The following is a 452570-nucleotide window of genomic DNA, read 5'->3' as shown; positions in this document are numbered from 1 at the left end:
CACCTCGACGCAGACGTTCACGGATCCTCCCGAGAGGAACACCGGCACCTCGACGATCGCGTGCAGGCTCTTGTAGCCGTTCTCCTTCGGCTCGGCGATGTAGTCCTTCACCTCAAGCACGGTCACGTCGGACTGCGAGGTGAGTAGGTCGAACACGCGATAGACGTCCGAGACGAAGCTGCAGGTGATGCGCACACCAGCGATGTCGGTGATCGCCGCGGCGATCCCCTCGAAGCTCGCCTCGCAGCCCTTGCGCTCGATCTTCTCGATCAGACTGTCGGCCGACTTGAGCCGGCTCGTCACGTGCTCGATCGGGTTGTACTCGCGCAGCTCGCGGAACTCCTCCTGGAGGATCGACACCTTGGTGACGATCTCGTCCATCCCGAACTTGTACTGGAGCATGAACCGCGCGAAGTCGTCGCGGAGGGCTCGGATCTCGGCGACGGTCGTGGCGTCCAGAGCCGCGGCGACGGCGTCCGTCAGCGGAGGGACGGCGGTCGCGGGGTCGGAGGGGCGGGATTCCACAGTCGGACACCCTACTTGCGGCAGTACGGGAGGCGGGTGGGAGGCACCCGGCCTAGCCTGGGAGGGTGATCACCGAGCCCCGCCCGCTGCGTTTCTGCGCGTTCGTCATGAACACCGCCTCCCACATCCAGCACGGTCTCTGGCGCCACCCGGACGCCCGGCAACACGAGTTCGACGACGTGCAGCTGTGGATCGACCTCGCCCGCACCCTCGAGCGCGGCCGGTTCGACGCGATGTTCTTCGCCGATGTGGCCGGTCTCTACGGTCCGGCGGACGGAGACTGGGACATCAACGCGCGCGAGGGTCTCCAGGTTCCCAGCAACGACCCGTCGGTGCTGCTCTCGGCGCTCGCGGTCAGCACCGAGCACCTCGGCTTCGCGTTCACGAGCTCGGTCCTTCAGGCGCACCCGTTCGACTTCGCGCGCAAGGTCTCGACGCTCGACCATCTCTCGAAGGGGCGGATCGGCTGGAACATCGTCACCAGCGCCCTCGACGGCGCCGCCCGCAACTTCGGCTACGACCGTCTCGAGGAGCACGACGCGCGCTACGCCTGGGCGCAGGAGTACCTCGACGTGGTCTACAAGCTGTGGGAGGGCTCGTGGGACGAGGGTGCGCTGCTGCGCGACAAGAGCGGCGCGTTCGCCGATCCAGCCCGCATCCACCGCATCGATCACGTGGGCGAGCGCTACCGGGTGCAGGGCCCGCACCTCTCGGCGCCCTCGCCGCAGCGCACGCCGGTGCTGTTCCAGGCCGGCTCCTCCCCCGCGGGCCGACGCTTCGCGGCGCGCAACGCGGAGGCGCAGTTCGTCTTCTCGGGGTCGCCCGCGAAGACCCGCGAGCTGATCGAGGACACCCGGAACCTGGCCGCCGCGGCCGGCCGCGAGCCGGGTGCGCCCGCCTTTTACCTCGGCCTCTCCTTCATCACCGGCGACACCGAGGAGGAGGCGCGCCGCGCCGAGCGCGAGATCGATGAGTACCTCTCGTCCGACGCCTTCCTGGTGCACTCGAACCTCGGCTTCGATCCGGCCACCGGCGAGAAGCTCGACCCCGACCTGCCGCTCTCGGCCATCGAGACCTACGCCGGGCAGAGCCACCTCCAGTGGATCCGCGACGCGTCACCCGACCGCGAGCCGACGGTCCGCGACCTGGCCCGGCTCTCGGCGAAGCTGCGCGGCCGCGTCGTCGGCACGCCCGAGCAGATCGCCGACCGTCTCGCGGAGTGGCGGGACGCTGGGATCGACGGCATCAACGTCGTCAACTGGATTCTGCCGGGCAGCTACGAGGAGTTCGTGGACGGGGTGATGCCGGTGCTGCAGGAGCGGGGCCTCGCCCAGACGGAGTACGTCGAGGGGACGCTGCGCCGCAAGCTCTTCGGCACAGACGAGCTGCCTCCGACGCATCCCGCGCGGGCGTACCGCGGGGCGTTCGCGGGCTGATCGGCTCGAGCGTGTGGACGATGCGGGGACATCGACCGGTAGCGTCGGAGGATGATCCAGACCTGGGGATTTCTGACCGCACTGTACGGCGTCGTCGTGGCGGTGGTCGCGATCGTTGCGATCACGCTGCTGGTGCTGCTGTGCCGCCTGGTGCTGAGCGCCCGCGAGCACCTGCAGACATCGACGCGGCTGCGCGAGCTGCAGATCGAGCAGCTGCTGCTCGAGCGCGAATAGTCGACAGCGCGACGGCGGTCGAGACGACATCGGCTCCTCCGCCCGCGCGGAGGACGAGGTCTTCTCGGTGGACGGGACACGGCGTGGCCGGTCGGCGCAGCGCGAGGCGCGCCTCCTGACGCGGTGTCCGCAGGGTCTGCCGAGGATCGCGCGGGAGCCTGCGGGGCGGGCGGAGGAGCCGGGAGCGGTCAGAGCTGCGCGGCGCCGAAGGTGTCGCAGCGGGTGGCGTCGCCCTCGAAGCCGGCCTCGAACCAGCGCTGGCGCTGTTCGGCCGAGCCGTGCGTCCAGCCCTCCGGGTCGACGGTGCCGGTCGCCTGCTCCTGGATGCGGTCGTCGCCGACCGCCGCCGCCGCGCCCAGCGCGTCCTGGTACTCCTGTGCCGTGACCGGCCTGAGGTAGGGCGTTCCCGTCTCGTCCGGCACGGTGGACGCGTCGCCGACCCAGGCTCCGGCGAAGCAGTCGGCCTGGAGCTCCAGTCGCACCGAGTCCGAGTCGGGGCCGGTCCCGGAGCGGTCGGCCGACTCCATCGCGCCGGTCAGGTTCTGGACGTGGTGGCCCCACTCGTGGGCCAGGATGTACATCTGCGCGAGCGATCCGCCCGAGGTGTCGAAGCGGGTGCGCAGCTCGTCGAAGAAGTCGGTGTCGAGGTAGACCGACTCGTCCGGTGGGCAGTAGAACGGGCCGATCGCGGCGGTCGCGGCTCCGCAGCCGGTCGACGTCCGGTCCTCGAACAGTTCCACTCCCGCCGGGGAACGGTAGGCGGCCCCGATGGTCTGCGCGGCACCGCTCCAGTAGCGGTCGAGCGACTCGGCGGCTCCCTCGAGGCGGCAGTCGACCTGCGCGTTCGCGTCGGCGCCGCTATCGCAGGCGACCGCGGTGCTGGTGACCTGCTCGGGAGAGGCGGCACCGCCTCCGACCAGCCCGCCGAGCGCCGACAGGTCGACGCCGAGCAGCTGCGAGAGCAGCGCGAGCACGACCACACCCACCGCGCCTCCGCCGACCGCGATGCCGGTGGTGCGGCCACGGCGGCGGACCTTTCCGCCGCTGAGCTGCGAGTCGTCGTTGAAGGTCATCCCGTCAACCTAGTGCGAACTGGGCCGACCGAGACGGGTTGCAGGTGCTGGGTCGTCCAGTGGTCGCGAGACGGCCTCTGCCGCTTCCTGGAGACGCCACAGCGGTCGTCAGCCCCAGCGGGACTCGCTCGCCGAGTGGATGATCTCGAGCAGCGCCTCCCGCAGCGGGCCGTGCTCGAGGGAGCCCGGGAACATGTCGACCTCGAGCCGGTGCGCGCGGCGCCAGGCCGCGGCGCCCTCGGGGGTGAGCGACACGAGCTGGCGGCGTCGGTCGGCGGGGTCGATGGTGCGGGAGACGTGACCCTCGCGCTCAAGGCGCTCGATGGTGCGCGACATGGTCTGCACCTCGACATGCGCGGCGGCGGCCAGCTCCTTCTGCGCGACGGGGCCCGGCTGGAGCAGGTGCAGCACGATCAGGCCCGCGTGCGTGAGGCCGATCTCAGCGAGCGCCCCGTGCCAGGCGTGCTCGACCATGCGGGAGGCCGTGGAGAGGAGGCGACCCGTGGGCCAGTCCTCCATCCCGGAGGCGTCGTCCGCGCGCATCCGACCAGGGTATCCCCGAGCCCGGCGCCCGCGACCGGTCGGCGCCGGACGGGGAGCTCAGGACGCGAAGCGGTCCGTCGCCTCGATCAGTGCGTCGAGGATGCCCGGCTCGTCAAAGGCGTGGCCCGCGTCGGGGATCATCCGGAACTCGGCCTCCGGCCACGCGGTGTGCAGGTCCCAGGCGGTGAAGGCCGGCGTGCACATGTCGTAGCGGCCCTGCACGATGACGGCGGGGATCTGGCGCAGGACGCTCGAGTCGCGGATGAGCTGCCCCTCCTCGAACCAGCCCCTGTGCACGAAGAAGTGGTTCTCGATGCGCGCGAAGGCCAGAGCGAAGGTCGGATCGGACCAGGCGGCGATCATCTCGGGCTTCTGCACGAGCGTGATCGTCGACGACTCCCAGGTGGTCCAGGCGACGCCGGCGGGGCTGTGCACGGCCGGGTCGGGATCGTGCAGGAGGCGGTAGTAGGCCTCGATCAGGCTGCCGCGCTCGGTCGCGGGGACGACCGAGGTGTACCCCTCCCACAGATCGGGGTAGATCGCGGCGGCTCCCCCCTCGTAGAACCACTCGAGCTCGGCGCGCCGCAGGGTGAAGACGCCGCGCAGGACGATCTCGCTCACCCGCTCCGGATGCGTCTCGCTGTAGGCCAGGGCGAGGGTCGAGCCCCACGAGCCGCCGAAGACGAGCCAGCGCTCGACTCCCAGGTGCTCGCGGAGGCGCTCGATGTCGGCGACGAGGTACCAGGTGGTGTTGGTGGAGAGGTCGGCGTCCGGCTCGCTGGCGTGCGGCGTGGAGCGACCGCACATCCGCTGGTCGAAGAGGACGATGCGGTACTTCTCCGGGTCGAAGAGTCTGCGGTGGGCGGGCGAGGTGCCGGCGCCGGGGCCGCCGTGCAGGAACACGACAGGCTTGCCCTCGGGGTTGCCCGACACCTCCCAGAAGAGCTGGTGGCCGTCGCCGACGTCGAGCATGCCGGAGTCGTACGGCTCGATCTCGGGGTAGAGAGTGCGCATAGCCCGCACCCTACCGACTGTCAGGGGCCGGGCCCGCCAGGCGACCGGCCCTGACTCGGATGGGGGCCGAGGTCAGGCGCGGCGGTCCGCCGTGCTCTCCTGGGACGCGGGGGTGTCAGCGGACAGTCCCGTCGCAGCGCCGGGCTCCGCGGGGTCGGGATCCGCGGCACCGGGATCCGCAGCGCCGGACACCGCAGTATCGGACTCCGCGGGTCCACCGACGGGCAGACCCTCCCGCAGGTACTGGACCGAGATCACACGGTACGACCGTGTGAACAGGGCAGCACCGGCCGCCAGGATCATGATCACTCCGCCGACGAGGAACACGAGGGCGATCCCCCGGCCGACGCCGTCGCCGAGCAGCCCTCCGAACGCCGACCGTCCGGCGGGCGACTCCATGTAGGGGATGAGGGCGAACTCGGCGATCGGCGCGATGAGGAACGCGGTCACCGGAGCCGCAGCGGACTCGAACGCCGCAGCGAAGCCAAAGACCCGACCCTGGGTCTCGAACGGAACGACCTTCTGGATCACCGTCTGCTCGGACGCTTCGACCGCGGGGATCAGCGTCATGTAGATCCAGATGCCGCCGGCGTAGAGCCACCACCAGTCGCGGAGCGTGAAGACCGCGCCGATCAGCCCCATCGCCGCCACGAGCAGCAGCATCGTGCGGATCGGGTTCCTCCCGAGACCGAACCGGGCGACCAGCAGCCCGCCGATGACGAAGCCGGTGGCGGTCACGCCGAGCACGACCCCCCACAGCTCGACCGGGAACAGCTCGAGCCCGTACGGGTCCATCAGTGCCAGGTAGACGCCGCCGATCAGGTTGTTGAACGTCGAGAAGACGATGAGCGCGAACAGACCGGTCGCCGCCCGAACCGCGGTGACACTGCCCCGCAGATCGATGAGCGGGGCCCGGCCGCCCTCCGACGCCGGCCTGTCCTCCGGGATGCGCAGGACCAGGAGGTGCACGAGGGCGGCGGCGGACACGACGATCGCTATCGTCATCGTCCACCCCATGCCGAGCAAGCCGATGGACAGTCCGCTGAAGACGCTCGTGACGACGAACGCGAGCCCCTGCACGGTGCCGACCAGGCCGTTCGCCCGAGCGTGCCGCTCCACCGGGACCAGAAGCGTGACCGTCGTGGACAGCGCGATGTTGCGCATGTTCTCGATGACGGCGCCGAACAGGATCGTGCCCGAGAACAGCCAGAACCAGGGGCCGCCGAAGTCCAGGAGCGCCGCTTCGGGGAGGGCGAGGTAGAGGCCGCCTGCGGCGCCGAACGACACCAGCGTGACCGCGCCGGCGAACAGCATCACCCGGTACTTGCGGTGGCGGTCGACGATCGTGCCGAAGGCCATGGCGAAGATCGCGACGAGCAGCATGTAGGCGCCGCCGATGACTCCGGTCGCGAGAACCGACCGCGTCTCGAGGTACACCCAGAACGTGAGGGCGAACCAGAGGAAGCTCGTCGTGACGTTCGCGACGGCGGTGTTGAGCAGTATCTGGTGGAAGGCGCGGAGGCCGGTCGCACGCTCCGGCGCGGTCTCGGGCGCGGGGGCGGTCGGGGACATGTCTTCCCTCCGCTCGGCGACGACGCCGTCGGACGCTCCTCGAGAACCCCGCACCGTCGCAGCCACTGTAGGACCGCGTCGTCGGCGAGTCGAGAGCAGGCGGGCGACTGGCCGTGCGCGATCGGAGCCGTCGGATCGCGGAACGTCGCAGCGGTGCAGGAGCCGCACCTGCTGCTGCGCGGCCGGCTCGTGCGGCGCGGGTCGACCGGGGCGCGGGCCCGGACAGATCTCTGCCCTGGACAGATCTCTGCCCTGGATAGATCTCTGCCCCGAACAGATCTCTCCCCCGCCGTGCAGGCAGCGGGAATACGCTCGGCCGCATGAGCGAGCAGCGCACTCCGGTCACAGTCACGGTCACGGGAGCGGGAGGCGCCATCGGCTACGCGCTCCTGTTCCGCATCGCCTCGGGCCAGCTCCTCGGGCCGGACATCCCGGTCCGGTTGAACCTCCTCGAGATCCCCTCCGGCCTCCGTGCAGCGGAGGGCACCGCCCTCGAGCTGCAGGACGGCGCCTTCCGGCAGCTGCGCGGGATCGACGTCATCGACGATCCGGCGGTCGCCTTCGACGGCGCGAACGTCGCCCTGCTCGTCGGGGCCCGGCCGCGCAGCGCCGGCATGGAGCGGGCCGACCTGCTCGCGGCGAACGTCAGCATCTTCGGACCGCAGGGAGCCGCTCTGAACGCGCACGCCGCCTCCGACATCCGCGTGCTGGTGGTCGGCAACCCGGCGAACACGAACGCGTGGATCGCGAAACGCAGCGCCCCCGACATCCCCGCCGGGCGTTTCACCGCGATGACCCGGCTCGACCACAACCGCGCCGTCGCTCAGCTGGCCGCGACGCTCGACGCCCCGGTCGACGCGATCGACGGAGTCGCGATCTGGGGCAACCACTCGGCCTCGCAATACCCGGACGTGACCCACGCCACCCTCGACGGCCGCCCCGTGACGGGGTTCGTCGACGCCGCATGGCTGCACTCGGAGTTCGAGCCGCGCGTCGCCAAGCGCGGCGCTGAGATCATCGAGGTCCGCGGAGCCTCCTCGGCTGCATCGGCCGCCTCCGCCGCGATCGACCACGTGCGCGACTGGGTCGACGGCACCTCCTGGACCTCAGCCGCCGTCGAGTCGGACGGCTCCTACGGCGTGGAGGAGGGACTGATCTCGTCGTTCCCGGTGCGCTCGGTCGACGGCGAGTGGCGGATCATCGACGGCCTCGAGATCGACGCCTACTCGCGATCAAGGATCGACGAGTCCGTGCTCGAGCTGCGCGCCGAACGCGACCAGGCGCTGGCGCACCTCCGGGGCTGAACCCCGACTCCCGCAGCCACGCCGCCCCGCGAGAGGCCGCCGCATGACGCCCGAGATCGGCGGGTCGGCGTCACGGGTGGCATCCGCGGCGCGGAGGCGGATCAGCGGCGCTTCTCGGGGGCCGGGTGGGTGCCCGCGGCGCGGGCGGCCTCGTACCAGGCGTGCGCCTCCTCCTGCCGCGTCGCCTCGGCGCCGGTGGCGATGGCGGCGCGCACGTGCTCGGGGCCGTAGCCGAACGCCTCGACCAGGTCGGCCGCGTGGGGGCGGATCCGCGCGAGCAGGCGGTCGATGTAGGACGTGACCGCGAGCGCCCGCTGCGACGAGAGCCGGCCGTGGATCAGGTACCAGTCGAGGTGCTTCTCGATCAGGCCGAGACCGAACAGGTCGCGGAGCCAGGTGAGCACGGTGCGGGTGCCCGCGTCCTCGACATCGGCGAGCGCCTCGGTGAACGCCTCCCACTGCAGCAGCTCGGCGTGCGCGCGGGCCGCCTCGATCAGCTCGCTCTGATGCGCGTTGAACAGCCGAGCCGCCTCGTCGGACGGCAGCTTCGACGCGGGGCGCAGCCGCGAGGCGATCCCGGCGACCATGCTCTCGACGCGATCGGTCAGCAGCCCACGCTGCTCCTCGCGCAACTGGCCGACCGAGCGGGCCGTCGAGCCGCGGTCGGCGACCACCTGCGCGAGGCGGCGCAGGCCGGAGTGGTTGACGGTCGCCTCCGCGACCTGGGAGGCGGCGTAGCGCGCCAGATCGCTCGGCTGCGCGTTCGTGAACCGGCGGCCCACGTCGGTGAGCAGGCGCTTGGCGACGAGCTGGAGCAGCACGGTGTTGTCGCCCTCGAAGGTCGCGTAGACGTCGAGGTCGGCGCGCAGCTGGGTGAGCCGGTTCTCGGCGAGGAAGCCGGCGCCTCCGCAGGCCTCGCGCGCCTCCTGAAGCGTGTCGAGCGCGTGCCAGGTCGAGAGGGCCTTGAGCCCGGCGGCCAGCGTCTCGAGGTCCTGCCGGGACTCGTCGGTGTCGTTCGCTCCGGAGAAGACCTCGTCGAAGGCCCGCAGCAGCCTCTCGTGCGCGAAGGCGGCCGCGTAGGTCGTGGCGAGGCGAGGGAGGAGCCGGCGCTGGTGCCGCTGGTAGTCGAGCAGCACCTCCTCGCGCTCTCCGCCACCGGTGAACTGCCGGCGCTGATCGCCGTAGGTGACGGCGACGGTGAGCGCGATCTTCGCCGCGGCCACCGAGGCTCCGTCGAGTGACACACGGCCCTGCACGAGCGTGCCGAGCATGGTGAAGAAGCGGCGGCCCGGGCTCGCGATGGGCGAGGAGTAGGTACCGTCGGGCGCGACGTCTCCGTAGCGGTTGAGCAGGTTCTCGCGCGGCACCCGGACGCCGTCGAAGTGCAGCCGGCCGTTGTCGATCCCGTTCAGGCCGCCCTTGAGGCCATCGTCTTCGCCGCCGACACCGGGGAGGAACGCGCCCTCCTCATCGCGGATCGGCACGAAGAAGGCGTGCACGCCGTGGTTCACCCCCTGGGTCACGAGCTGCGCGAAGACGACCGCCGCGCGGCCGTCGATCGCCGCGTTGCCGAGGTAGTCCTTCCAAGCGGCGCGGAACGGGGTCCGCAGCACGAACTCGCCGTCCTCGTAACTCGCGGTGGTGGCGATCGAGGCGACATCGGAGCCGTGACCCGTCTCGGTCATCGCGAACGCTCCGGGGATCTCGAGGCTCATGATGCCGGGCAGCCACTTCTCGTGGTGCGCCCGGGTGCCCAGGTGCAGGACGGCGGCGCCGAAGAGCCCCCACTGCACGCCCGATTTGATCTGGAGCGACGGGTCGGCGGTGACCAGCTCCTCGAAGCCGGCGATGTTGCCGCCGTGATCGGCCCCGCCGCCGAGGTCGAGCGGGAACGCGCGGTGCACGCCTCCCTCGTCGGCGAGGACGCGCATCTGCTCGGAGACGCGGGCACGGTGCTCGGCCATGGTCAGACCGTCGACGCGGTGCAGCTCGGAGCGGGCGGTCAGAGCCCGGGTGGCGAGACGCTGCTCGCGCCAGGCGCCCAGCAGGATCTCGCCCAGGGCGGCGACGTCGACCGAGGGAGCACCATCCTCGTCGAGGCGGGCGTCGACCTCGGATCCGACGGTGTCGACCGGCGGCGTCGGGGCGATCGAGCCGGACCGGGAACGGCGGATCCGGGAGCGTCCGGTGGCTGCGCGGTCCGCGGCATCGGCGGCGGACCGGGGGTGGGGAGCGGTGCTGACCATGGTGTTCGTGTCCCTTCGACCGTCTTCGGTGCGAGCCGTTCCCGATGGATCGGGCGCTCGGGGTCGGGCGCGCGGCGGTGCAGCGGGAGGCGGTCTGAGCACGGTAGGTCGCGCGGCACCCGGCAGGAAACATTCCGTGGCCGGGCAACAAACGTCGGCGGATTCAGGTGAGACACGTTGTCGGAACCGGCCAGGCGGAAGGGGCGCGGCCGCCGCGGCGGAGCGTGCCGCGAGCGTCGTGCTCGCGTTCTCCGCGACACGGCTCGTCGTCGTGATCGCGCTGCTCGCCAGCTAGCGGGTCAGTAGCTGTCCCAGCCGGGCTCCCAGTCGGGCTCCTCCGGCGGCACCCAGTCGTCGTCCGGGGCGGAGGAGACCGGCGGGCCGGTGCGCTCGGACGAACCGCTGCCGAACGCGGGCCTGGTCGACCCGGCCGCTGCCGAGCGAGCGGTGCCGGAGCGGGCCGCGCGCCGAGGAGCGGGCTCCGCCTGCTCCGCCTCGGCGATCTCGGGAGTCTCGCCGGCGACGACGGCGAGCACCGCGGCTCCGTAGGTCACGAGCTTCTTCTGGCCGACGCCGCCGATGATGCTGAGCGCATCGATCGTGGCCGGCTCGGCGGTCGCGATCTCGCGGAGAGTGGCGTCGTTGAAGACGATGTACGCGGGCACCGACTGCGCGCGCGCCTGTGCCGCACGCCATTCGCGGAGGCGCTCGAACAGCGGCTGCGCCTCGGCGGGCAGGTCGGACACGGCGGAGCGACCGGAGCGGGACGGGCCGCTCGAGCGCGCGGGACGCTCCGGCTCCTGACGCAGCTCGACCTTCCGCTCGCCGCTCAGGACGGAGCCGGACGCGGGCGTGATGACCAGGGTGCCGAAGCCGTCGTCGTTGACGCCCAGGAGGCCCTGGGCGAGGAGCTGCCGCGCGACTCCGCGCCACTGGGTGTCGCTGAGATCGGCCCCGATGCCCCACGTGGCGAGTGCATCGTGCTTGTGCTGGGTGGTGCGCGGAGTGGTCTTGCCGCGGAGGACGTCGATGATGTGACCGGCGCCGAACTGCTGGTTGCGCTCGCGCTTGAGGCGCACGACCGTCGAGAGGAACTTCTGTGCCGCGACCGTGCCGTCCCACGAGGCCGGCGGCTCGAGGCAGGTGTCGCATTTGCCGCACGCGGTGCTCTCTTGGCCGAAGTAGGCGAGCAGGTTGACGCGGCGGCACTGCACCGTCTCGGAGAGGGCGAGCATCGCGTCGAGGTGCGCGGACATCCGCCGGCGGTGCGCGAGATCGCCCGGCGACTCGTCGATCATGCGGCGCTGCTGCACGACGTCCTGCAACCCGTAGGCGAGCCAGGCGGTGGAGGGGAGCCCGTCACGGCCGGCGCGGCCCGTCTCCTGGTAGTAGCCCTCGACCGACTTGGGGAGGTCGATGTGCGCGACGAACCGGACGTCCGGCTTGTCGATGCCCATGCCGAAGGCGATGGTCGCGCAGACGATGACGCCCTCCTCGCGGAGGAAGCGCGACTGGGCAGCGGCCCTGACCCGGGAGTCGAGGCCCGCGTGGTACGCGACCGCGTCGAAGCCGGCCGCGCGCAGGGCCTCGGCCGTCGCCTCCACGCTCTTGCGCGAGAGGGCGTAGACGATGCCCGCGTCGTGCGCATGCTCGCGGCGGAGGAAGTCGATCAGCTGCTTGCGCGGCTCCACCTTGTTGACGATGCGGTACTGGATGTTGGGGCGGTCGAAGCTCGAGACGAAGTGGCGGGCGGCACCCAGGTGCAGACGGGTGGTGATCTCGCGGTGGGTCGCCTCGGTGGCGGTGGCGGTGAGGGCGATGCGCGGGACGTCGGGCCAGCGCTCGGCGAGCTCGCCGAGGGCGAGGTAGTCGGGGCGGAAGTCGTGGCCCCACTGGCTGACGCAGTGCGCCTCGTCGATCGCGAAGAGGGCGATGCGACCCCGGGCGAGGAACTGCTTGGTGCCCTCGTTGCCGAGGCGCTCGGGGGCGACGTAGAGGAGGTCGAGTTCGCCGTCGAGGTAGGCGCGCTCGACGCGGGTGCGCTCGCCCGCATCCTGCGTGGAGTTGAGGAACTCGGCGCGCACGCCGTTCGCGCGGAGGGCGTCGACCTGGTCTTGCATGAGGGCGATGAGCGGGGAGACCACCACGCCGGTGCCGGGGCGCACGATCGCCGGGATCTGGTAGCAGAGCGACTTGCCGCCTCCGGTGGGCATCAGGACGACGGCGTCGCCGCCTCCGATGACCTGCTCGACGATGGCCTGCTGCTCGCCGCGGAACGACGCATAGCCGAAGACCTTCTCGAGGATCGCCTGCGCCTCGCTCGAGCCTGCTGCACCGGGCTCGGCCGGGGACTCGGCGAGCTGCTCGGCGGTGGGAAGGGCTGTCGCGGTGGGCTCTGTCACCCGCGGAACTCTACCCGCCGCCTCCGACCACACCCCGAGCGGGCGGCGATCTGTGGAGGGAGCCCGGAGAGGCTCGCTGGGGAGGCGCGTCGACGCTCAGAGCGCGGTGATGCTCCTGCTGTCGCCGTCCCAGAAGCGGACGCCCGCGAGACCGGCCGTGAAGGGCTCGCCGAGGAGCGGAACGGCCTGCCCCAGCTGCTCGGCGCGAAGCCGACGCGACACGCTGATATGCGGAGACCACGCCTCCGGAAGAGAGGTGTCGACGCCGCCGGGGACGAGGCGCGTCGCGCGAGTGTGCAGGGCGTCGAGCGCGGGCGAGCGGACGACGCCCCAGGCGAGCACGAAGCGTCCGGCGTGCGGGAAGAGGAGGACGGCGCCGAGGCGGAGGGTCGCGGGGAGCGGGCCGAGCGCACCGGGCGCGGGGGCGACGAGCTCGGGGCCGGCGACGAGGGTGAGGTGCGGGCGGTTGCTCGCGGACGTGTGCAGCGCGAGGCTGGGGATGCCGGCCGCGTCGAGCGCCTGCCACTGACCGCGGACGCGCGCGTCCGACTCCGGGTCGAGGAGGACTTCGACGCTGCGCACTCCCCCATCCTGCCGGTCCGCCGCGAGCGACGGCTCCGCGTCGGGCCTGCGAGTGTCCAGGAGACACTCGCGGGAGCGGGCGGGACGAGCGGGACGAGCGTCAGCCGACCGTCACGAGGGCGGCGAACAGCTCCGGCGCGCGGCGGTCGACGATGCGGCCGCCCACGCGGATCCCGATCAGCGCGAACGCCGAGCCGAGCACGAGCGCCAACGCCAACGAGACCACCCCGAGCACCGTGTCGCCGCCGATCAGCGATATCGCGCCCAGCACGATCGAGGGCAGCGAGAGCAGACCTGTCGCGGCCATGCTGCCGAACATCACCACGCTCGAGATCATCCCCGAGCCCGGCGGAGTCTTCAGCGGGCTGTCCCCCGGCGCCGGCACGGGGTACACGACCAGCGACGACGCGACACTCGAGACGCCGAAGCCGCTCAGCACCAGGGCCAGCGACATCCCGAGCACGCCGGGGATCGCCTCCGGACGCCCCGCGTACAGGCAGGTGCCGACGGCGACGACGAGCACCGCCGGGACGCCGATCAACGCTGCGGCGACGACGCGGCCGGCGCGATCGGCCGACCCCGTCACTCCTGAGCTGACATGGGCCGCCCAGGCGGTGCCGTCGTAGGAGACGTCGGCGCAGAGGGTCACCCCGAAGATCAGGCCGATGAGGAGCGCCGAGAGCACGACGAAGGAGTCGCCCCCGCTTCCGATGGCGGAGTAGAAGACGGCGAGCACCACGACGGCCGGGACCACCAGCAGTCCCCGGCTGTAGCGCGGATCGCGCCACCAGTAGCCGAGCGCCCGGGCGGCGACGGCGCCGGTGGGGGTTCCGGGGAAGCGCCCGAAGAGGCCGAGGCCGGCCGATCCGGAGGCGGCGCGCGCGGTCGACGCCGCCGGCTCCGCGAGCGAGCGGCGCAGCGCTCTCGCCCAGAGCAGGACCAGCACGGCCAGCGTCGCCAGCCCGATCAGCAGGCGCAGGACCGCGGCGAGCCAGTCTCCCGCGACGACCGAGCCGGGCACCGCCCAGATCGCACCGAGCGGCGACCAGCCGAGAGCACCCGCGATCACCGGGAGCACGTCGAGGCCGTCGCGGATCACACCCGAGAGGCCGACGACGAGCGGACCGAGCAGGATCACCACCACGAGGACGACTCCGCCGATCACCTCGCGGTAGCGGCGGCTCGAGCCCAGCCCGGTGGTCAGCGCGCCGATCAGGCGGGAGGCGACCACGCAGGTCGCGACGCCGATCACCGCCGCGACGAGGGCCGGGAGGATGCCGATCGGGGTGCTCCACCACGCGGCCGCCGAGGCGAGCGCGCCGAGCGAGGTCACGACTCCGGGGATCCCCGCGAGTCCGGCGGCGGCGAGGCCCACGAGAAGGGTCCGCAGCGGGATCGGGAACGTGGCCAGGGTCGGAAGATCGAGGCTCTGGTCGGACCCCGAGACGAAGATCGGCCCGAGCACCCAGCCCAGGAGCAGCACGGAACCGCCGAGGACCACGGCGACGTTCGCGAACGCCGGGTCGGTGCCTCCGAGCGCGACCAGCCCGCTGACCACGAGGCCCAGGACGGCGACGGCGTAGAGCCCGCCGACGATCACGCCGATCAGCTGCCAGACGTTCCGCGTCAGCGAGTTGCGCAGCAGGAGCAGGCGCAGCCTCAGGAGATGCGCAACCATGCCGGGCCCTCCTGGTGCGTGCGGCCGCCGACCAGCTCGACGAAGCGCTCCTCGAGGCTGGAGCCGGCGCGGACCTCCTCGAGGGTTCCCGAGGCGAGCACGCGGCCGTCGGCGATGACGGCGACCCGGTCGCACATCCGCTCGACCAGGTCCATCGAGTGGGAGGAGACGATGACGGTGCCGCCCGAGGCGACGAAGCCGGTGAGGATGTCGCGGATGTTCGCGGCCGACACCGGGTCGACCGATTCGAACGGCTCGTCGAGCACCAGGAGACGCGGCGCACGCACGAGGGCGCAGGCGAGCGCGATCTTCTTGGTCATGCCAGCGGAGTAGTCGACGACCAGGGTGCGGTCGGCCGGGTCGAGCCCGAGCAGCGCCAGCAGATCGTTGGTGCGCTCGACGACGACGGGCCGCTCGAGCCCGCAGAGCAGGCCGTAGTAGGTGACGAGCTGGAGGCCCGTGAGGCGGTCGAACAGCTTCACGCCGTCGGCCAGCACGCCGATCAGCCGCTTGGCCTCGAGCGTGTCCTTCCAGACGTCGACCTCGTGGATGGTCACGACGCCCTGGTCGGGCCGCAGCAGCGCGGTCGCCATCGAGAGGGTCGTCGTCTTTCCCGCGCCGTTGGGCCCGACCAGCCCGAAGAACGATCCGGCGGGGACGTCGAGGTCGATGTCCTTCACCGCCTCCTTGTCGCCGAACCGCTTGCGGAGGCCGCGGATGCGCAGGGCGACCTCGCCGTGACGTCCGGAGGCGTCCGGGGCGGCCCAGGAGGGGGCCGGGGCGGGGGAGGGGGCGGCGGGCTCCGTCGCGGAGTCGTCTGCCGGAGCGGCGGTGGCGTCGTGCGGGGTGCCGGTGGGGGTCGTCCCGTCCATGGGTGTCCCTTCGATGCGTGGCCGCGACCGCGGTGGGCGGCCGCTCACGCCACGATAGCGAGGCGGTCGCGGCCGGGGCATCCGCCTCAGGGCTGAGGCTCTGCGGCCGACTCGCTACGCTCCCTGCATGACCGGATCGGCGCCCTACCGGCTCTTCGACACCCGGGTGCTCCGTGTGGCACGGCTCTCGCCGACCTTCATCCGGGTGACTCTCGGCGGCCGGTCGCTGCGCTGGTTCGCGCCGTGGGGGCTCGATCAGCGGATCAAGCTGGTGCTCCCGCGCGCCGACGGCGGCTGGGGCGACGCTCTCGCCGGCGAGGTCGACGGGCTGGGGGTCCCGGAGTGGCGGCGCCTCGTCGCGCAGGAGCCCGCCGGAGCCCGGCATCCGCTGCGCACCTACACGCCCCGTGCGGTGCGCCCGGAGGCCCGGGAGGTCGACATCGACTTCTTCGTGCACGAGCCGGCGGGTCCGGCGAGCACCTGGGCGGCCGGAGCGGAGGCGGGCGACCGGCTGCTGCTCTCGGGTCCGGACGTGCGGGCGCAGGATCGACGCCACGGCATCCAGTGGCGACCCGCGCGGCCGCCGGCGCGGGTCCTGCTCGTCGGCGACGAGACCGCGGTGCCCGCGCTGGCCGGCATCGGGGCGGCGCTGCCCCGGACCACCACCGGGACCGTCCTCGTGGAGGCGGACGATCCGCTCGCCTGCCCGGCGCTCGGCGATCTGCCGGAGGACGTGGAGGTGCGACTCCTCGCGCGCGGCGGGCGTCGCCCGGGCACGGCGCTGGCCGAGGCGATCGCGCGGTGGGCGCGGGACGACTCCGGAGCCGCCGCCGCGACGGGCCGCGACTTCACTGCCTGGATCGCCGCCGAGAGCACGGCCGTCGCCGCGCTGCGCGATGCGGTGACGGCGCACGGAGTGGATCCCGCCCTCGTGCAGGCCCAGGGCTACTGGCGAGTGGGGCGACGGGACGCGCCGAGTGAGGGTATCCTTACTCATCGGTGATCCGACAGCGCGGTCGATCCAGCTGATCCTCGACCGAAGGCGCTCCCGTGCATCCTGCCTCCTCCTCCTCCCACCGCCGTCGCCGCTCCCTGGCGGTCATCGCCCTCGCCGCCTCCGCCGCGCTCGGCCTCTCGGCCTGCGCGGGCGGCGCAGCCGGCTCGTCGGCGAGCGACTCCCCGCCGAGCACCCGCTCGGTCGAGCACGCGCGCGGCACGACCGCCGTCCCCGACACGGCGGCCCGCGTCGTGGTCCTCGAGCCGGTGGCCCTCGACACGTCGGTCGCCCTCGGCGTCGTCCCGGTCGGAGCCGCGGTGCTCAACGAGAGCGCGGGAGTTCCGGCGTACCTCGGCGCCGAGGCCGCCGGCATCCAGAGCGTGGGAACGGTCACCGAGCCGAGCGTCGAGAGAATCGCCGCGCTGACTCCCGACCTGATCATCGGGACGGAGTCGCGGCACTCCGCCCTCTACGACCAGCTGTCGGCGATCGCGCCCACCGTGTTCCTCGCCTCGCAGGCCGACCCGTGGAAGGACAACGTCGCTCTCGTCGCCTCGGCGCTCGGCCGCTCCGACGAGGGCACCGCGCGACTCCAGGACTACCAGGACCGCTGCGACGAGATCGCGGCCGAGTTCGACGTCGCCGGGTCGACGGCCCAGCTGATCCGCCCGCGCGACGGACTCCTCACTCTCTACGGGCCCGACTCGTTCGCGGGCAGCACCCTCGAGTGCGCCGGCTTCACGACCCCGGAGCGCGACTGGGAGCAGTCGATCTCGGTCGACCTGTCGCCCGAGCGGGTCCTCGAGGCGACGGCCGACCACGTCTTCGTGACCACCACCGACGTCGACGACCCCACCACCGTGCCCGAGTCGATCACCGCCAATGCCGGCGCGTTCCCCGAGGTCCACCTGGTCGACCAGTCGTACTGGATCACCGGGGTCGGCCCCCTCGGCGGGCTCGCCGTGCTCGACGACATCGAGGACGTCCTGCGCGACGCGCAGTGACCGGTCCGGCGCCGCGAGCCTTCGGAACGCGACCGAGGAGGAGGCTCGCCCTCTGGCTCTCGGGGACGCTGCTCGCCCTCGTGGTCGCCGCGCTCCTCTCGATCGCGGTCGGCGCGAATCCGCTCGATCCACGGCTCCTGCTCGACACGCTCAGCGGAGGCGGGACCGACGAGTCGCGGTTCGTCGTCCAGGATCAGCGGCTCCCGCGCACCCTCGTCGGTCTGGCGGTGGGAGTCGGGCTGGGCGGAGCGGGGGCGCTGATCCAGGCGGTGACCCGCAATCCGCTGGCCGATCCGGGGATCCTCGGAGTGAACGCGGGCGCCTCCGCCGCTGTCGCCGCGGCCGTCGTGTTCGCCGGGGTCACGAGCATCAGCGGATACGTGTGGTTCGCCTACGGCGGGGCCCTGGTGCTGACGGTCGTGGTCTTCGCTCTCGGAGCGGGCGGGCGGGGGCGCTCGGATCCGATCACGCTCACCCTCGCCGGACTCGCGGTCGGCGCGGTGCTCTCTGGCCTGACCACCGGGCTCACGCTGACGCATCCCGACGCGTTCGAGCGCCTGCTCGGCTGGTCGGCGGGGAGCCTGCTGGGGCGGAGCACTGACGTCCTGCTGCCCGTCCTCCCCCTCCTGGCGCTCGGAGCGCTGCTCGCCCTCGTCGTGTCTCCTGCCCTCAACGCCGTGGCCCTCGGCGACGAAACCGCTCGTGCGCAGGGGGTCTCGCTCCTGCGCACGCGGCTGCTCGCGGTGCTGGCGATCACTCTGCTCGCGGGAACCGCCACCGCGCTCGCCGGACCGATCTCGTTCGTCGGCCTGATGATCCCGCACGTGGTGCGCTGGAGCACCGGCCCCGACCACCGCTGGATCGTCGCCGGCTCGATGCTCGCGGCTCCCGTGCTGGTGCTGCTCTCGGACGTGGTCGGCCGGGTGAGTGTGCTGCCGGCCGAGATGCCGGTGGGGATCGTGACGGCCTTCGTCGGCGCTCCGGTGCTGATCGTGCTGGTCCGTCGTCGGCGACGGGTGACCGGGCTGTGACGCGGCGAATGCGCACCCGGAGGAACGCGGTCGTGATCGGCGTCCTCGTCGCAGTTCTGGGCGTGCTCGGCGTCGTCGGCGCGATGAGCGGCGACTATCCCGTGCCGCTCGGCGACGTCCTCGGGGTCGTCTCCGGATCGACGGAGGGCCTCGCCCGCACAGTCGTCGTGGAGTGGCGGCTGCCCCGCATCGCCGCGGCGGTCGTCGTCGGCGCCGCACTCGGCGTCGCGGGGGCGGTGTTCCAGAGCGTGACCCGCAACCCGCTGGCCAGCCCCGACGTGCTGGGGCTCTCGAACGGCGCGTTCGTCGGGCTGCTGACCGCGCTGGTGCTGGTCGGCTCCTCCTGGGAGGCGCGGACCGCCGGCGCACTCGTCGGCGGCCTGGGAGCGGCCCTCCTGATCACCGCTCTCTCCCGCGGAACGGGGATCGGCGGCTTCCGCTTCATCATGGTCGGCATCGCGGTCTCGTCGATGGCCGCGTCGCTCGGCACCTGGCTCCTGCTCCAGGTCGAGCTCGACACCGCCCTGTTCGCGTCGGCCTGGGGCGCGGGCACCCTCGCGGGAGTCGATGCGGCCACCGTCACCGCCGCCGGCCTGCTCGCCGCGGGGTTCTTCGCGGTGGTGCCCGCCTTCGCGCCCGCGCTCCGCCAGCTCGAGCTCGGCGACGACCTCGCGGCGGCCACCGGCGTCCGGGTTCCGGCCGTGCGCTCGCTCGCACTCGGTACCGGAGTCGCCCTCGTGTGCATCGCCACGACGGTGGCCGGCCCCGTCGCGTTCGTCGCGCTGGCCGCACCGCAGATCGCGCGGCGATCGGCGAGGACACCGCACCTGCCGCTCGTCGCCTCCGCACTGACCGGGGCTGTCGTGCTCCTCGGCTCCGACCTGATCGCGCAGCACGTGCTGCCGGTCACGCTGCCCGTCGGAGTCGTGACGGTGGTGGTCGGCGGGTGCTACCTCGCGCACCTGCTCGCGCGGGAGATGCGCCGACGGGGGTGAGACGGGCGGGGCGCCGGCGGGGCGGGGCGCCGGCGGGGCGGGGCGCCGGCGGGGCGGGGCGCCGGCGGGGCGGGGCGCCGGCGGGGCGGGGCGCCGGCGGGGCGGGGCGCCGGCGGGGCGGGGCGCCGGGCGCCGCAGGACGGAGCCGCCAGCCGGGGCCGCTCCGTCACGGTCCGCGATCGGCGCGCAGGGCCGCCACCAGCGCCGACGCCGATCCGAAGCCGGCGAGCGGAGCGATCTCGCTGTAGTCGACGGCCGTCTCGGCCGTGCGCCGCGCCAGCATCCGCCGGGCCTGGGCCACCCGGATCGAGCGGATCGCCCGCGAGGGCGTCACTCCCGTCTCGGCGAACGCAGCATAGAGGCCGCTGACCGAGACGGACAGGTCGGCCGCGAGCGACCGGGCGTCGAAGGCGGGATCAGCGCAGCGCGCCTCGATCGCCGTGTACGCCCGGCGCAGGAGCCGCACGGCCGTCGCGGTCGTGCCGCGGAATGCGGGCGGCCCGAGTTCGGTGAGCACGGTCCGCAGGGCGCCCTCGATGTGCTCCCTGGTCCCGGCCCAGAGGAGCGAGCCGGGGACGACCGTCGTCGCCAGCGCGCCGATCGCGGTGTTGAGCAGCATCTTCGTCGACTCCAGCCCCGCCGGCACGGGCGTCACGCCCCGGTCCTCCCCGATGAAGAACTGCGAGAAGAACTCGCGGCCGACCGCGACCTCGACGGTGCCGCTGCGGCCCTCGCTCCGCACCGGCACCGCGCCGGAGGACCACTGCAGGAACCCGCCTCCCTGCTGCACCTCGATCTCGTCGCCCGGCGCACCGACACGGAGCCGCCCCTCGACCAGGAGGCTGAGGCTCACTCCGCGGTGCCGCCCCTCCCGCTCGACCTCGCGCGCCGTGTGCCAGATGCGCGCAAAAGTGACCTCGGACGACGCGACGTAGTCGCCGAAGACACGGAGCCGCCCGCCTGCCGCCACGACCGAGACGCCGCGGTCACGCAGCCATCCGGAGGCGTCGGATCCTTCCAGGGCGATGCCGCGCTCGGTCGGCGCGCCCTGGCCACGCGGCGGGCGGGGCAGCGTTGCCCCCCCCCTTCCGGTCGGGTGAGCGAAGCGACCGGCGTCGTCGTCCTCCCGACCCAGTGTCCGCGCCGCCACTCCAGCCCGACGACGATTCCAGAGATCGACGGTCCGGCTTCCAGAATGCTCGACCGCCGGTGTCGCCGGGCGTGCTGTCGCCAGAACGATGAGGCCGTCCGACAAACACTCATCACAGGAGAACCCGTGAACGACTCATCCCCCCGCACACCCCACCGCATCAGCATCGACACCGGCTGGTCCATCCCCGCCGAGGACGGCGTGCACCGCCGCACCCTCGTGAAGGGCGCCGCCTGGACGATCCCGGTCGTCGCCATGGCGACGGCGACACCCGCCGCCGCTGCATCCGTCACGCCGACGCTCGCCTTCGTCAACGGCCCCTACACCGTCGATTCCTGCGGGAAGCTGAACAATGTCACGCTGCGGCTGACGACCGACGGCACGACGGCTGACCCGTCGAAGCCGGTGACGGTGACCCTTCCCGCCGGATTCACCTGGGCAGACGGCTCGTCAGCGCCACGATCCTTCACCACGGATTCGAACGGCCGAGTCGTCCTCCCCACAATCACTCCCACTCAGCGCCCCGGCGATTTCCCGATCAGCGCATCGTCCGGCCAGGCGACCGGCTCGTCGTCGATCGCGGTGTCCAAGGCCGCGACGAGCTACCACTACCTCACGGGAACGTCACAAACGATCGGGAGCAACCCAGGCACGGTCACTGACGGCGTGAAGGTCTTCAAGTGGGAGGGCGGTACGGCAATTCTCGATAAGAACGGCAACCTTTACCGCGCGACAGCTACAGGGTGGGCGTTGGCCGCATCCGGCGTCCGAGCCGCTTACTCCGGTTACGAGCGCCCTGGAGTCCTCACCTGGGTCACGAACGACGGCAAGGTCGCTGGGCTGCTGGGAACAAGCACCACCCCGTACACAGTGCCCGGTTCGGTTGCGAACCCCGCTCGCATCTTCAAATGGAGGGGCGGCACCGCCGTACTCGACACCGCGGGCAATCTCTACAACTTCACCGGCTCCGGATTCGCGCTCGTCGACACGAACGTCATCGACGGCTTCAGTAACTACGAGGCCGGAAACTCGATCTTCGCCTGGCTTCGCTCTGACGGCGTCGTGCGGTCGGTCACGGGGACGTCGAGGACCCCCGTGACGCAGCCCGGTGTCGTCAATGGCGGTCAGCAGGTCTTCAAGTGGCAGGGGGGCACAGCCGTTCTCACCGCCTCTGGAGACCTCTATCGCGCGACGAACACGGGCTGGGCGAGAATCGCGACGAACGTCGCGGCGGCGACGGCGGATTACGAGAACCCTGGCGTCTTGACCTGGGTGACGAAGAACGGCTCTGTCTTCAGCCAGACGGGTACCTCGACCACGACGGTCAGTGCTCCCGGGAACGTCGCCAACCCCGCCCGGATCTTTAAGTGGCAGGGAAGCACCGCCGTACTCGACACCGCGGGCAATCTCTACAACTTCACCGGCTCCGGATTCGCGCTCGTCGACACGAACGTCATCGATGGATGGAGCACCTTCGAGAGCGGCGGATCGGGTGGCATCTTCTCCTGGATCTCGGCGAACTGCTAAGAGGCCCGCGTCCTTCCCGGAGGCAGGCGCACGGCCGGCAGCGGTCGGCGCCTCCCTCCGGGAAGGGCGGGAGGTGGCGCAGAGCCGGGGCCGCCCGGCATGCCTGAGTACGGCCCTGGCTCCCGCAGGAGGCACACACTGCACCCGCCTACGCTGGCCCCATGGCCACGCTCCTCCTCGTCCGGCACGGACGCACGACCGCGAACACCGCGGGGATCCTCGCCGGACGCACCGCCGGAGTGCGGCTCGACGATGTCGGGCGGGCGCAGGCGGCGCGCACGGGCGAGCGGCTCGCGGCGGTCGACCTCGCCTCTGTGGTGTCGAGCCCGCTGGAGCGGTGCCGGCAGACCACCCGCTTCGTGCTCGACCGGCAGACGACGCCTCCGCCCACGCTGATCGAGAAGGGCATCACCGAGTGCGACTACGGCCAGTGGCAGGGGCGCCCGCTCCGCGACCTGGCGAAGGAGCCGCTGTGGGCGACGGTGCAGAACCAGCCCTCCGCAGTGGTGTTCCCCGGCGGCGAGGGGCTGCTCGCCATGCAGGCGCGGGCCGTGTCGGCGATCCGCCGGCACGACGCGGCCGTGGCGGAGGAGCACGGGGCGGGCGCGGTGTGGGCGGCGGTCAGCCACGGCGACACGATCAAGGCGATCCTCGCGGACGCGCTCGGGATGCACCTCGACCTGTTCCAGCGGTTGAGCGTCGGACCGGCGTCGGTGTCGATCATCCGCTACGGCGCGGGGCGGCCCGAGGTCGTGGCGATGAACACGGAGGCGGGCGACCTGGGCTGGCTGCGAGCGGCGGCTCCGGCGGCGGACGCCCCGGTCGGCGGGGGCGCGGGGCACGAGTAGCGGCGCGCGGCCGCGAGCACGCAGCCCCCGAGCAGGCGGCGCTCGTAGACTGGTCGCATGCCTCCGATCGTCCACGGATTCGACTGGCCCGATCGCGTCGTCGTCGGAACCGTCGGCTCGCCCGGCTCGCGCTCCTTCTACCTCCAGGCCAAGACCGGACCTCGCGTGGTCAGCGTCGGCCTCGAGAAGCAGCAGTCGGCGCTGCTTGCCGAGAAGATCGACGAGATCCTCGACCAGCTGATGACCGCCCAGGGCAACCCGGTCAGCGTTCCCGCGGGGACGCCTCCCGAACTCGTCGACAACGACCCGCTCGACCAGCCCGTCGAACCCGAGTTCCGCGTCGGTGGGCTCAGCCTCGGCTGGGACCCGTCGACGGCGCAGATCGTGATCGAGGCGTACCCGCTGACGGAGGCCGACGACGACTCCGCCGAGGAGCCGGAGCCCACCGAGATGCTCCAGGTGAAGATCCCCGTGGGCACGGCGCGCGCCTTCGCCAAGCGGACGCTCGAGGTGGTGGGCGCCGGCCGTCCGCTCTGCCCGCGCTGCGGCGAGCCGATGGATCCCGACGGGCACGACTGCCCGCTCGCATGAGCGACACGGGCGGGCTCGACGGCGAGCTCGAACTGGCGGGACGGATCACGACCGCCTCGAACGCGACCTTCCTCGCGCAGATCGGCGAGGCTCCGGTCGTCTACAAGCCGATCTCGGGCGAGAAGCCGCTCTGGGACTTCCCCGACGGAGTGCTCGCCGGGCGCGAGACGGCCGCCTACCTCGTCTCGGAGGCGCTGGGCTGGAACGTGGTGCCGCGCACCTGGCTCCGCGACGGGCCGCTCGGGCCGGGCATGGTCCAGCTCTGGCAGGACATCGACCCCGAGCAGGACGCCGTCGACCTGGTGCCTGCGGCCGCGGTGCCCGCCGGGTGGCGGCACGTCTTCGACGGTACCGACGAGGAGGATCGCGAGATCTCGCTCGTGCACGAGGACTCGACGGCGCTGCGCCGGATGGCCGTGTTCGACGTGGTCGCGAACAACGCCGACCGCAAGGGCGGGCACGTGCTCGCGATGCCGGACGGGCACCGCTACGGGGTGGACCACGGGCTCACCTTCCACGCGGAGCACAAGCTGCGCACGGTGCTCTGGGGGTGGATCGGCGAGCCGCTGCTCGAGGAGGAGCTGGCGGCGCTGGCCTCCCTGCGCGGCCGGCTCGACGGGGCGCTCGGCGCGGCGCTGTCGGAGCTGCTGACCCCGGAGGAGGTCGCGGCGTTCGCGAAGCGCTGCGAACGCCTGGGCTCGTTCGGGCGCTTCCCGGGACCCCGCGGCACCATGCCGGCCGTGCCGTGGCCGCTGTTCTGACCGGTCGCGTCAACAACGAAGGATGAACATGTCCGGAGCAACGAGGACGCGGGGATCTCGGGGCCCAAGAAACGAATTCTTCCTTCGTTGTTGACGGCAGGTTCCCTCAGAAGCTCCAGCCGCGCCCGAACAGCTCGTCGCCGGGCGCCCGGCTGTCCGATCCTGAGCCCCGAGCGCCGAGGTAGGACGAGACGACCGCGGCGCCCAGATCGTCCGCCTCCGGATTCACCACCGAGCCTCCCACCCGCCGGGCGAGCGAGTCGATGAAGCGGGCCAGGCCCGGGTCCTCCCCCAGCCGGAAGAAGGTCGTGCGCGCGCCGAGGCGCAGGGAGGCGTCGAGCTCGCGCACCGACACCGCGATCGTCACCGGGTCGGGCGGGTAGTCGAAGAAGATCCCGCCGTCGGGTTCGAGGTGCGCCGTCGGCTCCCCGTCGGTGACGATCAGCAGAACCGGCTGCGCGTTCGGATGCTTGCGGAAGTGCCGGTTCGCCAGCAGGAGCGCGTGGTGCAGGTTGGTGCCCTTGTCCCACTCCGCGTCGAGGCCGACCAGCTGCTCGACGTCCATCACCTCGGCCTGCCGGCCGAACGCGATCAGTTGCAGCACGTCTCCGCGGAACCGGCTGCTGATCAGGGTGTGCAGGGCGAGGGCAGTGCGCTTCATCGGCACCCAGCGGCCGTCCATCGCCATCGAGAAGGAGGTGTCGACGAGCAGCGCGACGCAGGCCTGCGTGCGCGCTTCCGTCTCCTGCACCTCGACGTCGCCGATCTCGATCCGCACCCCGGAGCCGACGGGGCGGCCCTCGCCCGCGGTGCGGGTCAGGGCGTTGGTCACGGTGCGGGGGATGTCCCAGGCCTCGGTGTCGCCGAACTCCCAGGCGCGGGTCGCTCCTGAGCGCTCACCGGCGGCACCTGCGCGCCGAACGTCGCGGGCCCCCTGCCGGCCCGAGACGGTCTCGGCGATGTCGCGCAGGAGCGCCCTGCCGAGCTGGCGCATCGCCTTCGGACTGAGCGCGAGCCGACCGTCGGAGCCGCGGCGCAGCGTTCCCGAGTCGCGGAGCGCGCGCTCCAGGCGCTTCAGCGTCTGCGCGTCGACGGAGGCGTCCTCGCCCAGGCGCCGGGCGAGCAGGTCGAGGTCGAGGTCGTCGAGGGAGGAGCGGTCGGACTGCGCGAGTTGGTCGGCGAGGGCGTCGAGGTCGGCGAGCTCCTGGAACACACCGGTGCCGTCGCCGAGGCCGAGGCCCTGCTCGCCGTCCATCCGCTCGGAGCCGCCCCAGTCCTCGCCGGGTCGGAGACCCCGGAGCGTCTCGTCGAGACGACCGAGCGACTGCATCAGCTCGGGACTGCCGAAAGCCTGCTGCGCGAGGGCGTCGAGCTCCTCTCGCTGCTCGGCGGTCATCGAGTTGCGCATCCGCTGGGCCGCCGCGGCGCGGGCGGCGAGGGCGTCGATCAGCTCGTCGACCGACTCCGGCCCCTCGGGGAAGTACTCGCCGTGCTGCGCCATGAAGGCGTCGAACTGCTCGGGAGTGTCCTCGCCGCGGGCGTGCGCCTCGAGCAGGTCGTTGAGGTCGCGGAGCATCGCGTCGATCGCGGCGCGGTCCTCGTCGCTCGCGTTCGCGAGCGCCTGCTTCATCCCCTCGAACCGCTGGTCGAGCATCTCGCGGCCGAGGAGTTCGCGGATCCGCTCGAAGTCGGCGCGCGCCTCAGGGCTCTGCCAGCGGTACCCGCTGAGCTCAGAGACGGCCGCGGCGGGCGAGGGAGGGAGGCTGTCGAGCTGGATCTCGGCGAGCGCGCGGTCGCCGTCGTCCATCTGCGTGTCGCGGGCGAGCTGCTTGCGCTCGGCGAGCACGGCCCGGTCGAGCAGCTCGCGGATCTCGCGGAGTGTGCCGTCGAGGTTGTTCTTCTGCGTCAGCTCGCGACGACGCTCGGCCACCCGCGCGGCGAGGTCGTCGAGCCCGTCGCGGTCGCGGGCTCCGCGGCGGAGGAACTCGCGCAGCGCCCGCTCCGGCGAGGTGCCCGCCATGACGTCCTCGCCGATCGCGTCGAGTGCCTCCGAGAGGTCGACGGGAGGCGCGAGCGGGTCCGGTCCGCCGGCGTACTTCGCGTAGCGGGCGTCGCGCTTCAGCCGCCGGTTGCTCCGGGGAGCGTCAGCCATAGACGGCCTCGCCCCCGCCCGTCTCCTTGCTCAGCTTGCGCGAGAGGTAGAGGCCCTCGAGGGCGAGCTCGACGGCTCCGGCCCGGCGCCCGTCACCCACAGCGCCCAGCCGCTCGGCGACCTCGTCGTAGACGCGGGCCTCGCCCAGCAGGGGCAGGCCCGCGAGGAACTCGCGCGCCGTGACCTGCTCACCGGTGGTGATCATCGCTCCGTTCTCGACCGCCTCGACGAGCGGGCCGAGGTCGATGCCGCGCAGGTGGGCGCGCACCGTCTCTGCGGTGGCCTGCCGGAGGAGGTGGTCGAGGACCTCGTCCTCGCGGCCCTCCTCACCCGACTCGAACTCGATCTTGCCGCCGAGCACGTCGACAGCGGTCTCGAGGTCGATGGGACGGGCGACCGCCTCCTTCTCGCCGCGGCGCGTGGCGCGGTGCAGGGCCGCGGCGGCGATGGTCTCGGCGCCGGCGATGGCGAAGCGGGCGCTCACTCCGCTGCGCTGGTCGACGGAGCTCGACTCGCGCAGGGCCCGGGTGAAGCGGGCGAGGATCTCGATGAGCGCGTCGGGGACGGTCGCGACGAGGTCCGCCTCCTGACGGATCACGGCGATCTCGTCGACGAGCGCCGTGGGGTAGTGGGTGCGGATCTCGGCCCCGAAGCGGTCTTTGAGCGGCGTGATGATGCGGCCGCGGTTCGTGTAGTCCTCGGGGTTCGCGCTGGCGACGACGAGCACGTCGAGCGGGAGGCGGAGGACGTAGCCGCGGATCTGGATGTCGCGCTCCTCCATCACGTTGAGCATCGCGACCTGGATGCGCTCGGCGAGGTCCGGCAGCTCGTTGATCGCAACGATGCCGCGGTGGCTGCGCGGGATGAGGCCGAAGTGGATGGTCTCGGGGTCGCCGAGGCTGCGACCCTCGGCCACCTTCATCGGATCGACGTCGCCGATGAGGTCGGCCACGCTGGTGTCCGGGGTGGCCAGCTTCTCGACGTAGCGCTCCTCGCGCGGCCGCCAGGCGACCGGGAGGTCATCGCCGAGCTCCTGCGCGCGCCGCAGGCTCACGGTGCTGATCGGCTCGTACGGGTGCTCGCCCAGCTCCGAGCCCTCGATCACCGGCGTCCACTCGTCGAGCAGGCCGACGAGGGTGCGCAGGAGGCGGGTCTTGCCCTGTCCCCGCTCGCCCAGCAGGACGATGTCGTGACCGGCGATGACCGCGCGCTCGACCTGCGGGATCACGGTCTCGGCGAAGCCGTGCAGACCCGGCCAGGGGTCGCGGCCCTCCCGCAGGGCGTCGAGCAGGTTGTCGCGGATCTCGGTGCGGAGGCTCTTCTGCACGTGGCCGGAGGCACGGAGCTGGCCGAGGGTCTGGATCGTCGGGCGCATCACCTCGTCCACGCTACGCCGCAGGGGCGACCCGTGGTGGAGGTGCGGGAGGATCGTCAGGCGACGCATCCCCTCACTGGCTTGTGTAGTACGTGGTGAGCCAGTAGTCGCTGCCCTCGGGCACCGAGACATCGAGGACGGTCGGCTGCCCGGGGTTCGAGAGCGGGACGGCGGCGATGCCCGAACCGTCGTCGCCACAGGTCGCCCCCACCGTGTTCGGCCGGTCCTGCCGAACGGTGATCGAGTACTCGCCGCTCCCGGTGCAGCGCAGAGCGAGGACGACCTTCGAGGCAGCGCCCTCACCGGGTGCGGGCAGCCTCTCCGTAGCGCTCGCAGACCCGATGAAGGTCCCCGCCGGCCTGCGGTCGGAGTAGACCGCGGCGACCTGCGAGTCCATCTGCCGCAGGAGCGCGGTGTCGCCGACGGGCGTCGGCGACGGGGAGGAGGCGGCCGTCGTGTCGGGCCGTGGGGTGGCAGCGGTGGTACACCCCGCGAGGAGGGCGGAGCCCGCGACGAGGGCGGCGAGGGCGATCGAGCGCGCCGCGGCGGGCGGCGTTCGCGCGCCCGGTGGGGACGTGTCGGCGGATGCGGGCACGGTCCTCCCCTCCTTCGTGTGCAGCCCAGTGTTCCGCACTCGGTCCGCGCGGTGCGGCCCCAGGCGCACCGGGGCGCCGCCGCAGGCGAGACGGAGCCGCGTCAGCGGTCGAGCCGCGGCGCCGCCGCCAGCAGCTGCCGCGTGTACTCCTCCTGCGGCGCGGCGAGGAGCGATGCGGCCGGCCCGGCCTCGACGACCGTGCCCCCGCGCATCACGGCGATGCGGTCGCTCATGTGCGCGATCACGCCGAGGTCGTGCGAGATGAGCAGCAGCGCGAGTCCGTGGCGGCGCTGCAGATCGTCGAGCAGGTCGAGGATCTGCGCCTGCACCGAGACGTCGAGGGCCGAGACGGGCTCGTCGCAGATCAGCACGTCGGGGCGGGTCGCGAGCGCCCGGGCGATCGAGACGCGCTGACGCTGCCCGCCCGAGAGGGTCCGCGGCGAGCGCCGCTCCACCGAGGGGTCGAGCCCCACGCTCTCGAGCAGCGCGGGCACGGAGGAGGCGCCGGCGTCGCGGAGGAGCCGGCCGACGCTCCAGCGCGGGTCGAACGAGGAGAGGCTGTCCTGGTAGACGGCGCCGATCCGCGGGCGGCGGGGACGGCGGGCGCGCTCCGTCGCCGCCGACCACGGCTCGCCGAACAGCTCGACGGATCCCTCCTGCGGACGCCGCAGCGCCAGCAGCAGGCGCGCGACCGTGCTCTTGCCGGAGCCGGACTCGCCGACCAGGCCCACGGTCTCGCCCTGGCGCAGCTCCAGGTCGACGCCGTCGACCGCGATCCGCACGCCTCCGCCCGGCAGCGGGAACCGGGCGGAGAGCTCACGGGCGCGCAGCACGACCTCGCCGGGAGGGTCAGGCGGGAGGACGGGCGCCGACGGGTCGGTCAGCCGCGAGCCGCGCGGACGCCCGGACGGAACAGCGGCGACGAGCGCCCTGGCCTGCGCGCTGCGGGGCGCGCCGAGCACCGCGGACGCGGGCCCCTCCTCCACGACCCGGCCCTCGGCGAGCACGAGGATGCGGTCGGCGAGCCCCGCGACCACGGCGAGGTCGTGCGAGACCAGCACGAGCGCCCGGCCGCGGGCCTTCTGCTCGGCGAAGAGCTCGAGCACGCGGGCCTGCACGGTGACGTCGAGCGCGGTGGTCGGCTCGTCGGCGACGACCAGCGGCGGATCGAGAGCCACGGCAGCGGCGAGGAGGGCGCGCTGGCGGAGCCCGCCGGAGAGGTCGCCGGAGCGCTCGCGCCTCCGCTCGGCCGGCTCGGGCATGCCGACGCTCGCCAGGACCTCGACCGTGCGCCGCGCGCGCTCGGCCGCGGGCAGCCGTCCGTGCAGGCGGAACGCATCGCCGATCTCGCGGCCGATCGGGCGCAGCGGGTCGAGCGAGAGCAGCGCATCCTGCGGGACGAAGCCCACGGATCCACCGCGCAGCCTCCGCAGGATGCGCTCGCCGGCGCCGACCACCTCCGCACCGCCGACACGGACGCTGCCGGTCACCGCGCCTCCGCTCAACCCCAGCAGGGCCCGCGCGGTGACGCTCTTGCCCGACCCGGACTCGCCGACGATCGCGACGCACTCCCCCGGCTCGACCCGGAACGAGATCCCGTGCACGACCTCGACCCCGTCGAACGCGACCCGCAGGCCATCGACGACCAGCGCGCTCACCGCACCCCCCGGAGGCGCCCGCCGAGGACCGTCGTCGCGATCGTGGTCAGCACGATCGCGAGCCCGGGGAACACGGTCAGCCACCAGGCGCTCGCGAGGTAAGTGCGACCTGCCGAGAGCATCGCGCCCCACTCGGGCGCCGGCGGCTCGGTTCCCAGGCCCAGATAGCTGAGGGCGGACGCCCAGACGATCGCCTGACCGACACCCAGCGTCGCGAGCACGGCGAGGGGCGCGAAGGTGTTGGGCAGCACGTGCCGCAGCAGGATGCGGGCAGGCGAGTGCCCGAGCACGCGCGCCGCCTCGACGTAGCCGGAGTCGCGGATGCCGAGGAGCTGGGTGCGCAGGATGCGGGCGTACCCGGGCGCGGTCGAGAGGCCGACGGCGATCGTCGCGGGGACGACTCCGGGGCCCGTGACCACGATCACCAGCAGCGCCAGCAGCAGCGCGGGGAACGCGAAGAGGACCTCGAGGATCCGGCCGACCACTCCGTCGACGAGCCGCCCGCCGAACGCGGCGACCACTCCGAGCAGCGCGCCCAGCACCAGCCCGATGGCCGTGGCGCTCACGCCGATCAGCAGGGAGGCGCCCGCTCCGGCGAGGAGGCGGCTCAGCACGTCGCGACCCGACTCGTCGGTGCCGAGGAGGTGGGCGGCGCTCGGCGGCGAGAACGCCTCCCTCGGCGCCACGGCCAGCGGATCGGCGGGGGCGAGCAGCCCGGGCGCGACCGCCGCGACGAGCAGGAGCGCGACGAACACCAGGGCGAGCACCTCGCCCACCCGGATCCGTGCCGGCCCGGTGCGCAGCGGGCGGGCGGCGCGCAGCTCGAGCTCGCTCACGCGACCACCTCCCGGCGCGCGAGCCGCGGGTCGATCACGCGCGTGACGACGTCGGTGACCAGCGTGACGGCGATGTAGGCGAGCGCGGTGACGAGGACGACTCCGGTGACGACCGGCACGTCGCGCACGGTCACCGCGGCGAGCAGGGTGCGGCCGAGCCCCGGTCGCGCGAAGATCGTCTCGACCACGACCGCCCCGCCGATCAGGTACCCGAACGCCCAGCCCGAGAGCGAGACCCCCGGCAGCACCGCGTGACGCAGGGCGTGACGGAGACGGATGCCGGCCTCGCTCTCGCCGCGCGCCCTCGCGGCGAGCACGAACGGCGACTCCAGAGCATCGAGGAGGGAGCGCCGCATCACCTGCCCGAGGAACCCCGCCAGCGGGATCGCCAGGGTGAGTGTCGGCAGCACCAGGCCGGCCGGCGCCCCCGTGCTCACGGGCGGCAGCCAGCGCAGCGCCGTGGCGAACACGGCGATCAGCACGGTGGCGAGCCAGAAGTGCGGCAGAGCAGCGGCGGTCAGCTCGAGACCGGAGCCGATCGCCGCAGCGAGGCGGCCGCCGCGGGTCGACCACAGGGCGGTCGCGAGGGCGAGGACCCAGGCGGCGGCGAGCGCGAGGACCGCGAGGAGGAGCGTGCCGGGCAGCTGCTCGCCGAGCACCTGGGCGACGGGCGTGCGCAGCGAGTAGGAGGTGCCGAGGTCGCCGCGCGCGAGCCGGCCGAGCTGCACGAGGTACTGGGCGAGGAGCGGCTGATCGAGGCCGTACTGCTCGCGGACCGCGGCGAGCGCCTCCGGAGACGCCTGCGAGCCCGGGCCGCCGAGGATCGCCTGGGCCGGGTCGCCGGGGACGAGGCGGATGAGGAGGAAGACCGCTGTCGCCACGGCCCAGAGCACGACCAGCGCTCCGCCGAGGCGGAGGAGCACGCGACCGATCATGACGGCGGGCGGGATCGTCGGCGGCTCAGACCCAGGCGTCGGCGAACCAGGGCGTCGACACCGTGTCGAGGGCGACGAGGCCCTGGACGGCCGAGCGGTGCAGGTAGTGGTTCTGCTGGTCGTAGAGCGGCAGGATCCAGTAGCCCTCGAGCACGATCCGCTGCGCCTGCTGGTAGAGGTCGGCGCGGGCGGCCTCGTCGGTCGTGGCGCTCGCCTGCTCAAGCAGCGAGTCGAGCGCCGGGTCGGCGATCTGAGCGTGGTTGGCGAAGTAGCCGCTCGGCGCTGGCGTGATCCCGGAGGAGGAGTAGAGGATCCGCAGAACGTCGGGCCCGACCTTCGTGTAGGGAGCGCTGACCAGCTCGTACTCGTTCGATGCGAGCGCGGCGTACCAGCTCGACAGGTCGAGGAGACTGATCTGCACGTCGAAGCCCAGGGTCTTCGCGGAGGCCTGGATCTGCTCGAACAGCGACTGCTCGGCGGGGATCGACTGGTTGGTGCTGACCGGGAAGCGCAGGGTCAGGGGCTTCCCGTCCTTCTCCCGGACGCCGTCGCCGTCGGAGTCGCTCCAGCCGGCCGCGTCGAGCAGGCCCTCGGCCGCCGCGATCTCGGAGTCGGAGCCGGCGTTCTCGAAGAGCGACGGGTCGGAGTACGCGGTCGCCTCGCTGCTCGACAGCGGCGAGTAGGAGCGCTCGGCGGTGCCGAAGAACAGCGACTCGATGGCGTCGTTCACGCCGACTCCGCGGACGAACGCCTCGCGGACGGACTCGTCGTCGAACGGCGCCTGGTGCGAGTTCAGCTCGAGGCGGTTGACCGAGCCGGGGCGTGGAGCGTCGAGCTCGACCAGATCGGAGGCGCCGCTCGCGGCCCGGAGCGTATCGGGCTGCGCGTTGTCGATGACATCGACCTCGCCCGCCTGCAGTGCGGCGTAGCGCGTGGCGGAGTCGGGGACGAAGCGCCAGGTGATGCTCGCGAGGTGCGCGGGGCCCTCGTGGCCGTCTCCGGTGGGGCCGGCCGAGGAGTCGTAGGACTCGTTGCGGGTGAGGGTGACGTGGTCCTGCTTCACCCACTCCGCGACGGCGAAGGGGCCGGTGCCGACGGGGGCCTCGCAGTTCGCCTCCTCGCCGCGAGCGATGCCGGCGGGCGACTCGATGGCCGTCCACGGCTGGGCGAGCGACTCCAGCAGCGCGCTATCGGGCGCGGTGAGGGTGAAGCGGGCGACAGTCGGCGACACGGCCGTGACGGAGGCGACCTTCGCGACGGCGAGGTAGCCGGTCGACGACTTCGTCGCCGGGTCCTGGAGGTGCGCGATGTTCGCGGCGACGGCCTCCGCATCGAGCGGGGTGCCGTCGGTGAAGCTCACGCCCTCGCGGAGGGTGAAATCGTAGGTGAGCGCGTCATCCGAGACGGTCCACGACTCGGCCAGCCAGGGCGTGATGGTGCCGTCGGCGTCGCGCGAGACGAGCGACTCCAGCACCTGCGTGGCGAGCAGCGCCTGCGGATAGTTGCCGCCCACGTGCGGGTCGAGGCAGGTGGGCTCGGCGTCTCCGGACGCGTAGGTGAGGCTGCCGCCCTCGACGGGTGTGCTCGAGGCGTCGGGCGCCTCGGCGGTGCAGCCGCTGAGCAGGAGGGCGGTGGCAGCGAGCGCGGCGGGGAGGGCGAGGTGGCGGGGGCGCAGCGGCATGACGGCTTTCGTGGAGTGGTCGGGAGGGCTCGCGTTTCTTGGACGCGACCCAGGAAACGCTAGCAGGACACGAAGGCCGTGGGCGGGGGTCGCCGAGATCTGTGGACAGCGCCTCCGCTCGCTCACCTGGGGAGGAGCGTCGAGCCGGCGCTCGGGGATGCCGCGAGGTCTGGTCCGGGCCGGCGCACCTGCACAACGAAGGCTGAGAGCGCTCGGACGAGCCGGAGAGCCGTCTGCGCCCCTCTGAACCTTCGTTGTGACGCCCCGACCGACCTGCACAACCCCGGCGCCCCTCACACCGCCGCGCGCAGCCCCTCGACCAGGTCGTCCTGCGCCGCGCGCCCGGTCCGCGTCGGCACGAACGGGTACACGTGGACCTGCCCGACCGCCTCGTGCAGCTCGAACGGCACGCCCGCCACGGCCGCCCGCTCGGCCAACAGATGCGCATCCGGATTGAGGACATCGCGCGTGCCCGTGAAGACGGTGAGCGGCCCGAGCCCCGCCAGGTCGCCGAACAGCGGGCTGACCACCGGGTCGAGCAGGTCCAGCGAGCCGCGCCAGCGATCGGCGAGCACCCGGCCGCCCCGGGTCCCGAGCCACGGATCGCTCGGCTGCACCTCGGGGATCCGCGGGTTGCTCCACGACAGGTCGAGGGCCGGCGAGATCAGCGTGGTCCGAGGGAGCACGACGCCGTCGTCGCGCAGGGCGAGGGCGGTGGAGAGGGCGATCTGCCCGCCAGCGGAGTCACCGCCGAGACGGGTCGGACCGTGGCGGTCGAGGCTGCGCAGCACCAGGGCGCGCACGCCGTCGCGCGCCTCGAGCGCGGTGCCGAAGGGGATGAGCGGGTAGATGGGGAGCGTCACCGCGAGCGCGGCCTCGTCGGCGATGCGGGCAGCGAGCCACCAGTGCGGCGGCACGATCTCGTTGACCCAGCCGCCGCCGTGCACGTAGACCAGCCCGCCGCGCACCTCCCCTCGCGGGAGCAGTGTGTAGACGGGCCAGCCGTCGACCTGCTCGGCGTCGACACGGACCCCCGACCGCAGGCGCGGCGGTGGCCCGTAGGAGGCGGGCCGCAGAGCCCGCGCTCGGATGCGGCGGCGCGCGCCCTCCGCGGTCACGAAGGTGCGGTTCGCCCGGGCGAGCCGGAGCGCGAGCGGGACGAGGGCATCGGGGACGACGAGCGGCATCGCCCGAGCATCGCGGACGACGGTGCGCGGAGGCTGGATGCGGGTCATCGCGGCTCAGCCTCCGTTGGACTGCGGCACGCCCTCGGCGAGCGCCTCGAAGGTGTGGACGAAGCCGCCGTCCGGTCCGCTCACGGTCGCGAACGCCTCCGTCGTGCCCGGCCGGATCGCGACGTTGGTCGCCGAGGTCACCCCGGGCTCGGCGACGGTGACGGTCTGCACGAGGGCTCCGGAGGCGTCGTAGACGAGGATCTCGGGGCGGCCGTGCAGGCCCACGTAGAGGTTGCCGGCGGCGTCGACCGCGATCGAGTCGAGCTGGCCGATGCCGGGCGAGGCATGGATCGCGGGGAACGCGGTCGCGACCTCGGCGCCGCCCTCGGCGAGGGTGAGCCGGTCGATCCGGTTGCCCGTGTTCATGCTGACCCACAGCTCGCCGTGGTCGGGGGAGAAGGCGATGCCGTTGGGCGAGGGCAGGTCGCGGGCGAGCACGGTCGACTCCCCCGTCTCGGGATCCACACGGATCACGCGCCCCGAGGCCTCCCAGTACGGATCCTGCGCGCCGGCCGCATCGCTCACGTAGAGCGCGCCGTCGGCACCGAAGGTGAGGTCGTCCGGCTGCATCGGCACCCCGTCGACCGGGCCGCCGGCCACCTCGCGCACGTCCTCGCCGTCGGGCGTCATGCTCAGGATCGACCCGCCGAGGAAGTCGGTCACGTAGAGCCGGCCGTCCTCCGGGCCGAACTGCGCCGAGGTGAGCGCCGAGCGGTCGTCGCTCCACACCGGCTCCACGCTCCCCTCGTCGAGATCGATGCGCAGCACCTTGGCGGCGCCGGGAGGAGCCGTCACATCGACCACGGTGAGGCGGCCGTCCGCGCCGAAGGTCGGCCCCTCGAGCAGGGTCATCCCGGTCGCCTCGTGGACGTCGGTGACTCGCAGGACGCGCTCGGCGGTCACGACCGACGGCGGTGAACCATCCGGATCTCTCGCCTCCGTGCACCCCGCGAGCGCCCCGGCGAGCAGCACCGGCACGGCGACCGCACGCCACCTCATCGCGACGCCTCGACTCCGGAGCCGACGAGCACGTCGCCCATCCCCTCCTCGCGCCAGGCGCGCAACAGGCGGTGGAACGCGATCGGGCCCGGGCTGTAGGAGGCGCCGCCGATGGAGCGGGTGCCCTCGCCGTTGTAGTAGCCGGGCGTGCACTCCGCCTGGAACGCACGCGTGTCGGCGGCGGTCTCGCGCACGGTGCGCACCCACGCCTCCTCCGCCTCGGCCGACGGCTCGAGGAAGCGGGCGCCGACCTCGCGGCCCCGGGCGATGACCGCGGCGATGTGCTCGGCCTGCTCGAGCAGGATGTGCGCGAAGTTCACCGAGTTGGCGTTCTGGATGCCGCTGAGGTGGAACAGGTTCGGGAAGCCGTGCGACGAGAAGCCGTGCAGCGTCCGCGGTCCGCGCTCCCAGGCCTCCAGCAGAGTGCGCCCGCCCCGGCCGACGACGGGCAGCGTGCCCGACATCACCCCCGAGATCCCGACCTCGAAGCCGGTGGCGAAGATCACGCAGTCGACCTCGTAGGCCGTGTCGCCGACGACGATCTCCGTCTCGGTCATCCGCGTGATGCCGCCGGTATCGGCGGTGTCGACCAGGCGCACGTTCGGGCGGTTGAAGGTGGGCAGATAGGTGTCGCTGAAGCCGGGCCGCTTGCACATGTAGCGGTACCAGGGCTTGAGCGCTGCGGCGGTGGCCGGGTCCTCGACGGTCGCGTCGACGCGCGCACGGAGGCGGTCCATCGTGTCGAGGTCGGCCAGCTCGTCGCGCCGCTCGCGCTCCTCCGGCGGCAGCGATGTGTCGACCGAGCCCGACAGGATCTGGCGCTGCAGCTCGACCGTCTTCGTCCAGCCGTCCTGAACGAGGCTCTCCTCGACCGGTTCGCCGGCGAGCACCGCGAGGAAGTTCTCCATCCGCTCGCGCTGCCACCCCGGGCGCAGCGACGCGACCCACTCCGGGTCGGTCGGCCGGTTGTCGCGCACGTCGACGGTCGACGGCGTGCGCTGGAACACGATCAGCTCGCGCGCGTCCTCGCCGACGTGCGGGATCACCTGGAGGCCGGTCGCGCCGGTGCCGACGACGGCGACGCGCTTGTCGGCGAGGCCGGTGAGGCCGCCGTCGGGCGTGCCGCCGGTGTAGCCATAGTCCCAGCGGCTGGTGTGGAAGGTGTGGCCGCGGAACGTCTCGATGCCCGGGATGCCGGGCAGCTTGGGCTGGGTGAGGGTGCCGGAGGAGGTCACGAGGAAGCGGGCGCGGAACCGGTCGCCGCGATCCGTCTCGACCAGCCACTCCTCCGCGTCCTCGTCCCAGGTCAGCGCGGTCGCGCGGGTCTGGAAGAGGGTGTCGCGGTAGAGGCCGTAGTGCTCGGCGATCGCGACCGCGTGCCGACGGATCTCCTCGCCCGGCGCGTAACGCTCGGAGGGCACCGTGCCGACCTCCTCCAGCAGCGGCAGGTAGACGGACGCTTCGATATCGCAGCGCACGCCGGGGTAGCGGTTCCAGTACCAGGTACCGCCGACGTCACCGGCCTCGTCCATCAGGCGCAGCGACTCCACGCCCGCCTCGCGCAGCCGCGACGCGGTGAGCAGGCCGCCGAAGCCGGCGCCGATCACGAGCGCCTCGACGCGATCGTTCACCGGCTCGCGCTCGACGCGCTCCGTGTACGGGTCCTTCGCGTAGTAGCCGAACTCGCCCGCCGCTCGGCGGTACTGCGACGCGGCATCGGGGCGGGCCCGGCGGTCGCGCTCGGCGCGATACTTCGCGCGCGCGACCTCAAGGCGCTGCTGGTCGGAGGCGGTGGTGGTGTCGGTCATGGTCTGCTCGCTCTCGTCTCGCGGATCGGCGCGACGGCGCAGCCCGGGACCGGGACGACGGCGGGAGGGAACCCGCCTGCGCCGACACGACTCCGGATCGGTGGGGGATGTCACAAGGTTAGCTTCGATCTAAGTAATTACACGGGGCATCCGCTGAGACCTACGGTGGTCCGATGGATCCCCGCGCCCGCGCCCTCTCGGGAATCGAGGCACTGACGATCGGGATCACGGTCCGCTCGATCCCGCGCGTCCTCGCTCCGCTGCTCACCACCGACCTGACGATCCAGCAGCTGAAGGCCCTCTCGGTGATCGTGACGACCGAGCAGGGGGCCACCGGGGCCGGGCTCGCGCAGAGCTTCGCAGTCTCGATGCCGTCGATGTCGAAACTCGTCGACCGGCTCGCAGCGAGCGGCCTGGTCGTGCGCGAGACCGACCACGCCGATCAGCGCGTGCGGCGGATCCACGCCACCGACCTGGGCCGCTCCGTGGTCCGCGAGCTGATGGCCGCACGGCCTGAGCTCGGCGAGGACGTGCTCGCGCGGCTCTCGCTCGAGGAACTCAAGGCTCTCGAGACCGGCCTGCGGGCGATCAGCCGGGAGCTGCGGGCGCGCGACTGATCGCCGCTACTGCACCGACCAGCCGCCGTCGGAGGCGAGCACGACGCCGTTGATGTTGGCGGAGTCGTCGCTCAGCAGCCACGTGATGGAGGCGGCCATGCGGTCGGCCTCGACCACGGGCGGGATCAGCGCCATGAACGGCGCGAGGCGCTCGCGCGCGAAGTCGCTCGACATCGTGCCCTCGATCGCCGTGGCCGTGGGGCCAGGAGCGACCGCATTGGTGCGCACGCCCGAGGGTCCGTAGAGGAATGCCGAGCTCTTCGTGATGCCGACGACCGCGTGCTTCGACGCCGTGTAGGCAGTGCCCGCCGCGTTGCCGCGCAGCGAGGCCTCGGACGCCACGTTCACGATCGCCCCGCGACCGGCCTCGAGCATCGCCGGCAGCACGGCGCGGCTGAGTGCGAACGTGCCGTCGACATTCACCGAGAACACCCGGCGCCAGAGCGCGTCCTCCGTCTCGTGCAGCGGAGTCATGCCGTCCATGATCCCCGCGATGTTCGCGAGGCCGTCGATGCGCCCTCCCGCCGCGGCCACGATCGATGCGACTCCGTCGGGAGAGGTGATGTCGGCGGTGACGGTGACGACCGAGCCCTCGGGAGCGGCCGCGGCGAGCGCCTCGATCCCGGCGGGGACGACGTCGACCGCGACCACGCGTCCGCCCTCCCGGACGATGCGGCGGGACGTCGCCCGGCCGATGCCCGAACCGGCGCCTGTGACGATGACCGTCCTGCCGGCGAAGCGGCCTGACGCCTCCCGCGGCGCCTCCTCCGTCTCCTCCGGCGGGATCACGCCGCCGTTCGCCTGCGCCACCAGCGTGTCGACGAGCTCCTGCGGGAACGCGCCGCCGCCCAGCTCCACCATCGCGCGCAGGGTGAGCTGCCGGGCCGGGTGCAGCGCCTCCTCGGACTGGCCGGCCCGCGCGAGGACGCCGCGGAGGATCGGGCCGCCGACGGAGTCGTCCAGCCACTCCTGGAGGGTGTTCTTCGAGGTGAGGACCATGGGGTCTCCTTCGGTCGGGATGGGCGACGAGGTCGTCGTGATAGTGAATATCACACACGAGACTGAGTCTCATCCGTGAGGGACGGCCCCGGCCGATCTCTTAGGCTGACCGCATGACAGCACCACTCCGCGACCGCACCCGCGCCATCCTGCGCGCGGAGCTCGCCGACGCGGTGCTCGCCGTCTTCCTCGAGCGCGGATACTCCGAGGTCACCGTCGAGGAGGCGGCACGACAGGCCGGGGTCTCGCGCGCCACGTTCTTCCGCTATTTCCGCAGCAAAGAGGACGTCGTGGTCGCCGCGGTCGAGGGCGACCGGGTCGACTACGCCGCGCCCGTGCTCGCGCTGCCCGCCGACTCCCCGCTCACCGGCTGGGGGCTGATCCGCGCCGCCGTCGAACCCGTGATCGACGTCGCGACCCGCGCACCCGACGCCTACCGCGCCAGGCTCCGGCTGATCGGGAGCGAATTCGCCCTCAAGGCGCGGCTGCGCGAGCGCCGGGCCGAGGGCGCGGAGTCACTGGCGGCGGCCCTCGTCACCCGGGGCACGGAGCCACTGACCGCCCGAGTGCTCGCCGCGGCGGGCCTCGCCGCGGTCGACGTCGCCTGGGAGGAGTGGGCCGCCAGCGAGGACGCCGACTTCCGCGAGACGGTCGACGCCGCTTTCGCGCGGCTCGACCGGAGCGGTCGGCCCCCGCAGGCCCGAACAGGCTGACGCAGGGCAGCCGCACCGCCGACGACTCCACAACGACAGGCTCGAGGCGGGTGGGACCCGGCTGGCCTTCGACAGGGTCGGCACCTCGTGGATCGAGTCGTGACGGTAGGGCCGCCGGCCCGTGATCCGGTGGTGTCGACCGGCCGGATCACGGACGGGGATCAGCGGCGCGCGGCGGAGCGGCCTGCGAAGCGGGTGTAGACGAGCAGGACGATGATCGCTCCGATGATGGAGCCGATGATTCCGGCGGGCTGGAGGAAGCCGTCCATCGGGTCGTGCTGGAAGATCAGGAAGCCGAGGAAGCCGCCGACGAACGAGCCGACGATGCCGAGCACGATGGTCATGCCGATGCTGATGCTCTGCTTCCCGGGGACGATGAGCCGGGCCAGCGCTCCCGCGATGAGTCCGACGACGATGAGGCTGATGATGAGACCGAGCATGGCGGTCGTCCTTCCTTAGTGCGGGCGGGGGCCCGCTGGTCGGTTCCGCGGTTGCGGGACCGAGGGCTACCCAACCACCCCGGAGGAGGAGCCGGTACACCCCTGGGGGTGTGCTCGCGGCGGCCGGCGGTGCGGTAGCGTCCGACCATGACCCGCCGTTCGCCCCTCACCGTCGCGCTGGTCGACGACTACGACGTGGTGCTGACGGGTCTCGCGCACATGTTCGACCACTACCGCGACCGGGTGGTCGTCGCCGAGATCGACGCGAACGCCTCGCTCTCGGACCGGATCGACCTCGTCCTCTACGACTCCTTCGCGCAGCCGGAGGCGGACCACAACGAGATCGCGGAGCTGGTGCGGAACCCCCGCGCCGAGCACGTCGTCGTCTACACCTGGAACTTCGCGCCGGCCCTCGTCGAGGACGCCCTCGAGCAGGGCGTGCACGGGTACCTCTCCAAGACGCTGCCGGCGCGCGAGCTCGTCGCCGCGCTGGAGCGGGTCGCGGCGGGCGAGGTCGTGGTCAGTGAGCCTCCGCGCCGCGCCGGCTCTGCGCCGGGGCTGGACTGGCCGGGGCGCCACGAGGGGATCACCGACCGGGAGTCGGAGATCCTCGCGCTGATCACGCAGGGCAAGAGCAACGCCGACGTCGCGGCGCTCACCTACCTCAGCCCGAACACGGTGAAGTCCTACATCCGCAGCGTCTACGGCAAGATCGGCGCGACCAGCCGCACGCAGGCCGTCCTCTGGGGCGTCGACCACGGCTTCACCCCCGACCACCACCGCATCGACCACTGGCTCGGCGGCCCCTGACCCACCCGCCGCTCTCCTCTCCGCTCCCCTCCCCGCGACATGGGGCGGGGGCGCGCGCACCGCTACGGTGTCGCCATGCCCACCGACCGCGCGCCGACCATCCGCGACGTCGCGGAGCGGGCCGGAGTGTCGTACCAGACGGTCTCGCGGGTGCTCAACGACAGCCCGCAGCTGCGGCCTCGCACTCGGGAGCGCGTGCTCGCGGCGATCGAGGACCTCGGCTTCCGCCCCAGCGCGGCCGCCCGGGCCCTCGCGACCAGCCGCTCCGGCCTGATCGGGATCCTCGCCGCCGAGAGCCACAGCTTCTACGGAACCGCGACGGCGATGGCCGCGATCGAGCAGGCGGCGCGCGATGCCGGCTACCGCGTACCGGTGGTGAACGCGGCGCCCGATGCGGAGTCGCTGGCCGACGGCCTCGCGCACCTGCAGCGGGAGTCGGTGGAGGCGATCGTCGTCCTCGCCCCGCAGGAGCGCGCCCTCGAGGCGATCGAGACCCTCGCGATCGAGGTCCCCTCGGTGACGCTCGGCGCGACCGGCCGCGGAGCCGACTCCCTCCTCCTCGTCGACCAGGCCGCCGGCGCGCGGCTCGCCACCGAGCACCTCGTCGGCCTCGGCCACACCCGCATCGCGCACCTCGCCGGGCCGCAGCACTGGGTGGAGGCGCAGGCCCGGCTCGAGGGCTTCACCTCGGGGATGCGCGCGGCAGGACTCGCGCCGGCCGGCGTCGTGGAGGGCGACTGGAGCGCTGAGTCCGGCTACCGCGCGGGCCTGCGGATCCTCGACGAGACACCGGTGCCGACAGCGGTGTTCGCCGGCAACGACCAGATGGCGCTCGGACTCCTGCACGCCTGCGCCGAGCGGGGGCTGCGCGTACCCGAGGACCTCAGCGTCGTCGGCTTCGACGACGTGCCCGAGGCGGCGCACTACCAGCCGCCGCTGACGACCATCCGGCAGGACTTCGCCGAGGTCGGCCGCCGCACCATCGGCGTCGTGCTGGCCGAGCTGCGCGGCGAGGCGCCCGCCGTCGACCGCCCGGTGCCGCCGATGCTGCTGGAACGAGCGTCGACGGCGGCGCCGCGGAGCTGACCGCCGCAGGCGCCCGCGCTCACCCCGCGTGTACGCGCGTCGCGCCCTACGCCTCACCCCGCGTGCGGCAGCAGCACCTCCACCCGCCCCTCGCGCACCCGCGTCTCGAACCGCGGCTGCGGCGAGGTGGCCGGACCGCGCAGCACCTCGCCGGTCTCGAGCGAGAAGGCACTGCCGTGCCAGGGGCACAACACGCACGCCGCCCCCGAGGCGTCCGCCGAGACCTCTCCCTCGTCGAGCGGGCCGGAGAGGTGGCTGCAGACGTTCGAGAGCACGTCGATCCGCTCGCCCCGCCGGAAGGCCAGCAGGGGCAGGCCGGCGACCTCCTTCTTCACGGGGGTCCGCTCGGGCACGTCCGCCAGGAGGCCGAACGCCTGCCAGCCGGAGGGGAAGCGGTGCGGGACGTCCTCGGCGTGGTTCGCTCCGGCGGCCTGCCGGTAGCTGAGGTGGCCGCCCAGGTAGCCGCCGCCCGAGACGACGGCGAGGCCGAGCATCCCGAGCACCTTCCCGCTGGTCGTGCGACCGCGCCGGCGCTGCAGCCAGGACGCCGCGTAGAGGCCCGTCGCGACCACGTTCGCCGCCGAGTGCACGAGGCCGACGCGGGTCTGCTGCTCGTGCAGCTCCGACCAGTCGGTGAAGCCGGAGGCGGCGGTCGGCAGGACGCTGACCACGCCGAGGCCCACAAGGGACCGCGCCGCACGCTGGTTCCCGGGCAGCAGGTCGAGCACCGCCGCCGACACCCAGGCGCCGGTCGGCACGAGGACGAGCAACGGATGCACGGGGTGGCCGACCGGGACGCCGTGCAGCACGTCGCGCACCGGCTGCGGGCGGATCACGCCGTTCACGGCCTTCCGCACCCGGCCCACGAGCGGATCGAGGGCGGCGGCGTTCTCGAGGCGGGTCACGAGTCTCACGAGCTTCATCTCACGCATGCTTCAGAGGACCGCGGGAGCGCGCGCGGCGGAAGGGGCTTGCGGGAGCCGCGCAGCAGTCGATCCGACCTCCCGCGACGGATCGACGGCCGGGCCCGGACCCCCGCTTGCTTGCCGACCGCGAGCCGTTTCGCCTACGCTGACCCGGGGCTTTGTGAACGGTCACATCGCCCGAGCGAGGAGCATGATGGACCAGCGCAGGCCCACCCCCGCCGACGTGATCGCGAGCGGCGCCACCGCCCTCGGCATCGAACTCGGCTCCACCCGGATCAAGGCGTGCCTGGTCGATGCGGCCGACCCCTCCACGGTCCTCGCAGTCGGCAGCCACGAGTGGGAGAACCAGTTCGTCGACCGCCGCTGGACCTACTCCCTCGACGCCGTGCACGCCGGCCTCCAGGCCGCCTACGCCGACCTCGTCGCCGACGCACAGACCCGCCACGGCGTGCAGCTCACCACGGTCGGCGCGCTCGGCGTCTCGGCGATGATGCACGGCTACCTCCCGTTCGACGCGGACGGGTCACCGCTCGTCCCCTTCCGCACCTGGCGCAACACCAGCACCGGCCCCGCGTCGGCCGAGCTCACCGAGCTGTTGGGCGTCAACATTCCGCTGCGCTGGTCGCTCGCGCACCTGCACCAGGCGGTCCTCGACTCCGAGCCGCACGTCGAGCGGATCGACTTCCTCACCACCCTCGCGGGTTACGTGCACTGGCGCCTCACCGGCGAGAAGGTCCTCGGAGTCGGCGACGCCTCCGGCATGGTCCCGACCGACCCGGCCACCCGCGACTACGACCAGAGCGTCGTCGACCGCTACGACGAGCGCGCGGCAGGCGCCGTGAAGCCGCTGCGCGAGCTGCTGCCGACCGTGCTCCCCGCGGGCGCCGACGCCGGCGCGCTCACCGCCGACGGCGCGCTCCTGCTCGACCCCACCGGCTCCCTCCGGCCCGGCGCCCCCGCCTGCCCGCCCGAGGGCGACGCCGGCACCGGCATGGTGGCCACGAACTCCGTCGCCCCGCGCACCGGTAGTGTCAGCGCCGGCACCAGCATCTTCGCGATGGTCGTCCTCGAGCGGCCCCTCGAGAGCGTGCACCACGAGCTCGACCTGGTCGCGACCCCCGCGGGCGACCTCGTCGCGATGGTGCACTGCAACAACGGCGCCAGCGAGCTCGCCGGCTGGGTCGGCCTCTTCTCCCGGTTCGCTGCGGCCTCGGGCGGACCCTCTGACAGCGACGCCGTCTACGGCACCCTCTTCGCCGAGGCGCTCGAGGGCGAGGCCGACGCGGGCGGACTGCTCGCCTACAACCACCTCGCGGGCGAGCCGATCGCTGGCCTGGTCGAGGGCCGCCCGCTGGTCGTGCGCACTCCCGACTCGCGTCTCACGCTCGCCAACTTCATGCGCGCCCAGCTCTACGGGGTGTTCGGCACGCTCGCGCTGGGCATGCGGGTCCTCGCCGGCGAGGGCGTCCGGATCGACGAGATGTTCGCGCACGGCGGCATGTTCCGCACCGCCGGAGTCGCCCAGCGCTTCCTCGCGGGCGCGCTCGACGCGCCCGTGTCCGTCGCCGCGACCGCCTCCGAGGGAGGCCCGTGGGGCATGGCCGTGCTCGCCGCCTACCGCCTGCAGAGCGGAGTCGCGCTCGACGAGTACCTCACCGGCCAGGTCTTCGGCGACGCCGGCTTCGAGACCGTCGCGCCCGACGCCGGCGACGTCGCCGGCTTCTCCGCCTACCTCGAGCGCTACCGCGCCGGCCTCGCCGTCGAGCAGGCCGCCGTCGAGACCCTCACCGACCCGCAGAACCAGGGAGCGACCGCATGACCACTCACACCGCCGCCACCGAGGAGGCGATCGCCCGCGTCCGCGAGGACGTCGCCCGCCTCCACGCCGAGCTGGTCCGCTACGGCCTCGTGATCTGGACCGGCGGCAACATCTCGGGCCGCGTGCCCGGCGCCGACCTGTTCGTGATCAAGCCCAGCGGCGTCTCGTACGACGAGCTCGCCCCCGAGAACATGATCCTCTGCGACCTCGACGGCACCGTCGTCCCCGGGACGCCCGGCAGCGACCGCAGCCCCTCCAGCGACACCGCCGCACACGCCTACGTGTACCGCGAGATGCCCGAGGTCGGCGGAGTCGTGCACACGCACTCGACCTACGCCACCGCGTGGGCGGCCCGCGCCGAGCCGATCCCCTGCGTCATCACGGCGATGGCGGACGAGTTCGGCGGCGAGATCCCGATCGGCCCGTTCGCGATCATCGGCGACGACTCCATCGGCCGCGGCATCGTCGCGACACTCTCGGGGCACCGCTCGCGCGCGGTCCTGATGCAGAACCACGGAGTCTTCACCATCGGCAAGGACGCGAAGGACGCCGTGAAGGCGGCCGTCATGGCCGAGGACGTCGCCCGCACCGTGCACCTCGCGCGGCAGGGCGGCGAACTCGTCCCCCTCCCGCAGGAGTCGATCGACGCCCTGTTCGACCGCTACCAGAACGTCTACGGACAGAACCCCACCGGAGCCATCGCATGAGCACGACCAGCAGCCCTCGATCGGGCAGCATCATCCCCGACCTCGCCACCCGCACCGTCTGGTTCCTCACCGGCAGCCAGGACCTCTACGGCGAGGACACCCTCCGCCAGGTCGCCGAGCAGTCGCAGGCCGTCGTCGCGCAGCTGAACGAGGCGAGCGCGATCCCGGTGACCATCGAGTGGAAGCCGGTGCTGAAGAGCTCCGAGGCGATCCGCCGCACCATGATCGAGGCGAACTCCGACGACTCCGTGGTGGGCGTCATCACCTGGATGCACACCTTCAGCCCCTCGAAGATGTGGATCCACGGCTTCGACGCGCTCGCCAAGCCGCTGCTGCACTTCCACACCCAGGCGAACGTCGCCCTGCCGTGGCAGGACATCGACTTCGACTTCATGAACCTCAACCAGGCCGCGCACGGCGACCGGGAGCACGGCTACATCCTCAGCCGGATGAGCGTGCCCCGGAAGACCGTCGTCGGCCACGCCAGCGACGCCCGGGTCACGGAGTCGATCGGCATCTGGTCGCGCGCCGCCTCGGGCTGGGCCGCCTCGCAGAGCATGAAGGTCGCGCGCTTCGGCGACAACATGCGCAACGTCGCCGTCACCGAGGGCGACAAGACCGAGGCCGAGATCCGCCTGGGCGTCAGCGTCAACACGTGGGGCGTCAACGAGCTCGTCGAGCGCGTGGATGCTGCGACGGCCGCCGACATCGATGCGCTCGTCGCCGAGTACGTCGAGAGCTACGACGTGGCACCCGAGCTGCTCCCCGGCGGCGAGCGCCACGAGTCGCTCCGCTACGGCGCCGCGGTCGAGATCGGCCTGCGCGCGTTCCTCGAGGAGGGCGGCTTCGAGGCGTTCACCGACAACTTCGAGGACCTCGGCGGTCTGCGCCAGCTCCCCGGCCTGGCCGTGCAGCGCCTGATGGCAGACGGCTACGGCTTCGGCGGCGAGGGCGACTGGAAGACGGCCGTCCTCATCCGCATCGCCGCCGTGATGGGCGCCGGCCTGCCCGGCGGCACCAGCCTGATGGAGGACTACACCTACGACATGACGCCCGGCGAGGAGCTCATCCTCGGCGCGCACATGCTCGAGGTCTCGCCGTCCCTGTCCTCCGAGCGCGCCTCGCTCGAGATCCACCCGCTGGGCATCGGCGGCCGCGAGGACCCGGTGCGCCTGGTCTTCACCGCGGATGCGGGCCCTGCCGTCGTCGTCGCGCTGAGCGACGTGCGCGAACGCTTCCGCCTGGTGGCGAACACGGTGCAGAACGTCGAGCCCCCCGAAACGCTCCCGCACCTCCCCGTCGGCCGCGCCGTCTGGCAGCCCGCTCCGGACTTCGGCACGAGCGCTGCGGCCTGGATCACCGCCGGCGCTGCGCACCACACGGTCATGACGACCCAGATCGGCCTGGAGGCGTGGGAGGACTTCGCCCGCATCGCCGGTGTCGAGCTGCTGGTGATCGACGAGTCGACCACGCTGCGCGGCTTCGAGGCCGACATCCGCTCCAACGCGGCGTACTACCGCCTGTCGCAGGGCCTGTAGGGCCTGCGACCCGAACGGCCGGCTCCTGCGGGGCCGGCCGTTCGTCGTTCCCTGGCCCGACAGTCGGCGCCGCGGATCAGCCGGGACGCCGTGCCCCGCTGCTTCGCGGCTTACGAGGCGGCCGAGGGCAGGCCTCCCGTCGGCGTTGTCTCGTGCACCGGTCTGGGCTGGACGAGCTACGCCCTGGAGGCGCGGCGGCGCGGAGTCCTCGAGCGCCGCCCCCTGTTCACGGCGCTCGGTCGACGCCACGTGGTCGGGGCCGACGGGACGACGACCAGCAGCGACACCGTGCTCCGACCGCAGGCGCGAGCCGACGGCCGCGTGCACCTCATCGGCTACGGCGCGTCGCAGTCGACGGTCGGAGCCGACCGGGCCGGCCGGGCCACGGCGGCAGCGCTGATCCGGCGGCTCGATCGGGACTGAGCACTCAGACGAGCTCGTCGTCGAGAGCCCGCCCCGATCGGAGCGTTCGATCGAGCCGCACGGACTGCACCAGGACGCCTCATCCACTCCCACCGGGCCTTCTCGCAGACCAGCACCGAGGATCGCCCGGGAGCCGACGACGCGGCGGCTCCGCGACCCGGAGTCGCTGTCAGGGCAGCTGCGCCGCGGCCACGACCGCGGCCGCCCGGCTCCGGGAGTCGACGTCGAGCTTCTTGAAGATGCTCGCCAGGTGGAACTTCACCGTCGACTCCGAGACGGTCAGCGCCCGCGCGATGTCGCGGTTGCGGCTGCCCCGCAGGAGGTGCTGGGCGACGTCGAGCTCGCGCTGACTGAGGGCGGCGAGCGGATCGGTCCGCGGAGTCGGCTGAGCGGTGATCGGAACCGAAACGACGACCGTCGTGCCCCAGTCGGGCACAGCGTCGACGTCGAGCCGGGCGCCCACCGCGGTCAGCCGCTCCTGCACACGGGAGGAGTCGAAGGCTTCGCGCGCGAGCGCACCCGGGCCGTCGTCGCGCACCGTGGCCACGAGATCGGCGTCCGTCAGCCGCCAGCCGACGTGGATCCGGCGGAGTCCGGACTGCTCCTCGAGCATCGTCTGCACGATGGTCCTGACACTCGCCCGCGCCGTCGCGGCGACGTCCGCCGGCAGCGATCTGCCCGACGCGTCGTCGTCGCGCAGCGGGCTGACGTCGAGGCGCACGCCCCGCGGTCCGGTCATGCGCAGGAGGGAGGCGGTCAGCGACGAGGACGCCTCGGCCGCACTCTCCTCGGCGAGGATCCGGTCGAGCTCGAGCCGCGACCTCAGCTCCACGAGACCGCTGACGGCGACATCGAGCGTGCGCCTCCTCGCTTCGGCGTCGGCCAGCGTGCGATCGCGCAGGACGGCGACGAGCGCAGTCAGCAGCACCGAGTGCGCGTCTCCGAGCTCGGCCAGCGCGACGGCGCGGGCTGAGGCCGCCGCACGCGAGATGGCGAGCCACTCCGGCGCCGCCTCGTTCCGCAGGCCGTCGCGGTGCGCGGTGACCACCTCCCAGAGCCCTACGGCCGCCCGGATGTCGTCGGGGTCGATCGGCTCCTCGTCCGTCCGGATCAGGACGAGCAGGGCGCGCTGCTCGCCGGTGCCGCTGACCAGAGCCAGCACGGGCACCTCGACGTTCGCGACCACCGCCCGCCCGAGCCACGCACCCGGCGACCCGGCCCTCTCGCCGATCCCGGTCATGTCGGCGACGCTGATCGATGAGCCCGGCGCGCCGGGCGAGGCGCCGAGGCTCTTGAAGGGAGCGAACGGGCAGTTGGCCGCCAGCTGGGCGATCACGCTGTGCGGGACGGCGTCGGCGAGCAGCGCGGAGAGCCGCGCCTGCGTCTCGGTCAGGGGAGCCCGGAGAACCTCCACGGAGGACATCAGATCCATGACTCCGACGGTAGACCGCCGCCCGTCCGGGCGGCAGTGCAAGGACTGACCGTTCGGCCAGGATGCTCCGACCCTTCGGCCAGTCCGGCCGGAGTCGAGCCGCGGCAGGCTGGAGGGAGAAGAGCAACGAGGACGGGAGCCCCCATGAAAGCAGTGCTGTACACCGAGTTCGGCGACACGGACGTTCTGCAGGTGCAGGACGTCGACGCCCCGCACGCCGGCGCCGGGCAGATCCGCCTCCGGGTCGTCTCGGCGGGGATGAACCCGGTCGACGTCAAGATCCGCCACGGCTGGATGGCAGACATGGCTTCGCAGCTGCCCGCCACTCCGGGCCTGGAAGCCGCCGGGATCGTCGACGAGGTCGGCGAGGGCGTGCACGGAGTCGCGGTCGGCGACGCCGTGCTGGCGCCGACCGTCACCGGCTCGTACGCCGAGCACGCGATCGCCGACGACTGGGCGCTGAAGCCGGCCGGCCTGAGCTGGGACACGGCCGCGGCCCTCCCCGTGGGACTCGAGACGGCCGATCGGGTGCTGGAGGAGCTCGCCGTCACCGCCGGAGAGACGCTGGTCGTCCACGGCGCCTCCGGGATCGTCGGAGCCTTCACCGCGCAGCTCGCGCTCCGTCGCGGCGCGACCGTCGTGGGCACCGCCTCCGAGAAGAACCACGACTTCCTGCGGTCGCTGGGGGTCGTGCCGGTCGCCTACGGTCCCGGGCAGGCCGAGCGGATCTCGGCCGTGACCCCGAACGGCATCGACGCGATCGCCGACATCACGGGCCGTTCTGTGCTGGAGCTCTCGATCGAGCTGCTCGGCGGCACGAAGCGGTTGGTGACGGTGAGCGATCCGCGCGCGTTCGAACTGGGAGTCGTCTTCTCGGGGCAGAACCGCCGCTTCGGAACCTCGCTCGCGCGGTACGCCGCCCTGGTGGAGGCGGGCGAGCTCACCGTCCGCGTCGCCGCCGGATTCCCGCTCGCCGCGGTGCACGAGGCGAGCGCCCTCGTCGAGACCGGCCGCTCGGACGGCAAGGTCCTCCTCCACCCGTAGCCCGCAGCTCCCCCGCACCATCACCACCACCAGAAAGAAGAGAAGGACCCCATGCTCCAGATCGCCACTCTCGACAGCTCCACCCCGATCTCGCTCCAGCACGAGGTCGAGACCGGCCCCGTCACCATCATCAACACCTTCGTCGCCCCGGAGGGCGCGGAGGAGGAGGTGCTGGCCGCGTGGGCCGCCGACGCCGAGTACATGAAGCGGACCGGGAACCTCCTGGCCGTGCAGCTCTACCGCGGCATCGCCGGGAGCCGGCTCTTCACGAACGTCGCCGTATGGGCGTCGCCCGCCGCCCTCAAGGCCGCTGCCCGGACCGATGAGTTCGCAGCGCACGCCGCCGCCTACCCGGACGGCACGCTCGCCTACCCGCACCTCTACCAGAAGGTGGCGGTCGAGGGCATCTGCGCCGGCGAGTGACACGACACGAGGGGCCCGCCCGTCCTCGCCGAGATCGGCGGGCGGGCGGGCCCCTCGTGCATCGGGCCCCGCGGGAGGCTCAGGCCGTGTAGCGCTGAGCCAGGGTCGGCCGGATGTTGCCCGAGGTGATCCCCTGCTCCGACTCGGCGAGTCGCTCCAGCAGACCGACGTCCTCGAGTCCGGGCAGGCAGATGACCTCGCCCCGCTCGAAGCCGGCCAGAGCCGCCACGGCGACGTCCTCGGGAGTCATCGCCGCAGGCACGACGGAGGCCCCGCCGTTCCACTCCGACGAGACCAGGCCGGGGCAGACGACCGTCGCGCGCACCCCGGTGCCCGCGAGCTCGCCGGCGAGCACGCGGGTGAACGCCACGATGCCCGCCTTGGCCGCCACGTAAAGGGCCCGCTGCGGCAGCCCTCGGCCGCCGTCGGGGGCGGTTGCGATCCCGGCGCTGAACGCCAGAGTCGAGGCGACGGTGATGATGCCGCCGCGGGAGCGCTCGAGCATCCCCGGCAGCACCGCCCGGGTGAGGAGCGGCGTGGCGTCGGCGTTCAACGTCCACGCGCGGCGGAGCGCCTCCGGGTCGAGTTCGGCGAAGGGACCGTAGGCGCTGACGCCGGCGTTGGAGACGAGGAGATCCACGTCGCCCGCTCCTGCGCGGGCGACGACGCGCTCGAGTCCGGCGGGGTCGGAGAGGTCCTCGGCGAGGATCTCGGTCGTGGCACCGAGGGCGGCGAAGCGCTCCTGGAGCTCGAGCAGTCGCTCCTGGCGACGGGCGACGAGGACGAGGTCGTGGCCGTCGGCGGCGAGGTCGGCGGCGAGGGCGGCACCGATGCCGCTGCTGGCACCGGTCACGAGGGCGAGAGGTCTGGTCATTACGACTCCTAATGTCATTGAGTGGTATCAAGCACTTTATACCACTCAATGGATGTATCCTGGGTGGATGGTTGCAGATCAGCGTGCCGACGCACGCGCCGCGGATCGTGTGGTGTGGGCACTCCGCAGGGCGGAGCTCGCGGTGCAGGCCGAGAAGGAGCGGGGGCTGCGCCCGCTCGGTCTCGCCGCAGCGCACTACACGTTCCTGGCGACGCTCGCGGCCGACGCGGGGCTCACCGGAGCCGAACTGGCCCGGCGCATCGGCGTCACCCCGCAGGCGGTCGCCTCACTCCTCACCCGGCTGGAGGCGCGCGGCCTCGTCGAGCGCCGGTCGCACCCTCGCCACAGCCACGTCCACGAGCTGCATCTCACCGCGCCCGGGCACGCCGCTCTGGCCGAGGCGGACAGGGCGATCGACGCCGTCGAGCAGAAGGTCGTCCGCCTCCTCGGAGCCGACGGCGCGGAGCAGCTGCGCGGCGGGCTCGAGACCCTCGCCGCGGGCATCGGAGCGGACCGGCCGGAACCCGCCGCGGACTAAACGCGCGGGGACTCGGCGCGCGCCAGCAGCGCGTCACGAACGACCGGATCCGCGAGCGACGCGTCGAGCGCGTCGCGTCGGCGCAGGAGCTCGTCAGCCCGAGCCTCCATCTCGTCGCGGAGCTCGCCGACCCGGTCTCGCACCGCCTCGCAGCTCCCCGAGAGGCCCCGGTTCTCGCAGGCGATCACGTCGGCGATCACCGCGGTCGAGAAGCCCAGGCCCAGGAGGGACTTGATGGTCGCGACGACGGCGACCGTCTCTTCGCGGTAGTCGCGATAGCCGTTCGCCCGGCGCTCCGACGAGATCAGGCCCAGCCCCTCGTAGTACCGGAGCGACCGAGTGCTGGCGCCCGTGCGCTGGGCGATCTCGCCGATCTTCATGATTCCCCTTGACCTTCACTCTGATGTCAAGGTTTAGCGTACATCACGCGGCGATCGACGCCGCAAGAACGGATCCCCCATGAACCCCGACGCCCTCACCCCGACGCCCGCAGCCCCGAGCCTGCGGAGCCGCCTCCTCGCCACCGTCATCGGCCTCTCCGGGACCCGCGAGAAGCAGTTCGACCCCTCGCGCTTCACCGGCACGCCGTCGACCCCGGCGCAGTACGGACCGCCGCGCTCGGTCCGCCGCAGCACCCGCGTCACCGAGACCGAGGTCGGCGGATGGCCGGTGCTGCGGATCTCGCCGCCCGCCGAGACGGCGGGCCCGGTCCTCTACCTCCACGGAGGCGCGTGGGCGGCCGAGATCCGCGCCGGCCACTGGACGTTCCTCGCCACGCTCGCCCGGCTGACGGGGCGCGCCTTCGTCGTGCCGATCTACCCGCTCGTCCCGCGGGCGACGCACGCCGATCACCTCCCCGTCCTCACCTCGCTCTGGAGCTCGATCACGGCGACCTCGCCGGCCGCGCTCATGGGCGACTCCGCCGGTGCGACGATCGCCCTCAACCTCCTGCGCGCCCTCCCCGAGGGGGCTGCCAGGCCCGAATCGACGATCCTCCTCTCGCCGACGCTGGACCTGACCGTCTCGCATCCCGGGATCGCTGCGGTCGCCCCGCGGGACCCCCTGCTGAAGGCCGAGCACCTGCGAGCACTCGCCGCGCTCTACGCGGGCGAGGACGGCGTGAACAGCCCGGCCGTCAATCCGATGGCCTCCGACCTCGCGGGACTGGGCAGCGTGACGGTGTTCACGGGCACCCGTGACATCCTCAACCCGGACGCCCACCGGTTCGCGGAGCGGGCGGCCACCGCCCCCGGCACGAGCGTCGACGTCATCGAGAGCCCCGGGATGATGCACGACTGGATGCTGATGCCCCTCCCTGAAGCCGCCGCGACGACGACGCGCATCGCCTCCCTCCTGACCGCCTGAGCGGAGACGGGACGAGCAGTCGTTCACAGTCGCCACCCATATCGCTGAGTATCGTTCGCAGAAACAGGAGGTCATCATGAACGGTTCGTCCTCGACCGGTGCGTTCGGCACCGGCACGCCCATCGAGAGCATCTGGCGCGCGATGGAGCAGGCCCGCTCCCGCGTCGAGAAGCGCGTCGGCTCCAGAGTCGGCCGCGGCGACGTGCGCTCGGCCGTGCTCGCGCTGCTCGCCGAGCAGCCGATGCACGGCTACCAGATCATCCACGAGATCGAAGAGCGCAGCGGCGGCGGCTGGAAGCCGAGCCCCGGCTCCGTCTACCCCACCCTGCAGCTGCTCGCCGACGAGGGCCTCATCTCGGCCGACGAGTCGAACGGCCGCAAGACCTACACGCTGACCGACGCCGGTCGCGCCGCGGTCGCCGAGCACGGCGCCTCGGCACCGTGGGACGACTCCGACCACGTCGACTTCGGTGCGCTGCCCAAGGCGGGGCTCGACCTCGCCCAGGCCGCGGCGCAGGTCGGCCGCTCCGGTACCCCCGACCAGATCCGGCAGGCCGTCTCCGAACTCGAGGACGTGCGCCGCCGCCTGTACGCGATCCTCGCGCAGGACTGACCCGGGTGGCCTCGGTCAGCCCGGGTCCTGCCGCCCCGGGCCACCGAGCACGGGAGGACCGGCGGCGCTACCGCCGGATCCTCCGCTTCGCCGCGTGGCACCTCGCGGTGACCTGGTTCTTCGATCTGCTGCTCCCCCGTGTCGGTCTCTCGCGTGTCGGTCTGCGCACCCGTCCGGGCCGGATGCGGCGGTTCGCGCGCAGCTTCCACGTGCTGGCTGTCGATCTGGGCGGGCTGATGATCAAGGTCGGCCAGTTCATGTCGTCGCGCCTGGACGTGCTGCCGCCCGAGATCACCCGCGAGCTGGAGGGACTCCAGGACGAGGTGCCGCCCGTGCCGTTCCCGCGCATCCGCGCCCTGGCCGAGGCAGAGCTGGGGATGCCGCTCGAGCGGGCGTACGCGGGAGTCGAGGAGTCGCCCGTCGCCGCGGCCTCGCTCGGCCAGGCGCACCGCGCGCGCCTCTCCCCCTCCGACACCGCCGACACCGGACACACGACCGCGATCCTCAAGGTGCAGCGGCCGGGGATCGACGCGATCGTCGAGGTCGATCTCGCCGCGCTCCGCCGCGTCGGCGGCTGGCTCAGCCACGTGCGCCTGGTGTCCGACCGGGTCGACGCCCCCGCCCTGGTCGAGGAGTTCGCGGCGACCAGCCTCGAAGAGATCGACTACCTCCAGGAGGCGGCGAACTCCGTCCGCTTCGCCGGCGACTTCGCGGGCGACGCCCGGGTCGCCGTGCCCGACGTGGTGTGGGAGCGCTCGACCCGCAAGGTGCTCACACTCCAGGACGTGACGGCGATCAAGATCACCGATCACGCCGCGCTCATCGCCGCAGGCATCGACCCGCGCGAGGTCGCTCCCGTCTTCGCCGCGGTGATGTTCGACCAGCTCTTCACGAACGGGTACTTCCACGCGGATCCGCATCCCGGCAACGTCTTCGTGACTCCGACACCTGACGCCGAACTGCCCTGGCGGCTGACCTTCATCGACTTCGGGATGATGGGCGAGGTGCCGCCGACGACGCGGGCGGGCCTGCGGCGGATGCTGATCGCCGCCGCGTCCCGCGACGGCAAGGGGCTCGTCGACGCCGCCCGCGCGGTGGGCGTCCTCCTCCCCTCCGCCGACTCCCGCGAGCTCGAGCGGGCGCTGACGCAGCTGTTCGCCCGGTTCGGCGGAATGGGCTTCGCGGAGCTGCGGGAGGTGGATCCGCGCGAGTTCCGCGATTTCGCCGTGCAGTTCGGTGACGTCGTGCGCTCGCTCCCGTTCCAGCTGCCCGAGAACTTCCTGCTCGTGATCCGTGCGATGTCGCTGACCTCGGGCGTGTGCAGCGCGCTCGACCCGGCCTTCAACCTGTGGGACTCGGTCGAGCCCTACGCTCAGCAGCTGATCCGGGAGGAGCGCGGCTCGGTCGCGCAGGACATCGGCAAGCAGGCCGTCGACACCCTCGGCCTGCTCTGGCGCCTGCCGCGGAAGCTCGACGAGCTGACCACGCGGCTCGACGACGGCACGCTCGCCGTGACGGTCCCCACGGTCGAGCGCCGGCTCCTCCGCATCGAGGGCACGGTCAGGCGCATCGTCTCAGCCGTTCTGTTCGCAGGCCTGCTCGTCGCGGGAGCCGTCGTGCGCCCGGACGACGGCGTGCTCGGCGCGCTGCTGATGGGCGCCTCGGTGCTGCCGCTGCTGCACGCGCTGCTGGCGCGCGGCCCGCGCTGAGCCTCGAGGCGCAGGCCTTCGCTGCGCCGGCCCGCGCTGCGCACCCGGCTCAGGCCGTGCCCGGCACGACGACATCGGCCCGGGCGCGGGTGGCGTCGGCGGCGAAGAACGCGTCCTCCTCGCGCATCCACCGCTCCCAGAGGCTGCGGTGCTCGGCGCCGTCGCGCTCGAGTCCCCGGCGGAGGCGCTCGTCGCGCGGAGTCTCGACCCAGACCCGGCAGGCGAGCGGGCCGGCCGCGCCCCTGGTGCAGGTCACCCCCTCCAGAACGACCACCGGCGCCCAGGCCACGGTGCGCCAGCCGCCGAGGCTGTCGCCGCGCCAGTCGGACCAGTCGCGCTGCTGGTAGACGGCGTCGCGGCCGGCGAGCAGCGGGGCGAGCACCTGCTCCTCGAAACGCGGCCACCACCCCGTGACGTCGCCCCACGACACGAAGTCGTCGATCGGAACGGTCGGAGCGCCGAGCCGCGTCGCCACCCGCGCGGCCAGGGTGCTCTTGCCGGAGCCGGACGGGCCGTCGATCCCGACGAGACGCACCCCCGGGACGTCGGCGTCGAGCGCCCGGCGGGCGATCCGCTCAAGGACGTCCACGCGCTGCTCCACTCTGCCTGCTCCACTCCGCCTGCTCCACTCTGCCTGCTGCCGCCTGCCACGTGCCTTCTGCCTGCGGCCCGGCGGCCGCCGACCTCGCCCTGCTCCCTCGGGCGAGCGGCACGGTACAGCGGCTCCTCCTGCACCCGCCCCCCCCATTCGCGACCCGTCTGTGCGGGGGCCGGAGTGCAGCGCACGAGGGGCGCGGGCGACGAGATCAGCGGTCACGGCGCCCCGAGGAGGAGGGACCACAGCCAGCGGCGGCCGACGACGCGGTGCACGATCACGAAGACCGCCGCGATCGCGAGACCCGTGGGGACCAGCATCGCCGCCGCCGCGATCCGGTCGGCGGGCACCTCGATCAGGAGTCCGGCCGGCACCGCCAGGCAGATCGAGGCAGCGGCGGCCACGAGCGAGGAGCGACGGTCGCGGACCTGCGCGGCCGTCGGCGGCACGCCTCCGAGGTGCCTGCGGACGAGGCGACGCGCGACCGCCCACGAGAGGGTCGTCCCGAGCGCCGTGCCGAGCGCGATCGCCGGCACGACGAGCTCCGGGCCGAGGAGCAGCCCGCCGACCAGCGCACCGAGCGCGACGCAGAGGGCCGAAAGCACCTGCGTGATGAGGGAGTCGCGGGCGCGGCCGAGCGCGAACATCGCGCGGTTGAGCACGTACGTCTGACTGAAGCCGACGAGGCTCAGAGCGAGCACCTGCAGCACCGCGCCGATCACCGGCGTCCCGAAGACGAAGCGGGTGAGCAGCGGCGCGGCTCCGACGAACAGGACCGTCGAGAGCAGCGTGACCGCCAGGACGGAGTCCTCGGTGCGACGCAGGTTCGTCGCCGCCGCTACACGGTCGCCCCGATGCAGATCGCGGCTCAGTGGCGTGAACATCGCGGTCGCGACCGAGACGACCAGGATGCCGTGCGGCAGCAGGAGCAGCAGCTGCGCACTCGAGAACGAGTTCAGACTCGGCCCGTCCACTCCGGCCCGGTTCATCGTCTGGCCTGCCGCGGTCGCCGCATTCGAGACCACCACGTACGAGGCCTCGGCGACCAGCGCTCCGAGCAGCACCCAGACCGCGTCCCGCGACACTCCCCCGAGGCCTCCGAACCCGAACCGCGGCCGGAGGCGCACGCCGACCGCGCGGGCGAAGGCCGCGGCGATCACGCCCTGCGCCGCGATCGCCGCGGTCGCGCTCCCGCAGAGCAGTGTCACCATCGCCGGAGTCCAGCCGTCGGCGGGAGTCGTCACTGCCTCCGGGTACGCGAGCAGGAAGGCGCCGATGCCCAGCAGCGAGACCAGGTTCGCGAACGCCGGGGCCCACGCTCCGGGGCCGTACTTCTCGGCGGAGTTGAGCAGTTGCGAGAAGACGGCGAAGACGACGTAGAAGAAGATCTGCGGGAGGCACCAGTACGCCATCTGCGTGGCCAGCAGCGACCAGTCGGCCGACCAGGCGCCCGCGTACAACCCGACGATCGCCGGAGCCGCGAGCGTGCAGGCGACCGTGAGCAGGGCGGCGCCGCCGAGGCACGCGGTGAGCAGCCGCTCGAGGGTCCGCACTCCCTCCGGACCCGCCGCCCGCGCTCGGACCATCTGCGGCACCAGCACCGCGCCGAGCACTCCGCCGGCGATGAGTCCGTAGAGGTACGTCGGCGCCGAGTTCGCGACCTCGAAGACCTGGCCGCCCACCGAGGCGCTCGTGCTGCCGATCGCGACGACGAGCAGCGCGAGCCGGGCGAAGCCGAGGATCCGCGAGACGAAGGAGGCGACCACCATCCCTCCGGTCGCGCTGCGCATCCGGCAAGACTACGCAGCCCCGGTGCCGCGGGCTCGATGCGGCCTCACCGGCGCTCGCCGTGAGCTGTCTGCGACTCGCGGGGAATATACCCCCCGGGGGTATGTTGAATCCTCGTAGACCACGATGGAGGAGCAGCTAATGACCGAGCACCAGCACACCACCCGCGCGACATCATGGCGGGCGGCTGCGACCGCGACCCTGCACTGCCTCACTGGGTGCGCCATCGGCGAGGTGCTCGGCATGGTCATCGGCACCGGCCTCGGGCTGCACTCCCTGGGCACCGTCGCGCTCTCGATCGCCCTCGCCTTCGCCTTCGGCTACGCGCTGACGATGCGCGGAGTGCTGCGCGCTGGAGTCTCGTGGCGCGCCGCTCTCGGGATCGCTCTCGCCGCCGACACCGTCTCGATCGCGGTAATGGAGGTCATCGACAACACCGCGATGCTCGCCATCCCCGGCGCCATGGACGCGGGGATCACGGACGGGCTGTTCTGGGGATCGCTCGTCGCCGCACTCGCCCTGGCCTTCGTGATCACCACTCCGGTCAACCGCTGGCTGATCAGTAGCGGTCGGGGGCACGCGGTGGTGCACCAGCTCCACCACTGAGTCCGGCAGGCCGGCCGTGGTGAGGCCGACCGAGGGGTGCGCCCCTCCGCTGGGGCGGCGTCGGCTCAGGACGCCCCGGCTTGGCCTGCGACGGCTAGTCGGCCTGGTCGTCCGGGTCCTTGACGCTCGGCGAGGAGTGCGGCGTAAGCGATGACCGGCAGTCGCGGTGACAATGACCATGTCCGCAGTGCCTTCCCCGGAAAACAGGCCCTCGCGCAGGTGATGCAGCACGGCAACGCTGACCCGCCCCTCTCCATCAACGCGATCTACTGGGCGGTCTCCACCACTGCGCTCGAAGGACTCCTGGATCAGGTCCGCACCCGGCTCGTGGCCTCGCGCTAACAGGTAGAGACGAATCGGATGAACTGGAGAGCAATGCTCGATACAGTGAGGCTTATGCGAAACTCGTGTTGTTCTGAATGAAGAAAGATGAGTCGGCGGATGGCTGAGAATGCGTTCCGGAATGTGCATAGCGGACGCCTGTAGTCGGTGTGCTATCACGCGTTAGATCTGGTAGCGGATCGAGTTGACGTTTTTGTTGAATTCGTGTTCCCATTCGAGCATGTCCCGGTCGGTTCTTGTGCGGATCGGGGTGATCATGCCGAGCCCGATGTAGCCCCTTGTCACCGAACCAGTTCGCGGGGTCGAGGCCGTGCAGTGCTCCGGATGCGCGTAGCACGGCGATGTCGTGGCGGTGGCCGTCGACCGGGTCGGAGACCCAGACCAGGCGTCCGCTGAGATCGCAGGCGACCTGCACGGTGAACCCGGTCGTCGTGTGCTTCCCCGGCCAGAGCGTGGGCCGGTCTCTCCAGGACCAGCACGGGAGAAGGGTGCCGTCGAGGATGTACTGGCCGTTCGGGTCGAGGTCGTCCGCGGTCGGAAGGTCCGCCCTGAGAGTTGCTGCGATCCATGCCGTGATCGACGCGATCGCACGGGAGATCGTCGGCTGCGATACGCCGTGCTGTTCGGCGAGCACGACCTGCGCGGTGTTGCGTTTCAGATAACTCAGCGTGATGACAAGCGACGTGAACACTCCCAGAGTCGGCGGCCAGTCCGGCGCCTCCCCTGAAGCGCTGACCTCGCCAAGCATCCGCTTCGACAGAGCTTTCGCCTCGGCGTACGTCAATCCTGCTGCATGCTTCACCTGCAACGGTTCTTTCTCCTGAATGATGTGTGATAACACAATTCTCCCAAGGAAGGACCGTTGTTCAGTTGAAGCGCGCCGAAAGCATCAAACTAGACCCGTGAATAACTCTCCAGCCCAGTGCGTCCCGATCGAGTAGATGACTTGCGAGACAATGAGGCTTATGCAAAATTGGTTTCGTTCTGGGTGAAGAAGATTAGTCCACGGACGGCGTTGAAGGCGTCTGGGAAAGTGTGCAGTGGTCGTCTGTAGTCGGTGTGGAAGATTCGCCAGGTTTTAATGTTAGCGATTGTTCTCTCGATCACGTAGCGGTGAGTGTTCACGAAACGGTTGTGCTGTTTCGCGTGCTCTGGCAAATGTTCTTCGCCGGGTCTCCTTTTTATTGGTGTGATCATTCCGGCGCCTTGGTAGCCTTTGTCGGCCAAAGTATTCGAGAGGTTGATGATGTCGGCCAAGTGTGATTCTCGGAATGCGTGAGCATCATGGTGTTTGCCCGGAATCGGATCCGAAATGTGGATCAGCCGACCGGAGAGATCGGCGAGGACCTGGCAGGTGTGCCCCGTGGTCTTGTGTTTGCCGGAGTACAGCTCGGGCGCGTCTGCTCAGGACCAGCACGGGAGGAGGGTCCCGTCGATGACGGCCGTCGTCTCGCCGACCGCAGCCTCGACGTCCGGCTGCTCGTCGTCGGTCACGACAGTGAGCATCGCTTCCACTAGCGCGATTGTTCGCGACACGGTCGACTGACTGACACCGACCACATCGGCGATCAACTGTTCGGTGACGTTGTGGCGATAGTAGAGAAGAGTGACCTGTAGTGCGCCGGCGAGCGACAGTCTGCGTGGCCGTCCTCGCCGCCGCTGCCACAGGAATTCGTTTTCTATCCGTTCGGCGAGAATCGCATATTGCTCGGTCGTCATCCCTGTAGTAGTCTGCTTGTGCACCGGCTGGTTCCTTTGCGAAGAGTTTCTGTTGGAAGTTGCTCTTCAAGCAAAACGGATCAGCCGGTGTTTTTCGTGACCGACACGCACTAATTTATACTGGGTCAATCGATTTTTGCATAAGCCTCAATACCAACTCCCTCACCCCTAAATTCTTCCTCTCACAGCATTTCGTCGGAATGCCATTTTGTCAAAACTATGAACTAGTGACGATGTGGTAATCCCAGTGAGAAAATTCCAGATAAGCGTCCACGGTACAAGTCCACCAACATCATCAGCATCGTTGCTAGGTGATTTCCACCCCGAAGTACTCGCTTGAAGCCACCATATCAGTGCCAGTATTAAACACGCCACAGAGAACGCGATGCCAAAGCGGTAGACCCATCTACTGGCAGTTTGCTGGTCCCTGAACCCTATCGAAGCCGCCTTCGTCACCAGAATCAATACAGGAGCTGCACCTAGTGAGAACGTCCACGCCGCCCAAGTCACTGGGCAGCCACCCTTCCGTCTAGGTTGAGGATGAACCCGCGAGCAAGGCCTGCCTTGTCGGGATCTGAAACTCCTCCAAAAACAGTGCCTTCAGCAGCCAACACTGCAGTACGTGCGGCATTAAACGTCCCGTCGCTCGTCTGCACCAGGGGCGCTCCAGCAATCTGAATGGCCTTCTCGTAGTTCGAGCCGAATCGAAGTGCCTTGAAGGCGGAGTAACGCGTACGCCAACCCGCTGTGCTTCCAGTACCAAAGTATGCACGGAAAAGGCTCGCGAACGAGGCTGTGGGGGAAAGGCGGATCTTATTTCCTAGAAGAAGAGCGTCAATGTCCTGTAAGAGGTCTGACCAGGGGAAATGATTGTCCGGGTAACTTTCCTCGAAGGCACCGATAAACACCTTGGAGAAACCCTCAGCGTTATAGCCGGCTCCAAACTTGGTGAAATCAGCCTGCGTCTGGATGAGGTCTCCTGCCCAACCGCCGAGATCACCCAAGTTCACGATTGCACTAGTCACAGTTGGTACACCGTTGTAGACCACCGCGCTTGCAGCAGCGCCGAAGTGCTCTAGACCGTAGAGCCTCGAATTGCCTGCCGACGCCAGTGTCGAAGGCTCGATCATTGACTTAATTCGCGCAATCTTTTTCGAAGATTCTACGTAGGTTGTGAATTTGGCCGACACGGATCCCGCAATGATCGTCCAAAGGGGATTGATCACGTATTTGTCGTCACCGGCTCGAAGGTAGTTTATGACAAGCATACTGGCAGTAGTACCAGCAGGCTCGGCGGCGCCGGTAGCCAGCCAGTCCACGGCGGCCTGCTGCAGCGAATCTATGTAGGCGAACACCTCGTAGTTTACAGAGAGCGAACTAGCCGGCGGAACCTGAGCTGGGTCTATTCCACTCATGACGTCTTTATCAATGTTGATTGCACCTACGCCGGTACCGACCATGTATTCCTTGATTTGGTCAAAGGCCCAGTTCTTGGGTAGAGAAAAGCCGAGATTTCCACTGTAGCCAGTGGACATTCCGCTGACAAAACTATAATCTGCCAACTCGGCGTCACTAACTATGCGACAAGTATTGCGTGCACCATAGACCCCGACGAGGTAGTTGCTACCGATTTCCTTAAGAGCGGCCGCGATTCCCTGGAAGTGCGGAACGACATTGCTGTAGACTTCGTCTTCTAGTGCATCGAAGTCTACGGCGAAGTAAATAACGGTGTCTTCTGCAAAGCCGTAACTTTTTGCCGCTACATGTGCACGACGGGCTGCGTTGCGCCCATTGGAGGCATTGAAAAATTCGACTCCAGTTCCGCCTTCTTGGAAGATGGGGAACACCCGCATACCTGCCGATTTGATGACAGCCAGTTCGCCAGGTTTAATGTTTTTATCGGTTGCGTCGGGGATATTCGGGGTATTTGTGAGGTATCGACCGATGGTTGTGTAACCGAGGCTCTTAAGGGTAGCTGCGCGGTCGGCCGTTATGGTGGTGATGCAGTCGCAAGCTTTCGCCGACCGCTCGGGATCGCCTGTCGAAACCAGTAGCGACGCCCACGTTGGAAAGTCAGCTCGCCCGGAGAGGCTAAGTAAGGTGAAAGTTTGGAATGCCTTGACCTTCGTGGTCATTGCAGATGAGAACACACCATCATACGCCCCGGTTGAGTAGTCGTTGAAAACCAAAGCAGCCTGAAAAAGATGGACGAAGTATTTTGTCGAGTCTGTCGATCCCTGCGTGACGTTGGCCGCGGCGCTGCTTAGGCCCATTTTTGTAGCGGGCCCCAGTGATCCGTTTGCAACTCCATCTGCCATTCCGATCTCGTACTGGAGAGCGTACATCAGTCCGCGTTGTACGTCTCTTGAGTAGATCCCGTCACAAGGAACAACGTAGAAATCCGCACGTCCGATATATCGAGAGTTGAAGGACTGTTGTATGGAACGAATCAGTGATGTTCCACCAAACACTTGAACGTATGCGTCCATAGTGAGTAAGCTCTTGAAGAGCTTCGGAAAGATGATGGCTTGTGCCGACAGGCCGAGATCCACGCGAGCCGCAACCACGTTGGCCTTCGTGACTGAGTCCCAAGGGCCGAACTGCTCTTTATAATCACTTCCGAGGTACCCTTTACACCAAAGGGCACATTGAGCGATCGCCTTTATGTTGGTGTTGGTGGTTGACTCCGTAACCGAAGGAAATTTCGTGGTCAAGGTGGACAGAGTTGTCGAACCAAAACTGTCTGACAGGGTAGTAATCCCAAGCTCGTGCTGTAGTGCGCGAGTAAGGGCGAACATTGTTCCCCAGCCAGTGAGGCCGTTCGTTGGCGCCGGCACAAAGCCCGGAACGCCACTATATGTCGCGTTGACCCATTGCTGAGACTTAAGAACCCAAGGATCAGACATGTAGTTACGTAGTTCCCGTCGTAGAGGTGGTGAGGTTCGGCTGGCCTGACGGAGTCAAATCGGTGACCTCGGCTGGAAGGTTGCGGCGCCAGCCGCTTGCGCTAGGTGGAGATCCAAGGAGAATCGACGCGTTGACAATCGACCTCGCCTCCGCGGTGTTTTTGCCAACCGCTTCGAAGGTAAATTGCACTGACTCACCTTGAGGGAGGGAACGCAGAATAGTAGCGATTCGCTCCCCACTGTCCCAGCCATAGTTGCTGTCTGGCCAGACGTCGCTCGGCAATGTGCTGGTTTCGATTGGGTTTTCTTTGACGATGAACGCTAGGTCAGTGGTGGGTGTGCCAACTCTTATTAGAGGAATGTCCTCCAAGTATTGGTCGTCGATCACGATCGACAACGACGTTCCTTCGGGAACAGGTGCGGGTCCCAGGCTCACAAGAGTGACGGCGGATGGATATCTGTAAGTTCGAGATGATGCAAGATCCAATTGTGCCCATTCGACCTGGATTTCTGCCCCCCAGGCGTCAACCGGGGTCTTTTGAGGATCAAGCGGTTGTTCTTTCCTTGCGAGCTCCACGCCCGCCTGATCTGTCAGAACTACCAGGGTCGAGTAGAGATCGTCGGTTCCATCATTCGGATAGGCCGGCGGCATGAACGTGGGTGTCAGGAAGGTGAGCACCCTGGGGGAATAGTCGCTAAGTGTAACCTCATAGTATGAGGTTATGGTCGTGGCCGTCGTTTTGGTTCGACTACGGCTGAACACACTATAGATATTATCGTCTTCGACGATCAGAAGTGGTTGTGATGAGAATAACCGACTGTCATAGGTCAATTCGAGAGTAAAGGTTTGCAGGTTCGTAACTCGTATCCGCTCGTATGACGAGTCCGGATAACTGAATACACCCGACAGGTCGGAGGATAGAACTTGTCTGACAACTACGGGGACGGGTTCGAATACCGCCTCAGCCGGTCCAGTAGGGCCTTCGCTGGCGTGAGCGTTGTCAGCGCCAGTCGTGATCGGGGACGCCAGAATCACAGTTGTAGCGGAGGCGCCAGTCATAAAGAGTCTTCGGGAGATCACGGGGCCTCGGTCCACTTTTTCTTGTTGCGACGGCTGAGGTAGCCGGAGGGCAGCTCATCTAGTCATGTATAGCCGGTGTCGACGAGTTAGTCCAGGATTGGTTTTCAGGGCCCCAAACGGGGGTGTCCTCGTGTGTGCTGGCCGCGGACGGCCGCGACATCCAGTCCAGGAGGTTGTTCTGCTAGGTTCCGGATCTTGCGTCTGCGGTCAGCGCATGAGCCAGTACTTGTAGGGAGCTGCTGTCTGGCTTCGTCGCTGGTACCTGGGCCTTGCTTGCGGCGATCTTCACTTTGGAGACCCGTACGAGGCTTTCGGCCAGCCGGCTAGCCCGGCAGGCCGGGTGGTGCGGAAACGGTGTGGTGCTCAGCGGATTCGCCGTTGCCGTGATCAAGCACTTCGGCTTGCCGACCGAGACGAAGGCGGACATCATCGAGTTCGCTGGCACGACGAAAACTGACGACGACGTGTCGACGTCGAGTACCGCGGCCCTTCGATCGTCGCCCAGTCCTCAACGGCTCACTCGGTGCCGACGCAATCGGGCGGTCACCGACGAGGGGGAATCTATGTCCAGACAGCTACTCCGCTAGTGTCGGTTGCCCCTGCTGTCGCTCTCCGTGAGCTGCAGTCGAACTGCACGGCGAGCACGTCGGTGAGGTCGGTCCGGTAACCACGACGGAGCCCGGGAGCCAGGGCCTGCGCGCGTCGGGAAACCCCGGTGTCGTCTGCACGGGATTCGGCCCGAGCGCCATCAGACTCGTCGAACAGGTCGCTCCGCCGGTCGGCGACTACCGACGATCGACTCGGTGTGTTCTACTTCTGCATCACTCAGTGACGTGACTGCCAGATCGCGGGTCGGTCCCTGGCGGCTCGAGGTCATCCGAACTCGCGTGCGAGCCCGGCAAGGAGCTCCTGAGCGGCCATCATCGCGACGAGTCCTTCTTCTGGAGTCTGGGCACCCAGTGCGGCGCGAATCGGGGCCAGCCCGGCTGTCTCCTTAGCCGATTCGACCAGCGGCTGGGGGCCGGTAGCCACGGCGGCGGACGCGGCGGCGAGGAGACCAGGCTCCGCGCTGAACGGGTGGTGCCATAGCTTTAGGACTTCGTCGCGAGCCGCACCGGGCGAAGCCCCATGTCGAACTGCGAAATCGCGAACGCTGACAGGAGCTCGGCGTAAGGGGTCATGGTCCGACTGCCTCGATGATGAACGGAAGGTACTGACGCACCTGGTCCTTATCGCTCTCCTGCTCGTCGGGTGAGAGATCGGCGTACGGCGTTTTGATCTGCGTCGTCCATCGTTCCACCAGATGCGCAGGGATGACGAGCGATCCGTCCGCCCGAGGTTCGCACTGATCGTGGAGGTATTGCTGCCAGTGAGCCCACCGGCGATGCTCTGCATCGGCCAGGTGTTCCAGCAGCTCGGAACTCTCGAGGGCTTTGCGAAGAGACCTGTCGTCGCTCATCAGATCAGCCCGCTGTCGAGAAGATTCCAGTAGTGCTCACCGAGGACTGTCAACTCGCAGCCTTTGCTCTCCATCGCTGCGTTCCACATGTGTTCCGCTCCTGAGGGTCGGACGAGGTTGACCTTGACGAGCTTCTGCAGCGTTGCGAACGCTGCCATGTTTTGTGGGTCCGGAGCGACTACTGGCGGGTTTTCGACTCCGGACCGGACCGGTTCGTAGCTCGGATCGAGGGTGAGCACAGTGGTCGGCGTCGGGAACAGCTCTCGGAGCTTCTGAAGGTCGCTCAAGGCGATAGGCGGTTCGGCTTGGCGGAGGGAGATGAACGTCTTCACGTTCGTCTTGAAGACGGGGCGCTGTGCCCAGGGGCCGAGTGACTGGTCAATGTGGGCGTAGACGCTGCCGGGAGTGACGTCGCCGACGAGGTTCGCGGCGGCTCCGGAGAGTGCGTCAACCAGCAGGTTCGTGAAGACGCCTGACCCACCGCCCGGTGTTTCAGAGGCGTACTGAGTGGCCGTCGACGCGGTGAGGATGGTCACACCATCGGAGATCTCAGCGTATGCGGAGGTGGAGTGACTGCCAGCGACGCCGCTGTGGCAGCTGTCCAGGATGATGACCTTGTTCTTGGCGGGGGAAATGTTGGCTAGGGTCATCACCTCTGCGAGTGATACGCCGTCGTCGCCGGAGGAGGCGTCGCTGGCGCAGAGGTACCCGCCCGTGTCCTCGATGTAGCCGTGGCCGGCGAAGTACAGCAACGCGATCTCGGCGTCGTCGGCGAACAGTTCCCGCACAGCATCTTTGAGTTCGTGCCGGGTCACCGTGGAGCCGGGGCCGGTCCCCGCGAGAAGGTTCGGGGTGGGGAAGTTGAGAGTCCCGTCAGCATTTCGCTCGAGCGCGGCCTTGACGTTGTAGGCGTCGTTGACGGCACCGCTCAGCTGTTGGAAGCCGGGGTTGTCGTAATGATCGATCCCAACGATCAGTGCTTTGCGCATCGATTCAGAGCGAGTCGATGAAGGCATTGATGTTGGCGTCGCTCCAGATCTTCGTTGCCACACCTGCGAGGGCGGTCCGGTCGTTGGTGTAGGCCCAGATACCGAGGATCGGCTTGCCCTCTTCCTTGGCGCAGGCGATCTCCCACTGCTGTCCCACCGAGGTGAGCGAGTTCTTGCTCACGAGGACGATCACGCCGTGGGAGCGCTTGATGCGGGTGCGGACCTTGTCCTTCCACCCTGAGTCGTAGGCCTGCTTCACTGACATGTCGATGAACTCGTATGGCGCGCGAGGGCTCAGGGACTGGCCCTTGAGGAAGTCGCGGGAGCGCTCATCCTCGATCGCGAACGCAACGAAAATAACCTTCGTGTCTGCCATGACAACCTCTACCGTAGCTCAGCGGAACCGGATCGGTTCCTCAGGTAGGGGTCATCGTACTGCTGAAGATCGACATTCGGTGGTCAGTAGCTGTGAGTGAGCCGAGTACCACCATAACGCAAGATGCGCGTTGCTACTGCTTCGGAAGAGGAGGTTGGATCCTCGCGGACGCGGGCCGAACGGCGGGCTTCTGCTGGTTTCCCGCGGGCTGGATCCCGAGCTCGTTGTGAGAGTCAGATGTCTTCGCTGTCTAGCTCATCGTTTGGGCGGCGGGGGCGGCTTGATCTGAGAGGACGCCGGCCGCGGGGCAGGCTGGAACTGGATGCGGGCGGGCCGGATCCCTCGCTCTTGGGTGGGCCGCGGTTCCGTCCTGCGGCACTGGCCGGGCTGTACGTTCGTCATGCTCGAACCTCCTGATTCCAATTCTCTCCCGAGGTGGACCTGTTGCCTACGTCGATCTGGGGCGTTGCCCTGTACGTTTTCGCGCTCTTCCCAGGTATCGCGTTCATCTTCGACCATGAAGGGCACCGTCCTGTCTCCAAGCGATCTGCGCTCCGGGAGACGGCCACGGTCGTGTTCGTCAGCGCGATCTGCGCGGCGGTGCTCGGAGTCGTCGTGGCGATCGTTGCAGCCTTCTGGCCCGAGTTCAGAGGTACCGTCGGCGGTCGGACCGGCGGGAACCTGACGTGGGCGCTCGAGAACCGGCCGGTCGTGACACTCTTCGCGATCGTGACGCTCGTTCTCGCCACGCTGCTCGGCCGGCTGATGGGCTCGAAATGGGCGTTCGAAAAGGGTCTCGAGAAATCTACGACACGCACCACTAGCTCAGTCCTCGTCCTGCGGCGCCGGCGCCGACCGCACCACGGCTGGAACGACGCTCCTGGCGCAACCGCCGGTCTACCGGCCAACCGAAGTTCTGCGCGCGCAGCGCCGCGGGCGCTCGACACGCCCGGCCCGCGGCCACCTCGAACCCCTGCAGGGACGGTGGACATAACATGGCGAGACCTTAGGCGCCGGACGTGACCGTCTAACGGGGTACCGCAACGATTCGTCGAACGCGATCAATGAATCGGATCCCGCCCTGGCCCAAGTCAGCCTGGGAAAACTGGTCCGGAACAGCAAAGCGACTTAGGTTTGTTGTGGAGCGCGGGAACTCGAAACTATCTATTCCATGAAATGCAAAAACATTAGGGAAGCGCATGAAGAAACGTTCGAAAGCCGTATTCGCCACCTTCCTGGCGATCGGCCTTGTGGCCAACCTGGCGCCAGCCGCAAATGGTGCTGAAGCCCGCTATGGCGAAGCCCGGTGTTCTGGCTCAGTTGAACCGACTTCTGGTTCTGTCGGTCCCGGCACCGTGGTCCACCAAATCGGTCCCGGCGTCGGCTACTACGAGAAGACATATAACAACGGTAACGTGAGTGCCATCCGATGGTTCCAGATCGGTGAAGATCGCGCCATGTGGGCGACAATCTCTCAAACTTTCCATGTCACCTCGTGGCTCTGTCGCGATCAGGGTCTCTACGCGAACTAGAGACCCGAGGCGTAAGCTTGACCCAACGGCCCTGCAGGCAGCATTGACAGGGCCGTTGGCATTTCCAATACTTGCAGACCAGGAGACTGAATGCGTCGATTGAACGCCACCGCCACCATTTTTCTCACCGCCGTACTTGTTGCCGGATGCAGCAGTCAAGGTGACTCGACAGAATTGAACGAGGAGCAGGGTTCAGACGTTCCCGTTGCATCTTACGGAGGCACCGAGCAAGCTTGGTCGGACTTTCGAGCCAAATACCCGACGGTTGATCGCCCAGTTGTAGAAGTGGTGCGAAAGGTCTCACTCGATGAGTGGCCAGCTTCCCAAGCCGAGTGTATGACCGATGCAGGTTTTCCTAAAGAGGTAGATAACGGCGGCATTGGTGGTTTTGTGCCGGAGGGACAGGAGGAAGCTCATGATCTAGCGTCCTACATATGCTCTGCATCCTACCCTCTCGATGATGAGTTTTCGGCTCCTTTATCGCGGTCGCGTCTCACGGAGCTCTATACGTATTTCACGAACGAATTGACACACTGCCTTGAGAGCAATGACCTTCAGCTTGAAGCGGCCCCGAGTCTGAATCGGTTCCTCGATACGTACTACACGCCTGAAAGCTGGTCGCCGTTTAACGACGTCCTTGCAAATCCTGAAAGTCAAGATCGGTATGAAGAATTGGCCGAGTCCTGTCCGCCAATGCCTCTCGACTTCACTTCGGGGAAGGGCTGACCAGTGCGCTTACTCGGCTTAACCTTCGGAGCGCTCCCGGCCGCTGCATTGTCCGTGGGCTTGGTTGGCTGCTCCCCCGCGGAAGAATTTGTCGCACACAGCCCGGCAAGCTCCCCAACTGAGTCTTCAGTTCAACCCGTCAACCCGTCCGAAGATGAAGTCGAAGACGGCGGGATCGCCCCAACGGCGTCTGCGCCCGGGCCCATCCTTGATGCCGGGCCGATGGACGGCGCCACAGGCGCTACACTGCTGAACGACGATGGCTCCATAAAGGGATACGTGGTTGCAGAAGGAGACGTAGCGATCGCGATCTGCAAGCGATACAATCTTGCTCTGGCACAGATCGCTGACCCTGCCACTGGTTTATGGCTCGGTGGCTACCCTCAGCTCCAGATCGATCAGGAGATTACATTTCGCCGCGCAACATCAACGCCATCCCCGGTTCCGTGATGAGATCGTCGGCACGCAGGAGCGACGGTCCCCCGAAACGTCGACGGCGAGACGTGCTAGCTCTTGTCTTCGCGAGTGTCGCTTCTATCGCAGGAACCGCCGTAATTACTGTCTGGAGCTTCGATCAAACCATCCCAGATGCGAGCCCTAATACTCCGCCCGCGACCTTCTCGACTGTCTCGGCAATTGAGGGAAGCGTGGGGTCGACGTTGAACTTATCCGTTTCCGCAGCGTGGCCATCGGCTGCCGTTGGTTCCAACTCCGCTGCGGGAGTGGTAACGTCGGTCGACATAGAGAACGGGGAAACAGTGAATGCCGGCGCGGTTTTGTATTCGGTCAACTTGAACGACGTCACCGTGGCCCAGGGCGAAATACCGGCCTTTCGCGACCTTGCTCTCGGATCGAAGGGCGCCGATGTGGGGCAGCTCCAAGCTTTTCTCAAAGAAGTGGGTATGTATTCGGGGAAGGTTGACGGCGAGATTGGACCACTTACTGCGGACGCGGTGAAGCGCTGGCAGCTATCCCAGGGTCGTGAACCGACAGGCGTCGTTCGAGCAGCCGACGTAATATTTGTTCCAGTTTTGCCCGCCCGCATAAAGTTAGATGAGCGAGTGGTGTCGCGCGGGGCGCTGCTTACCGGCGGGGAACCTGCCATATTTGCCACCTCAGTGAGTCCACGGTTTAGCGCGTCGGTAACTCCTGAGCAGGCGACTTTGATCCCTACAGGCGCGTCGGCCGCCGTTGACGCTGGTGGAAGGGATTGGCCCGCAACCGTCGTTTCGTCCTCGTCAACCGACAGCAACACTACAACTCTCGTGCTAGAAGGTCCCGACGGCGCGTCGGTATGTGGAACGGAGTGTGATGCTGTCCCAATTGACGGCTCCACTACGTATCGGTCGAGGATCGTTCTCGTTCCTGAAGTGGACGGTATCGTAATTCCGATTGCGGCAATTCGATCGACTGTCGATCAATCAACGTATGTCTTGGTTGCAGACGGCAATCGTGTTGAAATCAGATTGATTGCTTCAGCACGAGGCCAAGCTGTAGTTGAGGGCGTCGAAGTGGGTACGATCGTCCGAGTTGGGTCTGAGGCAGAGTGAGCGGCAAAACGGCTCGACTCGAGCTGCAAGGCATCGATTTTCAGTATGGTACTTCGCGAATAGTTCATTCTCGTTGGAGCGGCAGGTTTCACGCGGGTGAAATCACAGCGCTAACGGGACCTAGCGGAAGCGGCAAATCCACTTTACTCTATATTGCTGGCCTTCTGCTCAGTCCAACTTCAGGGCATGTCCTCGTTGACGGCTTGCAATTAGATAGCCTGAGCGATCGCCGCAAGGCCTGGAGTCGTGCTCATCGCTATGGTTTTGTATTCCAGGACGCCGCGCTCGATTCTTCTCGTACGGTTCTTGATAACATCATTGAATCGGCGCTCTATCGAGGTGATAACCAACGGGATTCCATCTCCAGGGCACTTTTCCTTATAGAGTGGCTCGGGGTCGACGTTGACCCCCTTCGCCGCCCCGGCGAAATTTCTGGAGGCCAGGCTCAGAGAATCAGTCTTTGTCGCGCGTTACTCGGATCGCCCGATATAGTAGTTGCCGACGAGCCTACTGGGAATCTGGACGTTGAATCTTCGAAGAAGGTGATGGGCGCACTTCGATTCGCAGCAGACCAGGGGGCGGCCGTCGTCGTCGCGACACATGATCTTCAATTCGCGGCCGCGTCGGACAAGGTCTATCGTCTCTGATGGCCAGGGTCCTCGCATTCATTCGGGAAGCTTTCCGTTCGGCCAGTTCGAAGACTGTCTTACTGGTCCTGATGATCGTGGTGGTCGCCGCCACCACCTCCACGCTAGTACTGACAGCTGGCCGCACTCAGGCACTAGAGGCTGCAGTAATCTCCCAAGTGGACGAAGCCTCGAGCAGAGCAGTCGTGCTTTCGCTAGGGGACGACGCCGGCGTGAAACTGGACGTGTCGAATACCCTCGGAGCAGTCAGAGGAGTCAGCTGGGTCGGCGCATTCGGCGCCGCTGTCGATGCCGAGAACGGCCTAGTACCCGGCGGACGCCGGGTGACAGTGCGGACGCTGAGTAGTCACGCAGCAGGCGAGGATCTGCTACCGAGAGATCAAAATCCCTCCTCTACGGTGGCCCTGGCCAGCGAAGAGGCTTTGAAAACGCTGGGATTCGATACCGCGAGCGGCTTCATCGTGACGTCGACCGGAGAGGAAGTCAGCATCGGGGGAAAGATCACGCCGCCTTCGTATCTCGCAGATCTTGAGCCACTGATATTAGTTCGCGGTTTGCAAGCCGATACGGAATTGGCATCGATCATCATCGTCGTCGCAACCCGCGCCGCTGACGTTCCGGCCCTTGCCGCAACACTTCCGCTTCTAGTGGGTGCCAATGATGCAAGGGCGGTTACTGTTAAATCAAGCGCGGCCGTTGAACTGCTCCGTACGGGCGTCCAAAGCGAGCTGGCGACCTCGACCTCAGTCTCGGTGTCGCTTGCGCTTTTAGGGGGTGGACTCTTAGTCACGCTGCTCGTGATGTCAAACGTTGTTCTGAGGCGGCGCGATTACGGGCGACGTCGCGCACTTGGCGCGTCGCGCGGCTTTGTTGTTGGGTTAATCTGTCTCGAATGTTTATGCGCGGCCGTGCCTGGAGCCCTCATCGGCACGACCGGATCATATCTGCTCCTTAGCTGGAATGGCGTCCCAGTCCCGGACTCGAAGTTTGCATTTGCTACCATCATTCTTGGGTTGATAATTTCGGTGCTATCCACCATTCCGCCGGCTCTCGTCGCGGCGAATAGGGATCCAATCGCTGAGCTGCGAGTTCCGTGAGTGCATGCACTGCTCCACCACTCTACGGTTGAGGCTAGGGCGTCAGCTACAGTCTTGTCGAATCTGGCGGATTCGAGATACATGCAATTCAAAGCCAATCAACACGAGGTCTGCAACTTGTTCCGCACAGGCGGGACGCGTGAAAGATCCAGAACGGCCGTTCGCGGAAAGGTGCCGACGAGCCTGTCACGCTGTGTGCGTAAGTGCGTGGTCTTCGGGGGTTTCGAGGCTCATCGCAATCCAGGGTGTAGCCGGGGCCTGAAGCCGCCGGCTTCGAGCAGTGATCGGGTGATGTAGTTGGTCAGGTTGCGAAAGCCCAGGGCGGAGCCGCGGAGGTGTTCGAGGCGGCCGTTGATCGCTTCGGTCGGCCCGTTGCTGGTGCCAGGGCGGTCGAAGTAGGCGAGAACATCCGCAGTGCGGGCTTTCATCGTCCGGCCGAGGGTGACGAGCTCTTTCAGGGCCCGTGGGACGCCGCTGCTGATTGAGTCGATCAGGGTTTGCATTGCGGTTTTACCGCTGGCCCGGTCGGGGTCGCGGTAGGCCGCGATCATGCGTTGGTAGATCCCCCAGGTCGCTTCGACCTCAACGTGGTCGTCGGCGGCGAAGACTGCTTCGAGGCGGGCGCGTTTTTTGTCGGTGAGGAGGTTCGCGCCGGTGTGCAGGGTGCGCCGGGCGGAGTAAAGCGGGTCGCCGGAGCGGCCGCGGTGCCCCATCGTGGCTTGTTGGATGCGTTGCCGGCAGCGGTCCAGGGCGTCGCCGGCGAGCCGGACGACGTGGAAGGGATCCATCACGGGGACTGCGTCGGGCAGCTCTTCCGCGGCGGCGGTCTTGAAGCCGGTGAAGCCGTCCATCGCGACGACCTCCACTCCGGCGCGCCAGGTGTCCGCACGGTCAGAGAGCCACCGCTTGAACACGGCCTTCGAACGCCCCTCGACCATGTCCAACAGCCTGGCTGGGCCCGACTCGGCGCGGATCGGGGTGAGATCGATGATCACGGTGACGTACTTCTCACCGTGGCGGGTGTGACGCCAGACATGCTCGTCGACCCCGATCGTGGTGACCCCATCGAACCGGGTCGGGTCATCGATCAGGATCCGTCGCCCTTCGGTGAGGATGGCGTCGTTCGCGGTGTGCCAGGACACTCCAAGCCCGGCTGCGACGCGGGCGACGGTGAGGTGGCCAACGACGAGGCCCTCCAACGCCCACCGCAGCCCGCGGCGGGAGATCTTCGCTCGAGGTTCTGCCGCCGCGGTGGTGTCTTGCCGCCAGATCCGGTCGCAGCCGGTGCAGCGGTAGCGGCGCACGCGGATCAGCAGGATCGTGGGACGCCAACCGAGCGGCTCGTGCGCGAGACGCCGCGTGACCGTGTCACGCGCGACGCCCAGCGCGCCGCACTTCTGACACCACCGATCGGCGTCGACGACGCGGCACTCCAGCACCGCCCGGTCGGGTTCCAGGCGCTGGCCAACAGCACGCAGACCAAGCTCGTCGAGGCGGCAAAAGGTCGTGAGGTCAGGGTCAGTGAAGGTAGCGTGGGGCATGTCGAGGTCTTCCGGACGGTGAGTGTGAGAACTTCCATCTTGGGAAGACCTCGACCTCGTTTCCGACTCCGACGCGCCAACCTCACACCCGTACGGCTACACCGTCAAATGCGATGAGCCGGTTTAGAGGTAGCGGTGGATTCGTTCGGGGAATGCGATGGAGAGCTGCTCGAGGGCTTTTCGCCGGTTCGTGACGCCTTGCCCTTCGACGAGGCGTTCCTCGGCTCGACGTTCGGCGGCGGGGCGTCCTCGGTCGCGGGCTCGCTTGTCTTCGATGTCGCAGATCGCGAGCCAGAGCAGTGTGATCACGGCCGCGTCGCCCGGGAAGTGGCTGCGGTTCTTCGTGACTTTGCGGAGCTGGAAGTTCAACGACTCGATCGCGTTGGTCGTATAGATCACCCGGCGGACCTCGGGCGGGAACGCGAGGAACGGCGTGAACCGCTCCCACGCGCTCTCGAACACTGCTGCCGCGTGCGGGTTCGCGCGCCCCAGCTCCGACGCCGTGAACGCGTCCAGCGCGGTCCTGGCGGCGTCCGCGGTCGGCGCTTGATAGACCGGCTTCAGCGCGGCGGCGACGGCTTTGCGCTGCCCGTAGGTGACGAACCGCATGGCATTGCGGATCAGGTGCACGACGCAGGTCTGGACCATCGAGTCCGGCCAGGTCGCCTCGATCGCTTCGGGGAACCCGGTCAGTCCGTCGCAGCAGACGATGAGCACGTCGTGGACGCCGCGGTTCGCGAGTTCCGCGCAGACCGATGCCCAGAACTTCGCGCCCTCGCTCTGCTGGACCCAGATCCCGAGGACGTGCTTGATGCCGTCCATGTCGACGCCGACCGGGAGGTGCGCGGCCTTGTCGCGCACGTGCCCGCCGTCGCGGACCTTCACGATCAGAGCGTCGAGGTAGATCACCGGAGAGAACGCCTCCACAGGCCGGTGCTGCCAGGCGAGGACCTCATCGACGATCTTCGAGATCGTCTCGCGCGAGAACTCCGTGCCCACCGTCGCGGCGAGGTGATGCTCGATATCACGGACGGTCATCCCGCCCGCATAGAGCGACACGATCATCTCGTCCAGCTGCGACAAAAACCGGCTGCCCGTCGGAACCAGCCGGGGCGTGAACGTGCCTCTGCGGTCCCGCGGGATCCGCAACTCCACATCACCGACGTTCGTAGCCACCGTCTTCGGGAACAACCCGTTTCGGGGGTTCTCGTGGAACGCCGCCTCCGGGTCACCCTTCTCGTATCCGACGTGCTCGGTCAGCTCCCCCTGCAGCCCGCGCTCCAGCCCCGACTTGATTAGCTGCTGGATCAGCCCTCCCGCACCCTCCAACTCGATCTCGCCCACGTCGATCTTCGCGAACAGGTCATCCATCACGCCCCACTTGATCAGACGCGCAGCGCCCGCCTCCTAAGCCTTCCGCCGCGCTTCACGCGACACCCTACCGATAGCCAACAGTCTGATCCCTTCCGTCAGGACGCCCCGTCCTAACACACACCATCTGACACGCTCTCCGGAGGCGATCACGACCACACGGGAGCGCACCGTGGTGCAGACGATGGGGCATCGCGGCCGTTCCGGTGACCCGATCTACTCGGCCCGCCGCACCCTGCACACCGGCACGAATCTGCTCACCGACAAGCCGCGCGCCTGCTTGGAAGCCGTGTTCGCAGCCGACGAGCATGTCGAAGTCGAGGCGACCTTGGGGCATCTACCCACGCATGATCGCCGCCCACCGCAACCCCTGACCGCGCGAGAGGCAAGACCGCGATGCACGCCCTGATCACGCCCAACAGCAGCGGGGTCCCACGAGGCCACACGGAACTGATCACCCTCCGGCGAACGAGTAAGATCCACGCCGCCCATGTCCTGGCCTACTTCGACCGCACCGCCACGAGCAGCGGGCCGACCGAAGCGATCAACGGCCGCCTCGAACACCTCCGCGGCTCCGCCCTGCGCTTCCGCAACCTGACTAACTACCTCGCCCGCAGCCCGCCCGAAACCGGCGGATCAAGACCCCGACTACACCCCGCATCGCGATGAGCCTCGAAACCTCCGGCGACGAGGTGAAGAGCCCATGAGCGAAGTCGTTGCTTATGTTCGGCCCGACCGGAGAATAGAATAGAGCGCGTATCAGGAAGGCGAGGTCGTCTCCAAACACTCTGTCGACCTCGGACCTCGCTTCCCGCGAGGTCGGCCCACAATGATGTTCCCGCTGGTCCTGGACCTTGCCGCCGACGGTATCGCCGTCGCGGCGGCCTGCCGGGTACGGGGCTTCACGAAACAAGCGTTCTACGCCTGGAAGAAGCGACCCTTCTCCGACCGCGACTGGGACGACGCGCCCCTGACCAACGCCGCGTTCGATGCGCACCGCGATGATCCGCCGTTCGGTTATCTGTTCCTTGCCGATGAGCTCGCCGCTCAGCCTCATCGGCTCCCATTTGTAGCCTCTACCGTCAGCGGCTCGTCTATCATCAGGACTGGTATGTCCTGATCACTCAAATAAGTTCGGAGTCTTCGCCGTGCGGTGAACAAGCGCGACTTGACGGTCCCAATCGGGACATCCAGCACTTCCGCGACCGCAGACATTGAGATTTTCTCGACGAGACACAGGTCGACGACCACGCGCTCGGACTGGCTCAGACGACGGATCGCTTGAGTGAGCTGGTTGGCGCGTTCTTGCAGGTCGAGTCGTTCTTCGACATCGGGCATAGGATCGGACGGCGGAGCCTCAGGCACCTTGGCGAGCAAGCGGCGGTAGCGCCGCGCAGCACGATCGTTGTTTAGGGTCACGTTGGTCGTCACTGCAAGGAGCCATGGGAGCAGCGAACCGTCGACGATCCGCACCTTCGCTCGAAGGCGCCACGCCTCCATGAAGACCATCGCCACGACATCCTCGGCGTCATGCACGTTGCGCACCCGCGCGTAGGCCTTGCGGTAGACGCGGGCACGATGGCGACCGAAGATCACGGCAAACGCACGTTCCGTCCCGGCGAGCGCTTCGCGCCAAAGTGCTGCATCCGACTCGTCAACATCCAAGACTTCGTCCAAGGCGTCCCCTCCCAAGCGACCAAGCCTACCCGCCTCGTGGCTGGGGCTTTCGGCGGCCCCGATCACTCGAGACGCCCGCGCTAGGTGTTCTGCCCAGGGAGGTTTGTTGTGGTGCGACGACTCGCTCTAGTCGTTCAGATGGGGTGAGGACCTCCCGGTTGAGAGTGGAGCTGCTACCGCTTCGACTCACATCAGGAGGTCGTCGTGTCTCACGCTAACGCCGCTGTGACGCCCCGGCATCGCGAACGCATCGGCAGGCTCGTCGTCGAGGACGGCTGGACGATCGCCGCGGCAGCGGCGTTCTTCCACGTGTCCTGGCCGACCGCGAACCGGTGGGCGAAACGCTTCGCCGAGATGGGCCCCGCCGGCATGCAGGACCGGTCCTCGCGTCCGCACCGCTCGCCCACGAGAACGCCGCAGGCGGTGGTGAAGAAGATCGTGCATCTGCGGTGGAAGAAGCGCCTCGGACCGGTCCAGATCGCCGGGATCCTCGATCTTCCCGCGTCGACCGTTCACGCGGTCCTCGTGCACTGCCACCTGAACCGGCTGTCCCCCATCGATATCCGCACCGGGGAGCCCGTCCGACGCTACGAACACGACTCCCCGGGAGCACTGATCCACGTGGACGTGAAGAAGCTCGGCTGCATCCCCGACGGCGGAGGCTGGCGCTTCGTGGGCCGGCAGCAAGGCGAACGGCATCGCGCGGCGACCGCGAACCGGACCGGGAACCGCAACCTCCGTCACGAACCCCTGATCGGGAACGCGTTCCTGCACACCGTCATCGATGACCACTCCCGCGTCGCCTACGCCGAGATCCACGACGACGAGACAGCCCTCACCGCGATCGGCGTACTCCGCCGCGCCACCGCATGGTTCGCCGACCGCGGCATCACCGTCCACCAGGCCCTCTCCGACAACGGCTCCGCCTACACATCCCACGCCTGGCGCGACGCCTGCCAAGAGCTCCACATCACCCCGAAGAAGACCCGCCCCTACCGGCCGCAAACGAACGGGAAAATCGAACGCTTCCACCGCACCCTTCACCGAAGGCTGGGCATTCTCCCGCCACTGAGGCTTATGCGAAACTCGTGTTGTTCTGGATGAAGAAGATGAGTCGGCGGATGGCTGAGAATGCGTTCTGGAATGTGCGTAGCGGGCGCCTTTAGTCGGTGTGGAGGATGCGCCAGGTCTTGATATCTGCGATTGTTTCTTTCGGTGACGTATCGGTGAGTGTTCACGAACATGTTGTGTCGTTTGGCGTAGTCGGGTAAGTGTTCTTGTCTTGACCTTCTTGTGATCGGAGTGACGAGGCCCGTGCCTTGATATCGCCGGTCGGCGAGGGTGTTGAAGAAATCGATGATGGTGGCCAGTCCGGTTTCGCGGAGTGCGTGCGTGTCGTGGTGCTTGCCTGAGATGGGGGCTGACAGGGAGAGGAGCCGGCCTGACAGGTCGGCAAGGACTTGGCAGTTGTGTCCTGTGGTCTTGTGCTTCCCGGAGTACAGCTCGGGTGCGTCCGCCCAGGACCAGCACGGGAGGAGGGTGCCGTCGATGACGGCCGCTGTCCCGCCGAGGGCCGCCGCGACGTCGGCCTGTTCGTCATCAGTGACGACGTTGAGCATCGCTTCGACTTCCGCGATCGTGCGGGATGGTCGATTGGTGTACGCCGGCGAGCTCGGCGATCAGTTGTGCGGTAACGTTGTGGCGAAAGTAGAGAAGCGTGATCCGGATCGCCCTCGAGAGCGAGAGCTTCCGCGGGCGTCCGGTACGCCGACGCCACACGAACTCGTTCTCGATTCGTTCGACGAGGAGGGCATAGTGCTCGGACGTCATTCCCGTAGTAGTCTGTCTGCGCACCGGTCGATTCCTTTGTGAGAAGTTCCTTGAGAAGTACTCCTCTAGTAGAGCTGACCGGTAGGTGTTATTCGCGAATAACACGCCCGGATCTATCGCCTCATAGCGGGTTTTGCATAAGCCTCAAGGATCGCGGGCCTCGAACGCATCTCAGCACGCTACCACTGCAGGGGCCACACCTTCGCAGCGTCGAGTGCTGCAGCGAATCCATCGGCGGGTATTGCGTGGGCGACGCACCTGGTCGCCTTGTTGACCCCAAGAAGTAGCCACGAGCGAAGCCGGTCGGGAAAGCATCCTGAAAAACGTGCTTCACTTCATGATGATCGAGTCCGTCGGGTGTTCGCCGCGTCCGGTCCCGACCAGGTCTGGCTGAGAGACGTCATGGAGCACAGCACTGCCGAGGGGAGGATCGATTCCCGGACGAAAGCGTCCCTCACCGTAAGCGCATTGCGCAATGCCATCAGTCGACGCGAGCCCGTCGGGGCCGTGATTCACTCCGATCGCGGGCCTCAATTTCGCTCCCGGAAATTCGTTGCCGAGATCAAAGCCGCTGGCGTGAAAGGATCGAGGGGTGAAGTGGATGCGTGGGGTGACAACGCGGCCATGGAGTCATTCTTCGCGCTGCTGCTGAAGAACGTCCGCGGCCGGCAATGCTGGAAGACCCCGCAGGATCTGCGCCTCGCGATCGTCACCTGGATCGAGGGAACCTACCACCACCGCCACCGCCACCGCCACCGCCACCAACGCTCCCCCTGACACCTGACCCCGATCGAGTTCGAGATGATCGAAACCGCCGCACGCGTGGCATAAAAGACGAGTCAACGAAACCCTCAGCAGTCCCCATCGCTTGAATTTGCCGACACCGTGCCGAAATGGCACCTGCGCCCGAGCTGCGAGCGCAGGCCTGAGCGAGCGGGCGAGCACTCTATCTCCCGGGTCGCGCTCCGGCCCGCCGTGATCGGGATAGTGTGCTCTCCCGCTACCCGAACAGCGCCGACGCTGCTCGCGATCCTTGAGCGCTGACACCGCGGAGGCGAGCGCCGCTCTCTGCGCCGGGTGCGCCAGGGGCCTTCCAGGTACTTACTTGATATATTCTCTCTTTTCTTGTAGACAGAGAGCTGTGTCGAGAATTCGCAGCGAAGGCCAGGGGGGATCCGTCCTGCTGAGATCGGAACGCGCGCTGGTCGCTTCGTCGGGCCTCCTCCTCGGAGCCGGGCTCGGGAACATTGCGATTGCCCTGACGACGCCGGTGTTGCGGCAGCTGCATTCGGTCGACGGCTTCTCACGGCCCTTCCTGCCCGAACCTTTGATCACAGCTGCGCTCGCCTTTGCGGCCTACGTCGTGCTAGCGCTCGGCCTCCGAGCGAAGCGTCGCTTGTCTGCCAGCCGGTGCGTCGTGATCCTCGCCGGCGCAGCACAGTTCATCCTCGCGGCTTCGCGGCCGCAGCCCGACGCCACGCCTCTCGGGGACGTCAGGTTCCTTTTCCTCGTGATGCTCTTCGCATCGCCCGTCATCGCCTGGGGTGCGACTGTCGCGGCGATCCACGGCCTTCCCGCGGGAGCCCGCCGCGCCCTCGCTTTCCTCGCCCTGATACAGACCCTCGGCACGACCTCGCTCCTCGCTCGAGCGGGGCCGCTACTGCTCGGCCACGACTACATCACCGATCAACCCCTGTGGTCGGCCGTGATGCAGATCGGGGCCGCCCTGCTCCTGGCGCAGCCAGCGCTCACGCCCCGAAGAAATATGAGGAGAACATGAAGAGGACAGTTCTGGTCACGACGATCACCGCCCTCTTGCTCACCACGTCTTCCGTGGCATCCGCAAGTGGGGAGGAGCAGAGGACGCCGCCCGACGCCACCAAAGCGATCCCTGACAGCTGGGCATACAGCGACGTCACCCAGAGCTACATCGATGCGCGCGGTGCGGACCGCATCGAAGCGGACCGAGCGCGAGGACGCCTACTCGAACGCATTGAGAGCATCCCTGGCGTCACGGATGCTGGCTACCTGATCTCGGGGGTTGACGACACCACCGGCGGGCTGAAGATCCTGTGGCACGGGAGCGAGACCGCGCGCAAGGAAGAAGTTCGCGCTGCCGCCCGCGACGCCGATCTTCCGGTCGCTTTCGTCGACTACCCGTTCAGCTGGAAGGAGGTCGACGAGCAGGCGAGGAAGATCGCTGCGATGCGGGCGACGCTCTCGTCGATCGGCTTCGAACTTTCAGGCGTCTCGACCGTCGCGTTCGACCGCCCCTCTCTCGTCGCGGAGGGTTCTCTCAGCGCGACAAAAGGACCCACAGACGACGCGCTCGCAACGAAGGGCATTGTCGAGGCCGCGCAGGAGCTCGTGAAAGAAGCGGGGTCTCTTCCCGTCGATGTCCGCATCTCGCCGCGCTTCGCACCGATCGACGCGCGGCCTTCACGAACGACGGATGTATCTGCCTTCTCGGCTGGCGGCTTCATGCGGAGCTTCCTACTCGATCCTTCCGCATCGTCGGTGTGCTCGTCGGGGTTCACTCTGCGGATCAATGACGTCGACAGGCCGACGACCGCCCGCCATTGCAGACCGGCTGTCGCGGGCGGCTCCTGGCGGGCATACAACGCGGATTCGTCTTCGTACGGCGACAGGGACATCCGCGGCAATGTCACCGGGACGGCGACATTGGCGAGCACCGGGATCGGCTGGACTTTCGATGGCGGCCCGGGAAGCTCTGACATCGTTCCCGTCCGAGGTATGCAGAAGGTCGGAGTCGGAGATCTTGTCTGCACCGATGGAGGAAACTCGGGAGTTCATTGCGACGGAAAAATCGTCGATGTTCGTTACCTGATGACATCGGACGAAGAGGGCGACTTCTACACGATGCGCGCTGAGCAAGTGAATAAGAATGTTCTTGGAGTGAGCGGAGACAGTGGCGGGCCGGTCATAGTCCCGTGGGCCGATGGATTCGGTGCCGTGGGAATACTGCAGGCAGCAGGAGGCGTCGCCGACTGCGGGACGACGAACCATCCGGCGGTCGATTGCGGCTGGGCGGTGCTCTTCTCCGACATTTATTCCGTTTCCGCGGACCTCGGTGGCACCTTGGTGACGGGCTGACGCACCGGAGGGGCGCACCCACAGCGGATGCGCCCCTCCACCGGATCGCGTCGGCTCAGCCCTCGGCCGGGGAGGGCTTGCCCTCGGCGGGCAGGACCTCGTGCGGAGTGTCGCGCTCGTCCTCGCCCTCGGCCTGCGATGGCTTGTCGGCCTGGTCGTCCGGGTCCTCGACGGGGCTCGGGGTCTGGTCGCTCATCGGAGTCCCTCCGGCTCGTCGGATGCGGCGGACGGCTCGGGATGCGCCTCGAACTCCATCCAGGCACGATCGAGATCGGCCTGCGCCGACTCGGACTCGCTCGCGAAGTAGCCGTCGTAGATCGCCCGGCCGCCGTGCTCCGGCAGGTCGTCACGGCCGCCGAAGTCCTGCGCGAACAGGCCGACCTCGTCGTCCCTCTTCTGCTGATCCCGCAACCAGGCGGGGAAGGTCTGCGTCATGGTGACACCTCTCTCTGCTCCCTCCAGCCAAGTCCTCGCGCCGAAGGACGGCAACCCCTTCCGTTGCGGCGCCTCGCACGCGACTGGTCGCTGACCGGGCACCGCGACACGCAGCGACGCCCCTCCGATGACGAGTCGCCACTCCGCTCGGCGACCTCGTGTCAGGCCCCGGCCGCCGCGTACCGCTCGGCGAGCACAGCGAAGGCGGCGACCAGCTCGGCTGGCTCCGCCCCACCCATCGGGGCCCCGAACCGCCCGAACGACGCGGCGAGCGCCTCCCACGACCACGCGCCGAGGGTGAGGCGGCAGCCCGCGTCGCCGAGGTCCTCGACCTCGCCGTCGCCCGCGTAGGGCAGCACCCGGGCGATCGGCGTCCGCAGCAGCACGGAGCCGCGGCACGACCAGCCGTCGCCGGCCTCACCGCCCCGGAGCCGCGACTCCAGAAATCCGGCGACACCGCCTCCGGGCAGCGGACGGCGCCGGAACCGGGCTCCGAGCGGGCTGCGCGGCGTCAGCCGGTCGACGCGGAACACCCTCCAGTCGTCGCGGTCGAGATCCCAGCCGATCAGGTACCACCGGCCCTGACGCGCGACCAGGTGGTGCGGTTCGACGCGTCGCAGCACGTCCGAATGCTCGAGGCGCAGCACCTGTTGCGCGCGTACGGCTGCGGCGACCGCAACCAGGCGCTCCGGAGGCACGCCCGGGTTCGGCGCCGCGACCGCGGTGAACCGCAGAGCGTCGACGCGGGGTCACAGCCGCGCGGGGAGCACCTGCCGCACGGTCGCGAGGGCCCGGGCCGACGCCTCCTCGAGCCCCGGGACGGGAGCGCGCAGAGCGGTGGCGAGCGCCAGCACCTGCTCGTCGTCGAACAACAGCGGCGGCAGCTCGTTGCCGGCCTCGAGCCGGTAGCCGCCGCCGGGTCCCTTCGTCGTGCCGATCCGATAGCCCATCGAGCGGAGGCGGTCGACGTCGCGCCGGACGGTCCGCGGCGCGATCGCGAGCCGCTCGGCGAGCAGCGGTCCCGGCCAGTCGCGCCGGGCCTGCAGCAGCGAGAGCAGCAGGAGCAGGCGTTCGGTCGTCGTGGGCATGCCCCCGAGGCTAGGTCGAGAAGAGGACGAAACGCGTCCTTCTCTCCTGGGAGGGTCGGTGCACCCGGGCGAACGACCCGGACGACGGCGAGGAGCACACCATGAGCATCACCACCACGACCCACCTCAACTTCCGCGGCCAGGCCCGCGAGGCGCTGGAATTCTACCGATCGGTCTTCGGCGGCCGCCTCGATGCCGTGAGCTACGCCGACGCGCACGCCGTCACCGCACCCGAGGAGGCGGACCAGCTGCTCTGGGGCCAGCTCGCCTCAGAGTCCGGGTTCCGCGTGATGGCCTACGACGTGCCCCGACACACGGCACACGATCCCGGCACCATCCCGGTCTTCGTCTCGGTGCGCGGCACCGACGCCGATGAGATCCGCCACTACTGGGAGGCGCTCGTCGAGGGGTCGACGGTGGTCGTCCCGTTGGGCCCGTCGGCGTGGTCACCGTTCTACGGCATGCTGCGCGACCGGTTCGGGGTGACTTTCGTCGTCGATCTCGAGGTCGCCTGGGGCTGAGTACTGGCGAGAAGGGATGGCGCACGAGTGGGCGCGACACGCGCTCCGACGGCTGCCGGGCCCTCGGCTCACGAGCACTCGCAGGAGGCCCCGACGAGGTGTGCGAGCGCGGCCCGCGTCAGAGCGGCCGGAGCGGCAGCTCAATCGCGAACACCGTGCCTGCGCCGGCCTCGACGGCGAGAGTGCCGCCGTGGAGCGTCACGTTCTCGCGCGCGATCGACAGACCGAGGCCGCTGCCCTCGCTGCGACCGCGCGCAGGATCTCCCTTGACGAAGCGGTCGAAGACCCGGGGGCGGAGCTCGGGCGGGATCCCCGGGCCGTCGTCCGCGACCACGAGCCGCAGCCGATTCTGGTCCACGCGGGCCGTGATGCTGACAACGGCTCCCGGCGCATGACGCACCGCGTTGCCGACGAGGTTCGCGAGCACGACGTCCAGGCGGCGAGGATCGACCACGACGCGTAGCTCCTTGGGCACGTCGACCGCCACGCGATCAGTCCACTGCCGCAGGGCGAGGGTGCGGCCGACAAGTGCGGAGAGCTCGATCTCGTCGAGTCGCAGCTCGGCGGTTCCCGCATCGAAGCGGGAGATCTCGATGAGGTCCTCGACCAGCCGGGCAAGGCTGTCGGTCTCCTGGGCGACGAGCAGCGCCGCCTCCGCCGTGTCGTCGGGGAGGCCGGGGGCCTCGGATGCCAGGGCCCCGGCGACCGCTGTCATCGCGGCGAGCGGAGTGCGGAGTTCGTGCGAGACGTCGGCGGTGAAACGGCGGGCGCGCTCCTCCAGCAGGCGCAGCTGGTCGTGCTCGGCGCGGAGGTCGCGCGACATGGAGTTGAAGGCGCGGGCCAGCTCCCCCACCTCCCCGCGGTCGGCGGCGATCACCTGCGTGCCGAGCTCGCCCGTCGCCACCTGCTCGACCCCTGCGCGGAGGCGCTCGATCGGGCGGACCAGGCCGCCGGCGATGAGCAGGGCGACCGCGACGGCCGCGAGCGCGATCGGGACGGCTCCGGCGGCCGCACCCGTCACGATGCCGCCGATCACCGCCTCCTGGGGTGAGAGCGGTGTCAGCGAGTAGACGACGAGCCCCGAGGGGGCTCCGCCGGCGAGGACGGGCACGGCGACCGAGAGGGAGGGCTGCCCGTCGATGCGCACACGCTGGGCGAGTGCCGTGGCGGGCGAGCCCGCCTTCTCGACGACCGCGGCGGGTACCTCCTCGGCACCGAGCAGCCGGCCTCCGAAGGAGGCGGCCACCGGTCCGTCGACGCCGGGCGCCTGCTCCAGCCGGGCGATCAGCAGCCCGAGCGTGCGCTGATCCGGTGCGACCCGCAGGTCGGGGGCGAGCCTCTCCACGCCGGTGCGTAACGCCGAGACGGCCGAATCCTGAGCCTGCTGCAGGACGACGTCGCGCGATCCGGCGATAGTCACCCCCGCGGCAGCGGCGGCCGACGCCAGAGAGACGAGCGCGAACGCCAGCACCAGCTGTGAGCGCAGCGACGAGAGCGGACGGAGTCTCACGAAGAGAACCGATAGCCGAATCCACGGACGGTGTGCAGATGTCGCGGCGAGCGCGGATCGGCCTCGATCTTGGCGCGGAGACGGGTCACGCAGGCGTCGACGAGCCGCACCTCGCCGTAGTAGCTCTGCTCCCACACCTGCTCGAGCAGCTCCTGTCTGCTGAAGGTGCGCTCCGGGGCTGCCGAGAGGAACATCAGCAGCCGCAACTCCGACGGGGTGAGCGACACTTCTTCTCCGTCGCGGCGCACTCGAAGCGATAGACGCTCGATCTCGAGGTCGCCGTGAACCTCAATCTCGTTTAGGACGCCTGGCGCGGGAGCGGCGCGGCGCAGTACCGCGCGGATCCGGGCGTCGATCACCTCGGCCGAGGCCGGCTTGACGCAGTAGTCGTCGGCGCCCGCCTCGAAGCCGAGCACGATGTCGAGGTCGAGGTCGCGCGCCGAGAAGATCACGACCGGCAGGGTGCTCGTCGAGCGGATGCGGCGGCACACCTCGAGACCGTTCAGGCCCGGGATCATCAGATCGAGCACCACGATCTCGGGGGGTGCCTCCGCGACGGAGTCGAGGGCGTCCCAGCCGTCGCTCACCGCCTCGACCTCGTGGCCGAGGCGACCGAGGCCGATCGTGACGCCGCGGCGCACCGCGGGGTCGTCTTCGACGAGCAGCACACGGCTCATAGGGGGTCCTGTTCTCGAGAGGTCGGGAGGAGCGTCAGCGCGAGTCGGAGAGGACGATCCTCACGACGAAGGAGTCGTCGCAGACGACCCTGAGTGGCTCCGCCTCGGGCGCGGAGGGCTCCGTGAACGCGACGACCACCTCGGCCGGAGGCAGGCCACCCGGAACTCCCGGGGACGCTGCGGCTGTGCAGGCGATCTGCTGCGAGGTGTCGGCGGCGGTCTGGCGGAAGTCGAGGGGCAGGCTCACCTCCACCTGCCCCTCCGACCCGGTGAAGACGAGCGGTGAGTAGCCGGGCGGCAGCGCCGAGGTGATGCCGCGCGCCCGCTCCTCGTCCGTCGGCCCGGCGAGCAGCGCCTCCGCCGATGCCTGGAGCAGGTCGCCGCCAGGCACGTCGCGCCACACCACCCAGGGCCCGCTCGCGGACACGAGGACGACCGGAACGGTTCGCTCCGGCGACTCGGACGCGGGGAAGCCGGTGGCCGGCGCACCCGCCGGGCGAAGCTGGTCGCCCGCGCACCCGGAGACGGCGCCCGCGACGAGCGCGACGAGACCCGCGACGGCGACGAGACGGCGGAGCGGTGTCACAGCGAATCGAGATCGACGGTACCCGCACCGAGGTCGGGACGAGGCACGGCCAGCCAGATCAGCATGATCACCACTCCTGCGCCCACGAGCGCGATCGCTCCCGACCGGCCGCGAGCCCACCGGGCCCCCGACTGGATCGGACGTTCGAGGAACCGGGTCGACATCCAGCCGAGCAGGATCGACCCCGCTATCACGATGCCGGCGCGCCACCAGACGCCGCTCTCTCCCGGAATCGCGGGAAGGAGGACGACCAGGGGCCAGTGCCAGAGGTAGACACTGTAGGAGACCCCGCCCAGCCAGCGGGGAATGGCGCTCCCGATGGCGCGGGAGACGCCGATGCGGGGCTGGGCAGCGAGCACGGCGATGAAGGCGGCGGCCACGACCGAGTGCGCAAGGAATCCGCCGCGGTACAGCCAGAGGGCGTCGGTGCCGTCCGCGATCAGCCAGAGGGCGAGCAGCGCGACCGCAAGCATTCCGGCGGCGAAGGACGCCCAGCCGTGACGGAGCGACTCAGCGAGTCGGCGCACGGGCGGCGTCGCCGCGAGAGCACCGAGCAGCAGAGCGGAGGCGCGAGTGTCCGTGCCCTCGTAGGCCCGTGTCGTGTCCGAGACGGCGTACACCGCCATCAGGGCCGCCGAGACGATCGTCGCCCCGATGATCAGAGCGGTCAGAAGCCGTTCCCCGCGCGCCCGGCGCGCCAGGACTCCGATGACGACCGGCCAGACCAGATAGAACTGCCACTCGACCGCGATGCTCCACAGGTGTGCGAAGACGTGCACGTCCGTGATGTGCCCGTAGCTGATGCCCGCGCCGATGAAGTGCCAGTTCGCCAGCTGGGCCAGGGCCCACGGCAGGTCGTCGATTGCATTGTGCCGCACGGCCGGGGTGGCCAGTAGCGCTGTGGCGATCAGGACCAGCCCCAGGAGCGCGAGCAGAGCGGGCAGCAGACGCCGGGCACGTCGCCCGAGGAAGGCGAGCAGATCGATCCGCCGCGTGGCCCCGGCCTCCCGCAGCAGCCCCGCCGTGATGACGAAGCCCGAGAGGGTGAAGAAGAGGTCGACGCCGAGGAAACCGCCGGGAAAGAGGGAGGTGTGGAAGAGGAGCACGGCGAGGACCGCGATGCCGCGAAGGCCGTCAAGCTGGCCGAGGCGCGGGGCGGACGAGCGCGAAGCGGAGCGGCCGCGCCCGGTCGGCCGCGCTTCGCGCTCCGACCGGGTCGCCGAGTCGAGCGGAATCACGCGCCGGCCGCCGGGCAGTCCCACTTGGCGAACTCCGGGTCAGCGGTCCACGAACCGGTTCCCCAGGACTCGACGGGCGCCGCCGGGACACCGCTGGGGAGCGCCGCGTACTCGGTGGTCAACCACTTGGCGAACGCCGCCGCGCCCTGCTGGCAGTTGTGGGTCATGTCGCCCGAGCGCAACGCCTTGTCTCCGGCGGGGTCGGTGCCCCAGAGGGCGGAGGCGTCGAGGTAGGCGACCGTGCCGCCGCTCGCATCGGCGACCGACTGGGCGGAGGAACCGATGGTGGCGGTCGAGGCGCTGTTCTCGAGGTACATCTCGTCGCCGATCGGCGGTGCCGAGACGATCACGAGGTCGGCACCGGCCTTCTCGACCTCGTCGGCGAGCTTCTGCATGCCCTCGACCTGCTGCTCGGGCGTGCCCCAGTCGTACATCGTGACCTGCCACATGACGGTGTCGGCGCCCGACTCCGCGATGCTCTTCTGCAGCGTCGGCCACACACCCTGGACGAGCTCGCTCATCGGGGGGCCGGGGTCGACGACCGCGCCGCCACCATCGGCGGCGCCGCTCTCGAAGGAGACGCCGGCCGCATCGAAGGCGGCCTTGAGGGCGGGCGCCTCCGAGACGGCGGTCGAGTCGCCGAGCCAGAGGACGGAGTGATCGGAGGAGGAGGCGGAAGAGGAGGCGGAGCCGGGAGCGGCGGTGCCGGTGCAACCAGCGAGGACGACGAGCGAGAGGGCTGCCGCACCGAGGAGAGCCGCTCGGGTCGAGCCGCGGCGGAGGACGTTGGGGACGGTGTTGTTGGTCATGGCAGTCACTTCACCAGCCAGCCCGGGCCGAGGAGCCCGCTGTTACACGACCGTCTCAGAACGGGGACAGAGCTGTGACGCTCGCGACCGGAACCGTATCCGGTGTCAGGAGACAAGGACCACCGCCGGCGCCGCGCGGAACGGGGTCCGGGCCGCCTATCGGGCTCTCGCGAGAAGCGGCTTTTTCGTACATCGCGATACTCGTCGGCGTCGCCGCCCACGACGCAGCAAGGGCGTGGCGCCGGCCGCTCCTTCAGTTGCGAAAACCTTGTCGACCAGCCCTTCTGCGCCGTTCGTCGAGTCCTGTGGCAGACGGTCCGCCTACCGGCAGCCCCTCTGGAAGGGCGCGGCCAGCGCCATTCTTCCGCATTCACGACAGCGACTTGCAGCACCTAGACACACAGGAGGAAGAGGCCTTGTTGATCGTAGGAGAAACCGCAGCGAGAACACCCGCCACCAGGAATAGTGGGCGGGCACCGCAGTCCTTCTTCCTGTCATCCCCGACGCCTATGAGCGGGTGATCAGACATTCGCGAACGTCGGCCGAACGACGCACGCCGGAGGACGCCGCTCGAGCCCGCGTGAGAACGGTCGCGCTCTCCTCGGAGTGGTCGCGCTCTCTCGATCGGAGGCGGGCCTCAGGATGTCCTCGAGACGCCATTCGATCCTTCGTGACAGCCGGGGAAAATACCCTCGCGACCGCGGTCATCGGAGCGACGGAGGAGCGTCGACGCCCCCGCCCCGCCGCACGTTCCGAGGCAAGCGAGCCCCCCACGGAAAGGGGGCGCAGTCCCCGCAGAAAGGGGGTGTCATTCATCGGCATTTCGTGCCAAGGGCCGAAGGGTGCCATTGATACACACTGTTCGACACCCGTTGTTCACTGCAAAGACTTGCCTTCTCAGGCAGAACACAGAAGCCGGATCAAAGGCTTGTAGTTGCCTGAGTAATCAGACAGATACATTCACCCGACATCGGTTCTTCTCTACGGTTCTGCTCGTGGTCACCTCAACAGAAACCTCCACCAGCGCCCTCGACGACGGCACTCGCGCCGTGCCTGTCTTCGCGATCACCGGAGCGGCGACTCGCGACCGAGTCTGTGCCGCCATAGACGCTCATGCACGGAGTGCCGGACTGGTCCGACAGCAGGACTCCCTCGATATCCGCCATGATGCGGACGCCCTCCTCACGACATGGACGAGTTCTCACGGGCATCTCGTCGAACTGACCGTCGTGTTCGGTTCTCCAACCCCCCGCGCACTGCAGCCCGCTACCCCCACTGCACGGGTCTTCACGGCGCTGATCAGATCGAGCGACTTCGATCTCGGCGCCGGGATGGCAGCGATGCTGGAGCAGCTGGACGGATGCTTCGCGAGCGAAGAGCAGCGACAAGTGCTGAGCGCGATGCCGGTCCTCAGCTGGGCGGCAGCAGCCTTCGCGATGCCGACGGATCGACTGCGGGTGATCTTCCGCGACCATCTGGTCGAGAACTCACTGGGCTTCATCTCGGCGCTCCTGGGGGCAGGCGTCCCGGCGGCCGACATCGTCGTCCTCGACAAAGGCGACGCGACGCTGAACCGCGAGCGCGTCGCCATGACCCTCCAGTCCCTCGGCGTGGAGGTGAGGCGGCTCGACAACGCGGCGGTGAACCACACGACCAGTGCGGCAGAAGCGGCTCGAGCGGAGGAGACCGCTCGCTTCGTCGACCGCTTCACCCGCGAGGGGCACGACCGGCGGCAGAAAGTGATCATCATCGACGACGGCGGCCTGCTCGCCCTCACCGACGCCGCAGGTGATCCCGTCCTCCGGGAGCGCCCGGACGCCGCGATCGAGCTCACGGTGAGCGGGCTGAAACGCCTCGCGAGCAGCCGGCTCAGCGACGGCCTCCCGGTCGCCAACATGGCCCGCTCGGACGTCAAGCAGCGGATCGGATACAACGAGATCGCCGACTCGTGCATGCGGCGCCTCCGCGAAGCGCTCCGCGGGGAGAAGCTGATCGGGATGCGGGTCGTCAGCGTCGGGTACGGGACGCTCGGGGCCCGACTGGCGAGCTCGCTCCGGTCGCTCGGGTGCCGCGTCGTCGTCGTCGACACCGACCATCTCCAGCTCATCTCCGCCGCTGAGAACGGCTTCGAGACCACCCCGGACCTCGACGAGGCGATCCGCACGCGGCCGAAGCTGCTGGTGTCGAGCACCGGCGAACGGATCGCGGAGCGCTCCACCCTCGAGCAGCTGCCGGCGGACTGCTACCTGACCGCGTTCGCCACGGCCGACCTGTCGGCGGTCACCGGAGTCGAGGGGTTCGGGCCGGCGACCGTGCTCGGTGACGGCCGTTCGTTCAATCTCTACCAGTTCGAGGGGATCCCGAACGGCGGCTACGACCTCTATCGGGCAGCGACCTTCATCGTCCTCAGTCGCCTCGCGGCACTGGTGGACGGCGCGGAGGCGGGCGCCGCGCCCTCGCTCGCGCTGCAGACCGTGAACGACTGGATCCGGGACTCCGGCGTGTACACCCGTTACTACGACCTCTACTTCTCCTCCGCGCGATGACCCTGGCCATCGCCGTCGTCGGCGGCGGGCGGATCGGCGCTCTCCGCGTCGCGATGCTCGTCGAGGCCGGCCACCGCGTCGTCGTCGTCGACACCGCTCCGGTGCGAGCGATGCCCGTCCCCGTGCATCGGAACGTCCACGACGCCTTCCCCGACCCGGACCTCTGGATCGTGGCGACACCGACCGCCGCGCACCTCCCGGCCCTCGCGTCCATCCTCCGACGCGACCCGTGCGCTGCGGTCCTCCTGGAGAAGCCCGCCTGCACGTCGCCCCAGCTCGAGTCGTTCCGCGAGCTCCTCGACCGCCACCCCCTCGCGTGCATCGAGGTCGTGTCGCAATACCAGGACAGCGCGGCCGTGCTCGCCCTGGCGCGGGCGGCCGACCCTCGGGCGGATCTCGTCGTGAGCTTCGTGAAGGACCGGACGCTGGACGAAGCACGGGGGCGCTTCCGGGATCCGATCGCCGGCGTGCTCGGCTACGAATGGCCCCACCTGTACGCGATAGCCCGGAGTCTCGGTGTCTCCGCCGACGACCTCCAGACCTTCGACCCGGACAGATCGCGAGTGGACTTCGTCGACGACGGGGGCTACCTCCTCGAGGCGCGCTGGGAGACGACGTGTCACGACGGTCGACGCCTGATCCTGCACAGTGGGATCGCGGGCGGCTCCTCGCGCCTGTTCCAGTGCGGCGGCGGCGATCCGTCGAACTACCGCCTGGTCCGCTCCACGACCGCATCGGGCGCTGAGCACTCGCTCTGGCTGACGCCGTCCGGGGCAGCGGACGCCTCCCTCGCCGCCACCCGCAAGTGCCTTCTGGTGACTGAGCCGCGCGCGGGCGGGCGCCGTGTGACCACGATCGTCGACGACCCGTTGCGGACGTCGATGAGCCGCGCGATCACGCGGCTGACCGCGAGGCAGCCCCGCGACGTGCGGAGAGAGCTGGACGTGATCGAGCACACCGAGATGCTGCTGCGGCTGCGCACCTGGACAGCGCCCCGGGTGGTGACCCATGCCGCGTCCTAGGAACATCGGCGTCATCGGGCACGGCGCGATGGGCCGGCAGGTGGCACGGATGCTGACGACGGAACCTGAGCTCACCCGGCTGGTCGGCGCCGTCACGGTCGGGACCAGGCGACCGAGGACCGGTGAGGCACCCCGGTCGCGGACCGCGCTCCCCGAGCAAGCGCTCCCCGAGCAGATGAGCCCCGAGCAGGTGATCGCCGACCCGAGGATCGACGCCGTCGTGATCACCACTCCGACCCGGACGCACGAGTCGATCGCGCTCAGCGCGCTCGAGCACGGCAAGCACGTCCTCGTGGAGAAGCCCGTCACCCTGACCGCCTCGGGCGCCGAGCACCTCCGCGCGGTCGCGCGGCGCGCCGGGCTCGGCCTCCAGGTCGTGAGCCAGCACCGCTGGGCCCCGGCCTGGGAGGCGGTCCATCGCCTGATCGGCGAGGGCTCGCTCGGTCGGGTGTCCTCCGCCACCGTCGAGATACCCCTCTGGCGGTCGGACCGCTACTTCGCCGACGACCCGGCTCGCGTCGAGGACCAGCTCTGGAACCTGGCCCATCACGAACTCGACCTGGCGATCTGGTGCCTCGGTCCCGTCGAGCGCATCGCGTTCTGCGAGACGGTCGTGCTCGACAGGTACCGGTCGAGCACGACGGCCTGCCTCGTGCACCGGTCCGGCTGCGTCACCACCGCCTCCTTCACCTCCGGAGCCTTCCCCGGGCGGATGCCGCGCGTGTGCTTCAACGGCTCGACGGGCACCGTCGTCGTCGAGGGCGGCTCGGTGGTGGTGGATGCGCGACCGGATCCTGAGACGGTCCCCGACGCGGGGCTGTACCTGCCGTCACGACCGGAGGAGGCGGGGTCCGCGGACTGGCTCGCGCCCTATCGACGGCAGCTGGCGGCCTTCTTCTCAGCCCTCGACGACGACCCTCCCCCGGCCCTCGACGACGCCGCGATCTCCACCGTCTCAACGATCTCCTCACTCCAGAATCTCCCGAGAGAAAGGGGCTGACATGGCCTCCGTCCTGTTCGTCATCGTGGAAGACGAGTTCTCCCGCGACTTCCTGCAACATCCGCTCGACGCGCTGCTCGCCGCGTCTCTCCTCCAGAGCAACGGGCACGAGGCACGCATCTGGGACCAGCGCGTCGCCACCGAGCCGCCGAGCGGAGACGAGCCCCGCTACGTCGTCGTCATCACGGCGATCGCCGACCGGGCGCAGTGCTACCCGCTTGATCTGGGACCCATCCGCTCCGCGGTGTCCTCGCTCCGCGGGCGGTGGCCGGCCGCCACAGTGATCGCCGTCGGACCGCACGGAACGCAGCTCCCCGCTCCGACGCTCGAGGACATCGCGGTGGACTACGTCGCTCGGGGCGAGGCGGACGCCGCGGCGGTCGGGGCGGTGGCCTTCCTCGAGTCCGGGCGCGTCCCTCTGACGGGCGTCCTCCCCGCGGTCGGAGTGTTCCCGCCGATCGACTCGGAGGCCCTCCCCGTGCCCGACTACGACCTGATCGACGCGAGCCAGTACACCGCAGAGACCTTCGCGGAGGGCCGGGTCCAGCGCAACACCTGCGGGATCGTACTCGGCGTCCGCGGGTGCACCTACGGCTGCTCGTTCTGCCATCTGCCCTTCGGCACCACGATGAGGGCGGAACCCGTGTCGACCACGCTCTCGTCGATCCAACAGCAGAGGGACCGGGGCGTGTCCGAGATGTTCTTCCTCGATTACGTGTTCGGACTGCACAAGAGCTTCTACCGGGAGCTGTGCGAGGAACTCCCCGGCACAGGGATCACCTGGTCGGGGCAGACCCGCACCGAGGTCGTCCTGCGGACCGACGTGTCGACCTGGGCGGACGCCGGCTGCCGGGGGATGTGGTTGGGAGCGGAGTCCCCTGCGGTCAGTCAGACCGGAGTCGGCAAGCGGATCCCGGCCGAGAAGATCCAGGCCGCGATCGAGAAGCTCGACGGGGCGGGCATCACGCCGTTCGCGTTCGTCCTGATCGGCCTGCCCGGCGATCCCACCTGCGTCTCCGGCGAGATCGTCGACTGGGCCGCGACGATCCCCGGCTACTTCGGTCTCAACCAGCTCTTCCTCCGGCCCGGCACCCCGCTGTACGACGAGATCGCCGACCGGTACTCGCCCGAGGGCAAGCCGCGCACGTGGTTCGACGTGGACCGGATCACCCAGCGCTACCGCGAGGAGTACCCCGCGGACCTGGACGAGCTCGAGAGTCGCCTGAAGGCGCTGCCGAACTACATCGGCAACGCGATGTACTGATGGGGCGCACGCACCTGGTGACGGTGCCCTCGGCGTCGGCGCACTCGTTCGACCACGTGGGCTTCGCCGTCGACCTCGTCGTCGCGGGAGCGATCCGCGCGCTCGAAGGCGCGGAGACGGTCGTCAGCGCGACACGCGACGACACGAACATCCCGAGCGTCCGCGCCGGTGTCGAGAGCGGCCTCGAGCGCTTCGCCGCGACCACGACGGCGGTCGCCGGTGAGCCGGTCGACGTGAGCTCGACCGACTCGCCGGAGTCCCACCGCTGGATGCAGGAGCTTTGGGAGCAGCTGCGCGCCCAGGACGCCCTCGAGACGGGCACGTTCACGGGCGCGTGGTGCGAACACTGCGAGTCGTACGTCGACGCACCGGTCGAGCCGGCAGGATGCCCGGCCTGCGGCCGCTCGGACCTCCCGCAGCGCAGTGAGGACAACTGGTTCCTCCGCACGGCGCCTTTCCTCGACGCGCTCGCGCGCTGGCGGGAGTCCGTGGTCGTCGTCGGGCCGGCCGCCCCGGCGGCAGCGGGATCAGCGCCCGTCCCGGCACTGATGAGCGTCTCGCGGCCCGCCTCCCGGACCGGTGATGTCGGCGTGGCGGTCCCGGGGGACCCGAGCCAGGTGATCCACTCGGGCCTCGTCGCGGCGGGGTGCTACCTCCTTCCCCGCCCCGGAAGGAACTGGGCCGCGGCGGCGAGACGCACCCAGGTGTGCGGGAAGGGGCTGGTGAACCTGCACACGGTGGTCGTCCCCCTCCTCTGCACGGCGCTCGGAGTTCCGGCCGCAGACCGCCTGTACGTGCACCATCACGTCCGGGTCGACGGAGCCAGCCCGCAGTCGGCCGGGCGGAACGGCTCGTCGGTGTCGCAGCTGCTCCAGACGCACGGACCGGCCGCGATCCGCTGGTGGCTGGCCCGGCTCGGGCTCACCCGCCACGACGCCGACCTGGCGCTCCGGGACGCGCCCGTGCTGCACCGCCGCGAGCTCGGCAGGGATCGACGGGCCGTGCCGCATCCGGATCCGCAGGGCTTCCGTCGGCGCTGCGAGGCGGACCTCGCGTCGCTGGACATCGCGAGGATCACCCGGAGCGTCCTCGCTGCGCGGGCGGACCCCCGACTCCTCGACGCTCTGCCTGCGGACGCGGGCGAGCGGCTCGGCCGCTTCACGGCCTGGGTCTCGGGATCGGACGTGCCCGCGTGACCGCGCGCTTCGTCCGCGCACTCGCCCTGCTGGTGCTCGTGCGGGCCGGCGGCTTCAGCTCGATCGTCGCCGTCGTCTGGCTGCGGGACGCCTACTCCGCCTCGGAGACCGCGATGGTGCTGACCGCGTTCGGCGTCGGGGCGATGATCCTCCCGGGCCTCGCCGGCTTCCTCGTCACGTCGCGGACGCTCAGACCGATCCTCACGCTGGCGATGGCGGTGAACGGCGTCGTCATGCTCCTCGTCCCGCTGACCTTCGGCGGCCCTGTCGCGGTCATCGCCGGCCTGATGTTCGTCGTCGGGGCGACCTCGAGCCTCGCGCGCTCCCTCCTCGGGACGCTGATCACGTTCGCGTCGGCGGACGGCCTGCAGACGAGGACCCAGTCGATGATCGCCTGGGCCGCCAACCTCGGAGCCGCGGTGGCCACGGGCATCGCCGGGCTCGTCTCCGCCTCGAACCAGCAGTACGGCGTGCTGTTCACCGTGGAAGGCGTCGTCCTCATCGCGACGGCACCGGTCGTCCTGACGCTCGGGCGTCCCACCGTGCCGCCGCTCGCGGGCCGGCGGATACTCGGCATCGGAGGCGTGCAGGACCTCGCGTTCGCGCTCGGAATCGGCCTCGCCGCGACGGCGATCATGCAGGGCCTGGGCATGACCTTCGCGCTCGTCACGCGACACCCCGACTCGTTCGTCCTCGCCGCCCTGCTGAACGGCGTCCTCATCCTCGTCCTCCAGCCGTTCGTCGTACGGGTCGTCCGCGACGCGAGATCCACGAGCTACCTCGTCTGGGGCTTCGCCGCGGCCACCGCGACCTCGATCACCGTGGCGGCCACCGACAGCTGGGTGGTCCTCGGGCTCGGCTGGACGATCGCGGAGCTGCTGCTCACCGCCGGGATGGCTCCGACCGTCCTCGCGCGGACGCCGCCCCGACTCCACGCCGCAGCGATCGGGATCATCGGCTCGTCGTGGGGCATCACCGCCGCCGCACTCCCGGTGCTCATCGTGTCGTCGTCGACGCTGGCGGGCCCGTCGGCCGGCTGGTCGCTGCTCGCGGTGATCGGAGTCGCGTTCAGCCTCGCCCTGTCGTTCCGGCCCCGGAACACGACCGCACTCCGAGAAAGGGAACCATGACCGAGAGCACCAGCCTGCGCCTGTTCACCTCCGAATCAGTGACGGAGGGGCATCCCGACAAGATCTGCGACCAGATCTCGGACAGCATCCTCGACGCGCTGCTCGCCGTCGACCCGCACGCCAGGGTGGCGGTCGAGACGATGGTGACGACCGGCCTCGTGCACGTCGCCGGCGAGGTCACGACCTCCGGCTACGTGGAGATCCCGGCGCTCGTGCGCGACGTGATCACCGGGATCGGCTACACCTCGTCCGAGGTCTCCTTCGACGGGCGCACCTGCGGTGTCGAGGTGTCGATCGGCGCGCAGTCGCCGGACATCGCCCAGGGGGTGGACGAGTCCCTCGACGCGCGCTCCGGCGCGGGAGTCGATCCGCTCGACCGCCAGGGTGCGGGCGACCAGGGCATCATGTTCGGATTCGCGACGAACGAGACGCCCGAGTACATGCCCGTCGCGATCTGGGTGGCGCACCGCCTCGCCGAGCGCTTGGCCGCGGTCCGGAAGTCCGGCGAGCTGCCGTTCCTGCGCCCTGACGGCAAGACCCAGGTGACCATCGGCTACGACGGAGTCGTGCCGAGGACCGTCGAGACCGTCGTCCTCTCGACCCAGCACGCGCCGAGCATCACGCTCGCCGAGCTCACCGCGGCAGTCACCGAGCACGTGATCCGCCCGGTGCTCGACCTCGTCGATCTCGACTCGTCGCACGTCGACATCATCGTCAACCCGACCGGCCGCTTCGAGATCGGCGGCCCCCAGGGCGACGCCGGGCTGACCGGCCGCAAGGTCATCGTCGACACCTACGGAGGCGCCTCCCGGCACGGCGGCGGCGCGTTCAGCGGCAAGGACCCGTCGAAGGTCGACCGCTCCGCCGCCTACGCCCTGCGCTGGGTCGCGAAGAACGCGGTCGCCGCGGGTCTCGCCGACCGCCTCGAGGTCCAGGTCGCGTACGCGATCGGCCGCGCGAAGCCCGTGGGCCTGTACGTCGAGACCTTCGGCACCGGGCACGTCGACGACACCGCGATCGAAGCCGCGATCCGCCAGGTGTTCGACCTGCGTCCGGCCGCGATCATCCGCGACCTCGACCTGCTCCGACCGATCTACGCGCAGACCGCGACCTACGGCCACTTCGGCCGCGAGCTCCCCGGATTCACCTGGGAGCAGCTCGACCGCGTCGAGGAACTCCGCGCCGCCGCAGGGCTGCTCGTGCCGGACCTCGTCGACGCACGACGGTGACGCCCGCGACAGGGCACTCCCCGGGGTCTGAGCCCGGCGCCCACCCCTTCGAATGCTCGGTCGCGCCCCTTCGCCGTGGCCGGGCGGTCGCAGCGATGAGCAACGCGCGGGCGGCGCCGTCAGGGCGCCCGACGGTCGATCCGTCAGGGAGGACCCTTCGTCCCGCTCGCACGGACCGCGCGACGAATCGACGGCGCGACTGGAGACGTCGCGCGTCACCTCCGACGACGGACGGCGGTCAGCGCGAGGCCGAGCCCGCCGAGGAGCACGCACGAGACGAGGGCGTTCGCCGCGGAGTCGGGCTGGGCATAGAACGTGACGAGCCCGAGGGAGTCCGCCTCGGCGCTCGGGAAGAAGAACGGCGGGATCGCGAGCACCAGTAGCGGGAGCAGCCAACTGGAGCGCGGCCCACCGAGAGCGGAACCGATCGCCGCAAGGCCGGTGAAGCCGAGGAGGTTGCGGGCGGCAGAGACGTAGCCCTGCTCCGGACCGGTGACGAGGGCGAGCGGGAGGAGCGCGACGAGCGCGAGGGCGAGTTCGAGTGCCGTGACCGCCAGATTCAGCGCGCGCATCGGGCGGGAGGCGGTCCGCTCCCACCGCGCCAGAGCGGAGCGGGAGAGGGCGATCAGGGCGGTGCCGATCGCCGCGGGAACCGCCATCGCGAGCGGGTATTGGAACGGGACTCCACTCCGCGGCTGCACGGCGGCCGAGCCGACCAGCAGCCCACCGGCGATCGTCGCCGCCAGCACTCCGACGAACACGCGGAAGCGCCGGAGGCGCAGAGCCACAAGCAGGTCCTGCATCACAGATCAGCGAGGGTGACGGTGCAGGCAAGCAGCGCATCGGCGTGGCGGGAGAACCACGCGATCCGTTCCCCCTCGCTGAGACCGGCGAAGCGCGCCGAGCCCGCGACCAGACCAGGCGAGGCGTGCTCGTAGCGCTGCACATCGCCGCCCGCGAGCCACTGCGCGATCAGGGGCAGCACGGCCCCGGAGTCACCGCGGCACGGTAGTGCGCCCAGGCGCGTCGACACGTACATCCTCACCGCCCGCTCCGCGTATCCCGGCGCGAGGTCGTGCAGGTAGATCTCGCCGTCCGTGGATGCCCCACCTCCGTATCCCTGATGAACCGTGGCGACGTCCAGCGCGGTCCCCGCAACCCTCCCTTCGAGGGCGTCGAAGGCCTCGACGAGCGGGCCGAGGCCTGCGGCGTACGGAGCCGCGACACACACCTCGACCCGTCCGCTCGCACAGGTCAGGTCGACTCCGGACTCGCCCTCGAGGATCACACCCCGCCCCTGGGCGATTCCGCCGACACCGAGACCCGCGACCACGGCGGCGACGACCGTCAGGGCGACTGCTCTCCGTCTGCGCTGGCCGAGCACGAGGGCGGCGACGCCCAGTGCGACGACGGCCGCGCCCGAGTACCAGAGCATCTCGCCGAGGAGTGTGCTCTCCCGGTAGCCGGAGAAGACGTCGGTCTGATCGCCGGTCAGGACGTACAGGTGCGAGAGCCACCGCCATCCGCCCTGCGGCAGCTGCGTCGCCGGGATGAATCCGAAGTAGGTGCCCAGTGCGGCGAGCGGAGCGACGATCCAGCGGCCGCGCGCGAGCACGCCGACGAGATGACCCGCGCTCCACGCGAGCAGCAGCGCGGACGCCGAGGCCGCGAGCCACGACCACACCGGACTGCCCTGCCCGTCGTGCGCGACGAAGAGCGCGGCGACCACGATGCCTCCGACGGCGTACCCGAGCAGGCACCAGGCTGCTCCGGCCGCAGCGTGACTCACAACGGGGAGCATCGGATCGATCGCGGCCTGCCTCAGCCGCCGTCGCTCGTCGGCCGAGTACCACCGGGTTGCGTCGAGCACCGCGAGCCCGACCACGATCGGAGCCAGGATCGCCAGCGACGAGGTGATCCCCTGCGTCGCGCTGGACCACTCCCAGACGCCGACGGGCTTCACTCCGGTGAACGCGGCGACGACCGCGGCGGCGAGGATCGGCCAGCAGAAGCGTGCGACGGAGGAGCGCAGCAGCGCGATCACGACGCCGGCCCCAGCTCGCGCCGGAGGAGCTCCTCGTAGCCGCGCTCGGTGCGCGCGCGCCACGCGCCCTCGCCGACGCCCTCGCCGTCCCCCTCGCCCTCGCCCTCGCCCTCGCCCTCGCCCTCGCCCTCGCCGAGGCTGCTCGCGGTGCCGTCGAAGAGCGCGCGTCCCCCGCCGAGGACCGCGACACGGGTCGCCGGCTCCGGGACGTCGGCGAACAGGTGCGTGCTGAGCAGCACTGTGCTCGAGCGCGAACGCTCGGCCACTACCTCGCGGAAGAAGCTCTGCTGCTCGGGGTCGAGCCCGACGGAGGGCTCGTCGAGAATCCAGAACGCGGGCTCGTGGACGAGGGAGGCGGCGATGCCGACCCGCTGCCGCATCCCTCCCGAGAGCGACCCGAACCGGCTGCCAGCGGAGTCGGCCAGACGGACGAGTCCGAGGGCGTCTCGCGCTCGCCGCCGACGGTCCCGATGCGGCAGACCCTTGAGCCAGCCGCAGTACTCGACGCACTCCTGCGCCGTAAAGGACAGCGGGAATCCGACCGCCTGCGCCAGGAAGCCGACCTCTGCCACACCGCGCGCCGTTCCCGGGAACCCTCGTCGAGCGCCCGAGCACCGATCACGATGGAGCCGGACGACGGAGGCCGCGCCTCGGCGAGCGCCTCCAGCAGGGTGCTCTTGCCGGCGCCGTTGCGCCCGAGTACGACGGTCAGGCCGGGATCGATCGTCAGCGAAAGCCCCCGGAGCACGTCGCGCCTCCCGCGGGCGAGGCGCACGTCGTCGAGCGCGATGCTGCGCTTCGGGTCGGCCACGGTCAGCAGTGGCTGAACACGATGCGGTCGGTGTCCCCCGTTGTGACGATCGTGCCGCCGCCCCCGTTCACGTCCCCGGACGCGAAGTATGTGGTGTCGCCACCGCTGTCGCACTGCTCGTTGCTCGTGAAGACGTGCGAGCCGTCCTCGGCGTCGGTCGACGTGAAGACGAGCGCGTCCGGTAGGTAGTCGTCGTAGTGCCAGACCTGCACGCTGAGCGAGCGGTCCGCGGAGGTATCGCGATCGGCACGTCCCCATGCTCCGAGGCGGAGGTCCGTCGTCCGGTAGGGCGTCGAGGTGGTGAGGGAGCATCCTGCCGCTTCGTTGGACGAATCCGCTCGCGCGGGCGCAGCCGCGAGAGCGGTCGCCGCAGTGACGCGAGCGATGGACGTGACGAGAGTTCGAACAGACATGGCATCCTCCAGAATCGCCTCGACGAGCCCCGACCCGACCCGACTGTCGACGACAGTAGAGAGATCGTCATTCTGGACACAAGGTCCATCACGCGCCAAAAAGGGGGACGGATCACCGCGTGCACGGCGATCGTCGAGGGGATGGCACGCACTCCGAACCTCCGATCCGCCGCCCGTCAGATCGATCCATCACCGACGGCCCGCCCGGACGACTCGCACGATCCGACGTCGCAGGATGATGGCGGTGCCGGACTACCGCGACGGGCACCTCAGCATCGGAGCACGCCTGCCGCTCCGACAGTCACGGGACAGAGTCCATCCCGCACGGGCGACCGGATCGACTCGGGAGCGCAGACCGATGCGCTGGGCAACTGGCCCACGCTCGGCAGTTAGGTTAGGGTAACCTTCGCAACCTCACCCTCCTCCGAAGGATCATCGTGCCCGCCACCCGCACCCCCCTCCGCCTGACCGCCGTCGCTTCGATGGGCCTCGCCGCCCTGCTGCTCACCGCCTGCGCGGGAGGAGCCGACGCCGGCTCCGAGGGCACCTCCGAGAGCAGCGCCGCCTCGACCGGCGAGGGTCTCCCCGTCACCGTCGAGCACGCGTTCGGCAGCACCACTGTCGAGTCGGCCGACCGCGTCGTCGCCACGAGCTGGACGAACCAGGACGTCGCCCTGGCGCTCGGGGTCACCCCCGTCGGCTTCACCCGCGCCTCCTACGGCGACGAGGACGGCGACGGCCTGCTCGCGTGGACGAAGGAGGCACTCGACGCTGCCGGCGCCGAGACTCCAGCCCTCTTCGACGAGACCGACGGTGTGCCCTTCGAGGCCATCTCGGACCTCGAGCCGACCGTGATCCTCTCGGCCTACTCCGGCATCACCCAGCAGGACTACGACACGCTCAGCCAGATCGCCCCGACCGTCGCCTACCCGGGCCTGCCCTGGGGCACGACGTGGCAGGACTCGGCGAAGCTCGACGGAGCCGCACTCGGCCTGGAGGACGAGGCGGTCGCGAAGGTCGGCGAGGTCGAGAGCGAGATCAGCCAGGCCACGGCCGCGTACCCGCAGCTCGCGGGCACCACCTTCATGTACGGCTGGTACGACCCCACCGACGCGAGCTCGTTCACGTACTACACGCCGAACGACGCGCGGGTGAAGTTCGTCGAGGACCTCGGCCTCGACGTCGCCCCCAGCGTCACCGAGCTCTCGGGCGACTCCGAAGCGTTCAGCGGCACCCTCAGCTCCGAGAACGCGGACCAGCTCGACGCCGACGTGCTCGTCGTCTACGGCGACGACACCACCCTCGCGGCACTGCAGGCCGACCCGCTGCTCTCCAAGATCCCTGCCGTCGCACGCGGATCCGTCTACGTGCTCAAGGACGGCTCCTCGGCCGCCATGGCCACCTCCTCGCCGAACCTGCTCAGCATCCCCTGGGTGCTCGACGAGTACACCGCCGGCCTGGCCGCAGCCGCCGACAAGGTGTCGTGACCAGCAGACCACCTGCACCACTGCGGCGCCCCGGACGCGAGGACACTCGCGGTCGGGGCGCCGCAGGGCGTGCACGGCGGCGGATGCTCGCGCTCGTCGCGGCGCTCGTCGCCCTCGCCGTCGCCTGCATCCTCTCGCTCGTCTACGGCTCGCGCGAGATCCCGCTCACCGAGGTCTGGTCGGCGCTGACCGCCCCCGATCCCGCCTCCATCGTCGATGCGGCCGTCCAGGGACGGGTGCCGCGCACCGTTCTCGCGATCCTGGTCGGCGCAGCACTCGGACTCTCGGGAGCCGTGATGCAGGGCCTCACCCGCAACCCGCTCGCCGATCCGGGGATCCTCGGCCTCAACTCCGGCGCCTCGCTCGCGGTGGTACTCGGCATCGCCGGGGTGGGAGCGACCAGCGTGCCGCAGTTCATCGGGCTGGCGTTCCTCGGCGCGGCGGCGGCCGGCGCCTTCGTCTACGCCGTCGCGTCGATCGGCCGCGAGGGCGCGACTCCGCTCAAGCTGGCGCTCGCCGGGGCCGCCACCGCCGCCGCGCTCACCTCGCTCATCAGCGCCGTCCTGCTCACCCAGGAGACGACGCTCAACCGCTTCCGCTTCTGGCAGGTCGGCGGAGTCGGCAGCGCCGACCCGACGAGCATCGTGCAGGTGCTGCCGTTCCTCGCTATCGGCCTCGTGCTTGCGCTCGCGAGCGCGAGCGGGCTCGACGCGCTGGCGCTCGGCGACGAGCTGGCGACGGGCCTCGGCCGCCGCGTGGGGCGCATCCGCATGCTCGCGGGAGTCTCCGCGGTGCTGCTGTGCGGAGCCGCGACCGCGATCGCCGGCCCGATCGGATTCATCGGCCTGGTCGTACCGCACCTCGCGCGCCGCGTCACCGGGCCCGCGCACGCATGGCTGCTCCCCTCCTCCGCTCTGCTCGGGGCACTTCTGCTGCTGGTCGCCGACGTGGTCGGCCGGGTGGTCGCCCGGCCGAGCGACGTCGAAGTCGGGATCGTCACCGCCCTGATCGGCGCCCCTGTGCTGATCGCGATCGTGCGCCGCTCGAAGGTGCGCGCGCTGTGATCGCGAGCATCACCGCGGGGCGGAGGGTGCGTCGACGGCGGACGGTGATCGGATGCGCCGTGCTGGCCGCGCTCGCCCTCTCGCTCGTCGTCGTCTCGCTCACGGTCGGCAGCACCGTCTACTCGGTGCCGCAGGTGATCCGGGTGGTCCTCGGCGAGAGCGTGCCCGGCGCCTCCTTCACCGTTGGCACCCTGCGCCTGCCCCGCACGATCACCGCGGTACTCGTGGGCGTCGGGTTCGGGATGGGTGGGGTGATCTTCCAGACGATGCTGCGCAATGCACTCGCGAGTCCCGACATCATCGGCATCACCTCGGGCGCGAGCGCCGCGGCCGTCGTCGCCATCGCCTTCTTCGGTCTCTCGGGAGGCGCGGTCTCGGTGATCGCGGTCGCCGCGGGTCTCGCCACGGCGCTGCTCATCGCGAGCCTCGCCGAGGGCGGCGGAGTGATCGGCGCGCGCCTGATCCTGATCGGCATCGGGGTCGCGGCGATGTTCCAGAGCGTGATCGCCTACGTGCAGACGCGCGCGGACTTCGAGGACGTGCAGGAGTCGCTGCGCTGGCTGAGCGGGAGTCTCAACTCGGCCGCGTGGTCGAGCGTGCCGCCGCTGACACTGTCGATGCTCGTGCTCGTGCCGCTCGCCCTGCTGCTCGCCGGCAGGCTCTCGGTGCTCCAGCTCGGCGACGAGTCAGCAAGCGCCCTCGGCGTCGACGTGCGCCGCAGCCGGCTGGCATTGCTCGCGGTCGGAGTCGGGCTCGTCGCCGTCGCGACCGCCGCGACGGGGCCGATCGCGTTCGTCGCGTTCGTCTCCGGTCCGATCGCGCACCGCCTGCTGCCGAGCGCCCGCTCGCTCCTGATGCCCTCCGCCCTCGTCGGAGTGGTGGTCGTCCTCGCCGCCGATCTGCTCGCGCAGCACGTCGTCGGCGCCGTGTTCTCGGGCGCCCGCTTCCCGGTCGGAGTCGTCACGGGCGCTCTCGGCGCCCCGTTCCTGCTCTGGCTCCTCGCCCGCCGCAATCGCACCGGAGGTTCCCTGTGACCGCACCGCACACCCTGAGCGCCGACGCCGTGACGCTGGCGTACAACGAGCGCGTCGTCGTCGACGGGCTCTCGCTCACCGTGCCGACGGGGGCGATCAGCGTGATCGTCGGAGCGAACGCCTGCGGCAAGTCGACCCTCCTCCGGGCGATGGCCCGGCTGATCACACCGCGGAACGGAGCGGTCCTGCTCGACGGGCAGGCGATCCACCGCCTCCCGACGCGGCAGGTCGCGCAGCAGGTCGGGCTGCTGCCGCAGACGCCGATCGCCCCGGAGGGGATCGCCGTCTCGGACCTCGTCGCGCGCGGCCGCTATCCGCACCGGGGATTCCTCGGCCGAGGCTCGGGGACCGACGACGACGCGATCGTCGAGGACGCGCTGCGTGCGACCGGCACGCTCGAGCTCGCCGACCGGCCGGTGGACGAGCTCTCCGGCGGGCAGCGGCAGCGGGTGTGGATCGCGATGGCTCTGGCACAGCGGACCGACGTGCTGCTGCTCGACGAGCCGACGACCTACCTCGATGTGTCCCACCAGGTCGAGGTGCTCGATCTGCTCACCGACCTCAACCGCTCGCGCGGCACCACCATCGTGATCGTCCTGCACGACCTGAACCTCGCCGCACGCTACGCCGACCATCTGTTCGCGGTCCGCGCAGGCGCGCTCTACGCCTCCGGTGCCCCCGCCGAGGTGGTGACGCCCGAGACGGTGCGCGCCGTCTTCGGCATGGAGTCGCGTGTGATCGAGGACCCGGTGTCGCGGACCCCGCTGGTGCTGCCGATCGGCCGGCACCACTCGCGCTGACGCGGGCCTCGCCGAGGGAACCCTGGGTACGCCAGGGTGGGACGTCACCCGGAGGCTGCCGGGCGCGATCGCCGGATGCTCCGCCACATGGTGGCGACCGTGCGGAACCCCGCGCGGCGAGCGACGGCCTCAAGCTCCTCCTGCGAGGTGACCCGCGCCGCGCCGAGCAGCCGCTGAGCGGTCCGGACCCGGGCCAGCCGGATCTGCTCGGCCGCCGTCGTGCCGTGCACCGAGAACGCCCGGCCCACCCGCGTCGCCGACGAGTTCACCCGCCGGACGAGCTCGGCCACGGTCAGTCCGGTGTCCGAGGAGTCGGCGTCGATGATCGCCATCGCGCGCGAGAACAGCACCCATTCCGCCGTGGTCGCCGTCGACGCGTCGGCACGCGGCGCGTGCTCGTGGACAAGCGCGAGGACGGTCTCCTCGACGGCTGAGCTCAGGTGCCGCCAGGCCCTCGCATCAGCATCGATGGAGGTGGCGAGGAGCGAGTTGACGAGCGCGATCAGCACCTTGGTCGTCCCCAGCGCAGGCAGTGATCGCGTCGTGACAGCTGCGCTCGACACGCGCGGGTCCTCCCACAGCGACCGCCGCAGCCGCACCAGGATCCAGGCGACGGGCCGGCTCGCGGTGACGACCGCCTCCGGCTGCGGGCCCAGGGTCAGCGACCCTCCGGCCTTGACGGTGAGGACCGAGCCGTCAACCTCGACGTCGAGAGCACCCGAGACGACGGTCATCAGCAGGGCGTCCTCCTCGGTCAGGCGCGCCGAGAAGCGGAGGGGCGTCGCCCAGGTCCGAGAGAACGCGAGGTCCCGCAGTTCGATCGAGTCCGCGGCGATGCGGGCGGGTGGCGACCTCGACGCCGTGTCCAGGCCTCGCGCCGCCAACCACATCGCCGCGTCCACGCCTGCGAGGGAGACATCCCGTTCCGCGTGCACCGGTCGATCGGCCTTCGCAGCCATGGTCGCCTCCGCTCCGATCCGCGAGAAGCGGGTACCAGCATGGTCACCGCCGACGCCGGATCGGCCGAGCCACGGAGAGGCGGGGACGCCGATCCACCGAAATCCGGTGCGCGGATCACCCGTCTCTCCGCGAGAAGGCCCCTCCCGGTGACGGTAGTGGCGAGCCTCTTTCACGTCCCCACACACGCACTACCACTGACAGGAAAGGCGAGCCACCATGGCCGACAAGAACTCCTCCGCCCACGAGCACCGCATCCCCACCGGATCCGAATGGACGATCCCCGATGACTCCGTGTCCGGCGGCCGTCCCCGCCGACGCACCCTCGTCCAGGGCGCGGCCTGGACCATCCCGGTCGTCGCCGCCGCCTTCGCCACCCCGGCGCTCGCCGCGTCGAACGCCGCCGCCCTCGAGTTCGTCAACGGACCGTATGCGCTGCAGCAGTGCGGCGAGCTCACGGGCGTGCAGGTGAGGGCGACCCAGAACGGGCAGCCCGCTCCGGACGGCTCCCCCATCCGCGTGACTTTGCCGGCCGGCTTCACCTTCTCGGACGGCAGCACCTCCGGAACCTTCCCCACGTCGGGAGGCACCGCGACGCTGCCCGCGATCACCACCGACTCGTCCACCCCCGGCGCGATCACCGCGACGTGGAACGGCCTCGTCGACTCCGAGCAGATCTCGGTGACGCCGCTCCCGACCGGCGCCGAGGTCTGGCAGAACGAGGGCCTCTTCGCGAGCTACCCGTCGGTCCCCTCGACGGCGACGGCTCTGGGCGGGAATTACTTCCTCACCCCCGACGGCACCCTCTACTACGGCAACGACATCGTGCAGACGGGAGCGGCCTCCGCCGCGACCTCTCTGCGCGTGGGCTCGGACGGGCACTGGGTGAACGTCGTCCAGGCCTCGGGCGGGTCACGTACCTACCGCGACGGCGTGCTCGTCAGCTCGCTCTCCTCGACCGGAGCGTCGGTCACGCCGCTCGGGGCGAACTACTACCTGACCAACGGCAGCGTGAAGTCCCTCTACTACAACGAAACCCTCGTCGCCGAGAACGTGGCGTCCGCGGTCGCGGGCGACGGCTCCGGCGACCGCGCCACGGTCGTCTTCGCCTCAGGCGGGTCGGCCGTCTTCCTCAACGGAGTGCAGGAGAGCACGATCGCCAGCACCGGCTCGGGGTCGACCGCGCTGGGCGCGGGGTACTTCCTGTCCGGCAGCAACCTCTTCTTCGGCGAGCAGTTCGTGGCCTCCGGGGTGAGCTCGGCGCACGTGCACAAGCCGGGCGCTGCGGCAGGATCCGAGTCGACTGTCGACATCGTCCTCGACGGCGGCACGGCGCAGACCTACACCGGCAGCACCCTCAGCGGAACGTGGGGTTCGGTCCCGAGCGGCGCGACCGCGCTCGGAGACGAGTTCTTCCGATCGGGAGACGCGATCTACTACCGCGACACGGTCATCCGCCGGGGCGTGTCGTCCGCTTCGACGATGAGCAGCGACGGAGCCGGCTACGTCAACGTCGTGCTCTCGGGCACCTGCCCGGCGTAGCGCGCAGAGCGCGGCTGGAAGACCCTCGGACGAGTCCGGGGGTCTTCCGGCCGTCAGCGGCCGTGTCCGGCGGTCGGAGGAGTGCGGACGGTTCCGGAGGTGCGCCAGGATGGGCGGTGCTGATCAGGGAGCTCGACGCCGACGACCTCGCGACACCCGAGGCGGTGCGGCTGCTGTGGCGGGCGGCCGAGGCCGACGAAACGGCGCTGCGGGCGATCCGCGAGCACGAGCTGCCCGGGCTCGGCGTGATCGGAGTCGTCGACGGCGGCGTCGTTGGCGCCTCGCCGCGCACCAGGTCGGCTTCGGAGCCGTCACGATCGAGTACATCGCCTCGGCGGTCCGCGGCAGCGGACGCGCGATCGTCGCCGAGATCAGGCGCCGGCACCCCTCCGCGGCGTTCCTCGCCGAGACGGACGACGACGCGATCGGGTTCTACCGAGCGCTCGGCTTCACGGCGTCCGCCGCCCCGGAGGACCCGCGCTGGCCGGGCCGTCCTGTTACGCCTGCCGCCTCCCGCCCTCCTGACGCGTCACCCAGTGGCTCATCAGCGAGGGAACCCCGAGCGATCGAGGGTCCCTCGGCAGCGCGACGAGCCGATCAGCGGATCGACCAGCTGGGCGCGCCGCGCCCGTCGTACTGCACGAGGTTGCCGTCGTCCTGGAGAACCAGGCGGTAGGGGGCGACCGATGAGGGCGAGGCCGACGCCGACCAGGTCACCGAGCCGTCGCGGGTGACCACGGCCATGACGCCGTCGTCGTAGAGGACGAACGCGCTCCCCGCCGAGGAGGTGCCGGTCGAGTAGACCGGGCCGGAGGGTCCGTAGACCACGAAATTGCCGTCGGCCTGCATCAGAGCGCGGTAGGCGCCGTTGGGCGAGCGCAGCAGGCTGCCTGCGTCGAGTCCGTTCGTGGCGTAGAGGGTGCTCGAGGGGAGTGCGGCCTGGCTGGTCCAGATGATTGAGCCGTCCTGGTTGACGATGATCAGCGAGCCGGCGTTCGTGATGCCGAGGCGCAGGTCGGTCCCGCGGGTGTCCGACGACCACCTGACCGAACCGTCGGCGCCGTAGACGACCGCGTTGCCGTCCTCCTGCAGCACGAGACGGTTACCGGCGCCGCGGATGCCCGTGTTCCAGACGACGCCCTGCGGGCCGTATCCGACGAGGTTGCCGTCGTCCTGCATCCGTGCGGTGAACCGGCCGTTCTCGGAGGTGAGCTGGCGGTTCGCCCGCAGCGTCTGCCCCGCGAAGAGTGTGTCGATCGGAGGCTCCGCGATCCGGCCGTTGACGCTGCTGGCCCACGCGGGTGTGCCGTTCTCGCGGTAGACGACGAGGTTGCCGTCCTCCTGGATGATCACCGCGGCGTTCGGCTCGTCGGGCGTGACGGTATTCCACACCGGGCGGCCGCCGGAGGAGTAGACAACGAGGTTGCCGTCGGCCTGCATGACGAGGTGGTCGCCCCGGCCCTCGGTGCCCGTGCCGAAAGTCGCGCGACCGCTCGGGTCGTAGATGACCGCGTTGCCGTCCGTCTGCATCTCGAATCGCCAGCCGCCGTCACGCTCCGAGGTGATGCGCTCTCCGCGGGCCAGTTCCTCGCCTCCGACGAGCGCGTTGTAGTACTGGCCGGAGGCCTGCGCTGCGGCGTCGGCCGAGGGGGTGAGCTCGGGGGCGTCCTCGCGGGTGGCCGAGAGCGGCGCTCCGGGGTCCTCCCGCGTCGACGTGAGGGGCGCGTCCTCGGCCAGGGCGGGGGTGCCCCCGAGCAGCAGCGCTCCGGCGGCGAGGAGGGCGACGAGCCCGGAGGCCAGCGGACGGGTGGGGGCGGGAGGCGTCATCGCGCAGGTCCTTCTCAAGAGGTCGGCATCGCCGAGGGGTTGAGGGAATGCTCGCACGCCGGCGGCCTGCGGCGCGAGGCTTCCGTGAGCGTCGCTCCCCTCGGATCCCGCAGCGGGACGCGGCGCGCTCGCTGCAACGAGCTCGTCGCGGCTGGTCCCGGGGCCGCACAGCGGGGTCTGACGGGCCTAGCACGATCCTGCGAGCCGGACGCGCGGTGGACGCATTCCGGCTGAGCGGAACCTGCGTGAAATCTCACAGACCGCCGCGCGGAGCGCATCTCTCCGCGGGCACTGCCTACAGTCGAGTTCTCATCACAATGGCGTGTATCCCCCGCTCAGCTCGAGCTCAGTTCCGACCGGAAGGCCCGCCATGACCGCAACACTCGACCGACCCGACACCGCCCCCACCTCACACAGGTCCTCTGCGCTGGGCACCTCGCTCGGGCTGCTCCTGCTCCGACTCGCCCTGGGCGCCGTGTTCATCGCCCACGGCTGGCAGAAGATCGCCATTGACGGACTCGGCGCGACGACCGAGGGCTTCGACGCCATGGGCATCCCGTTCGCGGCCGCGCTCGCTCCGGTGGCGGCGTTCACCGAGCTGCTCGCCGGTGCCGCGATCATCGTCGGCGTCATGACCAGGATCGCCGCCGCCGGCCTCGCGATCACCGCTCTGGTCGCCCTCGTCGTCGTGCATGCTCCGAACGGGTTCTTCGCGGCCACCGGCGGAATCGAGTTCGTCCTCGTCCTCGCCGCCGGAGCAGCGGCGCTCGCGCTGACCGGCGCGGGCCGACTCTCGGGCGACGCGCTGCTGCGACGCCGGCGCTGACCCCTCCGGGACCGTCGACGGGCGCGCACGGGTGCCGCCCGCCGCGTCGGATCCGGTCCGGCTCGCGAGAACAGTGAGTTCCCGCGGGCCGGACCGGGTTGAGCGACCCGGGCCCGCTCGGCAGGTGCGCAGCCGCGGTAGCCGGCGGTCCGTTCGTTGCCGATGACAACAAAACGCAGGACGGCGCGGCAGAATGGACGCATGACGCACCGGAGCAACTGGGCAGGCACCTACGAGTACCGCGCCGCCGACATCATCGAGCCCGAGTCGATCGAGGAGGTGCAGCGCCTGGTCCGCGAGAACGACCGCGTCCGCGCGCTCGGCAGCCGCCACTCCTTCACCGCGCTGCCCGACACGCCCGGCGTCCTCCTGCACCTCGGCCGCCTGCCCTCCGACCCCGAGATCGACGCAGGGGCGAACACCGTCACCGTCGGAGGCGCCACCCGGTACGGCGTCCTCGCCGCACACCTGCACAGCGCCGGTTACGCCCTGCACAACATGGGCTCGCTCCCCCACATCTCGGTCGCCGGCGCGATCGCGACCGGCACCCACGGCTCCGGAGACGGCAACGCCAACCTCTCCTCCGCCGTCTCGGCCCTCGAGCTGGTCACCGCCGACGGCTCGCTGCGCACGATTCGCCGCGGAGAACCCGGCTTCGAGGGCGTCGTCGTCGGCCTCGGCGCCTTCGGCGTCGTCACCCGGGTGACCCTCGACGTCCAGCCGACCTTCGACGTGCGGCAGGACGCGTTCGTCGACCTGCCCTGGGAGCGCGTGCTCGACGACTTCGAGGCGATCACCTCCTCCGCCTACAGCGTCAGCCTGATGACGCACTGGTCGAGCCCCGCCGTCGAGCAGCTCTGGCTGAAGACCCGGGTCGAGAGCGGAGTCGTCGCCGACGTCGACGCGACGCACCTGGGCGCGGTCGCCGCCGCGGCCAGCCTGTTCGCCGTGTCCGAGGGTGTCGACTCCAACCTCAACCCGTTCGGCGGCTCGATCGGGCCGTGGTCCGAACGACTCCCGCACTTCCGCCTCGACCGCGAGCCGAGCGCGGGCGACGAGATCCAGAGCGAGTACATGGTGCCGCGCGAGAGGATCCGCGAGGCGATCGTCGCCCTCCGCGCGATCGGCGAGCGGATCGACGAGGTGCTGCTGATCACCGAACTGCGCACGATGGCGGCCGACGACCAGTGGCTCTCCCCGGCCCAGGGCCGCGACAGCGTCGGCGTGCACTTCACCTTCGCGAAGGACCGGGCCGGAGTCGACGCCGTGCTCCCCGCGGTCGAGGGCGCTCTGCTCCCGCTCGGCGCCCGCCCGCACTGGGGCAAGCACTTCCTGGCCCGAGCCGACGAGATCGCCCCGCTCTACCCGCACCTCGCCGAGTGGCGCGCGCTCCGGGCCGAGTGGGACCCCTCGGGCCGCTTCGCGAGCGACTACCTCCGCGACCGCCTCCTGGGCTGACCCCTCTTGAGCAGGATGCGACTGCGAGCGCTGCCGCCCCTGTGCATCGCGCGGGCCGGGTGGCGGCCGCGAAACGGGTGACGGCCCGGAGGAAGGCGGGTAGCGTCGCCGAGACGAGAGGGAGGTCGCCATGCCCCGCGAGGAACGGATGCCGTCGACCATCGAACGGTCCGACGAGCACGCGCAGGATCTCTGGTCGGCCGCGCACGACTCCGCCGTGGAGAGCTACGGCGAGGGCGAACGCGCCCACCGCACCGCGTTCGCCGCGCTGAAGCACGAGTACGAGAAGGTCGGCGACCACTGGGAGCGCAAGGCCGCCGCCGGCCCCTCCGACTCGCGCGCAGCCGGCCACGGGCCCGACGGCGGAGGCGAGACCGCCGGCGGAGTGGACGCCAACGCCTCCAAGGCCCACCTGATGGATCTCGCCAAACGCCTCGACGTCTCCGGCCGCTCCCGGATGACCAAGACCGAGCTCGTCGAGGCGCTCCGGCGCGAGAACGACCGCCGCACACGCCGCGCGCGCTGACCGGGTCGTCAGCCGGCGACCGCAGACGCCGCCGCGGGCACCTCCACCGCGCCCTCCCGCTTCCGGCGGCGCGCGACCAGCACCGTCAGCACGAGCGCCGAGACCGTCCAGATTCCGAGCTGGAGGAGCCAGCGGCCGATACCCGCCCCGTCGAAGAAGAGGATGCCCCGCATCGCCTCGAAGCCGCCGGAGCCGAGCCAGCCGTTGTGCACCACCTGCCAGAACGGCGGCAGCATCGACTCCGGCGTGCTGGCCCCCGCGCTCGGGAAGTTGAGGGCGACCAGGATCAGGATCTCGGCCAGCACCGCTCCCTGCCCCAGGAGCAGCGTGAGCAGGGTCGCGATCACCCCGACCGTGAAGCTGTAGAGCATCCCGACCCCGATCACCGCCGCGACCTGGCCGAAGTCGACACCGAAGTCGACGAAGAGGCTGATCATCGAGAAGCCGAGGACAGGCACGAGCAGCGCGGCGCCGGCCGCCGTCGCGAGCAGGGCCTTCACTCCCGCCCGCGGGATCGCCTGGCTGATCGCGGTGATGCTGAGGAACGCGCCGACCGTGCAGATGACCAGGAAGAAGAAGAGGACGGAGCCTCCGGGATCGTCGGCGGGCAGCGGAGCGACGTCCTCGATCGTCGCCGTCGTGCCGAGCTGCGCCGCGGCCTGGTCACCCACCTGCTGCACGACGGCGGCGGCGAGGCGTCCGCCTCCCGAGGCGATCACCGTGGTGACGGTCGAGCCGTCGACGATCACGGCTCCGACCGCGTCGCGATCGGCGACCGCCTGCCGCGCCTGCTCGGCGGAGTCGGCCCGGCTCGCATCGAAGGCACCCTCCGCGCGCTCCTCGAGCGCATCGGCGAGCTGGTCGGTGACCTGCGCCGGGCCCGAGAGCGTGATCGCCAGGTCGTGGGGCACCGGCGCGTGCCCGGCGCTGACGTAGGCGAGGCTGAATGCCACGAGGAAGAACAGCGGCATCGAGATCACCGCGATGAGGCGGGTGCGCAGCGACGCCGTCCGCGAGGGGTCCACGGATCCTGGCGTGGCGACGACATCGAGGTGGTTCTCGGGCATCGTCAGGTCGATGCCCGCAGTGCGGGTGGACGGTCGTGGCTCGGTCGTGCTCATCGCAGGACTCCCTCTCCGGTGGTGGTGGACTCGCTGGCGGTGATCGACCGCCGCGTGACCTCGGCGTCGTCGGGTTCGAGCAGCTCACCGTCGACGACGACGGTCTCGATGCGGGCGTGACGCGGCTGCTCCGGCGCCCTCCACGCCTCGGCGGGCGGGGCGGAGTCGGTGGCGAGATCCGCGAGCTCGGCGCGCTGCCTCCGGACGGTCTTGCCCAGGTGCACGACGAAGGTGACCAGCATCAGCCCGAGCGTCCAGGCGAGCAGCTGCAGAACCCAGCGGCCCGCGCCGTTGCCGCCGAAGTACACGATCGAGCGGAACGCCTCCATCGCCCCCGCCCCGAAGTAGACCTCGTGCACGCCCTGCCAGAAGCCGGGGAGCATCGCCGCGGGGCCGGCACCTCCTGCGCTCGGGAAGTTGATGAACACGACGAACGCCATGATCCCGAAGGTGGCCGCCTTGCCCAGGAGCTGCTCGATGAGGATCGCCGCACAGCCCACGGTGAAGACGTAGAGCGCGTTCACGCCCAGCAGGCCGGCGATCGAGCCGAAGCTCGCTCCGTAGTCGCCGAGGAAGATCGAGGAGAGCCCGAAGACGATCAGCGGAGCGACGACGGCCGCGATCGAGATCGCGGTGTAGCGCAGGCGCAGCGGCGCACCGGGCATCACCTGCATCAGCACGATGATCACCAGGTAGGCACCCAGGGAGGTGTAGGTGAGGAGGTAGAACAGGCCGGTGCCGAGGCTGTCGGCCGCGGCCAGCGGAGCCACGTCGACGACGGTCGCCGTGGTGCCGAGCTGGGCGGCGACCTGCGCGGCGGCGCCCTGCACGGCGCCGGCGACCGAGCGGCCCTCCGCCCCTGCGACGTAGGTCGTCACGGTGAAGGCCGGAGGGGCCGATGGGTCGGCGGCGGCCACGGGCGAGATCTCGATCGACCCGTCGTAGCGCCGCTCCTCGACGCCCGAGCGCGCCTCGGCGACGACGTCGGTCCGCTCGGCCGAGAACTCCGCGGTGCTGTCGAGCCCCTCCGCGATCGGCGCCACCACCTGGTCGGGGCCGACGACGAGCAGGGGGAGGTCGTTCGGCGCGGGGTGGTGCAGAGCGCTGACGAACGCGAGCGGGAAGACGATCACGAAGAAGAGCGGCAGCAGGAGCGCCAGGAGCGCCGTGCGCACGGAGCTCGCAGGTCGCGGCGGGTCGCCGACGGGCGTGGGCGGTGGGGTGGTCGGGCTCGACACGGGGGCTCCTCGAAAGGTAAACGGTGGTTACAAAGTAAACGGTGTTTGCAACGTAATCGACGTTTACGCTGGAGTCAAGATGCTCTCGCCGTCGAGGTTCCTCGGTGCCGAGCGCGAGGATTCTCAGGAGCCGAGAACCTCAGGAGGGAACCACATGGCCGGCCAGGGGTCCGCACGCCGAGACCGGTCGGCGGCGGTGAAGGACGAGATCCGCCGCTCCGCCGCCCGCCTCTTCACCGAGCGGGGCTTCGAGGCGACCGGCATCCGCGACATCGCTGCGGTGGCCGACGTGAATCCGGCCATCGTGATCCGTCACTTCGGCTCGAAAGAGGCGCTCTTCATCGAGACCGTCGATGGAACGGGTGCGCTCCAGGCGATGATCGAGGGGCCGATCGAGGAACTCGGCCGTCGCGTCGTCCGCCAAATCATGATGTCCCGCGGACGCGGCGGGCTCGTCGTCTTCGGCACGATCGTCCGGGCCTCCGGCCGACCCGACATCCGCGCCACCCTCGCCACCTCGATGATCGAGCGCTTCGTGGTCCCGATCGCCCCGCTGATCCCTCGGAGCGACGCCGAGACGAGAGCACACCTCTTCGCGGCACAGCTCGTCGGGCTGATGACGGCGCTCGTCGTCTACGACGACGTCCACCTGCGCGAGGCTCCGCTCGAGGAGGTCGTCGAGCTCTACGGAGCCGGCCTCCAGCAGCTGCTCACCGGGCCGTGAGCTCCGGGGTCAGCGCAGGGCGTCCCGGATCTCCGCGAGCCCGAGCTCGAGCTCCGCGAACGTCGTCGACAGCGGCGAGAGCCCGATCCTGATGCCGTCCGGCCGGCGGAAGTCGGGGATCACGCCCGCCTCCTGGAGCCGGGGCACCAGTGCCGAGAACGACTCGTGCGCGATGGTCACGTGCGAGCCGCGCTCGGCCGGGTCGCGCGGAGTCGCCACCCGCACCCCGAGCGGCACCAGCCACTCGTCGATCAGTTCCAGGGCATAGGCGGTCATCGCCTCCGACTTGGCGCGCACCGCGGGCATGCCCGTCTCGGCGATCAGCGCGATCATGTCCTGCATCGCGATCATCCCGGTGATCGGCGGCGTCCCACTGAGCACGCGGCGCATCCCCGCGGCAGGCCGATAGCCCGGGGCCATCTCGAACATGTCGGCGACCCCCATCCAACCCTGCACCGGCTGCGCAAGCGCCTCCTGGTGCCGGGAGGCGACGTACGCCCACGCCGGCGCCCCCGGACCTCCGTTGAGGTACTTGTAGGAGCAGCCGACGGCGAGGTCAGCGCCCCACGAGTCGAGCTCGAGCGGCACCGAGCCGACCGCGTGGGAGGCGTCCCAGAGCACCAGAGCGCCGGCCGCGTGCGCCTGCGCGGTGACGGTGGCGGCATCGGCGAGGAACCCGGAGCGGTAGGCGACGTGACTGAGCAGCACGAGCGCGGTCCGCTCGCCGAGCACGGAAGCGAGATCCTCGGTGCCGACTCCGCGCTCCGGAACCGTCGTGATCCAGCGCAGCGTGCTACCGGTCTCGGCCGCGATCCCCTCGAGCACGTAGCGGTCGGTCGGGAAGTCGTCGGCGTGCACGACGATCTCGTCGCGCGCCCCCTCCGCCTGCATCGCGATCGCGGCGCGGGCGAGCTTGTAGAGCAGCACGGTCGTCGAGTCGGCCACCGCGGCCTGCCCCGGCGCGGCCCCCAGGACCGCCGCTCCGAGCGCGTCGCCCACCTGGAGCGGCAGCTCGAGCCAGCCCTCCTCCCAGCCTCGGATCAGGCGGCCGCCCCACTCCTCCTCCGCGAACTGCGTCAGCCGCTGGACACTCGCCCGCAGGGGACGGCCGAGCGAGTTGCCGTCGAGGTACGAGCGCACCTCGGGGGTGCGGACGAAGAGCTCCGGGCAGTGCGCGAGCGGGTCCTGTGCGTCGAGCGGATGCATGTGCTCACCCTAGGTCGCCCTCCCACACTCCTCCCACCGTCCAGGAGTCGCGGTCGTCGCGCTCGCGCACCGCACCTCCCGCGCGCACGCCGACTCCCTCGGCCCGCACTCTGAAAGACCGAGAGGCGTTCTCACGGCTGATGTCCCTACTCTGATCCGCGTGGATCTCGACACCCTCCTCAACATCGGCCTCGTCGTGCTGTTCGTCCTCGTCGGAGGCGTCTTCGCGGGCACCGAGATGGCGATCGTCAGCCTTCGCGAGAGCCAGGTCCGGGCGATCGAGGCGGGGAGCGAGCGGGGCCGCCGGATCGCCGAGCTCGTCCGCAATCCCAACACCTTCCTCTCGGCGGTGCAGATCGGCGTCACCCTCGCCGGCTTCTTCTCCTCCGCGTACGGCGCCTCGACCATCGCGCCCGACCTGGTGCCTCCGCTCGAGTCGCTCGGGCTCTCGAGCGGAGCCGCCTCCACCGTCGCGCTCATCCTGATGACCCTCGTCATCGCCTACCTCTCGCTGGTGCTCGGCGAGCTCGTGCCCAAGCGCCTGGCGATGCAGAAGTCCGTCGCGTTCACGAAGGCGCTCGCGCCGCCGCTCAACGTCCTCGCCCGCCTCATGCGACCGCTGATCTGGCTCCTGTCGGTCTCCACCGACGCCGTGGTGCGCCTCCTCGGTGCCGACCCGCGCGAGAAGGGCGAGAGCGTCTCGGCCGATGAGGTGCGCGACATGATCTCGAGCAACACCGAGATCCACGAGGACCACCGACGCCTCCTGACCGATGTCTTCCGGGCCGATGACCGGCGCGTCGCCGAGGTGATGCGGCCCCGGCCCGACGTCGACTTCCTCCGCGGCGAACTGAGCGTCGCCGAAGGGTACAGCGCCGTGCTCGGCCAGCCGCACTCGCGCTACCCCGTCGTCGGCGAGAACCGCGACGATGTGCTCGGATTCGTGCACGTGCGCGACCTCATGGCGGCGCTCCCGGAGGCGGAGAAGGCCGGCACCGCGAGCCGCGTCGCCGACATCACCCGCCCGATCCTCGCTGTGCCCGGCACCACGAAGGTGCTGACGGCGCTGCGCACGATGCGCCAGGACGGCCACCAGATCGCCGTGGTGATCGACGAGTACGGCGGAACCGACGGCATCATCACCCTCGAGGACCTGCTCGAGGAGCTGGTCGGCGAGATCTACGACGAGTACGACGGTGCGCGGCAGGAGGTCGACGCGAAAGCGGCCGAGCAGCTGCACGACGTCGACGGCGGGATGATCCTCGAGGACCTCGAGGAGCAGCTCGGGATCGAGCTCCCCGAAGGCCCCTACGAGACCGTCGGCGGCTACGTCCTCGACCGGATCGGACGGGTCGCGGTCGTGGGCGACTCCGTCGTCGTCGGCGACCACGTCCTCCGGGTCGCCGAGACCGACCGCTACCGGATCTCGAGGCTCACCCTCGTGCCGCAGCCGGCATCGGAGCAGACCGAGCCGAGGGCCTGAGCCGCGGCGCGGAGAAAGCGGGTAGCGGCGCCGGCGAGCGGGTTGTTGTGCGGACCTCACCGGAAAAGATCGACGAGCCGGGACGAGCCGGACTACGGTGCTAGGTGATCGAGATTCACGAACTCGGTCACTGTCAATGGGGAGGAACGAATGAAGGCACGAAGCGCTCTTGCAGCTCTGATCACTCTGGTCGTGGGGACGACCATCGCGGTCGGAACACCCAGTCTGGCGGCTGTGACCTACAGCGACTACACGACGAAGGCCGAGATTCCGGATTACGACTGCGGCTCCGACGCATGTACGGCTTCACAGGGGTTCGCGGTGACGACCAACTACCTCTACAGCATCAAGACCGACACGAATCACACGAAGTCGGTCATCTACCGGGTCGACCGGGTATCGGGCGAGCGGGTCCTGATGCGCAATGCGACGAGCAATTCGAACGTCAACACCTGGCTCGGACACGCCAACGACATACAGATCGCCAGCGTCGGCGGTCAGACCTACATGTTCGTGGTCACGATGTTCGACAGCCGCAGCGGAGCGGACAGCACCAAGCAGCTGGTGAAATTGAAGTACAACGGCACCAGCTACGAGTGGGATCACACTTACACGATCCTCTCCGGTTCGACGCCGATCGGTGTCAGCGGACTCAGCAAGATCTCGCAGAGCGGCAACACCGTCGACTTCTTCTTCAGTTCGGGCGACCAGGTCTACCGGGGGAGCCTCGATGTGACCGCTCAGGGAGGCACCGCGAATGACATCCCACTCACGACGGCATTCACGATGAACAACAGGCCGAGCGGCTGGGACCCGCAGGGGATCCACTACGACGCCGCACATCAGCGCCTCTACCGGCCGGTCACCAGCGGCAACCGGAGCAGGGTCCTCGTGTACGACGGCATCACGTCGGCGACGTCGGGATCCAGATCGTCCAGCGCCGACGTGAAGATCGACATCACGAGCACCGACTACCCGAAGTTCGAGATCGAGGGCGTGGGGATCAACGCCGAGAGCGGGAAGCTCTACTTCAGCACGAACCGCACCGGGTCGGACGGCGTCCACTACGTGAACGGCTACTCGGCCTGAGCCGACCCGGCGCTGGGTGGAGGGGCCGCGTCCCTCAGGGCAGCGGCCCCTCCACCCAGCGCGTGGCGAGGCGTCCGCGGGCGCCGGGCCGCGCGATCCACAGTCCGCCGGCGAACGGGTGGCGGGCCCGCTCGTCCGCCGAGAGGTCGCGCGACGCAGAGGTGACGACCGCGATGTCGAGGTCCTCGCCCGCGAAGGCGACGCTGGAGGAATGCGGCGCGTCGATCCTGATGCCCTCGCCCTCGACCGGCCGGCCGTCGGCCTCGAACACCCGCACGCCGCTGCCGCCCCAGACCGCCACCCAGACGCGGCCCTCCGCGTCGACGGTGAGGCCGTCCGCGAACACGCCCTCCTCGAGAGCGACGAACGGCTGGCGGGCGCCGTGCTCGCCGCCCGCGTAGGAGCGGCGGTGGATCACGCCCGACTCGGTGTCGGCCGAGTACAGCACGGCACCGTCGGGCGAGAAGCCGAGGCCGTTCGAGAGCCGCAGGTCGTCGTCGAGCACCGTCACGGATCCGTCGAGCTCGATCCGCAGCAGCACATCGTCGCCCGCCGACTCGCCGAGAGTGAGGGAGCCGATGAGGAGCCGGCCCTGCGGGTCGATCGTGCCGTCGTTGAAGCGGTGCCCCTCGGGCAGCAGCTCGGATCCGCGGGTGAGGGAGCCGTCGACCTCGAGGATCGCGAGGCACCGCGTCAGCGCCACCAGCGTCCGCCCGTCGCCGAGCGGCAGTGCGCAGCCGACCTGCTCGCCCACGTCGGTGCGCGAGATCGCGCCGATCCCCTCGGCGGTGAGGGGCGCCGAGAGGACCGCGCCCGCCTCGATGTCGACCCAGGTGAGCCGGGCGGTGTCTGCATCCCAGACAGGACCTTCGCTGAGGACGTAGGTGGGGGTGCCCGCGGGCGTCGCATCGATCATGCCTCCCACGCTAGGCGGCGGCGGACCGCGCTGTCAGGAACCGAGGTCTGGAGCGACGGATCCGGACCTCGGGGCGGTTCCCGGCACTCTCGACCTCGGTTAAGGACGCGAGCGGCTGAATACACCCGCCCGGCCACCGGCGACAAACGCTGCTCGGCGCGACCATGATGATCACGCAGTCCTTCCTCTACAACGCGATCTTCTTCACCTACGCGCTGGTGCTCGAGAACTTCTACGGAGTCGAGCAGAGCGCCGTGTCGTACTTCTTCTTCCCGTTCGCGATCGGCAACCTTATCGGGCCGCTGGTGCTGAGGCACCTCTTCGACGTCTGGCGCCGCCGGAAGATGATCTTCCTCACCTACGGCGTCACGGCGACGACCGCGGCCCGCCGACCATCGGCTACGTCGTCGGAGCGGGCGTGATGATCCTCGGCGGCGTCATCGCCCTGATCTACGGAGTCGACGCCGAGCGCCGCAGCCTCGAGAGCATCACCGAGCCCATGTCGACAGTGAAGTCCTGACGCCGCCCGCGCCCGCCCGCCGCCCTGCCCGCCAGCGCGTGGGCGGGGCAGCAGGCGGGGCGCCTCACGACCTCCTCGTCCGACGACGTCTCGCTGCACCAAGGAGAAGGACATGGATCGCCGGCCAGACCGCGAACATCGCTCCGAAGCCCGGTACTCAGGCGAGGTCGAGCGTCCCGCTCATCTGCGCGTCGAGACCCGTGTACGCGATGACCGAGACGATCCAGCCGACGACCGGCAGCGCGTACACCGGCAGGACCTGTCGACGACCGCGGCCGACCACCGCCGCCGTGATGCAGGCGGTCACTAGGTAGATGAGGAATCCGACGGCGAAGACACCTCCAAGGAAGGGGGCGAGAGCGAAGGTCGCGGCGACGACCAGCGCACCGATCCCGGCGAGCGCCAAGGCAGTCATCATCAGTCCCCGCTCTTCACTCAGCTACTGATGCTGAGATCGCTCATCTTCTTCTGGAAGATTGCCCATATTGCAGAGGATGCTTGTGTCGATGAAAACCACCGTAGACATCAGCTGATTCCAAGTAGCTGTTGAAACTCACTGTAATCGCGGTCCTCCCGCGTCGAATCGACGAGCTTTCCGGCCGTTACAGCGACCCCCAGCGTCCCCTCGGCCAGCGCGGTCGCGTATCCTGGCAGATCGGTGAGCCGACTCAATTGACTGTATCCCGTGGTCGCATCGCGGTGGCACACGATGATGTCCTGGTTGAGGCTGCCTTCAGCGGCATCCAGCAGCGCTGGACTATGCGTCGTAAGAAGCACACTTGTTCCGGCAGCCTCGCTACTTTTTCGGACTAGTTCCAAGACCCGTCGCGCCTGGGAAGGATGTAGACCATTCTCTAGCCCTTCGAGGACAATAAGAACCCCGCCAGTCGAATTCTCGTCACCCTGATCAAGACGCGCCGCTACTTCATTGTCCACATCAAGACCATGTTGAGACGAAAGCAGAGCAGTTGCAATGCCAATGAATCGCAATAACCCATCACTCATCTGCCGTGCGGGCGTCCGCTCAGCCATTCCGCCCACAGATCCGCGGACTTCTTCCAAAGCCAACATCACGTCGCCAAGATCCGACGAGACGAAGGAAATACCTTTTACTCGATCATCGGCAATCCTGCTTACCAACTCGGTAATCTCTTCGAACGCCGCCCGATCAGTTCTGTCGAGATTCCGAAGCGCCGCCGACAGGTTCTCGCCGGTTCTCCTGAGGTCTACATCGCGCCCAGACACGAAGTCTCGCATGAGATGAGGAACTGGGTCGAAGTGGAAAACCCCTCGAAGGGCGACTAATACCGCCTCTGCACCCCTCAAGACGGAATGCTCTGCAATATCACTTCCACTCAACGCCAATGGGATTTGGCTGATAACTAGACGGCTATCGCGAAACTTGTGCGGAGGATTCTTACCCCGCTTGCCATTGTGAAGCTCCGCCTCAATGCCAGTGCCGGCACTGAGTGCGGTCTTCGTTTCAACGAGGGGACCGACCGAGGTTTTTCCGCTACTGACCGCCACGCCGGGTCCAGAGAGACGCTCCGAAACGATGCGCAAGTCGGGCCTTACCTCAATTTCCAGATCGTAATCATAGCGGTCGGAGCCTAATTCGACCGAACAACCTAACTCGAAACGGTCGGTCCCGTGAGGCGCGCAACCGGCGGACCCACCGCGGACCGCCCCGCCCTCGCGCCTGCGTCCGTCAAGGGCATCGACAAGGTCCTCGCCCTCAGCGAGACGAGCAAGTACCTCGAGCCCATCCAGGGCGTTGGATTTCCCGGAGCTGTTTCGGCCGGTTAAGAGGGTTGTACCCCCCAACGGGAGCACGCTCCCCCGGAACGACTTGAACGCGCCCAAGCGGAGTTGAACTATCCGAGAGGTCACCATGTCCTCATGGTAGGGGAGCACCCCGTGCCGAGGACGGATTCAGGGGCGGAACCTGCAGCCGGGGTTCTAGGCGACTGCTGAGCTACAAGGTAGTCGCCGCATCGACCCTGACCATCGGTCTGCACTCATGGCTCCCATTACAGCAAGTCCTGGGGCCGGCGCCCGGAGCGGTCACCCCACGTGCACGCCAGGGCGGCGCTCGCGACGGGGCTCGGCGCGGCGCAGGACCTCGCGGGTGACGGGGGCGACCTCGCCGGTGCCCGTGATGAGGAAGCGGAACATGTTCGAGATCGGGCCACCCTCCGTCCACTCGAAGTAGACGTCGGGGATGACGCCGGTGCGGTCTCGGATCTCGAGCAGCACGGCCGCGATGGTGTTCGGGATGTTCGCGCTGGTCACCGTGAGCACCCGGAAGCCGTGGTGGATACGCCCCTCCACGAGGAGGTCCTCCTCGAAGTCGGAGGTGTCGGTGGTGTGCACCTCGAGGAAGAGCACGGGGCCGCGCATCGGGAGGTTGCTGTCGCGCTGCTCCTCGGCCAGCTTGTCGCGGTACTCGGCCTCGGAGCCGTCGTCGGGCTCGTTCGCGAGGACGCGGATCACCCCGTAGTCGTCGGCGTCTGTCGTGACGAAGTCGAGGGCGGCGGCGTCGAAGGCGACCGACGTGGCCCGCAGCTGGAACGAGCGGTGCACGCGCGAGACGAGCGAGACCGCCAGGATGCCGACGATGAAGATCGCCGCGATCCGCACGCCGTCGGGCCGTTCGACCACATTGACCACCGTCGTGTAGACGAAGACGAGGGCGATCACCGCGAAGCCCACCGCACGCTTGCGCTGCCTCTTGCGCTTGGCCGAGAGGAACACGGCGACGGAGGCGGAGGTGATCAGCACCAGCACGCCGGTCGCGTACGCCCCGCCCTGCGCGTCGACGTCGGCGCGGAACAGGATCGTGATGACGAACGCCACGGCGGTGAAGACGAGCACGAGGGGACGCACTGCAGCGGCCCACTGCGGAGCCATCCCGTAGCGCGGCAGGTAGCGGGGGACGATGTTGAGCAGGCCTGCCAGCGCGGAGGCGCCCGCGAACCAGAGGATGCAGATGGTCGCGATGTCGTAGACCGTGCCGAAGCCCTCGCCCAGGTACTCGTGCGCGAGGTAGGCCAGCGCGCGGCCGTTGGCCTCGCCTCCGGGCTGGAACTGCGCCTGCGGGATGAGCAGTGTCGTGACGAAGCTCGAGGTGATGAGGAAGGCCGACATGGTGATGGCCGCGGTCAGCAGCAGTCGATTCGCGCCGCGGATCCTCCCGGCCGGCGCCTCCTCGGTGTCTCCCGCATCGCCGCGGATCTGCGGCATGACCGCGACGCCCGTCTCGAAGCCCGAGAGGCCGAGCGCGAGCTTGGGGAACACGATCAGCGCGATGCCCACCATGACCAACGGATTGCCGTGCTGCGTCGTCAGCGCCGACCACCAGTCGCCGATGACGACCGGGTTCTCGGCGACGTGCCCGATCGCCACGCTGATCACGACGGCGTTGAGGAGGAGGAATACGGCCACGAGCACGACCGCGATCGAGATCGCCTCGCGGAAGCCGCGGAGGAACACGATGCCGAGCAGGGCGATCAGGCCCAGCGTGAGCGGCACCTCCGCACCGTGGAACCAGGCCGGAGCGAACGGGTTCTCCACCGCGTGCGCCGTCGCGTCGGCCGCCGAGAGGGTGATCGTGATCATGAAGTCGGTGGCCGCGAAGCCCAGCAGCACGAGCACGAAGAGCTTGCCACCCCACCAGGGCAGCAAGCGCTCGAGCATCGCGATCGAGCCCTCGCCGCGGAAGCTCTCGCGGGCGACGCGGCGGTAGACGGGGAGCGCGCCGAACAGTGTCAGGACGACCAGCACGATCGTCGCGAGCGGAGAGACGAGGCCCGCGGCGAGCGCCGCGATCGCCGGCTGGTAGCCCAGGGTCGAGAAGTAGTCGACGCCGGTGAGGCACATGACCCGCCACCACGAGTGGGTCTTGGCGGTCTCGGCGTGCGGCCCCGGATGGGCGCCGGAATCGTCGCGGAGGCCCTCGAGCAGCCAGGCCCTCATGCCGCCCGCGCGTGCGGAGGGGGCGGGGGCGGAGTCGGGGTCGTCGCTGAGGACGGAAGAAGTCACTGGACGTTTCTACCCGTCGTCCGGGGCGCCGAGCGGCCGGATGAGCGGATCCTCACGCTTTCCTCACGGGTATTCGCCTGTGGAGGAGGATTCGCGGCCGATCGGGCGCGAAAGGGACGCCGGTGGCGCCTCCGCGTGCCTGACCGCCGCTCCCAGGGCCGCGCGGAAGGATCGGACGCGACCCCTCACCGACAGGAGCACCACCATGTCATCACCCCGCCGCGCCCTGATCCTCGTCGATGTCCAGCAGGAGTACTTCAGCGGCCCGCTCGAGATCCAGTACCCGCCGCACGTGCAGTCGCTGCCGCAGATCGCCGCCGCCCTCGACTCCGCCGCCGCCGCCGGCCTCCCGATCGCCGTGGTGCAGCACAGCGCGGGAGAGGGAGCACCGATCTTCGACCCGATCGGCCCCGCCTTCGCTCTGCACCCCGAGATCGAGCGGCGCCGCTCCGACTCGTGGAAGACCGTGACGAAGCAGTACGGGACGGTCTTCGCCGGAACCGACCTGCTCGACTGGCTGCGCCAGCACGACATCGACACGATCACCCTCGTCGGCTACATGACCAACAACTGCATCCTCGCCTCCGCCGCCGAGGCCGAGACCCACGGGCTCCGCGCCGAGGTCATCTCGGACGCGACGGGCGCTATCGCGATCTCGAACGACGCCGGCTCGGTCGACGCCCGCTCCCTGCACACCGCACTGATGGCACTGCTGAACTCGAACTTCGCCGCCGTCGCCCCCACCACGGTCTGGATCTCGGCGCTGAAGGGCGAGTACACCCTCCCGATGAGCACCCTGCCCGAGTCCGCCGCCGCCGGCGCCGCCCGCTGAGCGTTCGGTCCCGTGCAGAACGTAGCGAACGCGCTGCGACCGTCCCGCCCACCCTGCCCCTCCCGCTGGAGCTCAGTCGTTCAGGTGGGCGATGGCGAAGTCGGCCTCCTCGGCCGTGAACTGCTCGCCGTACTCGCTCGTGAGCTGGTCGCGGATGGCCTCCGGTGACATCGCCATCTGAGTCTGGTAGTCCTTCGCCTTCGCCAGAGCGTTGGCGTTCCAGTCAGCAGCGACCGTGTCGACCGCGTACTGGGCGGCCTCCGGAGAGAACTTCTCGCCGTACTCCGACGTGAGCTGGCCGTACAGACCGGCCTTGCTCATGTGCAGCATCTCGGAATAGCTGCGGGCCTTGAGCAGCGCCGAGGCGAACTCGGGCGAGACCTGCGCAGCGGCGGCAGGCTCGGGCTCAGGCGCGGCCGACTCAACGGGCGCGGGCTCGACCGTCGCGGCGGGCGCAGGTTCGGCCGTCCCAATAGGCGCCGGCTCGGCCGTCTCGACGATCTCCGCCTCCTCGGTGGCGGGAGCGACCGGCGCTGTCGTCGGCTCGGAGGACTCGACGACTGCGGACACGGGACGCTGCTCCGAAGCGGAGTTGATCGCCGCACCGAATCCGATGGTCGTCGCGAGGGAGACGAGGAGGGCGACCCCGCCGAGGGCGATGCCGGCGATCGACAGCCCCTTCGACTGGCGCCGATGGAGGGCGAGAACGCCGAGGACGATCGCCGCAATCCCCACGAGCGCTCCGAAGACCGGCACGAGACCGACCAGGAACGCGATGATGCCGACGACGAGCGCAGCGATGGCGAGGCCGGGTGTGGCGGAGGGACGGGGACCCTGGGGAAGCGTCGCGCCGCCGTAGGCGACCTGGCCGGCGGGTGGCTTGTCGGAGGAGGAAGGGGAGGAGTGCGGGGTGTTCTCCGGCGGGAGACGTGTACTCATCGCGCGAGTATCGCAGAGGGCACAGGCTCATCTCGGTGTTCGAGACATGCTGTCTCAATGAGCTCCGAGGAGTCCGGGCGGAGCCCTCCCTAGCGCCGCTGCGACCGCACCACCCCTGCAAACATCAGCGGAGTGAGGCGAGCACCGCCTCGAGCGCGTCGACGGCGACGTCGATCTCGTCCGCCGTGACGACCAGGGGCGGCGCCAGGCGGATCGTCGAGCCGTGCGTGTCCTTCGCCAGCACACCGCGCGCCATCAGCGCCTCGCAGACCGCGCGCCCCGAGGCGAGTTCGGGGTCGATGTCGATGCCCGCCCAGAGTCCGGCGCCGCGGACGGCGACGACTCCGCGGCCCACGAGCACCTGGAGGCGGGCGTGCAGCTGGGCCCCGCGCTCACGGGCGAGGGCCTGGTAGTCGCCGGTGGCGAGCATCTCGACGACCGCGAGGCCGACGGCGGCGGCCAGCGGGTTGCCTCCGAAGGTCGACCCGTGCTGGCCGGGCTGCAGCACGCCGAGCACGTCGGCGTTCGCGACGACAGCCGACACCGGGACGATGCCGCCGCCGAGTGCCTTGCCGAGCAGGTAGACGTCGGGGACGACTCCGACCAGATCGCACGCGAAGGTCGCTCCGGTGCGGCCGAGGCCGGACTGGATCTCGTCGGCGATGAAGAGGACGGTGCGGCGCGCGGTGATCTCGCGCACGGCCGGGAGGTAGTCGGCCGGCGGCACGACGATGCCCGCCTCGCCCTGGATCGGCTCGATCAGCACGGCCACCGTGTCGTCGTCGATCGCGTCCTCGAGAGCGCAGGCGTCGCCGAACGGCACCGTGCGGAAGCCGGGGGTGAACGGACCGAAGCCTTCGCGCGCCTCCGCGTCATCGCTGAACGAGATGATCGTCGTGGTGCGGCCGTGGAAATTGCCCGCCGCGACGATGATGTTCGCGCGCCCGGGCGCGACGCCCTTGACCCGGTACCCCCACGCGCGAGCGACCTTGATACCCGACTCCACCGCCTCCGCGCCGGTGTTCATCGGCAGGACCATGTCCTTGCCAGCGAGCGCGGCGAGCGCCGTGACGAACGGGCCGAGGCGGTCGTTGTGGAACGCTCGGCTGGTGAGGGTGACGCGGCCGAGCTGCGCCTGCGCCGCCTCCAGCAGCGCCGGGTGCGAGTGGCCGAAGTTCACGGCGGAGTACGCGGCGAGGCAGTCGAGGTAGCGGCGGCCCTCGACGTCGGTGATCCAGGCGCCCTCGCCGCTGGCCGCGACGACGGGCAGCGGGTGGTAGTTGTGGGCGGCGTGCTCCTCCTCGGCGGCGATGAGGGCATCGGACGCGGTGGTCTCGCGGGTGGTCTCGGTGATGCTCATGTCGTTCCTCCTGGGGTGACGGTCGACTGTCCAGGACAGTGGAGGGTGGGTCAGCCCTGCGCAGCGGCAGTGCTTCGCACGGGCAGCGCCGCGCAGTGGGTCAGCGGCGCAGCTCGAGCGTGCAGCACTTCACGCCGCCGCCGCCGAGCAGCAGCTCGGACAGATCGACGCCGATCGGGTTGTAGCCGCGCTCGCGCAGCTGCCGCTCGAAACCCGTCGCTCGGGAGGCGATGACGACGTTGCGTCCGTCCGAGAAGGAGTTGAGGCCCAGCACGGACGCGTCCTCCTCCGAGACGAGGATGGCGTCCGGGTAGAGCTCGCGGAGGATGCGGTTGCCCTCCTCGCTGAACGCGCTGGGGAGGTAGGCGATGTCGGAGTCGCCGAGCACGGCGATGGCAGTGTCGAGGTGGTAGAACGACGGGTTCACCAGCTCGAGCGTGACGACCTCGCGACCGAAGACCCGGGCGACCTCGGCGTGCGAGTCGGACGCGGAGCGGAAGCCGGTGCCGGCGAGGATCCGCTCGCCGACGAGGAGGAAGTCGCCCTCGCCCTCGTTGACCTCCTCGGGCACACGGACGTCGAATCCGGCCGACCGGAACCAGTCCATGTAGGCCGGGCCCTCGGGCCGGCGCTGCGGGTAGGTGAAGGAGGCGCCGTAGGCGATCCCGTCGATCACCGTGCCGCCGTTAGCCGCGTAGACCATGTCCGGCAGCCCCGCCTGCGGCTCGATCAGCTCGATCTCGAAGCCGAGGCCGGCGTAGGTGTCGTAGAGGTCCTGCCACTGGCGGACGGCGAGAGAGGTGTCGGTGGGGACCTGCGGGTCCATCCAGGGGTTGATGCGGTAGACGACAGTGAAGTGCTCGGGACGGCACATCAGGATCGACTTCGCGACGGGGGTGCGGATCGGTGCCTCGGCGAGCACGGCGGTATCGGTCATTCGAGTCCTCCTGCGAAAGGATGCGGATGAGCGGACCGGGTCCAGTGGCTCCGTGCCCCGCGCAGAGACGGCGGGGTGGAGCACGCTCCCGCCCAGTCTCGCACGCGGGCTTCGTGCGATTCTCGCTGCGAGGCGCAGGATCCCTGCGCGAGAGCCGCTGGTTCCGCAGAAAGCGTCGTGCGCCCCGCCGGAGCAGTCCCGCGTGCGGGGCGCGAACCGTGTGAGGATGCAGAGCCACGACGTCGACCGGGAGAACCATGAGCGCCATCACCGACCGCCCCCTGCTCATCGGGATCGAGACCGGCGGGACCAAGGTCGTCGCCGCCGTGGCGGCCCGCGACGAGCCCGAGCGGATCCTCGCGACGACGACCCTGCCGACGCGGGGACCCGCGGAGACCCTCGCCGACCTGGCCGGCTTCGTCGCCGGCCACGGCGCCGAGGGCACCGTCGCGGCCGTCGGAGTCGCCTCCTTCGGGCCGCTGGACATCGACCCCGCCTCCCCCGGCTACGGCCGTCTGACGTCGACGCCGAAGCTCGGCTGGGAGGGCACCGACGTGCTCGGACCGCTCGGAGACGCGGCTCCCGGGGCGCGGATGTCCCTGGTGACCGACGTCAACGGCGCCGCGCTCGGCGAGGCCCGCTGGGGTGCCGGCGTAGGCGAGAGTGACTTCGTCTACCTCACGGTGGGCACCGGAGTCGGCGGGGGCGTCATCGCCGGCGGACGCCTCCTCGCCGGCAGCGGCTGGCCCGAGGTCGCGCACCTGCTGCCCCGCAGGCACCCGGAGGACCGTTTCGCGGGCACCTGCCCGTTCCACGGCGACTGCCTCGAGGGCCTCGTCGCAGGCCCGGCGATCTCGGCCCGCTGGGGAGTCGACGGCTCCAGCCTCGGACCCGAGGACGCGGCCACGAACCTCCGCTTCAGCTCCTTCTACCTCGGGCAGCTGGTGACCACGCTGGCCTACGTGGCCGGCGTGCGGCTCGCGGTGCTCGGCGGTGGAGTGTCGAAGACGCCGGGCCTGCTCCCCGCGGTCGAGGCCGAGGTGGAGCGCCTGATGGGCGCTCCCGGGGCGACGGGCACGGGAGGCGGCCGGATCCGCATCGTGCGCCCGGCCCTGGGCGACGAGTCGGGCGTGCGCGGGGCGCTCTCGCTGGCGGAGTCGCTGCTCGGGTGAGCGTCCGCGCCCTGAGCGCGCACTTCGCCGGCTCGGCTCCCCCGCAGCCGGATCCGGTCCCACCCAGCCCGTCACGCGCCCGCGGCAACGGAGATCCTGGGCCCGTCACGGAGAGCCATCACTGCCGGCCCCGCTGGGCGACCTCGTCGCCGACGACGGAGACGAGTGGGGCCGCCGTGACGACGAGCAGGCAGACCGCGAGCGGGGCACCGCCTGCCGCGAGAGCCCCGGCGAGGAGGAGAACGACGGCAGTCACCGCGAAGAGCCAGCCATGGAGGACATCGAACGTCCCTCGGAGGTAGCTGTAGGTGAGCATCACCGCTGTGCAGAGCACCGCCACAGGCACCGCGGTAGCGACGACCGTGCCTAGAGTGCCGAAGGGAGCACGGCCCTCGACGGCGTAGGCGGCGACGTGCAGTCCCGCTCCGGTCGCGACGATCGCGGCGTAGAGGATCAAGTGCAGGTAGATGAGAGGCTGGGCCTTGCGTCGGTCGCTCCGGAGCGCATCGGCGGCGGGGATCAGGAAGTACATCCACCACAGGCCGAAGGTGAGGCCGATGCCCGCGACCACGATCGTGACCGCTTCCGGACTCCATCCGGCGCCCTGCACGATGGCCGAGACGGAGGCGACGGTTCCGAAGACACCCTCACCCAGCGCGACGATCGCAAGCAGGCCGAAGCGTTCTGCCACATGACCGGCGTGCCATGGGACGGGGCCGTTCTGCTTCTCCACGATGCGGGTCCCGCTGATCTCGCCGGCGAAGAGCAAGGCGGCGACGGTGAAGAACACCCCGACGGTGGGCTCGACGAGCACCAGGACGAACCACCCGGCGAGCACACCCGAGACGAGTGCGGCGTGCAGGAGCGCGGATCGCCGCGCGGCCGGGTCGTGCACGGCGAGCCGGAGCCACTGCACGACCGTCGCGAGCCGCATGACCACGTAGCCGGCGACCATGCCGCGGGCGTCGACGGCTCCGCCCTGGTCGAGGGAGGCGAACATGGCAGGGAGGCCGAGCGCGAGCACGACGACGCCGATCATCTGCACCATCGTCGCGGCACGGTAGAGCCAGTCGTCCATGCCGAAGGCCGACGTGAACCAGGTGAAGCTGACCCAGACGGAGGCGATGGCGAAGATCGCGTAGACGAAGCCGACGATCCCGGTCTCGACCCGACTGTCGATCAGGTGATGGGACAGCTGATCGGCAGCCTGGCCGAAGGCGACCACGAAGGCGAGGTCGAACAGCAGCTCCAGCGGCGTGACAGTCCGGTGCGGCGCCTCCGGGTCGCGGCGGCGCACGATCCCGGTACGACGAGCGGAGCCGGCCGGCGTCCGACGGGCGCCTGCGACGGATGAGGGTCCTCGCATCTCGGAGGCAGGGCCCTCGCGCGGCGGCGTCACGTCTCGTCGAACGAGAGGCGGGAGGAGAACCGCCGGACGCTCGGGGGGCCGGCCGCGATGTCGGGGAGTCGGGTGGCGCCCTCAGGCGTGCGCCTCCAGGCGACGTACTCGTCGTACGCAGCTCCGGACGCCCACCTCGTGAGGAGCGTGAGCGTCCCGGGTCGGCTCTCGTCGGAGAGGACCTCGGTGAGCTCATTGCCGGGGAAACCTGCGGTCGCCGGGAGGTCGTGGAGAAAGGCTGCGTCGACGTCCGCCGTGTCGGCACGCAGGGGAATGTCCATCAGGACGGTGACGGTCATGGTCGTACCTCTCAGGGTCGGAAGGGGTCAGGGAGCAGTTGGCGCAAGGTAGGCGCCGAGGTTCTCCTCGACCTCCTCGAGGCCGCGCTCGGCGATCAGCGCGCCGAAGGCGGCGATCCGAGCGTGAAAACCGGGCCAAGTCACGGTTCGGGTGAACTCCTCCCAGGACGCCACGAGATCCGCCTCAGGAGGCAGGCTCGCGCGGTCGATCTGGGCCTTCGCGCCGAGGATCGCCTCCTTGTCGAAGGACGCGATCCGCTGCGCCGTGCGCATCACGAGACCGCTCAGCTCGGCGTCGTCGACGGCCCGCGTGACCCAGCCGTAGTGCTCGGCGCGATCGGCGTCGTAGTCCTGTCCGCTCATGATCGCCTCAAGGGCACGATCACGGCCGATCAAGCGGCTGAGGCGGTCGGTGCCCCCGCCGCCGGGCACGAGCCCCGTGCCGACCTCGAGCTGGCCGAAGGCAGCGTGCTGACGGCTGGCGTAGCGGAGATCGAAGGCGAGAGCGAGCTCGTCGCCGCCGCCACGGGTCCGCCCGCGGATCTCGGCGATGGTGAGGAACGGAGCCGAGGCGATGCGCCTCGCGAGATCCACCCAGCCGGGGGTGCCGTCCTCGGCGACGAAGCCCAGGAGCGCATCCAGCTGCGTGAGGTCTGCGTGGTTATAGAAGTAGCCCGGAGTCGAACTGTCGAACACGACGACAGAAACGTCAGGATCGGCGGAGAGCCGATCGATCACGGCCGAGAGCTCGACGGCGTCATCGGCGCCCACGAGGTTGACCGGCGGGTTCGAGAACGTGACGCGTCGGATGCGGGACGAGACGGAGTGGACGGTGAAGTGGGTCAAGGGGTTCTCCAGAGGTGGGCAGCGGGTCAAGCGGGGAGGTTGTTGGCTCGTCGGAGCTGACGATCGAAGACTCCGGCCGGCGCGAGTCGTCGCATCACGGCGACTCCAGCTGTGCGTCCGACCGGGTAGCGGAGCCTGGGTCGACGATCGGTCGCCGCAGCAACCACCTGGCGCGCGACGGCGGCCGGGGCGTCGCCCTCGCTGACCGCGCCTGCCATGTACTGCGCGAATCCCGCACGCCGCGCCTCGTAAGCGGGAATCGGCCGGTCGACCGGCAGGGCGTTCGCCTCGAAGGCGGTGCTTGTCCAGGCCGGCTCGACCAGCAGAACCCGGACGCCGTACTCGCGCAGCTCGTGATCGAGCGACTCGGAGTACCCCTCGATGGCGAACTTCGTCGAGGAGTAGATCGCCATGTAGGGCTGCGGCATCAGGCCGACGATCGAGGACAGGTTGACGATCCGCCCGCTCTGCTGTGCGCGCATGACGGGAAGGACAGCGTTCGTGACCCGGATCACGCCGAACACGTTGATGTCGAACACCTGCTGGGCCTGGGCCGTTGAGCTCTCCTCGGCTGCGCCGGCTGACCCGATCCCCGCGTTGTTCACCAGCAGATCGATCCTGCCGTGCTGCCGGGTCACCGCGGCGACGGCACGACGGACAGAGTCGTCGTCCGTCACGTCCAGGTCGATGAACGACGCACCGGACAGGGTCCTGGCTCGGCTCGCATCGCGACTCGTTCCGATGACGGTGAACCCGGCGTGGACGAGAGCCTCGGCCACCGATCTCCCGATGCCCGACGACGCTCCCGTGACCAGTGCGATCCTTCGTTCCTTCGACATGACTGTCTCCTTCAGCGTCGGGCCGACTCGTCGCGAGCCAGCCAGAATTCGGTAACTGTTACATGACAGTAGCGTTTTTTCCTTTAAACGCAACTTTGAATTTTCATCGAGGTGCTCAAATCGAGCAGTGGTGGTACGTTTGTCACCGCGCATCTCGGAGGGCGGTCATGGCGAAGACACTGCGAGCGGACGCGGAACGCAGCGTCCGGGCGATCCTCGAGGCAGCCGAACGGGTGCTGGCCGAGAACGAGAGCGCCACGGTGGAGCAGATCGCCGATGCCGCCGGCGTCACCCGGACGACGGTGCATCGCCGGTTCGCCAGCCGCCAGGCGATCATCGACGCCCTCGCGATCTCGGCCAAGCAGGACCTGGCGGATGCGATCGCGGCGGCGAGACCCGACGCCGCACCCGTCTACGTCGCGCTCCACCGCGTGACGGTCGCGGTCCTCGAGGTGAAGAGCCGGTGGCGGTACACGCTGGGCAATCCCCTGGCGGACACCAGTGCGGCGAAGGAGATCTGGGCGGGGATCAACGCCGGAACCCTCGCGCTGCTCACGCGAGCCGGGCAGGCCGGTCTCCTCGCTCCCGAAGCCGATCTGGAGTGGGCACGCCGGGTCTACTACGCGCTGCTGAAAGAGGCGATCGCCACGACCGATCGCTCGAGTACCACCGACCACGTCGCCCTCGCGACTCTGGTGCTGAACACTCTCCTCGAGGGGATCGGGCAGGGAAACCGCGCCGTCGATTCCTGAGCGGGCGGGCGGGTGCTCGAAGTCTCCTCCCCAGGCCGATGATCGTCCGGCCGTCCACCGATTCGCCCGTCTCCCGCCCGCGAAGCCCGCCCGGTGACCAGGCTCGTGCCATGCAGCAGTCGAATCAGATCCCTGGAGCGTCGAGCTCCTCGAGCGCCAACAGCGCCTCCCTGGCCCGGTCGAGCCGGACCGACTCGGGCTCGTCCCACCACACGGGTCCGCGCTCGCCGAGCCCGCGCTTGGCCAGCCCCACGCGCCTGCGGGCGAGAGCTTCCGCGTCGGCGTCGGAGTGCAGCCGCGCGGCACGGACACCGGAGCGGCCTCGACCGAGCTGCGAGGTCAGCGCAGCCACCAGCTCGGGCGGCAGCGAAGGGTCGGTGCGCCGCCAGCGCCGGCCCCCGACGACGAGCCAGCGCTCGTCCTCCGTCGCATCCGCCACCGCGTCATCACCGCCGGACGTTCGCGCGGTCGCCCGCGCTCGTGAGGTCGACGTCCTCGGGGAGGCGCAGAGCCTCGATCCGCCCCGTCGTCGCGAGGCGCAGCAGGAAATCGGCGAGTGCGCGCACATCGAGCGAGAAGAGCAGGCTCTCGCTCTGCGGCAGCTCGAACAGTCCCGCGTCGGCGATCTCCTGGTGCTGCCGACCCGTGGGCCGGGCATCGCTCCAGCACGACCTGTCCATCGGCCCAGGCTAGCGGTGCACCGCGGCTCCGCTGAGGGCGGCGCGGGCCCGCTGCGGCCCGGGCTCGCGAGTCAGGCTCCCGGCGAGCGCCACCAGCCTCTCGCGCGGCTCTCCAGCGAGCGTGAGCATCCGCTGCGCCGCACCGGCGAGCTCCTCGCCGGTCATGGCGTTCGGGTCGAGCACGGCGGCGAGCCCGGCGTCCTCGAGGGCTGCGGCACCGGCGAACTGGTCGGTCGAGAACGGCAGCACGACGAGTGGCACGCCGGCGGTCATCGCCTCCGTGACGCTGTTGTTGCCGCCGTGGCTGATGGCGAGGTCGGCGCGGCGGAGCAGCGTCACCTGCGGCAGGAACCCGCGCACGAGCCAGCCCGCCGGGACGTCGCCGAGTGCCGAGTGCTCCGTCGCTCCCGAGGCGAGGGCGACCCGCACGGGCCGGCCGTCGAGCTCGACGTCCGCGAGCGCCGCGACGACCCGGGCGAGCACGTCGTCGCGCACCGAGAGGAAGCTGCCGAAGCTCACGTAGACGAGCGGTCCGTCCGAGGACGCGAGCCACTCCTCCACCTCGGCATCGAGCGGCTCCTCGCGCACCGCGGAGCCGAGGAACGCGTGCGGAGGCAGCTGCGCCGTCCGAGCGGGGTCGTGCAGCTCCCCGGGATAGTTGAGCAGCAGCACGTCGCCGCTCTCGGCGAAGGCGTCAGCGCTGTGCGCGGCGGCAGGGTCGAGCGCGGCGAGGGCGCTGTTCCACTCGGCGGTGAAGGAGTCGCGCACGTCCTCGCAGAGGGCCCGCAGCGCGTCGAGATCGTCGGGCTCGGGCGCGAAGGCGTCGGGCCAGACGGGCGGGAACCCGTAGACCTCGCCAGGGGTGGTGAGGGCGCTCGGATGGCCGAGCACGACGTCCCCGTAGGGCACACGGAGTGCCCGCAGCGCGACGCGCGCCGTGAAGGCGAGGTGGTCGACCACGATCGCGTCCGGCTGCACCTCGTCGAGGATCTCCCGCAGCCGCACCGAGACTCCGGCCGGGTCCCAGAGCAGGTCCGTCATCCGTTCGCGCGCCTGGTAGGTCAGGGTCGGCACCATGCCGCGGCGAGTGGCATCGAAAAAGCCGCGGAGCGAGGCGCCCTCGTCGGGTGCCTGCTCCTCGGCGCGGATCGTGCCGGGGTTCGAGCCGCGGCCGAGGCGGAGTGCGATGTGCTCGAAGCCGAAGCCGTCCACGATCGAGCGTGTGGCCTCCCCCGTCGCGACGACGACGCGCTCTCCTGCCTGCTGCCAAGCGGTGCCGAGTGTCGCCAGAGGGAGCAGGTGCGAGGCGTAGTCCGGACTGACGATCAACAGGGTCATGAGGCCCCCAGGACCAGGCCCGAGCGGAGGGGGCGCTCCTGGTCCGCCGTCGCATGCGCGTAGACGCCCGCGAGGGCTCGTGCCATCGCCTGCACGGTGTACCGCTCGGCCACCATCGCGCGCCCCTGCGCGGCGGCACGCTCACGGAGGGGTCCGCCCGCGAGGTCGAGCGCATCGGCAGAAGCGGCGGCGAGCGCGGTGCGATCCGCGGTGTCCACGAGGAATCCGGTTTCGCCCTGCTCGACGTAGGTCGCCGGGCCACCGGTCGCCGGAGCGACGACGACGAGTCCGGCCGAGAGCGCCTCCAGAAGCGCGATGCCGAATTCCTCCTTGACGCTCGCGCAGACGTACGCTCCGCCCGCGGCGGCGAGCCCGGGCCGGCCGTGCCGGACCGCACCGAGCCAACGAGCCACCGTTCCGTTGGGGCGGTGGCCGGCCAGGAGGAGCCCGTCGCCCGCGACGGCGGCGACCCGGTCGAGCTGCTCGCGCTCGTCGGGGCTCGGGTCCGCGAGGTCGCCACCGACGAGGAGGAGGTTCGCCCGCGCGTGCAGAGCCGGATCCGCCGCCCACGCCTCCGCGAGCGCCGCCATGCCCTTGACCCGGTGCAGCCGGCCGACGCTGAGCAGCAGCGGAAGTCCGCGCCGCTCCTCGGGGAGTTCCGCGAGCACCCGGTCGAGGGCCGCGAGATCGCCGCCCTCGTCGACCGCGACCGGCTCGCCCGCGGCCGAGGCGCGCGCAGCCTCCTCGCCCCGCTCGACCAGGCCCACGTCGATTCCCTCGGGGACGATGGTGTGCCGCTCGGGGTGCGCGGTGATGTCCACGCCGAGCAGGTGCCGCGCCGTCTCGGCGAGCTGCTCGCGGGGGAAGAGCACTGTGTGCGCCGCGTCCGCCGCCAGGCGCTGCACGAGCCGCACGCGGAACCAGAAGTGCTCGCTCGCGTCGCGATCCCCGAAGTCGGCACGGGTGAGCGCTCCGGAGGCGTCCAGCCCGGCGATCAGCGCGTGCGGGTCGGGGGCGAGGGTGAACACGACGGGGATCTCGAGCTCGCGCGCGACCGCGGCGGCCGCGAGGGAGCCGACGTCGGCCATCCGCAGATGCAGCACGTCGACGCGACCGGCCGCGCGCAGGATGCGGCGGATCCCGCGCTCGGCCGAGACCCGGCGGCTCCAGGCCTGAGGCATAGAGACTGCCGGCCCGACGAAGGGCACCGGAGCGAAGGCATGCCCCGAGGAGGCGAGCTCGCCCAGCGCCCGCTCGGCCTCAGCGGGAGTGCCGCGCGAGAGCGTGAGCACGCGCTCGATCCCGGCCTGCTCGACGAGCGAGTCGCCGAGGCGGACGAGCAGGGTGGCGATGCCGCCGTTGTCGCCAGCGCCCACCCGGGTGAGCGTGCCGTCGATGTCCGCGTGGACGAAGAGCTGCGCGATCGTCGAGCCGGCGGCCACGGCAGGAGCAGGAGCGAGGTCGGTGAGTGCGAGGCGGGCGATCGGGCCGATCGGCGCCTCCTCCTCGGCGAGGCGGCTGAGCAGCAGCTCGGCGTCGTCGGATCCCCGCTCGCCCAGAGCATCGGTCGCCGCGGCCCGCGCCGGCACACCCTCACTGCGGTCAGCGGCGATCCGGAGGAGCGTGCGCTCGGCGATCGGCCCCGGCACGAGGCCGAGGGTCTCGACGTAGCGGCCGCGCGCCTCGGGGTCGACCTCGCCGATCAACGCGCCCTCGAGCGCGACGGCGAGGAGCTCGGGCGTCGACGACGCCCAGAGCAGAAGCGTGCGCTGCGCGAGCATCGCAGAGAATCCGCCCTCGCGGACCAGGCGCAGCAGCGGCTCCAGCGCCGCAGACCGCGGAAGACGGCCGCCGAACGCCCACGCGGCATGCTCGCGCAGGTACGGCCGCTCATCCTCGAGCAGCATCAGCAGTGCGAGGTCCGCCTCCTCGTCGAACACCTGCGCGAGCGAGTGCACCGCTGCGATCGCGGTCAACTGGTCCGAGGGGTCGATCGCCGCGCGGGTCAGCAGTCGCACGGCCCGGCCGCCGCCGTCGCTGACGGCCGCTACGGTGAGCTCGTCCGCGGCCCGGATCGCCTCCAGCAGCGTGGGAGCGGCGCGCACGGCGTCGAGAACGGTCTGCGTGGCCATGGATCACCTGGTCTGTCGGAGCGGAGAGTGCGGTGGAACGCGATCCCGAGCGCAGGAAGCGCACCGCATCCGAGCATGCCGTGCAGACAGCTGGGATTTCGCCTCTTGCATCAGAAGTCCTCCCGCGGTACGGCTCGCTGTCAAGGGGTCCTGCGGATCCGATTCCTGCGCAACGCGCGTACCGGACGACACACAGGGCCTCAGAAAGACGCGCCGGCGCTCAGGCCTCCCGGCCGATCCTGGGAACCGCCCGCACCGAGCTGGCCTCCATGGAGATCGAGATATATCGTGTCTCTCATCAACTCGCGTTATATCGCGTCGCGACGGTGCGCCCCCTCCGGGTGCAGAAGGAGGAATTCATGTCACTCGAGAAATGGCTCGTGCAGGCAGGTGAGACGAAGGTCATCGACCTCGACATCGTCCGCTCGATCACGATCGCGCTGGTCGGCGGGCAGATCGACGTCATCGCCCACGACGAACCCACGGCCCGCGTCGAGGTGCACAGCGTCGGCGGGCGGCCGCTCAAGGTCTCGATGGACGGCGACCGTCTCGAGATCGACCACATCCAGCTCCGCTGGGACACCATCGTCGACGTCGTGAAGGGACTCGGCCGCCGCGGGGACCGCGCCGACATCAGCCTCCTCGTCCCCCGAGGGGTCGCGCTGAAGTTCGACACCATCTCGGCCGACGGCCTCGTCTCCGGGCTCCACAGCGACGCCCGCATCTCGACGGTCGGCGGCGACATCGTCGTCGACGGCCTGCACGGCGATATCGACGTGAACACTGTCCACGGCGAGCTCTCGGTCCGCAGCCACACCGGCCGGGTCGCGGCCCGCACCGTGTCCGGAGACGTCACCGCGGCCGGAGCGCTGACCCGCTTCTCCGTCGACGGAGTGTCGGGCAACGTCTTCGTCGACGCCGACGGCGCCCCCGACGAGGTCCGGGCCAACACGGTCGGGGGCGACCTCACGGTCCGCATCGACGAGGGCCTCGGCGCCCGCTACCGGATCAACACGGTCTCTGGCACCCTCCAGCTCGACGGCTCGATCGTGAAGGGCACCTTCGGGCGCGGCTTCACCTCGACCACCGGCTCCCTCGACTCGAAGTGGGTCGACATCACCGCGAACTCCGTCTCGGGCGACGTCACCGTCGTCCGCCGCCCGGCCGCTCCGGCGACCGCCTCCGTGAACGAGGGCTGGGGATCACCCGACTCCGCCCCCTCCGACGAGCAGCGCCCGACCGACGGAGGTGCACTGTGAGCCCCGTCTTCGCGCACGGACGCCTGCGCCTCTACCTGCTCAGCCTCCTCGCCGAATCCCCCCGCCACGGCTACGAGCTGATCCAGGCGCTGAGCGAACGCTTCGGCGGCACGTACGCGCCCAGCGCCGGCACCGTGTACCCGCGTCTCGCCAAGCTCGAGGAGGAGGGTCTCGTCACGAAGGAGGCCGACGGCCGCAAGACCGTCTACTCCATCACCGACCAGGGCCGCGCCGAACTCGAGAACCGCGCCACCGACCTGGGCGACATCGAGGAGGAGCTCACCGACTCGGTGCGCCGCCTCGCCGACGAGGTCCGCCTGGGTGTCGCGGAGGCGATGAAGAGCCTCCGCGCCGACCTCGCGAGCGCCGCCCGAGACCCCCGCGGCTCGGCCTCCACCCCCCGACCGGAGCACTCGGCCGACGAACCGCGCGCGCAGGACACCGCCGCACCCGGGCAGCGCACGCCCGACGCGGCGACCGAGAACGCCCCCGCACCGACCGACGCGCGCACCGCCTCCCGGCTCGCACTGCGGGACGCCGAGGTGCTGCTCACGGAGTTCCGTGACGAGCTGCGGGCCGAGCTGCGCACGGCGTCGACGAAGGGCTCCGTGACGTCCGCGAGCGTCGACGCACTGCGCTCCGCGCTCGAGCAGGCTCGAACAGCGGTCCGCTCGACCCTGGGCTGATCCGGCCTCCGCCGGGAGCGCACGCCATCGCTCCCGGCGGAGCACCCACAGCCCCGCCCCTACCGGCGACCGACCGCGAGCGCTTCCTCCTCGACGTCGAGGAACGCGAGAGCACTCATCACCGCGGGCTCCTGGTACCGGCCCTCGGCGCGAGCGCGCAGCACCGCCTCCCGCTCGGCCGCGATCATCACGCGCCGCAGCCGGTTGTAGGCCTGGGGAAGCGGCTCCGCGCCCTCCTCCGCCGGAGGATGGGCGAGAGCATCCGCGAGGAACGTCGCGTTCCGGCGCAGCCGCTCCAGCACCCGCTCCTCGACCCCCTGCTGCGGTTCCTGGTCGAGCCGCGCCAGCCCGGCCTCCTGGGCCTCGGCGAGCAGCATCTGCTTCTCGACGTGCTCCTGCGCCTCGTTCGGCGACGGGAGCTTCAACGCGCGGATCAGCCGGGGCAGGGCGAGACCCTCGATCAGAGTGCCCGCCACCACCACGAAGGCGAGGAACTGGAGGAACGCGCGCTGCGGCGTCTCCTCGGGCAGGAGGAAGGCCGCCGCCAGAGTGACCACCCCGCGGATGCCTGCGAAGGAGACACCGATCGCGGTCGGCCAGGTCCAGCCCCGCTGCTGCAGCCTCCGTGGGCCGTGACGGAAGAGCAGCGTGGTCAGGCACATCCAGACCACCCGGCTCCCGATCAGCGCGGCGAGCACGGCGGCACCGATCCCGACCGTCTGCCAGACCCCGATCCCCGAGTCGGCCGTCGCCTCGACCACCGACGAGAGGCTCAGCCCGATGAAGAGGAACACCGCGTTCTCGAGCAGGAACTGGATCGTGCGCCAGTTCAGCGACTCCGCGATGCGCGCCTGCGCCGACTGGATCACCGGCGCACGGAAGCCCAGGTAGAGCCCGGCGACCACCACGGCGAGCACTCCCGAGCCGTGCAGCAGCTGCGCCGGGATGAAGGCGACGTAGGGAGTCACCAGCGACAGACTCGTGTCGAGCACCGGTGAGGACACCTGCTTGCGGACGACGCCGAGGAGCACGGCCACCGCGATGCCGACTCCACCGCCCACCGCCACGGCGAGCACGAAGTCGAGCGCGATCCGACCCGGCGTCACCGTGCTCACGAGGGCCAGGAGGGCGGCGTTCAGCGCCACCAGCGCCGTCGCATCGTTGAGCAGACTCTCGCCCTCGAGCACCGTCAGCATGCGGCGCGGCAAGCGGAGGCGTCCCGCGATCGCCGTCACCGCCACGGCGTCCGTCGGCGCGACGATCGCCCCGAAGGCGAGTGCCGCGGCGATCGTGATCGCCGGAACCACCATCCAGGCGACCGCTCCGACGATGAGCACCGTGAAGACCACCAGGCCCACCGAGAGCAGCAGGATGCTGTCGCCACGGGCGCGGACATCGAGCACCGAGGTGCGGATGGCCGCCGCGTAGAGCAGCGGCGGCAGGATCCCGAACAGCACCACGTCCGGCTCGACCACCACCTCCGGGATGCCCGGCACGAAGGAGGCGAGCGCACCGACGGCCACGAGCGCCACGGGCGCCGACCAGTCGACGCGGCCCGACACTCCCGTCACCAGCACGGTGACCACGACGAACGACACGATCCACACGATCGCGACGACGGGTTCCTCCATCGCGCCCCTCCTCCCGGGCGCAGCGCACCCCGCGCACCATTCTGGCCGCGTGCGGCGTCGGCGCCACCCTGCGAGGCCCGCATCAGCCGGCGCCCGGGAGCCCGCCCTCCTCGCGGAGCACCGGATTCCGCTCCGCCTACCGTCCGGCCTCGTGGATGTCGCGGGCCTTCGTCACGCGGGCCGGGTCGACGGGGTTCATCCCGAGCACGATCTTGCCGCGGGAGTGGCGCTTCTCGAGGTCGTTGAAAGCGTCCTGCACCTGGTCGAACGGGTAGAAGCCCGAGACCAGCACCCGCAGCTTCTGCTCGCCCACGAGTCCGACCAGCTCGCCGAGGATCTCGGTGTCGCGCCGCGCGGTCTCGGCGTCGGGCCAGACGGCGCGCAGCTCGATCTCCTTGCGGTCGTCGCTGGAGTGGAATCGGCCGTCTACGATGTCGAGCTCGGCGGCCAGCTCGGGGTTCGTGCCGCCGAAGTTGTCGAGGAACACGGTTGCTCCACCGGGCGCCGCGGCGCGGATGCGCTCGGCGATCCCGTCTCCGTAGACGATCGGCTTCACGCCGATCTGGCGGAGGTAGTCGAAGTTGCGCTCGCCGCAGGTGCCGATCACGGTTGCGCCGCGCAGTGTGGCGAGCTGGATCTCGAGACTGCCCACGCCTCCGGCCGCAGCCGAGACGACGACCGTGTCGCCGGCTCCGACGTGGGTCGCCTCGAGCGCGCGCCAGGCGGTCACGCCCGCCAGGAACAGAGCACCGCCGACCTCCCAGCTCACGGAGGCGGGCTTGGCCACCAGGTTCTCGCGCGGCACCACGACGTGGCTGGCGTGCGAGCCGACCAGTGCGTGGCCGACGACGTCGGTGCGCAGGCGGAGGTCGTCGACTCCCTCGCCGAGGCCGACGACGACGCCCGAGAAGTCGGTGCCCTGGCGCATCGGGAAGGCTGCGGAGTGGTCGGAGTCGAACTGCCCCTGCCGGATGAACGCCTCCATGTGGTTCACCCCCGCGGCGAGCACCTCGACGAGGACCTCCCCTCGGCCGGGCCGGGGGCGCTCGACCTCGACGATCTCGAGGACGTCCGCCCCGCCGAAGCGGGAGTACTGGACGATGCGGCTGGAGTGGGGGTTCAGGCGGGACATGGCCTCATCATCCGCCCCCGCCTCGGAATGCCGTGGCCCCCAAACGGGGACGTGCGACTCAGGGACCCTCGCTCGGGCAGTACAGCTGGGTGCGCGGGCCGGAGCGGTCGATCACGTGCTCGGACATCGCCCGGCCGCAGAGGGGGCAGGCCTGCCCGGCCGGCGCCTCCTGCGCGGGCTGGTCGTAAGGGCCGAGTGGAGGCGGGCCGATCCAGGGGAACAGGCGCGCGTTGAAGCGCTGGTAGAGGGAACCGGGCTTCTTCCGCGTCATATCGTTAGTGTACTAAGCATCAGGGCACGATGAGAGGATGGCGCCGTGGAACCCGACCCCCTCGCCCTGCAGAACCAGGTCTGCTTCTCCCTCGCGGTCGCGGCTCGCACCGTGATCGGCCTCTACCGCCCGGTGCTCGAGCCGCTCGGCCTCACCCACCCGCAGTACCTCGTGATGCTGGCGCTCTGGGAGCGCAGCCCGCGCTCGCTCGCCGACCTCGGCTCCGCCCTGCGCCTCGAGCCCGCCACCCTCAGCCCGCTGGTGAAGCGGCTGGAGGCGAGCGGCCACGTCACCCGAGCGCGCAGCGCCGACGACGAGCGCCGCCTCGACGTCGCCCTCACCGCCTCCGGAGCCGCGCTGCGCCAGCAGGCCCTGCGTGTGCCGCCGCAGATCGTCGAGCGCCTCGACCTGCCGCTGGACGAGCTGACGGCCCTGCGCGAGAACCTCACCCGCCTGATCGGAGCCGCGACCCGGCCCGCCGGCTGACGCGACTCGAGGGCCCCTCGGCGCACGGCCCCCGGAGCAGCCGCGACGCGACCTCGCGAAACTCCCGGTCACAGCGGGAGACCAGCCGCCGCTCGGACCGCGCCCGGCCGTCTTGACCTGCCCCCCGCACGGAGTAGTGTCGTCGCTCGTGACACACGAGGGTCCCCCGTCCGATCCGGCCGAACCGCCGAGCGACGCGACCGAGCTCCGCACCGCGAAGCACTTCTTCATCGGCGAGCCGCTCCCCAGCGACAAGCTCGAGGGACAGCTGCTGAAGAAGCGCCTGGCGCTCCCCATCTTCGCGAGCGACCCGCTCTCCTCCGTCGCCTACGCGCCCCAGGAGCTGCTGATGCTGCTCCTGCTGGGCGGCCTCTCGTTCCTCACTTTCGCGCCGTGGGTCGCGGCCTGCGTCGTCGTCGTCCTGGTCGTCGTGGTGCTCAGCTACCGCCAGCTGATCCGGGCGTACCCCTCGGGAGGCGGCGACTACGAGGTCGCGCGCACCAACCTCGGCGAGACGGCCGGCCTCACGGTCGCCTCCGCGCTGCTGGTCGACTACGTACTCACGGTCGCCGTCTCGGTCGCCTCCGGAGTCGACAACATCATCTCGGCGATCCCTGCGCTGGCGCCGCTGCGGGTCGAGCTCGCGCTCCTGTTCGTCGTGCTGCTGGCCGCCGTCAACCTGCGCGGCGTGGCGGAGTCGAGCAAGGCCTTCGCCGTGCCGACCTACCTCTTCGTCGGCAGCGTCTTCGTGATGGTCGTGGTGGGGCTCGGTCGCACCCTGCTCGGCGATGCGCCGGTCGCGGAGTCGGCGGGGTACGCCGTGCAGGGCGAGCAGCTCACGCAGGCCGCGGTCGTGCTCCTGCTGCTGCGCTCCTTCGCCAGCGGCTGCGCCGCGCTGACCGGCGTCGAGGCGATCTCGAACGGGGTGCCCGCGTTCCGCGCCCCGAAGATCAGGAACGCGCAGCTCACCCTCGTCGCGATGGGCTCGATCGCGATCACCCTTTTCGTCGGCGTCACCGCGCTCGCCCTGGTCTCGAACGTGCACTACGCCGAGAACGCGTGCCATCTCATCGGGTTCGCCGACTGCGCGACGACGCCGCAGCGCTCCGTCATCGCCCAGATCGCCGCGGCCACCTTCGGCAACAACACGGTCCTCTTCTTCGTCATCCAGGCCGCGACGGCCGCCGTCCTGCTCCTTGCCGCGAACACCGCGTTCAACGGATTCCCGCTGCTCGGCTCGGTGCTGGCGCGCGACGGCTACGCGCCCAAGTCGCTGAACACCCGCGGCGACCGCCTGATCTACTCCAACGGAGTGATCGTCCTCGCGCTCGTCGCCGCGATCATCCTGCTCGTCTACCAGGCGTCGCTGACCAGCCTCGTGCAGCTGTACATCATCGGCGTCTTCGTGTCGTTCACGCTCGGACAGTCGGGCATGGTGAGGCACTGGCTCCGGATGATCCGCTCGGGCGAGGGCTCGCGCACCGTGTACACGAGCCTGGGCATCAATCTCTTCGGCGCGACGATGACCTTCGCGGTCCTGGTGGTCGTGACGATCACGAAGTTCACCCACGGCGCCTGGCTCGTCTATCTGATCATGCCGATCCTGGGCATCCTGATGGCCGGCGTGTACCGCTACTACCGCGACGTCGAGAAGGAGATCGAGGTCGATCCGACCACGACCTTCGGCGCGAACCGCGACCACGCGATCGTGCTCGTGGGCCGGATGAACAAGCCCACCCTGAAGGCTCTCGACTACGCCATCGCCGCGCGGCACGAGACCCTGGAGGCGGTGCACTCCTCCGTCGACGACGCCCAGACCGAGCAGCTCAAGGCCGACTGGGCGCAGATGGACATCCAGGTGCCGCTGCGCTGCGTGGCCTCGCCGTACCGCGACATCTCGTACCCGCTGATCAAGTACATCAAGGCGCACCGGCTCGAGCACGGCTCCGAGATCACCACGGTCTACATGCCGCAGTACATCGTGGGGCACTGGTGGGAGGCGTTCCTGCACAACCACAAGTCGCGCCGGATCCGCCAGAAGCTGCTGCTGGTGCACGGCGTGACGGTGGCCCTGGTGCCCTGGCTGCTCGACTCCTCCGAGCTCATCTACGGACGACGCTCGCGGCCGATCCCCGGGCAGACCCGGCGCGGCGAGCCGGTGCGACCGGTGACGCGCAGGCCGATCCCGCCCGCGTCCTCCCTCCCCCAGGGCGCTGCCGGCGAGGGCGCACCGCGCATCAGCCCGCAGCGGCCCTCGGCCGCGGCCCGGCCACGCTCGAAGCGGCGCTGACGCCGGACCGCGCAGCCAGGAGCCGGGCGCGCGGAGGTGTCCTACGCGCGAACGGCTCGGCATGCACGAACAGGCACCGGCACGCACGAACAGGCAGGGGGCCCGCGGCGTGTGCCGCGAGCCCCCGGTTTCCCCTGTGCCTTCCCCCGAAGGCGGCCCGCCCCAACGGGCCGTCACCGACGCTAGAGGCGGGCTCTCCATCGGCGCATCCTCCTCGCGACGGATGCCCGCCACCGTTCAGCGGGGATCCGCACGGCTCGAGAACGATTCAGCGCGCCGCGCGCCCGACCGTGAGCCACCACACTCCGGCGACCGCGACGAGCGCGGCGACGCCTCCCGAGACGAGGAGGACGGCCGCCTGGACCACCTGGGCGCGGGATGCGCTGTCGAGCGGGTCGATCCCCTGGCCGACCAGCACGATCCCCGAGGGCACGACGGCCGCCGCGAAAACGACCGCGGCTGCCGCGATGCGCACCGGCTGCCTGCCGTCCGGCTCGAGCACCCGCGGACGCCGGCCGACGTACCAGACCACGGCGCCTATCCCCAGGCCGACCATCCCGAGCACCCCGCTGGCGTACTGCACCCACGCAGAGCCGACGAAGGGGCCGAGCTGATCGCGAAGCACCGGGATCGCCGAGACGAAGAAACCGCCGCGGTGGGTGAAGCCGTCCCAGAGCACATGACTGGCGGCTCCCAGCACCACCCCCGCGGCGGCGAGGACGAGCGCCTCGACCCGGGCGCGGGCACCCCGCGGCGGCGAGCGGCGCGGGCGGAGGCGGGACCGTACGATCCCGGGCGAGAGGTCGCGCCAGGCAGGGGCGATGAGGGACACCCACAGAACGAGACCGAGCAGACCGAGCAGCAGGTCGACGGTGACGACGCCGACGAGCGAGTGCGTCGACTGCCGGCCGACCAGCCCCGGGAGGTACATCCCGATGTCGGGCACCATCGCGCCGATGGCCACGGCGGCGACGGGGATCCGCCCGTTCGAGAACGCGAGCGCGACGACGGCGTGGCTCAGCGTGAAAGGCATGTCGGCACGCTATCCCGCCGGCATCGGCGCGCGTCGGCCGGTCGCGAAACGTCGGTCAAGGGCCCGTCAGGGGGCGGAGTCGGCACGCTCCGATTCCGGCCGGGGCTTCTCCTCCCGGCGGGAGGCGGTGCCGGCCATCCCGAGGAACACGATCCCCAGTGCCAGGAACGCCGGCCAGATCGCCGTGCCTGCGCCGGCGAAGCACATCCCGGCCACGAGGAAGAGCCCGCCCGCGATCCAGTTCCCTCGGCGGGCGGCCTCCTCGACGGGGGTCCGACCCGCTGTTCCGGCGTTCTGCGCGCCGCTGTCGTCTGCCTGCACCATCCGACGACTCTAGGTGAGGCGCCCGGCCCGCCGCCTCCCCGTCGCAGCGGAGGCGGGCGCTCGGAGAGCTCTGAGCGCGGCGACCGTAGAATCGCACGGAAGTCCGGCCCTCCGGGCCCAGAAGCGACGGATCGGAGCGGATGTGCGGAAGGCGTTCGCGATCCTCCGCCTGGCCCTCGCCGGGCTCGGCGCGATCGGACTGGTGGGCGACTTCTTCTACACGCTCGGGTTCCGCGCGTTCCAGATCGACAACTTCTTCGCCTACTTCACCACCCAGTCGAACATGGCCGGAGTCGTCGTGCTCGGCCTCTCGGGGCTGGTCGCCCTGACGCGCGAGGAGGAGCCGCGCCGGCTCAGCACCGTCAGGGCGCTCGTGCTGACGTACATGGTGGTCTCGGGCATCGTGTTCGCGCTGATCGCGGTCGAGGCGAACAATCGCGGTGTCCGCGTCGACGTGCCCTGGTCGAGCGCTCTGCTGCACTTCGTGATCCCGAGTCTGGCGCTCCTCGACTGGGTCCTCGGGCCGGGCCGACGCCCGGTGGCCTGGCGCGGAACGCTGACCGTGCTGGGTTTCCCGATCGTCTGGGGCGTGCTCACCCTGGTGCGGGGCGCCCTGATCGGCTGGTACCCCTACTTCTTCCTCGATCCGGCGCAGGTCGCCGGCCCGGTGATGTTCGTGCTCTACGACGTCATCGTCCTGAGCCTGATCTCGGGGATCGCCGCCGTCGTCCTGGCGCTGAGCCGGGTGCGGCCGCTCGGCGCGGCGCCTGCGGCGGAGTGGCGCGGCCCGCTGGCCCGGCTCCGCGAGCTGGTCAGCCGGCGGCGAAGGGCTCGAGCGCCGACTGCGCCACGGTGAGCAGCTCGTCGTCGCTCAGCTCCTGCAGCGACAGGGCCTGATCGGCGCCGACGAGGCCGACAAGCACTGCCTGGCCGGTGGACGGCTCCAGGTTGAGCCACTCGGTGATGCCCGCCTCCGAGCCGACGAGCGACCAGCGCGCGGGGGCGGAGGTGTCCCAGAACGGCTCGTCGAAGCGCAGCCAGAGAGTGTCGACGACGCCGGAGCCGAGGGCCGCGATGGCGGCGCGGTGCGCGAACGGCAGCGGCGGATCGAACATGAGGGCGTCGGTCTGCAGGACGCCGATCGGCACGGTGACCAGCACGCGGTCGGCGGTGAACGACTCCCCGGTGCCCAGCCGGATGCTGGTGCCCGTCTCGGTGTAGCCGATGCCGCTGACCACGGCGCGCAGCGAGACCTCGACGTCGGCGAGCAGCGTGTCGACGAGCGGAGCGAGCCCATCGGTCAGCAGAGCGTCGTCCGCGGAGGAGCCCTCCGACTCCTCGGCGGTCGACGCGGCGGAGGCGTCGCCCAGCCCGTACCAGGACGAGAGCTCTTCGGGCGCGGCGCCTGTGCGCAGCGCCGCGCCGCCTGCGAGGTGGGCGGCGACCCGGGCGGCGTCGCCGTCTCCGGAGCCGGCCTCCGCCTCTGCCGGATCGGGGGCGCCGGAACCGGCGAACGACTCGGCGAGGGAGAGGTCCTCCGGCTGCTCGGCACCCCACTGCAGCGCGCGGGTGAGGGCGTCGGCGCCCGTGGAGCCGGTGTCGAGGATGCTGCCGTCGGTGCCGGTCGAACGGACGGCGACCAGGTCGACGACCGTCGTCTCGATGCCCGCGTCGGCGACGCTCTCGCGCAGCGCTGCTCCCGCGCCGGTCAGAGCCCAGGCGCCGGTCTCGACAGCGATCGGCCAGCCGTCCGGAGTCGAACCGGCGATCCGCCCGCCGGTGCGCTCGCGCGCGTCCACCACGGTGACGTCGTAGCCCGCGTCGACGAGGCGGCGGGCGGCGACGGCCCCCGCGAGCCCGGCCCCGACGATCGCGACGCGGTCGCCCGGGTCGGCGACGGCCGAGATCTCTGCGGCGGCGCGGACGCCGGAGTTCCACGCGCCCTGCAGCGTGCCGGGAGCCTCGGTGTCGGTGGCCTCGCCCGCGAAGAAGAGCCGGTCGAGCACGGCGGTCCCGAGGTCGCCGCGGTGCTCGGCTGTCGCGCCGACGGGGAGGTAGGACACCGAGCCGAGCGCGTACGGGTCCTGCCCCCAGTCGGAGCGGACGAAGGCGGCGGGCGAGGGCACGGAAGTGGTGCTCGGCGTGGGGACGGGGGCCTTGGTGACCGAGCGGGTCGGGGTCGGACGCGAGGGCGTGCAGCCTGCGAGGGCCAGGAGGCCGACCCCCGAGGCGGCTCCCGAGAGGAAGAGGCGGCGTCCGATCGTCATCCCGGCCATCCTACGTTCTCGCCCGTCGTGAAGGGGCGGCCTCGTCGCCGGACCGAGCCGCGCGACAGCGGGGCGAGATCGCGCCATCCCCCTCTGCGACCAGACCGGGCAGTGCGACGGCCCCGCTCCTCCCCCGGGCGGGCTCGAGCCGCCGAAGGCAAGGCCGCGCGGGCCGGGGTGACGAGTGGTAGGACTAAGGGCATGAGCAACGACATCCGCGAACTCTCCGAGGGCGAGAGCTACCTCGCCTTCTTCCAGGGCGGGCCGTTCGACGGCCAGACCGAGAACCGTGTCAGCACCGAAGGGGGCTACGAGAAGGAGGTCGACGTCTACGCGGCCGTCGACGGCCAGGAGACGCACCTCGTCTACACCGCCGTCGGCGCGAAGGAGGTCGGCGAAGCGGTCCACGTGACCTATTCGATCGACTCCCCCGACTCCGACCCGATCGACGACCCGGAGGACCGCGGCGGCGGATTCCAGTAGCCCCACGACGTCTCAGATGCCGCTCCGGCGTCGCGCTCCGCGCGGCCGGGGCGGCATCTGCGTGTGAGGACGCGCCACCTTCGATGGAGGGCACCTCCGCCTTCTAGGCTGATGCTCGCTCACGCTGCGGCGGATCCGCTTCCGCCGCCGTCCTCCGGCCTCCGCCGCCGTCCTCCGGGAGCCGCCGAGTTGTCCGATCCGCTGTTCCACCCCATGCCCCTGCGCGGTGCCCCGGCGCACGAGTGGCTGCGCGAGCGGGGCGGTCACACCGACGCGGATCCCGCCTTCGCGCTGGTCGGCCAGGAGGCTCAGGTCGAGGGAGTGCAGCTCCGACGTATCTGGCACACGGCCGGTTCGGTGCACTTCGAGTCCGACGTCTGGTCCGACCCGGATGTCGTCTCGCTCCTGCTCCCCCTCCAGGGCGCCTTCACCATCGCGCGGAGGGACGCCAGGGCGATCGTCGGACGCGGCTGCTTCGCCGCGCTGCCCGCGGGCGCCGCCGCCACCATCAGCACCAGCTCGCCGACAGCGCGCCTCACCCTGCTGACGCGGCCCAGCGGAGGCATCCCCCCGCTCGTCGGACTCGTCGTGTCCACCTCCCCCGCCGTTCCCGTCCTCATCGCCGCGGCCAACGCGGTCCTCGATGCGCGGCTCTCGGCGGGTGATCCCGCCATCGACGGTCTGCGGACCGCACTGCAAGGGCTCGCCGCCGCCGTCCTCTCCGGCTGAACGCCGAGGCTGCCACTGGACTGGCTGAACGGCCGCGCGTGCAGCGTCAGGACAGCCGAGCGACGACCGCGCGCGCGATGCGGCGGCCCGAGCGGTTGGCTCCGATCGTCGAGGCGGTCGGGCCGTAGCCGGCGAAGAAGACCCGCGGGTCGGTGAGGGAGGCGCCGTCGGCGACGGCGATCCCGCCCTCGCGCTCGCGCAGTCCGAGCGGAGCCAGGTGCCGCAGCTCGGGACGGAACCCGGTCGCCCAGATGATCGCATCGGCGCGGGTGAAGGAGCCGTCCGGCCAGCGGACCCCGTCCTCCTCGATCGACGAGAACATTCCGCGCTCACGCAGCAACCCGCGCTCGATGCCCGCGACGACGCGACGGGTGCGCTGCACGCCCGTTCCGCCGACGATGCTCGGGAGGGGCAGACCGGCTCGGGCGGCGCGGTCCTGCTCGGCCACCGCCTCCACCGCGGACTCCATCACGAGCTGCTCGCCGTCGTGGTAGACGACCGGCCGGCGAGTGGCCCAGGTGAGCGACCGGGCCACCCTCTCGAGCTCCAGCAGGAAGCCGATGGCCGAGGTACCGCCGCCGACCACGAGCACCTGCTGACCCGCGAAGTCCTCGGCGCGGACGTACTCGGACGTGCCGATCTGCACACCGCGGAACCGGTCGCGACCCGGGTAGTGCGGAACGAACGGCGATCCCCACGTGCCCGTGGCGTTGACCAGGAGTCGCGTCCGCTCGAGCGCGCGGTCGGATTCGACGAGGAGCGGAGAGCCCGTGTCGCCCGATGTCGCACTGGTGACGCGCCGCACCGCCTCGGGTCGGCGGACCTCGAGTCCGAGCTGCTCCTCGTAGCTGCCGTAGTACTCGCGGACGACGTCGCGTGCAGGCCGTCTCCGGTCGGCCGACGCGAACGACAGGCCGAGGCGCTCCATGCCCGGCAGATCGTGCACCCGGTGCGCGGAGCCGAGACGCAGCGCCTCCCAGCGGAACTGCCAGGCACCGCCGGGCTCGGGGCCCCGATCGAGGATCACCAGGTCGCGACCGGGAACCAGGCCGAGACGCTGCAGGTAGTAGGCCACGGAGAGTCCGGCCTGACCGGCTCCGACCACCACGACAGCCCGCGAGTCGAGCGCACTGTCCACGGTGCTCCTGACGCAGTCGGGGAGGGGCGGCCCTCGGGCGGTCCGCGGCCCGGGGTGGCGTGTGCCCCGTCTGCTAAACTACCGCGTAGATTTCAACTTTCCCTGTCTGCTTTTTTCCCCAGCCGGCTCACTGCCCGTCTGGCCTGTCATCGTGAGGGGGTCACCCATGGGGCGCGGCCGTCAGAAGGCGAAGAACACGAAGATCGCCCGTGAGCTGAAGTCGTTCAGCCCGGCGGTCGATTACAGCGCGCTCGAGCGCGAACTCAGCCACCCGGACGAGCCGGACTACTCCAAGTGGATCGACGCCGAGGACGAGGGCGACGACACCGACCTCGTCGAGGAGCCGCACCAGAAGCGTGCGTGACCCCTCCGTCCCGTCGGGGCCGTCCGCATCGGACGGCCCCGACGTGCGTGACGGCGCCATCCGGCAGCTGTCGACGCGTGTCGCGTACGAGACCCCGTCGATCCGGGTCCGCGAGGACGAGGTGCTGTGGCCGAACGGCGACCGCGGGGTCTACTCCGTCGTCGAGCGCGACGACTACGCCCTCGTGCTCCCCCGTGAGCGCGGCGGCTTCTGGCTCGTCGAGCAGTTCCGCTACCCCGTCGGACGCCGCGCCTGGGAGTTCCCGGCCGGAGCCTGGCCGCACGGCTCGGCCGGCGGAACCTCCGAGGCCCTGGCGCGCGCCGAGCTGCGCGAGGAGACGGGGCTGCGCGCCGGGCGGTTGACGCACCTCGGCCGACTCGCCGAGGCCTACGGCTTCGTGGCGAAGTCGGTCGACGTGTTCCTCGCCGAGGAGCTCGCGCACGGCGCGCACGAGCGCGAGGCGACCGAGCAAGACATGCGCCAGCAGTGGTTCTCGGATGACGAGGTCGCGGCGATGGTTCGCTCCGGCGCGATCGTCGAGACCGCCGCACTGGCCGCGCTCACCCTGTTCTGGGTGGAGCGGGCCGCGACCCTGTAAGCACGTCCGGAGGGATTACTCCACTGCATGCAGAATGTCCGTCGTGACTGCGACACTGTGCGGATGACCTCTCCTGCGCTCACCCGGAAGCCGGTGTGGCACTCGGAACGCCGGGGGAGCGACCTCGATGAGGCACGCGAGTTCTACGCCGGGTCCTACAACGGCTCGGGGTTCCGAGCCGAGCGCACGACGGTGCCGTTCGCCTACCGCTATGCCTCCACGGGGCCGGGTCCGGTGAGCCTGCACTCCGCTTCCTTCCTCGGAGCGGTGCGGGGCACCGTCGAACCGGGCGACGTGTACGTGGTGCTCTGGCTGACGGAGGGCCGGGCGGTGCTCGATCTCGGACGCGACGAGCAGCGCCTGATGGTCGGCCGCCCCGCGATGTTCCCCTCCGGGCGTCCGTTCGGATTCGAGACCCACGAGTACCGCGACGCACTCGTGCACTTCGAGGCTGCGCACCTCGAGCGCATCGCCGCCGAGCTGCACGGCACCGAGCCCGGCCCGCTGCACTTCGCACCCCTGGCGCACGAGACGACCTCCTGGTGGGCCGCGATCCGCCTCCTCCGCGACACCCTCGCCGCCGGCCGCGCCCCCACCGTGCTGCAGCGCGACGGAGCCGCGCGCATCGCCGCGCTCGCCGCGCTGAAGAGCTTCGCCCACCGGATCGCCCCGCTGCCGGCGGTCCCGGCCTCGGTCAGCGCTCGGCGCCTCCGCCGTGCCGTCGAGTTCGTGCAGGCCAACGCCGACCTCCCCCTCGGGGTGGCTGACATCGCGGAGTCGGCGGGCCTCACCATCCGCGGGGTCCAGCTGGCGTTCCAGCGCGCCTTCTCCGAGACTCCGCGCCACTACCTGCGCGGTGTACGTCTCGAACGCGCACGGGAGGAGCTGATCGTCGGCTCGCCCGGAGACGTGGTGATCGGCGACGTCGCAGCCCGCTGGGGGTTCGTCAGCGGCGGGCGCTTCGCCCAGCACTATGCGGCCCGGTTCGGCGAGCTTCCGAGCGAGACCCTGCGCCGCTGATCCCCGCCGCGGTTCCCCCGGGGGCCTCCGGGGGCGTACTGTCCGAGGACCGCCCGCTGCCCCGCGGGCCCGCGTCGATGGAGCCGCGATGTTCGAACCCGAAGGATCCGTGCGCCCGATCGCCCGGATCAGTTACGTCACTGCCGCCCTGCTGGTCGGCGCGATCCTGGTCGGAGGCGTGGTCGGCGCCGCCGTCGCCCTCGTGCTCTACCTGCCCGGCGTCCTCGCGACCGACGGCGCACGGGGGCTCGTGAGCTTCGGTCTGCTGATGGGTGCGGCCTCGGGAGCCGGCATCGGAGCGATCGGGGGCACAGGAGCCGTCGCCGGCATGGTCGCGGTGCGGGTCACCAGCCACCGCGACGGCGCGTTCATCCTGGGCACCAGCGCCGGCACCGGGATCGGCGTGCTGGTCGCGTCGGCGAACCTGCTGGTCAGCCGCGATGCGCCGACCTGGGCGACGGTGCTGCTGACGACCGCGGCCGCCTCCGCTCTCTGCGTCTGGGGGTCGTGGCTCCTGACGAGGCACGAGCACTCGTGGGAGCGGCTGCACGCCCGATGAAACGGATGACAGCCCACCCCGCCGCGCACCTCAGCCGGCGTAGGAGCCGATCAGGCGCACCGCGCCGCCGTCGACGCCCTTAGCGCCCTGCTCGAAGTCCCCGGGAGCCCTCGCTCCCGTCGAGACCCGCCCGGCGACCCACGACGGCACGCCCGAGCGCTCGAGGCTCGCGATCACGCCCGCCGCCGACTCGGCCGCCACGACGGCGAACATGCCGACCCCGAGGTTCCAGGTGCCCTCGGTGCTCTCGAGGGTCGCGCCGGACATCGCCGCGAGCGCACGGAACACCTCCGACGGGCTCCAGCTCGAACGCTCGACCTCGACCCAGGAGCCGCGAGGCAGGACCCTCGCGAGGTTCGCCGCGATCCCGCCTCCGGTGACGTGGCTGATGGAGTGAACCGCCGCGCCGAGCTCCGGGTCGTCGAGGAGCTCGAGGAGAGGGCGGGTGTAGAGCCGGGTCGGCTCGAGCAGGACCTCGCCGACGACGCCGCCCAGCTCCTCGGAGCGGTCGGTGAAGCCGATGCCGCGCTCGGCGAGGATGTGCCGCACCAGGGAGTAGCCGTTCGAGTGCAGCCCGGAGGAGGCCATCGCCACCACGAGATCGCCGTCGCGGACGCGGTCGGCGCCGCGCACGGCATCCGCCTCGACCGCGCCCACGGCGGCACCCGCCACGTCGTAGTCGTCGGGCCCGAGCAGGCCGGGGTGCTCGGCCGTCTCGCCGCCGACGAGCGAGGTCCCCGTCGCCGAACAGGCGCGGGCGATACCGGCGACGATGTCGGCGATCCGCGCCGGGACGACCCTGCCGCAGGCGATGTAGTCGGTCATGAAGAGGGGGCGTGCGCCGACCACGACGATGTCGTCCACCACCATCCCCACGAGGTCCTGCCCGATGGTGTCGTGCTTGTCGATCGCCTGCGCGAGAGCGACCTTGGTGCCGACGCCGTCGGTCGACGTCGCCAGGAGCGGCGCCCTGAAGTCGCGGAGGAAGGAGACGTCGTACAGGCCGGCGAACCCGCCGACACCGCCGAGGACGCGGCCGTCGTGAGTCGCCGACACCGCCGACTTCATCAGCTCGACCGCGAGATCCCCCGCGGCGGTGTCGACTCCTGCGCGGGCGTAGCTGCTCGTCTCATCACTCACGCGACGACCCTACCGACTGCCCGTGACGGGCGATCCGCCGGCGCACCGATCGCCCCGCCGTCCCGCGCCGCGCCGGGCGGCCTCGGCAGGCGCGACGGCATCATGGAGCCGTGACCATCGAGCGCGCGGACCCGGCCGACACCGACGACCTGCGCCGGTTCCTGCGTGAGGCCGATCTGACCCTCGCCGGCCTCGACTCCCCCGCGGTCCGCCTCTGGATCGAGCGCGACGGGGAGGGCCGCATCGTCGGCAGCACCGGCTGGGAGGCGAGCGACGACGGCCGCCACGCGCTGATCCGCAGCGTCGCCGTCGCCTCCGGGGGACGCGGCACGGGAGCGGGGAGTCGGTTGGCCTGCCATTCCCTCGCCGACGCGGCGTCGAGCGGAGCCGGGCGCGCCTGGCTCTTCTCACGCCGGTCCGGGCCCTTCTGGCAGTCCCTCGGATTCGCACCCGCCGACCGCGACGAGCTCGCCTCCGCACTCCCGGGCACCCACCAGGTGCGCCTCTTCCGTGAGACGGGGCAGCTGGCCCGCGAGGTCGCGTGGACGCTGCGACTCCGCCCGGCGCAGGAGGGCGGGCGCCCCGGCCGATCCCGGGAGCCGTCTCCGGCGGATCCGCCGGTCGACACCTCTCGCCGGCACTCCGTACGAGCGGATCCGCCGACGGCGAACCATTAGGGGATGCGCCACGCGCATGTCAGGATGGACCGTCATCCCCCCTGCTATCCCCTTGGGAGTCCCTCCGGCATGTGCGGAATCGTTGGAATCGTCTCCTCCGGACCGGTCAACCAGTCCATCTACGACAGCCTCTCGCTCCTGCAGCACCGCGGCCAGGACTCGACGGGCATCGCGACGGCCGACGGCAGCACACTGCACATCAAGAAGGCGTCGGGGCAGGTCCGCGAGGCGTTCCGCACCCGCGACATGCGCTCGCTGCTGGGCACGATGGGGCTCGGTCACGTCCGCTACGCGACGAAGGGCAACGCCGAGCGCGAGGAGGAGGCGCAACCGTTCTACGTGAACGCGCCGTACGGCATAATCCTCGTCCACAACGGCAATCTGACGAACACGCGCGAGCTCACCGAGGAGCTCTTCCGCGTCGACCGCCGCCACCTCAACACCACCTCCGACACGGAGCTGCTCGTCAACGTGCTCGCCAACGAGCTGCAGGCCTCGATGTCGGGGCGAGACCTCGACGCCGACGAGGTGTTCGACGCGGTTGCCCGCGTGCACGAGCGGGTCGAGGGCTCCTACGCGACGATCGCGCTGATCGCCGGAGTCGGGCTCCTCGCCTTCCGCGATCCGTTCGGCATCCGCCCCCTCATCGTCGGCCGCCGCAGCAACTCGGGCGCGCCGGACGACTGGGTGGTCGCCTCCGAGTCGCTCGTGCTCGAGGCGCAGGGCTTCGAGATCGTGCGCGACGTCGCTCCGGGCGAGGCCGTCTTCATCACGCCCGACGGGCGGATGGCCAGCCGCCAGTGCGCGAAGGACCCGCGGCTCATCCCCTGCTCGTTCGAGTACGTCTACCTCGCGCGTCCCGACTCGGTGATGTCCGGGATCTCCGTCTACGAGGCGCGGCTGCGACTGGGCGACCGACTCGCCGACACCATCGCGCAGTACACCCCGGGCGGCGCGATCGACGTGGTCATGCCGATCCCCGACTCCTCCCGCCCTGCCGCGATGCAGGTCGCGCAGAAGCTCGGCATCGAGTACCGCGAGGGCTTCTACAAGAACCGCTACGTCGGCCGGACGTTCATCATGCCGGGGCAGGCGGTCCGCAAGAAGTCGGTGCGGCAGAAGCTCAACGCGATGTCGAGCGAGTTCACGGGCAAGAACGTGCTGATCGTCGACGACTCCATCGTCCGCGGCACCACCTCGAAGGAGATCGTCGACATGGCCCGCGCGGCCGGCGCGAACACGGTGACCTTCGCCTCCGCAGCACCGCCCGTGCGCTACCCGCACGTCTACGGGATCAACATGCCCTCGCGGCAGGAGTTGGTGGCCCACGATCGCCGTATTCCCGAGATCTCGACGGTGATCGGAGCCGACCACCTGATCTACCAGGAGGTGGCCGACATGAAGGCCGCGATCCTCGAGGGCTCGGACGTCACCGATCTCGAGACCAGCTGCTTCACGGGCGAGTACATCACCGGAACCGTCACCCCCGAGTACCTCGACTGGGTGGAGCGCACGCAGCTGAGTTGATCGCTGGCACAGCGGCGGGCGACGCGCAACGGGTGCCGCGCGCCGACGGGCCGCTCCATGATCGGACGGTGCGCGATGCGCGCGCACCCAGCCGAGGAGTCCCCGTGTTCTACCGAATCCTGCCGTTCCTGCTCACGTTCATCGCCAGGCGGGTGTCGACGTCGCAGAAAGCGAAGCGCGCCGCCGGCAGGCGCCCCGCGCCGAGCAGACGGCGTCCGTCGTCGCGCCGGAGCCGCTGAGACGATCCACAGCGCTGAAACGATCCACAGCGCTGAAACGATCGGACGCGCGCGGCCGGGCCTTCAGCGATCGGAGTCGGTCGGCGCGGCGGGGTCCGCCGGCCCCTCCTCCCGGGCAGGCGCGGCCGGCGCCTCCCGCTCGACGATCCGCTCGGCGGTCGTCCGCACCACGCGGCGGCCGACGAGACGGTCGAGCAGAACCACCACGAGCCCGGCGAGCGCACCGAAAAGAGTGACGAACAGGAGCAGGCTGAAGCCGAAGACCTGAGCCCGCGAGAACCCCTGCGTCTCGGGCAGCGCGAAGGTCAGCACGAACGCGGTGATCGCGCCGAGGCCGGCGCCGAGCGCCAGGATGCGCCACACGCGCGGAGAGCGCCGGACATCGACCTCTTCGCGGGTGACCTCGGAGCTGGCGGGATCGGTCATGCCTCCATTCTCTCCCGCGTGCGAGCCCGGCACGAACCCCCTCCCGGTGGCGAACGGTCTGGTGACGGGCCTCGCCGCCCACCGGGGCCCCGTTCGCCTCGACTCGCGCGGGGAGGAGCATTCAGAGCGCGTGGACGAGTCGTCCCGCCTGGGCGCGCAGTTCGCGCACGACCGTCCGGACAGAGAGACGCTCGGCCCGGTCGGGGCGCATCAGTGCGACGATGTGCCGTACCGAGCTCACCCCCCGGAGCGGCTTGACCACGATCCCCGCGCCTCCGGCCGTGTAGCGCGGCAGCACGGCGATGCCCAGCCCGGCGGCCACGAACGCCTCCGTCACGCGAGTGGAGGCGAACCGCTGCTCCACGCGCACCGCCTCACCCGAGGCGGTCTCGATGTCCTGCATGATCCGCTCGAAGGGGAAGCCGTCCGGCACCCCGATCCAGGTCTCGCCCACGAGGTCCGCCGCCGAGACGGTCGCCCGGTCGGCGAGCCGGTGGCCGGCAGGGAGTCCGATGTCGAGCGGCTCGACCATCAGCTCGGCCATCGCGAGTCCGCGGCCCGCCCACGCGCTGCGGCCCGTGGGCGAGTGCGCGAGCACGATGTCGAAGTCGGCCGTGAGATCGGCGAACTCGTCGGTGCCGGGGTCAGCGTCCTCGCACTGCACGACGAGACCCTCGACGCTGCGCAGCGCGACCAGTGCGTCGGGGAGGAGCATCTGCCCGGCCGTCGGAAACGTCGCGATGGTCACCTCTCCGATCGGATTGTTCTTGAAGGTCTGCCACACGGCGTCGGCGCGTTCGAGCGCGATCGCGATCTCCGTCGCGCTGCGGGCGAGCTCGCGCCCCGCGGCGGTCAGCACGACTCCGCGACCGGACCGCTCGATCAGCGGCACACCCGCCTCGCGCTCGAGCACCTTGAGCTGCTGCGAGACCGCCGATGGCGTGCGGTGGGTCGCCTCCGCCACTGCGGTGATCGAGCGGCGCATCGAGAGTTCCCTGAGTAGTTCCAGCCGACGGACGTCCATGTAGCGAAACTACACGGCAGGTCAAGAACAGTTCGATTGTCCTAAGGAACAGGCTGGCCGATAGTGGACGTTGTACCCAGTATCCCGGCGGATGGATCCGACCCCGCCGCAACGAAAGGCAGAACACTCATGAGCATCGCAATCCTCGTCGTCCTCAGTGGCCTCGCCGCATGGGGCACGGTGTCGACGGTGCTCGTCGCCCGCCGCGACGGCTACCGTCAGGTCCCCGCCCAGCACTGAGCCCCGCGCTCCGCGACAGCACCTCATCGCGTTCCGACGCCGTCTCCCCCTGGGAGGCGGCGTTCTCGCGTCTCGGGGCGTCGCGCCACCGGGTGGAGCCGCACGCAGAAGGGCCCCCGACCGCGGTCGAGAGCCCTTCGGCGTGCGCGAGCGCTACTTCGAGGCGGCACCTCGACGCAGGCGCGCCACCGTCATTCCCAGACCGAGCAGGAGGGCGACGATCCCCGCGAGGAACGCGGGCGTCGCGTCGACACCCGTCTCGGCCAGGTGGTGGGAGCCGGCGCTGCTCCCCGGCGCCGTCGGCGCGGCCGGAGCCGCTGTGGGAGCCGCGGTCGGAGCCGGCGTGGGCTCGGTGGTCGGGGCCGGGGCGGCTCCGACCGCAGCGACCGCGAAACTCACGCTGACCTCGGTACCGGTGGTGTCGAGGGCGAAGGTCGCGGTGTGCGCGCCCGCGGCCAGGCTCCCGTCGATCGGCACCGAGAAGGAGGCGCGACCGGTGGAGTCGTCGGTCACGGCCCGGACCGGGTCGATCGGGCTGGTGCCCACGACGGCTCCGTCGATGCTCGCGGTCACCGAGGCGTCGGCCGGAGCGCCGGTGCTGAACAGCAGCGAGGACAGGTCGACGGTCATGGTGTCGCCGGCCGCGTACTCGCCCGACTCGGGAAGGTTCGCGGTGAGGCCGATCGTGCGCTGCACCGGGTCGGGGCTGACGGTGCCGAGCTCCTGGATGTACCCGACGAACGCGTCGAGGTCGATGCGACCGGAGTCCGCGGTCCCGGTGCCCTCGGTGAAGGTGGCGAAGCCGTCGCCTCCGCTCGCGAGGAAGCTGCTGGTGACGACCGTGAAGGTCGCTGCAGGATCGATCGGCTGGTTCTCGTAGAAGACCTGCGAGATGCGGGATCCCTCCGCGGCCGCGGGGTCGAAGACGTAGGTCAGTCCCGCCGAGGTCGAGAGGTTGAGCTGGGGGTGGCTCGAGCTGCCGACCCACTGCTCCTCGAGCAGCGCGTCGATCTGAGCGCCGGTCAGTTGAAGGGTGACCAGGGTGTTCGCGAAGGGCTGCGCGGTCGCGGCCTCGGCGTAGGTGACCACTCCCTCGCCGTCACCGGGCACGGAGGGGTTCGCGGCGAAGTCGAGGTCGTCGCGCAGTCCGCCCGCGTTCGAGAACGCGATCTGGGTGCCGAGCTCGCGGGTCGCCCAGAGCTGCGCGTCAGCGACGAGGTTGCCCAGCGTCGACTCGGAGCCGCGGTTCGTGGTCGTCCCGTCCTCGCGGTAGGCGCGGGCGATGTCCTCGGTGATCGAGCCGACCTGCACGCTGCCCTTCTCGAGGGCGACGGCCTCGGCGTTGGCCACGATCGCCGCGACCTCCGGGTCCGCCGGGTAGGCGCCGACAGTGATCGTCGTGGCCGGGTCGTCCGAGGCCGGGTCGTCGACGACCTGTGTGAGCGGCACGACCTCGCTGGTCAACGAGGTGAGCTGCTTCGTCGCCGGGTCGACGGTGAGCGCCATGTGGCCGAGGTTCTCGGCGTAGCTGCCGGTCTGCGACACGATCGTCGGGAACGCACGACCCGCGTCGATGCCCGCGTTGTACTCCTGGTGGCTGTGACCCGAGACGATCGCGTCGACGTTCGGGGCGACCGCGTTGACGATCGCGCCGAACGTGGGGTCGGCCTCGGGCGTGTTGAGCTCGGCGGCGTCGGCGTCGGCACCCTCGTGCAGGAGGAGCACGACGACATCGGCCTCGCCGTTCCCGGCGTCGCCGTCCTGCAGGTCGGTGGCGACCGCGTTGACGTTCTCGGCGATCGGCTCGACCGAGAGCGTCGAGATGCCCGACGGGCTGACCAGCGTGCCGAGGTCCTCGGTCATCGCTCCGATGAAGGCGACCGAGACGCCCTCCTTCTCGGTGACGACGTAGGGGGCGTAGGCGCGCTGGCCGGTCGCCGTGTCGTAGAGGTTCGCGTTGACGTAGGGGAAGTCCGAAGCCTCGGTGACACGGCCGTCGACATCCGCGCGGCCCTTGTCGAACTCGTGGTTGCCCAGGGTGCTGGCGTCCAGGCCCATCGCGTTCAGCGAGTCGAGCGTCGGAGTGTCCTGCTGAACAGCGGAGGTGAAGGTCGACGCGCCGATGTTGTCACCGGCCGAGACGAAGAGCGTGTTGGGGTTGGCGTCGCGGAAGGAGTCGACGGCTCCTGCGAGGACGGCTGCGCCCGCGACGGTGCCGTTGGCCGCGAGGCGCCCGTGGAAGTCGTTGATCGAGAGGATGTCGAGGGCGACGTCGCCCTCGGCGGCGGAGGCCGGAGCCGCGCCGAGCAGGGCCGCTCCGGCGAGCGCACCGGCGGCGGTCGCGGAGAGGATTCGGGAGAGGCGGCGTCGGCCGGGGGAAGTGCTGCGCATCGTGAGGAGGACTCCAAGCATCGAGCGGCGATCCGGAGAGGATTCGTGCCGCGTGAGGGGGTTATTCCCAGACAACCCGACGGCGCTGCTCAGGTCAAACGTGGATGGGCCGGATCGCCGCTGCGTTTACGAGAAGTTAATGAGCCGCAGGCCCGTTGCGCAGGATCGGGAGGAACGGCGAGAGGTCGGCGCGCACGCCCGACGCGTGGATCCGGCCGCTCGAGAGCCCCTCGCTCCAGGAGAGGGCGCCGGTGGCGAGCGGCAGCCAGGTGGCTGCGTCCATCTCGATCACGTTCGGAGGTGTGCCCCGGGTGTGCCCCGGGCCCTCCACGCACTGCGCCGCGCCGAACGGGGGCACACGCACCTCGACGCTGCGCCCGGGCACGGTCGTCTCGATGATCTGCAGGAGGAACCGCACCGCGGTCGCCGTCGTGTTCCGATCCGCCCCGCCGCCGAGCGCCGCCCGCACGGCCGCTTGCCCGCTCGCCTCGTCGATCCTGCCCTTGGCCATGTCCCCATCCTCTCCTCGCCGCTCTCGGAGCGACGCCACTGCTGCCACCACCGCGCGGAGTCCCGTGGTCGCACGTGGCATCCCGCGGGGCCGGACGCGGCGCCGAGGCAGGGCGTCCTATCCTGTCAGGGTGAAGATCCTCGTCCTCGGCTCGGGTGCCCGTGAGCACGCCATCATCACCGCTCTCCTCGCGGAGGAGGAGCGACACGAGATCATCGCCGCGCCCGGCAACGCCGGCATCGCGAGCGACGTCGAGGTCATCCACTTCGACACGAACAGCCCCCGGCTCGTCACCGATTTCGCCGTCGAGCAAGGCATAGAGCTCGTGGTGATCGGCCCCGAAGCCCCCCTCGTCGCGGGAGTCGCCGACGCGCTGCGCCAGCGCCGCATCCCCACCTTCGGCCCCGACCGGGCCGCCGCCGCCCTCGAAGGCTCCAAGACCTTCGCCAAGCGCGTCATGGACATGGCCCGCGTGCCCACCGGGCGCGCCACGCGGGTCTCGACCCTGGTCGACGCCGTCCGTGTCATCGACGAGTACGGACTCCCCTCCGTCGTGAAGGCCGACGGCCTGGCCGCCGGCAAGGGCGTCCTGGTGACGGAGTCGCGCAGCGCCGCGATCGCTCACGCCGAGTTCTGGCTGCAGTCCGGCGACGTCCTCATCGAGGAGTTCCTCTCGGGCCAGGAGGTGTCCCTCTTCTTCCTCTCCGACGGCCACGACGTCGTCCCTCTCTCACCCGCACAGGACTTCAAGCGCCTCGCCGACGGCGACCGGGGCCCGAACACCGGCGGGATGGGCGCCTACTCACCGCTGCCCTGGCTCGCCGACCGCTGGCGGAGCGAGCGCGCGTTCGTCGACGAGGTCATCGACACGGTCGCGATACCGACGATCCGCCAGCTGGAACGCGAGCGGACCCCCTTCGTCGGACTCCTCTACTGCGGCCTCATCGTCACCGACGCGGGACTGCGCGTGATCGAGTTCAACGCCCGCTTCGGCGACCCCGAGACCCAGGTCGTGCTGCCCCGCCTCGCCTCCCCGCTGTCCGCGCTGCTGCACGCCGCCGCCACCGGCTCCCTGGCCTCCGTGCCGTGGCCCGCGTTCATCGACGACGTCGCCGTCACCGTCGTGCTCGCGAGCGAGGGTTACCCCGAGAACGCCGTCACCGGCCGCACCGTCACCGGGCTGGAGGCGGCCGCCGCGGTTCCCGGCGTCACCCTCGCCCACGCCGCCACCCAGGTGGTCGACGGGCGCTTCGTCGCCACGGGCGGCCGAGTGCTCAACGTGATCGCCCGCGGAGCCGACTTCGCCGAGGCCCGCGAACGGGCCTACCGGGCGCTCGACCTGATCCACCTCGAGGGCGGCGTGTACCGGCGCGACATCGCGCTGAAGGTCGCGCAGTAGCAGGACCTGCACGGCGCAGATCGTCACACCGCTCCCTGCGCGGCACGGTCGGCAGAGCGGGCGGGGCGTCCGGGGCGTCGACACGCTCGGCGCGCGAGTCGGGCGCGGCCTCGACGGCCGCCGGGTGGTGGCGAAGCCGCCGTTCGACGGGCACCGTGCGACGGCGACCCGGAGCGGATGTGGAGGCGCGGGGGTCGTGCAGGGTTCGCCCGCGTTCGAGTGCGGCGTGGGTGGGCCAGCGTTCGGAAACGAGTGTGAGAACGAGGCTGCGGAGGCGGCGCGGCCCCGGTCCGCGGACGGGGAGTGCGCGCAACGAAGGCTGAGACGGGTCCACGGGTCGCGCAGGCGATGTCCAGGGGTGTGAGCCTTCGTTGTGAGGGTCAGACGAGGGAGCGCAGGGCCTCGGGGAGGCGGGGGTGCGCGAAGGTGAAGCCGGCGTCCTCGAGGCGGGCGGGGACGACCCAGCGGCTCTTGAGCACGAGCTCGGGCTCTGTCCGGAGGACGAGCATGGCCGGCTCGAGGACGAAGCGCGGCGCGGGCAGGCCGATCCGTCGGCCGACGGCCGCGCGGAGCAGACGGGACAGTTCGGTGTTGTCGCTCGGGTGCGGCGACGCGAGGTTGACCGGACCGTCCAGATCGGACGCCTCCAGGAACCGGATCGAGCGGTACACGTCCTCGACGTGGATCCAGCTGAAGTGCTGCCGCCCGACGGTGCGGCGGTACTCGTGATGCACCCCCGCCTCCCGCCGTGCGCGCGTCGAGGGCCAGCGGCCGTCGAACTGCGGGCCGCCGAGGCCGAGCCGCGCGAGCCGCAACAGGATCGCCGTCGCCGGCCCGTCGCCGAGCACGATCGTCATCCGCAGGGCGAGCCGCCGCACCCCCGGCGCCTCCGGCCCGAAGAACGCCTCCTCCCAGGCCCGCGCGATGCCGACCGAGAAGCCCTCGCCGAGCACCCCCTCGTCCTCGGTGTTCGCGCGGTCCTCCTCGTGCCGGTAGATCGTGGCGGTGCTCGCGTTCATCCACACGGGCGGAGGTGTCGCCGCGGCGGAGAGCGCGCGATGCAGCTCCGCAGTGGTCGCTACCCGCGAGCGGAGGATCTCGGCCCGGTTCGCGGGCGTGTAGCGGCAGTCGACGCTCTTGCCGGCCAGGTTGACGAGGAGGCGCGCGCCGTCGAGAACGCGCGCGATCCCTGCCGTGTCGCCCCAGTGGGCGTCAGGGCCGGAGCGGCCGATCCGCTTCACGGCCCAGCCGTCCGCGGAGAAGCGCCGGGCGAGGTCGGTTCCGAGGAAACCGCTCGCTCCGGCGAGGACGACGACGGGCCTGTCAGCGCTGGTCATGGGTCCATGCTGCCGTACCTGAGCGACTGTCGACGGACGGGGAGTGAGCGCGTCAGCAGAACGCGGTCGGCGCGTCCCGTCTCCCGGGTCACCGGGGGAGGTGCCCCGGCGAGGCTGCCGAGAGCTCGGGCCAGCGGCGCGGAGCCGCTGCTGTTCACGACGAGGACGCCGAACCCCGCGTAGCGAGGGCACGCGCGTTCGCGCCGCGCACCGTCCCGATCAGCTCGCACCCAGGAGCTCGGCGACCTCTGCCCGGATCTTGTCGTAGTCCGGGTCGGCCGGGTCGACCTCGGGCGGGGTCAGCTCGAGCGTCGCGAGGGGAAGCGTCTTCGTCTTCATCGCCAACTGGACGAAGCCGCCCAGCGCCGCCTGCGGCAGATCGGTCGTGACGAGCGTCGAGCCCGCCTGGGCGATGCCCTGGAACTTCGTCAGGACGTTCACCGGCTCGAACTGCTGGAGGATCGCCTCCTGGACCTGGCGTTGACGGACCATGCGGTCGTAGTCGCCGCCGCTGCTGCCGTACCGGGAGCGGGCGTAGGCGAGCGCGTTCGAGCCGTCGAAACGGTGGTCGCCGGGGACCACCCACGCGTTGACGCCGTCGAGGTCGCCGTTCTCATCGAGCACTCCGCCGAGGGGGAGGTCGTCCGGTCCGGGATACGTGACGTCGATCCCACCGAGCGCGTCGACGAGATCGGAGAAGCCCTGCATGTCGATGCTCACGAAGTACTGCACAGGGACGCCGAGGATTCCGCGGACGGCATCCCGCATCGCCTCGATCCCCGGCAGGCTGCCACGCGCCTCGGCGTCGGGATAGAGCTCAGGCGACTTCAGCTGCACCTCGGTGTAGATCGAGTTCAGCTCGCACTGCGAGACGTTGCAGTCCTCCGGCGGATATCCGTCCGGATAGAGGGTCGACATCGGAGAGTCGTCGGGGAAGGGGATGTTCTGCAGGTTCCGCGGGAGGCCGATGATCGTCGCTGCCCCGCTCGTCGCGTCGATCGAGACGAGCGAGATGCTGTCGGGCCGCGCTCCATCCCGGTCTTCTCCCGCGTCGCCTCCCAGGAGCAGGATGTTGTACCTGCCGTCGACCGGATCGGCCAGGACTCCGTCTCCGAAAACGGTCGAGAACAGGCCTCTCGAGACGCCGATCACGTACGCACCGTAGCCGGCGCTCCCGGTCGAGACCACGATCACCACGGCGGCGGCGAGCGCCAGCACACCCCTCCCGCGTCCCGTCACCCGAACCAGGCGGACCAGCCGCAGGGTGTCGAGGGTCAGCAGGAGCCAGAGCGCGCCGTAGCCGATCAGCGCCGCCTGCACGACGAGGAGCGTGGAGTCGAGCGTCGCGACAGTGGAGACGATCGAGGGAGCGACCAGCGTGAGGAGCGCGGCGAGAAGGAGCATCGCCCACAGCGCGAAGGTCGAGACCAGTCCGATCCTGCCGAGCCGTCGAGAGCCCGCGAGGACCTGGGCCGAGCCCGGGAGCAGCAGAGTGACGGCGAGGAGCCACCAGCCGCGCCGGGCCATCACCGCCGGCGAACCCCGGTCGGGGTAGCGCAGCGGCATCGCCGTCGTCGTCATCGGTCTCCTTCCGGCCGCGCCGGGAAGGCATTGGTCCGCTCATCGGTCGCGCCTGGGCCGCTCGAGGGCGAGGCCGCACACGGGCGACGCAGCCTGCGACGACGTCAGATCGTAGCGACGATGCCGACGGTGAGAGCGTCACCGCGACACGACACGCCCGCGTCGGCCCCGATACCTGCGGTGCACCGCGTCGCGATTGCCTCCGGGCCTGCGTGGTCCTGCCGCTCCGACGCAGCACGGATCGCGGGCCGGGCGCTCCGCGCGGGCCCTCGGCGGAGGGACGCGGTGACGGAGGGCGGATCCCGACGACAGCCGATTCTCGCCGCGCGATCTCGGCGACCATCCCGTCTCCACCGTCGAGCGGGATCGCGGGGAAGCCGCCGACCGTCGACAGAACCCGGCTCCCGCCGGTGATCGCCGAGACCAGGCCGACGAGGATCACGGCGCGCCCGGTGGCCGCGAACCAGCCGAAGACGGCGCAGCAGATCGTGACGCCGCCGTTCCCTCCGGCCCCGCCGCACCCTCGGGCCGCGGATCGCTGTCCGTCGCGCTCGTATCGAACCCGGTCGAGACCCGGCGGCCGGCCGGCGCCGCGGGGTCGACGGCGGCCACCGCCCGTTCGCCGTCAACCCCCTGCGGGGTCCCCCGCGTAGCGGCTTGCATGGGAGAACCGACCACACGAGAGGGAGAGTCATGACTCCGGAATCACCCGAGCAGACACCACCCGGCACCGAGGCCGAGCTGACGCCGAAGGCCGATCACGGCGAGACGAGCTACAGCGGCACCGGCCGGCTGAGCGGCAAGGTCGCCCTGATCACGGGAGCCGACAGCGGCATCGGCAAGGCCGTCGCGATCGCCTTCGCCCGCGAGGGCGCCGATGTGGCGATCTCGTACCTCGACGAGGACGAGGACGCAGAGGACACCGCCCGCTGGGTCCGCGAAGCCGGCCGCGAGGCGCTGCTGCTACCCGGCGATCTCCGCGACCCCGAGCACTGCCGCTCCGTCGTGAACGAGACCGTCGAGCGGTTCGGGCACCTCGAGGTGCTCGTCAGCAACGCCGCGTTCCAGATGAGCCGCGAGCGCGTCACCGACATCCCCGACGACGAGTGGGACCGCACCCTCGCGACCAACGTCAGCGCCTACTTCCACCTGGTGAAGGCCGCGCTCCCCCACCTCAAGGCTGGAGCGTCCATCATCGCGACCAGCTCGGTGCAGTCCGACCAGCCGTCGTACCAGCTCCTGCCGTACGCAGCGACGAAGGCGGCGATACTCAGCATGACCGCCTCCCTCGCGCAGGCCCTCGGCGAGAAGGGCATCCGTGCCAACTCGGTCGCACCCGGTCCGATCTGGACGCCGCTGATCCCCTCGACTATGCCCCCGGAGGCGGTCGCTGAGTTCGGCGAGCAGGTGCCTCTCGGACGCCCCGGCCAGCCGGCCGAGGTCGCACACGCCTACGTCCTCCTCGCCTCCGACGACGCGAGCTACATCAGCGGATCGACGATCGCCGTCACCGGCGGGAAGCCGATCCTCTGATCATGGTCGAGGCCACCGCTCACCCGCAGGAACCTGCGGTAGGTTCCCGCGAGTGAGCGTCCACATCCGCAGCATCGAGACCGCGGTGCCGGGCACAGTCCTGCACCAGTCGGAGGTGCGCGACCTCTTCGCGTCCCAGCCCGGGATCAGCCGTCTCGGCTCCCGCCTGCTCGGGGCCGCGTTCGGCGCCTCCGCCATCGACACCCGCAACACGGTCGTCGCCGAGCTCGACGGCGCCGAGCACGAGGGCCCGAGCGTCTTCTACGACGCTGCCGAGGGGCGCGTGCTCGATCCGGGGACCGCGGCCCGCAACGCCGTGTACACCGAGCGGGCTCCCGAGCTGTTCACGGAGGCGGCCCGCCGGGCCCTCGAGGCGGCCTCGTTCGACGCCGCCGACGTCACCCACGTCGTCACCGTCTCGTGCACCGGTTTCTACGCGCCCGGCCCCGACTACCAGCTCGTCCGGCGGCTCGGCCTCGCCCCGTCGACGCAGCGCTTCCACCTCGGTTTCATGGGCTGCTACGGCGCGTTCCCTGGGCTGCGCGCGGCGGTGCAGTTCTGCGAGGCCGATCCGGAGGCGGTCGTCCTCGTGGTCGCGGTCGAGCTCTGCACGATCCACCTCACCAGTTCCAACGACCCCGAGCAGATCGTCGCCACCTCCGTCTTCGCCGACGGTGGAGCCGCAGCGGTCGTCACCGCACGCGAGCCGCTCCCCGGCGCTCCGCGACTCGACCTCGACGCGCTGTCCACGACGCTGACCGACGAGGGCGAGACCGAGATGGCCTGGACCATCGGCGACCACGGCTTCACCATGCGGCTGAGCACCTACGTGCCGTCGATCATCGGCGCGAACATCGAGGGAGCCGTCGCACCGCTCCTCGAGGGCGCGGGCGTGGGCCTGGGCGATGTGGCCCGCTGGGCGATCCACCCGGGCGGGAGGAGCATCCTCGACAAGGTGCAGAGCTCGCTCGCACTCGATGACGAGCAGCTCCACCCCTCCCGCGAGGTGCTGCGGACGAACGGCAACATGTCGAGCGCGACGATGCTTTTCATCCTGCGGCGCCTCCTGCACGGCGAGGCGGCCGACGGCGAGCGCGTCGGCGCGATGGCGTTCGGACCGGGCCTGACCGTCGAGCTCGCGCTGCTGACCAAGCGGGGCGGGGAGTGACTCCACGCGCTCCCCTGGCACCGGACCTGCGCCGCCGCGAAGTCTCGGCGCAAGAGCTGATGGACGACCCCGACTGCGACCGGACGCTGCTCGACGCCACCTACGCCCGCTTCGGCACCGTCAACCGGCTCGTGTCGGGCTGGCGAGGCGTGTACCGATCGCGCCTGCGACCGCTCCTCGGCCCGGACGAGCCGTTCCGCTTGCTCGACATCGGCTCGGGAGGCGGTGACGTCGCCCGCGCGCTCGTCGGCTGGGCGCGAGCGGACGGGCTGCGGCTCAGCGTCACGGCGGCCGATCCGGACGAGCGGGCCTGGACCTTCGCCACCTCGACGCCGGCGCCGCCGGGAGTCGAGTTCCGCCGGGCGAGCAGCACCGACCTCGTCGTCGAGGGCGACCGCTTCGACCTCGTGACGTCGAACCATGTGCTGCACCACCTGGCTCCGGAGGCGCTCGCCGCGCTGCTCGCGGACAGCGAGCGTCTGGCGCCGCGCGCGCTGCACAACGACATCGAGCGCTCGCGGCTGGCCTACACCGCCTACCTCCTGGCGACGCGCCCGATCGCGGCGGGGTCGTTCCTGCACTACGACGGCTCGCTCTCGGTGCGGCGCAGCTTCACCGCCGCCGAGCTGCGCGCGGTGGCGCCGGAGGGCTGGCGGGTGCAGCGCGCGGCGCCCTACCGGCTGCTGCTCACCCGGGGCGACGTGTGAGGCGGGGCCGGGCGGGCGCGAGTCGAGCGGGCGCCGGCTGGCTGCGGGCCGCCGCCGTCAGCTACTCCGCCAACTGCGCGCTCGGCACGGCTGTCGCGGCGGGGGTCGCGCACACCGGCCGCTGGCACTGGATCCACCATGCGCTCTACATCTGCACGTCGACTCTCACGGCCCTCGCCTGGGCGATGCTGCGCCGATCGGATCCGCGGGCCGCGGCCGCGCTCGCTCCCGCGGGCGTCCCGCTGGCGGTCATCCCCTTCGCGGGGACGCACGGGAGGCGGCACCCGGCGATCGCGCTGGCTGCGGCTCCGTTCGTGCTCGCCGCGCTGCTGCGGACGCGTCGCTAGCGAGGGGGCTCGACGTCGCGGTCGGAGTCGGCACGCCAGGAGCGCAGAGCCTGCCAGCCGGCGATCGCAAGGATGAGGGCACCGCAGAGCATCGTCAGCAGGTTCGGCACCGAGAAGCCGGTGCTCGCGACCGAATTGATGCCCGCGCCGAGCACGAGCACACCGCCCACGAGGTAGAAGATGACCCTCGTCTTCATCGTTCCACCGCTTCCGTCGGCCGGCACAGGACCCTCGATGCTACCCCGCGCCTCCGGGGCGGGCACAGGCGGGGCGGCCGTCGGGAGTCGTCAGCAGCGTCGTCGGCGGGGGTCCGTCATCGAGGACGACTGTCGTCGACTGCACTGGATCGAGCGGACCGAGCGATCCGCCTGGCATTTGTGTACTCGTACAGCGCCGCCAGCACCGTGAATACGCCACTGGCGATGCCGAGCATCGCCGGCCCCGTTTCGCCCCCGCCTCGGAGGAAGGACGAGCTGGACCCCACCACGAGGAGTCCGCTGATCAGCAGCAGAAGCGCTCTACTTCCGTGAGTCACGATTCTTCTCTCTGGTCTCGTTCGCTGCGCCGACGAAGGGTCACTCTCACTATCACTCCAGCGGGCCGGCCCCGACGGTCAGATCCCTCTCTGCGAGCGGGCTGCCCTCTGGTCTACATTCGCGATCCGCGACGAGCAACCCTCGCAAAGAGGGGACGCGAGCGCGAGGGGCGACGGCGACCGCGCCGGCGCACAGCCGGGACGGGGCAGGATCGAGGCATGGAGTTCCTCGATGTCGTCCGGCGCCGGAAGACCACCAACGGCGCGTTCCTGCCCGATCCCGTCTCCGAGGAGCACCAGCGGCTCCTGATGGAGGTGGCCGGCCGGGCCCCCTCCCAGCTGAACAGTCAGCCGTGGCGGTTCGTGCTCATCGACGAGCGGGAGACCATCGAGCGGATCGCAGCGATCAGCGGCGAGAGTATGACGACGGCGATGTCGAACGGCACCTTCTTCGAGCGCTACAAGCCCTACTTCCGCTTCAGCAGCGACGAGATGGAGCAGCGGCGCGACGGGATGCTCTTCGATCGGCTGCCCGCTCCGCTCCGCCCCTTCACCAAGCAGGTCTTCACCAAGCGAGGACAGTTCCTGATGAACTCCCTGCGGGTGCCGCAGACGCTCGGCGAGGAGAACCGCCGACTCGTCGCGGGCTCGCCGCTGCTGCTCGGGGTGATGCTGGACCGCTCCGAGTACCGGCCGGGCGAGCTCTCGTCGTTCTACTCGGTGTTCAGCATGGGCGCGGCGATGGAGAACGTCTGGCTGACGACGGTGGAGGTCGGGATGGGGATCCAGTTCGTGTCGTTCCCGATGGAGGTGCCCGGCGCGTGGGCGCAGATCGAGTCGCTGCTGGCCGTGCCCGACGATCTGGAGCTGATGGCGGTGTACCGGCTCGGGTACCTGCCTCCGGAGCAGCGGCGCCCGGCTATCGACTGGTCGTCGCACCAGCGCAAGCTCCCGTCGCAGTACGTGTTCCGCGGCACATGCGCGACGCCTCAGGAGGGCTGGGACTCCCCGCCCGGGCCGTGACGCTCCTCCGGGCCGACGGAGGCGACTCCCGGAGGCACCCGCGGCACGCGGGATCCCGATCGGCCCACGGGAGCACCGCCCGCGATCCGGCGAGCCGAACGGGTCTCCGCGAGTCGGAGATCCCCGCCGGACTGTCGACTCGAACGACACTCGTCGACTATCGTGGCGCTGGACTCGCCTGCCCTCGGATACGGCCCCTCACCGGGGCTGTCAATGGGGGTCCGGCGTGTCTCCTACCCGATTCCCCGACCCGGGGGTCGAGCGGATACCGTCCCCGAGGAGCTGTCCGACCGGGACGGCCTGATGGACGAAGGGGGCCCGTGGCCACGCTCATCTACGGACCGCAGAACCTCGAGATCGAATTCGAGGAGCGAGTCCTCGCACACCTCAAGGTCGCTGTTCTCTCGAAGCTGCGGCGCAACGAAGCCTTCTCGCTGTCGTGGATGGAGGACGCCTCCACCGGTCACGGCCGGAGCTCGGTGTGGCTGCACCCGTCGGTGCCGCTGCACTTCCGCTTCAGCGAGGCTCACCAGCCCAAGCTCAACCGCGCCTGGATCGAGCAGATGCTCAGCGTCGCGAGCATGCACGGCGAGCTGTCCGTCCTGCCCGAGCCCGAGGAGCCGCACCAGGGCGCCTGACCCAGCCGGCCTCGGACTGCCGTCGGCGCGAGAACGCACGCGGCGCCCTCAGGCGCTGCACGGACGCGTCTGGCTACGCTCGGTCGGATGAGCAGTCCTCACCCCCGCACCGCGACCATCCGCTCCACGCTCCGCCCCTATCGGAGCGCCATCGTGATCCTCGTCGCGGCGGCGCTGTTCCTCGGAGTCGTGGCGCTCGGGCAAGCCGGGTCGGGAGGCGCACCGCTCGCCGCCCCCACATCGACCGCCACGGCAGAGCAGCAGCCGAGCATCGAGCGACGCGACGCCGACGATCCGGCCGCGATCGGCTCCCTCGACGCCCCGGTGGTGCTCACCGAGTGGACCGACCTCCGCTGCCCCTTCTGCGCGCAGTTCGGCCGCGAGACCCTCCCCTCGATCGTCCAGGACTACGTGGTCGCCGGGAAGGTGCGGGTCGAGTTCCACGACGTCGCCTTCTTCGGTGAGCAGTCCGCGCAGGCGTCCGTCGCCGCGCGCGCCGCGGGCCGTCAGGGGGCGTTCGCCGACTATCTCGACGCCGTGTTCCAGGCGGCGCCCGACTCCGGGCACCCCGACCTACCGCGCGAGAAGCTGATCGACTTCGCGCGCACAGCCGGAGTCGCCGACCTCGCCCGCTTCGAGGCCGACCTCGACGATCCCTCCCTGCTCCAGGCGGTTGAGCAGGACACGGTGAGCGCCCAGCGGCTCGGCGTCACCAGTGTCCCCTTCTTCGTCGCCGACGGGACCGTGCTCTCGGGCGCGCAGCCGGTCGACCGGTTCCGCGCGCTGCTCGACTCCGCGCTCGCGGGCGCCTGAGCGGTGGAGCTCGGACTCCTCGGCGCCTTCGCGGGCGGCCTGCTGACCCTCCTCAGCCCGTGCTCGGTCATGGTGCTGCCCGCCTTCTTCTCGTACGCCTTCGCGTCTCCGACTGCGGTGCTGGGCAAGACGGCGGTGTTCTACCTCGGGCTGATCACCACGCTCGTCCCGCTCGGCGTGCTCGCGGGCACCGTCGGCGCGTTCGTCGCCGAGCATCGGGAGGCGGTCGTCACCGCCGCCGCGGTGCTCGTGATCGCCCTCGGCCTGCTGATGCTCAGCGGCCTGCCGCTCCCGTTCCTCTCGCACCACGTCGCGGGCGGCACGACGACGGCGAGCGTCTACGCGCTCGGGACGGTCTACGGGCTCGCGGGGGTCTGCGCCGGTCCCGTACTCGGCACGGTACTGACCTTCGCCGCAGTGAGCGGGGACGCGCTCGCCGGAGGGGTCGCGCTGCTGGTCTTCGCCGCCGGGATGGCGTTCCCACTGCTCGTGCTGAGCCTGCTCTGGTCCCGACTGCCCGTCGTGCGCACGCTCGTGCGGCCGCGGGAGGTGCGGCTCGGCCGCTGGCGCACGACGCTCTCGGCAGTCGTCGGAGGCGGTATCACGGTGGCGCTCGGCGCGCTGCTCCTGGCCACGCACGGCACGGCGAGCCTCGGCGGCGGGCTCGGCGCCTCCGCCGCGGTGCGCATCGAGGGATGGACACTCGACACGGCGGGCGCAGTGCCGGACGCCGCGGTGCTGGCTGTGGTCGCCGTCCTCGCGGCGGTCGCGCTCGTCGTGATGCGGCGGCGCGCCCGCCGCGCCGGGCGGGTCGCGCGCTCAGGCGGGGAGTGAGGCTTCGATCAGACCGACGATCCGCGGGTCGTCCGGCTCGACCGACGGGCGGAAGCGGTGCACCGTGCCGTCGGCGGTGATCAGGAACTTCTCGAAGTTCCACTTCACCCGGCCGGCCTTGCCCTCCTCGTCCTCGGTCTTCGTCAGCTCGGCGTAGAGGGGATGGGCCGAGCGGCCGTTGACGCGCACCTTCTCGAACATCGGGAACGTGACTCCCCAGGTGGTCGAGCAGTACTCCTTGATCCGGTCCTCATCGCTCAGCTCCTGGAGGAACTGGTTGCTGGGGAAGCCCAGCACCGTGAATCCGCGCTCGCCGTAGGTCTTCTGCAACGTCTCGAGCTTCTCGTACTGCGGGGCGAGACCGCAGCGGGAGGCGACGTTGACGACCAGTCGCACAGGAGGGTAGTCGGCGAGGGTCGACGCGGCGCCGTCGATGGTGGTCAGGGGGATGTCGTCGATCGTGTCGGGCACAGGAGCTCCATTCGGACGTGATGGCCAGAGGCTACTCGCCGACACCGAGGGAACCCCGAACGCTCGAGAGAGCCCTCTGCAGCAGGCTCCCTCGACGCTCCGGGGTTCCCTCGGCAGGACGTCCGGGGTTCCCTCGGCGGGCGCGGGGTTCCACCATGGGGAGCATGGCATCGTCACAGCAGCTCGTCACCGTGGCGGGACGGCGCCTCCGACTGACCCACCTCGACAAGCTCGTGTACCCGGAGGCGGGGTACACCAAGGCCGACGTGCTCGGCTATTACGCCTCCGTCGCCTCCGCGATGCTGCCGCACGTGGCACGTCGGCCGGTCACCCGCAAACGCTGGGTCGACGGAGTCGGAACGGCCGAGCAGCCGGGCGAGGTCTTCTTCGAGAAGAACCTCCCCTCCTCCGCCCCGCACTGGCTGAGCCGCACCCGGCTCACACACGCCTCGCGCGACATCGAGTACCCGCTCGTCGACGACGTCGCCGGGCTGACCTGGCTCGCGCAGCAGGCGTCGCTCGAACTGCACGTGCCGCAGTGGCGCGTCGGATCGGCCGGCGAACGCCGCCCACCGGACCGCCTCGTGCTCGATCTCGACCCCGGCGAGGGCGCCGGTCTCGCGGAGTGCGCCGAAGTGGCGTTCCTGGCGCGCGACCTGCTCGAGGGGATGGGGCTGGCGCCGCTGCCCGTCACCAGCGGCAGCAAGGGCATCCACCTCTACTGCGCGCTCGGCGCCTCCGCCACCAGCGAGCAGATCTCGACCGTCGCCCACGAGCTGGCGCGGGCTCTCGAATCCGACCACCGCGACCTCGTCGTCTCGGACATGAAGAGAACCCTGCGCGAGGGCAAAGTCCTGGTCGACTGGAGCCAGAACGCGGCCGCGAAGACGACGATCGCGCCGTACTCGCTGCGGGGACGCCTCCTGCCCGCCGCTGCCGCACCCCGCAGCTGGGAGGAACTGGGCGCTGCGGGCCTGCGCCAGCTCGCACCGGACGAGGTGATCGAGCGGCTCAGGAGCGACGGCGACCTGCTCCAGCCGCTGCTCGCGGCTCGCGGCGCCGGGGTGGAACCGACTCCGGAGCGGATGGCGGGCTTCGCCGCGACCGAGGCCTCCGCCGACCGGCTCGCCGCCTACCGCAGCATGCGCGACGCCGCCCGAACCCCGGAGCCCGTACCCGAGCCCGGGTCCGGCACCACCGCCTCGGGCGACACCTTCGTGATCCAGGAGCACCACGCCCGACGCCTGCACTACGACTTCCGCCTCGAGCACGACGGCGTGCTCGTCAGCTGGGCCGTGCCCAAGGGCCCGCCGCTGGAGGGCGACCCGAACCGGCTCGCCGTGCAGACAGAGGACCACCCGCTCGAGTACGCGACCTTCGAGGGCACCATCCCGGCCGGCGAGTACGGCGGCGGCGAGGTCCGCATCTGGGACGAGGGCAGCTACGCGCTCGAGAAGTGGCGGGAGGGCGAGGAGGTGATCGCCGTGCTCAGCGGGCGCGCAGACGGCGGTCTCGGCGGCGAGCCCCGCCGCTACGCCCTGCTGCACACCGGGTCGAAGGCGGGAGCCGAGAAGAACTGGCTGCTGCACCTCATGGCGCCCGGGGCGGCGCACGGGGAGGGGACGAAGCGACGGGGCCGGGCGGGCGGGGCCGCCGCGTCCGCCGCCTCCCGGCCCGCACCCTCCGCCTCGACCCCGGGCGACGGCGAGACGCCGCGACGCCACCGCCCCATGCTCGCGACGGCCGGACGCCGCACCGACGTCGATCCGGACGCCGCCATCGAGATGAAGTGGGACGGCTACCGGGCCCTCGTACGCGTGCAGGGCGGCGCGGTGACCCTGACCAGCCGCAACGGCAACGACCTGACCGCGGTGTTCCCGGACGTGCTCGGGCCCCTGGCCGCGGCCTCTGCCGATGCCGTGCTCGACGGCGAGATCGTCGCCCTCGACGCACGCGGGCGCCCCGACTTCGGCGCCCTGCAGACCCGCGGCGGGCTGAGCGCGCCGCGCGAGATCGAGGCGGCGGCCCGGACGACTCCCGTGCACGTGATGCTGTTCGATCTGCTCGAGCGCGCCGGCGAGGACGTCACCGCCCGCGACTACGATTCCCGCCGTGCCGCCCTCGTCGAGCTCGTCGCCGAGAACGAGCGCGTGCACCTCCCGTCGGTGTTCGACGGCGATCTGGAGGAGGCGATGGCGACCAGCCACAGCCTGGGGTTGGAGGGCGTGGTCGCCAAGCGCCACGACTCCCCCTACCGGGAGGGCAGCCGCTCCCGCGATTGGATCAAGCTCACCCACCACCGGCTCCAGGAGGTGGTGATCGTGGGCTGGAGGGAGGGCAAGGGCGGGCTGCAGGGCTCGGTCGGCGCGCTGCTGACCGCGATCCCCTGCGATGACGGGCTGGTGTACTCCGGCCGGGTCGGCACCGGTTTCAGCGACCGCGAGCGCCGCAGCCTCGTCGACCGCCTGGCTGAGCACGCGAGCGACGAGCCGGCCGTCTCGGTGCCTCCGGCCGAGTCGCGCGGGGTGCACTGGGTGTCGCCGGTGCTGGTCGGCGAGGTCCGCTACCGCGAGCGCACCTCTGCCGGCACGCTGCGGCAGCCGGTGTGGCGCGGTTGGCGAGCGGACAAGGCTGCGAGCGAGGTGCGGGTGGAGGGGCCGGGCGCGGAGGGGAGCTGAGCGCCCGTTCTCGAGCGCCGGAGCCGACGCCACCGCCCGCAACGGCTCCGGGCTTCGCCGGATGAGCGGACGAACTGTCCGAGAGCGCCGTACGCGGCCGTCGCGGCCGGGGTTCTGTGGAACACGAGCGGAGCGATCTCGGTGGGCCGGGAGCCTCGGCAGCTCGATCGGCGCGTTCCTGCCGATGACGATGCTGTCGACGATCCGGACGCAGCTCGAGCCCTGGCAACTGCTCGAGGCCGCGCTCGGAGGCGTCGCCGTCGCTGTCCTCGCCCGGCTCGTCTCCGCATCCGCGGGGGGGGGGGGGGGGGGGGACCTCGGCGAGGCGCTCAGCGGGGCTCCGGAGCGGCTCGTCTCGGCATCCGCGGGGGGAGGGCGAGCGCGGCTGGTCCCCTCTGTTCGGTGCCGTCGTGGCGGGCGCGCCGGCAGGCTTCGCCCAGGACGCCGTCACGATCCTCACCGCTCTGCCCTGGCGCGCTTCCCTGCCCAGGAGAGAGCGGCGCCCTCAGTCCAGGCGCACGCCGCGCAGGAGGAGGAGGGTCGCGCCGACCGCCGCGCCCGTCCCGACGAGCACGCCGCCCGCTCCCGCGGCGACGGCGAGCACGCCGAGCACGCTCGGCAGCGCGATCAGCCCGAGCCGGTTGCCCGCCAGGCGCAGCGCAAGGGCGCGGCCGTGGCGGTCGGTGGGGGTCCGCTCGATCAGCCACGACATCGTGATGGGCTGGCCGATGCCGAGCCCCAGCCCCAGCGCGGCGACAGCCACGAACAGCACGGCAGTGGGGGCGGGTAGGGCGACCAGCATCAGGCAGAGCGCCGAGACGAGGATCCCGCCGACCATCACCGGGGTGCGGCCGAGCCGCGCCGTCGCGGCGCCGAGCAGCAGACGCGACGCCATCGACGCGAGCGCGCGGACGGTGAGCAGGGCACCGACGACGCCCGCGGGCAGCCCCCGCTCGGTGCCGAGGGCGGGCAGGTAGACGACGGTCAGGTCGACGGCCGCCACGACGGTCGCGCTGGTCAGTAACGCGCGGGCGAGGCCGGGGACTCGCAGCAGGCCCAGCGTCGAAAGGCCCGGTGTCGAAAGGCCCGGCGTCGATCCGGAGGAGGCCGCCTCGGCCGGTTTCTGCCCGTGCGGAGCAGAGCTCCGGATCCCCGCGGTCACGGCCAGGAGCAGCACGGCGAGCACGCCGCCGGTGACGAACAGCGGCGCCGGATCGGGGCGCACCGAGCCGCCGGCGAAGACCGGGATGAAGGCCGGGCCGATCGCCTGCCCGAGCGATGCGGCGAAGGTGTAGTAGCCGAAGCGGCTGTCGAGGCGGGTGCCTCCCGCGCCTCCGGCGACCACCGTCTGCTGCCCGACGACGCAGCCCAGGTGGCCCGCTCCGAGCAGCGCGATGCCGAGGAGCAGCCCGACGACGCTCCCTCCCGCGAGCAGCAACACGGCAGCGGCGACGACGGCGACCAGCGCGCCGAGCGCCATCACGAGTCGCGCCCCGACGCGGTCGACCAGGCCACCGACCGGCAGCGCGATCAGGAGCGGCACCAGCGCGAAGGAGGCGCCGAGCGCGCCGAGCGCCCACGCCGGCACGTCGAGCTGGAGGGCCTGGTAGACGGCGGCCGGCCGCAGGAGGAACGCGACAGCCTGGATGAGGACGGCGTGCGCCAGCAGCGCCGGGGTGGCGAGGCGGTTCCGCAACGGCGTTCCTCTCCTGCGGGCGGCACACACGACCGACGCTCCCCCATCCTCGCGCACGGCGCGGAGTCGTCGGGCGTCTCCTCCGCGCCCCTCTTTGGGGGCCTGCCCTGAGCCATACTCATATGGTTATCTGTTCTCGGCGCAGCACCGTCCCGATCGGGCTGCGCCGCCTGGGAGGCGCGTCGACGCGTGGCCGACACGAGGCGCACCCCCGCTGCCGTGGCGGTCGCTGCACACGGCGCGCCTCCCTCCGCTCGGGCTCCCGGCGCAACGGAGCGGCCGGGGAGCCCGAGCGTGACGGGCGCGGATCCGGTTCGACGTCGGGATCGGAGAACCGTGGAGGACACCACGACACCGTCGATGAAGGACGCCCTGGTCGCACTCGGGGGTGGGGGCCCGCTTCCTGCTCATCGCACCGGTCGTGGGGATGGACGGGCCGGTGCCCGTCATCCTCGTCGGCGCCGCCCACATTCTCTGGGGAGCACGGACTCGGCGACGTCACCACGCCCGCCGAAGGAGACCGAGAAGGCTCGTTCTCCCCATCGAGTACGAGCCTTCTCGCGTGCTGAGCGCCCGCCGTCAGAGCGCGTGCTCGGGCAGCGCGCCCAGGCGGCGCCGGCCGCGCAGGAGGAACCAGGTCAGGCCGATTCCGACGACCACCGCGATCACGATCACGGCGCTGTACCGTAGCGGCGCACCGTAGACCTCGACACGGGGCCAGGCCAGGTTCACCGTCATGGCGGCGCCCCAGAGCACCGCGACGAGGGTCACCGGGAGACCGGCGCGGCCGAGCGAGAATCGGCCGGGCTCGGCCGCCGGCCACCGTCCGCGCAGCCGCGCGACGAGCAGGGGCACCGTCACGAGCAGGTAGGCCAGATAGATCAGGATGACCGCCACGCTCGTCACCGCCGTGAAGATCGAGGGCGTCCCGATGCTCACCACGAGGATCAACACGGCGAGCACCCCGACGAGCAGCGCGGGCGCCGCGGACATGCCGCGTACCGGATCGACCCGCGCGAGCATCCGGCTCGCGGGGAGCGCGGTGTCGCGGGCCATCGCGAAGATCAACCGGATGCCGGCGGTGTGCACGGCGAGAGCGCACACGGTGATCGCGACGACGACGCAGAACAGGAACACCGTTCCCAGCGGCCCGCCGAGCACCTGGAGCACGACCCGCTGCAACCCGCCCCAAGCCTGCCCGAGCGCCGGGTCGCCGAGGTCGGGTGCGGCGAGGATGCCCAGCAGCAGGATCAGGCCGCCGAGGACGAAGGAGGCGGTCACCGCACGGAGGATGGCAGTCGGCGCGGTCCGGCGCGGATCGACGGTCTCCTCGCTCAGCGAGCCGGCGGTGTCGAAGCCGTACATGACGTACGCCGAGGCGATCGCGGCGATGAGGAAGGCGCCCACGTAGCCTCCGGGCGACCCGTCGCCGTAGCCGCGGGTGTCGAGGAGCACGCTCGGCGGGTGCACGACGTTCACGGCCAGAACGATCACGAGCAGCACCGCCGCGATCAGCTCGATCAGCACCCCGACGCTGGTGATCCGCGCCATCAGCCGCACACCGCGGGCGTTCACGACCGTCGTGAACGCGATCAGCGCGGCTCCCCAGAGCACGGCGTTGACCGAGAAGGAGGCGCCGGTGCCGTCGCCGATGAGCTGGAACCCGCTCCAGATCTGCGGGAGCGTCGCCTGGTAGGCGAGCACCACCGCCGCGAGCGTGACGATCGTGGCGGCCGCCATCAGCCAGCCGGCGAGCCAGCCCACCGTGGGCCCCGCCAGGCGCTTGCTCCAGTTGTAGACGGAGCCGGCGACCGGGTATCGCGCCGCGAGCTCAGCGAAGCAGAGCGCCACGGCCAGCTGCCCGACGAAGACGATCGGCCACGACCACCAGTAGGCGGGCCCACCCAGGGCGAAGCCGAACGAGAAGAGCTGGAACGTGCCGGTCAGGATCGAGATGTAGCTGACTCCCGCAGCGAAGCTGCCGAAGCGCCCCACGCCGCGGCTCAGGGAGGAGCGGTAGCCGAACTCGGCGGCGCCGTCGTCGCTCATGGATTCCCCCCTCCCGGGGCGCGGCCGGCGCGCCGGCGTCAGGATGCCACTCGGCGGCCCACGAGAACGATCGCCCGGCGCCGATCAGCCCTGGGTTGCCCTGGATGCGCGCACGCCGTGGGGGCCCAGCAGCTCGATCAGCTCTTCGACGCCGGAGACGGGCTGCGGCACCGCGCCGACACCGGGTCCGGAGGGTCGGTAGCTCGGCGGATCGGTCGGCAGCACGTGTCCGACGGGTCGCCCCTTCTCCCACACGGTCAGGAGGACGGAGCCGTCGCGCTCGTCCGGCGCACCGATCTCGAAGACCCGGCCGCGGACGATGGCCCGCTGCGGCTCCTTGCGCGCGAGGCGCACCCATAACGGATGGTCGCAGTTCATCCTGCCCGCCCTCTCCGGTCGGCCGGCGGCCGTGCCAGTGACGCGACCCGCCTCGGCGATTCACCTGGTCTGCGGGTCGTTCGCCACCACGGTACGTGGGCGGAAGGAGCCGTGAGCAGGGGTTCACGGCGGTCCCCGGCCGTGATAGCGCCGACGGGGCATTCACTACCGAGAGAGCTCAGTGCTGCAGAATCCGGCGCCGCGTGAGCCCCGTTCCCCAGGGCTCGACGCCGTACCTTCGAGGTGGACCGGCGCGGCGAGAGGCGGATCCGCGCACCTGACGCACAGAGGGAGGATTCCGGCAAGCTCCCCCGACCCCGCTTGTCGACATCACACAACCTGCGGAACAGTGGAGGGAGGGGGCAGCCGCATGCCGGCCCGCCGAGAAGGACTGGGGACGCAGATGGGGAAACTGCACTACGACGGTACCGTCGAGATCGACTTCGAGGACCGGGTTCTCGCTCACCTCCAGATCGTCATCACCGGCAAGCTCCGCCGCAACGAATCGTTCTTGCTCAGCTGGCGCGACGACCACAGCATGGGCGACGGCCGCAGCGCGATCTGGCTGCACCCCTCGCACGCCCTGCGCTACAAGTACTTCGGAGGGCGCATGCCCCGCATCAACCCGGCGTGGATCGCCGCGCTGACCGACCTCGCGAATTCTCCCGGCGGTCTCTACATCATCTCGGAGCCCCCCGAGGCCGCGCGTCGCCCCGACAGGGAGGAACACCGGTGAAGCGCACCGACGTCGTCGACGGCGGCGGCGCCTCGACGGCACGACCACGACCCAGGAGACGTTCCGCGCCGCGGCCGGCGCAACCCTCACCGCTCCGACGCCGCAACGACCCGCCGTCGACCGCGGAGAGCGGCGGGCGAACACAGCTCTGACCCTCACCGATACCCACCGTGCCCTCACCGACACGCACCGCACTGACCGACGAGGTCGAGCCGGAGGCCGCCGAGGCGGAGCACAGCGCGCTCGGTGACGAGACGGAGAGCGCATCCGGCATCATTCCAGGGCGGACTCCTACCGTCGCCGAGGCGGAGAAGTCAACCATGTCGACGTGCCCTTCTGATCGATCTACGGTCGTCGTCGTGCCGTTCCGAGCGACCCAGCGTCGGAGCGACGCAACGACGTCGCGTGCGGACCCTGCGCGACGATCCGTCCGACATCGACAGCGCCTGGATCAGGTGCTCCACACAGCCACGGGCTCCTGGCCAGGAGAAGACCCATGACCGACCCTGCCTTCGCTGTGCTCGACGAGCTGATCGCAGCCCTTGAGCAACCCGGAGCGATCGACCTCGGTCTCGGCGGCAGTGTCGTCGCTCGTGCGAGGACACTGCGCGGCCGCCCCGGAACACTCCGCCCGCGGCAGGCTCGCTCCCCGGGGCACCGGCTGGTCCGTCCCGCGTCCGCGACGACGAGGACGCTCCTGCGCCGTCGGTTCGCGGTGCCCGGCACGCGGACGGGGCGTCGTCCTGGTCCCGTTCGGCGGCTCAGGCAGGCGAGAACGCTCTCGATGCCCCGTCCCTGGTAGGACATCCGGTCGATCGCGTCGCGATCACCGCGGCGCTCGGGATCAGTCGTCCTCCCCGGAGCTCCCGCTCCGGCGACGGGTCGACGTCGGAGGTGTAGTCCGCCACTGCGCACGGCAGACGCTCTGCGCTGCGGAGAGCGGAGGCGCGTGCCACTCGGGGCCGTAGCCTCTGACGGTCGCGCATGTTAACGTGAACAAAGCCGACGGTTCTTCTGGACCGACGCTCCCTCTCCCCGAACGGAAAGGTCTCGACGATGAGACGACGCTCCCCGGAGCCCCCTGCCGCCGCGCCCCGGCGCCGCGCCCGATCCCTGTTCCTCGCCACCCTCGCGAGCACGAGCGTCGCCCTCACCGGCGTCCTCGTCCCTGTCACCGCCTCCGCGGCCGATGCTCCCGCCCCTACCGCCCACTACGACATGTCGCACGCCGGATCCGCTCTGCTCGACATCTCGGGCAACGGACGCAACGCCACCCTCACCGGGCTGACCGACGCCTCGTTCGCCGATGCCGGCGGCGACCGCGTCGCCCGCTTCCGAGCCGACGGCTACGCAGCGCTGCCGAAGGGCCTCGTCACCGGCTCCGACAACGCCTTCGCGGTCGAGTACACCGTCAAGACGCAGACGACCGCCAACCAGTTCGGCTGGGTCATCGGCAACGGCGTCGGCGCCTGGAACACCACCCAGCTCGGCAACCACGTGTTCGTGAACCCGCGCAATCCCGACGGGTCACCCAGCGGGCAAGTGCTCGCGGGCATGCGAGTGAAGGACAGCGGCAACGGCGAGACCCGCCTGCCCTTCGGCGGTGCGCTCAACCCCGGCTTCACGACGCTGACCCTCGTCGGCTCCGGCACGGGCTCGAGCACCACGCTGACGCTCTACCGCGACGGGACGCAGATCTCGACCGTCACGACAAGCAAGTCGATGGCGAGCATCGTCCCCTCCGGGTCGACGCTCGGCTACCTCGGCCGCTCCCTCTACAGCGGCGACGCCCTGGTCACTGCCGATGTGACCGACGTCAAGTTCTGGGACACGGCCCTCACCGCCGACCAGGTCTCGGCGAGCATGCCCTCGGCGGCCGCGAAATCGGCGGCGACCTCGGCGCTCCTGCGCTCCGACGTCCTCCCCGTCCTCCTCGCCGGCAACCCCTCGCTCACCGCGGTCTCCTCGAACCTGACGCTGCCCGCGACGAGCAGCGGCGTCCCGCTCACCTGGTCCTCGTCCGACACCGCCGTCGTGTCGAGCACCGGAGTCGTCTCGCGCAGCATCGCGCAGAACACCCCCGTGACCCTCACCGCGACCACCGGCCTCGGCACCACGCTCGCCTTCGACATCGTCGTGCTCGCGCCGAGCATCAACGACGACCTCGATGCGCTCGCGCTGGCCACCCGCACCACCGAGAACCTCCCCCTCGTGGTCGCGGGCACGAAGAACGGCACCAGTATCACCTGGACTTCCTCCGACCCGGCGCTCGTCACCCCGACGAACACTGCGTACACCGCGCCGGCCGTCGGCGCGGCCGATCCGTACCGCGGCGGCGGAGTCGTCACTCGTCCGGCCTACGGCTCGGGCGACAAACCGGTCACCCTCACCGCGACGGCGACGCTCAACGGCGTCACCGAGAGGCGCACCTTCACACTGACGGTCGCCGAGCTCGGACGCACCGCCCCCGATGCGGGCTACGCCGCGGCGTACTTCAGATCCGACGGCGACGAGAAGATCTACCAGGCCGCGACCGCGGGGAACGACTTCTTCACCTTCTCGCCGGTCAACGGCGGCAAGGCGGTCATCACCTCGACGACCGACACGAAGGGCTTGCGCGACCCGTTCATCCTCCGTTCGCACAACGGCGACAAGTACTACATGGTCGCCACCGACCTCTGCATCTCGTGCGGCACGAGCTGGGGCGACGCCCAGTCCAAGGGGAGCCTGAAGATCGAGGTGTGGGAGTCGACCGACCTGGTGCAGTGGACCCGCACCAACGGCGCCGACACCGGCATCACGGTCAACCAGCCCGCGGCCGGCATGACCTGGGCCCCGGAGGCGTACTGGGACGACGCGCTGCAGTCGTACGTCGTCTTCTTCTCGTCGCGCCTGTACTCCGACGCCTCGAAGACCAACAGCGACAAGCTCTACTCGCGTGTCTTCTCGGTGATCACGCGCGACTTCCGCACCTTCACCGCCCCGCCCGCCACCTGGCAGGACACGGGATACGCGCGGATCGACTCGACGATCACCAAGATCGGCGACTCCTACTACCGCTTCACCAAGAACGAGGAGGGCGGTGCCGCCGGCACCCTCGAGACGGGGAAGGACATCTTCCTCGAGAAGTCGACGGTGCTCACCGCGCCGACGACCAGCTCGAACTGGAACGCCGACCCGACGACGACCTGGCAGCTGACCGACACGAACATGACCTCGCTCGAGACCGGTCAGGCCGGTGAGGGGCCCGAGATCATCAAGCTGAACGCGGGCGACCCCAACGACACCACCGCGAACGGCGACGGCTACGCGTTCCTCGTCGACAACTACGGCAGCGGCGGCTACAGGGCGTTCGTCACCTCGGGCGCGGCCATCGCCGGCAGCTCGCAGGCGGCCCGACTCTCGAAGTCGGCGGAGTGGAACGTCTCGACCAAGGGCGGCCTCCCGGCCAGTCCTCGGCACGGCGCGTTCGTCAGCGTTCCGCAGACGGTGCTCACCGCGATGAAGGACTGGACCTCGGTCGCGGCGGTCGGATCCACCACGACGCTGACGGCCGACGGACGCACCGTCACCGCGAGGGTCGCGGCGGCCGACTCTGGAGAGGTCGCGGGCACTGTGACCTTCTCCGGCGGCAGCTGGTCGAGCACCGTGCGGCTCTCGGGAGGCGCGGCGAGCGCCGTGGTCCCGGCCGGAGTGGGCAGCGTCACCGCCTCCTACAACGGCTACGCCGACTCGCTGGTGCGCACCTCGGCCTCGGCCGCGGTGCCGCTCGACACGCTCGAACTCGCTCCGGCGGCCTCGACGCGCTGCATCGCCGGCACGGTGGTGCTCACCGTGGCCGTGAAGAACAGCGATACGGTGGCGGCCGATGTGACGGTCACCTCGGCCTCAGGGTCGAAGTCGTTCACCGCGGTCGCCCCCGGCGCGTCGGCCTCGGCCGCGTTCACCACGCGCCTGGTGTCGATGCCCGCGGGCAGCGTCACCGTGACCGGATCGGCGGCCGGCCAGCCGGCATACTCCGCGACGGTCCCGGTCCCCGCAGCGCGCTGCTGACGCGCTGACGTCCGAGGGGCCCCTCCACCCGCCGGCTCGGCGGAGGGAGGGGCCCCTTCCGTCGCGCGGGACCGGACCCGCCGCCGACGCTCAAGCGGACGGTTCAGCCGTCCGCGACGGGCGGGCGACGCAGCACCAGCCGCGCGGTGAGCCCGCCACCCGGAGTGTCCACCAGCTCGATCCCGCCGTTGTCGTGCTCCACGAGCTGGCGGGCGATCGCGAGCCCCAGTCCGGAGCCGCCCGGCGCCGTGCTCCAGAAGCGGTCGAAGGCGCGCTCGCGCTCCTCGGCGCTCAGGCCGGGCCCGTCGTCGACGATCTCGAGCACCACCCGGTGCTCCTCCGACCGCGACCGCAGCGCGACCCGACCGCCGCCGGCGCTCGCTCGGAGCGCATTGTCGATCAGGTTGTCCACGGCCTGCTCGAGGTGTCCGGGAGTCGCGAGCACGGGCCGCTCCGGCGCGGGGTCGAGTTCGAGCCGCACCCCCGCCTCCTCGGCCGATGCCTGCCAGAACGACCAGCGCGCCTCCAGCACGGCCGTGGCGTCGACCGTCTCACGGGGTCGCGTGGACGCCTGGCTCTGCGCGAGCACGAGCAGGTCCGAGACGAGGCGGCTCAACCGGCCCGCCTCTCCCAGCGCCCGATCGACGGTCACCCGGTCGGCGCGGTCCTCGAGGCGGTCACGGAGGGTGTCGAGGCTCAGGCGCAGCGCGGTCAGAGGGGTCCGCAGCTGGTGGGAGGCGTCGGCCGCGAAGGCCTGCTGCGCCGAGAGCAGCCGGTCGATCCGGTGTGCACCGTCGTTGAGGGTCTCGGCGAGCCTGCGCGTCTCGGGCGGCCCGACCTCGGCCGGGTCGAGTCTCACCTGGAAGTCGCCGCGCGACATCCGCCCCGCCATCGCGTCGAGCAGCCGCAGCGGGCGAAGGAGCGAGGTCGCCACCACGGCGCCGGCGAGTCCCGAGAGCAGCAGCACCACCGCTCCAGCGCCGAGCCGGAACAGCCAGACGCCGCGGAGCTGCTCGTCGACGGGAGCGGTGGGGAGAGTGAGCCGCACCGCTCCGACGGTCGCGCCCTGCTCCGTCATCGCGGGTACCGTCACCCGCAGCCCACGCTCGCCCAGGACCGAGTCCGGGACGATCCGCGCGCGCTCCTCGCCCGCCAGTGCGGCGGCGAAGTCGGAGTCGCCGGCGCTCGCCACCTCTCGGCCGAGCGCGGGGCGCAGGTCAGCGCCGATCAGCTCGACCCGGCCCTGGGTCTGCCGCTCGACCTCCTCGCGGAGGCGCTCGACGGCCGGGCGCGCTCCGCTCGACGAGGCCGGGTCGGCCTCAGAGGCCGGCGCGAGCAGCACGGCGATGGTGCGCGCCTCGCGCAGGGCGATCTCGCGCTGACCCTCCCGGAGCTGCTGGTCCAGGTTCACGGCGACCGGGACGGTGAACGCGATCAGAGCAAGAGCGACGATCAGGAGGTACGACGCCACGAGTCGCCGGCGCATCAGGGGCGCTCCAGTCGGAACCCCACGCCCCGGATCGTCGTGATGGCCGCCGCCGGCCCGAGCTTCTGCCGCAGAGCCGAGATGTGGACGTCGAGCGTGCGGGTGGAGCCGAACCAGTGGCTGTCCCAGACCTCGTCGATGAGCGCCTCCCGGGTGAGGACCGTCCCGGCGCCGCGGGCGAGCGCGACGAGCAGGTCGAACTCCTTGGGTGCCAGCGCCAGCTCGGCGCCGTCCGAGTGCACCCGGCGGGCCGCGACGTCGATGCCGAGCCTGCCCAGGGCGAGCGGCGGGGCGGTGAGGTCGCTCCGAGCGGGATCGGCCGACGCGCGCCTCCGACTCACGGCGCGGATGCGCGCGATGATCTCGCGCACCCCGAAGGGCTTCGCCACGTAGTCGTCGGCACCGACCTCCAGGCCCGCCACCGTGTCGATCTCGTCGCCCCTGGCGGTGATGACGATGATCGGCACATCGGAGTCGGCGCGGATCCGTCTGCAGACGTCCAGCCCGTCCATGTCGGGGAGGCCGAGGTCGAGCAGGACGACGTCCGGCACCGCGGCGTCGAGCGCCTCCTGCCCCGTGGTGACCCCGGTCACGTCGTACCCGTAGCGTTCGAGCCCCTCGGTCAGCGAATCCGCTATCGGAGGATCGTCTTCCACGAGCAGGATACGCACGGATCAGTGTCCCATCGGTGTCTGGAGGAGCGCCTCGCGGTCACCCCGCGGCGGGCTCCTTGGAGGAGTGGTGCTCGACGATCTTCCACTCGCCGTCGATCTGGGCGTAGACGAAGGTGAACCGGGCCGGCACGATGTCGCCGCTCGCCCCCATCGTGAAGGTGTAGAGCCCCGAGAGCGAGGCGTTCCCGTCGCCGAGGTCGCGCACGACGCTCTCGGTGATCACTCCGGAGGGCTGGTTGTCGAGGAAGGAGTCGAAGTAGCCGAGCCGCTCCTCGGGGGTGTCGTGGACGCCGGGCGAGACGGTCGGCAGGAGCACGGCATCCTCCGCGTAGTGCGCGTTCACCTGCTCGGGGTCGCCGGTGGCCAGGGAGGCGTTCCACGCGTCGAACTGCGCCAGCACCTCCGCCTCGGACGGGGCGGCGGGCGCGGCCTCGTCGGGTGAGGCCTGTGCCGCCCCGGCGCTGAAGCCGGTGAGCGCGACGATCGCTGCCGCAGGGACGGCGAGCAGGAGGAGGACGGGGCGGGTGCGTCGGGGGCGGGAGGTCATCGGGTGGTCCTTCGCGTCGAGATCCGGCAGTGCCGGTCCGGCGGGTCGCCGGCGCATCTACTCTCTCGAGAGCCCCGTCAGCGCCCCGTCACCGCAGTGTCAGCACTCCGTCAACATCCCGCATCAACTGGTCGGCGACAGCAGGTCGGCGTGGTGCAGCTCGGCCACGTTGGGGTGGGCGCGGAGGCGATAGCGCAGCGCGTTCTCGCCGTACGTCTCGAGGATGGGCGCGTTCGTCGGGTCGACGGACAGGCCCGACTTCAGCTCCTCCGGCAGTGGCAGAGAGGGCATCGTCGCCGACAGGGCCGGATTGAAGAAGAACGGGATCGAGACGCGGTCGGTGCCGATCAGCGGCGAGATCACTCTGTGCAGCGTGGCCTTGAGGTAGCCGCCGGTGGCCAGCTCGAGCATCTCGCCGATGTTGACCACGAAGGCCCCCGGCAGAGCGGGCGCCTCGATCCACGAACCGTCGTGCTCGACCTGCAGGCCGCCCTTGCCCGGCTCGACCAGCAGCAGCGTCAGCACGCCCCCGTCACGGTGCGCTCCCACGCCCTGCTTGGGCTCCGGGTCGGAGGTGCCCGGGTAGCGCACGACCTTCACCAGCGAGAAGGGCTTCTCGGCGAACGCCTCGTCGAACACGTCGGCCGGAGCGTCGAGGGCGACGGCCCAGGTGCCGAGGAGGCGGATGGCGACGGCCGCGAGCTCCGCGTGCCAGCGCTCGAAGACCTCGCGGAACTCGGGCAGCGCCTCGGGCCACAGGTTCGGGCCCTCAAGGCGCTCGTAGTCGGGGACTCCGGGGCCGGGCTCGACCGCCGCACGGTCGATGCCGATGTCGACCTGCTCCCGGTAGTCGACGTCGCCGTTGGTGAGCTCGGCGCCGAAGCGGGTGTAGCCGCGGAACTGCGGGCTGAGGGTGTTCTCGATGGCCAGCTTCTCCTCCTCAGGCAGGTCGAAGAAGCGACGGGAGACGGCGACGACGTCGTCGAGGAGGTCCTGTGGCACGCCGTGGCCGACCAGGTAGAAGAAGCCCACGTCGTGCGTGGTCTCGCGGAGGTCGCGGCGGAAGGCGGCGGCCTCCGCCTCCCCCTGGTCGAGGCGGGACAGGTCGAGGATCGGCAGGGAATCGGTCATGCATCGAGCCTCGCGCAGGAACCTGCGTGTCAGTCGATTGTTACGACAACCAAAACGGCAGGCCCGGTCGGCACGCGGAGGAGAGTCCTCCCCGCACCGGCGGGGCCCGCCGGGAGCGCCGAGTGTTACGGCGTCGGCATGCCGCCGTTGACGTGCAGTGTCTCGCCGATGACGTAGCTCGACTCGGGCGAGGCGAGGAACACGTAGGCGGGGGCGAGCTCGGCCGGCTGGCCCCAGCGTCCGAGCGGCGTCTGCGAGCCGACCTCGGGCAGCTTCTCGGGAGGCTGGCCGCCCGCGGTCTGCAACGGCGTCCAGATCGGACCGGGCGCGACGACGTTCACGCGGATGCCCTGGGGGGCGAGCTGCTGGGCCAGCGCCTTCGAGAACGTGTTGATCGTCGCCTTCGTGCTGGCGTAGTCGACCAGCATCGGCGACGGCTGGTAAGCCTGGATCGACGAGGTGCTGATGATCGCGGAGCCAGGGGCGAGGTGCGGCACGGCCGCCTTCGTCATCCAGAACATCGCGTAGACGTTGGTCTTGAAGGTCTCGTCGAACTGCTCGTCCGAGAGATCGAGGAAGTCCTCGACGTGCTGCTGCTTGCCCGCGTTGTTGACGAGGATGTCGAGCCCACCCAGACGCTCGACGGCCGTCGCGACCGCGCCGACGGCCACATCGTGATCGGTGATGTCGCCCGGAATGGCGACGGCCTTCCGGCCCGCCTGCTCGATCAGCGCGACGACCTTCTGCGCGTCGCTCTCCTCCTCGGGGAGATAGACGATCGCGACGTCGGCGCCCTCGCGGGCGTAGGCGATCGCAACGGCCGCGCCGATGCCCGAGTCGCCACCGGTGACGAGTGCACGGCGCCCGGTGAGGCGTCCGGAGCCGCGGTAAGTCTTCTCGCCGCGGTCGGCGAGATCGTCCATCGCGGAGTCGAGACCCGCCCCCTCCTGGTACTGCTCCTCGGTGTCGATGCCGGCGTACATCGCGGTGGGATCCTGGAACGTGTACTGGTCCTGCGCGGAGGAGCCGGTGTTCTCGGAGTGCTGGTCGTTCTCGGTCGTCGTGGGCTCGTTCTCGGAAGTCATGTCTTCGACGCTAGGCGGGCGGATCGGACAGTCGCGCGTGCTTGACAGACCCGCTCCGGCGCGGCACGGCCGGCACCCAGGTGTCGTGACGGGGTCGGAACCGCGAGAATGGACGGGTGACCCGCGACGACTCCCTGTCCTTCGACACCACGGCGGCGCTGCCCGGCTGGCAGCACGCCTACTCGGGCAAGGTCCGAGACCTCTACACGCCCGACGACGCCGACCCGGTGATCGGCGCCGAGCGGATGCTCGTGGTCGCCAGCGACCGCGTCAGCGCCTACGACCACGTCCTCGAGCCCGGCATCCCCGACAAGGGCGAGCTGCTGACGTCCCTCTCGCTGTGGTGGTTCGGGCGGCTCTCCGACGTGCCGAACCACCTCCTCCCCGGCGAGGTCCCCGAGGAGGTTCGTGGCCGGGCCATGCTCGTGAAGACGCTCGACATGTTCCCGATCGAGTGCGTCGTCCGCGGCTACCTCTCGGGCAGCGGCTGGAAGGAGTACCGGGCGACGGGCGCCGTCTGCGGCGTGCGGCTCCCAGCGGGCCTGAAGGACGGCGACCTCCTGCCCGAGCCGATCTACACTCCCGCCTGGAAGGCCCCGCAGGGCGAGCACGACGAGAACATCACCTTTGAGCGCACCGTCGAGATCGTCGGCGAGGAGGCGGCGGAGGCGCTGCGGTCCCTCTCGCTGAGGGTCTACGACGAGGCCGCGTCGACCGCGCTGGAGCGCGGGGTCCTGCTCGCCGACACGAAGTTCGAGTTCGGCGTCGACCGCCGGAGCGGAGTCGTCACCCTGGGCGACGAGGTCCTCACCAGCGACTCCTCCCGCTACTGGGACGCCGAGGCCTACGACGCAGGGACCCGCGGGCAGTCGTTCGACAAGCAGATCGTGCGCGACTGGCTCACCGACAACTGGGACGGTCAGGGCCTGCCCCCGACGCTGCCCAGCGAGATCGTCGAGCGCACCGCGGCGCGCTACCGCGCGCTCGTCGACCGCCTGGTGCACTGAGGCTCTGGAACGACCCCGATGGACGACGACCACCCCCAGGTCCGGCTCGCCACCGGCGGCGGTGATCCCGACGAGGCCCGCCACCGCCTCGCCCGGCTCTACAACGGCGACGAGTGGCAGGCCGCCACGACCGCCTCCGAGTTCACGTACCGCTACGCCGCCATCGGCGATGCGGGGATGACGCTGCGCACCTCGCGGATGTCCGGTCGCCTCGCCGGGGTCGTCGGCGACTCCGACGACGTCGTGGTGCAGTGGATCGTGGGAGGCAGCGCGCGGCTCGATCTCGGCCGCAGCTCCCTGACGATGGAGGCGAACCGGCCGGTCCTCTTCCCCGTCGGCCGCTCGTTCGCCTTCGACTACGTCGACTTCGACCAGCGTCTCGTGCACCTCGACCGGGGAGTCGTCGACCGCGTCGCCGCCGAGTGCGGGCTCCTCGGTCTGCTCGCCTTCGACTCGGAGCACCGTCCGGAGGAGCGCGCGCTGCGCCGGTGGCGCGCCGCGGTCGCCGCCTCCGCCCGAGCACTCCGCAGCGAACGCGTCGAGCCGCTGCTGTGGGACGAACTCACCCGGCGGACCGTTTCGGCCCTGCTCGAGCTGTATCCGCCCGAAGCGGCGCCCGCGCCTCCCGAGCTGCTCGCACCCCGCAACGCCCGGATGCGCATCGCCGTCGAGTACGTGCACGCGCACTGCGCCGAGCCGATCGGTCCGGCCGAGATTGCGGAGGCGGCCGGGCTCACCGTGCGCGGACTCCAGTCCGCGTTCCAGCGGGTGCTCGGCGTGCGGCCGATCGCCTACCTCCGCTCGGTGCGCCTGGACCGGGCCCGCGTCGAGCTCACTGTGGCATCTCCGCACGACGCCACTGTGGCGTCGATCGCGCGACGCTGGGGCTTCGGCAATCCCGGGCGCTTCAGCGCGGCCTACGCCGAGCGCTTCGGCGAGTCGCCGAGCGCCACCCTGCAACGCTGACAGTCAGTCCACGGGCTCGGGCCGCGGCTGCCCCTCAAGGATCCTGCTCAAACCGTCCAGGAGCGTCGCGACGGTCGCCGCCTCCGCCTCGGGCACGCGGGCGACCATCGCCCGGATCCGGTCGTACGTCGGGTGGTCCGTGCCGAGGATCGCCTTCTGCGCGCGGGCGGTCAGGCACAGGATGCGTCCGCGGCCGTCGGAGGGATCGGGGGTTCGGTCGACGTAGCCGGCCCTGCCAAGACGGTCGACGAGGAGGGAGACCGCCGCAGTCGTGATCGAGAGGGCCGCGGCCAGATCGACCGCGCGCACGATCTCGTCGTTCCGTTCACCGATCCCGATGATCCGCAGCGCCGCCAGATCCGTGGTGCCGATGCCCAGGCGCCGCTCGACACGGCCGTCGTAGTCGCGCTCCGCCGTCCGCAGTCGCTTCAGCAGGGCGAACAGGTCTGGTCGAGCGTCCATCTGAGCCTTCCGAGTGGCAGGCGCCCGTGCGGGAACTCGCTGCGCCTATCGAATCACCTCCCGACGGCCTCGATCGCGGGTGTCCCGAAAACGCAGTCGACAGCCGCGCCAGTAGTCAACCCACTTAGCAATACCTACAGTCGGTGCAGCGGCGCATCTCCATCGCGCCGCAGAGGGCTACGGAGGTGCGCGATGGGACGACTGCTCTACGGCGGGCCGGCCAGCTCCCACGCGTTCGACGACCGTGCACTCGCTCATCTGCAGACCATCATCACCTCGCGATTCCGCCGCGGCGAGGGCTTCCTCCTGACGATCGAGGACGAGCAGGACCGCCGCTCCGAGCTGTGGCTGCATCCCGGAATCCCGACCCGGTACGAGTACGACGGCCCCGAGCCGGTCGAGCTGAACCCGCAGTGGCTGCGCGAGCTGTCCGCCGCGTCGAACGGACGCCGCGGACTCCATCTCCTCCCCGAACCCTCGTCGAGAGACGACCTCCCTGTGAAGAGGATCACCGCATGAGCGACCACAACGGCACCCTCTTCCGACGCGGAGGCACCGTCCGCTTCGTCCGCTGGATCTCCTCACGAGACGGCGGCTGGGCTCCCGAGATCGTCAAGGGCCGGTACCTCCAGCGCGACGACCGCGGGTGGCTGGTCGAGATCGAAGGCGTTCCCACCGTGCTCGCGAAGGACGACTGGGCCGTCTACCGCTGATCGCGGGCGGACCGTACTGTATCGTCGCGCTCGGCTCCTCCGCCGACCGTTGCCGGCCCACACCGGCCCTCTCGCTCGCACTGACCGGTCTACCGACGCCGCGGTGGCCGCGCCGATCGGAGCGGGTATCGGCGTCGTCACCGCGACCGTCGTCTACGGCGCACTGCTCGCGGTCGTCGCGGTGGGTCTCGCGCGACGGCTCAGTGGGCTCCTGGACCGCGAACAGTCCTCGGAGCCCGCCGTCCGCGAGCAGGTGTAGCGCCCGACGATCAGGTGTAGAGCGTTTCCGGTACGTCGAGGCCGTAGATCGCCCGTCCGGAGGACCAGATCACCGAGCAGGCGGCGCGGAGCAGGTCGTTCGCATCGTCGCCGGCGTCCACGATCACGACGGAGTCGCCCTCGAGCCGGACCTTCGCGCCGCGGACCGCGTGCGTTCCGTTCTTCGCGATCGTCGTCGCCGGGTACGGCAGCTCCAGTTCGCGCAGGTCGCCGAGAATGTACTGCGGGCGCAGCTTCGGCTCGGCGGCGAGAAGCTGTTTCGCCCGGTCGATCCCGGTCAGCACATGCGCGCTGTCCATGCCGGCGGCGTTCGCGCCGGCGATGTCCGTGTCGAGCCGGTCGCCGATGAACAGCGGATTCGCGGAGCCGAAGCGCGCGGTCGCCGCGTCGAAGATCGCCCGCTCCGGCTTGCCGGCGACCACGGGGAGGCGGCCGACGGCGGTGTGCACGGCCGAGACCAGCGTGCCGTTGCCGGGAGCGATGCCCCGCGCCACCGGGATCGTCCAGTCTGTGTTCGTCGCGACCCACGGGATCCCCGTGTGCAGCGCGAAGGAGGCCTCCGCCAGCTGCTCCCAACCGACCGTGGGCGCGAAGCCCTGGATCACGGCCGCGGGCGGCTCTTCCGCGCTGCGCGTGACGGTGAAGCCTGCGCGCTCGACCTCGGAGGTGAGGCCCTCCCCGCCGACGACGAGGACCGTCGCGCCCGCCGGCACCAGCTCGGCCAGCAGCACGACGGCGGCCTGCGGCGAGGTCACGACGTCCTCCGGCCGCACGCTCAGCCCGAGATCGGTCAGGTGTCCGGCCACGGAAGCGTCGGTGCGGGAAGCGTTGTTGGTGATGTAGCCGACGCGGACGCTCTCGCTCGCACGGTTCAGGCTCTCGACGGCGAAAGGAATCGCGTCGGCGCCCTTGTAGACGACTCCGTCCAGGTCGGCGAGGACCGCGTCCCGGCCCTCGAGCGGCGAGGGCTCAGTCCTGGCGCTGCTGCGGAACATCGGCGTCCTCCTCGATAAGCGTGGCGGTTGGGTTGAGGGCGGGTGCGTCCGGCGCGACGTCCGGGTCGGGCTCGTCGGCGTCGGGCTGCCCGATGTCAGGCGCGGAGGCATCGGGCACGGAGGCATCGGTCTGCCGACCGGTCGAGGGGGCTGCCTCGTGCTCCTCCTCGATCACCTCGATCGTCTCGTCGTCACCGCCGCCCTCGGCCGCGAACACTGCCCGCTCCGCGATGTCGGCGCGCCGCTGCCAGACGGCGGCCTCGTCTGCACGACCGAGCTCCTCGAGCACGAGCGCGTAGGCCGAGAACAGCGCCGGGCTGTACGAGAAGGCGCGATCGGGATCCAGCTGGGGGATCTCGAGCTCCATCAGCGCCAGCTCCGGCTGACCGAGGTCGAGCCGCGCGCCCGACATAGCGATGGCCAGCGACACCTGCGCTCCCGGGCTCAGCGACGACCGGTCGATCGACCGGCCGAGTTCGAGGGCCTTGTCCGGTCGGCCTACTCCGCGCTCGGAGTCGACCATCAGCGGCACCTGCTCGTCCGACCCTGAGATGCGGCGGAACGTGCGCAGCTCGCGCAGAGCGAGCGCGAAATCTCCGGTCGCGTAGGCAGAGATCGCGAGCGACTCCCGCACGACCGCGATCCGGCCGGCACGACGCGCAGCCGAGAGCACGTGCCGGTGCGCGAGCTCCGGGTCCTCCTCGAGGAGGCGGCCGGCCATCACCAGGTGCCGGGCCACCCATTCCGCGTTGTCCTTCGACAGCGTCCGCAGTTCGTTGCGGGCGACCTTGTCGAGGTCCTTCGGCTGGACGTCGTCCGGCAGGTCCGGATCGTCGTGGCGTGGACGCACCGACTGGAGCGAGCGACGCTCGCGCTCCTCCTCCGTCAGCTCCGGCTCGTCGCGCTGCCCGCCGCGGCCTCCTCCGAGGCTCTCTCGGCCTCGGCCACCCCCCGAGCGCTCCCCCCCTCCGCGACGCTCGTCCGCCCAAGGGCGGGCGCCGCCATCACGACCGCCGCCTCGGAACGGAGGACGCGAGTCGCCCTCCCGGCGCGGACGGGAGTCACCGTCCCGCTGCGGACGCGAGTCGCCACCGCCACGGTACGCAGGACGCGGTTCACCCTCACGCGGGGGACGCGCGTCGCCGCCGCCACGGTACGCGGGACGCGGGCCGCCTTCGCGGCTCGGACGAGAGTCACCACCACGCTGAGGACGCGACTCCCCTCCGCCACGGTACGGCGGGCGCGGCTCGCCCTCCCGGCGCGCACGGGAGTCACCGTCCCGCTGAGGACGCACGTCACCACCACGCTGAGGACGAGAGTCGCCGTCACGCCGAGGACGGAACTCGCCACCCCCGCGAGAGGAACCGCGTCCGTCGCCTTCCCGACGCGGCCTGGAGTCACCATCACGCCGAGGTCGGGAGTCCCCCCCGTCGCGGTAGGAGGGACGCGCGTCTCCGTCGCGACGCGACCGCGAGTCACCCTCACGCTGCGGGCGCGACTCGCCAGCCCCTCGATACGGCGGAGGCGCTGCACCAGTGCGACGCGGATCGGGTTCGTCAGGTCGACCACGGCCACCGGAGGAACGGCCGACGCCACCTGCGCGCGGCGGCCGCTCGTCGCGCCGTCCGGATTCGCGGTCGTCGCGGTCGGATCCTGAGTCGTCCATGCGTTCCTCGCCTGTCGTGGTGATGCTCTGTGGAGTTGACCCGCCCGAGGGCAGGAGGACGGTCGCAGCCGTCGCACCACCCTAACCCGCACCGCGCTCGAGCGAGCCCCGCGGATCCGACGCGATACCCAGATCGGTCGCGATCGGACTGCGCTGGTCGAACACCGCGCTGATCGAAGCCAGTGCAGAGTGATGACAGCGCAGAGTGACGACAGGCCTGATTGACGACACCGTCCTGATTGACGACACCGTCCTGATTGACGACACCGTCCTGGTTGACCGTACTGTCCTGGTTAAACAGCGATGGCCACCCAGGTGTCTGGGTGGCCATCGTGAATGGTGTCCGGCGGTGTCCTACTCTCCCACAGGGTCCCCCCTGCAGTACCATCGGCGCTGAGAGTCTTAGCTTCCGGGTTCGGAATGTGACCGGGCGTTTCCCTCTCGCTATAGCCGCCGTAACCCTCGCGACCGACCCGCACCGAGGCGGGTGGTCAAATCTTGGGGTTACACGTCATGCGTGTCTTCAATTATGTTCCGCACCTTGCAGTGCCGGGGTACCCGTATTCTGGGAACCACAAAGTGGACGCAAGCAATCTTTGACCACTCCTACCAGCCTTCACAACGGTATGAGTGTAATGATTATCAAGTTATCGGCTTATTAGTACCGGTCAGCTCCGACAGTCTTTAGTCCTGTCTTCCACATCCGGCCTATCAACCCAGTCGTCTGGCTGGGAGCCTCTCCCCCGAAGGGATGGAAATCTCATCTCGAAGCCGGCTTCCCGCTTAGATGCTTTCAGCGGTTATCCGTTCCGAACGTAGCTAATCAGCGGTGCTCCTGGCGGAACAACTGACACACCAGAGGTTCGTCCATCCCGGTCCTCTCGTACTAGGGATAGATCTTCTCAAATTTCCTACGCGCGCAGCGGATAGGGACCGAACTGTCTCACGACGTTCTAAACCCAGCTCGCGTACCGCTTTAATGGGCGAACAGCCCAACCCTTGGGACCTACTCCAGCCCCAGGATGCGACGAGCCGACATCGAGGTGCCAAACCATGCCGTCGATATGGACTCTTGGGCAAGATCAGCCTGTTATCCCCGAGGTACCTTTTATCCGTTGAGCGACAGCGCTTCCACAAGCCACTGCCGGATCACTAGTCCCGACTTTCGTCCCTGCTCGACTTGTCAGTCTCACAGTCAAGCTCCCTTGTGCACTTACACTCGACACCTGATTGCCAACCAGGTTGAGGGAACCTTTGGGCGCCTCCGTTACTCTTTAGGAGGCAACCGCCCCAGTTAAACTACCCATCAGGCACTGTCCCTGAACCCGATTAGGGTCCGAAGTTAGATATCCAGAGTGACCAGAGTGGTATTTCAACAATGACTCCACGAACACTAGCGTGCCCACTTCAACGTCTCCCACCTATCCTACACAAGCCACACCGAACACCAATACCAAACTATAGTAAAGGTCACGGGGTCTTTCCGTCCTGCTGCGCGTAACGAGCATCTTTACTCGTAATGCAATTTCGCCGAGTTCGCGGTTGAGACAGCTGGGAAGTCGTTACGCCATTCGTGCAGGTCGGAACTTACCCGACAAGGAATTTCGCTACCTTAGGATGGTTATAGTTACCACCGCCGTTTACTGGGGCTTAAATTCTCAGCTTCGCCTCACGGCTAACCGTTCCTCTTAACCTTCCAGCACCGGGCAGGCGTCAGTCCGTATACATCGTCTTGCGACTTAGCACGGACCTGTGTTTTTAGTAAACAGTCGCTTCCCACTGGTCTCTGCGGCCATCGAACGCTCCCGGAGCAAGTCCGTTCACGCCTCAGGCCCCCCTTCTCCCGAAGTTACGGGGGCATTTTGCCGAGTTCCTTAACCACGATTCTCTCGATCTCCTTGGTATTCTCTACCTGACCACCTGAGTCGGTTTGGGGTACGGGCAGCTAGAACCTCGCGTCGATGCTTTTCTTGGCAGCAGAGGATCACCGATTTCGACTTGCGTCTACCCATCAGATCTCAGGCTCATGAACGACGGATTTGCCTATCGTTCGCCCTACATCCTTAGACCGGGACAACCATCGCCCGGCTCGGCTACCTTCCTGCGTCACACCTGTTAACACGCTAAACGCACCAGCACGGGGTCGTACGCTAGGCCCAACGCTTCACCCCGAAGGGATCCATCACTGGGATTCAGATACTTAGCACTACTGGATTATCTTGGGCGGTTCTTCGCCGGTACGGGAATATCAACCCGTTGTCCATCGACTACGCCTGTCGGCCTCGCCTTAGGTCCCGACTTACCCAGGGAAGATTAGCTTGACCCTGGAACCCTTGGTCTTCCGGAGGACGGGTTTCTCACCCGTCTTTCGCTACTCATGCCTGCATTCTCACTCGTGTGGCGTCCACGGCTGGTTCACACCGCCGCTTCACTCGCCACACGACGCTCTCCTACCCATCAACACGGCTGGACCACGAAGGCCTACCACTAATGTCAATGCCACAACTTCGGTGGCGTGCTTGAGCCCCGTTACATTGTCGGCGCGGAATCACTTGACCAGTGAGCTATTACGCACTCTTTCAAGGGTGGCTGCTTCTAAGCCAACCTCCTGGTTGTCTGTGCAACTCCACATCCTTTCCCACTTAGCACGCGCTTAGGGACCTTAGTTGGTGGTCTGGGTTGTTTCCCTCTCGACTATGAAGCTTATCCCCCACAGTCTCACTGCTGCGCTCTCACTTACCGGCATTCGGAGTTTGGCTGACGTCAGTAAGCTTTTGGGCCCCATCGGCCATCCAGTAGCTCTACCTCCGGCAAGAAACACACAACGCTGCACCTAAATGCATTTCGGAGAGAACCAGCTATCACGAAGTTTGATTGGCCTTTCACCCCTATCCACAGCTCATCCCCTCCATTTTCAACTGAAGTGGGTTCGGTCCTCCACGACGTCTTACCGTCGCTTCAACCTGGCCATGGATAGATCACTTCGCTTCGGGTCTAGACCCTGCGACTACATCGCCCTATTCGGACTCGCTTTCGCTACGGCTGCCCCACACGGGTTAACCTCGCCACAGAGCACTAACTCGCAGGCTCATTCTTCAAAAGGCACGCCGTCACCCCAACAAGGAGGCTCCGACGGTTTGTAAGCAAACGGTTTCAGGTACTATTTCACTCCCCTCCCGGGGTACTTTTCACCTTTCCCTCACGGTACTTGTCCGCTATCGGTCATCTGGGAGTATTTAGGCTTATCAGGTGGTCCTGACAGATTCACACGGGATTTCTCGGGCCCCGTGCTACTTGGGATACTCTCCACGCCATAACACCATTTCGACTACGGGGCTCGCACCCGCTCTGGCCAGGCATTCAAACCTGTTCGTCTATGATGCGCTGTAACGCTCCGTGCTCGGCAGAACACGACGAAAAGTCCCACAACCCCGACCATGCAACCCCTGCCGGGTATCACACATGACTCGGTTTAGCCTCTTCCGCGTTCGCTCGCCACTACTAACGGAATCACTGTTGTTTTCTCTTCCTGTGGGTACTGAGATGTTTCACTTCCCCACGTTCCCTCTACCCGCCCTATATATTCAGGCGGGAGTCACCAGGTCACCACAAAGGGCCTGGCGGGGTTTCCCCATTCGGAAATCCTCGGATCACAGCTCGTTTATCAACTCCCCGAGGCTTATCGCAGATTACGACGTCCTTCTTCGGCTCCAGATGCCAAGGCATTCACCGTTTGCTCTTAAAAACTTGCTAATCACATGAGTTAAGAAACTACAACTCGAAAAGTTGCAGATCCAATGATTTGCACAACCCAGCCCAAAAGCCGAATCATGCGAATCTTGTCGATCCGACACCTGCAAGGGTGACGGATCTAAGATGCTCGCGTCCACTGTGTAGTTCTCAAAATACGGGCGGTACCCCTCCCCCACACACCCAGGCATGAGAAAAGGATCCAGAGAGTCGAGATCCAGCCGCCTTCCGAAGAAGCCAGCAGGCCCGGTCCCTCAGGACCCAACAGCGTGCATGCACCCAACTCCACCCGACCATGCGTTCCCAACCCGAAGGCCGTACTAACACGAGACGAATCTCATCAAGCACCTAGTCCAATGTTCCACCCATGAGCAACCAGCGAAGACATTCGCTTCGATCTGGCGCCTGGAACCGACACGCCCCGTAGAGCGCCGTATCCAGATGCTCCTTAGAAAGGAGGTGATCCAGCCGCACCTTCCGGTACGGCTACCTTGTTACGACTTAGTCCTAATCACCGATCCCACCTTCGACAGCTCCCTCCTCACGGTTAGGCCACTGGCTTCGGGTGTTACCGACTTTCATGACTTGACGGGCGGTGTGTACAAGGCCCGGGAACGTATTCACCGCAGCGTTGCTGATCTGCGATTACTAGCGACTCCGACTTCATGAGGTCGAGTTGCAGACCTCAATCCGAACTGAGACCGGCTTTTTGGGATTCGCTCCACCTTACGGTATCGCAGCCCTTTGTACCGGCCATTGTAGCATGCGTGAAGCCCAAGACATAAGGGGCATGATGATTTGACGTCATCCCCACCTTCCTCCGAGTTGACCCCGGCAGTCTCCTATGAGTTCCCACCATAACGTGCTGGCAACATAGAACGAGGGTTGCGCTCGTTGCGGGACTTAACCCAACATCTCACGACACGAGCTGACGACAACCATGCACCACCTGTATACCGACCTTGCGGGGCAACCATCTCTGGAAGTTTCCGGTATATGTCAAGCCTTGGTAAGGTTCTTCGCGTTGCATCGAATTAATCCGCATGCTCCGCCGCTTGTGCGGGCCCCCGTCAATTCCTTTGAGTTTTAGCCTTGCGGCCGTACTCCCCAGGCGGGGAACTTAATGCGTTAGCTGCGACACGGAGACCGTGGAAAGGTCCCCACATCTAGTTCCCAACGTTTACGGCGTGGACTACCAGGGTATCTAATCCTGTTCGCTCCCCACGCTTTCGCTCCTCAGCGTCAGTAACGGCCCAGAGAACTGCCTTCGCCATCGGTGTTCCTCCTGATATCTGCGCATTCCACCGCTACACCAGGAATTCCATTCTCCCCTACCGCACTCTAGTCTGCCCGTACCCACTGCAGGCCCGAGGTTGAGCCTCGGGTTTTCACAGCAGACGCGACAAACCGCCTACGAGCTCTTTACGCCCAATAATTCCGGACAACGCTTGCACCCTACGTATTACCGCGGCTGCTGGCACGTAGTTAGCCGGTGCTTTTTCTGCAGGTACCGTCAAGCCGAAGCCCTTCTTCCCTACTAAAAGAGGTTTACAACCCGAAGGCCGTCATCCCCCACGCGGCGTTGCTGCATCAGGCTTGCGCCCATTGTGCAATATTCCCCACTGCTGCCTCCCGTAGGAGTCTGGGCCGTGTCTCAGTCCCAGTGTGGCCGGTCACCCTCTCAGGCCGGCTACCCGTCGTCGCCTTGGTGAGCCATTACCTCACCAACAAGCTGATAGGCCGCGAGTCCATCCTTGACCGAAAAACTTTCCACCCACACCCGATGCCGGGGCAGGTCGTATCCGGTATTAGACGCCGTTTCCAGCGCTTATCCCAGAGTCAAGGGCAGGTTACTCACGTGTTACTCACCCGTTCGCCACTAATCCACCCAGCAAGCTAGGCTTCATCGTTCGACTTGCATGTGTTAAGCACGCCGCCAGCGTTCGTCCTGAGCCAGGATCAAACTCTCCGTAAAAAAATTACGACCCCCAACCCCGAAGAGAAGGAAAGTCAAGTTTGACCTCCAGCAAATACGACATCCCTCCGACCCGAAAGCCGGAAACTGACATCAATTTCCAAAGGAAACCCAACCAGATCCGAAAACCTGACCAGGATATAAAATTGGCATTGAACATAGTGCACGCTGTTGAGTTCTCAAGAATCGGACACACCCCGCCTCCACACCACAAAAGATGCTTCACAACGAGAGTGATCGAAAATGTTGTTGCTTGCGTCATACGCATTCACCCGGTTAGGCTGAAGGAAGTTTCTTTCCCTCTGCCGCCGTGGCAACTTGTATAACCTAGCACATCCGCAAGCCGTGTCAAATCCGGCCACTTCGCTCTGTCGTCACGCTAATTCGCGCTCCCACCTTGCTTGACTCAGGACCTGAGTCCTGCGCCAGGCGGCGAAGATGCCGGATCCGAAGGATCCTGCGGCGGCTTTACATCCTCGCGGCAGACCCGCCGTGAAGGCTTGTCTTGCCGAAGGGATGGTCCCGATTGAGGCCGGGACGTGGGAGCTGCTGCTCTTTCCGTTTCCCTGCGGCCTTTGTGGCGACTAGGAATAAGCTACGCAGAGGTCGGCGCGGTGTCAAACGAAGACCCCAAATCGCGCATCCCGGGCGTGTCGAGACGAGGTCCCCGCAGCCGACGTCCCGCGCTCCCGACACGCCGGCCCTCGGCTCCGCTCCGCCCCGCAACGAGAACGAGGAGCGCGCGGCCCGGATCACTCCGGTGCTGCGCGCTCCTCGGCGGGCGAGCGAGGGCTACGCCCCGATGCCGACCGCCTCCGCTGAGACGTCCGCCCCGGGGGCCGACGGCTCGAGCGCCTCCGCGACCCGCTGCGCGAGGGAGGTGTCGACGTTCGCCCAGTACTGGAGCACGCGCTCGCGCAGCTCCGGACGGGTGACCTTCGACACGTGACCGGCGATGTTCGAGACCAGTCGCGCACGCGCGGCATCGTCGAGGACCTCACGGTAGAGCGTGCCGGCCTGACCGAAGTCGTCGTCCTCGGGGTGCAGGGTCGCCGCGGCACGCGTGAGCTCGCCGTCGGTGTCCCAGCCCGTCGACTCCGCAGCACGCGCGGGGTCGGCGTGGGCGCCGCCGGTGGTGTTCGGCGCGTAGACCGGGACCTCGGACTTCTGGAAGTCGAACCGCATCGGGCCGTCCTTCGAGTACGAGTGCACGGGCGACTTCGGCGCGTTGACCGGGAGCTGCGCGTGGTTGGTCCCCACGCGGTAACGGTGCGCATCCGCGTAGCTGAAGATGCGTGCGAGCAGCATCTTGTCGGGGCTCGCCGCGATCCCGGGGACGAAGTTCGAGGGGGCGAAGGCCGCCTGCTCGATCTGCGCGAAGTAGTTCTCAGGGTTGCGGTCGAGCGTCATGGTGCCGACCTCGATCAGCGGGTAGTCCGCGTGCGGCCAGACCTTGGTGAGGTCGAACGGGTTGAACCGGTAGCTCTTCGCGTCCTCGTAGGGCATGACCTGCACCGAGAGGGTCCAGGACGGGAAGTCGCCGCGGTCGATCGCGGACGAGAGGTCGCGGATGTGGAAGTCGGCGTCCTCCCCGGCGATCTGGTCGGCCTGCTCCTGGCTCAGGATCTCGATGCCCTGGTCGGTCTTGAAGTGGTACTTGACCCAGAAGCGCTCGCCGGCCGCGTTGATCCACTGGTAAGTGTGCGAACCGAAGCCGTCCATGTGGCGCCAGGAGGAGGGCAAACCGCGGTCGCCCATCAGCCAGGTGACCTGGTGCGCCGACTCGGGCGAGAGCGTCCAGAAGTCCCACTGCATGTCGTGGTCGCGCAGGTGGCTGCCCGGGAGGCGCTTCTGCGAGCGGATGAAGTCGGGGAACTTGATGCCGTCGCGGAGGAAGAACACCGGGGTGTTGTTGCCTACGAGGTCGTAGTTGCCCTCGCTCGTGTAGAACTTCAGCGCGAAACCACGCGGGTCGCGCCAGGTGTCGGGCGATCCCTGCTCGCCGGCGACGGTGGAGAAGCGGGCGAGCATCTCGGTCTCGACCCCGGGCTGGAAGAGGGCGGCACGGGTGTAGGCGCTGACATCGCCGGTGGTGGTGAAGCGGCCGAAGGCTCCTCCGCCTTTGGCGTGGACGACGCGCTCCGGAATGCGCTCGCGGTTGAACTGCGCGAGCTTCTCGACGAGGTAGTGGTCGTGGAGCGCGACGGGTCCGTCGGCTCCGACGCTCAGCGAGTGCTCGTCGCTGGCGACCGGCGCCCCGGAGTTGGTGGTGGTGAATCGTTCCTCGGTCATGTTCCTCCTGTCGGCGAGGGGCGCGAGCGCCCGCCGCTGCGGTGTCGAGCGGATGTCGTTCAGTGGGATGCCGCAGTCAAACAGTCGGGGCAGGTGCCCCAGAACGTGACATCGGCGGTGTCGACGGCGAAGCCGCTGGCCGTCGACGGGTGCAGGCACGGAGCTCCGCCGACGACGCAGTCGACGTCGGCGACGGCTCCGCAGCGGCGGCAGACGACATGGTGGTGGTTGTCGCCGACCCGCAGCTCGAACCGGCGGGGGTGACCCTCCGGCTCGATGCGTCGGGCGAGCCCGGCGTCGGTGAACGCCGAGAGGACCCCGTAGACCGCCTGTGCGGAGGTCTCGGGCAGGCTCTCGCGCACTGTCGCGAGGACCGTGTCGACGCCGGCGTGCGGATGCTCCTCGAGAGCGAGGAACACGGCACGCCGGGTGGACGTGACCTTGAGCCCGGAGGCTCGGAGTCGTGTGTCCACTGTCGTCATGCCGGTCACACTAGCCGAGTTGTCTTGACGGATTCAAAACAACCAATGCCGTGGCGCGTCCCGTCGGCGACCATCCCCGGACGCACGGGCGGCCTCCCACTCCGGCCCGGTCACGCGACCGGCCCCTCGGCCAGCACAACCTGCGCGGAGTGGGTGGCGCCGGCCGTGTCGACCCAGTCGATCGTCACCGACTCGCCGGGCTCACGCTGGGCGAGCGACGCCGACAGGGCTTCGGCGGAGGTGATCGCCGCACCGTCGACAGCGGTGATCGTGTCGCCCGCCTCGAGGCCCGCAGCAGCGGCGGGCGCACCCTCGACGACTCCGCCGATCACCGCGCCGCCCCCGCTCGTCGCCGCAGCACCCGATGAGAGCGAGACTCCGAGGAACGCCGGGTAGCCGATCTGCACCGTCGCCGTGTCGGCTCCGGCCTCGATCGCGGCCACGATGTCGAGCGCGTGCGCGATCGGGATGGCGAAGCCAGTGATGTCGGCCGTTCCACTGGACGCGGCGGTATCGATCCCGACCACCCGACCCGCGGAGTCGACGAGCGGTCCGCCCGAGTCGCCCGACACGATGTCAGCGTCGGTCTGGATCAGTCCGGTGAGGGTCTCTCCAGCGATCCCCGACTCCGACTGGGTGGTGATCCGCTGATCGAGCGCGGTCACCGTGCCGGAGGCGGCGACCAGGTCGCCGGTGCCCCCGGCGTTGCCGACGGCGGTCACCACATCACCCACGCTCACCCCGTCGGCATCGAGGGTCGCGGGAGTGAGGCCCGAGGCGTCGTCGAGGTGCAGAACGGCGATGTCGTTCGTCGAGTCGGTGCCGACGACACGCGCGGAGTAGCTGCGACCGGTCGACTCGACGGTCACCGACACGGCGGTGGCGCCCTCGACCACGTGGTTGTTGGTGAGGATCATGCCGTCGGCGGTGAGGATGATGCCGGTGCCCGCGGACCGCGCGTCCTGATAGCCGAGGTCGGAGGTGATGGTGACGACTCCCGCGGTCTGCGCGGCGCTCGCGGTGGTCGTGGCGGAGTCGGGTCGCGGCGAGCCGCCCGCGGTACCGCCCCCGTACGGCGAGACCGCGACGCCGCCGCCGAAGGCACCGCGCGAATCGCCGGGGTAGACCGTGGTGGTGGCGTTCGGGGAGGCGGAGGCGGGCGCCTCGGTGCTGCCTGCGTAGGCGACGCCTCCCGCCGCGACCGCGATCAGCACGGCGAGCCCCGCCCCTCCGGCGATCAGCGCGCGGCGGCGGCGGCGACGGTCGTCGAGGCGCAAGGCCCGGTTCTCGTCGGCGCGGATGCTCTCGGCGGGAACGGAGACGGTCGGGGCGAGGTGCGCCGCATCTCCGTCGGGCTGGGTGGGAAGCTCGCGCTCCGCAGGTTCGTGTCGCTCGTTCATGATGTCGTCCTCGGGGCCGGGGCCGCCCTTGACGGCGACCGGCCCCCATTCCACGACCGCGCACCCCGCTTCGACTGGACATGGACTCCGCGTCGGCTGGATATGAACTATGCCGAACCTATGAGTGATTGGATGGTTGTGGCTACAACCATCGAGGACTAGCGTGTCAGCGGTGACCACCTACCCCGCCGACCTGCTCGCCCCCGACACCACGATGGGCGCGGTTACCCTCCGCGTCGCCGACCTCGATGCGATGATCGCCTACTACCGCGACGCCGTGACGCTCGAGCTGCTCTCGCACGAGGGGTCCGTCGCCGTCCTCGGCCGCGGCGGCACGGCAACTGTGATCCTCCAGCACGCCCCCGAGCTGACGCACGCCTCGCCCCGCAGCGCCGGCCTGTTCCACACCGCGATCCTCTTCGAGTCGGAGGCGGCGCTCGCGGCCGCCGTGCACAGCGTCGCCACGCGCCACCCCGGCTCCTTCACCGGCAGCGCAGACCACCTGGTCAGCAAGGCCTTCTACTTCGACGACCCGGAGCACAACGGCGTCGAGCTCTACTGGGACCGCGACCGCACCCAGTGGTCGTGGACGCACGGGCGGATCGAGATGGCAACGCTGTTCCTCGACCCGAACACCTTCCTCCGCGAGCACCTCACCGACGAGGCGATCGCGCAGCCCCGGCTGGGCGCAGCCTCCGTGGGGCACGTGCACCTCAGCGTGGGAGACGTCGCCACCGCGAAGGAGTTCTACGTCGACCGGCTCGGCTTCGAGACGACGATCGCCGCGGGCGGCCAGGCACTGTTCGTGTCGGCGGGCGGCTACCACCACCACATGGCGATGAACACCTGGAACTCGGCGGGCGCGGGACGGCGGCAGCTCGCGCTCGGTCTCGGGCAGGTCGAGATCGTCGTGCCCGGCGCCGACGACCTCGGAGCGCTCGGCGAGCGCCTCGGACGAGCAGGAGTCGCGACCCGCGACGACGGGCGCACGCTGGCCTTCGAGGACCCGTGGGCGAACGCCATCCGCGTGACGGCGGGCTGAGGTCCGGCTCCGTGGGCCGGGCGCTTCCGGCGGTGGGAGCCGGGCCAGGGCGTCGCCGGGGACAGCGGAACGCCGCGGGTACGATGGATCCGCGGAAGACCGCACTCCCCCGAGACTCCGGAGAACACGGTGCCCACGATCGTCGTTGAAGTCATGCCCAAGGCCGAGCTGCTCGACCCGCAGGGGAAGGCCGTGGCCGGCGCACTCGCGCGACTGGGCCACTCCGCACTGCACGGCGTGCGGGTGGGCAAGCGCTTCGAGATCACCGTCGACGAGGTGACCGACGAGGTGCGCGCCTCGGTGCAGGCGATCGCCGACGAGATGCTCTCGAACTCCGTGATCGAGGACGTCGTCGGGATCCACTACCCGGCGGAGGCCGCCCGATGAGGATCGGCGTCATCACCTTCCCCGGCTCGCTCGACGACCGCGACGCCCAGCGCGCCGTGCGCTTCGCGGGTGCGGAGCCGGTCGCGCTCTGGCACGGCGACCACGACCTCGACGGGGTGGACGCGATCGTGCTGCCCGGCGGATTCTCGTACGGCGACTACCTGCGCTGCGGCGCCATCGCCTCCCACTCGCCGATCATGCGCGAGGTGGTCGACGCGGCGAACGCCGGGACCCCGGTCCTGGGCATCTGCAACGGCTTCCAGATGCTGACCGAGGCGCACCTGCTGCCCGGCGGCCTGATCGCGAACGACATCGGATCCTTCGTCTGCCGCGACCAGCGCCTGCTCGTCGCCAGCACCGAGACCGCCTGGACGAACGGCTTCGAGCCCGGCCAGGAGATCACGATCCCGCTGAAGAACGGCGAGGGCGGCTACATCGCCTCGGCCGAGACGCTGCTCGAGCTGGAGGCGGAGGGGCGGATCGTCGTCCGCTACCTCGGGCACAACCCGAACGGCTCGATGAACGACATCGCCGGCATCAGCAACCGGCGCGGCAACGTGGTGGGGCTCATGCCGCACCCGGAGCACGCGGTCGAGGAGGGCTTCGGGCCCGACACGGCCGCCGCGATGCGCTCGGGCGTGGACGGGCTGACCTTCTTCACGTCGGCGCTGCGCTCGCTGCTCGCGTCGGCCTGACGCAACCGGTTTGGGAGGCTCCGCCCGCCCGCGACGCACGAGACCCCCGGTTCCGGTTGGGGGTCTCGTGCGTGATGGGCGATGTTCGCGGGGTCAGGCCGCGACGAGCTTCGCCAGGTAGGTCGCGGGCTTGAGGGACAGGCGGGGCTCCGCCTGACGGAAGGCGTGGATGGCGGCCACCTGCTTCCGGGCCTCGATGCCGCGCTCCGCGAGGACGCCGCGACCCCAGTCGACCGCTGATGCGACCGCCGCGGGGGTGGTCGATGCCCCGTCACCGAAGATGGAGACGAGCTCCTCGGTCGGGTCGGCGTGGTCTCCGAGGAGACCACTGAGGGGAGATGCCATGGTGAGTTCCCTTCTCTCGTCGTGAGGTGCGCGCCGCGGAAGACCGCACGCGTCCTCATCTTCGCCCGCGGGTCCGCGGACCGCCATGGGACGGAAGTGCCGTTCTGAACCGGCGGCCTCGTCCCGGAGGACTAGGACGTGCCTTGGGGGTGGACCGCACGAGTGTCGTGATTCTCTCAGGTTAACGGTGGGCCCCTTGGCTAGGGTGGCAGCCGGTCGGGAATCCCTCCGCCCGAGACGCTTCCGGGGGGTGGCAGAGATTCGACGAGACACCATCCGGGTGAGCCTCGTCGGCGACGAGATCGTGGTCGCCGGTCTGCAGCGCCTGATCTCCGCCGAGGAGGACCTCGAGCTCCTCGATCACGGCGACGGGCGAGCGGACGTGTGCGACGCCGACGTCGTCGTCGTCTCGATCGACGAGCCGAGCGGCGAGCCCGCGGTGCGCGGACTCGCCGAAAACGAGGCCTGCGCGGTGCTCGTCCTCTCGGCGCTCGACGACGACGCGCTCGCAGCGCGCGTGCTCGCCGCAGGCGCCAGCGGCTACGTCCTCCGCGATTCGGGGGCCACCGCGGTCGTCAACGCGATCAGGGCGGTCGCGACCGGGAGCGTCCTCGTGCCACGTCGGCTGGCCGGCCGCGGCGCACTCGCGCTCACGCTCGACGACCCGGCGGAGGACCGCGGGGCTGCCGAGCGGATCGAGCAGACCCTGGCCGTGCTGAGCGACCGGGAACGCGACGTCGTCCGCCTGGTCGCGGACGGCCGCTCGAACGGCGAGATCGCGCAGGCCCTGCACCTCTCTGAGTCGACGGTGAAGACCCACCTGTCGAACTCCTACGCCAAGCTCGAGATCTCCGGCCGCGTCGCCCTCGCCCTGCTGATCACCGACATGCACCGCGGGGCCTGACCCGCGGGTCAGTACCCGCGCTGAGCGCGTCGCTCCTGAATCGTCTCGAGGCGCCGACCCGACTGGCGGCGGGCCATCGCGCCCAGGGCGCGCGGCGCGAGGATCATGCCGAGGACTCCCCAGGCGAGCGGGACGACGACCGCCAGAACGAGCCGCCCGCCCTCGAGCACGAACCCGGGCAGGAGGACCGCGCGGGCGAGCTCGCCCAGCCAGTAGACGGGGAAGACCGAGACGACGGCGCGGAGCCACTCGGGGAGGAGCTCGACCGGGAAGAAGACGCCCGAGACCAGCATCAGACCGTAGGCGACCAGCGAGAGCGGCAGGACCGCGAAGGGCGAGGACACGAGGCTCCCGAGGGTCGCCCCGAGCGGGACGGTGCAGGCGAGGGTGAGCACCGCGAGTCCCACCACTCCGATCCATCCCGCCGGGTCGCGGGGCAGGACGCTTCCGATGACGAGGTCGGAGCTGATCAGGATGAGGACCAGCGCGACGAGGTTGGTGACGCTCAGCGCGATCAGCTTGCCCGAGAGGTAGGAGGCCATCCCGAACGGGAGGGTCTTGGCCCGCAGGACCGAACCGTCCTCCTGCTCCGTCACCAGCTCGCTCGCAATACCGACCATGCCGCCGACGAACATCGACGCGGCGGCGAAGCCGGCGAGCACGGAGCGCACGCCGTCCGCGCCTCCGAACAGGTCCAGATCGAGGAAGCGGAAGACGAGGACCAGGACGACGGGAGGCACGAGGAAGGAGACGGCGGTCCAGCGGAGGAACCGGCGGCGGAGCTCGATCCTGGCCTGGACGGCGGCGACGCGGGCGATGCCCCGGGCCGCGCGGGCGCGACTGCTCCGAGGCGCGGCGGACGTGGTCGTGGTTGCGGTGCTCACGGGCGGGTCTCCTTCTCGGTGGATGCGAGCTCGGGCGCGCCATCGACGGCCTCCGAGCCGGCGACGATGGCGAGGTAGGCGTCCTCGAGAGAGGCGCGACGGACCTCGAGTCCGGAGAGGTCCACACCGCGCGCCGACAGCCGGGCGAGGACGGGAGCCGGATCGCTCACGTGCTCGGTGTGCAGGCCGCCGTCCGCGCGCCAGCGGACGGTCGTCCCGGAGGCGAAGCGGTCGCGGAGCTCCTCCGGGGAGCCGTCGGCCTCGACGGAGCCCCGGGCGAGGATGACGATCCGGTCGCACATCGCCTCCGCCTCATGGAGGTCATGCGTCGCCCAGAGGACCGTCGTCTCCGGCGTCAGAGCACGGATGAGCTCGTGGAACGCGGCGCGGATCTCCGGATCGAACCCGGTGGTCGGCTCGTCGAGGAAGACCAGCTCCGGGCGCCCGATCAGCGCGGCGGCCACGTCGACGCGACGCCGCTGGCCCCCGGAGAGGGTCGCGAGGCGCCGGTCCGCGAGGTCCTCGAGCCCCACGGAGCGCAGCATCTCGCCGACGGGCAGCGCGACGCCCGGACGGGCGGCGTCGTGCGACGCGGCCACGAGCTCGAGGAGCTCGCGGACCCGCCAGGTCCCGTGATCGCGCCACGCCTGGAGGACGATCCCGATCCGGGAGCGCCAGACGGAGGGCGCGTCCAGAGGGTCGGCGTCCAGGACGCGGACGCGTCCGGCCGACGGGCGCCGGAATCCCTCCAGGATCTCGATCATGGTGCTCTTGCCCGCGCCGTTCGGGCCGAGCACGGCGATGCGCTGGCCCCGCTCGACGTCGAGCGTCACGCCCGCGAGCACGTCCTTGGCGCCGTAGCGCATGCGGAGATCCTCGACGCTGATGGCCGGCGAGTGCTGCGAGGTCTTCATGGTCACCTCCGGTGGGTAGTGGTGTGCTGGATGGAGTGGTCGACGAGCCTGCGGTCGAGCAGCCACGCGAGGAACGACAGATCGGTCGACGAGGGGAGGGAGCCGTGGGTCTCGTGGAAGTCCCACTGGTGCAAGGCGAAGCGCAGGGCGACCACGGCGTCGAGGAGGCCGGGATCGAGCGGGCCGCCGCCGGCCTCCGCGTAGCCGCGGTCGAAGGCCACCGCCGCTCGAGCGCAGGCAGCGTCGGACTCCCCCGCCGCTGCGGCGGCCAGCGAGAGCTCGGTGAGCTCGCCGCGGAGCCAGCCCGCATCGAGCTCGGGGGGCCCGAACCCGCTCTCCGGTCCGGCGACGACGACGACGTCTCCGCGCGGGTCGACGAACACGGAGCCGAGGCCGAACGCCCCGTGCACGCGGACCCCCTCGGACGGGACGGCGTCGAGGAGCGACGCGAGCCGCGCGAAGCGGCCCGGACCGAGCGCGGTCGTGATCGCGCGGCCGACGGGCGACGAAGCGGCGTCGCGGATGTCCTGCTCGAGACGGCGCAGCGGCAGGGGCACGGGTCCCGCGCCGCGCTCGCCGGAGTGCAGGGCCGCGAGCACAGCGCCGAGACACTCGGCGGTCGCCGGGAACGCCTCGCGTCCCGAGGGCGGCGAGCCGGGGAGGAGATCCGCCGCGACGGGGCCCGCGGCTCGGATCCGCGCGGTCCACGCACCGGAGGCGTCGAGCGCAGCGGGCACGACGGCGGCGTGCGTCGTCCGGACGGCCTCGGCGGGAGGCCGCCCGGCGGGGGCCGCGGCGTACTCGCGTCGAAGGAGGAACCCCTCGTCGAGCGCCTCGATGCTCTGGCGCCACACGCGGGTGCGGACGCTCCAGACGGTGCCGGCGCTCATGCGGCCTCCTGCAGCAGGAGCTCGCCGAGGGCCGCGGCCGCGACGGGGAAGAGCTGCGGGGGCGCTCCGACGCGCTCGGGCGCCGCTACGCTGACGCCGTCCATCGGAGGCAGGAGGACGGTGCGCGCGCGTGCCGACATCCGCTCGGTGTAGAGCGGCCAGCTCGGGCCGGACGTGAACCCGGGGGGTGCGGCGGCGGCCACGACGAGCGGCCTGACGGTGCCCTGGAGAGCGAGCAGCAGCGGGGAGTCGCACAGCCCCAGGCTGAGCCGCGAGAGGAAGTCCATTGAGGCCGGGTGCACGAGGTAGCCCTCGGCCCACTGCTCGAGCCCGACGTGGACGGGGTCGTCGTGCCGGTCGCCCCACTCGTCGATGAGCGGCCGCTCGCCCGTCAACGCCGTGGTCGCCGAGACGCCGACGAAGGCCCGGGCGCGCGGAGTCAGGACGACGCGGAACCGGGTGCTCGGACACACCTCCTGCATCCAGCCGATCCAGCTCGGGAGGAAGGCCGTGCCGAGCGCCCCGGTCGCGGCGATCACGATCCTCCGGTCCGCGAGGCCGCTCAGGCGTCGGGCCTGCTCATCGACGGCGCTCACGCGAGCACGTCCTCGGCGCCGGCGAGGAACGAATCGAGCGCCTCCGTGCGCGCCCGCTCCCGGGCGACGCGGCGTTCCGTGAGCACGGCGAGGACCTCCTCGAGATCCGCGAGGGCGGCCGCCTCTCCGTGCGACGCGAGGACCCCGAAGACGTTGACGACGACCTCGTCGGCACCGTCCGCGTGGAGGAGCTCGAGGCCGTCGGCGATCTCCTCCGGCGATCCGAAGAGGTAGACCCCCTGGTCGATGACGGCCCGCGCGGCGCCCCGACCGTCGTCGGGCAAATCGATCCCGGCCCGGCGCAGCATGTCGCGGTAGTGCGGGGCGGCGAGATGCGCGTGGACGGCGGACTCCACGAGCGAGACCGGATCGCGCCCGGGGCGCCGGACTCCCACGTGCACGACCGCCTCCACGTTCGGGACCGGGCGCTCCGAGGAGGCGGCGCCGCGCGCCAGCGCGTGAGCGATCGTGTCGCGGATCCAGGAGCCCGGGGTGAGCCAGGTGATCGCGTGGGAGGCCGCGCGGCCCGCCGCCTCCGCCATCGCCGGCCGGAGCACTCCGAAGCCGAGCTGGACAGCGGCGGGCGAGTGCTCGGTGACCGCGAGGACCTGGCGTGCGAAGCGCTCCGTCTCGGCGACCGGGCGGGCGAGGGGCGCGCCGAGTGCCGACTCCTGGAAGCGCGCCCCGCCGGGACCGATGCCGAGCACGACGGAGGCGCCGCTCAGGCGCGAGATCGACAGCGCCTGGCGAGCGAGCGCGCTCGGCGACCACAGCGGGTGGAGGGTGACGGCCGTCCCGAGGGGGATCGCGGCACCCCGTCCGGCGAGCGCCGCCATCATCGTCAGCGAGTCGACCGCATCGGAGTGGCCGAACCAGAGCCGGCCGCCGTGACGGCGGGCGAGATCGGCGTACGGGAGCACGCCTCCCAGCGCCGTGGGCATCTTGGGGTACATCACGCCGACGTCCATGGTCGGCTCCCTTCTTCCGGGGTCGGAACGAGCATCAGGGCCGGTGTCTCGAGGACAGCGCGGCAGAGGAGGAGGAACTGGCGGCGGACGAGGTCGGCGTCGACCGCGGGGGCGTGGTGCTCGAGCAGGCCCCAGGGGTCGCTCCCGTCGTGGCGGGCCGCGAAGCCGAGGTGCGCGGTGAGCGGGGAGTCCGCGTCGACGAGCCGGCGTCCCCGGGCGTACCGCAGCGCCCAGGCCACGACGCCGTCGTCCGGCGGCGACACCGACTGCTCCGTGAGGACGTCGCGGATGAGCCCGTCCGCCCGCTCCGCCGCGCCCGCGGCGACCGGCGCCTCCACAGCGAAGTACTCGCCCTGGGGCAGACGGGTCAGGGCGCTGCCGGGGCTGTAGCTGAGCGCGTGGTCGTCCCGGAGCCGCCGGGCGAGGGGGCCGGCGGCCGTCCCGCCCAGGATCAGCGCGGCGAGGGAGCGGGCGAGGGCCTCGCTCGCCCCGCTCGCGCCGGGGAGCGGAGCGAGGATCCGGACGAGAGAGGAGCGGATCCCGGGGATCGGGAGGACGCCCGACTCCGTCACCGGTCCGGCCGTGCTCGGCAGCGGGGGCGCGTGACCCTCGCAACGGCGGCCGGCCGCCTCGATCAGCTCCTCGAACCTCTGCCCGAGGTCGAGCGGCAGGAGGCCGGAGCCGGCGGAGAGGGCGACCGCGACCGGTCGGCGCGAGAACTCGCTCGGCGTCGGCGACTCGCCCGCATCACCGAGCGCGAGCGCCAGGCCGAGCTCGCCGAGGGAGCGGGGCACAGCAGGGGTCTCGGGCGCGGGATCGGCGTCGGCGAGCTCGCGCCAGCTCCCGAGGCGTCCGAGGAGGCGGTCCCAGTCCTCGGGGGTCGCCTCGGCGAGCGGAAGGATCGCGCTCACGCCGGAAGGACCCGGACGGACGTCGATCTCGGCGCTCGCCGGCTCGAGGCCGCGTCGGAGCAGGCTCGCGGCTCGCAGCCGGCCCTGCCAGGAGAGCGGTCTGGTCTCGACGACGAGCGCCACGACGGCGCCGCGCCCTCCACCGAGGACGCGGAGCCCGTCGGCGTGGCGATCGATCGCCGGAGGGGCGGGAGTCGTCGCCGTCATGCGGCCTCTCCTTCCCCGTGCTCCCAGACCAGGAAGCCCGGCTCGTCGCGGCGCAGGTGGTCGAAGGCCTCCGCCACGTCCCCGGCGCGCACCGCCGTCAGCTCCGCCGCCGTGCGCCGCGTGTCGAGGCCGAAGAGCCTGTCGCGAGCCAGGAGGGAACTGGCCGTGGCGGTTCCGGAGAGCCTGCGCTGCAGGCTGTGGAGCTCGGCCCGCCGCCACACGTCGAGCCGGTCGAGGTCGAGCCGGTCGGGGAGAGTGGAGGCCGGTCGGTCCGGCGCGGGCCCGGCGACGCTGGACGACCCGATGAGGAGGGCGGTCTCCGGGCCCTCGTGCACCCCGAAGAGCCCGGCGCGCCAGTGCGCTCCCGGGGACGCGGCGTCCACCGCCCGGGCAAGCACGGCCGCGATGGCCCGCTCGCGCTCGCGTGGACCGCGCTCCGGCAGGAGGCGGGTCTCGGCGGTCGCGGACAGGCCGCGGGGCAGGACCCGCCGGCGCACCGTCCGGACCGCTCCGAGCCGCGATCTCCAGTCCGGAACGGGGCTCCGCGGGGACAGGAGCGCGACGACCGGGGCGACGACCTCCTCGACGAGGTGCGGGTCGAGCGCCGAGGCGACACCGATAGTGACCTCTCGCGTGGAGTGCAGGCGGCGGAGGAAGCCCAGGACCTCGTCCGGTGCGAGGATCGGAGTGGTAAAGGAGTCGTCGGTCCGCTGCCTCCCCCGTGTCGCCAGGGCGCCGTTCCACGGGAAGGTCGCGAGCGCGCCGTCCGTGCGCCGCTCCTCGATCTCGCGGGCGATCACCCAGCGCTCCCGCTCGATCGCTGCGACCGGCACCTCCGTCAGGGAGGCGCGGGCCAGCGCCACGTCGGCGGCCTCGCCGAGGACCGCCAGGGTGTCGTCCTCGACCGGGAGGACGACCGAGTACTCCGTGTGGAACGGGTAGCTCTGAGCGTTGCTGACGCCGCCGCGGTGCAGGACGAACTGCTCGGCGAGCCGGCCCGTCTCGAGCCGCGCCTCGCTGTAGAGGAGGTGCTCCGCCAGATGCGCCGCGCCCGCCTCGCCCGGTCGCTCGTCGACCGAGCCCGCGCCGACGGCGAGCGTGACGGCCACGCTCCGAGCTCCCGGGACCTCGGCGATCGAGGTCCGCGGTCCGCTGCTCCCGGCACTGGTCAGTGCGGATCCGATCATGGTCTCCTCCAGAGGTGGAGGGCCCGGGGACCGGAGCCCCCGGGCCCGGGTCGTCAGCAGCCCGCGGCGAGGGTGGTGGTGGTTCCGCCCGCGGTGACGCCGACCGAGACGAGCGCGCACTCGGGGGAGGACGCGGTCACGAAGACCGAGACGGCCGAGATGGGCGACGGAGTCGCGCCGGGAGCGGACTCGAGCGAGGTGGAGACGAGCTCCTCGGCGCTCGCGTAGCTCGAGAAGCCGGCGATGAGGGTCTGGTTCGAGGTCATGGCATGTCCTTCTTTCCGAGAGGTTTCGACGAGAGGTGGGGGTGCGGCGTCAGCAGCCCGCGTTGACCGTGGTTCCGACGACGGAGCCGCCGACGACGCTGATCGCCGTTCCACAGGCGACCGTGGAGGCGGCGATGAAGCTGAGGACGCCCGGGGTCGCTGCCGGCGCCGCCTCGGTGGTGCCGGAGAGGTCGGGCGCCTGGACCGCATAGGAGCGGTATCCCGCGATGAGAGATTCGGCTGTGGTGCTGCTCATGTCGTTCTCGCTTTCTGTGATCGTGTTTCCTGTGCCGTGTCGGCTCGACGTCCGCGTCGGCGGCCGTCGACCTGCTCGCTCAGCCCGGGAGCCGCGGCGAGTCGAGGTTCTCGTGCACCCTCAGGGGGTGGATGTTGGCGGCGAGGAGCGCCAGGCGGACCCGTTCGGCGGCCGGCTCCCCGCCGGGCTCGACGAGCGCCTTCGCGATGGTCTCGGCCCGGTGCTCGCCGAAGCTCAGGGTGCGCCGGGACCGGGCCGGGTCGTCGGGCTCCCAGGCGTATCCGACTCCCGGTGCCAGACGACCGGCGAGCACGGAGGTGCCCGCCCGCGGATCGTCGCTCGCCAGCAGATCGGCGAACTCCCGCACGCGCTCCCAGGACTCCTGGGGGAGGTAGAGGACGATCGCATCCGTGCGCGGATAGGCCTCGCTCGACGAGAGGATCTTTGCCCGAGCGGGCACGTGCGCCGACTCCAGCCGCTCCGTCAGCCGCCCCCACGCGTCGAGGGCGTCGTCGGCGTCGGCGGCGGCGCGGTAGAGGCGGAGCGGACGGGATCTGCTGCCCGCTCCCGCGCTCGAGGTGAAGAACGAGAAGCCGACCGAGAGGCGCGTCGCGAGGGAGTTGAGCGCGATGTGCGCGGTCGCCGACGTGCGGTCCAGGACGCGGGAGTCCGGGACGAACACGCGCAGGCTCTGATGCAGGACGACGACGCCGTTGTACTGGGGCACGGTCTCGAGCAGCGGGACTCGGGCGGCCCTCGCCCGCCGCGCGGTCGCGGAGGCGATCCGCTCCTCCATGACTCGGTCCTCGCTGGTGAGGCTGCCGCCCGGCGCGTCGTCCCGCAGGCCGATCCCCGCGTGCGCGAACTGGTAGATGCGCCGAGCGAGGACCTGGCCGAGCTCGGACGCGGAGGCGGTCTCGATCTCCGTGCCGAAGGCGCGGGCCGAGCGCTGGTCGTCCGCGATCCCGATGCGCGAGAGGATCCAGGAGACCCCGCTCGCAAGCCCCTGCTCGGTCGGGGCGAGGGCCGGCGCGCTCACTCCGCCCCCAGCCCGAGGACGTCGGTGTACCCGGTGGCGTTGACGATCGCCTCGCGCCCGATCCCGGCGAGGGCCCGGTCCATCGCCGACATACGGCCGTAGTAGGTGGCCGAGGCGAGAGCCCTGTCGAATAGCTGCCACCCGAGGAAGCCGACCGCTCGCGCAGCGAAGCCCTCCTCGACGGCGCGGGCGCGGGTGTACGCCCTCCAGAAGGTGCGGAGGGAGGGGACGGCCTCGTCGACCATGCGGCCGCCATGGGCGATGATCGACGCGTCGGTCACCTCCTCGCCCTCGGCGACGATGGAGTGCACCAGACGGCGCGCGCGGTGGTAGAACAGCTCGCCGAGAAGGCCGCCGGCGTCGCGGGCGGGGTCTCCGAGCCGGAAGTCCTCCCAGTCGAGCATCCAGCAGGTGGCGCCGTCGAGGAGGATCTGGTCGGAGCGCAGGTCCCCGTGGATGGGAGAGGCGGCATCGCCGCTCGGCGCGGAGCGCACCAGCGCGTCCAGCCGGTCCCGGAGAACGGGGTCGCCCTGAAGGAGCCGCCACATCTCGAGCTGTCCCATCGTCGATCCCTCGAACAGGTCGATGGGCATCGCGTCGAGCCCGTGCGGAGGAAGCGACGGCGGCCGGTTCTCGACTCTGCTCGCGTCCGAGGGAGTCGCGCCGTGCACCGCGGCGAGCGCGCCGGCGACCAGCTCGAGCTCCTCCGGGCTGACGGTGCTCTCGCGCACCCGCTCGGCGAAGGTGCTCTCGGCGCCGACCACGGTCTGCGCCAGCACCAGTCCGGCGTCGTCGCGGGCGAGGAGGTCCGGGGTGCGGACGGGGAGCCCGGTGAGGTCCATCACATCGTGGAACGTGGTGACCCGCTGGTACCGGCCCGCGGAGCCGAGGCCGCGCACGGCCTTCACGAAGACGTCGTCGCCGTCGGAGAACCGTAGGCGGGCGTTGAGGTTGCGGCCGAGGAGCACCGGCGCGTCCTCGATCTCGTCCCGGGTCCGGCCGAGCCGGGCCAGGAGGGGAGCGATGCGGTCCAGCAGGTGCTTCTGCTCGGCGGACGCGATCACTCCGCGCTCCGTCGGTAGGCGGAGATGAAGCGCTCGGACGCCGCGGTGACCGGAGCGCCCTGCCAGTCGGCCATGCGGCCGAGCGGCTCGAGGCCGGCGAGACGCGCGGCGGAGTCGAGCTCGGCGGGGAAGACGTAGCGCAGGACCTGCGTGTAGGTGCTCCGCTTCTCGCCGACGAAGACGAGGTTCTGCGAGACCAGCAGCTGGAGCGACGGCTCGACGGTGTACTGCTCGATGACGACGTCGCCGTCGCCCAGGTCCCTCAGCGACATCGCGGGTGCCGTCAGCCCGTGGTAGCGCGAGGGGGTGAAGCACTCGACGAGGAGCACGCCGCCCGGTGCGAGGCACCGGCGGGCGTTCCGGAGCACCGCGAGCTGCTGCTCGGCCGTGGTGGCGACGAGGAGCGTGTTGAGCAGCAGGGTGACGCCGTCGTACTCGCCCTCCAGCTCGTCGTCGATGAAGCTGGCGCGGCGCGCCGTGATGCGCTTTTCCGTGTCGCGCTCGGCGAGGAGCCGGAGCATGTCCGACGAGATCTCCACACCGGAGACCTCGAGGCCCGCTTCGGCCAGGGGCAGTGCCGCCCGGCCCGAGCCGATGCCGAACTCCATCACCCGAGGTCCGGGGGCGACCCGCTGAAGGCAGGCGACGAGCTGTGCGATGTCGCCCAGGGCGTCCGGGTACATGCGGTCGTGGAGCTCCGCCACCAGGCCCGTGTAGGTCCCGTTCCCCTCGGTCGCGGTCGTCACAGCGCCTCCTCCCCCGTCCGCGATCGGCCTCCCGGGGTGGAAGGCCCTCTCGCAGGACCACGACACCCATGCTGCCGAGCGGCGCGCATCCGCCGGATCGGCTCGGAGGACCGCAGTGCTGGATCGTCGGAGGACGAGGAGGTCGAGGGCCGGGGACGACCCGGCCGAGCCCCGCCTGGACCGTCCTCGGCCGATCAGGCCGACGGACAGGCTCCCACGGACGAGGTCCCCCGCACCCGCGGAGGACCTCGTCGGCGGCCGGACGCCTCCCGCGACGCGGGCGGGGACGGACTCAGGGACCGGTCAGCACCTCGGGCTCCGGGGTCATCGAGATCGTGGGGATCGAGGCCGTGATCACGGTGCCGTCGGAGCGGCGGGTGCCCTCGATGTCGGAGGTGGTGGGGGCGCCGTGCAGGCGGCGGCCCTGATGGGTGAGGGCCACGCGGACGGGAGTGCCGGCCTCGACGTGCACCCGCTCGTCACGGACGGTGATCACCGCCGAGTCGCCGGTCTCGACGCTCAGCAGCACCTCGGTCTGCGTCACCTCGACGCGCACGCGCGTGCCGTGCAGGGTGATGCGGAAGGTCAGGCCGTCCCAGTCGTCCGGGAGACGCGGATCGAGCGTGATCCGCCCGCCGTGGTCGCGCATCCCGCCGAAGCCGTACACGAGGGCGCTCCAGACACCGCCGGTGGAGGCGACGTGGATGCCGTCCGCCGTGTTGCGGTGCAGGTCGGCGAGATCAACGAACAGGGCGGACAGGAAGTAGCGCCGAGCGAGGTCGCTGTAGCCCACCTCGGCGGCGATGATCGACTGCACGACGGCCGAGAGGGTCGAGTCGCCGGTCGTGAGCGCGTCGTAGTACTCGAAGTCGGCACGCTTCTGCTCGGCCGTGAACTCGTTGCCCTGGAGCAGCAGCGCGAGCACCACGTCGGCCTGCTTGAGCACCTGGAAGCGGTAGATCACGAGCGGGTGGAAGTGCAGCAGCAGCGGGCGCTTGCTGGCCGGGGTGTTCTCGAGGTCCCACAGTTCCTTCTCGAGGAACGCCGCGTCCTGCGGGTGGATACCGGCCCGCGCATCGAAGGGGATGTGCATCTTCTCGGCGGCGCGCGCCCACTCGAGCACCTCGCCCTCGTCGAGGGCGAGGCGGTCGGCCATCCGCTCGTAGGCGGCGGGCTCGACGGCCTTGAGCAGCTCGACGGCGCGGGCGGCCGAGCGGAGGTTCGCCCGGGCCATGACGTTCGTGTACAGGTTGTCGTTCACGACGGTCGTGTACTCGTCGGGGCCGGTGACGCCGTGGATGTGGAAGTGGTCGTCGCCGTTGCTGCGCCAGAAGCCCAGGTCGGCCCACATCCGAGCGGTCTCGACGAGGATGTCGATCGCACCGCGGGCGAGGAAGTCGTCGTCGCCGGTGGCTCCGACGTACTGCATGAGCGCGTAGGAGATGTCGGCGTCGATGTGGTACTGCGCGGTCCCGGCGGCGTAGTAGGCCGACGACTCCTGGCCGTTGATGGTGCGCCAGGGGAAGAGCGCGCCGCGCTGGTTGAGCTCGGTCGCGCGCGAGCGGGCCGCCTCGAGCATGTTCTGGCGGAAGCGCAACGCGTTGCGGGCGACGAGCGGGGCCGTGTAGCTGAGGAACGGGAGGACGTAGACCTCGGTGTCCCAGAAGTAGTGGCCGCCGTAGCCGGAGCCCGAGACCCCCTTGGCCGCGACTCCGCCGCCGTCGGTGCGGGCCGTCGACTGCGCGAGCTGGAAGAGGTTCCACCGAGCGGCCTGCTGGATCGCGGGCTGCCCGCCGATCCGGACATCGGAGCGGGTCCAGAAGTCGTCGAGCCATTCACGCTGCTTGATGAACTGCTCCTCGACCGGCGTCTCGCGCGCACGGTCGAGGGTGCGGTCGCAGCGATCGGCCAGCTCGCGCACGGGCACGCCGCGGGAGGTGTGGTAGGTCAGCGTCTTGATCAGGCGGACCGGACGGCCGGCCTTCGCCTTCACGCGATACACGTGCTTGGCGAGGTCGTCGTCGATCTGGGAGGTCTGGTCCCACTCGTTCTCGGTCTCGAGCTGGTGCTCGGCACCGCAGGCGACCGTCATCTGGGAGTTGGTGGTGCGGTATCCGAGGAGATAGCGCGTACCCGTGACGCGCTTCAGCCGCGGCTGGAGCACCCGGTCCTCGAACGACTCCGCCTTGCGCGGATCGAAGCCGGCGGCTTCGCTGCCCGACGGCGCGTGGTACTCGTCGACGCCGTCCTGGCGGTTGAGCACCTGGCTCGAGATGAGCACCGAGGCGTCCGCGTCGAGCATCTCGACCTCGTAGTCGAGGATCGCAAGGTGGCGGTCGGTGAACGAGACCAGGCGGCGCGAGCGGATCAGCACGCGCTTGCCCGACGGGGTGCGCCACTCGACCTCGCGCGTGAGCACTCCGCTCGCGAAGTCGAGGCGACGCGAGTACGAGAGGACGTCGGCCTCGCTCAGGACGAACGGCTCGTCGTCGACGTAGAGCCGGAGGATCTTGGCGTCGGGGACGTTGACGATCGTCTGGCCGACCCGGGCGAAACCGAACGCCTCCTCGGCGTGACGGATCGGCCAGGTCTCGTGGAAGCCGTTGATGAAGGTGCCGTAGGCGTAGCCGTCGCGACCCTCCTCGACGTTTCCGCGGAGACCGAGGTAGCCGTTGCCGGTGGCGAACAGCGTCTCGGTGCGGCCCTGGAGCTCGGACGCGAACTCGGTCTCGACCAGGGCCCACTCGTCGATCGGGAAGCGGTTGCGGTCGAGCGGATCGGAGGTGATGGGGTTCATGCGGCGTCCTCGGGGGCGGGGGCGGTGGGGAGGAAGGGGAGCAGCTCGGCGAGGTCGTCCACGACCAGGTCGGCGCCGTGCGCGAGGAGCGTGTCGGCGCCGACTCCGCGGTCGACCCCGACGACGAGGCCGAAGCCGCCCGCGCGGCCGGCGGCGACTCCGGAGTGGGCGTCCTCGACGACCGCGCACTCCGCGGCCTCGAGGCCCAGGAGCTGCGCGGCGTAGAGGTAGGTGTCGGGCGCGGGCTTGCCGGCGATGGAGCGCTCGGCGGCGAGGAGACCGTCGACCACGATCTCGAAGCGGTCGCGCAGGCCGGAGGCCTCGAGCACGGGGACGCCGTTGCGGGAGGAGGTGACGACGGCCACCTCCACCCCCGCGGCGACCGCGGCGTCGACGAAGCGGAGCGAGCCCGGGTAGGGGGCGACGCCGCTCTCGGCGAGGGTGCGGTTGAAGGCGTCGTTCTTGCGGTTGCCGAGCCCGCACACGGTCTCGAGCGACGGGTCGTCCTCGGGTGTGCCCTCGGGGAGGGTGATCCCGCGGGAGGTGAGCAGGGCGCGGACGCCGTCGTAGCGCGGGCGACCGTCGACGTAGCGGAAGTAGTCGGCGTCGGTGTATCCCTCGGCGACTCCCCGCGAGGAGAGGTAGTCGGTGAAGAGCCGCGACCAGGCCTGCATGTGCACATCGGCGGTCGGCGTGAGCACGCCGTCGAGGTCGAAGAGGAGCGCTCGCACCTCGCGGAGCGCGGAGGCGCCGGGGCGCGTCGGGGATGCAGTCACGGCGGGGAGGACCTCTGATCGGGGGCAGGCGTTCGGCGGTTCCGCCGATGACGGTCGTCCGCCGCGGACGGGACGTATCGTATACGCCCCCCGGTCGCCGTGTGGAACCGTTTACACGTCCGTGATCCGCGCGCCGCTGTCGGCGTCGATCCGCGCCGTGGGGGCCGACTCCCCAGCGACGGTGCGGTGCCTGGCGAGAGGGAGCATCAGCCGTGCGCCGGAGGTCGGGTCGGTGATGATCCGCCTGTCGAGGCCGACCACCGCGAGCACCGCCTCCTCGGTGAGCACGGCGGCGGGCGTGCCGGAGGCGTGCACCGCTCCGCTCGCGATCGCCACCAGGTGGCCGGCGTGCCGGGCGGCGAGGTCGAGGTCGTGCAGAACCAGCACCGTGATCCCGCGGGTGCGGTTGAGGTCGACGAGCAGGTCGAGCACCTCGATCTGGTGGCTGACATCGAGGAAAGTGGTCGGCTCGTCCCGCAGCAGCACACGTCGGCCTTCCGCGCGCGAGCCATCGCGGTGCGGCCGGCGGTCCTGGGCGGCCCGATCACCCAGGCGAGCCTCACCCGATGATGAGCGGGCTTTCCAGCCACGGGGTCTCGCGGCCGTCCGTCCCCGAGGTCAGGAGCGCGCAGCACGGCCGATCGCGGGGTTCGAGGCCCTGCCGACCTCGGATGCGGGACATCAGGCCGTCGCGAGCTTCTCGACCGTGCGGAGGTTCCGGGTGGTCGTCGTCGAGCGGTACGCCGATCGGGCGAGGACCTTCGCGACCGGGGTGTCGGTCGAGGATCCGCGCGGGCAGCGCCAGTAAAGGACGTCGGCACCGTAGAGGACGTCGGTGCCGCGGAGGACGTCGGCACCGCGGGCGACGAGCTCGACCGCCGGGTCGGTCTCGCCGATCGCGGCCTGCGCGGCATCGAGCGCCTCCTCATCGGAGCCGAAGACGACGTAGGGGTGGGCCTCGGCGTCGATCCGCGGGAACGGGTAGGCCGCGAGCACCGCGGCGAGCGCCTCCTGCGTCACGAGCACGATCCAGGCGTCGTAGCCGAACCGCTCGGCGAGCGCCGCCTCGAGCGCAGGCTTCAGCGCGGCGGCCGAGCGGTCGGAGTCGAAGGCCGCGTTGCCGCTCGCGAGGACCGTCCGCACCCGTTCCCCTCCGACGCCGGCGACCGTCTCGGCGAGCTCGGCGCTGCGCACGGTGCGGCCGTTGACGTTCACTCCGCGGAGCAGGGCGAGGTATCGAGTCATGCGGCCGACGGTAGCGTGGCGGCATGGCGCGCGGAAGCGGACGACGACGACCCGGGCGGACCCTCGAGGAGGAGATCCTGCGAGCCAGCGAGCGCGGCCCGGGCGCGAGGACGCGCGCCGAGGCGTCGCCTCCCTCCGGACGGCACCTCGTGCTGCCCGCCGAGTCGGGCACCGTGCTCGACGTCGACGTCGACGCTCTCGTGGCGCTCGCCGCCCGCGAGGACCTGCTGATCGCGCTGGAGCGGCGCGCCGGCGAGCACGCCGTGGCCGCGACTCCGCTGCTCTCGTGGTGGTCGGCGACCCCGACGGTGCCGAGCGAGGAGGAGGAGCGCCGGCTGGACGCTCTCGCGCTCGGGCCGGTCACGCTCGGGCGGGGGCCCGCGGCCGACGTGGACTCCCGACTGCGGGAGCTGGCGATCGCGGGCGACCTCGACGCGCTCGGATCGGCGCTGGCGCTGCTGGCGCGGATCCCGGACCCGCCTGCGGCGTTCCAGGACGCGGAGGGGTTCCTGCGGGTGGTGGTGCCGGAGGCGCCCTTCGAGCTGCGGCTCGAGGTGCTCGCGGAGGCGCGGGGCGGGGCGGGAGAGCTGCTGGCTCTGCTCCGGGACTGCGCGTTCACCGCGACGCTGCCGCGGCGGCGCGCAGCGATCGCGGCGATGAGCGAGCGGGTGAGGAGCTTCGCGGATCCGGCGCGGATCGACTCCTCCCGGCTGGACGGGCTCGCAGCAGCGGTGGACGCGGCGCTCGAGAAGCGCTGGTCCGCGCTCTGAACCGCCGCCCGGCCGGGATCGGCTCAGCGCCCGCGCACCGCGGGTGCATAGGCTGGACGGATGCCTCTCACCGGTCTCGACCTCCGCCGCTTCCCCGCCGCCCTGAACGACGACGGCGGACCCGACTCCGCCACCGCCGCATGGGCGACCGCGATCAACGCGGGCTTCCACGAGAAGGAGTTCACGCCCGAGAAGCTGCGCGACTGGGCCGAGCACATGGTCGCCGACGAGCGCGTGCTGACCGCGGTCCTCGACTCCACTTCCCCCGAGGGGCTGGACGGCGCCGGCGTGCCCGTCGGCACCTACGCCGCCTTCCCCGGCTCGCTCCAGGTCGGACGGGGCCGACAGATCGACGCGCACCTGGTCTCCCAGGTCACCGTGCGGCCGACGCACCGGCGCCGCGGCATCCTGCGCACGATGATCACCGAGGACCTGCGCCTGGCAGCGGAGGCCGGCACCCCGGTCGCCGCGCTCACCGCCAGCGAGGCCTCGATCTACCGCCGGTTCGGCTTCGGCCGCTCGGCCTTCACCCGCTCGATCCGCGTCGACACCGGCCCGCGCTTCGGAGTGCAGACCGAGCCGTCCGGCCGCGTCGAGGTCGTCGCGACCACCTGGCTCCAGCCGCGCATCCCGGAGGTGTTCGCCGCGTTCCAGGCATCGGTCCCCGGCTCGCTGACCCGGCAGTCCCGCTACGAGGCGAACTCGGTGGGCACGGAGTCCGGCGAGAGCGCACCGGGCCTGGACGTGCGCTCGGCCGTGCACCTCGACGACGGGGGCGAGCTCGACGGCTACGTGACCTATCGTGCCGTCGGGCCCGACGAGGCTCGGACCCTCGAGATCGTCGACCTGGTCGCCCCCTCCCCCGACGCCTACCTCGCGCTCTGGGGGTACCTGGGCGCTGTCGACCTCGCCTCGGCGGTGACCTGGGACATGGCGCCGGTGGACGACCCGCTGACCTGGGCGCTGCGCGACGCGCGCGTGGTGCAGGTGCAGCACGTCGGCGACCTGATCTGGCTGCGGATCCTCGACGTCGCCGCCGCGTTCTCGGCGCGGCCGTGGACCACCGACGACGCGCTCGTGGTCGACGTGACCGACGAGCTGGGCCTCGCCGACGGCCGCTACCGGATCACCGCGGCCGACGGCTCCGGCCGCGTGGAGCGCACCGGGGAGGCGGCCGACCTGGCGCTCGACGTCGCCGACCTCGGCTCGCTGCTGCTGGGCTCGGTGCGCCCGTCGACCCTGGCGCGCGCCGGCTCGGTTCGCATCGCCGGCGACCCGGAGCGGGTGGACCGCTTCTTCGCGGCGATCGCGACGCCGTACTGCATCTCGTTCTTCTAGGGCGCGCCCCCCGCGGGCGGGGCGGGCCGCGCGCCTGCCGCCATCCTGCCGCGCAGAATCACGGCTGAGGCCGGCTGAGGGCCGGATCCCCGGCGAATCGCCCGCGACCGCCCGACTGCCAGCCTCCTCCGGGCCTGCGCACTGCACCGTCGGCCATGCTGAAGGACCCGTTCCCGACACCGCCAGGAGCTCACCGTGGGTGCATCCGTGATCGTCGACGTCATCGTCGTGCTGAGCCTGCTCGGCGCGCTCGTCGACGGACTGCGCCGTGGCTTCCTCCGGACCGTCGGCGGGCTCGCCGGCGTCGTCGCTGGCGCGATCGGCGCCTCCTTCGCGGTGCCCGCCGTCTCGTCGTGGACCGCAGGCACCGAGTGGCGCCTGCTCGCCGTGATCGGCACGGCGGTCCTGCTGCTCGGCGTCGGCTACGCCGTCGGAGCCACGCTCGGAGCGGTCATCGGGCGCGGCGCCGACCGGGTCAAGCTCGGACTGCTCGACCGGCTCGCCGGGGGCGGCGCCGGGGTCGCGATCACCGGCCTGGTCTGGATCGCCGTCACCTCGGCCGTCTCGCTGCTCGGCGTCCCGCTCGTCACCACCTCGGTCGCCGGCTCCACCGTCATCCGTGGGATCGACGACCTCACTCCCTCCCCGGTCCGCGGGTTCCTCGCCCAGCTCCAGTCGACCGTGGTCGACCGCGGCACGTCCTGGGTGGTCGCGGCCCTCGACGCACCGACGGAGGCACCCGCCATCCCGGACGTGGCGACCGACGATCCCGAGGTGGCCGGCGCCTCCCGCTCGGTCGTGCGGGTCTCGGGCACCGCCTGGGCCTGCGACGTGGGCGTGACCGGCAGCGGCTTCGTCTCCTCCGACGACCGTGTGATCACCAATGCGCACGTGGTCGCCGGAGTCGCCGAGCCGGTGGTGGAGGCGCCCGGCGAGGCTCCCCGCACCGGCCGGGTCGTGTACGCGAACGCCGCCACCGATCTGGCGGTGATCGCCGTCGACGGCCTCGACGCCGCTCCGCTCGCACTCGACGACTCGGTCGTCGGAGGAGACGACGCGGTCGTGGCCGGCTATCCGTTCGGCGGACCGCTGACGCTCGGCTCGGCTCAGGTCTCCTCGGACACGACGGTCTCGCTGATGGTCGACGGAACCCCCACCTCGCGCGAGGTGCTGACCCTGGCCGCCGTGGTCAACCAGGGCAACTCCGGCGGGCCGCTGCTCTCGCTCGACGGCACGGTCTCGGGAGTCGTCTTCGGCAAGGCCGCCTCCGTCGACAACGTGGGCTACGCGATCCCGCTCTCCGTGCTCTCTCCGGTCGTCACCGAGGCGCCGGCGCTGACGGGCGCTGTGGATCCGGGCGCCTGCCGCTCGAGGTGAGCGGTCACGGGAGCGGGCCGGCGACCAGCACGAGCGTGAGGTCGTCGAGCCGCAGCGTCTCGGGGCGCGCCGACTCAAGGTAGTCGGCGACCCGCGGGTCGACGGGGTAGCGCGCCGACGCCTCGATCGCGATGGCGACGACGCCGGCGGAGGACGGATCGGTCGTGACCCGATCCCCGATGTAGGGCACGTAGACACCGGAGGACATGCCCTGCACCAGGACGAGGCCGCCGTCGAGGCCGCGCTCGCGCAGCACGTCGGCCACGCGTGCGATCCCCGTCGGCCGCTCCTGCGCGATACCCGCCGAGGTGGCGGCCGCGACCACGATGGAGGCGGCCAGCAGCACCGCGCCCGCGCCGCGCGCGACCGGCGCGGGCAGCAGGATCCCGCCGTGCAGCGCCTCCGCGATGCCGAGACCCGCCAGGGCGCACAGCAGCCAGGCCCACGCCGCGTAGTAGTGCGGCAGCGCCACCGAGCTGACGACCAGGTGGAACACCAGCAGGAGCAGCGCCGCACCGCCGAGGTACAGCACCAGTGCGCGGCGCCGCGGAGCGAGCAGGGCCAGCAGCGTGCCGAGGAGCAGGACGGAGAGCGCCGGCGGGCCGATCCCCGCCAGCGTGAACCAGAGGTTCGCCCACCACGGCGGGAAGGCGAAGGCCGAGCCCGCGACGTCGATCAGGTGCCCCTCGGCGTTGTGCCGCGACTGGAACTCCAGCAGGTAGCGGATCGCCTCGACCGGATGCACGGGCAGGTAGGCGAGCACTCCCGTGACGACGAAGGCGCCGGCGAAGGCGGCGGCGGCCCGCAGCGCGCGACCGCGACTCCCGGAGCGCAGCAGCGGCAGGAGGAACACGGGCGCGAGCACGGCCGTCGTCAGCTTCGAGGTGACCGACAGGGCGAACAGCGCACCTGCCAGGGCGATCAGCCAGCCGCTGCGCCGCCCCGGGGAGGCACGCGACCAGCTCCACGCCACCGCCATCGCCGCGACGGCGAACAGCACCATAAAGGGCTCCAGCAGGGCGATCCGGTCGATGCGGGTCGCTCCTCCGGGAACGGTGCGCGGGAAGAGGAGGAACAGGCCCGCCGGGATCAGTGCGAGCACGACGCCGAGCTCGCGGCGCAGCCAGAGCCAGAGCACGACCCCGGTGAGGAAGGTGGCGGCGCCGGCCGCGACCCTCCCCGCGATCAGCCCCTCGCCGAGCAGCATCTGGGCCACACCGAGGAGGTACTTCGCGGTCGGCGGATGCTCGAGGTTGGCGCTCACGTCGCCGTGCAGGTAGTCCCAGCCGGCCGCGAGGTAGACCGGCTCGTCCGGCGAGATGTTCGCGGCGCCGAGGGTACCGAAGCACTGATAGAGCCCCCAGAGGAGGGTTCCGATCAGAGCCGCCCACCTCACCCGGCCGATCCTAGGCGCTTCCCCGCTCGGCGCACGATCGGCCCGCTCGCCGCGACTCCGCCGCCCCTGGCCGCCGGGACGGCGGCGGGTAGGATCGACGCGCATCCCGTCCCCCTCCCCTGGAGCCTCCAGCACATGGCAGACAGCCGCATCGCCGTTCCCGACACCACTGCGAACGCGGAGGCGACGCCCGAGCGGGAGCAGCCCTACGCCGCTCTCGGGCTCAAGCCCGACGAGTACGCGAGCATCCGCGAGATCCTGGGCCGGCGCCCGACGAGCGGCGAGCTCGCCATGTACTCGGTGATGTGGAGCGAGCACTGCTCGTACAAGTCGTCGAAGATGTACCTCCGCCAGTTCGGGCAGAAGGTCTCGCCCGCCATGAAGAAGAACCTTATGGTCGGCATGGGCGAGAACGCCGGAGTCGTCGACGTCGGCGAGGGCTGGGCCGTCACCTTCAAGATCGAGAGCCACAACCACCCGAGCTACATCGAGCCGTTCCAGGGCGCGGCGACCGGAGTCGGCGGCATCGTCCGCGACATCATCTCGATGGGCGCCCGGCCCGTTGCGGTCATGGACGCGCTGCGTTTCGGGGCGATCGACGACCCCGACACGGCGCGCGTGGTGCACGGCGTCGTGGCCGGCATCTCCTTCTACGGCAACTGCCTCGGCCTGCCGAACATCGGCGGCGAGACCTCCTTCGACTCCGTCTACCAGGGCAACCCGCTGGTGAACGCGCTCGCGGTCGGAGTGCTGCGTCACGAGGACCTGCACCTCGCGAACGCCCGCGGCGTCGGCAACAAGGTCGTGCTCTTCGGGGCGCGCACCGGAGGCGACGGCATCGGCGGCGCGTCGATCCTCGCCTCCGACACGTTCGCCGACGGCGGCCCGACCAAGCGCCCCGCGGTGCAGGTCGGCGACCCGTTCGCCGAGAAGGTGCTCATCGAGTGCTGCCTCGAACTGTTCCGCAAGGACCTGGTGGAGGGCATCCAGGATCTGGGCGCCGCGGGGATCTCGTGCGCCACATCCGAGCTCGCGTCGAACGGCGACGGCGGCATGGTCATCGAGCTCGACTCGGTGCTGCTGCGCGACCCCTCGCTCACGGCCGAGGAGATCCTGATGTCGGAGTCGCAGGAGCGCATGATGGCCGTCGTCCGGCCCGAGAAGCTCGACGCGTTCCTCGAGGTCGTCGGCAAGTGGGACGTCGAGACCAGCGTGCTGGGCGAGGTCACCGACTCCGGCCGCCTCATCATCCACTGGCACGGCGAGGAGATCGTCAACGTCGACCCCCGCACGGTCGCCGTCGACGGGCCGGTCTACGAGCGGCCGATCGCCTACCCGGGCTGGCTCGACGCCCTCCAGGCGGACTCCTCCTCCCGCCTGCCCCGCTCGAGGGGCGGCGACGCGCTGCGCGCCGAGACCCTGGCGCTGCTGGGCTCCGCGAACCTCGCCGACAAGAGCTGGATCACCTCGCAGTACGACCGCTACGTGCTCGGCAACACAGCGCTGAGCTACCCCGACGACGGCGGCATGGTCCGCGTCGACGAGGAGTCGGGCCTCGGCTTCGCCGTGGCGACCGACGCCAACGGCCGCTGGTGCCAGCTCGACCCGGCGCAGGGCGCCCGGCTCGCGCTGGCGGAGGCGTTCCGCAACGTGGCCGTCACCGGAGCGACCCCGGTCGCCGTCTCGGACTGCCTCAACTTCGGCAGCCCCGAGAACCCCGAGGTGATGTGGCAGTTCCGCGAGACCGTCGGTGCCCTCGCCGACGCGTGTCTCGAGCTCGAGATCCCCGTCACCGGCGGCAACGTGTCGTTCTACAACCAGACCGGCGACGTGCCGATCTTCCCGACCCCGGTCGTGGGCGTGCTCGGCGTGATCGACAACGTCGCGCGCCGCATCCCCTCCGGCTGGCAGGACGAGGGCGACAACGTCTACCTCCTCGGCACGACCCGCGACGAGCTCGACGGCTCCGCGTGGGCCGGTACCGTGCACGACCACCTGGGCGGGCTGCCCCCGCAGCTCGACCTCGCGGCCGAGCGCGCGCTGGCCGATCTGATCTCGGCGGGAGCGAAGGAGTCACTGATCGCCTCCGCCCACGACCTCTCCGACGGCGGGCTCGTGGTGGCGCTGGCCGAGTCGGCGCTGCGGTTCGGAGTGGGGGCGCGCATCTGGCTCGGCGAGCTGATGGAGCGCGACGGGGTCGACGCGACGGCCGCGCTGTTCTCGGAGTCGACGGGCCGCGTGCTGGTGTCGGTGCCGCGCGAGGACGATGTGAAGTTCCGCGGGCTCTGCGAGGGCCGCGGCTACCCGGTGCTGCGGATCGGCGTGACGGATGCGGCGACTCCGGCCGTCGAGGTGCAGGGCCTGTTCACGCTGCCGCTCGAGGAGCTGCGGGCCGTGAACGGCGCCGTGCTGCCGCGCCACTTCGGCTGAGGCGACGGCCCGACGAGGAGGACCGGCCCGACCGGCGTTCCGTCATTACGGAATATTTGCAATAGTTGACGGGTGACCCCGACCGACAGAGACCTCGCGCGCGAGATCGACGAGCTCCGGGAGCGGCTGGACCGCCTCGAGGCCCCCGGCGCCCGCTCCGCCCTCAACCCGCCCGCCGACGACCCGCTCTGGGCGCTCGCCGCACTCAGGGAGCGGCTGCCCTCCCCCGGCGGAGTCGTCTTCGCCGGCTCCGTCGCGACTCCCGCGGGACCGGTCGAGTGGCAGTACGGCCTCACGACCGACGCGTTCTTCGAGCACGACTGGGGCGCGACCCCCGGACCGACCGCGCTCGCCGCGCTCGGCAGCCCCGTCCGCCTGCGCTTTTTGCAGGCTGTCGCAGGCGGAGTCGAGACCGTCGCCCAGCTCGCCGAGAGCGAGGGAGCGGGCACCACCGGCCAGATCTACCACCACGTCAACCAGCTGGTCGCGGCCGGCTGGCTCCACGCGCGCGGCCGCGGCCGCTACGGCATCCCGCCGGAACGCCTCGTTCCCCTGCTCGTGATTTTGCTCGCCTCGGGAGGCCCGCGATGACCCGCCGCCGACTCGCCCTCGCCGCCACCGCTGCGGCCGTCGTGCTGATCGGCGGGGTGCTGCTGCGCCCCTCCGCCCCGACGCTCTCGCCCGACGCGACCGGTGACGCCGAGATCGCGCAGTGGCTCCGCACCGACGTCGGCGACGGCGCCCGCCACCACCTCGTCGCCGCTGTCGTCACTCCCGAGGGCATCCGCTACGGCGGACTCGGCGCCGACGAGCGCACGGAGGTCGAGATCGGGTCCGTGACCAAGACCATGACCGCCCTCCTCCTCGCCCAGAGCGCCGCGGCCGGCACCGTCGCCCTCGACGACCGCGCCGCCGACTACGCCGAGGTCGGCGACTTCCCGGGCACGCTCGCGCAGCTGGCGAGCCACCGCTCGGGGCTCCCGCGGATCCCCACCGGCGTCGGCGAGATCGCCTCGACGGTCCTGGCGCAGCTGCGGGGCACGGACCCGTACGCCGGCTGGTCGGCCGCGGACACTCTGCGCCACGCGGCAGAGGCGGACCTCGGCGCCGAGGAGGTCGCCTACTCCAACCTGGGCGCCGCAGTGCTGGGCCAGACCCTCGCCCGGGCGGAGGGGCGCGACTACGCCGACCTGCTGCGCGAGCGGGTCCTGGACCCGCTCGGGATGACTGACTCCTCCGTGCCCGTGACCGCCGACGCTCTCGCCCCTGACGCACCGACCGGTTACACGGCGAGCGGCCGGTCGGTCGCTCCGTGGACCCTCGCCGGCTACGCCCCGGCGGGCGGCGTCCGCTCGACCGCGGCCGACATGGCCCGCTACGCGCAGGCCCTGCTCACCGACGATCCTGCGCTCGGAGTGGCGGGCTCCACGGTGCTCGAGCCGCGGTTCGACGCCGGCGACGGCAACCGCATCGGCCTCTCCTGGTACACCTCCGACGCGGCCGGCGGCGGATCCACGACCTGGCACAACGGAGGCACCGCCGGCTACTCGACGATGCTCGTGATGGACCGTGACCGCGGCGTCGCCGTCTTCGTCAACGGCGACACGGCGAGCTCGGTCGACGAGCTCGGCGTCACGCTGCTGCAGCGCGTCCTGGAGGAGGAGTCGTGATCATCGCCTCGACCATCGCCCTGATCGTCGTCGCCTCCACGGTCGGCCGCTTCGCGCTCGGGAGCCTGCCGTCGCGCCGGACCGCGCGCCGGCTCGACCGCGACCGCCTCCGCTCGCTCACGCGCGGGGTCGAGGCGGTGGCGGTGCTGCTGCTCGGCCGGGCCTTCATCGACTGGTCGGCGCTGACCCTGGTGCCGTGGTTCGTGCTGGTGGCCGTCGCCGCGGCCGGAGCCGCCGGGGCGGCGCTGCGCTGGGGCTCCCTGCCGTGGTTCGAGGACCCGGCGCGCCGCCGCTCGCGCACGACCGGGTTCGCGGCGACGGTCGCGCTGTCGGCCGTGCTGCTCGGCGTACTGGCGTGAGCGCCGGCCGCCGACGCCTCGGCTCGCGCGGACACGGGGACGCAGGTCGCGCGGGGGTCGAGCGCGGCCACCGCGCCTTCTGAGGAGCCGCACCCGCCGGGCAGCAGGCCGCCGTCAGCCTGTCTGGGCGGGCAGGTCGTCGGGCGCCGTGTTGTCGAGCACGCGGCCGTTCTGGTCGCCGACCGTGAGGACGGTCGTCGGACGGAGGTTGAGGGTGTCGCCGCCGAAGAGACTGTCGATGTCGACACCGTCGCGGCGGACCGAGTTGAGGGCGGAGAGGTAGTCGGGGCTGATGCAGAAGCGCTCGGCGATCTGCTCGCTGATATCACCGGCGGCCACGAGGTAGGAGGCGGGGGCGCCGTCGGAGGCGGCCCGCACCGTCCCCGTCGCGCCGCTCCGGGAGCCGGAGTCGCGCACCTCCTCGAGGTCGACACCGTCGAGCGTGCCCGAGCCGACGGTCCGTACCGAGCACTCCCCCGCCCCGCCCGCGACCGACCCGACCGGCACGGGCGTGACCGCGATGCTCGGAACGGGCCGCGACGCCGGAGCTCCGTCGGCGGTCGGCGCGGAGGCGCCTGCGCCCGACGACTCCGCAGGTGGCGCCGCTCCTGGCGGCTCCGCCGTGCAGCCGGCGAGCAGGATCACCGCGGCGAGAGGGATCACGAGGCGCTGCGTCGTCCGGACCATGCCGCGACTCTAGCCCGGCGCCCGCGCGGCCAGGCGGCACCGCGCCCGGCCAGGGGACCACCCGCCGCAGCACCCCGGGCACTTCCTCTCTCGTCCGTCCCCTACCGGACAACCGGTGGACACCCGGCCCGAACCGGCGTCAACTGGAACCATGCAGTACACGTCTCTCGGCCGCACCGGCCTGTCCGTCTCCCGCACCGTCCTCGGCACCATGAACTTCGGCATGCAGACCGAGGAGTCCGACTCGTTCGCGATCATGGATCGCGCGCACGAGCTGGGCGTCAACTTCTTCGACACCGCCAACGTCTATGGAGGCGACGCCGGCCGCGGAGCCACCGAGGAGATCGTGGGCCGCTGGTTCGCCCAGGGCGGCGAGCGCCGCGAGCGCACGGTCCTCGCGACCAAGGTCTTCGGCGACATGGGCGAGTTCGCCGCTCCCGGAGCCGAGCGCGGCCGCGACTCCTGGCCCAACGGCGGCCGACTCTCGGCCCTCAGCCTGCGCCGCGCGCTCGACGAGAGCCTGCGGCGCCTCCAGACCGACCACATCGACCTCTACCAGTTCCACCACGTCGACCGGACGACCCCGTGGGACGAGATCTGGCAGGCGATGGAGGTGGCCGTGCAGCAGGGCAAGGTCCTCTACGTCGGCTCCAGCAACTTCGCCGGCTGGCACCTCGCGCAGGCCCAGGAGGCGGCGCGCGCCCGCCACTTCACCGGCCTCGCCTCCGAGCAGTCGATCTACAACCTGCTCGTACGCAATGTCGAGCGGGAGGTCCTGCCCGCCGCGCTGCACTATGGGCTCGGTGTCATCCCGTGGTCTCCGCTCCAGGGTGGTCTGCTCGGCGGCGTGCTCGAGAAGACCGCGGAGGGCGGGCGCCGCTCCTCCGAGCGCACCCTCGCCGCGATCGAGCAGCACCGTCCCGCCCTCGAGCAGTGGGAGGCGTTCGCGCGCGAGCGGGGCGAGGCGCCCGGCGAGCTGGCCCTGGCCTGGCTCCTGCACCAGCCCGCCGTCACCGGACCGATCACCGGCCCGCGCACGCTCAAGCAGCTGGAGAGCGCGGTCGCCGCCGTCGACATCACGCTCGACTCCGCAGCGCTCGCCCGCCTCGACGAGATCTTCCCCGGCCACCGGACCGCCCCGGAGGACTACGCCTGGTGACCGCCCGACCGCCTGGACTGCGCAGGAGTCGCGAGCCGGGGCGTGGTCCGGGCGCGGACGTCGACGGTTCCGAGCACGATGCGGTGAAGAACGAAGGAAGGATGTCGATCCCGATCCCGATCCGCGCGGGTTGGCGGGCGTCGAGTCGAATCCTTCCTTCGTTCTTGACGCCATCCGCCTCGAACAGCGCCTCGAATAGCGCCGCTCAGGTGTCGGCGACCGAGGTCGCGAGAACGATCGCCGTGAGCGTCGTCCGCAACCGCTCGAGCGCCGCCGCCTCCGACTCGTCCTCGAGGATCGACTGCTTCACCGCGTCGTCGTAGCCCGCGATCAGCAGGCGCACCGCCGTCCGCGGCTCAAGCGAGAACTCGCGGCCCACGTGGTGCAGCGCACCGTGCACGATCTGCACGAGGGAGGCGTCGAAGCCGGCCCGGAAGTCGCGGTACTGCGGCGCGATGCGCGCGTCCCGCAGCGCGAGCAGCTCGAACTCCGACTCAACCACGCACCAGCGTCGACTGTCGGTGACGGGCCCCTGGAGGAAGTCGAGGATCACGACCGCGAGCCTCTCGGCGGTCAGCGGCTCGTCCGAGTCGACGATCTTGGGGATCGTGCGCCCCATCTGCTCGACGAGAGCGGTCACCCGGGCGCCGTTCTCTCGCTCCATCAGTGCGAAGAACAGCTCCTCCTTCGAGGAGAAGTTGGAGTAGAAGGCGCCGCGCGAGAATCCGGCGCGCTCGCAGATCTGCTCGACGGAGGCGGAGTGCACTCCGGTCTCGGCGAAGACGTCGTAGGCCGCGTCGAGCAGCCGCTCGCGCGTGCGGCTGCGGCGCGGAGTCTCGGGAGGGGTGGCGTCGATCGCGGTCATCGTCGCCTCCTGCCGGTCGCTGCCTGCGACGACCTCACTGTATCCGATACATCCACGTATCCAATACGCTGCTGTATCGGATACGCTCGTGTATCGGAGTCCTGCTCCGCAGGTACAGAGACGTATCGCCTTCCTCCCCCTCACCGTCAGGAGACCGCGTGTCGTCGCTGCTCTACCGTCTCGGTCGTCGCGTGTACCGCGCCCACCGCCTCGTCGCCGTGCTCTGGCTGCTCATCGTCGTCGCCGGCGGAGGAGGCGCCCTGCTGTTGAACCAGGGCACCGACAACACCTTCTCGATCCCGGGCACGCAGTCGCAGACCGCGCTCGACCAGCTCGAGCGCACCTTCCCGCAGGTGAGCGGCACCTCGGCGCGCTACGTCGTGGTCGCCCCGGAGGGAGGCAGCGTCCAGGACGCCGACATCAAGGACCCGGTCAGCGCCGCGGTCACCGCCCTCGGCGATGTGGACGAGGTCGCCGCGGTCACCGACCCCTACTCCGACAGTGTCTCCGGCACGATCTCGGAGGCGGGGAATGCGCTCGTCATCACCGCCCAGATGGACGGCTCGGCCACCACGACGAGCGCCGCCAGCCGAGACGCGCTGAAGGCAGAGGCGACGACGCTGGAGGCGGCGCTGCCGGCCGGCTCCGTCGTCTCTCTGGGCGGCGACCTCTTCGCGCAGAACCTCCCCGGCGTCACGATCACCGAGGCGATCGGCCTCGTCGTCGCCCTGGTCGTGCTCGTGCTCACCTTCGGCTCGTTCCTGGCCGCCGGGATGCCCCTGGTCACCGCGCTGCTCGGCGTGGCGCTCTCGATGTCGGCGATCTTCATCGCCACCCGCTTCGCGTCGATCTCGTCGACCACCCCGCTGCTGGCGCTGATGCTGGGTCTCGCGGTCGGGATCGACTACGCCCTGTTCATCATCAGCCGCCACCAGGACCAGCTGCGGCAGGGCATGGACCCGGAGGAGTCGACCGCTCGCGCGACGGCGACCGCCGGCTCCGCGGTCGTGTTCGCCGGCCTGACCGTCATCATCGCTCTGGTCGGCCTCTCGGTCGCGGGCATCCCCTTCCTCACCACCATGGGCATCGCGGCGGCGGGCGGAGTCGCGATCGCCGTGATCATCGCCCTCACCCTCACTCCCGCGCTGCTCGGATTCGCGGGCGCGCGCCTCCGACCCAAGGAGCGCCGGGCGAAGAAGCGGGCCGCGAAGGCCGCAGCCGCCTCGGGCAGCCACGCCGACACGGAGGCTCCCGAGGACGCGGTCGTCCCCTCCCCCGGCTCGCACGCGCACGCCGAGGTCCCGCGCGGCTTCTTCCGCGGCTGGGTGCGGGTCGTCACCCGCTTCCCGATCGTCACGATCATCGCGGTGATCGGCGTTCTCGGCGTCGCCAGCATCCCGGCGCTCAGCCTGCGCCTCGCCCTGCCCGACGCGGGCTACCAGGCCGAGGGCACGCCCGCGCGCACCACCTACGACCTCCTCGCCGAGAACTTCGGAGCCGGCTACAACGGCCCGCTCATCGTCACCGGCACGATCATCGGCTCGACCGATCCGCTCGGCCTGATGAACGACCTCAAGGGCGAGATCGAGAGGCTCGACGGCGTCGCCTCGGTGCCCCTCGCGACACCGAACGAGACCGCCGACACCGGGATCATCCAGGTGATCCCCGAGGGCGGCCCCGATTCCGAGGCGACCAAGGCGCTGGTCGCCGAGATCCGTGACAAGCACGACTCCTTCCAGGAGGAGTACGGCGTCGACCTGGCGGTGACCGGCCAGACGGCGGTCGGCATCGACATCTCGGACACGCTCGCCACAGCGCTCCTGCCTTTCGGCCTGCTCGTGGTCGGCCTGTCCCTGGTGCTGCTGACGATGGTGTTCCGCTCGCTCTGGGTGCCGATCAAGGCGACGCTGGGCTATCTGCTCTCGGTCGGCGCCTCCTTCGGCGCTGTGGCCGCGGTGTTCGAGTGGGGCTGGTTCTCGGACGCGCTGCACGTGGACAAGACGGGTCCGATCATCAGCTTCATGCCGATCATCCTGATGGGCGTGCTCTTCGGCCTGGCGATGGACTACGAGGTGTTCCTGGTCTCGCGGATGCGCGAGGACTACGTGCACGGCCGTCCGGCGCGCGCCGCCGTCGAGTCGGGATTCGTCGGCTCGGCCAAGGTGGTCACGGCCGCCGCGATCATCATGTTCTCGGTCTTCGCCGCCTTCGTGCCGGAGGGGGACACCAACATCAAGCCGATCGCGCTCGGCCTGGCCGTCGGCGTCTTCGTCGACGCGTTCATCGTCCGGATGACGCTGGTGCCGGCCGTGCTGCATCTGCTCGGCGACCGCGCGTGGCACATGCCGCGCTGGCTCGACCGCATCCTCCCCTCCTTCGACGTCGAGGGCGAGGGGCTCACCAAGGAGCTCGCGCTCGCCGATTGGCCGGAGCCCGGCGCGACCGACGCGGTCGCCGCCGAGGGCCTGCACCTCGAAGGGCCCGACGGGCCGATCTACCGCGACGTCTCGGTGCGGGTGCCGGCCGGCGCCTCGCTCGTCGTGCACGGGCCGCACCGCTCGGGCCGCACCGCACTCCTGCTGAGCATCGCCGGCCGGCTGGCCCCCGACGCAGGGCGGCTCAAGGTCGACGGCCTCGTGGTGCCGATCCGCTCCGCCGCCGTGCGCGGGAGGGTCGGGCTGGTGCGGCTGGCCGGAGCCGCCGATCCGGTCGCCGAGGTGCGAGCGGCACTCGGCTCGGCACCGCGGCTGCTGGTGGTCGACGACCTCGACACGGTCACGGACCCACTGCTGCGCGACGCGATCCGTGCCGAGCTCGAAGCCGCCCGAGCGGCAGACGGCGGATTCACCCTGATCGCCTCCTCCGTCGACGCCGACGCGCTCGACGACCTCCTCCCCTCTGACCGCGGCACGCTCGCGGTCTCGCCCGCGGCCGAGCGCCGCGCGATCGCAAAGGTCCTCTGACAGATGGCTCTCCTCTCCCTCGAACGCCCCCGCGGCGTCAAGAAGGTGTCCTGGCTGACGATCCTCGGGATCGTCCTGGTCCCCCTCGTCGTCGGCGGCCTCCTGGTGTGGGCGCTGTGGAACCCGACCGAGCGCCTCGACCGGATCACGGCCGCCGTCGTCAACGAGGACACCCCCGTCGAGATCAACGGGCAGACGGTGCCGCTCGGGCGCCAGCTCGCGGCCGGCCTGGTGACGGGAGGCGGCGATTCCGCGGCGAGCGACCCGGCCGACTCCGCGACTCCCGGCGCCACGCCGTCGGCGACCCCCGCACCGAGCGAGACTCCCGCGCCGAACGTCTCGGGCTCGGACTCGTCCGGCAACTTCACCTGGGTGCTCACCGACAAGGACGACGCGGCGAAGGGTCTGGCCGACGGCAGCTACGCGACCGTCGTGACGATCCCCTCCTCCTTCTCGGCCGCAGCCACCTCGTACTCGGGCGACGCCGCGGCGGCGACGAAGGCGACCATCGACATCGCGACCAGCGAGAAGGCCAAACTCGTCGACGACGCCATCTCGGCGACCGTCACCAGCACCGCGACCTCACTGCTGAACACGCAGCTCACGACCGCCTACCTCCAGAACATCTACGTGGGCTTCTCCACGCTCAACGACCAGATCGGCCAGGCCGCCGACGGTGCAGGCACGCTCGCCGACGGTGCCGACCAGCTCGGCACGGGCGCCTCCGGCCTCGCCGACGGCACGAGCAGCCTCGCGGACGGCATCGACGAGCTCGCGAGCGGCGCCTCCTCCCTCTCGAGCGGAGTCGCGCAGCTGGGTACCGGCGCGTCATCCCTCGCCGACGGCGTCGGGCAGCTGGGCACCGGCGCCTCCGATCTCTCGGGCGGAGTCGCGCAGCTCGCGACGGGCGCCCGCGACTCCGCGACCGGGGCCACGGCGCTGCAGGGCGGTGCCTCCGAGCTGGCCGGCGGCCTCGATCAGCTGAGGGAGGGAGTGCAGACCACGGGTGCGGGGACGCAGCAGGTCGCGACCCTCAGCGCGGGGGCGGCGACGGCCACCTCCGAGACGTTCACGGCCCTCACCGGAGTGCTCGCGAGCTGCGGGACGACGGAGTGCAACGCCGCGAAGGCCGTCATCGCCTCGGCGACCGGGCCGACGGGCGCGGTCACCCTGACCGGGCAGACGGCCGGAGCGGTCGCCGGGATCGACGCCGGGATCCGCACCGGCGGCGGCGGGCAGCCCTCGCTGATCGACGCGGTCGGCCAGTCCGCCACCGGCGCCCGCACGCTCGCCGACGGCATCGGTCGCTTGTCCGGCGGACTCACCCAGCTCGCCGACGGCGCCGACAGCGCGGCCGGCGGCGCGGCGCAGCTCTCCTCGGGAGCGACCACCGCCGCCTCCGGAGCCCGCGACCTCGCGACCGGCGCGACCACCGCCGCGGGCGGAGCCGCCGACCTCGCCGACGGAGCCTCCTCGGCCGCCGACGGCGCCGACCAGCTCGCCGACGGCGCCACCGGCGTCTCGGACGGCGCCGTGCAGCTCGCCGACGGCAGCCGCTCGCTCGCCACCGGGCTGGACTCGGCCGTCGCCCAGCTGCCGACCTACACCGACGCCGAGTCGAAGAACCTCGCCGACGTCGTCTCGGACCCGGTCGAGAACGCGAGCAGTACGGACGACCTGTTCGGGGCCTCCAGCGTCCCGTTCTTCGCGACGATCGCGCTCTGGCTCGGCGCGCTCGCGACGTTCCTCGTGCTCGCCGCCTTCTCGCACCGCGCGCTCTCCTCGACCCGCTCCTCCGCGGCGCTCGCCCTCTCCTCCTCCCTGCCCGCGATCGTGATCGGAGTCGTGCAGGGCCTCGCGGTCGCGATCGTGATGAGCAGCGTGGCGGGGCTGGACCCGGGCCGCTGGGTGGGCTTCGCGCTGCTCTCGATGCTGGCCGGCGCGTCGTTCGCCACCGTCAACCAGGGGCTGGTCGCGCTGCTCGGCGGCATCGGCAGATTCCTCTCGATGGTCGCGGCGGTGATCGGCCTCGGCGCGGGCATCATCTCGACGGTGCCCGGCCTGTTCGACGACGTGCTCGGGTTCCTGCCGCTGTCGGCAGCGCAGAACGCGCTTTCGGGAGTGGTCGAGGGCACAGAGGGGACGGCCGGCGCGGTCGTCGGACTGGTGATCTGGCTGCTGTTCGGCCTGCTGCTGACCGTCGCCGCCATCGCCCGGAGGCGTGTCACGTCGGTCCGCTCCCTGCGGCGCACCGCAGAGGCGTAGGACGGTCGGAGCGCGGTCGGACGGCCGCGCTCCGACACCTGTCGGTCATCGCGAGATGCCTCTCCCCCGAGGTAGGGGCGCTTGGCGCGAGGATCGCGCCGCGACCGCGCCTGGCGGACCTCTTCCGCAGTCCGGGGGTTACCCTGACGCGGTGGAGTCGGTACCGACGGAGATCCGGACACGACGGGTGTACAGCCCGTCCGTCGTCCTCCGTCTGCGAACCCTCCTCCTGCGACTGGTCTGCGCTGCACTGGCAGCGGTGATCATCCCGTTCGCCGTCCTGGCCGACCGGCGCGGCGTCCTCGACGAGTCGCTCCTCGCGATCGGCTTCCTCGCCGTCACCCTCGTGTTCGGCCTGGTCTCGGCCGTGTCGCTCTTCGCCGTCACGCCGACCCGCGTGATGACGACCGACACGCAGGTGGTCCTGATGCGCGGCCGCCACCGACGCGAGCAGTGGCCCCGCCGCTCCGTCCGCTTCATGGAGTCGGCCGACGGAGACGGTTTCGTCGCCTGGTGCCGTGGCGACGGGATCGAGGTCCGCTGCGCGCACTTCCTCCCCGACGATCTGGCCGCCCTGCGCGCCGATCTCGGAGCCGTTCCCTTCGTCCGCGACGCCGTGCCGCCCTCGGCCGCTGTGGGCAGCGCTCCCGTGCTCTTCCGCCCGCACCGCGCCCCACTGCGCTGGCGGGCCCTCGTGCTCGTCGCCGTCGCGACGGAGGCGTTCGCCGCGGGCGTCCTCTCCGTCGCCCTGGCCGGAGCGCCCGCTGCCGACCGCCTCCAGATCGCCGCAGGCGCCGTGATCGTGGCCCTCTCGCTGCCGCTCGGACTGCTGGCCGTGCGCCTGGCTCTGCGACCCGGCCTCCCGCGCACGATCGTCGTCTCGGAGTCCGCGATCCAGATCGACGGCCTGGTCTTCCCGCTCGACACGCTGCGCTCCCTGGTGGCCAGCGGCCCGAGTGGATCCCGCGGCCTGCGGCTGACCCTCACCGAGTTCAGCGGCCGGGTCACCGAGGTGCCGCTCGGGCTGCGCCTGCCGACCCTCGGACGCGAGCAGCTCTTCCCGGACTACCCGCTCCTGCTCGGCGTGCTGCGCGAGCGCACCGCCCCGCTGCCGGGCCTGCTGCGGATCGAGGGGTAGCGGAGGCGGCGGAGCGGATCTGCCGGGCGGCGCGGGGCCGCCGCTCACCTCGTCCATCCGGCGGCCCGCGCCCGTCGCGAGCGCGGGCCGCCGGGACCAGGCCGGGCCGCCCGCCGTCACCGGCCGCTCAGCCGCTCAGCGCCGAGGTGGGCGGGGTCCGCGCGGCGCGGATCGCCGGATAGAGCCCGGCGATCGCTCCGATCACGAGTGTCGCTGCGATTCCGGCGAGCAGCACCTCGGGAGGGACCGAGATCGGCCAGCCGTTCACGGCCGCGACGACACTCGTGACCCCGGTGCCGAGCAGGGCACCGGCGACACCTCCGAGAGCGGACAGCAGGAGCGCCTCCATCAGGAACTGCGAACGGATGTGCCCGCGGGTCGCCCCGAGCGCTCGCCGCAACCCGATCTCGCGACGACGCTCGAGCACCGAGATCACCATGGTGTTCGCCACTCCGATGCCGCCGACGAGCAGAGCGACCGACCCGAGCCCGAGGAGGAGACCGGTGAACGCCTGATCGGCGGCGTTCTTCGCGGCCAGGGCGTCCGACGGCCGCGACACCGACACCTCCTCCGGCGCCGACGGGCTGACCGTGCGGGGCAGCAGTGCGCGCACCTGCGGCACGAGCTCCTCCGGAGACCGTTCGTACACGGTGGTCGGCTTGCCGTCGAAACCAAAGCGGTCGGCTGCGATCGCCTGCCCGATCATCGCAGTCGTGTCGAGTTCGGGCGCGAGCGCGACCGGATCGAGGACACCGACGACGGTGAAGTGCTCCCCGCCGAGCTGGATGACCGACCCGACGGTCGCGATGCCGAGGCGCTCGGCGGCCTTCGAGCCCAGGACGACGGTCGGGAAGCTCCCCGTCGCAGCGTTGAGCCACTCGCCCGCGGCGAGGGTGCCTCCGACGACGTCGAACAGCCCATCGGTGACAGCGGTCACGCCGAGTCCGCCGCTCTGGGCCGGATCGATCATGCTGCTGCGGTAGACGGACAACCCGCTCATCGCACCGGCACCGCCGACCTGCTCGACACCGCCGAGGAGACCGACCTTGCCGACGGTGTCCTCGGGGAGGGTGACCACCGTGCCCAGGAGACTCTTGCCCGGCTGCACGGTCAACAGGTTGGTGCCGAGCTGCGCGAGCTGAGCCTGCAGCCTCGCCTGACTGGACGAGGAGATGCCGACAACGGCGATCATCGCGGCTATCCCGATGGCGATGCCGAGCGCGGAGAGGAAGGCGCGCATCGGCCGAGCACGGAGGCCGGTCGTGCCGAGCCCCAGAACGTCGCGACCGAGGAGCCGGGAGCGCCGACCGCCTGCGGTGCGGCCCGGGTCCCCGGTCATGCTGCACGCTCCGAGTCGCCGACGATGCGACCGTCGCGGATGACGACCTGGCGGGGCAGGCGGGTGGCGAGCTCCGCGTCGTGGGTGATCACCACGACGGTCGTCCCGCCGCGGTGCAGTTCATGGAGAAGCTCCACGATGCTCGCGCCCGAGACGGAATCGAGGTTGCCCGTCGGTTCGTCGGCGAGAAGCAGCGGAGGATCGCCCACCACGGCGCGGGCGATCGCGACGCGCTGCCGCTCACCGCCGGAGAGCTGGGTCGGGCGGTGGTCGAGGCGGTGGCCGAGGCCGACGCGTTCGAGCGCGTCGACGGCGCGCCGTCGCCGCTCGGCGCGAGGGACCCCCGTATAGAGGAGGCCGTCCGCGACGTTGTCCACCGAGCTGACGCCGTCCGAGAGGTGGAACTGCTGGAACACGAAGCCGATCCGGTAGGCACGCAGTGCCGACAGTCTCGCGTCGGACAGCCGGCCCACGTCGGCACCGGCGATGTGGGCCGTCCCGCTCGTCGGACGGTCGAGGGTGCCGATCAGGTTGAGCATCGTCGACTTCCCCGAGCCGCTCGGTCCGACGATCGCGACGAACTCCCCCTCCTCGATCACCAGGTCGACACCGGCGAGCGCGAGGGTCGGCGGTTCGCCGTACTCGCGGGTGATGGCAGCGAGACGGATGATGGGCGCGGTCTCTCCGGACGCGGTCATGATGCCGGCACCACGACGTCGAGGTCGGCGCGGACGCCGTCGCCCGAGACCTCCACGCGACCGTCGGCGAACAGGCCGGTCGTGACCGGCACGGTGGTGCGGGTGCCGTCCTCGCCGACGATCTCGACTCCGAAGGACTTGTCGTCGACGGCGATGAGCGCCTCGACCGGCACCGACAGCACGTTCTCCCGCCGCTCCGTCGGGAACCCGACGGTGACGCTCGCCCGCTGGAGGTCGGCGGCGGCGGTCGGGTCGTCGAGCGCGACTCCGACGGGGATCGTCGTCGTCTTCTGACCGTTCGTCTCGGTCTCGGCAGGCGCGCCGACGTCGGTGACGGTTCCCGCCGTCGTCCCGCCGCCCGGCAACCGGACGTCGACCTTCGCGCCGACGACGCCGAGACGCTGATCGGCCAGCTTGAGCTGCACCTCGATGCGCTTCACGAGGGAGGACACCGTGACGATCTCGGCGGCAGCAGGGCTCCCGACGGCGGCGTCGACGGAGGCGATCCGGACGTCGCCCGGCAGGAACACGACGGAACCGAGTTCCAGCCGACCGGTCTGCTGGACGCCGAGCGCCTTCTGCCAGCGCACGATCGCGCGCTCGGTCGAGGAGGCGAACTCCTTGTCGGGGGTGCGGTCGAAGAAGCCGAGCGCTGCGAGGCTCTGCTCCAGCTGCTGGACGTCCGGTCCGTCGCCCATACCGGAGGCGAACGGCCGCCAGGCGGGCAGCGGGCCGTGGAGCAGCACGACCGGAACGTTGTCGACGGTGTAGAGCGCGCCCCCGAGGGCCACGGTGCTGCCCGGCACCGGGACGCTGGTCACGATGCCTGCTCCGCTGCCGACCTTGCGCTGGTCGGCGTAGTCGAGCGTGCCGGTCACCTGAGTGGTGCCGACGAGGTCGCCGGCCGTGATCGGAGCGGTGCCCGTCGGGATGCTGCTGCGCGGCTCCTCCTGGGTCGCCCCGGCGGCCGGGACCAGAGTCACCACGGCTGCTGCACCGCCGACGAACAGGACAGCGCAGACGATGCCGGCGATGACGCGGCGTCGCGTGCTCATCGGGCGCTGCCGGTCGAGCTGCCGCTGCCCGCACCTGCGGAGAGGCCGCAGGTGTCGAGCACATCCTCGGGGATGTCGAGGGGGAACTCCATCGCTTCGCCCTTGACCGGGTCGTCGACGTCGACGCCGTTGGCCCGCAAGCACTCGGCCGTCGTGAGCTGGCCCTCGAACTCATCGGCGACCGAGGTCTCACCGTCGGGTGCCGGCGGTTCGCCCAGACGGGCCATGCAGGTCTCGGAGGCGGTCTGGAAGACCTCGGAGCCGGCCTCGTCGACGCCGATCGCGGCGGTTCCGCCGTCCGACGCCGGGTCGGGCATGTCGACGCCCTCGCCCCGCATGCAGGAGGCGTAGTCGACCTGCCAGTCGTTGAACGAGCCCGCGGAGGTCGGGGACTGCTCGGCGCTTCCGGGCGTGCCGCTGGTGCACGCGGCGAGCGATCCGATCAGGAGGGGAACGGTCAGGAGGACGGCGACCTTGGCCGCGTAGCGGCGGGCCCTGCTGGTGGTGGTCGTGGTGGTGGACATGCGTGCTCCTCGATGATTGGGGCTGATGACGACGAGTCCACCGCGGAGCGCATTGCCCGAGTGTCAACGAAAACGTTGACGTTTTCTGAACACCCGGTCCGGCAGGGAACGCCCCCGGCGATCGGCCGCTCAGGAGACGACCGTCCCGTGCGTCTACGATCCGGATGCGATCGGCGTCCAGTCGGGCGGCAGGAGCGGGCGACGTTGACGCTCTCGTTACACCACCGCTGCTGGACTGGTCGTGTCACCGCCGTGGTCGCCCGACCGCGCCCCTTGAGAGGTCCATATGCGCGTCCTGGTCGCCGAAGACGAGATCTATCTGGCCGAGGCCGTCCGCGACGGTCTGCGTCAGGAGGCGATCGCCGCAGACCTCGTCCACGACGGCGACGCCGCCCTCGAGGCGCTCACCGTCAACGACTACGACGTGATCCTCCTCGACCGCGACCTCCCGGGCACGCACGGCGACGATGTCTGTCGCGCGGTGGTCGCCGCGCACCCCGGTGTCCGAGTGATGATGCTGACCGCTGCACGCCGGCTCGACGACACGGTGTCCGGCCTCGGCGCCGGTGCGGACGACTACCTCGTGAAGCCGTTCGAGTTCCCCGAACTGGTCGCCCGGCTGCGCGCCCTCGTGCGCCGTACCGCGGAGTCGAGGCCGCCCGTTCTCGAGCGCGCCGGCGTCCGCCTCGATCCCTTCCGCCGAGAGGTCTTCCGCGACGGGGTCTACATGAAGCTCTCGCGCAAGGAGTTCGCGGTCCTCGAGCAGCTCCTGCTCGCCGACGGCGGCGTGGTCAGCGCGGAGGCGCTCCTGGAGAAGGCGTGGGACGAGAACGTGGATCCGTTCACCAACACGATCCGGGTCACGATCTCGAACCTCCGTCGGCGGCTCGGATCGCCGTGGGTGATCAGGACGGTCCCGGGTGTCGGCTACCGGATCGAGGGCGAGTGATGCCCCGCACGGAGGCCGCGGGTCTGCTGGGCAGGCCGCACCGGCTCACGGTCCGCATGCGGTGGACGCTCACGTACACCGCGCTCTTCACGATCGCCGGGTCGGTGATGCTCGTGCTCATCTACGTCTTCATGCGGTACGTGCCGACCTACGCGATCAGCGCGACGAACGCCGGTGGCACCTCGGCTCCCCTCTCCACCCCGATGCCGGCAGACGCCCTGCCCAGCACGTCCAGCCACCGGGTGTCGGGAGGCCTGACGTCGGCCGATGGCGCCGCCGCTCTCGTCGTCTCCGATCAGAACGACATCCTCACCACACTGCTCGTCTGGTCCGTCATCGTCCTCGTGCTGCTCGCCGGCGCGAGCGCGTGGGTCGGCTGGATCATGTCGGGACGCCTCCTCCGCCCGTTGCACACGATCAACGAGGCCGCCCTGCGTGCGGCCACAGGTTCGTTCGACCACCGCGTCGCCCTCTCCGGCCCGAGGGACGAGATCACCGACCTCTCGGACACCTTCGATCACATGCTGGAGAGACTGGACCGGTCGTTCCGCGCCCACCAGCGTTTCGCGGCGAATGCCTCGCACGAGCTGCGGACTCCGCTCGCGACGACGCAGGCGATGCTCGATGTCGCCGCGCGCCGCGAGCACCTGGACGACGACAGCACCCGCGCGCTCCTCGCCCGCCTGCGCGAGACGAACTCGCGCAGCATCCTGACCGTCGAGGCGATCCTCGACCTCGCCGATCTGGACCACTCCGGACTGAGCACCGAGCAGGTCTCGCTGACGCGGATCGTCGCCCAGTCGGTGGACGCCCTTCGTCCGGTGGCCGCTGCCCGCGCTGTCGACTGCACCGTCGATCTCGACGAGGTGACGGTCCGGGGAGATCCGGCGATGCTGACCCAGCTGTGCGAGAACCTCCTCCAGAACGCCGTGCGGCACAACGAGGACGGCGGATCGCTCCGCGTGACGGTGACGCGCCCCGGCGGGCCGGTGGGCGGCGGCGCCCTCCTCTGCGTGGAGAACTCGGGGGCTCGGGTCCGCCAGGAGGACGTCGAGCGGCTCACCGAGCCGTTCTACCGGGCAAGCGGACGGGTCTCCGCAGGGGCCGAACGCTCCCGAGGGCTCGGGCTGGCCATCGTCGAGAGCATCGCCGACGCACACGGGGCGGCGCTGCGTCTGACCGCGCGCGCCGAGGGCGGACTCGTGGCGACGGTCACCTTCCCCGAGTGGTGAGGATCCGCGACCGACGGCCCGTCAGTCCTCGGAGCCGTCGGCGATGCGCCGATGGTGGTGGATGACCTCGGCGACGATGAAGCCGAGGAACTTCTCGGCGAAGGCAGGGTCGAGGTGAGCCTCCTCGGCGAGTCCCCGCAGCCGCGCGATCTGACGTGCCTCGCGCTCCAGGTCCGCCGGAGGGAGACCGTGCGCGGCCTTGAGTATGCCGACCTTCTGCGTGAACTTGAAGCGCTCCGCGAGCAGGTGGATCAGCGCCGCGTCGATGTTGTCGATGCTCTGACGGATCTGGGTGAGCTCGGCGCGCGCCCCGGTCTCGTCGGTCGACAGGTCCTCGTTCATGCGCCGACCCTAACCGACCAGGGATGTCCGTCGGCTGACGGCCGCACGACGACGGCCCCGTCCCGGATCGGGGAGGGGCCGTCGCGGAGGGTCCGGTCAGTCGACCAGGTTGATCTGCACGGGGATGTTGCCGCGGGTGGCGTTCGAGTACGGGCAGAGGGTGTGCGCCGCGTCGGCGACCTTCCGTGCATCCTCGGGGCCGGCCTTCGGCACGTAGACGTCGAGCTCGACCGAGAGGCCGAAGCCGTCGGAGTCGTTCTTGCCGATCGAGACGCTGGCCGAGACGGCGGCGTCGGTCGTGTCGATCTTCAGCTGACGGCCTGCTCCGTGCAGAGCACTGAGGAAGCAGGCCGAGTAGCCGGCGGCGAAGAGCTGTTCGGGGTTGGTCCCCTCGCCGGAGCCGCCGAGCTCCTGCGGGGCGCGGGTGTCGAGGTCGAGACGGTCGTCCTCGGTGCGGACGTGGCCGTCGCGTCCTCCACCGGAAGCGTGGGCGATGGCAGTGTAGAGAGCATCCATCCCCCTATCCCATCACTTCTGGGCCGTGAGTGGGATGAACGTCGGGTGGACGTGCGCCGTGCGGAGGCCCGGCGCAGCGCGCGGACGCCACGGGACAGCGGACAGTGCGCCCGCGCCCATCCGACGCCGGTCGGCGGCCTACGCGCTCGTCTCCCCGACCCTGATGAAGACCGCTGCCGCGGCGGCACCGAGGAGCACCACTGCGGCGACGAGCATGCACGTCTGCATCCCACCGACGAAACCCGTCCGGTCGGCGAGGAGCGCGCCGAAGACGGCGATGGCGACCGCGCCTCCCACCTGGCGGAAGGTGTTGAACACAGCGCTCGCGGTACTCGCTCGGTGCGGGGGGGACGCTCGCGAGCACCACGGCGGTGGCGGGCGGCATCGCCACAGCGCCACCGGCGCCGGTCAGCACGAGGAGGGCGCTCACCGCGATCACCGAGTCGAGCGGAGCGGCCAAGAGCAGCCCGAGCAGCCCGACCGCCATCGTCGTCAACCCGAGAGCGATGGGCACCCGCGGTCTGAACCGGTTGGCGAGGGTCCCGCTGACGATGTTCCCCACGACACCGAACGCGGCGGAGGGGAGGAAGACCAGGCCGGCGAGCAGCGGGGAGAGGCCGAGATGCTGCTGGAGGTAGAGGCTCACGACGAACACCGACCCGAAGTTGCCCACCATGAAGGCGAAGCCGACGAGGAGCGCGATCCTCATGTCGGAGCCGCGGAAGAGATCGAGCGGCATCATCGGGTGCCTGCTCCGCCGCTGCACGGCGAGGAAGCAGGAGAGGGCGACGACGGCGAGCGCCAGGCAGCCGACGATGGCGGGGTCGCCGTAGCCGAGGGCGCCTCCCTCGATGAGCCCGTACATCAGAGCGCCGAGGCCGAGCAGCGAGAGCGCCTGACCCCACCAGTCGAACAGTGCGGGGTGGGTGGGCGACGCCGCGACGGAGCGCAGCAGGAGGAGCATCGCCGCGCAGACCGGGACGTTGATGAGGAACACGAGCCGCCAGTCGACGACCGTCAGCAGGCCGCCCAGGAGCGGTCCGACGGCGACAGCGACGGCACCGCCGACGGCCCAGATCCCGAGAGCGCGAGCACGCTCCCGCGAATCGGGGAACGCCTCGCGCAGGAGCGCCATCGAGGACGGCAGCATCACGGCGGCAGCCGCTCCCTGGACGAGACGGGCGGCGACCAGTGCGCCGACGGTGGGCGCGAGAGCGCACGCCAGCGAGGACAGCAGGAACAGGGCGACTCCCGCGCCCGGGAATGCGCTCAGAACGACCCCGGAAGGCCGTCAAGCCCCTCCCCCTCCGCGCCCTCCTGGTGTGCGGTGGAAAGACACCTCGACCCGGCGCGAGCCGGAGAACGGAGACGCGCATGCGAGCACTTACCTGGCAGGGCACCGAGAAGGTCTCGGTCGAGACGGTTCCGGACCCCCGTCTGCAGCAGCCCACGGATGCGATCGTGCGGATCACCTCGACGGCGATCTGCGGCTCCGATCTGCACCTCTACCGCCTCCTGGGGCCCTACCTCGACCGGGGCGACATCCTCGGTCACGAGCCGATGGGGATCGTCGAGGAGGTCGGCTCCGCGGTCACGTCGCTCCGGGTCGGCGACCGCGTCGTCATCCCGTTCACCATCTCCTGCGGCGACTGCTTCATGTGCCGTCGCGGGTTGCAGTCGCAGTGCGAGACGACTCAGGTCACCGAGTACGGCTCGGGCGCGTCGCTCTACGGCTACACCAAGATGTACGGGCAGGTTCCCGGAGGACAGGCCGAATTCCTCCGCGTGCCCCTCGCCGACTACAACGCCGTCGTCGTGGGGTCGGACCTGCCCGACGAGCGCTACCTCTTCCTCAGCGACATCGTGCCGACCGCCTGGCAGGGCGTCGAGTACGCGCGGGTCCCCGACGGCGGAACGCTCGTGGTCTTCGGCCTCGGCCCGGTCGGCCAGTTCGCCTCGCGCATCGGGGTGCACAAGGGCTTCCGGGTGCTCGCGGTCGATCCGGTCGCCGAGCGCCGCGAGATGGCCGCGCGCCACGGCGTCGAGACGTTCGACCTCGCGGACGACATCGCCGACCAGCTGCGCGACCTGACCGAGGGGCGCGGCCCGGACTCCGTCGTCGACGCCGTGGGGATGGAGGCGCACGGCTCGCCGATGGGCTCGTTCGCGCAGTCGGTGGCCGGGCTGCTCCCCGACCCGCTCGCGCGCAAGGCGATGGACACGGTCGGAGTCGACCGGCTCGCGGCGGTGACCGCCTCGCTCGACCTCGTGCGCCGCGGCGGGACCGTCTCGCTCAGCGGTGTCTACGGCGGTGAGGCCGATCCGCTGCCACTGAAGTCGATGTTCGACAAGCAGGTGACGCTGACGATGGGCCAGTGCAACGTGAAGCGCTGGATCGACGACCTGCTGCCGCTGGTCGAGGACCCCTCCGACCCGCTGGGCGTGATGGACCTCGTGACGCACCGGGCTCCGCTCGAGGACGCTCCCGCGCTCTACGAGACCTTCCAGAAGAAGGAGGACGGCTGCATCAAGGTCGTGCTGCAGCCGTAGGCCGACGCCCTACTCGAGCGGTTCCGGAGACGAGAGGCTCAGCTCTTCGCGGTCGAGGGCGGCCTGCAACCGCCGCAGGACGGTGTCGTCGATCGCGTTCTCGTTCCGCAGCCGGATGACCGTCTCGCGACGGTGCGCGATCAGCGCGAGGCTGAGCTCGACGTACTCGGCCCGGTCCCGCGCGGCGCCGGTGTCGCCCCCGCCGCCCCGGTCGGCGCGGGCGGTGCCGGCGAAGGTCTCGTACGCCTCGGTCACCCAGGCGGTGACCTTCGGGCTCGTTCCGGAGCGGGCGGCGAGCGCGGGGACGGCGTCCAGTGCGGCCTCGAAGGCGACGATCGACGCCTCCGACGCCTCCTCGTCGACCCTCGAGGAGGCGGGTCGCCGGATCCCGCGGACGGCGAGCGGGAGCACGAGGGCCTGGCCCACCAGAGTGACGAGGACGACCCCCGCCGTGACGACGATGATCAGGGACCGCGCCGGGAACGGATCGCCGGAGGCGACCACCTCGGGCACCGAGAGCGCGACGGCCAGCGAGACGGCCCCGCGGAAGCCCGCGAGGCTCGACACCGCTTGCGCCCGCGGGGCGTCGACGGTGGATCCACTCCCGCGCGACCGGGAGACGAGCACCGCCAGGCCCGACCAGGCGAAAAGGAAGGCGAACCGGGTGGCGATGACCACGGCGCTGACGGCTCCGACGAGGACGAGAGCGCCCATCAGCTGGACCGCGGTGAGCGAGCGCGCGATCTGCTGGAGTTCGAGGCCCACGAAGAGGAACAGGGACCCGTTGATCAGGAAGGTCAGGAGCGGCCAGAAGGCGAGCGCTTGAGTGCGGTGCTCGGCTCGGATGACGCGCGGGGCAGCCTGCGACATGATCAGCCCGCTGACCACGACGGCGACGACCCCCGACGCATGCAGGTACTCGGCGAGGAGGAACGCCACGAACGGCGCCAGAATCATGACCAGGTTGCCGGCGAGCGGATCGCTGAGGCGCCGACGGAGCTCGATGTTGACGAGAGCGACCACGCCGCCCACCGCGGCACCGCCTCCGTAGGCGAGGAGGACCAGACCGGTGAGGCCCGCGGCGCTCACACTCTGCTCGCCGACCGTGACACCGACAGCAACCCCGAAGATCACCAGCGCCGTGCCGTCGTTGATCAGGCTCTCGGCGCGCAGGACCGTCACCTGACGCTCGGGCAGCATCCGGCTGAGCGCGGCGATCGCGGTCGCATCTGTCGGGGCGACGGCCGCACCGAGGACCCACGCCGCGCCCCAGGGCATCCCGAGAGCGTGGGCCGTCGCCGCCGTGCCCGCGGCGGTCGCCACCACGAGGCCGGTACTCAGCACCGCGATGGAGGTGATGTTGCGCCGGATCTCGCGGAGGGACGTGGTCAGGCTCTCCCAGTACAGCAGGATCGGCAGGAGGATCAGCAGCACGAGGTCAGGGGGCAGCAGCACCGATCCCACCTGCGGGATCAGCCCGAGGAGCACTCCGAGCACCAGCAGGACCACCGGCGGCGCGACGCGGAACCGCGCGGAGAACGCGGAGGCGAGCAGAATGCCGGTTCCGACCAGGACGACGACCTCGAGAGCGAGCACAGGATCTCCTTCGACAGGGACAGCGGGCGGCGCCGCGTCAGAACTTCAGGACGAGACGGCCGCGGAATCCTCCGCGTTCGAGGCGTTCGTGTGCGGCGGCCGCCTGGTCGGCCGGCACCAGGTCGGCGACCGACGTGCTGAGCTCGCCGCGCTCGACCGCACGGGCCAGGCGGTCGATCGCATCGTGGCGGAGGCTCGACCCCATGACGTACGACGCGAACACGCGGATGCCGCGACCCGGATCGACATCGTTCGGCAGGTAGAACGCGACCTGGCCGCCCTCGCGGACCGCGCCGACGACCCGGTCCGCGAGGATCGCCGGGTCGGCGAGCGCGTCCGCGCCGACCCCGCCCGTGGCCGAGAGGACGCCCTGCACGAAGTCGTCGTCCCGGTCGAGGACGACCTCCGCCCCGAGCGCGCGGACCCGACTGGCCTCGCCCGAGCGGGCGTCAGCGATCACCCGCAGGCCCCTGCGCACCGCGAGCTCGACCAGGTAGCCGCCGACGGCTCCGGTCGCGCCCGTGACGGCGAGCGTCTGCCCGGGCGCGAGGGCGAGATGCTCCAGCGTGATCTCGGCGGTGAGCGCATTCGAGAGGAACGACGCTCCCTCGGCGTAACCGCCGCTCGCAGGCATGCGGGTGACGGACAGCGCCGGCAGGACGATGGCCTCGGAGTAGCCTCCGTGACTCCCGTTCGGGACGACGAACCCCGTGACCGCGTCGCCGAGACCGAGGTCGGAGCCGGCCGGCTGATCCGGCCCGATCTCCTCGATCGTCCCGGCGACATCCATCCCCGGAACCACCGGTCCGTCCGGGCGGAGCCCGCCTCCCGCGAAGCCTCCTGAGCGGATGATGGCGTCCACCGGATTCACTGCGGCGGCTCGCACGCGGATGCGGACCTCTCCGGCGCCGGCCGATCTCTGCGGCACCTCGAGAGGACGCAGCACGGATGCCGCTCCGAACTCGGTCAGTCCGATGACCTTCATGGAAATCTCCTCTTGTCTCGTAGAGCGACTCGTGCCTGGTAGAGCGACGATCACGTGTCGCGGAGAGCGACGATCACTGTGACACCCCGCGTCACGCCCGGGGAGGGCAGGGATCTCTGCCCCCTCCGATGGCAAGATCATCGGGTGGCGACGGACGTGCGAGCTCGTGAACTGGGCGCCTTCCTCCGCGCGCGACGGGCCGCGCTCAACCCCGCAACGTTCGGCGTGCCTGTGTCGGGAGCAGCGCGACGGGTGCCGGGACTCCGGCGCCGCGAGGTCGCTGAGGCGGCTGCGATCAGCGTCGAGTACTACACCCGCATCGAGCAGGGACGGATGGCCGCCTCCGGGCCGGTCCTGGCCGACCTGGCCCGCGTCCTGCGGCTCACCGATGCGCACCGTGCCTACCTGTTCGATCTGGCCGGGAAGGTCGAGCCGACGCTCCCCCACCCCCGCCGGCAGGTCGTCCAGGCTCCGCTGCAGCGGGCGCTGGACGATCTCGCCACCACGCCGGCGTTCGTCCTCGGCCGCAGGACCGACGTGATCGGCTGGAACCGGCTGGGCGCCGCGTTGATCACCGATTTCGCTGCCGTGCCCGAGGACGAGCGGACGTTCATCTGGTTGCTGTTCGCCCACCCGGGCGTGCGGAGCCTCTACGCCGACTGGCAGGACGTCGTCGAGCTCGCCGTCGCGCAGCTGCGGAGGGACAGCGCCAGATACCCGGACGATCCGGAACTGGCACGGCTCGTCGAGCGCCTCTCGGCGCAGTTCCCCGAGTTCATCGAGATGTGGACCGTGCACGAGGTCGCCGGACGCGGGACGGGCCGCAAGACGCTGCATCATCCGCTCGTCGGCGAACTCGTCCTCGACTGGGAGATCCTCGCCTCGGCCCTGGACCCGGACCAGCAGATCGTGCTCTGGACGGCCGAGGCAGGATCGGAGTCGGCGAGTCGGCTCCGTCGCCTCGCCGACAGCACCCGAGCCGGCTGCTCTGCACCGGAGCACCCGGCTACCCGATAGATCCCCGGGCCGCCTCCCGCTCGGCCGGAAGCCGGAGCGCGTCGCGTTGCCCGACCGCCCACACCGTGAGCGCGAAGCCGCTCAGCACCGCTCCGGCGAGCGCGATCGCCGGCCAGCCGCCGTGGGTCCACAGGAAGGAGGCGAGCCCGGAGCCGAGCGCGCCGCCCACGAAGTTGGTCGAAACGAACGCCGTGTTGATGCGGCTGCGGGCGGCGGGATCGACCTGGAACATCCGCGACTGCAGCATCGTGTTGTGCCCCTGGATCGCGATGTCGAGCACGAGGATCGCGACGACGACGGCCACCACCGACTCCGCCCCGAGCCCGGCGACGACGAACGCCGCCATCACCAGGACCCAGGCGATGCCGATCGCGGGCAGAGCGAGGCCTCGATCCTGCAGCCGTCCGGCACGCTGCGCGGCGACCGCGCCGGCCAGGCCGATCAGCCCGAAGAGCCCGATGGTCGTCGCCGAGTACGAGAACGGAGGCGCGCTCAGGAGGAACGTCAGCGCCGTCCAGAACAGGGTGAACACGGCGAAGGAGGTGCAGCCGAGAGCGAGACTCCACCGCACGACCCGCTCCCGCCGCACGATCGTGAACACCGAGGCGATCAGGGCCGGGTACCGCAGCGTCGTCCGCGGCTCCAGAGACGGGATCGCCCGGGCGAGGAGCACGGCGACGACGACCGCGAGCACCGCGGCGACGACGTACACGGACCGCCAGCCGGCCACCCCGGCGACGAGGCCGCTCAGCGTCCGCGAGACGAGGATCCCGGAGAGGATGCCCGAGACGACCGTGCCGACGACCCGGCCCCGCGACGCATCGTCGGCGAGGTCTCCGGCGAGCGGAGCGAGGATCTGCCCGGAGACGGTGGTCAGCCCCACGGCCGCGAGCGTGACGACCAGCACCGCGAAGGTGGGCGCCAGCGCGCTGGCCGCGAGGGCGACCGCCGAGGCGAGCACGGCGATCGGGACGAGGCGCGACCTGTCGAGGACATCGCCGAGGGGCACGAAGAGCAGGACTCCGACCGCGTAGCCGAGCTGCGTCGCCGTGACGAGCCAGCCCGCCGCCGCGGTGCCGGTCCGGAGATCGGCGGCGATGACGTCCAGCAGGGGCTGCGCCCAGTAGAGGTTGCCGACCGCCGCGCCCCCGGCGAGAGCGAAGAGGAATGTGAGGCGGCGGCTCACGTGGCGGCTCCGCAGCGGGCTCGCCTCGACGCGCTGGAGCAGCGACCAGTGCACGTCCTGCGGCGACCGCCTGGTGCGATGTCGCCGAGCTGCTGGCGGAGGGGGCTCCGCGCGCCGGTGTCCGACATAGTTGTTCCTTGTCTCTCGGGGTCTCTCGGTGTGGCTGTCTCGGCGCTGACGGTGTCTGGGGGACGCCGGCGAGAATGACCACTCAACCGCCCTGTCACCTCACGCGGCGAGGCACTGCTGGGAGGTGTCCTGACAGAACACCCCACGGATCCGGGCCGCGCCGTACGGTGACAGGCATGGACAATCGCGAAGAGGTCCGAGACTTCCTGGTCTCGCGCCGCGCACGAGTGACGCCGCAGCAGGTCGGGCTGCCCGGCGGGAGCAAGCGTCGCGTGCCGGGCCTGCGTCGGAGCGAGGTCGCCCTGCTCTCGGGGGTGAGCGTCGAGTACTACTCGCGGGTCGAGCGCGGGTCGCTGACCGGTGTCAGCGCCAGCGTGCTCGAGGCCGTCTCGGGCGCGCTGCGACTCGACACCGCGGAGCGCGCGCATCTCCGGGACCTCGCGGCAGCCGCGAACGAATCGCCCCTCCGTGCCGCTCGTCGGCCCCGCGGTCCGGTCAGCGTGCGGCCCGGGGTACAGCTCGCCCTCGACGCCGTCACCACCGGGCCGGCGTTCGTCCGCAACGGGCGGATGGACGTCCTGGCCGAGAACTCCCTGTTCCGCGCCCTCTACTCCGACGTCTATTCACGCCCGGAGCGTCCCGTGAACCTCGCGCGGTACGCGTTCCTGCAGCGCGAGCAGTCCGAGCGGTTCTACCCCGACTGGAGCATGTCGGCCGACATCAACGTGGCGATCCTGCGCACCGAGGCGGGCCGCGACCCGCACGACCGGGGGCTGCAGGACCTCATCGGCGAGCTCTCGACCCGCAGCGACGAGTTCCGCGTCCGGTGGGGCGCGCACGAGGTCCGACACCATGCGACGGGCGACAAGCACTTCCACCACCCGGTCGTCGGCGATCTGCACCTCGTCTACGAGGCACTCGAGCTGATGGCCGATCCTGGCCTCAACTTCCTCATCTACAGCGCACAGCCCGGCAGCGGGTCCGAGGATTCGCTGAAGCTCCTCGCGAGCTGGAGCGCCGAGCACCGGCAGCAGCCGGAGGTGACGCCGCGCCCCGCCCCCGTGACGGACGCCTGAGCGCGTCGCGGAGACCGCGTCGGGAGCCCGTGCCGGCCGTGGCCGACGTGCCCCCGGGGGCGGAGCGGAGGCATCCGCGGTGGATGGAATGGACCGTCTACACGGTCGGCGCGGTCCTGCTGACGCTCGTCGATCTCGCCCTCTCCCCCTCGCCCGCGGCGCGGCTCGTCTTCGTGGCGACTGTCGTGCTCGGGACGCTCGCGCTGCTCGGCCGGGTCGGCACGTGGACGGTCGGGCTGCTGTCGCTCGCGGGGACCGCCGTGGTGACCGGTCTGGCGGTGGTCTCCGGGTCCTCCGGATCCTTCGGACTCGGTGAGTGCTTCGTACTGCTCGTGCTCGTCGCCGCCGCCTCCCGCCGGGTGAACGGCCGCCGGGGGTGGGCGGAGGCGGCGCTGATCACCGTGGCCGTCGTCTGCCTCCCCCTCCGCGCGTTCTCCTCCGACGCCCCCGTCTTCGTCGTCCTCCTCATCGCGGCCTCGGGATGCGCTCTCGCGGCAGGAGCAGTGCTCCGCAACATGGACGGCGAGCGTCGGCTGGCCCTGGCCGTGGCGACCCAGGAGGAGCGCGACGGCCTCGCTCGCGATCTCCACGACGACTTCACGAACCGAGTGACCAGCATGATCCTGATGGTCCAGGCCACACGGCGCTCTCTCGACGGATCGCCCTCCGGACTCGATGACGACCTCGCTCGGGTGGAGGCCGCGGGATCGGAGGCGCTCGTGGCGATGCGCCGCTGGGTGTCGACACTGCGGGCGAGCGGTGTCGAGCAGAATCCCGAGCTGGGCGGCACCGCGCTGTCGGAGCTGCCGCCGCTCCTGGAGCACTGGGAGTCGACATCCACCGGAGGCCGGGCCCGTCTCATCGAGCGGATCCCGACCGACGTGCCGGACGAGGTGCAGACCGCGGTCCACCGCATCGTTCAGGAGGCGGTGACGAACGTCTCCCGGCACGCCCCGCGCGCCACCTGGCTGGAGGTGTCCGTCACCGAGAGCGGCGGAGTCCTCGACGTCCGCGTGGTCAGTCCCCTGGAAGCGGAACCGGGCAGCGACCCCGTGCCCGGTTCGGCGGGCCTCGGCCTGCTCGGGATGCGCGAGCGGACCCGGATCCTCGGCGGCAGCTTCGAGGCGGGACCGGACGGAGCGACCTGGGCGATCCGAGCCGCGATCCCTCTGGACGTCGGGCGATGAGCATCCGGGTCCTCGTCGCCGACGATCATGCCGAGGTGCGGTCCACGCTCGTCAGGATCCTCGCGGCCGAGCCCGACATCGACGTCGTCGGCGAGTGCGACGACGGTCTGACGGCGCTGGAGGTGGCTCAGCGGCTCGCCCCGGACGTCGCGATCGTCGACATCCGCATGCCGCGCATGGACGGCCTCGAGCTCACTCAGCTGCTCGCCGGGCCCCGCGCGCGGGTCCCGGTGAAGGTGGTGGTGGCCACGAACTTCGACGACGACGAGTACGTCTACGGCGCGCTGCGCGCCGGCGCCTCCGGGTTCCTCCTCAAGGATGCCGGGCCGGGGCTGCTCGTCCAGGCCGTTCGGGCCGCGCAGTCGGGAGACCAGCTGATCAGCCCGTCGGTGACCGTGCGCCTGCTGCAGCACCTCGCGCCGCGGACGGCGAGCACCCTGCATCCCGAGCTCACACCGCGCGAGATCGAGGTCGCCGAACTCGTCGGACGCGGGCTCACGAACGCCGAGGTGGGCGCGGCGCTCTTCATCTCGCTCGGAACGGTCAAATCCCATCTCTCGGCCCTGCAAACCAAGCTGGAGGCCCGCAACCGCGTCGAGATCGCCGCGTGGGCCTGGAGCTCGGGCCTCCTCCGGCCCTGACGCGGCTGCTCCGTCCCCGTGACGAGACCGGCCGAACGGCCGATGCCCGGTCGGCGCCGCTCCTCGACGATGGGATCGAAGCAGTTGCCCGAGAGCCGGGCCGCGCTCTGAGAGGCCACCCACCGTGCACACCAGTCAGTCCCAGGACCGCCCCCCGATCATCAGAGGTCGAGTGGCGGCGCTCGATGTCCTCCGCGGTCTCGCGCTGTGCGGGATCATCTTCGTCAACATCGGACCGCTCACGCACTTCGGCGCCGAGTCGGACGTCACCGGCCCCTACACCCTCGCCGATCCGAGCGGGTGGCTGCAGCTCCTCGTCCAACAGCGGTTCTTCCCGCTGTTCTCGCTCCTGTTCGGGATCGGCTTCTCGATCTTCCTCGAGTCGGCCTCCCGTCGGGCGCAGCGGCCGAGACTCCTTCTGCTGCGCAGGCTGCTCCTCCTGCTCGCCATCGGCATCCCCTTCGAGATGCTGCAGCCCGGCTCGGCGCTGCTGCCCTACGCGCTCTTCGGACTCGTCGTCCTCCTGCCCAGCACCTGGCTGCCGCGGTGGGCCGTCGCGGTGGCGGCCGTCGCCCTTCTCGGGGGGAGCCTCGCGGTCACCGGCGGCGGCATCACCCTGATCCCGGGGCTGTTCCTCCTCGGTTCTGCGCTCACCCGCTACGGAGTCGTCACGGCCTTCGGCCGCTCGAGGCGCGGATCCGGCATCGCCCTGATCGCCTTCAGCCTGCTCGCCGTCCCGCTCGCACTCTGGCAGGCGAGCGCGATCGAGAACTCCGGGTTCGACGTCGCGTCCGCGCCGGCCGGTCTCGCCACAGCCGGCGTCTACGCCTCGCTGGTGTCGCTGATCATGACCACCCGGGCCTCGCGAGTCCTCGAGGCGGCCTTCAGCCCGCTCGGCAGGATGGCGCTCACCAACTACGTCAGTGCCGCGCCGCTGATGCTCGGCGCCAACGCGCTCCTCGACTTCCCGCACAGCACGTCGTGGGTGCCACTGTTCTCGACGGTCGCCGTCATCCTCGTCGCTCAATGGGTGGCGAGCACACTCTGGCTCCGGTCGTTCAGCCAGGGTCCGCTCGAGTGGCTGTGGCGCTGGGGCACGTGGGGACACCGCGCCCCGCTGCGCCTCAACCGCGCGGTCGCCGACCGGGTCGCCGTCCCCCTCCGCTCCTGAACGACGACGGAGGCGGCGCCCCCCCTGGGGAGCGCCGCCTCCGTCGTGTCCCGCGAGACCTACTTGAAGACGTCCTTGACGTCCTCGCCGACCTTCTTGGCCGAGGCCGCGGCCTGGTCCTTCTGGCCCTCGGCCTTCAGGCTCTCGTCGTTCTTGTGGTCGCCGATCGCTTCCTTCGCCTTGCCGGCGATGTCCTGAGCGGCGTTCTTGATCTTGTCATCGAGCCCCATGGTGGTGCCTCCTTCGCTGATCGATGGCACGACCGTAGGACCGCTGACTGCTCGCCGCCTGAACACACCGGGGGGCTTGCTCGGCGCCCTGCCGAGCTGGCAGTATTCGCGGTCGCGATCAGGTGGCGGGAGTCGCGCTGTCGGACGGAGCCGTCGCCCAGTGGCTCGAGGAGCGCGACCCGTCGCAGTTGCTCGACGACGTGCGGTCATTCGCCCGGCGCCGCCCGGGAGCCTTCATCCTGATCGCCGCAGCCACTGGCCTGGTCGGCGGCCGCCTCCTGCGCGCCCTGACCGCCGAGGCGAAGGACGAGAAGGAGGCTCAGAGCGCTCGGACCGACGGTCCCGAGTTCGCTGCCCCCGCCCCCTCGGCGTACGGCACCGTCGGATCGAGCTCGTTCGAACGCGACTACGAGCCGACCGAGCCGATCCCGGACCCGCTGGGAACGTCGCTCGGCGACACTTCCCTCCCGAACGGCTCCCGGCCGTGAGTGGCGTCCCTGGCGTCCCCCGCTCCTCGGAGCCGACTCCGGATGAACGCGCGGGCTCGACATCGCTCGGCGATCTGCTCGGGGAGGTCTCGCGCGATCTGTCGACCCTGATCCGCCAGGAGATGGCGCTGGCCAAGGCCGAGCTGAAGGAGTCCGCGGGCAAGGCGGGCAAGGGAGCCGGCCTGCTCGGCGGAGCCGGCTACGCCGCGCTGATGGCCGTGCTCTTCCTCTCGATCGCCCTCTGGTGGAGCCTCGGGACGCTGATCGGCAACGGCTGGTCTGGCGTCGTCGTCGCGGTGATCTGGGGCGTCGTGGCCGCGATCCTGTTCGCCGTCGGCCGCCGGAGCCTGAAGCAGGTCGATGGTGTACCCGAGACGGTCGACACACTCAAGAAGATTCCCGACACCCTCAAGCCGAACGGGGCACGACGATGACGTACGACGCAGGACAGAACAAGACGCCGGAGGAGATCCGGGCCGATATCGAGCGCACCCGCTCCGAGCTCGGCGGGGACGTGGACGCGCTGGCCGAGAAGGTCAGCCCGAGCGCGATCGCGCAGCGGCAGACCGACAAGGTGAAGTCGGCCGTGGGCTCGGTCCGCGATCGCGTGATGGGCTCGGCGCATGACGCCTCCGATTCGCTCTCGAGCGGAGCCGGCTCGGCGAAGTCGACGGCAGAGGGCAACCCGTTCGCGGTGGGCCTGATCGCCTTCGGCGCCGGCCTGCTCGTGGCCTCGCTGATCCCCGCGACGAGCGGGGAGAAGGAGGCGGCCAGCCGCGTCAAGGAGCAGGTCCAGCCGGTCGTCGACACGGTGACCGATGCAGCGAAGGAGGCGGCGGGCGAGCTCCGCGAGCCCGCGCAGCAGGCGTTCGCCGCGGTCAAGGACTCCGCGACGGACGCGGCCCAGAACGTCAAGGAGGCGGGCTCCTCCGCCGCCGGTGAGGTGCAGGACTCGGCGCGCGAGGCCAAGCACGCCGTGCAGGAGGACGCGCAGTCGTAGGCGACCGTGCACGGACGGGCGGTGGGCGTCTCGCCCCACCGCCCGTCCGTGCGTCACTGGCGCCCCCGAGGATGAACCGGCGCATCCCAACGCGGGAACGGGACTCGCTGTACACCTCGATCGAGTACTGGCCGCTCTCCTGAATCAGGAACGGAGGACGATAGCCGTCGCCGGTGATCCCCCACAACTCAGCGCTCTTCGGATACTCGCGGATGACGTACTCCCACCCCGCTCCTCGACGAACGCCAGCATCGGGTCCAGGTCGGCCAGGTCACCATGAGCACCAGGAGGCTGAATGATGCGAGTGCAGGTCACGTGACAACTGTTCTCGCCCGGGCCCCCGGGGAGACCACCACCCACACCGCCGTTGAATCCGTGCTCCGGCACGGTCTCGCCACCACACACCGTCACCGATCCGCAACTGCGCATCCCGCAACAGCTCGTCCGGCTGCACGTCATGCTGCGCATTCGACTCGAACTCCTCCTCCAGACTCACTTCGGCCACCTCCGACCGAGTCATCCCCGCCGCGTCCCGACGATCCACCGCAGCGCCCCCTCCTCCGCTGGCCCCGCAGCCGCAGAGCACAACCATCAGCAGTACCGTCGCGACAGCCGCGCGGACCGCCCGCGCTCCGCCCCCCACGACGTTCACCAAAGGCGGTCTGCACATCGACCACCGCCCCCTGCCGCTCCATTCCCTGATGGGTGAGCTCGGTCGCCATGCCCCGCCGCCGCAAGGAGAGCACCGCCGCCGTCTCCGCATCGAACCGGACTCGCATGGGTTCCCCCTGTCTCCGTCTCCCACCCCGAGAGCACGATCTGAGCGACCGTCACGATAGGCGGCCCGCGACGTCCGCCGTAGGCCGCGACGCTGGATGCCGGTCCGGTCGGCCGCTCCGACGCGGGACGTCCTCCGCCCCGCCTCCGGAGGGAATACCGGGCAGTGCGTACTCCTTGGCCTCGGTATGCGATCGATCGTCTACTCCCGCACCGGTGACTCCTCCGTCCTCTCCCTCGTCGACCGCGAGACGCAATCCCCGGGGGCCGGTGAGGTCCGCGTCCGCGTCCTCGCCTCCGGCGTGAATCCGACCGACTGGAAGGCTCGTGCCGACGGCGAGCTCGCCTTCGACGAGGTGGTTCCGAACCAGGACGGTGCCGGAGTCGTGGACGCGGTCGGCGAGGGCGTCGAGGGCCTGACGGTCGGTGACCGGGTGTGGATGTACCTCTCGGCGCATCGACGCCCGACCGGTACCGCGCAGGAGTCGACGGTGCTGCTCGCCGAGCACGTCGTGCGCCTCCCCGACGGCATCGGCACCGAGGTCGCCGCGAGTCTGGGCGTCCCCGCGATGACCGCCCACCGCGCACTCACCGTGCACGAGCACGGGCCGTCCCGGCTCTCGCCCGGCGCCCTCGCCGGCCGGACCGTGCTGGTCCAGGGCGGTGCGGGAGCCGTCGGGCACGCCGCAGTCCAGCTCGCGGTGTGGGCGGGCGCGACCGTGATCGCGACGGTGAGCAGCGACGCCAAGGAGCGCCTGGCCAGGGCCGCCGGCGCGCAGCACGTGCTGCAGTACCCCGACGGTGCTCTCGCCGACCGCATCCGCGAGCTCGCTCCGGACGGAGTGGAGCACATCGTCGAGGTCGCGCCGGCGCAGAACGCTGCGCTCGACGTGGAGGTGCTCGCGAACCACGGCAGCATCGCCTACTACGCGAACAACAACGGTGACGAGTTCACCGTGCCGATCGTCGCCGGCTTCGTCAAGAACGCCCGCTGGCAGGGCCTGCTGCTCTACACCGTCGGCGAGGAGGCGCTGCAGGCAGCGGCGGAGGACATCACCGCCGCGCTCGCGGACCGGGCCCTGCCGGTGGGAGAGGAGGCGGGACTCCCGCTGACGTGGTTCCCACTGGAGCAGACCGCCGCCGCACACGACGCGGTCGAGCAGGGCGCGACCGGCAAGGTCCTCATCCGCGTGGCAAACGAGCAGAGCTGAGTCGAGGGCTCGCCTCGGCTACCCGCGCAGCGGAGGCGAGCCCGCCACCGTCGCGCGGTCGGCGAGACCCGCGACGAGCTCGGCGAGCGCCTCCTCCGCCGTGCGGTTCGGCGTCCAGCCGAGTTCGGCGCGCGCCCGCTCCGTCGACATCACGGGGACGTTGCCGGCGATGTCGAGCCAGCCGGCGTCCGTCCGCTGCAGCCGGAGGTGCCAGGTCGCGGTGATGATCGAGCGGAGGAGCCCGAAGGGCACCGTCACCGGGCGCGCACCGAACGCGCGCGCGAGCCGCTCGGGAGTGAGGACGGGCTCGGCCGCGATGTTGAACGCACCGCCCGCGCGCCGATCGAGAGCCCGCCAGAACGCGTCCGCCACATCGTCGGCGTGCACCGCCTGGAAGATCAGCGTCCGCGGGAGAGGCAGCACCGGCGCCCGGAGCGCCCTCAGCCACCGGGTGGGGTAATGCGGACCGGCGAACAGTCCGGCGATCTCTGTCGCTGCGCCGCGCTGGAACACGAGTCCCGGGCGCAGGCGGGTGACCACGATCCCCGGATGCTCGGCCTCGAACGCGTCCATGGCCCGCTCGTTCGCCGCCTTGTGCCGGCTGTAGGTCGAGGTGTGCAGACCGCCGGTCGGCCAGTCCTCGTCGACCCGGATCGCCTTGGACGCCGCGCTGTAGGCGCCCACCGAGGACGCGACGGCGATCTGGCCGACTCCGGCGACGGCTGCTGCTGCGAGAACTGCCGCGGTGCCTCCGACATCGATCAGACGCTGGAACGGCTCGTCGTGGCTGGGCTGCAGCGCCCAGGCGAGGTGCACGACGGCGTCCATCCCCGCGAAGGCCTCGCGGAGCAGGCGCGGCGCCTCGCTCGACGCGAGATCGACCTCGACCCAGCGCACGCCGCGGTACTCCTCGGAGTGCGGTCGCGGGGCCCGGCGGGCGATGCCGACGACCTCCTCCACACCGGCCTCGCCGTGCAGGCGCCGCAGCAGCGCCGTCCCCAGGTTGCCGGTCGCCCCGACGATCGCGATCCGCATGTCGTCATCCCTCCGCGGGCGGCGCGCGCCGGCCCTTCCTCGAGGCTAGGCAGGGGCGCCGCCGGGGAGGAGCCGCTTGACAGCGGCCGGGCGCTCCCGCCCTGGAGCGGCGACACATCGCGGCGCCGGCGGCGCGGGCCGGCGGCGCGGGCCGGCTCGCGGACAGGTCGGGCGGTACGGTGCCGGACACCGGGAGGAGACGAGGTGCTCGACCAGGACACGCGGCGGCTGCTGACGGAGAACGCCGAGGTGCTCGGGCTCGCCGGCCCGGAGGCGGCGGAGCGCTGCTCGCGCATCTGCAGGGGCTGGCGCCCGGCCCGCCCGCGAACGGCTTCATGCCGCTGGCCTACGCGCACCACCTCCAGGCCCGGGTGCCGGCGGCACAGCTCGAGCTGCTGCGCCGACTGGAGGAGGAGAAGAGGCTCCTCCCCAGGGCCGATACCGCCGAGACCACGGCGGAGGCGGGCGCATCCCCGCGCGGGCCGGGCCGCCGATCCCTAGCCTGGGACAATGCTGCCGACACCGCCCGCCCGCGTCCTCCCCGTGCGACACGAGGTCGACGGTGTCGAGCTGCGCACCGTCGACACCGGGCCGGCCGGGGCGCACGCCGTGTTCGTCCTGATCCACGGGATCGGGATGTCGCACCACACCTTCTCCCCGCTGGCCGCCCGGCTCAAGCGGCACGGCCGCGTGATCGGGGTCGACCTGGCCGGCTTCGGCGCCAACCGGCGTCCGCGGCGGAGGATCATGATCGAGGACCACGCGCGGCACGTCGAGCAGGTGCTCCTCGGGCTGGGCGTCTCGCGCGCGGTCGTCGTCGGGCACTCGATGGGGTCGCAGGTGGCGGTCGAGCTGGGCCTGCGCGCGCCCGGGCTGGTCGACGGAGCGGTGCTGATCGGACCGGTGGTCGACCCGGATCGCCCGGGCGCCGTCAGGCAGGGGCTGGCGCTCCTGCGCGACTGCCTCGGCGAACCGGCGGGCGTGGATGCGCTCCTGCTGGCCGACTACCTGCGCGGAGGCGTCCGCTGGTACCTGCGCCAGCTGCCCGAGATGCTGCGGCACCCCGTGCTCAAGCATGTCGCCGAGCTGGAGGTGCCGGTCCTCGTCGTGCGCGGCCGCGACGATCCGATCGCCACCCGCGGCTGGTGCGAGCGCCTCACCGCGCAGGCACGAGAGGGAGGTTGGGTCGAATTCGCTCAGTCGCGCCACGTCGTCCCGCGGACCGAGCCGGAGGCGCTCGCACGCGAGATCCTCCGCTTCGCCGCCGCGCTCGGCGAGACGCCCGTCGCGCCCGTGCCTGCGTGCCCGGAGCCGGTCGCATGAGCCGCCCTCGGCGCCTGGTGCGGGACGCGGTCTGGTGGATCCGCGACTACGCCTACGCCGTCGCCTGGCAGGTGCGCGGCCTCCTCTCGCGCCGCGCTCCAGATGACTACCTCGACGGCGACAAGCGGCCGATCGTGGTCCTCCCGGGGATCTGGGAGACCTGGTCGTTCCTCCGCCCGGTCATCGACCCGCTGCACGAGCACGGGCATCCGCTGCACGTCCTGACGAGCCTCGGCCGCAACGGCCGCCCTGTCGCGAGCACGGCGGAAGACGTGGCGGCCTACCTCACCGAGCACGGCCTCCGCGACGTGGTCATCGTCGCGCACAGCAAGGGCGGCCTGATCGGCAAGTACGTGATGACCGAACTCGACCCCGAGGGCCGGGTCGGTCGGATGGTGGCCGTGGCGACTCCGTTCGGCGGCTCCCGCTACGCGCCCTACCTCGTCCTGCGGAGCCTCCGCGCCTTCTCGCCGCGCGACGCGACGACCCTGCTGCTGTCGAGTCGTGCCGGCGCGAATGGGCGGATCACCTCGGTGTTCGGGCTGTTCGACCCGCACATCCCCGAGGGCAGCATGCTCGAGGGGGCCGTCAACGTGCGGATCGAGACGGGCGGGCACTTCCGGATCCTCGGTGATCCCGAGACGCTCGCCGCGGTCATCTCCGCCGTCTCGGCCGAGGAGCGTTCCTCCGGCTCCGATCCGTAGCACGCCTCCGCGCCACCCCTGGCTCCCGGCAGAGCGGAGGCGGAGCGTGGAGACGTGCACTCCCCCGACGGCCGGACCGCCCGAGCTGCTCGTGCGCCACGGAGAGTCCCGCCGACATCGAGCTGTCCTCGCAGGCGAGGACCACGCGCGAGGACCCGAGAGTTCAGGCGCCCGTGCCCTCCGACGCTCCGTGCCCTCAGTGCGCGACGTCCGCGACAGAGAACGCGACGCCCGACGTGATGAGGATCGATGTCTCCCGCGGCTCCCCCTCGCCCTGATTCACCGTGATCCAGGGTGACGCCGACCCGTCCAACGCGCGCTCGACCCTCTCTCGGACCTCGACGGCAGTCGTGTCGCTCAGGCTGAACCGCGCCCCGCCGTAGATGATCTCGACCCGCTTCACGGGAGGTTCTCCTCGGCAGAGCGAGCGGCTCCGTGGGGCTCTTCGCTGATCCGCAGACCGTGGGCAGTGTGAGAGTCCGCCAAGAGCTGGCGGATCCAGTCGGGGTTGACCGCGGGTGCCCGGCCGCCGTGGTATTTGAACCGCAGCGGGATCGAGGGATGCAACCAGATCGAGGTGCGCCCGTCACCGACCGCCTGCGAATCCTTCCACGAGAAGTAGAACGACTCGTTGCGCGCGAGCTTCGACCCGATCACGATCTGCAGGTGGGCCAGCAGCCGATCGTCGAAATCGGCCTCGAGGGTGGAATCGTAGACCAGTCGCCCCATCAGGCTGTTCTCCGTTCGGGAAGACGCCCGTCAGCCAGAAAGCGATCGGGGTCGTCCGTGCCGACTCTACCGGCGCGGCAGGCCGAGCCCGCGGGAAACATCACGACTCGTCGTCGACGTGGAACCGCGGGATCTCGGCGTCGACCGCGTGCGGAGCACTGGCGCCCTCGTCCTCCTCGGCGACGGGATGCGAGACACCCAGGCGAGCAGCCTCCAGGTTCAGGCTCTCGACGAGCTCCTCGTCCAGCAACTCGTCGAGCCCGTCGTCCTCGTGCTCCGAGAACAGCTGGCTGGCCGGACCGACCAGCAGCGCTGCGCGACCCACCCGCCCCGACTCCTGACGGATCGGGATATCGACGGTCATGGAACCCTGGTCATGGCCAGCGCCTCCGCGTAGCGCACCAGCGACCGCGCGATCGCGCTTCCTGTCAGCACAGAGCTGCCGGCGTCATGGATTCGGTCCATGCGTCCTTCCTACTCCCGGATCCGCTGTCCGGTCAGCGGTTGCGCGGGCGCCGCAGGGCGCGCTATCGCCTCCTCGATGCGGCGGTCGAGCGCCTCCCGGACCGCCGGCCACTCCTCCGCCAGGATCGAGTGCACAGCTGTGTCGCGCCACGAACCGTCGGCCCGCCGCTGATCGTGCCGGAGCATTCCCTCGAACACAGCGCCGAGCCGCCGGATCGCCGCGCACGACCGCGCATTCGCCGCATCGGCCTGCAGCTTCACCCGCTCGTAGCCGCTGTCGAAGGCGAGCCCGAGCAGGAGGCGCTTCGCCTCGGGGTTCACGGCGGTGCCCCAGACCTCGGGCGCGTAAGCGGTCCAGCCGAGATGAGCCGACTCTCGGTTCTCGTCGAAGTCGGCGAGCGAGGTGGTTCCGACCACTCGTCCTTCGAGCAGCACCGCGTAGGGCATGCCCGTGCGCCACGGGTAGTAGCGCTCGACGAAGGCGTGGAAGTCCTCGGAGGTGGTCGGCAGGCCGGCCGCGCCGCCTCCGTACCCACCGGCGAAGACCTCGGGGCGGACGATCGCCCGGCGCAGCGGCTCGGTGTGCACGGCGGCGAGGGGCTCGAGCACGATCGCGCGGCCGGCGAGCGGGACGGGGACGGGGCGACGCGGGGTACTCATCCCTCCAGTGTGGACGACGGATGGAGCAGCCGGGTGGCAGCATGAGGTCCATGAGCACCGCTGCGCTGTTCGAGTCGTCCGCCGCCGCGCTCGCGCGCCTGCTCGAGCAGGTGCGCGAGGAGCAGTGGACGCAGCCGGGGCTGGGCGAGTGGGATGTCCGCGGTCTCGCGGGCCACGCGTCCCGGGCCGTACTGACGGTCGAGACCGCCCTGCTCGCGCCCGAACCTCCTGCGCGCACCATCGACGACGCACTCGACTACTACGGCGCGCTCGCGGGGAACCTCGGCGATCCGGCCGCGGTTGCGCGGCGCGGAGCGGAGTCGGGCCGCCTGCTGGGCGACCACCGCGCGGATGGTGGCGGAGGCGGCGGGTCGCGCCTCCGCGCTGATCGCGGCGCAGCCGCCCGGCCGGCTCGTGGCCGTCGGCGAGCACGCGATCGAGCTGGCCGAGTACCTCCGCACCCGGGTGCTCGAGCTGGTGGTGCACGGCTTCGACCTGGCCCGAGCCACCGGAGTTCCGCACGGGCTGCCCGCCGAAGCCGTCGAGGCGACGTGCGCGCTGGCCGGCGGGCTGGCCGCGCGGGCGGGCCGGGCGGAGGAGTTCCTGATGGCGGTCAGCGGGCGCGAACGCCTCAGCGCAGGCTTCTCGGTGCTGTGAACGGCGGAGAGGCCGCCGACCGGATTCCTCCGGACGACGGCCCTTCTCTGTGCAAGGCGGTCAGGCGACGGCCAGCGCCTCCACCGGCGAGACCGTCGTGGCGCGACGGGCAGGCAGCACCGCGGCGATCGTGGTGATCAGGATGCTGGCACCGACCACAGCGGCGACCACGGGCACGGGGACGGTCGGCGGGATCATCCCGATCCCGGGACTTCCGCCGAACGCGGCGAGCGCTCCGCACCAGCCGTAGAGGACCCCGAGCACCAGGCCGAACAGCGAGGCGGCGATCACCATCTGGGCGGCCTCGATGACGACCATCCAGCGCACCTGGGTCCCCGTGAAGCCGAGTGCCCGCAGCAGTCCGAGCTCGCGTCGACGCTGCAGCACGCTCAGCGAGAGCGTGTTCACCATGCCGACGGTGGCGAGGACGACCGAGAAGCCGATCAGGACGCTGAGGATCAGCGTGGTGATCGTGACGAGCTCCTGCACCTGCTGGAAGAGCTCCGGGTTGCCCCGCGAGGCCATGCCCATCATGGTGCTGAAAGTGGCGGCACCGACGGCGAAGGTCGTCACGAGCGCGACGCCGATGACGAGGCCGATCACGGCCCTGGCGCTCCTGGCCGGGTTCCTGACCGCGTTCTCGGCCGCGAGGCGCGCGACCGGACCGCGGCCGAAGACCCGTCCGATGAGCGAGATCAGCGGAGGCAGGAGCACCGGCGCGCCGAGGATGATCGCCGAGAACGACGCCATTCCGCCGAACAGGCAGAGGATCAGCCCGAGGGGGCTCGCCAGCAGTCCGACGACGACGCCGGTGGCCAGGAGGCCCAGACCGATGACCAGGAGGATCGAAGCGAGGATGTTGCGCGACGTGCGTCCGCGGAGCTCGTCGTAGCGCGGCTCCGCCGAGGAGCCCGCGGCCTGAGACGGCGCGACGGAGAGCACGCGACGCGACCCCGACCAGGAGGCGATCACGGAGGCGACGATCACGGCCGCCCCCGGCAGCAGGAGTCCCACCGAGAGGATCGGGTACTCGAAGCGCTTGACGGCGCCGGTGAGCATCGCGATCTCGGCACCGCCCGCGACCAGCACGACCGAGACGGCCAGCCCGATCGCCGCGCCGATCGCGCCCTGCGCGAGGCCGCTGCGCACGACCTCGCCGCGCAGCGCGCGTCCGGAGGCTCCGAGCAGACGGAGCAGGGCGATCTCGCGGGTGCGGCCCGCGATGACCGTCGAGACCGCGTTGGCCGTGACGACACCGCCGACGTAGACCGCGATGCCGAAGAGGAGGAAGCCCACCGCGAACAGGATCGTGGCGAGCTGCTCGATTCCGTCCAGCCGGGCGGCCTGCATGGCCGCGACCATGTCGACGACGCTCATCACCAGGAATCCGCCGAAGGCGGCGGCGAGCGCGGAGACCGTGATGACCGCGCCTCCGCCCTGAGCTGTGCCCGTGCGCACGCCGCTCACGCTGCACCGTCCATTGCGAGCATGGCGCGCGAGATCTCCTCGGCGGTCATCCCGCGGCGGTCGTCGACGACGGCTCCGTCGCGGAGGAACAGGATGCGGTCGGCGTAGGCCGCGGCGACCGGGTCGTGCGTGACCATGGCGATCGACTGGCCGTATTCGCGGGTCGACGTGCGGAGCAGAGTCAGCACCTCGCGGCCGGTGCGCGAGTCGAGGTTTCCCGTCGGCTCGTCGGCGAAGATCAGCTGCGGGCGGGTGGCGAGTGCGCGGGCGATGGCCACGCGCTGCTGCTGGCCACCGGAGAGCTCGTGCGGGCGGTGGGTGAGGCGCTCGCGGAGCCCGAGGGACTCGACGAGGCGGTCGATCCACGCCTCCTCCTCGGTCGTGACGGCGCGGCCGTCGAGCTCGAACGGGAGGCGGATGTTGCCGCGGACGTCGAGCGTGGGAACGAGGTTGAAGGCTTGGAACACGAAGCCGACGCTGCGGCGGCGCAGGACGGTCAGCTCGGCGTCCCCCATGGCAGTGATCTCGGCGTCGCCGAGGAACACACGGCCTGAGGAGGCGGTGTCGAGGCCGGCGAGCACGTGCATGAGCGTCGACTTGCCGGAACCGCTCGGTCCCATGACGGCGGTGAACTCCCCGCGCTCGATCGAGAGGGAGACGTCGTCGAGGGCGACGACGGGCGGCGTGCTGCCGTAGAGCTTGCGCACGCCCTCGACGCGCGCCACGACGGAGGAGGTCTGGTTCTGCATGTCCTCGACGTTACGGAGGCGCTCACGTCGCCGTCGTCGTCCGCGGGTGCCCGCGCCGTCATCCCTGCGGCGGATCCGCCGTGATCCGTGCGGCGCTGGCCGGCCCGCGGTCGGCGCGGCGCCGGCTGACGCGTGGTCAGCGCGGTCGGAGTCCGGAGCGGCGGAGCGCGAGGGCGGCGAGAGCGGCGGTCGCCACGGGGTCGCCACGACGCCACGCCGGCACTGCCTCGGGGTGCGCGGCCACGATCTCGCGGGGCGTCGCCTCAGTGAGCGCGCGCAGAGCCAGCAGCTCCGAGCCGGCGGCGGTCGCGCCGAGGGCGCGCAGAGCGGCGGTGCGCCGGGCGAAACGCAGGCGCGGCCGAAGCCAGAGCACGGCGAGCAGAAGCAGCGGCAGTCCGGCCACGGCGAGACCGGCGACGACCGCCAGCGCGCTCGCGAGCTGCTGCTGGTCGCGGCCAGCGGCGGCCAGCACCGACCCGGCTCCGCTCGCCTCGTCGAACGGGGCACGCACGGCGTCGCCGAGCAGCGGGATGCCGCCGAGGGTGGTGCCGGCGTCACTCATGGTGGACCCGAAGCCGCTTCCTGCGCTCTCGAGCCGACGACCGATCTCGGCGAGACCGGCTATCAGCGAGCCGACGGCGAGACCGGCGGCGATGGCCACCGCGGCGACACCGAGGGCGAGGGCGTCGGCCACGATCTGCCGCGCGCGGGCGGACGGGAGGTCGGCGTAGATCTGCATGCGCCGATTATCCGGCGCTCGCACCGGGTGTCCCGTCAACAACGAAGGAAGAATTCGAATCGCCGGGCTCCGATCCGCACGTTCTCGGTTGTGGGATCGGTTCCATCCTTCGTTGTTGACGGAAGCTCCTACTGATCCCCCTCCACAGATGCTCGATGGCGTCCGACCGTCCCGAACGCCCTCCGGCGACCAGGCCTGAGTCACCGACTCCGCCAGCATCGACCGCATGGACTTCGATTCGCTCCTCGCTGTGCACGACGGCGTCCTCTCACGCAGCTCCCTGCTCGTCGCCGGGGCGACGGACCGACTCCTCGCTGCGGCCGTCAGGGACGGCCGGCTGGTCCGCGGCCGTCGCGGCCAGTACGCCTCCCCGAGGCTGCCGCCCGAGGTGCTCGCCGCCTTCCGGCTCGGAGGCCGACTGGCCGCGACCGACGCCGCCCGCTCGCACGGCCTCTGGGTGCTGCGCTCACCGCATCTGCATGTGCACGTCGAGGCACACGCCGCCCGTATAGCGGCGCCTCGAAGTGTCCGCCTGCACTGGCATGCGGCCCATCCCGGCGACGAACGCCTCCGGGTCTCGCCGGTCCATGCGCTGATTCAGCTCGGCCGTTCGGTCGGAGTCGAGGACCTGCTCGTCGCGCTCGAGTCGGCCCTCGAGAAGCGCCTCCTCACGACCGGAGCGATCGCCGAGCTGCAGACCGCCTGCCCCGCGAGGCTCCTGGCCGCACTCGCCTTCGTCCGGGACGACTCGCAGAGCGGACTCGAGACCCTCGCACGCTGGCGGCTGCACCTCAGAGGCATCACCGCCCGGGCTCAGGTCTGGATCCCCGGGGTCGGCCGCGTCGATCTGCTGATCGGCCGGAGCCTCATCATCGAGCTCGACGGACGCTCGACGCACGACGTCGAGAACGACCGCCGCCGCGATCTGCACGCCTCCTCCGACGGCTACGTCACGCTGCGGTTCTCGGCGACGCAAGTGCTCACGCAGTGGCCAGAGGTCGACCGCGCGATCCTCGCCGCGGTCGAGCGCGGCCTGCACCTGCTCTGAGCCGTCAGAGCAGGTCGTGCAGGACGACGACCTGCTCGCGCTCCGGCCCGACGCCGATCGCCGAGAACCTCGCGCCGCTCATCGCCTCGAGCGCGCGGACGTAGTCCTGGGCCGCCTGCGGAAGGTCAGAGAACTCGCGGCAGCCCGAGATGTCCTCCTGCCAGCCGGGGAACTCCTGGTAGATCGGCTTCGCGTGGTGGAAGTCGCTCTGCGAGACGGGGACCTCGTCGTGGCGGACCCCGTCGACGTCGTAGGCGACGCAGACGGGGATCGTCTCGAGGCCCGAGAGGACGTCGAGCTTGGTGAGCACGAAGTCGGTGACCCCGTTGATCCGGGCGGAGTAGCGCGCGATGGGGGCGTCGTACCAGCCGCAGCGGCGAGGCCGACCAGTGGTGGTGCCGAACTCGAAGCCCTGCTTGCGGAGGTACTCGCCCCACTCGTCGAAGAGCTCGGTGGGGAACGGACCCGCGCCGACGCGGGTCGTGTACGCCTTGATGACGGCGATGACGCGGTCGATGCGGTTGGGGGCGACTCCGGAGCCGGTGGCCGCGCCTCCGCTCGTCGCGTTCGACGACGTGACGAACGGGTAGGTGCCGTGGTCGACGTCGAGCATGGTGGCCTGGCCCGCCTCGAACAGCACGGTCTTGCCGGCGTCAAGCGCCTGGGCGAGTACCAGCGAGGTGTCGGCGACCATCGGGCGCAGGCGCTCCGTGTACTGCAGCAGGTCCTCGAGCACCTGCTCGACCAGGATCGCGCGGCGGTTGTAAACCTTCACCAGCAGGTGGTTCTTCTGGTCGAGGGCGCCCTCGACCTTCTGGCGGAGGATGTTCTCGTCGAACAGGTCCTGGATGCGGATGCCGACGCGGTTGATCTTGTCGGCGTAGGCCGGGCCGATGCCGCGTCCGGTCGTGCCGATCTGGCGCTTGCCGAGGAAGCGCTCCGTCACCTTGTCGAGGGTGCGGTGGTAGCTGGTGATGACGTGCGCGTTGGCGCTGACCAGCAGCTTCGACACGTCGACGCCGCGGGCGCTCAGCGCCTCGAGCTCGTGGAACAGCACCTCGATGTCGACGACGACGCCGTTCGCGATCACCGGCACGACCCCCGGGGTGAGGATGCCCGACGGGAGCAGGTGCAGCGCGTACTTCTCGTCGCCGACGACGACCGTGTGCCCGGCGTTGTTCCCGCCGTTGAACTTCACGACGTAGTCGACTCGACTGCCGAGGAGGTCGGTCGCACGTCCCTTGCCCTCGTCGCCCCACTGGGCGCCGGTGATGACGATGGCTGGCATGGCGTAGTCCTTCTTCGACGGAGGGGCGTGCGACCCGATGAAGGGTTCGCCGGGCGGGCCGGCGCGGAAGTCGATGCCGCATCCGCGCGACCGGCCGCTCGATTCTAGCGGAGGGGCGCGCCGGCCGGCCGTCCCCGTCCCCGTCCCCGTCCCCGTCCCCGTCCCCGTCCCCGTCCCCGAGCAATGCTCTCCATCCCGTCACGCGGAGTTCACACGGGACGCATAGATTCGAGGACGCTCACCCTCCCCTTATCACGCGAACAGGACCACGATGCGCAGACTCCGCGCCGCAAGCCTCCTCGCCGTCGTCGCGCTCGGAGCGGTCACGGCCGCCCCCGTCGCGACGGCCGCCACCGCCGACGACGGCGTCGAACTCACCCTGGTGTCGACGACGGACGTCCACGGGCACGTCTACGACTGGGACTACTTCGCGAACGCGCCGTACCCCGCCGACGGCGCGCTGGGCCTCACCCGCGTCGCGACCGAGGTCGACCGCCTCCGCGCCGAGAAGGGCGACGAGTCGGTGCTCGTCATGGACAACGGCGATGCGATCCAGGGCACTCCGCTCACCTACTACTACGGGCTCGGCGACGGCGCCGCGGGCGTCCTCTCGGGCGAGACGACGCATCCGATGGCCACCGCCTTCAACACGATCGGCTACGACGCCCAGGTCGTCGGCAACCACGAGTACAACTACGGGCTCGACATGCTCAGCGCCTACGAGGGCGATCTGAACGCGCCGCTACTCGGCGCGAACGTGATCGACGTGGCCACCGGCAAGCCGTACCACGACCCGTACACGCTGATCGAGCGCGAGATCGACGGGAAGAAGGTCACCGTCGGCGTCCTCGGCCTCGTGACTCCGGGCGTGCGGGTGTGGGACAAGCAGTACGTCGACGGAGTGCTGGAGTTCCAGGACATGGTCGCCGCCGCGAAGCAGTGGGTCCCGATCGTGCAGGAGCAGGCCGACGTGGTCGTCGTGCTCGCACACACGGGGCAGGGCACCGTCGCCGACGCCGACTACGACCCGGCTGACCTCAACGAGGACGTCGTGAACAACATCGCGACGCAGGTCCCCGGCATCGACGTCGTCGTCGCCGGCCACAGCCACAAGGACGTCCCCGAGACGATGTTCACGAACGTCGCCGGCGAGAAGGTCCTCGTCACTCAGCCGAAGTTCTGGGCGCAGGGCCTCACCGAGGTGACGCTGAACCTGGTGCCGGACGCCGCGGGCGGTCTCGAGGTCGACTGGTCGTCGGGAGCGGCTCCGGTCGCGAAGCCCGTCTACGCGAAGGACATCCCCGAGGACTCGCCGGCCGTGGTCGACGCGCTCGCCGAGCAGCACGCCACCACGGTCAAGTACGTGAACACGCCGGTCGCCCAGTCGCTCGAGGAGCTGTCGGCGGAGACGTCCCGCTACGAGGACACCCCGATCATCGACTTCATCAACACCGTCCAGGCCGAGACGGTCGACAAGGCCCTCGAGGGCACCGAGTGGGCCGACCTGCCCGTCATCTCGCAGGCGTCGCCGTTCTCGCGCACGGCCGTGTTCCCGCAGGGGCAGGTCACGATCCGCGACATCGCGGGGCTGTACATCTACGAGAACACCCTGCGCGGAGTCGAGCTGACCGGCGCCGAGGTGCGCGAGTACCTCGAGTTCTCGGCCCGCTACTTCACCCAGACGGCGCCGGGAGCGGCGTTCGACCCCGAGACGGGCACGAACGCGACCACCCCGGAGCGCCCCGATGGGGTCCCGGACTACAACTACGACGCGATCGCCGGCCTGGACTACGTGATCGACGTCTCCCAGCCCGCGGGCTCGCGCATCCGCGGCCTCGCCCACCCCGACGGCACGCCCGTCGCCGACGACGAGCGCTTCGTGATGGCGGTCAACAACTACCGTCAGAGCGGCGGAGGCGGCTACCCGGCGGTCGCGCAGGCTCCCCTCGTCTACGACGAGCGCCTCGAGATCCGCCAGCTGCTCATCGACTGGTCCAGCGACCGCGGAGTGATCGACCAGGCCGACTTCTTCGACCCGAACTGGTCGCTGACGACGGAGCCGGCCGCCGAGATCCCCGGTGGTCCTGCGCCCTCGGAGCCGGGGGCGCCGACCGAGCAGCCGACCATCGCTCCGTCGCCGCAGCCGACCGCCACAGCGGCCCCTGTCGCCGGAGACGCCGGGCCCGACTCGCTCGCGGACACAGGCTCCGACGCTGCCGGTCTCGCGGGCGGCGCCCTGGTGCTGCTGCTCTCGGGACTCGCGCTGGTGATCGCGCGACGCCGCCGCACGGCGTAGCGTCTCGGCGCAGCAGGACGGCGGTCGGCGGGTCTCCCGTCGGCCGCCGTTCGCCGTTCGCCGTTCGCCGTTCGCGCCGGGGATCGCCTCCGCCGACGGATCAGACTCGGTCCGCACGGGCCCGGCGCCGCTCCCGCCAGGCCGAGAACGCTCCGGTCGACCACAGCGCCCAGACGACGAGCAGCGGCTGGAAGACGAGCCGCACCGCACGGGCGGCGTCCGTCTCGAGGCCGAACGCCGACGTGCGTGTGACGAGCTGCGACACGTTCCCGGGGAACACCGCGACGAAGAACGCGGCCACCACGACTCCGACGACCACGCGCCACCGCGCGAGGACGACGAGCGCCAGACCGAGCGCGATCTCGACCACACCCGACGCCACGACGACGAGGTCGGCGTCGAGCGGCAGCCACGGCGGCACCTGCGCCTGGAAGGACTGCCGCGCGAACGTCAGGTGCCCGGCGCCCGCTGTGACGAGCAGGAGGCCCAGGAGGATGCGGGCGAGGGTGCGCGGGACGGAGCGACGACGTCGTTCGGCGAGAGAAGTGGCGGCTGTCATGCCTCCAGTCTGCGTCCGGCGCGTCCTGATACCGGTCGGAGCGAGTTCCGGCACGGCCCCGTATCCTCGATACCGCCCTGTCCGCACACCGTGAAACGAGTTCCATGAGCACCCTGCCCCGCCTGATGGCCTTCGACCTCGACGACACCCTCGCCGCGTCGAAGTCCCCCGTCGACCCGGCGATGGCCGATCTCTTCGTGCGGCTGCTCACGGCGACCGAGGTGTGCATCATCTCGGGCGGCCAGATCGGCCAGTTCCGGATGCAGGTCCTCGACCGCCTCCAGGGTGCTGATCCCGAGGTGCTCGCCAAACTGCACCTCATGCCGACCTGCGGCACGCAGTACTACCGCTACGAAGCCGGCGACTGGAAGCAGATCTACGCCGAGAACCTCACCGAAGACGAGAAGTCGCGAGCCCTCGCCGCCGTCGAGGAGAAGGCGAAGGAGCTCGGCTACTGGGAGTCCGAGACGTGGGGGCCGATCCTCGAGGACCGCGACTCGCAGATCACCTTCTCGGCTCTCGGCCAGGCCGCGCCCGTGGAGGCGAAGCAGGCGTGGGACCCGGGCGGCGAGAAGAAGAACACGCTGCGCGAGGCCGTGCAGGCCGTCCTCCCCGATCTCGAGGTCCGCTCCGGGGGGTCCACCTCGGTCGACATCACCCGGAAGGGCATCGACAAGGCGTACGGGATGAACAAGCTGACCGAGCTGACCGGCATCCCCCTCGACGAGATGATCTTCGTCGGCGACCGCCTCGACCCGGACGGCAACGACTACCCCGTCAAGGCGATGGGCGTCGAGTGCTTCGCGGTCGACGGCTGGCGCGATACCGCCGCCTACCTCGAGTCGTACGGGATCTAGGCCGTCCGGGGTCCAGGCCGTCCGATCGTCGCCCCGTCGCGGCACGCTGCTCCTCCTCGAGCGCGTGCCGGGCGGGGCTTCGTCGTGTCTCAGCGGTCGTCGTCCATGGCGCCGGTGGCTGTGCCGTCGAGGGCGAGGCGGAGCCGTCGCGGCAGCTTCGCCACGACGATCGCGTGCGATTCCGCCACGAGCTCCAGGACCAGCCCCGGTTCCACGATCCCGCCCGCGTCGACCGTCACCCAGTGCTTCTTGTTCAGGTGGTAACCCGGTTCGATCCCGTCCACCCCTGCGACGAGGTGCACCACGTTCTCGGGCAGCGCCTTCACGCTCACGACCGGCCGCCCGTGCCGCTCCGACTCGAGCGCGAACACCTTCCCCGCGACCTTCCACACCCGGATCCCCGCCCCGAACGGAAACCCCGCCTCCGCCCCCGCGAGCCCCTCCAGAAACCCGTCGTCCACCCCGCCGTCCATGCCCCCATCCTCCCTCACCTCCCGACCCCGCCAGCCCTCCCCGCTCGCCCCTGCACGCTCCCGCCCCCACGCACACAACGCCCCCACGGCTCGTGCGCCACGCGCACGGCCCCACCCCTCACCCCAGGGTGGGATGAGTCGTCGTCCGGGTGCGGTGATCGCAAGGCGGAGGAGGGAGTCGTAGCGGCGCTACGACGACCGACGACAACGCCGCGAGCGCCGTGCCCGGGCGGCGACTAATCGCTGCCGAGGATGACGATGGCGGCGGTAGGGGGTAACGCATCCTCGTGATACCGCTCGATCTCGTCGATGGCGATCGGGTCGGCCTGCTGGAGGAACGCGGTGAGGCGGTCGACCTCCTCCGTCTCTCCGATCGATTCGGCGGCGCGCCGGAGGGCGTAGAGCGAGAGGAGGAAGCCTCGGTTGGGTCCGTGGCGCCAGGGGATCGGGCCTTGGCCGCGCCAGCCGGCGGCTCGGAGGAGGTCGAGGCCGCGGTGGTAGCCGACGCGGGCGTACGCGTAGGAGGGCAGGGCCGCGTCGATGCCCCAGACGCTGTCGGCGAGGAGGGCCCACGCGAGCGGGGAGCGGGGGTGGGCGGCTGCGAGGGCGGCGAATTCGACTGCTCCCGGGTTCGCGTGCTTCGTGAGGGCCGCGGTGACCGCGGGCTCGTCGGGGAGGAGGGTCGGTTCGGGGCCCAGCAGGTTCTCGCCACTCATGACCCCAGGCTAACCCGCCTGCGCTCGTGGGGGTCTGGGAGCCGGCCGTCCGGCACGCAGCGGAGGCTCCTCCACAGTGCGGCGCGCGGGGTCGGCTCCGGTCTTCCCCGGTCAGGGCCCGTTCCGGCCGGGGTAGCGCCGATAGCATCGACCCCATGGCGACGAACCGCAGTGAAGTCGAGGCCTGGCTCACAGACATGGACGGCGTTCTCGTGCACGAGAACAAGGCGCTCCCCGGTGCGCCCGAGCTGATTCAGGAGTGGACCGATTCGGGGATCCCGTTCCTGGTGCTGACGAACAACTCGATCTTCACGCCGCGCGATCTCGCGGCGCGGCTTCGGGGCTCCGGGCTGCACGTGCCGGAGGAGCGGATCTGGACGAGCGCGCTCGCGACGGCCGATTTCTGCGCCTCGCAGATGCCGGGCGGTAGTGCCTTCGTGATCGGAGAGGCGGGCATCACGACCGCGCTGCACGAGGCGGGCTTCATCATGACCGAGACCGCTCCCGACTACGTCGTGGTCGGCGAGACGCGCAACTACAGCTTCGAGGCGATCACCAAGGCGATCCGGCTGATCGTGGCGGGTGCGCGTTTCATCGTCACGAATCCCGACGCGACCGGGCCGAGCGCCGAGGGCGTCCTCCCCGCGACGGGTGCGATCGCCGCCCTGATCACGAAGGCCACGGGCAAGGATCCGTACGTCGTCGGCAAACCGAATCCGATGATGTTCCGCTCGGCGATGAACAAGATCGGAGCGCACAGCGAGAACACCGGGATGATCGGCGATCGGATGGACACCGACATCGTCGCGGGGATCGAGGCCGGCCTGCACACGATCCTCGTGATGACGGGCATCAGTGATGAGGCCGAGATCGAGCGCTACCCGTTCCGGCCCGATGAGGTGCTGAGCGGCGTGCACGAGCTCCTGTCGGCCGAGCCGCTCGAGTCGGAGTTCCCGCCGGAGTCGGTGGTCTGAGGCCGCGTCTGCACGGGTCCGCGGTCAGAAGCGGATGTGCTGCAGCACCCACGCGTGCATCGTGACCGCTGCTGCGGCGGAGGCGTTGATCGAGCGGGTCGAGCCGAACTGCGTGATCTCGAGCACGGCGTCGGAGGCGGCGATCGCCTCCTCCGAGAGCCCCGGCCCCTCCTGCCCGAACAGCAGCAGGCAGCGCTCGGGGAGCGCGAAGGTCTCGAGGGGGACGCAGCCGGGGACGTTGTCGATCGCGATCAGCGGCACCGCCGCCTCCGAGGCCCACTGCACCAGATCGGCGACGGTCTCGTGGTGCTGGACGTGCTGGTAGCGGTCGGTGACCATGGCGCCGCGCTTGTTCCACCGGCGGCGGCCGACGATGTGCACGCCCGCGGCTCCGAACGCGTTGGCGCTGCGCACGATCGAGCCGATGTTCATGTCGTGCTGCCAGTTCTCGATGGCCACGTGGAACGGATGACGGGTGCGGTCGAGTTCGGCGACGATCGCCTCCAGCCGCCAGTAGCGGAAGCGGTCGATCACGTTGCGCGCGTCACCGCGTTCGAGCAGCTCCGGATCGAGCCGCTCGTCGTCGGGCCACTCGCCCTGCCACGGACCGACACCGTTCGTGCTGAGCTCGACGGAGCCGGTGGGTCCGGGCGGGGAGCTCGCGTCGTTCTCGTGCACGATCGGCAACCCTACAAGTCCGGCCGCCGTCCACGCCCCGCAACGGCACGCCCGGCCGCGCGCGGACGTGCGCTGCACGCGAGCACGTCCCGGGCCTCACGACGCTCCCGGCGCCCCGTTCGAGCCCGGCGCGCCGGCTCAGGCCGCGGGAGTCGCGGCCAACGAGCCGACCAGCTCTCCGCCGCCCGCGCGATCGACGAAGCAGTAGTAGCTGCGCTCCCCCGCGTCCCACTGCTCCTGCGTGACCGGGAAGGAGCCGGACACCTGCACGTCGCCGTACGCGCCGGCGGCGGCGACGTCGACGACTCCCTGCGCCTGGCAGAGCGACGAGACCGAGACGGCGAGCGCCTCCTGTCCCGGGAAAGCGGTGTCGGGCAGCTCGGCCCTCGCCACGAGCTGCGCCTCGTGGCCGGCGCCGCAGTCGACGACCGTGAACTGTTCGGCCCAGACCGAGTCGAAGGGCTGCACGCACTCGCCACCGAGGAGCTCGGTCCACGCCCAGGTGCCTGCGGGCAGCGGCCCGGCGGTCGGGAGCGGTACGGCGGCGGTCGGAGCGGGCGTCTCGGCGACGGTCGGCGCGGCAGCGGGGGCCGCCTCCTGCTGCAAGGAGGCGCCGCCCGATTCCGACGGCGCGCTGCTTGAGCCGACGGCGACGCCGATGGCGAAGAGGGCGGCGAGGAGGAGCACGGCGGCCGCGGCGATGATCGCGAGGAGGAGGCGGCGCCGGCTGAGGGTGCGCCAGCCCCACGGCCCCGACGTCGACGCGTCGGCGTCACGGACTCCGGACTCGGTGCGCGCGGCGGAAGCGCGGCGCCCCTGCGGAGCCTGAGCGGCGCGCGAGGACGCGGAGTTGACGTGCTCGGCAGCCGCTGCGGTCCGGAACGGAGCGGCCTCGGCCGGCTTCTCCGGCTGCACCGCCGGCTCGAGGTTCCACGCGTAGGAGTCTGCGGTCTCGCGCCAGAGCTCCTCGTCGCCGCCGTCGTCCTCGGGGTCGTCGCGCGGGGCGACGATCTCCTCCCAGACGGGCGGCTCGTCCCAGGTGGCACGCGGGTCCGGCCACTGGTAGACGGCGGGAGCAGCGGGCTCGCGGGGAGTCGGCGGGGTCGCGCCCGCGGGCCGTCCGTCGATCGGCTGCTCCGAGGGATCGCGGAGATCGGGTGCTGCCGGAGGATCGGCGGATGGCTCGGTCTCGGGCAGCGTCGGGAGGGTGGGGGACGCGTGCCCGGGCCGGCGGGCGGCCGAGTCGTCCTCGGCGTCGGCGGTCGGCGTCTCGGGATCGTCATGGGGCTCGCCGGATGGGCCGGCCGCAGCCTCGGTGCGGGGCAGCGGGGACCGCGTCGGAATCGGATCCGCTGCGGCGAGGTCCTGCATCGCGGCTGCGTCGGCCTCGACGGGTTCGGTCCCCTCCGGAGTCTGCTCAGCGGGAGGCGTCTCGCTCTGGACCGGCTCTCCGGGCCAGAGTCCGACCGGTGCCGCGGGGGCACGACGGCGGGGTGGCGCCGCGGGGTCGTCCGCCGCCTCCGAGGCCGACGCGTCGGCGGGGATGTCCGGTGCGGCCGACGGCTCCGGGTCGGCGGTGAGGGGCACCTCGGGCGCGGCGGGAGGCTCTACGGCTTGCGCGGGCGTCCCGGGCTCCGGGGCCGCTGGAGCCCGGCGGGGCGAGTCGAGGATGCTCTTGAGCCGCCCGCCGCTCAGCTGCTGGAGGAGCCACTCGCTCCCGCCGACCTGGCGCTCGGGCTCGTGCGGTTCGGTGCTCTCCGCGTCTGGGGAGCCGTCGCGCTCGCCGTCGTCGACCATCAGCTCAGGCCGAGGTCGGCCAGACCGATCGCGGCGAAGTAGGGGTACCCGGCGTCTTCGATGATCTCGCGCGCACCGGTCGCCCGGTCGACGACCACGGCGACGCCGGCGATCTCGGCTCCGACCGTCAGCAGCGCTTCGATGGCCTTCAGCGGGGAGCCGCCGGTGGTGGAGGTGTCCTCGACGACCACGACGCGCTTGCCCTCGAGGTCCGGGCCCTCGACCTGGCGGCCTCGGCCGTGGTCCTTCGGCTCCTTGCGGACGACGAAGGCGTCGTAGGAGAGGCCGCGGACCGCGCCCTGGTGCAGGATCGCGGAGGCGATCGGGTCGGCCCCCATCGTCAGACCGCCGACCGCGTCGACGCGCTCGATCGGCTCAATGAGGTCGAGCATGACCTGGCCGATCAGCGGAGCGACGCGGTGGTCGAGGCTCACCCGCCGGAGGTCGACGTAATAGGAGGCCTTCTTGCCGCTCGTCAGGGTGAAGTCCCCGTGGAAGACGGCGTCGGAGCCGATGTACTCGATGAGCTGCTGGCGTGCGTCGGTCACGCGCCTACTCTACGGTGCGGTCCCTCCGCCGCCCGGAAGCGCGGCCTCGGCGTCGCGCTCCTCCGCGGCGTCGCCGCCTCCGCGGAACTGCGTCATGTAGAGGTCGTAGTACGCACCGCGGCGCTTCAGCAGCGCCTCGTGCGCTCCCTGCTCGACGATCCGGCCCGACTCCATCACGAGGATGGTGTCGGCATCGCGGATGGTGGACAGGCGGTGCGCGATGACGAACGACGTGCGGTCGGTGCGGAGCGCGTTCATCGCGTGCTGCACCAGCAGCTCGGTGCGGGTGTCGACCGAGGAGGTGGCCTCGTCGAGGATCAGCAGCGACGGGTTGGCGAGGAACGCGCGCGCGATCGTGATGAGCTGGCGCTCGCCCGCCGAGACGCTGCCTCCGTCGGCGTCGAGCACCGTGTCGTAGCCGTCGGGCAGCTGGCGGACGAACCGGTCGACCATGGTCGCCTTCGCCGCGTCGAGGATCTCGTCGTCGGTCGCGTCGAGCCTGCCGTAGCGGATGTTCTCGCGGATGGTGCCCTGGAAGAGCCAGGCGTCCTGCAGCACCATGCCCACCCGCGAGCGCAGGTCGCCGCGCGCGAGGCTCGTGATGTCGACGCCGTCGAGCAGGATGCGTCCGCCGGTGAGCTCGTAGAAGCGCATGACCAGGTTGACCAGCGTGGTCTTGCCCGCTCCGGTGGGGCCGACGATCGCGACGGTCTGCCCGGGCTGTGCCGAGAAGGTCAGTTCGTCGATCAGCGGCTGCTCGGGGTCGTACGAGAACGAGACGCGCTCGAACTCCACCCGGCCGTCGGTCCGCTTCGGGAGCGACGCCGTGGCGGTCTCGGGCTCCTGCTCGTCGGCGTCGAGCAGCTCGAAGGTGCGCTCGGCCGAGGCGACCCCCGACTGCAGCATGTTGGCCATGCTCGCCAACTGGGTCACCGGCTGGGTGAACTCGCGCGAGTACTGGATGAAGGCGGTCGCATCGCCCAGGGTGAGCTGCCCGGAGGCGACCCGCAGGCCGCCGACGACGGCGATCAGCACGTAGGAGAGGTAGGACACGAAGGTCATCGCCGGCATGATCATGCCCGAGACGAACTGTGCGCCGAACGACGCGGAGTAGAGGCTGTCGTTGCGGCGGTCGAACTCCTCGAGCATCTCCCGGTCGCGACCGAAGGCGCGGACGATCTCGAGGCCCGAGAACGTCTCTTCGATGTGGCCGTTGAGCGCGCCGGTGTTCTTCCACTGCGCGGCGAACAGCCTCTGCGAGCGGGCACCGATCACTCCGGCGATCACGGCCGAGAGCGGGATGGAGATCAGGGCGATCAGCGCGAGCTGCCACGAGACGATGAACATCATCGCCGTGATGCCGATGATCGTCAGCACCGACTGCACGAGCTGCGAGAAAGCCTGCTGGAGCGCGGTCTGGATGTTGTCGACGTCGTTCGTGACGCGCGACATGACGTCGCCGCGCTGCCGGGTGTCGAAGAACCGCAGCGGGAGCCGGTTGAGCTTCGCCTCGATGTCCTGGCGGAGGCCGTAGACGACGCGCATCACGATCCCGTTGAGGATGTAGCCCTGTGCCCACATCAGCACCGAGGCGATCACGTACATCAGCAGCACGATGACGATGAGCCGCCCGAGAACCACGAAGTCGATACCCGCGCCGGGCACGATGTCGGTCTTCGAGAGCATGTCGGCGAAGGTGTCGTTGCCCGCGGCCCGCTGCTCCTGGATGATCTGCTCGAGTGGGACCCCGGGGGTCAGCCCCGAGCCGATCACGCCGTTGAAGATCGCGTCCATCGCCTGCCCCAGGATCTTCGGGGCGATCACGGTGAGGATGACCGAGAGCGAGACCAGGGCGACCACGAGGATCATCCGGGCGCGCTCCGGCCCGAGCAGGGCGAAGAGGCGCTTCGCCGACGGCCAGAAGTTCTGGGCCTTGCGGGCGGGCGGCCCGTCGCCGAACATCCCTCCGTCGCCCTCACCGGGCTCGAACTCGGGCGCGGGCGAATCGGGCTCGGGCGAATCGGGCGCGGGCGAATCGGGCGCGGGCGAATCGGGCTCGGCCTCGGTGGCTGCGGTCTCTCGTGCGCGCGCCATCTCAGGACACTCCTTCGACGCTCAGCTGGGATTCGACGATCTCGCGGTAGGTCGCGTTCGTCTCGAGGAGCTCGTCATGCGTACCGCGGCCGACGACGCGGCCCGCGTCGAGCACGACGATCTGGTCGGCGTGGCGGATCGTCGAGACCCGCTGCGCGACGATGACGACGGTCGCATCGGTGGTCGCTTCGGCGAGCGAGTCCCGGAGCCGGGCGTCGGTCGCGACGTCGAGCGCCGAGAACGAGTCGTCGAAGAGGTAGACCCGCGGCCGGGCGACGAGGGCCCGCGCGATGCAGAGCCGCTGGCGCTGGCCTCCCGAGACGTTGGTGCCGCCCTGCGAGACCGGCTCGTCGAGGCCGTGCTCCTTGCTCCGTACGAAGTCCTCGCCCTGGGCGATGCGCAGCGCCTCCCAGAGCTCGGCGTCGGTCGCATCCGGCCGCCCGAAGCGGAGGTTCGACGCGATCGTCCCCGAGAAGAGGTAGGGGCGCTGCGGCACGAGGCCGATCACCTGAGCGAGCTGCGCGCGGTCGAGCGAGGAGACGGGCACGCCGTCGATCGTGACCGAGCCCTCCTGCGGGTCGAACAGGCGGGGGACGAGGCCGAGGAGGGTCGTCTTCCCGGCTCCGGTGGAGCCGACGACGGCCGTGGTGCGGCCGGGCTCGGCGACGATGTCGATGCCCGCAAGAACCGGGCGCTCGGCCCCCGGATAGCCGAAGGTGACTCCCGAGAACTCGACGCGCCCGCCGGTCGGCGCGGCGACGCCCCCCGCGGGGGTGGTGAGGCTGGTGCGCGCATCGAGGACCTGCTGGATGCGCTCGGCGCAGACGACGGCGCGCGGGATCATCATCACCATGAACACCCCCATCATCACGGCGGTGAGGATCTGGAGGAGGTACTGCAGGAACGCGGTGAGCGAGCCGACCTGCATCTGGCCGGCGTCGACCCGCTGGCCGCCGAACCAGAGGACGGCGGCGGTCGCGAGATGCAGGATCATCATGATCGCGGGGAACATCAGGACGAAGACGTTGCCGACCTTGATCGACACCTCGGTGATCGCCGTGTTGGCCCTGCGGTACCGCTCGGACTCGAACGGTTCGCGCACGAACGCGCGCACCACGCGGATGCCCGTGATCTGTTCGCGGAGGACGCTGTTGATGCCGTCGATCCGGTCCTGCATCAGGCGGAACAGCGGCAGCAGCAGGAACACCAGGAAGCCGACCACGACGAACAGCAGCGGCACCGACACCCAGACCAGCCACGAGAGACCCGCATCCTCGCGGAGGGCGAAGACGATGCCGCCGACGCACATGATCGGCGCCGACACCATGAAGTTGAGGGTCATCAGCACGAGCATCTGCACCTGCTGCACGTCGTTCGTGCCGCGGGTGATGAGGGTGGCCGTGCCGAAGCCGCCGACCTCGAGCCCGCTCAGCGAATCGACGCGGCGGTACACGTCGCGGCGCAGGTCGCGGCCGACGGACATCGCGGTGCGCGCTCCGAAGTAGACGGCGCCGATGGCCGCGGCGACCTGGACGAGGCAGACGCCGAGCATGGTCATGCCGGTGGCCCAGATGAAGTCGGTGTCGCCCTGCCCGATGCCCTGGTCGATGATCTCGGCGTTGAGACTCGGCAGGTAGAGGGCGGCCAGCGTCGCGACGAGCTGGAGCACGACGACCGCCACCACCCAGCGCAGGTAGGGCTTCGCGTAGGACGACGCGAGACGGAGCAGGATCATGGGTCCTCCGGACGGGGGGCGGAGCAGGAGCGGGGTGCGTGAGTGGGCGAGACGTGAGTGGGCGAGAGGGGACGGGAGGCGGGCTCCGGGAGCCCCGCGGTCGGGCGGCGGGCGAGACCGCGAGGCGTGTCCGGAGGCGATCGAACGGCGCGGATCGCGGCCGCCACCGAATGGGTCAAGTCAACCATCGACCACCGACATCCGTTCCGCAATCCGCCGTCGGGGGGAGGGCGCGCAGGAGACGCGCCGGTGGCGGCTTCTAGACTTCCGGGATGCGCATCGCCACCTGGAACGTGAACTCCATCCGGGCCCGCGCCGGCCGCGTCGTCGACTGGCTCGTGCGCGAGGACGTCGACGTGCTCGCCATGCAGGAGCTCAAGTGCAAGCCCGAGCAGTTCCCGCACGGAGCCTTCGCGGATGCCGGCTACCACGTCGAGATGGTGGGCCTCAGCCAGTGGAACGGAGTCGGCATCGCCTCCCGCCTGCCTCTGGAGGACGTCGAGGTCGGCTTCCCCGGCATGCCCGGCTTCGCGAAGGAGCCGGCGGCCGACGGCAGCCTCCCCCTTGAGGCGCGGGCGATCGGCGCCACGATCGACGGTGTGCGCGTCTGGAGCCTCTACGTCCCCAACGGCCGGGCCGTCGAGGATCCGCACTGGCACTACAAGCTCGAGTGGCTCGCCGCCCTGGAGGCGAGCACTCGCGACTGGCTCGCCGCCGAGCCGGGGCTCCCGCTGGCGCTGATGGGCGACTGGAACGTCGCTCCGCTCGACAGCGACGTCGGCGACCCGTCGCTGGGGCCCGGATCCACGCACGTCTCCGTTCCGGAGCGCCGGGCCTTCGCCGCCTTCGAGGCGGCGGGCCTGCGCGACGTCGTCCGCCCGCTGGTCCCCGAGGGCTACACCTACTGGGACTACAAGCAGCTGCGCTTCCCGCGCAACGAGGGCCTGCGGATCGACTTCGTCCTGGGCTCGACCGCATTCGGCGAACTCGTCACAGGCGCCTCGATCCACCGCGACGAGCGCAAGGGAGACGCGCCGAGCGATCACGTGCCGGTGCTGGTCGACCTCGACCTCGAGACGACGCTCGACGACGATCGCCCGATGATCTTCTGATCATGGCCTCGTCGAAGAAGAAGCGCGCGCAGGCGCAGGGCTCGCCGCGGCCGCCGGCTCGGCGCCCCGTGGCGCCACGCACCTCCGCCGCCCGAGACGACCTGCGGACGGAGGCGTACCGCTCGGTCCGAGAGGTGGTCGCCGCGGGCAGGCCCCGCCGCCGCCGATGGGACCTCGTCCTCTCGGTCCTCGGCTGCCTCGGGCTCGGGCTGCTCGCGGTCGTGCTCGGCTACCTCGCCGCGATCCTCGCCGTCTTCCCGGCCCAGTGCGAGGGCCAGAACTTCGCGTGCGACTTCGATCGCATCGACTGGGGCGTCTCGATCGCGCTGATCGGCCCGCCCGTCATCGCGCTCATCGCCGTCGGTGTGACGGTCGTGCGCTACCTCGTCGGCCGCCGCGCGTTCTGGATCCCGATCGTCGGCTTCGCGCTCTGCACCGGCACGGCGTTCCTCGCCTCCTGGCTCGTCACCAGCTCGATCCCCGGCTCAGCGCTGGCCTAGGTGTGATGTCCGGGGACGTTGTTCGGGACGTACCGCTCTGCGTGCACGCGGACGTCGACTCCGCGGTGTCGCATCTGCGCGAAGGCACCGGACGCGACAACATGCTCGACCGCTCCCGCCGCGGCCGCTATGCCGGACCCTCCACCGCGCTCGGCCAACGCGGCGTCGCCCTGCAGCAACGCGCGCAACCCTCCCGCGACCTGCGCACCGTGCTGCACGAACACGGCTGGGATCGTGAACGCATGGCCGCCGCGGTCGCCGGCATCGACGAAAACCAACCGTCCCTGTTCTAGCGGGAGCCGCAACGCAGGAGGCCCCGAGCGTGATGCTCGGGGCCTCCTGCGTTCAGTGCAGCGCGAGGGCTCAGGAGTGTGTGAGCTGGCTGACGCGCTGCTTGCTGATGCGGAGCAGACCGGCGGCGTCGCTGTTGCTGATGTCGCGCGCGCAGGAGCTTGATGGCCTGGCGGGCGAGGTCGCCGCCCTGCTTCGCGATCTCTTTCGACTCCGCGTCCTTCGCCTTCGCCGCCTCCCATGCGGCGCGTGCGTCCTCGGGGATCTCGATGGTGAGGTCGATGGTGACCGACGCAGCGTCGACGTCGAGCCAGAGCGCGGCGAGGTCGTGAGCCATGGGGTCGATCTCGCGCACGTGTCGAGCCTGCGTGACCGTCTCGAGGTCGGGGAGAGCGATCGTCCACCACTGTCCCTCGCGGGTGGCGATCGCGCGCACGACGCGGGTGCTGGTCTGGGTGCTCATGATGTTCTCCTGGCGCCATTCGTTCGGTGCGGATGGGATCTCTTTGATGATCTGCCGGACGACGCCCGGCGACACCTTGCCTCCATGGGACGGGATCGAGAGCCTTCCCGTCCTCACTGGCCCAGATCTCGTGACTACCCGAGATGCGCTTGATGGACCACCCCAGATCCCGGGTGCTCGAGCGGACCAGCCGGTGGGTCATGGCGCCGCGCACAGCAAGGAGGCCGCCGATCCTCTCGCCGGCGGCCGGGGTAAGGGAGGCGAGGTGCTCGTCCTGCTCTGCCAGCGGCGGCTTCTTCGGTCCTGCGACGCGGATCCAGTAGGCCTCGGAGAGGTCGTAGACGGCGTTCAACGCCCAATTGGTTGCGACGAGGACGGCACCTTCGTCCTTCGTGTGGCTCAGCTCGCGAAGGAGTCTCGTCGCCCAGATGAGGGAGAGCAGGCGTACGCGATAGTCCTCAGCCCGCTCAAGGGCGCTTGGGACAGGATCCTCGAACGGCTGCTTGCCCAGGCGGACGCGGAAGGGCTGATCGAGTGGTCGGTGTCGGTGGACTCGACGATCGCTCGCGCGCATCAGCACGCGACGAACCTCACCCGTGTCACGGGGGGCTTCATCGAATTACACGAATTCGAGCATCGAGCCGCCTGATCACACGATCGGCCGCTCCCGAGGCGGGCTGACGACGAAGACCCCCACCTCGTCGACGGCGCCGGACGACCCCTGGTCATCGCGTGCACCGCCGGACAGGCCGGCGATTCGCCGATGCTCCCGACCCTGCTGGCTCAGTTACGCGTCGCCCGCCCGGGTCCTGGCCGGCCGCGAACGACGCCCGACACGTTGCGCGGCGACAAGGCCTCCTCGCCCCGAGCGATCCGCTCGCTCCTGCGACGCCGCGGGATCACGACCGTGATCCCGCAGCCCTCGGATCAGATCGGCCACCGCACACGCTGCGGCTCGAGGGCGGACGTCCGCCCGCGTTCGACGCCGATGACTATCGAGGCCGCAACGTCGTCGAGCGAGGATTCACCCTGTTCACGCAGTGGCGCGGCCTCGCGACCCGCTACGACAACCTCGCCCTCGCCTACCGAGCCGCCGCCATCCTCCACGCCATCACCCTCTGGACCCGCACACTGTCAGACACGCCCTCGGCGCCGAGGCCGGGCCGGGGGTCGAGGTCATCCGCAGGACGGCTCGTCGCTCAGTGTCACCGCCGTCGGGTTGATCATCGGAGTGACGCGCACGGCCTGGTCGGCGAATCCCGCTGTCTCGCCGGCCGAGAACGTGATGGTGACGGTCGTCGACTCGCCCGGCGCGAGCTGCACACTGGCGCGCGCGACGGGTCGGCCGAGGTCGCCTCCCGGCTCGTACACCAGTGCGCGCTCGCCGAGAGTGTCCGACCACCGCGTCTCCGACTTTGCTGTCGTCGTGCCGGGGGGACCGTAGACGTAGACGTTCGTGAGGAAGTCGCCGCGCGGGAACCGACCGGTGCCGTTGTTCGCCGCCACGTACGGGGGGAGTGTCCGGGCCACGGCCGGCGAGATGGTGTTCGTCAGCGTGACCGTGGTGGTGAAGGTCGCTCCTGAGGCGGCGCAACGGTCGGCGCTCGTCTGGGTGACGGCCGTCTGCAGGTAGTAGTCCATCTTGGAGCCGATCGACGCGTCCTGGAAGAAGACGCCGGTCGTCGTGCTGTCGGAGTTCGCGGTGGGCAGCACCCCGGCGATCGGGGTCGGAGCCAGAAGGGCCTGCTCGTCGCCGTCCGCGCTGTAGGCGAGGATGCGGCTCTCGTCGACCGCCTTCACGATCGCGGGCAGCATCTTCGTCGGCTCCATATCGCCACCGAGGATCTTGCCGAGGATCGTCGCGCTCGCCTCCGAGAAGAACTCGTCGGTGCGTTCACCGACCACCGAGGCCGGATAGCGGAAGTAGATCTGGTTGAGCAGGATGGAGACGGCGTTCTCGCTCGTGAGCTCGGTGCCGTCGGTGAGGGTGACCGGGCCCGTCGAGCCGAGAAGGTAGGAGAGCGCGACCGGGTCGATCGCCAGGACGCCGTCGATCTTCTGGTCGGGGAACTTCTGCGCCCAGAACTGTGAAGCGATCGACGCGGCAGTGGGGAAGTCCGGACGGCTGGTGGAGACGTTGAAGGTCGTCGCGAGGTTGCTGCCGAAGGTGTCCAGCGCGCTCTTGTCGACCGTCACGGGATCCAGGTTCCTGAAGTCGGTGCTGGCCTGCTGTTGGCCGATCGAGATCATGCCACCGTCGACGTCGAGCTGCATCACCGACGAGGCACCGCCGCCGAGCGCCTGCGCCTCGGCCAGGTTCTGGAACAGCACGAGGTAGTGGCGCGGGCCGGAGGCGCCGAGTGAGTCCGGGAGGATCGCCGTGAGCGGCTCCACCTGGGCCATCGCCTCGGTGGCGGTCTGGAGCTGCGGGGCGAAGGAGTCGAGGGCCGACGAGACCTGCGGCACGAGCGGGCTGCGGTCGATCCCACCGACGCGGGTCTGCGCCTGGTCGACGACGCCCTTGGCGACGGTGATCTTCTGGGAGAGCTCGGTGATCGCACCGAGGTCGACGCGGCCGTCGACCGGCTTGAGGATGTCGAGCGAGGTCGTCGACAGCGGAGTCACGATCTTGCCCGAGACGTCGTCGGCGATCTCGGTCGCCGCACGGACGGCCGACAGGTTGGGGCCGAGGTAGGGCACCACCTCCATGATCCGCCACACCGGGTCGTCGGTCTCGTTGCGGGCGTCGCCGGTGAGCGCCGCGATCTGCGAGGCCGTCGCCTCGGCTCCTCCGGTATCGAACGACGTGAGCTTGTCGGACACCTGCGACACCAGCGGGATCGCCTCGGTGAGCTTGTCCCGGACCGTCATCGCCTTGTCGTACGTGCGCACGGCGAGCAGCACGGCGACCACGGCGGCGATGAGCAGGACCAGGAGGACGGTCAGCGTGATCCAGAGGCCCCGACGACGACGGCGCGATCTGCCAGAGGCGCGGCGGGAGGAGGACGTCGTGGTGCTCATTGCAGAGAGCCTAAGCGATGCTCGGCGCTGTGCGACGGCGCGCGCGCCACGACCGACTGTCCGGGACGAGGGGCGCGCGGGGCCCTCTGGATCAGCCCGGCGGCCCGGCGATCAGCCCAGAAGGAGCGAGACGACGATGAGCACCGGCACCGCCGCGACCGTGGTCACCAGCGAGGTGTCGCGGGCGACGGCGATGCCCCGGTCGTAGCGTGAGGCGAAGGTGAAGATGTTCTGCGCGGTCGGCAGGGCGGCGGTCACGGTGACCACGAAGAGGTGCTCGGAGTCGAGGCGGAAGACGAACAGGCCCAGCAGCAGCGCGACCGCCGGCATCACCAGCGACTTCAGCACCGAGGCGACGATCACCTCGATCCGCGACGGCCCCGCCTCCAGGGGCCGCTGCCCGCGCAGCGACATGCCGAACGCCATCAGCACCAGCGGGATGGAGGCGTTGCCGATGATCGAGAACGGCTGCAGCACAGGCTCGGGGACCTCGACGCCGGTGACCGCGACCACGAGGCCGAGGGCGGAGGCGATGATCATCGGGTTGCGCAGAGGCTGGGTGAGGATGGCGCCGACCGAGGTCCGTCCGCTCGTCGAGACGTCGAGGAGCGTGAGGATCGTCGGCGCGAGCACGGTCAACTGCATCAGGAGCGTCGGCGCCACCCACTGCGGGTCTCCGAGCACATAGATCGCCACGGGCAGGCCGATGTTGTTGGCGTTGACGTAGGAGGAGGCGGCGGTGCCGACCACCGTCTCCGCCAGCGGACGACGGAAGAACAGTCGCGAGGCCAGCACGTAGAGCAGCGCGACGGTCACGACGGTGAGGAACGACACCAGCAGGAACGACGAGAACAGCACGGTCACGTCCGCCCGCGAGAGCACGGTGAACAGCAGCGCGGGCGTGGTCACGAAGAACGCGATGCGCGAGAGCACGAGGCGGCTCTCGGGGGGCACGATCCGGAACCGGGCGATCACGTAGCCGACCGCGATGACCACCCCGATGATGGAGAAGCCGGTGAGCACTCCCTCCACGGGGCACTCCTCTCGTCAGCGGCCGGCGCGGGCGCGGCGCGGCGACTCCACCCTAGGCAGTCGCCGGAGGGTGCAGCCGCGCAGTCCCCAGAGCGTGCAGCCGCCGGAGGGTGCAGCCGCCGGAGCGCTCAGGAGGCCCCGGCGAGGTCGAACGCCCAGTCGGCGTAGAGGCTCGGCGGATCTCCCGCCTCGACCACGTCGACGCGATCGAAGCCCACCTCGACGCAGACCGCGCTGTCGTCGGAGTCGCCTACCGGCACGAACGCGTGAACGAAGCGCGGCGCGGGGAACGCCGCCGCCTCCGCCAGCAGCAGGCGCACCGACTGCGCGGTGATGCCCCTGGCGTGCGGAGCGATGCTCCAGGCCGCCTCGTAGGCGACCACTCCTCGCGAGGCGCCGTACCAATAGCCGATGGAGCCGACGGAGACGCCGTCCAGCTCGACCACGTAGAAGAACGCATCGCCGTCCGCCCAGCCGCGCAGGTAGCGGTCGTGGCGCACGAGGAGCTCGCTCTCGCTCTCGAGTCCGCCCCCGGTCTCCGCGAGCATGTCGCGGAGGAGGGAGGCGTCCACCTGCGGCCAGGGCAGCAGACGGAGGTTCTCGAGGTCGTGGTCGATGCTGGCTGTCGTGCGGTCGCTTCCGGGTTCGGGTCCCGTCACGCGCTCCGATCCTCTCTCTCAGGATGGCTCGCCGATCCCGCCGCGCCGTCAGGGTGTTCGGCGTGGTGTGTCGATCGGTTGTCTCCGCACTCGGGATGCAGAAACGGCGTCGCTCCATCATCGACCCGTTCAGCGAGCCATGACAGAGCATCAAGAAATCTAGACCCGGACGGGGGGTCCGGATCTGCGAGCGGGCTGGGCGGGGCCTGACCGTACCTGTCGGGGGATGGCGCAGACGTGCGCGTCGCCGTCGACCGCGCGGCGTCATTCCGCCGGGACGCAAGAAAAGCGCGCGCGGGAGACCATACGCTCGACGCAGAGCCGTCTCCGGCTCGTTCCACCCAGGATCACCAGCGTGAGGAGGATCACCATGTCGCAAGCCGTGCAGAGCACCGTCGTCGGAGAACCCGAGGTCGTCGAGGACCGCGTGGAATCGTCCGCCGCCTGGCTCGACCTCAAGGCCGCCGCATCCGCGCTGCATCCGCTGCAGGCGCAGGACGGCTCGCTCGCCGATCCCGTGCACCTGGATCAGGCCCGAAGCGAGGTCGCCAGGGTGATCGCCGGGATCCGCGCCCTCTCTCCCGTGTTCCCGCACGACTCCGCCTACCTCGATGCGCTCGTGGGCGACTTCGAGCGGTGGAGCACCGACGGTCTCGGAGTGCCGGACTTCCTCGACTCCCTCACCGCGTTCCAGCCGCAGCTCGACCGCGTCGACGGGCGCCGCCACCTGGTGGTCTTCCCGATGTACACGCAGAACGGCAGCCGCGAGCGGCACGTGGAGGCCGTCCTGGTCGAGGTCGTCTGGCCGCGCTTCGTCGCCGAGCTGGAAGCGGGCGAGTACTCTAACGCGCTCTTCGTCCCCGTGCGCTTCCTCGACTTCACGGAGGGCTACGACACGGACAGCGCAGTGCTGTTCCCCGAGACCGTCGCCATGCGCACGATCCCCTCCTTCACCTGGGGTGCGATCTTCGCCGACCGCGAGGCCGCCCGCTTCAGGCGAGTGGTGACCTCGGCCGCGGAGATCACTCGGCTCGAGCTCCCCGAGGACGCCCGGCGCCTGCTGGCCGACCAGCGCCTCACCGAGGAGGCCTTCGTGATGTGGGATCTCATCCACGACCGCACTCACATGCGCGGCGACCTGCCCTTCGACCCGTTCATGATCAAACAGCGGATGCCGTTCTTCCTCTACTCGCTGGAGGAGCTGCGCTGCGACCTCACCGCGTTCCGCGAGTCGGTGGCGATCGGGAGACGCCTCGCCGCGCTCGATCACCGCGACGCCGAACAAGAGGCGCTCGCCGAGCGCGCGCGCTTCGTCCAGTACGCGATCCTCTTCGACCGGCTCTTCCGCTTCCCCCTGACCGGATCACGGACGCGCAACTACGACGGCCTCGGCGGCCAGCTGCTCTTCGCCTGGCTGCACCAACACGGCGTCCTGCACTGGACCGACACGCGCCTGGCCTTCGAGTGGGACGGCGTCGCCGACGTGGTGGTCGCGCTCTCGGATGCGATCGACGAGCTCTACTGGCGTTCGATCGACCGTCCGAAGACGGCGCACTGGCTGGCGGCGCACGCGCTGATCTCGGCGACGCTGACTCCGCACCCTGCGTCGGCCTGGGCGCGCGGCCTGCCGGACGACGTGCTGCTCGGCGCCCCGCGCGGCCTGACGGACGCGGTCCTCGACGACGAGTTCCCTCTCTCGATGTTCTACGAGGCACTCGGCAAGAAAATGGGCGACGTGATCGCGTCGACCAGGGGCATCACCGGGCGCGACTGAGGCGCGGCGCGGTCGGAGCGGTGCGCATCGGAGGCGCCCGCCCGGCCGCTCCCCGTCGACCGTCGGTTAGCGTGGGGCCCATGTCCTCAGGTGCCGGCGCAGATCCGTTCGCCCCGGGGTGGACGCGCCGCGCGCCCCGCCGCCTGGGCTACGTGCAGGACACGATCGGTGCCGGGATGCTGCTGGTGGCGACGCTCGCCTCCGTGGCCCTCTACACCTCCGCCGGGTTCCCCGACGCAGCGCACCCGATCGTGAGTGCGCACTGGGCAGTCCTGATGACACTCCCGCTCGCTCTGCGGCGTCGGTTCCCGGCCACCGTGGCGCTCGGCATCTCCGCGGTCTACACGCTCGGGCTCGTGCTCCAGGTGCCGGAGTCGCTGTTCAACCAGATCTGCCTCTTCCTGGCGCTGTACACGGTGGGAGCGTGGGGTCGCGATCGCCGCGCGGCCCTCGTCGTGCGGGTGGTGATCGCCATCGCGCTGCTCGGCTGGCTGATGGTCTCGCTGGTCACCGGTGACTGGCTCGGCCGCGCGGTGCCGAGCCACGACTCCGCCGGGCTGCTCTCGCCCTACGTCGCGGAGTCGGCGCTCGCCGTCGTGTCGAACCTGCTCTACTTCGGCAGCGCCTACGTCTTCGGCGAGGCCTCGTGGCAGTCGGCGCGGCAGTTGGAGGCGCTCGAGGCCCGCACGGCCGAGCTCGATGATGAGCGGGAGCGCTCCTCGCGGCAGGCGGTGTCGTCGGAGCGGCTGCGCATCGCGCGCGAGCTGCACGATGTGGTCGCGCACCACGTCAGCGTGATGGGAGTGCAGGCCGGTGCAGCGCGGCGGGTCCTGGCGCGCGACCCCGAGAAGGCGGCCGCGTCGCTCAGTGCCATCGAACGGGACGCCCGCTCGGCGATCGAGGAGCTGCACCGCATCCTGATCGCACTGCGGGCCGAGGACGCCGCACCCAACCCGCTCACCGACTCCGCCTCGACCCGCGGGGTCGCCCAGCTCGAAGAGCTGGTGGCCGCCTCAGACGGATCCGGACTGCCCACCGCGTTCCGCACCCTCGGCACACCCCGAGCGATCCCCGCCACCGTCGGGCTCAGCCTGTACCGGATCGCCCAGGAGTCGCTCACGAACGTGCGCAAGCACGCCGGGCCGGGCGCCCACGCCGAGGTGCGCCTCCGCTACTCCCCCGACGCGGTCGAGCTCGAGATCGCCGACGACGGAGGCAGCGGTCCCCACCCGGGTACGCCGGCCTCCTGCGGACTGGGTCACACCGGGATGACCGAGCGCGCCGCAGCGGTCGGCGGCACGATCGAGATGGGGCCGCGGGGCGGAGGCTACCTCGTGCACGCCCGAGTGCCGCTCTCGCCCTCCCGGGCGGGCGTCGAGGAGCCGGGCGTCAACCCGGTAGCGTCGACCGAGACGCCGTGGGGGCGCCACGAGCGAGCGAGCGGGGGCCGCACATGACCGAGCAGATCCGCGTCCTGCTGGTCGACGACCAGGAGCTCGTTCGCGCAGGCTTCCGCATGGTCCTCGAGTCGGAGCCGGGGATCGAGGTCGTCGGAGAGGCCCGCACCGGCCTCGAGGCGATCCAGCGCACCCTGGAGTTGCGCCCGGACGTGATCTGCATGGACGTGCAGATGCCCGGCCTCGACGGCCTCACGGCGACCCGCGAGATCGTCGCCGATCCCGGGCTCCGCTCGCGGGTGCTGATCCTGACCACCTTCGACCGCGACGACTACCTGTTCGACGCGCTCTCGGCCGGAGCGAGCGGGTTCCTGCTCAAGAACGCCTCGCCGGAGGAGCTCGTTGAGGCCGTGCAGGTGGTCGCCCGCGGCGACGCGATGCTGACGCCCGACGTGACCCGCCGCGTGATCGAGCGCTTCGCCGCGCAGCCGGCCCGGCCCTCCGCCGAGCCGCCGGGACTCGCCGAGCTGACCGACCGCGAGCGGGAGGTCCTGGTGCATCTCGCGCGTGGCTGGTCGAACGCCGAGATCGCCTCCGAGCTGTTCGTGGGCGAGGCCACGGTGAAGACGCACGTGTCGAAGATCTTGATGAAGCTCGCGGTCCGCGACCGGATCCAGGCGGTCGTCTTCGCCTACGAGCACGGGATCGCGGTGCCGGGGCGACCGTAGGGCGCACCCGATGTGGACGGGTACGGCCGGTGGAGGCACCGCTGCGGCGTTCGGGGCGGCCTGCGGTGGAGGCCCTCAGCGCCGGGTCGGCGAGGCTCGCGGCGGGATGCGTCGGACGAACTCCATCCGGATGTCGGGCACGATCTTCCGGTCGAGCACGACGGTCATGTAGCGTCCGTCGACCCGCGCCCCGATCACCACCACGTCCGGGTCCGTGTCGACGCGGTAGCCGCGCATCGCCTCGCCGTCGACGATCACGGGGACGCCGCGCACGACGTCCTCGTCGCGAAGAGCGGCAGCAACGACCGGCATGCCGCCGCGGCGGCTGCGCACCCGACCCGGGAAGGTGTTGCGGAGCACGTCGCCCATGTGCGCGGCGAGCCGCGACTCCAGCGGCCTGCTGCGCTCGGCGGGGATCGGCACGGAGGTGCGGACCGCCTCCCAGAGCACGGGATACCGCATGCGCGTCACCTGATCGACCATCCACGGCGGGAGGTGATCGTTCTCGGCCCGCTCGATCGCCCGCTTCTGCTCCGCGGTCAGGGGGACGTGGTTGACCGGATCGGCCCGGCTGCGCGGGTTCTTGAAGAACGAGTACGAGAGCGAGATCTCGACGAAGCGACCGAGGGCCATCGTCTGCGCCGCAGCGAACTCCTCGAGGCGCGGCTGCGGGGCGAACGCGAGGACGGGGTCTCCGAAGCGGGCCGCGATCTCGTCCACCCCGGGAGGGGCGGGCATGTCGCGAACGGCTCCCGAGGTGTCCATGCGCATAGGTCAAGAGTGGCCTGCCTCTCAGCCGATACCAACTTCTTGACGACAATCGGCCGTCGGGTCGTCGTCAGTTCACCTGCCCGAAACACGCGCGGCCCGCGGAGGGCACGGAGGGCGCCGGGGCTCCTCCGGGCGAGGGCCTGCGAGGATGGAGGGATGAGCGCTCTGCACGATCCCGACGTCCGCGGCTTCGCCTCCGACAACTACTCCGGAGTGCACGACGAGGTCCTCGCCGCGATCGCCGCCGCCAACGGAGCGCACCAGATCGCCTACGGCGAGGACGTCTACACCGAGCGGTTGCAGGAGGCGTTCCGCCGCGAGTTCGGCGAGCAGGCCGAGGCGTTCCCGGTCTTCAACGGCACGGGCGCGAACGTGACCGGGCTGCAGTCGATGCTGCCGCGCTGGGGTGCCGTGGTCTCGGCGGGCACCGCGCACATCAACTCCGACGAGGGCGGCGCGCCCGAGAAGGTCGGCGGCATCAAGATCCTCACCGTCGCCTCGCCCGACGGCAAGCTCACTCCCGCGCTGGTCGACGAGGAGGCGTGGGGCTTCGGCGACGAGCACCGCGCCCAGCCGCTCGTAGTCTCGATCACGCAGTCCTCCGAGCTCGGCACCGTCTACACGCCGGAGGAGGTGCGAGCGCTCGCCGATCACGCGCACTCCCGCGGCATGCGGCTGCACATGGACGGCGCCCGCATCGCGAACGCCGCCGCCGCGCTCGGCGAGCCGCTGCGCTCCTTCACCACCGACGCCGGGGTGGACGTGCTCTCGTTCGGCGGTACGAAAAACGGCATCCTGCTCGGCGAGGCGATCGTCGTGCTCGATCCGGAGGCGTCCAGCGGGCTGACCTTCCTCCGCAAGACCAACATGCAGCTCTCGTCGAAGATGCGCTTCATCTCGGCGCAGCTGCTCGCGCTGCTCGGCGACGGCGACGAGGAGGAGCCGCTGTGGCTGCGCTCGGCGCGTCACGCGAACGCCATGGCGGCGCGGCTGCGCTCGCAGCTCGAGGAGGCGCTCGCGGCCGGTCGGATCACCGGGCTCGCGTTCACGCAGCCGACGCAGGCGAACGCCGTGTTCGCGACTCTGCCGGCGGGCGTGGCCGACCGCCTCCGCACCGCCTACCGCTTCTACGACTGGAACCCGGCCACCGGAGAGGTGCGCTGGGTCTGCTCCTTCGACACCACGGAGGACGACATCGACGCCTTCGCGGCCGCGGTCGAGCGCGAGCTGTCGGCATGAGGGCCCGCCTCGCCGTCACCGGCCTGGCCCTGCTGGCGGCTCTCGCCGGCTGCACGTCGGCTCCACAGCCGGACGCCGCCACCACGGGGAGCCCGACCGCGACGTCCAGCGGCACTCCGACTCCCTCGGCCGGCACTCCGACGGCCTCGGCGATCGCGTCGAGTCGGCTGGGCTGCGACTCGCTGCTGCCCGCCTCCCGCGCCGCGACCGCCCTCGGCGTGACCCGCAGCACCCTCGAGGGGAGCCGGGAGGTGTCGGTGCGCTCCTCGGGCGAGCTGATCCGGGAGGCGGCGGAAGAGAACGGCGGTCTGCTCCGCTGCGCATGGTACGACGAGGACGCCTCGATCACGGCGACAGCGGCAGAGGGCGCGGCCGACGCCTTCGTCGGACGGCCGGGCGTGCGGCTCGCGACCGACGTCGAGGCCTACGGGTCGTGCACCGACGGCAGCTGCGACGTCGACCTGCTCGCCGACACCACCTGGGTGTCTCTGCAGCTGCGCGGCGCCCCCTCCGACGTGGACCTGGTGGCGCTCGCGACAGGAACGGCGGCCGGTGCGCGCGGCACGCTCGACGAGCCGGTGACCGCGACAGTGCCCGCCTGCGCCGAGATCCTCACCGCCGAGCAGCTGGCCGGCACCGCCGGGCTCGCCGAGGCGATCGCGGGGGCCGGGACCGGGACGCCGACGACCGCGGCCGCCGCGGCCGCCGCCCGTGCCGGGTACGCCTCCTGCAGCTGGAGCGACGCGACCAGCGCGGCCTATTCAGGCCTGACGGTCGACGCGCTCCCGAACGGGGACGACGGCTGGCGGAACCTCTCGCTGACCTCCGGCCTGGCCATCCCCCTCGAGCCGCTGGACGGCTTCGGCGAGAAGGCCCTCACCGGCTGTGCCGGGGGCGTCTGCGAGATCGACGCGCTCGCGGACGACGTGTGGTGGCGGGTGACCGTCACCGGAGATCCGGCGAAGGCCGAGGCCGTCACCCGCGCCGTGCTCGCGAACGCCTGACCCTTCTCCTCGGCTTCCGCGAGCCTCGACGTATGCACGCTTTCGCCGGCGTGTCGCGTGCAGGAGTGGCATCTCGCGGGCGGGGCTCAGCGCCAGTACTCGTACCAGGAGGATTCGCGACAGCCGAGGGACGCGTAGAGGCGTCGGGCGCCCGCGTTGTCGGCGAGCACCTGGAGCCAGAAGCGCTCGATGCCTCGGCGCGACGCCTCCTCGAGGAGGGCGCGGATCGTGGCGGAGGCGAGGCCGCGGCGGCGTGCGTCAGGGCGGGTCGCCAGGCCGAAGAGGCCGCCCCAGAGCTCTCCGTCCTGCGCCGTGACGAACGCGAGACGGCCGGTCGCGGCGGGGCCTGCTCCGTCGACGACGAGGGCGTAGGAGGCGGGACAGCCGGCGAGGATGCGCTCGGCGACCGCGCGCTCGTCCGCACCTCCGCGACCGTCCACGGACCACCAGAGGGCGAGCCAGTCCTGGTCGGGAGTCTCGGTGACGCGGACGGACGGCGCCGGCGCGGGCAGCGCGGCGAGCGCCTCCTGGACCGATCCGGTCAGCACGAGCGTGCGGTCGATCGGCGCGTAGCCGCGCTCCTCAAGGAGCCCGGTCAGCCCGGCGGGGCTCGGCGGGCCGACCTGCACGAGGGGCGCGACGCCGTGCTCGCGGGCGAACCGCTCCGCCGCGTCGAGGGCGGCGCTCTGGTCGGCGACGTCTCCGGAGGCGAGCAACGAGTTGGCGCGCTTGGTCACTCCCGCGGAGGCGCGCAGCTCCCACGCGCCGAGCGGACGGCGCACGAGCGCGGGCCAGGCGTCGGCGGCGAGTCGATCGAGCAGCAGCGGATCCATCCGGTCACGATAGCGGGAACGTCCTGATCGTCGTAGCAAGTTTTTTGCGCCGTCCGAGTTTCGTTTAAAGAAACTGCTCGATTCTTTCCACGTCGATTTCTACTCTCCTAGGTGCCCTGGACGCCGAACACGCCGTACAACGAGCTGCCGCTCCTTCCTCCTTCCGCGGACCTGGAGACGCGCGCGGTTCTCCGAGCGACGATCGCCGCACGCGCCGCCCTCGCCGCGCTCGAGCAGGCGTCGCGATCGCTCCCGAATCCCGCGGTTCTGGTGAACAGCATCCAGCTCCTCGAAGCGCAGGCGAGCTCCGAGATCGAGAACATCGTCACCACGTCGGACGAGCTCTTCCGCTTCGCCGACGATGAGGACGCCGCCGCCGATCCTGCCACGCGCGAGGCGCTGCGGTACCGCCGAGCTCTGTTCGAGGGCTTCGCGCTGGTATCGAAGCGGTCGGTCACCCTTCGGACCTCGATCGAGGCGTGCTCGATCATCAAGCAGCACGAGATGACGCTCCGGGACAGACCGGGAACCTTCATCGGCGATCCGCTGACCGGGGAGCACGCCTACACGCCCCCGGTCGGAATCGGAACGATCACCGGCCTCCTGTCCAACTGGGAGACGTTCATCCATGAGTCGGAGGGGCTCGATCCGCTGATCGTCATGGCGGCCGCGCACTACCAATTCGACGCCATCCACCCGTTCGAGGACGGCAACGGACGGACGGGACGGGTCATGAACATGCTGATCCTCGTGGAGCACGGCCTCCTGTCCTCGCCGATCCTCTACCTCTCGCGGTACATCATCCGCCGAAAGAGCGAGTACTACCGGCTGCTGCTCGCCGTCACATCCGAGGGAGCCTGGGAGCAATGGCTCCTCTTCATGCTCGAGGGAATCCGCGAGACATCCCAGTGGACGCTCGCCACGATCGACACGATCGGTGCGCTGCGGGAGACGGTGCGCGAGGAGATGCGGAGTGCGCTGCCCGGGGGCGCGAACGCCGATCTCCTCGAGGTGTTGTTCGAGGAGCCGTACTGCCGCATCCGGACCGTCATGGCCCGATGCGGAGTCTCCCGACCGACGGCGCGCTCCTGGCTGTCCGCGATGGTGGAGCGCGGAATCCTCACCGACACTCCGATCGGGCGGGAGCGGTTGTTCGTCAACCACGCCTTCCTCCGACTCCTGAAGCAGGATCAGGAGACCACGGCGGGTCCTCCTGCCGAGCCGACCCTCTTCTGACACCCTGCCGCGCCGCTCCGACGCCCGGAAACGGCTCCGGCTCGCAGGAACCGCGCGATCGGACGAGCCGAGCGAGGTCCTGCGAGCCGGAGGTCGTGGAGGGACGAGCCCTACATGTTGATCATGTGCCCCTTGAGACCGTGGAAGCCCTCCTGCAGCGCCTCCGAGAGGGTCGGGTGGGTGTGCACGTTGCGGGCCAGCTCGGTCGCGGTGAGGTCCCACTTCTGGGCGAGCGTGAGCTCGGGCAGCAGCTCCGAGACGTCCGGTCCGATCATGTGGGCGCCGAGGAGCTCGCCGTACTTCTTGCTCGCGATGAGCTTCACGAAGCCGGTGGGCTCGCCGAGGCCGTGCGCCTTGCCGTTCGCCATGAAGGGGAAGGTCGAGACGGTGATCTCATGGCCCTCGTCCGTCGCCTGCTTTTCGGTGAGACCGAAGGAGGCGATCTGCGGCTGGCAGAACGTCGCGCGCGGCATCATCCGGTAGTCGCCCAGCGTCTGGGTCTCGGCACCGGCGAGGGTCTCGGCGGCGACGACGCCCTGCGCCTCCGCGACGTGCGCGAGCTGGAGCTTCGCGGTGACGTCACCGATGGCGTAGATGTGGGGAACGGTGGTGCGCATGTTGTCGTCGATCGCGATCGCGCCGCGCTCGGTGAGCTCGACGCCGGTGTTCTCGAGGCCGAAGCCCTCGGTGCGCGGGACCCAACCGATCGACATCAGGACCTTGTCGACCTCGAGGCTCGACTGCGTGCCGTCCTTGGCCGTGTAGGTGACCGTCACGTAGCCGTCCTTGTCGACGACCGACTCGACCTTGGTGGAGGTCAGGATCTCGACGCCGAGCTTCTTGTACTGCTTCTGGATCTCCTTCGAGACGTCCGGGTCCTCGTTGGGGAGCGCTCGGTCCATGAACTCGATGATCGTGACATCGACGCCGTAGTTCTTGAGGACGTAGGCGAACTCCATGCCGATCGCGCCTGCGCCCACGATGGCCATCGTGTCGGGGAGCTCGCGGGTCATGATCTGCGTCTCGTAGGTGACGACGTTCTCCGAGAGCTCGACACCGGGGAGGAGGCGCACGCTCGCGCCGGTCGCGATGATCGCGTCGTCGAAGGTCAGCGACTCCGTGCCGCCCGTGCTCAGCTGGACGTCGAGCCCCTTCGGGCCGGTGAAGGAGCCGACGCCGTCGAACTCAGCGATCTTGTTCTTCTTCATCAGGAAGTGGACGCCCTTGGTGCGCCCGTCGGCGACGGAGCGGCTGCGGTCGAACGCCGCGCCGAAGTCGAAGGAGACGTCTCCCGAGATGCCGAACTGCTTCGCCTGGGTGTGGAAGAGGTGGGCGAGCTCCGCGTTGCGCAGCAGCGCCTTGGACGGGATGCAGCCGACGTTGAGGCACACACCGCCCCAGTACTGCTTCTCGACGACGGCGACGGACTTGCCGAGCTGGGCGGCGCGGATCGCGGCCACGTACCCGCCGGGGCCCGCCCCCAGAACGACGACGTCGAAGTGCTGGGCCATGGATGATCCTCCAGAGTCGTGAAAGGTGGTGCGCGGGATGACCACGCCACCTCCCACCGTACCGTTTCGGGGCTCGGAGGCGCCCGGGTCCTCCATGGGCGAACCGGGGCCCAGGGGCGCGCGGGGACGAGCGGGAATGCGCGGGCCGCGGACGTGGTTGACGACGAGCGGGCAACGGAGCCTCTCCCCCCTGTCCCCGCTCGAAGGAAGCCCTCGATGACCCTCACCTCCCCCCGCACAGCCAGCACCAGCGCCCCGATCCTCGAGGTGCTCGCCGAGCGCTGGAGCCCCCGCTCCTTCGACGCGACCGCGGCGATCGCCGACGGCACCCTCGCCTCGCTCCTCGAGGCCGCGCGCTGGTCCCCCTCCGCGAGCAACTCGCAGCCCTGGCGCTTCATCGTCGCCCGGCGCGGCACCGAGGAGTTCGACCGCATCGTCTCGACCCTCGCGGGGTTCAACGGCGCCTGGGCAGGCTCCGCCTCCGCCCTGATCGTCGCGCTCACCGAGACCGTCGACGCCGAGGGCGCGCCGCGGCCGTGGGCCGTCTACGACCTCGGCCAGGCGATGGCGCACCTGAGCGTGCAGGCCCACCACGAGGGCCTGCACGTGCACCAGATGGCCGGCTTCGACAAGGACGGCGTGCGCGCCGCATTCGGTGTCGACGAGCGCCTCGACCCGGTGACCGTCGCCGCGGTGGGGGTCGTCGCGAGTCCCGACGAGCTGGCGAACGACGTGCTCCGCGAGCGCGAGACCGCTCCGCGCACGCGCCTGCCGCTCAAGGAGCTCGTGCTCGTGCAGTCCTAGCTGCCAGCAGTCCGATGAAGGCCTCCCGCCCGCGCCTGCGGGCAGGGAGGCCTTCTGTGTTACTCCCCGTGTCGCGCGGGGCGCGGGCGGCGGTGGCTCGTCCGTACGATCGGACGATCCGCCCGCCCGCCCCGCCGCCCGGAGCACCATGCCCGCCACCCCCGCCGCCCGCACGAGCCTGGCCTTCGACGCCGAGCTCGGCCAGTCGGCGTTCCCGGTGCGGTTCGAGGCCGTGGGCCGCACGTTCACGCCGGGCGCTCCCGTCCTGACCGACGTCTCGCTCGATGTCACTGCGGGCGAGGTCATCGCGATCCTCGGGCCGAGTGGATGCGGCAAGTCGACCCTCCTGCGCATCGCGGCGGGGCTGGACAGCGCCTCCGAGGGCTCCGTGCTCATCGACGGATCGCCGGTGTCGGGCATCGACCCGCGCTGCGCGGTGGCGTTCCAGGAGCCGCGTCTGCTGCCGTGGCGGAGCATCGCCGAGAACATCGCCCTCGGCCTCCCGCGCGGCACACCCCGTCCCGCCGCCCGGGCCGCGGTCGACGAGCTGCTCTCGCTGGTCGGGCTCAGCGCTCATGAGCGCTCGCGACCGCGCGAGGTCTCGGGAGGGATGGCCCAGCGCGCCTCCCTGGCGCGCGCCCTCGCGCGAAACCCCGGCGTCCTCCTCCTCGACGAGCCGTTCGGCGCGCTCGACGCGCTGACCCGGCTGCGGATGCAGGACCTGCTGCTCGACGTGCATGCGGCCGCCCCGGCGACCGTCCTGCTCGTGACCCACGACGTCGACGAGGCGCTGCAGCTGGCCGACCGCATCGTGCTGCTGGGTCGCGACGAGCCGGGAGGCGTCTCGCGCATCCAGCGGATCATGGCCGTCCCCGGCGCCCGGCCTCGCGACCGCGGCTCGGCGGAGCTCGCCGAGCGCCGCGCCGACCTGCTCGTCGGGCTCGGAATCGAGCGGCACTAGCTCCCTCCCCAGGCCCCGGTTTCACTGCCTGTCCACCGATCGATCCGCCCCGCGCTCCGCTCCCCGCCCGTGTCCCCCACACTCAGTCCTGTCACCGCACCCGAAGTCGAGGCCCCCATGTCGTTCACCAGCACACCCCTCTCCCGCCGCACCGCACTCGCCGGTCTGCTCACGGCCGCTGCCGTCCCGCTCCTCGCCGGCTGCGTCCAGGGCGAGGGCGGCGCAGGTGCGGCAGCCGCAACCGCCGGGGCCGGCGGCACCCGGGGCGGCACCCTCACGCTCGACTTCGCGACCTACAACCCGCTGAGCCTGGTCATCAAGGAGAAGGGCTGGCTCGAGGCGGCCCTCGCCGAGCAGCAGGTCACCGTGGCGTGGGTGCAGTCCGCCGGCTCCAACAAGGCCAACGAGGCCTTGCGCGCCGGAGCGATCGACGTCGGCTCGACCGCCGGCTCAGCGGCGCTGCTCGCGCGCTCGAACGGCTCGCCCATCACGACGATCGACATCTTCTCGCAGCCGGAGTGGTCGGCCCTCGTCGTCCCCGCCGGCTCGGCGATCACCTCGGTCGAGCAGCTGAAGGGCAAGCAGATCGCGGCCACCAAGGGCACCGACCCCTACTTCTTCCTCGTGCAGGCGCTCGAGGCCGCCGGCCTCGGCATCGACGACGTCACGGTGCAGAACCTCCAGCACGCCGACGGCTGGGCCGCGCTGCAGAACGGCTCCGTCGACGCGTGGGCCGGCCTCGATCCGATCATGGCCGGCGCAGAGGCCGCCGGCGCGACGCTGCTGTACCGCAACGTCGACTTCAACTCCTACGGCCTGCTCAACGCGACCGAGAGCTTCCTCGCCGAGAAGCCCGACCTCGCGCAGACCGTCGTGAACGCCTACGAGCACGCCCGCGCCTGGGCTCTCGAGAACCAGGACGAGACGGCGAGCATCCTCGCCTCGGTCGCCGGACTCGACGTGGCGGTGGCGACCACGGTCATCACTGAGCGGAGCAACCTCGACGTCGACAACGTCCCGGGCTCCGCGCAGACCGACGTGCTCGCCGTGATCGGCCCGATCTTCGTCGCGAACGGCGACGTCGCCTCGCAGCAGCAGGTCGATGATGCGCTCGAGTCGCTGTTCGACGACACCTACGCGACGGCGGCCGATCCCACTGCCATCGGGGCTTGACCCGCCGCTCCACGACCACGACAGCTCCCGAGGAGACGACCATGGCGATCCGAGACGACGAGGCGACCGACGCCGACCTGATCCGGCGCGGCACTGGCCTGGTGCCGGCTCCCGGCACGGTCGGAGCCGCCGTCGTCGGGCCGAGCGTCTCCGCCTCGCAGAAGCGGGTGCGCGACGATGCGGCGGCCCGCACGCGTCCGCTCGGCTCGCGACGCTGGTTCGTGGTGGTGGGCGGAGCGACCCTGCCGGTCGTGCTGCTACTCGCCTGGCAGATCGCGACCGCGACGGGCCTGGTGCCGGTGTCGGTGTTCCCCTCGCCCGCGATGGTGTGGGCGGCCGGTGTGGATCTCGCACAGCGAGGCGACCTCGGCCAGGACATCGCCATCTCGACCCAGCGGGTGCTCATCGGCTTCGCTCTCGGGTCTGTCCTCGGCCTGGTCGTCGGCGCCCTGTTCGGGCTCTCCCGCATCTGGGAGGTCGTCCTCGGTCCGACTCTCGGCGCGATCCGCGCGGTGCCCTCGCTCGCCTGGGTCCCGCTCCTGCTGCTCTGGATGGGGATCGGTGAGGAGTCGAAGATCACGCTGATCACCATCGGCGCGTTCTTCCCCGTGTTCACCACGGTCGCCACCGCACTCGGACACGTCGACCGACACCTGGTCGAGGCGGGCCGCGCCTTCGGGCTCTCGGGCGTGCGGCTATTCACGACGGTGCAGCTGCCCGCGGTGATCCCCTCCGTGATCTCGGGGCTGCGCCTCGCGCTCGCCCAGTCCTGGCTGTTCCTCGTCGCGTCCGAGCTGATCGCCTCCTCGATGGGCCTGGGCTTCCGGCTCATCGACAGCCAGAACAACGGGCGGATCGATCGGGTGTTCCTCGCGATCATCCTGCTCGCCGTCCTCGGCAAGCTCACCGATGCGGTCGTCGGAGTGTTCCAGCGCTACGCGGTAAGGAAGTGGGCGTGAGCGCCCGGGAAGGAGCGTCGAGAGTGAGCGACACGATCGCCAACCTGCTCGACGAGCACCGGCGGTTCCCGCCTCCCGAGGCATTCGCCGCCGCAGCGAACGTGGGCCAGGAGGAGTACGCGCGCGCTGCGTCCGATCCGGTCGCGTTCTGGGAGGAGGCGGCTCGCCGCCTCGACTGGGCAGAACCGTGGCACACGGCACGCACCTGGGAGCCGGCCGCTCCGCTGCCCGACGGAACGCTCTCGGTTCCGCGCGCCACCTGGTTCGAGGGCGGTCGGCTCAACGTGGCCGTCAACTGCGTCGACCGCCACGTCGACGCCGGGAGGGGCGACACGATCGCCCTGCACTTCGAGGGCGAGCCCGGCGACCGGCGCTCGATCAGCTACGCGCACCTGCAGAAGGAGGTGTCGCGAGCCGCGAACGCACTGACAGCACTGGGCATCGGTGCGGGCGACCGGGTCGTCGTCTACCTGCCGGTGATCCCCGAGACCGTCGTCATCACGCTCGCGATCGCTCGCATCGGAGCGATCCACTCACTCGTCTTCGGCGGCTTCTCGGCCGAGGCGGTGCGGTTCCGCGTCGAGGACACCGGCGCCAAGCTGCTGGTCACCACCGACGGGCAGTTCCGGCGCGGAGCCGCGGTGCCGGTCAAGGCGAGCGCCGATCACGCCGTCGAAGGCGTCGCGTCGATCGAGCACGTCCTGGTCGTCCGCCGCACCGGCGAGTCCGACGTGCCGTGGACCCCGGGCCGCGACGTCTGGTGGCACGAGCTCGTCGACGGCCAGAGCGATGTCCACGAGGCAGAGGCGTTCGACTCCGAGACCCCGCTGTTCATCATCTACACCTCCGGCACGACCGGGAAACCGAAGGGCCTCGTGCACACCAGCGGCGGCTACCTGACGCAGGCCTCGTGGACGCACTGGGCGGTCTTCGACGCGAAGCCCGACGACGTGCACTGGTGCACCGCCGATCTCGCCTGGGTGACGGCGCACACCTACGAGATCTACGGTCCGCTCTCGAACGGGCTCACCCAGGTGATCTACGAGGGCACTCCGAACACCCCGCACACGGCGCGGCACCTCGAGATCATCGAGCGCTACGGGGTGACCGTCTACTACACGGCACCGACGCTGATCCGCACGCTGATGACGTGGTTCCCCGAGGGCGTGCCGGAGCGGTACGACCTCTCGAGCCTGCGCCTGCTCGGCACGGTCGGCGAGTCGATCAACCCCGAGGCGTGGGTCTGGTTCCACGAGGCGATCGGCGGCGGGCGCTGCCCGATCGTCGACACCTGGTGGCAGTCCGAGACGGGCGCCGCCGTGATGTGCCCGCTGCCGGGCGTCTCGACGCTCAAGCCCGGATCCTCCCTCGGCGCATTGCCGGGGCTGAGCACGCTCGTGGTCGACGAGAACGGCGAGCGGGTGCCGAACGGCTCCGGCGGGTACCTCGTGGTCGACGGCACCGGACCAGCGCTCGCCCGCACTGTCTGGGGGGATCCGGAGCGGTACCGCGACTCCTACTGGGCGCGCTACGCCTCCCGGGGCTACTTCTTCTCGGGCGACGGCGCTAAGTACGACGCCGACGGGGACATCTGGGTGCTGGGCCGCGTGGACGACGTGATCAACGTCTCGGGCCACCGCCTGTCAACGATCGAGATCGAATCGGCCCTCGTCGCCCATCCGGCGGTCGGCGAGGCCGGAGTGGTCGGAGTCGCCGACCCGACGACCGGGCAGGCGATCGCGGCCTTCGTCATCCCGTCCGACGAGACCGTCGACCGGGCCGCGGAGGACCCTGCCTACTGGAGCGCGCTCGGCGCGTCGCTCTCCGCTCAGCTGCGCGAGCACGTCGCCACCGCGATCGGGCCGATCGCCAAGCCGCGCGACGTGGTGGTGGTGCCCGACCTGCCCAAGACCCGCTCCGGCAAGATCATGCGCCGCCTGCTCGGCGACATCCGCGACGGCCGGCCACTCGGTGACGTGACGAGCCTCCAGGACGACACGGTCCCGGCGCGCATCGCCCGGATCGTCGCGGAGCGCGGCTGAGGCGCACACCAGAACCACAGCTCGGAGGCGCTCCCCACGGAACGTGCGCGCCATCGACGATCCAGGGACCGCCGGATCGAGGCCGTCCGCGGCCGGCACGAGCTCCACCGACGCAGGAGCGAGCGAGCGACGACAGCGACGACGACGACGACGACGCAACGATCGTGCGGTGCATCGTCGACACCCAGACGCGACCGATCGCCTTTAGCCGAGCAACCCTCACGCTAGGCTCCGAGCACGAGCGATCTGAGACGGAGGACGTGGTGGGTTTGTTCACGCGATGGAGGAAGAGGCCGCAACCCGCAGACCGTGTCGAGTGGGTGACAGCGACGGCGCGACGAATGCTCGCTGAGCAGGGAGTCGAGACCACGGTGCGGCACGGCGAGAACCCCGAGGACGTAGAACTTGTCTCCGCCGATGCGCGACGCTTCGCGCTCTTCACCGTGCTCGCGAAAACGCTGGGAGCGCCGATCGACGAGGCGGAGACCATCATCGCCGACCATATCGGCTGGCTCGTCTCCTCCGCCGACATGCCCGACCTCGCAGGCTTCTCGCCCGAGGAACTCCGCTCGCGCATCCGCACCCGTCTTCTGAGCAGCCGGGACAACCAGCCGGACGACTTCCCGTTCCGCTACGCGCGGCCGTTCTCAGAGGGCATCGTCATCGCACTGTGCATCGACCTCCCCGGCTGCGTGGTCGCTCTCACCGACTCCGCTATCGGCACGCTTGCGCTGGGCGAGGACGAGCTCTACGCCTTCGGCCAGCTGAACACCGACCGCGAGCCCGTCGATCAGCGCTACGAGGCGACCCCGGGAATCGAGGTCATCGTCGGCGATTCGCTCTTCACCGCCTCGAAGGCTGCGAACCTTCCCGCGGTCATCGGGTCCGCGCCGTTCGGAACCTTCTTCACGGTTCCCTCTCGACACACGCTCATCACTCTGCCCCTCACCGGCCCGCAGACCCTCGACGCGGTCTCCGACCTCGTCACCGTGACCATGCGGATCATCGGAGACGGGCTCGTGCCCGGCGGCGTGATGTCACTGAACGTCCATTTCTCTCGTGGAGGTGTCGTCACGACGGTCTCCTCGATCGACGAGTCGGGCACCATGACCCTGCGCATCGACGAGCGGCTGCGGCAAGCACTCGAGGAGTCGGCTGCGATCGGCGAGGAACTCGGGACAGCGGACGGTCCGGTCGACTCCTGAGGTGTGACGACCGATGGCCGCTGTCGGGAGGACCGCGACCGAGCCGCGCCCGGACGAAACCGCCTCGTCGCCGTCGCGGTGAAGGGCGGCACCCGCCGCCGCCTCAGCGACCGATTCCTGTCGATCGAGTTCGGCGGCCGCATCCGGAGTAGCGTGAGGCCGTGCGCGACGTTCACCAGCAGATCATCTCCGAGCTCCACGTCTCTCCCACCGTCGATCCGGCCGACGAGGTCGACCGGCGCAGCGGCTTCCTCGCCGAGTACCTCCGCAGCACCGGCGCGAAAGGCCTCGTCCTCGGCATCAGCGGCGGGCAGGACTCGAGCCTCGCCGGCCGCCTCTGCCAGCTCGCGGTCGAACGAGTGCGCGAGAGCGGAGGCGACGCCTCCTTCACCGCGGTCCGTCTGCCGTACCGCGTGCAGGCGGACGAGGAGGACGCGCAGCTCGCGCTCTCCTTCATCCGCCCCGACCGCCAGGTGGTCTTCGACATCCAGCAGGGCGTCGACGGCATCGCCGCGGCCTTCGGCGACGCGGTCGGCGAGCCGATCTCGGACTTCGTCAAGGGCAACGTGAAGGCCCGCGCACGGATGATCGCGCAGTACGCGATCGCCGGACAGGCAGGCATGCTCGTCGTCGGCACCGACCACGCCGCCGAGGCCGTCACCGGCTTCTTCACGAAGTTCGGCGACGGCGGAGCCGACGTCCTGCCGCTGACCGGTCTCACCAAGCGTCAGGGCCGCTCGCTCCTCGAGCATCTCGACGCCCCCGCACGCCTCTACGAGAAGGCGCCGACCGCGGATCTGCTCGACGAGAACCCCGGACAGACCGACGAGACCAACCTCGGCCTCACCTACGCCGACCTCGACGAGTACCTGGAGGGCGGCGACGTGGATCCCGCCGTCGCCGAGGCGATCGAGGCGCGCTACCTCGCGACCGAGCACAAGCGCCAGGTGCCGCTGTCGATGTTCGACGACTGGTGGCGCTGACGCCCCGGTCTCCGTCTGAACGGGCGAGCGCTCCCTCCGGAGGCTCGCCCGTTCTCGTCGGGGGAGGCAGCTCGGACCGGATTCGGCGCGTCAGCCGCAGCAGGTCAGCCGCACCGCATCAGGGGGTGGCGCGAGCGTTGTAGACGAGCGCCGCGCCCGCGTTCACGTGAGCCCGGTAGGCGCGGAAGACAGAGAGCGCCTCGTCGCGCAGGACTCCGTCGACCACCTCGATGCCGCGCTCCTCGAACTGGGCGGCCCAGTCTTCGCGCATCGGCCCCTCGTCGAACGTGCTGATCTCCTCCAGCTCGGGGCCGGAGCCCGCGACGACCAGGCGGCGCACGCCCGACCACAGCGTCGCTCCGTAGCACTGCACGCACGGTCGCCAGTTGACGACGAGCTCGTGCGCGGGGAGCCCCTCGCCTCCGAGGTCCCAGGTGCCGAGGGAGGTCTGCGCGAGACCGAGCGCGGTGACCTCGGCGTGCCCTGACGAGACTCCGCTCGCGAGCACGACGTTCACGCCGACCGAGACGAGACGGCCGGAGTCCCGCTCGACGACGATCGCGGCGAACGGTCCGCCGTTGCCCTCGCGGAAGTTGCGATCGGCGAGCGCGTGCACGAGCGCCATCCGCTCCTCCGCGGTCGCGAGGACCTCGGGGACGTCGCGGATCGCGTCCGCGATCCAGGCCGGCAGGGCGATCTCGTAGCGGGTGGCAAGCCGGTCGATGGTCACGGGTCCTCCTGGAGCTGCTGGGGCATCCGATCAGCGGACCGGCGCAGGCACGGCCGCGTCGAGCGGGGCCCGATCCATCGTGTCATCCTCCGGCCAGCGGAGCGCTCCCGGCGAGTCCGCTCGGCGCGACGGTCACGGGGCCAGCGCGGCCCCGAGCGCCGCGGACTGCGCACTCCAGAAACGCTTCGTCACTCCGCTGCGGCGGAAGAGCGCATCGAAGCCGTGGAAGGCCCCTTCCACGATCTCGAGCTCGCACGGGACACCGGCCGCGCGGAGGCGCTCGGCGTACCGGACGTCCTCGTCGTGGAAGAGGTCGAGTGTGCCGACGCCAATCCACGCGGGCGGAAGACCAGAGAGGTCGTCGCGGCGAGCGGGTGCGGCGTAGACCGAGACGTCGGGGCCACCGGGCTCCGCGCCGAGGTACGAGGACCAGCCGAAGCGGTTGCTGCGCGGCGTCCACACGCGCACGCCGGGAGGGGTCGGGCCCGGGCGGGTGACGGTCCGATCGTCCAGCATGGGGTAGACGAGCAGTTGGAACGCGGGCTGCGGTCCTCCGCGGTCGTGCGCGAGCAGGGTGGTGCCGGCCGCGAGCCCGCCGCCCGCGCTCGCTCCGCCGATCGCGATCCGCTGCGGATCGACGCCGCGCTCGTCGGCGTGTTCGGCGAGCCAGCGGAACGCCGCCAGCACGTCCTCGAGGGCTGCCGGGGCGGGGTGGGTGGGCGCGAGCCGGTAGCCGACCGAGAGGACGGAGATGCCGAGCGTGCGCGCGAAGGCGATGTTCGACGCCTCGTCCTGGAGGTGGCTGCCGAGGACCGTGCCGCCGCCGTGCACCCAGACCAGAGCCGGAGCCGTCGTGCGGAGTGTGCGCGGGCGGTAGCTGCGCGCTCGGACGCTCGGAACTCCGTCCGGGCCGGGGATCACGAGGTCCTCGACGATGATGTCCGGCGGCGCCTCCCCACCCGTCTGCTGCTTGCGGTTGATCAGCCGCACCAGGCGCGGGCCGACGAAGACGGGTGGGAAGAAGCGGCCGATCGCGAGGTCGGGATGGAAGAGGGGCACCTTCGCGGCGCCGCGAGATGACGCGGTCATGCGCGGGAGGCTACTATCCCGAGCCGCGAGGGCCCTCTCCGCGCGCCTTTCTAGGGGCGGACGAGCGTCTTGATGGCGCGACGCTCGTCCATCGCGGCGTACGCCTCCGCGATGTCCTCGAGCGGCAGCTCCAGGTCGAAGACCAGGCCGGGCTCGATCGCGCCACTGAGCACGTCGGGCAGGAGCTCCGCCATGTAGCCGCGCACCGGCGCGACTCCGCCGTTCACGCCCACGTTGGAGCCGAACATCTGGCGCACGGGCAGCTCGGGGCCGCCGTTGGGCACACCGACGTAGCCGACCATGCCGCCGGGACGGGCCGAGTCGAGCGCCTGCTGCATCGATTCCTTGGTGCCGACGCATTCGAGCACGCAGTCGGCGCCGATGCCGTCTGTCAGCTCGCGCACGCGCGCGACCCCCTCGTCTCCGCGGGTCTCGACGATGTGCGTCGCACCGAAGCGGCGGGCCAGGTTCTGACGCGACTCGTGCCGCGACATCGCGATGATGGTGGTCGCTCCGAGCCGCTTGGCCGCGAGGACGGCGCAGAGGCCGACCGCGCCGTCGCCGACCACCGCGACCGTCGATCCGGCCGTCACTCCGGCGGAGACCGCGGCGTGGTGCCCGGTGCCCATCACGTCGGCGAGGGTGAGCAGACTCGGGATGAGCGCCGGATCGGGGTCGGTGCCGACCCGGAACAGGGTGCCGTCGGCCAGCGGGACGCGGACCTTCTCGCCCTGGGCGCCGTCGGCGAAGCCCTCTTCACGCACCTCGGCACCCCACCAGCCGCCGTTCAGACACGAGGTGGAGACGCCGTTCGCGCAGTTGGCGCAGGTGCCGTCGCAGACGTAGAAGGGGGCGATCACGAAGTCGCCGACCGAGACCTCGCGCACCTGGTCGCCGACGGCCTCGACGACTCCGACGAACTCGTGGCCGATACGGTGCGCCTCGGCGGTGGGGGTGACGCCACGGTACGGCCAGAGGTCGGAGCCGCAGACGCAGGCGGCGGTGACGCGCACGATCGCGTCGTGGCCCGTGGACAGCTGCGGGTCGGGGACCTCCTCGAGACGGATGTCGCGCTCGCCGTGGATGAGTGTTGCTCGCATGGATGCTCCTGGTCGGGAGAGGGGTGGGGACTCCTCCACGCTACGCCCGAGCGCTGCGGCGGAGTCGGGAGGACTTGGGGCTTGCACGAACGCGCGAGCGGGCGGCCGCGGGTCGGCGGTGCCATCAGGGCGGCGCCGTCAGGGCGGCGCCTCGACCCAGCCGTCGCGACCGATCACGATGTGCGCGAGGAACCGCAGGCCGCAGGCCTCGGCACCCTCGGCGAGCGCCCTCGTCGCCGCACGGTCGGAGGGCAGCACAACGGCGTCGCCCGGATGACTGTGCGCGAGACCGACCCCGGTGGCGCCGCGGGCGAGCACCTCTGCGAGCACGGCGGGCAGCGGCAGCTCGGCGTGCGACGGGGCGCCGTCGGCCAGCGTGAGCACGTCGCGCACAGCACCCGACTCGCCGAGCGCGACGGCCAGCACGGTCTCGAGCGGGCGATCGGCGAGGAGCGGAGTGACGAGTTCGGCGAGCGCGACCGCATCCGTCACACGGGCCGCTCGCGACGCGCGGTTCATCCGGCGCCGCAGCTCGAACGAGGCGACGAGCCGGCAGGCGGCCACCTCGCCGATGCCGCGGTGCCGCATCAGATCGGACACTCCGGCGCGAGCCACCGCGTCGATACCACCGAAGCGCGCGAGGAGGCGCTGCGCGACGACGGTGGCGTTGGCGCCGCGCACGCCGGCTCCGATGAGCACCGCGAGGGTCTCGGCATCGGTGAGGGCGCCGGGGCCCCGGGCGCGCAGGCGCTCGCGCGGCCGCTGCTCCGGCGCGAGGTCGGCCATGCGCGGGCCGAGGACTTCGAAGGACATGCCGACGACGCTACGCAGACCGCAGCGGCCCCAGACCCCGGATCCCGCATCTGTGGACGATCGCCCGGCCCGCGCGCCCTGTGGAGGAGCCTCCGCCCGCCTCGCCCGCTCCTCCCCGCCTCCGCGGGCCCGGAGCGAACGCGAGAGCCCCCGGACCCGGCAGCGCGTCTAGGGCGCCGCCCTCAGGCCTGCCGTCACCGCGAGGCTCTCGCCGTCCTCCGCCACGTCGACCAGCACCACGTCCCCGTCGCGGATCGCACCGCCCAACAGCGCCGTCGCCAGCTGATCGTCGATCGCCCGCTGCATCAACCGGCGCAGCGGCCGTGCACCGTACTGCGGGTCGTAGCCGCGCTCGGCCAGCCAGCCGCGCGCCGCCGGCGTCACGGCGAGGTCGAGCCGCCGCTCCGCCAGCCGCTTCGAGAGCCGGTCGACGTACAGCGACACGATCTCGCCCAGCTCGGTGCGGTCGAGCGCGTCGAAGATCACGATGTCGTCGAGTCGATTCACGAACTCCGGCTTGAAGGCCTGGCGCACCATCTGCTGCACCGCCTCCTCCTTCTGCGCCCGCGAGAGGACCGGGTCGACGAGGTACTGCGACCCCAGGTTGGAGGTGAGGATGAGGATCGTGTTGCGGAAATCGACCGTTCGCCCCTGCCCGTCGGTCAGTCGACCATCGTCGAGCACCTGGAGCAGCACGTCGAACACCTCGGGGTGCGCCTTCTCGATCTCGTCGAGGAGCACCACCGAGTAGGGGCGCCGACGCACCGCCTCCGTCAGCTGACCGCCCTGCTCGTAGCCGATGTAGCCGGGAGGAGCGCCGACCAGCCGAGAGACGGCGAACTTCTCGCCGTACTCGGACATGTCGATGCGCACCATCGCCTTCTCGTCGTCGAAGAGATGGTCGGCCAGCGCCTTCGCCAGCTCGGTCTTGCCCACACCCGTCGGGCCGAGGAAGAGGAAGGAGCCGGTGGGCCGGTCGGGGTCGGAGATGCCCGCGCGCGTGCGCCGGACGGCGTCGGAGACGGCCGAGACCGCCTCGTCCTGCCCGATCAGCCGCCGATGCAGCTCGGTCTCGAGGTGCAGCAGCTTCTCGGTCTCGCCCTGCAGCAGGCGGCCGACGGGGATCCCCGTCCAGGCAGCGATCACGGCTGCGATGTCGTCGGCGGTCACCTGCTCGTTGACCATGCGGCCCTCCGCCGGCTCCTCCTCCGCCTCCGCCGCCGCGAGCTCGCGCTCGATCACCGGGATGTCGCCGTACAGCAGCTTCGACGCGCGCTCGAGCTTGCCCTCGCGCTGCGCCCGCTCGGCCGCGATGCGCAGGGCGTCGAGCCGGTTCTTGAGCTCGCCCACGCGGTTGAGGGAAGCGCGCTCGCGCTCCCAGCGCTCCTGCAGCTCCTCGAGCTGCGAGCCGCGCCGCGCGAGATCCTCGCGCAGCTTCTCGAGCCGCGCCTTCGAGGCCTCGTCCTTCTCCTTCTTCAGCGCCAGCTCCTCCAGCTTCAGCCGGTCGACGGAGCGGCGCAGCTCGTCGATCTCGACCGGCGCCGAGTCGATCTCCATCCGCAGGCGCGACGCGGCCTCGTCGATCAGGTCGATCGCCTTGTCGGGCAGCTGCCGGGCGGTGATGTAGCGGTTCGAGAGGGAGGCGGCGGCCACGAGGGCGGAGTCGGCGATGGCCACCTTGTGGTGCGCCTCGTACCGCTCCTTCAACCCGCGGAGGATCGCGACCGTGTCCTCGACGCTCGGCTCGCCGACGAGCACCTGCTGGAACCGGCGCTCGAGCGCCGCGTCCTTCTCGATGTACTGGCGGTACTCGTCGAGCGTCGTGGCACCGATCATCCGCAGCTCGCCGCGGGCCAGCATCGGCTTGAGCATGTTCGCGGCCGCCACCGAGCCCTCGCCGCCACCCGCGCCCATCAGGGTGTGCAGCTCGTCGATGAAGGTGATGATGCGCCCTTCCGACTCTTCGATCTCCTGGAGCACGGCCTTCAGCCGCTCCTCGAACTCGCCGCGGTACTTCGCGCCCGCGATCAGCGCAGAGAGGTCAAGGCTCACGAGCTGCTTGCCCTTGAGGCTCTCGGCGACGTCGCCTGCGACGATCCGCTGCGCCAGCCCCTCGACGACGGCGGTCTTGCCGACGCCGGGCTCGCCGATGAGGACGGGGTTGTTCTTGGTGCGGCGCGTGAGCACCTGGCTGACGCGCCGGATCTCGGCGTCGCGCCCGATCACCGGATCGAGCTTGCCGCTCGCCGCGATCGCCGTCAGATTGACGCCGTACTGCTCGAGTGCGGACTTCTCGTCCTGCTGGGGCATCCGACCGGCCTGCATGATGGTGGTCTCCTCCGTGGATCGAAAGTTGAGTTCGACTGACTCAACTTTACTCCGGGATGGACTGTTCCCGGGTGGTCACGCCGTGACGACTCCGCGGTCCCGTCGCCCCAGCGCCTCCAGAGCGTCGCGCAGCAGCGAGTGGAGGCGCGACTCGCCGACTCCCGTGAGCGCCGCGATCTCGGGCTGCGAGAACCGACCGGCCGCCGCCAGGAGCAGCAGTTCCCGATCCGGGCATTGCAGGGCGAGGACCCCTGTGCCCAGCGGACGACGCACGAGCTCGCGCTGTGCGCCGAGCGTCTCGCAGAGCACCTCGACCAGCCAGAGCACAGGCTCCGACGCGCGGGCCCCCTCGCGTGCGCGGCGCCAGACCGCGGTGAAGACATCGGAGCAGAGCCGGTCGCGAGCAGTGGGATCGGCCTGCACCGTGGCGATGCACGCCGACACGAGACCGCTGAAACTGTCGAAGAGCTCGCCGAGAGCGGAGGCGTCGCCCGCGGCGGCGCGGGTCAGGAGAGTAGCAGCGTCCCGGGTCAGCGCAGGGCGCTCCGGTCTGCCGTTCGCGTCATCGCCGCCAGCACTCACAGGCGACAGCGTGTCACCGACTGCGGGACGGCGGGACCCGTTGCGCGAAAGGGGGGTGACAGCTATGAACACGATCCGCCGATCGACGGGGATCCGCCGGGGTCGGCGGCGCGGATCGACGGGTCCGCTGGCGGCGCCCCGCCGGTGGACCGTCGACCCCTCGCGGAGCCACCGCCGACTGCTCGAGGTTCTCCCAGGGGGACGCTCCGCGTTTCCACACCCCGACTCCCGGCGCGGAGCCGTTCGACCGCGTTCGCGGGCCGGTTCTCCACAACTCTCCACAGGGTTGTCCACAGCTGTGGAATGACGCGCGGATCACACGTCCACCGCGCGGACGAGGCCGTCCTGCACTCCACCCAGCCAGTCGTAGACACTGCGGATCGCGGCGGCGCTGCCGTCCTCCGGCTCGACGACGTCGGCATCGGCGATTCCCAGGCGTGCGGCGAGCGCCAGCCGCATGTCCGTCAGGGCGCGGAGCCAGGCGATCGCCTGCGGCTCCTCCAGCCGGACCGACACTTCGCCGAGGCCAGCGAACACGCGGCCGTGACTGGAGCCGTCTCCGGCGTCGAGCCCCGCGACGACTGCACGCGCGTCGTCCATCTTGCGGCCGGCGAGATCGGGGGCCGTGAAGCGACGGAACTCCTCGGCGGCTTCGGCGTCGTCGCGGTAGGCGTCGGGCAGCAGGCGAGCCAGCGCGGGATCCGAGCGGGCCTCCTCCGAGGACACGCTGAGATCGAGAAGCTCGAGCATCTCGCCCGCGAGGTGGCGGAGGATCCCCGCCTCCTCGCGGTCGAATCGGGCGACGGCGGCCCCGGAGGAGTCGCGGCGGAACGCGCGCATCAGCTCGCCCCGCTCACGCGTCGGCCTTCTGCAGCGTCGCCCACAGACCGTAGCCGTGCATCGCCTCCACGTGCCGCTCCATCTCCTCGCGGTTGCCGGTCGCCACGACGGCGCGCCCCTCGGTGTGCACCTGGAGCATCAGGCGCTCGGCCTCGGCGCGGCTGAAGCCGAAGTAGCTGCGGAAGACGTACGAGACGTACGACATCAGGTTCACCGGGTCGTCCCACACCAGCACGATCCACGGCACCTCGGCGGCCGAACGGGTCATCTGCCGCTCGTCCACGCGCTCGATCGTGTCCGCCATCCCCTCAGCCTAAATCGCGCGACCTCGGCACTCCGCCCCGGTGCGGGCTACCGAGCGCGCCGCGGAGCCTCCCGACCAGGACCGGTCAGGACGAGAGCCGCGGCAGCACCTCGCGAGCGAAGAAGTCGAGGTGGTCGAGGTCGTGCAGATCCATGAACTGGAGGTAGACCCGCTCGACGCCCGCCGCGCGCAGCGACTCGAGGCGGTCGACCGCCTCCTGCGCGCCGCCCGCGACACCGTGCTCGCGCAGCTCGCCCGGCTCGCGGCCGATCGCCGCCGCCCGGCGCGTGAACTCGGCCTCATCGCCTCCGCCGACCGCGATCAGCGCAACCGAGTGCACGATCGACGAGGGCTCGCGCCCGATCGCCCGGCACGCTTCATCGACCCGCTCGAAAGCGGCCGGGATCGCATCGAACTCGGGGAACGGGAGGTTGAACTCGCTCGCGAAACGCGCCGCGAGCGCGGGCGTCCGCTGGGGCCCGCCTCCGCCCACGATCACGGGCAGGGGGAGGCGCGCCGGCTTCGGCAGCGCCGGCGAATCGGTCAGCGTGTAGTGCTCGCCCGCGAACGAGTAGCGCTCGCCGACCGGCGTCGACCACAGGCCCGTGACGATCTCGAGCTGTTCCTCGAGCAGATCGAACCGCCGCGGCGGGAAGGGGATGCCGTAGGCCGCATGCTCCTCCTCGAACCAGCCGGTGCCGAGCCCGAGCTCGACGCGTCCGCCGGACATCGCATCGACCTGCGCGACCTGGACGGCGAGGATGCCCGGCGGGCGGTAGGTGACGGAGGAGACGAGGGTTCCGAGCGCGATCCTGCGGGTCTCTCGGGCGAGACCCGCGAGCGACGTCCAGGCGTCGGACGGGCCGGCGCCGGGGTCGCCGTCTCCCATCCTGAGGTAGTGGTCGGAGCGGAAGAAGCCGTCGTAGCCGAGGGCTTCGGTGGCCTGCGCGACGGCGAGGAGATCGTCGTAGCTCGCGCCCTGCTGGGGTTCGGTGAAGACTCTGAACTGCACGGGTCCAGCCTCGCGCACCGGGAGCACGCAGCGCGAGCCCGCATCCCGTCCGAGGCCCCCGTGCACCGTGGCAGGTCGGGCGTCACTTCACGGAGGTGAAGATGACCTTCGGGCGGTCATAGCCGGCATCGACCTGCACGACGACGGAATCGGGATCGGCCACGGAGAACGCCTGCTGCCAGCTGATCTGCCCGCCGGGAAGAACCGCCGTGGACGGCTCGACAAGCGGCCTGTCCGCGCTGTAGTCGGCGATGCGGCTGCCCTCGACTCCTCCGGAGGAGACCGAGACGTTCAGATACGGGTCGACAGGCGTGTCGGAGTCGTTCTTGATGACGAAGGTGAACACCACGTTGTGCGCCTGGTCGGCCCCGATGGCGTTCTCGGTCACCTGGAAGTCCGACGGCGACGACACTCCGATGGCCACTCCGTCGTCGAAGGAGACGCCGTCGTCGAAACCGGACATCAGCGGCCGGTCGGATGCCGACGACGAGCCCGAGCCCGAGAGCGACTGGTCGAGCTGCCGCTGCTGGACGGCACTCACGAGGCCGACGACGGCGAACACGGTGAGGACGATCGCGAGCACGAGGCCCATCGCTCCGAGCACGAGGCCGGTGAGCGCGAAGCCGCGCGGCCGCCTCTTCTTGACCAGGGCCACGATGCCGAGCGCTATCGCAGTGATGCCGACGACGGCCCCGAAGAACGGCACGAAGGCGAGCGGGACAGCCGCGATCCCGACGATCAGGGTGGCGAGGGCGAGTCTGCTCCTCGCGGGCTCCGGCGCGTCGGGGCCGTCGAGGAACGCAGGCGGCATGGCAGTCTGCGCGGGCGGGGTGGGCGGGGTGGACGGGGTGGACGGGGTGGACGACTGACCAGGCTGGACGGGCGGCGCAGGGTGCTGAGGATCTGTCATTCCTCCACTGTGCCCGAATCGGGGACGGCGGCGCGCTCTGGCGCGGAACGCCGGTCGCATTCTCGCGCGGCGGTCGGCCGTGGGAGAGCGTAGCGATCAGCTGGGCGACGGGACGACGGGGTGCTCGGGCGGGTCCTCGTCGCCGAGGGGAGCATCTCCGCGGACGTCGTCGAAGTGGACGGCGTCGGCGAGCGGCGTTTCGGATCGCTGGTCGTGCGTGTCGGCGAGCCGAGCCTCGGCGCCCTCGTCCACGGCCTCGTCGAGAGCCTCGTCGTCGTCGATCTCGGCGGGATCCTCGGGAGGAACCGGTAGAGAGTCGACGTCGGGTCGGGTGGTGTCGGCGACGTCTTCGGGGGCGTCGAAGCCGAAGCTGCTCATGGTTCCCTCTCCGCGGTGCACCGGAGAGGCGTCATCGCTGTCGGCAGCCTAGATCGCGCGACCGCAGCGGTCAGGGCCTTGACGGCGCATCGACTCCTCGCCGCCCGCCCCTCCGGCGCCTCGCACGAGCGGGCGCGAAACGGGCCCGTGGGCGGGTACCGGCTTCAGCCGACTCGCGCGTCGCTGGATGACCGCGAGTGGCGCGAGTGGGGCGCACGCGCGAGGTCAGTGCACGTACTCGAGCAGGTCGGCGCCGAGGGTGCGCAGGCCATCGAGGACCGCCAGGCGGTAGTGCAGAGTCGTGTCGTCGAACTGGGTGGCGACGGCGTACGCGACGCCGGCGCGGGGGCCGCGGAGGACGCCGGCCTCTGCGCGCACGCCGACATCGGTGCCCGTCGCGTTGACGAGGAGGACGCCGTGGTCGGGGTGGCGGTGGGCGAGCGGGTCGAGGCCGAACGCGGAGGCGACCAGCGACAGGTCGGTGCCGAGCGAGAGCCAGCCGATCACGCGCGAGCTCACGGCCGCGTCGACGATCTCGCCGTTGGCGAGGGTGGCGAGCAGCCAGGTCAGTTCGCGAGCCGAGCCGATCGAGAGCTGCGGGGCGTCGTCGGGGCCGCGCTCGTCGCGGACCACGTCGAGCAGAGCGGTGCGGGAGAGCCCGAGGGCCTCGGCCCGCTCGCGCACGGCGTCGAGGCCGACCCGGCGGAGGAGGACGTTGGTCGCGAGGTTGTCGCTCGTCGCTCCGACGAGTGCGGCGAGGTCGGCGATCGGCATCGACGGCACCTGGAGGTGCTGCCAGACGCCCGAGCCCGCGACCGCGTCCGCGGCGGTGCGGTCGACGAGGCGCAGGTTCTCCTGCGGCTCGTTCGCCAGACGGGCGGCGACCTCGATCAGCAGCACGACCGTGCCGAGGGAGGCGGTGGGCATCGAGACGGAGTCGTCGACGGCGAACAGCGTGCGCCCGGTGGCGAGGTCGACGGCGCGCGCCGAGACCACGACTCCGTCGATCGCGAGACGGCCCAGCGCATCGAAACCGCGCTGGAAGTTGTCGCGATCGCCGGAGCCCTTGTGCCGGCCCCGGCGGTTGCGGCGGTTCTCACGGCGGGTCTCGCTGGTGGGTGTCACCACGGGTACGGCACCTCTACGGGTCGGAAGAGCGGTTGGTGCGGAGGGTGGACCGGAGCCCTCGACGCGCCGGCGGGACGCGCGATGCACGGACGACCCCGGCGGCATCGGTCGGCTCTCGATGCCCCGGACTCCTCGTCCGCTGTGCGGTGAGGTGGTCGACGGCGACTACCAGATGGAGACGCGTTCGCTCGGGGAGAGCCAGAGGGCGTCGCCTTCGGAGACGTCAAAAGTAGCGTAGAACTCATCGATGTTGCGGACGATCTGGTTGCACCGGAACTCGGCCGGAGCGTGCGGGTCGATGGCGAGGAGACGGATCGTCTCTTCGTCGCGCGACTTCTGCTGCCAGGCCTGGGCCCACGAGAGGAAGAAGCGCTCGGCCCCCGTCAGCCCGTCGATCACCGGTGGCTCCTGGCCGTCGAGCGAGAGCAGGTAGGCCTTCCAGGCGATGCTGAGCCCGCCGAGGTCGCCGATGTTCTCGCCGATGGTCAGTGCGCCGTTGACGTGGTGCCCGGGCGTGGTGGCCGGTGCGAGCGAGTCGTACTGCGCGATCAGGGCCCGGGTGCGCTCCTCGAACGCGGCGCGGTCCTCCTCGGTCCACCAGTCGGTCAGGCGGCCGTCGCCGTCGAAGCGCGAGCCCTGGTCGTCGAAGCCGTGGCCGATCTCGTGGCCGATGACCGCGCCGATCGCCCCGTAGTTGGCGGCGGAGTCGCGGCCCTCGTCGAAGAAGGGGAACTGCAGGATCGCGGCCGGGAAGACGATCTCGTTGAAGCCGGGGTTGTAGTAGGCGTTGATGGTCTGCGGAGTCATGAACCACTCGTCGCGATCGAGGGGGCGGCCGATCTTGCCGAGTTCGCGGTCGAACTCGAACGCGGCGACGCGGCGGGCGTTGCCGAGCAGGTCGGCCGGATCGATCGACAGCGCGGAGTAGTCGCGCCAGCGGACGGGGTAGCCGATCTTGGGAGTGAAGGTGGCGAGCTTCTCGAGCGCGCGCTCACGGGTCGCGGCACCCATCCAGTCGAGGTCGGCGATGGAGCGGCGGTAGGCCTCGATCAGGTTCTCGACGAGGACGTCCATCGCGGTCTTCGCGCTCGCGGGGAAGTGTCGGGCGACGTAGATCCGGCCGACCGCCTCGCCCAACGATCCCTCGACGAGCGAGACGCCGCGCTTCCAGCGCTCTCGCTTCTGCGGAGTGCCCGTGAGGGTTCGGCCGTAGAAGTCGAAGCTGGCGTCGACGAAGTCGCTCGACAGGTAGGCAGCGGCGGCGCGGACCACCTGCCAGGACAGCCAGTCGCGCCAGGCCGGCAGGCGCTCCTCCGTGAGGAGGCCGGCGAGACCCTGGAGGAAGCTCGGCTGGCGCACGACGACCTCGGCGAGCGCACCCTCCGGAGCACCCATCGCGGTGGACCAGACGTCGAGATCGACGCCCGCGGTGAGCTCGACGACCTCGGCCCAGGTGTGGAGGTTGTAGGTGGATCGGCTGTCGCGGCTGCGCACCTTGTCCCAGTGCACGGAGGCGAGCTCGGTCTCGAGCGCGACGATCCGCTCGGCGCGGGCCTCGGCGGCGTCGATTCCCGCGAGGCCGAGCATCCGCGCGACGAAGGGCGTGTAGGCATCGCGGACGGAGGCGAACTCGTCCTCGCGGTAGTAGCTCTCGTCCGGCAGCCCGAGGCCGCCCTGGTTGACGAAGACGAGGTAGCGCTCGGGGGCACCCGGGTCGTTGTCGACGAAGAGGCCGAAGAGCCCGGGGACGCCGGTGCGCTCGAACTCGCCGATGGCGCGGAGCAGGCCGGGGATCGAGTCGACCCGCTGCACGACGGCGAGGTCGTCGGCAATGGGGGCGGCGCCGAGCTCGTCGGCGCGGGCCTCGTCCATGAAGGAGGCGTACAGGTCGCCGAACAGGCGCTCCTCGGTGCCGTAGTGCGCGGTCTGCGCCTCGACGACGATGTCGCGCACCGCCTTCTCGGCCTCCTCCTGGAGCTGGTGGAAGGAGCCGTAGCGCGCCTTGTCGGACGGGATCTCGGTGCGGTCGATCCAGAGCCCGTTGACGTGGCGGTAGAGGTCGTCCTGCGGCCGCGTCGCGGGGTCGAGTTCGGAGAGGTCGATACCGGAGCGAGGCGTCGTCGAGGTCATGGCGGACAGCCTACGTCGGGCCGCCGACACCGGGGAGTGAGGGTCGGGCGTGCCGGGCTCGCGGGACCACGGTCGGCTCGCAGGAGAGGGGGGATTCCTGCGAGCCGACCGCGATTCGGCACGCCCGAGTCCGCCCGGCGCGCCCGATGTCGGCGGCCGGGCCCGAGGTGAGCGGGCGAGCCGCGGTCAGCGGGCGAGCTGCTCCTCGACGTACGCGCGGATCGGCGTGGTGGGGTGCCCGATCAGGCGGGCGAGCGAGCCGTCGGCCCCGCCCAGGAGGCCGTCGGCGATGTTCGCGTCGAGCCCGACGAGGAAGCCGACCCCGCCCTCGGGGACGCCCGCCTCGGTGAGGATTCGGGCGTGCTCCTCGGAGGAGACGTGCGTGATCGCGGCGTCGCGGCCCGCGACCTCGCCGACCAGGGCGGCCAGCTCGTCGAAGCTCCAGGCGACATCGCCCGCGAGCTCGTGCACGGTGCCGACGAGGGAGGCGTCGGCCAGGGCGACCGCGGCGGCCTCCGCGTAGTCGCTCCGCGCGGCGCTCGAGACTCGGCCGTCGCCGGCGCTCGAGAGCGTGGTGCCGGTGGAGGCGAGCTCCGCGACGGTCTGCTCGTAGTTCTCGTTGTACCAGCCGTTGCGGAGGATCACGGCCGGGATTCCCGCGGCGGCGATGGCCTCCTCGGTCGCCTTGTGCTCGGGGGCGAGGATCAGCGCGCTGGTGGTGGCCTCCGTGGCACTCGTGTAGACCAGGCGGGCGCCGGCGCGGGCCGCGGCCTCGATGGCGGCGGTGTGTTGCGCGACGCGCTTGCCCACCTCCGACCCCGAGACGAGGAGGACGGCCTCGGCACCGGCGAAGGCGGCGTCGAGCGAGGCGGCATCCTCGAAATCGGCGACGGCGGTGCGGACGCCGAGGTCGGCGGCGAGCGCCTCCAGCTTGGCGGCGTCGCGGCCGGTGGCGACGATGTCGGAGGCGGCGGTGCCGCGGGCGAGCAGGTGCTCGACGGCGAGGCGGCCGAGGTGGCCAGTGGCTCCGGTGACGACGAGAGTCATGAGGGGTCCTTCCTACAGGGGTGTGGCGTGCGGTTCCCGCCGCCGAAGGGGTGCAACGGCGGTTCCGTCCCGATACTTCCCGGAATGCAGTACCCACTATTTGGTTAGTACCAGGAGACCCCGATCAGAGGAGCACCGTGAGCATCGCAGAGACCCCCCTTCTTACCGGCGACGTGTACACCGCCGACTGCCCGAGCCGCGAGATCTTCGGGCACGTCACGAGCAAGTGGAGCGTGCTGGTGCTGGCAGCCCTCGCCTCCGGCACGCTGCGCTGGAGCGAGCTTCGGCGCAGGATCGGCGGGATCAGCGAGAAGATGCTCGCGCAGACGCTCCGTATTCTCGAGGAGGACGGTTTCGTGCGCCGCGATGCGCGACCGGTCGTGCCTCCGCACGTCGAGTACTGCCTGACGCCGCTCGGCGAGGAGCTCGCGGAGCGGCTGCTGCCGGTGGTCGAGTGGATCGCGGGGAACGTCGGGACGGTGCTGGAGGCACGCGCTGCGCGACGCTGAGACGTCGATCTGCTCCCTCCCGCGACGGAAACGTCCACAACCCCTTTCCCTCGCGGGGCAACGGACCCATCCTTGTGCCGTGGCCCTACAAAGGGTGCCCACACAGTCTGCCAGGAGCATCCGTGAACCCCTTCGACAACTGGCTGCCGGCGCCTGTCGAGCCCGCCGTGCACCTCACGGGAGAGGAGGCCGCGGAGTGGATGCAGGCAATCGGCTGGTGCCCGAGGAAGCCAGTGGCCGGGCTGCGCGTCGCCGGTGACGCGATCGGCGGTGTCGACTTCGCCCTCGCCCGCCTGGAGCACAACTCCCGCCACGCTGCGATGACCCGACCCGATGTCGGCGTCGCGGTGCTGAGCGTGGACACCGGCGAGCTGCGGATCCGCGGCGAGGGGATGGACGAGACGATGCACGAGGGCGACGTCCTGCTCTATCCCACCCCCGCGCGCTTCGACATCGAGAGCGAGAAGCCCTACGGAGTAGTCGAGCTGAGCTTCGAGGAGAACCGCCTCTACCGGTTCTGGGAGGGGCTGCCCGAGCGGCCAGTCATCGTCCGGGCAGAGACGACGATCGCGCGCATCGTGCGCCCGACCATCCGGACGGGGCTGGAGGCGCGACTCGATCCCGACGCTCCGACGTGGCCCCTCCTCCGCGGAGTGTTCGAGCCGCTCGTCTCGGGGCTGCTGGTCGTGATCGGCCCGCCGATCGCCTCCGGAACCACCGCCGACACGGCGGAGCTCGTGCGCACAGCGATCGGGACCATCACCGCGCGCCGGCAGGAGCCCGACTTCGACCCGCAGGCCCTCGCCGACGAGCTGGACGTGCCGCTGGCCGACCTCGAGGAGGCCTTCGTCTGCACGGGGAGGACGCCGACGCAGTTCCTGCGCGCCGCCCGCGTCGACTCCGCCCGCGAGATGCTCGCGCGCCGAGTGCTGCCCTCGTGGCACGACCAGCAGGAGCTGGCCGTGCTCGCCGGCTTCCCGACGGGCAAGGAGATGCGCCGCGCGATCAGGCTGCAGGACCTGGAGGACGCGGAGCGCTGACCGCGGAGCCCGCTCTGGACGTCCCACGACGGCCAGGAACGCGGTCGGCACGGGTGCAGCAGCGCCTCACTTCCCACAGGGAGGGACCGGCAGCACAGAACTCGTCCATGACGAACGGCCCGCCCCACGTCCGGGAAAGGATGTGGGGCGGCCGTTATGTGGACCTCTGCATCCGAGCCTGCTGAGGCAGAGCCGAAAGGACTCGCGTGCAGCCGCTTAGCGGTACTGGATGAAGTAGTACGGGGTGCCTCGCGTGCCCGAGTTGACGTCGCCCTGCTGGACTCCCGCCCCGGCCGAGTCGGTCAAGCTGAAGCTGGCGCCGCTCCGCCGAGACGCGGCGCTGGCCGGGCCGAGCCGAACAGACTGACTCCCGTGACTCCCGGGGGCGGGTCGGCGCGAGACGCCGGCACAGCAGGATCGACTCGGCGCGTGCAGCGCGGGGTCGCTCTGTCGGGCCCCGAGGCGCTCGCCTGGCTCGCCGAGCGTCAGGTCGCGGTCCGCGAGCCGGCCGAGCGGATCCGGGTCTTCGCCGACTCGATCCAGTCACCCGAGATCGGCATCGCGCGCGTCTGGACGAGCGGCCTCGACGCGCGCTTCGACGCAGCGGACCGGGCGGCGGTGGCGCTGACCCTCATCGAAGGCGCCTTCACGGTGACCGCCGGCGAGCGGACGGACGTGCTGAGGACGGGCGAGTCCCTCCTCCTGCCGCCCTCGAGCACGGTCGCGCTGGCGAGCACCTCGGCGGCAGCGTGGATCGAGGTCCGCGTGGAGCGGACCCGCTGGCTGAGCACGACCCTCCCTCCCCAGGAGCGGACCATCACGCCGCTCGCCCCCTCCGACGTCTCGCGGATCCTCACCGGACTCGTCAACTCGCTGCTCGCCTCGGAGCTCACCGGCGCGAACGCTGGCTGGGCGCACATCGAACGGGCAGTCGAAGAGACGCTGCTCGCGCTGCTCGGGGAGCGGGCCGGCCTCGCGGAGGCCGCCCGCGCCTCCTCGGCCGAGGAGGAACTGTTCCGGCGAACGATGGCGACCCTCCACGCGCACGCGAACGATCCCACCTTCACCGTCACCGAACTCGTCTCACGCCTCAACTCCTCGACCACCCGGGTCGGGCACGCCTTCACCGTGCACGGGACGACCGCGCGGCGCGAACTCCGCGCGACCCGGGCCGCGCTGGCGAGGGAGCTGCTCTCGCGTCGGCGGGTGACCTCGCGGGAGGAGATGGAGCGGATCGCTCGGCGATCCGGCTTCAGGACGGTGGAGACGATGCGGGCGACGATCAGAGCGACCGGGAGCTGAAAGGACCCGAGAACGCGAGAGGCCCGTCCCTCCCCCCGAATGGGAGGAGGGACGGGCCCGGTGGACGCTGGTGCGCGCCGCGTCAGATCGTCAGCACCTGCGCAGGCGTACGTTGATGCGGTTGGTGTCGTTGACGCCTCCGAACGCGTTCGCGGCGCTCGCTACGTTCGTCGCGATCCTCGTGTTGCCGCTGTAGAGATCACCGTTCGACGCCAGGAAGTAGTTGTAGCCCAGCGCCCTCGCCCGAGCCGGCACCGCAGGGAAGACCCGCCCGCCTGCGTAGCCCGCACCGCCGACGCTGCGCCACTGGTTCGTGGTGGTGTCGCGGATGTTGACTCGCGGCTGGTTGCTGGTGCCGCTGAACGTCGCGATGCCGGGGTACGTGCCAGAGATAGGGGCGGCGTTCGTCACGACGGTGCCGCGGAAGTACAGCGTGCTCCCGTTCTGGAAGTAGTCGTAGCCGAGGTTCCTGGAAGTGGCGGGAATGTTCGCCATCCAGGCGGGAGTCGACTCGACGCCGTTGATGTAGCGGCGCCAGACCGATCCCGCCTGCAGGGTGAGGACGTTGCCCTCACCCTGGATGTCGTAACCGACCGCCTTGGTGACGGTCCCCGGGACCGCAATGAGCGTGTTGCCGTAGTAGATGTTCCGGTTGTCACCGGTGACGAAGTAGTTGTTGCCGGCTGCGGTCACGGTCGCGGGAACGGTGAGAGCCGTCCGGGAAGCGCCGTTGTAGAGATACCAGGTGTTACCGATCTTGAAGCTGCCCTGGTTCGAGTTGGTCGTCGTCTGCCAGGCGAGGCCGCCGTTGACCGGCGTCGATCCGGCGACGGGGGCGTTCTGGTAGTAGAGCTGCCCATTCGGAGCCCGGAAGTAGTTGTACCCGTAGGGGCGGGAGCCGGCGGGGACGGCGGGGTACTCGCCGTTGTTCCCGGCGGCGTCCATGTTGACCCACACCGACCGCTCGTCGCTGGACACAGTGACCGTGCTGGTGGCCGTCGCTCCGTTACCGGAGGCGCTGAGCGTGTTGTCGGCGCCGTCGATGGCGGTCGAGGTCATCGGGGGGACCGCCGCGACCCCGTTGACGGTGGTCACGGTGCGGGTGGTGCCTCCGCCTTCGAAGAGGAAGCCGTCGGGAAGGGTGACCGTGACGGGCGTTCCGTCGGGAACAGGAGTGGTTCCATCGGTCGTGGCCCGGACGCTCACGCCGCGCAGGGTGTCGCACGAGGACTTGTTGTAGTTCGGCTGCGTGAAGGTGAGCGTCGGCACGAGAGAGGCGGCGGCGGCCGGTGTCGCAGTAGCGAGGGCGACGACAGGAATGGTCCAGGCGGCACCCTGCACGAGGGTGCGGCGGGCCGGCCCGTTGCCGTCGGGAATGCTCCAGCCGTCTCCCAGGGGAATGTCGTGGCTGTCGGGAGCAGGGGGTCGAGTCATGAGGTGTCTCCGATGTCTATCGAGAGGGATAAGCGAACGACGTTCATCGTTCTCAGCCGACACGCGATGAGGAACCGGAAGTGGCGCAGACAGGAGTTTTGACGAGGGTCCCAGGAGTTTTTGACCTCGTGGCACCGCGCCGGAGAGGGTAAAGGTTCATCGCGGGAACCGCCTCACCGTGACTGCGCGGCGGGACTCCTTCCGAGCGGAGAGCCCGATGCGCATCCCCGAGAGTCCGGAGCCGGTCGGCGAGCACGGACTCGCGCTCACGGGGTCTGAGGCGGCCGAATGGCTTCGATCCTCCGACCTGCGCCCGCTCGGTCCGGCCGGTGATCTGCGGCTGTTCGGGGATGCGATCCAGGAGCCGGGGTTCCGCATCGCCCGTTTCTGGCACAACGCACGACGCCTCGAACGCGCGCACGACGCCGCCGTCACGGTCACCCTCATCGTCGAGGGAGCCGTGACCGCCTCGGTCAACTGCGCGACGGCGACGGCGAGGGCCGGCGAGGGGCTGATCCAGTACGCCGCCACGAGCATCACTCTCGACAGCGACGGACCGTGCGGTGTGGTCGAGATGCGCGTCGCTCCGGGCTACTTCGAACGATTCTGGGTGGAGGCCAACGACGGACTGACCGTCGTGCCGGCCGATCTCCCCTCGGTACGAGCGCTCCTGGCGACGGCTATGGCCGTGCTCACCGCACCGACGGAGACGTCGGACGGCTGGCCCTACCTCCGCGGCACCCTCGAGAACGCACTCGGCGCTGTGCTCACCGACGTGGGCCCGGCGCTCTCGTTGCCCGCGTCGACGGGAGTACTGCGGCGGGCCCGCGCGCTGATCCTGCGGCGTCGGAGTCAGCCCGACTTCGACGTCCGCGCTCTGGCCGCCGAGCTCTCGATCTCGACGAGCGCGCTGCATGCGGCGTTCGCCCGCATCGGGACGACGCCGCTGCGGGCGATCCGGGCCGCACGAGCCGCCGCCGCCCGCGAGATCTTGGAGCGCCGCCCCTCGTCCGATCGCGCCGACGTGGACGAAGTGGCGCGCCTGACGGGATTCGGGACGTCGGCGAAGATGCTCAAAGCACTGCGGGCCGAGGCCACCGCGCACGGGAGGCCAACGAGCGACCCCCGCCACACGGCAGCGGACGATGCAACCAGGAGAGCAGCCTCTCTCGGCAGGACACCGGGTCGCAGCACCGTCCACCCCGTACGGGGACACCCGAATCTCTCCTCGGCGGCCGAAACCTCTCCTTCCGGCCGGTCGGCTCGCCCTGATCGCGACTCTGGTGGTCGGACGTCGGACAGATCCGACGGCGTACCTCATCCGAGAAGGACATCACGTGACTGAACAGAACCACTCCGCCGCCCCGAGCGGCGAGAGCACCACCCCCGGCGGAATCCACCGCCGCACCATCGTCGCCGGCGCCGCCTGGTCGGTCCCCGTCGTCGGTGCGGCCGTCGGCGCACCGCTCGCCGCCGCCTCCACCACCCCGACGAACCCGCGCGTCGAGTTCCTCCAGAGCAGCTACAGGGCAGATCCCTGCGCGCGGCTCACCGGAGTACGGGTGCGCGCCTTCGACGGCACCGCCACCACTCCGAACGCGAACGTGACCATCACGCTCCCCGGCGGCTTCAAGTTCGCCGACGGCACGACCACCAAGGTCGTCCGCACCGGCGCCGACGGCACCGCGACACTCCCGGCGATCACCGTCACCTCCCCCGACGGCACCAAGTCGTTCTCGGCGGCCTACGGCACCGCCGGAGCCACCACGAACGTGGTCACCGACTCCTCCGCTCGCGGCATCTGGGGCGTCGAGAACGGGGCGGCGCGTACGTTCACGCGCTTCCCCGCCGTCCCGGTCGCGTCGACGCCGCAGGGCTACAACTACTTCGTCGGCCCCGGCGGGCAGCTGTGGTACAACAACGGCACGGTCGCCGACGCGAACAACGTGTCCGGCATCGGTCAGGGCGCCTGGCAGACCACCAGCCCGGCCAACCACGCCTCGGTGAAGCTGGACAACAACCGCTGGTGGGACGTCGCGGGCAGCAACCTGCAGCGCCCGGCGCTGGGCGTCGCCTCCAACTACAACGCTCTGGGCAACAACTACTTCACCGCCCCCAATGGCACCAACCCCGACTTCGTCTACTCGACGGTCAACGGCACCTTCCCCTTCACGGTCGCCGGATCGCCGAACAAGGCCAACGCCTACGACATCTCCGGTGATGGCGCTGTGATGACCTTCTACGGCAACGTCAACGGCACCAACGGCTGGTGGCGCGTCGTCAACGGCGCCTGGGGCTCGATCACAGCGATCCCCAACGTGCCGGCCAACGCCACGAACCTGGGCTACGACTTCTTCCAGTCGGGCTCGAACCTGTACTACAAGGGCACCCGTGTCGCCACGCAGGCCCCGACGTCGACCGAGTACCCCGGCATCAAGGCGTTCATGGGAACGGGCAACACCCCCCGTATCAACACCCGCAACCCTTCGGGCGTCTGGCACAGCGGCAACGCCACTAACCCCTGGGCGACTCCGTACCCGAACGTGCCGAGCCGGTCGAAGCCGCTGGGCTACAACTACTTCCTCGACGAGGACGGCAACCTCTGGTTCGGCAACAGCATCGTCCAGACCGGTGTCGCCTCGGCCACCGTGGCGTTCTCGGGGATCGGCGACGACAACCTCGTGAACCTGCGACTGCGCGACTGCCCCTGATCAGGGACGGGGAGTCGTCGGCGCCTGTCGGCGGCTCCCCGGGCACGCAGGGAGGGAGGCACGGGCGAACCGCGCCTCCCTCCCTGCGTGTGCGAGCGGTCGGGGTCGTCGCGGCTAGCGGGCCGCGGCGACCCCCTGCTGCGTTGCGTGGGACGCCGCCTCCCGCCGCAGCACCCGCTGCAGGTGCGCTGCGGAGCTGAAGCCCGCTGCCTGCGCCACCCACCCGCGATCGCGCCGCCGCTCGGGCGAACCCGAGGCGAGGAGCCGCTGCGCCTCCTCGATGCGGTACCGCTCGATGGCGCGCCGCGGGGTCTCGCTGGAGGCCTCGAAGATCCGGTGCAGGTGGCTCTCGGAGCAGCGGAGGAGACGCGCGAGGGCGGTCACGGTGAAATCCTGCTCGTGAGCGTGGCGGCGGATGAGCCGCAGCGCGCGCTCGAGATCGGTGGACTCACCGTCGCCGAGTGCACCCCCGGCGATCGGGAGGCCCCCGGCAACGAGCTGCTCGGCCGCGAGGGAGTAGTGGCCGAAGGCGCGCTCCGACTCCTCCACCGGCTGATTGAGCATCGCGTTGGCCGTGAACATGAGCATCCGCGACCCCAGGGTCTGCAACGGGAGCGGACGCTCGAAGCACTCCGCGAAGACGGGGGACCGCAGGATCGTGGGACGCAGCTGCCATTCGAACCGGGCCCACTGGCTCTCGGTCCGCACCTCCACCGCCTCACGCGAGCCCAGGAGCATCACCTGGCCGGCCTCGAGGAGGCTCGTGCCGCGGTGCGTCAGCATCCTGGCCTCCCCCTCGACCGTGAGGAGCACCCGGATCGCCTCACCCTGCGGGACCAGCGCGTACTCAGCGGCGGTGGGCGTCCACGACCGGCTAACGGTGAACGGGCCAGATGAGACGACGTCGAGCGTCGTGCCGACGACGACGGGGGTGAGCGGCGTCCAGCCGATGCTATGGAAGTCGATCGCGCCGCTCGAGCGCGGGTTCATGAGACGCTCTCGGGATGCAGGGGCGGAGGCAGGAGGGATTCCTGCGGCGCCGAACCGTCCCGCGCCTCCTCGTCCTGCATGTCCATCGCCAGGACCTCGACACCGTCACGGGTCCAGACCGGGCCCGGCACCACGACCCGGGCCGCAGAGTCGCCGTCGGCCGGCAGGATCCAGCCCTCGCCCGCTCGGACGACGTGTGCGGGTGCGGTCATGCGAGCTCCAAGCGGGACGGGGAGGCGATGCCCTCATCCTGATGAGCCTGAGCGGACCTCGAACATCGTTCTCCCCGGTCCGAGGACGTTTCGGTCGGATCGGTGGACGAAATCGCCGCCGAGGCGGTCACGGTCCGCTCGTGCTCCGGCGATCCTGGAAGGACACTGGAGATCGGTCCGCCGCCGCCCTCTCCAAGAAGGACCGATGACATTCCGCGAGCACCGTCCGGCCCCCCGCGGGATCAACCTCGCCGCGCAGGCGGCGGCTCGATGGATGACGGGGTTCGGCTGGAGCACACGCGGCAGCACGGCGGGCCTGCGCGTGTTCGGGAACGTCCTCGACGACGAGGACTTCACGATCGCGCGGGTGTGGCACACAGCGCGGCGGGTCGACCGCCGGAGCGAGCGCTGGGGCGTGGCCGTGGTCCTCGTCGTCGAGGGCACGCTGTCGGTGCGGAGCGACGGGTTCCACGCGATATTGAGCGAGGGCCAGGGACTCGTGCACCGCACGTCCTCCGCACTCTCGGTCGAGAGCGAGCAGCCGCACGGGACGGTCGAGGTGCTCCTGGGTAACGACTACCTCGACCGCTACTGGAACGACGTACCCGAACGCCCGGTCGTCCTGGGCACCGATCTGGCGTCGTCGCGCGTCCTGCTCGCGACGACCATGAGCACTCTCTCGTCGACGGTGAAGCCGGGAGACGACCACTGGCAGCCGCTCCGGGCCGCGGTCGAGAACGTGGTCGACGCCCTGCTCATCGAGACGGGGCCTCAGCTCGGGTCGTCGGCTCCGGCCGACTCGGCTCGGGTGGTCCGTCGGGCCATGTCGGTGATCCGGGATCGGGCGAGCGAGTCCTCGTTCGACGTCGACGCTCTGGCGGCCGAGCTCTCGCTCTCTCGCAGTGCTCTGTACGCCGCTTTCGCGAGGACAGGCAGGACTCCCGCGCGTGCCATCCGGGCGGCCCGCACGGCGGAGGCCCGTGCGATGCTGGCCCGGCGTCCCTCGCCCTCCTCCTCTGACCTCAGCGACGTCGCTCGGCTCTCGGGCCTCGGGACGAGCCGACGCCTGCGGGCGGCACTGGACTCCGAGGCGCGGAGCAGCGGCGCGGGGAACTGACGACGAAGGCCCGCCCCTCCTCACGACGAGGACGGACGGGCCTTCGATCAGCGACTCACCACGAGTCGCTGCAGTGCGGTCTACCAGCGACTCACCACGAGTCGCTGCAGTGCGGTCTACGCGCAGCCGGTGTAGGGCTTGATGTAGTAGACCAGCGGGCGTCCACCGGACACTCCGACGTCCATCGCGACCACGCCGGTGTCGCGGCGGGCACCGTTGGCACGGAGCTCGTTGCCGTTGAGGAACGCGTAGGTCGAGAACCCGTTCGCGTTCTCGGCGGCCTCGAAGCGCGAGATGTCAGTGATCGAGCCGGACGGCTCGGTGGCCTGCGACTCCTCGGCGCTGGCGACGCCGTTGGTCCAGGTGATCTTCTGCACGGCGCCGCCGTTGCTCATGTAGATGATCGTCGGGTTTCCGGCTGTGGTGCCGGTGTCGGCCTGCGCCACACCGCCGCTGCGGAGCTGGGTCCAGGGGCCCCAGCTCAGGTCGGGCTGCTGCGCGATGGCCGAGAGGCCGCCGTTGGTGTCGCGGATCATGATGACCGAGAGGCCACCCGAGTTCTCGACGACCTCATAGCGCTGGATCCGTGCGGCCAGACCCGGGGTGATGGTGCCGATCCGGGTGTTGGCGCCGTTGACGCGGACCCAGACAGCGCCATCGGAGGTCACGAACGACACGAACGGCGTGTTGTTGGTGACCCCGGTGTCAGCGGCCGTGACGTTGCCCGATGCGGTGACGCCGTTGACGACGAGACGCTGGCTCGAGTCGGTGCCGGTCAGCAGCATCCAGGTGGAGTCGCCGGAAGGGTTCTCGACGGCCTCGAAGCGCACGCCGTCGCGGCTCAGCGTGTTGCTGATGCCCGTCTCACGACGGACGATGCCGTTGGCCTGGCTCCACACGTAGGAGCTGCCGTCGTTCTTGAGGTAGGTGACACCCGGAGTGGCGTTCGACGCCGAGGTGTCGGCCTGCAGAACGCCGGTGTCGCGGCGGGCACCGTTGGCCCACAGATCGCCGTTCTCGTAGAGCGTCAGGGTGGTCGACGAACCCGTCGGGTTGTCGGTCGCCTCGAAGCGCACGATCCCGTTGACCGGCTGGTTGGCGGCCTGAACCGTGTAGCTGGAGTCGGCCGGGTTCCACGCGATGATGTCGCCGAGGCCGGACCGGTCCGACGTCGTGGCGCGCGCGCGATCAGTGTCCGTGAGGCTGTTGTCGGTGACGGTCAGGTTGTAGGTGCCGTCATCGTTCGTGCGGTACGGAGCGACGAGCTGGTAGGACGCGACACCCTGCGAGTTGGTGCGCACCGAACGACGGTTCGTGCCGCCGTCCGGCCAGGTCCAACCGCTCGGAGGTGTGACGAAGGTCGCCTTGCCCGCAGCCGGAGTCGTGCCGTCGGTGGTCGCACGAGCGGTGAAAGTACCGGTCTCGCAGCCCTTGACGTTCGGGACGCTGATCCACTGCAGGGTCGGGGTCAGCGGGGGGTTCGAGGCGGCGAACGCGGGGGTCGCGACGGATGCCGCGACGATCGGGACGGTCCATGCCGCGCCCTGGACGATGGTGCGGCGCTGGACGCGGCCGCTCTCGGGCTGGTCGGAGTGGGGGGTGTGGTCAGTCATAGGTGCCTTTCGGGTGGCGGAATCGGACTTGTCGATTGATCCTCGTCAACCACACCGGGATGCGCAGAATTCAAGGGAACCTCATGCCGGTTTTCGGCGGGTTTGACGCCATATCCGTTCGGAGGGTACGGAGAGTCTGAAAATCCTCTCCGGAACGAGGACGGCCCGCCCCTCCTCACGAGGAGGACGGACGGGCCCGAGGCCGGCGGCTCGGAGGGAGTCGCCGGCGCGGTCGGTCTCGGTGCAGCCGGTGCCGGGAGTGATGGAGAAGACCTGCGCGCGTCCGCCGAACCTCCCCCTCCATCGCGACACGCGGGTGTCGGTGCGGCCTCCATCGGTGCGCAGCTCCTCCCCGTTGAGGAACGTCGGGACTTCAGAGGCCGGTCCGCACCAGGATCAGGAGCGTCCGGGTCCCGATCCGCTCGACACGGCGACCAACCGCGCGACGGACGACCGGCACGACGAAGGCCCGCCCCTCCTCACGAGGAGGACGGACGGGCCTTCGATCAGCGGCCCCGAGGGAGCCGCCACTGTGCTGCTTACGCGCAGTCGGTGTAGGGCTTGATGTAGAACACCAGCGGGCGACCGCCGGAGACTCCCACGTCCATGGCGATGACGCCGGTGTCGGTGCGGCTGCCGTTGGTGCGCAGCTCATCCCCGTTGAGGAAGCTGTAGGTCGAGAAGCCGTTCGGGTTCTCGGCCGCCTCGAAGCGGGAGATGTTGCCGATCGAGCCGGCGGGCTCGGTCGCCTGCAGCTGCTCGGACGGCGAGAGGACGCCGTTCACCCAGGTGATCTTCTGCACGACACCGGAGTTGTTCATGTAGATGACCGTCGGGTTACCGGCAGTGACGCCGGTGTCGGCCTGCGCGACCCCACCGCTGTGGAGCTGGGTCCACGGGCCCCAGCTGCCATCGGGCTGCTGCGCGAGCGCCGACAGGCCACCGTTGGTGTCGTGGATCATGATCACGGACAGGCCGCTGGAGTTCTCGACGACCTCGAGGCGACGAATCCGCGCGGCGAGACCAGGAGTGATGGTGCCGACCTGCGTCGTCGTGCTGCCCGTGCGAGTGAAGACACCGCCCGTGGAGGTGACGTAGGTCGTGAACGGAGTCCCGTTCGAGAGCCCCGTGTCGGCCGCAACGACTCCAGTCGCCACAGTGCCGCCGTTGATGACGAGGCGCTGGCTGGTGCTGGTACCGGTGAGCAGCATCCAGGTCGACGGGCCGCCGGAGTTCTCGACAGCCTCGAAACGCACGCCATCGCGGCTGATCGTGTTGCTGATGCCGGTCTCGCGGAGGCGGATACCGGTGGACTGGCTCCAGACGTAGGAGTTGCCGTCGTTCTTGATGTAGGTGACACCGGGGTTGCCGTTGGAGCCGGACGAGTCGGCCTGGATCACGCCGGTGTCGCGGAGGGCGCCGTTCGCCCAGAGCTCGCCGTTGGAGTACAGCGTCATCGTGGTCGACGAACCAGTGGGGTTGTCGGTCGCCTCGAAGCGCGTGACGCCCGTGGTCGGCTGGTTCGTGGCCTGCACGTTGTAGCTCGAGTCGGCCGGGTTGAAGGCGATGATGTCGCCCTTGCCGGAGCGGTCCGAGGTGTTCACTCGGGCCGTGTCGGTGTCGGTGAGGCTGTTGTCGGTGATCGACAGGTTGTAGGCGCCGTCACTGTTGGTCCGGAACGGAGCGACGAGCTGGTACGACGCGATGCCCTGCGAGTTGGTGCGCACCGAGCGGCGGTTCGTGCCGCCGTCCGGCCAGGTCCAGCCGCTCGGAGGAGTGACGAAGGTCGCCTTGTTCACAGCCGGCGTGGTGCCGTCGGTGGTCGCACGAGCGGTGAAGGTACCGGTCTCGCAGCCCTTGACGGTCGGCACGCTGGTCCACTGCAGGGTCGGGACGAGCGGCGGGTTCGATGCGGCGAACGCCGGGGTGGCGATCGAGGCGGCGACCACGGGGACGGTCCATGCCGCGCCCTGCACGATCGTGCGGCGCTGGACGCGACCGCGGCCTGAGCCGTCGGGATTCTGTTCGGGGGTAGTGGAGTCGTGCGCCATGTGAGCGGCCCTTCTTGGTTGCGTTTCGGGTACGTGGCTCATCCTCAGGAGCGCTCGGTCACCGCCCCTAACATGAGGGAGGCTTAAGCCGGAAAGTGCTGGTTCTGACTCCATCTCTCCGTTTTTTGCGGGTCGCTGGCCGCGAGATCCCGCTTTTCGCGGTACCCCTCGCCCGTCGACGCCGGCGCCACCTCGCCGTCCTCGCAGCCCGCCCGAGCACTCAACGCCGCACTGAACGAGTGCACTGAACCGAGTGCCCTGAACCGAGTGCCCGCATACCGCCTTCTCGCGCCAATCCTCGCGCGGTGAGAGACATCACCAGGGGGGCACGTCCAAGCTCGTTGTGTGCGCGCTCTCAGCGCCGGAAGGACGACGATGACCAGCTCGACCACTGAGCGCCCCGCCCCGCAGATCCTGACCGGTGAAGACTCCGAGCGCTGGTTCCGCGACCGCGACGTGCGGGTCTCCTCCGCGCACCGGATCCGCCTCTACTCGGACGAGATCATCGGCGGATCCGAGTTCCGGCTCGCGCGGATCTGGCACTCGCCCGCCGAGCTCGCCCTCTCCACTCCTCCGGGCTGCGTACTGCTCGTCCTCCAGGTCGAGGGCTCGCTCGAGGTGACCCCGCAGCACTCCGAGCACCCGGGCCCCGGAGGGGCGACGCGGCGACTCGAGCTGCGCGACCTCGCCATCCTCCCTCCCGCCACCCGCTTCAGCTTCGCCGCCACCGAGAACAGTGCGCGCTACGAACTGACGGTGAGCATCGATGCCCTGCCGCCGAGCACGGCAGCAGCCCTCGCGTCCGGCGGGATCCGCCGAGCGGAGCCCGGACCGATGCAGGCCGTGCTGCTGTCGGCCGCGACGGAGGCGCTCAACCAGCGACCGCAGCCCGAGGACCCGGGCTTCGCGTTCCTCCAGCTCGCTCTCACCGACATCGCCGGCGGAGTGCTGTTCGAGGCTCTGCGGGTGCGCTCCAGCGGCCGCTTCGCGCGGCCCGATGAGCTGCGCGAGCGGGCGGAGGACGCGATCCTCCTGCACGCGGGCGATCCGGACTTCTCGGTCACCGACCTCGCCTCGGTCGTCGAGATCTCGGCGGACTACCTCTTCCGCGTGTTCCGCACGGTCGGAGTCACACCGGCGCAGGCCATCCGCCGCCGCCGCGTCACCCTCGCTCACGCGCACCTCGAGCGGCGGGCCGGAGGCTCGGCGCTCACCCGCGACGACATCGCCCGGCTCTCGGGGTTCCGCTCGGCCGAGGCCCTGCGGCGTGCGCTGCGGGGGGAGGCGGCGCACCGCTCCACCGCGAGCGACGCCGCCGACATCGCGGACGTGGCCGAACGCTGACGCGGGCCGCCTGACGGCGGGAGCCGCCGCCGTTCACCTCCCGTTCAAGCCCCGGTCGCCTCCCCCTCTCGTCCCGGTTCGCTCGCCTTGGTTGCCTCGACGCATCCCACGCCCGGTGACCCGAAGGACGAGACGACGATGACCGACACCTCCCGCCGACTTCTGCTGCCCATGGCTGGGCACGTCCGGGGGAAGCGCAGCCCCGTGACGTGCGCGCTCAAGTGCGCGAACGCGTGCTCGACCGCCACGTGCAACACCTCGCGCAACAGCTACTTCCGCGACATCGTCTCGGCGCAGCTCTCGCGCCGCAGCGCTCTGGGCCTGGGCCTGGCCGGCGCGGTGACTGTGGCCGTCGCCTCGGCCGGAGGCGCTCCGACCGCCGAGGCGGCCGTCGAGGACGCGGGCTCGCCGCTGGCGTTCGCGCCGATCGCGCCGGTCCCCTTTACTGTCGACGAATTCACGGTGCCGGAGGGCTTCGCCTGGCAGCCGATCATCCGCTGGGGCGACCCGCTCTTCGCCGACAGTCCGGCCTTCGACATCGGCGGCCAGACGGAGGCGGCGCAGGCCGCGCAGTTCGGCTACAACAACGACTACACCGACATCGTCGAGATCCCCGGCTCGCAGCGCCTGCGCGCGCTGCTGGTCGTGAACCACGAGTACACGAACGAGAACATCATGTTCCCGGCCGCGCAGCTCGAGGGCGAGCCGGAGCGGGTGCGCGCGGTGGGCCGCGCCGCCCACGGCCTCAGCGTGGTCGAGCTGGTCCGGTCGGCCGTCGACCGCCCCTGGGCGTACGTCCGCGGGGGCGAGCGCAACCGCCGCTACCTGCTCGATACCCCCTACACGGTGACCGGCGCCGCGGCCGGCTCCGAACTGCTGAAGACGGTCGCCGACCCCGACGGCCGCACGGTGCTCGGCACGCTAGCCAATTGCTCCGGAGGCACGACGCCGTGGGGCACGATCCTCTCGGGCGAGGAGAACTTCAACGGCTACTTCCGGGCGACGGGCACGAGCGCCGCCGAGAAGCGCTACGGGCTCGGCGACTCCGAGACCACCCGCCGGTGGGAGCTCGACGACCCCCGCTTCGACGCCCGCACGCCGGGCTACGAGAACGAGCCGAACCGCTTCGGCTGGATCGTGGAGTTCGACCCCTTCGACCCGACCTCGACGCCGAAGAAGCACACTGCACTCGGGCGGCTGAAGCACGAGGGGGCGAACGTGATCATCGCCCCGGACGGCCGCGTCGTCGCCTACATGGGCGACGACGAGCGCTTCGACTACCTCTACAAGTTCGTGTCGAGCAAGCGCTACATCGAGGGCGACAGAGCGCACAACACGACGCTGCTCGAGGAGGGCGACCTCTTCGTCGCCCGCTTCACCGGCGACTCCCCCGTGGCCGAGATCACCGGCACGGGTGCTGTGCCCTCGGACGGCGGCTTCGACGGGATCGGCGAGTGGCTGCCGCTGGCCGTCGGCGGCGCCTCCGCGATCGCCGGGATGAGCGTGGCGGAGGTGCTCGTGCACACGCGCCAGGCGGCGGACCTGGCCGGCGCCACCAAGATGGACCGCTGCGAGGACGTGCAGCCCAGCCTCACCAGCGGCCGGATCTACGTGGCCTGCACCAACAACTCCGCCCGCGGCACCGAGGGCACGGAGGGGGCGACCGAGATCAACCCGCGCACCGAGAACCGGGACGGACACATCGTCGAGATCGTCGAGGACGGCGGCGACCAGACCGGTCGCACCTTCACCTGGAACCTGCTGATGCTGTGCGGCGACCAGGCGCAGGGCGACGTCGTCTACTTCTCGGGTTTCCCGGCCGACCAGGTCTCGCCGATCTCGTGCCCCGACAACCTGGCCTTCGACTCGGTCGGGAACCTCTGGATCTCGACGGACGGCGCCCCGAGCGGCATCGGCTACAACGACGGCCTGTTCAAGGTGACGCTCGACGGCGCCTCCCGCGGCAAGGTGGAGCAGTTCCTCTCGGTCCCACGCGACGCCGAGACCTGCGGGCCGATCGTGCACGACCTCGACCAGCACGTGTTCGTCGCCGTGCAGCATCCGGGCGAGGAGGGGACCTTCGAGGCGCCGAACTCGCTGTTCCCGGACTACGGCTCGACGCGCGCCGGTGCGGTGGCGGCGCCGCGACCGACGATCGTGCAGATCCTGCCGACGTCGCAGGTGACGCAGCCGACTCCGACGCCGACTGCGGGGCCGACGACAGCGCCGACTCCGACTCCGACTCCGACCGCCGCACCCGGGGCGCCCGGGGTAGCGCCGACCGCGACTCCGCCGGCCGCCCCCGGCGCCACGGTGCCGCTGCCGGGCGGCGGCTCGAGAGGAGCACTGGCCTCGACCGGCGTCGAGAGCGCCGGCCTGATCGCCGGCGCCACGGCGCTGCTGGCCGCGGGGGCGACCGCGATCGGCCTCGGAGCGCGCCGCTGTGCGGCCGCCGAGGGCGAGGACACCACCGAGGTGTGAGCACTGCCTGAACAACGGCGGACGGATGCTGCGACAGCCGTGTTCCCGCGGGTCCGCGGGAGCCGGGAGCGCATCCGTCCGTCGTCGTCGGCGCGGCCGGATCCGCGCGCAGCGGGCGGCCGTGACGACGCACGCCCTCGGCACCGCGGGCGGTGGCGGAGTGCTGCACGGGGGGGAGAATCAGGTGTCCGAGCGACACCCGACACTTCTTGACTTGTGGTAAGAACGTTATATTGTTCTAACAATTCAAGACCGCGGCGGCGTCGGATCGACGTCGTCGTGCCCGTGCGACGAAGGAGTCCCATTGTCAACCGAGACGACCCCCAGTAGTACAGTCACGCTCCCGCCCCTCACCCCTGGCCCGCATGTGAAACGGCTCGGCACGGTCGCCCTGATCGCGACCTTCGGCGGCCTGCTGTTCGGGTACGACACCGGCGTCATCAACGGCGCGCTCTCGCCAATGACGATCGAGCTCGGTCTCACCCCCTTCACCGAGGGCGTCGTCACCTCCGCCCTGCTCTTCGGCGCGGCCGTGGGCGCCATCGCCGGCGGCCGCCTCGCCGACGGCTGGGGTCGCCGGAAGACGATCATCCTGCTCGCGCTGCTGTTCCTGGTCGGCACGCTCGCCTGCGTGTTCGCGCCGAGCTTCGAGGTCATGGTCGTGGGACGCGTGCTCCTGGGCCTCGCGGTCGGCGGCGCCTCCGGAGTCGTCCCGGTGTTCCTCGCAGAGCTCGCGCCCTACGAGATCCGCGGCAAGATCGCGGGGCGCAACGAGCTGATGATCGTGATCGGCCAGCTCGCCGCCTTCGTCTTCAACGCGATCATCGGCTCGCTGTGGGGCGAGGGCGACGGCGTCTGGCGGATCATGCTCGCCGTGTCGGCGCTGCCCGCCATCGCGCTGTTCTTCGGAATGCTGCGCGTGCCGGAGTCGCCGCGCTGGCTGATCTCGAAGGGCCGCAACGACGAGGCCCTAGCCGTGCTCAAAACCATCCGCTCGGTCGAGCGCGCGGAGGCCGAGATGGACGACGTGCGCACCCTCGCGGACGAGGAGAAAGAGGCCAAGCGCGGCTCCTGGAGCGCACTGAAGGACAAGTGGATCCTCCGCATCGTCCTCGTCGGCATCGGCATCGGCGTCGCTCAGCAGCTGACCGGCATCAACTCGATCATGTACTACGGCCAGACCGTCCTCGTCGAGTCGGGCTTCGACAAGCAGGCCGCTCTGATCGCCAACATCGCGCCCGGTGTGATCGCGGTGATCGGCGGCATCATCGGCCTGCGGCTGATGCAGACCCTGAACCGCCGCACCACGCTGCTGCTCGGCTTCTCGCTGACGACGACCATGCACTTCCTGATCGGCATCGCCTCCATCGCCCTCCCCGTCGGCAACGAGCTCCGCCCCTTCGTGATCCTGTTCCTCGTGGTCGCGTTCGTCGGGTCAATGCAGACGTTCCTGAATATCGCGGTCTGGGTGATGCTGTCCGAGATCTTCCCGCTGTTCATCCGCGGCTTCGCGACCGGCATCTCGATCTTCTGCCTCTGGATCGCCAACGCCTTCCTCGGCCTGTACTTCCCCTCGCTGATCGCGGCGACGGGGATCACCGGGACGTTCTTCCTCTTCGGCGTCGTCGGCATCCTCGCACTGATCTTCATCTACACCCAGGTGCCCGAGACCCGCGGGCGCACGCTCGAGGCTCTCGAGGAGGACGTCACCACCGGCGCGATCTACACGGTGCACCACAAGAAGTAGAGCGAAGGCTCCTCGACCCGGGAGAGGCGCCGGTGGCGCCGTCCGTCGCGACGGCGTCACCGGCGCTTCTGCTGTCGATCCGGGCCCGCGCCTCAGAGCAGGCGGCGCGCCGAGGCCCAAGCGGTCAGCTCGTAGCGGGACGAGAGCTGGAGCTTGCGCAGCACGGCCGAGACGTGCGACTCCACCGTCTTCACCGAGATGAAGAGCTCGGCCGCCGCCTCCTTGTAGGCGTAGCCGCGGGCAATGAGCCGCATCACCTCGCGCTCGCGGGCCGAGAGCCGATCGAGCTCGTCCACCGACTCCGCCTGCTCGCCCGCCAGAGCGCCGAAGGCATCGAGCACGAAGCCGGCCAGCCGCGGCGAGAACACCGCGTCGCCGCCGGCGACCGCCAGCACCGCCCGGCTCACCTCGGCGCCCGAGCCGGCCTTGGTGATGTAGCCGCGGGCGCCGGCGCGGATCACGCCGACCACGTCCTCCGCCGCGTCGGAGACACTCAGCGCCAGGAACCGCGTCGACGAGCCGGCGCTGCGCCGCAGCACCTCCGCTCCGCCTCCGCCCGCGCCACCCGGCAGGTGCACATCGAGCAGCACCACCTCGGGCCGCAGCGACGCCACGAGGGCGACAGCGGAGTCGACGTCAGCCGCCTCCCCGACGACCTCGAGCTCGGGAGCCAGGTCGGCGCGCAAACCGGAGCGGAAGATCGAGTGGTCATCGACCAGCAGCACGCGCGTCATCGCTCCGCCCCCGCGGGGAGTCGCAGGTGCACCTCGGTGCCGGTGCCGCCCGCCCCCGGCCGCACGCTCGCGCTGCCGCCGGCGCGCGACATCCGCCCGATGATCGACTCGCGGATGCCCAGCCTGTCGCCGGGGACCTCGTCGAGGGCGACGCCGGGGCCGCGGTCGCGCACGAACACATCGACGCCCTGCGGCGAGGACTCGAGGTAAACCGAGACGTCGCCGCCGGCGTGCCGCGCAGCGTTGAGCACCGCCTCCCTGGTCGCGGCGAGGAGGGGCGCGGCCCCCGGCACAGACGCTCCCACGGCGACGACCTCGAGGTGCACGGAGTAGTCGAGCTCGATCGCGGCGGCGATGGCGCGAACCTCGGCGGCGAGGTCTGTCGCGACCGGGACGTCACGCTCGAAGAGCCAGTCGCGCAGCTCCCGCTCCTGTGCGCGGGCGATGCGGGCGACCTCGCTCGAGGCGCCGGCGCGATTCTGGATGAGCGCGAGGGTCTGCAGCACGGAGTCGTGCAGGTGCGCGGCGATCTCGGCGCGCTGCTCCTCACGCACCCGGGCGGCGCGCTCGCCCATCAGCTCGGTCCAGAGCCTGACCACGCGGGGCGCGGCCAGCACGCCTGCGGCCACCAGCAGCACGCCCACCGCGAGCACGGCGTTCACGGCGCTCGGGCGGTCGGCCAGCACGGCTCCGCCGGCGAGCACGAGCAGCGCGCACGAGGCGAAGCGGACCGCGGACCCGTAGCGCGCCGAGCGGGTCGGGTCGCCGCGGTCGAGGGCGAGGCTCCAGCCGACGGCCCCGCCGGCGAGCACGGCGACAGCGGCGAGGGCACGGGTGACCTCGGAGTCGTCGCGGCCGCCGAGCAGGACCAGCACGACGAGCGCGGCGACTCCTGCGGCGGTGGCGAGCAGGGCGGCGACGGGCACGCGGCGGCGCACGGCCGGGTCCTCGCCGTCGGCGGGGACGAGGGGCACCAGCGCCCAGAGCCAGAGGTAGAGCAGCACTCCCCCTCCGCCGAGGGCGGTCGTGACGAGGGCGAGGAGGCGGGTGCGGCGGATGCTCCAGCCGAGGTGCTCGGCGAGCGCGGCGCAGACTCCGCCGAGCACGACCGTGCGCTCGCGCCGCAGCGGCGGGCGGGCGAAGGTTCCGGGGAGTGTGCTCACCCCTGCATCCAAACAGGTCGGGCGCTCGGGCGGGGTCGACTCGGGGTCGGATCAGGGGTTCCCCCGATGGCCCGGGGCATCGGAGGCACGGGAGACTCGCAGCATGACAGCACCGAGCACGACACCACCGGGAGACGGGCCCGCCGGAGCGGACGGCGCAGGACCGGACGGAGCAGCGGCGGACGCCGCAGCGGGAGCCGCGGCGGCGCCCACCGGAGGCGACGCACCCGGCCCGGGCGGCGCCTCCGCAGCCCCCGACGAACCGGCCGCCGAGAACCGCTTCGTGCTCTGGCTGCGCGGCCTCGACCTGCCTCGTCGGCCAGGCTGGATCGGCGGAGTGTGCGCGGGCGTCGCCGACCGCCTCGGCATCGACCCGCTGATCGTCCGCGGGATCGTGCTCGTGGTGGCGGTGCTCGGCGGGCCGGCGCTCCTGCTCTACGCGGCGGGCTGGCTGCTGCTGCCCGACCAGGACGGCGCACTCCCGGTGGAACGGCTGCTGCGCGGCAGGCTCGACCGCGTGCACGCCGGGATCGGCGTTCTGCTGCTCGCCTCGATGCTCCCGGTGGCGCAGGGCTTCTGGTCGCTCGGCAGTGCCTACACCGGAGTCGATGCGTGGGCGCCGACGACCGGGCGCGCGCTCTGGTCGGCCGTGGTGCTGGGGCTGATCGCAGGCTTCGTCGTCTGGATCGTGCGCCGCTCGAGGCGACGCGGCGAGGAGCGGGCTCCCGCTGCGGCGGAGACTGCGGCTCACCAGGGTCCCCTCGCTCCGCCCGCGCCGCAGGACCGCCGCCCCTCCTCCCCCGAGGCCGTCGCCGAGTGGCGCGAGCGGCAGGAGGCGTGGCGGGCCGAGCGGGAGGCGTTCCGCGCTCAGCAGAGCGCCTCGGCCCGCGAGACCGCTCGGGCCAGGGCCGAGGAGGCGCAGCGTGCCGCCCGCGCGGTCACCGCGGCCCGGCTCGAGCGGCAGCGCCTGCGCCGGGCAGCGAACCCCCGGCTGCGGGCGAGCCTCGTGCTGCTCGCCGTGGGTGCCGCGGCGTTGGCCGGCGCTCTGGCCTCGCTGACCGCCTCCGGATCGACGGCGACCGTCGTCGGATTCGCCACGGCCACCCTCGTGCTCGGTGTGGTGATCGTGCTCGCGGGCCCGCTCCGACGCCGCACGATCACGCTTATCGTGCTGTCGTTGCTCACGCTGCTGACGGCGACGACCGCCGCGCTGCTGCCACCGGACCGGACCTTCCTGCCGATCACGGGCTCCTACGGCCTCTCGAACGCGTCGCCCGGGCGCTACGCGACCCTCGCCGCGAGCGATCTCTCGATCGTGGCGTTTCCCGAGGTCGAGAGTGAGGAGCCGCTCGACCTCTGGGTGGGCGCCGGCCGCGTCTCCCTCACCTGGGTGGAGGGCACAGCGGTGCGGATCGAGAGCTCCTCCGAGAACACCGACCTGCGGATCGTCGACGCCGACGGACGGGACGTCGGCACTCCGCGCGAGGTGCGCACGGTCGACGGCCGGCAGCTCTGGACCCAGACCTTCGGCGACCCCGCCGCCACACCGTTCGTGGTGCGGATCACCCAGGAGGGCGGCTCGATCCGCGTCCTCGACCCCAGCGACACCACCGAATCCGGCGCCGCATCGGACGCCACCACCCCCAGCACCGCCACCCCCGCGACAGGAGCAGCACGATGACCACACCCCCCGCCTCCCGCACCCCGCGGATCCGCGTCGGCGCGATCCTCTACGGCCTCGTCGTGCTCGCCGCCTCGGCCGGTCTGCTCGCGATCTCGGCAGACCCGGCCCTGCGCACCGCCGTCGTCGAGCGCGGGCTGACCCTCGAGCCGGGCGAGGTCGTCGCCCTGATCGTGGCCGGGTTCGGCGCGATCGCGCTGCTCCTGGCCCTCACCCGCCTGCTCGATCGGCGCGAGGAGCGCCAGGCCGACTGAAACGGCCGCTCGACGTCGGTCGTGGCCGCGGCGTCGAGGGCCGTTTCGAGCACCCGCTCTCCGCACGGTGCGCGGCCCGGCGCCGGATCGACTCCGATCAGCGCCAGCCGATCCGGAGCGCGCTCGCACGAGCCCCGCCATCCGCACCTCCTCGCCCGACTCCGCACGCTCGGACGCACCGCGCGCGGGGCTCGCACCCGACCGGATACGGCAGGCTGGAGGCCCACGCGCCGGAAGGAGGGAGCCGCGATGACCGCCGACGACTCCTCCGCCGGTGCGTCCGCGCGCCGCCCGACCATCCAGGACGTGGCGGCCGCCGCCGGCGTCTCGCGCGCCCTCGTCTCGATCGTCCTGCGTGGCGCGCCCGGCGCCAGCGAGGCAACACGCCTGCGCGTGCGCGAGGTCGCTCAGCGGCTCGGCTACCGCCCCGACCGTCGCGCCCAGCAGCTGCGGGAGTCGCGGTCACGCACCGTCGGAGTCTCGTTCGAGGTCCGGCAGGCGTTCCACGGCGACCTCGTGGAGACCCTCTACACCGCTGCCGCCGACCGCGGCTTCTCGCTTCTGCTGTCGGCGAGCGCCCGCACCCGCACCGAGGGCGACGCCGTGCAGACCCTGCTCGACGACCGACCGGAGGCGCTCGTGCTGATCGGCAGCCGACTCGGCGACGACGCGCTGCGCGAGCTGCGCAGGAGGCTGCCGGTGGTCGTCCTCGCGCGCACCGCGGCGGGCGTGGTCGACGCCGTGCGCACCGACGACGCGGAGGGCGCGCGGCGGGGAGTCGGCCACCTCGCCGAGCTCGGGCATCGGCGCATCCTGCACCTCGACGGCGGCGACGCGGCGGGAGCAGCAGCGCGCCGCGCCGGGTTCCTCGAGACCGCCGGACCCGACGCGCGACTCCTGCCGGGCGGGGTGGACGAGGAGGCGGGAGCCCGCGCGGCCACCGCCCTCCTCGACAACGGCGAGGAGCTGCCCACCGCGGTGTTCGCCTTCAACGACCGCTGCGCGTTCGGTGTGCTCGACACGTTCCTCCGCCGCGGGATCCGCGTGCCGGAGGACGTGTCGGTGCTCGGCTTCGACGACAGCCTGCTCTCGCGGCTCGAGGTGGTCGGGTTGAGCACGATCGCGCAGGATCCGCTCGGTCTCGCCCGCGCCACCCTGGACCGGGTCGTCGCGGCCGTCGACGCGGCCGCCGCCGCTCCGGTCGAGGTGGTCCTCGAGCCGGCCCTCGTGGTGCGGAGGACGACGGCCGCGCCGCGCGACTGAGCCGCCGCTACTGCGACCGGGCTGTGTAGATCGCCCCGGTCGTGACGTCCTCCTCGATCGCCTCGAGCGTCCGCCCCCGCGTCTCGGGCACCTGGGTGGCGATGAAGATCAGGGCGAGCACCCCGATCGCGGCGAAGGCGAAGAAGGTGCCCGAGATGCCGATCGTCGCGACCACCGACGGGAAGTAGAGGCCGAGGAAGGCGTTGGCGATCCACCCCCAGAACACCGAGAGGCCGATCGCGAACCCGCGGATGAAGAGCGGGAAGATCTCGGCGAGCATCACCCAGATGGCGATGTTGAGGAAGGTCTGCATCGAGCCGACGAACAGCACGACGAGCAGCAGGATCACGAAGGGCCGGGCCGCGGTGCCCACGGGGAGCGCGATCGAGGCGATGCCGATCAGGAAGTGCATGGTGGTGGTCAGTGAGAAGCCGATCAGAAGGGTGGTGCGCCGGTTGATCCGCTGCATCAGATTCAGGCCGATGATGCCTCCGATGACCGAGATGACGCCCGGGGCGATGTTGGCGATCAGCGCCGAGCCCTGGTCGAAGCCCGCCTCGGTGAGCACGGCCTGGCCGTAGTACATGATCGAGTTGATGCCCGTCAGCTGCTGGCCGACGGCGATGCCGACTCCCACCAGCACGATGCGCAGGATCCACTTGTCCTTCAGCGAGCGCCAGCCTCCGCGGGGCCGCACGGTCTCCTCCCGGGCGATGCTGTCGATCTCGGCGAGCTCGGCCTTCGCGCGCTCGACGCTGCGCACGGTCGAGAGCACGGCGAGCGCCTCCTCGGTACGGCCCTTCGAGATCAGCCAGCGCGGCGACTCCGGCACCCGCAGCATGCCCAGCAGGAGGGCCGTGGCGGGCAGGGCGCTGACCGCGAGCATGTAGCGCCAGACGCTGCCGTGCTCTGCCCAGACGGTGCCGATGATCGCGTTGATCACGAAGGCCGACAGCTGGCCGACGACGATCATCAGCTCGTTGCGTCCTGCGATCGATCCGCGGATCTCGTAGGGCGCGAGCTCCGAGAGGAACACCGGGACGACGACGGAGGCGCCGCCGACAGCCAGGCCGAGCACGACCCGGCCGACCACCATCACGCCCAGCCCGGGTGCGAGCACGCAGGTGACCGCTCCGAGGATGAACAGGGTCGCCAGGAGCACGATCGTGCGGCGTCGGCCCCACTCGTCCGAGAGGCGTCCGCCGAGCAGTGCGCCGACGGCGGCGCCGAACAGGAGCGAGCTCGTGACGACGCCCTCGGTGAACGGGGTGAGGCCGAGGTCGACGGCCATCGGCGCGAGGGCGCCGTTGATGACTCCGGTGTCGTAGCCGAAGAGCAGACCGCCGAGGGTGGCGATGAGCGCGACGAGGCCGAGCCGGCGACTGTGAGGGCCGGAGGTTAGAGGGGGCAGCGGCGCGGCGGTGGCCGCGCGGGCAGGGGCAGACATGGGACTCCTTCGTCGTGATGACATGCGGGCGCGTCCGTGTGACGCGCTGTGCCCGCGCCTCGTCGGGCGGTCTCGGAGGAGCGGACTAGATCGATCTAGCTTCCACGATAGCTTGTGTTATTGTAAGAACATAGAGTCCGTTCTCCAGTCGAGGAAGCCGTACACCGTCGTATGAACCAGTCACTCCAGCGCGCCCTCCGCACCGGCGGCACCCGATGAGGGCCTCTGTCGCCGGCGCTCCCGTCAGCTTCGGGGTCTTCGAGCTCACGCCGGAGGGCGCCGATGTGGTCGGCCCCGACGAGCTCGTCGACATCCTCGCCGAGACCGGCTACACCGGGATCGACCTCGGCCCCGTCGGCTACCTCGGGCGGGGCGCCGAGCTGCGCGGCCGGCTCGACCGCACGGGCCTCGATCTGGCAGGCGGCTGGATCCAGCTGCCCTTCTCGGACCACGAGGCGTTCACCGCCGCACTCCCCGCGCTGCACGAGACCCTGCGGATCTTCGCCGAGGCCTCGGAGCGCGGCCCCGGGCGGCTCCCCCTCCCGACCTTCGCCGACGACGGCTCGGACACGCGGCGCGCCTCCCCGGGACGCGGAGCCGACACCGACCCGCTCGACGCGCAGCGCTGGTCGATCCTCGTCGCGAACGTCGAGCGCGCCGTCGAGCTCACCCGCGCCGCCGGGTTCGAGCCCACGTTCCACCACCACGCGGGCACCTTCATCGAATCGCCGGACGAGATCGACCGCTTCCTCGGCGCTCTCGACATCGGACTCACCCTCGACACCGGCCACCTCGTCATCGCCGGCGGCGACCCCCTGCTCGCCCTCGAGCGCTGGGGCGAGCGGATCAACCACCTGCACCTGAAGGACGTCGACCTCGCCGAGCTCGAGCGGGTCCTCGCCGCGGGCGGCGGGATGCGGGAGGTCTGGTCCTCCGGCTCCTTCGTCGCGTTCGGCCGGGGGGACATCGACCTCGCCGCCGTGATGACCGAGGTCGACCGCACCGACTACGACGGGTGGATCGTCGTCGAGCAGGACGTGCTGAACGCTCCGGACGCCGTGATCGCCGAGTTCCGCGACGAGCGCAGCGCCGACCAGCGCATCAACCGCGAAGCGCTCCGAGACTGGGTCTGACCCCCACCCTCCGCCCCGACCCGGGGCACCCGACCGACGCCCTCCGGGCAGCAAGGACATCGACGTGACCACGACTCCCCTCCGCTTCGGACTCATCGGCACCGGCCGCATCGGCCAGGTGCACGCCGCGAACATCGCGGCCGACCCTGAGGCCTCGCTCGCGTGGATCTGCGACCCCTTCCTCGAGGGAGCTCAGGCCGTCTCGGCCCGCTACGGCGGGAGTGTGACCACCGACGCGGCCGAGATGTTCGCCTCCGGTGGTGTCGACGCCGTGCTGATCGCCTCGCCCACCGCGACCCACGTCGACCTCCTCGAGGCGGCGATCGACGCCGGGATCCCGGCGCTCTGCGAGAAGCCGATCGACCTCGACATCGCCCGGGTGGACGCGCTGCTCCCACGCGTCGAGTCCTCGGGTGTGCCGATCGCGCTCGGCTTCAACCGCCGCTTCGACCCGGCCTTCGCCGAGGCGCGCGAGCGCGTGGCGGCCGGCGAGATCGGCGAGCTCGAGCAGCTCTCCATCATCAGCCGCGACCCGGCGGCTCCGCCCGCCGCGTACCTCGGAGTCTCGGGAGGCATCTTCCGCGACATGACGATCCACGACTTCGACATGGCCCGGTTCTTCCTGCCGGACATCGTCGAGGTGACGGCGACCGGCACCACCACCTTCGACCCCGGCGCCCGCGAGCACGGCGACTTCGACACGGCGATGGTGACCCTCCGCTCCTCCTCGGGAGCCCTCGTCTCGATCACCAACTCGCGCCACAGCGCCGTCGGCTACGACCAGCGGATCGAGGCGTTCGGCGCCCGCGGTTCACTGCACGTGTCGAACGCGCTCACCAGCCTCGTCAGCCTCTCGACGGCCACGAGCGTGGAGGCGAAGCCGCCGTACCAGGACTTCTTCCTGGAGCGGTACTCCGCCGCCTACGCCGCCGAGCTGCGCGCGTTCCTCCGCCTGGCCCGCGGCGAGGACTCGACGAGCCCGACCTTCGCCGACGGCCGTGCCGCGCTGATCCTCGCCGACGCCGCCGCACGCTCGGCCGTCGAGCGTGTCTCCGTGCCGGTCGAGCTCTGACGATGAGCCTGCGCCTGGCGGCCTCGGCCGAGATGCTGTTCCGCGAACTGCCCGTCGTCGATCGCGTCCGTCGGCTCCACGGGCTCGGCTTCGAGGTCGAGATCTGGGACTGGTCGACGAAGGACCTGCCCGCGCTCGCCGCCACCGGCGCGACGTTCTCGTCGATGACCGGCTACCTCGCGGGGGACCTGACCACTCCCGAGGGGATCGCGGAGCTGCTGCGCACGGCGGAACTCTCGCTCGCCGCCGCCGAGACGATCGACTCTCCGCGGCTCAACCTGCACGGCACGGGGCTCGACCCCGAGGGCCTGCCCGTGCGCCCTGGCGCCGCGGTCTCGGCCGAGGACCGCGAGCGGGCACGCGACACCCTGGCCCGGGTCGCCGAGCTCGGCGAGCGGAACGGCCGCGTCTTCACCCTCGAGAACCTCAACACCGCCGTCGACCATCCGGGCACCCCCTTCGCCCGCGCCGAGGACACCCTCGCGCTCGTCAGCGCCGTCGACAGCCCGGGCCTGCGTCTGAACCTCGACCTCTACCACGCGCAGATCGGCGAGGGGAACCTGATCGAGCTCGTTCGCCGCGCCCTGCCGTGGATCGGCGAGATCCAGGTCGCCGACGTGCCCGGGCGCTGTGAGCCCGGGACGGGTGAGATCCGCTACCCGGCGATCGCCGACGAGCTGCGCGCGCTGGGCTACGACGGGGTCGTGGGTCTGGAGGCGTGGCCCTCGGGCGACTCCGAGGCCGCGCTCGAGCACTTCCGCGCCGCGTTCGCCTGATGACGGGACGACGGAGGGGGCGGGCGCCGAGCGTTCCCGCCCCCTCCCCCGTCTCAGAGGTCGTACGTCGTGTCGCCCTCCACGGCCTGGACCGCTTCCCAGGCCCGTGCCCGGTCGCTGCGGACAGCCGCCTCGACGATCTCCGCGGCCGACCAGGCATCGGCGGCGGACGGAGCGAGCTGACGCCCCTCCAGCACCGAGCGCAGGAACAGCTGCGCCTCGATGGTCTTGAGGTCGTCGAAGCCCATGCTCGTACCGGCGCCGGGCTGGAAGCGCGCGAAGTCGCCGAATCCGGGCTGGGCCATCACCGTGCGGTAGCCGCTGGTGTCGTCGGCGAGCTGCAGCTCGTTCAGGCGCTGGAAGTCCCAGCGCAGCGAGCCCTTCGTGCCGTACACCTCGAGCGCGTACTCCGCCCGGGGTCCGATCGCGATCCGGCTCGACTCGAGCACCACGACAGCGCCCGACTCGAAGCGGCCGAGGAGCGCGGCGTAGTCCTCGTTCTCGACGGGCCCGGTCGCTCCGCCCTCCTCGCCCTTGCTGAAGTGGCCCGCGGCTCCGGAGCCGGGCAGGGGCCGCTCGCGGATGAAGGTCTCGGTGAGCCCCGTGACGGAGTCGATGCGGCCGGCGACGAACTGCGCGAGGTCGGCGCCGTGCGACAGCAGGTCGCCCAGCACTCCGGAGCCCGCCCTCTCGCGGACGAAGCGCCAGGTCAGAGCGCCGAGCGGATCAGCGGAGTAGTCGGCGAGCAGGCTCACCCGGACATTGGTGACGGTCCCGATCGCGCCGGAGCGCACGAGCTCCCGGGCGCGCGCGACGGCGGGCGCGTGGCGGTAGTTGAAGCCCACCGAGGTGACGACGCCCGCCGCAGCCGCGGCGCGCGCGATGTCGGAGGACTCCGCGGCGGAGCGCCCCATCGGCTTTTCGATCCAGAACGGCTTGCCTGCGGCAGCCGCGGCGAGCGCCACCTCGCGGTGCAGAAAGTTCGGCGCGCAGATCGAGACGACATCGACCTCGGGGTCGGCCAGCACCTCGCGGTAGTCGGCGGTGGTACGACGGTAGCCGAGCACCTCCTCGGCGCTGCTGCGGGCGCCTGCATCGGTGTCGGCGGCCGAGACGAGCTCGACGGTCACGGGCAGATCGGGGTAGTGGTCGCGAACGGCGCGGTACGCCCGCGAGTGCAGGCGCCCCATCCATCCGAGGGAGACGAGACCTACTCCGACGCGAGGCGTTGACGACACGGGGCTCCTGACCTTGTTCGACGATGAATGCCCGAAGCCTACCGCATGACAGTATGTGTTGACATTTGGAGGCGTGGGTTCAGCGCGCGGAACCGTCCGGTGGTGCTGTCGGGGCGCGCGTCGGCGGCGCCGGGCATCCCCTCCCCCGGGCCGAGGTCGATGCTGCGGTCCGCGGAGACGCCCTTCTTGAGCCACCAGTCGAACCGAGGGAGTCCGTTCGGTGACCGTGTCTCGGCCGTCGACGACGTTCGGTTGGAGAGACAGCCGTTGTCATCTTTCCAGTGACGCCGTAGGTTCGAAGGAACACGATCAGCGCTTTGATCAGCGGGGCCCAACCCTCGGGGTACATATGAAGATGTCCAAAATTGCAGCGTGTTTCGGGGGGTTTTGTTGTGCGCAGGCGCGAATGCACCGCCATCAGCCGCAGACTCGGCGGGAGGACGGTGGGATGAGGTGAGGGCGGGTTATGCATCTCTCGGCACCCCTGAAGGAACCATCGACGCCCTGGTCGAGAAGCTGAGCAGTGGACAGCCTGTAGACGCCCTCCTTGGGGGCGCACCGGTTTCGACTGATACATTCACGCAGGTGGGCGAGGGGTCGCTTGCATCAGACGGATCTGTGGTCACGGTCTCGACATGTGCACATGGTTCGGCGAATACGGTAGCCGTAGAAGCCTCCGCCGGTCGTGATCGCCCCGCTAGCGGGATGACGACCATGGCGGAGATCGGCTGGAACGCTTGGCTCGCACTGAACGTCGGCGGAGACCGCGGATATGCGACGTCATCCTAGGAGGAGAAATGCCGGACGTCACTGGTGAGATAGAGCCAACCGCAGGACTCTTCGTCGCGAGCGCGGCGTGGTATGCGTTGTACGCCGCTCTGATGACGATCGCGATCGTCATCATATTCCGATCGCGAGGCACTCGATCGGAAAAGCTCCTGTGGCTCGCCGTGGTCGTGGCCGTACCCTACCTCGGCGCAATCGCACTACTAGCATCGGCGATGATCAAGAAGAGAAGAGCCGCGAAAGCCGAGTCGCTGCAGCGCACATGAACACGAGGCTCACGAAACGCATTTTCCGACTTCCGCGGATTACTCTCCTTCATGGAGAACAACGCAGATCGTGCAGAAGCCTCCCCGTACTCCCCAGAGGTCGCCTTCTGCTTGACGGAACGAAGCGCCACGTCAAGAGGGCCGAGCGGAGTAGTCGGCGTGCAGGCTCGCCCGGACGTCGGTCACGGTCTCCATCCCGCCGGAACGCACGAGCTCACGGGCGCGAGGCGAGAGAGGAAGCCCACCGAGGTGACGACGCCCGTCACGACGTCGTGACAGCGTGTGTCGACGGAGAGACGCTCGTTCAGCGGGCGAGGAACCGCCCGGTGACGCTGTCGGGATGCGCCGCGACCTCCTCGACGGTGCCGGTGGCGACGATCCTGCCGCCGGCATACCCTCCGCCGGGGCCGAGGTCGATGAGGTGGTCCGCGTCGGCGATCATGTCGAGATCGTGCTCGATCACGACCACGGTGGCTCCGTTGTCGATCAGGCGCTGGAGCACCCGGAGCAGCACCCGGACATCGAGCGGATGGAGCCCGATCGAGGGCTCGTCGAAGACGAAGAGGCTTTCGCGCTGGTCGCGGTCGATGTCGGAGGCCAACTTGAGCCGCTGGGCCTCGCCGCCGGAGAGGGCAGTGGTCGGCTCCCCCAGCGTGAGGTAGCCGAGACCGAGATCGACGAGGAGCTGGAGGCGGGAGCGCACCTTGCGGAGGTCGCCGAGGACGTCCAGAGCGTCCTCCACGGTGAGGCGGAGCACGGCGGGCAGACTCATCGCCTCGTCCGGCCCCTCGCGATCGGACCGTCGCCGCGTGACAGCCAGAGCGTCCGGCGAGTAGCGCGTGCCTGCGCACGCCGGGCACTCGATGTCGACGTCGGGGAGGAACTGCACATCGAGCGAGACTGTCCCGGTGCCCTCGCAGGTCGGGCAGCGGAGGGAGCCCGTGTTGGAGGAGAAGTCGCTCGCCGTGTAGCCGAGGGCCTTCGCCTCGGGCAGAGCGGCGTACACCCGCCTCAGGTCGTCGAGGACGCCGCTGTAGGTGGCGACCGTCGATCGGACGTTCGCGCCGATCGGCGACGCGTCGACCACGTGCACGCCGGTGACGCCTGCGGCGTCGACCGACTCCACGTGGGCCGGCAGCGCGGCTCCCTCAGCCGCCGCGCGGAGGGCCGGCACCAGGCTCTCGAGCACGAGCGTGCTCTTGCCGGAGCCGGAGACTCCGGTCACGGCGGTGAGGCGCCCCTTCGGGATCTCGAGGTCGAGGGCGTGCACGGTGTGCAGAGGCGACGTCCGGAGTCGGAGACGCCCGCGCTCGAAGACGTCGGCCCCTGCCGCGCGGGAGCGGACCGGCTCGAAGCCGCCGGGCGCGAGGAACGGAGCGATCCGCGAGCCTGGAGTGCCGGCGATCTCGGACAGCGGGCCGGAACCGATCACACTGCCGCCGTGCCTGCCCGAGCCGGGTCCGATCTCGATCATCCACTCCGCGGCGCGGAGAACCTGGACGTCGTGGTCGACCACGACGACGGAGTTGCCGTCGTCGAGGAGACCACGGACGACATCGAGCAGTCCGTCGATGTTCGACGGATGCAACCCGATCGAGGGTTCGTCGAGCACGTAGAGCACACCGGTCGTCCGACTGCGCACGGCGCGCGCGAGCTGCACGCGCTGACGCTCCCCCGTCGACAGGGTCGAGGAAGGACGGTCGAGGCTCAGATAGCCCAACCCCAGCTTCGTCAGCATCCGGGCGACGTCGAGCAGAGCGGTGACGATGCTGTCGGCCATCAGCGCCATCGCGGCCGGCGAGCGGACCGGCATCGGGAGAACCCACGCCACCAGCTCGTCCAGCGTCTTCCGAACGGCCTCCGTGATCGGCAGGCCGTCGACGAGAGTCGAGCGGGCGCGCTCGTTGAGGCGGGTCCCCTCGCACGCCGAGCACGTGCGGGTGCGCAGGAACCGCTCGAGGCGCTGGAGGCTCGTCTCGGAGTCGGCCTTCCTCAGCGGATCGGTCACCGACACCCGGGCGTTCTGGAACGTCACGTTCAGCTCGACGACCTTCCCGCCTCTGGAGCGGAAGGGGATCACCCTCTGCTCCGCAGGGCCGTGCAGGACGAACTCCCGCTCCTGCGCGCTCAGCTCGGCGAACGGGACATCGATACGGACTCCGAAGGCCTCGGCGAGCTGCACGTTCGCGGTCGATCGGAATGCCGCCCAGGAGGCCACCGCTCCCTCACGGACGGACAGTGTCTCGTCGGGGACGAGGGCCGACTCGTCGACCTCCCGCACGGCCCCCGTCCCCTCGCACTCGGGGCAGGCTCCGGTGCCGTTGAACGCGAAGTCCTCCGCGCCGGGAGGATCGAAGACGGCCCCGCACTCGGGGCAGGTCAGCGGCGAGCCCGTCGCCACCTTCTCGGTCGGCGGCACGTGGTGGCCGTTCGGGCACCGGTGGGAGCCGAGCCGGGAGTAGAGGAGACGGAGGCTGTTGAGCAGCTCGGTGGAGGTGCCGAACGTGGACCGGACTCCCGCGGCGCTCGGACGTTGCCGCAGGGCCAGCGCGGCGGGGACGTGCTCGACGGCGTCGACCGCGGGTCGCGCGGCCTGGGTCATCCGGCGCCGAGTGTAGGTCGAGAGTCCCTCCAGGTAGCGGCGGGAACCTTCGGCGTACAGCACGCCCAGAGCGAGCGAGGACTTGCCCGATCCGGAGACCCCGGCGATCGACACCAGCTGGTTCAGGGGCACGGAGACGTCGATGTTCCGCAGGTTGTGCACGCGGGCGCCGCGCACCTCGATCGTGCTGGGCGGCGTCGGGCGCGGAGCGCTCATGCGGGTGTCCTTTCGCTGCGGTCTCGAAGGGGAGCGTCTCGTCTCCGCGAGTCGCGGCTCCTGTGGGCCGCTGTTCCGTGACGGGGCGCTCCGCCGGGAGCGGAGAAGCGATCAGGATAGGCGTGCGTGTGCTGAACGTCTCCTCCGCATGCTCGGCCTCAGGGGCCTCTCTGGTCGACCGCCGGATGCCCGGCGTGCGCCGGGGCCCTCAGACGCGGCCGAGCGCGACGATGTCCTCGAGGAACTCCGCGGCGACCTGCGGAGACACGGTCGCGCGAGTGGAGGCGATCGCCGCGGCGTAGTCCTCGACCGTCGGGCCGGAGTCGCTGTCGCCGCCGGCGTAGACCGCCGCCTCCAGTGCCGCCTGCGAGGCCTTGCGGGCCGCGTACTCGATGTCGGCGGGCGAGAAGCCCTCCGTCCTCTCCACGAGCAGGTCGAGGTCGACGATCGCGGCCGGAGGGATGTAGCGCGCCCAGATCGCGCGGCGCGCCTCGGCGTCCGGCAGACCGATGGGGATGACGTAGTCGAAGCGGCCGTGGCGCAGGAAGGCCGAGTCGATCGAGCGGATGAAGTTCGTGGCGCAGATCAGCAGCCGGTCGGGCTGCTCCCGGAAGGTCGGGATGAGCTTGAGGAGCTCATTCGTGACGCCCTGGGTGGGCGAGGGCGGCTCGCCCTGCCGGTGCGAGGCGATCTCCTCCACCTCGTCGAGGAAGACGACGGCGCGCTCGAGGCCGGCGATCGTCTCGAACGTCTCGCGCAGGCCGCCGGCGAGACCGGCCGGATCGGCGGCGAGGCGCGAGGGGAAGACCTCGACGAACGACCACTCCAGCCGCGAGGCGATGGCCTTCGCGAACGTGGTCTTGCCGGTGCCGGGCGGGCCGAAGAGGACGACGGAGCGCGGCGGAGCGACTCCGTAGCGCTCGGCGAGCTGCGGCCGGGCCAGGGGCATGACCAGCCGGCGCTCAAGCAGCTCCTTCTCGGCGGTCATGCCGCCGACCGCGTCCCAGAGGCCGCGCGGAAGCACCCGCCCGCCGAGCTCGGCGAGGAGCTTCAGCTCCTCCCGCTGCACCGGGACACGGCGCTCGAAGTAGTGCAGGTTCTGCCCCAGCTCGAAGCCCTGGCGCAGGAACGCGCCCACCCGGGTCTCGGCCGCGGGCATCAGCGCCGAGAGCTTCGAGATGCCGGCGGGTGCCATCCGCGCCTCGAGCGCTGCGAGCAGCGCCGACCCGATGCCGCGCTCGCGGTAGTCGGGCGCGGTCGCCAGGAACACCACCCAGCCCTGGGCGTGGGCGGCGCGGCCGACCGCCGCTCCCACCACGCGGTCCTCGACGACCGCGACGACGGCGTGGTCCTTCGCGCACGAGGCCAGGACCTCGGCGAGGCTGTACACGGGCGGCGCCTCGGAGGCGTTCACCTGCTCCCAGAGGCGCAGCACACCGTCGACGTCGTCGGAGTGGTGATCGCGGATCCGCCAGCTGGTCATGAGCGCTCTGAGAGCCGGGTGGAGGCCGGGCACGGGCTCGACGGGTGCGCCGGGCTCGCTGGGGCTGACGCGGTGCTCATGGCTGCTCTCTCTCGACGGGCCGGTCTCGGTGCCGAATGCACTGACTTAGTCCTGATGTCCGAACATACTATTCTGTTTATGCTTGCGCGACCCGACAAACTGCCCATATGTCAGGATGGAAACTCGACGATCGAGAGCGAGGACCATGCCGCAGGACGAGCAGCTGCTTCCCCCCGACTTCTTCCTCGGGCTTGATCGCTCGGGCCCGGTCCCTCTCTACTACCAGGTGTCGAACCTGCTCGAGAAGGCGATCCTCGAGGAGACCCTCCCCGCCGGCGCCCGGCTCGAGAACGAGGTGGCGCTGAGCGCTCGACTCGGACTCTCCCGCCCGACGATCCGCCGCGCCATCCAGGAGCTCGTGGACAAGGGCCTCCTGGTGCGCCGCCGAGGCATCGGCACGCAGGTGGTGCACGGCCGCGTCACCCGCACCGTCGAGCTGACCAGCCTTTACGAAGACCTCGAGCGCACGGGGCAGAAGCCGGAGACGACACTGCTCTCGTTCTCGGTCGAGGGAGCAGACGAGAAGACGGCGGAGGCGCTCGGCGTCGCGGTCGGCAGCCCGACCCTCCACCTCAAGCGCGTGCGCTCGGCCGACGGCGTGCCCCTCGCGATCCTCGACAACGTGCTGCCCGAGCCGTTCGCCGACCTCGAGAGGGACTCCCTTGAAAAACACGGGCTCTACCAGCTCCTGCGCGGCCGCGGCGTCACGATGCGCGTCGCGAAGCAGCGGATCGGCGCTCGCTCGGCCACCACCGCCGAGAGTCGGCTGCTCGACCTGCCCAAGGGCGCGGCCGTACTCACGATGGGGCGCACCGCCTTCGACAGCTCCGGCCGTGCCGTGGAGTACGGCCAGCACTGCTACCGGCCGGACCTGTACTCGTTCGAGATCACGCTCGTCGAACGCTGAGCGCGCGGCTTCGGCGCGGCGCGACCCGTCGATGGGCGCCAGATCGTGGGGCGAGCGCGACAGATCCGCCGCCCGATCAGGCCCACAGGCCGCATTCCCCGGGGAACCCGACACGGTCGACTCGAGACGGCGTCATCCGCCACGCCCCGCGGGTCGGCCCGCCTGACGGGCCGCGAGGCACGGTTCTGTCAGGATCGTGAGAGCACGCTCATCCGCCCTGTCCGGCTCCGTCGGACCCCTCCCGCGACGTCTCGACGCGACGGGAGCGGCGCGACGAGGGCCACACAGCGAGGGAAGGGCTGGGAAGGGCACAGTGGGAATTCGCGAGTACGGACGTCTCCTCCGTCGGGGCTGGCTCGTCATCTCGATCTTCGTCGCACTCGGACTCACGGTCGCCTCGGTGGCGACAATCGCCTCCGACTCCGAGTACCGCGCGCAGACCACCGTCTTCGTCTCGGTCTCGACGGCCGACAACCAGTCGAGTGCCGAGGTCGGCGCCTCGTTCACCAGCGCGGAGGCGCGGGTCGCCTCCTACGTCGCGCTGGTCGATTCGAGCTCGGTCCTGCAACCGGTCATCGACGAGCTCGGGCTCGATCTCTCGGTCGGCGAGCTCGCAGCCGAGGTCACTCCCGCCGCCCTCCCGGGCACGGTCATCATGAGCATCGACGTGGTCGACGCGGATGCGCGGCGTGCCGCGCAGATCGCCGACGCGGTCGCCGAGAGCCTCCGCGGCTACGTCGCCGAGATCGAGCGCCCCGTGGGCGGCGGAGCGAGCCGCGTCGACGTGAAGGTCCTCGAGGCCGCGTCGGTGCCGAGCTCGCCGCTCAGCCCTGACCTGCTGGTCTACCTCGTGCTCGGCGGCGCCACCGGGCTGATCCTCGGTGTCGGCCTCGTCGTGCTGCGCTCGCTCGGTGACGCGCGCATCCGCTCGGCGAAGGACATCGCGGCGGGCACCTCGCTGCCCGTGCTCGAGTCGATCCCCTACGAGGCGGCGATCCGCCGCACTCCGCTCGTGGTCGACGGGCGCAGTGCCACCGCCGAGTCGTTCCGGATGCTGCGCACGACGATCCTGTTCGGCTCGGGCACCCACGAGCGAACCCTGCTCGTCACGTCCGCCCGTGAGGGCGACGGCAAGAGTGTCGTCGCCGCCAACCTGGCGGCCTCGATCGCACAGATCGGCCGCACCGTTGTGGTGGTCGACGCCGACCTGCGCGACCCGGTGCAGTCGGCCGTGTTCCGCGTCCCCACCGGAGGGCCGACGCTGGCCGAGCTCCTGCGCGCGGGGGGCCTGCCGGCCGACGGCACCCTGCCCGTGAGCGCTCAGGGCGTGTCCGTGCTGCCGGCGGGCGGCAGCCAGGCGAATCCGAGTGACCTGATCGGCACCCCGGCGATGGAGCGGATCATCGGGCACCTCGCGCGCCGCTTCGACCACGTGATCGTCGACTCCCCCGCGATCCTCACCGCCACCGACGCGGTCCTGCTCGGCAAACTGGTCGCGACGACGGTCCTCGTCGCCGGGGTCGGAGTATCGACCACCGCCGACATCGTCGCCGCGGCCGACCGCCTACGCGATGTCGGAGGCGACGTGCTCGGCACCGTGGTCGCGCAGGCTCCGCGCAGCGCCGTCGTCACCGCCGCTGCGGCGGCGTCCACTTGAGCCGCGGAGCCGCCCTCGCCGGCCCACAGCGTGGGCCCCGCCGCCCGCCCGCGCCGAAGCGAGGTGCGCACCGGAGCCGCGCGAGACGGGGAGGGCCGCGTGGGCGCCGACTGCGCTCGCGCGCTCGCGGCGGGCCGGCGATCGCGCCCCCGCCTCGACCCGGCCGGCGACGAGCCCCATCCCGCAGACGATCCAGAGCGTGTAGGCGACAGGCCCCTCCTGCAGCGTCGGCAGGACGGTGTAGCTGACGAGCGTCCCGGTGACGGCCGCCGCGGGCAGGAAGCCGTCGAGCGTGGGCGCGCGGAGGCCGCGGAGGAAGAGGACGATCAGCAGCGCAGCAAAGAGCAGCATCACGAGGATCCCCGACTCGATCGCCAGCACCAGGAAGAAGCTCTCGACCAGCACGCTGTCGGTCGAGTACAGCTGTGCGCGCGGCCCCACCTTGCCCAGACCGAAGCCGAACGGGTGCGAGATCAGGAACGGCAGGTTCTCGAGGAGGCTGTCGCTGTGGCCGATCAGCGACGGGTCGGCGACATGCGAGATCACCTTGTCGATGTAGAGGTAGAGGGTGACGCCGCCGATCGCCGCGGCCGTCGAGACCGTCAGCATCGCCCAGACCAGCATCGGACGGGCGCGGAAGAGCGCCCAGGCGATGAGCGCGACCGCGAGCATCGCCAGCCCGATGTAGCCGCTGCGCGACTGCGTGAGGGACACGGCGACCAGCGGCAGGACCGTCAGCAGTGCCTTCAGCCACAGCGGCCAGGCAGGGCGGGTCCAGAGCACGGCGAGCGCGATGGTGACCGCGACGGCGCTCTCGTTGGGGGCGCTGTAGGGGCTGAACCCGCGGGGCACGATGCTGCCTGCGACGAAGAGCGACGAGGGGAACAGCGTCCCGGGCGCCAGCGGGAACACCCCGAGGGTGAACAGCCAGTCCAGGCCCTGGTTCCAGGTGAGGATCGTGGTGATCGACGAGAGCTGCAGGACGACCACGAACGCCGTGGCGACGAACGCGAGATGGCGCTTCTCGAGCACCGCGGGCGTCACGATCAGGGCGAGGAAGGGCAGGAAGTCGTTGCGCCAGCCGTAGGCGGCCTGGATCGGATTCTCGGTCCAGACCGCCGAGACGGCGCCCAGCCCCACGATCATCAGCACCAGCACCACGATCGGCACCGGCACCCGCCGGATCCGCCCCGTGACAACGACAAGCGCGAAGAGACCGAGGATCACCGCGTCCTTGATCGCGCCGAACGCGGTCGCCGCCGCTCCCTCGAGGAAGGCAGAGGTGACTCCGTTCGCCGGGAGCACCACCACGAGCAGCAGGACGCCCAGCCAGGGCAGCCCGAAGCCCTCCCCCGCCGGGCGGCCGAGCACGCGCCGGAGCGACCAGCGCAGGGCAGGGACCGGCCCGCGGGCGACGCTCTGCACGCCCGCGCGCGGCACGACGGGCGCCGCGCGGGTCACGCCGCTCCGCCCCTGGTGGTGAGGCGGCGGACGACCAGCGGCACATCGGAGGGACGCGGAACGAGCGTACGCGCCGGCGGCCGGATCGCGAGCAGCATGACCACGAGCGCCATCAGGATCCCGCTCGCGTTGGCGATGGCGGCGGCGATCGCCCCGTTCGCCGGGCCGAAACCAAACAGCAGCGCGAGGCAGGTGATCAGGCCCGCGCCCTGCGCGAGGGTCAGGCGGAGGCCCTTGTTGCGCGCCGAGAGCACCTCGCCGGCGCTGACGGTGACGACCACGAAGATCGAGCCGATGATCGCGACGATCACCGCGGGCAGCGCCTCCGCGAACTCGGAGCCGAAGAGGAACGGCACACCCCAGGGCGAGACCGCCGCGAGGAACAGCGCCGAGGCGACCCCCACGGCGAACGCCGAGCGCAGCGCATCCCCGGTCACCGTGACGCGGGCGACGCCCGCGGTGCGGGTGATGTCCGAGAACACCGGAGCCGCGATCGCGTGCGCGAGGAACACCGGCAGGGTGCCGATGGTCACGGCGACCGAGTAGAGCCCCGCCTGGTGCGAGCCGATCAGCGGCAGCATGATCACCTGGTCGAGGCGCTGGTACGCCGCGTCCGAGGCCTGGGCGCCGTAGAACGTGACGCTGCCGCGCAGGACCGGGCGCCAGGGAGCGGGCGCGGCGCCCCGGGTGCGGTTGAGCAGCGAGCCGATCAGGGCCGTCATGACCGAGCCGGCGAAGTTCGACCAGAGCACCCCCGAGACCGTGATCGCGTCGAGGAGGAACAGCAGCACGATCCCGCCGACGTACACCAGCGGCTGGGTGGCCTGGAGCAGGGCGACCGCCCCGAAGCGCCGCTGCGCGCCGACCACGCCGATGTCGATCATCCAGCAGACCATCAGCGGCGTGCCGGTGATCGCGACGACGACCGCGATCGTGGCCGCCTCGTCCAGCGCCGAGAGCAGGGTGGAGGCGAGCAGCCAGGCGACGAGCGCCGCGGGGATCGCCGTGAGCAGCGCGAGCCGGCGGGCGGTGCGCACCGCCCCGAGGTCGCCGGCGGCCAGCACACGCCGCCGGATCTCGAGCGGCATGCCGAGTGCGAGGACGATCGGGACGAGGTACATCGACGCGAGGGCCGCGGCCGTCTCCCCGCGGCCGCTCGGGCCGAGGGACTGCGCGATGATCGGAGCGCTGACCAGGCCGAGAGCAGCGACCGAGAGCCGGCTCGCCAGCATGGTGATCGGGGAGTCGAGCAGGCGCAGCAGGCGGCTCACGAGGCGTCCACGGAGCGGGCGCCGACCGCGGCGAGCAGCCGCTCCTCGAATCCGTCAAGAGCGAAGGTGCCGGTCTCGTCGTGGATCGTCACGTGCATGCTCTCGCGCATCGGCGCCACCTCGACCCAGACGCCCAGGGGGAAGCGGAGGTGCCCGGGCACACCGCCGACCATGGTGTCCGGCTCGATCCGGGGCAGCAGCTCCTCGGGAACCGGCACCTCGGTCGCGGGCAGCGAGACGTGGATCTCGAAGGGCACGCGCGGAGTGCCGACGGGCGGCCGCCACCGGGAGATCGGGAGCCGCACGGCGTCCTTCACGGCGTTCTTCACGCCCAGAAGCGCGCCGGCCAGCAGCCACGTCACGGGGAGGCCCGACTTGGTCGCCGCTGAGAGCCGGTCGAGCAGCGAGGTCGCCGACCAGTCGTCGGCGCGCAGACGGCCCATCGGCAGCGAGGGCGAGAAGTTGCCGCTGACCTCGGTGCCCTTGGCGATCCAGCGCCGACCGTCGACCGGCACGACGACGCGGAAGTCGAGTCCCTCCGCGGCGCAATCCCGGAGGCAGCGCAGGACGAGGCTCGCGGCCTTCAGGGACACCGGGGGCCGGGCCGGGCGGCGCCCGTCGCGGGCCTGCTCAGGAGTCGCGGCGACGGCGCGGAGGGTCTCGGGAGTCAGCACGAGGGTGACCAGCCGCGCGCGGCGCTCCGATTCTTCCTTCTCGAGGGTCTGCTCAAGCTGGTAGCCCGTCTCGGTCTCGGCGATCAGCGAGCGGAACGTATCGCGAGCGGTCCGGGCGGCGGCGAGGCCCGAGAGCTCGAAACGCGCCATCGCCTCCCGGAGCGGAGCCTCCGCGAGCGGCTTGGGCTCGACCGCATCGACACCTGGAGCCCCCAGCTTCTCGATCACCAGCGCCACGACCGCCGTCGCCCCCGTGCCATCGAACAGCGTGTGCGGGAGGGTGAAGCCGAGCGACGCGCCGTCGAAGACGATCCGGAGGGGCAGCTCGCCCGCGGTGAAACGCGACGAGAGGAGGCGGCGCGCCAGCACCTCGCGCTCCAGCCGCTCGTCGAGGATCCGCACCGCGCGCCCGGCCGCGTCGAGCGCGGCGGCGGCGTCGATCCTCCGCCACCGGCCCGAGCGCGACCGACGCCGCAGCAGCGGAGCGCCGCGCGGTGAGAGCAGCAGATCACGCAGGGCGGTCCGCACGCGCTCCGGAGTCACCCCCGTCAGCGGACCGACGTAGTAGCTGATGAGGAGGTCGTCGTAGCCGAAATCGCGCGGGGCGGTCACGCCCGGCTCCTGCCCGCTCCCGCGGTGCTCCGAGCGGCGATGACGCTGAGGAGCGAGCGCTCGTAGCCCGCGTTGACCTCGGCCCACGAGTAGGAGTGCAGGGCCCGCTCATGACCGCGGTACGAGAGCCGCTCTTGCTCGATCGGGTCGTTCAGCACGCGGAGCATCCCCTCGGCGATCGCGTCGGGAGTCGGCGCGACGAAGCGCCCCGCGTCGCGGAGCACCTCCCGGTTGAAGACCGTGTCGCGGGCGACGACCGGCGAGCCGCAGGCCATGGCCTGCACGAGCGCCGGGTTGGTGCCTCCGACGCTGTGTCCGTGGAAGTAGGCGCCCGCGTGCTGCCAGAGCGAGTGCAGCCGGGTGTCGTCGCTCACGTGGCCGAACCAGTGCACCCGCGGGTTCTGCGCGGCGAGCGCGCTGACGGCCTGGTCGATCGGGCCACCGTAGCCGGAGGAGCCGACGATCACGACGTCCCGCGTGCGGGCGATGCGGGAGGCGGCCTCCACGAACTCGGGCACCGTGTTCTCGGGGACGAAGCGGGCGACGATCAGGGCGTAGCCGCGGTGGGTCAACCCCGGCTCCACCGGGTGATCGGGAGGCACGTCACCGCCGTAGGGGATGACATCGCCCTCGCGGCCGAACTCGGACCTCCAGCGCGCCTCGATCGCGGCCGCGTCGTAGACCAGGCGGTCGCCGTAGCGGGCGGTCCAGACCGCCCCCTGATGGAAGACGAACTTGGCGAACCGGCCCCACTTGGCGCGATCCCATTCGATGCCGTCGACGTTGACGACCGTGGGGATGCCGCGCTTCTTGAGGATCGGCAGCCAGAACCCGTTGGCGCAGTTGAGGACCAGGGCGACGTCGGGCTTGTGCGCGGCGGCGTCGAGCGCGGCGGTCAGGCCGTACGAGAGGGTGCTCAGCGACTTGCTCTCGACGCCCCGGGTCTGGCGGGTGCGGACCCGCGCGTCCCGGTCCGGGTCGTCGAGCGACGTTGTGCCCGGACGCCCGTAGACGGTGACATCCCAGCCCTGCTGTGCCAGGAAAGGCGCAAGACGTCGGACCGCTGTCTCGAATCCCCCGTAATAGCTGGGATAGCCGCGCGTGCCGATAATGACGACGGACCTGCCCATGTCCCGTTTCTCCCCCTGTTGTGCGGACACCCGTCGAGAAGGCGTTCTCCCGGTGATCTGCGACATCGCCCTACCGCTCGATGCGACAGTGCACGGCATTCGATCCGGAGGAATAACCCCTCCCCCGAAGGCGGGCATCGGCGCTCATACTAACCACTCTCAGGGGGCCGTCCGCCACCGCTGCAGCGACAGGGTCGCTACTCCGACCAGGAAGAAGATCGAGAGGATGAGGAGGGTCATGCTCGCCACGATCCGGGAGCCTCCGGAGAGTTCGGGATCGAGGAACTCGTACACATACCGCGACGTCAGTGCGCCGCGTACGAAGGTGTACGCGAACCAGACGACGGGGAACACCATCACCAGCCAGACCAGTCGCAGATCGACTGGTCCCGCGCCAGGAATCACCATCAGCTCGACCAGCGCGAGCGCCGGGACGAGCACGTGCAGCACGACCGTGCTCGCGTTCATCTGTGCCGGATCGCCGAGCACCGTGGGGCCGTAGATCACCAGGAACAGGCCCGACATGCTCACCAGGGTCGCGGCGTTGAGGGTGCGCAGCACCGTGATCCGGGACGGTTCTGTGCGCCCCGCGCGTGCGCGCCTCCGCCCGCCAGATCGCGCCGAGCGCCATGCGCTGCGGCCCGCGATCGTGAACGCGACGACCGAGAGGATGTTGGTGAGCGCCGTGACCGAACTCAGGAAGTCGGTCGCCGCGTCCCAGCCCACCTGCACCTGCGCGACGACGACCGCATTGAGCACGACGACCGCGCCGAGAGCGGCGACCGCCCAGCGGACGAGTGCGATGCGGCGTCGGGTTCTCATAGGACCTCTCCTCAGTGCGGCGGCCTGCTCCAGAGCCGGAGTCGTCAGTGCTCGCGGGCGTTCGCTACAGTCGGAACATCCATCAGAGAACCCATTCCGAGACAGGGGTCGAATGCCCGGTAAAGGTCCGCACCGAGGATCCCTTCGGATCCTGCTCGATGGTAATTGGTGGATCCGCGGACCGATCTCGAATCGCGACGTCATGCGCGAGATCGTCTTCTCCTGGGCGCGTTCCTTTCCCGAGGATTCGCTTGTCGTCGCCGTGCCCTCCTCGGCCGTGGAGACAGCGCGGAGCGAACTCGGACACCGTGCTCGCGTCGTCGCGACCCGGCTGCGCCCGCAGGGGGTGAGCGCCGTTCTCGAGCTCGCACTGCTCGCGCTGCGGCTGCGGCCCGACATCACGCTCGCCCACAACTTCACGCCCCTCCTCGGCCGTTCGGCCGTGTTCGTGCAGGATTTCCTGTTCCTCACGAATCCCGAGTGGTTCACCCGCACCGAGCGCGCCTACTTCTCGCTCATGCCGCTCAGCATCCGGCGGGCCGACCTCGTCATCGCCAGCAGTGCGGCGGAGTCGCGCCGCATCGTCCGCACGTCGGCCGCCCGCTCCGCCGTGCCCGTCGGCCTCGGGCTGAGCCGCGCCTTCGCGAGCGCCGAGCCCGTCGCGCCCGCCGGCGTCGACGGACTCGACGGCTTCCTGCTCGCGGTGGGGCGGCTGAACGCCCGCAAGAACCTCGCGACCGCGATCGAGGCGGCCCTCGCCTCCGGGGTGCTCTCCCCCGCCTTTCCGCTGCTCGTCGTCGGCGAGGCCTCCGGGGTGCGGACGGAGTTCCTGCCTGCGGTCCGCGCGGCGCTCGACGACGGCTCGGTGCGACTCCTCGGCCGGATCGAGGTGGAGGAGCTGCGCTGGCTCTACGAGAACGCCGCGCTGTTCCTGTTCCTCACCCTCGACGAGGGCTTCGGCCTGCCGACACTCGAGGCCCTCGCCTGCGGAACGCCGACGCTGGCTAGCGACATTCCGGTGTTCCGCGAGATCCTCGGCGAGCACGCGCACCTCGTCGATCCGCGCGACGGGGAGGCGATCGCCGCGACGATCCGCGAGCTCGTCGCGCATCCGCGGCCCGCCCTCGACCCGGCTCCGGTGCTCGAGCACTACAGCTGGGACGCGGTCGTGCAGCGCCTGCGCACGGCGATGCTGGAGGTGCTGCCGTGAGCGGCGCCCTGGCCGTGTCGATCGTGATCGTCACCTACAACAGCGTGGGCGTGATCCGCTCCTGCCTCGACGCGCTGGATGGCCGCGACGAGAGCATCGAGATCGTGGTGGTCGACAACCTCTCGCGCGATGAGACGGTCGCTGTGCTGCGCGCCGAGTACCCGGCCGTGCAGGTGGTCGAGAACACCGAGAACGCCGGCTTCTCGCGGGCCGTCAACCTCGGGGCCGCGCACGCCTCCGGCCGCCACCTGCTGCTCCTGAACCCGGATGCGCAGATCTCGGCCGCCGTCGTCGCCTCCCTCGCGTCGCTCCTCGATGCCGACCCGACCATCGGCGCCGTCTCGCCCCTGCTCGAGAACGAGGGGGAGGACGTGGTGATCGTCGCCGCGGGCCACGCGCCGACGATCCCGCGGATGCTGCTGCACCAGACGGGACTCTCGCGCCTGGGCCGCCGCTTCGCGGCGTTCGAGGGCCACTACCTCTTCGCCGCGGACCTGCACGGCGAGCCGCGCGATGTGGACTGGGTGAGCGGCGGCTGCCTGATGGTCCCGCTCGCCCTCTGGCGCCGGATCGGCGGGCTCACCGACCGCTGGTTCATGTACGCCGAGGACGTCGAGATCTGCCTGCGCCTGCGCGCCGAGGGCCTGCGTGTGGTCCTCGACCCGCGGCTGCACGCGCTGCACGCGATGGGCGGCTCCTCGAGCGACGTCGACGGCCGCGTCAGCACCGCCTGGATCGTGAACCTCTTCGACCTCTACGGCTGGCGGATGGCGCGCTCGGACCTCCAGCAGCGGCTGTGGCGCGCCGTCGTGCTCGCCGGGATGGCCTCGCGGAGGCTGGTCTACCACCTCTCGTCGCTCCGCCCGACGCGCGCGGAGGCGTCCGCGCAGCAGGTGCACCGCTACCGCATCTACGCCCGCGCCCTGCGATCGGCCCCCCTCACCCGAGACCGCGAGCCGCTGCGCCGCTGACGCCGATCGAGTCGCCTCACTCCTCGAGGCGGCGCACCACCCGCGCGGGCGAGCCCACCGCGATCGCGTTCGCGGGCACGTCCCGGGTGACGACGGAACCGGCGCCGATGACGGCGTTGTCTCCGATGACGACTCCCGGGAGGATCGTGACGTTCGCGCCGAGCCAGACGGAGCGGCCGAGGACGACCGGCGAGGGGAGGAGGTCGGCGCGGCGGGCCGGCGCGAGGCCGTGCTGGAGTGTCGCGATGACGGTGTTGTGGCCGAGGAGGCAGTCGTCGCCGATGGTGATCCCGCCCTGGTCCTGGAACCGACAGCCGGAGTTGATGAAGACGCGCTTGCCCAGCGTGATGTTCCTGCCGAAGTCCGCGGTGAAGGGCGGGAAGAGCGTCACACTCTCGTCGACGGGCCTGCCCGTGAGCCGGACGAGGAGCGCGCGGACCTCCGCGGGTTCGCGGTAGCCGCCGTTCAGCTCGCCCGCGATGCGGAGCGCCTCCTGGCTGGTGGCGTGCATGACGGCGTGCAGCGGCGAGCCGCCCGTGACGGTGGTGCCGGCGTCGAGCGCGGCGAGGAGCTCGGCGAGCGACGCCTCCTGGTACGGGTCTGCGGACGCGACGCTCACTCGAGGGCTCCCGCGCGGACGTCGCTGCCGCTTGTCCAGTTGCCGAGGAGCTGGAGGCGCTCCGCGGAGGGCGTCCCGCTCTCGGCCGTGTAGACGAGCAGACGCAGGCCGTCCTCGGCGGTGACCGCCAGTTCCTCGTAGACCAGGGCCAGATCGCCGACGACGGGATGGTGGAAGCGCTTCGTGCCGCCGCCGTGCGTGCGGACGTCGTGCGCCGACCACAACCGTGCGAACGTCTCGCTCCTGGTCGTGAGTTCGCCCACCAGGTCCTGGAGTGCCCGGTCATGAGGGTCGCGGGCCGCCTCGACGCGCATGATCCCGACGCACATGTGCGCGAAGAGATCCCAGTCGGGGTAGAAGTCGCGGGCGGCCGGATCCAGGAACTGGAACCGCGCGAGGTTGGGCGTTCCGCCTCCCGCACCGATGACGGGCGAGTAGAACGCGGCCCCGAGAGCGTTGGTCGCGACCAGGTTCTGCCGCCGGTCGCGCACGAACGCGGGGCCGCCGGTGATGGCGTCGAGCGTGCGCTGCAGTCCGGCGCGCGCCGGCTGGACGCCGCTCGCGCGACGTCGAGGGCGGGCGGAGGCAGGGCGGCCGTCGGCCGCGCGGGCGAGGTGGTGGAGGTGCATCCGCTCGGTCTCGTCGAGGCGCAGCGCCCGCGAGAGCGCCTCGAGGACGCCGGCGGACGCTCCCGCGATGTCGCCGCGCTCGAGCTTCGCGTAGTACTCGACGCTGACGTCGGCCAGCATCGCCACCTCGGCCCGGCGCAGGCCCGCGACGCGGCGGTTCCCGCCCGTCGGGAGGCCGACGTCGGCGGGGGAGACGCGTGCCCGTCGTGACAGGAGGAACTCGCGGACCTCGGTTCGGTTGTCCATGGCGTCCACGGTAGGTCGCTCCTCCGTGGTGAGGGGTGTACCGGCGGTACGCCCTTCGGCAGAGACTCCCGGGGCGATGTCGGCGCGGCTTGACTGCGACCATGCTGAACCGACGACACGTCCTGCCGGCGCTTGTCGCCGTGCTCGCGCTGACGGGGTGCGCCACGGCCGAGCGGGCCGTCACGAGCGGGAGCACCCCGACCGCTGCGCCCCCGTCGCCGTCGAGCACCGTGCCCTCACTCTCGGATCTCGCGAATGGAGACGTCGTGCCCGACACCGACGGAACACCCCTGACCCTGACGGTCGGCGACCGCGTCGTCACCGCCCGACTGAACGACACTCCGGCCGCCCGCGCCCTGGCCGAGCAGCTGCCGCTGACGCTCGCCTTCGACGATCTGAACGCAGTCGAGAAGACCGCTCCGCTCGCCTCCCCGCCGTCGATGGCGGGCATGCCCTCGGGCGACGACCCCGAGGTCGGCGACATCGGTCTCTGGGCGCCGTCGGGCGACCTGGTGCTCTATTACGGCGACGTCGGCTACTGGGACGGCATCGCCCGGCTCGGGACCTTCGATGACGTCGAGGCGATCGCCTCCCTCACCGGCCCGTTCACCGGGACCCTCGCCCTCGGCTGAGGGGCGGCCGCCGTGACCCCGTCGAGCTCCGCCGCTGACGACCTCGCGCTCGCGGTCCGCGCAGCGCACCACCTCGCCGATCTGACCGCGCAGATGTACATCGACGCTCTCTGGCGTGCGAAGAACGACCCCGACGAGACGCGCTGGATGCTCAACCGGCTCGCCGCCGAGCTGCGGTCGGCCCGCACCGTCCTCGCCGCCACGCAGGATACGGACTGGTGGGAGTCGGCGTCGGTCGACGCCATCGCGCACGCGTGCCAGCTCGCGCGCACGTGGGGCCGCGCCCATCCCGACATCGCCGGGTGGGAGCGGCAGCTCCTCGCGACGATCGAGGGCAGGACGCGCGCCGCTCCGCTCTCCGCGTGACTCCCCTCGTCGCCGACGTCGCCGTCCGCCTCTTCGACGACCGCGGCATCACCGGCATCGCGGGAGTCGGGGTAGATACTCTTGCCCTCGCCGATTGTCACTTTCGCGCGGGTGGCCAAGGGTAATTCGAGCGATGGCTGGGGGCTTCCGGATCCAACTGTGTGGTCGTTCTGCTTCTGTGACTCGAGTCGGGCCGGCTTCGACGCTCACGTGGGCGACGAACGAGCTCCCGGTCAGAGCGCAGCCGGGAGATGTTCAATCTCGTTGCGTCGCTACTCGCCATCGTTTCGGTGATCATCTGCGTCGTCCACGTCTCGCGCATATCGGACGTCGATGTGGGTTGGGGCTGGATAATCTGGTCGGCAGGGATCATGTTCTCCCTTGGCGTCGTCCGTTTCGCGTGGGAGCTTACTCTCCGCACCCCCGACGAGGACGCGGATGAGTGAACCATGCCGCTGACGTCGCGGCGGCGACGGTTCTGCAGCGGTTCCCTCGAACCGCTGGACGTTGGCGATGCTCATGAGACGCTATCGACGGATGTTCAGAGACATACGAAGAGCCCCAGCCGCATTGGGTCGGGGCTCTTCGTCTGGTGCATGAAGTCAGCAGCGTGACGGGGCTGTCAGTCCTGTCACGCTGAGGAGAGTGACCGGGTCGGTTGGGGCGCCGTTGATGTAGATGCCGAGGTGCACGTGGTCTCAGGTGGCTGTGCCGATCTGCCGGCGACTCCGACGAAGTCACCCTTCTGCACGATCTGGCCGACGGTGAGGGCCGACAGAGGGCGGAGGTGTCCGAGAAGCGACACGACTCCGTTGCCGTCATTGATCCTGTAGCCGTACGTGTCGCCGAGGGTCCGACGGCTCTCGACGACGGTTCGCCCGCTGACCGCGTACTGCCCATGCGCCCTCGATCCTCCGGTGCAGCGGTCGGTGCCCTTGTGCCCGCTCGCGTGGACGGTGATGTCATTCGTCTGACCGAAGTAGAACGTCGTCAGGTCACCGGTGTGGCCGGGCACTGCCACTAATCAACCAACACTGGAATAGCCGCGGTTGGCCGCTATCAGAGGCTGGTGCGCGCCGCGTTCGTCATCTCCAGGAACCCGTCGTTGGTCAGACCTACCAGGGATCTAGGTCCAAGATCGCATTGCGAAAAGACGGTCTGGACGAAATTCCCAAACAAAACTGAGTGGGTGCAAGAAGTCCTGTAAGGCCTACTAGGCCCCAATCGGGTAGCGCCGGCCGCCTAATATTATGTCTCTTCTTGAAACCAGACACATCATCCGGGCTAATCAGCTGCAAGAGGGTTTTGTCGATCTCGCCATTCCCTGCCTTGATCTCGCCGAGCCCTTTTGTCGAGAGCACTCCCTTACGAGGCACAACCGCGAGGTATAAGCCCCTACTCCGTAGTAATGCAGCTACTTCTCGCCAACCCGGATCCCAATCTAACAGATCTCGTTTAGCAGGAAAGGTTGACATGCCACCCTGTACTAGATCCATTGCGAGGCTAGCCGCATATCTCGTACTGTGAATCTTCTGGTAAGCAGCCTTCCGACTGTTGAGCGCTGCCTCAGCAACGCCCTTGCCTAATAGGCTAAGGGGGGCAGTGAACCGCCGAAGTGCATGCATATCTGCCCACCTCCAGTGGAAATCGTCGAACATGATCGATGCGGCATCACTACCCGCCGGCGACCACCGCACGATCCATGATTCGAGCATCCCCTGCGCATCACCTCGGGTAAGCGCGTACTCCATTTCCAGCTGACCATCACGTATTGGTTCTACCCACCATGTGAAGCTGAAGAGGTCTGAAGCTTCGCCTGCGTCTAAACTTGGGATATGATGCGGGCCACGAATATACGATCCCTTCATATCCCCGGACGTAACATATCCTACGCGCTCGTTCGCCGACTCTTCAGGACCAATTTTCTCAATCAAGGCCTCCATCGGGACCCTCCGTGATAGATGTGCAAGTTACGCAAGTTATTGCTACCGGGATTCAAATTACCAGTACGAGAGTAGCCGGTATTCGACGTCCACTGGTAGCCACCACCGAGACGCTGTGGAAGCGGTTTGAACTGCGGAGACCGCCACTGACGAAGTCCATCTCGAGAAGTGTAGTTGTAACCACGACCGTTATTTGAAACGGATCGACGAGTAGCACCGGTGTAAACCCGGCCACCGACTCTTGAACCAACGCGCCCGAGGAATCCACTGGCCCGCACTCCTGTGCGAATTAGAGCATTCGCCGCTGCTCCTCCCCTCTCGACCATCGCCGCTGCTTTATACACCCGCACCGCGATTACAGCAACACGCGCCACAGCCGCTGCTGCACCCAGTCCGGGAACGAACATCAACACAGTCAATCCGATATCAATTGCCAGACCCCAATTGAAGGCGCGCCCGTCAAGGTCGAACATGTTGATCGGGTCCACCGGGTATACATAGTCGTTTTGAACCCCGCCTTCTTCAGGGTCGACCTCGAGGAATCTGCCAATTGCAGCCACATATTGACGCGCACCCATTTCAATTGTGCTGATACTTCCGATGTGCTCCGACAACTTCTGGTGCTGCCCAAGCCAGCCGTAGTCAGCATCAGTACGGGACTGGGTATTCGGAATCGAGTCATCCGCAGCCACGGTGCCGATCAACTTTGTCGTTGGATCCACGACCTGACCATAAGGATCGTAAAGAGCGGCCGGCAGCAGCGCGCCCGCAGAGTTTTTCGCTCTTACCCCTGCACCGTCGGCCGTGACGATGATGTCACCGTGCAAGTTGGGGTATGCCCATATTTCTGATCCGCTCACTGGAATAGTAGCGACAACTCCACCGGGGAGGGAAACAATCTCTTCCATCAAATTATTCGATGAATCGAGTATGAAGTCCGGCGTATCAGACCCACCTTCGAATCCGTATCGAACTTCGGAACTGTTTCCAGCGATGGTCTGATTTCGGGACACAATTCGATCGAAGGCATCGCGCTGGTAGGTAGCCGCGCCAGTAGGTGTGACGGTGGAAAGGTGTCGGTCTGCGGCATCATAGGTCATTGCTTCATCACCGAGCGTGACAGTGTTTCCGCCCTCGTCGTACTTGACCTCCGAGCTACTCAGTCCGTCGGCCACCGCGTTCGCACCAGTTGCAGCTACGCCACTAGAAATTGTCGAGCCCAGAAGCCGATCGGCGGAGTCGTAGCAGTACGCAGTTGTGGTCGTTGCCGTCCCTGTGGGGAGCGTGGCGACGTCGGTGTAGCTTGTGCGGTTTCCGTTCTTTCCAGCGCGGACAATAGCGCCTGGATAGCTGGCCGTATTGCAGGACGAGTCACCGTATCCGTAAGTAAGATTATGGTTCGGAATTATCGCCTTAATCAGGCGTCCTGCCGCGTCGAAGTTGTAGTTCGCCTGAGATAGGTTACCTGCATCTGTAATCGTATCTTGAACAATACGTCCAGATTGAGAACGCAACACAGTGTCAGTCAAATTCGAGGTTCTTCCTGCCGGGAAATTCCACGTAAGGCCCACTTGTGCTCCCGTCCGATTGCTCCGAACGATACTACCTAGATTGGTACCGTTTCCGGCACTAGCTGCTGGGTAGCTCACCGCGGTGACTTGGCCGCGGTCCAGCAGTGAGGCGGCGTCTGCGGGTCCGTAGGTGACGGTGGCAAGGTCGGCACCACCGCGCTTGACCCTCGTGACGCGACTATCAAGGTCATACTCGAAAGTTTGTACGGAGACGATGGACGATATTTTCTTAGTTTGGGTCTGAATGACATTGCCGACGAGATCGTAGGTGGTTGCCGTAGTTAGACCCCAAACGTCGGCATAGCTGACGGCTCGGCCGAGAAGGTCGGTCGTGGTCGTGACCTTCCCAGCGGTTGGTGACGCGGCTATCGACGAGTCCGTCACCGCTGTTGTGCGCGGGTCTCCCGATGACGTCCCATCACTAGTGTAACTTGTAGTAACCGTTCGAGCAGCGATCGTTCCGGTTTTCGGGTAAGCGACGGCGGCATTGCGCCCGCGGGCATCATAGGTAGTGCAGGTCCACGCGCTGTCGCCCGACTGCTTTGCGCCCACGACGCGCCCCATGATGTCGTATATGTACTGAGTGCTGACGGAATTTGCAGATCCACCATATTTCGCATTAGTGGTCTGCTTCAGCATGCCGAACTGAGGGGTGGTCAGTGCAAGACCGCAGACCGCGGACGTAGTACCGAGAGCGGGGCCGTAAGTGTCCTTATCGCCGTAATAGGCGAAAGTCGTTCCGGCGCTGGCGGCGGTTGCTCCGGCTGACGTGGCCGCAGGGAGGGTTTTCCCGGTGCGGCGGTTATAGCCGTCGGTCTCGTAATCAGTCTTGGTGCTGAGGGCAAGCCCGGCTGGGTCGACCGTGCTTGAGGTGGAGAGCCCGAGCCACGGCTCGCTTCCGTAGTTTGTAGACACCGTCGACGAGCTCACCGCGGACGTTGATGCAGCGACGCCGTTCGGTGCGCTGGTTCCATCGCTCATGGTATTTGAAACCGAGAATTTGTCATCGGTGGTCGTTGAAGTGGTGAGGCCGTAGTCAGGTTTCATCTGTGCGCCGGGAACCCAGGTGAAGTCGGTGTTCGGGGACTGTGACCAGTTGAGTTCGAGGTGTGCGTCTCCACCGTTGTCGAGGTAGTCGAGGCGGATGGGGAGGACGGTGTTGTCGGCGTCGGTGTGGATGCGGCCTGGGACCGACCAGTGCTGCGACTGCGAAACCCAATCGTCGATCTTGAGGACGTTGTCGATCCAGAGGCGCGTGCCGTCGTCGGCGATGGTTTTGAAATACCAGTCGCCGGCGGTGGGAATGGTGATGCTGCCGGTGTATCGGGCGGAGAACTGGTCGCTACTGATTCCGGCCGGCGCTCCGGCTCCCCAATCCACGGCAATCTTTCCGGTGCTTTCCTGACCAAGGCCGTAACCGACGGGCACGCCGGAGAGTTGGTTGTTGCCGTAGTAACTCGCCGACAGTCCGTTGAGGTCACCGTCGTAAGTCGTCGTGGAGTGCCCAGTGCCCGAGCAGCTGGAGGTGGGCTTATTGCCGGCGAAGCAGGCGGTCGGCGCGGGTCCGTAATTGTCGTACGGACGGTTGGCGTAGTCGTAGAAGACGGTCGACTTGAGACCTTGCGGGTTTGTCGACGACAGCTGAAGGTCGCTACTCGTCCATTCGGTGAGGCTTTCCAGGCCGGAGGCCGTTTTCGAACTGAGCGTTCGGTAGGCCGAGTCGTACTTGACGGTGACCGCGTGGCCGTTCGATGTGCCCGAGTTGGGGACGGTGAGTCCGGCGACATCGACGGTGGTCGTGTCACCTCCCGCTGCTGGCCAGTTGTAGGTCTTGCTCGGGCGCGTCGACTGCGTGACTCCATCAGGTGCAGGGAGCGTGACAGTTACGGGGCGCCCGGCGCTGTCGTACGAGATCTCCGTGCGAGTGGTGGCGAGCCCGCTGCTTCCGGGAGAGACGTTGGTGATCCAGTCGTTGGAGAGGCTGTCGCGCACTGCGGTCACGCGTCCGCTGCCGTCGTAGACGAAGGTAGTGACTTCGTTGCCGGGGTCGTTGATGCGGACGAGGTTGCCGGAGGCGTCGTAGAGCAGCGCGGTGTCGTTGATGAACGAGTTCGCGGTGTGGTTCGGGTAGAGGATGCGGCAGAGCATCCCGGTCGGCGCCGCCACATAGGCCGAAGTCGAGCTCGAATCCGTTGGGCAGAGGTTCTGAGTGCCGGGCCAGTTCTCGCCGGTGTCGAGGCCGAGGCTGGCGGCAGTGTCGCCCTGATAGATGAAGCGGACGCTGCGGGCATAGGTGGTAGTGGAGCCGCTGGTGCTGCCGGAGAGCCGGTCCGAGATGCGATCCACGAGACCGTCGGCCCGATACGAGACGACGGGCGCGGTGGGCTTCTTGGTGTCGTCGGGGCTGGTCACGGCGGAGACCGCGCCGTCTCTGTTGAAGACCGTGACGACGCCGGCGCCGTCGGCAAGAGAGGCTGCTCCGTTGGCGTCGATCGCGGCGACGCCGGACTCGCCAGCAGGTGCGGAGTATCCACCGGCAGACTTCTTCGTGTAGGTGTGGGTGTCGCCGTCGATGTCGGTGAAGACGATGGACCCTTCCTTCACCTCGGCCTTCGCGTAGGTCTGCAGGTCTCCGACGAGGGGTGTCGAGCCGCTCCACCCGCCGGGGAGGACAGACCGGGTCGCTGTGACCCAGTCGGCGGGGATGAGCGATGCGCTGGTCGTTCCGACCTTGCGGATGTAGAGCTTGAGGCTGGCGTCGGTCGCCTGCTCGAAGTACTTTACGTCGATCGGGACCGCACCAGTGATGGTGGCGCTTGCGCCTCCCCACACGGGATCTTGATGAGCTGCGTCCCACCGGTCGACCACCTTGGTTCCGGCGCCGCCGTTCGCGGTTCCGACCGTGACGATGACACCGTCATCGCGGCTGGTCGCGAACTCCCACGGGCCGGCGTCAGGGACACGGAGGAAACCGCTCCAGCGAGCCATGAAGTTGTCGCTGTTCACGCCGTCACCGGGCGAGCCTCCTCCCCAGTCGAAGTTCAGCTGGGAGTCGGTGCGCTGGAGGATCTGCTTGATGTTCGTGCCGGAGAAGTCGGACGGCGGGACTCCTGTGCCGGTGTAGTTGTAGTACCGGCCGGTGAGGCCGTTGTTCACGGTCTTCTTCGAGTTGTAAGTGAAGCTCATACCGATGTCACCACCGATGGTCGCGACCGTCGGGGAACTGAAGCCCATGCTGACATTGCCGTTCGCAAGATTCACCGTGGCGGGGCCGGCGGAGTCGGTCGGGGCAGGACCGGAGTTAGTGATGCGCTGGTTGACGGTCAGTCGGTTGACCCAGAAGGGTCCCCACTCGTTGTTCGACTTGTCTCGAGTCAGCACGGTCCACGTGTACGTAGAGCCGTCCTGCAGGATCGAGGGCGGCACATCCCACCACGGATCGGTCCGCCAGCCGGAGGTCGCGACCTGTCCGGTCGTCGCGTCGGCGCCCGTGGCGATCCGGAAGGCGTACTCCTTCAGGTTCGCGTTCCCAATCGCGCCGACCTGCAGTCGCGGCGTCGTGGACACGATGACCGACTTGTCCGAGGGACTTGTCGTGCTCTGCTGGGGAACAGGGGGGTCGGTGGTCTTGAAACTCCAGGTCTGACTCACTGCGACCGTAGACGTACCGTAATAGCCATCGGCATTGTCCTTCACAAAGGTATGCCAGTAGTACCAGGTGTTCGGATTGAGGTAGCCCGCAGGAATTTTCTGGTCAGCTCCCGCTCCCCAGCCGGTGTCGTAAATGGGACTGATTTCTGGGTTCGGGTTGGTGCTCACGCGGTAGAGATGATCCAGACCACTCGTGGTGGGATCGTACTCGGCGTCCGCGTGAAGCGTCGGGGTCAGGGTCTGATTCTCCAGCTTGTCGGCCGGAAGCGGGTTCCACCCCGCGCGCGGGAAGTCCTTCGTCTCGAGCCACAGGTGCACGTCGATCCAGCGGTAGGAGTACACCCCTCCGCGCTCATCACCGCCAATGAGCAGATTGCCCCCGGATACACCGTTGCGAGCCCACTCGGCGAGCTTGGACCCAAGCCTGCCGTCCCAGCCCGTCTCACCACCCCGCTCCGAGATCGACAGGGACGCGAGCTGGACACCAGCGCCGTTGAAGCCATACGAGGTGACGTCGTGGACGCCCCCTGCGTAGGTTCCGGTCGTCCCGTCGACGATGTTCGTCACGCCGATGTTCGCGCCCACGACCTGCTTGCCTGCGACGACCGACTCGTAGTTGAAGTGCGCGATCGACCGCCAGACTCCATTCGAATTGGTGTTACCGACCTGCGTCATTCCACTGTTGGTCTGCCCATTCGACTTGAAAGCCGCGACGTCCTTGATGGTCGTCTCCGTCGTGGGATCCACGTACACGGGATAGACGCGCTTGGGGTCGTGCAGCCACGCCTGCGACGCGCTGATCGTCAGCAGGGTCTTCGAACCCTCCTGCACGAGGGCGACGGCCCCTTCAGCGTCCGCATCGGCCTTCTTCTCGGTACCCGACGAGTCCCAGAGAATCGGAGCGGGCATAGCGAAGACTGTGGCACCGGACTGATCCGAGAAGACGATGTTCCCCAGATCATCCTTTGCGGCAGCGAGTCCGGGAGCATCGACCTCCCACGTCCATGACGCCTTACCCGCCTCAGGGGCACTCTCCAGGCGCAGATTCTCCTTCACGTTCGACGTCTCGACGTCGTAGACCAGGTCGACGCCCTTGAAGACGTCCTTGTACTCGAGGTGACTCTTTGCCGAGCTGTCCGCCCACGGAGAAAGATCACGCTCGAGAACGCTGTGGTCGGCTCCGCGAAGAGTGAAACCGATCGAGTGGCCGCCCCTGTTCATCGACAGAACAGGCGCATCATCGGCGTGCTCAGCAAAGGACGGCTCGAGCGGGTGCACGTCCACCTCGGCACCGCCCTGCCCCAACCACGAAGCCGGACCAGTCGTCTCGAGCTCCGTCTCAACGGGAACCCACTCGCCCTTGCTCGTCTCCACCGCGGACGGCGTCAGTGAGACATCCGTGACCTGCTGGCTGTTACCGAACGCATATGTGGTCGTGAACTCGTCCCGATCAACGACCGTCGCCGTCGACGCGTCGAAGTCGTCGACATCACCCGGGGACGCTCCCTCGGTCGGCACGGCCGTGGACGTCGCTGTCGGCTCCTCCGTCGGCTGAGCAGTGGCATCCCCGACCGGAACGTCGCCGTCCTCCGGCACGAGCGCAGAGAGCGCCGGGGGCGCGGCAGGATCGGACGCTTCCAGCGGCACCTCATCGAGGTCAGCCGTTCCCGAGGATTCCGCCGCTGCGGCCTGCTCAGCACTGAGCTCCGCAGAGATCTGCGTCATCGCCGTCGCGGACGCCGCATCGACGCTCGTGACGGTCAGAACAGCGCTTAGTAGTCCTGCCAGAACAGGAACAACCAGCAAGCGGACGCGACGACGAGCCACACGACCCCCAGAGACATGAAGCAGCCTCACCCTGAGGAGCAGCCCAACACTGGCAGGAAAATGGCCGAGAGAATGTCGCAGACCGGTCACAGACGGCGAGCCTGAGCGGACTCTCATCCATCGAGATCCGACGGCGCCCTCAACAAGCATCCTCGTCCGCGAGCGACCGCCGTCGTGCACGACCGACGTTGACGTCACGGCTGGGTGAAACCCACCTTCTGCACGATGGCGCGCCCGTCGAACGTCGTCGTCGTGATGCGCATGCTGTAGGAGCCGGCGGGAGCGACGGTGCCGTTCGTCAGGCGTCCGTCCCAGGCGAGCACCTGCCGGCCCGCGAGGTAGCGGACCGACGTCGTGAGCTGCTTCGCCACCGAGCCCCCGGCGGTGAGCACCGCGACGCTGGTCGTCGCGCCGTCGCCGGTCATCCAGTCGAGCGAGGTCGAGCCGCCGGAGCGGGTCACCCCCGGTGCCGAGGCGACGAACGTCGGCGTGCGGCCGAGGCCCGCCGTCGCATGAGCGTCCGCGACAGCGAGTGGCGTGCGGCCCGCGGCGGTCCTCACCGAGGCCGCCGCTCCCGACACCTGCACTGAGGCGCTGGCGGGAGCCGCGGTGAAGAGCGCCTGCACCGTCTCGGTCGGCGTCTGGAACACCGTGCCGTGCACGTTCACCCCGTAGTCGGCCGTCACGTCGTCGATCGTGACCGAGCCGGAGGTGACTCCCGACATCGACGTGTAGACGAAGGTGTCGACCAGCGTGACCGGGTAGTCCCAGACTCCATCGTTGTCGCCGCCGGAGTGCGTGTAGTTGGGGTTCAGCCCGTCCGAGAAGAGGGTCATCCTCTGCCAGGCCGAGCCGCCGACGTTGCCCACGAGGCCCTGGAAGGTCTCTCCGGTGGCGTCCTTGAGCTTGAGGTACACCGGACTGGTGCTCGCGTCTCCGCGCACCTGCACCGAGACCGCTGTGGGCGAGCCGGGCAGGGTGCGCGACGAGTGGATCTGCGCCCCCTTCGACGAGCCGGAGAAGTCGTAGGTCAGCGTCAGCGCGCCGGCACCGGAGTAGCCGGCCGAGGTGGCGGCGAGCGAGGCGCTGCCGCCGCCGATCGGCGCGACGACGTATCCGCTCGTCGAGGCGAGGTCGTCGACCAGCACCGAGGAGGCGGAGGCGGTCGCACCGGCCCGGCCGACAGCGGTGCCCGCCGCGAGGATGGCTCCCACCTCCTTCAGCGCCGTGTACGAGGGCTTCAGCCTCCCGGAGCGCTCGGTCACCGAGAAGGTGTCGAGCGGCTCCTGCGGGTTGCTGCCCCCGACGAGGTTGTACCAGGCGATGCCCTTGATCCCGCGGGCGGCCGCGTCGAGGTAGGAGCGGGAGAGGTAGGACGCCTGGTCCGCTTCGCTCGTCGCTCCGACGCAGGTGGTGCAGGTCGCCCAGCTCACCTCGGTGATCCACAGGCTCCGTCCCGGTGCGCTGCGGTCGAGGAACGACTGCGCCGCGTCGAGGTAGGTGGGGATCGCTCCGGTCTCGGGGGCGCCGTCGACGGTGTAGGTGTGCACGGCGAGCCCGTCGAAGGAGTCGCCCGCCCCGGCCGAGAGCACGCCTCGCATGAACGGGTCGCTGAACTGGTCCAGCCCGCCCACCAGCACCGTCGCGGTCGGATCCACGGCCTTGATCGCCGTGTGGGCGGCCTTCAACAGCTCGCCGTACTGGGCGGCCGTGGCTCCTCCACGCCAGTAGTAGTCGGTGTTGGGCTCGTTCCACACCTCCCAGACGTGCACGCGGTCCTTGTACCGGGCGACGGTCGCCGCAGCGTACGACGCGAAGTCGGCGGTGCTGCGCGGCGGGTAGTACTGCGCGTCCTCGGCGGGCGTTCCCGCTGGAGCCGAGGAGGCCCACGGCGCCGAGTAGACCAGCTTGCCGATCATGTCGACGTTGCGCGCCTGGCTGACCGCGACCGCCTGGTCGAACTTGGCCCAGTCGTAGTAGCCCTTCCGCGGCTCGACGCGCTTCCACTCGAACTCCTCGCGGGCCCACCGCACCTGCGCGTCCTCGAGCAGCGCCGCCTGCCGGTCGACCTCGACGGGCGAGTCCTGCTCGGTGAGGAAGCTGTTGATCCCGCTGATCGAGCGCGGCGCCGCCTCGGTGGCGCGGGCGCTCACTCCGGTGAGGTAGGGCCGGGTCGCCGTGGCGGCTCCGGTGAGCGAGCCGTTGGGAGTCGCATCCCAGGTCAGGCGGCCGGCGATGCTTCCGGACATCCCGGCGCCGCGGTCGTCGGTGCCGTCCCAGGCGACGGCGATCTCGCCGGCCGAGGCCGCGGTGCCTCCGAAGGTGCGGGTGCGGCCTGCGCTGTCGCGCAGCACGAGCGCGTAGTCGCCGGGCGTGCCCGCCGTGAAGCGGACGGCGGTGGTCGCCGCGTTCTCGCGCGAGAAGCGGGGCGCGCTCGCGGCCGGCAGAGTCCAGTCCTTATCGAGGACGCGCAGGTTGTCGAGGACGACGGTGCCCGTGGCCGGAGCCGACGGGCCGTTGCGGACCACGTTGATCCGCACCAGCGAGACCGGGTAGTCGAGCACGCCGTCGTCATTGCCCAGGTGCGTGGTCGCGGCCGGCGAGCGGAGGTCGACGGTCGCGGTCGTCCAGCGGCTGAGGCTCATCGCGTCGACCCGGTAGAAGAACATCTCGCCGGTCGCATCGCGCAGCTTCAGGAACACCGTGTTCCAGCTGCTGTCGCCGAGCAGGTCGACCTTGAGCGCCGTGGCCGGCTGCGTCAGCAGCGGCACCGGAGTCGCGCGGGTCTCGATCTCGGCGTCGGCGCTCGTGAGGTCGTAGGCGATCCGCAGCGCCCCCGAGCCCTCGGTGCGGGTCGTCGAGGTCGACGGGGTCGCGCTCCCCGCCGCCTGCATCCAGTCGGTACCGGCCGCATCGAACGACTGCGCGAGACTCGCGTCGGCGTCCACCTCGGCGACGGTCAGCAGCAGCGGGATCCCGCTCCGGGTCGCGTTCGAGGCGAGCGTGCCGTCGTTCACTCCGTCCTGACCGAAGACACCGCTGATGTCGCCGCGCATCCTGGTGCCCGAGTCGTCGGAGCCGTCCCACGGCACCGAGACGGCGCCGGCGGCCGCGGCGCGCCCCGTGATCGTCTTCAGGCGCCCCTCCTTGTCGCGCAGCTCGAGGCGGTAGTCGCCGGGGCCGCCCGCCGTGAACGAGAGCGAGGTGCTCGCCGAGGGGGCAGGGGTGAAGAAGGACGTCGCCGCGGTCGGCAGCGACCAGCCGGACGCGAGTGTGCGCAGGTTGTCGAGCACGACGGTGCCGGTGGCCGGCTGGCTCCCATTGCGCACGACGATCACGCCGGAGAGCTTCACCGGCATGTCGAGCACGTGGTCGCTGTCGCCGCCCTCGACGAGCGCGGCCGGAGCGGTGAGGTCGACGTCGATCGTCGCCCAGGCCGTCGAGCGCATGGCGTCGAGGCGGTAGGTGAAGGTCTCGCCGGAGGCGTCGCGGAGGCGCGCGTAGACCGTGTTGTAGGTGCCGTCGCCCTTCAAATCGATCCGCAGCGCGCTGGCGGGCTTGGTCAGCATGGTCGCGGGGGTGTTCTGCACGGTCTCGACCAGCCCGGACGAGACGTCGTAGTCGATCCGCTGGGCGTAGGAGCCCTGGGTCTTCTGGGCGCTGGTGCGCGAGATCGTCGCGGAGCCCATCGCGACCCTCCAGGTCGAGGCAGCCGCCTCGAAGCCCTCGACCACGCTGGTCGTCGAGGGCTGCGCCGCGGCGACGGTGAGCAGGGTCGGAGTCGCCGAGCGGGTCCGCGACGCCGAGAACTCGCCGTCGGGCGTGGAGTCCTGGAGGAACATGCTGCGGATCGGCCCGTCCATCTCCTCGCCGTCATCGGCCGTGCCGTCCCACTGCACGGCGTTCTCGCCCGGCGTGGTGAGCGTGCCGGTGACCGTCCGGCTGCGGCCGCTCCCGTCGCGGAGCACGATCATCCAGTCGCCGGCCGACGCCGCCGTGAAGCCGAGGCTCGCGGCGCCGCCCTCGGAGGGCACCAGGAACTCCACGTCGGACTCGGGCATCGTCCACCGGCTGCTCACAGCGCGCAGATTGTCGAGCAGGAACGTCCCGGTCGCGGGCTGCTCGCCGTTGCGGACCACGGAGAAGCCGGAGAGCGTCAGCGGCAGATCGAGCACGGAGTCGGCGTTGCCGCCCTCGGCGAGCACTGGGTCCTGGGTCAGGTCGATCGGCACGGTGGTCCAGGTGGAGTGCCGCATGGCGTCCATCCGGTAGGTGAAGGCCTCGCCGGTCGCGTCGGCGACCCTGAGGTAGACGGTGTTGTAGCTGCCGTCGCCCTTGAGGTCGACCTTCAGGCCCGTGACCGGGCCGGTGGCGACGTCGAGCGGCACGGTACGGGTGATGCCGGCCATCCCCTCCGAGAGGTCGTAGTCGACCGCCAGCGCGTCGGCTCCCTCGGTGCGGATGGCGCCGCCCTTCGCCGCCGGCTCGGTGGCGCGGCGCAGAGTCGCGGAGCCCAGGGCGACGCCCCAGCCCTCGTCGCCGCCGTCGAAGGCCTCGACCAGGGAGGTGGAGTCGGGGTCGTCGGCCTCGGCCAGGGTCAGGAGCAGCGGCACACCGGTGGTCGTGCCGCCGCCGAGCGCGCCGTCTGCGGAGTCGTCCTGGCGCAGCACTGCGCGCACGTCCCCGGCCATCGCAGCGCCCTCGTCGTCGAGTCCGTCCCAGTCGACGGCGATCCCGCCGGCCGCCTCTGCGGTGCCGGTCAGGGTGCGCGAGAGTCCAGCCGGGTCCTCGAGGCGCAGCTCCCAGTCGCCGGGGCCGCCCGCCTCGAACGCAATCCCGGCACTCTCCCCGGCCTGCGGCGAGACGTAGCTCGACACGGCGACGGGCAGGGTCCAGCCGGTGGTGTCCGCACGTAGGTCGTCCAGCGCGAAGGTCCCTGTCGGAGGCTGCTCGCCGTTGCGCACCACGAGCACGCCGGCGAGGGTGAGGGGGGCGTCGAGCACGGCGTTGCCGTCGCCGCCGTCGCGGGCGACGGGCTCGGCCGTGAGGTCGACCTTCAGCGTCTGCCAGTCCGTCGACCGCATCGCGTCGACGCGGTGCACCGACGTCTCGCCGCTGGAGTCGCGGACCCTCAGGTAGACCGTGTTGTAGGTTCCGTCGCCGCGCAGGTCGACGGTGAGCGCCGAGACGGGCGTCGGGATCGCGGGCGCCTGCATCGGGTCGTAGCCGAGCTCGACGAGGCCGCCCGAGACGTCGTACGAGACCTCGAGCGACGAGTCGCCCTCGGTGCTCTCGGCCGAGACCGCCGCGGAGGCGCTCCCCGTCAGAGCCGAGGGCGCCGCGGTTCCGCTCTCGAAGCCGGTCACGAGGACCGTTCCCGGCACGGCGGCGCTCGCTCCGGTGGGGGCGACCAGGATGCCTGCGAGGAGCGCGGCGGTCACGGTGAACGCGGTTCGGGCACGGGACATGGGGGTCACTCCGCAGGGCATCAGAAGCGCTCGCCCGGGGAGGGGCGAACAGGCCGCCAGGCTAGGCGCGGCGCCGCGTCGTGCCTGCGCAGGGGAGGAAGACTCGTTTCGCCTGCACTCGAACAGGGGCCCCGACCCCGCAGGAGCCGCCCCCGAACCCTCGGGGCGGGCACTCCGGGGATCCTGCGCCGCTCCGCTGGGCGCTAGCGTCGAGCGGTGACCTCCTCTCTCGACCGCAGCATCCTGCGGCTGGCGGTCCCGGCGCTGGGCTCGCTGATCGCCGAGCCGCTGTTCCTCCTGACCGACTCCGCCCTCGTCGGCCACCTCGGCGCCGTCCCGCTGGCCGGCCTCGCCCTCGGCGGCGCTGTGTTGCAGACGATCGTCGGGCTGATGGTGTTCCTCGCCTACAGCACGACCCCTCGGGTCGGCCGCGCACTCGGCGAGGGCGACGAGCGGCGTGCGGTGGCCGCGGGCATCGACGGCGGCTGGCTGGCGCTACTGCTCGGTGCGGTCATCGGCGTGGTCGGCGCGCTGACCGCTCCGGGAGTCGTCGCACTGTTCGGAGCCGAGCCCGACGTCGCCGAGGCGGGGGTGCGCTACCTCGCCGTCAGCATGGCAGGGATCCCCGCCATGCTCGGTGTGTTCGCGCTCACCGGCCTGCTCCGCGGCTACCAGGACACCCGCACTCCGCTCGTGATCGCGGCCGGCGGATTCGCTCTCAACGCCGCCCTCAACGCCGTGCTGATCTACCCCGCCGGCCTGGGGATAACCGGCTCGGCACTCGGCACGGTGATCGCCCAGTGGGCGATGTTCGCCGCCTACGCGGCCGTCGCGTTGCGGCTCGCGCGGCGGGTCGGCGCCCCGCTCCGGCCGCACGTCGCGGGCCTCGTCTCGTCGGCGGGTTCGGGCGGCTGGATGCTGCTGCGCACCGCGAGCCTGCGCGCGGCGATCCTGCTCGCGGTGGCGACCGCCACCTCGCTCGGGGCGGAGGAGCTGGGCGCCTTCCAGGTGGCGATGACGCTGTTCTCGACGGTCGCCTTCGCCCTCGACGCCGTGGCGATCGCCGCCCAGGCGCTGCTCGGACGCCTCCTCGGCGCTGGCGACAGGGAGCGTGCGCGCGCGGTGACGAAACGCTGTGTGACCTGGGGAATTGCCACCGGCGTCGTCCTCGGCATCGTGGTAACCGGTCTGAGTGGTGTCCTCCCGTACGTCTTCTCGAGCGATCCGGAGGTGCTGCGCCTGCTGCCCGCGGCGATCGCGGTCGTGGGTCTCACCGCTCCGCTCGGGGGCTTCGTCTTCGTGCTCGACGGCGTGCTGATCGGCGCCGGAGACGGCCGCTACCTCGCCCTGAGCGGACTGGTGAACCTCGCGGTCTTCGCGCCGCTGGCCCTGCTCGCCCCCGCGGCGGCGGAGGAGTGGCGCCTGCTCGCCCTCTGGCTGGCGTTCGCGGTCGGGTACCTCGGCGCCCGCGCTCTCACGCTCGGCCTGCGCGTGCGCAGCGACGTCTGGCTGCGCTGACCGAGCCGAACGGGCTGTGGACAACCCTGGGGAGAATCCGCAGGCTCAGCGGGGCGGCGCGCTCGTGTTGCCGCGGTGGAACGTGGCCCGGAAGCAGACCGTCTCGGCCTCCTCCCCGGCCAGGAGCGCGATCGCCGCTCGCCCCGCCGCGCGGCCCTTCTCGACCGCGGGCTGCGCCATCGTCGTGAGGTCGTACTCGGCGGCGAGGCCCGGTACTTGCACCCCGTCGAAGCCGACGACGGAGACGTCCTGCGGCACGCGCAGCCCCCGCTCCTCCGCGGCCAGGATCACGCCCGCAGCGAGCAGGTCGCTCTGCGCCACGATCGCAGTGGGCGCTCGGGCCGCATCGAGCAGGGCTCGGCCCGCGACAATCCCCTCCTCGACGGTGCTCGCCGCGGCCGCCACGACCCGTCCGTCGGGGAACACGTCCTGCACACCGAGCAGCCGGTCGACCGGGGTGATGCTCGGGCTCGAGCGCCATTCGGCAGGGATGGGGCCGCGACGACGGTCCTTCGCGAACGGGAGGGAGACGACTCCGACCCGCTCGTGGCCGAGCTCGCGCAGATGCTCGGCCACTGTGCGGCTCGCCGCGCGGTTGTCGAGCGAGACGACCGCGCCGCCGAGCACCGAGGCGCCCTCAACGACGACCACGGGCACGCCGCGGCGGCGCAGCAGAGCGACGGAGTCGTCGATCGACGGGCTGCACGCCACCAGGATCGTCGCGTCCACCGGCGCCGTGGCCAGCAGCCCCGAGCCGTCCCCGGTCTCGGTGAGCAGCAGGATCCCCGCGTCGATGCCGCCGAGCACATCGGCGATCCCATCGAGCATCGCGATCTTGATCGGGTCGCGGAACGCGTGCAGCACCCGCTCGTCCACGACGACGCCGACGATCCCCGAGCGGCCGCGGCGGAGCGAGCGCGCCCTCGGGTCGGGGCCGGCGTAGTCGAGCTCGGCAGCGGCCCGCAGCACCCGCTCCTTCGTCGCGTCCGAGACGGGGCCCGCGCCGCTGAAGACCAGGGAGGCGGTCGAGGGCGAGACGCCGGCTCTGCTCGCGACGCGGGCGAGCGTCGGGCGGGGGCTCTTGTGCGGTTCCACGGTCCTCCTCGTCGGGGCTCGGCGCGGTGCTGCGCGGTTGACCGTCCCCGGGGGTTCCGGATAGCTTAGACCGATCCGCCTCGAATCGATTCGACAGCGCTTCTCGATCCTTGGCCGCCGCCCCGGATCCCGCTCTCTCCCAGGAGAACCGCCATGACCGCGACGTCCGCGCTCACCCGCCCGCAACTCGTCGCCTGGCGCAACGCCGTCTTCACGATCTTCGTGCTCAGCGGGATCTCGATCGCCACCTGGGTCTCCCGCACCCCGGCCATCCGCGACGAGCTCGATCTCTCGACCTCCGGAGTGGGCCTGCTGATCCTCTCGATGTCGATCGGAGCGATCACCGGCCTCGCGCTCTCGACCGCGATCATGAGCGCGGTCGGCGCCCGCCGCGGCATGGTGATCGGCCTCACCGTCTGCGCGACGGGGCTGGCCCTGCTCGGCGTCGCCGCGGGCACTCTGGGCGTCCTCCCCCTCGCCTTCGCCGGGATGGCGCTGCTGGGCTTCGGCAACGGAGCGGTCGACGTGATGATGAACGTCGAGGGCGCCGCCAACGAGGCGGCCTTCGGCAAGACCCTGCTGCCCCTGTTCCACGCCTTCTTCAGCCTCGGCACCGTCGCGGGCGCGCTGATCGGCGCCGGCGCCTCGGCCCTCGCCGTGCCCGTGGTGGTCCACCTCGGCGCGATCGCCGTGATCGTCGTGGCGACCGCGCTCGTCGCGATCCGCTTCGTCCCGGTGCGCGACGCGCTCGACACGGCCGGTGCGCTCACCAGCGTCGCACCGCCGATGCGCGAGCGGGTCGCCGCCTCCCTGAGCGTCTGGCGCGACGGACGGCTCGTGCTGATCGGGGTGATCATGCTCGGGATGGCGTTCGCCGAGGGCTCGGCGAACGACTGGCTGACCCTCGCGATGGTCGACGGCCACGGCGCCGACACGACCACCGCCGCCGTGGTCTTCGGCGTCTTCGTCGCCGCGATGACCGTCGGTCGCGTGCTCGGCGGCCCCCTGCTCGACCGGTTCGGTCGCGTGCCGGTGCTGCAGGCCTCCGCCCTGCTCGCGATCGCCGGGCTCCTGCTGTTCATCCTCGCCCCGCTCGACGGGCTCGTGATCGCCGGAGCAGTCGCCTGGGGGCTGGGCTGCTCGCTCGGCTTCCCGGTGGGCATGTCGGCAGCCGCCGAGGGGCCGCACTCGGCCGCGCGCGTCAGTGCGGTCGCGATGCTCGGCTACGTCGCCTTCCTGGTCGGCCCGCCGGTCATCGGCTTCCTCGGCGAGCACGTCGGGCTGCTCACCGCGCTGTTCCTCGTCCTCGCCCTCGTCGTGGTCGCCGGGCTCGCCTCACCCGCCGCACGCAGCCGCCGCGAGATCACCCCGTAGCTCCCGCCGGCACCGGCGGCCCGGCGCGCGCAGACCCTTGGTACGCGCAGACCCTAGAGACACGCAGACCCTAGGCTGCCAGCGGAGAGGGGAGGGGGACGGCATGCGGTACCGGGCGCGCGACGGCTCCCTCCTGCACGTCGACGAGCACGGCGCCGGCCGCCCCCTCGTCGTCGTGCCCGGCGAACCCGATCGGCACCCCTCGTACCTCCGCTGCTTCGACACGGTGGCGGGCACCCGCCGCATCCTCGTGCTGCACCCCCGGGGCCGGGGCGGCTCGGAGGCGGTGCCCGCCGGCTCCGCAGCCACGACCGCCGACGACCTCGAGGATCTGCGCACGCACCTCGGCGTCGACGACCTCGACCTCGTCGCCCACGATTCCGGCTGCCGGGCCGCCCTGCTCGCCGCCGCCCGGGCTCCGGGGAGCGTCGCGCACCTCCTCCTGATCGCCCCCGGCACCGCCTGGCTCGGGATCGACGCCGACCACCCCGCGCAGGAGCACGACGGGCAGGAGCCACCGGCGCCGCCCGCCGAGGCCGCAGCGCTCCGCGAGGCGCTCGGGCGGCTGACCTGCGCGGCCGTGGTCGTCGGAGGCGGGGACGATCCGCTCACGGACCTGGCAGCCCTCGGCGCCCTCACCGGGCTCCTGCCGCACGGCAGCCTCGCGGTCGTCGAGGCGAGCGGTCACCACCCGTGGGCCGACGCGCCAGCCGAGTTCTCGATCGCGCTGCGCGCCTCCCTCGTCGTGCCGGCTCCCGCTCCCCCGCTCGGCCGCCGTCGGCCGCCCCGCGGCACAGCCTGAGCGGCCGGAGCGGACGGCGAGCCGTCTATCCTCGACGGGTGCGTCTCGTCATCGCGCGCTGCTCCGTCGACTACACCGGCCGTCTCAGCGCCCACCTCCCGCTCGCCACCCGCCTCCTCCTCGTCAAGGCCGACGGAAGCGTGCTGATCCACTCGGACGGCGGCTCCTACAAGCCGCTGAACTGGATGAGCCCGCCCTGCACGCTGGTCACCGGTGAGCCCGACGCGGAGGCGCGCGCGGCGGGCGTGACGCAGCAGTGGACCGTCGCGCACCGCAAGACCGGAGACGCGCTCGTGGTCTCGATCCACGAGGTGCTGCACGACTCCGCGCACGAGCTCGGCATCGACCCGGGGCTCGTGAAGGACGGCGTGGAGGCGCATCTGCAGCGCCTGCTCGCCGAGCAGATCGAACTGCTCGGAGACGGGCACACGCTGGTGCGCCGTGAGTACATGACGGCGATCGGGCCGGTCGACATCCTCGCGAGGGATTCTTCAGGAGCCGCAGTCGCCGTCGAGATCAAGCGTCGCGGCGAGATCGACGGAGTCGAGCAGCTGACGCGCTATCTCGAGTTGATGAATCGCGATCCGCATCTCTCGCCCGTGACCGGAGTCTTCGCCGCGCAGGAGATCAAGCCGCAGGCGCGGACACTCGCCGAGGACCGCGGTATCCGTTGCGTCGTGCTCGACTACGAGGCGATGCGGGGAACGGACGATTCGCACACCCGCTTGTTCTGAACGATGCCATGCCGAAGGCCCCCGGGGATTCGCTCCTCGGGGGCCTTCGGCGTCTCGGGCGGATGCCCGAGAGGTCTTACTTGTGCGCGGCCTGGTAGGCAGCCTGGACCTCGGAGGGGATGCGTCCGCGGTCGGAGACGGGGTGACCGTTGGCGTTGGCCCACTCGCGGATCGCCTTGAGCTGCTTGGGGTCGCTCTTGGTCGAGGAGGAGGCGGTCGAGGCGGCAGCCGGACGCGAGCCGACGCGGCGGCCGTTCGAGACGAACTTCTCAAGGACCGAGTGGAGCTCGGCGACGTTGTCGGCGCCGAGGTCGATTTCGTAGTTCGCTCCCTCGATGCTGAACCGGACGGTGCCGCCGTCACCGGAATCGATAGGCGTTCCGTCGATATCGTCGACAAGCGTGATCTTCTGGGCCACTTTTCCTCCTGGAGTGATCGGGACCGGACGGTAGTGGTCTGGGCCGTGAGAGACATTACTCGGTCTCAGAAGGCAGTGCATCACCGATGGCGCCTTTCGCCCCATTCTTGCGCCACGTTCAGGGGAATGCCCAGGATAAGGGCGTCTATTCCGGCCTGAATCCAGGCCGATGACCCTCAGTCGTGGCAGAGGCGGGGCAGTAGACACCCGCGAACGCTGTGATTCCGGACAGGAAGGGATCTTCGTTAGCGTGGAGTCATGGCACGACGAGGCGGACCCCCTGCACGCCCGGCGCGACCCGGGCCCTACCGCAATGAGGAGGCGCGGGAGGCGCTGGAGGCGCTCGTCGCCGCGCCCACGCCCGAGGCGGTCGACCGCCTCCTCGCCGCCTGCCTCGCAGGCTCGCTCGTGGTGGATGTCACCGGCTCCCAGCCGGGAGGTGTGCCGCACGTGCGGACCGTCGCGACGACCACCGGCGAGCAAGTGCTTCCGCTGTTCACCTCGACCGATGAGGTGCGCACCGCCGTCCCACGCCAGCAGCACCCGCGGGTGCAGATGCTGGTGCTGCCAGGGCGCGAGGCCTTCGCCCTGATCGGAACCGCCGACTTCGTCGCCGTGCAGCTCGACCCCGGCTCGATCGCCCAGGTCGTCGCCCGCCCGTTCGTCGAGAGGGCTCTCGACGGCGAACGGCCGTAGAGTATGGGCCCGCGCGATCGCACCACCCGAGGTCAGGAGCCCGACATGTCCGATACGACCCTCGCCGCCACCGGCCTCGACGAGCGCGCCGGCACCTGGTCGTGCATCCTGTTCGACCTCGACGGCACGATCACCGACTCCGCCCCCGGCATCACCGGTACGCTCGCCGAGACCTTCGTCGAGCTCGGCCGGCCCGTGCCTGCTCCGGCCGAGCTCCTCGCCTACGTGGGCCCGCCGCTGCTCGAGGCGTTCCGCGAGCTCGGCGGGATGAGCGTCGAGGAGGCGCAGGCAGCGCTCGTCGTCTACCGCCGCCGCTACAACGCGGGCGGCCTCTTCGACTCCTCCGTCTACCCCGGCCTGCCCGATGTGCTGACGCGCATCGCCGAGGCCGGCGTGCCGCTCTCGCTCGCGACCTCGAAGCCGGAGTCCGCGGCCACGCTGATCCTCGAGCACTACGGTCTCGCGCAGCACTTCACGGTCATCTGCGGCGCCTCGGAGGACGAGGTGCGCAGCGCAAAGGCCGACGTGGTCGAGGAGGCCCTGCGCCGGCTCCGCGCTCTCGGCGTCGACCTCGCGACGCCGGTGATGGTGGGCGACCGCGAGCACGACGTGCTCGGAGCCGCGGCGCACGGGGTGCCGACGATCATGGTCGAGTGGGGCTACGGGTCGCCCCTGGAAGCGGTCGGCACGATCGCCCTCGTCTCGGCCGCGGACGAGCTCGCGGACCTCCTGCTGCCGTGACCTGCGTACGATGAGGGCATGACTGGTCTGGGCGTCGTCCTCTCGTTCGTGCTGTTCCTCGGCGGGATCCTCGTCCTCGGCAACTCGTTCCTCCTGCCGGACATCGCCGGCTTCCTCTTCGTCGGAGGCATCCTGATGATCTCGGGATCGCTCGCGATCGCCTTCCACGTCCTGCCGAAGTCGCAGTAGTCCGGCCGGTCCCCGCCCTCGAGACGAGCGCACCCGCGGACGCAGCTCGCGAGAAGTTGCGGCTAGCCCAGGGTCCTCGCGTCGAGGTTCACGACCGAGCCGATGTAGACGGCCTCGCCCGCGCCCGCCACGGTGGGGTTCATCCGGAGCAGCTGCTGAACCGGGATCCCGAAGCGCTGGGCGATGTCGAAGAACGTGTCGCTCTGCACCACCGTGTAGCTCACGATCTCGCCCGCACCGTCGCGGGTCGGCTCGCCGGCCGCACCGGGCACCGCCCCACTGTCGACGGCGAAGGCCGTTTCGGGGATGTCCGGCGTGGGGTTGGGCGTGAAGGTGACGGTCGCCTCCGGTGCCGGCGCGTAGACCGTGGCGGTCGACTGCGGGAGCGCCGCGGTGACGGTCGGATCGGGGCTCGGCGGCGTGGGAGTGGGAGTCGCGGTCGCGAAGACGGTCACCGTGACAGTGGGAGCCGGCGCCGGCACCGCGCACCCCGTGAGCGCCAGGACGACGACCAGCGTCGTCGCTCCGATCATGGCCGTGTCGCGCATGTGATCCACCCTCCGTGCACCGGGGGTGCTCGCTCCCACCCTAGGAGTACCCGCGCAGGCGCCGCTGCCGGGCGCGGAATCGCCCTAGGCGGCCGGTTCGGGCAGGATCCGCAGTCCACCGCCGCTGTTCGCTGCGTCCATCAACAGTTCGACCCAGCCGGGGTTGATCGTGGGCTGCCTGCTCCCGGCGAAGTGGAACTGCAGTGCGATGGTGGGGTTCATCCAGAAGGAGTGCCGCCCGCGTGCCCCCTCGGGCATCGAGTCGAGAGTGAGGCTGAAGCGCTCGTCGCGGCGGAACTTGGCGTAGACGACGATCTGGAGGTGGGCCAGAGTCCTGTCCTCGATCTCGAGGACGGCCGGCGGAGTGCCGTAGAGGAATTGACCCATGCGGCCACCCTAGAGGCTTCTGGGTCGACTGCTAGATCCTCTAGCTAGTCCGTCAGGTCCGCAGAGTGTTCGGCCTCGTCGTCGCGGGCGTCGATCTCGTCGACCGCGGTGCCCATCCGGCGGAGGAAGTTCACGACGACCTCTGCCTCGGCGGCGTCCAGGTCCTCGGCGATCTCGAGCATCCGGCGGTGCATCTCCTGCAGCGTCTCGCGGACCTCCTGGTCGCTGTCGACAGTCGCCTCCACGACGATGCCCCGGCGATCGGCGGGGTTCGGCCGGCGCACGAGGTGGCCGCTGCGCACGAGCCGATCGATCAGCACCGTGGTCGACGCGGACGAGATCGAGAGGTGGCCGGCCAGATCCTTGCCCGTGACGAGCTCGCCCCTGCGCTGCTGGCGCAGCAGGTACTGGATCGCGATGAGGTCGGTCTCGCCCATCGCCATCCGCTCGCGGGTGCGCCTGCGCATCGCGACCTCGGCGACCCGGTAGGTCCGCATCGCGCTGAGCACCTCGACCGCGCGGCGGGTCGACGACTCGTCGGGGTACCAGTACCCGGCACCGCTGCGAAGGGTCGCGTCGCTCATTCGGCCATCCTAGACCGGCTGGTAAAGAGGCGGTCTAGCGATGTGGAGCACACCTACGCTGGAGTGGTGACCGCCACTCTCGTCGCCAAGGGCCTCTCCGGAGGCTACGCGCACCGCACCCTCTTCGACGGACTCGACCTGACGGTCGCCCCCGGGGACGTGGTCGGCGTCGTCGGGCCCAACGGCGCGGGCAAATCGACGCTGCTGCGGATCCTCGCCGGCGAGACGCCTCCGCTCGAGGGCGACGTCGTGCTCGCCCCCGGCGACGCCTTCGTGGGCTGGCTGCCGCAGGAGCACGAGCGCCGCGAGGGCGAGACCGTCGCCGGGTACATCGGCCGCCGCACCGGATGCGCCGAGGCCTCCGCCGAACTCGACGCCGCTGCCTCCGCCCTGGCCGACCCCGACCCGGACGGCTCGATCGCCGACCGCTACGCCCTCGCCCTCGACCGCTGGCTCGCCAGCGGTGCCGCCGACCTCGACGAGCGGACGCCGGTGGTGCTCGCCGAGCTGGGACTGACGCTGGCGCAGGGCGCAGCGGTCTCCGCCTCCTCGACGATGACCTCGCTCTCGGGTGGTCAAGCGGCACGGGTCGGCCTCGCCGCTCTTCTGCTCTCGCGCTTCGACGTGGTGCTGCTCGACGAGCCGACCAACGACCTCGACCTCGACGGGCTCGAGCGGCTCGAGGCCTTCGTGCGCGGACTCCGCGGCGGCGCGGTGCTCGTCAGCCACGACCGCGAGTTCCTGGCCCGCAGCGTCACCCGCGTGCTCGAGCTCGACCTCGCACAAGGCACCAACCGCGTCTACGGAGGCGGCTACGACGCGTTCCTCGAGGAGCGCGAGACCGCCCACCGCCAACGCCGCGAGAAGTACGAGGACTTCGCCGATCAGAAGGCCGACCTGGTCTCGCGCGCCCGGACGCAGCGCGAGTGGTCGAGCCAGGGCGTGCGCAACGCGATGAAGAAGGCTCCCGACAACGACAAGATCCGCCGCAAGGCCTCGGTCGAGTCGAGCGAGAAGCAGGCGCAGAAGGTGCGTCAGATGGAGAGCCGCATCGCGCGCCTCGAGGAGGTGGAGGAGCCGCGCAAGGAGTGGCAGCTCGCCTTCACGATCGGCACAGCGCCGCGCTCGAGCTCGGTGGTGTCGACACTGAACGGGGCGGTCGCGCGGCGGGGCACGTTCACGCTCGGCCCAGTGTCGCTGCAGGTCGACGCGGGTGACCGCATCGGCATCACGGGGCCCAACGGCGCGGGCAAGTCGACGCTGCTCTCGCTGCTACTCGGCCGCTCCGAACCGGAGGAGGGATCGGCGTCGCTCGGCGCCAGCGTGGCGATCGGCGAGATCGACCAGGCCCGCGCGATGCTCGCCTCCGACCGGCCGCTGGCGGACGCTGTCGAGGCGCTGGTGCCCGAGTGGCCGACCGCCGAGGTCCGCACCCTGCTGGCGAAGTTCGGGCTGAAGGCCGACCACGTCTCGCGCCGCGTCGGCGAGCTCTCGCCGGGCGAGCGGACTCGCGCGGCCCTCGCCCTCCTCCAGGCGCGCGGAACGAATCTCCTGGTGCTGGACGAGCCGACCAACCACCTCGACCTGGCCGCGATCGAGCAGCTCGAGCAGGCGCTCGAGGCCTACGAGGGCACGCTGCTGCTGGTCACCCACGATCGGCGGATGCTCGAGACCGTGCAGCTGACTCGCCACTGGCGGGTCGACGGCGGCGTGGTCACGGAGGCGTGAGCAGGGCGCCTGCCTCCGCTGCCGCGACTGGCGGGACCACTGTTCGGCCCGGGCCGGAACGCCTCCCGGGGCCGCCGCGACCGGCGGGCGTCACCGCACCGACCCGGGTGCTCCGCGCGCGCCCGTCTCAGGCGGCGCGCAACGCCCTGAGCAGGGCCAGCACGACGACCGCCGAGCGATCGGCCGCGTCGTCGACGTGCGCCTCGAACTGCCCCGGCGCGCAGAGGTCCGAAATGCCGCGCACCGACACGAACGGCACGCCGTGCACGTGCGCCGTCTGCGCGAGCGAGACCGACTCCATGTCGGTGGCGAGCGCCTGCGGGAACGCTCCGCGCACCCGCTCGACGTGATCGCCCGAGACGAAGACGTCTCCCGAGACGATGAGACCGCGACGCACCGGCACGGCTCCGGCCGGCACCTCGACGCCCAGCTCGACCTCCAACGCGGGAGCGTGCCCTGAGTAGCGCGCCGGCATCCCTGGCACCTGGCCGAGCGCGTAGCCGAAGGCCCGCGCGTCGGCGTCCGTCTGCACGTACTCGTCGCCGACGACCACGTCGCCGACCCGCACGTCCGCTCCCAGCCCACCCGCGGAGCCGGCGCTCACGACGAGCGGCGACGGGTCCTGGAGGATCGCGGCCGTCAGCCCGCCGGCGGCGTTCACGAGACCCACTCCCGTGCGCACCAGCAGCACGGAGCCGCCGTCGACGGTCAGGTCCCACTGCAGGGCGTTGCCGACGCCGCGCGGCTCGGAGGCGCGCTCGGACCTCTCGAGGAACGGCTCGGCCTCCTCGTCCATCGCCACCAGGACGATCGCGTCGCTCACGCGGTCACCGTCTCCCACTCGGAGCGCTGCGCGAGGAACGTGCGCGCCGCCTCCTGAGCGCCCTCGAGCGAGTGGTTGGCACCCCACCCGCACTGGGTCTCGTTGGCGGCGGGCACGGCATCGGCCTCGGTGATGTCCCGCAGTGTGTCCTCGACGAGCGAGAGCACCTCCGGCAGCTCGGGCTCGCCCGAGAGGATCAGGTAGAAACCGGTCTGGCAGCCCATCGGCGAGAAATCGACCACCCGGTCGGAGTGGTTGCGCGACTTCTCGGCGAACAGGTGCTCGAGCGAGTGCACGGTCGGCATCTCGAGGTGGGCGCGGTTGGGCTGCGTGAAGCGCACGTCGTACTTGACGAGGTGATCGCCTCCGGGCAGCGTCTTCGCGTCGGCGAGGCGCACATACGGCGCGGCGACGGTGCGGTGATCGAGGTTGAACGACTCGACGTTCATGCGCGGCTGATCCACGGTGGTCTCCTTCGCTGGGGTGCCTCCATTCTGCTCCGCCGACGAGGGAACCCCGAGGGGTTCCCTCACTCCCCCGGGACGAACCGGTAGCCCATGCCCGCCTCGGTGAGCAGATAGCGCGGCTGCGCGGGGTCGGGCTCGAGCTTCTTCCGGAGTTGCGCGAGGTAGAGGCGGAGGTAGCCGGTGTCGGTGACGTGCGCGGGGCCCCAGATCTCGGCGAGCAGGGAGCGACGGGTCACCAGCTTGCCCGCGTTGCGGATCAGGATCTCGAGCACCTGCCACTCCGTCGGGGTGAGCCTCACCGAGGCGCCGTCGCGCGTCGCGCTCTTCGCCACCAGGTCCACGGTCACCTCCCCGATCACGACCAGCGGCTCACCCTCGGCCGGCTGCACGCGCCGAGAGAGGGCCCGGATCCGCGCCAGCACCTCGTCCATCGAGAACGGCTTGGTCACGTAGTCGTCGGCCCCCGCATCGAGCGCCCCCACCTTGTCGGCGGCCCCCGTGCGCCCCGAGACCACCAGGATCGGCGCGCTCGTCCAGCCGCGCAGGCCGTGGATCACCTCGACTCCATCGAGCCGCGGCATGCCGAGGTCGATCATGTAGAGGTCGGGGTGCTCGTCCACCGCCCGGTTGATCGCCTCGGTGCCGTCACCGGCCGTCACCACGTCGTACCCGCGGGCGGTGAGCGTGATGCGCAGGGCGCGGAGGATCTGCGGGTCGTCGTCGGCGATCAGGATCTTCATGCGGCTCCTCCGGAGTCCTCGTGCGCAGTGGCGCTCGCGCGGGTGTCGGGAGGCGGCGCCAGCGGCAGCGTCACCACCATCGTCAGCCCTCCGCCCGGTGTGTCCTCCGTCTCGAGCGTGCCGCCCATCCCCTCCGTGAAGCCCTTCGAGAGCGCGAGGCCCAGTCCGAGCCCGGTGAGGTTGTCGTCGTCGCCGAGGCGCTGGAACGGCAGGAAGACCTCGGCGCGGCGCTCCTCCGGGATCCCCGGGCCGTGGTCGACGATGCGCAGCTGAGCGTTGCCGCCGAAGGCGCTGGCCGAGACCCGCACCCGCGTCCCGGGCGGGGCGAACCGGACCGCGTTGGCCAGCAGGTTGACCACCACGCGCTGCAACAGCACTGCGTCGGCCAGCAGCGCCGGACCCTCGGGATCGAGATCGAGGTCGACCTCCCCGGGGCCGAGCCCGAGCTCGTCGAGCGCGGGCAGCACCACGTCGGCGGCATCGAGCGGAGCCGGCGCCACGGCGAGCGCCCCCGCCTCCAGCCGGGTCACGTCGAGCAGATCGGTGACCAGCGCGGCGAGCACGGTCAGGCTCTCGTCGGCCGTGGCGAGCAGCTCCTCCCGGTCACTCTCGCTCCAGACCACCTCGGGCGAGCGCAACCCGCTGACCGCCGCGGTGGCCGCGGCGAGCGGGCGGCGCAGGTCGTGGCTCACGGCCGACAGCAGGGCGCTGCGCACCCGGTCGGTCTCGGCGAGCGGAGCCAGCGAGCTCGCCGTCTCGCTGAGCGCCGCGTTCTCGAGCGCCGAGTCCAACTGCGCCGCGACCACCCGGAGCAGCCGGCGCTCGCTCCCCTCGAGCTCGCGGCCGTGCAACTCGAGCACCGCGCCCTCCCCGACCGCGATGCGCGCGGGGTCGCCGTCCGGCTGCGGTTCACCGTCGGCGGCGACCACCTCGCCGTCGCGCAGCAGCCGCACCCCGGTCAGACCGAACGCCTCCCGCGAGCGCTCGAGGATCGCCTGCAGCGCCCCCTGCCCGCGGATCACTCCGCCCGCGATCGTCGCGAGCAGCTCCGACTCCGCTCCCGAGCGCTTCGCCGCGCGCGCCCGCCGGGCCGCACGGTCGACCACCGCGCTGACCAGCGCCGCGTTGAGCATGTAGAGCACCAGCGCCAGCGCGTGCAGCGGCTCGTCCACGGTGATCGTGTAGAGCGGATCCACGAAGAAGAAATCGAGGGTCAGCCCCGAGAGCACGGCCGCGAAGAGCGCAGGCCAGAGCCCGCCGACCAGCGCGACCACCACCACCAGCAGCTGGTACGAGAGCACGTCGCTCGTGATCGACTCGTCGCTGCGCAGGCTCGAGAGCAGCCAGGTCACCAGCGGACCGCCGGTGAGTGCGAGCACCATTCCCAGGACTCGGCGCCGCAGCGTCAGCGCACCGTCGAGCCTCGGCAGCACCGCGGTGCGGCCGGCCGCCGCATGACTGACGATGTGCACGTCGATGTTGCCGGACTCGCGGATCACCGTCGCTGCGGTTCCCGGAGTCAGCGCCGACGCGAGCCGGCCCCGGCGGCTCACCCCGATCACGAGCTGCGTCGCGTTCACCGAGCGGGCGAATTCGACCAGCGTGCGCGGCACATCCTCACCGACCACCTGGTGATAGCTGCCGCCGAGCTTCTCGACCAGCGCGCGCTGCGCCTCCAGCACGTGCGGCCGCGGGGCGCGCAGGCCGTCGGGCGTCACCACATGCACAGCGAGCAGGTCGCCCCCGGAGGCGCGGGCCGCGATCCGTGCGCCGCGCCGCAGCAGAGTCTCGCCCTCCGGTCCGCCCGTGAGGGTGACCACGACGCGCTCCCGCGCCTCCCAAGTGCTGTCGATGCCGTGCTCGACGCGGTAGTCGCGCAGGGCGCTGTCGACCTCGTCGGCGAGCCAGAGCAGCGCGAGCTCGCGGAGGGCGGTGAGGTTGCCGAGGCGGAAGTAGTTGGAGAGGGCAGCGTCGATCCGCTCCGGCGGGTAGACGCGGCCGTCGGCCAGGCGGTCGCGCAGGGCCTGCGGTGCGAGGTCGACGACCTCGATCTGATCGGCGGCGCGGAGGACCGCGTCGGGGATCGTCTCGCGCTGCGGCGCTCCGGTGATCGCGTGCACGACATCGTTGAGCGATTCGATGTGCTGGATGTTGACGGTCGAGAAGACGGTGATGCCGGCGTCCAGGAGCGTGCGCACGTCCTCCCAGCGTTTCTCCTGACGCGAGCCGCGGGCGTTGGTGTGCGCGAGCTCGTCGACCAGCGCGATGTCGGGCCGGCGGGCGAGCACGGCGTCGAGGTCCATCTCGTCGAGGTGGACTCCGCGGTGCTCGCGCGTGCGACGGGGCACGACCTCGAGACCCTCGACCATCGCGGCCGTGGCGGACCGGCCGTGCGTCTCGACCACGGCGACCACGACGTCTCGACCCTCGGCGGCGAGCCGGCGGCCCTCCTCGAGCATCGTGTAGGTCTTGCCCACCCCGGGCGCGGCTCCGAGGAGCACGTGCAGGCGGCCCTTCGTCATGCTCCGGACCTCCCCTCGTGCTCGCGGCTCCGAGGCACCTCGGGATCGCGGGATCGGCGTCGGCGCGCTCGATCGGGCGATCTCGACGGGCCGAACGCGAGTCTACGAGCCGGAGGTGCCGCGGGAGCCGTCACAGCTGCGAGAGGGCGGCGTTGAGCTCGAGCACGTCCACGGTCGGCTCGCCGAGGTAGCCGAGCTCGCGGCCCTCGGTGTGCTCCTCGACCAGCGCGCGCACGGCGCCCTCGTCGAGCCCACGGGCGGCGGCGACCCGCGGCACCTGCAGCAGCGCGTACTCGGGGCTGATGGCCGGGTCCACTCCAGAGGCGGAGGCGGTCAGTGCGTCGGCCGGCACTGCGGCCGGGTCGACTCCCTCGAGCGCGGCGATCGCCGCCCGCCGCTCCTCGACGGACGCGACCAGGTCGGGGTTCTCCGGCCCCAGGTTGCTTCCGGTGGAGGCTCCCGCGTCGTAGCCCGCGGCGGAGGGACGCGACTGGAACCACTCCGGCAGCGCCGCTCCGTCGGGGTCGGTGAACGACTGGCCGATCAGCGACGAACCGATCACCGCGCCGTCCTGGAGCAGGAGCGAGCCGTTCGCCTGGGCGGGCAGGGCGAGCTGCCCGACAGCGAGCACCGCGAGCGGGTACGCCGCTCCCAGCAGCACGGTGAACACGAGCATCGCGCGCAGCGCGACTCCGTACTGGCGGAGGCCCGAGCGAGTGGGATTCATGATTCTTTCTCTTCTCTGAAGGAGTGGAGGGCCGCGCGAGATGCCACTTCGGTACGCGACACGCCGAAGAACGCGTACCGAACTGGCATCTCGCGAAGAGGGTCTAGAAGCCGGGGAGGAGGGCGACGACGAGGTCGATCAGCTTGATCCCGAGGAAGGGAGCGATGACGCCGCCGAGCCCGTAGACGAGGAGGTTGCGACTGAGGATCTTCGAGGCGCTCAGCGCCCGATAGGCGACGCCGCGCAGGGCCAGCGGGAGGAGCACGACGATCACCAGCGCGTTGAACACGATCGCCGAGAGGATCGCCGAGGCCGGCGAGTGCAGCTGCATCACGTTCAGTAGCTCAAGCCCGGGAAAGACGCCCGCGAACATCGCCGGGATGATCGCGAAGTACTTCGCCACATCGTTCGCGATCGAGAACGTGGTGAGCGCTCCGCGGGTGATCAGCAGCTGCTTCCCGATCCGCACGATGTCGATGAGCTTCGTCGGGTCGGAGTCGAGGTCGACCATGTTGCCGGCCTCCTTCGCCGCCGAGGTGCCCGTGTTCATCGCCACGCCTACATCGGCCTGGGCGAGGGCAGGAGCGTCGTTGGTGCCGTCTCCGGTCATCGCGACCAGCGCGCCGCCCTCCTGCTCGCGCCGGATCAGGGCGAGCTTGTCCTCAGGAGTCGCCTCGGCGAGGTAGTCGTCGACCCCCGCCTCCGCCGCGATCGCGCGCGCCGTGAGCGGGTTGTCGCCCGTGATCATCACCGTGCGGATGCCCATCGCGCGCAGCTCCGAGAATCGCTCCGCGAGTCCCTCCTTCACCACGTCCTTCAGATGCACCACGCCCAGCAGGCGAGCACCGGCCCGGTCCTTCACCGCGACCACGAGGGGAGTGCCCCCGCTCTCGGACACACCGTCGACCAGCGCGGCGAGCTGCGAGGCAGCGGTCGGGGGCAGCGGCCCCTCCTCCTCCACCCAGGCGCGCACGGCAGATCCGGCGCCCTTGCGGAGGGAGGCGCCGTCGGGCAGATCGAGGCCGCTCATCCGCGTCTGCGCCGTGAAGGGCACGACGACCGCCTGCGCGGGTTCGACGGCGGGTCGGCCCGAGGCGCGGGCGAGGTCGACGATCGACGTCCCCTCGGGCGTCGGGTCGCTGAGCGAGGAGGCGGCGGCCGCGTCGACGAGCTCAGCCTCCGCCACGCCCCCGACCGGCAGGAACGCCACCGCGCGCCGATTGCCGTAGGTGATCGTCCCCGTCTTGTCGAGCAGGAGCGTCGTCACATCGCCCGCCGCCTCCACAGCCCGTCCGGACGTCGCGAGCACATTGCGCTGCACCAGCCGGTCCATTCCGGCGATGCCGATCGCCGAGAGCAGGGCGCCGATGGTGGTCGGGATCAGGCAGACCAGCAGAGCCACCAGCACCGGCACGCTGACGGAGGCGCCGACCGCGGAGGCGAGCGGGTCCAGGGTCAGCACCACCACGACGAACACGATCGACAGGCTCGCGAGGAGGATGTCGAGCGCGATCTCGTTCGGTGTCTTCTGCCGCGACGCGCCCTCGACCAGGCCGATCATCCGGTCGACGAACGTCTCGCCCGGGCGGGAGGTGATCCGCACCACGATCCGGTCCGAGAGCACGCGGGTGCCGCCCGTGACCGCGCTGCGGTCGCCTCCGCTCTCGCGGACCACCGGGGCCGACTCGCCCGTGATCGCCGATTCGTCGAGGGAGGCGATGCCCCAGACGATCTCACCGTCGCCGGGCACGAGGTCGCCCGCCTCCGCCACGATCACGTCGCCCCGCTGCAACTCGGCCGACGAGACCTCGACCGCACGCGCCGAGGCCGCGGACGGATCGGCGGGGTCGTACTCGACCAGCCGCCGAGCCGGCGTGCTGGTGCGGGTGGCGCGGAGGCTCTCGGCCTGCGCCTTGCCGCGGCCCTCGGCCACCGCCTCCGCGAGATTCGCGAAGACCACGGTGAGCCAGAGCCAGACGGCGATGCCCGCCGTGAAGGTGACCGGCACGACCGAGCCGCCGGAGCGCTCCGGACCGCCGAAGAACGGCTCTGCGATCGCGAGCAGCGTGGTCAGCACCGCGCCGACCTCGACGAGGAACATCACGGGAGTCCGCCACATCAGGCGGGGGTCGAGCTTGCGCACCGCGGCGGGAAAGGCCGCAGCGAGCTGGCGCGGTCCGAGAGCCGCGGTCCGCGGCCGCGCCGGGTCGGCCGGCGTTCGGGTGGGAGTGGTGGTCATCGGAGTCACAGCCCTTCCGCCAGGGGACCCAGCGCGAGTACGGGGAAGTAGGTGAGCGCGGTCACGACGACCGTCACGCCCACGAGGAGGCCGACGAACTGCGGTCGGTGGGTGGGCAGCGTTCCCGCGCTCGCGGGGACCGGCGTCTGCGCGGCGAGTGAGCCCGCCAGCGCCAGCACGAGCACGATCGGCAAGAACCGGCCGAGCAGCATCGCGACACCGAGCGCGGTGTTCAGCCATGGAGTGTTGGCCGTCAGCCCCGCGAAGGCCGAGCCGTTGTTGTTGGCGGCGGACGTGAAGGCGTAGAGCACCTCCGAGAAGCCGTGCAGCCCCGGGTTCAGGATCGACGTGCTCTCGACGTCGGCGCGGATCGAGGGGATCGCGAAGCTCAGCGCCGTCCCCGCGAGCACGAGCGTCGGCGTCACCAGGATGTACAGGCTCGCCAGTGTGATCTCGCGCGGGCTCAGTTTCCTGCCGAGGTACTCCGGGGTGCGGCCGACGAGCAGTCCGCCGACGAACACGGCGAGGACCGCGAGCACGAGCATCCCGTAGAGCCCCGACCCGACGCCGCCGGGGGCGACCTCGCCGAGCATCATGTTGAGCATCGGCAGCAGGCCGCCGAGCGCGGTGAAGGAGTCGTGCATCGCGTTCACCGCGCCGGTCGAGGTGAGGGTGCTCGCCGAGGCGAAGAGGGTGGAGCCGGCGATGCCGAAGCGGGTCTCCTTGCCCTCCATCGCGGCTCCCGCCGCCTGCGCAGCGGAGCCGCCGCCTCCCGCCTCCAGAGCGGTCAGTGCCGCGAGGGAGACGACGAAGATCGTCGCCATCGCGGCGAGGATCGCGCGTCCCTGCCGCACGTCGCCGACCATCCGCCCGAAGGTGCGCGGCAGCGAGAACGGGATCGCCAGGATCAGCACGATCTCGAGCAGGTTCACCCACGCCGAGGGGTTCTCGAACGGATGAGCGGAGTTGGCGTTGAAGTAGCCGCCGCCGTTCGTGCCGAGCAGCTTGATCGCCTCCTGCGAGGCCACTGCCCCGCCCGGGATGCTCTGCTCGCCACCCGTGAGCGTCGTCACGGCGAGCGGATCGTTCAGGTTCTGAATGACTCCGCCGGCGACCAGCACGACGGCGGCCAGGAGCGAGAAGGGCAGGAGGAGGCGCAGAGTGCCGCGCACGAGGTCGACCCAGAAGTTTCCGATCGTGCCGGAGGAGCTCCGCGAGAATCCGCGGATCAGCGCGACCGCGACCGCGAGACCCACGGCCGCAGAGACGAAGTTCTGCACGGCGAGCCCGCCGAGCTGCACCGCGTAGCCGAGCGTGAGCTCGGGCGAGTACGACTGCCAGTTGGTGTTGGTGACGAACGAGACGGCCGTGTTGAAGGCCAGCCCCTCCGGCACTGCGGGGAGACCGAGCGAACCGGGGAGGACCGCCTGCAGGCGCTGCATCCCGTAGAGCAGGAGCACCCCGACGAGCGAGAAGGCAAGCACGGCCCGGAGGTAGGAGCGCCAGGTCTGCTCGCCGGCGGGGTCGACCCCGATCAGGCGGTAGAGACCGCGCTCGACGGCGAGGTCCTTCGCCGACGTGTAGACGCGGGCCATGTGCTCACCCAGCGGGCGGTGCACGAGCGCGACGGCCAGACCGACGGTCGCGACCTGGAGGACGGCGAGGAGCGGGTCCATCAGAACCGCTCAGGGCGGATCAGGGCGGCGACGAGGTAGACGACGGCGGCGAGCGCCAGCACCGCCGCGAGGGCGTCGAACACGATCACCTGGCTTCCTCTCCGGTGCGGGTGGCTCGGCGATCGCGGGCCGGGGCGGGCGGGCCGCCGAGGGCGTGGACCCCCTTCGCAGCGAGGGCGACGAGCGAGAAGAGGGCGAGCATGCCGAGGAGGTAGACGAGGTCGAGCACGGAGGACTCCATCCGAGGAGCGGACGACGCTCGGAACCGAGCGCCTGCCGGGAAGCGGCACGGGAGCGATGCAACACCCCGCCCACAGCCCCCGGAGGCGTCCTCACGGTTCCCCTACGGCCCCGACCCGAGTCCTCGCGATTCCCTGACGGTCGCACTCGCCGGCACGCCCTGAGAGCGTTCTCTCCCACCAACGGCGGGGCGGGGTGGACCGAAGATCACATTTCGGCATCGCCTGGACATATTCGCCGATCGCGCTTTACTCGCCTGCATCGCGGGAATATGTTCTCTCCGTGGACAAAGCCCTCCCGGGGCTCTCCCGCCCTCCCGGGCGACGACACGACGACGTGCTCCACACGTGCACGCCTCGCGTCGTCCTCACCCACGGACACTGCTTTCAGAGAGGAATGCACTCCATGAAGTTCTCCCGCGGCATCACCACGCTGGCCGCCGCCGGCATCATCTCCCTCGGCCTCGCCGCCTGCTCGGCCAGCCCCGCCAACTCGGGCGGCGCCGGAGGCGAGAGCGCAGAGGGCGACTGCTCCGTCGGCATCTCGATGCCTACGCGCAGCCTCGAGCGCTGGATCAACGACGGCGAGGGCCTGCAGAAGCAGCTCGAGGGCGAGGACTGCACCGTCGACCTCCAGTACGCCGACAACAAGACCGATCAGCAGATCTCGCAGATCCAGAACCAGATCGCCGGAGGATCCAAGATCCTCGTCGTCGCGGCCATCGACGGCGAGGCGCTCGCCCCGGTCCTCGCCGAGGCGAAGAAGCAGAACGCGACCGTCATCGCGTACGACCGCCTGATCAACGGCACCCCCGACGTCGACTACTACGCGACGTTCGACAATTACAAGGTCGGCCAGCTCCAGGGCCAGTACATCGAGAAGACCCTCGACCTCGCGAACGCCGCCGGCCCCTTCACTCTCGAGCCCTTCGCCGGCAGCCCCGACGACAACAACGCGAAGTTCTTCTTCTCCGGCGCGTGGGGCATCCTCCAGCCCTACATCGAGAGCGGGAAGCTCACCGTCCCCTCGGGCAAGTCGCCCGCGTCCGACGACGACTGGGCCTCGATCGGCATCCAGGGCTGGGCCTCCGACAAGGCGCAGTCCGAGATGGACAACCGCCTCTCCTCCTTCTACACCGGCGGACAGAAGGTCGACGTGGTGCTCTCGCCCAACGACAGCCTCGCCATCGGCATCGAGGCCTCGCTGAAGTCCGCCGGCTACGCGCCCGGCGCGGACTACCCGACCATCACCGGACAGGACGCGGACAAGGCGAACGTCAAGGCGATCCTCGCCGACGAGCAGTCGATGACGGTGTGGAAGGACACCCGCACGCTCGGCGACCGCGTGTTCCAGATGGTGCAGTCGGTCGTCGCGGGCGAAGAGCCCGAGGTGAACGACACCGAGACGTACGACAACGGCGAGAAGGTCGTCCCGTCGTACCTGCTCGAGCCGCAGGTGGTCACGAAGGACGACGTGCAGTCCGTTCTTGTCGACTCCGGCTTCCTCAAGGCCGGCGACGTCGGACTCTGACCCCCCAGCGGGGGCGGGAGGCGCTGCCTTCCCGCCCCCCGCTCTCCGACTATCCGACTCTCCACAACGAAGTGAGGCCCTGTTGGCCAGTCCCATCCTCATCATGCGCGACATCGTCAAGGAGTTCGGCGGTGGCGTCCGCGCCCTCGATGGCGTCTCGCTCTCGGTCCAGCCCGGCGAAGTGCACGCCATCTGCGGCGAGAACGGCGCCGGCAAGTCGACGCTCATGAAGGTCCTGTCCGGCGTCTACCCCGTCGGAAGCTTCGAGGGCTCCATCGAGTTCGAGGGGCACCCCGCGCAGTACCGGTCGATCAACGACAGCGAGGCCGACGGCATCGTGATCATCCACCAGGAGCTCGCTCTCAGCCCCTACCTCTCGATCGCCGAGAACATCTTCCTCGGCAACGAGAAGTCGACCCGCGGAGTCATCGACTGGAACGCCACCAACGCGGAGGCGGCCCAGCTGCTCGCCCGCGTCGGCCTCGCTGAGAACCCAGCGACGAAGATCCTCGAGCTCGGCGTCGGCAAGCAGCAGCTCGTCGAGATAGCGAAGGCCCTCGCCAAAGAGGTGAAGCTCCTCATCCTCGACGAGCCGACCGCCGCTCTCAACGACGAGGACAGCGACCACCTGCTCGGGCTGATCGACCAGCTCCGCACGCAGGGCATCACCTGCATCATCATCAGCCACAAGCTGAAGGAGATCCGCGCCATCGCCGACACTGTCACGATCATCCGCGACGGCCGCACCATCGAGAGCTTCCCGATGGCGGGCGAGGAGGCGTCAGAGAGCCGCATCATCCGCGCGATGGTCGGCCGCGACCTCAACAGCATGTTCCCGCCCCGCGATCCGCAGATCGGTGAAGAGAAGCTCCGCGTCGAGAACTGGACCGTGCACCACCCCGTCGACATCGATCGCGTGGTCGTGGACGACGCGTCCTTCACCGTTCGCGCCGGTGAGATCGTCGGCTTCGCAGGCCTGATGGGCGCCGGCCGTACGGAGCTCGCGATGAGCATCTTCGGGAGGAGCTACGGCACCGGCATCTCGGGCCGCGTCTTCAAGGACGGCAAGGAGATCCAGACCCGCACCGTCGACGAGGCGATCCGCAACGGCCTCGCCTACGCGACCGAGGACCGCAAGCGCTACGGCCTCAACCTCATCGGCGACATCACCGTCAACGTCTCGGCCGCGGCGCTCTCGCGCCTGGCCCGGCTCGGCGTGATCGACAAGCACCGCGAGTACAAGGTCGCCGATTCGTACCGCTCCAAGATGAACATCAAGGCGCCGACCGTCTCTGCCGTCACCGGCAAGCTCTCCGGAGGCAATCAGCAGAAGGTCGTCCTCTCGAAGTGGATCTTCTCGGGCCCCGACGTCCTCATCCTCGACGAGCCCACCCGCGGCATCGACGTCGGAGCGAAGTACGAGATCTACGGAATCATCAACGAGCTCGCGGCCCAGGGCAAGGCGGTGGTCGTCATCTCGTCCGAGCTGCCCGAGCTGATCGGACTCGCCGACCGGATCTACACCATCTCCGAGGGGCGAATCTCGGGCGAGATCGACCGCGCCGATGCCACCCAGGAGCACCTCATGCACTACATGACCGCCGGAAAGGACCAGGCCCGATGAGCGCCACGACCACGACAGCGCCGGCGAACATGCCCGCCAACACTCCCTCCACCCCGCCCAAGCGCGCACGCCGGCTGAACATCAACCTGCGGCAGTACGGCATCCTCGCTGCGCTGGCCATCATCATCCTGCTGTTCCAGGTGCTGACAAACGGGCGCCTCCTGCTGCCCGGCAACGTGAACAACCTGATCCAGCAGAACGCCTACGTGCTGATCCTCGCGATCGGCATGGTGATGGTGATCATCGCCGGCCACATCGACCTCTCGGTCGGCTCCGTGGTGGCGATGGTGGGAGCCATCTCGGCGATCGCGATGAACAACTGGGGCCTGCCCTGGTGGGCGGCGGTCGTCGTGGCCCTGGTCACGGGAGCCGCCGTCGGAGCCTGGCAGGGCTTCTGGGTCGCCTTCGTCGGGATACCGGCATTCATCGTGACGCTCGCGGGCATGCTGATCTTCCGCGGCTTCACCCTGGTGCTGCTCACCGGCGGAACCGTCAACGGCCTCCCCACCGAGTTCACCGCGATCGGCGCGGGCTGGCTCCCGGGCGTCCTGGGCGGCATCGCCGGCCGCGACGCGCTCACCCTGGTGCTGGGTCTGATCGTCTGCGTCGTCCTCGTCGCGCAGCAGCTGCGGACCCGCGCCACGCTCCGCCGCCTCGAGCTGCCCCGCGAGCCCCTCGGCTCGCTGGTGGCGAAGTCGGCCATCGCCGTCCTCGCGATCATGGCGCTCGCCTGGCTGCTGGCCGGCTACAGCGGCACTCCGATCATCCTGATCGTGCTCGCGGTGCTCATCCTCGCCTACAGCTTCGTGCTCGGGCGGACGGTCTTCGGCCGCCACATCTATGCGATGGGCGGCAACCTGTTCGCCGCGATGATGTCGGGCGTCAAGACGAAGTGGGTCACCTTCTTCATCTTCGTCAACATGGGCGCCCTGGCCGGAGTCGCGGGCATCGTCAGCACCGCTCGCGCCGGCGGTGCGGTCGCTTCGGCCGGCCAGAACTACGAGCTGGACGCGATCGCCGCGGTGTTCATCGGCGGCGCGGCCGTCCAGGGAGGCGTGGGCACCGTCGTCGGAGCCGTCATCGGCGGTCTCGTGATGGGCGTGCTCAACATGGGCCTGTCGATCCTCTCGGTCGACGCGGCCTGGCAGATGGCGATCAAGGGCTTCGTGCTGTTGCTCGCAGTGGCCTTCGATATCTTCAACAAACGCCGCGCCGGCTCCCGCTGACCGGACCTGGGCCTCCGCACGGTCGTCTGCGGCGTTGTCGTCGGTCGCGATACCGCCCTTCCTCCTCCGCCTTGCAGACAACCGCGCAGAGACCCCGGGTGACGTTCGGGGGGTGGAGGGGAGCGCGCTCCGCGCGACTCGCAGGGGCGGGGAGGGCTCTCCGTGCGGCTCGGTCTGGGCGGGGAGCGCCACCAGGGGCGGGGCTGATGCTCGCTCTCAGTCGTTCCTTCTACAGTTCTCGGGCGCGGCTTCTCGACAGGAGGGGCCGCGCACGAGTGCATCCGAGACCCGGGCGGGTCCAGCGACAGGCGGGCGATCATGGCAGGAGCAGTCGGGGCGTCCAGCAACGCGCTGCTGCGCCGCCACAACCTCGCCGCTCTCGCGACCCTCGTGCATCGGTCCGGCCCCACCAGTCGCGCCGAGCTCGGCCGCCGCACCGGCCTCAACCGCTCGGCCGTCGCCAACCTCGTCGGCGAGCTGAGCGAGCTCGGCTGGGTCGCGGAGGAGACGGCGGCTCCCGACGGTCGCATCGGCCGCCCGAGCGCCACCGTCGTCCCCGGCGACCGGTTCGCCGCCGTGGGCGTGCACCTCGACACCGACGCGATCATCGTCGGCCTGGTGGGCCTGCACGGCGAGCTGCTGCGCCGCGTCCGCTTCGACACCGCCACGCCCGCGAGCCCCGCGACCGTCGTCCGCGTCGTCTCCGGCATCGTCGAGGGCTTCCGGTCCGAACAGGAGTCACTGCGCGTCCTGATCGGCGCCGGCGTCGCGGTCCCCGGACTGGTCCAGGCCGACTCCGGATTCGTGCATCGCGCTCCCCACCTCGGCTGGCGCGACGTCGATCTCGCCTCCCAGCTCGGCCGTGCACTCGGGCTGCCGGTCGCCGTCGGCAACGATGCGAGTCTGGGCGCCATCGGCGAATCGCTCTTCGGAGCCGCGCGCGGCGTCGCCGACGTCGTCTACGTCACCGGCGGTGCGGGCGGCATCGGCGGAGGGGTCATCATCGGCGGAGTCCCGCTCCAGGGCTCCTCGGGGTTCGCTGCCGAACTCGGCCACACCCTCGTCGCCGCGAACGGTCGCCTCTGCGGCTGCGGCCGCCACGGCTGCCTGGAGGCCGAGGTGCGGATGCGCTCCCTGCTGGACGTGCTCGACGCCCGCGTCCTCGACCAGGACGAGCTCGACATCGCACTCGGCACCTCCCGCGACCCCGCCGTGCTGGCCGAGGTCGCCCGCCAGGTCGACCTCCTCGCCGAGGGCCTCTCGACCTGCATCAACCTCTTCAACCCCACCACCGTCGTCCTCGGCGGCTTCCTCGGCTCGCTGCTCACCGTCGACCGCGAGTGCCTCGCAGCCCGCGTCTCGGCCCGCGCACTCAGCGACCTCGCCCGCGGCGTGAGGATCGAGCGGGCGGCGCTGCGCTCGAAGCTGGAACTGGTGGGCGCCGCGGAGCTACCCTGGCGGCGAGCGCTGGCCGATCCCGCAGCGGTCGCCGGAGGCACGCGGCCGCCGGGCGAGCGCAGCACCCGCGAGGACGCGCTCGGCGCTCGCGCCTGATCCCCACGCCCGAGCGCGGCACCCCACATCGAGGAGGACGAGCATGGCCGACTGGAACGACACGATCATCGAGGAGTTCCGCACCAGCGGCGGAACCGTGACCACCGGGGGCTTCGGGAGGAACCTCATCCTGGTGCACCACCGAGGCGCCCGCTCCGGCGAGGAGCGCGTGACTCCGCTGATGGCGCTGCACCCCTCCCCCGACGTCTGGCTCCTCGCCGCCTCCGCAGCCGGTGCCCCGAAGCACCCGGCCTGGTTCCACAATCTCGTCGCCCACCCCGACCTCGCGATCGAGACCCCCGACGACGGAACCGTCGACGTCCGCGCCCGCGTCCTCACCGGCGACGAGCGCGACGCCGGCTGGTCCCGCTTCACCACCGCCTCCGCCGCCTTCCTCGACTACGAGAAGCGCACCACCCGCACGATCCCCGTCGTCGAGCTCACTCGCCGCTGACGATCGGGCGCACCCTGCGTCCCGGACCTCCCTTCCGCTCCTACCCGACCTCTCCGACGTTCCGACGAAGAGTCTGCGCGGCGCGCCTGCTCTCCTGCACCGCCCGCTCATCCTGCCCGCAGCTTCTCACGGAGCACGTTTCGCGGTAGTTTCATCAAGCCCTTCACTGTCAGGGAGAGTGAAAACATGCGAGAAACATCAGCGCGCCTGCTCGATGATGCACTGCGCCGCCTCGAAGCCGGAGCGACGGCGCACGAACTCGAGAATCAGAACCTCGATTTCAAGCGGGACGGTCGATCCGCTGACGACGATGTCCTCAACATCGCCGAGGCGACGGCGTGTTTCGCGAATGCGTCGGGTGGTCTGGTCGTCGTCGGAGTCCACGACCGCGTAGCAGGGCCCGAGGCGATCATCGGTTCGCGCCTGGATCCCGATCGGACGCGCTCGCGGATATACGAGCTCACAGAGCCGAAGCTCCTTGTCGATGTCGTCGCCCTGCAGCACCGGGGCGTCCATGTCCTCGTGGTCGACGTACCGGCGAGCGTCACCGTGCACAGCCTGAAGAGCCGCATTCCCACCGAGCGAATCGGTGACTCCTGCTCGCCGATGTCGACTGACCGCATCGCTTCCGTCATTGCTGAGCGACGAGGCCAGGACTGGTCGGCGTCCGCGTCGAGAACGAAGGCATCCGCCGTAGATCCCGTCGCGATGGCGACCATTCGACGACTTCTTGAGCGCGCCGCATCACCGGCGAGTCGTCGACTCGCGCAGCAGCCTCAGGAGATCGACATTCTGCGCGGCCTCGGAGTCGTCACCGACGACGGGCGACTCACGAACACCGGAGCCCTTCTCGTCACCGATCAGCACGAGCACACAGCCGCGTTCTCCTACGTCCACCGTCGGACGCCCACGGGAACCGTGACGGCGAACGAGCAGCTGACGGGCCCTTTGGTGCTCCTTCTGGAGCAGCTTTTCCAGCTCATCAGCGCGCGAATCGACACGACACCCGTCTCCATCGGCAGGGGCCAGCAGCTCCACGTCTCCGATCTGCCCGAGGCCGCCATCCGCGAGGTCGTCGTCAATGCTGCGGTGCACCGTGACTATCGAGGGAATGGAAGGGTCACGGTCGAGCACACGCAGACACAGCTCGTCGTCACATCCCCGGGTGGATTCGTGAGCGGAGTACGCGCCGATAACGTCCTGACCACGTCTTCCCGCCCCCGGAACGGCCAGCTCGCCGGCGCACTACGCGCCCTCGGCTACGCCGAGACCGCCGGCTCCGGCGTCGACAAAATGTATGCCGAGATGGCAAGACTCGGGCACCAACCGCCCTCGTTCCTCTCCGAGGGAGACCATGTCCGGGTGACGCTCATCGGAGGAGCGCCGAACTCTGCGCTCACCCGCTTCGTCGCGACCCTGCCGCCCGAGGAGACCGAGGATGCGGACACCATGACCATCCTCCTCACTCTTCTCACTCAGCGGACGATCACTGCGCAGCAGCTCGTCCCGATTCTGCAGAAGTCGGGAACCTCGGAAGCACAGTCGGTGCTCGAGCGGTTGAGCTCCGAACGCGTTCCTCTGCTCGAACCGACCCGTGACTCATCACGGAGGACTCTGCCGCGCTATCGACTGCGAGAGGGGCCGCTCGCCGCTCTCGGAGCCGCCGTCACCTATCGGAGGCGGACGGCCGATCAGCTGGACCGGAAGATGATCGAGCTGCTCCGCGAGACGGGGAGCATCAACGCGCGGATGGTCCGCGTCCTCCTCGACGTGGACTCTCAGACGACGTCCCGGCTTATCGCCGATCTCATCAAGCGCGATCTCCTGGTCAAATCCCCCGGTCCGGGGCGCGGGCCGAACGTGACCTATGGGCCGGGAACGGCGTTCCCGGCGAGGATCCGCCACCACCGAGCGGTGCCGGAGACCGGCACAGAAGACCGATTCGACGTCCCAGACGACTGATCGGAGCGGCATGGCGCACGCTGCGCTCCAACAGCACGAGGGCTTGGGAGCGAGAAGAGCCCCCGACCGGACATCCGATCGGGGGCTTCGAGCTCTGGTGCGCGAGGGGGGAGTTGAACCCCCACGCCCTTTCGGGCACACGGACCTGAACCGTGCGCGTCTGCCTATTCCGCCACTCGCGCTCACCAGCGGCACCGAAGCGCCGACGTGAAATCGTAGCACCCCCGGGCCACGGGGCCGAACCGCGTCGGCCGGCCGGCTCGCACCTCGCCCCTCGCCCGGTTGACACGCCCGCACGCGCGCCGGCACGCCCTCCGCACGCCTCCCGAACCCGCGAAAGCACCGCGGAGGATCGCGCACCCAGACCATCCCAGTAACATGCCCGTAGCCGTGCGCGGCGCAGACCAGACAGGAAGCGGCGACGGGCGCGCAGACATCTCGATCCGTGCGCGACCGCCGAGAAGGCGAAGAACCGGAAGATCGGAAGACTGTGGGCATACTGGACAACTTCGAGAAGGGGCTCGAGCGCGTCGTCAACGGCGCGTTCGCGAGGACCTTCAAGTCGGGTCTGCAGCCGGTCGAGCTCGCCTCCGCCCTTCGCCGGGAACTCGACACCACCGCCGCCGTCGTCAGCCGAGACCGGATCCTCGTGCCCAACGACCTCGTGCTGCGGATGTCCGCGACCGACCTCGAGCGCATGGAGAAGCTGGGCGCGACCCTCGTCGATCAGCTCACTACGGTCGCGACCGAGCACGCGACCAAGCAGGGCTACCGCTTTCCCGGCCCGATCTCCATCGCGCTGGCGATCGACGCCTCGCTGAGCGACGGGATGGTCGAGGTCGACTCGCGGAGCGTCAAGGGCACGGTCGCCTACACTCCCGTCCTCGACATCGGCGGCACGCGCCACACGATCACCAAATCCCGCACCGTCATCGGCCGCGGGAGCGACGCCGACATCACCGTCGACGATTCCGGAACCTCACGCAAGCACGTCGAGATCCTGTGGGACGGTTCGCGCGCCCAGGTGCACGACCTCGGCTCGACGAACGGCTCGAAGCTCGACGGACGGCCCGTCACGCAGGCGCCCCTCTCGCCGGAGCAGACCATCACGATCGGACGCACGTCCATCGTCTACCGCGTCGTGCAGGGTGCAGCACCCGCGCGCGCCGACCGCTCGTCGTCCGGCAGGGCCGCCGGACGCAGCTCCGAGGGATTCTGGGACGACCGGCTATGAGCGAGCTCACTCTCTTCCTCCTGCGCATCGCGTTCCTCGCGCTGCTGTGGTTCTTCGTGTTCGGCATCGTCTACGCGCTGCGGTCCGACCTGTTCGGGCAGCGGGTGCGCAAGCTCCCCGCCGGCGCGCAGGCCGCTCCCGAGTCCCCCTTCGTGACGGCGGCCCAGCCGATCGTCGCGGCTCCGGCTCAGCCCACGGCTCCGGCTCAGCCCGCCGCTCCCGCCCCGCCGTCCGCCCCGTCGGCCCGCCGCAGCCGCGAGGCCGCTGCCGAGCGTCCCGAGCCGGGAGGCGCCGCGACCGTCCACACCGCCCAGCGCCTCGTCATCACCTCCGGCCCCAAGCGGGGCACCGAGCTCGAGCTAGCGGGCGAGCCACTCACCATCGGCCGCTCCGCCGAGTCGACCCTGGTGATCCGCGACGACTACACCTCGACCCACCACGCACGTCTGCTCCTCTGGAACGACGAGTGGATGATCCAGGACCTCGACTCGACGAACGGAACGTTCCTCGACGGCCGTCGCGTCGGCGCGCCCACGAAGGTTCCGCTGAACACGCCCGTCAAGGTCGGCACCACCACCTTCGAACTGCGGCGGTCGTAGCGCGTGGCATCGACTCCGGAGAGCGCCTCCGGTTCCGGCGCGGTGCGCGAGAGCGCCGCCGTCTCGCACGTCGGCCGGATCCGCTCGAACAATCAGGATTCCGGCTACGCCGGGCGACAGCTCTTCGTGGTCGCCGACGGCATGGGCGGGCACGCGGGAGGCGACGTCGCCTCCTCCATCGCAATCAAGCGCATCGCGGAGGCCGACCGCCCCTACGCCTCGACCTATGAGGCCGAGGACGAGCTCAAGCGGACGCTGCTCGCCGCGAACACTCTGCTGGCCGAGGCCGTCGTCGACCATCCGGAGCTCACGGGGATGGGCACGACGGTCAGCGCGATCGCGCGGGTGGGCGAGTCGGTCGCTATCGCCCACATCGGCGACTCCCGCATCTACGTCCTGCGCGACGGCAAGCTCGAGCAGGTCACCACCGATCACACCTTCGTGCAGCGACTGGTCGACTCGGGCCGCATCACCGAGGAGGAGGCGATGACGCACCCGCGCCGCTCCGTCCTGATGCGGGTGCTCGGCGACGTCCACGCCAACCCCGAGATCGACACGCTGACCCTCGAGACCGAGCCGCACGACCGCTGGCTGATCTGCTCCGACGGCCTGTCGGGAGTCGTCCCGCACGACGAGATCCTCAAGGAACTGAGCCGCGACGAGACCGCGCAGCAGGTGGCGGACCGGCTGATCCGGGACAGCCTCTCGCACGGCGCCCCCGACAACGTGACCGTGGTCATCCTCGACATCCCCGGAGCGGGCGACACCGCGCAGATCCTCGCGCCCAGCGAGGAGCCGGTGGTCGTCGGCTCGGCCGCTTCGCCGACACCGCTGAGCACCGACGAGTCGCAGAGCCGCGGGAGGATCCCCGGCCTCCGCCTGCACACCCGCGCACCGGCCGCGCAGGGCCCCACCCACTTCGAGCCCGCCTCCGAGGACTACCTCGACGAGCTCATCGAGGAGGACCGCCGCCGGCACCTGCGCCGCCGCATCACCTGGCTCGTCGGCCTCTCGCTCGTGCTCATCATCGGTTTCCTGGGCGTGCTGCTCGCCTACGACTGGACGCAGTCGCGCTTCTACGTGGGCACCGACGGCGACACCGTGATCATCTACCAGGGCATCCAGCAGTCGGTCGGCCCGCTCTCACTGTCGGAGGTGAGGGAGGACACCGGCATCCCGATCGACTCCCTGCGCGCCTACGACGTCGAGCAGCTGGAGCAGACCATCAGCGCCGACTCCTACCCGGCCGCCGTCGAGATCGTCGAGCGCCTGACGGACGCGAACGGAGCACCATGACGGACGCCGCCACGGCCACCGCCCGCCCCACCTCCGAGCGGCAGGGCTTCTTCCGGCAGAAGCTGCGCAACCTCGAGCTGCTCCTGCTGGTCTTCGCGTGCGTCATCGACGCCGCCGCGATCGTCCTCGTGCAGCTCGGCGCGCTCGGCGCCGTCGACAGCACGCTCGTCTCGCTCGGCGCCGGTCTCGCGGGCCTGGTGCTGGCGGTCCACGTGGTGCTGCGGTTCGCCGCCCCGGCAGCGGACCCCTTCCTGCTGCCCATCGCGACGGTGCTGAACGGCCTGGGCGTCGCCGAGATCTACCGCATCGACATCGCCGACGGAGTCACCGGCTGGGATTCGGTCGCCGTACGGCAGCTCTTCTGGAGCGGCCTCGCGGTCGTCGCCGCGATCGTTGTCCTACTGGTGATCCGCAACCACCGCGTGCTGTTCCGCTACACCTACGTGGCCGGATTCGTCGCGATCGCGCTGCTCCTGCTTCCGCTGCTGCCGTTCATCGGTCGCGAGGTCAGCGGCGCCCGCGTCTGGATCGGCATCGGTGACGTCGCGAGCTTCCAGCCCGGCGAGATCGCCAAGATCGCCCTCGCCGTGTTCTTCGCCGGCTACCTCGTGCGCAACCGCGACTCCCTCTCGATGGTCGGCCGCACCGTGCTCGGGATGCGCTTCCCGCGCCTGCGTGACCTCGGGCCGATCCTGGTCATCTGGGCCGTCACGATGGGCGTCATCGTCTTCCAGCGCGATCTGGGCACCGCACTGCTCTACTTCGGCCTGTTCCTGGTGATGCTCTACGTCGCCACGGGGCGCACCAGCTGGGTGCTCATCGGCGTCGGCCTGTTCCTCGGAGGCGCGCTGCTGGCCAGTCAGACCCTCGACTACGTGGGCAACCGCTTCGCGAACTGGCTGGAGCCTCTGAGCGCCGAGCGCTACAGCGCCGACCCGGGAGGCAGCTACCAGCTCGTCCAGGGTCTGTTCGGCCTGGCGCACGGCGGCCTGCTCGGAACGGGGCTCGGCCAGGGAATGCCGGATGTCACTCCGGTCCCGCAGTCCGACTACATCATCGCGAGCCTCGGCGAGGAGCTGGGCCTGGCCGGCCTGTTCGCGATCTTCGGCCTCTACCTCCTCCTTGTCTCGCGGGGCTTCCGCATCGGCTTCGCCGGGCAGGACGACTTCGGCCGCCTCCTGGGAGTCGGCCTCTCGTTCGTGATCGCCCTGCAGTGCTTCATCGTCATCGGAGGCGTCACCCGCGTCATCCCGCTGACCGGCCTGACCACGCCCTTCCTGGCGGCCGGCGGCTCCTCCCTCGTGGCGAACTGGATGATCGTGGCTGTGCTGCTGCGCCTCTCCGACACAGTCCGCAGTCAGCCTCGTCTGGTGGTGTGATCCGTCGATGAACCGAGAACTCAAACGCGTGAGCCTCGTCGTGCTGACGATGTTCGTCGCCCTCTTCCTGTCCACGACCACGATCCAGGTCATCCAGGCCGACTCACTCGCGGAGGACGGACGGAACACGCGGACCCTCTACGAGAGCTTCTCGACCGAGCGCGGGCCGATCCTCGTCGCGGGGCAGCCCATCGCCTCCTCGACGCCCTCGGACGATCTGTACAAGTTCCAGCGCCAGTACGCGAACGGCCCGCTCTACTCGGCCGTCACCGGCTACTTCACTCTCGACCAGGGCACCACGGGTGTCGAGCGCTCGCTCAACGACTATCTCTCGGGCACCTCGAACTCGCAGTTCTTCGACGAGATCAACAACCTCGTCTCCGGCCAGGACCCGAAGGGCGCGTCGGTCGAGCTCTCGATCGACCCGGTCGCCCAGCAGGCCGCCTTCGACGCCCTCGGCGACTACACCGGAGCGGTCGTCGTCACCGAGCCGGCCACCGGGCGGATCCTCGCCATGGTCTCGAAGCCGAGCTTCGACCCCACTGCTCTCACCCCCCACGACACGGGCGACGTGCTCGCCGCCTACCGCGCCCTGAACGACGACTCCTCGCAGCCGCTCGTCAACCGCGCGATCGGCGGCTCGCTGAACCCGCCCGGCTCGGTCTTCAAGCTGGTCGTCGCGTCCGCTGCGCTCGAGTCCGGGCGCTTCACGGCGGACTCGAGCTTCCCGAACGCCGCGTCCTTCACGCTGCCCGGGTCGAGTTCTCAGGTGACCAACTCCGGAGGCGGCCTCTGCGGCCCCGGTGACACGGTCACGCTCGCGACCGCGGTCTCGCTCTCGTGCAACGTGCCGATGGCCGAGATGGGCGTGCAGCTCGGGGCCGACGCGATCCGCTCGCAGGCCGAGAAGTTCGGTTTCGACACGGAGCTCGAGATCCCGATGTCGGTCGAGGCCAGCCAGTACCCCTCCGCCACGGACGACGCGCAGACGGCGCTCACCGCGTTCGGGCAGTACGAGGTCAAGGCGACGCCGCTGCAGATCGCGATGGTCTCGGCGGCGATCGCGAACGGCGGCGAGGTCATGCAGCCGAACCTGGTCGACTCCATCCGCTCGCAGGACCTCAGCGTCCTGCAGCAGTTCCAGGAGAGGTCGCTCGGCCGGGCGGTGAGCACGCAGACCGCGGACGCCGTCAAGGCGATGATGGTCGCCAGCGTCCAGGGAGGCGCGGCGACGAATGCAACAATAGGGGGCGTCACTGTGGCCGGTAAGACCGGTACCGCCGAGAACGGCGCGGACGACCCGTACACCCTCTGGTTCACCGGCTTCGCGCCCGCGGACGACCCGCAGTACGCCATCACCGTGCTCGTGGAGAACGGTGGAGGGCTCGGCCAGAACGGGTACGGCAACCTGATCGCCGCACCCATCGGACAACAGGTACTAGAGGCGGTGCTGAACAAATGAGACCCACGACAGGCCTCACCTTCGGGGGACGCTACGAGCTGCAGTCCCGGATCGCCATCGGCGGCATGGGAGAGGTGTGGCAGGCGACCGATCTGGTCATCGGCCGCACGATCGCGATCAAGATCCTGAAGGACGAGTACCTCGGCGACCCCGGCTTCCTCGAGCGCTTCCGCGCTGAGGCCCGCCACGCGGCGCTGGTCAACCACGAGGGCATAGCCAACGTGTACGACTACGGCGAGGAGGACGGCTCGGCCTATCTGGTCATGGAGCTCGTCCCCGGCGAGGCGCTCTCGACCGTGCTGGAACGCGAACGCGTCCTCTCCACCGACAAGGTCCTCGACATCGTCGCGCAGACGGCTCTGGCCCTGCACGCCGCGCATGCCGCGGGCCTCGTGCACCGCGACGTCAAGCCGGGCAACCTGCTGATCACTCCGGACGGCCGCGTCAAGATCACCGACTTCGGCATCGCCCGCATCGCCGATCAGGTCCCGCTGACCGCGACCGGCCAGGTCATGGGCACCGTCCAGTACCTCTCTCCGGAGCAGGCGAGCGGCCAGCCCGCCTCCCCCGCGACCGACATCTACTCGCTCGGCATCGTCGCGTACGAGTGCCTGGCGGGTCGCCGCCCCTTCACCGGCGAGTCGCAGGTCGCGATCGCGATGGCGCAGATCAACGACACCCCGCCGGAGCTCCCGGTCACGGTCGCGGAACCGGTGCGCAACCTCGTCTACTCCTGCATCTCGAAGAAGCCGGCCGATCGCCCCGCCACCGCGGCGCACCTCGCCCGCGCGGCCCAGGCGTTGCGCTCGGGCGACGTGCGCGGAGCAACCGTGGCCGTGCCCGCCGTCGCCGGCGATCTCGCGGCGACCCAGGCCACCACGGTCCTCCCCTCCCCTCAGGGCGCGACCCAGGCCACCACGGTGCTCCCCTCCGCCGCGGCCGCTGCGGCCGACCCGTTCGCGGCGCTCGACGAGCCCGCACCTCCCGCCGAGGAGCCGCGCAAGCGCAGCCCGTGGACCTGGCCGCTCATCGCCCTCATCGTCATCCTCGCGGTCGTGATCGCAGGCACGATCTTCGCTCTCACGACCGGAGGCGACTCCCAGGCCCGTCCCACGGCGAGCGCCCCGCAGAGCACGGCGCCCTCGCCGACGCCGTCGCAGACTCCGAGCGCGACGCCGACACCCACCTCCAACACCGTCGTGATCAACAAGGCCGACTACGTCGGTCGTGCGTTCGATGAGGTCGAGACCGAGCTCGACGCGCTGGGCATGGGCGTCCGCCGCACCGACGGGCCGAGCGCTCCCACCGCCGACCAGGTCGGCCTCGTCGAGGACGTCAATCCGACCGCGAACGTCGTCAAGGGCACGACGATCGACGTCTCGGTCTACACGGCGGTCGCTGTTCCCGACGCCCCGACGGCCGTGCCCACGGTGACCCCGGCCGCATCGAGCGTCGACGCAGGAGCCACCTTCACCGTGACCTGGAGCAACTACAACCAGTGCCCGAGTGGAACCTCCGTGAGTGGTTACCGGGTTGCCGCGTCCGGAGACGGCGCGAGCGTGACCAGCACGAACCCGTCGACCTCGACGACCGCGAGCATCCAGGCCGGCCCCGCCGCCGGCGAGATCGCCGTCACCTACACGGTCCTCTGCGGCGAGACGGAGTCGGCGGCCTCGCCGACCCTCACGGTCGCCGTCGATGCACCGACGCCGTCGCCGTCGCCGAGCACTCCGTCCGGTACCGCCACCCCGTCGACACGGTAGCCGCGCTCCGATGAGGCCGCCCGACCGCGAGGTCCGGGCGGCCTCATCGCGTGACCGGACGCCGGATCGGGCGGCTGAGCCCCTCACCGCGCCGCCCACCGGGAACACCCGGGGCCCGTAGGTACACTTGCCCTGGCTCCCTCGGGGCCGTGGCACACGGAAGTACAGGGCAGGAGCGTGCGCGTGACGGATGAGGGTCGCCTGATCGCGGGTCGGTACCAGGTCGGGCCCCGCCTCGGCCGCGGAGGGATGTCCGAGGTCCACCTCGGAACGGACACACGGCTCGGCCGCACCGTGGCCATCAAGGAGCTGAAGCTCTCCCTCTCCTCCGACTCCGCGTTCCGGCTCCGCTTCCGGCAGGAGGCGCAGGCTGCGTCGCGCATGTCGCACCCGACCGTCGTCCGCGTGTTCGACGCCGGCGAGGAGGTCACCGTCGACGAGAACGGCGGCGAGTCGCGCCGTCCCTTCATCGTCATGGAACACATCGAGGGGCGCCTGCTGAAGGACGTCATCGCCGAGGGTCCCGTCGAGGTCGACGAGGCCGTCCGCATCACCGAGGGCATCCTGACAGCCCTCGAGTACTCACACCGGGCAGGAGTGGTGCACCGCGACATCAAGCCCGGCAACATCATGCTGACCCCCTCCGGCCAGGTGAAGGTGATGGACTTCGGCATCGCCCGTGCCGTCTCCGATTCGGCCGCGACCGTCGCCCAAACCACCGCGATCCTGGGCACCGCCGCGTACTTCTCTCCCGAGCAGGCCAAGGGCGAGCAGGTCGACGCACGGAGCGACCTCTACTCGGCCGGCATCGTGCTCTTCGAGCTGCTGACCGGTCGCGCGCCGTTCCGCGGCGACACCCCCGTCGCCGTCGCCTATCAGCACGTCAGCGAGACGCCGCCGGCGCCGAGTTCGATCAACCCCACCGTCTCCGCCGCCCTCGACGCCGTCGTCGCGCGCGCCCTCTCGAAGGACCGGTACGAGCGCTTCCAGGGCGCGGCGGAGTTCCGCGACGACCTGCGCGAGGCCGCGGCCGGCCGCCTCCCCGACCACCGCCCGATCGACGAGCTGACGACCTCGCTCTTCGCGGCCCGCAGCCAGGGCGGCGTCACCGATTCCGAGCTCGCCCTGCGCCAGCTGGCCGAGGACAACTCGATCGTGCGCACTCAGCGGCGCCCTCCGGTGCTCTGGATCTGGTCGTCGATCGTCGTGCTCGCCGTCATCGTGGCCGCGCTGGTGATCTGGGTGCTGACTCTGCAACCCGATTCGACCCTGCCCTCGCAGTCGCGGGAGGTCCCCTCGCTCACGCAAACCACCTACGAGAGCGCGCAGGAGACACTGACGGCGATCGACCTCGTCCCGAGCCAGGTCACCGAGTACAGCACGAGCGTTCCCGAGGGCGAGGTCATCCGGACCGATCCCGGTTCGGGCACCATCGTGGCCCCCGAGACCGTGATCCGCGTCGTCGTCTCGCAGGGCCCGCAACCTGTGGCGGTGCCCGAGACCGCCGGGAAGACGCTCGCCGAGGCGATCGAGGCGATCACCGCGGCCGGATTCGTCGAGGGGTCTCAGACGCGCGAGAACTCACCGACCGTGGCGGGAGACGTCGTCCTGTCCGCCTCTCCCGCAGCTGGCCAGCAGGTCGCCCCCGGCACTCCGATCGACCTGGTCGTCTCGTCCGGCCAGGTCACCCTGCCCGACCTCGTCGGCACCTCCCTCAGCAGCGCGCTGGCGACCCTCGCCTCCGAGAAGCTGCAGCTCGTCGGGGTCGAGGTGCCTGACGAGAGCTGCGACGCGACCCGCGCGAATCCGCCGATCACCACGCAGTCGAGGGCCCCCGGGGACGTACCCCAGGGCTCGACCATCCAGCTCGGCTACTGCGCGGGCTGAGCCACGGGCGGGCTAGGCGCGGCGCACTCCCGCGAGCGGAGGCTGCAGCCGCACGACCTCGCCCTGGGTCGCGTCGCTCGAGCGTCGGGTCGTCCGAGCGCGGATGTCGCTCGGAGTGAGCCCCTCGCGGCGCTTCAACGCCCTGCGGAGGTGGTCGGCGGACGAGAAGCCGGATGCTGCGGCGATGGCTTCGAGGGGCACCTCCCGCGGGCGACGGCGCAGCAGCTCGACCGCACTCGCGACACGAGCCCGCTCGATCTCGCTGGCCACCGTGGTACCGGCGTCCTCGAAGAGCCGCTGGAGGGAGCGGGTCGACACGTTGACAGCGTCGGCCACCGCCTCCGGGGTGCAGCGCGGAGTGCGGTGCGTGCGGTCGATCACAGTGCGAGCGCGACCGAGCGTCGCGGCCCGCACACTGGTGGTGCCAGGCTGGACGCTGGCGGCAGCGAGGAATGCGCTCGTCAGGAGCTGCTTGACCACGTGGGCGAAGCCGGTGACCTCTCCCTCACCGGGCAGTCCGGTTCCCGATTCCGCGGCAAGGGCGAACGCCGTGGTGAAGGCGTAAGCCGCCCGGGTCGAGCGCGCGTCGGGATCGAGCGCATGGACGGGGGACGCGGTGTCGAAGCCGTAGCGTCGCATCTCATCGGCGCGGATCGAGACGTGCAGCAGGGTGGCCGGCGTCGTCGACTCGGTCGTGAAGGTCGTGTTGCCCTGCTGGTACGAGACCGAACCGGGGCGCAGGAGCACCGTGCGTTCCGGCGCGACCATGCGCACGAAGCCGTCGATGAGGAAGGTGAAGTTCAGGAACGAGGTGTCGTCTCCCGCCCAGGTCCCGCGGAGGATCCGCAGGGGTGAGACGGTCATCAGTACGACGCTGAGGTCGCCCGTGCCGAATCCCGAGCCGGAAATGCTCGGGACTGTTCCGGGCTTCGCCACGATCCGCGGCCCGAGGTTCTCGAGCTCGCGAATACCTGAAAAGGCCCAGGATATCGATTTGACCATCTGTTCCCCCGGTAGTCTCTCTCGCTGCCAGTCCCCATGCTGACGCCCTCCGATTATGCATGGAGAAGGGGTCTCCTTCGCCGCCTCGGACCCGTCACATCACGACACCTGATCGGGGGGTGTGCAGGGGACTGAGCGCCGCCGCCCCGCGGGAACGTCCGGCACGGATCAGTCTTACCCTCTTTCTTACCCGTCAATTGGCGGATTCTGCACCCCACCTGACGCGGAACTCCCACCCCCGTTCGGGGTACACAGAGCACCGCTCATTCTCACACTCTCGCCACGATAAAGAGGGCGATAAGCGGCCCGAAATCGATCCGGCAGAACACTCGATATCGAATGCCCGGGCGTGTCGGGATCAGCGCGCGGGCGGTTTCCGCGCTGCGATGTCGGCGAGCCAGTTGTCGATCAGCTTGTGGCCGCCCTCGGTCAGCACTGACTCTGGATGAAACTGCACGCCCACGAGCGGAGCCTCACGGTGGCGCACGCCCATGACGATGCCCTCCTCCGAGACAGCGATGACCTGGAGCTCACCCGGCAGGGACTCGCGGTCAACCAGGAGGGAGTGATATCGCATTCCCGCGAAGCCCGAGGGGAGCCCGGCGAACAGCGGGTCACCGTCGTGACGGATTCGCGACGTGCGCCCGTGCACCGGGTCCGGCCCCTCCTGCACGCGCCCGCCGAGGGCATGGACGAGCACCTGGTGTCCGAGGCAGACCCCGAGGAGTGGCTGCGAAAGAGTGCGCGCCTGCCCGATCAGAGCCACCGAGGCAGGGACGTCCTCCGGTCGGCCCGGTCCGGGCGAGATCAGGACCCCGTCGGCACCCCGCGCGCGGGCGAGCAGTCCGTCGACGCCCAACTCCGTTCCCTCGACCACGTCGACATCGGCTCCGAGCTCGCGGAGGTACGAGACCAGCGTGAAGACGAAGCTGTCGTAGTTGTCGACCACCAGGATCCGCAGGCCCGCACCCGCGATCACGAGCCGACGGTCACGTTCCGGTCGAGCACCAGCGACTGCACCCACGGGAACACCCACTCGTCGAGCGCGACGAGCACCGCCGCCGCCAGGGCGAGCACGATCAGGAGCCGCACCCACCAGGGTCCCGGCAGGAGGCGCCACAGCGCCGCGTACACGCTCAGCCCTCCTGAGCCAGCGAGCCGGCGATCTCGGCGGGGGCACCGGCCGAGCGCGGCTGGAACGAGTCGAAGACGCCGTAGGCGATGATGCGCTCGGCGGTCGAGTAGAGCGGGTTGCAGCTGGTCAGGGTGATCAGACGGTCGCCGGGCGAGGCATCGGGCGTCCACGGCACCGCATCGATCACCTGGACGTCGGAGGGCTGCACGTACTCGAGGTTGCGGAAACGGTAGGTGTACCAGCCGTCGGCGGTCTCGATGTAGATCGGATCGCCGAGCTGGAACTCGTCGATGAGATGCATCCCGCCGCCGTACGCGCTGCGGTGGGCGGCGAGCGCGAAGTTGCCCTGCTGCCCGGGCATCTGCGTGCCGGGGTAGTGACCGATGCTGCCCTCGTCGAGCACGTTCTCGGCGTCGATCCCTTCGGCGATCGTGCGCACCCAGCCGTCGCCGTAGCGGGGGATGTAGAGGTTGCCGAAGGAGGTGTCGAGCGCCGCCGCGGTCGCGACGACCGGCTCGGTGGGAGCCGAGGTGTCGGCGGTGTCGAGCGGAGCAGCGCCGCCCCAGCTCTCGCGCAGCTCGGCCGCCTGCGTCGTCTGCTGGCCGGCGATCACCGCGTCGTTCCACCAGAGCTGCCAGCCGAGGAAGAGGAGCACGAGGGCGCCGGCCGTCATCAGGAGCTCGCCGACGACTCCGAAGATCGAGAGGCGGCGGGCCGGGCGGGCTCTGCGCCGCTTCCCTCGCGGCCGCAGAGCCGTCCCGTCGGTGTTCTGGGCGCTCATGCGACGAGTCTAGGCGTGCTGCACGCGCGGCCGCGGAGGTCCTCGGCGCCCTGTGGACGACTCGCGATCCGCAACGCTGTGAGGGCACGACCCGTCCTGCGGAGTCGTGCCGATCCACGCCGTGGACCGCGCGGATCGGCGACCGGCCCGGTCGGGCGCCGCGGGCCTGCTCCCGGGCACCAGCCTCCGCCGGGTACAGTTGTCGGCATGGCACGAGCGACGAAGAGCCCGAAGCCCGAGCGCGACGAGGCCCGGACCGGCGAGAACGCACCGAATCCGGTCTGGTTCAAGCCCGTGATGTTCGGCTTCATGCTGCTCGGCCTCATCTGGATCATCGTCTTCTACGTGAGCCAGGGCATCCTGCCGATCCCCGATCTCGGCAATCTCAACATTCTGATCGGGTTCGGGATCGCCTTCATCGGCTTCCTGATGACCACCCGCTGGCGCTGAGCCCGCAGTTGTGAACGACGCCCCGTCCGGTCCGCCGACGGGGCGTTCGTCGTCGGTGGCCCGCCTGCGCGCCGCCGGCTGTGTCTTCGCGGAGGAGGAAGCGGTGCTCCTCGAGGAGGCGGCCGCGTCCTCCTCCGCTCTGGAGCTCCTCCTGTGCCGGCGCGAGGCAGGGGAACCGCTCGAGCAGATCCTCGGCTGGGTCGCCTTCCGGGGCCTGCGCGTCCCGGTCACTCCCGGTGTCTTCGTACCGCGCGTGCGGACGGAGTGGGTGGTCGACTCCGCTCTGCCGCTGCTGCGGCCGGGCGCGACCGTGCTCGACCTCTGCTGCGGGGCAGGTGCGATCGCCCGCGCGATCGCCGAGGAGCGCCCGGACGTGCGCCTGCTCGCCGCCGATCTCTCCCCCGCGGCGGTCGCGTGCGCGCGGCAGACCCTCGAGGAGCTGGCCACGGTCGTCGAGAGCGATCTTTTCGCCGCGCTCCCGCCGGACGAGCGGGGGAGGATCGACGTGGTGGTCGTGAACGCGCCCTATGTGCCGACGGAGGCGATCAGCCTGATGCCTCCCGAGGCGCGCGTCCACGAGCCGCGGTTCACGCTCGACGGTGGCCCGGACGGCCTCGAACTGCACAGGCGCATCGCCGCCGAGGGGTCGGAGTGGCTCGCTCCCGACGGCGCCGTGGTGATCGAGGTCGGGGAGCGTCAGGCCCGGGCGAGTGCCGCCGCCTTCGAGGGCTCGGGGTTCAGTGCGTCCGTCCTCCGTGACGACGATCGCGATGCGACGGTGGTCGTGGCCCGCCGCCGGCGAACTACACGGCTGTAATTATCCCCAGCTGTGGAAACTACTGTGGAGAGATCCGCGACCGAACGGCCCAGAGCCGATCGGAGACGCCGACGCCCGCGATCGGCGGCCTGACGCTGGTCCGGCCGCCCCCTCGCGCCCGCCCGCCGTCCTGCTCCGGGTGACACCCGCCTCGTTCTCCCCAGTGTTAACAACTCTGTGGATAACTTCCTCCCCAGCCCGCGGACACCCCAGCCCGCGGCAGATCCGGGACGCCGCGGGGTCCCACCGCGCACCTGGGCCGCCGGATCAGGCCAGGACGTACGCCCCCGCGGTGATCGCCACGAGGGCGACGCCGATCAGCCCGACCAGGAGGTCCTGTGACCGCCGCTGCGAGCGCTGCCGTGTGCGGGTGAAGACCAGACCGATCAGAGCACCCGCCACGAGGCCGCCGACGTGCGCCTGCCAGGCCACGTTCATCCCGGGGAGGAAACCGATCACGAGGTTGAGCCCCACGAGTACGAGCAGCTGCGAGGCCTGGCCGCCGAGGTGCCGGAGGATCACCAGGTACGCGCCCATCAGCCCGAAGATCGCCCCGGAGGCACCGATCACCGGCGTCAGCGGGTCGGCAAGGAGCAGCACGCCCACCGAGCCGGCGAATCCGCTGAGGAGGAAGAGCGTGAGGTAGCGCCCGCGGCCGAGCATCCGCTCGAGGGCCATCCCGAACACCCACAGCGTGTACATGTTCAGCACGAGGTGGAACGGGATGACGAAGAAGAGCGAGGTGCTGTGCAGGAACACCGAGGTGAGCATCCGCCACGGCTCGAAGTCGGCGCCGAAGCCGGGAAGCGTGTAGGCGGGGGCGTACAGGAGCGCGTTGATCACAGGACCGCCGACGAACGGGAGGATCTCGAGGATCCAGAGGACGACGCAGAGCGCGATGATCGCGTAGGTCACCGTCGGCTGGTCGGCCCGGGTCATCGCTCGCACGCGCGAGACGAGCGGACTGCGGGTGCGCGGAGCGGTTGCGCGCTGCTGCGCCATGTCGTCCGGGCAGATCACGCCGACCGGGGCCGGCGTCTGGCACTCGCCGCAGATGGTGCGGCCGCACCGCTGACAGCGCACGAAGCTCTGCCGATCGGGGTGGCGGTAGCAGGCGTACGCGCTGCTCGGCGGGACCTGGGTCACGGACGTGCCTCCGGGGAGAACGAGGGCCGGATCCTCACGGACCCGGCCCTCGAGTGAGTGGTGGACGAGGCGATCAGGCCTCGGTGATCTCGACGCTCTCGATGACCACGTCGTCGAGCGGCTTGTCACGGCCGTCGGTAGGGATGGCCGAGAGCGACTGGACGAGCTTCTTCGACTCCTCGTCGGCGACAGCGCCGAAGATGGTGTGCTTGCCCTGGAGCCAGGTGGTCGGCGCTACCGTGATGAAGAACTGCGAGCCGTTGGTGCCGCGCCCCGCCTGCTTGCCGGCGTTCGCCATGGCGAGGATGTAGGGCTCGGTGAAGTCGAGCTCCGGGCTGATCTCGTCGTCGAACTGGTAGCCGGGTCCGCCGACGCCCTGGCCGAGCGGGTCTCCGCCCTGCAGCATGAAGTCGGGGATGATGCGGTGGAAGACGGTGCCGTTGTAGAGCGGCTCCTTCGTCTTCGCGCCCGTCGCCGGGTGGGTCCACTCGATGTCGCCGGTCGCGAGACCGACGAAGTTGCGGACCGTCTTGGGAGCGTGGTTCCCGTAGAGGTTGACGACGATGTCGCCCTTGTTGGTGTGGAACGTCGCGACGGCGGTGTGCAAAGGCATGGAGGGATTCTCGCACAGCGCGTCTGTAGGCCCCAGCAACGCCCGGTGTCAATGCGCTGGGCGCGCGATGCGGACGACGATCGATGAGTGGCAGTATTGATGCGTTCGCTGCTCGTAGCCGATGGAGGACCAACATGGGTCTGTCACGTAAGCACAAGAAGGACCTCAAGCGTCTTCGCAAGAACGCCGAGGCGGTCTGGGGCGAGCAGCAGGAGGTGCTGGCGCACGCGGCCGCCGTTCTTGAGAAGAGCCGCCGCCACGCCACGAAGTACGCGAAGAAGGAGGTCGTGCCCCTCGTCAAGGACACGTACCGCTCCCGCGTGAAGCCCGTCTACGACAACGGTGTCTCCGCCGTCGAGGGCACCTACTCCTCGGCACGCGACGCCTACAAGCATCGCGTCGCACCGACTGTCGCGGCAGTCGGGGGCACCGCTGCCGCCGCGTTCGGGGCCGCGAAGGACTCGAAGAACCGCGCGAAGCTCGCCGAGATCTCGAAGGCGCGCTGGGAGGAGCTGACCACTCCCCCGAAGAAGAAGAACAAGGCGGGCACGGTCTTCGCCATCGGTGCCGCTCTTGTCGCGGTCGGCGGCATCGGGTACGCCGTCTGGCAAACGTTCCGCGCCGACGACGAGCTCTGGGTGGCCGAGGACGAGCCCGAGAGCGCCGCGCAGAACGCGGCCTCGACCGCCTCCTGACGTTCATCACGGACGAGCCGGGCCCCAGCGGGTCCGGCTCGTCCGTGCGCCCGCGGCAGAGTCAGAGGCGCGTTAGGCTTCTACGATGGACATCCGGGTCGCCGCGTACGGCGTGATCATCGACAGTGAGCGGATGCTGCTCGCGCACTGGAGCCAGGGGCCCTGGTCGGCGTGGACGCTGCCGGGCGGCGGGATCGACGAGGGCGAGTCCCCGGCCGACGCAGCGGTCCGCGAGATCTTCGAGGAGACCGGATACCACGCCGAGCTCGAGGCGCTGATCGGCGTCGACTCGCATGTGATCCCGGCCCACCGCCGGAGCGACCCTGACGCAGGCCCGCTGCATGCGATCCGCGTCGTCTATCGCGCCCGCATCGTCTCGGGAGAGCTGACCCACGAGATCGACGGGTCCACGGATGCCGCAGCGTGGTTCCCGGTCGGCGAGGTGGAGGAGCTGGAGCGCGTCGAGCTGATCGACGCCGCTCTCACCATGAACGAGGCGTGGCTCCTGCGCTGACCTCGGGAATCGCCGGATCGGCGGGAGCGTTGCCCCTGTGGTGATCGTCGAGCTCTACACCTCCGCCTTCTGCGGCGACTGCCATACTGCGCGGTCGGTGCTCGACAGGGCGGCAGAGCTGGTGCCTGCGGCCGAGATCCGCGAGTTCGACGTCGCCTTCCACCCCGTCCAGGCCGAGGCGGCGGACGTCCGCTCCACGCCGACGATCGTCGTCAGAGACAGCGCCGGCGCCGGCGTCTTCCGCGCAGAGGGCGCGCCGACGCTCCCGCAGGCTCTGACCGCCCTCGCCCTGGCACTACCCGCGTAGGGTGACCGGGGGAGGTCCCATGCGCCGGTGCTCTTCTCTCGTGAGCATCGGAGTCGTGCTCGCCGCCCTCTCCGGGTGCGTGGCCGAAGGCCCGGTGTCGACAGCGACCGTCGGAATCGGTCGCGGTGGCCAGCGCGCCGAGGTGCTCGGAGTCGTCGTGGTCTGCTCCGGGATCGTGAACGGCCTCGACCTCGCCGTCGACGACCGTTCTCCCCTGAAGATCGGAGACGGGGTGCGGAGGATCACGCGCTGGGTCTCCCCCGACGTCGTCACTCAGCTCGGAGCGACGGATCTGGTGGGGCGCACCGTCTGGCCCGCGGACACCGTGATCGACCGCTTCGCTCCGGGCGTCGACTACGTCCTCGGCGCCTATGCGGACGGCGAACCGGTGGTCGCCCGGCCGGTGGTCTTCACCGCCGAGCAGTTCGACACCCTCTCGGTCGGCGAAGTCATCGTCGGCGACATCCGCGACGGCACCTCCCAGACCCTCTCGGTCGAGAACTTCCTCGGTCTCGCCTGCGAGGAGTCCTGACCACGACCCCGAGCCCTTCGCCCGCTGGAGTCTTCTCCGCGCTTGATCCGGTGGGGCTGGAGAGGCGGGTTGAGTGATCACCGGATGCGATGCGGAGCACCCACAGCCTCCGTGGCCCCGGACGACCTTCGAGTCACGACCATGGCAGCGAGCCGGAGACGAGGTCGCCTCTCGCCGGATCAGCTGTCCCGCTGCCGACTCCTCCGTTCGCACACTTGTCGACGCAGAGGTTCTGTCGCGGCGGGGCCGCACCGGACGCCGCAACCGATACGTCCAGCCAATGGACTGGCGGCGCTCGACGCCTTCGGTGCGCGGCACACGAGACGTTCACGGTCGTCGGCCACCGCGATCGCACGACAGAAGGGCGACCTCGGAGCGCTGGGAGGAAGTGTGGAGCCTGGGAGAATCGAACTCCCGACATCCTGCTTGCAAAGCAGGCGCTCTACCAACTGAGCTAAGGCCCCGTGATCAGCGAGCCGATCAGGAGGGTTCTACCGCCGGATGAAGGCGGGAGGCGAGAACCGCGTGCCAGCGATTCTCGGTAGCCGACGTGACCCGCTCCGTGGAACGGGCCACGTCGACGAGCCGACTGCGGAGAGCCGCGCTGGGAGCGGCTCTCGCAATGGGCACCGTGGGGGTACCAGGACTTGAACCTGGGACCTCTTCATTATCAGTGAAGCGCTCTAACCGCCTGAGCTATACCCCCGAAATGACCAGATGAGACTCTACCCGACGCGACGTCAGAATCCCAATCGGCGGCTCCGCGCGCCCTACTGGTTGGTGAAACCGACCAGCAGGCCTCCGGTGATCTTCACGCTGAGGTTGTACAGCACCGCGACGATGGCCCCGAGTGCGGTGGTCACGATGGTGTTGAGCACGGCCACGACGATCGCGAACCCCATGACCTGGGGAAGTGAGACGACCGAGTTGAGGTCGAACGTCTCCGCGCCCGCGATGTCCTGAACGAGACCGTTGACCTCGTTGAACACGTTCGTCTGCGCCAGGACCGTGTAGACCAGGTAGACGACGACGATCGTGATGATCGCGAGCGTGAGGCCGATCAGGAACGAGAGCTTCACGGCCGACCAGAAGTCGACGTAGACCAACTTGAGGCGGACCTGCTTCGCCGCCGGGCTCTTCGCGGACTTCTTGGCGAGCTTCTCGGCGACGGTGCTACTCATCTACGGACCCATCCTCCTCCGACACCGGGCCGGACTCGGCCGGCGCCGCGGCGTCGGGATCCTCGTCCTGGGCGTCGAGATTGCGTTCGGTGTTCTTGGCGAGTGCGATGATGCGGTCGTCCTCCGCGAATCGTGCGAAGACGACTCCCATGGTGTCGCGACCCTTGGCCGGTACCTCGGCCACGGCAGAGCGTACCACCTTGCCGCTGGCGAGGACGACGAGGACCTCGTCGTCCTCTCCGGTGATGATGGCGCCCACGAGATCGCCCCGCTTCTCCTCGAGCTTGGCCACCTTGATGCCCAGACCGCCGCGGCCCTGGAGGCGGTACTGGTCGACGGCGGTGCGCTTCGCGAAGCCTCCCTCGGTCACCACGAACACGAAGCCCTCGTCGCTGACGACGTTCGCGTCGAGAAGGCGGTCCTCTCCGCGGAACGCCATGCCGCGCACTCCCGACGTCGAGCGGCCCATCGGGCGAAGCGCCTCGTCGGAAGCGGTGAAGCGGATCGACATGCCCTTGCGCGAGACGAGCAGCACATCGCTGTCCTCCTCCACCAGGAGCGCCGAGACCAGTTCGTCGCCGTCGCGCAGCTTGATCGCGATAATCCCACCGGAGCGGTTGGTGTCGTACTCGGAGAGGGCCGTCTTCTTGACCAGGCCGTCCCGAGTGGCGAGCACGAGGTAGCGCGCCGCCTCGTAGTCGCGGATGTCGAGGATCTGAGCGATCTGCTCTCCCGGCTCGAGCGCGAGGAGGTTGGCGATGTGCTGGCCCTTCGCGTCGCGGCCGGCCTCCTGCAACTCGTAGGTCTTGGCGCGGTACACGCGTCCGGTGTTGGTGAAGAAGAGGAGCCAGTGGTGCGTGGTGGTCACGAAGAAGTGCTCGACGATGTCGTCGGCCTTCAGCTGCGCGCCGCGCACGCCCCGGCCCCCGCGGTGCTGGGCGCGGTAGGAGTCGCTGCGGGTGCGCTTGAGATAGCCGCCGCGGGTGACGGTGACGACCATCTCCTCCTCGGGGATCAGGTCCTCCACGCTCATGTCGCCGTCGAAGCCGAAGAGGATCTCGGTGCGGCGATCGTCACCGAACCGCTCGACGATCTCGTCGAGCTCGTCCGAGATGATCGTCCGCTGACGCGCAGGACTCGCGAGGATCGACTTGTAGTCCTCGATCTCGGCCTGGATCCGGTCGTGCTCGTCGATGATCTTCTGGCGCTCCAGCGCGGCCAGCCGGCGCAGCTGCATGTCGAGGATCGCCCGCGACTGCACCTCGTCGATGTCGAGCAGCTCCATCAGGCCGTCGCGCGCCTCCTCGACGGTGGGAGAGCGGCGGATGAGCGCGATGACCTCGTCGAGCGCGTCGAGCGCCTTGAGGTAGCCGCGCAGGATGTGGATGCGCGCTTCCGCCTCGTCGAGGAGGTACTGAGTCCGCCGCACGACGACCTCGACCTGGTGGTCGACCCAGGCCCGGATGAAGCCGTCGAGCGAGAGCGTGCGCGGGATGCCGTCGACGATCGCGAGCATGTTCGCGCCGAAGTTCTCCTGCAGCGGCGTGTGCTTGTAGAGGTTGTTGAGCACGACCTTCGCGACCGCGTCTCGCTTCAGCACGATCACGAGGCGCTGCCCGGTGCGGCCCGAGGTCTCGTCGCGGATGTCGGCGATGCCGGACACGCGGCCGTCCTTGACCAGCTCGGCGATCTTGACCGCCAGGTTGTCGGGGTTCACCTGGTACGGCAACTCGGTGACGACGAGGCAGGTGCGGCCCTGGATCTCCTCGATCGAGACGACCGCGCGCATCGTGATGGAGCCGCGGCCGGTGCGGTACGCAACCTGGATGCCGCGCACGCCGAGGATCTGCGCGCCAGTGGGGAAGTCGGGGCCCTTGATCCGCTGGAGCAGCGCCTCGAGCAGCTCCTCGCGGGTCGCCTCCGGGTTCTCGAGCGCCCACTTCGCACCCGCAGCGACCTCGCGGAGGTTGTGCGGCGGGATGTTGGTGGCCATGCCGACCGCGATGCCGACGGAACCGTTGACCAGGAGGTTGGGGAAGCGTGCCGGGAGGATCGCCGGCTCGCGGGTGCGCCCGTCGTAGTTGTCCTGGAAGTCGACGGTGTTCTTGTCGATGTCGCGGACCATCTCGAGGGCCAGCGGCGCCATCTTGGTCTCGGTGTACCGCGGGGCCGCGGCGCCGTCGTTGCCGGGGGAGCCGAAGTTGCCCTGGCCGAGAGCGAGCGGGTAGCGGAGGCTCCACGGCTGCACGAGGCGCACGAGGGCGTCGTAGATCGCGGAGTCGCCGTGCGGGTGGAACTGGCCCATGACGTCGCCGACGACGCGGGAGCACTTCGAGAAGGCCTTGTCGGGGCGGTAGCCGCCGTCGTACATGGCGTAGATCACGCGACGGTGCACCGGCTTCAGACCGTCACGCACCTCGGGCAGTGCACGGCCGACGATGACGCTCATCGCGTAGTCGAGGTACGAGCGCTGCATCTCGAGCTGGAGGTCGACCGGCTCGATCTTGTCGTGCCCGTGGATCACCACACCGGTCTCGGTGACGATGTCCTCGCTGTCGTCCGGGCCGGTGGGTGTGTCTGCTTCGTCTGCCATGATCTCTGGTCTCTCAGATGGTTCCGGGCCCCTGGTGAGTGGGGGCGGCGGTCGCGCTGGGTGTCAGGTGGTCGTTCGGAATGTTCTCGGGGTGGAGGTTCGGCGGTGGTCGTGCGGCCCTTTGCGGGCCGTCGTCGCCGTGGCGAGGTGGTCGGGTTCCGCTGCCGTGGCGCGTGGAGCTGCTGTCTGTGCTCGACCCTCGAGATCGCGACGCGATCTCAGATGTCGAGGAACCGGACGTCCTTCGCGTTCTTCTGGATGAAGGAACGGCGCGACTCGACGTCCTCCCCCATCAGCGTGGAGAAGATCTCGTCTGCGGCGGCCGCGTCGTCGAGGGTGACCTGGAGGAGGGTGCGCGTGGCGGGGTCCATCGTCGTCTCCCAGAGCTCCTTGTAGTCCATCTCGCCGAGTCCCTTGTAGCGCTGGATGCCGTTCTCCTTGGGCATGCGCTTGTTGGAGGCGGCACCGTGCGCGAGGAGCGCGTCGCGCTCGCGGTCGCTGTACACGTACTCGTGAGCCGAGTTGGACCACTTGAGGCGGTAGAGCGGCGGCTGAGCGAGGTAGACGTAGCCCAGATCGATCAGCGGGCGCATGTAGCGGAACAGCAGGGTCAGCAGGAGGGTGGTGATGTGCTGGCCATCGACGTCGGCGTCGGCCATCAGGATGATCTTGTGGTACCGCGCCTTGTCGGGAGTGAAATCCTCGCCGATGCCGGCTCCGAACGCCGTGATCATCGCCTGGACCTCGTTGTTGCCGAGCGCGCGATCGAGCCGCGCCTTCTCGACGTTGAGGATCTTGCCGCGCAGAGGGAGGATCGCCTGCGTCTCGGGATTGCGGCCCTGCACCGCGGATCCGCCCGCGGAGTCGCCCTCGACGATGAAGATCTCGGAGATCGACGGGTCCTTCGACTGGCAGTCCTTGAGTTTGCCGGGCATCCCGCCGCCCTCGAGCAGGCCCTTGCGCCGGGCGGTCTCGCGCGCCTTCCGCGCCGCCATGCGGGCGGAGGCGGCCTGGATCGCCTTGCGGATGATGTCCTTGGCCTGGCTCGGGTTGCGGTCGAACCAGTCGGCGAGCTGCTCGCCGGCCACGCGCTGCACGAACGCCTTGGCCTCGGTGTTGCCGAGCTTCGTCTTCGTCTGGCCCTCGAACTGCGGCTCGCCGAGCTTGATCGAGACAACCGCGGTGAGCCCCTCGCGGATGTCGTCACCCGAGAGGTTCTCGTCCTTCTCCTTGAGCAGGTTGTTCGCGCGCGCGTATCGGTTGACCAGCGAGGTCAGCGCGGCGCGGAAGCCCTCCTCGTGGGTTCCGCCCTCGTGGGTGTTGATCGTGTTCGCGTAGGTGTGGACACTCTCGGTGTAGGCCGTGGTCCACTGCATCGCGACTTCGAGGGAGATGCGCCGCTCGGAGTCCTCCGACTCGAAGTCGATGATCTCGGAGTGCACGAGATCGGACTTCTTGAGCGAGTTGATGTACTCGACGTAGTCGACGAGACCCTTCTCGTAGTGGAAGACGTCGGTGCGGTCGCCCTCGGTCTCGGCCTCGCCCTCCCCCTCGAACTCGACCTCGTTCCGGTCGGTCAGCGCGATCCGCAGGCCCTTGTTGAGGAACGCCATCTGCTGGAACCGCGCCCGGAGGGTCTCGTAGTCGAACTCGACCGTCTCGAAGATCTCGGCGTTGGGCCAGAAGGTGATCGTGGTGCCGGTCTCGTCGCTGGCCTCGCCCTTCTCGAGCGGGGAATCGGGGACGCCATCGGTGAAGCTCATCCGGTACACCGCGCCCTGGCGCTTGACCTCGACCTCGAGCCGCGTCGAGAGGGCGTTGACCACGGAGGAGCCGACGCCGTGGAGACCGCCGGAGACCGCGTAGCCGCCGCCCCCGAACTTGCCGCCGGCGTGCAGCACCGTCAGCACGAGCTCGACGGTCGAGATGCCCTCGGTGGGGTGCATGTCGACCGGGATGCCGCGACCATTGTCGGCGACGGTGACGCCTCCGTCGGCGCGCATGACGATCTCGATGTTGTCGCAGTAGCCCGCGAGAGCCTCGTCGACGGCGTTGTCGACGATCTCGTAGACCAGGTGGTGCAGACCGCGCGGCCCGGTGGACCCGATGTACATCCCGGGTCGCTTGCGAACTGCCTCGAGACCCTCGAGCACCTGGATCTGATTGGCGCCGTAGTCGCCGGACGACTTCGTCGACATGCTCTCGTGCGGAGCGGCGGGGCCGGAGGAGCCGTTCGCGTCCAGGTCGTTCTCTGCGGGTGACGTGGAGTCGTTCGGCTCTTGTGTCATAGCTGTGGAGTTCTCCTCTGACGGTCCGTCGCGGCGCACGCGAAGATCTGGAGATCACCCGCGGGGCGGAGTCGCTGCGGTTCGGCGGCCCCCCATTCTATCGCGTACGAGCCCGTTCCGAAGCGCTGGACGGCGATCTGAGGCGCGAAAGTTGAACGGTCGACCGAAAATGCGTTGTCAGCCGTAGGTGTCGCGCGGACCACGCCCTGGAATCGACCTGGGACCCTTTTTCCAGTTCGGGACGTCGGGTCCCTGGAATCGGATCGAGGCGATACCCGCGTCGGGGAAGTTCACGGCGATGTGGTTCATGATCTCGATCCGCATCAGCCGCAGCTGCGTCGACCACGCGGTCGACTCGCACGCAACGGTGAGCACGCCGTCCACGACGCCGACGGGAGTCGAGTGCTTCGCGGTCTCCTCGCCGGCGATCGCCGTCCACGACGACATCAGGTCGCCCTGCGCCAGTGGCGCGGTCCAGCCGAGCTTCACCGTGAGGGAGTCAAGGACGTCGCCGAGGTCGTGCGGGTCGCGACCCTTGCCGAACGGGATCGCGTCGCCCGCGGGCTCTACGCGCTCGACGGTCCGGCGGACGCGGCGCGGGCCGTCCGCGCCGAACACCTCCTTGAGGTGCCGGTAGACACGGGCGGCCTCGGAGTCGGGGGCAGGGGCTCCGCGGCGGGCGGGGTCAGTCATCGGCCGGCTCCGCCGCAGTGGGCTCGGCGACGATCGACTCCCGCTCAGGTGCCGTGATCGGAGCGGCGGCGGCTCCGGTCCCCACGATCCGGCCCGCCTCGATCCGCACCGTCTGCGCGGCGAGTGCCTCCGGGACGTCGTCGAAGACCGCCGCAGTGATCAGCACCTGCTCGTAGTCGGCGACCACGGTGGCGAGGCGCTCGCGTCGGCGCGCATCCAGTTCGGCGAAGACGTCGTCGAGCATGAGCACCGGGTCGCCCATCGGGGAGTCGTGGCGCAGAAGCTCCGCCGCGCCCAGTTTCAGCGCCAGCGCGAACGACCAGCTCTCGCCGTGGCTCGCGTAGCCCTTCGCGGGCAGCGAGTTCAGCTCGAACTGCACGTCGTCGCGGTGCGGGCCGACGAGGGAGACGCCCCGATCGAGCTCCCGGCGCCGCACCCCGACCAGGGCGGACGCGAACGCCTCCGCCAGCCCCTCGCCCACCGCGGGCGACTCGGAGGCGCCTGACTGCTCGACCGGCTCACCCTCGTCGTCGACCGCGCCCTCGATGCTCAACCGTGAGCGCAGCATCGGGCGCTGATCGGCTCCGGCGACCGCCTCGTAGGCGGCACGGACCGGCCCGTTCAGCTCGTCCACAAGGGTGATGCGGGACTGCATTATCTCGGAGCCGAGCGCGATCAGACGCTCATCCCAGATGTCGAGGGTGCCGAGCTTCGACGTGTCGCGGATCCCGCTCGTCCGTGCCGACTTCAGGAGGGAGTTGCGCTGGCGCAGCACCCGGTCGTAGTCGGCTTGCACTGCGCTCATCCGCGGGGAACGGAGGACGACCAGCTGATCGAGGAAACGCCGGCGGGCCGACGGGTCGCCGCGGATGAGGAGCAGATCCTCCGGTGCGAAGAGGACGCTCGAGAAGAAGCGGGGGAGCTCGCGCGGCTTGATGCCGCCGCGGTTGATCTGAGCGCGGTTGGGGGAGGAGCGGTTGATCTGGACCTCCGCGAGCAGCTCACGGTCGCCGTTGCGGAGCCTGGCGCGGATCACCGCGCTGTCGCGGCCGGCGCGGATGAGCGCCTGGTCGCTCGACACTCGGTGCGACCCGAGCGTCGAGAGGTACCCGAGCGATTCGACCAGGTTCGTCTTGCCCTGTCCGTTCCGCCCGACGAAGAGGTTCGATCCCGGAACGAGCGCGACGTCGACCGACCCGTAGTTCCGGAAGTCGCTGAGCGCCAACTGCGTCACGTGCACGTCGCGCTCCTCTCCTCCGCCGCTCGTCTCGGAGTCTCGATACACCCTGCAGGCCACATGGACCAGCATGTGCCCGCCGCCCCACCAGGTAAGGCGGCCGAAGGCCCGCCGCCCCCGCGAGAGCATCCCTGCCTCACGGGGGCCGCAGTCCGTAGTCCGTCACCGGCTCTGCGAATCGCCCTTACCTGGACAAGCCGACCGCCGCGAGGACGGGCAGGGACCGGCCGAGCCCGTCGATTGAGCTCCGCTCAGTCGACGGCTTTGACGCTATGCCCCCCGAACTGGTTCCGCAGCGCCGCGACCGCCTTCATCGCCGGCGAGTCCTCCTGGCGCGAGACGAAGCGCGCGAAGATCGAGGCACTGATCGTGGGCACCGGGACGGCGTTGTTGATCGCCTCCTCGATCGTCCAACGTCCCTCGCCGGAGTCCTGGACGTAGCCCTCGATGTGCTCGAACTCCGGGTCCTCCTCGAGGGCGCGGACGAGCAGCTCGAGGAGCCAGGAGCGCACGACCGTGCCGCGCTGCCAGGCCTTGAAGGTGCCGGTAACGTCGTTGATGATGTCCTTGCGGGTGTCGAGCAGCTCGTAGCCCTCGGCGAACGCCTGCATCAGCGCGTACTCGATGCCGTTGTGCACCATCTTCGCGTAGTGCCCCGCGCCGACCTCACCGACGTGGACGAAGCCCTCCTCGCGGGGGCCCTCCGGGCGCAAAGCGTCGAAGACGGGCATGGCGTACTCGACGAGCTCCTTCGGCCCGCCGACCATGAGGCCGTAGCCGTTCTGCAGTCCCCAGACTCCGCCGGAGACGCCGGCGTCGATGTAGTGGATCCCAAGCGGCTTCAGCAGCGCGTCGTGCTTGAAGTCCTCGGTGAAACGGGAGTTGCCGCCGTCGATGACGAGGTCGCCCTCGCTGAGCTTCTCCGAGAGGTCCTTGATCACCGAATCGGTGATCTCACCCGCCGGGACCATCACCCAGACGACGCGGGGCGCGGGGAGCACGGCGATCATCTCGTCGAGCGAGGCGGCGTCCGAGACCTCCGGGTTGCGGTCGTATCCGGTGACCTCGACGCCCTTCTCGCGGAGGCGGGAGCGCATGTTGTCGCCCATCTTGCCGAGGCCGACGAGTCCGATGTGCATGGTGAACCTTCCTGGATTCGATATCCGGCGGGCGGGCGCTCGTCGGGAGCGGGACGGTCGCGGCTCTGCGATCCGGGAGCTGGTCAGCGCAGCAGCAGGTTGGGCTGGAGCAGGTAGCGGTAGCTGTCGCTGCCGGGCTGCTCGCGCGAGGTCTGTGCCGTGATGAGGACGGGGCCGGGCTTGTTGGGGTTCTCGGTTTTGGTGAACGCGATGCGCACGAACTCCGAGTGCACGGCAGCGAGGCCGTCGAGCAGGAACTGCGGCTTGAGCGAGACGACCACGTCGTCTCCCGTCACGATCGCGTCGATGCTCTCTGAGGCCTGCGCCTGCTCCGAGCCGATCGCCTCGAGCGTCAGCCCGTCGCTGCTGAAGCTGAAGCGGAGGGCGGCCTCCCGCTCGAGCACGAGCGAGACGCGGCGGGTCGCCTCGATGAGGTCGCTCGTCGCCATGACGGCGTAGTTCTCGACGGAGGCGGGGAAGAGGCGCTTCACGGGAGGGAAGTTGCCCTTGATCAGCAGTGACGTGACCGTCTTCCGGTCGGCGGTGAACGCGATCAGCTCGCGCTCGTCGCGGTTGGTGATCGCGATCGAGACGGTGCCCGAGTGGCCGAAGGTCTTGCCGACCTCCTGGAGAGTGCGCGCCGGCACCAGTGCGGTGACCGGCTGCGCGGGAGCGGGGTTCTCGCCGTTGTCCCAGTCGATCTCACGGACGGCGACCCGGTAGCGGTCGGTCGCCACGAGGCCGATCGTGTTGTCCGTGATCTCGAGCTGCACGCCGGTGATCACGGGGGTGACATCGTCGCGGGAGGCTGCGACCGCCACCTGCGACACGGCCGCGGCGAAGGCGTCGGCCGGCACGAGCCCGGTGGAGGCGTCGATCTCGGGGATGCTCGGGTACTCCTCCACCGGCATCTGGAGGAGCGTGAAGTGGGCCGAGCCCGCCGAGACCGAGACGCGCGATTCCTCCGTGGCGATGCGCACGGGCGCGTTGGGCAGCCGGTTGGCGATGTCCGCGAGGAGGCGGCCGGAGACCAGCACTGTCCCGGTCTCTTCGACATCGGCCGCGATCTGCGTCTGGGCCGACACCTCGTAATCGAAGGAGGAGAGGGTCAGACCCTCGGCTGTCGCCTCGATGAGCACGCCGGAGAGGATCGGCAGTGTCGTGCGCTGCGGCAGCAGCTTGACCGCGAACGACACCGCCTCACTGAAGACATCGCGGTTGGCTTGGAACCTCACGAGTACACCCCTGACGAGTTGCGGACGAAGACCGTCGCCCATCGTACCCGGAGGGCTCGCTCCCCTCGGAAGCGGGCTGCTCTCGAGCGGCGAGAGCCGGGTGTGGAGAGGTTGTCGGTCGACGTCTGATTAAAGAGAGAACTGCGTTAACAGTGTTAACACGTGTGGAAACTGTGGAAAACGCTTCGGACCCTTACTGCGGACAGGGATCGGGGTGGACCGTCCCTGTGGAGGGAGTGTGAGCGCGCCGGTGGACGCCCTGTGGAGCGATCCGGAGCGACCGAACGCCTTCCACAGGCGACCGCTCCGCCCGCACAGTCACGGGCCGGTTGTCCACAGTTATCCACAGGTTCCTCACACTGTGGAAATCGCCCAGGATGTCGGGGCGACAGGGTCGACGGCGGAGCCTCGAAGAGCTTCTGGCCCACTATGAGAGCCTTCGCCACCGGCAACGGAGGGTTGATCCTCCTCGGTCTCGACGAGGCAGTGCGTTTCGTGCCCGCCGCCGGATTCGATGCCTCCGCTTGTCCAGAACGCCCTGGCCGGGGTGTTCGGCCGCGAAGCAGGCACGACGCGGCCGGCACTGTCGCTCCTTCTCCCCGCGCTCACATCGACGTCTCGGCAGTGGATGGTGCGCCCGCGGTGGTCGTCCTCGTTGACAAACGGGAGCCGGCCGCGAAGCCGTGCTTCGTCACGACGCAGGGTATCGAGACGGGAACCTACGAGCGGGTGGGGAGACGGCGACCGTCAGATGAAGTCCTACGGCGTGCCGTGCTCTTCTCGGTCTCGACACCAGAGAGGCGATGGACCTTCTCGCCGGGCTCGTCGGCGGGAACCGGCTCCGTTCCCCGATCGTCCGGGCACCGGATTCCGAGCCGTGATCAGACGTGTCGAAGCGGAGAGGCGATCGGATGAACTCGATCTGGGGACGGTGCCCTCCACGGACCAGAAGATCGGGGATGCGCTCCTTCTCACGCTGCTCAGCGAGAGCCTCTCGATGCGTAAGCTCACCGCTCCGTCACGGCGCTCGGTGCTCTCGCTGCGGCAGCGTCTCCGGACCCTGATCCGCCACGGCGGACGCCGCCGCACCTTCTCAGAGCCGGAACCGCCGCTACCGCCTCTCCAGCTAGCGGTTGGTCTTGATGCGAGTGGTCAGCTCGGTGACCTGGTTGTAAATGCTGCGGCGCTCTTTCATGAGCTCCGAGATCTTCTTGTTCGCGTACATCACTGTCGTGTGATCGCGGTTGCCGAACAGCTGCCCGATCTTGGGTAGGGAGAGGTTCGTCAGCTCGCGGCAGAGGTACATCGCGATCTGTCGCGCGGTCGCCACCGCCTGCGAGCGGGAGGAACCGTAGAGGTCGTCGACCGTGAGCTTGAAGTAGTCGGCGGTGTGGTTGATGATATCGACCGGCGAGATGACGTTGTCCTCGTCGAGCGTGATCAGGTCCTTCAGCACCGTCTGCACGAGAGACATGTCGACCGGCGTGCGGTTCAAGCTCGCGAATGCGGTGACGCGGATGAGCGTCCCCTCGAGCTCGCGGATATTGCTCGACACCTTCGAGGCCATGAACTCGAGGATGTCGTCGGGCACGAGCAGCTTCTCACTGACCGCCTTCTTGCGGAGGATCGCGATGCGCGTCTCGAGGTCGGGCGCCTGCACGTCGGTGATCAGGCCCCACTCGAAGCGCGAGCGCATCCGGTCCTCGAACCCGGTGAGGGCCTTCGGTGGCAGATCGGAGGTGATCACGACCTGCTTGTTGTGGTCGTGCAGCTGGTTGAAGGTATGGAAGAACGCCTCCTGCGTCTCCGCCTTGCCCTGCAAGAACTGGATGTCGTCGATCAGGAGGATGTCGACGTTGCGATACCGACCGTGGAACGCGTTGCCCCGGTTGTTCGCGATCGAGTTGATGAAGTCGTTGGTGAACTCCTCGCTCGACACGTAGCGCACGCGGATCCCGGGGTACAGGCTCATCGCGTAGTGGCCGATGGCGTGGAGGAGGTGCGTCTTGCCGAGCCCGGAGTCGCCGTAGACGAAGAGCGGGTTGTAGGCCTTCGCGGGGGCCTCGGCGACGGCGACGGCGGCGGCGTGCGCGAACCGGTTGGAGCCTCCGATGACGAAGTTGTCGAAGCTGTACTTCGGGTTCAGCCGGGTGTCGGTGGCCGGAGCGGTGCGCAGCTCCTCGACGACGCGCACCGGCGCGGCGGACCCGGAGGAAGCGGTGATCGGCTCGAACGGGTTCATCGACTCCGAGGGCGAGGGGGAGCTCAGCGGCTCGTGCTCGATGTCGGGATTCACCACGAAGGCGAACGTCGAGACCCCGAAGGAGTCGTCGAGCGTCCCGATCGCGCTAAGCAGTGGCACGCGTACGCGCTGCTCGAGCATGCCGCGCGTGAACTCGTTCGGGACCTCGAGGTAGAACGTGCCGGCCATGATGCCTTTGGGTTCCACGAGCGAGACGAAGCCGTAGAGAGGTGCGGTGATCCGCTCGTCCTGTGACAGTGCCCCGAGGATCACGTTCCACGCGTCGACCATCGACGTGTCGTCTGCCAT

Annotated in this window: 412 protein-coding genes, 3 tRNA genes, 3 rRNA genes and 7 pseudogenes (1 of these 425 running past the window's edge); 194 read left to right on the top strand and 231 right to left on the bottom strand. The window is 70.6% G+C overall.

The genetic code is table 11. The features are described from left to right. Positions 1-402, bottom strand: the 5' portion of a protein-coding gene (locus GSU10_RS02100) for a GTP pyrophosphokinase (protein WP_132505741.1). 219 nt of this gene lie to the left of the window's left edge; only the first 402 of its 621 coding nucleotides appear in the window; its start codon is at positions 400-402; its stop codon lies off the left edge, out of view. 230 nt (positions 403-632) lie between these two features. On the opposite strand from GSU10_RS02100, the gene GSU10_RS02095 reads away from it, so the two are divergent. Both GSU10_RS02095 and GSU10_RS02090 read left to right on the top strand, forming a co-directional pair. Further along, positions 633-1961: an LLM class flavin-dependent oxidoreductase gene (locus GSU10_RS02095; RefSeq protein WP_413784031.1), complete on the top strand. Its 1329-nt coding sequence runs from the start codon at positions 633-635 to the stop codon at positions 1959-1961. A gap of 51 nt (positions 1962-2012) precedes the next feature. Next, positions 2013-2195, top strand: coding sequence for a hypothetical protein (locus GSU10_RS02090; RefSeq protein WP_068211698.1), 183 nt, complete (start codon positions 2013-2015; stop codon positions 2193-2195). A 188-nt stretch (positions 2196-2383) separates the two neighbouring features. Here GSU10_RS02090 and ypfJ read toward each other — a convergent pair whose 3' ends face one another. The 4 genes from ypfJ to GSU10_RS02070 all read right to left on the bottom strand — a co-directional run bounded on the left by ypfJ (position 2384) and on the right by GSU10_RS02070 (position 6397). Further along, positions 2384-3268 carry a KPN_02809 family neutral zinc metallopeptidase gene (ypfJ, locus tag GSU10_RS02085; RefSeq protein WP_068211696.1) on the bottom strand — a complete coding sequence of 295 codons (885 nt, stop codon included), beginning with the start codon at positions 3266-3268 and terminating at the stop codon, positions 2384-2386. Between the two features lie 108 nt (positions 3269-3376). Beyond that, positions 3377-3811, bottom strand: coding sequence for a MarR family winged helix-turn-helix transcriptional regulator (locus GSU10_RS02080; RefSeq protein ID WP_068211695.1), 435 nt, complete (start codon positions 3809-3811; stop codon positions 3377-3379). A gap of 57 nt (positions 3812-3868) precedes the next feature. Continuing rightward, positions 3869-4825, bottom strand: coding sequence for a prolyl aminopeptidase (gene pip / locus GSU10_RS02075; protein WP_068211684.1), 957 nt, complete (start codon positions 4823-4825; stop codon positions 3869-3871). 72 nt (positions 4826-4897) lie between these two features. Beyond that, positions 4898-6397, bottom strand: coding sequence for an MFS transporter (locus tag GSU10_RS02070; protein ID WP_132505678.1), 1500 nt, complete (start codon positions 6395-6397; stop codon positions 4898-4900). Positions 6398-6717: 320 nt separating this feature from the next. Between GSU10_RS02070 and GSU10_RS02065 the strand changes: the two genes are divergently transcribed. Beyond that, the gene (locus tag GSU10_RS02065) at positions 6718-7701 is read left to right on the top strand and encodes a malate dehydrogenase (protein ID WP_068211681.1); all 984 of its coding nucleotides are present in this window, start codon (positions 6718-6720) and stop codon (positions 7699-7701) included. A gap of 101 nt (positions 7702-7802) precedes the next feature. Here GSU10_RS02065 and GSU10_RS02060 read toward each other — a convergent pair whose 3' ends face one another. The 5 genes from GSU10_RS02060 to GSU10_RS02040 all read right to left on the bottom strand — a co-directional run bounded on the left by GSU10_RS02060 (position 7803) and on the right by GSU10_RS02040 (position 15481). Then, the gene (locus tag GSU10_RS02060; RefSeq protein WP_082845168.1) at positions 7803-9947 is read right to left on the bottom strand and encodes an acyl-CoA dehydrogenase family protein; all 2145 of its coding nucleotides are present in this window, start codon (positions 9945-9947) and stop codon (positions 7803-7805) included. A gap of 299 nt (positions 9948-10246) precedes the next feature. Beyond that, positions 10247-12382, bottom strand: a complete 2136-nt coding sequence (recQ, locus tag GSU10_RS02055) for a DNA helicase RecQ (protein WP_132505681.1) — start codon at positions 12380-12382, stop codon at positions 10247-10249. A gap of 63 nt (positions 12383-12445) precedes the next feature. Next, positions 12446-12931, bottom strand: coding sequence for a 2'-5' RNA ligase family protein (locus GSU10_RS02050; RefSeq protein WP_132505684.1), 486 nt, complete (start codon positions 12929-12931; stop codon positions 12446-12448). A 100-nt stretch (positions 12932-13031) separates the two neighbouring features. Beyond that, on the bottom strand, positions 13032-14609 hold the full coding sequence (locus GSU10_RS02045) for a transporter (protein WP_132505687.1): 1578 nt from the start codon (positions 14607-14609) through the stop codon (positions 13032-13034). After that, entirely contained in the window at positions 14591-15481 is an 891-nt protein-coding gene (locus tag GSU10_RS02040) for an ABC transporter ATP-binding protein (protein ID WP_132505690.1), read from the bottom strand. The genes GSU10_RS02045 and GSU10_RS02040 overlap by 19 nt, the downstream gene beginning before the upstream one ends. Before the next feature lie 127 nt (positions 15482-15608). Between GSU10_RS02040 and GSU10_RS02035 the strand changes: the two genes are divergently transcribed. From GSU10_RS02035 to GSU10_RS02020, 4 genes are read left to right on the top strand one after another with little or no spacing between them, the layout of a single operon-like run. Further along, entirely contained in the window at positions 15609-16484 is an 876-nt protein-coding gene (locus tag GSU10_RS02035; RefSeq protein WP_132505693.1) for a siderophore-interacting protein, read from the top strand. A gap of 47 nt (positions 16485-16531) precedes the next feature. Continuing rightward, positions 16532-17482 carry an ABC transporter substrate-binding protein gene (locus GSU10_RS02030; RefSeq protein WP_199220894.1) on the top strand — a complete coding sequence of 317 codons (951 nt, stop codon included), beginning with the start codon at positions 16532-16534 and terminating at the stop codon, positions 17480-17482. Then, on the top strand, positions 17479-18513 hold the full coding sequence (locus GSU10_RS02025) for an iron chelate uptake ABC transporter family permease subunit (RefSeq protein WP_082845305.1): 1035 nt from the start codon (positions 17479-17481) through the stop codon (positions 18511-18513). Before GSU10_RS02030 ends, GSU10_RS02025 begins: the two co-directional genes overlap by 4 nt. Positions 18514-18545: 32 nt before the next feature. Next, on the top strand, positions 18546-19508 hold the full coding sequence (locus GSU10_RS02020) for a FecCD family ABC transporter permease (protein WP_241972934.1): 963 nt from the start codon (positions 18546-18548) through the stop codon (positions 19506-19508). A 166-nt stretch (positions 19509-19674) separates the two neighbouring features. Here GSU10_RS02020 and GSU10_RS02015 read toward each other — a convergent pair whose 3' ends face one another. Further along, positions 19675-20478: a helix-turn-helix domain-containing protein gene (locus GSU10_RS02015; protein ID WP_132505699.1), complete on the bottom strand. Its 804-nt coding sequence runs from the start codon at positions 20476-20478 to the stop codon at positions 19675-19677. 306 nt (positions 20479-20784) lie between these two features. Here GSU10_RS02015 and GSU10_RS02010 point away from each other — a divergent pair, with 306 nt between their 5' ends. From GSU10_RS02010 to GSU10_RS01995, 4 genes are all read left to right on the top strand, one after another. Further along, a complete protein-coding gene (locus GSU10_RS02010; protein WP_132505702.1) occupies positions 20785-22185 on the top strand; it encodes a hypothetical protein in 1401 nt (466 codons plus the stop codon). Between the two features lie 161 nt (positions 22186-22346). Next, positions 22347-23033, top strand: a complete 687-nt coding sequence (locus tag GSU10_RS02005; protein ID WP_132505705.1) for a histidine phosphatase family protein — start codon at positions 22347-22349, stop codon at positions 23031-23033. Between the two features lie 57 nt (positions 23034-23090). Beyond that, entirely contained in the window at positions 23091-23624 is a 534-nt protein-coding gene (locus GSU10_RS02000; RefSeq protein ID WP_068213001.1) for a DUF3090 domain-containing protein, read from the top strand. After that, the gene (locus GSU10_RS01995) at positions 23621-24385 is read left to right on the top strand and encodes an SCO1664 family protein (RefSeq protein WP_068212999.1); all 765 of its coding nucleotides are present in this window, start codon (positions 23621-23623) and stop codon (positions 24383-24385) included. The genes GSU10_RS02000 and GSU10_RS01995 overlap by 4 nt, the downstream gene beginning before the upstream one ends. A 106-nt stretch (positions 24386-24491) precedes the next feature. Here GSU10_RS01995 and GSU10_RS01990 read toward each other — a convergent pair whose 3' ends face one another. The 10 genes from GSU10_RS01990 to GSU10_RS01945 all read right to left on the bottom strand — a co-directional run bounded on the left by GSU10_RS01990 (position 24492) and on the right by GSU10_RS01945 (position 37659). After that, on the bottom strand, positions 24492-26537 hold the full coding sequence (locus tag GSU10_RS01990) for a vWA domain-containing protein (RefSeq protein ID WP_068212996.1): 2046 nt from the start codon (positions 26535-26537) through the stop codon (positions 24492-24494). Further along, complete coding sequence (locus GSU10_RS01985) at positions 26530-27912, bottom strand: magnesium chelatase ATPase subunit I (protein WP_068212993.1); 1383 nt, start codon at positions 27910-27912, stop codon at positions 26530-26532. Before GSU10_RS01985 ends, GSU10_RS01990 begins: the two co-directional genes overlap by 8 nt. 73 nt (positions 27913-27985) lie before the next feature. After that, on the bottom strand, positions 27986-28507 hold the full coding sequence (locus GSU10_RS01980) for a hypothetical protein (protein ID WP_132505708.1): 522 nt from the start codon (positions 28505-28507) through the stop codon (positions 27986-27988). 101 nt (positions 28508-28608) lie between these two features. Continuing rightward, a complete protein-coding gene (locus GSU10_RS01975) occupies positions 28609-30165 on the bottom strand; it encodes an ATP-binding cassette domain-containing protein (RefSeq protein WP_132505711.1) in 1557 nt (518 codons plus the stop codon). Continuing rightward, positions 30162-31001 (bottom strand): ABC transporter permease, encoded by an 840-nt coding sequence (locus tag GSU10_RS01970; protein WP_132505714.1) that lies wholly within the window; start codon positions 30999-31001, stop codon positions 30162-30164. Before GSU10_RS01970 ends, GSU10_RS01975 begins: the two co-directional genes overlap by 4 nt. Next, on the bottom strand, positions 30998-31936 hold the full coding sequence (locus GSU10_RS01965; RefSeq protein WP_132505717.1) for an ABC transporter permease: 939 nt from the start codon (positions 31934-31936) through the stop codon (positions 30998-31000). Before GSU10_RS01965 ends, GSU10_RS01970 begins: the two co-directional genes overlap by 4 nt. A 25-nt stretch (positions 31937-31961) precedes the next feature. Beyond that, the gene (locus GSU10_RS01960) at positions 31962-33617 is read right to left on the bottom strand and encodes an ABC transporter substrate-binding protein (RefSeq protein ID WP_068212036.1); all 1656 of its coding nucleotides are present in this window, start codon (positions 33615-33617) and stop codon (positions 31962-31964) included. A gap of 293 nt (positions 33618-33910) precedes the next feature. After that, entirely contained in the window at positions 33911-34852 is a 942-nt protein-coding gene (locus GSU10_RS01955; protein WP_236713643.1) for an alpha/beta hydrolase fold domain-containing protein, read from the bottom strand. A 6-nt stretch (positions 34853-34858) separates the two neighbouring features. Continuing rightward, positions 34859-35851 (bottom strand): SMP-30/gluconolactonase/LRE family protein, encoded by a 993-nt coding sequence (locus GSU10_RS01950; protein WP_068212034.1) that lies wholly within the window; start codon positions 35849-35851, stop codon positions 34859-34861. After that, entirely contained in the window at positions 35848-37659 is a 1812-nt protein-coding gene (locus GSU10_RS01945; RefSeq protein ID WP_068212032.1) for a flavin-containing monooxygenase, read from the bottom strand. The genes GSU10_RS01950 and GSU10_RS01945 overlap by 4 nt, the downstream gene beginning before the upstream one ends. Before the next feature lie 173 nt (positions 37660-37832). Between GSU10_RS01945 and GSU10_RS01940 the strand changes: the two genes are divergently transcribed. Next, positions 37833-38276: a MarR family winged helix-turn-helix transcriptional regulator gene (locus GSU10_RS01940; protein WP_068212030.1), complete on the top strand. Its 444-nt coding sequence runs from the start codon at positions 37833-37835 to the stop codon at positions 38274-38276. Between the two features lie 6 nt (positions 38277-38282). On the opposite strand, the gene GSU10_RS01935 is transcribed toward GSU10_RS01940, so the two are convergent. Beyond that, positions 38283-39275, bottom strand: coding sequence for an SDR family NAD(P)-dependent oxidoreductase (locus GSU10_RS01935; protein WP_068212028.1), 993 nt, complete (start codon positions 39273-39275; stop codon positions 38283-38285). 113 nt (positions 39276-39388) lie between these two features. Between GSU10_RS01935 and GSU10_RS01930 the strand changes: the two genes are divergently transcribed. Beyond that, positions 39389-39988, top strand: coding sequence for a TetR family transcriptional regulator (locus tag GSU10_RS01930; RefSeq protein ID WP_068212026.1), 600 nt, complete (start codon positions 39389-39391; stop codon positions 39986-39988). 161 nt (positions 39989-40149) lie between these two features. On the opposite strand, the gene GSU10_RS01925 is transcribed toward GSU10_RS01930, so the two are convergent. Continuing rightward, a complete protein-coding gene (locus GSU10_RS01925; RefSeq protein ID WP_068212023.1) occupies positions 40150-40428 on the bottom strand; it encodes a GlsB/YeaQ/YmgE family stress response membrane protein in 279 nt (92 codons plus the stop codon). 147 nt (positions 40429-40575) lie between these two features. Here GSU10_RS01925 and GSU10_RS01920 point away from each other — a divergent pair, with 147 nt between their 5' ends. Together GSU10_RS01920 and GSU10_RS01915 are read left to right on the top strand one after the other, a co-directional pair. Continuing rightward, positions 40576-41238, top strand: a complete 663-nt coding sequence (locus GSU10_RS01920; protein WP_068212021.1) for a response regulator transcription factor — start codon at positions 40576-40578, stop codon at positions 41236-41238. 75 nt (positions 41239-41313) lie between these two features. Next, positions 41314-42324 (top strand): LacI family DNA-binding transcriptional regulator, encoded by a 1011-nt coding sequence (locus GSU10_RS01915; RefSeq protein ID WP_132505720.1) that lies wholly within the window; start codon positions 41314-41316, stop codon positions 42322-42324. A 53-nt stretch (positions 42325-42377) separates the two neighbouring features. On the opposite strand, the gene GSU10_RS01910 is transcribed toward GSU10_RS01915, so the two are convergent. Continuing rightward, on the bottom strand, positions 42378-43256 hold the full coding sequence (locus GSU10_RS01910) for a Rieske (2Fe-2S) protein (RefSeq protein WP_068212015.1): 879 nt from the start codon (positions 43254-43256) through the stop codon (positions 42378-42380). 187 nt (positions 43257-43443) lie between these two features. Between GSU10_RS01910 and GSU10_RS01905 the strand changes: the two genes are divergently transcribed. The 4 genes from GSU10_RS01905 (at position 43444) to GSU10_RS01890 (ending at position 47737) form a co-directional block, all read left to right on the top strand. Beyond that, on the top strand, positions 43444-45069 hold the full coding sequence (locus GSU10_RS01905; protein ID WP_132505723.1) for a xylulokinase: 1626 nt from the start codon (positions 43444-43446) through the stop codon (positions 45067-45069). Beyond that, entirely contained in the window at positions 45066-45776 is a 711-nt protein-coding gene (locus tag GSU10_RS01900; RefSeq protein WP_068212204.1) for an L-ribulose-5-phosphate 4-epimerase, read from the top strand. The genes GSU10_RS01905 and GSU10_RS01900 overlap by 4 nt, the downstream gene beginning before the upstream one ends. Beyond that, positions 45773-47314: an L-arabinose isomerase gene (gene araA, locus GSU10_RS01895; RefSeq protein ID WP_068212203.1), complete on the top strand. Its 1542-nt coding sequence runs from the start codon at positions 45773-45775 to the stop codon at positions 47312-47314. The genes GSU10_RS01900 and araA overlap by 4 nt, the downstream gene beginning before the upstream one ends. A 90-nt stretch (positions 47315-47404) precedes the next feature. Further along, positions 47405-47737 carry a hypothetical protein gene (locus GSU10_RS01890; protein ID WP_132505726.1) on the top strand — a complete coding sequence of 111 codons (333 nt, stop codon included), beginning with the start codon at positions 47405-47407 and terminating at the stop codon, positions 47735-47737. A 169-nt stretch (positions 47738-47906) separates the two neighbouring features. Here the strand turns inward: GSU10_RS01890 and GSU10_RS01885 are convergent, their stop codons facing one another. Next, positions 47907-49169, bottom strand: a complete 1263-nt coding sequence (locus tag GSU10_RS01885) for a helix-turn-helix transcriptional regulator (protein ID WP_132505729.1) — start codon at positions 49167-49169, stop codon at positions 47907-47909. Positions 49170-49313: 144 nt separating this feature from the next. Here GSU10_RS01885 and GSU10_RS01880 point away from each other — a divergent pair, with 144 nt between their 5' ends. Then, a complete protein-coding gene (locus tag GSU10_RS01880) occupies positions 49314-50213 on the top strand; it encodes an NADP-dependent oxidoreductase (protein ID WP_132505732.1) in 900 nt (299 codons plus the stop codon). 51 nt (positions 50214-50264) lie between these two features. Further along, positions 50265-50636 (top strand): antibiotic biosynthesis monooxygenase family protein, encoded by a 372-nt coding sequence (locus tag GSU10_RS01875; RefSeq protein ID WP_068212202.1) that lies wholly within the window; start codon positions 50265-50267, stop codon positions 50634-50636. A gap of 79 nt (positions 50637-50715) precedes the next feature. Here the strand turns inward: GSU10_RS01875 and GSU10_RS01870 are convergent, their stop codons facing one another. Next, entirely contained in the window at positions 50716-51510 is a 795-nt protein-coding gene (locus tag GSU10_RS01870; RefSeq protein ID WP_199220895.1) for an SDR family NAD(P)-dependent oxidoreductase, read from the bottom strand. Between the two features lie 67 nt (positions 51511-51577). Here GSU10_RS01870 and GSU10_RS01865 point away from each other — a divergent pair, with 67 nt between their 5' ends. Then, the gene (locus GSU10_RS01865) at positions 51578-52048 is read left to right on the top strand and encodes a MarR family winged helix-turn-helix transcriptional regulator (RefSeq protein WP_068212201.1); all 471 of its coding nucleotides are present in this window, start codon (positions 51578-51580) and stop codon (positions 52046-52048) included. Here the strand turns inward: GSU10_RS01865 and GSU10_RS01860 are convergent. Then, entirely contained in the window at positions 52045-52428 is a 384-nt protein-coding gene (locus tag GSU10_RS01860) for a MerR family transcriptional regulator (protein WP_068212200.1), read from the bottom strand. The two genes, GSU10_RS01865 and GSU10_RS01860, sit on opposite strands and share 4 nt — an antisense overlap. A gap of 79 nt (positions 52429-52507) precedes the next feature. On the opposite strand from GSU10_RS01860, the gene GSU10_RS01855 reads away from it, so the two are divergent. The 3 genes from GSU10_RS01855 (at position 52508) to GSU10_RS01845 (ending at position 55735) form a co-directional block, all read left to right on the top strand. Continuing rightward, positions 52508-53413 carry an alpha/beta hydrolase fold domain-containing protein gene (locus GSU10_RS01855; RefSeq protein WP_132505738.1) on the top strand — a complete coding sequence of 302 codons (906 nt, stop codon included), beginning with the start codon at positions 52508-52510 and terminating at the stop codon, positions 53411-53413. Positions 53414-53489: 76 nt separating this feature from the next. Next, positions 53490-54026, top strand: coding sequence for a PadR family transcriptional regulator (locus GSU10_RS01850; protein WP_068212198.1), 537 nt, complete (start codon positions 53490-53492; stop codon positions 54024-54026). A gap of 5 nt (positions 54027-54031) precedes the next feature. Then, complete coding sequence (locus GSU10_RS01845; protein ID WP_068212197.1) at positions 54032-55735, top strand: ABC1 kinase family protein; 1704 nt, start codon at positions 54032-54034, stop codon at positions 55733-55735. Positions 55736-55784: 49 nt separating this feature from the next. Here the strand turns inward: GSU10_RS01845 and GSU10_RS01840 are convergent, their stop codons facing one another. Further along, complete coding sequence (locus GSU10_RS01840; protein WP_199220896.1) at positions 55785-56336, bottom strand: uridine kinase family protein; 552 nt, start codon at positions 56334-56336, stop codon at positions 55785-55787. A gap of 212 nt (positions 56337-56548) precedes the next feature. After that, positions 56549-58120, bottom strand: coding sequence for a murein biosynthesis integral membrane protein MurJ (gene murJ / locus GSU10_RS01835; RefSeq protein ID WP_068213410.1), 1572 nt, complete (start codon positions 58118-58120; stop codon positions 56549-56551). A 139-nt stretch (positions 58121-58259) separates the two neighbouring features. Between murJ and GSU10_RS01830 the strand changes: the two genes are divergently transcribed. Further along, positions 58260-58724 carry a DUF4396 domain-containing protein gene (locus tag GSU10_RS01830; RefSeq protein WP_199220897.1) on the top strand — a complete coding sequence of 155 codons (465 nt, stop codon included), beginning with the start codon at positions 58260-58262 and terminating at the stop codon, positions 58722-58724. A 150-nt stretch (positions 58725-58874) separates the two neighbouring features. Then, positions 58875-59066, top strand: a complete 192-nt coding sequence (locus GSU10_RS01825; RefSeq protein ID WP_068213425.1) for a hypothetical protein — start codon at positions 58875-58877, stop codon at positions 59064-59066. 52 nt (positions 59067-59118) lie between these two features. Here the strand turns inward: GSU10_RS01825 and GSU10_RS01820 are convergent, their stop codons facing one another. The 8 genes from GSU10_RS01820 to GSU10_RS01785 all read right to left on the bottom strand — a co-directional run bounded on the left by GSU10_RS01820 (position 59119) and on the right by GSU10_RS01785 (position 67596). Next, positions 59119-59907, bottom strand: coding sequence for a transposase family protein (locus GSU10_RS01820; RefSeq protein ID WP_208859920.1), 789 nt, complete (start codon positions 59905-59907; stop codon positions 59119-59121). Positions 59908-60029: 122 nt separating this feature from the next. Continuing rightward, positions 60030-60455 carry a transposase family protein gene (locus GSU10_RS01815; protein WP_208859923.1) on the bottom strand — a complete coding sequence of 142 codons (426 nt, stop codon included), beginning with the start codon at positions 60453-60455 and terminating at the stop codon, positions 60030-60032. 15 nt (positions 60456-60470) lie between these two features. After that, a complete protein-coding gene (locus GSU10_RS15285; RefSeq protein WP_208859919.1) occupies positions 60471-60809 on the bottom strand; it encodes a helix-turn-helix domain-containing protein in 339 nt (112 codons plus the stop codon). Positions 60810-61291: 482 nt separating this feature from the next. After that, entirely contained in the window at positions 61292-63691 is a 2400-nt protein-coding gene (locus GSU10_RS01805) for a glycoside hydrolase domain-containing protein (protein ID WP_082845209.1), read from the bottom strand. A gap of 4 nt (positions 63692-63695) precedes the next feature. Further along, entirely contained in the window at positions 63696-64370 is a 675-nt protein-coding gene (locus GSU10_RS01800; protein ID WP_132505900.1) for a hypothetical protein, read from the bottom strand. A 1579-nt stretch (positions 64371-65949) separates the two neighbouring features. Beyond that, positions 65950-66231: a hypothetical protein gene (locus GSU10_RS01795; protein ID WP_068212085.1), complete on the bottom strand. Its 282-nt coding sequence runs from the start codon at positions 66229-66231 to the stop codon at positions 65950-65952. Next, positions 66231-67220: a caspase family protein gene (locus GSU10_RS01790; RefSeq protein ID WP_068212087.1), complete on the bottom strand. Its 990-nt coding sequence runs from the start codon at positions 67218-67220 to the stop codon at positions 66231-66233. The genes GSU10_RS01795 and GSU10_RS01790 overlap by 1 nt, the downstream gene beginning before the upstream one ends. 4 nt (positions 67221-67224) lie before the next feature. Continuing rightward, a complete protein-coding gene (locus GSU10_RS01785) occupies positions 67225-67596 on the bottom strand; it encodes a TIR domain-containing protein (protein ID WP_068212088.1) in 372 nt (123 codons plus the stop codon). A gap of 435 nt (positions 67597-68031) precedes the next feature. Between GSU10_RS01785 and GSU10_RS01780 the strand changes: the two genes are divergently transcribed. From GSU10_RS01780 to GSU10_RS01755, 6 genes are all read left to right on the top strand, one after another. Next, positions 68032-68619, top strand: coding sequence for a DUF6338 family protein (locus GSU10_RS01780; RefSeq protein WP_132505903.1), 588 nt, complete (start codon positions 68032-68034; stop codon positions 68617-68619). Between the two features lie 176 nt (positions 68620-68795). Beyond that, a complete protein-coding gene (locus GSU10_RS01775) occupies positions 68796-69128 on the top strand; it encodes a hypothetical protein (RefSeq protein WP_132505906.1) in 333 nt (110 codons plus the stop codon). 99 nt (positions 69129-69227) lie between these two features. Then, positions 69228-69854, top strand: a complete 627-nt coding sequence (locus tag GSU10_RS01770) for a hypothetical protein (RefSeq protein ID WP_132505909.1) — start codon at positions 69228-69230, stop codon at positions 69852-69854. Positions 69855-70219: 365 nt separating this feature from the next. After that, entirely contained in the window at positions 70220-71404 is a 1185-nt protein-coding gene (locus GSU10_RS15680; protein ID WP_082845210.1) for a peptidoglycan-binding domain-containing protein, read from the top strand. Further along, the gene (locus tag GSU10_RS01760; RefSeq protein ID WP_236713647.1) at positions 71401-72051 is read left to right on the top strand and encodes an ABC transporter ATP-binding protein; all 651 of its coding nucleotides are present in this window, start codon (positions 71401-71403) and stop codon (positions 72049-72051) included. The genes GSU10_RS15680 and GSU10_RS01760 overlap by 4 nt, the downstream gene beginning before the upstream one ends. Continuing rightward, positions 72051-73148, top strand: a complete 1098-nt coding sequence (locus GSU10_RS01755) for an ABC transporter permease (RefSeq protein WP_082845211.1) — start codon at positions 72051-72053, stop codon at positions 73146-73148. Before GSU10_RS01760 ends, GSU10_RS01755 begins: the two co-directional genes overlap by 1 nt. Positions 73149-73378: 230 nt before the next feature. Here the strand turns inward: GSU10_RS01755 and GSU10_RS01750 are convergent, their stop codons facing one another. Further along, entirely contained in the window at positions 73379-74689 is a 1311-nt protein-coding gene (locus GSU10_RS01750) for an ISL3 family transposase (RefSeq protein WP_068213761.1), read from the bottom strand. 123 nt (positions 74690-74812) lie between these two features. Continuing rightward, a complete protein-coding gene (locus tag GSU10_RS01745) occupies positions 74813-76060 on the bottom strand; it encodes an IS256 family transposase (protein WP_422395429.1) in 1248 nt (415 codons plus the stop codon). A gap of 184 nt (positions 76061-76244) precedes the next feature. On the opposite strand from GSU10_RS01745, the pseudogene GSU10_RS15410 reads away from it, so the two are divergent. Continuing rightward, a pseudogene (locus GSU10_RS15410) lies at positions 76245-76729 on the top strand (transposase); the annotation flags it as partial. On the opposite strand, the gene GSU10_RS15675 reads toward GSU10_RS15410, so the two are convergent. Beyond that, on the bottom strand, positions 76659-76847 hold the full coding sequence (locus tag GSU10_RS15675; RefSeq protein ID WP_236713550.1) for a DUF4209 domain-containing protein: 189 nt from the start codon (positions 76845-76847) through the stop codon (positions 76659-76661). The pseudogene GSU10_RS15410 and the gene GSU10_RS15675 overlap by 71 nt on opposite strands. 42 nt (positions 76848-76889) lie before the next feature. On the opposite strand from GSU10_RS15675, the pseudogene GSU10_RS15400 reads away from it, so the two are divergent. Further along, positions 76890-77102 (top strand): annotated as a pseudogene (locus tag GSU10_RS15400) (IS3 family transposase); the annotation flags it as partial. An 11-nt stretch (positions 77103-77113) separates the two neighbouring features. Here the strand turns inward: GSU10_RS15400 and GSU10_RS01730 are convergent. Then, entirely contained in the window at positions 77114-77737 is a 624-nt protein-coding gene (locus GSU10_RS01730) for an RNA polymerase sigma factor (RefSeq protein ID WP_158286123.1), read from the bottom strand. Positions 77738-77941: 204 nt separating this feature from the next. Here GSU10_RS01730 and GSU10_RS01725 point away from each other — a divergent pair. Next, positions 77942-78803, top strand: a pseudogene (locus GSU10_RS01725) (IS481 family transposase); the annotation flags it as partial. 184 nt (positions 78804-78987) lie between these two features. Here GSU10_RS01725 and GSU10_RS15670 read toward each other — a convergent pair. Beyond that, positions 78988-79356: pseudogene (locus GSU10_RS15670) on the bottom strand (transposase family protein); the annotation flags it as partial. A gap of 568 nt (positions 79357-79924) precedes the next feature. Between GSU10_RS15670 and GSU10_RS01715 the strand changes: the two are divergent. From GSU10_RS01715 to GSU10_RS01705, 3 genes are all read left to right on the top strand, one after another. Next, entirely contained in the window at positions 79925-80344 is a 420-nt protein-coding gene (locus GSU10_RS01715) for a DDE-type integrase/transposase/recombinase (protein WP_082845033.1), read from the top strand. 733 nt (positions 80345-81077) lie between these two features. Beyond that, on the top strand, positions 81078-81347 hold the full coding sequence (locus GSU10_RS01710) for a hypothetical protein (RefSeq protein ID WP_132505405.1): 270 nt from the start codon (positions 81078-81080) through the stop codon (positions 81345-81347). After that, complete coding sequence (locus GSU10_RS01705; RefSeq protein WP_068209378.1) at positions 81344-82681, top strand: chymotrypsin family serine protease; 1338 nt, start codon at positions 81344-81346, stop codon at positions 82679-82681. Before GSU10_RS01710 ends, GSU10_RS01705 begins: the two co-directional genes overlap by 4 nt. A 55-nt stretch (positions 82682-82736) precedes the next feature. Here GSU10_RS01705 and GSU10_RS01700 read toward each other — a convergent pair whose 3' ends face one another. From GSU10_RS01700 to GSU10_RS15635, 4 genes are all read right to left on the bottom strand, one after another. After that, positions 82737-82877 carry a hypothetical protein gene (locus GSU10_RS01700; protein WP_158286124.1) on the bottom strand — a complete coding sequence of 47 codons (141 nt, stop codon included), beginning with the start codon at positions 82875-82877 and terminating at the stop codon, positions 82737-82739. Then, on the bottom strand, positions 82874-83116 hold the full coding sequence (locus GSU10_RS01695) for a hypothetical protein (RefSeq protein WP_068209375.1): 243 nt from the start codon (positions 83114-83116) through the stop codon (positions 82874-82876). The genes GSU10_RS01700 and GSU10_RS01695 overlap by 4 nt, the downstream gene beginning before the upstream one ends. Positions 83117-83277: 161 nt before the next feature. Next, on the bottom strand, positions 83278-83739 hold the full coding sequence (locus tag GSU10_RS15640) for a helix-turn-helix transcriptional regulator (RefSeq protein WP_425280537.1): 462 nt from the start codon (positions 83737-83739) through the stop codon (positions 83278-83280). A 126-nt stretch (positions 83740-83865) separates the two neighbouring features. Then, positions 83866-84204, bottom strand: a complete 339-nt coding sequence (locus tag GSU10_RS15635) for a helix-turn-helix transcriptional regulator (protein ID WP_330220131.1) — start codon at positions 84202-84204, stop codon at positions 83866-83868. 101 nt (positions 84205-84305) lie between these two features. Between GSU10_RS15635 and GSU10_RS01685 the strand changes: the two genes are divergently transcribed. Continuing rightward, on the top strand, positions 84306-84725 hold the full coding sequence (locus GSU10_RS01685) for a VOC family protein (RefSeq protein ID WP_132505408.1): 420 nt from the start codon (positions 84306-84308) through the stop codon (positions 84723-84725). A 118-nt stretch (positions 84726-84843) separates the two neighbouring features. On the opposite strand, the gene GSU10_RS01680 is transcribed toward GSU10_RS01685, so the two are convergent. From GSU10_RS01680 to GSU10_RS01660, 5 genes are read right to left on the bottom strand one after another with little or no spacing between them, the layout of a single operon-like run. Continuing rightward, on the bottom strand, positions 84844-86235 hold the full coding sequence (locus GSU10_RS01680) for a sensor histidine kinase (protein WP_068209372.1): 1392 nt from the start codon (positions 86233-86235) through the stop codon (positions 84844-84846). After that, positions 86232-86912 (bottom strand): response regulator transcription factor, encoded by a 681-nt coding sequence (locus GSU10_RS01675; protein ID WP_132505414.1) that lies wholly within the window; start codon positions 86910-86912, stop codon positions 86232-86234. Before GSU10_RS01675 ends, GSU10_RS01680 begins: the two co-directional genes overlap by 4 nt. Positions 86913-86946: 34 nt before the next feature. Next, positions 86947-87498, bottom strand: a complete 552-nt coding sequence (locus GSU10_RS01670) for a GerMN domain-containing protein (RefSeq protein WP_068209368.1) — start codon at positions 87496-87498, stop codon at positions 86947-86949. Then, positions 87495-88760, bottom strand: a complete 1266-nt coding sequence (locus GSU10_RS01665) for an acyltransferase family protein (protein ID WP_206750685.1) — start codon at positions 88758-88760, stop codon at positions 87495-87497. Before GSU10_RS01665 ends, GSU10_RS01670 begins: the two co-directional genes overlap by 4 nt. After that, positions 88733-89545: a hypothetical protein gene (locus GSU10_RS01660; protein WP_068209365.1), complete on the bottom strand. Its 813-nt coding sequence runs from the start codon at positions 89543-89545 to the stop codon at positions 88733-88735. The genes GSU10_RS01665 and GSU10_RS01660 overlap by 28 nt, the downstream gene beginning before the upstream one ends. Before the next feature lie 1229 nt (positions 89546-90774). On the opposite strand from GSU10_RS01660, the gene GSU10_RS01655 reads away from it, so the two are divergent. The 7 genes from GSU10_RS01655 to metK are packed head-to-tail and all read left to right on the top strand — an operon-like array spanning position 90775 to position 98932. After that, positions 90775-92091, top strand: coding sequence for a Rossmann-fold NAD(P)-binding domain-containing protein (locus GSU10_RS01655; RefSeq protein ID WP_241972923.1), 1317 nt, complete (start codon positions 90775-90777; stop codon positions 92089-92091). Further along, entirely contained in the window at positions 92088-93113 is a 1026-nt protein-coding gene (locus GSU10_RS01650; protein WP_236713549.1) for a Gfo/Idh/MocA family oxidoreductase, read from the top strand. The genes GSU10_RS01655 and GSU10_RS01650 overlap by 4 nt, the downstream gene beginning before the upstream one ends. Further along, positions 93100-94113 carry a Gfo/Idh/MocA family protein gene (locus GSU10_RS01645; RefSeq protein ID WP_068209362.1) on the top strand — a complete coding sequence of 338 codons (1014 nt, stop codon included), beginning with the start codon at positions 93100-93102 and terminating at the stop codon, positions 94111-94113. The genes GSU10_RS01650 and GSU10_RS01645 overlap by 14 nt, the downstream gene beginning before the upstream one ends. A 1-nt stretch (position 94114) precedes the next feature. Next, positions 94115-95377: a B12-binding domain-containing radical SAM protein gene (locus tag GSU10_RS01640; RefSeq protein WP_068209359.1), complete on the top strand. Its 1263-nt coding sequence runs from the start codon at positions 94115-94117 to the stop codon at positions 95375-95377. Next, on the top strand, positions 95377-96573 hold the full coding sequence (locus tag GSU10_RS01635; protein ID WP_068209357.1) for a class I tRNA ligase family protein: 1197 nt from the start codon (positions 95377-95379) through the stop codon (positions 96571-96573). The genes GSU10_RS01640 and GSU10_RS01635 overlap by 1 nt, the downstream gene beginning before the upstream one ends. Further along, complete coding sequence (locus tag GSU10_RS01630) at positions 96570-97703, top strand: MFS transporter (RefSeq protein WP_068209354.1); 1134 nt, start codon at positions 96570-96572, stop codon at positions 97701-97703. Before GSU10_RS01635 ends, GSU10_RS01630 begins: the two co-directional genes overlap by 4 nt. Further along, positions 97700-98932 (top strand): methionine adenosyltransferase, encoded by a 1233-nt coding sequence (gene metK / locus GSU10_RS01625; RefSeq protein ID WP_068209351.1) that lies wholly within the window; start codon positions 97700-97702, stop codon positions 98930-98932. Before GSU10_RS01630 ends, metK begins: the two co-directional genes overlap by 4 nt. 215 nt (positions 98933-99147) lie before the next feature. Here metK and GSU10_RS01620 read toward each other — a convergent pair whose 3' ends face one another. The 5 genes and pseudogenes from GSU10_RS01620 to GSU10_RS15395 form a co-directional block, all read right to left on the bottom strand. Further along, positions 99148-99720: a hypothetical protein gene (locus GSU10_RS01620; RefSeq protein WP_068209349.1), complete on the bottom strand. Its 573-nt coding sequence runs from the start codon at positions 99718-99720 to the stop codon at positions 99148-99150. Between the two features lie 14 nt (positions 99721-99734). Next, positions 99735-100976, bottom strand: a complete 1242-nt coding sequence (locus GSU10_RS01615) for a hypothetical protein (RefSeq protein WP_068209346.1) — start codon at positions 100974-100976, stop codon at positions 99735-99737. Further along, entirely contained in the window at positions 100973-101548 is a 576-nt protein-coding gene (locus GSU10_RS01610; protein ID WP_132505417.1) for an ATP-binding cassette domain-containing protein, read from the bottom strand. Before GSU10_RS01610 ends, GSU10_RS01615 begins: the two co-directional genes overlap by 4 nt. 65 nt (positions 101549-101613) lie before the next feature. Continuing rightward, positions 101614-101724 (bottom strand): annotated as a pseudogene (locus tag GSU10_RS15665) (AAA family ATPase); the annotation flags it as partial. Positions 101725-101789: 65 nt separating this feature from the next. Continuing rightward, the gene (locus GSU10_RS15395) at positions 101790-102200 is read right to left on the bottom strand and encodes a hypothetical protein (protein WP_068208539.1); all 411 of its coding nucleotides are present in this window, start codon (positions 102198-102200) and stop codon (positions 101790-101792) included. Positions 102201-102637: 437 nt separating this feature from the next. Between GSU10_RS15395 and GSU10_RS01595 the strand changes: the two genes are divergently transcribed. The 4 genes from GSU10_RS01595 (at position 102638) to GSU10_RS15385 (ending at position 106585) form a co-directional block, all read left to right on the top strand. Continuing rightward, positions 102638-103687: an iron-siderophore ABC transporter substrate-binding protein gene (locus tag GSU10_RS01595; RefSeq protein WP_241972924.1), complete on the top strand. Its 1050-nt coding sequence runs from the start codon at positions 102638-102640 to the stop codon at positions 103685-103687. Positions 103688-103770: 83 nt separating this feature from the next. Beyond that, on the top strand, positions 103771-104751 hold the full coding sequence (locus tag GSU10_RS01590) for a FecCD family ABC transporter permease (protein ID WP_068208546.1): 981 nt from the start codon (positions 103771-103773) through the stop codon (positions 104749-104751). Further along, positions 104748-105785 (top strand): FecCD family ABC transporter permease, encoded by a 1038-nt coding sequence (locus GSU10_RS15390; protein ID WP_241972925.1) that lies wholly within the window; start codon positions 104748-104750, stop codon positions 105783-105785. The genes GSU10_RS01590 and GSU10_RS15390 overlap by 4 nt, the downstream gene beginning before the upstream one ends. Continuing rightward, a complete protein-coding gene (locus GSU10_RS15385; RefSeq protein WP_068208554.1) occupies positions 105782-106585 on the top strand; it encodes an ABC transporter ATP-binding protein in 804 nt (267 codons plus the stop codon). The genes GSU10_RS15390 and GSU10_RS15385 overlap by 4 nt, the downstream gene beginning before the upstream one ends. Positions 106586-106629: 44 nt before the next feature. Here the strand turns inward: GSU10_RS15385 and GSU10_RS01580 are convergent, their stop codons facing one another. Next, complete coding sequence (locus GSU10_RS01580; RefSeq protein ID WP_068208556.1) at positions 106630-107544, bottom strand: helix-turn-helix transcriptional regulator; 915 nt, start codon at positions 107542-107544, stop codon at positions 106630-106632. A 217-nt stretch (positions 107545-107761) separates the two neighbouring features. Between GSU10_RS01580 and GSU10_RS01575 the strand changes: the two genes are divergently transcribed. Next, positions 107762-109084 carry a hypothetical protein gene (locus GSU10_RS01575; protein ID WP_068208559.1) on the top strand — a complete coding sequence of 441 codons (1323 nt, stop codon included), beginning with the start codon at positions 107762-107764 and terminating at the stop codon, positions 109082-109084. Positions 109085-109681: 597 nt separating this feature from the next. Here the strand turns inward: GSU10_RS01575 and GSU10_RS01570 are convergent. Next, positions 109682-110911 carry a hypothetical protein gene (locus GSU10_RS01570; RefSeq protein ID WP_068208562.1) on the bottom strand — a complete coding sequence of 410 codons (1230 nt, stop codon included), beginning with the start codon at positions 110909-110911 and terminating at the stop codon, positions 109682-109684. 370 nt (positions 110912-111281) lie between these two features. Here GSU10_RS01570 and GSU10_RS01565 point away from each other — a divergent pair, with 370 nt between their 5' ends. The 3 genes from GSU10_RS01565 (at position 111282) to GSU10_RS01555 (ending at position 113721) form a co-directional block, all read left to right on the top strand. Next, positions 111282-111737, top strand: coding sequence for a DoxX family protein (locus tag GSU10_RS01565; RefSeq protein WP_068208564.1), 456 nt, complete (start codon positions 111282-111284; stop codon positions 111735-111737). Between the two features lie 201 nt (positions 111738-111938). Continuing rightward, the gene (locus GSU10_RS01560; protein ID WP_068208566.1) at positions 111939-113195 is read left to right on the top strand and encodes a D-arabinono-1,4-lactone oxidase; all 1257 of its coding nucleotides are present in this window, start codon (positions 111939-111941) and stop codon (positions 113193-113195) included. Between the two features lie 130 nt (positions 113196-113325). Further along, positions 113326-113721, top strand: a complete 396-nt coding sequence (locus tag GSU10_RS01555; protein WP_068208568.1) for a ChaB family protein — start codon at positions 113326-113328, stop codon at positions 113719-113721. Positions 113722-113729: 8 nt separating this feature from the next. Here GSU10_RS01555 and GSU10_RS01550 read toward each other — a convergent pair whose 3' ends face one another. Next, positions 113730-114842 carry a YhgE/Pip domain-containing protein gene (locus GSU10_RS01550; protein WP_132505420.1) on the bottom strand — a complete coding sequence of 371 codons (1113 nt, stop codon included), beginning with the start codon at positions 114840-114842 and terminating at the stop codon, positions 113730-113732. Continuing rightward, positions 114839-116080 (bottom strand): hypothetical protein, encoded by a 1242-nt coding sequence (locus GSU10_RS01545; protein WP_068208576.1) that lies wholly within the window; start codon positions 116078-116080, stop codon positions 114839-114841. Before GSU10_RS01545 ends, GSU10_RS01550 begins: the two co-directional genes overlap by 4 nt. 154 nt (positions 116081-116234) lie before the next feature. Here GSU10_RS01545 and GSU10_RS01540 point away from each other — a divergent pair, with 154 nt between their 5' ends. Further along, on the top strand, positions 116235-116804 hold the full coding sequence (locus tag GSU10_RS01540; RefSeq protein WP_068208578.1) for a TetR/AcrR family transcriptional regulator: 570 nt from the start codon (positions 116235-116237) through the stop codon (positions 116802-116804). Between the two features lie 9 nt (positions 116805-116813). Here GSU10_RS01540 and GSU10_RS01535 read toward each other — a convergent pair whose 3' ends face one another. Next, positions 116814-118010 (bottom strand): kynureninase, encoded by a 1197-nt coding sequence (locus tag GSU10_RS01535; RefSeq protein WP_068208580.1) that lies wholly within the window; start codon positions 118008-118010, stop codon positions 116814-116816. A gap of 160 nt (positions 118011-118170) precedes the next feature. Here GSU10_RS01535 and GSU10_RS01530 point away from each other — a divergent pair, with 160 nt between their 5' ends. Continuing rightward, a complete protein-coding gene (locus tag GSU10_RS01530) occupies positions 118171-119493 on the top strand; it encodes a hemolysin family protein (RefSeq protein WP_068208583.1) in 1323 nt (440 codons plus the stop codon). A 150-nt stretch (positions 119494-119643) separates the two neighbouring features. Continuing rightward, positions 119644-120582: a hypothetical protein gene (locus GSU10_RS01525; protein ID WP_132505423.1), complete on the top strand. Its 939-nt coding sequence runs from the start codon at positions 119644-119646 to the stop codon at positions 120580-120582. A 34-nt stretch (positions 120583-120616) separates the two neighbouring features. Here the strand turns inward: GSU10_RS01525 and GSU10_RS01520 are convergent, their stop codons facing one another. Then, positions 120617-121498, bottom strand: a complete 882-nt coding sequence (locus GSU10_RS01520) for an SMP-30/gluconolactonase/LRE family protein (protein WP_068208591.1) — start codon at positions 121496-121498, stop codon at positions 120617-120619. 164 nt (positions 121499-121662) lie between these two features. On the opposite strand from GSU10_RS01520, the gene GSU10_RS01515 reads away from it, so the two are divergent. Beyond that, entirely contained in the window at positions 121663-121920 is a 258-nt protein-coding gene (locus GSU10_RS01515) for a hypothetical protein (protein ID WP_068208592.1), read from the top strand. A gap of 255 nt (positions 121921-122175) precedes the next feature. On the opposite strand, the gene GSU10_RS01510 is transcribed toward GSU10_RS01515, so the two are convergent. The 3 genes from GSU10_RS01510 to GSU10_RS01500 form a co-directional block, all read right to left on the bottom strand. Further along, positions 122176-122436 carry a hypothetical protein gene (locus GSU10_RS01510; RefSeq protein ID WP_068208593.1) on the bottom strand — a complete coding sequence of 87 codons (261 nt, stop codon included), beginning with the start codon at positions 122434-122436 and terminating at the stop codon, positions 122176-122178. Between the two features lie 107 nt (positions 122437-122543). Then, positions 122544-123911 carry an AAA family ATPase gene (locus tag GSU10_RS01505; protein ID WP_068208617.1) on the bottom strand — a complete coding sequence of 456 codons (1368 nt, stop codon included), beginning with the start codon at positions 123909-123911 and terminating at the stop codon, positions 122544-122546. A gap of 171 nt (positions 123912-124082) precedes the next feature. Continuing rightward, positions 124083-125993, bottom strand: a complete 1911-nt coding sequence (locus tag GSU10_RS01500; RefSeq protein WP_132505479.1) for an APC family permease — start codon at positions 125991-125993, stop codon at positions 124083-124085. 271 nt (positions 125994-126264) lie between these two features. Here GSU10_RS01500 and GSU10_RS01495 point away from each other — a divergent pair, with 271 nt between their 5' ends. Continuing rightward, positions 126265-126891: an isochorismatase family protein gene (locus GSU10_RS01495; RefSeq protein ID WP_068208595.1), complete on the top strand. Its 627-nt coding sequence runs from the start codon at positions 126265-126267 to the stop codon at positions 126889-126891. A 72-nt stretch (positions 126892-126963) separates the two neighbouring features. On the opposite strand, the gene GSU10_RS01490 is transcribed toward GSU10_RS01495, so the two are convergent. The 3 genes from GSU10_RS01490 to ddaH all read right to left on the bottom strand — a co-directional run bounded on the left by GSU10_RS01490 (position 126964) and on the right by ddaH (position 130127). Further along, positions 126964-127830, bottom strand: a complete 867-nt coding sequence (locus GSU10_RS01490) for an Ltp family lipoprotein (protein WP_082844974.1) — start codon at positions 127828-127830, stop codon at positions 126964-126966. 124 nt (positions 127831-127954) lie between these two features. Beyond that, positions 127955-129190 (bottom strand): ornithine--oxo-acid transaminase, encoded by a 1236-nt coding sequence (gene rocD / locus GSU10_RS01485; RefSeq protein WP_068208598.1) that lies wholly within the window; start codon positions 129188-129190, stop codon positions 127955-127957. A gap of 100 nt (positions 129191-129290) precedes the next feature. After that, positions 129291-130127, bottom strand: coding sequence for a dimethylargininase (gene ddaH / locus GSU10_RS01480; RefSeq protein ID WP_068208599.1), 837 nt, complete (start codon positions 130125-130127; stop codon positions 129291-129293). Between the two features lie 257 nt (positions 130128-130384). On the opposite strand from ddaH, the gene GSU10_RS01475 reads away from it, so the two are divergent. Then, a complete protein-coding gene (locus tag GSU10_RS01475) occupies positions 130385-131299 on the top strand; it encodes an ROK family protein (RefSeq protein WP_082844975.1) in 915 nt (304 codons plus the stop codon). A gap of 118 nt (positions 131300-131417) precedes the next feature. Here the strand turns inward: GSU10_RS01475 and GSU10_RS01470 are convergent, their stop codons facing one another. From GSU10_RS01470 to GSU10_RS01455, 4 genes are all read right to left on the bottom strand, one after another. Then, complete coding sequence (locus tag GSU10_RS01470) at positions 131418-132596, bottom strand: low temperature requirement protein A (RefSeq protein ID WP_068208628.1); 1179 nt, start codon at positions 132594-132596, stop codon at positions 131418-131420. Between the two features lie 98 nt (positions 132597-132694). Continuing rightward, complete coding sequence (locus GSU10_RS01465; protein WP_068208602.1) at positions 132695-132997, bottom strand: putative quinol monooxygenase; 303 nt, start codon at positions 132995-132997, stop codon at positions 132695-132697. Positions 132998-133024: 27 nt separating this feature from the next. Beyond that, a complete protein-coding gene (locus GSU10_RS01460; RefSeq protein ID WP_068208606.1) occupies positions 133025-133843 on the bottom strand; it encodes an enoyl-CoA hydratase/isomerase family protein in 819 nt (272 codons plus the stop codon). Between the two features lie 26 nt (positions 133844-133869). Beyond that, on the bottom strand, positions 133870-134682 hold the full coding sequence (locus GSU10_RS01455) for an oxidoreductase (RefSeq protein WP_132505426.1): 813 nt from the start codon (positions 134680-134682) through the stop codon (positions 133870-133872). Between the two features lie 167 nt (positions 134683-134849). On the opposite strand from GSU10_RS01455, the gene GSU10_RS01450 reads away from it, so the two are divergent. Continuing rightward, positions 134850-135434: a TetR/AcrR family transcriptional regulator gene (locus tag GSU10_RS01450; RefSeq protein WP_068208607.1), complete on the top strand. Its 585-nt coding sequence runs from the start codon at positions 134850-134852 to the stop codon at positions 135432-135434. 124 nt (positions 135435-135558) lie between these two features. On the opposite strand, the gene GSU10_RS01445 is transcribed toward GSU10_RS01450, so the two are convergent. The 4 genes from GSU10_RS01445 to GSU10_RS01430 are packed head-to-tail and all read right to left on the bottom strand — an operon-like array spanning position 135559 to position 139584. Beyond that, a complete protein-coding gene (locus GSU10_RS01445) occupies positions 135559-135873 on the bottom strand; it encodes a biopolymer transporter Tol (RefSeq protein WP_068208611.1) in 315 nt (104 codons plus the stop codon). A gap of 7 nt (positions 135874-135880) precedes the next feature. Next, positions 135881-136114 (bottom strand): hypothetical protein, encoded by a 234-nt coding sequence (locus GSU10_RS01440; protein WP_068208614.1) that lies wholly within the window; start codon positions 136112-136114, stop codon positions 135881-135883. Positions 136115-136123: 9 nt separating this feature from the next. Continuing rightward, positions 136124-137452, bottom strand: coding sequence for a glycosyltransferase (locus tag GSU10_RS01435; RefSeq protein ID WP_132505429.1), 1329 nt, complete (start codon positions 137450-137452; stop codon positions 136124-136126). After that, positions 137449-139584: a glycosyltransferase gene (locus GSU10_RS01430; RefSeq protein ID WP_132505432.1), complete on the bottom strand. Its 2136-nt coding sequence runs from the start codon at positions 139582-139584 to the stop codon at positions 137449-137451. The genes GSU10_RS01435 and GSU10_RS01430 overlap by 4 nt, the downstream gene beginning before the upstream one ends. Before the next feature lie 359 nt (positions 139585-139943). Here GSU10_RS01430 and GSU10_RS01425 point away from each other — a divergent pair, with 359 nt between their 5' ends. Further along, a complete protein-coding gene (locus GSU10_RS01425) occupies positions 139944-140843 on the top strand; it encodes a DUF4097 family beta strand repeat-containing protein (protein WP_068212332.1) in 900 nt (299 codons plus the stop codon). Next, the gene (locus GSU10_RS01420) at positions 140840-141529 is read left to right on the top strand and encodes a PadR family transcriptional regulator (protein WP_068212330.1); all 690 of its coding nucleotides are present in this window, start codon (positions 140840-140842) and stop codon (positions 141527-141529) included. The genes GSU10_RS01425 and GSU10_RS01420 overlap by 4 nt, the downstream gene beginning before the upstream one ends. Before the next feature lie 59 nt (positions 141530-141588). On the opposite strand, the gene GSU10_RS01415 is transcribed toward GSU10_RS01420, so the two are convergent. The 3 genes from GSU10_RS01415 to GSU10_RS01405 form a co-directional block, all read right to left on the bottom strand. Next, positions 141589-143160 (bottom strand): cation:proton antiporter, encoded by a 1572-nt coding sequence (locus GSU10_RS01415; RefSeq protein ID WP_068212327.1) that lies wholly within the window; start codon positions 143158-143160, stop codon positions 141589-141591. A 136-nt stretch (positions 143161-143296) separates the two neighbouring features. Further along, complete coding sequence (locus GSU10_RS01410) at positions 143297-144292, bottom strand: NADP-dependent oxidoreductase (protein ID WP_068212326.1); 996 nt, start codon at positions 144290-144292, stop codon at positions 143297-143299. 58 nt (positions 144293-144350) lie between these two features. Continuing rightward, positions 144351-144563, bottom strand: coding sequence for a hypothetical protein (locus tag GSU10_RS01405; RefSeq protein ID WP_068212325.1), 213 nt, complete (start codon positions 144561-144563; stop codon positions 144351-144353). A gap of 45 nt (positions 144564-144608) precedes the next feature. Between GSU10_RS01405 and GSU10_RS01400 the strand changes: the two genes are divergently transcribed. Together GSU10_RS01400 and GSU10_RS01395 are read left to right on the top strand one after the other, a co-directional pair. Further along, positions 144609-145049, top strand: a complete 441-nt coding sequence (locus GSU10_RS01400) for a MarR family winged helix-turn-helix transcriptional regulator (protein WP_068212324.1) — start codon at positions 144609-144611, stop codon at positions 145047-145049. A gap of 148 nt (positions 145050-145197) precedes the next feature. Further along, the gene (locus GSU10_RS01395; protein WP_413784037.1) at positions 145198-147339 is read left to right on the top strand and encodes an APC family permease; all 2142 of its coding nucleotides are present in this window, start codon (positions 145198-145200) and stop codon (positions 147337-147339) included. 268 nt (positions 147340-147607) lie between these two features. Here GSU10_RS01395 and GSU10_RS01390 read toward each other — a convergent pair whose 3' ends face one another. Further along, positions 147608-148372 (bottom strand): DUF4184 family protein, encoded by a 765-nt coding sequence (locus GSU10_RS01390; protein ID WP_132505434.1) that lies wholly within the window; start codon positions 148370-148372, stop codon positions 147608-147610. Positions 148373-148438: 66 nt separating this feature from the next. Then, positions 148439-148696, bottom strand: coding sequence for a hypothetical protein (locus tag GSU10_RS01385; protein WP_068213756.1), 258 nt, complete (start codon positions 148694-148696; stop codon positions 148439-148441). Positions 148697-148838: 142 nt separating this feature from the next. On the opposite strand from GSU10_RS01385, the gene GSU10_RS01380 reads away from it, so the two are divergent. Beyond that, positions 148839-149552, top strand: a complete 714-nt coding sequence (locus tag GSU10_RS01380; protein WP_132505437.1) for a Pr6Pr family membrane protein — start codon at positions 148839-148841, stop codon at positions 149550-149552. Here the strand turns inward: GSU10_RS01380 and GSU10_RS01375 are convergent. After that, positions 149509-150963, bottom strand: a complete 1455-nt coding sequence (locus GSU10_RS01375) for an NAD(P)/FAD-dependent oxidoreductase (RefSeq protein WP_158286126.1) — start codon at positions 150961-150963, stop codon at positions 149509-149511. The two genes, GSU10_RS01380 and GSU10_RS01375, sit on opposite strands and share 44 nt — an antisense overlap. A 201-nt stretch (positions 150964-151164) precedes the next feature. On the opposite strand from GSU10_RS01375, the gene GSU10_RS01370 reads away from it, so the two are divergent. Together GSU10_RS01370 and GSU10_RS01365 are read left to right on the top strand one after the other, a co-directional pair. Then, a complete protein-coding gene (locus GSU10_RS01370; RefSeq protein ID WP_068210605.1) occupies positions 151165-151446 on the top strand; it encodes a hypothetical protein in 282 nt (93 codons plus the stop codon). A 111-nt stretch (positions 151447-151557) separates the two neighbouring features. Then, positions 151558-152175 carry a hypothetical protein gene (locus GSU10_RS01365; RefSeq protein WP_068210602.1) on the top strand — a complete coding sequence of 206 codons (618 nt, stop codon included), beginning with the start codon at positions 151558-151560 and terminating at the stop codon, positions 152173-152175. A gap of 46 nt (positions 152176-152221) precedes the next feature. On the opposite strand, the gene GSU10_RS01360 is transcribed toward GSU10_RS01365, so the two are convergent. Continuing rightward, the gene (locus GSU10_RS01360) at positions 152222-153313 is read right to left on the bottom strand and encodes an FAD-dependent oxidoreductase (RefSeq protein WP_068210598.1); all 1092 of its coding nucleotides are present in this window, start codon (positions 153311-153313) and stop codon (positions 152222-152224) included. Positions 153314-153479: 166 nt separating this feature from the next. On the opposite strand from GSU10_RS01360, the gene GSU10_RS01355 reads away from it, so the two are divergent. From GSU10_RS01355 to GSU10_RS01340, 4 genes are all read left to right on the top strand, one after another. Continuing rightward, positions 153480-153677, top strand: coding sequence for a DUF3073 domain-containing protein (locus tag GSU10_RS01355; protein ID WP_068210595.1), 198 nt, complete (start codon positions 153480-153482; stop codon positions 153675-153677). Then, on the top strand, positions 153670-154275 hold the full coding sequence (locus GSU10_RS01350; RefSeq protein ID WP_201787588.1) for an NUDIX domain-containing protein: 606 nt from the start codon (positions 153670-153672) through the stop codon (positions 154273-154275). The genes GSU10_RS01355 and GSU10_RS01350 overlap by 8 nt, the downstream gene beginning before the upstream one ends. A 63-nt stretch (positions 154276-154338) precedes the next feature. Further along, the gene (locus GSU10_RS01345; RefSeq protein ID WP_158286127.1) at positions 154339-155295 is read left to right on the top strand and encodes an AraC family transcriptional regulator; all 957 of its coding nucleotides are present in this window, start codon (positions 154339-154341) and stop codon (positions 155293-155295) included. Between the two features lie 88 nt (positions 155296-155383). Beyond that, complete coding sequence (locus GSU10_RS01340; RefSeq protein ID WP_068210589.1) at positions 155384-155854, top strand: hypothetical protein; 471 nt, start codon at positions 155384-155386, stop codon at positions 155852-155854. A 30-nt stretch (positions 155855-155884) separates the two neighbouring features. Here the strand turns inward: GSU10_RS01340 and purM are convergent, their stop codons facing one another. Further along, the gene (gene purM / locus GSU10_RS01335) at positions 155885-156994 is read right to left on the bottom strand and encodes a phosphoribosylformylglycinamidine cyclo-ligase (protein ID WP_068210586.1); all 1110 of its coding nucleotides are present in this window, start codon (positions 156992-156994) and stop codon (positions 155885-155887) included. A gap of 110 nt (positions 156995-157104) precedes the next feature. Here purM and GSU10_RS01330 point away from each other — a divergent pair, with 110 nt between their 5' ends. Together GSU10_RS01330 and purF are read left to right on the top strand one after the other, a co-directional pair. After that, positions 157105-157671 carry a GNAT family N-acetyltransferase gene (locus GSU10_RS01330; protein ID WP_068210585.1) on the top strand — a complete coding sequence of 189 codons (567 nt, stop codon included), beginning with the start codon at positions 157105-157107 and terminating at the stop codon, positions 157669-157671. A gap of 69 nt (positions 157672-157740) precedes the next feature. Then, positions 157741-159198, top strand: coding sequence for an amidophosphoribosyltransferase (purF, locus tag GSU10_RS01325; protein ID WP_068210582.1), 1458 nt, complete (start codon positions 157741-157743; stop codon positions 159196-159198). A gap of 302 nt (positions 159199-159500) precedes the next feature. Here the strand turns inward: purF and GSU10_RS01320 are convergent, their stop codons facing one another. The 4 genes from GSU10_RS01320 to GSU10_RS01305 form a co-directional block, all read right to left on the bottom strand. Beyond that, positions 159501-159863: a hypothetical protein gene (locus tag GSU10_RS01320; RefSeq protein ID WP_068210580.1), complete on the bottom strand. Its 363-nt coding sequence runs from the start codon at positions 159861-159863 to the stop codon at positions 159501-159503. Between the two features lie 121 nt (positions 159864-159984). Further along, entirely contained in the window at positions 159985-160848 is an 864-nt protein-coding gene (locus GSU10_RS01315) for a LysR family transcriptional regulator (RefSeq protein WP_244311488.1), read from the bottom strand. Between the two features lie 432 nt (positions 160849-161280). Further along, positions 161281-163518: a bifunctional metallophosphatase/5'-nucleotidase gene (locus GSU10_RS01310; protein WP_068210608.1), complete on the bottom strand. Its 2238-nt coding sequence runs from the start codon at positions 163516-163518 to the stop codon at positions 161281-161283. Between the two features lie 136 nt (positions 163519-163654). Next, complete coding sequence (locus tag GSU10_RS01305) at positions 163655-164029, bottom strand: sterol carrier family protein (protein WP_068210576.1); 375 nt, start codon at positions 164027-164029, stop codon at positions 163655-163657. A gap of 130 nt (positions 164030-164159) precedes the next feature. Between GSU10_RS01305 and purD the strand changes: the two genes are divergently transcribed. After that, a complete protein-coding gene (gene purD, locus GSU10_RS01300) occupies positions 164160-165428 on the top strand; it encodes a phosphoribosylamine--glycine ligase (RefSeq protein WP_068210574.1) in 1269 nt (422 codons plus the stop codon). Positions 165429-165808: 380 nt separating this feature from the next. Here purD and GSU10_RS01295 read toward each other — a convergent pair whose 3' ends face one another. Continuing rightward, positions 165809-166765 (bottom strand): epimerase, encoded by a 957-nt coding sequence (locus GSU10_RS01295; RefSeq protein ID WP_132505446.1) that lies wholly within the window; start codon positions 166763-166765, stop codon positions 165809-165811. Between the two features lie 219 nt (positions 166766-166984). Then, positions 166985-168346, bottom strand: coding sequence for an LCP family protein (locus tag GSU10_RS01290; protein WP_068210572.1), 1362 nt, complete (start codon positions 168344-168346; stop codon positions 166985-166987). A 693-nt stretch (positions 168347-169039) separates the two neighbouring features. Here GSU10_RS01290 and GSU10_RS01285 point away from each other — a divergent pair. From GSU10_RS01285 to GSU10_RS01270, 4 genes are read left to right on the top strand one after another with little or no spacing between them, the layout of a single operon-like run. After that, positions 169040-169879 (top strand): glucose 1-dehydrogenase, encoded by an 840-nt coding sequence (locus tag GSU10_RS01285; protein ID WP_068210569.1) that lies wholly within the window; start codon positions 169040-169042, stop codon positions 169877-169879. A 52-nt stretch (positions 169880-169931) separates the two neighbouring features. After that, on the top strand, positions 169932-171047 hold the full coding sequence (locus GSU10_RS01280) for a type III polyketide synthase (protein WP_068210566.1): 1116 nt from the start codon (positions 169932-169934) through the stop codon (positions 171045-171047). Beyond that, a complete protein-coding gene (locus tag GSU10_RS01275) occupies positions 171044-171754 on the top strand; it encodes a methyltransferase domain-containing protein (RefSeq protein WP_244311487.1) in 711 nt (236 codons plus the stop codon). Before GSU10_RS01280 ends, GSU10_RS01275 begins: the two co-directional genes overlap by 4 nt. Further along, the gene (locus GSU10_RS01270; protein ID WP_241972926.1) at positions 171751-172101 is read left to right on the top strand and encodes a hypothetical protein; all 351 of its coding nucleotides are present in this window, start codon (positions 171751-171753) and stop codon (positions 172099-172101) included. The genes GSU10_RS01275 and GSU10_RS01270 overlap by 4 nt, the downstream gene beginning before the upstream one ends. Here GSU10_RS01270 and GSU10_RS01265 read toward each other — a convergent pair. Continuing rightward, positions 172098-172298, bottom strand: a complete 201-nt coding sequence (locus GSU10_RS01265; RefSeq protein WP_132505449.1) for a hypothetical protein — start codon at positions 172296-172298, stop codon at positions 172098-172100. The two genes, GSU10_RS01270 and GSU10_RS01265, sit on opposite strands and share 4 nt — an antisense overlap. 557 nt (positions 172299-172855) lie before the next feature. Between GSU10_RS01265 and GSU10_RS01260 the strand changes: the two genes are divergently transcribed. The 4 genes from GSU10_RS01260 (at position 172856) to GSU10_RS01245 (ending at position 175944) form a co-directional block, all read left to right on the top strand. After that, positions 172856-173659 (top strand): nitroreductase family protein, encoded by an 804-nt coding sequence (locus GSU10_RS01260; RefSeq protein ID WP_068212907.1) that lies wholly within the window; start codon positions 172856-172858, stop codon positions 173657-173659. Positions 173660-173979: 320 nt separating this feature from the next. Beyond that, positions 173980-174297 carry a DUF7882 family protein gene (locus tag GSU10_RS01255; RefSeq protein ID WP_068212909.1) on the top strand — a complete coding sequence of 106 codons (318 nt, stop codon included), beginning with the start codon at positions 173980-173982 and terminating at the stop codon, positions 174295-174297. 87 nt (positions 174298-174384) lie between these two features. Further along, on the top strand, positions 174385-175110 hold the full coding sequence (locus GSU10_RS01250; protein WP_082845274.1) for a DsbA family protein: 726 nt from the start codon (positions 174385-174387) through the stop codon (positions 175108-175110). A gap of 3 nt (positions 175111-175113) precedes the next feature. Beyond that, positions 175114-175944: a cytochrome c biogenesis CcdA family protein gene (locus GSU10_RS01245; RefSeq protein WP_132505452.1), complete on the top strand. Its 831-nt coding sequence runs from the start codon at positions 175114-175116 to the stop codon at positions 175942-175944. On the opposite strand, the gene GSU10_RS01240 is transcribed toward GSU10_RS01245, so the two are convergent. Next, positions 175930-176415 (bottom strand): glutathione peroxidase, encoded by a 486-nt coding sequence (locus tag GSU10_RS01240; protein WP_241972927.1) that lies wholly within the window; start codon positions 176413-176415, stop codon positions 175930-175932. The genes GSU10_RS01245 and GSU10_RS01240 overlap by 15 nt on opposite strands. Before the next feature lie 164 nt (positions 176416-176579). Between GSU10_RS01240 and GSU10_RS01235 the strand changes: the two genes are divergently transcribed. Beyond that, positions 176580-179093: an ATP-dependent DNA ligase gene (locus tag GSU10_RS01235; protein ID WP_132505458.1), complete on the top strand. Its 2514-nt coding sequence runs from the start codon at positions 176580-176582 to the stop codon at positions 179091-179093. A gap of 505 nt (positions 179094-179598) precedes the next feature. On the opposite strand, the gene GSU10_RS01230 is transcribed toward GSU10_RS01235, so the two are convergent. The 3 genes from GSU10_RS01230 to GSU10_RS01220 all read right to left on the bottom strand — a co-directional run bounded on the left by GSU10_RS01230 (position 179599) and on the right by GSU10_RS01220 (position 183192). Then, on the bottom strand, positions 179599-180789 hold the full coding sequence (locus GSU10_RS01230) for an MFS transporter (protein WP_132505461.1): 1191 nt from the start codon (positions 180787-180789) through the stop codon (positions 179599-179601). A gap of 579 nt (positions 180790-181368) precedes the next feature. Further along, positions 181369-182838, bottom strand: coding sequence for an APC family permease (locus GSU10_RS01225; RefSeq protein ID WP_068212541.1), 1470 nt, complete (start codon positions 182836-182838; stop codon positions 181369-181371). Between the two features lie 84 nt (positions 182839-182922). Next, positions 182923-183192 (bottom strand): hypothetical protein, encoded by a 270-nt coding sequence (locus GSU10_RS01220; protein ID WP_068212539.1) that lies wholly within the window; start codon positions 183190-183192, stop codon positions 182923-182925. Positions 183193-183619: 427 nt separating this feature from the next. On the opposite strand from GSU10_RS01220, the gene GSU10_RS01215 reads away from it, so the two are divergent. Beyond that, positions 183620-183952 carry a DUF7882 family protein gene (locus GSU10_RS01215; protein ID WP_068212537.1) on the top strand — a complete coding sequence of 111 codons (333 nt, stop codon included), beginning with the start codon at positions 183620-183622 and terminating at the stop codon, positions 183950-183952. Between the two features lie 1056 nt (positions 183953-185008). After that, positions 185009-188005 carry an immunoglobulin-like domain-containing protein gene (locus tag GSU10_RS01210; RefSeq protein ID WP_082845248.1) on the top strand — a complete coding sequence of 999 codons (2997 nt, stop codon included), beginning with the start codon at positions 185009-185011 and terminating at the stop codon, positions 188003-188005. A 103-nt stretch (positions 188006-188108) separates the two neighbouring features. Here GSU10_RS01210 and GSU10_RS01205 read toward each other — a convergent pair whose 3' ends face one another. The 5 genes from GSU10_RS01205 to GSU10_RS01185 all read right to left on the bottom strand — a co-directional run bounded on the left by GSU10_RS01205 (position 188109) and on the right by GSU10_RS01185 (position 192826). Then, positions 188109-189491 carry a sensor histidine kinase gene (locus tag GSU10_RS01205; RefSeq protein WP_068212240.1) on the bottom strand — a complete coding sequence of 461 codons (1383 nt, stop codon included), beginning with the start codon at positions 189489-189491 and terminating at the stop codon, positions 188109-188111. Next, the gene (locus GSU10_RS01200; protein ID WP_277871439.1) at positions 189491-190147 is read right to left on the bottom strand and encodes a response regulator transcription factor; all 657 of its coding nucleotides are present in this window, start codon (positions 190145-190147) and stop codon (positions 189491-189493) included. Before GSU10_RS01200 ends, GSU10_RS01205 begins: the two co-directional genes overlap by 1 nt. A 55-nt stretch (positions 190148-190202) precedes the next feature. Next, positions 190203-190712, bottom strand: a complete 510-nt coding sequence (locus tag GSU10_RS01195) for an SgcJ/EcaC family oxidoreductase (RefSeq protein WP_068212253.1) — start codon at positions 190710-190712, stop codon at positions 190203-190205. A gap of 123 nt (positions 190713-190835) precedes the next feature. Then, complete coding sequence (locus GSU10_RS01190; protein WP_068212243.1) at positions 190836-191843, bottom strand: isopenicillin N synthase family dioxygenase; 1008 nt, start codon at positions 191841-191843, stop codon at positions 190836-190838. A gap of 125 nt (positions 191844-191968) precedes the next feature. Then, complete coding sequence (locus GSU10_RS01185) at positions 191969-192826, bottom strand: glucose 1-dehydrogenase (RefSeq protein WP_068212254.1); 858 nt, start codon at positions 192824-192826, stop codon at positions 191969-191971. A 218-nt stretch (positions 192827-193044) separates the two neighbouring features. On the opposite strand from GSU10_RS01185, the gene GSU10_RS01180 reads away from it, so the two are divergent. Together GSU10_RS01180 and GSU10_RS01175 are read left to right on the top strand one after the other, a co-directional pair. Then, positions 193045-193935 carry a phosphoribosylaminoimidazolesuccinocarboxamide synthase gene (locus tag GSU10_RS01180; RefSeq protein WP_236713657.1) on the top strand — a complete coding sequence of 297 codons (891 nt, stop codon included), beginning with the start codon at positions 193045-193047 and terminating at the stop codon, positions 193933-193935. 18 nt (positions 193936-193953) lie between these two features. After that, on the top strand, positions 193954-194901 hold the full coding sequence (locus GSU10_RS01175) for an AraC family transcriptional regulator (protein WP_068212244.1): 948 nt from the start codon (positions 193954-193956) through the stop codon (positions 194899-194901). A 3-nt stretch (positions 194902-194904) separates the two neighbouring features. Here GSU10_RS01175 and GSU10_RS01170 read toward each other — a convergent pair whose 3' ends face one another. After that, positions 194905-195363 carry a MarR family winged helix-turn-helix transcriptional regulator gene (locus GSU10_RS01170; protein WP_068212245.1) on the bottom strand — a complete coding sequence of 153 codons (459 nt, stop codon included), beginning with the start codon at positions 195361-195363 and terminating at the stop codon, positions 194905-194907. A gap of 192 nt (positions 195364-195555) precedes the next feature. On the opposite strand from GSU10_RS01170, the gene GSU10_RS01165 reads away from it, so the two are divergent. The 3 genes from GSU10_RS01165 (at position 195556) to GSU10_RS01155 (ending at position 196335) form a co-directional block, all read left to right on the top strand. Continuing rightward, positions 195556-195882, top strand: a complete 327-nt coding sequence (locus GSU10_RS01165) for a DUF7882 family protein (RefSeq protein WP_068212246.1) — start codon at positions 195556-195558, stop codon at positions 195880-195882. Beyond that, the gene (locus GSU10_RS01160; RefSeq protein ID WP_068212247.1) at positions 195879-196076 is read left to right on the top strand and encodes a hypothetical protein; all 198 of its coding nucleotides are present in this window, start codon (positions 195879-195881) and stop codon (positions 196074-196076) included. The genes GSU10_RS01165 and GSU10_RS01160 overlap by 4 nt, the downstream gene beginning before the upstream one ends. A gap of 103 nt (positions 196077-196179) precedes the next feature. Beyond that, positions 196180-196335, top strand: coding sequence for a hypothetical protein (locus GSU10_RS01155; RefSeq protein ID WP_158286128.1), 156 nt, complete (start codon positions 196180-196182; stop codon positions 196333-196335). Between the two features lie 10 nt (positions 196336-196345). On the opposite strand, the gene GSU10_RS01150 is transcribed toward GSU10_RS01155, so the two are convergent. From GSU10_RS01150 to GSU10_RS01115, 8 genes are all read right to left on the bottom strand, one after another. Further along, the gene (locus GSU10_RS01150) at positions 196346-197350 is read right to left on the bottom strand and encodes an HAD-IIA family hydrolase (protein ID WP_068212251.1); all 1005 of its coding nucleotides are present in this window, start codon (positions 197348-197350) and stop codon (positions 196346-196348) included. After that, a complete protein-coding gene (locus GSU10_RS01145) occupies positions 197325-198200 on the bottom strand; it encodes a tetratricopeptide repeat protein (protein WP_132505467.1) in 876 nt (291 codons plus the stop codon). The genes GSU10_RS01150 and GSU10_RS01145 overlap by 26 nt, the downstream gene beginning before the upstream one ends. 1157 nt (positions 198201-199357) lie before the next feature. Further along, positions 199358-199474 (bottom strand): 5S ribosomal RNA (gene rrf / locus GSU10_RS01140). A gap of 180 nt (positions 199475-199654) precedes the next feature. Next, positions 199655-202769: ribosomal RNA gene (locus tag GSU10_RS01135) — 23S ribosomal RNA — on the bottom strand. A gap of 449 nt (positions 202770-203218) precedes the next feature. Beyond that, positions 203219-204741 (bottom strand): 16S ribosomal RNA (locus tag GSU10_RS01130). The 16S, 23S and 5S rRNA genes sit together here, the layout of an rRNA operon. A 792-nt stretch (positions 204742-205533) precedes the next feature. Further along, positions 205534-207033: a catalase gene (locus GSU10_RS01125; protein WP_068212387.1), complete on the bottom strand. Its 1500-nt coding sequence runs from the start codon at positions 207031-207033 to the stop codon at positions 205534-205536. Between the two features lie 59 nt (positions 207034-207092). Then, the gene (locus tag GSU10_RS01120) at positions 207093-207515 is read right to left on the bottom strand and encodes a Fur family transcriptional regulator (RefSeq protein ID WP_068212400.1); all 423 of its coding nucleotides are present in this window, start codon (positions 207513-207515) and stop codon (positions 207093-207095) included. Positions 207516-207625: 110 nt separating this feature from the next. Continuing rightward, on the bottom strand, positions 207626-208915 hold the full coding sequence (locus GSU10_RS01115) for a S1C family serine protease (RefSeq protein WP_132504714.1): 1290 nt from the start codon (positions 208913-208915) through the stop codon (positions 207626-207628). 214 nt (positions 208916-209129) lie between these two features. Between GSU10_RS01115 and GSU10_RS01110 the strand changes: the two genes are divergently transcribed. The 3 genes from GSU10_RS01110 to purQ all read left to right on the top strand — a co-directional run bounded on the left by GSU10_RS01110 (position 209130) and on the right by purQ (position 211039). Beyond that, positions 209130-209957, top strand: coding sequence for a VOC family protein (locus GSU10_RS01110; RefSeq protein WP_068212401.1), 828 nt, complete (start codon positions 209130-209132; stop codon positions 209955-209957). 129 nt (positions 209958-210086) lie between these two features. Then, positions 210087-210344 carry a phosphoribosylformylglycinamidine synthase subunit PurS gene (purS, locus tag GSU10_RS01105; RefSeq protein WP_068212391.1) on the top strand — a complete coding sequence of 86 codons (258 nt, stop codon included), beginning with the start codon at positions 210087-210089 and terminating at the stop codon, positions 210342-210344. Continuing rightward, the gene (gene purQ, locus GSU10_RS01100) at positions 210341-211039 is read left to right on the top strand and encodes a phosphoribosylformylglycinamidine synthase subunit PurQ (protein WP_068212392.1); all 699 of its coding nucleotides are present in this window, start codon (positions 210341-210343) and stop codon (positions 211037-211039) included. Before purS ends, purQ begins: the two co-directional genes overlap by 4 nt. A gap of 93 nt (positions 211040-211132) precedes the next feature. Here the strand turns inward: purQ and GSU10_RS01095 are convergent, their stop codons facing one another. Then, entirely contained in the window at positions 211133-211384 is a 252-nt protein-coding gene (locus tag GSU10_RS01095; protein ID WP_068212393.1) for a hypothetical protein, read from the bottom strand. Between the two features lie 250 nt (positions 211385-211634). On the opposite strand from GSU10_RS01095, the gene GSU10_RS01090 reads away from it, so the two are divergent. Further along, positions 211635-212288, top strand: a complete 654-nt coding sequence (locus tag GSU10_RS01090) for a response regulator transcription factor (RefSeq protein ID WP_132504712.1) — start codon at positions 211635-211637, stop codon at positions 212286-212288. An 8-nt stretch (positions 212289-212296) separates the two neighbouring features. Here the strand turns inward: GSU10_RS01090 and GSU10_RS01085 are convergent, their stop codons facing one another. From GSU10_RS01085 to GSU10_RS01010, 16 genes are all read right to left on the bottom strand, one after another. After that, a complete protein-coding gene (locus tag GSU10_RS01085; RefSeq protein WP_068212394.1) occupies positions 212297-213172 on the bottom strand; it encodes an ABC transporter permease in 876 nt (291 codons plus the stop codon). Further along, positions 213169-214086: an ABC transporter ATP-binding protein gene (locus GSU10_RS01080; RefSeq protein WP_068212397.1), complete on the bottom strand. Its 918-nt coding sequence runs from the start codon at positions 214084-214086 to the stop codon at positions 213169-213171. Before GSU10_RS01080 ends, GSU10_RS01085 begins: the two co-directional genes overlap by 4 nt. Before the next feature lie 2 nt (positions 214087-214088). Continuing rightward, positions 214089-214976 (bottom strand): hypothetical protein, encoded by an 888-nt coding sequence (locus GSU10_RS01075; RefSeq protein ID WP_132504710.1) that lies wholly within the window; start codon positions 214974-214976, stop codon positions 214089-214091. Next, on the bottom strand, positions 214973-215572 hold the full coding sequence (locus GSU10_RS01070; RefSeq protein WP_068210295.1) for a flavoprotein: 600 nt from the start codon (positions 215570-215572) through the stop codon (positions 214973-214975). Before GSU10_RS01070 ends, GSU10_RS01075 begins: the two co-directional genes overlap by 4 nt. Beyond that, on the bottom strand, positions 215569-216540 hold the full coding sequence (locus tag GSU10_RS01065) for an LLM class flavin-dependent oxidoreductase (protein ID WP_068210296.1): 972 nt from the start codon (positions 216538-216540) through the stop codon (positions 215569-215571). The genes GSU10_RS01070 and GSU10_RS01065 overlap by 4 nt, the downstream gene beginning before the upstream one ends. Further along, on the bottom strand, positions 216525-217658 hold the full coding sequence (locus GSU10_RS01060) for a peptidase M16 family protein (RefSeq protein ID WP_132504708.1): 1134 nt from the start codon (positions 217656-217658) through the stop codon (positions 216525-216527). Before GSU10_RS01060 ends, GSU10_RS01065 begins: the two co-directional genes overlap by 16 nt. Continuing rightward, a complete protein-coding gene (locus GSU10_RS01055; protein WP_132504706.1) occupies positions 217655-218845 on the bottom strand; it encodes an insulinase family protein in 1191 nt (396 codons plus the stop codon). The genes GSU10_RS01060 and GSU10_RS01055 overlap by 4 nt, the downstream gene beginning before the upstream one ends. A gap of 53 nt (positions 218846-218898) precedes the next feature. Beyond that, positions 218899-219111 (bottom strand): LxmA leader domain family RiPP, encoded by a 213-nt coding sequence (locus tag GSU10_RS01050; protein WP_068210299.1) that lies wholly within the window; start codon positions 219109-219111, stop codon positions 218899-218901. A 49-nt stretch (positions 219112-219160) separates the two neighbouring features. After that, positions 219161-219367 carry a hypothetical protein gene (locus tag GSU10_RS01045; protein ID WP_068210300.1) on the bottom strand — a complete coding sequence of 69 codons (207 nt, stop codon included), beginning with the start codon at positions 219365-219367 and terminating at the stop codon, positions 219161-219163. Between the two features lie 79 nt (positions 219368-219446). Then, positions 219447-220406 (bottom strand): T3SS effector HopA1 family protein, encoded by a 960-nt coding sequence (locus GSU10_RS01040; protein ID WP_068210304.1) that lies wholly within the window; start codon positions 220404-220406, stop codon positions 219447-219449. After that, positions 220403-221470: a phosphotransferase gene (locus GSU10_RS01035; RefSeq protein ID WP_132504704.1), complete on the bottom strand. Its 1068-nt coding sequence runs from the start codon at positions 221468-221470 to the stop codon at positions 220403-220405. The genes GSU10_RS01040 and GSU10_RS01035 overlap by 4 nt, the downstream gene beginning before the upstream one ends. Then, positions 221467-222216: a class I SAM-dependent methyltransferase gene (locus GSU10_RS01030; protein ID WP_082845082.1), complete on the bottom strand. Its 750-nt coding sequence runs from the start codon at positions 222214-222216 to the stop codon at positions 221467-221469. The genes GSU10_RS01035 and GSU10_RS01030 overlap by 4 nt, the downstream gene beginning before the upstream one ends. Positions 222217-222508: 292 nt before the next feature. Beyond that, complete coding sequence (locus tag GSU10_RS01025) at positions 222509-225013, bottom strand: glycoside hydrolase family 65 protein (protein WP_132504702.1); 2505 nt, start codon at positions 225011-225013, stop codon at positions 222509-222511. Continuing rightward, positions 225010-225789 (bottom strand): HAD family hydrolase, encoded by a 780-nt coding sequence (locus GSU10_RS01020; RefSeq protein WP_132504700.1) that lies wholly within the window; start codon positions 225787-225789, stop codon positions 225010-225012. The genes GSU10_RS01025 and GSU10_RS01020 overlap by 4 nt, the downstream gene beginning before the upstream one ends. A 111-nt stretch (positions 225790-225900) precedes the next feature. Further along, positions 225901-226275 (bottom strand): ATP-binding cassette domain-containing protein, encoded by a 375-nt coding sequence (locus GSU10_RS01015; RefSeq protein WP_068210308.1) that lies wholly within the window; start codon positions 226273-226275, stop codon positions 225901-225903. Positions 226276-226470: 195 nt separating this feature from the next. Then, on the bottom strand, positions 226471-227034 hold the full coding sequence (locus tag GSU10_RS01010) for a DUF1697 domain-containing protein (RefSeq protein WP_068210310.1): 564 nt from the start codon (positions 227032-227034) through the stop codon (positions 226471-226473). Between the two features lie 23 nt (positions 227035-227057). On the opposite strand from GSU10_RS01010, the gene GSU10_RS01005 reads away from it, so the two are divergent. The 3 genes from GSU10_RS01005 (at position 227058) to GSU10_RS00995 (ending at position 230519) form a co-directional block, all read left to right on the top strand. Then, entirely contained in the window at positions 227058-227804 is a 747-nt protein-coding gene (locus tag GSU10_RS01005) for a DUF2254 family protein (RefSeq protein ID WP_068210316.1), read from the top strand. Positions 227805-227864: 60 nt separating this feature from the next. Continuing rightward, positions 227865-229142: a GNAT family N-acetyltransferase gene (locus GSU10_RS01000; protein WP_068210319.1), complete on the top strand. Its 1278-nt coding sequence runs from the start codon at positions 227865-227867 to the stop codon at positions 229140-229142. Between the two features lie 195 nt (positions 229143-229337). Then, positions 229338-230519, top strand: coding sequence for a MarP family serine protease (locus GSU10_RS00995; protein WP_068210321.1), 1182 nt, complete (start codon positions 229338-229340; stop codon positions 230517-230519). Between the two features lie 4 nt (positions 230520-230523). Here the strand turns inward: GSU10_RS00995 and GSU10_RS00990 are convergent, their stop codons facing one another. Continuing rightward, positions 230524-231915, bottom strand: a complete 1392-nt coding sequence (locus GSU10_RS00990; RefSeq protein WP_068210323.1) for an ArnT family glycosyltransferase — start codon at positions 231913-231915, stop codon at positions 230524-230526. Between the two features lie 135 nt (positions 231916-232050). Here GSU10_RS00990 and purL point away from each other — a divergent pair, with 135 nt between their 5' ends. The 4 genes from purL to GSU10_RS00970 all read left to right on the top strand — a co-directional run bounded on the left by purL (position 232051) and on the right by GSU10_RS00970 (position 236374). Continuing rightward, positions 232051-234345 (top strand): phosphoribosylformylglycinamidine synthase subunit PurL, encoded by a 2295-nt coding sequence (purL, locus tag GSU10_RS00985; protein WP_068210325.1) that lies wholly within the window; start codon positions 232051-232053, stop codon positions 234343-234345. Between the two features lie 72 nt (positions 234346-234417). Next, positions 234418-234936 carry an ArsR/SmtB family transcription factor gene (locus GSU10_RS00980; RefSeq protein ID WP_068210326.1) on the top strand — a complete coding sequence of 173 codons (519 nt, stop codon included), beginning with the start codon at positions 234418-234420 and terminating at the stop codon, positions 234934-234936. After that, positions 234933-236015, top strand: a complete 1083-nt coding sequence (locus GSU10_RS00975; RefSeq protein WP_068210327.1) for a serine hydrolase domain-containing protein — start codon at positions 234933-234935, stop codon at positions 236013-236015. The genes GSU10_RS00980 and GSU10_RS00975 overlap by 4 nt, the downstream gene beginning before the upstream one ends. Beyond that, positions 236012-236374, top strand: coding sequence for a hypothetical protein (locus GSU10_RS00970; protein WP_132504698.1), 363 nt, complete (start codon positions 236012-236014; stop codon positions 236372-236374). The genes GSU10_RS00975 and GSU10_RS00970 overlap by 4 nt, the downstream gene beginning before the upstream one ends. Before the next feature lie 114 nt (positions 236375-236488). Here GSU10_RS00970 and GSU10_RS00965 read toward each other — a convergent pair whose 3' ends face one another. Further along, positions 236489-237061: a hypothetical protein gene (locus GSU10_RS00965; protein WP_132504696.1), complete on the bottom strand. Its 573-nt coding sequence runs from the start codon at positions 237059-237061 to the stop codon at positions 236489-236491. A gap of 151 nt (positions 237062-237212) precedes the next feature. Here GSU10_RS00965 and GSU10_RS00960 point away from each other — a divergent pair, with 151 nt between their 5' ends. Then, on the top strand, positions 237213-238220 hold the full coding sequence (locus GSU10_RS00960) for an aldo/keto reductase (protein WP_068213164.1): 1008 nt from the start codon (positions 237213-237215) through the stop codon (positions 238218-238220). A 205-nt stretch (positions 238221-238425) separates the two neighbouring features. Here the strand turns inward: GSU10_RS00960 and GSU10_RS00955 are convergent, their stop codons facing one another. Then, the gene (locus GSU10_RS00955; RefSeq protein ID WP_068213161.1) at positions 238426-239085 is read right to left on the bottom strand and encodes a TetR/AcrR family transcriptional regulator; all 660 of its coding nucleotides are present in this window, start codon (positions 239083-239085) and stop codon (positions 238426-238428) included. A 158-nt stretch (positions 239086-239243) separates the two neighbouring features. On the opposite strand from GSU10_RS00955, the gene GSU10_RS00950 reads away from it, so the two are divergent. The 3 genes from GSU10_RS00950 (at position 239244) to GSU10_RS00940 (ending at position 245451) form a co-directional block, all read left to right on the top strand. Further along, a complete protein-coding gene (locus GSU10_RS00950) occupies positions 239244-242048 on the top strand; it encodes an MMPL family transporter (protein WP_132504694.1) in 2805 nt (934 codons plus the stop codon). Between the two features lie 3 nt (positions 242049-242051). Then, a complete protein-coding gene (locus GSU10_RS00945) occupies positions 242052-244313 on the top strand; it encodes a YhgE/Pip domain-containing protein (protein ID WP_132504692.1) in 2262 nt (753 codons plus the stop codon). A gap of 187 nt (positions 244314-244500) precedes the next feature. After that, on the top strand, positions 244501-245451 hold the full coding sequence (locus tag GSU10_RS00940) for a hypothetical protein (protein WP_068213678.1): 951 nt from the start codon (positions 244501-244503) through the stop codon (positions 245449-245451). Between the two features lie 127 nt (positions 245452-245578). On the opposite strand, the gene GSU10_RS00935 is transcribed toward GSU10_RS00940, so the two are convergent. The 4 genes from GSU10_RS00935 to GSU10_RS00920 are packed head-to-tail and all read right to left on the bottom strand — an operon-like array spanning position 245579 to position 249067. Beyond that, complete coding sequence (locus GSU10_RS00935) at positions 245579-246790, bottom strand: ABC transporter permease (RefSeq protein WP_068210145.1); 1212 nt, start codon at positions 246788-246790, stop codon at positions 245579-245581. Next, entirely contained in the window at positions 246787-247488 is a 702-nt protein-coding gene (locus tag GSU10_RS00930) for an ABC transporter ATP-binding protein (RefSeq protein WP_068210144.1), read from the bottom strand. Before GSU10_RS00930 ends, GSU10_RS00935 begins: the two co-directional genes overlap by 4 nt. Beyond that, complete coding sequence (locus tag GSU10_RS00925) at positions 247485-248543, bottom strand: peptidoglycan-binding protein (RefSeq protein WP_068210142.1); 1059 nt, start codon at positions 248541-248543, stop codon at positions 247485-247487. Before GSU10_RS00925 ends, GSU10_RS00930 begins: the two co-directional genes overlap by 4 nt. Beyond that, the gene (locus GSU10_RS00920) at positions 248540-249067 is read right to left on the bottom strand and encodes a hypothetical protein (RefSeq protein ID WP_068210139.1); all 528 of its coding nucleotides are present in this window, start codon (positions 249065-249067) and stop codon (positions 248540-248542) included. Before GSU10_RS00920 ends, GSU10_RS00925 begins: the two co-directional genes overlap by 4 nt. A gap of 286 nt (positions 249068-249353) precedes the next feature. Between GSU10_RS00920 and GSU10_RS00915 the strand changes: the two genes are divergently transcribed. Continuing rightward, positions 249354-250016 (top strand): response regulator transcription factor, encoded by a 663-nt coding sequence (locus tag GSU10_RS00915; RefSeq protein WP_068210137.1) that lies wholly within the window; start codon positions 249354-249356, stop codon positions 250014-250016. Further along, a complete protein-coding gene (locus tag GSU10_RS00910; protein WP_068210135.1) occupies positions 250016-251248 on the top strand; it encodes a HAMP domain-containing sensor histidine kinase in 1233 nt (410 codons plus the stop codon). The genes GSU10_RS00915 and GSU10_RS00910 overlap by 1 nt, the downstream gene beginning before the upstream one ends. 21 nt (positions 251249-251269) lie before the next feature. On the opposite strand, the gene GSU10_RS00905 is transcribed toward GSU10_RS00910, so the two are convergent. The 3 genes from GSU10_RS00905 to GSU10_RS00895 all read right to left on the bottom strand — a co-directional run bounded on the left by GSU10_RS00905 (position 251270) and on the right by GSU10_RS00895 (position 253331). Further along, on the bottom strand, positions 251270-251590 hold the full coding sequence (locus GSU10_RS00905; RefSeq protein ID WP_068210133.1) for a chorismate mutase: 321 nt from the start codon (positions 251588-251590) through the stop codon (positions 251270-251272). Positions 251591-251686: 96 nt separating this feature from the next. Continuing rightward, positions 251687-252106: an organic hydroperoxide resistance protein gene (locus GSU10_RS00900; RefSeq protein WP_068210131.1), complete on the bottom strand. Its 420-nt coding sequence runs from the start codon at positions 252104-252106 to the stop codon at positions 251687-251689. Positions 252107-252110: 4 nt separating this feature from the next. After that, positions 252111-253331, bottom strand: coding sequence for an MFS transporter (locus tag GSU10_RS00895; protein ID WP_241972899.1), 1221 nt, complete (start codon positions 253329-253331; stop codon positions 252111-252113). A gap of 149 nt (positions 253332-253480) precedes the next feature. Between GSU10_RS00895 and GSU10_RS00890 the strand changes: the two genes are divergently transcribed. Beyond that, complete coding sequence (locus GSU10_RS00890; protein ID WP_068210122.1) at positions 253481-254656, top strand: zinc-dependent alcohol dehydrogenase; 1176 nt, start codon at positions 253481-253483, stop codon at positions 254654-254656. Positions 254657-254665: 9 nt separating this feature from the next. On the opposite strand, the gene GSU10_RS00885 is transcribed toward GSU10_RS00890, so the two are convergent. Together GSU10_RS00885 and GSU10_RS00880 are read right to left on the bottom strand one after the other, a co-directional pair. Beyond that, positions 254666-256252, bottom strand: coding sequence for a Na+/H+ antiporter (locus GSU10_RS00885; RefSeq protein ID WP_068210119.1), 1587 nt, complete (start codon positions 256250-256252; stop codon positions 254666-254668). A gap of 37 nt (positions 256253-256289) precedes the next feature. Next, on the bottom strand, positions 256290-257237 hold the full coding sequence (locus tag GSU10_RS00880) for a quinone oxidoreductase family protein (protein ID WP_132504690.1): 948 nt from the start codon (positions 257235-257237) through the stop codon (positions 256290-256292). Positions 257238-257393: 156 nt separating this feature from the next. Here GSU10_RS00880 and GSU10_RS00875 point away from each other — a divergent pair, with 156 nt between their 5' ends. Further along, entirely contained in the window at positions 257394-258254 is an 861-nt protein-coding gene (locus tag GSU10_RS00875; protein ID WP_236713584.1) for a helix-turn-helix domain-containing protein, read from the top strand. Here the strand turns inward: GSU10_RS00875 and GSU10_RS00870 are convergent. Then, positions 258244-259440 (bottom strand): MFS transporter, encoded by a 1197-nt coding sequence (locus GSU10_RS00870; RefSeq protein WP_244311486.1) that lies wholly within the window; start codon positions 259438-259440, stop codon positions 258244-258246. The two genes, GSU10_RS00875 and GSU10_RS00870, sit on opposite strands and share 11 nt — an antisense overlap. 305 nt (positions 259441-259745) lie before the next feature. Between GSU10_RS00870 and GSU10_RS00865 the strand changes: the two genes are divergently transcribed. The 4 genes from GSU10_RS00865 (at position 259746) to GSU10_RS00850 (ending at position 263644) form a co-directional block, all read left to right on the top strand. Next, positions 259746-260645: a helix-turn-helix domain-containing protein gene (locus GSU10_RS00865; RefSeq protein ID WP_068210114.1), complete on the top strand. Its 900-nt coding sequence runs from the start codon at positions 259746-259748 to the stop codon at positions 260643-260645. 83 nt (positions 260646-260728) lie between these two features. Further along, positions 260729-261832, top strand: coding sequence for a sensor histidine kinase (locus tag GSU10_RS00860; RefSeq protein WP_132504688.1), 1104 nt, complete (start codon positions 260729-260731; stop codon positions 261830-261832). Continuing rightward, on the top strand, positions 261829-262473 hold the full coding sequence (locus tag GSU10_RS00855; RefSeq protein ID WP_068210107.1) for a response regulator: 645 nt from the start codon (positions 261829-261831) through the stop codon (positions 262471-262473). The genes GSU10_RS00860 and GSU10_RS00855 overlap by 4 nt, the downstream gene beginning before the upstream one ends. 172 nt (positions 262474-262645) lie before the next feature. Then, entirely contained in the window at positions 262646-263644 is a 999-nt protein-coding gene (locus GSU10_RS00850; RefSeq protein WP_241972897.1) for a DUF418 domain-containing protein, read from the top strand. A 59-nt stretch (positions 263645-263703) separates the two neighbouring features. Here the strand turns inward: GSU10_RS00850 and GSU10_RS00845 are convergent, their stop codons facing one another. Further along, on the bottom strand, positions 263704-263874 hold the full coding sequence (locus GSU10_RS00845; protein ID WP_068210104.1) for a CsbD family protein: 171 nt from the start codon (positions 263872-263874) through the stop codon (positions 263704-263706). Positions 263875-263996: 122 nt separating this feature from the next. Between GSU10_RS00845 and GSU10_RS15380 the strand changes: the two genes are divergently transcribed. The 4 genes from GSU10_RS15380 (at position 263997) to GSU10_RS00830 (ending at position 267350) form a co-directional block, all read left to right on the top strand. Further along, complete coding sequence (locus tag GSU10_RS15380; protein ID WP_068210101.1) at positions 263997-264362, top strand: hypothetical protein; 366 nt, start codon at positions 263997-263999, stop codon at positions 264360-264362. Beyond that, positions 264359-264796: a phage holin family protein gene (locus tag GSU10_RS15375; RefSeq protein ID WP_068210098.1), complete on the top strand. Its 438-nt coding sequence runs from the start codon at positions 264359-264361 to the stop codon at positions 264794-264796. The genes GSU10_RS15380 and GSU10_RS15375 overlap by 4 nt, the downstream gene beginning before the upstream one ends. Further along, positions 264793-265362: a DUF3618 domain-containing protein gene (locus GSU10_RS00835; RefSeq protein ID WP_068210095.1), complete on the top strand. Its 570-nt coding sequence runs from the start codon at positions 264793-264795 to the stop codon at positions 265360-265362. Before GSU10_RS15375 ends, GSU10_RS00835 begins: the two co-directional genes overlap by 4 nt. 965 nt (positions 265363-266327) lie before the next feature. Next, positions 266328-267350: an NADPH:quinone reductase gene (locus tag GSU10_RS00830; RefSeq protein ID WP_068210090.1), complete on the top strand. Its 1023-nt coding sequence runs from the start codon at positions 266328-266330 to the stop codon at positions 267348-267350. Between the two features lie 18 nt (positions 267351-267368). Here GSU10_RS00830 and GSU10_RS00825 read toward each other — a convergent pair whose 3' ends face one another. Continuing rightward, a complete protein-coding gene (locus GSU10_RS00825; RefSeq protein ID WP_068210087.1) occupies positions 267369-268385 on the bottom strand; it encodes an NAD-dependent epimerase/dehydratase family protein in 1017 nt (338 codons plus the stop codon). Between the two features lie 510 nt (positions 268386-268895). Between GSU10_RS00825 and GSU10_RS00820 the strand changes: the two genes are divergently transcribed. After that, positions 268896-269708, top strand: a complete 813-nt coding sequence (locus tag GSU10_RS00820; protein WP_068213285.1) for an alpha/beta fold hydrolase — start codon at positions 268896-268898, stop codon at positions 269706-269708. After that, positions 269705-270412 (top strand): esterase/lipase family protein, encoded by a 708-nt coding sequence (locus tag GSU10_RS00815; protein ID WP_068213282.1) that lies wholly within the window; start codon positions 269705-269707, stop codon positions 270410-270412. The genes GSU10_RS00820 and GSU10_RS00815 overlap by 4 nt, the downstream gene beginning before the upstream one ends. Before the next feature lie 196 nt (positions 270413-270608). Here the strand turns inward: GSU10_RS00815 and GSU10_RS00810 are convergent, their stop codons facing one another. The 5 genes from GSU10_RS00810 to GSU10_RS00790 all read right to left on the bottom strand — a co-directional run bounded on the left by GSU10_RS00810 (position 270609) and on the right by GSU10_RS00790 (position 272610). Then, the gene (locus tag GSU10_RS00810) at positions 270609-270815 is read right to left on the bottom strand and encodes a hypothetical protein (RefSeq protein ID WP_068213279.1); all 207 of its coding nucleotides are present in this window, start codon (positions 270813-270815) and stop codon (positions 270609-270611) included. Next, complete coding sequence (locus GSU10_RS00805; RefSeq protein ID WP_068213266.1) at positions 270812-271141, bottom strand: DUF7882 family protein; 330 nt, start codon at positions 271139-271141, stop codon at positions 270812-270814. Before GSU10_RS00805 ends, GSU10_RS00810 begins: the two co-directional genes overlap by 4 nt. A 100-nt stretch (positions 271142-271241) precedes the next feature. Next, positions 271242-271505 carry a hypothetical protein gene (locus GSU10_RS00800; protein WP_068213264.1) on the bottom strand — a complete coding sequence of 88 codons (264 nt, stop codon included), beginning with the start codon at positions 271503-271505 and terminating at the stop codon, positions 271242-271244. Positions 271506-271615: 110 nt separating this feature from the next. Next, positions 271616-272266, bottom strand: coding sequence for a GNAT family N-acetyltransferase (locus tag GSU10_RS00795; protein ID WP_068213261.1), 651 nt, complete (start codon positions 272264-272266; stop codon positions 271616-271618). Further along, positions 272263-272610: a hypothetical protein gene (locus GSU10_RS00790; protein WP_132504686.1), complete on the bottom strand. Its 348-nt coding sequence runs from the start codon at positions 272608-272610 to the stop codon at positions 272263-272265. The genes GSU10_RS00795 and GSU10_RS00790 overlap by 4 nt, the downstream gene beginning before the upstream one ends. A 7-nt stretch (positions 272611-272617) precedes the next feature. On the opposite strand from GSU10_RS00790, the gene GSU10_RS00785 reads away from it, so the two are divergent. Beyond that, positions 272618-272923 (top strand): DinB family protein, encoded by a 306-nt coding sequence (locus GSU10_RS00785; protein WP_132504684.1) that lies wholly within the window; start codon positions 272618-272620, stop codon positions 272921-272923. Between the two features lie 60 nt (positions 272924-272983). On the opposite strand, the gene GSU10_RS00780 is transcribed toward GSU10_RS00785, so the two are convergent. From GSU10_RS00780 to GSU10_RS00770, 3 genes are all read right to left on the bottom strand, one after another. Further along, positions 272984-274390 carry an ABC transporter permease gene (locus GSU10_RS00780; protein ID WP_068213585.1) on the bottom strand — a complete coding sequence of 469 codons (1407 nt, stop codon included), beginning with the start codon at positions 274388-274390 and terminating at the stop codon, positions 272984-272986. Beyond that, positions 274387-275139 carry an ABC transporter ATP-binding protein gene (locus GSU10_RS00775; protein WP_068213589.1) on the bottom strand — a complete coding sequence of 251 codons (753 nt, stop codon included), beginning with the start codon at positions 275137-275139 and terminating at the stop codon, positions 274387-274389. Before GSU10_RS00775 ends, GSU10_RS00780 begins: the two co-directional genes overlap by 4 nt. A 136-nt stretch (positions 275140-275275) precedes the next feature. Continuing rightward, positions 275276-275878: a hypothetical protein gene (locus tag GSU10_RS00770; protein WP_132504682.1), complete on the bottom strand. Its 603-nt coding sequence runs from the start codon at positions 275876-275878 to the stop codon at positions 275276-275278. 226 nt (positions 275879-276104) lie between these two features. Between GSU10_RS00770 and GSU10_RS00765 the strand changes: the two genes are divergently transcribed. Next, positions 276105-276926: an endonuclease domain-containing protein gene (locus GSU10_RS00765; RefSeq protein ID WP_068213522.1), complete on the top strand. Its 822-nt coding sequence runs from the start codon at positions 276105-276107 to the stop codon at positions 276924-276926. 4 nt (positions 276927-276930) lie between these two features. On the opposite strand, the gene GSU10_RS00760 is transcribed toward GSU10_RS00765, so the two are convergent. Beyond that, positions 276931-278214 carry an adenylosuccinate synthase gene (locus GSU10_RS00760; RefSeq protein WP_068213524.1) on the bottom strand — a complete coding sequence of 428 codons (1284 nt, stop codon included), beginning with the start codon at positions 278212-278214 and terminating at the stop codon, positions 276931-276933. 271 nt (positions 278215-278485) lie between these two features. Here GSU10_RS00760 and GSU10_RS00755 point away from each other — a divergent pair, with 271 nt between their 5' ends. After that, on the top strand, positions 278486-280510 hold the full coding sequence (locus GSU10_RS00755) for a bifunctional metallophosphatase/5'-nucleotidase (protein ID WP_132504680.1): 2025 nt from the start codon (positions 278486-278488) through the stop codon (positions 280508-280510). A 100-nt stretch (positions 280511-280610) separates the two neighbouring features. Here the strand turns inward: GSU10_RS00755 and GSU10_RS00750 are convergent, their stop codons facing one another. Beyond that, positions 280611-281069, bottom strand: a complete 459-nt coding sequence (locus tag GSU10_RS00750; protein WP_068213670.1) for a DoxX family protein — start codon at positions 281067-281069, stop codon at positions 280611-280613. A gap of 104 nt (positions 281070-281173) precedes the next feature. Between GSU10_RS00750 and GSU10_RS00745 the strand changes: the two genes are divergently transcribed. Continuing rightward, a complete protein-coding gene (locus GSU10_RS00745) occupies positions 281174-281926 on the top strand; it encodes an HAD-IIB family hydrolase (protein WP_068213673.1) in 753 nt (250 codons plus the stop codon). A gap of 89 nt (positions 281927-282015) precedes the next feature. Here GSU10_RS00745 and GSU10_RS00740 read toward each other — a convergent pair whose 3' ends face one another. Together GSU10_RS00740 and GSU10_RS00735 are read right to left on the bottom strand one after the other, a co-directional pair. After that, on the bottom strand, positions 282016-282399 hold the full coding sequence (locus GSU10_RS00740; protein ID WP_068213675.1) for an MmcQ/YjbR family DNA-binding protein: 384 nt from the start codon (positions 282397-282399) through the stop codon (positions 282016-282018). 236 nt (positions 282400-282635) lie between these two features. Beyond that, positions 282636-283115 (bottom strand): DUF3151 domain-containing protein, encoded by a 480-nt coding sequence (locus GSU10_RS00735; protein WP_068213503.1) that lies wholly within the window; start codon positions 283113-283115, stop codon positions 282636-282638. Positions 283116-283270: 155 nt separating this feature from the next. Here GSU10_RS00735 and GSU10_RS00730 point away from each other — a divergent pair, with 155 nt between their 5' ends. Beyond that, positions 283271-284089 (top strand): HAD-IIA family hydrolase, encoded by an 819-nt coding sequence (locus GSU10_RS00730; RefSeq protein WP_068213500.1) that lies wholly within the window; start codon positions 283271-283273, stop codon positions 284087-284089. 24 nt (positions 284090-284113) lie between these two features. On the opposite strand, the gene GSU10_RS00725 is transcribed toward GSU10_RS00730, so the two are convergent. The 5 genes from GSU10_RS00725 to GSU10_RS00705 form a co-directional block, all read right to left on the bottom strand. Further along, positions 284114-284767: a TrmH family RNA methyltransferase gene (locus GSU10_RS00725; protein WP_068213504.1), complete on the bottom strand. Its 654-nt coding sequence runs from the start codon at positions 284765-284767 to the stop codon at positions 284114-284116. Between the two features lie 138 nt (positions 284768-284905). After that, positions 284906-286564: a hypothetical protein gene (locus tag GSU10_RS00720; protein ID WP_132504678.1), complete on the bottom strand. Its 1659-nt coding sequence runs from the start codon at positions 286562-286564 to the stop codon at positions 284906-284908. Next, positions 286564-287112: an orotate phosphoribosyltransferase gene (pyrE, locus tag GSU10_RS00715; RefSeq protein WP_068211268.1), complete on the bottom strand. Its 549-nt coding sequence runs from the start codon at positions 287110-287112 to the stop codon at positions 286564-286566. Before pyrE ends, GSU10_RS00720 begins: the two co-directional genes overlap by 1 nt. A gap of 9 nt (positions 287113-287121) precedes the next feature. Next, positions 287122-289206, bottom strand: a complete 2085-nt coding sequence (locus tag GSU10_RS00710) for an ABC transporter ATP-binding protein (protein WP_068211266.1) — start codon at positions 289204-289206, stop codon at positions 287122-287124. A gap of 1 nt (position 289207) precedes the next feature. After that, the gene (locus GSU10_RS00705) at positions 289208-290941 is read right to left on the bottom strand and encodes an ABC transporter ATP-binding protein (RefSeq protein WP_068211263.1); all 1734 of its coding nucleotides are present in this window, start codon (positions 290939-290941) and stop codon (positions 289208-289210) included. Between the two features lie 272 nt (positions 290942-291213). Here GSU10_RS00705 and GSU10_RS00700 point away from each other — a divergent pair, with 272 nt between their 5' ends. From GSU10_RS00700 to GSU10_RS00690, 3 genes are read left to right on the top strand one after another with little or no spacing between them, the layout of a single operon-like run. Beyond that, the gene (locus GSU10_RS00700) at positions 291214-292053 is read left to right on the top strand and encodes an exodeoxyribonuclease III (RefSeq protein ID WP_068211260.1); all 840 of its coding nucleotides are present in this window, start codon (positions 291214-291216) and stop codon (positions 292051-292053) included. A 2-nt stretch (positions 292054-292055) separates the two neighbouring features. Next, a complete protein-coding gene (locus GSU10_RS00695; RefSeq protein WP_132504676.1) occupies positions 292056-292553 on the top strand; it encodes a DUF6264 family protein in 498 nt (165 codons plus the stop codon). A 5-nt stretch (positions 292554-292558) separates the two neighbouring features. Then, positions 292559-292846: a hypothetical protein gene (locus GSU10_RS00690; protein ID WP_132504674.1), complete on the top strand. Its 288-nt coding sequence runs from the start codon at positions 292559-292561 to the stop codon at positions 292844-292846. Here the strand turns inward: GSU10_RS00690 and GSU10_RS00685 are convergent. Next, positions 292843-293307 carry a hypothetical protein gene (locus GSU10_RS00685; protein WP_132504672.1) on the bottom strand — a complete coding sequence of 155 codons (465 nt, stop codon included), beginning with the start codon at positions 293305-293307 and terminating at the stop codon, positions 292843-292845. The two genes, GSU10_RS00690 and GSU10_RS00685, sit on opposite strands and share 4 nt — an antisense overlap. Before the next feature lie 469 nt (positions 293308-293776). Between GSU10_RS00685 and GSU10_RS15370 the strand changes: the two are divergent. Continuing rightward, positions 293777-294453, top strand: a pseudogene (locus GSU10_RS15370) (IS5 family transposase); the annotation flags it as partial. 30 nt (positions 294454-294483) lie between these two features. Here GSU10_RS15370 and GSU10_RS00670 read toward each other — a convergent pair. The 3 genes from GSU10_RS00670 to GSU10_RS00660 all read right to left on the bottom strand — a co-directional run bounded on the left by GSU10_RS00670 (position 294484) and on the right by GSU10_RS00660 (position 298019). Continuing rightward, positions 294484-296328, bottom strand: a complete 1845-nt coding sequence (locus GSU10_RS00670; RefSeq protein WP_068211251.1) for a DUF4012 domain-containing protein — start codon at positions 296326-296328, stop codon at positions 294484-294486. A 111-nt stretch (positions 296329-296439) separates the two neighbouring features. Further along, positions 296440-297360, bottom strand: coding sequence for an AEC family transporter (locus GSU10_RS00665; protein WP_132504668.1), 921 nt, complete (start codon positions 297358-297360; stop codon positions 296440-296442). A 128-nt stretch (positions 297361-297488) separates the two neighbouring features. Continuing rightward, positions 297489-298019: a hypothetical protein gene (locus GSU10_RS00660; protein ID WP_068211247.1), complete on the bottom strand. Its 531-nt coding sequence runs from the start codon at positions 298017-298019 to the stop codon at positions 297489-297491. 370 nt (positions 298020-298389) lie between these two features. Between GSU10_RS00660 and GSU10_RS00655 the strand changes: the two genes are divergently transcribed. The 3 genes from GSU10_RS00655 to GSU10_RS00645 all read left to right on the top strand — a co-directional run bounded on the left by GSU10_RS00655 (position 298390) and on the right by GSU10_RS00645 (position 301918). After that, on the top strand, positions 298390-299793 hold the full coding sequence (locus GSU10_RS00655; protein ID WP_068211244.1) for a DUF6421 family protein: 1404 nt from the start codon (positions 298390-298392) through the stop codon (positions 299791-299793). An 80-nt stretch (positions 299794-299873) separates the two neighbouring features. Beyond that, positions 299874-301250 (top strand): sensor histidine kinase, encoded by a 1377-nt coding sequence (locus GSU10_RS00650; RefSeq protein WP_068211241.1) that lies wholly within the window; start codon positions 299874-299876, stop codon positions 301248-301250. After that, entirely contained in the window at positions 301247-301918 is a 672-nt protein-coding gene (locus GSU10_RS00645; RefSeq protein ID WP_068211238.1) for a response regulator, read from the top strand. Before GSU10_RS00650 ends, GSU10_RS00645 begins: the two co-directional genes overlap by 4 nt. A 75-nt stretch (positions 301919-301993) precedes the next feature. Here the strand turns inward: GSU10_RS00645 and GSU10_RS00640 are convergent, their stop codons facing one another. Next, positions 301994-302689, bottom strand: a complete 696-nt coding sequence (locus GSU10_RS00640) for a hypothetical protein (protein ID WP_132504666.1) — start codon at positions 302687-302689, stop codon at positions 301994-301996. Positions 302690-302845: 156 nt separating this feature from the next. On the opposite strand from GSU10_RS00640, the gene GSU10_RS00635 reads away from it, so the two are divergent. Both GSU10_RS00635 and GSU10_RS00630 read left to right on the top strand, forming a co-directional pair. Then, the gene (locus GSU10_RS00635) at positions 302846-303928 is read left to right on the top strand and encodes a threonine aldolase family protein (protein ID WP_132504664.1); all 1083 of its coding nucleotides are present in this window, start codon (positions 302846-302848) and stop codon (positions 303926-303928) included. Next, positions 303925-304932 (top strand): hypothetical protein, encoded by a 1008-nt coding sequence (locus tag GSU10_RS00630; protein ID WP_132504662.1) that lies wholly within the window; start codon positions 303925-303927, stop codon positions 304930-304932. The genes GSU10_RS00635 and GSU10_RS00630 overlap by 4 nt, the downstream gene beginning before the upstream one ends. A gap of 86 nt (positions 304933-305018) precedes the next feature. On the opposite strand, the gene GSU10_RS00625 is transcribed toward GSU10_RS00630, so the two are convergent. After that, positions 305019-305765, bottom strand: coding sequence for a GNAT family N-acetyltransferase (locus GSU10_RS00625; RefSeq protein WP_132504660.1), 747 nt, complete (start codon positions 305763-305765; stop codon positions 305019-305021). A 111-nt stretch (positions 305766-305876) separates the two neighbouring features. Here GSU10_RS00625 and GSU10_RS00620 point away from each other — a divergent pair, with 111 nt between their 5' ends. Beyond that, positions 305877-307001, top strand: coding sequence for a Fic family protein (locus GSU10_RS00620; RefSeq protein WP_068213123.1), 1125 nt, complete (start codon positions 305877-305879; stop codon positions 306999-307001). A 110-nt stretch (positions 307002-307111) separates the two neighbouring features. Here the strand turns inward: GSU10_RS00620 and lpdA are convergent, their stop codons facing one another. Beyond that, a complete protein-coding gene (gene lpdA / locus GSU10_RS00615; RefSeq protein WP_132504658.1) occupies positions 307112-308512 on the bottom strand; it encodes a dihydrolipoyl dehydrogenase in 1401 nt (466 codons plus the stop codon). Positions 308513-308728: 216 nt separating this feature from the next. Here lpdA and GSU10_RS00610 point away from each other — a divergent pair, with 216 nt between their 5' ends. The 7 genes from GSU10_RS00610 to nadE all read left to right on the top strand — a co-directional run bounded on the left by GSU10_RS00610 (position 308729) and on the right by nadE (position 316639). Beyond that, complete coding sequence (locus GSU10_RS00610) at positions 308729-309316, top strand: nitroreductase family protein (protein WP_068213125.1); 588 nt, start codon at positions 308729-308731, stop codon at positions 309314-309316. A gap of 148 nt (positions 309317-309464) precedes the next feature. Further along, positions 309465-310277, top strand: coding sequence for an ABC transporter ATP-binding protein (locus GSU10_RS00605; protein WP_068211493.1), 813 nt, complete (start codon positions 309465-309467; stop codon positions 310275-310277). Between the two features lie 117 nt (positions 310278-310394). Further along, complete coding sequence (locus tag GSU10_RS00600; protein ID WP_068211491.1) at positions 310395-311450, top strand: aliphatic sulfonate ABC transporter substrate-binding protein; 1056 nt, start codon at positions 310395-310397, stop codon at positions 311448-311450. A gap of 41 nt (positions 311451-311491) precedes the next feature. Continuing rightward, positions 311492-312409 (top strand): ABC transporter permease, encoded by a 918-nt coding sequence (locus GSU10_RS00595; RefSeq protein ID WP_082845157.1) that lies wholly within the window; start codon positions 311492-311494, stop codon positions 312407-312409. Positions 312410-312432: 23 nt separating this feature from the next. Further along, positions 312433-314451, top strand: coding sequence for an acetate--CoA ligase (gene acs, locus GSU10_RS00590; protein ID WP_068211488.1), 2019 nt, complete (start codon positions 312433-312435; stop codon positions 314449-314451). 341 nt (positions 314452-314792) lie between these two features. Beyond that, the gene (locus GSU10_RS00585; protein ID WP_236713615.1) at positions 314793-315656 is read left to right on the top strand and encodes a hypothetical protein; all 864 of its coding nucleotides are present in this window, start codon (positions 314793-314795) and stop codon (positions 315654-315656) included. Positions 315657-315817: 161 nt separating this feature from the next. Then, positions 315818-316639 carry an ammonia-dependent NAD(+) synthetase gene (gene nadE, locus GSU10_RS00580; RefSeq protein WP_068211482.1) on the top strand — a complete coding sequence of 274 codons (822 nt, stop codon included), beginning with the start codon at positions 315818-315820 and terminating at the stop codon, positions 316637-316639. A 118-nt stretch (positions 316640-316757) separates the two neighbouring features. Here nadE and GSU10_RS00575 read toward each other — a convergent pair whose 3' ends face one another. From GSU10_RS00575 to GSU10_RS00510, 14 genes are all read right to left on the bottom strand, one after another. Continuing rightward, positions 316758-317369 (bottom strand): nucleoside deaminase, encoded by a 612-nt coding sequence (locus tag GSU10_RS00575; protein WP_199220837.1) that lies wholly within the window; start codon positions 317367-317369, stop codon positions 316758-316760. Positions 317370-317501: 132 nt separating this feature from the next. Next, the gene (locus tag GSU10_RS00570) at positions 317502-318458 is read right to left on the bottom strand and encodes an alpha/beta hydrolase (RefSeq protein ID WP_068211479.1); all 957 of its coding nucleotides are present in this window, start codon (positions 318456-318458) and stop codon (positions 317502-317504) included. 50 nt (positions 318459-318508) lie between these two features. Then, entirely contained in the window at positions 318509-319558 is a 1050-nt protein-coding gene (locus tag GSU10_RS00565; RefSeq protein ID WP_132504656.1) for a zinc-dependent alcohol dehydrogenase family protein, read from the bottom strand. Between the two features lie 138 nt (positions 319559-319696). Beyond that, positions 319697-320371, bottom strand: a complete 675-nt coding sequence (locus GSU10_RS00560; protein WP_132504654.1) for a JAB domain-containing protein — start codon at positions 320369-320371, stop codon at positions 319697-319699. A 168-nt stretch (positions 320372-320539) separates the two neighbouring features. Further along, positions 320540-322681, bottom strand: a complete 2142-nt coding sequence (locus GSU10_RS00555) for an ATP-dependent Clp protease ATP-binding subunit (protein ID WP_413784030.1) — start codon at positions 322679-322681, stop codon at positions 320540-320542. Between the two features lie 93 nt (positions 322682-322774). Continuing rightward, positions 322775-323281, bottom strand: a complete 507-nt coding sequence (locus GSU10_RS00550; RefSeq protein ID WP_132504652.1) for an RNA polymerase sigma factor — start codon at positions 323279-323281, stop codon at positions 322775-322777. 315 nt (positions 323282-323596) lie between these two features. Beyond that, positions 323597-324121: a DUF2017 domain-containing protein gene (locus GSU10_RS00545; protein ID WP_068211471.1), complete on the bottom strand. Its 525-nt coding sequence runs from the start codon at positions 324119-324121 to the stop codon at positions 323597-323599. Between the two features lie 13 nt (positions 324122-324134). Continuing rightward, a complete protein-coding gene (gene clpS, locus GSU10_RS00540) occupies positions 324135-324425 on the bottom strand; it encodes an ATP-dependent Clp protease adapter ClpS (protein ID WP_068211468.1) in 291 nt (96 codons plus the stop codon). An 85-nt stretch (positions 324426-324510) separates the two neighbouring features. Beyond that, the gene (locus tag GSU10_RS00535) at positions 324511-325437 is read right to left on the bottom strand and encodes an LLM class F420-dependent oxidoreductase (protein ID WP_132504650.1); all 927 of its coding nucleotides are present in this window, start codon (positions 325435-325437) and stop codon (positions 324511-324513) included. Positions 325438-325519: 82 nt separating this feature from the next. Then, on the bottom strand, positions 325520-326248 hold the full coding sequence (locus GSU10_RS00530; RefSeq protein ID WP_068211465.1) for a DUF4190 domain-containing protein: 729 nt from the start codon (positions 326246-326248) through the stop codon (positions 325520-325522). Between the two features lie 195 nt (positions 326249-326443). After that, on the bottom strand, positions 326444-326725 hold the full coding sequence (locus GSU10_RS00525; RefSeq protein WP_132504648.1) for a hypothetical protein: 282 nt from the start codon (positions 326723-326725) through the stop codon (positions 326444-326446). A gap of 225 nt (positions 326726-326950) precedes the next feature. Next, positions 326951-327853: a serine hydrolase gene (locus GSU10_RS00520; protein WP_068210442.1), complete on the bottom strand. Its 903-nt coding sequence runs from the start codon at positions 327851-327853 to the stop codon at positions 326951-326953. A 165-nt stretch (positions 327854-328018) separates the two neighbouring features. Further along, positions 328019-329983, bottom strand: coding sequence for a M13 family metallopeptidase (locus GSU10_RS00515; protein WP_068210441.1), 1965 nt, complete (start codon positions 329981-329983; stop codon positions 328019-328021). A gap of 186 nt (positions 329984-330169) precedes the next feature. Continuing rightward, positions 330170-331030: an NmrA family NAD(P)-binding protein gene (locus tag GSU10_RS00510; RefSeq protein ID WP_068210440.1), complete on the bottom strand. Its 861-nt coding sequence runs from the start codon at positions 331028-331030 to the stop codon at positions 330170-330172. A 137-nt stretch (positions 331031-331167) separates the two neighbouring features. Here GSU10_RS00510 and GSU10_RS00505 point away from each other — a divergent pair, with 137 nt between their 5' ends. The 3 genes from GSU10_RS00505 (at position 331168) to GSU10_RS00495 (ending at position 333881) form a co-directional block, all read left to right on the top strand. Continuing rightward, positions 331168-331539: a winged helix-turn-helix transcriptional regulator gene (locus GSU10_RS00505; RefSeq protein ID WP_068210437.1), complete on the top strand. Its 372-nt coding sequence runs from the start codon at positions 331168-331170 to the stop codon at positions 331537-331539. Positions 331540-331661: 122 nt separating this feature from the next. After that, positions 331662-332579, top strand: a complete 918-nt coding sequence (locus GSU10_RS00500) for a helix-turn-helix domain-containing protein (protein ID WP_068210434.1) — start codon at positions 331662-331664, stop codon at positions 332577-332579. A gap of 429 nt (positions 332580-333008) precedes the next feature. Further along, positions 333009-333881 carry a hypothetical protein gene (locus GSU10_RS00495; protein WP_068210432.1) on the top strand — a complete coding sequence of 291 codons (873 nt, stop codon included), beginning with the start codon at positions 333009-333011 and terminating at the stop codon, positions 333879-333881. Positions 333882-333971: 90 nt separating this feature from the next. On the opposite strand, the gene GSU10_RS00490 is transcribed toward GSU10_RS00495, so the two are convergent. Next, entirely contained in the window at positions 333972-335315 is a 1344-nt protein-coding gene (locus GSU10_RS00490) for a hypothetical protein (RefSeq protein ID WP_068210426.1), read from the bottom strand. Between the two features lie 217 nt (positions 335316-335532). Here GSU10_RS00490 and GSU10_RS00485 point away from each other — a divergent pair, with 217 nt between their 5' ends. Further along, entirely contained in the window at positions 335533-336660 is a 1128-nt protein-coding gene (locus GSU10_RS00485; RefSeq protein ID WP_068210423.1) for a helix-turn-helix domain-containing protein, read from the top strand. Further along, entirely contained in the window at positions 336653-338026 is a 1374-nt protein-coding gene (locus GSU10_RS00480) for a hypothetical protein (protein ID WP_132504646.1), read from the top strand. The genes GSU10_RS00485 and GSU10_RS00480 overlap by 8 nt, the downstream gene beginning before the upstream one ends. Positions 338027-338140: 114 nt before the next feature. On the opposite strand, the gene GSU10_RS00475 is transcribed toward GSU10_RS00480, so the two are convergent. Beyond that, complete coding sequence (locus GSU10_RS00475; RefSeq protein ID WP_068210417.1) at positions 338141-339016, bottom strand: AraC family transcriptional regulator; 876 nt, start codon at positions 339014-339016, stop codon at positions 338141-338143. Further along, a complete protein-coding gene (locus tag GSU10_RS00470) occupies positions 339013-339228 on the bottom strand; it encodes a hypothetical protein (RefSeq protein WP_068210416.1) in 216 nt (71 codons plus the stop codon). Before GSU10_RS00470 ends, GSU10_RS00475 begins: the two co-directional genes overlap by 4 nt. 205 nt (positions 339229-339433) lie before the next feature. On the opposite strand from GSU10_RS00470, the gene GSU10_RS00465 reads away from it, so the two are divergent. Beyond that, positions 339434-340345, top strand: a complete 912-nt coding sequence (locus tag GSU10_RS00465; protein WP_132504644.1) for a hypothetical protein — start codon at positions 339434-339436, stop codon at positions 340343-340345. Between the two features lie 116 nt (positions 340346-340461). Here the strand turns inward: GSU10_RS00465 and GSU10_RS00460 are convergent, their stop codons facing one another. Continuing rightward, positions 340462-341958, bottom strand: a complete 1497-nt coding sequence (locus GSU10_RS00460; RefSeq protein ID WP_068210409.1) for a hypothetical protein — start codon at positions 341956-341958, stop codon at positions 340462-340464. Between the two features lie 539 nt (positions 341959-342497). Then, positions 342498-344009, bottom strand: a complete 1512-nt coding sequence (locus GSU10_RS00455) for a hypothetical protein (protein WP_068210406.1) — start codon at positions 344007-344009, stop codon at positions 342498-342500. Positions 344010-344384: 375 nt separating this feature from the next. On the opposite strand from GSU10_RS00455, the gene GSU10_RS00450 reads away from it, so the two are divergent. From GSU10_RS00450 to GSU10_RS00440, 3 genes are all read left to right on the top strand, one after another. Then, positions 344385-345353 carry an AraC family transcriptional regulator gene (locus tag GSU10_RS00450; protein WP_068210396.1) on the top strand — a complete coding sequence of 323 codons (969 nt, stop codon included), beginning with the start codon at positions 344385-344387 and terminating at the stop codon, positions 345351-345353. A 138-nt stretch (positions 345354-345491) separates the two neighbouring features. Further along, a complete protein-coding gene (locus GSU10_RS00445) occupies positions 345492-347834 on the top strand; it encodes a PhoX family protein (RefSeq protein WP_132504642.1) in 2343 nt (780 codons plus the stop codon). 304 nt (positions 347835-348138) lie between these two features. Next, entirely contained in the window at positions 348139-349581 is a 1443-nt protein-coding gene (locus GSU10_RS00440) for a sugar porter family MFS transporter (RefSeq protein ID WP_132504640.1), read from the top strand. 92 nt (positions 349582-349673) lie between these two features. Here the strand turns inward: GSU10_RS00440 and GSU10_RS00435 are convergent, their stop codons facing one another. Then, positions 349674-350315 carry a LuxR C-terminal-related transcriptional regulator gene (locus GSU10_RS00435; protein WP_068213397.1) on the bottom strand — a complete coding sequence of 214 codons (642 nt, stop codon included), beginning with the start codon at positions 350313-350315 and terminating at the stop codon, positions 349674-349676. Next, positions 350312-351478, bottom strand: a complete 1167-nt coding sequence (locus GSU10_RS00430) for an ATP-binding protein (RefSeq protein WP_132504638.1) — start codon at positions 351476-351478, stop codon at positions 350312-350314. The genes GSU10_RS00435 and GSU10_RS00430 overlap by 4 nt, the downstream gene beginning before the upstream one ends. 103 nt (positions 351479-351581) lie before the next feature. Here GSU10_RS00430 and GSU10_RS00425 point away from each other — a divergent pair, with 103 nt between their 5' ends. From GSU10_RS00425 to GSU10_RS00415, 3 genes are all read left to right on the top strand, one after another. Continuing rightward, positions 351582-353159, top strand: coding sequence for a PspC domain-containing protein (locus GSU10_RS00425; protein WP_158286086.1), 1578 nt, complete (start codon positions 351582-351584; stop codon positions 353157-353159). After that, a complete protein-coding gene (locus tag GSU10_RS00420; RefSeq protein WP_068213484.1) occupies positions 353156-353413 on the top strand; it encodes a hypothetical protein in 258 nt (85 codons plus the stop codon). The genes GSU10_RS00425 and GSU10_RS00420 overlap by 4 nt, the downstream gene beginning before the upstream one ends. A 249-nt stretch (positions 353414-353662) precedes the next feature. After that, positions 353663-354676 carry a LacI family DNA-binding transcriptional regulator gene (locus GSU10_RS00415; protein WP_132504634.1) on the top strand — a complete coding sequence of 338 codons (1014 nt, stop codon included), beginning with the start codon at positions 353663-353665 and terminating at the stop codon, positions 354674-354676. A 7-nt stretch (positions 354677-354683) separates the two neighbouring features. Here GSU10_RS00415 and GSU10_RS00410 read toward each other — a convergent pair whose 3' ends face one another. Further along, positions 354684-356123, bottom strand: a complete 1440-nt coding sequence (locus tag GSU10_RS00410; RefSeq protein WP_068211934.1) for a sugar porter family MFS transporter — start codon at positions 356121-356123, stop codon at positions 354684-354686. Between the two features lie 215 nt (positions 356124-356338). Between GSU10_RS00410 and GSU10_RS00405 the strand changes: the two genes are divergently transcribed. From GSU10_RS00405 to GSU10_RS00395, 3 genes are all read left to right on the top strand, one after another. Continuing rightward, entirely contained in the window at positions 356339-357256 is a 918-nt protein-coding gene (locus GSU10_RS00405) for a sugar phosphate isomerase/epimerase family protein (protein ID WP_068211932.1), read from the top strand. A gap of 64 nt (positions 357257-357320) precedes the next feature. Next, positions 357321-358328 (top strand): inositol 2-dehydrogenase, encoded by a 1008-nt coding sequence (iolG, locus tag GSU10_RS00400; RefSeq protein ID WP_068211930.1) that lies wholly within the window; start codon positions 357321-357323, stop codon positions 358326-358328. 2 nt (positions 358329-358330) lie between these two features. Beyond that, on the top strand, positions 358331-359104 hold the full coding sequence (locus GSU10_RS00395; protein ID WP_068211928.1) for a TIM barrel protein: 774 nt from the start codon (positions 358331-358333) through the stop codon (positions 359102-359104). A gap of 53 nt (positions 359105-359157) precedes the next feature. Here the strand turns inward: GSU10_RS00395 and GSU10_RS00390 are convergent, their stop codons facing one another. Then, entirely contained in the window at positions 359158-360294 is a 1137-nt protein-coding gene (locus tag GSU10_RS00390; protein WP_068211926.1) for a Gfo/Idh/MocA family protein, read from the bottom strand. Positions 360295-361139: 845 nt separating this feature from the next. Here GSU10_RS00390 and GSU10_RS00385 point away from each other — a divergent pair. After that, the gene (locus GSU10_RS00385; protein WP_068211922.1) at positions 361140-361394 is read left to right on the top strand and encodes a PLDc N-terminal domain-containing protein; all 255 of its coding nucleotides are present in this window, start codon (positions 361140-361142) and stop codon (positions 361392-361394) included. A 304-nt stretch (positions 361395-361698) separates the two neighbouring features. On the opposite strand, the gene GSU10_RS00380 is transcribed toward GSU10_RS00385, so the two are convergent. Together GSU10_RS00380 and GSU10_RS00375 are read right to left on the bottom strand one after the other, a co-directional pair. Continuing rightward, on the bottom strand, positions 361699-364212 hold the full coding sequence (locus tag GSU10_RS00380; RefSeq protein ID WP_068211920.1) for an excinuclease ABC subunit UvrA: 2514 nt from the start codon (positions 364210-364212) through the stop codon (positions 361699-361701). A gap of 208 nt (positions 364213-364420) precedes the next feature. Continuing rightward, complete coding sequence (locus GSU10_RS00375; protein ID WP_132504632.1) at positions 364421-365695, bottom strand: ATP-binding protein; 1275 nt, start codon at positions 365693-365695, stop codon at positions 364421-364423. Between the two features lie 226 nt (positions 365696-365921). On the opposite strand from GSU10_RS00375, the gene GSU10_RS00370 reads away from it, so the two are divergent. Both GSU10_RS00370 and GSU10_RS00365 read left to right on the top strand, forming a co-directional pair. Further along, positions 365922-366683: a GntR family transcriptional regulator gene (locus GSU10_RS00370; RefSeq protein ID WP_068211918.1), complete on the top strand. Its 762-nt coding sequence runs from the start codon at positions 365922-365924 to the stop codon at positions 366681-366683. Positions 366684-366996: 313 nt separating this feature from the next. Continuing rightward, positions 366997-368340 (top strand): tyrosine-protein kinase domain-containing protein, encoded by a 1344-nt coding sequence (locus tag GSU10_RS00365; protein WP_068211916.1) that lies wholly within the window; start codon positions 366997-366999, stop codon positions 368338-368340. On the opposite strand, the gene GSU10_RS00360 is transcribed toward GSU10_RS00365, so the two are convergent. The 5 genes from GSU10_RS00360 to GSU10_RS00340 form a co-directional block, all read right to left on the bottom strand. Further along, positions 368248-369801, bottom strand: coding sequence for an O-antigen ligase family protein (locus GSU10_RS00360; protein ID WP_132504630.1), 1554 nt, complete (start codon positions 369799-369801; stop codon positions 368248-368250). The genes GSU10_RS00365 and GSU10_RS00360 overlap by 93 nt on opposite strands. Continuing rightward, positions 369798-371072 carry a lipopolysaccharide biosynthesis protein gene (locus GSU10_RS00355; RefSeq protein ID WP_068212612.1) on the bottom strand — a complete coding sequence of 425 codons (1275 nt, stop codon included), beginning with the start codon at positions 371070-371072 and terminating at the stop codon, positions 369798-369800. Before GSU10_RS00355 ends, GSU10_RS00360 begins: the two co-directional genes overlap by 4 nt. Continuing rightward, complete coding sequence (locus tag GSU10_RS00350) at positions 371069-372358, bottom strand: hypothetical protein (RefSeq protein WP_068212614.1); 1290 nt, start codon at positions 372356-372358, stop codon at positions 371069-371071. The genes GSU10_RS00355 and GSU10_RS00350 overlap by 4 nt, the downstream gene beginning before the upstream one ends. Continuing rightward, positions 372355-373488 (bottom strand): glycosyltransferase, encoded by a 1134-nt coding sequence (locus tag GSU10_RS00345; RefSeq protein ID WP_132504628.1) that lies wholly within the window; start codon positions 373486-373488, stop codon positions 372355-372357. Before GSU10_RS00345 ends, GSU10_RS00350 begins: the two co-directional genes overlap by 4 nt. A gap of 159 nt (positions 373489-373647) precedes the next feature. Continuing rightward, positions 373648-374310 (bottom strand): Pr6Pr family membrane protein, encoded by a 663-nt coding sequence (locus GSU10_RS00340; protein ID WP_068212617.1) that lies wholly within the window; start codon positions 374308-374310, stop codon positions 373648-373650. Positions 374311-374512: 202 nt separating this feature from the next. Here GSU10_RS00340 and GSU10_RS00335 point away from each other — a divergent pair, with 202 nt between their 5' ends. Continuing rightward, positions 374513-375520: a glycosyltransferase family 4 protein gene (locus tag GSU10_RS00335; RefSeq protein ID WP_082845254.1), complete on the top strand. Its 1008-nt coding sequence runs from the start codon at positions 374513-374515 to the stop codon at positions 375518-375520. After that, entirely contained in the window at positions 375517-376491 is a 975-nt protein-coding gene (locus GSU10_RS00330) for a glycosyltransferase family 2 protein (protein ID WP_068212623.1), read from the top strand. Before GSU10_RS00335 ends, GSU10_RS00330 begins: the two co-directional genes overlap by 4 nt. Positions 376492-376507: 16 nt before the next feature. On the opposite strand, the gene GSU10_RS00325 is transcribed toward GSU10_RS00330, so the two are convergent. After that, entirely contained in the window at positions 376508-377110 is a 603-nt protein-coding gene (locus GSU10_RS00325; protein WP_068212626.1) for a DapH/DapD/GlmU-related protein, read from the bottom strand. Continuing rightward, a complete protein-coding gene (locus GSU10_RS00320; protein ID WP_132504622.1) occupies positions 377107-377985 on the bottom strand; it encodes a helix-turn-helix domain-containing protein in 879 nt (292 codons plus the stop codon). Before GSU10_RS00320 ends, GSU10_RS00325 begins: the two co-directional genes overlap by 4 nt. A 101-nt stretch (positions 377986-378086) precedes the next feature. Here GSU10_RS00320 and GSU10_RS00315 point away from each other — a divergent pair, with 101 nt between their 5' ends. The 3 genes from GSU10_RS00315 (at position 378087) to GSU10_RS00305 (ending at position 379429) form a co-directional block, all read left to right on the top strand. Beyond that, on the top strand, positions 378087-378617 hold the full coding sequence (locus tag GSU10_RS00315; RefSeq protein WP_082845116.1) for a cyclophilin-like fold protein: 531 nt from the start codon (positions 378087-378089) through the stop codon (positions 378615-378617). A 12-nt stretch (positions 378618-378629) separates the two neighbouring features. Continuing rightward, positions 378630-378983 (top strand): hypothetical protein, encoded by a 354-nt coding sequence (locus tag GSU10_RS00310; RefSeq protein WP_068210802.1) that lies wholly within the window; start codon positions 378630-378632, stop codon positions 378981-378983. Between the two features lie 251 nt (positions 378984-379234). Continuing rightward, positions 379235-379429, top strand: a complete 195-nt coding sequence (locus GSU10_RS00305) for a hypothetical protein (protein ID WP_068210800.1) — start codon at positions 379235-379237, stop codon at positions 379427-379429. A gap of 185 nt (positions 379430-379614) precedes the next feature. Here the strand turns inward: GSU10_RS00305 and GSU10_RS00300 are convergent, their stop codons facing one another. From GSU10_RS00300 to GSU10_RS00290, 3 genes are all read right to left on the bottom strand, one after another. Next, positions 379615-379998 (bottom strand): peptidoglycan DD-metalloendopeptidase family protein, encoded by a 384-nt coding sequence (locus GSU10_RS00300; protein ID WP_068210798.1) that lies wholly within the window; start codon positions 379996-379998, stop codon positions 379615-379617. A 915-nt stretch (positions 379999-380913) separates the two neighbouring features. Next, positions 380914-388065: a PA14 domain-containing protein gene (locus GSU10_RS00295; protein ID WP_158286085.1), complete on the bottom strand. Its 7152-nt coding sequence runs from the start codon at positions 388063-388065 to the stop codon at positions 380914-380916. 104 nt (positions 388066-388169) lie between these two features. Continuing rightward, the gene (locus GSU10_RS00290; protein ID WP_068210793.1) at positions 388170-393443 is read right to left on the bottom strand and encodes an endo-1,4-beta-xylanase; all 5274 of its coding nucleotides are present in this window, start codon (positions 393441-393443) and stop codon (positions 388170-388172) included. A gap of 216 nt (positions 393444-393659) precedes the next feature. On the opposite strand from GSU10_RS00290, the gene GSU10_RS00285 reads away from it, so the two are divergent. After that, on the top strand, positions 393660-394961 hold the full coding sequence (locus GSU10_RS00285; protein WP_236713602.1) for an MATE family efflux transporter: 1302 nt from the start codon (positions 393660-393662) through the stop codon (positions 394959-394961). Positions 394962-395006: 45 nt separating this feature from the next. On the opposite strand, the gene GSU10_RS00280 is transcribed toward GSU10_RS00285, so the two are convergent. Beyond that, positions 395007-396056: a LacI family DNA-binding transcriptional regulator gene (locus GSU10_RS00280; protein WP_068210790.1), complete on the bottom strand. Its 1050-nt coding sequence runs from the start codon at positions 396054-396056 to the stop codon at positions 395007-395009. 153 nt (positions 396057-396209) lie between these two features. Here GSU10_RS00280 and GSU10_RS00275 point away from each other — a divergent pair, with 153 nt between their 5' ends. From GSU10_RS00275 to nucS, 3 genes are all read left to right on the top strand, one after another. Continuing rightward, the gene (locus GSU10_RS00275; RefSeq protein WP_068210788.1) at positions 396210-397430 is read left to right on the top strand and encodes an MFS transporter; all 1221 of its coding nucleotides are present in this window, start codon (positions 396210-396212) and stop codon (positions 397428-397430) included. A gap of 103 nt (positions 397431-397533) precedes the next feature. Beyond that, positions 397534-398232, top strand: coding sequence for an alpha/beta fold hydrolase (locus GSU10_RS00270; RefSeq protein ID WP_132504616.1), 699 nt, complete (start codon positions 397534-397536; stop codon positions 398230-398232). A 38-nt stretch (positions 398233-398270) separates the two neighbouring features. After that, positions 398271-398966: an endonuclease NucS gene (nucS, locus tag GSU10_RS00265; RefSeq protein ID WP_068209524.1), complete on the top strand. Its 696-nt coding sequence runs from the start codon at positions 398271-398273 to the stop codon at positions 398964-398966. Positions 398967-399042: 76 nt separating this feature from the next. Here nucS and GSU10_RS00260 read toward each other — a convergent pair whose 3' ends face one another. Continuing rightward, positions 399043-399384, bottom strand: a complete 342-nt coding sequence (locus GSU10_RS00260) for a histone-like nucleoid-structuring protein Lsr2 (RefSeq protein ID WP_068209522.1) — start codon at positions 399382-399384, stop codon at positions 399043-399045. Positions 399385-399642: 258 nt separating this feature from the next. Between GSU10_RS00260 and GSU10_RS00255 the strand changes: the two genes are divergently transcribed. The 3 genes from GSU10_RS00255 to GSU10_RS00245 are packed head-to-tail and all read left to right on the top strand — an operon-like array spanning position 399643 to position 401010. Beyond that, positions 399643-400080, top strand: coding sequence for an SseB family protein (locus tag GSU10_RS00255; protein WP_068209519.1), 438 nt, complete (start codon positions 399643-399645; stop codon positions 400078-400080). A 45-nt stretch (positions 400081-400125) separates the two neighbouring features. Continuing rightward, a complete protein-coding gene (locus GSU10_RS00250; protein ID WP_068209516.1) occupies positions 400126-400821 on the top strand; it encodes an HAD hydrolase-like protein in 696 nt (231 codons plus the stop codon). A gap of 18 nt (positions 400822-400839) precedes the next feature. Further along, positions 400840-401010 carry a hypothetical protein gene (locus GSU10_RS00245; protein WP_158286084.1) on the top strand — a complete coding sequence of 57 codons (171 nt, stop codon included), beginning with the start codon at positions 400840-400842 and terminating at the stop codon, positions 401008-401010. Between the two features lie 62 nt (positions 401011-401072). Here GSU10_RS00245 and GSU10_RS00240 read toward each other — a convergent pair whose 3' ends face one another. The 3 genes from GSU10_RS00240 to GSU10_RS00230 all read right to left on the bottom strand — a co-directional run bounded on the left by GSU10_RS00240 (position 401073) and on the right by GSU10_RS00230 (position 402529). Next, positions 401073-401558: a LysM peptidoglycan-binding domain-containing protein gene (locus GSU10_RS00240; RefSeq protein ID WP_068209513.1), complete on the bottom strand. Its 486-nt coding sequence runs from the start codon at positions 401556-401558 to the stop codon at positions 401073-401075. A gap of 84 nt (positions 401559-401642) precedes the next feature. Continuing rightward, positions 401643-401945 (bottom strand): DUF7882 family protein, encoded by a 303-nt coding sequence (locus GSU10_RS00235; protein WP_068209510.1) that lies wholly within the window; start codon positions 401943-401945, stop codon positions 401643-401645. Between the two features lie 44 nt (positions 401946-401989). Next, the gene (locus tag GSU10_RS00230; protein WP_068209507.1) at positions 401990-402529 is read right to left on the bottom strand and encodes a MarR family winged helix-turn-helix transcriptional regulator; all 540 of its coding nucleotides are present in this window, start codon (positions 402527-402529) and stop codon (positions 401990-401992) included. Between the two features lie 66 nt (positions 402530-402595). Between GSU10_RS00230 and GSU10_RS00225 the strand changes: the two genes are divergently transcribed. Further along, positions 402596-404257, top strand: coding sequence for an ABC-F family ATP-binding cassette domain-containing protein (locus tag GSU10_RS00225; RefSeq protein ID WP_132504614.1), 1662 nt, complete (start codon positions 402596-402598; stop codon positions 404255-404257). Positions 404258-404384: 127 nt separating this feature from the next. Here the strand turns inward: GSU10_RS00225 and mtnN are convergent, their stop codons facing one another. From mtnN to GSU10_RS00180, 9 genes are all read right to left on the bottom strand, one after another. After that, positions 404385-405080 (bottom strand): 5'-methylthioadenosine/S-adenosylhomocysteine nucleosidase, encoded by a 696-nt coding sequence (gene mtnN, locus GSU10_RS00220; RefSeq protein WP_236713554.1) that lies wholly within the window; start codon positions 405078-405080, stop codon positions 404385-404387. Continuing rightward, positions 405077-405529, bottom strand: coding sequence for an S-ribosylhomocysteine lyase (locus GSU10_RS00215; RefSeq protein WP_068209529.1), 453 nt, complete (start codon positions 405527-405529; stop codon positions 405077-405079). The genes mtnN and GSU10_RS00215 overlap by 4 nt, the downstream gene beginning before the upstream one ends. Positions 405530-405609: 80 nt before the next feature. Then, the gene (locus GSU10_RS00210; RefSeq protein ID WP_068209503.1) at positions 405610-406287 is read right to left on the bottom strand and encodes a response regulator; all 678 of its coding nucleotides are present in this window, start codon (positions 406285-406287) and stop codon (positions 405610-405612) included. Further along, positions 406284-408809, bottom strand: a complete 2526-nt coding sequence (locus tag GSU10_RS00205; protein WP_068209500.1) for a sensor histidine kinase — start codon at positions 408807-408809, stop codon at positions 406284-406286. Before GSU10_RS00205 ends, GSU10_RS00210 begins: the two co-directional genes overlap by 4 nt. Positions 408810-408939: 130 nt before the next feature. Further along, complete coding sequence (kdpC, locus tag GSU10_RS00200) at positions 408940-409536, bottom strand: K(+)-transporting ATPase subunit C (RefSeq protein ID WP_068209497.1); 597 nt, start codon at positions 409534-409536, stop codon at positions 408940-408942. 103 nt (positions 409537-409639) lie between these two features. After that, a complete protein-coding gene (gene kdpB / locus GSU10_RS00195; protein WP_068209527.1) occupies positions 409640-411775 on the bottom strand; it encodes a potassium-transporting ATPase subunit KdpB in 2136 nt (711 codons plus the stop codon). Positions 411776-411780: 5 nt separating this feature from the next. Continuing rightward, positions 411781-413451: a potassium-transporting ATPase subunit KdpA gene (gene kdpA, locus GSU10_RS00190; RefSeq protein WP_068209495.1), complete on the bottom strand. Its 1671-nt coding sequence runs from the start codon at positions 413449-413451 to the stop codon at positions 411781-411783. Next, positions 413451-413540, bottom strand: coding sequence for a K(+)-transporting ATPase subunit F (kdpF, locus tag GSU10_RS00185; protein ID WP_068209492.1), 90 nt, complete (start codon positions 413538-413540; stop codon positions 413451-413453). Before kdpF ends, kdpA begins: the two co-directional genes overlap by 1 nt. Further along, positions 413537-413692, bottom strand: a complete 156-nt coding sequence (locus GSU10_RS00180; RefSeq protein WP_158286083.1) for a hypothetical protein — start codon at positions 413690-413692, stop codon at positions 413537-413539. The genes kdpF and GSU10_RS00180 overlap by 4 nt, the downstream gene beginning before the upstream one ends. 404 nt (positions 413693-414096) lie before the next feature. Here GSU10_RS00180 and chvE point away from each other — a divergent pair, with 404 nt between their 5' ends. From chvE to GSU10_RS00150, 7 genes and pseudogenes are all read left to right on the top strand, one after another. Beyond that, positions 414097-415221 (top strand): multiple monosaccharide ABC transporter substrate-binding protein, encoded by a 1125-nt coding sequence (gene chvE / locus GSU10_RS00175; protein WP_422395422.1) that lies wholly within the window; start codon positions 414097-414099, stop codon positions 415219-415221. 103 nt (positions 415222-415324) lie between these two features. Next, positions 415325-416845: a multiple monosaccharide ABC transporter ATP-binding protein gene (gene mmsA / locus GSU10_RS00170; RefSeq protein ID WP_068209489.1), complete on the top strand. Its 1521-nt coding sequence runs from the start codon at positions 415325-415327 to the stop codon at positions 416843-416845. Next, positions 416842-418071, top strand: coding sequence for a multiple monosaccharide ABC transporter permease (gene mmsB, locus GSU10_RS00165; RefSeq protein WP_068209486.1), 1230 nt, complete (start codon positions 416842-416844; stop codon positions 418069-418071). The genes mmsA and mmsB overlap by 4 nt, the downstream gene beginning before the upstream one ends. Positions 418072-418389: 318 nt before the next feature. After that, entirely contained in the window at positions 418390-419625 is a 1236-nt protein-coding gene (locus GSU10_RS00160; protein WP_068209483.1) for an ROK family transcriptional regulator, read from the top strand. Positions 419626-419668: 43 nt separating this feature from the next. After that, positions 419669-420079, top strand: coding sequence for a nitroreductase/quinone reductase family protein (locus GSU10_RS00155; protein ID WP_068209481.1), 411 nt, complete (start codon positions 419669-419671; stop codon positions 420077-420079). Positions 420080-420265: 186 nt separating this feature from the next. Further along, a pseudogene (locus GSU10_RS15660) lies at positions 420266-420628 on the top strand (AlbA family DNA-binding domain-containing protein); the annotation flags it as partial. 159 nt (positions 420629-420787) lie between these two features. Continuing rightward, positions 420788-422041 (top strand): ATP-binding protein, encoded by a 1254-nt coding sequence (locus GSU10_RS00150; protein ID WP_236713552.1) that lies wholly within the window; start codon positions 420788-420790, stop codon positions 422039-422041. Positions 422042-422136: 95 nt separating this feature from the next. Here GSU10_RS00150 and GSU10_RS00145 read toward each other — a convergent pair. Then, positions 422137-422223 (bottom strand) — tRNA-Leu (locus GSU10_RS00145). Between the two features lie 308 nt (positions 422224-422531). Between GSU10_RS00145 and GSU10_RS00140 the strand changes: the two genes are divergently transcribed. The 7 genes from GSU10_RS00140 (at position 422532) to pknB (ending at position 431661) form a co-directional block, all read left to right on the top strand. Beyond that, on the top strand, positions 422532-423275 hold the full coding sequence (locus tag GSU10_RS00140; protein ID WP_068209475.1) for an FhaA domain-containing protein: 744 nt from the start codon (positions 422532-422534) through the stop codon (positions 423273-423275). Then, on the top strand, positions 423272-423874 hold the full coding sequence (locus GSU10_RS00135; RefSeq protein ID WP_132504610.1) for an FHA domain-containing protein FhaB/FipA: 603 nt from the start codon (positions 423272-423274) through the stop codon (positions 423872-423874). The genes GSU10_RS00140 and GSU10_RS00135 overlap by 4 nt, the downstream gene beginning before the upstream one ends. A gap of 3 nt (positions 423875-423877) precedes the next feature. Beyond that, on the top strand, positions 423878-425170 hold the full coding sequence (locus tag GSU10_RS00130; protein WP_236713494.1) for a Stp1/IreP family PP2C-type Ser/Thr phosphatase: 1293 nt from the start codon (positions 423878-423880) through the stop codon (positions 425168-425170). Beyond that, positions 425167-426549, top strand: a complete 1383-nt coding sequence (locus GSU10_RS00125) for an FtsW/RodA/SpoVE family cell cycle protein (RefSeq protein ID WP_068207853.1) — start codon at positions 425167-425169, stop codon at positions 426547-426549. The genes GSU10_RS00130 and GSU10_RS00125 overlap by 4 nt, the downstream gene beginning before the upstream one ends. 7 nt (positions 426550-426556) lie before the next feature. After that, positions 426557-428011, top strand: coding sequence for a peptidoglycan D,D-transpeptidase FtsI family protein (locus GSU10_RS00120; protein WP_132504608.1), 1455 nt, complete (start codon positions 426557-426559; stop codon positions 428009-428011). Further along, the gene (locus GSU10_RS00115) at positions 428008-429774 is read left to right on the top strand and encodes a protein kinase domain-containing protein (RefSeq protein WP_132504607.1); all 1767 of its coding nucleotides are present in this window, start codon (positions 428008-428010) and stop codon (positions 429772-429774) included. Before GSU10_RS00120 ends, GSU10_RS00115 begins: the two co-directional genes overlap by 4 nt. Before the next feature lie 183 nt (positions 429775-429957). After that, positions 429958-431661 carry a Stk1 family PASTA domain-containing Ser/Thr kinase gene (pknB, locus tag GSU10_RS00110; RefSeq protein WP_068207852.1) on the top strand — a complete coding sequence of 568 codons (1704 nt, stop codon included), beginning with the start codon at positions 429958-429960 and terminating at the stop codon, positions 431659-431661. Positions 431662-431673: 12 nt separating this feature from the next. Here the strand turns inward: pknB and GSU10_RS00105 are convergent, their stop codons facing one another. The 4 genes from GSU10_RS00105 to GSU10_RS00095 all read right to left on the bottom strand — a co-directional run bounded on the left by GSU10_RS00105 (position 431674) and on the right by GSU10_RS00095 (position 434579). Beyond that, positions 431674-432525 carry a helix-turn-helix domain-containing protein gene (locus tag GSU10_RS00105; protein ID WP_158286082.1) on the bottom strand — a complete coding sequence of 284 codons (852 nt, stop codon included), beginning with the start codon at positions 432523-432525 and terminating at the stop codon, positions 431674-431676. A gap of 496 nt (positions 432526-433021) precedes the next feature. Further along, positions 433022-433642, bottom strand: a complete 621-nt coding sequence (locus GSU10_RS00100) for an anthranilate synthase component II (RefSeq protein WP_199220835.1) — start codon at positions 433640-433642, stop codon at positions 433022-433024. After that, positions 433639-433797 (bottom strand): hypothetical protein, encoded by a 159-nt coding sequence (locus GSU10_RS15235; RefSeq protein ID WP_166971874.1) that lies wholly within the window; start codon positions 433795-433797, stop codon positions 433639-433641. Before GSU10_RS15235 ends, GSU10_RS00100 begins: the two co-directional genes overlap by 4 nt. A gap of 2 nt (positions 433798-433799) precedes the next feature. Beyond that, positions 433800-434579, bottom strand: a complete 780-nt coding sequence (locus GSU10_RS00095) for a class E sortase (protein WP_068207847.1) — start codon at positions 434577-434579, stop codon at positions 433800-433802. Between the two features lie 207 nt (positions 434580-434786). On the opposite strand from GSU10_RS00095, the gene GSU10_RS00090 reads away from it, so the two are divergent. Then, positions 434787-435029, top strand: coding sequence for a cell division protein CrgA (locus GSU10_RS00090; protein ID WP_068207843.1), 243 nt, complete (start codon positions 434787-434789; stop codon positions 435027-435029). Positions 435030-435132: 103 nt separating this feature from the next. After that, positions 435133-435846 (top strand): putative protein N(5)-glutamine methyltransferase, encoded by a 714-nt coding sequence (locus tag GSU10_RS00085; RefSeq protein ID WP_241972895.1) that lies wholly within the window; start codon positions 435133-435135, stop codon positions 435844-435846. A 267-nt stretch (positions 435847-436113) separates the two neighbouring features. Here GSU10_RS00085 and GSU10_RS00080 read toward each other — a convergent pair whose 3' ends face one another. Together GSU10_RS00080 and GSU10_RS00075 are read right to left on the bottom strand one after the other, a co-directional pair. Then, on the bottom strand, positions 436114-436992 hold the full coding sequence (locus GSU10_RS00080) for a rhomboid family intramembrane serine protease (RefSeq protein ID WP_068207837.1): 879 nt from the start codon (positions 436990-436992) through the stop codon (positions 436114-436116). 73 nt (positions 436993-437065) lie between these two features. Further along, the gene (locus tag GSU10_RS00075; RefSeq protein WP_132504605.1) at positions 437066-437605 is read right to left on the bottom strand and encodes a peptidylprolyl isomerase; all 540 of its coding nucleotides are present in this window, start codon (positions 437603-437605) and stop codon (positions 437066-437068) included. Between the two features lie 134 nt (positions 437606-437739). Here GSU10_RS00075 and GSU10_RS00070 point away from each other — a divergent pair, with 134 nt between their 5' ends. The 4 genes from GSU10_RS00070 (at position 437740) to GSU10_RS00055 (ending at position 439653) form a co-directional block, all read left to right on the top strand. Continuing rightward, positions 437740-438300, top strand: a complete 561-nt coding sequence (locus tag GSU10_RS00070) for a hypothetical protein (protein WP_068207835.1) — start codon at positions 437740-437742, stop codon at positions 438298-438300. A gap of 85 nt (positions 438301-438385) precedes the next feature. Further along, the gene (locus GSU10_RS00065; RefSeq protein WP_068207832.1) at positions 438386-438814 is read left to right on the top strand and encodes an NUDIX hydrolase; all 429 of its coding nucleotides are present in this window, start codon (positions 438386-438388) and stop codon (positions 438812-438814) included. A 37-nt stretch (positions 438815-438851) separates the two neighbouring features. After that, positions 438852-439121, top strand: coding sequence for a glutaredoxin family protein (locus GSU10_RS00060; RefSeq protein WP_236713493.1), 270 nt, complete (start codon positions 438852-438854; stop codon positions 439119-439121). Positions 439122-439161: 40 nt separating this feature from the next. After that, positions 439162-439653 (top strand): hypothetical protein, encoded by a 492-nt coding sequence (locus GSU10_RS00055; RefSeq protein ID WP_068207829.1) that lies wholly within the window; start codon positions 439162-439164, stop codon positions 439651-439653. A gap of 391 nt (positions 439654-440044) precedes the next feature. Here GSU10_RS00055 and GSU10_RS00050 read toward each other — a convergent pair. The 10 genes from GSU10_RS00050 to dnaA form a co-directional block, all read right to left on the bottom strand. Continuing rightward, positions 440045-440117 (bottom strand) — tRNA-Ala (locus GSU10_RS00050). A 168-nt stretch (positions 440118-440285) separates the two neighbouring features. Continuing rightward, positions 440286-440359, bottom strand: a tRNA-Ile gene (locus GSU10_RS00045). 64 nt (positions 440360-440423) lie between these two features. Further along, positions 440424-440834, bottom strand: a complete 411-nt coding sequence (locus GSU10_RS00040; protein ID WP_068207827.1) for a DUF3566 domain-containing protein — start codon at positions 440832-440834, stop codon at positions 440424-440426. Continuing rightward, positions 440827-443427: a DNA gyrase subunit A gene (gyrA, locus tag GSU10_RS00035; RefSeq protein WP_132504603.1), complete on the bottom strand. Its 2601-nt coding sequence runs from the start codon at positions 443425-443427 to the stop codon at positions 440827-440829. Before gyrA ends, GSU10_RS00040 begins: the two co-directional genes overlap by 8 nt. Before the next feature lie 218 nt (positions 443428-443645). Next, positions 443646-445715, bottom strand: coding sequence for a DNA topoisomerase (ATP-hydrolyzing) subunit B (gene gyrB, locus GSU10_RS00030; RefSeq protein WP_082844930.1), 2070 nt, complete (start codon positions 445713-445715; stop codon positions 443646-443648). Positions 445716-445892: 177 nt separating this feature from the next. Next, positions 445893-446408, bottom strand: coding sequence for a DciA family protein (locus GSU10_RS00025; protein ID WP_068207825.1), 516 nt, complete (start codon positions 446406-446408; stop codon positions 445893-445895). Further along, positions 446401-447648, bottom strand: a complete 1248-nt coding sequence (gene recF / locus GSU10_RS00020) for a DNA replication/repair protein RecF (protein WP_068207822.1) — start codon at positions 447646-447648, stop codon at positions 446401-446403. The genes GSU10_RS00025 and recF overlap by 8 nt, the downstream gene beginning before the upstream one ends. A 248-nt stretch (positions 447649-447896) precedes the next feature. After that, positions 447897-448784, bottom strand: coding sequence for a phosphogluconate dehydrogenase (NAD(+)-dependent, decarboxylating) (gnd, locus tag GSU10_RS00015; RefSeq protein WP_132504601.1), 888 nt, complete (start codon positions 448782-448784; stop codon positions 447897-447899). Positions 448785-448867: 83 nt separating this feature from the next. Then, entirely contained in the window at positions 448868-450019 is a 1152-nt protein-coding gene (dnaN, locus tag GSU10_RS00010; RefSeq protein WP_068207869.1) for a DNA polymerase III subunit beta, read from the bottom strand. Positions 450020-451145: 1126 nt separating this feature from the next. After that, a complete protein-coding gene (gene dnaA / locus GSU10_RS00005; protein WP_413784016.1) occupies positions 451146-452450 on the bottom strand; it encodes a chromosomal replication initiator protein DnaA in 1305 nt (434 codons plus the stop codon). Positions 452451-452570: the final 120 nt, after the last annotated feature.

The sequence above is a fragment of the Rathayibacter tanaceti genome (assembly GCF_009834165.1).
In the GTDB taxonomy this organism is placed as follows: Bacteria; Actinomycetota; Actinomycetes; order Actinomycetales; family Microbacteriaceae; genus Rathayibacter; species Rathayibacter tanaceti.
Note: the sequence above shows the minus strand (reverse complement) of the source record. Positions and strands in the feature narration are given on the sequence as shown.

Coding starts and splice junctions, on each gene's coding strand:
- GSU10_RS02095 (WP_413784031.1), top strand. CDS start 633: ATGAACACCGCCTCCCACATCCAGCACGGTCTCTGGCGCCACCCGGAC.
- GSU10_RS02090 (WP_068211698.1), top strand. CDS start 2,013: ATGATCCAGACCTGGGGATTTCTGACCGCACTGTACGGCGTCGTCGTG.
- ypfJ (WP_068211696.1), bottom strand. CDS start 3,268: ATGACCTTCAACGACGACTCGCAGCTCAGCGGCGGAAAGGTCCGCCGC.
- GSU10_RS02080 (WP_068211695.1), bottom strand. CDS start 3,811: ATGCGCGCGGACGACGCCTCCGGGATGGAGGACTGGCCCACGGGTCGC.
- pip (WP_068211684.1), bottom strand. CDS start 4,825: ATGCGCACTCTCTACCCCGAGATCGAGCCGTACGACTCCGGCATGCTC.
- GSU10_RS02070 (WP_132505678.1), bottom strand. CDS start 6,397: ATGTCCCCGACCGCCCCCGCGCCCGAGACCGCGCCGGAGCGTGCGACC.
- GSU10_RS02065 (WP_068211681.1), top strand. CDS start 6,718: ATGAGCGAGCAGCGCACTCCGGTCACAGTCACGGTCACGGGAGCGGGA.
- GSU10_RS02060 (WP_082845168.1), bottom strand. CDS start 9,947: ATGGTCAGCACCGCTCCCCACCCCCGGTCCGCCGCCGATGCCGCGGAC.
- GSU10_RS02045 (WP_132505687.1), bottom strand. CDS start 14,609: ATGGTTGCGCATCTCCTGAGGCTGCGCCTGCTCCTGCTGCGCAACTCG.
- GSU10_RS02040 (WP_132505690.1), bottom strand. CDS start 15,481: ATGGACGGGACGACCCCCACCGGCACCCCGCACGACGCCACCGCCGCT.
- GSU10_RS02035 (WP_132505693.1), top strand. CDS start 15,609: ATGACCGGATCGGCGCCCTACCGGCTCTTCGACACCCGGGTGCTCCGT.
- GSU10_RS02005 (WP_132505705.1), top strand. CDS start 22,347: ATGGCCACGCTCCTCCTCGTCCGGCACGGACGCACGACCGCGAACACC.
- GSU10_RS02000 (WP_068213001.1), top strand. CDS start 23,091: ATGCCTCCGATCGTCCACGGATTCGACTGGCCCGATCGCGTCGTCGTC.
- GSU10_RS01995 (WP_068212999.1), top strand. CDS start 23,621: ATGAGCGACACGGGCGGGCTCGACGGCGAGCTCGAACTGGCGGGACGG.
- GSU10_RS01990 (WP_068212996.1), bottom strand. CDS start 26,537: ATGGCTGACGCTCCCCGGAGCAACCGGCGGCTGAAGCGCGACGCCCGC.
- GSU10_RS01985 (WP_068212993.1), bottom strand. CDS start 27,912: ATGCGCCCGACGATCCAGACCCTCGGCCAGCTCCGTGCCTCCGGCCAC.
- GSU10_RS01965 (WP_132505717.1), bottom strand. CDS start 31,936: ATGATCGGTCGCGTGCTCCTCCGCCTCGGCGGAGCGCTGGTCGTGCTC.
- GSU10_RS01960 (WP_068212036.1), bottom strand. CDS start 33,617: ATGCCGCTGCGCCCCCGCCACCTCGCCCTCCCCGCCGCGCTCGCTGCC.
- GSU10_RS01955 (WP_236713643.1), bottom strand. CDS start 34,852: ATGACCCGCATCCAGCCTCCGCGCACCGTCGTCCGCGATGCTCGGGCG.
- GSU10_RS01950 (WP_068212034.1), bottom strand. CDS start 35,851: ATGAGGTGGCGTGCGGTCGCCGTGCCGGTGCTGCTCGCCGGGGCGCTC.
- GSU10_RS01945 (WP_068212032.1), bottom strand. CDS start 37,659: ATGACCGACACCACCACCGCCTCCGACCAGCAGCGCCTTGAGGTCGCG.
- GSU10_RS01940 (WP_068212030.1), top strand. CDS start 37,833: ATGGATCCCCGCGCCCGCGCCCTCTCGGGAATCGAGGCACTGACGATC.
- GSU10_RS01935 (WP_068212028.1), bottom strand. CDS start 39,275: ATGGTCCTCACCTCGAAGAACACCCTCCAGGAGTGGCTGGACGACTCC.
- GSU10_RS01930 (WP_068212026.1), top strand. CDS start 39,389: ATGACAGCACCACTCCGCGACCGCACCCGCGCCATCCTGCGCGCGGAG.
- GSU10_RS01925 (WP_068212023.1), bottom strand. CDS start 40,428: ATGCTCGGTCTCATCATCAGCCTCATCGTCGTCGGACTCATCGCGGGA.
- GSU10_RS01920 (WP_068212021.1), top strand. CDS start 40,576: ATGACCCGCCGTTCGCCCCTCACCGTCGCGCTGGTCGACGACTACGAC.
- GSU10_RS01915 (WP_132505720.1), top strand. CDS start 41,314: ATGCCCACCGACCGCGCGCCGACCATCCGCGACGTCGCGGAGCGGGCC.
- GSU10_RS01910 (WP_068212015.1), bottom strand. CDS start 43,256: ATGCGTGAGATGAAGCTCGTGAGACTCGTGACCCGCCTCGAGAACGCC.
- GSU10_RS01905 (WP_132505723.1), top strand. CDS start 43,444: ATGGACCAGCGCAGGCCCACCCCCGCCGACGTGATCGCGAGCGGCGCC.
- GSU10_RS01900 (WP_068212204.1), top strand. CDS start 45,066: ATGACCACTCACACCGCCGCCACCGAGGAGGCGATCGCCCGCGTCCGC.
- araA (WP_068212203.1), top strand. CDS start 45,773: ATGAGCACGACCAGCAGCCCTCGATCGGGCAGCATCATCCCCGACCTC.
- GSU10_RS01885 (WP_132505729.1), bottom strand. CDS start 49,169: ATGGATCTGATGTCCTCCGTGGAGGTTCTCCGGGCTCCCCTGACCGAG.
- GSU10_RS01880 (WP_132505732.1), top strand. CDS start 49,314: ATGAAAGCAGTGCTGTACACCGAGTTCGGCGACACGGACGTTCTGCAG.
- GSU10_RS01875 (WP_068212202.1), top strand. CDS start 50,265: ATGCTCCAGATCGCCACTCTCGACAGCTCCACCCCGATCTCGCTCCAG.
- GSU10_RS01870 (WP_199220895.1), bottom strand. CDS start 51,510: ATGACCAGACCTCTCGCCCTCGTGACCGGTGCCAGCAGCGGCATCGGT.
- GSU10_RS01865 (WP_068212201.1), top strand. CDS start 51,578: ATGGTTGCAGATCAGCGTGCCGACGCACGCGCCGCGGATCGTGTGGTG.
- GSU10_RS01860 (WP_068212200.1), bottom strand. CDS start 52,428: ATGAAGATCGGCGAGATCGCCCAGCGCACGGGCGCCAGCACTCGGTCG.
- GSU10_RS01855 (WP_132505738.1), top strand. CDS start 52,508: ATGAACCCCGACGCCCTCACCCCGACGCCCGCAGCCCCGAGCCTGCGG.
- GSU10_RS01850 (WP_068212198.1), top strand. CDS start 53,490: ATGAACGGTTCGTCCTCGACCGGTGCGTTCGGCACCGGCACGCCCATC.
- murJ (WP_068213410.1), bottom strand. CDS start 58,120: ATGCGCAGCGCGACCGGAGGGATGGTGGTCGCCTCCTTCGTCTCGCGG.
- GSU10_RS01830 (WP_199220897.1), top strand. CDS start 58,260: ATGACCGAGCACCAGCACACCACCCGCGCGACATCATGGCGGGCGGCT.
- GSU10_RS01825 (WP_068213425.1), top strand. CDS start 58,875: ATGACCGGCAGTCGCGGTGACAATGACCATGTCCGCAGTGCCTTCCCC.
- GSU10_RS01805 (WP_082845209.1), bottom strand. CDS start 63,691: ATGTCTGATCCTTGGGTTCTTAAGTCTCAGCAATGGGTCAACGCGACA.
- GSU10_RS01795 (WP_068212085.1), bottom strand. CDS start 66,231: ATGAGCGACGACAGGTCTCTTCGCAAAGCCCTCGAGAGTTCCGAGCTG.
- GSU10_RS01790 (WP_068212087.1), bottom strand. CDS start 67,220: ATGCGCAAAGCACTGATCGTTGGGATCGATCATTACGACAACCCCGGC.
- GSU10_RS01785 (WP_068212088.1), bottom strand. CDS start 67,596: ATGGCAGACACGAAGGTTATTTTCGTTGCGTTCGCGATCGAGGATGAG.
- GSU10_RS01775 (WP_132505906.1), top strand. CDS start 68,796: ATGAAGAAACGTTCGAAAGCCGTATTCGCCACCTTCCTGGCGATCGGC.
- GSU10_RS15680 (WP_082845210.1), top strand. CDS start 70,220: ATGGCTCGGTGGCTACCCTCAGCTCCAGATCGATCAGGAGATTACATT.
- GSU10_RS01755 (WP_082845211.1), top strand. CDS start 72,051: ATGGCCAGGGTCCTCGCATTCATTCGGGAAGCTTTCCGTTCGGCCAGT.
- GSU10_RS01750 (WP_068213761.1), bottom strand. CDS start 74,689: ATGCCCCACGCTACCTTCACTGACCCTGACCTCACGACCTTTTGCCGC.
- GSU10_RS01745 (WP_422395429.1), bottom strand. CDS start 76,060: ATGGATGACCTGTTCGCGAAGATCGACGTGGGCGAGATCGAGTTGGAG.
- GSU10_RS01705 (WP_068209378.1), top strand. CDS start 81,344: ATGAAGAGGACAGTTCTGGTCACGACGATCACCGCCCTCTTGCTCACC.
- GSU10_RS01700 (WP_158286124.1), bottom strand. CDS start 82,877: ATGAGCGACCAGACCCCGAGCCCCGTCGAGGACCCGGACGACCAGGCC.
- GSU10_RS01695 (WP_068209375.1), bottom strand. CDS start 83,116: ATGACGCAGACCTTCCCCGCCTGGTTGCGGGATCAGCAGAAGAGGGAC.
- GSU10_RS15635 (WP_330220131.1), bottom strand. CDS start 84,204: ATGCCCACGACGACCGAACGCCTGCTCCTGCTGCTCTCGCTGCTGCAG.
- GSU10_RS01685 (WP_132505408.1), top strand. CDS start 84,306: ATGAGCATCACCACCACGACCCACCTCAACTTCCGCGGCCAGGCCCGC.
- GSU10_RS01675 (WP_132505414.1), bottom strand. CDS start 86,912: ATGAGCCGTGTGCTGCTCGTCGAAGACGACCCCGCGGTGCGCCGCGGC.
- GSU10_RS01660 (WP_068209365.1), bottom strand. CDS start 89,545: ATGACCAACAACACCGTCCCCAACGTCCTCCGCCGCGGCTCGACCCGA.
- GSU10_RS01650 (WP_236713549.1), top strand. CDS start 92,088: ATGACCCTGGCCATCGCCGTCGTCGGCGGCGGGCGGATCGGCGCTCTC.
- GSU10_RS01645 (WP_068209362.1), top strand. CDS start 93,100: ATGCCGCGTCCTAGGAACATCGGCGTCATCGGGCACGGCGCGATGGGC.
- GSU10_RS01640 (WP_068209359.1), top strand. CDS start 94,115: ATGGCCTCCGTCCTGTTCGTCATCGTGGAAGACGAGTTCTCCCGCGAC.
- GSU10_RS01635 (WP_068209357.1), top strand. CDS start 95,377: ATGGGGCGCACGCACCTGGTGACGGTGCCCTCGGCGTCGGCGCACTCG.
- metK (WP_068209351.1), top strand. CDS start 97,700: ATGACCGAGAGCACCAGCCTGCGCCTGTTCACCTCCGAATCAGTGACG.
- GSU10_RS15395 (WP_068208539.1), bottom strand. CDS start 102,200: ATGTCTGTTCGAACTCTCGTCACGTCCATCGCTCGCGTCACTGCGGCG.
- GSU10_RS01590 (WP_068208546.1), top strand. CDS start 103,771: ATGCTCGCGCTCGTCGCGGCGCTCGTCGCCCTCGCCGTCGCCTGCATC.
- GSU10_RS01580 (WP_068208556.1), bottom strand. CDS start 107,544: ATGGCTGCGAAGGCCGATCGACCGGTGCACGCGGAACGGGATGTCTCC.
- GSU10_RS01575 (WP_068208559.1), top strand. CDS start 107,762: ATGGCCGACAAGAACTCCTCCGCCCACGAGCACCGCATCCCCACCGGA.
- GSU10_RS01570 (WP_068208562.1), bottom strand. CDS start 110,911: ATGACGCCTCCCGCCCCCACCCGTCCGCTGGCCTCCGGGCTCGTCGCC.
- GSU10_RS01565 (WP_068208564.1), top strand. CDS start 111,282: ATGACCGCAACACTCGACCGACCCGACACCGCCCCCACCTCACACAGG.
- GSU10_RS01560 (WP_068208566.1), top strand. CDS start 111,939: ATGACGCACCGGAGCAACTGGGCAGGCACCTACGAGTACCGCGCCGCC.
- GSU10_RS01555 (WP_068208568.1), top strand. CDS start 113,326: ATGCCCCGCGAGGAACGGATGCCGTCGACCATCGAACGGTCCGACGAG.
- GSU10_RS01550 (WP_132505420.1), bottom strand. CDS start 114,842: ATGAGCACGACCGAGCCACGACCGTCCACCCGCACTGCGGGCATCGAC.
- GSU10_RS01540 (WP_068208578.1), top strand. CDS start 116,235: ATGGCCGGCCAGGGGTCCGCACGCCGAGACCGGTCGGCGGCGGTGAAG.
- GSU10_RS01535 (WP_068208580.1), bottom strand. CDS start 118,010: ATGCATCCGCTCGACGCACAGGACCCGCTCGCGCACTGCCCGGAGCTC.
- GSU10_RS01525 (WP_132505423.1), top strand. CDS start 119,644: ATGAAGGCACGAAGCGCTCTTGCAGCTCTGATCACTCTGGTCGTGGGG.
- GSU10_RS01520 (WP_068208591.1), bottom strand. CDS start 121,498: ATGATCGATGCGACGCCCGCGGGCACCCCCACCTACGTCCTCAGCGAA.
- GSU10_RS01515 (WP_068208592.1), top strand. CDS start 121,663: ATGATGATCACGCAGTCCTTCCTCTACAACGCGATCTTCTTCACCTAC.
- GSU10_RS01510 (WP_068208593.1), bottom strand. CDS start 122,436: ATGATGACTGCCTTGGCGCTCGCCGGGATCGGTGCGCTGGTCGTCGCC.
- GSU10_RS01505 (WP_068208617.1), bottom strand. CDS start 123,911: ATGGTGACCTCTCGGATAGTTCAACTCCGCTTGGGCGCGTTCAAGTCG.
- GSU10_RS01500 (WP_132505479.1), bottom strand. CDS start 125,993: ATGAGGGCCTGGCTGCTCGAGGGCCTCCGCGACGATTCCGGCGCCCAT.
- GSU10_RS01495 (WP_068208595.1), top strand. CDS start 126,265: ATGTCATCACCCCGCCGCGCCCTGATCCTCGTCGATGTCCAGCAGGAG.
- GSU10_RS01490 (WP_082844974.1), bottom strand. CDS start 127,830: ATGAGTACACGTCTCCCGCCGGAGAACACCCCGCACTCCTCCCCTTCC.
- rocD (WP_068208598.1), bottom strand. CDS start 129,190: ATGAGCATCACCGAGACCACCCGCGAGACCACCGCGTCCGATGCCCTC.
- ddaH (WP_068208599.1), bottom strand. CDS start 130,127: ATGACCGATACCGCCGTGCTCGCCGAGGCACCGATCCGCACCCCCGTC.
- GSU10_RS01475 (WP_082844975.1), top strand. CDS start 130,385: ATGAGCGCCATCACCGACCGCCCCCTGCTCATCGGGATCGAGACCGGC.
- GSU10_RS01465 (WP_068208602.1), bottom strand. CDS start 132,997: ATGACCGTCACCGTCCTGATGGACATTCCCCTGCGTGCCGACACGGCG.
- GSU10_RS01455 (WP_132505426.1), bottom strand. CDS start 134,682: ATGTCGAAGGAACGAAGGATCGCACTGGTCACGGGAGCGTCGTCGGGC.
- GSU10_RS01450 (WP_068208607.1), top strand. CDS start 134,850: ATGGCGAAGACACTGCGAGCGGACGCGGAACGCAGCGTCCGGGCGATC.
- GSU10_RS01440 (WP_068208614.1), bottom strand. CDS start 136,114: ATGGACAGGTCGTGCTGGAGCGATGCCCGGCCCACGGGTCGGCAGCAC.
- GSU10_RS01435 (WP_132505429.1), bottom strand. CDS start 137,452: ATGACCCTGTTGATCGTCAGTCCGGACTACGCCTCGCACCTGCTCCCT.
- GSU10_RS01430 (WP_132505432.1), bottom strand. CDS start 139,584: ATGGCCACGCAGACCGTTCTCGACGCCGTGCGCGCCGCTCCCACGCTG.
- GSU10_RS01425 (WP_068212332.1), top strand. CDS start 139,944: ATGTCACTCGAGAAATGGCTCGTGCAGGCAGGTGAGACGAAGGTCATC.
- GSU10_RS01415 (WP_068212327.1), bottom strand. CDS start 143,160: ATGGAGGAACCCGTCGTCGCGATCGTGTGGATCGTGTCGTTCGTCGTG.
- GSU10_RS01410 (WP_068212326.1), bottom strand. CDS start 144,292: ATGTCCCGCCTGAACCCCCACTCCAGCCGCATCGTCCAGTACTCCCGC.
- GSU10_RS01405 (WP_068212325.1), bottom strand. CDS start 144,563: ATGACGCGGAAGAAGCCCGGTTCCCTCTACCAGCGCTTCAACGCGCGC.
- GSU10_RS01390 (WP_132505434.1), bottom strand. CDS start 148,372: ATGCCTTTCACGCTGAGCCACGCCGTCGTCGCGCTCGCGTTCTCGAAC.
- GSU10_RS01385 (WP_068213756.1), bottom strand. CDS start 148,696: ATGGTGCAGGCAGACGACAGCGGCGCGCAGAACGCCGGAACAGCGGGT.
- GSU10_RS01375 (WP_158286126.1), bottom strand. CDS start 150,963: ATGACGATCGGACGCCGCCTCTTCCTCTCGGGAGCCGCCTCGGGGGTC.
- GSU10_RS01370 (WP_068210605.1), top strand. CDS start 151,165: ATGAGCAACGACATCCGCGAACTCTCCGAGGGCGAGAGCTACCTCGCC.
- GSU10_RS01365 (WP_068210602.1), top strand. CDS start 151,558: ATGCTCGCTCACGCTGCGGCGGATCCGCTTCCGCCGCCGTCCTCCGGC.
- GSU10_RS01355 (WP_068210595.1), top strand. CDS start 153,480: ATGGGGCGCGGCCGTCAGAAGGCGAAGAACACGAAGATCGCCCGTGAG.
- GSU10_RS01345 (WP_158286127.1), top strand. CDS start 154,339: ATGACCTCTCCTGCGCTCACCCGGAAGCCGGTGTGGCACTCGGAACGC.
- GSU10_RS01340 (WP_068210589.1), top strand. CDS start 155,384: ATGTTCGAACCCGAAGGATCCGTGCGCCCGATCGCCCGGATCAGTTAC.
- purF (WP_068210582.1), top strand. CDS start 157,741: ATGTGCGGAATCGTTGGAATCGTCTCCTCCGGACCGGTCAACCAGTCC.
- GSU10_RS01320 (WP_068210580.1), bottom strand. CDS start 159,863: ATGACCGATCCCGCCAGCTCCGAGGTCACCCGCGAAGAGGTCGATGTC.
- GSU10_RS01315 (WP_244311488.1), bottom strand. CDS start 160,848: ATGCGCCGCTCGATCACCGCAGTGGCGGAGGCGACCCACCGCACGCCA.
- GSU10_RS01310 (WP_068210608.1), bottom strand. CDS start 163,518: ATGCGCAGCACTTCCCCCGGCCGACGCCGCCTCTCCCGAATCCTCTCC.
- GSU10_RS01305 (WP_068210576.1), bottom strand. CDS start 164,029: ATGGCCAAGGGCAGGATCGACGAGGCGAGCGGGCAAGCGGCCGTGCGG.
- GSU10_RS01295 (WP_132505446.1), bottom strand. CDS start 166,765: ATGACCAGCGCTGACAGGCCCGTCGTCGTCCTCGCCGGAGCGAGCGGT.
- GSU10_RS01290 (WP_068210572.1), bottom strand. CDS start 168,346: ATGACGACGACGGCGATGCCGCTGCGCTACCCCGACCGGGGTTCGCCG.
- GSU10_RS01285 (WP_068210569.1), top strand. CDS start 169,040: ATGACTCCGGAATCACCCGAGCAGACACCACCCGGCACCGAGGCCGAG.
- GSU10_RS01265 (WP_132505449.1), bottom strand. CDS start 172,298: ATGAAGACGAGGGTCATCTTCTACCTCGTGGGCGGTGTGCTCGTGCTC.
- GSU10_RS01260 (WP_068212907.1), top strand. CDS start 172,856: ATGGAGTTCCTCGATGTCGTCCGGCGCCGGAAGACCACCAACGGCGCG.
- GSU10_RS01250 (WP_082845274.1), top strand. CDS start 174,385: ATGAGCAGTCCTCACCCCCGCACCGCGACCATCCGCTCCACGCTCCGC.
- GSU10_RS01235 (WP_132505458.1), top strand. CDS start 176,580: ATGGCATCGTCACAGCAGCTCGTCACCGTGGCGGGACGGCGCCTCCGA.
- GSU10_RS01225 (WP_068212541.1), bottom strand. CDS start 182,838: ATGAGCGACGACGGCGCCGCCGAGTTCGGCTACCGCTCCTCCCTGAGC.
- GSU10_RS01215 (WP_068212537.1), top strand. CDS start 183,620: ATGGGGAAACTGCACTACGACGGTACCGTCGAGATCGACTTCGAGGAC.
- GSU10_RS01210 (WP_082845248.1), top strand. CDS start 185,009: ATGAGACGACGCTCCCCGGAGCCCCCTGCCGCCGCGCCCCGGCGCCGC.
- GSU10_RS01205 (WP_068212240.1), bottom strand. CDS start 189,491: ATGCGCCGGCGACTCGTGGCGTCGTACCTCCTGATCGTCGCTCTTGCT.
- GSU10_RS01195 (WP_068212253.1), bottom strand. CDS start 190,712: ATGACCTCCCGCCCCCGACGCACCCGCCCCGTCCTCCTCCTGCTCGCC.
- GSU10_RS01190 (WP_068212243.1), bottom strand. CDS start 191,843: ATGACCGATTCCCTGCCGATCCTCGACCTGTCCCGCCTCGACCAGGGG.
- GSU10_RS01185 (WP_068212254.1), bottom strand. CDS start 192,826: ATGTACGCCGGCATCGACACCGAGGAGCAGTACCAGGAGGGGGCGGGT.
- GSU10_RS01175 (WP_068212244.1), top strand. CDS start 193,954: ATGGACGACGACCACCCCCAGGTCCGGCTCGCCACCGGCGGCGGTGAT.
- GSU10_RS01170 (WP_068212245.1), bottom strand. CDS start 195,363: ATGGACGCTCGACCAGACCTGTTCGCCCTGCTGAAGCGACTGCGGACG.
- GSU10_RS01165 (WP_068212246.1), top strand. CDS start 195,556: ATGGGACGACTGCTCTACGGCGGGCCGGCCAGCTCCCACGCGTTCGAC.
- GSU10_RS01160 (WP_068212247.1), top strand. CDS start 195,879: ATGAGCGACCACAACGGCACCCTCTTCCGACGCGGAGGCACCGTCCGC.
- GSU10_RS01150 (WP_068212251.1), bottom strand. CDS start 197,350: ATGTTCCGCAGCAGCGCCAGGACTGAGCCCTCGCCGCTCGAGGGCCGG.
- GSU10_RS01125 (WP_068212387.1), bottom strand. CDS start 207,033: ATGACCGAGGAACGATTCACCACCACCAACTCCGGGGCGCCGGTCGCC.
- GSU10_RS01120 (WP_068212400.1), bottom strand. CDS start 207,515: ATGACGACAGTGGACACACGACTCCGAGCCTCCGGGCTCAAGGTCACG.
- GSU10_RS01115 (WP_132504714.1), bottom strand. CDS start 208,915: ATGAACGAGCGACACGAACCTGCGGAGCGCGAGCTTCCCACCCAGCCC.
- GSU10_RS01110 (WP_068212401.1), top strand. CDS start 209,130: ATGGGCGCGGTTACCCTCCGCGTCGCCGACCTCGATGCGATGATCGCC.
- purQ (WP_068212392.1), top strand. CDS start 210,341: ATGAGGATCGGCGTCATCACCTTCCCCGGCTCGCTCGACGACCGCGAC.
- GSU10_RS01095 (WP_068212393.1), bottom strand. CDS start 211,384: ATGGCATCTCCCCTCAGTGGTCTCCTCGGAGACCACGCCGACCCGACC.
- GSU10_RS01080 (WP_068212397.1), bottom strand. CDS start 214,086: ATGAAGACCTCGCAGCACTCGCCGGCCATCAGCGTCGAGGATCTCCGC.
- GSU10_RS01075 (WP_132504710.1), bottom strand. CDS start 214,976: ATGAGCGCCGGCACCGTCTGGAGCGTCCGCACCCGCGTGTGGCGCCAG.
- GSU10_RS01065 (WP_068210296.1), bottom strand. CDS start 216,540: ATGGACGTCGGCGTGATGTACCCCAAGATGCCCACGGCGCTGGGAGGC.
- GSU10_RS01060 (WP_132504708.1), bottom strand. CDS start 217,658: ATGACGGCGACGACTCCCGCCCCTCCGGCGATCGATCGCCACGCCGAC.
- GSU10_RS01055 (WP_132504706.1), bottom strand. CDS start 218,845: ATGATCGGATCCGCACTGACCAGTGCCGGGAGCAGCGGACCGCGGACC.
- GSU10_RS01050 (WP_068210299.1), bottom strand. CDS start 219,111: ATGACCTCGAACCAGACCCTCATCGCCGGCTTCTCGAGCTACGCGAGC.
- GSU10_RS01045 (WP_068210300.1), bottom strand. CDS start 219,367: ATGAGCAGCACCACAGCCGAATCTCTCATCGCGGGATACCGCTCCTAT.
- GSU10_RS01025 (WP_132504702.1), bottom strand. CDS start 225,013: ATGAACCCCATCACCTCCGATCCGCTCGACCGCAACCGCTTCCCGATC.
- GSU10_RS01010 (WP_068210310.1), bottom strand. CDS start 227,034: ATGACTCGATACCTCGCCCTGCTCCGCGGAGTGAACGTCAACGGCCGC.
- GSU10_RS01005 (WP_068210316.1), top strand. CDS start 227,058: ATGGCGCGCGGAAGCGGACGACGACGACCCGGGCGGACCCTCGAGGAG.
- GSU10_RS01000 (WP_068210319.1), top strand. CDS start 227,865: ATGCCTCTCACCGGTCTCGACCTCCGCCGCTTCCCCGCCGCCCTGAAC.
- purL (WP_068210325.1), top strand. CDS start 232,051: ATGGCAGACAGCCGCATCGCCGTTCCCGACACCACTGCGAACGCGGAG.
- GSU10_RS00975 (WP_068210327.1), top strand. CDS start 234,933: ATGACCCGCCGCCGACTCGCCCTCGCCGCCACCGCTGCGGCCGTCGTG.
- GSU10_RS00965 (WP_132504696.1), bottom strand. CDS start 237,061: ATGGTCCGGACGACGCAGCGCCTCGTGATCCCTCTCGCCGCGGTGATC.
- GSU10_RS00960 (WP_068213164.1), top strand. CDS start 237,213: ATGCAGTACACGTCTCTCGGCCGCACCGGCCTGTCCGTCTCCCGCACC.
- GSU10_RS00955 (WP_068213161.1), bottom strand. CDS start 239,085: ATGACCGCGATCGACGCCACCCCTCCCGAGACTCCGCGCCGCAGCCGC.
- GSU10_RS00945 (WP_132504692.1), top strand. CDS start 242,052: ATGGCTCTCCTCTCCCTCGAACGCCCCCGCGGCGTCAAGAAGGTGTCC.
- GSU10_RS00935 (WP_068210145.1), bottom strand. CDS start 246,790: ATGACCGGGGACCCGGGCCGCACCGCAGGCGGTCGGCGCTCCCGGCTC.
- GSU10_RS00930 (WP_068210144.1), bottom strand. CDS start 247,488: ATGACCGCGTCCGGAGAGACCGCGCCCATCATCCGTCTCGCTGCCATC.
- GSU10_RS00925 (WP_068210142.1), bottom strand. CDS start 248,543: ATGAGCACGCGACGCCGCGTCATCGCCGGCATCGTCTGCGCTGTCCTG.
- GSU10_RS00920 (WP_068210139.1), bottom strand. CDS start 249,067: ATGTCCACCACCACGACCACCACCAGCAGGGCCCGCCGCTACGCGGCC.
- GSU10_RS00915 (WP_068210137.1), top strand. CDS start 249,354: ATGCGCGTCCTGGTCGCCGAAGACGAGATCTATCTGGCCGAGGCCGTC.
- GSU10_RS00910 (WP_068210135.1), top strand. CDS start 250,016: ATGCCCCGCACGGAGGCCGCGGGTCTGCTGGGCAGGCCGCACCGGCTC.
- GSU10_RS00905 (WP_068210133.1), bottom strand. CDS start 251,590: ATGAACGAGGACCTGTCGACCGACGAGACCGGGGCGCGCGCCGAGCTC.
- GSU10_RS00900 (WP_068210131.1), bottom strand. CDS start 252,106: ATGGATGCTCTCTACACTGCCATCGCCCACGCTTCCGGTGGAGGACGC.
- GSU10_RS00890 (WP_068210122.1), top strand. CDS start 253,481: ATGCGAGCACTTACCTGGCAGGGCACCGAGAAGGTCTCGGTCGAGACG.
- GSU10_RS00880 (WP_132504690.1), bottom strand. CDS start 257,237: ATGAAGGTCATCGGACTGACCGAGTTCGGAGCGGCATCCGTGCTGCGT.
- GSU10_RS00865 (WP_068210114.1), top strand. CDS start 259,746: ATGGACAATCGCGAAGAGGTCCGAGACTTCCTGGTCTCGCGCCGCGCA.
- GSU10_RS00860 (WP_132504688.1), top strand. CDS start 260,729: ATGGAATGGACCGTCTACACGGTCGGCGCGGTCCTGCTGACGCTCGTC.
- GSU10_RS00855 (WP_068210107.1), top strand. CDS start 261,829: ATGAGCATCCGGGTCCTCGTCGCCGACGATCATGCCGAGGTGCGGTCC.
- GSU10_RS00845 (WP_068210104.1), bottom strand. CDS start 263,874: ATGGGGCTCGATGACAAGATCAAGAACGCCGCTCAGGACATCGCCGGC.
- GSU10_RS00835 (WP_068210095.1), top strand. CDS start 264,793: ATGACGTACGACGCAGGACAGAACAAGACGCCGGAGGAGATCCGGGCC.
- GSU10_RS00830 (WP_068210090.1), top strand. CDS start 266,328: ATGCGATCGATCGTCTACTCCCGCACCGGTGACTCCTCCGTCCTCTCC.
- GSU10_RS00825 (WP_068210087.1), bottom strand. CDS start 268,385: ATGCGGATCGCGATCGTCGGGGCGACCGGCAACCTGGGGACGGCGCTG.
- GSU10_RS00820 (WP_068213285.1), top strand. CDS start 268,896: ATGCTGCCGACACCGCCCGCCCGCGTCCTCCCCGTGCGACACGAGGTC.
- GSU10_RS00815 (WP_068213282.1), top strand. CDS start 269,705: ATGAGCCGCCCTCGGCGCCTGGTGCGGGACGCGGTCTGGTGGATCCGC.
- GSU10_RS00805 (WP_068213266.1), bottom strand. CDS start 271,141: ATGGGGCGACTGGTCTACGATTCCACCCTCGAGGCCGATTTCGACGAT.
- GSU10_RS00800 (WP_068213264.1), bottom strand. CDS start 271,505: ATGACCGTCGATATCCCGATCCGTCAGGAGTCGGGGCGGGTGGGTCGC.
- GSU10_RS00795 (WP_068213261.1), bottom strand. CDS start 272,266: ATGAGTACCCCGCGTCGCCCCGTCCCCGTCCCGCTCGCCGGCCGCGCG.
- GSU10_RS00785 (WP_132504684.1), top strand. CDS start 272,618: ATGGTGGCGGAGGCGGCGGGTCGCGCCTCCGCGCTGATCGCGGCGCAG.
- GSU10_RS00775 (WP_068213589.1), bottom strand. CDS start 275,139: ATGCAGAACCAGACCTCCTCCGTCGTGGCGCGCGTCGAGGGCGTGCGC.
- GSU10_RS00770 (WP_132504682.1), bottom strand. CDS start 275,878: ATGCAGATCTACGCCGACCTCCCGTCCGCCCGCGCGCGGCAGATCGTG.
- GSU10_RS00765 (WP_068213522.1), top strand. CDS start 276,105: ATGGACTTCGATTCGCTCCTCGCTGTGCACGACGGCGTCCTCTCACGC.
- GSU10_RS00760 (WP_068213524.1), bottom strand. CDS start 278,214: ATGCCAGCCATCGTCATCACCGGCGCCCAGTGGGGCGACGAGGGCAAG.
- GSU10_RS00755 (WP_132504680.1), top strand. CDS start 278,486: ATGCGCAGACTCCGCGCCGCAAGCCTCCTCGCCGTCGTCGCGCTCGGA.
- GSU10_RS00750 (WP_068213670.1), bottom strand. CDS start 281,069: ATGACAGCCGCCACTTCTCTCGCCGAACGACGTCGTCGCTCCGTCCCG.
- GSU10_RS00745 (WP_068213673.1), top strand. CDS start 281,174: ATGAGCACCCTGCCCCGCCTGATGGCCTTCGACCTCGACGACACCCTC.
- GSU10_RS00740 (WP_068213675.1), bottom strand. CDS start 282,399: ATGGACGGCGGGGTGGACGACGGGTTTCTGGAGGGGCTCGCGGGGGCG.
- GSU10_RS00735 (WP_068213503.1), bottom strand. CDS start 283,115: ATGAGTGGCGAGAACCTGCTGGGCCCCGAACCGACCCTCCTCCCCGAC.
- GSU10_RS00730 (WP_068213500.1), top strand. CDS start 283,271: ATGGCGACGAACCGCAGTGAAGTCGAGGCCTGGCTCACAGACATGGAC.
- GSU10_RS00720 (WP_132504678.1), bottom strand. CDS start 286,564: ATGGTCGACGACGGCGAGCGCGACGGCTCCCCAGACGCGGAGAGCACC.
- GSU10_RS00710 (WP_068211266.1), bottom strand. CDS start 289,206: ATGGCGCGCGCACGAGAGACCGCAGCCACCGAGGCCGAGCCCGATTCG.
- GSU10_RS00705 (WP_068211263.1), bottom strand. CDS start 290,941: ATGATCCTGCTCCGTCTCGCGTCGTCCTACGCGAAGCCCTACCTGCGC.
- GSU10_RS00700 (WP_068211260.1), top strand. CDS start 291,214: ATGCGCATCGCCACCTGGAACGTGAACTCCATCCGGGCCCGCGCCGGC.
- GSU10_RS00695 (WP_132504676.1), top strand. CDS start 292,056: ATGGCCTCGTCGAAGAAGAAGCGCGCGCAGGCGCAGGGCTCGCCGCGG.
- GSU10_RS00690 (WP_132504674.1), top strand. CDS start 292,559: ATGTCCGGGGACGTTGTTCGGGACGTACCGCTCTGCGTGCACGCGGAC.
- GSU10_RS00685 (WP_132504672.1), bottom strand. CDS start 293,307: ATGAGCACCCAGACCAGCACCCGCGTCGTGCGCGCGATCGCCACCCGC.
- GSU10_RS00670 (WP_068211251.1), bottom strand. CDS start 296,328: ATGAGCACCACGACGTCCTCCTCCCGCCGCGCCTCTGGCAGATCGCGC.
- GSU10_RS00655 (WP_068211244.1), top strand. CDS start 298,390: ATGTCGCAAGCCGTGCAGAGCACCGTCGTCGGAGAACCCGAGGTCGTC.
- GSU10_RS00650 (WP_068211241.1), top strand. CDS start 299,874: ATGTCCTCAGGTGCCGGCGCAGATCCGTTCGCCCCGGGGTGGACGCGC.
- GSU10_RS00645 (WP_068211238.1), top strand. CDS start 301,247: ATGACCGAGCAGATCCGCGTCCTGCTGGTCGACGACCAGGAGCTCGTT.
- GSU10_RS00640 (WP_132504666.1), bottom strand. CDS start 302,689: ATGCGCATGGACACCTCGGGAGCCGTTCGCGACATGCCCGCCCCTCCC.
- GSU10_RS00635 (WP_132504664.1), top strand. CDS start 302,846: ATGAGCGCTCTGCACGATCCCGACGTCCGCGGCTTCGCCTCCGACAAC.
- GSU10_RS00630 (WP_132504662.1), top strand. CDS start 303,925: ATGAGGGCCCGCCTCGCCGTCACCGGCCTGGCCCTGCTGGCGGCTCTC.
- GSU10_RS00625 (WP_132504660.1), bottom strand. CDS start 305,765: ATGGATCCGCTGCTGCTCGATCGACTCGCCGCCGACGCCTGGCCCGCG.
- lpdA (WP_132504658.1), bottom strand. CDS start 308,512: ATGGCCCAGCACTTCGACGTCGTCGTTCTGGGGGCGGGCCCCGGCGGG.
- GSU10_RS00610 (WP_068213125.1), top strand. CDS start 308,729: ATGACCCTCACCTCCCCCCGCACAGCCAGCACCAGCGCCCCGATCCTC.
- GSU10_RS00605 (WP_068211493.1), top strand. CDS start 309,465: ATGCCCGCCACCCCCGCCGCCCGCACGAGCCTGGCCTTCGACGCCGAG.
- GSU10_RS00600 (WP_068211491.1), top strand. CDS start 310,395: ATGTCGTTCACCAGCACACCCCTCTCCCGCCGCACCGCACTCGCCGGT.
- GSU10_RS00595 (WP_082845157.1), top strand. CDS start 311,492: ATGGCGATCCGAGACGACGAGGCGACCGACGCCGACCTGATCCGGCGC.
- GSU10_RS00585 (WP_236713615.1), top strand. CDS start 314,793: ATGCTCGCTGAGCAGGGAGTCGAGACCACGGTGCGGCACGGCGAGAAC.
- GSU10_RS00570 (WP_068211479.1), bottom strand. CDS start 318,458: ATGACCGCGTCATCTCGCGGCGCCGCGAAGGTGCCCCTCTTCCATCCC.
- GSU10_RS00565 (WP_132504656.1), bottom strand. CDS start 319,558: ATGCGAGCAACACTCATCCACGGCGAGCGCGACATCCGTCTCGAGGAG.
- GSU10_RS00560 (WP_132504654.1), bottom strand. CDS start 320,371: ATGTCCTTCGAAGTCCTCGGCCCGCGCATGGCCGACCTCGCGCCGGAG.
- GSU10_RS00555 (WP_413784030.1), bottom strand. CDS start 322,681: ATGCCCCAGCAGGACGAGAAGTCCGCACTCGAGCAGTACGGCGTCAAT.
- GSU10_RS00545 (WP_068211471.1), bottom strand. CDS start 324,121: ATGCGCGCGTTCCGCCGCGACTCCTCCGGGGCCGCCGTCGCCCGATTC.
- clpS (WP_068211468.1), bottom strand. CDS start 324,425: ATGGCGGACACGATCGAGCGCGTGGACGAGCGGCAGATGACCCGTTCG.
- GSU10_RS00530 (WP_068211465.1), bottom strand. CDS start 326,248: ATGCCGCCTGCGTTCCTCGACGGCCCCGACGCGCCGGAGCCCGCGAGG.
- GSU10_RS00525 (WP_132504648.1), bottom strand. CDS start 326,725: ATGAGCAGCTTCGGCTTCGACGCCCCCGAAGACGTCGCCGACACCACC.
- GSU10_RS00515 (WP_068210441.1), bottom strand. CDS start 329,983: ATGACCTCGACGACGCCTCGCTCCGGTATCGACCTCTCCGAACTCGAC.
- GSU10_RS00510 (WP_068210440.1), bottom strand. CDS start 331,030: ATGACTCTCGTCGTCACCGGAGCCACTGGCCACCTCGGCCGCCTCGCC.
- GSU10_RS00490 (WP_068210426.1), bottom strand. CDS start 335,315: ATGACTCGACCCCCTGCTCCCGACAGCCACGACATTCCCCTGGGAGAC.
- GSU10_RS00485 (WP_068210423.1), top strand. CDS start 335,533: ATGCGCATCCCCGAGAGTCCGGAGCCGGTCGGCGAGCACGGACTCGCG.
- GSU10_RS00475 (WP_068210417.1), bottom strand. CDS start 339,016: ATGAACCCGCGCTCGAGCGGCGCGATCGACTTCCATAGCATCGGCTGG.
- GSU10_RS00470 (WP_068210416.1), bottom strand. CDS start 339,228: ATGACCGCACCCGCACACGTCGTCCGAGCGGGCGAGGGCTGGATCCTG.
- GSU10_RS00465 (WP_132504644.1), top strand. CDS start 339,434: ATGACATTCCGCGAGCACCGTCCGGCCCCCCGCGGGATCAACCTCGCC.
- GSU10_RS00460 (WP_068210409.1), bottom strand. CDS start 341,958: ATGACTGACCACACCCCCCACTCCGACCAGCCCGAGAGCGGCCGCGTC.
- GSU10_RS00455 (WP_068210406.1), bottom strand. CDS start 344,009: ATGGCGCACGACTCCACTACCCCCGAACAGAATCCCGACGGCTCAGGC.
- GSU10_RS00450 (WP_068210396.1), top strand. CDS start 344,385: ATGACCAGCTCGACCACTGAGCGCCCCGCCCCGCAGATCCTGACCGGT.
- GSU10_RS00445 (WP_132504642.1), top strand. CDS start 345,492: ATGACCGACACCTCCCGCCGACTTCTGCTGCCCATGGCTGGGCACGTC.
- GSU10_RS00435 (WP_068213397.1), bottom strand. CDS start 350,315: ATGACGCGCGTGCTGCTGGTCGATGACCACTCGATCTTCCGCTCCGGT.
- GSU10_RS00425 (WP_158286086.1), top strand. CDS start 351,582: ATGACAGCACCGAGCACGACACCACCGGGAGACGGGCCCGCCGGAGCG.
- GSU10_RS00420 (WP_068213484.1), top strand. CDS start 353,156: ATGACCACACCCCCCGCCTCCCGCACCCCGCGGATCCGCGTCGGCGCG.
- GSU10_RS00415 (WP_132504634.1), top strand. CDS start 353,663: ATGACCGCCGACGACTCCTCCGCCGGTGCGTCCGCGCGCCGCCCGACC.
- GSU10_RS00410 (WP_068211934.1), bottom strand. CDS start 356,123: ATGTCTGCCCCTGCCCGCGCGGCCACCGCCGCGCCGCTGCCCCCTCTA.
- GSU10_RS00405 (WP_068211932.1), top strand. CDS start 356,339: ATGAGGGCCTCTGTCGCCGGCGCTCCCGTCAGCTTCGGGGTCTTCGAG.
- GSU10_RS00395 (WP_068211928.1), top strand. CDS start 358,331: ATGAGCCTGCGCCTGGCGGCCTCGGCCGAGATGCTGTTCCGCGAACTG.
- GSU10_RS00390 (WP_068211926.1), bottom strand. CDS start 360,294: ATGGGGCGCCTGCACTCGCGGGCGTACCGCGCCGTTCGCGACCACTAC.
- GSU10_RS00385 (WP_068211922.1), top strand. CDS start 361,140: ATGCCGGACGTCACTGGTGAGATAGAGCCAACCGCAGGACTCTTCGTC.
- GSU10_RS00380 (WP_068211920.1), bottom strand. CDS start 364,212: ATGAGCGCTCCGCGCCCGACGCCGCCCAGCACGATCGAGGTGCGCGGC.
- GSU10_RS00375 (WP_132504632.1), bottom strand. CDS start 365,695: ATGACCAGCTGGCGGATCCGCGATCACCACTCCGACGACGTCGACGGT.
- GSU10_RS00370 (WP_068211918.1), top strand. CDS start 365,922: ATGCCGCAGGACGAGCAGCTGCTTCCCCCCGACTTCTTCCTCGGGCTT.
- GSU10_RS00345 (WP_132504628.1), bottom strand. CDS start 373,488: ATGGGCAGGTCCGTCGTCATTATCGGCACGCGCGGCTATCCCAGCTAT.
- GSU10_RS00340 (WP_068212617.1), bottom strand. CDS start 374,310: ATGAGAACCCGACGCCGCATCGCACTCGTCCGCTGGGCGGTCGCCGCT.
- GSU10_RS00335 (WP_082845254.1), top strand. CDS start 374,513: ATGCGCGAGATCGTCTTCTCCTGGGCGCGTTCCTTTCCCGAGGATTCG.
- GSU10_RS00320 (WP_132504622.1), bottom strand. CDS start 377,985: ATGGACAACCGAACCGAGGTCCGCGAGTTCCTCCTGTCACGACGGGCA.
- GSU10_RS00315 (WP_082845116.1), top strand. CDS start 378,087: ATGCTGAACCGACGACACGTCCTGCCGGCGCTTGTCGCCGTGCTCGCG.
- GSU10_RS00305 (WP_068210800.1), top strand. CDS start 379,235: ATGTTCAATCTCGTTGCGTCGCTACTCGCCATCGTTTCGGTGATCATC.
- GSU10_RS00290 (WP_068210793.1), bottom strand. CDS start 393,443: ATGTCCCGTGCCCGAACCGCGTTCACCGTGACCGCCGCGCTCCTCGCA.
- GSU10_RS00275 (WP_068210788.1), top strand. CDS start 396,210: ATGACCGCGACGTCCGCGCTCACCCGCCCGCAACTCGTCGCCTGGCGC.
- GSU10_RS00270 (WP_132504616.1), top strand. CDS start 397,534: ATGCGGTACCGGGCGCGCGACGGCTCCCTCCTGCACGTCGACGAGCAC.
- GSU10_RS00255 (WP_068209519.1), top strand. CDS start 399,643: ATGGCACGACGAGGCGGACCCCCTGCACGCCCGGCGCGACCCGGGCCC.
- GSU10_RS00250 (WP_068209516.1), top strand. CDS start 400,126: ATGTCCGATACGACCCTCGCCGCCACCGGCCTCGACGAGCGCGCCGGC.
- GSU10_RS00245 (WP_158286084.1), top strand. CDS start 400,840: ATGACTGGTCTGGGCGTCGTCCTCTCGTTCGTGCTGTTCCTCGGCGGG.
- GSU10_RS00240 (WP_068209513.1), bottom strand. CDS start 401,558: ATGCGCGACACGGCCATGATCGGAGCGACGACGCTGGTCGTCGTCCTG.
- GSU10_RS00235 (WP_068209510.1), bottom strand. CDS start 401,945: ATGGGTCAATTCCTCTACGGCACTCCGCCGGCCGTCCTCGAGATCGAG.
- GSU10_RS00230 (WP_068209507.1), bottom strand. CDS start 402,529: ATGAGCGACGCGACCCTTCGCAGCGGTGCCGGGTACTGGTACCCCGAC.
- GSU10_RS00215 (WP_068209529.1), bottom strand. CDS start 405,529: ATGAACGTCGAGTCGTTCAACCTCGATCACCGCACCGTCGCCGCGCCG.
- GSU10_RS00210 (WP_068209503.1), bottom strand. CDS start 406,287: ATGAAGATCCTGATCGCCGACGACGACCCGCAGATCCTCCGCGCCCTG.
- GSU10_RS00205 (WP_068209500.1), bottom strand. CDS start 408,809: ATGACGAAGGGCCGCCTGCACGTGCTCCTCGGAGCCGCGCCCGGGGTG.
- kdpC (WP_068209497.1), bottom strand. CDS start 409,536: ATGAATCCCACTCGCTCGGGCCTCCGCCAGTACGGAGTCGCGCTGCGC.
- kdpB (WP_068209527.1), bottom strand. CDS start 411,775: ATGACCACCACTCCCACCCGAACGCCGGCCGACCCGGCGCGGCCGCGG.
- kdpA (WP_068209495.1), bottom strand. CDS start 413,451: ATGGACCCGCTCCTCGCCGTCCTCCAGGTCGCGACCGTCGGTCTGGCC.
- GSU10_RS00180 (WP_158286083.1), bottom strand. CDS start 413,692: ATGGAGTCCTCCGTGCTCGACCTCGTCTACCTCCTCGGCATGCTCGCC.
- chvE (WP_422395422.1), top strand. CDS start 414,097: ATGAAGTTCTCCCGCGGCATCACCACGCTGGCCGCCGCCGGCATCATC.
- mmsA (WP_068209489.1), top strand. CDS start 415,325: ATGCGCGACATCGTCAAGGAGTTCGGCGGTGGCGTCCGCGCCCTCGAT.
- mmsB (WP_068209486.1), top strand. CDS start 416,842: ATGAGCGCCACGACCACGACAGCGCCGGCGAACATGCCCGCCAACACT.
- GSU10_RS00160 (WP_068209483.1), top strand. CDS start 418,390: ATGGCAGGAGCAGTCGGGGCGTCCAGCAACGCGCTGCTGCGCCGCCAC.
- GSU10_RS00155 (WP_068209481.1), top strand. CDS start 419,669: ATGGCCGACTGGAACGACACGATCATCGAGGAGTTCCGCACCAGCGGC.
- GSU10_RS00150 (WP_236713552.1), top strand. CDS start 420,788: ATGGCGACCATTCGACGACTTCTTGAGCGCGCCGCATCACCGGCGAGT.
- GSU10_RS00135 (WP_132504610.1), top strand. CDS start 423,272: ATGAGCGAGCTCACTCTCTTCCTCCTGCGCATCGCGTTCCTCGCGCTG.
- GSU10_RS00125 (WP_068207853.1), top strand. CDS start 425,167: ATGACGGACGCCGCCACGGCCACCGCCCGCCCCACCTCCGAGCGGCAG.
- GSU10_RS00120 (WP_132504608.1), top strand. CDS start 426,557: ATGAACCGAGAACTCAAACGCGTGAGCCTCGTCGTGCTGACGATGTTC.
- GSU10_RS00115 (WP_132504607.1), top strand. CDS start 428,008: ATGAGACCCACGACAGGCCTCACCTTCGGGGGACGCTACGAGCTGCAG.
- GSU10_RS00105 (WP_158286082.1), bottom strand. CDS start 432,525: ATGACCGTCTCACCCCTGCGGATCCTCCGCGGGACCTGGGCGGGAGAC.
- GSU10_RS00095 (WP_068207847.1), bottom strand. CDS start 434,579: ATGAGCGCCCAGAACACCGACGGGACGGCTCTGCGGCCGCGAGGGAAG.
- GSU10_RS00090 (WP_068207843.1), top strand. CDS start 434,787: ATGGCACGAGCGACGAAGAGCCCGAAGCCCGAGCGCGACGAGGCCCGG.
- GSU10_RS00075 (WP_132504605.1), bottom strand. CDS start 437,605: ATGCCTTTGCACACCGCCGTCGCGACGTTCCACACCAACAAGGGCGAC.
- GSU10_RS00070 (WP_068207835.1), top strand. CDS start 437,740: ATGGGTCTGTCACGTAAGCACAAGAAGGACCTCAAGCGTCTTCGCAAG.
- GSU10_RS00065 (WP_068207832.1), top strand. CDS start 438,386: ATGGACATCCGGGTCGCCGCGTACGGCGTGATCATCGACAGTGAGCGG.
- GSU10_RS00040 (WP_068207827.1), bottom strand. CDS start 440,834: ATGAGTAGCACCGTCGCCGAGAAGCTCGCCAAGAAGTCCGCGAAGAGC.
- gyrA (WP_132504603.1), bottom strand. CDS start 443,427: ATGGCAGACGAAGCAGACACACCCACCGGCCCGGACGACAGCGAGGAC.
- gyrB (WP_082844930.1), bottom strand. CDS start 445,715: ATGACACAAGAGCCGAACGACTCCACGTCACCCGCAGAGAACGACCTG.
- GSU10_RS00025 (WP_068207825.1), bottom strand. CDS start 446,408: ATGACTGACCCCGCCCGCCGCGGAGCCCCTGCCCCCGACTCCGAGGCC.
- gnd (WP_132504601.1), bottom strand. CDS start 448,784: ATGCACATCGGACTCGTCGGCCTCGGCAAGATGGGCGACAACATGCGC.
- dnaA (WP_413784016.1), bottom strand. CDS start 452,450: ATGGCCGGCACGTTCTACCTCGAGGTCCCGAACGAGTTCACGCGCGGC.